The sequence below is a fragment of the Pseudomonas sp. HY7a-MNA-CIBAN-0227 genome (assembly GCF_040310325.1).
Taxonomy (GTDB): Bacteria; Pseudomonadota; Gammaproteobacteria; order Pseudomonadales; family Pseudomonadaceae; genus Aquipseudomonas.
Genome location: NZ_JBEOPT010000002.1, coordinates 107646 through 564490 on the forward strand (window position 1 = coordinate 107646; position 456845 = coordinate 564490).

The 456845-nt window shown below is 53.3% G+C and carries 413 protein-coding genes and 23 pseudogenes (1 of these 436 only partly in view); 209 read left to right on the forward strand and 227 right to left on the reverse strand.

Annotated features, from left to right (window positions below):
* The first annotated feature begins 65 nt into the window (after positions 1-65).
* Together AAEZ06_RS03675 and AAEZ06_RS03680 are read left to right on the forward strand one after the other, a co-directional pair.
* Positions 66-440, forward strand: coding sequence for a hypothetical protein (locus AAEZ06_RS03675; protein ID WP_092239335.1), 375 nt, complete (start codon positions 66-68; stop codon positions 438-440).
* Positions 441-442: 2 nt separating this feature from the next.
* Complete coding sequence (locus AAEZ06_RS03680) at positions 443-625, forward strand: DUF1289 domain-containing protein (protein ID WP_092239337.1); 183 nt, start codon at positions 443-445, stop codon at positions 623-625.
* 592 nt (positions 626-1217) lie between these two features.
* On the opposite strand, the gene AAEZ06_RS03685 is transcribed toward AAEZ06_RS03680, so the two are convergent.
* The 5 genes from AAEZ06_RS03685 to AAEZ06_RS03705 all read right to left on the reverse strand — a co-directional run bounded on the left by AAEZ06_RS03685 (position 1218) and on the right by AAEZ06_RS03705 (position 6168).
* Positions 1218-2261, reverse strand: a complete 1044-nt coding sequence (locus AAEZ06_RS03685; protein WP_092239342.1) for a YVTN family beta-propeller repeat protein — start codon at positions 2259-2261, stop codon at positions 1218-1220.
* A 156-nt stretch (positions 2262-2417) separates the two neighbouring features.
* Positions 2418-4754: a heavy metal translocating P-type ATPase gene (locus tag AAEZ06_RS03690; RefSeq protein ID WP_115128418.1), complete on the reverse strand. Its 2337-nt coding sequence runs from the start codon at positions 4752-4754 to the stop codon at positions 2418-2420.
* A gap of 2 nt (positions 4755-4756) precedes the next feature.
* The gene (locus AAEZ06_RS03695; RefSeq protein ID WP_092239429.1) at positions 4757-5011 is read right to left on the reverse strand and encodes a DUF2933 domain-containing protein; all 255 of its coding nucleotides are present in this window, start codon (positions 5009-5011) and stop codon (positions 4757-4759) included.
* A gap of 97 nt (positions 5012-5108) precedes the next feature.
* Positions 5109-5645, reverse strand: a complete 537-nt coding sequence (locus tag AAEZ06_RS03700; RefSeq protein WP_092239346.1) for a cupredoxin domain-containing protein — start codon at positions 5643-5645, stop codon at positions 5109-5111.
* Between the two features lie 169 nt (positions 5646-5814).
* The gene (locus tag AAEZ06_RS03705) at positions 5815-6168 is read right to left on the reverse strand and encodes a co-regulatory protein PtrA N-terminal domain-containing protein (RefSeq protein ID WP_092239348.1); all 354 of its coding nucleotides are present in this window, start codon (positions 6166-6168) and stop codon (positions 5815-5817) included.
* A 209-nt stretch (positions 6169-6377) separates the two neighbouring features.
* Between AAEZ06_RS03705 and AAEZ06_RS03710 the strand changes: the two genes are divergently transcribed.
* The 4 genes from AAEZ06_RS03710 (at position 6378) to copD (ending at position 10144) form a co-directional block, all read left to right on the forward strand.
* Positions 6378-7067 carry a heavy metal response regulator transcription factor gene (locus AAEZ06_RS03710; RefSeq protein WP_115128416.1) on the forward strand — a complete coding sequence of 230 codons (690 nt, stop codon included), beginning with the start codon at positions 6378-6380 and terminating at the stop codon, positions 7065-7067.
* Entirely contained in the window at positions 7064-8452 is a 1389-nt protein-coding gene (locus AAEZ06_RS03715; protein WP_115128415.1) for a heavy metal sensor histidine kinase, read from the forward strand. Before AAEZ06_RS03710 ends, AAEZ06_RS03715 begins: the two co-directional genes overlap by 4 nt.
* Positions 8453-8812: 360 nt before the next feature.
* Complete coding sequence (gene copC / locus AAEZ06_RS03720) at positions 8813-9196, forward strand: copper homeostasis periplasmic binding protein CopC (RefSeq protein ID WP_048388142.1); 384 nt, start codon at positions 8813-8815, stop codon at positions 9194-9196.
* 3 nt (positions 9197-9199) lie between these two features.
* On the forward strand, positions 9200-10144 hold the full coding sequence (gene copD / locus AAEZ06_RS03725; protein WP_115128414.1) for a copper homeostasis membrane protein CopD: 945 nt from the start codon (positions 9200-9202) through the stop codon (positions 10142-10144).
* Between the two features lie 165 nt (positions 10145-10309).
* Here the strand turns inward: copD and tnpC (AAEZ06_RS03730) are convergent, their stop codons facing one another.
* Together tnpC (AAEZ06_RS03730) and AAEZ06_RS03735 are read right to left on the reverse strand one after the other, a co-directional pair.
* Positions 10310-10666 carry a Tn3 family transposase post-transcriptional regulator TnpC gene (tnpC, locus tag AAEZ06_RS03730; RefSeq protein ID WP_115128413.1) on the reverse strand — a complete coding sequence of 119 codons (357 nt, stop codon included), beginning with the start codon at positions 10664-10666 and terminating at the stop codon, positions 10310-10312.
* Positions 10667-10960: 294 nt separating this feature from the next.
* Positions 10961-11339: pseudogene (locus AAEZ06_RS03735) on the reverse strand (site-specific integrase); the annotation flags it as partial.
* Positions 11340-11405: 66 nt separating this feature from the next.
* On the opposite strand from AAEZ06_RS03735, the gene tnpA reads away from it, so the two are divergent.
* From tnpA to AAEZ06_RS03755, 4 genes are read left to right on the forward strand one after another with little or no spacing between them, the layout of a single operon-like run.
* Complete coding sequence (tnpA, locus tag AAEZ06_RS28520) at positions 11406-11783, forward strand: IS66-like element accessory protein TnpA (protein WP_158636783.1); 378 nt, start codon at positions 11406-11408, stop codon at positions 11781-11783.
* Positions 11780-12124 (forward strand): IS66 family insertion sequence element accessory protein TnpB, encoded by a 345-nt coding sequence (gene tnpB, locus AAEZ06_RS03745; RefSeq protein ID WP_034138746.1) that lies wholly within the window; start codon positions 11780-11782, stop codon positions 12122-12124. Before tnpA ends, tnpB (AAEZ06_RS03745) begins: the two co-directional genes overlap by 4 nt.
* A 37-nt stretch (positions 12125-12161) precedes the next feature.
* Positions 12162-13667 carry an IS66 family transposase gene (gene tnpC / locus AAEZ06_RS03750; protein ID WP_073453916.1) on the forward strand — a complete coding sequence of 502 codons (1506 nt, stop codon included), beginning with the start codon at positions 12162-12164 and terminating at the stop codon, positions 13665-13667.
* Between the two features lie 3 nt (positions 13668-13670).
* Positions 13671-14249, forward strand: coding sequence for a plasmid pRiA4b ORF-3 family protein (locus tag AAEZ06_RS03755; RefSeq protein WP_108524512.1), 579 nt, complete (start codon positions 13671-13673; stop codon positions 14247-14249).
* 412 nt (positions 14250-14661) lie between these two features.
* Here AAEZ06_RS03755 and cap3 read toward each other — a convergent pair whose 3' ends face one another.
* Genes cap3 through AAEZ06_RS03775 form a run of 4 tightly spaced genes read right to left on the reverse strand, consistent with a single transcriptional unit; the run spans position 14662 to position 19263 of the window.
* Positions 14662-15126 carry a CBASS system CD-NTase/cGAS isopeptidase Cap3 gene (gene cap3 / locus AAEZ06_RS03760; RefSeq protein ID WP_149414978.1) on the reverse strand — a complete coding sequence of 155 codons (465 nt, stop codon included), beginning with the start codon at positions 15124-15126 and terminating at the stop codon, positions 14662-14664.
* The gene (locus AAEZ06_RS03765) at positions 15119-16897 is read right to left on the reverse strand and encodes an E2/UBC family protein (protein ID WP_149414979.1); all 1779 of its coding nucleotides are present in this window, start codon (positions 16895-16897) and stop codon (positions 15119-15121) included. Before AAEZ06_RS03765 ends, cap3 begins: the two co-directional genes overlap by 8 nt.
* A 6-nt stretch (positions 16898-16903) precedes the next feature.
* On the reverse strand, positions 16904-18196 hold the full coding sequence (locus tag AAEZ06_RS03770; RefSeq protein WP_149414980.1) for a CBASS cGAMP synthase: 1293 nt from the start codon (positions 18194-18196) through the stop codon (positions 16904-16906).
* Positions 18197-18201: 5 nt separating this feature from the next.
* Positions 18202-19263: a CBASS cGAMP-activated phospholipase gene (locus AAEZ06_RS03775; RefSeq protein ID WP_256666383.1), complete on the reverse strand. Its 1062-nt coding sequence runs from the start codon at positions 19261-19263 to the stop codon at positions 18202-18204.
* A gap of 445 nt (positions 19264-19708) precedes the next feature.
* Here AAEZ06_RS03775 and AAEZ06_RS03780 point away from each other — a divergent pair, with 445 nt between their 5' ends.
* Both AAEZ06_RS03780 and AAEZ06_RS03785 read left to right on the forward strand, forming a co-directional pair.
* Positions 19709-20764, forward strand: coding sequence for an STY4851/ECs_5259 family protein (locus AAEZ06_RS03780; RefSeq protein ID WP_218575113.1), 1056 nt, complete (start codon positions 19709-19711; stop codon positions 20762-20764).
* A pseudogene (locus tag AAEZ06_RS03785) lies at positions 20733-21053 on the forward strand (transposase); the annotation flags it as partial. The gene AAEZ06_RS03780 and the pseudogene AAEZ06_RS03785, both read left to right, overlap by 32 nt.
* A gap of 192 nt (positions 21054-21245) precedes the next feature.
* On the opposite strand, the gene AAEZ06_RS03790 reads toward AAEZ06_RS03785, so the two are convergent.
* From AAEZ06_RS03790 to AAEZ06_RS03805, 4 genes are read right to left on the reverse strand one after another with little or no spacing between them, the layout of a single operon-like run.
* Positions 21246-21764 carry a hypothetical protein gene (locus AAEZ06_RS03790; RefSeq protein WP_146427732.1) on the reverse strand — a complete coding sequence of 173 codons (519 nt, stop codon included), beginning with the start codon at positions 21762-21764 and terminating at the stop codon, positions 21246-21248.
* Positions 21761-23800 carry a tyrosine-type recombinase/integrase gene (locus tag AAEZ06_RS03795; protein WP_146427730.1) on the reverse strand — a complete coding sequence of 680 codons (2040 nt, stop codon included), beginning with the start codon at positions 23798-23800 and terminating at the stop codon, positions 21761-21763. Before AAEZ06_RS03795 ends, AAEZ06_RS03790 begins: the two co-directional genes overlap by 4 nt.
* Entirely contained in the window at positions 23790-25790 is a 2001-nt protein-coding gene (locus AAEZ06_RS03800) for a hypothetical protein (RefSeq protein ID WP_149414981.1), read from the reverse strand. The genes AAEZ06_RS03795 and AAEZ06_RS03800 overlap by 11 nt, the downstream gene beginning before the upstream one ends.
* A complete protein-coding gene (locus AAEZ06_RS03805; RefSeq protein WP_146426085.1) occupies positions 25787-27139 on the reverse strand; it encodes a site-specific integrase in 1353 nt (450 codons plus the stop codon). Before AAEZ06_RS03805 ends, AAEZ06_RS03800 begins: the two co-directional genes overlap by 4 nt.
* Before the next feature lie 180 nt (positions 27140-27319).
* Here AAEZ06_RS03805 and AAEZ06_RS03810 point away from each other — a divergent pair, with 180 nt between their 5' ends.
* The 6 genes and pseudogenes from AAEZ06_RS03810 (at position 27320) to AAEZ06_RS03835 (ending at position 32924) form a co-directional block, all read left to right on the forward strand.
* A complete protein-coding gene (locus AAEZ06_RS03810) occupies positions 27320-27676 on the forward strand; it encodes a LexA family protein (RefSeq protein WP_149414982.1) in 357 nt (118 codons plus the stop codon).
* A pseudogene (locus AAEZ06_RS03815) lies at positions 27663-27782 on the forward strand (Y-family DNA polymerase); the annotation flags it as partial. The gene AAEZ06_RS03810 and the pseudogene AAEZ06_RS03815, both read left to right, overlap by 14 nt.
* Positions 27783-27901: 119 nt before the next feature.
* Complete coding sequence (locus tag AAEZ06_RS03820; protein WP_350612857.1) at positions 27902-29059, forward strand: tyrosine-type recombinase/integrase; 1158 nt, start codon at positions 27902-27904, stop codon at positions 29057-29059.
* Positions 29060-29069: 10 nt separating this feature from the next.
* Positions 29070-30677 carry a site-specific integrase gene (locus tag AAEZ06_RS03825; RefSeq protein WP_032904191.1) on the forward strand — a complete coding sequence of 536 codons (1608 nt, stop codon included), beginning with the start codon at positions 29070-29072 and terminating at the stop codon, positions 30675-30677.
* A gap of 98 nt (positions 30678-30775) precedes the next feature.
* Positions 30776-32515 (forward strand): tyrosine-type recombinase/integrase, encoded by a 1740-nt coding sequence (locus tag AAEZ06_RS03830; RefSeq protein WP_223271185.1) that lies wholly within the window; start codon positions 30776-30778, stop codon positions 32513-32515.
* Complete coding sequence (locus AAEZ06_RS03835; protein WP_079384160.1) at positions 32508-32924, forward strand: TetR family transcriptional regulator; 417 nt, start codon at positions 32508-32510, stop codon at positions 32922-32924. Before AAEZ06_RS03830 ends, AAEZ06_RS03835 begins: the two co-directional genes overlap by 8 nt.
* An 89-nt stretch (positions 32925-33013) precedes the next feature.
* On the opposite strand, the gene AAEZ06_RS03840 is transcribed toward AAEZ06_RS03835, so the two are convergent.
* The 4 genes from AAEZ06_RS03840 to AAEZ06_RS03855 are packed head-to-tail and all read right to left on the reverse strand — an operon-like array spanning position 33014 to position 36734.
* Complete coding sequence (locus tag AAEZ06_RS03840; RefSeq protein ID WP_028692954.1) at positions 33014-33976, reverse strand: SdiA-regulated domain-containing protein; 963 nt, start codon at positions 33974-33976, stop codon at positions 33014-33016.
* A 45-nt stretch (positions 33977-34021) separates the two neighbouring features.
* Positions 34022-34375 (reverse strand): TraR/DksA family transcriptional regulator, encoded by a 354-nt coding sequence (locus AAEZ06_RS03845; protein ID WP_028692953.1) that lies wholly within the window; start codon positions 34373-34375, stop codon positions 34022-34024.
* 5 nt (positions 34376-34380) lie between these two features.
* Entirely contained in the window at positions 34381-35232 is an 852-nt protein-coding gene (locus tag AAEZ06_RS03850; protein ID WP_028692952.1) for a universal stress protein, read from the reverse strand.
* 14 nt (positions 35233-35246) lie between these two features.
* The gene (locus AAEZ06_RS03855; protein ID WP_028692951.1) at positions 35247-36734 is read right to left on the reverse strand and encodes a SulP family inorganic anion transporter; all 1488 of its coding nucleotides are present in this window, start codon (positions 36732-36734) and stop codon (positions 35247-35249) included.
* A gap of 447 nt (positions 36735-37181) precedes the next feature.
* On the opposite strand from AAEZ06_RS03855, the pseudogene AAEZ06_RS03860 reads away from it, so the two are divergent.
* The 5 genes and pseudogenes from AAEZ06_RS03860 to AAEZ06_RS03880 form a co-directional block, all read left to right on the forward strand.
* Positions 37182-37388, forward strand: a pseudogene (locus tag AAEZ06_RS03860) (Y-family DNA polymerase); the annotation flags it as partial.
* A 58-nt stretch (positions 37389-37446) separates the two neighbouring features.
* Positions 37447-38760 (forward strand): site-specific integrase, encoded by a 1314-nt coding sequence (locus AAEZ06_RS03865; protein WP_044268201.1) that lies wholly within the window; start codon positions 37447-37449, stop codon positions 38758-38760.
* Positions 38753-40489 (forward strand): hypothetical protein, encoded by a 1737-nt coding sequence (locus tag AAEZ06_RS03870; protein ID WP_044268198.1) that lies wholly within the window; start codon positions 38753-38755, stop codon positions 40487-40489. Before AAEZ06_RS03865 ends, AAEZ06_RS03870 begins: the two co-directional genes overlap by 8 nt.
* Positions 40486-42504 carry a hypothetical protein gene (locus AAEZ06_RS03875; protein ID WP_233100566.1) on the forward strand — a complete coding sequence of 673 codons (2019 nt, stop codon included), beginning with the start codon at positions 40486-40488 and terminating at the stop codon, positions 42502-42504. The genes AAEZ06_RS03870 and AAEZ06_RS03875 overlap by 4 nt, the downstream gene beginning before the upstream one ends.
* Positions 42494-42940: a hypothetical protein gene (locus tag AAEZ06_RS03880; RefSeq protein WP_044268196.1), complete on the forward strand. Its 447-nt coding sequence runs from the start codon at positions 42494-42496 to the stop codon at positions 42938-42940. Before AAEZ06_RS03875 ends, AAEZ06_RS03880 begins: the two co-directional genes overlap by 11 nt.
* 249 nt (positions 42941-43189) lie before the next feature.
* On the opposite strand, the gene AAEZ06_RS03885 is transcribed toward AAEZ06_RS03880, so the two are convergent.
* The 7 genes and pseudogenes from AAEZ06_RS03885 to cadR form a co-directional block, all read right to left on the reverse strand.
* On the reverse strand, positions 43190-44176 hold the full coding sequence (locus tag AAEZ06_RS03885; RefSeq protein WP_044268193.1) for an arsenic resistance protein: 987 nt from the start codon (positions 44174-44176) through the stop codon (positions 43190-43192).
* 114 nt (positions 44177-44290) lie between these two features.
* Positions 44291-45157: a sterol desaturase family protein gene (locus AAEZ06_RS03890; RefSeq protein WP_054897301.1), complete on the reverse strand. Its 867-nt coding sequence runs from the start codon at positions 45155-45157 to the stop codon at positions 44291-44293.
* A gap of 68 nt (positions 45158-45225) precedes the next feature.
* Positions 45226-45900: a helix-turn-helix transcriptional regulator gene (locus tag AAEZ06_RS03895; RefSeq protein ID WP_231988985.1), complete on the reverse strand. Its 675-nt coding sequence runs from the start codon at positions 45898-45900 to the stop codon at positions 45226-45228.
* Positions 45901-45959: 59 nt separating this feature from the next.
* On the reverse strand, positions 45960-46469 hold the full coding sequence (lspA, locus tag AAEZ06_RS03900; protein WP_044268189.1) for a signal peptidase II: 510 nt from the start codon (positions 46467-46469) through the stop codon (positions 45960-45962).
* Positions 46466-46811: pseudogene (locus AAEZ06_RS03905) on the reverse strand (DUF3703 domain-containing protein). Before AAEZ06_RS03905 ends, lspA begins: the two are co-directional and overlap by 4 nt.
* A 7-nt stretch (positions 46812-46818) precedes the next feature.
* A complete protein-coding gene (locus AAEZ06_RS03910) occupies positions 46819-49230 on the reverse strand; it encodes a heavy metal translocating P-type ATPase (protein WP_057021724.1) in 2412 nt (803 codons plus the stop codon).
* 94 nt (positions 49231-49324) lie between these two features.
* On the reverse strand, positions 49325-49732 hold the full coding sequence (cadR, locus tag AAEZ06_RS03915) for a Cd(II)/Pb(II)-responsive transcriptional regulator (protein WP_078467797.1): 408 nt from the start codon (positions 49730-49732) through the stop codon (positions 49325-49327).
* Positions 49733-49832: 100 nt separating this feature from the next.
* Between cadR and AAEZ06_RS03920 the strand changes: the two genes are divergently transcribed.
* From AAEZ06_RS03920 to rloA3, 3 genes are all read left to right on the forward strand, one after another.
* Positions 49833-50726 carry a cation efflux transmembrane domain-containing protein gene (locus tag AAEZ06_RS03920; RefSeq protein WP_044268183.1) on the forward strand — a complete coding sequence of 298 codons (894 nt, stop codon included), beginning with the start codon at positions 49833-49835 and terminating at the stop codon, positions 50724-50726.
* Between the two features lie 60 nt (positions 50727-50786).
* A complete protein-coding gene (locus AAEZ06_RS03925) occupies positions 50787-51056 on the forward strand; it encodes a hypothetical protein (protein WP_044268181.1) in 270 nt (89 codons plus the stop codon).
* 119 nt (positions 51057-51175) lie between these two features.
* Complete coding sequence (gene rloA3, locus AAEZ06_RS03930; protein WP_161794300.1) at positions 51176-51661, forward strand: retropepsin-like aspartic peptidase RloA3; 486 nt, start codon at positions 51176-51178, stop codon at positions 51659-51661.
* Positions 51662-51861: 200 nt separating this feature from the next.
* Here rloA3 and AAEZ06_RS03935 read toward each other — a convergent pair whose 3' ends face one another.
* From AAEZ06_RS03935 to merR, 7 genes and pseudogenes are all read right to left on the reverse strand, one after another.
* Complete coding sequence (locus tag AAEZ06_RS03935; RefSeq protein WP_044268177.1) at positions 51862-52224, reverse strand: copper-binding protein; 363 nt, start codon at positions 52222-52224, stop codon at positions 51862-51864.
* Positions 52225-52250: 26 nt separating this feature from the next.
* Positions 52251-55379, reverse strand: a complete 3129-nt coding sequence (locus tag AAEZ06_RS03940) for an efflux RND transporter permease subunit (protein ID WP_044268174.1) — start codon at positions 55377-55379, stop codon at positions 52251-52253.
* The gene (locus AAEZ06_RS03945; protein ID WP_044268171.1) at positions 55376-56860 is read right to left on the reverse strand and encodes an efflux RND transporter periplasmic adaptor subunit; all 1485 of its coding nucleotides are present in this window, start codon (positions 56858-56860) and stop codon (positions 55376-55378) included. Before AAEZ06_RS03945 ends, AAEZ06_RS03940 begins: the two co-directional genes overlap by 4 nt.
* The gene (locus AAEZ06_RS03950; protein WP_044268168.1) at positions 56857-58113 is read right to left on the reverse strand and encodes a TolC family protein; all 1257 of its coding nucleotides are present in this window, start codon (positions 58111-58113) and stop codon (positions 56857-56859) included. Before AAEZ06_RS03950 ends, AAEZ06_RS03945 begins: the two co-directional genes overlap by 4 nt.
* Positions 58114-58214: 101 nt before the next feature.
* A complete protein-coding gene (locus tag AAEZ06_RS03955; protein ID WP_044268166.1) occupies positions 58215-58556 on the reverse strand; it encodes a hypothetical protein in 342 nt (113 codons plus the stop codon).
* 313 nt (positions 58557-58869) lie between these two features.
* A pseudogene (locus tag AAEZ06_RS03960) lies at positions 58870-59044 on the reverse strand (flavodoxin); the annotation flags it as partial.
* Positions 59045-59817: 773 nt separating this feature from the next.
* Positions 59818-60249: a mercury resistance transcriptional regulator MerR gene (gene merR / locus AAEZ06_RS03965; RefSeq protein WP_003425050.1), complete on the reverse strand. Its 432-nt coding sequence runs from the start codon at positions 60247-60249 to the stop codon at positions 59818-59820.
* 71 nt (positions 60250-60320) lie between these two features.
* Here merR and merT point away from each other — a divergent pair, with 71 nt between their 5' ends.
* The 5 genes from merT to merB are packed head-to-tail and all read left to right on the forward strand — an operon-like array spanning position 60321 to position 63780.
* Entirely contained in the window at positions 60321-60671 is a 351-nt protein-coding gene (merT, locus tag AAEZ06_RS03970; protein WP_003425049.1) for a mercuric ion transporter MerT, read from the forward strand.
* A gap of 17 nt (positions 60672-60688) precedes the next feature.
* Complete coding sequence (gene merP / locus AAEZ06_RS03975) at positions 60689-60964, forward strand: mercury resistance system periplasmic binding protein MerP (protein WP_003425048.1); 276 nt, start codon at positions 60689-60691, stop codon at positions 60962-60964.
* Positions 60965-60976: 12 nt separating this feature from the next.
* Positions 60977-61411 carry an organomercurial transporter MerC gene (gene merC, locus AAEZ06_RS03980; RefSeq protein ID WP_003425046.1) on the forward strand — a complete coding sequence of 145 codons (435 nt, stop codon included), beginning with the start codon at positions 60977-60979 and terminating at the stop codon, positions 61409-61411.
* 35 nt (positions 61412-61446) lie between these two features.
* Entirely contained in the window at positions 61447-63129 is a 1683-nt protein-coding gene (merA, locus tag AAEZ06_RS03985; protein WP_003425044.1) for a mercury(II) reductase, read from the forward strand.
* A 12-nt stretch (positions 63130-63141) separates the two neighbouring features.
* Positions 63142-63780 (forward strand): organomercurial lyase MerB, encoded by a 639-nt coding sequence (gene merB, locus AAEZ06_RS03990; RefSeq protein ID WP_003425042.1) that lies wholly within the window; start codon positions 63142-63144, stop codon positions 63778-63780.
* A gap of 92 nt (positions 63781-63872) precedes the next feature.
* Here merB and AAEZ06_RS03995 read toward each other — a convergent pair whose 3' ends face one another.
* From AAEZ06_RS03995 to AAEZ06_RS28525, 4 genes and pseudogenes are all read right to left on the reverse strand, one after another.
* Positions 63873-64172, reverse strand: a complete 300-nt coding sequence (locus AAEZ06_RS03995) for a plasmid pRiA4b ORF-3 family protein (protein WP_003425039.1) — start codon at positions 64170-64172, stop codon at positions 63873-63875.
* Between the two features lie 3 nt (positions 64173-64175).
* Positions 64176-65681 carry an IS66 family transposase gene (tnpC, locus tag AAEZ06_RS04000; protein ID WP_003425038.1) on the reverse strand — a complete coding sequence of 502 codons (1506 nt, stop codon included), beginning with the start codon at positions 65679-65681 and terminating at the stop codon, positions 64176-64178.
* Between the two features lie 37 nt (positions 65682-65718).
* Positions 65719-66063, reverse strand: a complete 345-nt coding sequence (gene tnpB / locus AAEZ06_RS04005) for an IS66 family insertion sequence element accessory protein TnpB (protein WP_003425037.1) — start codon at positions 66061-66063, stop codon at positions 65719-65721.
* A pseudogene (locus AAEZ06_RS28525) lies at positions 66060-66356 on the reverse strand (transposase); the annotation flags it as partial. The gene tnpB (AAEZ06_RS04005) and the pseudogene AAEZ06_RS28525, both read right to left, overlap by 4 nt.
* 429 nt (positions 66357-66785) lie before the next feature.
* Between AAEZ06_RS28525 and AAEZ06_RS04015 the strand changes: the two are divergent.
* Both AAEZ06_RS04015 and AAEZ06_RS04020 read left to right on the forward strand, forming a co-directional pair.
* A pseudogene (locus tag AAEZ06_RS04015) lies at positions 66786-66920 on the forward strand (DUF4113 domain-containing protein); the annotation flags it as partial.
* 136 nt (positions 66921-67056) lie between these two features.
* Entirely contained in the window at positions 67057-68040 is a 984-nt protein-coding gene (locus AAEZ06_RS04020; RefSeq protein WP_350612874.1) for a DUF4113 domain-containing protein, read from the forward strand.
* Between the two features lie 39 nt (positions 68041-68079).
* Here the strand turns inward: AAEZ06_RS04020 and AAEZ06_RS04025 are convergent.
* Positions 68080-68289, reverse strand: a pseudogene (locus AAEZ06_RS04025) (hypothetical protein).
* A 499-nt stretch (positions 68290-68788) separates the two neighbouring features.
* On the opposite strand from AAEZ06_RS04025, the gene AAEZ06_RS04030 reads away from it, so the two are divergent.
* From AAEZ06_RS04030 to AAEZ06_RS04040, 3 genes are all read left to right on the forward strand, one after another.
* Positions 68789-69919: an alkene reductase gene (locus AAEZ06_RS04030; RefSeq protein WP_149414069.1), complete on the forward strand. Its 1131-nt coding sequence runs from the start codon at positions 68789-68791 to the stop codon at positions 69917-69919.
* 178 nt (positions 69920-70097) lie between these two features.
* Positions 70098-71048, forward strand: a complete 951-nt coding sequence (locus AAEZ06_RS04035; RefSeq protein WP_149414029.1) for a LysR family transcriptional regulator — start codon at positions 70098-70100, stop codon at positions 71046-71048.
* 907 nt (positions 71049-71955) lie between these two features.
* Complete coding sequence (locus tag AAEZ06_RS04040) at positions 71956-72627, forward strand: DUF3313 domain-containing protein (RefSeq protein ID WP_149414031.1); 672 nt, start codon at positions 71956-71958, stop codon at positions 72625-72627.
* Positions 72628-72898: 271 nt separating this feature from the next.
* On the opposite strand, the gene AAEZ06_RS04045 is transcribed toward AAEZ06_RS04040, so the two are convergent.
* The 4 genes and pseudogenes from AAEZ06_RS04045 to AAEZ06_RS04060 form a co-directional block, all read right to left on the reverse strand.
* The gene (locus tag AAEZ06_RS04045) at positions 72899-74299 is read right to left on the reverse strand and encodes a DUF1254 domain-containing protein (RefSeq protein ID WP_350612877.1); all 1401 of its coding nucleotides are present in this window, start codon (positions 74297-74299) and stop codon (positions 72899-72901) included.
* 27 nt (positions 74300-74326) lie between these two features.
* Positions 74327-74557 (reverse strand): hypothetical protein, encoded by a 231-nt coding sequence (locus AAEZ06_RS04050; protein ID WP_350612879.1) that lies wholly within the window; start codon positions 74555-74557, stop codon positions 74327-74329.
* 9 nt (positions 74558-74566) lie between these two features.
* Positions 74567-74934 (reverse strand): annotated as a pseudogene (locus tag AAEZ06_RS04055) (hypothetical protein).
* Between the two features lie 236 nt (positions 74935-75170).
* Positions 75171-75530: a response regulator gene (locus tag AAEZ06_RS04060; protein ID WP_149414033.1), complete on the reverse strand. Its 360-nt coding sequence runs from the start codon at positions 75528-75530 to the stop codon at positions 75171-75173.
* Positions 75531-75772: 242 nt separating this feature from the next.
* Between AAEZ06_RS04060 and AAEZ06_RS04065 the strand changes: the two are divergent.
* Positions 75773-76888: pseudogene (locus AAEZ06_RS04065) on the forward strand (transposase).
* A gap of 43 nt (positions 76889-76931) precedes the next feature.
* Here the strand turns inward: AAEZ06_RS04065 and AAEZ06_RS04070 are convergent.
* Complete coding sequence (locus AAEZ06_RS04070; RefSeq protein WP_149414034.1) at positions 76932-77582, reverse strand: two component system response regulator; 651 nt, start codon at positions 77580-77582, stop codon at positions 76932-76934.
* A gap of 957 nt (positions 77583-78539) precedes the next feature.
* On the opposite strand from AAEZ06_RS04070, the gene AAEZ06_RS04075 reads away from it, so the two are divergent.
* The gene (locus AAEZ06_RS04075; RefSeq protein ID WP_149414035.1) at positions 78540-78911 is read left to right on the forward strand and encodes a TcdA/TcdB catalytic glycosyltransferase domain-containing protein; all 372 of its coding nucleotides are present in this window, start codon (positions 78540-78542) and stop codon (positions 78909-78911) included.
* Here AAEZ06_RS04075 and AAEZ06_RS04080 read toward each other — a convergent pair.
* Together AAEZ06_RS04080 and AAEZ06_RS04085 are read right to left on the reverse strand one after the other, a co-directional pair.
* Positions 78895-79623 carry a helix-turn-helix transcriptional regulator gene (locus tag AAEZ06_RS04080; RefSeq protein ID WP_350612882.1) on the reverse strand — a complete coding sequence of 243 codons (729 nt, stop codon included), beginning with the start codon at positions 79621-79623 and terminating at the stop codon, positions 78895-78897. The genes AAEZ06_RS04075 and AAEZ06_RS04080 overlap by 17 nt on opposite strands.
* A 179-nt stretch (positions 79624-79802) precedes the next feature.
* A pseudogene (locus tag AAEZ06_RS04085) lies at positions 79803-79937 on the reverse strand (IS3 family transposase); the annotation flags it as partial.
* A gap of 268 nt (positions 79938-80205) precedes the next feature.
* On the opposite strand from AAEZ06_RS04085, the gene AAEZ06_RS04090 reads away from it, so the two are divergent.
* The 5 genes from AAEZ06_RS04090 to AAEZ06_RS04110 all read left to right on the forward strand — a co-directional run bounded on the left by AAEZ06_RS04090 (position 80206) and on the right by AAEZ06_RS04110 (position 86761).
* Positions 80206-83700: a response regulator gene (locus AAEZ06_RS04090; RefSeq protein ID WP_350612884.1), complete on the forward strand. Its 3495-nt coding sequence runs from the start codon at positions 80206-80208 to the stop codon at positions 83698-83700.
* Positions 83701-84516: a CheR family methyltransferase gene (locus tag AAEZ06_RS04095; protein WP_149414038.1), complete on the forward strand. Its 816-nt coding sequence runs from the start codon at positions 83701-83703 to the stop codon at positions 84514-84516.
* Complete coding sequence (locus AAEZ06_RS04100) at positions 84513-85118, forward strand: chemotaxis protein CheB (RefSeq protein WP_149414039.1); 606 nt, start codon at positions 84513-84515, stop codon at positions 85116-85118. The genes AAEZ06_RS04095 and AAEZ06_RS04100 overlap by 4 nt, the downstream gene beginning before the upstream one ends.
* Positions 85112-86305: a hybrid sensor histidine kinase/response regulator gene (locus AAEZ06_RS04105; protein ID WP_350612887.1), complete on the forward strand. Its 1194-nt coding sequence runs from the start codon at positions 85112-85114 to the stop codon at positions 86303-86305. Before AAEZ06_RS04100 ends, AAEZ06_RS04105 begins: the two co-directional genes overlap by 7 nt.
* Positions 86306-86383: 78 nt before the next feature.
* The gene (locus AAEZ06_RS04110) at positions 86384-86761 is read left to right on the forward strand and encodes a response regulator (protein WP_149414041.1); all 378 of its coding nucleotides are present in this window, start codon (positions 86384-86386) and stop codon (positions 86759-86761) included.
* Between the two features lie 68 nt (positions 86762-86829).
* Here the strand turns inward: AAEZ06_RS04110 and AAEZ06_RS04115 are convergent, their stop codons facing one another.
* From AAEZ06_RS04115 to AAEZ06_RS04125, 3 genes are all read right to left on the reverse strand, one after another.
* Positions 86830-88500 (reverse strand): ATP-binding protein, encoded by a 1671-nt coding sequence (locus AAEZ06_RS04115; RefSeq protein WP_350612889.1) that lies wholly within the window; start codon positions 88498-88500, stop codon positions 86830-86832.
* A 194-nt stretch (positions 88501-88694) separates the two neighbouring features.
* Complete coding sequence (locus AAEZ06_RS04120) at positions 88695-89753, reverse strand: tetratricopeptide repeat protein (RefSeq protein WP_350612891.1); 1059 nt, start codon at positions 89751-89753, stop codon at positions 88695-88697.
* Between the two features lie 75 nt (positions 89754-89828).
* Complete coding sequence (locus AAEZ06_RS04125) at positions 89829-90722, reverse strand: bestrophin family protein (protein ID WP_149414044.1); 894 nt, start codon at positions 90720-90722, stop codon at positions 89829-89831.
* A gap of 237 nt (positions 90723-90959) precedes the next feature.
* Here AAEZ06_RS04125 and AAEZ06_RS04130 point away from each other — a divergent pair, with 237 nt between their 5' ends.
* The 5 genes from AAEZ06_RS04130 to AAEZ06_RS04150 are packed head-to-tail and all read left to right on the forward strand — an operon-like array spanning position 90960 to position 96559.
* Positions 90960-92624, forward strand: coding sequence for an AMP-binding protein (locus tag AAEZ06_RS04130; protein ID WP_149414045.1), 1665 nt, complete (start codon positions 90960-90962; stop codon positions 92622-92624).
* A 22-nt stretch (positions 92625-92646) separates the two neighbouring features.
* Positions 92647-93414, forward strand: a complete 768-nt coding sequence (locus AAEZ06_RS04135; RefSeq protein WP_149414046.1) for an SDR family NAD(P)-dependent oxidoreductase — start codon at positions 92647-92649, stop codon at positions 93412-93414.
* A 12-nt stretch (positions 93415-93426) separates the two neighbouring features.
* The gene (locus AAEZ06_RS04140) at positions 93427-94620 is read left to right on the forward strand and encodes an acetyl-CoA C-acyltransferase (RefSeq protein ID WP_350612894.1); all 1194 of its coding nucleotides are present in this window, start codon (positions 93427-93429) and stop codon (positions 94618-94620) included.
* A gap of 23 nt (positions 94621-94643) precedes the next feature.
* Positions 94644-95771 carry an acyl-CoA dehydrogenase gene (locus AAEZ06_RS04145; protein WP_149414048.1) on the forward strand — a complete coding sequence of 376 codons (1128 nt, stop codon included), beginning with the start codon at positions 94644-94646 and terminating at the stop codon, positions 95769-95771.
* A 14-nt stretch (positions 95772-95785) separates the two neighbouring features.
* Entirely contained in the window at positions 95786-96559 is a 774-nt protein-coding gene (locus tag AAEZ06_RS04150; protein WP_149414049.1) for an enoyl-CoA hydratase, read from the forward strand.
* Positions 96560-96622: 63 nt separating this feature from the next.
* Here the strand turns inward: AAEZ06_RS04150 and AAEZ06_RS04155 are convergent, their stop codons facing one another.
* Entirely contained in the window at positions 96623-97618 is a 996-nt protein-coding gene (locus AAEZ06_RS04155; RefSeq protein ID WP_149414050.1) for an aldo/keto reductase, read from the reverse strand.
* Positions 97619-97738: 120 nt separating this feature from the next.
* Between AAEZ06_RS04155 and AAEZ06_RS04160 the strand changes: the two genes are divergently transcribed.
* Both AAEZ06_RS04160 and AAEZ06_RS04165 read left to right on the forward strand, forming a co-directional pair.
* Positions 97739-98656, forward strand: a complete 918-nt coding sequence (locus AAEZ06_RS04160) for a LysR family transcriptional regulator (RefSeq protein WP_149414051.1) — start codon at positions 97739-97741, stop codon at positions 98654-98656.
* Between the two features lie 209 nt (positions 98657-98865).
* Positions 98866-99060 carry a hypothetical protein gene (locus AAEZ06_RS04165; RefSeq protein ID WP_149414052.1) on the forward strand — a complete coding sequence of 65 codons (195 nt, stop codon included), beginning with the start codon at positions 98866-98868 and terminating at the stop codon, positions 99058-99060.
* A gap of 1 nt (position 99061) precedes the next feature.
* Here the strand turns inward: AAEZ06_RS04165 and AAEZ06_RS04170 are convergent, their stop codons facing one another.
* The gene (locus AAEZ06_RS04170) at positions 99062-99445 is read right to left on the reverse strand and encodes a fe2+ zn2+ uptake regulation protein (protein ID WP_149414053.1); all 384 of its coding nucleotides are present in this window, start codon (positions 99443-99445) and stop codon (positions 99062-99064) included.
* Between the two features lie 251 nt (positions 99446-99696).
* Between AAEZ06_RS04170 and pvdQ the strand changes: the two genes are divergently transcribed.
* Positions 99697-102009: a bifunctional acylase PvdQ gene (gene pvdQ / locus AAEZ06_RS04175; RefSeq protein ID WP_350612898.1), complete on the forward strand. Its 2313-nt coding sequence runs from the start codon at positions 99697-99699 to the stop codon at positions 102007-102009.
* A 37-nt stretch (positions 102010-102046) separates the two neighbouring features.
* Here the strand turns inward: pvdQ and AAEZ06_RS04180 are convergent, their stop codons facing one another.
* The 3 genes from AAEZ06_RS04180 to AAEZ06_RS04190 form a co-directional block, all read right to left on the reverse strand.
* On the reverse strand, positions 102047-102571 hold the full coding sequence (locus tag AAEZ06_RS04180) for an AAA family ATPase (protein WP_350612900.1): 525 nt from the start codon (positions 102569-102571) through the stop codon (positions 102047-102049).
* The gene (gene pnuC / locus AAEZ06_RS04185) at positions 102568-103131 is read right to left on the reverse strand and encodes a nicotinamide riboside transporter PnuC (RefSeq protein WP_149414056.1); all 564 of its coding nucleotides are present in this window, start codon (positions 103129-103131) and stop codon (positions 102568-102570) included. Before pnuC ends, AAEZ06_RS04180 begins: the two co-directional genes overlap by 4 nt.
* Positions 103132-103435: 304 nt before the next feature.
* Entirely contained in the window at positions 103436-105070 is a 1635-nt protein-coding gene (locus tag AAEZ06_RS04190) for a methyl-accepting chemotaxis protein (RefSeq protein WP_149414070.1), read from the reverse strand.
* 252 nt (positions 105071-105322) lie between these two features.
* Here AAEZ06_RS04190 and AAEZ06_RS04195 point away from each other — a divergent pair, with 252 nt between their 5' ends.
* Complete coding sequence (locus AAEZ06_RS04195; protein ID WP_149414057.1) at positions 105323-106153, forward strand: undecaprenyl-diphosphate phosphatase; 831 nt, start codon at positions 105323-105325, stop codon at positions 106151-106153.
* On the forward strand, positions 106150-106551 hold the full coding sequence (locus AAEZ06_RS04200; RefSeq protein WP_350612903.1) for a DUF1294 domain-containing protein: 402 nt from the start codon (positions 106150-106152) through the stop codon (positions 106549-106551). The genes AAEZ06_RS04195 and AAEZ06_RS04200 overlap by 4 nt, the downstream gene beginning before the upstream one ends.
* Here the strand turns inward: AAEZ06_RS04200 and AAEZ06_RS04205 are convergent.
* Positions 106540-106890: an MmcQ/YjbR family DNA-binding protein gene (locus AAEZ06_RS04205; protein WP_149414071.1), complete on the reverse strand. Its 351-nt coding sequence runs from the start codon at positions 106888-106890 to the stop codon at positions 106540-106542. The genes AAEZ06_RS04200 and AAEZ06_RS04205 overlap by 12 nt on opposite strands.
* Positions 106891-106901: 11 nt before the next feature.
* A complete protein-coding gene (locus AAEZ06_RS04210; protein WP_149414059.1) occupies positions 106902-107810 on the reverse strand; it encodes a LysR substrate-binding domain-containing protein in 909 nt (302 codons plus the stop codon).
* 125 nt (positions 107811-107935) lie between these two features.
* Between AAEZ06_RS04210 and AAEZ06_RS04215 the strand changes: the two genes are divergently transcribed.
* Together AAEZ06_RS04215 and AAEZ06_RS04220 are read left to right on the forward strand one after the other, a co-directional pair.
* Positions 107936-108547 carry an FMN-dependent NADH-azoreductase gene (locus tag AAEZ06_RS04215; RefSeq protein ID WP_350612905.1) on the forward strand — a complete coding sequence of 204 codons (612 nt, stop codon included), beginning with the start codon at positions 107936-107938 and terminating at the stop codon, positions 108545-108547.
* 225 nt (positions 108548-108772) lie between these two features.
* Positions 108773-109810 (forward strand): alpha/beta hydrolase family protein, encoded by a 1038-nt coding sequence (locus AAEZ06_RS04220; RefSeq protein WP_350612907.1) that lies wholly within the window; start codon positions 108773-108775, stop codon positions 109808-109810.
* On the opposite strand, the gene AAEZ06_RS04225 is transcribed toward AAEZ06_RS04220, so the two are convergent.
* The 3 genes from AAEZ06_RS04225 to AAEZ06_RS04235 all read right to left on the reverse strand — a co-directional run bounded on the left by AAEZ06_RS04225 (position 109804) and on the right by AAEZ06_RS04235 (position 113919).
* Positions 109804-110976, reverse strand: a complete 1173-nt coding sequence (locus AAEZ06_RS04225; RefSeq protein WP_149414062.1) for an MFS transporter — start codon at positions 110974-110976, stop codon at positions 109804-109806. The two genes, AAEZ06_RS04220 and AAEZ06_RS04225, sit on opposite strands and share 7 nt — an antisense overlap.
* A 177-nt stretch (positions 110977-111153) precedes the next feature.
* A complete protein-coding gene (locus AAEZ06_RS04230) occupies positions 111154-112743 on the reverse strand; it encodes an ABC-F family ATPase (RefSeq protein WP_149414063.1) in 1590 nt (529 codons plus the stop codon).
* 768 nt (positions 112744-113511) lie between these two features.
* The gene (locus tag AAEZ06_RS04235; RefSeq protein WP_149414064.1) at positions 113512-113919 is read right to left on the reverse strand and encodes a TIGR03067 domain-containing protein; all 408 of its coding nucleotides are present in this window, start codon (positions 113917-113919) and stop codon (positions 113512-113514) included.
* 384 nt (positions 113920-114303) lie between these two features.
* Between AAEZ06_RS04235 and AAEZ06_RS04240 the strand changes: the two genes are divergently transcribed.
* The 4 genes from AAEZ06_RS04240 to AAEZ06_RS04255 all read left to right on the forward strand — a co-directional run bounded on the left by AAEZ06_RS04240 (position 114304) and on the right by AAEZ06_RS04255 (position 118482).
* Positions 114304-115647, forward strand: coding sequence for an LPS O-antigen chain length determinant protein WzzB (locus tag AAEZ06_RS04240; protein ID WP_149414065.1), 1344 nt, complete (start codon positions 114304-114306; stop codon positions 115645-115647).
* A gap of 307 nt (positions 115648-115954) precedes the next feature.
* Positions 115955-116854 carry a lipid A hydroxylase LpxO gene (gene lpxO / locus AAEZ06_RS04245; protein ID WP_149414072.1) on the forward strand — a complete coding sequence of 300 codons (900 nt, stop codon included), beginning with the start codon at positions 115955-115957 and terminating at the stop codon, positions 116852-116854.
* A gap of 119 nt (positions 116855-116973) precedes the next feature.
* Complete coding sequence (locus AAEZ06_RS04250; protein ID WP_350612910.1) at positions 116974-117291, forward strand: hypothetical protein; 318 nt, start codon at positions 116974-116976, stop codon at positions 117289-117291.
* A gap of 30 nt (positions 117292-117321) precedes the next feature.
* A complete protein-coding gene (locus AAEZ06_RS04255; protein WP_350612912.1) occupies positions 117322-118482 on the forward strand; it encodes a PQQ-dependent sugar dehydrogenase in 1161 nt (386 codons plus the stop codon).
* 57 nt (positions 118483-118539) lie between these two features.
* Here the strand turns inward: AAEZ06_RS04255 and AAEZ06_RS04260 are convergent.
* A pseudogene (locus AAEZ06_RS04260) lies at positions 118540-118635 on the reverse strand (TetR family transcriptional regulator); the annotation flags it as partial.
* Between the two features lie 68 nt (positions 118636-118703).
* On the opposite strand from AAEZ06_RS04260, the gene pssA reads away from it, so the two are divergent.
* Positions 118704-120047 (forward strand): CDP-diacylglycerol--serine O-phosphatidyltransferase, encoded by a 1344-nt coding sequence (gene pssA, locus AAEZ06_RS04265; protein WP_149414073.1) that lies wholly within the window; start codon positions 118704-118706, stop codon positions 120045-120047.
* A gap of 3 nt (positions 120048-120050) precedes the next feature.
* Here the strand turns inward: pssA and AAEZ06_RS04270 are convergent.
* The 12 genes and pseudogenes from AAEZ06_RS04270 to efeU all read right to left on the reverse strand — a co-directional run.
* Positions 120051-120263, reverse strand: a pseudogene (locus AAEZ06_RS04270) (MFS transporter); the annotation flags it as partial.
* Positions 120167-120421, reverse strand: a complete 255-nt coding sequence (locus AAEZ06_RS04275; protein WP_350613448.1) for a hypothetical protein — start codon at positions 120419-120421, stop codon at positions 120167-120169. The pseudogene AAEZ06_RS04270 and the gene AAEZ06_RS04275, both read right to left, overlap by 97 nt.
* Positions 120418-121353 (reverse strand): hypothetical protein, encoded by a 936-nt coding sequence (locus tag AAEZ06_RS04280; RefSeq protein WP_350612914.1) that lies wholly within the window; start codon positions 121351-121353, stop codon positions 120418-120420. Before AAEZ06_RS04280 ends, AAEZ06_RS04275 begins: the two co-directional genes overlap by 4 nt.
* Complete coding sequence (locus AAEZ06_RS04285; protein ID WP_350612916.1) at positions 121350-122288, reverse strand: hypothetical protein; 939 nt, start codon at positions 122286-122288, stop codon at positions 121350-121352. Before AAEZ06_RS04285 ends, AAEZ06_RS04280 begins: the two co-directional genes overlap by 4 nt.
* On the reverse strand, positions 122285-123208 hold the full coding sequence (locus AAEZ06_RS04290) for a hypothetical protein (protein ID WP_149494029.1): 924 nt from the start codon (positions 123206-123208) through the stop codon (positions 122285-122287). Before AAEZ06_RS04290 ends, AAEZ06_RS04285 begins: the two co-directional genes overlap by 4 nt.
* Positions 123205-126477 carry a toxin VasX gene (locus AAEZ06_RS04295; RefSeq protein WP_350612918.1) on the reverse strand — a complete coding sequence of 1091 codons (3273 nt, stop codon included), beginning with the start codon at positions 126475-126477 and terminating at the stop codon, positions 123205-123207. Before AAEZ06_RS04295 ends, AAEZ06_RS04290 begins: the two co-directional genes overlap by 4 nt.
* Positions 126474-127325, reverse strand: a complete 852-nt coding sequence (locus tag AAEZ06_RS04300) for a DUF4123 domain-containing protein (protein WP_350612920.1) — start codon at positions 127323-127325, stop codon at positions 126474-126476. Before AAEZ06_RS04300 ends, AAEZ06_RS04295 begins: the two co-directional genes overlap by 4 nt.
* Entirely contained in the window at positions 127322-129391 is a 2070-nt protein-coding gene (tssI, locus tag AAEZ06_RS04305; protein WP_350612922.1) for a type VI secretion system tip protein TssI/VgrG, read from the reverse strand. The genes AAEZ06_RS04300 and tssI overlap by 4 nt, the downstream gene beginning before the upstream one ends.
* Before the next feature lie 453 nt (positions 129392-129844).
* A complete protein-coding gene (gene efeO, locus AAEZ06_RS04310; protein WP_149413390.1) occupies positions 129845-130663 on the reverse strand; it encodes an iron uptake system protein EfeO in 819 nt (272 codons plus the stop codon).
* Between the two features lie 28 nt (positions 130664-130691).
* Positions 130692-131996 (reverse strand): iron uptake transporter deferrochelatase/peroxidase subunit, encoded by a 1305-nt coding sequence (gene efeB / locus AAEZ06_RS04315; RefSeq protein ID WP_350612924.1) that lies wholly within the window; start codon positions 131994-131996, stop codon positions 130692-130694.
* 13 nt (positions 131997-132009) lie between these two features.
* Positions 132010-133212, reverse strand: coding sequence for an iron uptake system protein EfeO (gene efeO, locus AAEZ06_RS04320; RefSeq protein WP_350612926.1), 1203 nt, complete (start codon positions 133210-133212; stop codon positions 132010-132012).
* A gap of 10 nt (positions 133213-133222) precedes the next feature.
* Positions 133223-134071: an iron uptake transporter permease EfeU gene (efeU, locus tag AAEZ06_RS04325; RefSeq protein WP_149413387.1), complete on the reverse strand. Its 849-nt coding sequence runs from the start codon at positions 134069-134071 to the stop codon at positions 133223-133225.
* A 167-nt stretch (positions 134072-134238) separates the two neighbouring features.
* Between efeU and AAEZ06_RS04330 the strand changes: the two genes are divergently transcribed.
* Together AAEZ06_RS04330 and AAEZ06_RS04335 are read left to right on the forward strand one after the other, a co-directional pair.
* Positions 134239-135255 (forward strand): AraC family transcriptional regulator, encoded by a 1017-nt coding sequence (locus AAEZ06_RS04330; RefSeq protein WP_350612929.1) that lies wholly within the window; start codon positions 134239-134241, stop codon positions 135253-135255.
* A gap of 117 nt (positions 135256-135372) precedes the next feature.
* Complete coding sequence (locus tag AAEZ06_RS04335; RefSeq protein ID WP_149413385.1) at positions 135373-135756, forward strand: hypothetical protein; 384 nt, start codon at positions 135373-135375, stop codon at positions 135754-135756.
* A gap of 151 nt (positions 135757-135907) precedes the next feature.
* Here AAEZ06_RS04335 and AAEZ06_RS04340 read toward each other — a convergent pair whose 3' ends face one another.
* From AAEZ06_RS04340 to mexE, 3 genes are read right to left on the reverse strand one after another with little or no spacing between them, the layout of a single operon-like run.
* Positions 135908-137323, reverse strand: a complete 1416-nt coding sequence (locus AAEZ06_RS04340; RefSeq protein WP_350612931.1) for an efflux transporter outer membrane subunit — start codon at positions 137321-137323, stop codon at positions 135908-135910.
* The gene (locus AAEZ06_RS04345; RefSeq protein WP_149413383.1) at positions 137320-140499 is read right to left on the reverse strand and encodes an efflux RND transporter permease subunit; all 3180 of its coding nucleotides are present in this window, start codon (positions 140497-140499) and stop codon (positions 137320-137322) included. The genes AAEZ06_RS04340 and AAEZ06_RS04345 overlap by 4 nt, the downstream gene beginning before the upstream one ends.
* 15 nt (positions 140500-140514) lie before the next feature.
* Positions 140515-141759, reverse strand: coding sequence for a multidrug efflux RND transporter periplasmic adaptor subunit MexE (mexE, locus tag AAEZ06_RS04350; RefSeq protein WP_149413382.1), 1245 nt, complete (start codon positions 141757-141759; stop codon positions 140515-140517).
* Positions 141760-142126: 367 nt separating this feature from the next.
* Here mexE and AAEZ06_RS04355 point away from each other — a divergent pair, with 367 nt between their 5' ends.
* The 10 genes from AAEZ06_RS04355 to AAEZ06_RS04400 all read left to right on the forward strand — a co-directional run bounded on the left by AAEZ06_RS04355 (position 142127) and on the right by AAEZ06_RS04400 (position 152046).
* A complete protein-coding gene (locus tag AAEZ06_RS04355) occupies positions 142127-142420 on the forward strand; it encodes a metal-sensing transcriptional repressor (RefSeq protein ID WP_133102602.1) in 294 nt (97 codons plus the stop codon).
* A 7-nt stretch (positions 142421-142427) separates the two neighbouring features.
* Positions 142428-143297: a nickel/cobalt efflux protein RcnA gene (locus AAEZ06_RS04360; RefSeq protein WP_149413381.1), complete on the forward strand. Its 870-nt coding sequence runs from the start codon at positions 142428-142430 to the stop codon at positions 143295-143297.
* 377 nt (positions 143298-143674) lie between these two features.
* Positions 143675-144580, forward strand: coding sequence for a catechol 1,2-dioxygenase (gene catA, locus AAEZ06_RS04365; protein ID WP_350612935.1), 906 nt, complete (start codon positions 143675-143677; stop codon positions 144578-144580).
* A 67-nt stretch (positions 144581-144647) separates the two neighbouring features.
* Positions 144648-145595: an AraC family transcriptional regulator gene (locus AAEZ06_RS04370; protein WP_149413379.1), complete on the forward strand. Its 948-nt coding sequence runs from the start codon at positions 144648-144650 to the stop codon at positions 145593-145595.
* A 107-nt stretch (positions 145596-145702) separates the two neighbouring features.
* Complete coding sequence (locus AAEZ06_RS04375; RefSeq protein WP_149413378.1) at positions 145703-147079, forward strand: Rieske 2Fe-2S domain-containing protein; 1377 nt, start codon at positions 145703-145705, stop codon at positions 147077-147079.
* A complete protein-coding gene (gene benB / locus AAEZ06_RS04380; protein ID WP_149413377.1) occupies positions 147076-147564 on the forward strand; it encodes a benzoate 1,2-dioxygenase small subunit in 489 nt (162 codons plus the stop codon). Before AAEZ06_RS04375 ends, benB begins: the two co-directional genes overlap by 4 nt.
* Before the next feature lie 10 nt (positions 147565-147574).
* Positions 147575-148597 carry a benzoate 1,2-dioxygenase electron transfer component BenC gene (gene benC / locus AAEZ06_RS04385; protein WP_149413376.1) on the forward strand — a complete coding sequence of 341 codons (1023 nt, stop codon included), beginning with the start codon at positions 147575-147577 and terminating at the stop codon, positions 148595-148597.
* Between the two features lie 10 nt (positions 148598-148607).
* The gene (locus AAEZ06_RS04390; protein WP_149413375.1) at positions 148608-149369 is read left to right on the forward strand and encodes a 1,6-dihydroxycyclohexa-2,4-diene-1-carboxylate dehydrogenase; all 762 of its coding nucleotides are present in this window, start codon (positions 148608-148610) and stop codon (positions 149367-149369) included.
* Between the two features lie 55 nt (positions 149370-149424).
* On the forward strand, positions 149425-150759 hold the full coding sequence (locus AAEZ06_RS04395) for an MFS transporter (protein WP_149413374.1): 1335 nt from the start codon (positions 149425-149427) through the stop codon (positions 150757-150759).
* A 39-nt stretch (positions 150760-150798) separates the two neighbouring features.
* A complete protein-coding gene (locus AAEZ06_RS04400; RefSeq protein WP_149413373.1) occupies positions 150799-152046 on the forward strand; it encodes an OprD family porin in 1248 nt (415 codons plus the stop codon).
* Here AAEZ06_RS04400 and AAEZ06_RS04405 read toward each other — a convergent pair.
* On the reverse strand, positions 152043-152267 hold the full coding sequence (locus tag AAEZ06_RS04405; RefSeq protein ID WP_149413372.1) for a DUF2790 domain-containing protein: 225 nt from the start codon (positions 152265-152267) through the stop codon (positions 152043-152045). The two genes, AAEZ06_RS04400 and AAEZ06_RS04405, sit on opposite strands and share 4 nt — an antisense overlap.
* Positions 152268-152377: 110 nt before the next feature.
* On the opposite strand from AAEZ06_RS04405, the gene AAEZ06_RS04410 reads away from it, so the two are divergent.
* Positions 152378-153313 (forward strand): LysR family transcriptional regulator, encoded by a 936-nt coding sequence (locus AAEZ06_RS04410; RefSeq protein WP_149413371.1) that lies wholly within the window; start codon positions 152378-152380, stop codon positions 153311-153313.
* Between the two features lie 98 nt (positions 153314-153411).
* On the opposite strand, the gene AAEZ06_RS04415 is transcribed toward AAEZ06_RS04410, so the two are convergent.
* The 6 genes and pseudogenes from AAEZ06_RS04415 to AAEZ06_RS04440 form a co-directional block, all read right to left on the reverse strand.
* Complete coding sequence (locus tag AAEZ06_RS04415; RefSeq protein WP_350613423.1) at positions 153412-153633, reverse strand: cupin domain-containing protein; 222 nt, start codon at positions 153631-153633, stop codon at positions 153412-153414.
* A gap of 144 nt (positions 153634-153777) precedes the next feature.
* Positions 153778-154239, reverse strand: a pseudogene (locus AAEZ06_RS04420) (helix-turn-helix domain-containing protein); the annotation flags it as partial.
* Positions 154240-154265: 26 nt separating this feature from the next.
* Positions 154266-155249, reverse strand: a complete 984-nt coding sequence (locus AAEZ06_RS04425; protein WP_149413369.1) for an LLM class flavin-dependent oxidoreductase — start codon at positions 155247-155249, stop codon at positions 154266-154268.
* A 35-nt stretch (positions 155250-155284) separates the two neighbouring features.
* The gene (locus AAEZ06_RS04430) at positions 155285-156091 is read right to left on the reverse strand and encodes a sugar phosphate isomerase/epimerase family protein (RefSeq protein WP_350612941.1); all 807 of its coding nucleotides are present in this window, start codon (positions 156089-156091) and stop codon (positions 155285-155287) included.
* Between the two features lie 15 nt (positions 156092-156106).
* Positions 156107-156907, reverse strand: a complete 801-nt coding sequence (locus AAEZ06_RS04435; protein ID WP_350612943.1) for a sugar phosphate isomerase/epimerase family protein — start codon at positions 156905-156907, stop codon at positions 156107-156109.
* A pseudogene (locus tag AAEZ06_RS04440) lies at positions 156904-157913 on the reverse strand (LLM class oxidoreductase). Before AAEZ06_RS04440 ends, AAEZ06_RS04435 begins: the two are co-directional and overlap by 4 nt.
* 158 nt (positions 157914-158071) lie before the next feature.
* Between AAEZ06_RS04440 and AAEZ06_RS04445 the strand changes: the two are divergent.
* Both AAEZ06_RS04445 and AAEZ06_RS04450 read left to right on the forward strand, forming a co-directional pair.
* Entirely contained in the window at positions 158072-158953 is an 882-nt protein-coding gene (locus tag AAEZ06_RS04445; RefSeq protein ID WP_149413365.1) for a LysR family transcriptional regulator, read from the forward strand.
* A gap of 160 nt (positions 158954-159113) precedes the next feature.
* Positions 159114-159347: pseudogene (locus AAEZ06_RS04450) on the forward strand (SDR family oxidoreductase); the annotation flags it as partial.
* A 7-nt stretch (positions 159348-159354) separates the two neighbouring features.
* Here AAEZ06_RS04450 and AAEZ06_RS04455 read toward each other — a convergent pair.
* The 4 genes from AAEZ06_RS04455 to AAEZ06_RS04470 all read right to left on the reverse strand — a co-directional run bounded on the left by AAEZ06_RS04455 (position 159355) and on the right by AAEZ06_RS04470 (position 162129).
* Complete coding sequence (locus AAEZ06_RS04455) at positions 159355-160479, reverse strand: MFS transporter (protein WP_350612946.1); 1125 nt, start codon at positions 160477-160479, stop codon at positions 159355-159357.
* A gap of 326 nt (positions 160480-160805) precedes the next feature.
* Positions 160806-161420, reverse strand: coding sequence for a nitroreductase family protein (locus AAEZ06_RS04460; protein WP_149413364.1), 615 nt, complete (start codon positions 161418-161420; stop codon positions 160806-160808).
* A gap of 70 nt (positions 161421-161490) precedes the next feature.
* Positions 161491-161844, reverse strand: a complete 354-nt coding sequence (locus AAEZ06_RS04465; RefSeq protein ID WP_149413398.1) for a putative quinol monooxygenase — start codon at positions 161842-161844, stop codon at positions 161491-161493.
* Positions 161845-161931: 87 nt separating this feature from the next.
* On the reverse strand, positions 161932-162129 hold the full coding sequence (locus AAEZ06_RS04470) for a tautomerase family protein (protein ID WP_003445639.1): 198 nt from the start codon (positions 162127-162129) through the stop codon (positions 161932-161934).
* A gap of 150 nt (positions 162130-162279) precedes the next feature.
* Here AAEZ06_RS04470 and AAEZ06_RS04475 point away from each other — a divergent pair, with 150 nt between their 5' ends.
* On the forward strand, positions 162280-163182 hold the full coding sequence (locus AAEZ06_RS04475; RefSeq protein WP_350612949.1) for a LysR family transcriptional regulator: 903 nt from the start codon (positions 162280-162282) through the stop codon (positions 163180-163182).
* A 15-nt stretch (positions 163183-163197) separates the two neighbouring features.
* Here the strand turns inward: AAEZ06_RS04475 and AAEZ06_RS04480 are convergent, their stop codons facing one another.
* Positions 163198-164097, reverse strand: a complete 900-nt coding sequence (locus AAEZ06_RS04480; RefSeq protein WP_350613426.1) for a LysR family transcriptional regulator — start codon at positions 164095-164097, stop codon at positions 163198-163200.
* 142 nt (positions 164098-164239) lie between these two features.
* Between AAEZ06_RS04480 and salA the strand changes: the two genes are divergently transcribed.
* From salA to AAEZ06_RS04510, 6 genes and pseudogenes are all read left to right on the forward strand, one after another.
* A complete protein-coding gene (gene salA, locus AAEZ06_RS04485) occupies positions 164240-165523 on the forward strand; it encodes a salicylate 1-monooxygenase (RefSeq protein WP_350612951.1) in 1284 nt (427 codons plus the stop codon).
* Between the two features lie 69 nt (positions 165524-165592).
* Positions 165593-166531 (forward strand): catechol 1,2-dioxygenase, encoded by a 939-nt coding sequence (catA, locus tag AAEZ06_RS04490; RefSeq protein ID WP_350612954.1) that lies wholly within the window; start codon positions 165593-165595, stop codon positions 166529-166531.
* A gap of 41 nt (positions 166532-166572) precedes the next feature.
* Complete coding sequence (locus tag AAEZ06_RS04495; RefSeq protein ID WP_149413360.1) at positions 166573-167721, forward strand: NAD(P)-dependent alcohol dehydrogenase; 1149 nt, start codon at positions 166573-166575, stop codon at positions 167719-167721.
* A gap of 29 nt (positions 167722-167750) precedes the next feature.
* Positions 167751-169202, forward strand: a complete 1452-nt coding sequence (locus AAEZ06_RS04500; protein WP_350612957.1) for an aldehyde dehydrogenase — start codon at positions 167751-167753, stop codon at positions 169200-169202.
* Between the two features lie 121 nt (positions 169203-169323).
* Positions 169324-170247, forward strand: a complete 924-nt coding sequence (locus AAEZ06_RS04505; RefSeq protein WP_502948019.1) for a SphA family protein — start codon at positions 169324-169326, stop codon at positions 170245-170247.
* 18 nt (positions 170248-170265) lie between these two features.
* Positions 170266-170595: pseudogene (locus tag AAEZ06_RS04510) on the forward strand (cytochrome b); the annotation flags it as partial.
* 313 nt (positions 170596-170908) lie between these two features.
* Here AAEZ06_RS04510 and AAEZ06_RS04515 read toward each other — a convergent pair.
* Positions 170909-171823 (reverse strand): LysR family transcriptional regulator, encoded by a 915-nt coding sequence (locus tag AAEZ06_RS04515; RefSeq protein WP_149413356.1) that lies wholly within the window; start codon positions 171821-171823, stop codon positions 170909-170911.
* Between the two features lie 248 nt (positions 171824-172071).
* On the opposite strand from AAEZ06_RS04515, the gene AAEZ06_RS04520 reads away from it, so the two are divergent.
* The 4 genes from AAEZ06_RS04520 (at position 172072) to AAEZ06_RS04535 (ending at position 176423) form a co-directional block, all read left to right on the forward strand.
* Positions 172072-173094, forward strand: a complete 1023-nt coding sequence (locus AAEZ06_RS04520) for a zinc-dependent alcohol dehydrogenase family protein (RefSeq protein ID WP_350612960.1) — start codon at positions 172072-172074, stop codon at positions 173092-173094.
* A gap of 311 nt (positions 173095-173405) precedes the next feature.
* The gene (gene pgm / locus AAEZ06_RS04525) at positions 173406-175052 is read left to right on the forward strand and encodes a phosphoglucomutase (alpha-D-glucose-1,6-bisphosphate-dependent) (protein WP_149413354.1); all 1647 of its coding nucleotides are present in this window, start codon (positions 173406-173408) and stop codon (positions 175050-175052) included.
* A 580-nt stretch (positions 175053-175632) separates the two neighbouring features.
* Entirely contained in the window at positions 175633-176163 is a 531-nt protein-coding gene (locus AAEZ06_RS04530; protein ID WP_350612962.1) for a hypothetical protein, read from the forward strand.
* Positions 176164-176231: 68 nt separating this feature from the next.
* Positions 176232-176423, forward strand: a complete 192-nt coding sequence (locus AAEZ06_RS04535; RefSeq protein WP_010176042.1) for a PLDc N-terminal domain-containing protein — start codon at positions 176232-176234, stop codon at positions 176421-176423.
* A 114-nt stretch (positions 176424-176537) separates the two neighbouring features.
* Here the strand turns inward: AAEZ06_RS04535 and AAEZ06_RS04540 are convergent, their stop codons facing one another.
* Positions 176538-177008, reverse strand: coding sequence for a methylated-DNA--[protein]-cysteine S-methyltransferase (locus AAEZ06_RS04540; RefSeq protein ID WP_350612965.1), 471 nt, complete (start codon positions 177006-177008; stop codon positions 176538-176540).
* A 316-nt stretch (positions 177009-177324) separates the two neighbouring features.
* Between AAEZ06_RS04540 and AAEZ06_RS04545 the strand changes: the two genes are divergently transcribed.
* Positions 177325-179412, forward strand: coding sequence for an LTA synthase family protein (locus tag AAEZ06_RS04545; RefSeq protein WP_350612967.1), 2088 nt, complete (start codon positions 177325-177327; stop codon positions 179410-179412).
* A 71-nt stretch (positions 179413-179483) separates the two neighbouring features.
* Here the strand turns inward: AAEZ06_RS04545 and AAEZ06_RS04550 are convergent, their stop codons facing one another.
* Complete coding sequence (locus AAEZ06_RS04550; protein ID WP_003216767.1) at positions 179484-179636, reverse strand: DUF3309 family protein; 153 nt, start codon at positions 179634-179636, stop codon at positions 179484-179486.
* A 330-nt stretch (positions 179637-179966) separates the two neighbouring features.
* Between AAEZ06_RS04550 and AAEZ06_RS04555 the strand changes: the two genes are divergently transcribed.
* Positions 179967-180782 (forward strand): SDR family oxidoreductase, encoded by an 816-nt coding sequence (locus AAEZ06_RS04555; RefSeq protein ID WP_350612970.1) that lies wholly within the window; start codon positions 179967-179969, stop codon positions 180780-180782.
* Positions 180783-180997: 215 nt separating this feature from the next.
* On the opposite strand, the gene AAEZ06_RS04560 is transcribed toward AAEZ06_RS04555, so the two are convergent.
* The 5 genes from AAEZ06_RS04560 to mnmC form a co-directional block, all read right to left on the reverse strand.
* Positions 180998-181225 (reverse strand): YheU family protein, encoded by a 228-nt coding sequence (locus AAEZ06_RS04560; protein WP_149411558.1) that lies wholly within the window; start codon positions 181223-181225, stop codon positions 180998-181000.
* Between the two features lie 59 nt (positions 181226-181284).
* Entirely contained in the window at positions 181285-182469 is a 1185-nt protein-coding gene (locus AAEZ06_RS04565; protein WP_149411559.1) for an osmoprotectant NAGGN system M42 family peptidase, read from the reverse strand.
* A 25-nt stretch (positions 182470-182494) separates the two neighbouring features.
* Positions 182495-184240 carry an N-acetylglutaminylglutamine synthetase gene (ngg, locus tag AAEZ06_RS04570; RefSeq protein ID WP_350612973.1) on the reverse strand — a complete coding sequence of 582 codons (1746 nt, stop codon included), beginning with the start codon at positions 184238-184240 and terminating at the stop codon, positions 182495-182497.
* A gap of 3 nt (positions 184241-184243) precedes the next feature.
* Positions 184244-186016: an N-acetylglutaminylglutamine amidotransferase gene (locus AAEZ06_RS04575; RefSeq protein WP_350612975.1), complete on the reverse strand. Its 1773-nt coding sequence runs from the start codon at positions 186014-186016 to the stop codon at positions 184244-184246.
* 190 nt (positions 186017-186206) lie between these two features.
* Positions 186207-188204, reverse strand: coding sequence for a bifunctional tRNA (5-methylaminomethyl-2-thiouridine)(34)-methyltransferase MnmC2/FAD-dependent 5-carboxymethylaminomethyl-2-thiouridine(34) oxidoreductase MnmC1 (gene mnmC, locus AAEZ06_RS04580; RefSeq protein ID WP_350612977.1), 1998 nt, complete (start codon positions 188202-188204; stop codon positions 186207-186209).
* A gap of 139 nt (positions 188205-188343) precedes the next feature.
* On the opposite strand from mnmC, the gene pap reads away from it, so the two are divergent.
* The 4 genes and pseudogenes from pap to AAEZ06_RS04600 all read left to right on the forward strand — a co-directional run bounded on the left by pap (position 188344) and on the right by AAEZ06_RS04600 (position 192747).
* Complete coding sequence (gene pap, locus AAEZ06_RS04585; protein WP_350612979.1) at positions 188344-189864, forward strand: polyphosphate:AMP phosphotransferase; 1521 nt, start codon at positions 188344-188346, stop codon at positions 189862-189864.
* Between the two features lie 149 nt (positions 189865-190013).
* Positions 190014-191198 carry a thiolase family protein gene (locus AAEZ06_RS04590; RefSeq protein WP_149411564.1) on the forward strand — a complete coding sequence of 395 codons (1185 nt, stop codon included), beginning with the start codon at positions 190014-190016 and terminating at the stop codon, positions 191196-191198.
* A 395-nt stretch (positions 191199-191593) separates the two neighbouring features.
* A pseudogene (locus tag AAEZ06_RS04595) lies at positions 191594-191668 on the forward strand (outer membrane lipoprotein carrier protein LolA); the annotation flags it as partial.
* A gap of 125 nt (positions 191669-191793) precedes the next feature.
* Positions 191794-192747 (forward strand): DMT family transporter, encoded by a 954-nt coding sequence (locus AAEZ06_RS04600; RefSeq protein ID WP_350612982.1) that lies wholly within the window; start codon positions 191794-191796, stop codon positions 192745-192747.
* A gap of 101 nt (positions 192748-192848) precedes the next feature.
* Here the strand turns inward: AAEZ06_RS04600 and AAEZ06_RS04610 are convergent, their stop codons facing one another.
* Positions 192849-194225 (reverse strand): class II fumarate hydratase, encoded by a 1377-nt coding sequence (locus AAEZ06_RS04610; protein ID WP_350612984.1) that lies wholly within the window; start codon positions 194223-194225, stop codon positions 192849-192851.
* A gap of 192 nt (positions 194226-194417) precedes the next feature.
* Here AAEZ06_RS04610 and AAEZ06_RS04615 point away from each other — a divergent pair, with 192 nt between their 5' ends.
* The 7 genes from AAEZ06_RS04615 to AAEZ06_RS04645 all read left to right on the forward strand — a co-directional run bounded on the left by AAEZ06_RS04615 (position 194418) and on the right by AAEZ06_RS04645 (position 202166).
* Positions 194418-194936, forward strand: a complete 519-nt coding sequence (locus AAEZ06_RS04615; protein ID WP_350612986.1) for a DUF2059 domain-containing protein — start codon at positions 194418-194420, stop codon at positions 194934-194936.
* 12 nt (positions 194937-194948) lie between these two features.
* Positions 194949-195242: a BolA family protein gene (locus AAEZ06_RS04620; RefSeq protein ID WP_350612988.1), complete on the forward strand. Its 294-nt coding sequence runs from the start codon at positions 194949-194951 to the stop codon at positions 195240-195242.
* A 122-nt stretch (positions 195243-195364) separates the two neighbouring features.
* Entirely contained in the window at positions 195365-196306 is a 942-nt protein-coding gene (gene trhO / locus AAEZ06_RS04625; RefSeq protein WP_350612990.1) for an oxygen-dependent tRNA uridine(34) hydroxylase TrhO, read from the forward strand.
* Positions 196307-196309: 3 nt separating this feature from the next.
* Positions 196310-196945, forward strand: coding sequence for a DsbA family protein (locus tag AAEZ06_RS04630; protein ID WP_350612992.1), 636 nt, complete (start codon positions 196310-196312; stop codon positions 196943-196945).
* Positions 196938-198758: an ABC transporter ATP-binding protein gene (locus AAEZ06_RS04635; protein WP_350612994.1), complete on the forward strand. Its 1821-nt coding sequence runs from the start codon at positions 196938-196940 to the stop codon at positions 198756-198758. Before AAEZ06_RS04630 ends, AAEZ06_RS04635 begins: the two co-directional genes overlap by 8 nt.
* 95 nt (positions 198759-198853) lie before the next feature.
* Positions 198854-201328: an EAL domain-containing protein gene (locus AAEZ06_RS04640; RefSeq protein ID WP_350612996.1), complete on the forward strand. Its 2475-nt coding sequence runs from the start codon at positions 198854-198856 to the stop codon at positions 201326-201328.
* Positions 201329-201407: 79 nt separating this feature from the next.
* On the forward strand, positions 201408-202166 hold the full coding sequence (locus tag AAEZ06_RS04645; RefSeq protein ID WP_502948022.1) for an iron-containing redox enzyme family protein: 759 nt from the start codon (positions 201408-201410) through the stop codon (positions 202164-202166).
* Positions 202167-202187: 21 nt separating this feature from the next.
* Here the strand turns inward: AAEZ06_RS04645 and AAEZ06_RS04650 are convergent, their stop codons facing one another.
* The 5 genes from AAEZ06_RS04650 to AAEZ06_RS04670 form a co-directional block, all read right to left on the reverse strand.
* Positions 202188-203114, reverse strand: coding sequence for a GGDEF domain-containing protein (locus AAEZ06_RS04650; protein ID WP_350612999.1), 927 nt, complete (start codon positions 203112-203114; stop codon positions 202188-202190).
* A 338-nt stretch (positions 203115-203452) separates the two neighbouring features.
* Positions 203453-204193, reverse strand: coding sequence for a YciK family oxidoreductase (locus AAEZ06_RS04655; RefSeq protein ID WP_149411575.1), 741 nt, complete (start codon positions 204191-204193; stop codon positions 203453-203455).
* A gap of 34 nt (positions 204194-204227) precedes the next feature.
* Positions 204228-204899, reverse strand: coding sequence for an N-acetylmuramic acid 6-phosphate phosphatase MupP (mupP, locus tag AAEZ06_RS04660; RefSeq protein ID WP_350613002.1), 672 nt, complete (start codon positions 204897-204899; stop codon positions 204228-204230).
* A 4-nt stretch (positions 204900-204903) separates the two neighbouring features.
* Positions 204904-205602: a bifunctional 2-polyprenyl-6-hydroxyphenol methylase/3-demethylubiquinol 3-O-methyltransferase UbiG gene (gene ubiG, locus AAEZ06_RS04665; RefSeq protein WP_350613004.1), complete on the reverse strand. Its 699-nt coding sequence runs from the start codon at positions 205600-205602 to the stop codon at positions 204904-204906.
* A 60-nt stretch (positions 205603-205662) separates the two neighbouring features.
* Entirely contained in the window at positions 205663-206994 is a 1332-nt protein-coding gene (locus AAEZ06_RS04670) for a TRZ/ATZ family hydrolase (protein WP_350613006.1), read from the reverse strand.
* A 123-nt stretch (positions 206995-207117) separates the two neighbouring features.
* Between AAEZ06_RS04670 and mtnA the strand changes: the two genes are divergently transcribed.
* The 32 genes from mtnA (at position 207118) to AAEZ06_RS04830 (ending at position 246974) form a co-directional block, all read left to right on the forward strand.
* A complete protein-coding gene (gene mtnA, locus AAEZ06_RS04675) occupies positions 207118-208194 on the forward strand; it encodes an S-methyl-5-thioribose-1-phosphate isomerase (RefSeq protein WP_350613008.1) in 1077 nt (358 codons plus the stop codon).
* Between the two features lie 302 nt (positions 208195-208496).
* A complete protein-coding gene (gyrA, locus tag AAEZ06_RS04680; protein ID WP_350613010.1) occupies positions 208497-211160 on the forward strand; it encodes a DNA gyrase subunit A in 2664 nt (887 codons plus the stop codon).
* A 213-nt stretch (positions 211161-211373) separates the two neighbouring features.
* On the forward strand, positions 211374-212459 hold the full coding sequence (gene serC / locus AAEZ06_RS04685) for a 3-phosphoserine/phosphohydroxythreonine transaminase (protein ID WP_133098921.1): 1086 nt from the start codon (positions 211374-211376) through the stop codon (positions 212457-212459).
* Positions 212459-213553, forward strand: coding sequence for a prephenate dehydratase (gene pheA / locus AAEZ06_RS04690; RefSeq protein ID WP_133098920.1), 1095 nt, complete (start codon positions 212459-212461; stop codon positions 213551-213553). Before serC ends, pheA begins: the two co-directional genes overlap by 1 nt.
* A 9-nt stretch (positions 213554-213562) precedes the next feature.
* Positions 213563-214675: a histidinol-phosphate transaminase gene (hisC, locus tag AAEZ06_RS04695; protein WP_350613013.1), complete on the forward strand. Its 1113-nt coding sequence runs from the start codon at positions 213563-213565 to the stop codon at positions 214673-214675.
* A 28-nt stretch (positions 214676-214703) separates the two neighbouring features.
* Positions 214704-216914, forward strand: a complete 2211-nt coding sequence (locus AAEZ06_RS04700; RefSeq protein ID WP_350613428.1) for a bifunctional prephenate dehydrogenase/3-phosphoshikimate 1-carboxyvinyltransferase — start codon at positions 214704-214706, stop codon at positions 216912-216914.
* Complete coding sequence (gene cmk, locus AAEZ06_RS04705; protein WP_149411583.1) at positions 216911-217600, forward strand: (d)CMP kinase; 690 nt, start codon at positions 216911-216913, stop codon at positions 217598-217600. The genes AAEZ06_RS04700 and cmk overlap by 4 nt, the downstream gene beginning before the upstream one ends.
* A gap of 121 nt (positions 217601-217721) precedes the next feature.
* A complete protein-coding gene (gene rpsA, locus AAEZ06_RS04710; RefSeq protein ID WP_133098917.1) occupies positions 217722-219416 on the forward strand; it encodes a 30S ribosomal protein S1 in 1695 nt (564 codons plus the stop codon).
* A 329-nt stretch (positions 219417-219745) separates the two neighbouring features.
* Positions 219746-220042, forward strand: a complete 297-nt coding sequence (ihfB, locus tag AAEZ06_RS04715) for an integration host factor subunit beta (protein WP_048731065.1) — start codon at positions 219746-219748, stop codon at positions 220040-220042.
* Positions 220043-220066: 24 nt separating this feature from the next.
* Positions 220067-220309 (forward strand): lipopolysaccharide assembly protein LapA domain-containing protein, encoded by a 243-nt coding sequence (locus AAEZ06_RS04720; protein WP_350613017.1) that lies wholly within the window; start codon positions 220067-220069, stop codon positions 220307-220309.
* Between the two features lie 384 nt (positions 220310-220693).
* Positions 220694-222013, forward strand: coding sequence for a Wzz/FepE/Etk N-terminal domain-containing protein (locus AAEZ06_RS04725; protein WP_350613019.1), 1320 nt, complete (start codon positions 220694-220696; stop codon positions 222011-222013).
* Positions 222014-222248: 235 nt separating this feature from the next.
* Positions 222249-222773, forward strand: a complete 525-nt coding sequence (gene rfaH / locus AAEZ06_RS04730) for a transcription/translation regulatory transformer protein RfaH (protein WP_350613431.1) — start codon at positions 222249-222251, stop codon at positions 222771-222773.
* A 181-nt stretch (positions 222774-222954) separates the two neighbouring features.
* The gene (wbpA, locus tag AAEZ06_RS04735; protein WP_350613021.1) at positions 222955-224268 is read left to right on the forward strand and encodes a UDP-N-acetyl-D-glucosamine 6-dehydrogenase; all 1314 of its coding nucleotides are present in this window, start codon (positions 222955-222957) and stop codon (positions 224266-224268) included.
* Between the two features lie 69 nt (positions 224269-224337).
* Positions 224338-225285: a Gfo/Idh/MocA family protein gene (locus AAEZ06_RS04740; RefSeq protein WP_350613023.1), complete on the forward strand. Its 948-nt coding sequence runs from the start codon at positions 224338-224340 to the stop codon at positions 225283-225285.
* A gap of 59 nt (positions 225286-225344) precedes the next feature.
* On the forward strand, positions 225345-227237 hold the full coding sequence (locus tag AAEZ06_RS04745) for an acyltransferase family protein (RefSeq protein WP_350613025.1): 1893 nt from the start codon (positions 225345-225347) through the stop codon (positions 227235-227237).
* A 53-nt stretch (positions 227238-227290) separates the two neighbouring features.
* The gene (locus tag AAEZ06_RS04750) at positions 227291-227872 is read left to right on the forward strand and encodes an acyltransferase (RefSeq protein ID WP_350613027.1); all 582 of its coding nucleotides are present in this window, start codon (positions 227291-227293) and stop codon (positions 227870-227872) included.
* A 1-nt stretch (position 227873) separates the two neighbouring features.
* Positions 227874-228956: a DegT/DnrJ/EryC1/StrS family aminotransferase gene (locus AAEZ06_RS04755; RefSeq protein WP_350613029.1), complete on the forward strand. Its 1083-nt coding sequence runs from the start codon at positions 227874-227876 to the stop codon at positions 228954-228956.
* A 108-nt stretch (positions 228957-229064) separates the two neighbouring features.
* The gene (gene wecB / locus AAEZ06_RS04760) at positions 229065-230138 is read left to right on the forward strand and encodes a non-hydrolyzing UDP-N-acetylglucosamine 2-epimerase (protein WP_350613031.1); all 1074 of its coding nucleotides are present in this window, start codon (positions 229065-229067) and stop codon (positions 230136-230138) included.
* 81 nt (positions 230139-230219) lie between these two features.
* Positions 230220-231425 carry a hypothetical protein gene (locus tag AAEZ06_RS04765; protein ID WP_350613033.1) on the forward strand — a complete coding sequence of 402 codons (1206 nt, stop codon included), beginning with the start codon at positions 230220-230222 and terminating at the stop codon, positions 231423-231425.
* 124 nt (positions 231426-231549) lie between these two features.
* On the forward strand, positions 231550-232839 hold the full coding sequence (locus AAEZ06_RS04770) for a glycosyltransferase (RefSeq protein ID WP_350613035.1): 1290 nt from the start codon (positions 231550-231552) through the stop codon (positions 232837-232839).
* Positions 232836-233984, forward strand: a complete 1149-nt coding sequence (locus AAEZ06_RS04775; protein ID WP_350613037.1) for an N-acetyl sugar amidotransferase — start codon at positions 232836-232838, stop codon at positions 233982-233984. The genes AAEZ06_RS04770 and AAEZ06_RS04775 overlap by 4 nt, the downstream gene beginning before the upstream one ends.
* Positions 233981-234595 (forward strand): imidazole glycerol phosphate synthase subunit HisH, encoded by a 615-nt coding sequence (gene hisH / locus AAEZ06_RS04780; RefSeq protein WP_350613039.1) that lies wholly within the window; start codon positions 233981-233983, stop codon positions 234593-234595. The genes AAEZ06_RS04775 and hisH overlap by 4 nt, the downstream gene beginning before the upstream one ends.
* Position 234596: 1 nt before the next feature.
* Positions 234597-235379, forward strand: coding sequence for an AglZ/HisF2 family acetamidino modification protein (locus AAEZ06_RS04785; RefSeq protein WP_350613041.1), 783 nt, complete (start codon positions 234597-234599; stop codon positions 235377-235379).
* Between the two features lie 39 nt (positions 235380-235418).
* Entirely contained in the window at positions 235419-236453 is a 1035-nt protein-coding gene (locus AAEZ06_RS04790) for a polysaccharide biosynthesis protein (RefSeq protein WP_350613043.1), read from the forward strand.
* Positions 236454-236456: 3 nt separating this feature from the next.
* Entirely contained in the window at positions 236457-237575 is a 1119-nt protein-coding gene (wbjC, locus tag AAEZ06_RS04795; RefSeq protein WP_350613045.1) for a UDP-2-acetamido-2,6-beta-L-arabino-hexul-4-ose reductase, read from the forward strand.
* A 24-nt stretch (positions 237576-237599) separates the two neighbouring features.
* Entirely contained in the window at positions 237600-238730 is a 1131-nt protein-coding gene (gene wecB / locus AAEZ06_RS04800; RefSeq protein WP_350613047.1) for a non-hydrolyzing UDP-N-acetylglucosamine 2-epimerase, read from the forward strand.
* A 12-nt stretch (positions 238731-238742) separates the two neighbouring features.
* Positions 238743-239993, forward strand: a complete 1251-nt coding sequence (locus AAEZ06_RS04805) for a glycosyltransferase family 4 protein (RefSeq protein ID WP_350613433.1) — start codon at positions 238743-238745, stop codon at positions 239991-239993.
* A 102-nt stretch (positions 239994-240095) separates the two neighbouring features.
* Positions 240096-241136 (forward strand): MraY family glycosyltransferase, encoded by a 1041-nt coding sequence (locus tag AAEZ06_RS04810; RefSeq protein ID WP_350613049.1) that lies wholly within the window; start codon positions 240096-240098, stop codon positions 241134-241136.
* A gap of 73 nt (positions 241137-241209) precedes the next feature.
* The gene (locus AAEZ06_RS04815; RefSeq protein WP_350613051.1) at positions 241210-243219 is read left to right on the forward strand and encodes a polysaccharide biosynthesis protein; all 2010 of its coding nucleotides are present in this window, start codon (positions 241210-241212) and stop codon (positions 243217-243219) included.
* Between the two features lie 230 nt (positions 243220-243449).
* Positions 243450-244730: a lipopolysaccharide biosynthesis protein gene (locus AAEZ06_RS04820; protein ID WP_350613053.1), complete on the forward strand. Its 1281-nt coding sequence runs from the start codon at positions 243450-243452 to the stop codon at positions 244728-244730.
* Positions 244723-245583 carry an AAC(3) family N-acetyltransferase gene (locus AAEZ06_RS04825; RefSeq protein WP_350613055.1) on the forward strand — a complete coding sequence of 287 codons (861 nt, stop codon included), beginning with the start codon at positions 244723-244725 and terminating at the stop codon, positions 245581-245583. Before AAEZ06_RS04820 ends, AAEZ06_RS04825 begins: the two co-directional genes overlap by 8 nt.
* Positions 245584-245612: 29 nt before the next feature.
* On the forward strand, positions 245613-246974 hold the full coding sequence (locus AAEZ06_RS04830) for a polysaccharide deacetylase family protein (RefSeq protein WP_350613057.1): 1362 nt from the start codon (positions 245613-245615) through the stop codon (positions 246972-246974).
* 142 nt (positions 246975-247116) lie between these two features.
* Here AAEZ06_RS04830 and AAEZ06_RS04835 read toward each other — a convergent pair whose 3' ends face one another.
* Genes AAEZ06_RS04835 through tnpB (AAEZ06_RS04845) form a run of 3 tightly spaced genes read right to left on the reverse strand, consistent with a single transcriptional unit; the run spans position 247117 to position 247795 of the window.
* Positions 247117-247212, reverse strand: coding sequence for a transposase domain-containing protein (locus tag AAEZ06_RS04835; RefSeq protein WP_350613435.1), 96 nt, complete (start codon positions 247210-247212; stop codon positions 247117-247119).
* Entirely contained in the window at positions 247170-247598 is a 429-nt protein-coding gene (locus AAEZ06_RS04840; protein WP_502948020.1) for a transposase domain-containing protein, read from the reverse strand. Before AAEZ06_RS04840 ends, AAEZ06_RS04835 begins: the two co-directional genes overlap by 43 nt.
* Positions 247599-247651: 53 nt before the next feature.
* A complete protein-coding gene (gene tnpB, locus AAEZ06_RS04845; RefSeq protein ID WP_350613437.1) occupies positions 247652-247795 on the reverse strand; it encodes an IS66 family insertion sequence element accessory protein TnpB in 144 nt (47 codons plus the stop codon).
* A 258-nt stretch (positions 247796-248053) separates the two neighbouring features.
* Between tnpB (AAEZ06_RS04845) and AAEZ06_RS04850 the strand changes: the two genes are divergently transcribed.
* Positions 248054-248389: a ComEA family DNA-binding protein gene (locus tag AAEZ06_RS04850; RefSeq protein WP_350613059.1), complete on the forward strand. Its 336-nt coding sequence runs from the start codon at positions 248054-248056 to the stop codon at positions 248387-248389.
* A 217-nt stretch (positions 248390-248606) separates the two neighbouring features.
* Here the strand turns inward: AAEZ06_RS04850 and AAEZ06_RS04855 are convergent, their stop codons facing one another.
* Positions 248607-249197 (reverse strand): TetR/AcrR family transcriptional regulator, encoded by a 591-nt coding sequence (locus AAEZ06_RS04855; RefSeq protein ID WP_350613061.1) that lies wholly within the window; start codon positions 249195-249197, stop codon positions 248607-248609.
* 157 nt (positions 249198-249354) lie between these two features.
* Between AAEZ06_RS04855 and AAEZ06_RS04860 the strand changes: the two genes are divergently transcribed.
* Positions 249355-249999: a GntR family transcriptional regulator gene (locus AAEZ06_RS04860; RefSeq protein ID WP_350613063.1), complete on the forward strand. Its 645-nt coding sequence runs from the start codon at positions 249355-249357 to the stop codon at positions 249997-249999.
* A gap of 15 nt (positions 250000-250014) precedes the next feature.
* Complete coding sequence (locus AAEZ06_RS04865; protein WP_350613065.1) at positions 250015-250863, forward strand: urea carboxylase-associated family protein; 849 nt, start codon at positions 250015-250017, stop codon at positions 250861-250863.
* Between the two features lie 74 nt (positions 250864-250937).
* Here AAEZ06_RS04865 and AAEZ06_RS04870 read toward each other — a convergent pair whose 3' ends face one another.
* Both AAEZ06_RS04870 and eat read right to left on the reverse strand, forming a co-directional pair.
* Entirely contained in the window at positions 250938-251105 is a 168-nt protein-coding gene (locus AAEZ06_RS04870; RefSeq protein WP_149414327.1) for a DUF2897 family protein, read from the reverse strand.
* Between the two features lie 111 nt (positions 251106-251216).
* Positions 251217-252582 (reverse strand): annotated as a pseudogene (gene eat / locus AAEZ06_RS04875) (ethanolamine permease).
* Between the two features lie 1016 nt (positions 252583-253598).
* Between eat and kdpF the strand changes: the two are divergent.
* The 6 genes from kdpF (at position 253599) to AAEZ06_RS04905 (ending at position 261629) form a co-directional block, all read left to right on the forward strand.
* Positions 253599-253688 carry a K(+)-transporting ATPase subunit F gene (gene kdpF, locus AAEZ06_RS04880; RefSeq protein ID WP_003218754.1) on the forward strand — a complete coding sequence of 30 codons (90 nt, stop codon included), beginning with the start codon at positions 253599-253601 and terminating at the stop codon, positions 253686-253688.
* Positions 253689-253696: 8 nt separating this feature from the next.
* Positions 253697-255391: a potassium-transporting ATPase subunit KdpA gene (kdpA, locus tag AAEZ06_RS04885; protein ID WP_350613069.1), complete on the forward strand. Its 1695-nt coding sequence runs from the start codon at positions 253697-253699 to the stop codon at positions 255389-255391.
* Positions 255392-255403: 12 nt separating this feature from the next.
* Positions 255404-257461 (forward strand): potassium-transporting ATPase subunit KdpB, encoded by a 2058-nt coding sequence (kdpB, locus tag AAEZ06_RS04890; RefSeq protein ID WP_350613071.1) that lies wholly within the window; start codon positions 255404-255406, stop codon positions 257459-257461.
* A 102-nt stretch (positions 257462-257563) separates the two neighbouring features.
* Entirely contained in the window at positions 257564-258109 is a 546-nt protein-coding gene (kdpC, locus tag AAEZ06_RS04895) for a potassium-transporting ATPase subunit KdpC (RefSeq protein WP_350613073.1), read from the forward strand.
* A gap of 125 nt (positions 258110-258234) precedes the next feature.
* On the forward strand, positions 258235-260886 hold the full coding sequence (locus tag AAEZ06_RS04900) for a DUF4118 domain-containing protein (protein ID WP_350613075.1): 2652 nt from the start codon (positions 258235-258237) through the stop codon (positions 260884-260886).
* A 47-nt stretch (positions 260887-260933) separates the two neighbouring features.
* Positions 260934-261629, forward strand: a complete 696-nt coding sequence (locus AAEZ06_RS04905) for a response regulator (RefSeq protein WP_149414333.1) — start codon at positions 260934-260936, stop codon at positions 261627-261629.
* Positions 261630-261670: 41 nt separating this feature from the next.
* Here the strand turns inward: AAEZ06_RS04905 and AAEZ06_RS04910 are convergent, their stop codons facing one another.
* A complete protein-coding gene (locus tag AAEZ06_RS04910) occupies positions 261671-262708 on the reverse strand; it encodes a patatin-like phospholipase family protein (RefSeq protein WP_149414334.1) in 1038 nt (345 codons plus the stop codon).
* A 217-nt stretch (positions 262709-262925) separates the two neighbouring features.
* Between AAEZ06_RS04910 and AAEZ06_RS04915 the strand changes: the two genes are divergently transcribed.
* The 3 genes from AAEZ06_RS04915 to AAEZ06_RS04925 all read left to right on the forward strand — a co-directional run bounded on the left by AAEZ06_RS04915 (position 262926) and on the right by AAEZ06_RS04925 (position 264959).
* Positions 262926-263204, forward strand: coding sequence for a hypothetical protein (locus tag AAEZ06_RS04915; RefSeq protein WP_133098887.1), 279 nt, complete (start codon positions 262926-262928; stop codon positions 263202-263204).
* An 81-nt stretch (positions 263205-263285) separates the two neighbouring features.
* Positions 263286-264059: a CHAD domain-containing protein gene (locus AAEZ06_RS04920; protein ID WP_350613078.1), complete on the forward strand. Its 774-nt coding sequence runs from the start codon at positions 263286-263288 to the stop codon at positions 264057-264059.
* Positions 264060-264161: 102 nt separating this feature from the next.
* Complete coding sequence (locus AAEZ06_RS04925) at positions 264162-264959, forward strand: acyl-CoA thioesterase (RefSeq protein ID WP_350613080.1); 798 nt, start codon at positions 264162-264164, stop codon at positions 264957-264959.
* A gap of 6 nt (positions 264960-264965) precedes the next feature.
* On the opposite strand, the gene AAEZ06_RS04930 is transcribed toward AAEZ06_RS04925, so the two are convergent.
* The 3 genes from AAEZ06_RS04930 to AAEZ06_RS04940 all read right to left on the reverse strand — a co-directional run bounded on the left by AAEZ06_RS04930 (position 264966) and on the right by AAEZ06_RS04940 (position 267842).
* The gene (locus AAEZ06_RS04930) at positions 264966-265328 is read right to left on the reverse strand and encodes an Mpo1-like protein (RefSeq protein WP_350613082.1); all 363 of its coding nucleotides are present in this window, start codon (positions 265326-265328) and stop codon (positions 264966-264968) included.
* Between the two features lie 114 nt (positions 265329-265442).
* A complete protein-coding gene (locus AAEZ06_RS04935) occupies positions 265443-266924 on the reverse strand; it encodes a methyl-accepting chemotaxis protein (RefSeq protein ID WP_350613084.1) in 1482 nt (493 codons plus the stop codon).
* 96 nt (positions 266925-267020) lie between these two features.
* Positions 267021-267842, reverse strand: coding sequence for a TatD family hydrolase (locus AAEZ06_RS04940; protein ID WP_350613086.1), 822 nt, complete (start codon positions 267840-267842; stop codon positions 267021-267023).
* A gap of 235 nt (positions 267843-268077) precedes the next feature.
* Here AAEZ06_RS04940 and AAEZ06_RS04945 point away from each other — a divergent pair, with 235 nt between their 5' ends.
* The 3 genes from AAEZ06_RS04945 to AAEZ06_RS04955 all read left to right on the forward strand — a co-directional run bounded on the left by AAEZ06_RS04945 (position 268078) and on the right by AAEZ06_RS04955 (position 270595).
* On the forward strand, positions 268078-269499 hold the full coding sequence (locus tag AAEZ06_RS04945; RefSeq protein ID WP_350613088.1) for an MltF family protein: 1422 nt from the start codon (positions 268078-268080) through the stop codon (positions 269497-269499).
* A gap of 102 nt (positions 269500-269601) precedes the next feature.
* The gene (locus tag AAEZ06_RS04950; RefSeq protein WP_350613090.1) at positions 269602-270036 is read left to right on the forward strand and encodes a DoxX family protein; all 435 of its coding nucleotides are present in this window, start codon (positions 269602-269604) and stop codon (positions 270034-270036) included.
* A gap of 250 nt (positions 270037-270286) precedes the next feature.
* Positions 270287-270595 carry a class I SAM-dependent methyltransferase gene (locus tag AAEZ06_RS04955; RefSeq protein WP_350613092.1) on the forward strand — a complete coding sequence of 103 codons (309 nt, stop codon included), beginning with the start codon at positions 270287-270289 and terminating at the stop codon, positions 270593-270595.
* Between the two features lie 39 nt (positions 270596-270634).
* Here AAEZ06_RS04955 and AAEZ06_RS04960 read toward each other — a convergent pair whose 3' ends face one another.
* The 3 genes from AAEZ06_RS04960 to AAEZ06_RS04970 are packed head-to-tail and all read right to left on the reverse strand — an operon-like array spanning position 270635 to position 274106.
* On the reverse strand, positions 270635-272443 hold the full coding sequence (locus AAEZ06_RS04960; RefSeq protein WP_350613094.1) for a Gldg family protein: 1809 nt from the start codon (positions 272441-272443) through the stop codon (positions 270635-270637).
* Positions 272444-272457: 14 nt separating this feature from the next.
* On the reverse strand, positions 272458-273183 hold the full coding sequence (locus AAEZ06_RS04965; protein ID WP_350613096.1) for an ABC transporter permease: 726 nt from the start codon (positions 273181-273183) through the stop codon (positions 272458-272460).
* A complete protein-coding gene (locus AAEZ06_RS04970; protein WP_350613098.1) occupies positions 273180-274106 on the reverse strand; it encodes an ABC transporter ATP-binding protein in 927 nt (308 codons plus the stop codon). Before AAEZ06_RS04970 ends, AAEZ06_RS04965 begins: the two co-directional genes overlap by 4 nt.
* 316 nt (positions 274107-274422) lie before the next feature.
* Between AAEZ06_RS04970 and AAEZ06_RS04975 the strand changes: the two genes are divergently transcribed.
* On the forward strand, positions 274423-275451 hold the full coding sequence (locus tag AAEZ06_RS04975; protein ID WP_350613100.1) for a hypothetical protein: 1029 nt from the start codon (positions 274423-274425) through the stop codon (positions 275449-275451).
* 156 nt (positions 275452-275607) lie between these two features.
* Positions 275608-276081 carry a transcription elongation factor GreB gene (gene greB / locus AAEZ06_RS04980; RefSeq protein WP_350613102.1) on the forward strand — a complete coding sequence of 158 codons (474 nt, stop codon included), beginning with the start codon at positions 275608-275610 and terminating at the stop codon, positions 276079-276081.
* Between the two features lie 45 nt (positions 276082-276126).
* Here greB and AAEZ06_RS04985 read toward each other — a convergent pair whose 3' ends face one another.
* A complete protein-coding gene (locus AAEZ06_RS04985) occupies positions 276127-278637 on the reverse strand; it encodes an ABC transporter permease (protein ID WP_350613104.1) in 2511 nt (836 codons plus the stop codon).
* The gene (locus AAEZ06_RS04990) at positions 278637-279320 is read right to left on the reverse strand and encodes an ABC transporter ATP-binding protein (RefSeq protein WP_350613106.1); all 684 of its coding nucleotides are present in this window, start codon (positions 279318-279320) and stop codon (positions 278637-278639) included. Before AAEZ06_RS04990 ends, AAEZ06_RS04985 begins: the two co-directional genes overlap by 1 nt.
* Positions 279321-279330: 10 nt before the next feature.
* Between AAEZ06_RS04990 and AAEZ06_RS04995 the strand changes: the two genes are divergently transcribed.
* The 3 genes from AAEZ06_RS04995 to AAEZ06_RS05005 all read left to right on the forward strand — a co-directional run bounded on the left by AAEZ06_RS04995 (position 279331) and on the right by AAEZ06_RS05005 (position 281331).
* Positions 279331-279936, forward strand: coding sequence for an arylesterase (locus AAEZ06_RS04995; protein WP_350613108.1), 606 nt, complete (start codon positions 279331-279333; stop codon positions 279934-279936).
* 57 nt (positions 279937-279993) lie between these two features.
* Positions 279994-280290 carry a hypothetical protein gene (locus AAEZ06_RS05000; RefSeq protein WP_133098872.1) on the forward strand — a complete coding sequence of 99 codons (297 nt, stop codon included), beginning with the start codon at positions 279994-279996 and terminating at the stop codon, positions 280288-280290.
* A gap of 72 nt (positions 280291-280362) precedes the next feature.
* On the forward strand, positions 280363-281331 hold the full coding sequence (locus AAEZ06_RS05005) for a L,D-transpeptidase family protein (protein WP_350613111.1): 969 nt from the start codon (positions 280363-280365) through the stop codon (positions 281329-281331).
* 132 nt (positions 281332-281463) lie between these two features.
* On the opposite strand, the gene AAEZ06_RS05010 is transcribed toward AAEZ06_RS05005, so the two are convergent.
* Positions 281464-281715 (reverse strand): Lpp/OprI family alanine-zipper lipoprotein, encoded by a 252-nt coding sequence (locus AAEZ06_RS05010; RefSeq protein ID WP_133098870.1) that lies wholly within the window; start codon positions 281713-281715, stop codon positions 281464-281466.
* A 615-nt stretch (positions 281716-282330) separates the two neighbouring features.
* Here AAEZ06_RS05010 and AAEZ06_RS05015 point away from each other — a divergent pair.
* Positions 282331-282612 (forward strand): GNAT family N-acetyltransferase, encoded by a 282-nt coding sequence (locus AAEZ06_RS05015; protein WP_350613113.1) that lies wholly within the window; start codon positions 282331-282333, stop codon positions 282610-282612.
* A 63-nt stretch (positions 282613-282675) separates the two neighbouring features.
* Here AAEZ06_RS05015 and AAEZ06_RS05020 read toward each other — a convergent pair whose 3' ends face one another.
* Entirely contained in the window at positions 282676-283752 is a 1077-nt protein-coding gene (locus tag AAEZ06_RS05020; RefSeq protein WP_133098868.1) for a 3-deoxy-7-phosphoheptulonate synthase, read from the reverse strand.
* A 146-nt stretch (positions 283753-283898) separates the two neighbouring features.
* Here AAEZ06_RS05020 and AAEZ06_RS05025 point away from each other — a divergent pair, with 146 nt between their 5' ends.
* From AAEZ06_RS05025 to cysB, 5 genes are all read left to right on the forward strand, one after another.
* Entirely contained in the window at positions 283899-284276 is a 378-nt protein-coding gene (locus tag AAEZ06_RS05025) for a YbbN family protein (RefSeq protein WP_149414373.1), read from the forward strand.
* Entirely contained in the window at positions 284276-285235 is a 960-nt protein-coding gene (locus AAEZ06_RS05030) for a putative 2-dehydropantoate 2-reductase (RefSeq protein WP_350613116.1), read from the forward strand. Before AAEZ06_RS05025 ends, AAEZ06_RS05030 begins: the two co-directional genes overlap by 1 nt.
* Positions 285236-285250: 15 nt before the next feature.
* Positions 285251-286165, forward strand: coding sequence for a 5'-nucleotidase (locus AAEZ06_RS05035; RefSeq protein ID WP_350613118.1), 915 nt, complete (start codon positions 285251-285253; stop codon positions 286163-286165).
* Positions 286166-286238: 73 nt separating this feature from the next.
* Positions 286239-286739: a universal stress protein gene (locus AAEZ06_RS05040; protein ID WP_350613120.1), complete on the forward strand. Its 501-nt coding sequence runs from the start codon at positions 286239-286241 to the stop codon at positions 286737-286739.
* 104 nt (positions 286740-286843) lie between these two features.
* On the forward strand, positions 286844-287818 hold the full coding sequence (gene cysB, locus AAEZ06_RS05045; RefSeq protein WP_149414360.1) for an HTH-type transcriptional regulator CysB: 975 nt from the start codon (positions 286844-286846) through the stop codon (positions 287816-287818).
* 5 nt (positions 287819-287823) lie between these two features.
* Here the strand turns inward: cysB and AAEZ06_RS05050 are convergent, their stop codons facing one another.
* Positions 287824-288306 carry a GreA/GreB family elongation factor gene (locus AAEZ06_RS05050; protein WP_133098863.1) on the reverse strand — a complete coding sequence of 161 codons (483 nt, stop codon included), beginning with the start codon at positions 288304-288306 and terminating at the stop codon, positions 287824-287826.
* 15 nt (positions 288307-288321) lie between these two features.
* A complete protein-coding gene (locus tag AAEZ06_RS05055) occupies positions 288322-288690 on the reverse strand; it encodes a hypothetical protein (protein ID WP_350613123.1) in 369 nt (122 codons plus the stop codon).
* A 132-nt stretch (positions 288691-288822) separates the two neighbouring features.
* Here AAEZ06_RS05055 and earP point away from each other — a divergent pair, with 132 nt between their 5' ends.
* Complete coding sequence (gene earP, locus AAEZ06_RS05060) at positions 288823-289974, forward strand: elongation factor P maturation arginine rhamnosyltransferase EarP (RefSeq protein ID WP_350613125.1); 1152 nt, start codon at positions 288823-288825, stop codon at positions 289972-289974.
* Positions 289975-290459: 485 nt separating this feature from the next.
* Here earP and AAEZ06_RS05070 read toward each other — a convergent pair whose 3' ends face one another.
* Genes AAEZ06_RS05070 through AAEZ06_RS05090 form a run of 5 tightly spaced genes read right to left on the reverse strand, consistent with a single transcriptional unit; the run spans position 290460 to position 297195 of the window.
* Positions 290460-292649, reverse strand: a complete 2190-nt coding sequence (locus tag AAEZ06_RS05070; RefSeq protein WP_350613130.1) for a lipase family protein — start codon at positions 292647-292649, stop codon at positions 290460-290462.
* Positions 292650-292661: 12 nt separating this feature from the next.
* On the reverse strand, positions 292662-293483 hold the full coding sequence (locus AAEZ06_RS05075; RefSeq protein ID WP_350613132.1) for a hypothetical protein: 822 nt from the start codon (positions 293481-293483) through the stop codon (positions 292662-292664).
* Between the two features lie 12 nt (positions 293484-293495).
* Positions 293496-294269: a hypothetical protein gene (locus tag AAEZ06_RS05080; RefSeq protein ID WP_350613134.1), complete on the reverse strand. Its 774-nt coding sequence runs from the start codon at positions 294267-294269 to the stop codon at positions 293496-293498.
* On the reverse strand, positions 294266-295123 hold the full coding sequence (locus AAEZ06_RS05085; RefSeq protein WP_350613136.1) for a DUF4123 domain-containing protein: 858 nt from the start codon (positions 295121-295123) through the stop codon (positions 294266-294268). Before AAEZ06_RS05085 ends, AAEZ06_RS05080 begins: the two co-directional genes overlap by 4 nt.
* The gene (locus AAEZ06_RS05090) at positions 295120-297195 is read right to left on the reverse strand and encodes a type VI secretion system Vgr family protein (RefSeq protein WP_350613138.1); all 2076 of its coding nucleotides are present in this window, start codon (positions 297193-297195) and stop codon (positions 295120-295122) included. The genes AAEZ06_RS05085 and AAEZ06_RS05090 overlap by 4 nt, the downstream gene beginning before the upstream one ends.
* Positions 297196-297968: 773 nt before the next feature.
* Between AAEZ06_RS05090 and AAEZ06_RS05095 the strand changes: the two genes are divergently transcribed.
* Entirely contained in the window at positions 297969-298541 is a 573-nt protein-coding gene (locus AAEZ06_RS05095; RefSeq protein ID WP_133098860.1) for an elongation factor P, read from the forward strand.
* Between the two features lie 64 nt (positions 298542-298605).
* On the opposite strand, the gene AAEZ06_RS05100 is transcribed toward AAEZ06_RS05095, so the two are convergent.
* Entirely contained in the window at positions 298606-299556 is a 951-nt protein-coding gene (locus tag AAEZ06_RS05100; RefSeq protein ID WP_350613141.1) for a LysR family transcriptional regulator, read from the reverse strand.
* Between the two features lie 109 nt (positions 299557-299665).
* Between AAEZ06_RS05100 and AAEZ06_RS05105 the strand changes: the two genes are divergently transcribed.
* A complete protein-coding gene (locus AAEZ06_RS05105; RefSeq protein WP_350613143.1) occupies positions 299666-300415 on the forward strand; it encodes a sulfite exporter TauE/SafE family protein in 750 nt (249 codons plus the stop codon).
* Here the strand turns inward: AAEZ06_RS05105 and AAEZ06_RS05110 are convergent.
* Positions 300405-301286 (reverse strand): LysR family transcriptional regulator, encoded by an 882-nt coding sequence (locus tag AAEZ06_RS05110; protein WP_350613145.1) that lies wholly within the window; start codon positions 301284-301286, stop codon positions 300405-300407. The genes AAEZ06_RS05105 and AAEZ06_RS05110 overlap by 11 nt on opposite strands.
* A 70-nt stretch (positions 301287-301356) precedes the next feature.
* Between AAEZ06_RS05110 and AAEZ06_RS05115 the strand changes: the two genes are divergently transcribed.
* Both AAEZ06_RS05115 and AAEZ06_RS05120 read left to right on the forward strand, forming a co-directional pair.
* Positions 301357-301563, forward strand: coding sequence for a DUF1127 domain-containing protein (locus AAEZ06_RS05115; RefSeq protein WP_350613439.1), 207 nt, complete (start codon positions 301357-301359; stop codon positions 301561-301563).
* Positions 301564-301627: 64 nt separating this feature from the next.
* Complete coding sequence (locus AAEZ06_RS05120; RefSeq protein ID WP_350613147.1) at positions 301628-302857, forward strand: winged helix-turn-helix domain-containing protein; 1230 nt, start codon at positions 301628-301630, stop codon at positions 302855-302857.
* 595 nt (positions 302858-303452) lie between these two features.
* Here the strand turns inward: AAEZ06_RS05120 and AAEZ06_RS05125 are convergent.
* On the reverse strand, positions 303453-304799 hold the full coding sequence (locus AAEZ06_RS05125) for a class II 3-deoxy-7-phosphoheptulonate synthase (RefSeq protein ID WP_350613149.1): 1347 nt from the start codon (positions 304797-304799) through the stop codon (positions 303453-303455).
* A 161-nt stretch (positions 304800-304960) separates the two neighbouring features.
* Between AAEZ06_RS05125 and AAEZ06_RS05130 the strand changes: the two genes are divergently transcribed.
* A complete protein-coding gene (locus AAEZ06_RS05130) occupies positions 304961-305716 on the forward strand; it encodes a spermidine synthase (RefSeq protein WP_133098852.1) in 756 nt (251 codons plus the stop codon).
* A 22-nt stretch (positions 305717-305738) separates the two neighbouring features.
* Here the strand turns inward: AAEZ06_RS05130 and AAEZ06_RS05135 are convergent, their stop codons facing one another.
* Positions 305739-306530, reverse strand: coding sequence for a crotonase/enoyl-CoA hydratase family protein (locus AAEZ06_RS05135; RefSeq protein ID WP_350613151.1), 792 nt, complete (start codon positions 306528-306530; stop codon positions 305739-305741).
* Positions 306531-306952: 422 nt separating this feature from the next.
* Between AAEZ06_RS05135 and AAEZ06_RS05140 the strand changes: the two genes are divergently transcribed.
* Entirely contained in the window at positions 306953-308626 is a 1674-nt protein-coding gene (locus AAEZ06_RS05140) for a DEAD/DEAH box helicase (protein ID WP_350613153.1), read from the forward strand.
* A gap of 75 nt (positions 308627-308701) precedes the next feature.
* Here AAEZ06_RS05140 and AAEZ06_RS05145 read toward each other — a convergent pair whose 3' ends face one another.
* A complete protein-coding gene (locus tag AAEZ06_RS05145) occupies positions 308702-309469 on the reverse strand; it encodes a DODA-type extradiol aromatic ring-opening family dioxygenase (protein WP_350613155.1) in 768 nt (255 codons plus the stop codon).
* A gap of 102 nt (positions 309470-309571) precedes the next feature.
* Here AAEZ06_RS05145 and AAEZ06_RS05150 point away from each other — a divergent pair, with 102 nt between their 5' ends.
* On the forward strand, positions 309572-310228 hold the full coding sequence (locus tag AAEZ06_RS05150) for a thiopurine S-methyltransferase (RefSeq protein WP_350613157.1): 657 nt from the start codon (positions 309572-309574) through the stop codon (positions 310226-310228).
* A 59-nt stretch (positions 310229-310287) separates the two neighbouring features.
* Here the strand turns inward: AAEZ06_RS05150 and htpX are convergent, their stop codons facing one another.
* A complete protein-coding gene (gene htpX / locus AAEZ06_RS05155) occupies positions 310288-311175 on the reverse strand; it encodes a protease HtpX (protein ID WP_133098847.1) in 888 nt (295 codons plus the stop codon).
* Between the two features lie 302 nt (positions 311176-311477).
* Entirely contained in the window at positions 311478-312689 is a 1212-nt protein-coding gene (locus AAEZ06_RS05160) for a pyridoxal phosphate-dependent aminotransferase (protein ID WP_350613160.1), read from the reverse strand.
* A gap of 201 nt (positions 312690-312890) precedes the next feature.
* On the opposite strand from AAEZ06_RS05160, the gene msrB reads away from it, so the two are divergent.
* From msrB to AAEZ06_RS05175, 3 genes are all read left to right on the forward strand, one after another.
* Positions 312891-313283 carry a peptide-methionine (R)-S-oxide reductase MsrB gene (gene msrB / locus AAEZ06_RS05165; RefSeq protein ID WP_350613162.1) on the forward strand — a complete coding sequence of 131 codons (393 nt, stop codon included), beginning with the start codon at positions 312891-312893 and terminating at the stop codon, positions 313281-313283.
* 127 nt (positions 313284-313410) lie between these two features.
* Complete coding sequence (locus AAEZ06_RS05170) at positions 313411-313896, forward strand: glutathione peroxidase (protein WP_350613164.1); 486 nt, start codon at positions 313411-313413, stop codon at positions 313894-313896.
* A complete protein-coding gene (locus tag AAEZ06_RS05175) occupies positions 313893-314354 on the forward strand; it encodes a MarR family winged helix-turn-helix transcriptional regulator (RefSeq protein WP_350613166.1) in 462 nt (153 codons plus the stop codon). The genes AAEZ06_RS05170 and AAEZ06_RS05175 overlap by 4 nt, the downstream gene beginning before the upstream one ends.
* On the opposite strand, the gene AAEZ06_RS05180 is transcribed toward AAEZ06_RS05175, so the two are convergent.
* Positions 314338-316662, reverse strand: a complete 2325-nt coding sequence (locus AAEZ06_RS05180) for a hybrid sensor histidine kinase/response regulator (protein ID WP_350613441.1) — start codon at positions 316660-316662, stop codon at positions 314338-314340. The genes AAEZ06_RS05175 and AAEZ06_RS05180 overlap by 17 nt on opposite strands.
* Before the next feature lie 168 nt (positions 316663-316830).
* On the opposite strand from AAEZ06_RS05180, the gene AAEZ06_RS05185 reads away from it, so the two are divergent.
* Both AAEZ06_RS05185 and msrC read left to right on the forward strand, forming a co-directional pair.
* Positions 316831-317721 carry an ATP-binding protein gene (locus tag AAEZ06_RS05185; RefSeq protein ID WP_350613168.1) on the forward strand — a complete coding sequence of 297 codons (891 nt, stop codon included), beginning with the start codon at positions 316831-316833 and terminating at the stop codon, positions 317719-317721.
* A complete protein-coding gene (msrC, locus tag AAEZ06_RS05190) occupies positions 317718-318200 on the forward strand; it encodes a free L-methionine (R)-S-oxide reductase MsrC (RefSeq protein WP_350613170.1) in 483 nt (160 codons plus the stop codon). The genes AAEZ06_RS05185 and msrC overlap by 4 nt, the downstream gene beginning before the upstream one ends.
* Before the next feature lie 48 nt (positions 318201-318248).
* Here the strand turns inward: msrC and AAEZ06_RS05195 are convergent, their stop codons facing one another.
* The 7 genes and pseudogenes from AAEZ06_RS05195 to AAEZ06_RS05225 all read right to left on the reverse strand — a co-directional run bounded on the left by AAEZ06_RS05195 (position 318249) and on the right by AAEZ06_RS05225 (position 326577).
* On the reverse strand, positions 318249-321875 hold the full coding sequence (locus AAEZ06_RS05195; RefSeq protein WP_350613172.1) for a transporter substrate-binding domain-containing protein: 3627 nt from the start codon (positions 321873-321875) through the stop codon (positions 318249-318251).
* Positions 321876-321883: 8 nt separating this feature from the next.
* Positions 321884-322510: a response regulator gene (locus AAEZ06_RS05200; RefSeq protein ID WP_350613174.1), complete on the reverse strand. Its 627-nt coding sequence runs from the start codon at positions 322508-322510 to the stop codon at positions 321884-321886.
* A 241-nt stretch (positions 322511-322751) separates the two neighbouring features.
* The gene (locus AAEZ06_RS05205) at positions 322752-323213 is read right to left on the reverse strand and encodes a response regulator (protein ID WP_350613176.1); all 462 of its coding nucleotides are present in this window, start codon (positions 323211-323213) and stop codon (positions 322752-322754) included.
* Positions 323214-323462: 249 nt separating this feature from the next.
* A pseudogene (locus AAEZ06_RS05210) lies at positions 323463-324182 on the reverse strand (deoxyguanosinetriphosphate triphosphohydrolase family protein); the annotation flags it as partial.
* 323 nt (positions 324183-324505) lie between these two features.
* Entirely contained in the window at positions 324506-324982 is a 477-nt protein-coding gene (locus AAEZ06_RS05215) for a hypothetical protein (RefSeq protein WP_350613178.1), read from the reverse strand.
* Between the two features lie 77 nt (positions 324983-325059).
* Positions 325060-325635, reverse strand: a complete 576-nt coding sequence (locus tag AAEZ06_RS05220; RefSeq protein ID WP_350613180.1) for a hypothetical protein — start codon at positions 325633-325635, stop codon at positions 325060-325062.
* A 138-nt stretch (positions 325636-325773) separates the two neighbouring features.
* On the reverse strand, positions 325774-326577 hold the full coding sequence (locus AAEZ06_RS05225; RefSeq protein WP_350613182.1) for a hypothetical protein: 804 nt from the start codon (positions 326575-326577) through the stop codon (positions 325774-325776).
* A gap of 358 nt (positions 326578-326935) precedes the next feature.
* Here AAEZ06_RS05225 and AAEZ06_RS05230 point away from each other — a divergent pair, with 358 nt between their 5' ends.
* The 4 genes from AAEZ06_RS05230 to AAEZ06_RS05245 all read left to right on the forward strand — a co-directional run bounded on the left by AAEZ06_RS05230 (position 326936) and on the right by AAEZ06_RS05245 (position 329515).
* Entirely contained in the window at positions 326936-327823 is an 888-nt protein-coding gene (locus AAEZ06_RS05230) for a ParA family protein (RefSeq protein WP_350613184.1), read from the forward strand.
* A 1-nt stretch (position 327824) separates the two neighbouring features.
* Positions 327825-328256 carry a hypothetical protein gene (locus AAEZ06_RS05235; RefSeq protein ID WP_350613186.1) on the forward strand — a complete coding sequence of 144 codons (432 nt, stop codon included), beginning with the start codon at positions 327825-327827 and terminating at the stop codon, positions 328254-328256.
* 325 nt (positions 328257-328581) lie between these two features.
* The gene (locus AAEZ06_RS05240) at positions 328582-328983 is read left to right on the forward strand and encodes a hypothetical protein (protein WP_350613188.1); all 402 of its coding nucleotides are present in this window, start codon (positions 328582-328584) and stop codon (positions 328981-328983) included.
* 10 nt (positions 328984-328993) lie between these two features.
* Positions 328994-329515: a hypothetical protein gene (locus AAEZ06_RS05245; RefSeq protein ID WP_350613190.1), complete on the forward strand. Its 522-nt coding sequence runs from the start codon at positions 328994-328996 to the stop codon at positions 329513-329515.
* A gap of 22 nt (positions 329516-329537) precedes the next feature.
* On the opposite strand, the gene AAEZ06_RS05250 is transcribed toward AAEZ06_RS05245, so the two are convergent.
* Positions 329538-330479 (reverse strand): hypothetical protein, encoded by a 942-nt coding sequence (locus AAEZ06_RS05250; RefSeq protein WP_350613192.1) that lies wholly within the window; start codon positions 330477-330479, stop codon positions 329538-329540.
* Positions 330480-330530: 51 nt separating this feature from the next.
* Positions 330531-333053 carry an exodeoxyribonuclease VII large subunit gene (locus AAEZ06_RS05255; RefSeq protein ID WP_350613194.1) on the reverse strand — a complete coding sequence of 841 codons (2523 nt, stop codon included), beginning with the start codon at positions 333051-333053 and terminating at the stop codon, positions 330531-330533.
* Positions 333054-333167: 114 nt separating this feature from the next.
* On the opposite strand from AAEZ06_RS05255, the gene AAEZ06_RS05260 reads away from it, so the two are divergent.
* Complete coding sequence (locus AAEZ06_RS05260) at positions 333168-334115, forward strand: DNA adenine methylase (RefSeq protein WP_350613196.1); 948 nt, start codon at positions 333168-333170, stop codon at positions 334113-334115.
* A 309-nt stretch (positions 334116-334424) separates the two neighbouring features.
* On the opposite strand, the gene AAEZ06_RS05265 is transcribed toward AAEZ06_RS05260, so the two are convergent.
* Positions 334425-334802, reverse strand: coding sequence for a hypothetical protein (locus AAEZ06_RS05265; protein WP_350613198.1), 378 nt, complete (start codon positions 334800-334802; stop codon positions 334425-334427).
* A 1-nt stretch (position 334803) separates the two neighbouring features.
* Positions 334804-335553, reverse strand: a complete 750-nt coding sequence (locus AAEZ06_RS05270) for a hypothetical protein (RefSeq protein WP_350613200.1) — start codon at positions 335551-335553, stop codon at positions 334804-334806.
* A 147-nt stretch (positions 335554-335700) separates the two neighbouring features.
* Between AAEZ06_RS05270 and AAEZ06_RS05275 the strand changes: the two genes are divergently transcribed.
* The 3 genes from AAEZ06_RS05275 (at position 335701) to AAEZ06_RS05285 (ending at position 338429) form a co-directional block, all read left to right on the forward strand.
* Entirely contained in the window at positions 335701-336591 is an 891-nt protein-coding gene (locus AAEZ06_RS05275; protein ID WP_350613202.1) for a hypothetical protein, read from the forward strand.
* A 375-nt stretch (positions 336592-336966) separates the two neighbouring features.
* On the forward strand, positions 336967-337800 hold the full coding sequence (locus AAEZ06_RS05280; RefSeq protein WP_350613204.1) for a hypothetical protein: 834 nt from the start codon (positions 336967-336969) through the stop codon (positions 337798-337800).
* 251 nt (positions 337801-338051) lie between these two features.
* Positions 338052-338429 carry a hypothetical protein gene (locus tag AAEZ06_RS05285; RefSeq protein WP_350613206.1) on the forward strand — a complete coding sequence of 126 codons (378 nt, stop codon included), beginning with the start codon at positions 338052-338054 and terminating at the stop codon, positions 338427-338429.
* Between the two features lie 21 nt (positions 338430-338450).
* Here the strand turns inward: AAEZ06_RS05285 and AAEZ06_RS05290 are convergent, their stop codons facing one another.
* The 3 genes from AAEZ06_RS05290 to AAEZ06_RS05300 form a co-directional block, all read right to left on the reverse strand.
* Positions 338451-341015 carry a hypothetical protein gene (locus AAEZ06_RS05290; RefSeq protein ID WP_350613208.1) on the reverse strand — a complete coding sequence of 855 codons (2565 nt, stop codon included), beginning with the start codon at positions 341013-341015 and terminating at the stop codon, positions 338451-338453.
* Positions 341016-341178: 163 nt separating this feature from the next.
* Positions 341179-341418: a hypothetical protein gene (locus tag AAEZ06_RS05295; RefSeq protein WP_350613210.1), complete on the reverse strand. Its 240-nt coding sequence runs from the start codon at positions 341416-341418 to the stop codon at positions 341179-341181.
* A gap of 250 nt (positions 341419-341668) precedes the next feature.
* Positions 341669-344296 (reverse strand): hypothetical protein, encoded by a 2628-nt coding sequence (locus AAEZ06_RS05300; protein ID WP_350613212.1) that lies wholly within the window; start codon positions 344294-344296, stop codon positions 341669-341671.
* Positions 344297-344499: 203 nt separating this feature from the next.
* On the opposite strand from AAEZ06_RS05300, the gene AAEZ06_RS05305 reads away from it, so the two are divergent.
* Positions 344500-345132: a hypothetical protein gene (locus tag AAEZ06_RS05305; protein ID WP_350613214.1), complete on the forward strand. Its 633-nt coding sequence runs from the start codon at positions 344500-344502 to the stop codon at positions 345130-345132.
* A gap of 328 nt (positions 345133-345460) precedes the next feature.
* Here the strand turns inward: AAEZ06_RS05305 and AAEZ06_RS05310 are convergent, their stop codons facing one another.
* From AAEZ06_RS05310 to AAEZ06_RS05330, 5 genes are all read right to left on the reverse strand, one after another.
* The gene (locus tag AAEZ06_RS05310; RefSeq protein ID WP_350613216.1) at positions 345461-346195 is read right to left on the reverse strand and encodes a hypothetical protein; all 735 of its coding nucleotides are present in this window, start codon (positions 346193-346195) and stop codon (positions 345461-345463) included.
* A gap of 360 nt (positions 346196-346555) precedes the next feature.
* Positions 346556-347620 carry a hypothetical protein gene (locus AAEZ06_RS05315; RefSeq protein WP_350613218.1) on the reverse strand — a complete coding sequence of 355 codons (1065 nt, stop codon included), beginning with the start codon at positions 347618-347620 and terminating at the stop codon, positions 346556-346558.
* A 222-nt stretch (positions 347621-347842) separates the two neighbouring features.
* Positions 347843-348214: a DUF3768 domain-containing protein gene (locus AAEZ06_RS05320; protein WP_350613220.1), complete on the reverse strand. Its 372-nt coding sequence runs from the start codon at positions 348212-348214 to the stop codon at positions 347843-347845.
* Positions 348215-348308: 94 nt separating this feature from the next.
* A complete protein-coding gene (locus AAEZ06_RS05325; RefSeq protein ID WP_350613222.1) occupies positions 348309-349040 on the reverse strand; it encodes a hypothetical protein in 732 nt (243 codons plus the stop codon).
* A gap of 88 nt (positions 349041-349128) precedes the next feature.
* Positions 349129-349320, reverse strand: a complete 192-nt coding sequence (locus tag AAEZ06_RS05330; RefSeq protein WP_350613224.1) for a hypothetical protein — start codon at positions 349318-349320, stop codon at positions 349129-349131.
* A gap of 142 nt (positions 349321-349462) precedes the next feature.
* Here AAEZ06_RS05330 and AAEZ06_RS05335 point away from each other — a divergent pair, with 142 nt between their 5' ends.
* From AAEZ06_RS05335 to AAEZ06_RS05345, 3 genes are all read left to right on the forward strand, one after another.
* Entirely contained in the window at positions 349463-350815 is a 1353-nt protein-coding gene (locus AAEZ06_RS05335; protein ID WP_350613226.1) for a deoxyguanosinetriphosphate triphosphohydrolase, read from the forward strand.
* 223 nt (positions 350816-351038) lie between these two features.
* Positions 351039-353777 (forward strand): hypothetical protein, encoded by a 2739-nt coding sequence (locus AAEZ06_RS05340; protein ID WP_350613228.1) that lies wholly within the window; start codon positions 351039-351041, stop codon positions 353775-353777.
* A gap of 15 nt (positions 353778-353792) precedes the next feature.
* A complete protein-coding gene (locus AAEZ06_RS05345; RefSeq protein WP_350613230.1) occupies positions 353793-354467 on the forward strand; it encodes a hypothetical protein in 675 nt (224 codons plus the stop codon).
* A gap of 11 nt (positions 354468-354478) precedes the next feature.
* Here AAEZ06_RS05345 and AAEZ06_RS05350 read toward each other — a convergent pair whose 3' ends face one another.
* The 13 genes from AAEZ06_RS05350 to AAEZ06_RS05410 all read right to left on the reverse strand — a co-directional run bounded on the left by AAEZ06_RS05350 (position 354479) and on the right by AAEZ06_RS05410 (position 367921).
* Positions 354479-354787 (reverse strand): hypothetical protein, encoded by a 309-nt coding sequence (locus AAEZ06_RS05350; protein WP_350613232.1) that lies wholly within the window; start codon positions 354785-354787, stop codon positions 354479-354481.
* Between the two features lie 34 nt (positions 354788-354821).
* On the reverse strand, positions 354822-354962 hold the full coding sequence (locus AAEZ06_RS05355) for a hypothetical protein (protein WP_350613234.1): 141 nt from the start codon (positions 354960-354962) through the stop codon (positions 354822-354824).
* A gap of 25 nt (positions 354963-354987) precedes the next feature.
* Positions 354988-356043, reverse strand: a complete 1056-nt coding sequence (locus AAEZ06_RS05360) for a hypothetical protein (protein ID WP_350613236.1) — start codon at positions 356041-356043, stop codon at positions 354988-354990.
* An 81-nt stretch (positions 356044-356124) separates the two neighbouring features.
* A complete protein-coding gene (locus tag AAEZ06_RS05365; protein ID WP_350613238.1) occupies positions 356125-356790 on the reverse strand; it encodes a hypothetical protein in 666 nt (221 codons plus the stop codon).
* A gap of 125 nt (positions 356791-356915) precedes the next feature.
* Entirely contained in the window at positions 356916-357821 is a 906-nt protein-coding gene (locus AAEZ06_RS05370) for a hypothetical protein (protein ID WP_350613240.1), read from the reverse strand.
* A 192-nt stretch (positions 357822-358013) separates the two neighbouring features.
* The gene (locus AAEZ06_RS05375) at positions 358014-358874 is read right to left on the reverse strand and encodes a hypothetical protein (protein WP_350613242.1); all 861 of its coding nucleotides are present in this window, start codon (positions 358872-358874) and stop codon (positions 358014-358016) included.
* A 288-nt stretch (positions 358875-359162) separates the two neighbouring features.
* Entirely contained in the window at positions 359163-361379 is a 2217-nt protein-coding gene (locus AAEZ06_RS05380; protein ID WP_350613244.1) for a hypothetical protein, read from the reverse strand.
* Between the two features lie 92 nt (positions 361380-361471).
* Positions 361472-362473 (reverse strand): hypothetical protein, encoded by a 1002-nt coding sequence (locus tag AAEZ06_RS05385; RefSeq protein WP_350613246.1) that lies wholly within the window; start codon positions 362471-362473, stop codon positions 361472-361474.
* Between the two features lie 21 nt (positions 362474-362494).
* Entirely contained in the window at positions 362495-364090 is a 1596-nt protein-coding gene (locus tag AAEZ06_RS05390) for an A1S_2505 family phage non-structural protein (RefSeq protein ID WP_350613248.1), read from the reverse strand.
* Between the two features lie 106 nt (positions 364091-364196).
* A complete protein-coding gene (locus AAEZ06_RS05395) occupies positions 364197-365201 on the reverse strand; it encodes a hypothetical protein (protein ID WP_350613250.1) in 1005 nt (334 codons plus the stop codon).
* A 69-nt stretch (positions 365202-365270) separates the two neighbouring features.
* Positions 365271-366218, reverse strand: coding sequence for a DNA-methyltransferase (locus AAEZ06_RS05400; RefSeq protein WP_350613252.1), 948 nt, complete (start codon positions 366216-366218; stop codon positions 365271-365273).
* A 74-nt stretch (positions 366219-366292) separates the two neighbouring features.
* Positions 366293-366598 carry a hypothetical protein gene (locus tag AAEZ06_RS05405; protein WP_350613254.1) on the reverse strand — a complete coding sequence of 102 codons (306 nt, stop codon included), beginning with the start codon at positions 366596-366598 and terminating at the stop codon, positions 366293-366295.
* Positions 366599-367165: 567 nt separating this feature from the next.
* The gene (locus AAEZ06_RS05410; RefSeq protein WP_350613256.1) at positions 367166-367921 is read right to left on the reverse strand and encodes a hypothetical protein; all 756 of its coding nucleotides are present in this window, start codon (positions 367919-367921) and stop codon (positions 367166-367168) included.
* Between the two features lie 124 nt (positions 367922-368045).
* On the opposite strand from AAEZ06_RS05410, the gene AAEZ06_RS05415 reads away from it, so the two are divergent.
* The gene (locus AAEZ06_RS05415) at positions 368046-368522 is read left to right on the forward strand and encodes a hypothetical protein (protein ID WP_350613258.1); all 477 of its coding nucleotides are present in this window, start codon (positions 368046-368048) and stop codon (positions 368520-368522) included.
* 49 nt (positions 368523-368571) lie between these two features.
* A complete protein-coding gene (locus tag AAEZ06_RS05420) occupies positions 368572-368904 on the forward strand; it encodes a hypothetical protein (RefSeq protein ID WP_350613260.1) in 333 nt (110 codons plus the stop codon).
* Between the two features lie 211 nt (positions 368905-369115).
* Here the strand turns inward: AAEZ06_RS05420 and AAEZ06_RS05425 are convergent, their stop codons facing one another.
* From AAEZ06_RS05425 to AAEZ06_RS05455, 7 genes are all read right to left on the reverse strand, one after another.
* Entirely contained in the window at positions 369116-370372 is a 1257-nt protein-coding gene (locus AAEZ06_RS05425) for a hypothetical protein (RefSeq protein WP_350613262.1), read from the reverse strand.
* A gap of 192 nt (positions 370373-370564) precedes the next feature.
* Entirely contained in the window at positions 370565-371161 is a 597-nt protein-coding gene (locus AAEZ06_RS05430) for a hypothetical protein (RefSeq protein WP_350613264.1), read from the reverse strand.
* A gap of 896 nt (positions 371162-372057) precedes the next feature.
* Positions 372058-372714, reverse strand: a complete 657-nt coding sequence (locus AAEZ06_RS05435; protein WP_350613266.1) for a hypothetical protein — start codon at positions 372712-372714, stop codon at positions 372058-372060.
* A gap of 112 nt (positions 372715-372826) precedes the next feature.
* Positions 372827-373384 carry a hypothetical protein gene (locus AAEZ06_RS05440; protein WP_350613268.1) on the reverse strand — a complete coding sequence of 186 codons (558 nt, stop codon included), beginning with the start codon at positions 373382-373384 and terminating at the stop codon, positions 372827-372829.
* Positions 373385-373514: 130 nt separating this feature from the next.
* The gene (locus AAEZ06_RS05445) at positions 373515-374129 is read right to left on the reverse strand and encodes a hypothetical protein (RefSeq protein WP_350613270.1); all 615 of its coding nucleotides are present in this window, start codon (positions 374127-374129) and stop codon (positions 373515-373517) included.
* A 140-nt stretch (positions 374130-374269) separates the two neighbouring features.
* Positions 374270-374665, reverse strand: a complete 396-nt coding sequence (locus AAEZ06_RS05450; RefSeq protein ID WP_350613272.1) for a hypothetical protein — start codon at positions 374663-374665, stop codon at positions 374270-374272.
* A 495-nt stretch (positions 374666-375160) separates the two neighbouring features.
* On the reverse strand, positions 375161-375802 hold the full coding sequence (locus tag AAEZ06_RS05455) for a hypothetical protein (RefSeq protein ID WP_350613274.1): 642 nt from the start codon (positions 375800-375802) through the stop codon (positions 375161-375163).
* A gap of 180 nt (positions 375803-375982) precedes the next feature.
* Between AAEZ06_RS05455 and AAEZ06_RS05460 the strand changes: the two genes are divergently transcribed.
* Entirely contained in the window at positions 375983-377080 is a 1098-nt protein-coding gene (locus AAEZ06_RS05460; protein ID WP_350613276.1) for a hypothetical protein, read from the forward strand.
* Positions 377081-377100: 20 nt separating this feature from the next.
* On the opposite strand, the gene AAEZ06_RS05465 is transcribed toward AAEZ06_RS05460, so the two are convergent.
* The 12 genes from AAEZ06_RS05465 to AAEZ06_RS05520 all read right to left on the reverse strand — a co-directional run bounded on the left by AAEZ06_RS05465 (position 377101) and on the right by AAEZ06_RS05520 (position 385788).
* Positions 377101-377400 carry a hypothetical protein gene (locus tag AAEZ06_RS05465; protein ID WP_350613278.1) on the reverse strand — a complete coding sequence of 100 codons (300 nt, stop codon included), beginning with the start codon at positions 377398-377400 and terminating at the stop codon, positions 377101-377103.
* Positions 377401-377445: 45 nt separating this feature from the next.
* Positions 377446-377700, reverse strand: a complete 255-nt coding sequence (locus AAEZ06_RS05470) for a hypothetical protein (RefSeq protein WP_350613280.1) — start codon at positions 377698-377700, stop codon at positions 377446-377448.
* Positions 377701-377801: 101 nt separating this feature from the next.
* Positions 377802-380060 (reverse strand): hypothetical protein, encoded by a 2259-nt coding sequence (locus tag AAEZ06_RS05475; protein WP_350613282.1) that lies wholly within the window; start codon positions 380058-380060, stop codon positions 377802-377804.
* Positions 380057-380917, reverse strand: a complete 861-nt coding sequence (locus tag AAEZ06_RS05480) for a hypothetical protein (protein ID WP_350613284.1) — start codon at positions 380915-380917, stop codon at positions 380057-380059. Before AAEZ06_RS05480 ends, AAEZ06_RS05475 begins: the two co-directional genes overlap by 4 nt.
* A gap of 137 nt (positions 380918-381054) precedes the next feature.
* Positions 381055-381570, reverse strand: coding sequence for a hypothetical protein (locus AAEZ06_RS05485; RefSeq protein ID WP_350613286.1), 516 nt, complete (start codon positions 381568-381570; stop codon positions 381055-381057).
* Positions 381567-382049: a hypothetical protein gene (locus AAEZ06_RS05490; RefSeq protein WP_350613287.1), complete on the reverse strand. Its 483-nt coding sequence runs from the start codon at positions 382047-382049 to the stop codon at positions 381567-381569. Before AAEZ06_RS05490 ends, AAEZ06_RS05485 begins: the two co-directional genes overlap by 4 nt.
* A gap of 414 nt (positions 382050-382463) precedes the next feature.
* Positions 382464-382991, reverse strand: coding sequence for a hypothetical protein (locus tag AAEZ06_RS05495; RefSeq protein WP_350613288.1), 528 nt, complete (start codon positions 382989-382991; stop codon positions 382464-382466).
* A 118-nt stretch (positions 382992-383109) separates the two neighbouring features.
* A complete protein-coding gene (locus AAEZ06_RS05500) occupies positions 383110-383772 on the reverse strand; it encodes a hypothetical protein (RefSeq protein WP_350613289.1) in 663 nt (220 codons plus the stop codon).
* Positions 383753-384439 carry a hypothetical protein gene (locus AAEZ06_RS05505; protein ID WP_350613290.1) on the reverse strand — a complete coding sequence of 229 codons (687 nt, stop codon included), beginning with the start codon at positions 384437-384439 and terminating at the stop codon, positions 383753-383755. The genes AAEZ06_RS05500 and AAEZ06_RS05505 overlap by 20 nt, the downstream gene beginning before the upstream one ends.
* On the reverse strand, positions 384426-384779 hold the full coding sequence (locus tag AAEZ06_RS05510; protein ID WP_350613291.1) for a hypothetical protein: 354 nt from the start codon (positions 384777-384779) through the stop codon (positions 384426-384428). The genes AAEZ06_RS05505 and AAEZ06_RS05510 overlap by 14 nt, the downstream gene beginning before the upstream one ends.
* 260 nt (positions 384780-385039) lie before the next feature.
* Positions 385040-385333 (reverse strand): hypothetical protein, encoded by a 294-nt coding sequence (locus AAEZ06_RS05515; RefSeq protein WP_350613293.1) that lies wholly within the window; start codon positions 385331-385333, stop codon positions 385040-385042.
* The gene (locus AAEZ06_RS05520) at positions 385330-385788 is read right to left on the reverse strand and encodes a hypothetical protein (RefSeq protein ID WP_350613295.1); all 459 of its coding nucleotides are present in this window, start codon (positions 385786-385788) and stop codon (positions 385330-385332) included. The genes AAEZ06_RS05515 and AAEZ06_RS05520 overlap by 4 nt, the downstream gene beginning before the upstream one ends.
* A gap of 921 nt (positions 385789-386709) precedes the next feature.
* Between AAEZ06_RS05520 and AAEZ06_RS05525 the strand changes: the two genes are divergently transcribed.
* The 7 genes from AAEZ06_RS05525 to AAEZ06_RS05555 all read left to right on the forward strand — a co-directional run bounded on the left by AAEZ06_RS05525 (position 386710) and on the right by AAEZ06_RS05555 (position 395153).
* Positions 386710-387033, forward strand: coding sequence for a hypothetical protein (locus AAEZ06_RS05525; protein WP_350613297.1), 324 nt, complete (start codon positions 386710-386712; stop codon positions 387031-387033).
* 11 nt (positions 387034-387044) lie between these two features.
* Positions 387045-390239 (forward strand): hypothetical protein, encoded by a 3195-nt coding sequence (locus AAEZ06_RS05530; protein ID WP_350613299.1) that lies wholly within the window; start codon positions 387045-387047, stop codon positions 390237-390239.
* A gap of 138 nt (positions 390240-390377) precedes the next feature.
* Complete coding sequence (locus AAEZ06_RS05535; protein ID WP_350613301.1) at positions 390378-390851, forward strand: hypothetical protein; 474 nt, start codon at positions 390378-390380, stop codon at positions 390849-390851.
* Positions 390844-391410, forward strand: a complete 567-nt coding sequence (locus AAEZ06_RS05540) for a hypothetical protein (protein ID WP_350613303.1) — start codon at positions 390844-390846, stop codon at positions 391408-391410. Before AAEZ06_RS05535 ends, AAEZ06_RS05540 begins: the two co-directional genes overlap by 8 nt.
* Positions 391411-391425: 15 nt before the next feature.
* Positions 391426-391995, forward strand: coding sequence for a hypothetical protein (locus AAEZ06_RS05545; protein ID WP_350613305.1), 570 nt, complete (start codon positions 391426-391428; stop codon positions 391993-391995).
* 73 nt (positions 391996-392068) lie between these two features.
* Complete coding sequence (locus AAEZ06_RS05550; protein WP_350613307.1) at positions 392069-392857, forward strand: hypothetical protein; 789 nt, start codon at positions 392069-392071, stop codon at positions 392855-392857.
* Between the two features lies 1 nt (position 392858).
* On the forward strand, positions 392859-395153 hold the full coding sequence (locus AAEZ06_RS05555; protein ID WP_350613309.1) for a hypothetical protein: 2295 nt from the start codon (positions 392859-392861) through the stop codon (positions 395151-395153).
* Positions 395154-395241: 88 nt separating this feature from the next.
* Here AAEZ06_RS05555 and AAEZ06_RS05560 read toward each other — a convergent pair whose 3' ends face one another.
* Both AAEZ06_RS05560 and AAEZ06_RS05565 read right to left on the reverse strand, forming a co-directional pair.
* Positions 395242-395793: a hypothetical protein gene (locus AAEZ06_RS05560; RefSeq protein WP_350613311.1), complete on the reverse strand. Its 552-nt coding sequence runs from the start codon at positions 395791-395793 to the stop codon at positions 395242-395244.
* A 56-nt stretch (positions 395794-395849) separates the two neighbouring features.
* On the reverse strand, positions 395850-396272 hold the full coding sequence (locus tag AAEZ06_RS05565; protein ID WP_350613313.1) for a hypothetical protein: 423 nt from the start codon (positions 396270-396272) through the stop codon (positions 395850-395852).
* A 1896-nt stretch (positions 396273-398168) separates the two neighbouring features.
* On the opposite strand from AAEZ06_RS05565, the gene AAEZ06_RS05570 reads away from it, so the two are divergent.
* Positions 398169-399275, forward strand: coding sequence for a hypothetical protein (locus AAEZ06_RS05570; RefSeq protein WP_350613315.1), 1107 nt, complete (start codon positions 398169-398171; stop codon positions 399273-399275).
* Positions 399276-399330: 55 nt separating this feature from the next.
* On the opposite strand, the gene AAEZ06_RS05575 is transcribed toward AAEZ06_RS05570, so the two are convergent.
* The 15 genes from AAEZ06_RS05575 to AAEZ06_RS05645 all read right to left on the reverse strand — a co-directional run bounded on the left by AAEZ06_RS05575 (position 399331) and on the right by AAEZ06_RS05645 (position 408070).
* Complete coding sequence (locus AAEZ06_RS05575) at positions 399331-399702, reverse strand: hypothetical protein (RefSeq protein WP_350613317.1); 372 nt, start codon at positions 399700-399702, stop codon at positions 399331-399333.
* A 101-nt stretch (positions 399703-399803) separates the two neighbouring features.
* Positions 399804-400292, reverse strand: a complete 489-nt coding sequence (locus AAEZ06_RS05580) for a hypothetical protein (RefSeq protein ID WP_350613319.1) — start codon at positions 400290-400292, stop codon at positions 399804-399806.
* A gap of 96 nt (positions 400293-400388) precedes the next feature.
* Positions 400389-400706 (reverse strand): hypothetical protein, encoded by a 318-nt coding sequence (locus tag AAEZ06_RS05585; RefSeq protein ID WP_350613320.1) that lies wholly within the window; start codon positions 400704-400706, stop codon positions 400389-400391.
* A 226-nt stretch (positions 400707-400932) separates the two neighbouring features.
* The gene (locus AAEZ06_RS05590) at positions 400933-401283 is read right to left on the reverse strand and encodes a hypothetical protein (protein ID WP_350613322.1); all 351 of its coding nucleotides are present in this window, start codon (positions 401281-401283) and stop codon (positions 400933-400935) included.
* A gap of 240 nt (positions 401284-401523) precedes the next feature.
* On the reverse strand, positions 401524-401748 hold the full coding sequence (locus AAEZ06_RS05595; protein ID WP_350613324.1) for a hypothetical protein: 225 nt from the start codon (positions 401746-401748) through the stop codon (positions 401524-401526).
* A 192-nt stretch (positions 401749-401940) separates the two neighbouring features.
* On the reverse strand, positions 401941-402849 hold the full coding sequence (locus tag AAEZ06_RS05600; protein WP_350613326.1) for a hypothetical protein: 909 nt from the start codon (positions 402847-402849) through the stop codon (positions 401941-401943).
* Between the two features lie 88 nt (positions 402850-402937).
* The gene (locus AAEZ06_RS05605; RefSeq protein ID WP_350613328.1) at positions 402938-403276 is read right to left on the reverse strand and encodes a hypothetical protein; all 339 of its coding nucleotides are present in this window, start codon (positions 403274-403276) and stop codon (positions 402938-402940) included.
* A 117-nt stretch (positions 403277-403393) separates the two neighbouring features.
* Positions 403394-403981, reverse strand: coding sequence for a hypothetical protein (locus AAEZ06_RS05610; RefSeq protein WP_350613330.1), 588 nt, complete (start codon positions 403979-403981; stop codon positions 403394-403396).
* 171 nt (positions 403982-404152) lie between these two features.
* The gene (locus AAEZ06_RS05615; RefSeq protein WP_350613332.1) at positions 404153-404695 is read right to left on the reverse strand and encodes a DotI/IcmL/TraM family protein; all 543 of its coding nucleotides are present in this window, start codon (positions 404693-404695) and stop codon (positions 404153-404155) included.
* Positions 404696-404831: 136 nt separating this feature from the next.
* Complete coding sequence (locus AAEZ06_RS05620) at positions 404832-405122, reverse strand: hypothetical protein (protein ID WP_350613334.1); 291 nt, start codon at positions 405120-405122, stop codon at positions 404832-404834.
* 152 nt (positions 405123-405274) lie between these two features.
* Positions 405275-405577, reverse strand: a complete 303-nt coding sequence (locus tag AAEZ06_RS05625) for a hypothetical protein (protein WP_350613336.1) — start codon at positions 405575-405577, stop codon at positions 405275-405277.
* Between the two features lie 383 nt (positions 405578-405960).
* Positions 405961-406338, reverse strand: a complete 378-nt coding sequence (locus AAEZ06_RS05630; RefSeq protein WP_350613338.1) for a hypothetical protein — start codon at positions 406336-406338, stop codon at positions 405961-405963.
* Positions 406339-406712: 374 nt separating this feature from the next.
* Entirely contained in the window at positions 406713-407201 is a 489-nt protein-coding gene (locus tag AAEZ06_RS05635) for a hypothetical protein (RefSeq protein WP_350613340.1), read from the reverse strand.
* A 173-nt stretch (positions 407202-407374) separates the two neighbouring features.
* Positions 407375-407650 carry a hypothetical protein gene (locus AAEZ06_RS05640; protein ID WP_350613342.1) on the reverse strand — a complete coding sequence of 92 codons (276 nt, stop codon included), beginning with the start codon at positions 407648-407650 and terminating at the stop codon, positions 407375-407377.
* 90 nt (positions 407651-407740) lie between these two features.
* Positions 407741-408070, reverse strand: coding sequence for a hypothetical protein (locus AAEZ06_RS05645; RefSeq protein ID WP_350613344.1), 330 nt, complete (start codon positions 408068-408070; stop codon positions 407741-407743).
* Positions 408071-408194: 124 nt separating this feature from the next.
* Here AAEZ06_RS05645 and AAEZ06_RS05650 point away from each other — a divergent pair, with 124 nt between their 5' ends.
* Both AAEZ06_RS05650 and AAEZ06_RS05655 read left to right on the forward strand, forming a co-directional pair.
* Complete coding sequence (locus AAEZ06_RS05650; RefSeq protein WP_350613346.1) at positions 408195-408617, forward strand: hypothetical protein; 423 nt, start codon at positions 408195-408197, stop codon at positions 408615-408617.
* Between the two features lie 12 nt (positions 408618-408629).
* A complete protein-coding gene (locus AAEZ06_RS05655; RefSeq protein ID WP_350613348.1) occupies positions 408630-409418 on the forward strand; it encodes a hypothetical protein in 789 nt (262 codons plus the stop codon).
* 53 nt (positions 409419-409471) lie between these two features.
* Here AAEZ06_RS05655 and AAEZ06_RS05660 read toward each other — a convergent pair whose 3' ends face one another.
* The 11 genes and pseudogenes from AAEZ06_RS05660 to AAEZ06_RS05710 form a co-directional block, all read right to left on the reverse strand.
* Positions 409472-410257 carry a hypothetical protein gene (locus tag AAEZ06_RS05660; protein ID WP_350613350.1) on the reverse strand — a complete coding sequence of 262 codons (786 nt, stop codon included), beginning with the start codon at positions 410255-410257 and terminating at the stop codon, positions 409472-409474.
* Between the two features lie 126 nt (positions 410258-410383).
* Positions 410384-410941 carry a hypothetical protein gene (locus AAEZ06_RS05665; protein WP_350613352.1) on the reverse strand — a complete coding sequence of 186 codons (558 nt, stop codon included), beginning with the start codon at positions 410939-410941 and terminating at the stop codon, positions 410384-410386.
* A gap of 87 nt (positions 410942-411028) precedes the next feature.
* Positions 411029-411946, reverse strand: a complete 918-nt coding sequence (locus tag AAEZ06_RS05670) for a hypothetical protein (RefSeq protein WP_350613354.1) — start codon at positions 411944-411946, stop codon at positions 411029-411031.
* 267 nt (positions 411947-412213) lie between these two features.
* A complete protein-coding gene (locus AAEZ06_RS05675) occupies positions 412214-412753 on the reverse strand; it encodes a hypothetical protein (protein ID WP_350613356.1) in 540 nt (179 codons plus the stop codon).
* 69 nt (positions 412754-412822) lie between these two features.
* Positions 412823-413341: a hypothetical protein gene (locus AAEZ06_RS05680; RefSeq protein ID WP_350613358.1), complete on the reverse strand. Its 519-nt coding sequence runs from the start codon at positions 413339-413341 to the stop codon at positions 412823-412825.
* A gap of 53 nt (positions 413342-413394) precedes the next feature.
* Positions 413395-415338: a recombinase family protein gene (locus tag AAEZ06_RS05685; protein ID WP_350613360.1), complete on the reverse strand. Its 1944-nt coding sequence runs from the start codon at positions 415336-415338 to the stop codon at positions 413395-413397.
* A 67-nt stretch (positions 415339-415405) separates the two neighbouring features.
* A pseudogene (gene dgt, locus AAEZ06_RS05690) lies at positions 415406-416035 on the reverse strand (dGTP triphosphohydrolase); the annotation flags it as partial.
* A gap of 72 nt (positions 416036-416107) precedes the next feature.
* Entirely contained in the window at positions 416108-417271 is a 1164-nt protein-coding gene (locus AAEZ06_RS05695; protein WP_350613362.1) for an EAL domain-containing protein, read from the reverse strand.
* A gap of 110 nt (positions 417272-417381) precedes the next feature.
* Entirely contained in the window at positions 417382-417723 is a 342-nt protein-coding gene (locus tag AAEZ06_RS05700; RefSeq protein WP_149414153.1) for a hypothetical protein, read from the reverse strand.
* On the reverse strand, positions 417720-418106 hold the full coding sequence (locus AAEZ06_RS05705; protein WP_133098833.1) for a phage holin family protein: 387 nt from the start codon (positions 418104-418106) through the stop codon (positions 417720-417722). The genes AAEZ06_RS05700 and AAEZ06_RS05705 overlap by 4 nt, the downstream gene beginning before the upstream one ends.
* Before the next feature lie 2 nt (positions 418107-418108).
* Positions 418109-418423 carry an ElaB/YgaM/YqjD family protein gene (locus tag AAEZ06_RS05710; RefSeq protein ID WP_133098832.1) on the reverse strand — a complete coding sequence of 105 codons (315 nt, stop codon included), beginning with the start codon at positions 418421-418423 and terminating at the stop codon, positions 418109-418111.
* 362 nt (positions 418424-418785) lie between these two features.
* On the opposite strand from AAEZ06_RS05710, the gene AAEZ06_RS05715 reads away from it, so the two are divergent.
* The gene (locus AAEZ06_RS05715) at positions 418786-419994 is read left to right on the forward strand and encodes an ammonium transporter (protein ID WP_350613365.1); all 1209 of its coding nucleotides are present in this window, start codon (positions 418786-418788) and stop codon (positions 419992-419994) included.
* On the opposite strand, the gene AAEZ06_RS05720 is transcribed toward AAEZ06_RS05715, so the two are convergent.
* The gene (locus AAEZ06_RS05720) at positions 419981-421711 is read right to left on the reverse strand and encodes a cation:proton antiporter (protein WP_149414150.1); all 1731 of its coding nucleotides are present in this window, start codon (positions 421709-421711) and stop codon (positions 419981-419983) included. The genes AAEZ06_RS05715 and AAEZ06_RS05720 overlap by 14 nt on opposite strands.
* A 186-nt stretch (positions 421712-421897) precedes the next feature.
* On the opposite strand from AAEZ06_RS05720, the gene AAEZ06_RS05725 reads away from it, so the two are divergent.
* From AAEZ06_RS05725 to AAEZ06_RS05735, 3 genes are all read left to right on the forward strand, one after another.
* Positions 421898-422134 (forward strand): glutaredoxin family protein, encoded by a 237-nt coding sequence (locus AAEZ06_RS05725; protein WP_133098828.1) that lies wholly within the window; start codon positions 421898-421900, stop codon positions 422132-422134.
* A 75-nt stretch (positions 422135-422209) separates the two neighbouring features.
* A complete protein-coding gene (locus AAEZ06_RS05730) occupies positions 422210-422530 on the forward strand; it encodes a transcriptional regulator (RefSeq protein ID WP_350613368.1) in 321 nt (106 codons plus the stop codon).
* A gap of 87 nt (positions 422531-422617) precedes the next feature.
* On the forward strand, positions 422618-423508 hold the full coding sequence (locus tag AAEZ06_RS05735) for a pseudouridine synthase (protein WP_350613443.1): 891 nt from the start codon (positions 422618-422620) through the stop codon (positions 423506-423508).
* 63 nt (positions 423509-423571) lie between these two features.
* Here AAEZ06_RS05735 and AAEZ06_RS05740 read toward each other — a convergent pair whose 3' ends face one another.
* Entirely contained in the window at positions 423572-423793 is a 222-nt protein-coding gene (locus tag AAEZ06_RS05740) for a YgdI/YgdR family lipoprotein (protein WP_133098826.1), read from the reverse strand.
* Between the two features lie 86 nt (positions 423794-423879).
* Complete coding sequence (gene mobA, locus AAEZ06_RS05745; protein ID WP_350613370.1) at positions 423880-424476, reverse strand: molybdenum cofactor guanylyltransferase MobA; 597 nt, start codon at positions 424474-424476, stop codon at positions 423880-423882.
* A gap of 76 nt (positions 424477-424552) precedes the next feature.
* Here mobA and moaB point away from each other — a divergent pair, with 76 nt between their 5' ends.
* The 3 genes from moaB to yegS all read left to right on the forward strand — a co-directional run bounded on the left by moaB (position 424553) and on the right by yegS (position 427293).
* Positions 424553-425092, forward strand: coding sequence for a molybdenum cofactor biosynthesis protein B (moaB, locus tag AAEZ06_RS05750; RefSeq protein WP_350613372.1), 540 nt, complete (start codon positions 424553-424555; stop codon positions 425090-425092).
* On the forward strand, positions 425076-426302 hold the full coding sequence (locus AAEZ06_RS05755) for a molybdopterin molybdotransferase MoeA (protein ID WP_350613374.1): 1227 nt from the start codon (positions 425076-425078) through the stop codon (positions 426300-426302). The genes moaB and AAEZ06_RS05755 overlap by 17 nt, the downstream gene beginning before the upstream one ends.
* Before the next feature lie 88 nt (positions 426303-426390).
* Entirely contained in the window at positions 426391-427293 is a 903-nt protein-coding gene (gene yegS / locus AAEZ06_RS05760; protein ID WP_502948021.1) for a lipid kinase YegS, read from the forward strand.
* Here yegS and AAEZ06_RS05765 read toward each other — a convergent pair.
* The 3 genes from AAEZ06_RS05765 to AAEZ06_RS05775 all read right to left on the reverse strand — a co-directional run bounded on the left by AAEZ06_RS05765 (position 427277) and on the right by AAEZ06_RS05775 (position 429733).
* Positions 427277-427936, reverse strand: coding sequence for a response regulator transcription factor (locus AAEZ06_RS05765; RefSeq protein ID WP_149414144.1), 660 nt, complete (start codon positions 427934-427936; stop codon positions 427277-427279). The two genes, yegS and AAEZ06_RS05765, sit on opposite strands and share 17 nt — an antisense overlap.
* Positions 427933-428826, reverse strand: a complete 894-nt coding sequence (locus tag AAEZ06_RS05770) for a sensor histidine kinase (protein WP_149414172.1) — start codon at positions 428824-428826, stop codon at positions 427933-427935. Before AAEZ06_RS05770 ends, AAEZ06_RS05765 begins: the two co-directional genes overlap by 4 nt.
* Before the next feature lie 460 nt (positions 428827-429286).
* Positions 429287-429733 carry a hypothetical protein gene (locus AAEZ06_RS05775; protein ID WP_350613446.1) on the reverse strand — a complete coding sequence of 149 codons (447 nt, stop codon included), beginning with the start codon at positions 429731-429733 and terminating at the stop codon, positions 429287-429289.
* A 553-nt stretch (positions 429734-430286) separates the two neighbouring features.
* On the opposite strand from AAEZ06_RS05775, the gene AAEZ06_RS05780 reads away from it, so the two are divergent.
* Positions 430287-431222, forward strand: a complete 936-nt coding sequence (locus AAEZ06_RS05780; RefSeq protein ID WP_149414143.1) for a chemotaxis protein CheV — start codon at positions 430287-430289, stop codon at positions 431220-431222.
* 62 nt (positions 431223-431284) lie between these two features.
* A complete protein-coding gene (locus AAEZ06_RS05785; RefSeq protein ID WP_149414142.1) occupies positions 431285-432091 on the forward strand; it encodes an MOSC domain-containing protein in 807 nt (268 codons plus the stop codon).
* 68 nt (positions 432092-432159) lie between these two features.
* Here the strand turns inward: AAEZ06_RS05785 and ppnP are convergent, their stop codons facing one another.
* The 8 genes from ppnP to AAEZ06_RS05825 form a co-directional block, all read right to left on the reverse strand.
* Complete coding sequence (ppnP, locus tag AAEZ06_RS05790) at positions 432160-432444, reverse strand: pyrimidine/purine nucleoside phosphorylase (RefSeq protein WP_133098818.1); 285 nt, start codon at positions 432442-432444, stop codon at positions 432160-432162.
* Positions 432445-432491: 47 nt separating this feature from the next.
* Positions 432492-433034, reverse strand: coding sequence for a 3'-5' exonuclease (locus AAEZ06_RS05795; RefSeq protein WP_149414140.1), 543 nt, complete (start codon positions 433032-433034; stop codon positions 432492-432494).
* A gap of 71 nt (positions 433035-433105) precedes the next feature.
* The gene (locus AAEZ06_RS05800) at positions 433106-435061 is read right to left on the reverse strand and encodes an acetyl/propionyl/methylcrotonyl-CoA carboxylase subunit alpha (RefSeq protein WP_149414139.1); all 1956 of its coding nucleotides are present in this window, start codon (positions 435059-435061) and stop codon (positions 433106-433108) included.
* A gap of 633 nt (positions 435062-435694) precedes the next feature.
* Positions 435695-436483 carry an enoyl-CoA hydratase/isomerase family protein gene (locus tag AAEZ06_RS05805; RefSeq protein ID WP_218575102.1) on the reverse strand — a complete coding sequence of 263 codons (789 nt, stop codon included), beginning with the start codon at positions 436481-436483 and terminating at the stop codon, positions 435695-435697.
* Complete coding sequence (gene atuD / locus AAEZ06_RS05810) at positions 436483-437640, reverse strand: citronellyl-CoA dehydrogenase (RefSeq protein ID WP_350613378.1); 1158 nt, start codon at positions 437638-437640, stop codon at positions 436483-436485. The genes AAEZ06_RS05805 and atuD overlap by 1 nt, the downstream gene beginning before the upstream one ends.
* A 50-nt stretch (positions 437641-437690) precedes the next feature.
* Positions 437691-439307, reverse strand: coding sequence for a geranyl-CoA carboxylase subunit beta (atuC, locus tag AAEZ06_RS05815; RefSeq protein ID WP_149415268.1), 1617 nt, complete (start codon positions 439305-439307; stop codon positions 437691-437693).
* A gap of 3 nt (positions 439308-439310) precedes the next feature.
* Positions 439311-440198: an SDR family oxidoreductase gene (locus AAEZ06_RS05820; protein WP_149415267.1), complete on the reverse strand. Its 888-nt coding sequence runs from the start codon at positions 440196-440198 to the stop codon at positions 439311-439313.
* Positions 440199-440210: 12 nt separating this feature from the next.
* Positions 440211-441995: an acyclic terpene utilization AtuA family protein gene (locus tag AAEZ06_RS05825; RefSeq protein ID WP_350613381.1), complete on the reverse strand. Its 1785-nt coding sequence runs from the start codon at positions 441993-441995 to the stop codon at positions 440211-440213.
* Positions 441996-442149: 154 nt separating this feature from the next.
* Between AAEZ06_RS05825 and AAEZ06_RS05830 the strand changes: the two genes are divergently transcribed.
* The 3 genes from AAEZ06_RS05830 (at position 442150) to AAEZ06_RS05840 (ending at position 444765) form a co-directional block, all read left to right on the forward strand.
* The gene (locus AAEZ06_RS05830) at positions 442150-442773 is read left to right on the forward strand and encodes a TetR/AcrR family transcriptional regulator (protein WP_149415265.1); all 624 of its coding nucleotides are present in this window, start codon (positions 442150-442152) and stop codon (positions 442771-442773) included.
* A gap of 99 nt (positions 442774-442872) precedes the next feature.
* Positions 442873-443670, forward strand: a complete 798-nt coding sequence (locus AAEZ06_RS05835; protein ID WP_350613384.1) for a substrate-binding periplasmic protein — start codon at positions 442873-442875, stop codon at positions 443668-443670.
* A gap of 81 nt (positions 443671-443751) precedes the next feature.
* Complete coding sequence (locus AAEZ06_RS05840; protein ID WP_350613386.1) at positions 443752-444765, forward strand: GNAT family N-acetyltransferase; 1014 nt, start codon at positions 443752-443754, stop codon at positions 444763-444765.
* Positions 444766-444938: 173 nt separating this feature from the next.
* On the opposite strand, the pseudogene AAEZ06_RS05845 reads toward AAEZ06_RS05840, so the two are convergent.
* Positions 444939-445043 (reverse strand): annotated as a pseudogene (locus AAEZ06_RS05845) (outer membrane lipoprotein carrier protein LolA); the annotation flags it as partial.
* Positions 445044-445434: 391 nt separating this feature from the next.
* Positions 445435-445986: an RNA polymerase factor sigma-70 gene (locus AAEZ06_RS05850; RefSeq protein WP_133098807.1), complete on the reverse strand. Its 552-nt coding sequence runs from the start codon at positions 445984-445986 to the stop codon at positions 445435-445437.
* 303 nt (positions 445987-446289) lie between these two features.
* On the opposite strand from AAEZ06_RS05850, the gene AAEZ06_RS05855 reads away from it, so the two are divergent.
* Together AAEZ06_RS05855 and AAEZ06_RS05860 are read left to right on the forward strand one after the other, a co-directional pair.
* On the forward strand, positions 446290-447048 hold the full coding sequence (locus AAEZ06_RS05855; protein WP_350613388.1) for a thioesterase II family protein: 759 nt from the start codon (positions 446290-446292) through the stop codon (positions 447046-447048).
* A gap of 69 nt (positions 447049-447117) precedes the next feature.
* Positions 447118-456845: the 5' portion of a non-ribosomal peptide synthetase gene (locus tag AAEZ06_RS05860; protein WP_350613390.1), read on the forward strand. It continues 3229 nt past the right edge of the window; only the first 9728 of its 12957 coding nucleotides appear in the window; it begins with the start codon at positions 447118-447120; the stop codon falls past the right edge of the window.

Genomic DNA, 456845 nt, shown 5'->3' on the forward strand with positions numbered 1-456845 from the left:
ACTCGCTTTGTTGAACCCGCCCGTTGCAGGGCGCCCCCCATCTATTGCCTCCAAAGGAGCCCGCAATGCCCTTAGGCAAACGTGAACTTGCGCGGATCGAACGCGGTTTAATTGCAACTCTCACCGAAGCTTGCGAAACGGCAAAATCTGAAATCAAAGGCTTTTCCTGGCTCACCCACGAAGCTGACTTAAACGCGCTTCCTGAAACTCTAAAAGTGATCTGGGTTTTCGAAACGTTAGCAGACAAAAAGCTTGCCCAGTCTAGCGCGCAGAAGGTGCGCATCTTTGAGCTGACTGCCATGGCGCTGAACGGCGCAAACATTGATCTGCGCCCATCAGACCACAATGTACGGTTCGACTCTGAGGAGGAGTGCCAACGAAGTCATGGTGGCGATTGGCAGAAGCGGTTGGCGCAATCACGCGTGACAAAGGGTTATTGACGATGGCTAAAGAAATCGAAAGTCCATGCATTTCAGTTTGCCAGCTAAGTGGCGATCTTTGTGTGAGCTGCGGGCGAAGCAAGGAAGACATTAGGAAATGGAAACGAATGAAGCGGCCCGAAAAGATGGCTGCTGTCCAAAGGGCGAACATGCGTCTGAAAGGATTGAAGAAAACACAGGGATAGCTGGGATTGTTCCCGACATTCGATGAAAGGCTCGCTAAAAGCAGAATTCACGGATTGCCGTCAACATACAGGCCGAACAGGATGTTATGGCATAACAATTAAAATCAGTGAGTGATGCCGTCTTCGGTGTTCCACAGCACAATCGCGGCGGTTACCAGGCTGAGGCCGCTGGCCCGGTAGCGCTGTGGAACACCGTCTACCTGGAGCGCGCAACCCAAGGGCTGACTGAGGCCGGAAAGCCGACAGGATCGTCATTTCACACAAACAAAACGCAAGATTCGAATCCTTCTGAAAAAAGCTAAGTGAATCATTCAGTTACAGGTCTAATGTCCTAATTTTCCCTTATCTCGGCATGACCCCGAGCACACCTCAATCAGGCGTCACCCGTCAGGGTCGGGGATCGTACGCATGCTAGACCTTGCACTGGGTACGCAGGTACCCGATTCACTTCGTGAGCGATCGCTATGTGTCGAACATGACGAGGTTCTGAAACAGCAGGCTAAACGCCTGCTCGCAGGCGTCGTTGCAGGCTTCGCGGATTTTTTCCAGGGCTTGGGTCTCGCTCCCTGGGCTGCACGCGACGGTCAAACCGTCAAGGCGTCACGCTGATGCCGTTGGGGGCCTTGCCGACCGGTACGGTCTTCGTGACCTTGCGGTCCTTCACGTCGAGCACGGAGACCGAGTTGGCGTAGGTGTTGGTAACGTATGCGTACCGTCCGTCACGGTCGACGACCACGCCATGAGCACCGGCGCCAGTCACGACTGTCTTGGCGACCTTGAAACTCTCCAGGTCGATCAGGCTGACGGTTTTGCCAGGCTTCTTCGGCGTGCCCTGGTTGGCCACCAGCAGCGTGCGCGAATCCGGCGTGACGTACAGCTGGATAGGCACCGTTCCGACGGCAACCTTGCGAATCACCTGGCGCGTGGCCGGGTCTATCACGGCGACGGCGTTTTCTTCCGACAGCGACACCAAGACAAGACGACCGTCCGGCGTGAAGCCGACTTGAGCCGGACCCTTGCCTACCTGCACCTGCGCGATCTCCTTTTGGCTGGCGGTATCAATGACCGACACCGTGCCGCCCTTGAGGTTGGCGACGTAGGCCTGCTTGCCGTCCGGACTGATGCGAAGACCGTGGGGGAACTTACCGACAGGAATCGTGGCGACAACACGCTGCTCCGATGTGTCAATCACACTCACCATGTCGTCGCCGCCGTTGGTGACGTAGGCAAGGCGGCCATCTGGCGACACCACCACATGGGCCGGGTGCATGCCGACCGGCACCTTGGCGATTACCGCGTCACTACTGGTATCAATGGCCCAAACGGCTCCTACCGTCGCCATCGTGCTGTGTTCACCTTTGGCCATTTCCTTATGCGCAGAGCCAGCCGCCTGATCAGGCTCGCCGTTATTGGTCACCCATACGACCTTTCCGTCAGGCGATACCTGCACGTTGTGCGGTGTCTTGCCGACGCGCACGCTTGCCAGTGTCTTGAACGACGCGGCATCGAGCACGCTGACCGTGTCAGCGCCCTCATTGGCCACATACACCTTGTCAGCGGCCCATGTAGTGCCGGACCAGGCCAGCAGCCCGACCTGTATTGCCGTTAAAAACCACTTACCTTTACTTGTCATCATGATTAATCCTTATTGAGAAAATAAAACTTCTATCGTCAGGCCTCAGCCTGCGGCGGCCCGTCTTGGATGCCATTACCGGCCACGTCGCCTCGAATCTTGTGATTCACCTCCTTAACCGTGACAGCCGCCGCCGTCGATACCACCAAAACAGCGGAGTCATACGCGTCTGTTTCGCAGCCGCAAAGCGTTGCCGATCACCGACACCGAACTCAAGCTCATGGCCAGCGCGGCAATCAGCGGCGACAGCAGCCAGCCGGTCAGCGGATACAGCACGCCGGCCGCAATCGGGATGCCCAGCGCGTTGTACAAAAAGGCAAACATCAGGTTTTGCTTCATGTTGCCCACCGTGGCTTCCGACAATGCGCGCGCAATCGCAATCCCGCGTAGATCGCCCTTGACCAGCGTGATCTGGGCGCTGTTCATCGCCACGTCGGTTCCGGTGCCCATGGCCACGCCGACATCGGCCTTGGCCAGCGCCGGCGCGTCGTTGATGCCATCGCCCGCCATGGCCACCACGCGGCCTTCCTTTTGCAACCTTTCCACCAGCAGCAGCTTGTCGGCCGGCTTGACCTCGCCATGCACCTCGTCGATGCCCAGGCGGGCTGCAACAGCCTTGGCCGTGGTCAGGCCGTCGCCGGTCGCCATCACGATGCGCAGCCCCGAAGCCTTGAGCGTCGCCAAGGCTTCCGGCGTGCTGGCTTTGATCGGGTCGGACACGGCCAGCAGGCCCATAAGTTGGCCATCGACTGCCAGGTGCATCACACTGGCGCCTTCTGCACGCAAGGCCTCGGCCTGCGGCACCAGGGCAGCGACCGAGACGCCGATCTGCTCCATCAGCGTGGTGTTGCCCAGCGCCAGTTGACGCCCTGCCACCTGCCCACGCACGCCGATGCCCGAGCCGGACTCGAAATTCTCGGGCTTGTCGAACAGCATGCCGCGCTCGCGGGCGGCGCGCACGATGGTTTCGGCCAGCGGGTGCTCGCTGCCCTGGTCCAGGCTGGCGGCCAGGCGCAGCACCTCGTCGGCATCAAAGCCGGGCGCAGGCACGGCGCGCTCGAACGTCGGACGCCCCTCGGTCAGGGTGCCGGTCTTGTCGATGATGAGGGTGTCGATTTTGCGCATGTTTTCGATCGCTGCAGCATCACGGAACAGCACGCCGTGCGTTGCACCGCGACCGGTGGCGACCATGATGGACATCGGCGTGGCCAGGCCCAGCGCGCAGGGGCAGGCAATGATCAGCACCGACACCGCGTTGATCAGGCCGAACACCCAACGCGGCTCGGGACCGAACAGGCCCCAGCCGAGGAAGGCCAGCAGGGCGATCCCCATCACGGTGACGACAAAGTAGCCCGCCACGACGTCGGCCATGCGCTGCATCGGCGCACGGGAACGCTGGGCCTGCGCCACCATTTGCACGATCTGGGCCAGCATTGTGGTCGCGCCTACATGTTCAGAGCGCATCACCAGTGCGCCGCTGGTGTTGAGCGTGGCGCCGATCACTTTGTCGCCCACGCGCTTGGTGACCGGTATCGGCTCGCCCGTGAGCATGGATTCATCGACCGAGCTGCCGCCTTCAGTCACCACGCCGTCCACTGGCACCTTCTCCCCAGGGCGAACGCGCAGTAAGTCGCCCACATGTACATGGTTCAGCGGGATATCCTCTTCGGTGCCGTCCTCCCGGATGCGGCGGGCGGTCTTGGGCGCCAGGCCCAGCAGCGACTTGATGGCCGCCGAGGTCTGCGACCGGGCCTTGAGTTCGAGCACCTGGCCCAGCAACGTGAGCGAGATGATCACGGCGGCCGCTTCAAAGTACACAGCGACGCGGCCCATGGAGATGAACGAGGCCGGGAACACCTGCGGCGTGACCGTGGCGACCACGCTATAGACGAAAGCCGCACCGGTGCCCAGACTAATCAAGGTCCACATGTTCGGACTGAGGTTCTCCACGGACTGCCACCCGCGCGTAAAGAACGGCCATCCGGCCCATAGGACGATGGGGATCGACAGCACCAGTTCGACCCAGCTCTGCACGGTCATGTCCATCCACTGGAAACGGTGGCCGAACATGGCGAGAACAAAGACCATGCCTGTCAGCGGCAAGGTCCACCAGAAGCGGCGCTGAAAATCGCGCAATTCGGGGTTCTCATCGTCGTCGAGTTCCGGCAGCAAGGGCTCCAGCGACATGCCGCATTTGGGGCAGTTGCCCGGATGGTCCTGACGTATCTCGGGGTGCATCGGGCAGGTGTAGATGGTGCCGACGGCCGCTGGCGCGGTCTCCGCCGGTGGTGCCGGCGTGAGGTATTGCAGCGGATTTGCCGCAAACTTGCCCTGACACTTGGCGCTGCAGAAGTAATAAGGCCGGCCCTCGTGCGTTAACTTGTGAACAGACTGCTCCGTGACGGTCATGCCGCACACCAGATCACGTAGACCTTCACCTTGGGGGTTTAATGGATGGGAGTGACTATGGTCGTGGTGGCTCGTGTTGGTGGCCATGATTATTTTCCGTCCTCATTCTTGTTGGTTTCTGCCTGATCAGCATTTCGACCATGCCCTCCATGGCCATGTCCAAAAAAATGCATCAAAGGACAGATCAACAGGATCAGATAGGGTAAATAAGGCGAAACATGGCTGAAGTGCTCCCGAACCAGGTAAAAGACACCAATCGCAACCAGCATGATCAGTACAACGCCCGTTTTGCTCCTCCAGAAAGACGAAGGAGCGTTTTCAACCGAATGATGATGGTTAGTCATGATGTAGTCCCCACTGTCCTCGCAAAAGTTGCGGTGACGTCTGCGACTGAGAGTAGTCAACGCTCGCTTTGAGGCGGTGATATCGATCAAGCCACGTTTACTTCACTTCAAACTGACCAACCATTCCTGATTGGTAATGACCAGGTACGTTGCAGGCAAACTCCAGCCCCGTGCTCTTGGCGAACGTCCAGATGAGCTCTTTGGTTGCGCCAGGTTCGATCAAGACGCTGTTCGGATCGTTGTGCTCCATCCCGACCATCTTCATTTCCCCCATGCTATGCCCCATATTGCTCATGGCTTGCCCGGACCCAATAGGCGTGAGCGTGCCGTTCTGGAACATGGCTGCCATCTCTTTTTGGTGAGCAGCATGTGCAGCTGCGTTACCAATATTGAATTCATGCAGCAGCGAACCTTCGTTGCGCAGGACGAATCGAACCGTCTCTCCGGGTTTGACATTGATGTTTTTGGACGCGAAGAAAATGTCGCCCATTTTCACCTCAACGGTGCGGGTAACCTCGGCAGCGGTTCCAGGTTGACCAATGTCATCTTTGCCATGCCCCACACTAGCCATGGCTGTAGCACCGAAAAATAGAGCCATTGTCGCGATAACAGGGGTAAAAAATTTAGCGTTCATAGTGACCTCAAGGATGAGCGAGAAAAACACTCGCTATATTAAAGTGACTGAGCTACCAGTTAACTGACCTGAGCACTACATTTCTGTCAGTTTTTAAAATAAACAACGGCGTCTAAGCGACGTCGTTTGTAATCGCAATTAATTGCGAAAAGCCTTGAAAGCAGGATATTTACTGATGGTTTTCTGAAAGCATTAGTTTGTGTTCGCGTTGCATTTGGTTCAAAACGTCATCGACGATTTTGTCGTGCTTCTCCATCCAGGCGAGATGCTGTTGGGGCGACATTGATGCATCGGGATGGTCTTGATGGAGTTGGCTCATGATCTCGCCAAGCATTTTCATGTGCTCTGCCATGTGCACATGGCGTTGGCCTGCAGGGGCTTTTTCGGCTTGAATCAGAACGGTTTCCGCTTTATTACGCATACTTTCCATGCGCTCCATCACTCGGTCTCCGCCGCCCTCAGCCCATGCCGAGGCCGAGAGCAGGATCGAGCCAGCCAGAAACACGGTTTTGAGATAGCTCATGGGGCAGCTCCTTGATAGGAATGGTGTCCGACTCCTGAGGGTTTTTCTCTCTGGAGAGTCGGATGAGCACTTGACGGTGTTCATGGGCAAACCCTAGACAACGCTTGCTGACATCAACCTGAAGCCAGAATTACATTTCTGTCAGTTTCTGGTTGGCTGAGCTAATTCGTTGCAAACTCAGCCCCATCATCACTTTGAGAGCCACTCCCATGAGACTGTTGGTTGCGGAAGACGAACCGAAAATAGGTATCTACTTGCAACAGGGCCTTACTGAGGCTGGGTTCAACGTTGATCGTTTCACCAATGGTACTGAGGCCCTGCAACACGCCTTGAGCGAAGCGTATGACCTGCTGATTCTGGACGTCATGATGCCCGGTCTGGATGGGTGGGAAGTGCTTCAGAAGGTGCGTTTGGCAGGGAAAGATGTACCGGTGTTATTTCTGACTGCGCGAGACCGTGTTGAAGATCGCGTTAAGGGGCTTGAGCTCGGAGCGGATGATTACCTGATCAAGCCCTTCGCATTTTCTGAATTGCTGGCCCGCGTCAGAACACTGCTGCGTCGCGGTAATGGCGCACCCTCGCCAACCAATTTGAAACTGGCCGACCTAGAGGTTGACCTGCTCAAACGCAGGGCCATTCGGGGGGGGAAACGCATAGGCCTGACGGCCAAAGAGTTTGCGCTGCTGGAGTTGCTGCTCCGTCGCCGGGGCGAAGTGCTGCCGAAGTCGCTCATCGCCTCGCAAGTTTGGGACATGAATTTCGACAGCGATACCAACGTAATCGAGGTTGCGGTGCGCAGGCTCAGGGCGAAGATTGATGACAGCTTTGAGGTCAAGCTGATCCACACCGCACGTGGTATGGGCTACATGCTTGATGCACCGGATTCGGAGTCAAAATGAACCGTCTGTCCCTGACTACACGCATGAGTCTGATGTTCATGCTTGCGGTAACAGCTGTGCTCACCGTCGCCGGAGTCAGCTTTAACCACCTCAGCCAGCATCATTTCAAAATGTTGGATCAAGAGGCTCTAAACGAAAAACTCCACTCGACCCAGAGAATCCTGGGGGAGCTGAAGAGCACCGATCAATTCGGCGAGTTAAAGCCCGAGTTACAGGCTCTGCTCGGGGCTCACCGTAATTTGACAGCCGTCATCCTAGGCGATGACGGGAGGCTACTTTTCGCTGACCCAGGGCCAGTCAATGTTCCGGAGGAGTTCCTCACGACCACCAACAATAATTTTTGGGAATGGCAGAACCAAGAGCAGATGTTCCGTGGTTTGACTGCTCAAGCGATGGTGACCGGTCGGGACAAGCCGCTGACCGTGATCTTGGTTTTTGATGTTACTGAGCACATGTTTTTCTTCGAGACGCTCCAGCGATGGTTCTGGATAGGGCTGGTGATCAGCGCGCTCGTCAGTGTGGGGCTGGGTTGGTTGGTTGCCCGCAGTGGCATGCGTCCGATTCGGCAGGTGACCATGGTCGCTGCGTCGATGTCGGCCAAATCACTTAAAGAGCGCATTCCATTAGCGTCTGTTCCAAAAGAGCTTCAACAGATGGTGTCGTCGTTCAACGCGATGTTGTCACGTCTGGATGATGCTTTTGTCCGGTTATCAAATTTCTCTGCGGACATTGCTCACGAACTGCGCACACCGGTCAGTAATCTGATGATCCATACCGAAGTGGTGCTCTCTAGAAAAAGGGATATTGAGGACTACGAAGACAATCTGTATTCGAATCTGGATGACTTGAAGCGTATGTCTCGGATGATCGACGACATGCTCTTTCTGGCTAAATCTGACAACGGCCTGATCCCCCATGAGAACAAACCGATAGACCTATTGGAGGTCGTGGAGAAACTGCTCGAATACTACCGCCTGCTGGCAGATGAGCGCGGCATCAACCTGACGGTTTCAGGGGGAGGGAGTGTTCGGGGCGACGTACTAATGCTGCACAGAGCTGTCTCGAATCTGCTTTCTAATGCGCTGCGGTACACCCCGGAGGGGAGGACCATCAATGTCGATATCCAACAGAGAAATACCTCGACATTTGTGGTCGTGGAAAATCCAGGAGAAACCATTGCACCCGAGCACCTTGAAAAGCTCTTCGATCGATTTTATCGCGCGGATCCGGCACGGCGTGAAGGGAGCCCCAGCAATGCTGGACTGGGGCTCTCAATTACGCGGTCGATCGTAGAAGCCCATGAAGGCAAGATCTGGTGTACCTCATCCAATCGAAAAACAGCCTTCCATATGGAATTTCCTAATGCCGGATCGAAACGGGCCTAGCCTCGCTGAGGCGCCGTCTTGGAGCAAGGGGCGCGGCCTTTGCTCCAAGACGGATTGACCGACAGGCTTCAGAGAGAAAGCCAATGTAGTGCACATCGGGAAAATAAAAAGCCACGACGACAACCCTCAATTATGGACCAGAGGGCATGCGTAAAGCTTACTGAAATGTAATCGAATGGTCGGCAGTCATGTGGCATCGTGTCCTAGCTCTATAACGCGGATCATTCTGATCCAGAACCTGGGTTAAGTACGCGGCATACGCTTGGTATTTGCCTGTGGTTTTAATCGGAATTGAGAAGTAAAAACTAGATCTCCCCAACCCAACCTCGAACCAACAGCTTATGCTGTGAGGAGTCTTGCATGTCATTCTTTAAAACTACTACCGTAGCTGTTGCACTTACCGTCGGTTTGCTCGTGAGCGCTATCGCCCAGGCGCATCCAAAACTGGTGTCTTCTACCCCAGTGGAAGGCTCGACGTCTGCGGCACCTTCCAAGATCGAGCTGCACTTCTCGGAGAACCTCACGACTCAGTTCTCGGGAGCGAAACTGATCATGACTGACATGCCGGGTATGCCGAATTCACCTATGGGTGTTAAGGCTGGTGTCGCCGGCGGCGACGATCCGAAAATGATGGTTATCACGCCCGCCGCTCCGCTAACCACAGGTACTTATAAGGTCGAATGGCGGGCAGTCTCTTCCGACACTCATCCCATTACCGGCAATTTTTCTTTTAAAGTGAAATGATCCATGAGCGACTCAATCAACATCGCCGTTCGTTTCGCTCTTTATATGGACCTCATGCTGCTGTTTGGATTGGCCATTTTTGGTTTGTATAGCCTACGGGGGAAAGAGCGAGTGTCCGGCGCTGTCTTAAACTTTGAGTCGCTCCTTTTCGGCACCGCAGTTGTTGGTGTACTTCTGTCTCTTGCCGCTATGTTGTTACTTGCGAAAGCAATGAGCGGCGTTTCAGAATTTATGGAGCTTCACCATCACATCTTCGAAATGGTTCTAACTGGTACCGACGTCGGGCTCACCTGGATGGTCCGAATAGCAGCCCTGGTGCTGGCAGGTATCGCCATCACACTTAACAAGCGCCTCCCAACCCTCAGTCTTTGGGCGGTTACCGTCTTCGGTGCTATTGCTCTCGCTACCCTAGCGTGGACAGGGCATGGCGCAATGGACGAAGGCAATCGTCGTTATATACATTTCATTAGCGATATTCTTCACCTTCTGGCAGCCGGCGGTTGGATGGGAGCTCTGGCCGCATTCGCTTTACTGCTGCGTGCGAAAAGACTAAATGGCGGACAAGAAATACGGGTTCTCTCCCGAGTCCTGACTGGGTTTGAATCAGCTGGCGCGCTAATTGTTGTGACTTTAAGCATTACTGGCGTAGTGAATTATCTCTTTATCGTGGGCCCAACCCTGGACGAAGTGATGATGACTACTTATGGCACTCTGCTATTTTTGAAAGTCTTGCTCTTCGCAGGGATGATTATATTAGCGACGCTAAATCGATTCCATTTGAGTCCACTGTTAGAACGCTCAATCAAGGAAGGGGACCATGCCGTCGCCGTCAATGCTTTACGACGTAGTATGATCCTTGAATTCTCCGTTGCAGTAGTCATAGTATGCCTTGTCGCTTGGCTAGGAACCCTGAGCCCGGGGATGGATATGAGCACGGTGCAGCATTAATAATCCGCATAATGTCCACAGCTACCTGGAGCGCCTACGCTCCAAACGCAAATTTTGTGAGCGTTGAGCCAAACGTCCATGTTGTCGTAACGCTACGGTTCTCAAGCCACAACTCGTTTGTCACCAGCATGTTGACTCCGGGGGGTAAAATCCGCACCCTTGCCGCTAATAGTCAGGAGCAAGTGCTACCAAAGGAGCCAAGTGTTTAGAGCCTGTTTGCAAGCAAAAACATAAGGCAGAAATATCCCCTTGAAGGGCGATCGCCTTCTCCCAAATACTGTCAACATCAGCGGTAGCTACGGCGAGAGGGGAGCCTTCCAATATCGTCATGGCCATGGCATGTAGATGTAAAAAGTCGTCCTTAATGCAGCCGATCCCACCAATTTCAGCAAGACAGGCATCTAGCCGGTCCACCAAGTTAAGTAATTGAGAGATGTCGTAGCTCGCGCGCAGAGAATCGAGTGCCTTGGCATCGACGTCCCCATAGGGTGTCACTCGAAACGAAACCGGCGGGATGTGCATTAGTTCGCCTCCTCAACTTTGCTATTGGGCATCTGTTTCGCACGCATTGGAGCTCAGACTCTGAGAGCGAATAGCTCTGATGAAGCTCTTTCGACGACAGATTCGCCGGCAGCTTCGGATAGGCTGTCCGCTCCAGAGAGGCCATGGAGTTCGTCCCTCAAGGAAAAGCAAAACCTTCAGCATAGACGGCTAAACTTGGGACGAGGAAAGGAAACGCAGAAAAAATTTAAATCATAGCAATATCATAATATTACAGAGCGAATGTCCTGATTTTCCTTTATCTCGGCATAACCCCGTGGAGAGATGATCTGAGCCGTGCAACCGGGTCGGAAACAAGAAGTCCTCACTGCGGAGGAGGGCCTGATGCATCCAAGCCTCCAGAACCGTTCGGGTTTGCTCAGTGATTTCAAACTGGACTGGGTGCTGAGTTTTCTGCTGCATCACGATGGCCCGTGACGACACATGTTCCCCATGGGCTATGTCTCGTACTCGCAGCTTGGTTAAGTCACAGGCGCGCAGCTTGCTGTCGATGGCCAAGTTGAAGAGGGCCAGATCCCGTGTCTTCTCCGCGAGCTGGAGCCTGCCAGATATCTCTGACTCGGAGCGGGGCTTTCTGCCCGACAAGCTTACCCTTGTTCCAAGGCTGATGGCTGTATGGTAACCGTCCGGCCAGCACCCTCTCCTGACAGCCCTCCAAATTAGCCAAGATAGTGGACACCATTTTTTAGTGGACACTATCTTGGATACCGTTGCCCTAGCCCGTCGAACCGGCCGCCGCCCCAACTTCCCGCTGGCGTTCAAACGCCAAGTCGTCGAGGCGACCCTCCAGCCTGGCGCCTCCGTGTCGTTGATCGCTCGTGAGCATGACGTCAATGCCAACCTAGTGTTTCGCTGGCGGCATCAATATCAGGAAGGGGTATTCGGCGCCGTCAGCCAGAGCGCAACGCTTTTGCCCGTCCAGGTGATGGAGGCGCCAATCGATCTGCCGCACGTCGTCCAGCCACAGGCGGAGTGTCATTCCGAGATCGCAGTTGAGGTCGGAAAAGCCAAGTTGCGTATCATGGGCGCACCCGATCCGCAGACGCTGCAATTCGTCTTGCAGCAGTTGCTGCGATGATTGCCCCGCCCGCTGGAACCCGTATCTGGATCGCCGCCGGCGTCACGGATATGCGCCGTGGCTTCGATGGTTTAGCGGCACTGGTGCAGACACAGTTGGAAGCCGACCCGTTTTCCGGTCAGATATTTGCCTTTCGCGGACGGCGCGGTGACCGGATCAAGCTGTTGTGGTGGGATGGCGACGGCTTGTGTCTGTTTTGCAAACGGTTGGAACAAGGGCGCTTCGTCTGGCCGCAAGCAACCAGCGGCAGCGTGTCGCTGACGCCTGCGCAGTTATCGATGCTGTTGGAAGGCATTGATTGGCGCAGGCCAATTCGTACAGCGCCTGTCCTCGCAGTCTGACTTGCCGCGCTGAAAAAATCCCCAGTAACATGCGGTCATGACTCTCGTGACCGACTCCCTGCCGAACGATCTTCAAGCCTTGAAGACTCTGGTCTCTGCCCAGCGGGCAGAGATTGAGCGCTTGAAAATGATGATCGCCAAGCTGCGTCGTACGCAGTTCGGTCGCAGCTCCGAGCAACTGGACGCGATGATCGATCAACTCCAGTTGAGCCTCGAAGAGCTGCAAGTCAGCCAAGCCGAAATGACAACGCCAGTCGAACCGGCACCTCGCGCAGTTTCGCGCCGCAAACCATTGCCCGAACACCTGCCTCGCGAAACTCACGTGCATCAGCCCGAGTCGCAATGCACGGGCTGCGGTGGGGAGCTTCGCTATTTGGGTGAGGATGTGTCCGAAGTGCTGGAGTACGTTCCGGCACGTTTCAAAGTGATCCGCCATGTTCGCCCCAAGTGGGTCTGCCGCTGCTGCGAGCACATCGCCCAGGTGCCGGCGCCGAGTCGTCCGATAGCCCGAGGCCTTGCAGGCCCGGGGTTGTTGGCCCATGTGCTGGTCTCCAAGTTTGTTGATCATTTGCCGTTGTATCGGCAGTCCGAGATCTACGCCCGTGAGGGCGTGGAGCTGGAGCGCTCAACCCTGGCCGACTGGGTGGGCCAGAGCAGTCAGTTGCTCAGGCCGCTGATCAACGCCCTTGAGCACCACGTCATGAGCGGTCACAAAGTCCATGCAGACGACACGCCGATTGGCGTGCTCGCGCCGGGCAACGGCAAGACCAAAACGGCTCGCCTGTGGACATACGTGCGGGACGACCGACCTGCGGGTGACTCGACACCGGCGGCGGTCTGGTTTGCCTACTCGTCGGATCGCAAGGGGCAACATCCGCGCGCTCATCTCAAGGGCTTTAGCGGGATCTTGCAGGCTGACGGCTACGCCGGTTTTGCTCAGCTGTATGCGACGGGCACTATTGAGGAAGCTGCATGCTGGGCTCACGCCCGGCGCAAGTTTTACGATGTCTACAAAGACTTGGCTTCACCCCTTGCCGCCGAGGCGCTGCAACGGATTGCGGCCCTGTATGCCATCGAAAGCGAGATCCGAGGGCAGCCGCCCAACCTGCGAAAAACGGTTCGGCAAAGTCGGGCCAGTCCGCTGCTGGAACACCTGCACGCATGGCTTAATCAGACGCTGACTCAACTGTCGAAAAAGTCGGCATTGGGCGGTGCAATCCTCTATGCCCTCAACCGGTGGCAGGCCCTAACGCGCTACTGCAATGACGGCCGAATCGAAATCGACAACAACGCCGCCGAACGGGCGCTACGCGCCGTCGCGCTGGGCCGCAAAAACTACCTGTTTGCCGGTTCCGATGCCGGCGGAGAACGAGCCGCTGCGATTTACAGCCTGGTGGGTACTGCCAAGCTAAACGGGTTAAACCCACAGGCCTATCTGGCCTACGTACTTGAGCACATTGCCGAACACCCGATCAATCGGGTGAGCGAGTTGCTGCCTTGGAACATTTCTTTGAATCACACTGAACACTGCGAGGCCGCCTGATCCATGGTTAAAACTGTCCGTTTACCCAAACCCGCCCCCGACCTGTTACTGCTGCACATCGAGCTGAAGTGGATCACTCCGAAGATTTGGCGTCGGTTCGCGGTGCCTGAAAACATCACCTTGGGCAAGCTGCACCATGTCATCCAGGTCGTGATGGGCTGGAGTGATAGCCATCTGCATGAGTTTGAAATTGCTGGTGAGAATTACGGCATGCCCGACCCTGATGGTTGGGGGCCGACGGTGAACCCGGAAGCCCGTAAAACGCTGATCAAGGCGCTGAACGGAAAGCGGACATTCAATTATCTCTACGACTTTGGTGACAGCTGGCATCACAGTATCAAGGTCGAAAAAACGCTACCCGCTGTTGCCTGTCCTCAGGTGCCGTATTGCATCGACGGCGCCAATGCTTGCCCACCGGAAGACGTGGGTGGCGGGCCTGGTTACGAGGAGTTTCTGGAGGCGATGGGCAACCCCGATCATCCAGAGCATGACGCCATGGTTGAATGGCATGGCGATGTTTTTGATCCGGTGACATTTGAGTGCGAGCGCGTGAACCAGTGGTTTAAACGGATTAAGGTTTGAGTTGCAAGGCGGTGTAGCTCGGACGCTTACGCTGTATGTAGCAATAATCTTCATGGCTTGTCCTCCACGCTGAGGGAGGACAAGGGTGGATCAGTCATGCTGCGTGGTGGTCGCTAACCGGCCCAGAGTGTGTAAAAACGTTTTTCAGCGAGATTGGCGCCCAAATCAGGGCTGAAAATCGCGTCTCTACGTAAAATCCAGGTCTGCCAACCAGCCGATAAACTTCAGACTTCACATAGAAGCGCAGACTTCAATTTTGACTAAGCTTTTTTACACACTCTGGACCCATTGCAGCCGGTCGGCGCTGGCAGAAATCGGCCATAAGCGGTCCGTCAGTTAGTACCACCCGAACAGTGATTGTTTTCTTTACAGTTGCTGCGCCTATTCAAGAACTTTTAGTAGCGAGCCATTATTAAGCCTCAAGAAGAGGGGTAATTATTCGAGCGTCCTTTTTGGCTGCCCAGATTTCCTTACGACCTACTATCAATAAGACCATTTTTTCGTGGCCGGCAATAAGGTGCCGTTGCCATGTGCCCAAATCTGTAGATGAAGGCGAGGGAGAGTCCTCCGGGTGGGTGTGCCATTCCCCAAGATATTGAAGCATCCCTGACGAACTGATGAAGGCTTCATCTACAGCAGTTTGATGATGCGCTCCTCTTCGGTCTACAAAACATCGATGCCTGATATCGCCAGGTCCAGGCTCGGATATCCGATGAACCACCAAGTGCGGCCCTCGACGCTCCCCGATGAGTACTCCGGCAGCTTCGGTGCTAAACCAGCTTAGTTGGCGGTAGGCCAGCATTCTCTTTAGAGGAGAAGGCGTGATCACTAGCAACCCACCATGCTTATCTGTAAATGTCAGCTCAGTGTCAGTCATGGCAAATGGGACAAGTGCGTTGTTTAGGTAAAAGTCTAGCTTGTTTGGAACGACTGCCGTCCAACATGTGTTCGCTGTACGTCCAGCTAAGACTTGGCTCCAAAATCGAAAGTACAGCTTCCTGCATCATAGCCGCGGTGATCACGCTGACCGCCGCGTCATAGGGTGTGAAGGTATTCCCGCAACTGACGAAGCGTTCCTCGGCCGTATTGATTTTACTGAACCGTAGATCCAAGCCATTTTTGTAAAAGGCGGGATCCATAAGCATGCACCCGTAGCAACAACTACCATCGTCAATCATGACTTTTGATGAGCGACCGTTGCCATCGTTAAATCCGTGAACAACCTTGGGACGCTTGTTGTTTGGTATTGTGCGAACTACGTGGGCCAAGCGTTTTGCCACTGGAGGCCGGCCAGTTGCATCAATGACGATGTCGTACTGGTTCAACATCTCGGGGGTAATTGAAAAATTAGCGGGCTTTCCCTCTACCTTACAATTCAAATGTGTAGAGGCTTTAAGCGTGGCTGCTAAAGCTTTTGCTTTGTTCTGCCCAAAATCCACGGTTGAGAGTGGATGGCGTCCAAAGTTTTGAGGACCGAATGAGTCGTCGTCGTAGAGATCAAATCGAGCGTTTCCGCAACCTGCGCCAGAGCGAAGCAGCAACCCACATAGATATCCACCTATGGTTCCACAGCCTAGGAGCGCAATGCGTTTAGTACTCAAGTCGCCGGTTGCAGATCGACGGCGGTTACGGCTCAAAATCGTCTTTCTGTCTGCTCTAGTTACCTCAAGCCGAGAGAATTTATGAACCGAGCGCTTGGCGGAAAGACATGTGATCAGCGTCTTCGATTTGACTACACGTCCCGTGCGTTTCTTCCGATTGTTTTTCTGGGGATAGGTATTCAATCCAGTCGCAGCAATATCGAGCTCAACAAAGAGCCCGACCAAGTCCTGGTGACGAACATCGAAAAGAAGCACATGTCGTTTCACTGGATTATTCACAAAGTGATCCAGCAGGCGGCTACGAGCACTTAGATCTACCTCGGTAAGCCACTGGAGTAGTGCCCGGAGATTTTGTGGCGGCCATTCAACACCAGCTAGGCGGGAAGGGTTGATTTTGAAGTAGCTTGTGAGAATCGTCCTTCCGTCTTGCTTCGTAAGGCATCTCTGCCTCAGCCACTCATTGAATTCGCTTTCGTCCCCTTTCTCATAGGCAACCCACTCCTCACCTGAGGCCTTTCCTGGGTTTGCTAATCCGCTCTCATTGAGAGTCACATAACATTCCATTTCTAATTTTTCTGATGCATCTGAGAGAAGATATAACTTCTTCTGGGGTAGCCAATAGGATGAGAACTCGCCCTCCATTTCCCGGTCATCGGGCGAACCTTGATTCGCTGAGGTGACTGAGGCATTTAGCGTAGTTTGGATTTGGCAATCGACCTGCAGATAGAGCTCCTGCAGATTATTCGCATCCCAGTCAGCTTCCATCTCTCGGACATAGCACAGGTACCACCCCAGATTGACATGTGGCAGCAATCGATTCTTGTACTGGTCAGGTTTTTTGAGAATGTACGCATTAGGTAAAGTGATATGAGGGTCTATAGGGAGGCTCAAAGCAATGCTGAACTCGCCACCCGTAGTTCCATAAGATTTGACGTAAAACCCTTTGGCGACGTCGAGGAGACACAGAGGCGTGCCTTCCGGGATGTGCCGGGCCTTGGTGTATTGAAACCCACACCCCAGCAATACCTGATGAAGCTCACTAAGCATTTAGTGTTAACCGCTCGCCATGGTGTTGCTGATGGTCGCAGCTTGGGCGCCACGTGTAGGCTCATTGGCAAACGCAGGGGCAGACTTTTCACTAACGATAAGGTCGCTTTTGAGCACCCGCTGGCCGAACGCACGATTGATAGATTGGAGAGCGAGTTCTTTAGATAAGCACTGCTGAGCATCAATCAAAATACCGTGCAGCTCAGAGAGTCCTGCCATGATTTCCACCTCGCGCTCCTCGTGCTCAATACGCGGCGGAAAGAGCGGTTTCTCGTCAGTGTGGTCTGGGCTTTCCACCCCCTTTGAGAACTCGTCAGGAAGGTACTTTGCGAGCATTCGCATCGTTGCACCAAGATCATTTCTATCGTGTGCAATCCGATCAAGAATACTGACGGTAGCGGCCATCAGTGAAATAGACGAAGGGCCCCCACCCTTTTCCCATTGAACATCTCGCCACGATTTCATAAAACGGCAAATACTGCGTAGGTGAGGGCCAATGCGCCGGCAACTATTGTTGAACCAGTCTTCGACAATTTTGGGATCACTCTTCATCCACTTTTGATCACCTTCGCGCAACGCCAGGTTCACGCAGTCCTCATCAAGCTCATAGTCGGCACTTTCTAATGAAAGCGACCCATTTATCGAATCCATGACCATGCCACGGCTTTTCGCCAGAGCTACTTCCTTGAGCAAAAATTGGTCTTCTGGAATTGCATACATAGGGACATCAATATGTGTGTGCTCTGCAGGGATTTTGATTCGAGCACAGGTTCGCTTGGCCTCAAATTGCCAGCCTACGTTTTCATGCACCAAGGACTTCAGCGATGAGTCCACAAGAAGCAGGAGCAGTTGGTGGCCAATAACGGGGCGATCTTCAAAGATGGCCATTGGGAGATATGTGCCATCATCTATGTCCATTTCCTGAGGCGGGGTGGCGTACGGATAATTGAGAGTATCGTACTGAAAACTTCCCTGTGTCCAAAAGCGCGGTGTAAGAGACAGAAAAGCTTTCCGCGCTTCATCATCCATGTCTCTGAGAAGCTTTGCTGCCTCAGTCTGAGCTTGCGGACTAAGATGTTTTAGCCGAGAGTTCGCAACTCGAGCTGTAATACTTTCGAGAGAGATGGTCGCACTGGATGTTCTGACGAGCTCTTTCGCTTCGTTGAAAACCTCTTTTGTGCGGATTCGGACTAGGTCGCGCAATCCTTTAAGCTTCACGACACAGGGCTCTGCTAATCTCAACTTACTAATGAGCCCGTCGGTGCTGTCGTTGTAATAGCGGTGGAAATTCCAACTCATCACTTTTACTCCTGTTGGACGGGACCAGGTACAGCAAAGGGTGCTGCCGGATGTTTGAAGAAGGCTTGCAATAGAGGGTTCTTGGTGAACTCGTTAGTAGCCAGCTGTTTTCCCCGGCTTGCGAGGTTACGCAAGCTACTTTCGCTTGCGTTATCCAGAGTGATATCGGATGCAGCTTCGTTAGGAACGATATCGTCAAGATAGACGTAGTTTTCTGATGCGTTATACGTTCTGAGCTCCCGCTCCAACATTGCTTTATGAAGCTGCTGATTCGCGGTCATAGTGGTCAGCACCAATCGCTCACCAAGGCCCCACAATCCGAGATAGCCACTGTTGCGCTTTGACTCTAGCGCGGCTGGACTCACCGTGTACTCCTCCCCCAGTGTGCCGACATTCAATATCTTGACATCGGCAACCGTGGCGTCCGGAAAGTCGCTAGTCATGTCCCGGAAAACTTCATGTAGTCCGATGAAGCTTGGGTTGTTAGCAACCAAGCCTCCATCAGCGAAGTACGCATCCAAATCCACGCAATGATGAGGCGCAAAGTAGGTAGGTGCAGCCGATGTAGCCATTGCTGCATCTATCAGCTTGAGACGACCGTCACGATTGAACGCCGGATTATGAGGAGTTTTGAAAAACTGGGGTTTGCCGGTCGAGAGGTTCACAGCGGGAATCATGACGCGACGTGTCAAGTCACCAAATGTGGCATCGGCTCCAATCATCCTTGCGACGGCGTCAAAGAGTGGTTTGCTGCTGTATCGGGCACTAAAAGCAGCCCTCCATTTTTTCCGCCAAGAGCTCATACGGGGAAAGATTAGGGGGGCCTGGACGCGGAAGACCGCCTCTAGCTCCCTGGCACTTTTTCCGGATGCGAGCCCTAACGCCAGAATTCCACCAATTGAGGTGCCCGTAATCAGGTCGAAGTACTCTCCTGCTTTTACGTTCGACTGCCCGGTCTGTTGCTCAATGATTCGCTCAATCTCAGCGAGCACATTGATGGTAAACAGACCTCTAGCCCCCCCACCATTTAGGCTGAGAATTTTGATGCTACCGCTATGTGCCGCCATGGAGCGCTCCATTGTAGTGGCTTTATGATGGTAAAATGAGGTCACTTATGTAGGTTTCAAGAGGCCAGCATAAATATAATTTTTAAGGTGACGCTACTAGGCGGCTGCGCAATGTCAGCCTTCTCTGGTTTGAACAGCTCCAAGTCTCCTGGAAACTTTGAAGCCTAATGATCAGTTCGCCCTGAACGTCCATATGGCGGATTGCGGCCGGTCACAAATGGCAGCTAATGGCCGATTTCTGCCTGTCGCGACTGACCGAAATCGGGCATGAGAGTGTACAAAGCAGCCTGGGTCAGGCCAGTCCCGACCATGTTCATCAGCTCGACTTCGGCTTGTAAGCGCCCAGGATTAATTGAAATCCATCCACTTCGTAGTCGGTACGTGGGCTCCAGACTGACCGACCCCCAACCCATCCGTCGTTTCGTTTCGCTCACCGCCTGTGGGTATGGGGACTCTTCTATGGAAGTATGCCGATACGATACAGACTCGGCTGAAAGTGGTTTGCCTGCCCGCCGATGCTTCGGTCGAGGTAAGCGCGGAGAGCGACAGCCGCGGTGGTGTTCTGTGGCTCCGATCTTGGCCAGCTCTGGGCGTGGGTTGTGAAAATGACTCCTGCAATCTAGTCGCAGAGCAACTAGGACGCGATTGGAAGCTCACTTTACGGGCACATGACCACTCCGTGCCGGCGGAAGTAACCCTCACCCTCACCCTCGCCTGGCCGGGCAACCAAACGCAGCATCTGATAGTCCCCTTTCCAGCGACCGGAGCAGTCTTTCTTGATCCTGAAGGGCGGCGGATGCAGCCTCATCAGCGGATTGATGTTAACGATCTACTTGGCAGCCGCCTTCGGCTACTACCCGGGCAGCATCGTCGGCACTGGCATGTGTGCCTTTTGCTTCGAGACAGCGCGCAAGGCCGTCCGCTTCTGACTCGGACTTTAGAGTACGGTGTGTCCGAGGAAATCCGGCTTTTTGACTACATTCGGCCGATCCAGGAAATGCTCGCATGCACTGAGTCGCTCGATGCGACAGTGACCATCGAATGCCAGGAGCTCAATACGTCAGTGGCCTCCATTCAAGTGGGGCGTTACACAGCGAAGCTTCTGTGCGACCTCGAAACGGGGGCAGTTTGCTTTCCACACGCCGAGCGGATATCGGAGGGCGGGATTGAAACGCTTGGCATTTTTACCGTCCCCATCTCACATCCAGACGTTGCTCCCGAACAGCTTAAGCAAGCTCGATCGGAGGACTCGTACTTGAGGCGCTGGTGGTTTAACCCAGGCAGCCGCGACCCGGGTCCTTGGTTTATTTTCCCTGACAGCACTTCTAGGTCAGCGTTTCGCCCCTTCATTTGGGCCATTGGCCAACCATATGGCCAGCCCCAACCAGAGCTTTCAGGGCTTAGCTTGGCGTTGTCGCTGGTAACAACCGAAGAGCGTTATGCCGCACTTTCGGCCGTGGCCGAACACCTATACCGGAGTGGAGAAACGCCCCGAGCATGAAGGTCGCCAGGTCATCTGGCAGATTGCCGCCCGACGCAGCACCTACCAGAAACTGGGCAAGCGCAGCGATCTGTACAAAGCCAAGCGCAAGATCGAAAAAGCCAAGGCGCAGGTAAGGGCGAAGGTCGAGCACCCGTTCCGGGTGATCAAGCGCCAGTTCGGTTATGTGAAGACGCGCTTCCGTGGCCTGGCCAAGAACACGACACAGCTGGTGACGCTGTTTGCGCTGTCGAATCTGTGGATGGCCCGCCGACATTTATTGAGCAATGCAGGAGAGGTGCGCCTGTAATGTGGGGAATAGCCTCCGCGAGGTGCTTGCAGCAACTAAAAAGACAGGAATGAGTGAGTGATCTGAGCGTTTTGGATCGACTCGCCACTTTCAAAATCGGCGGTGGCCGAAGTCAGCGAGAAACACATGGCTACTTCAGACTATCCCTAGAGCGGGTTACTGATAATATTTTGCTTTTGGTATAAGCGCTTGCTATTTTCCTTTCGGACGAATAGAAGCGATGTTCTTGCTGCCGGCCCTACTCAGCATTTCGCGGAGTTCATCATTTTCCCGTTTTAGTTCATAATTTTCCTTTCCGAGCGCCGCCAACTCAATGAGTCTCTCGTTGTGTTCAAGTTCAGCCAGGGCATAAGCGTTGGCTATGCGAGCATGCTCCCGCTTCCAATGTTCAGCGCGCTCGGTAACAGCCCTACGTACAACGAGTTCTCCCTGTGAAATTTTACCTTTAACGTGTTCTATCCATTCATCCACCATCTTGTTTGTGGTGGCTTTGTGCGTCTTGTTTTGAAGTGTCTGGTCATCTACATGCGCCCGCCGGCATAACTCGGCTTTCGTAAGTCTGCCTCCATTGAGCGGATACAACCCTTCGTTCTGTTCAACTTCACTCTCGATAAGTGCCATGGCTTGCTTCAGTTTTGAAACAAATGAGCTAGAGCGGGACTTGGCGTAGTCTTGAAGCCCGTTGGGCAGTGAAGTGTTCTTCGGAGTCATGTTGCATCCTTTAGGGCAGAGTTAGCCAGTGCGTAAGCGACTATAGGATTGGTCTGCCACTTTTGGCGGATGTCGGCAAAGCGGTTGATATTGGCGCATATTTGACCAATCCAGTATTCGGCCTGATGCGATTCGTCATTCTTGATAGCTTCTTCCAATTCTGAAACGCAGAACTCCATCGTATTGTCCACCTCGTCTCGTAAGAAGTACTCCTCAAGGCGATTTTCGCACGACGACCGGCAGCGCGAAGGCTCAGGGCTTCCCACATTGCGAGTGCAAGGGCCAGCCTGTTTAGGCCCCTTGGTGCACACCACGCCAGGCCGCACCAAAATCCACATTTTTCCAGACAGTGTCGCAGTATCCGCTAGGTCGCGTATGTCATCGACACCTAACTTGTCTTTTGCCAATCGTACTTTCTCCTGTCTTACTGCCTCTCTTATGATTGGCGCTGCCGGTCCACCGTTTTCATCGGCATGTGCAATAGCGTCACAGGCAAGCATGATTGTCTGAGCTTGTGCCACTTCTTCCATTTCAGCCCGTATTAGCGGGTCAGTCAGGATGTAGTGCAACGTCATTTCGATATTCTTATGACCGAACAAGTCCATCACAATTTTCGGAGCCCCCACGATACATAGCGCAAGTAGCCTGGCCAGTGTTTTTCGACATCTGTGCGCGTGAATAGGTTTTTCCCCCAGCGAAGCTGCGAGACTGAACGACTCTACAATCAGCGTAAGTTCTATATTGTAGCCCGCGTCGGCCGAATCGTTATCTACGTCGCTCTGCCGTAACAAGCGCCAGATACAGTTGGTTTCTCTAAAATGCCCGACCCTATTTGTGACTCTGTTCCAGCGTCGAATAATTTTTGCTACCCGCTCCTGTTGATTGAGTGCTGTAGCGCCGATGCTTGGTAGAGGCCAATCTCGTTCCTCACCGCCTCTTTGGGCCTTCAATTTGTACGTTCTGCCATTAATCAGATTCGTACCATCTTTCGATTCAATTAGGCAACCTTCATTCAAAGAAAGCGCCTCGCCTATCCTTGCACCGGTACTCAACAGCACAATAAATAAATGGCTGGCCTGTAGCAGGCGCAAAAGGGCCTTTACTTCATGCGTATGACACGGCGGCCAGGCGCTTGCCTTTTTTTTTCTGCAAGTCCCGGTGTAACTCAGTGGGATAGGTATCTGCTCAAGCACATTACCGTCTGCATCTTTCCATACGTATTCCGAAAGAATCGCGTCCGCCGCCTCCGTCCTTTTGGTGGCTTGTGTCGTCTCGGCAAAATGGGATATGTTGAGTTTCTCCCATGCGTTCAATATGCTTTCAGCACAGTCAATGATTGCTGGCCCCATGTGTTCAACTAGCCAAAGTACCCGCGCACCAGCGTCTGCCACGAACTGGTCAGGCAGTGGGAGCCATGGGTCAATGTCCTTACTTCCTCTTGGTTGTCTTGCCTTTTCGCTCTTACGTGACTGTTCTTCGATCTGGTACAAGTCAACTTTCGGCAAATCGTCCCACCATTCTTTGGATGCCCAATAACGTAACCTTTTTATTTCGGTGTATGAAATTGCCTTCTCAATGTCCTCTTCGGTAAGTCGGTTCAGTAAATATCCAGGCGTCACTGATGCGAGGTTTACTGCGGCTCTAAAGTAGTCCTTCGCCACCAGTAGTTGCGAGACCACGGTATTAGGTTTCAGATGTCCTGAGATTGGATTCGGTGCCATAAAGAGCAGTAGGACATACCGCGTCGCAACTGTGACTGCCAGTTCTTTTGTGTCTGGTGATGCGTTCTGCACACCGCAGACCTTCTCCAAATATTGAATTCTGCGCGCGTCGATGCTGGCCGCCCCGGCCGGCATCCATGCTCTGGGGATTTCGATTACGCCCCACTTGGAGCCAAGGCCGAGAGCATTTTGTAGTCGGAGTAGCTCCGGTCGATTTAGGCGATGGATGCTCTTTGCGTTTATGGTCATGCTTGCTTGTGACCGCAGATGCTCAAGCGATGACTCTGGAGCCATCGCTGTTGGGTTAGGCTGCATATTCACCCTCCATAGCCAATAGAGTTTGTATGGCGCTAGCTACTTGCTTCTTCCAATGGGAAATCCGGCTGTCAACTGAGGCAGCATCCCAGTTTTCATATAAGATTCGCTCCGTACTTTCCGTCTCATTGGGCCAAGAGGAACCGTACCAAGACGGCAATGGGATATTTTCTTTAATCGTATGCAATTGCGCCAGCCTTCTTGCGAGGGCGTCCATGCTGTCTTCGAATATCACTGCATTTGGGCACAATGAGCAGCGTTGTATGCGGCAGCCTTCACCAGGCATATGCTCAGGCGCGAGCGATTTGGGCGGATTTTTAAAATCCTTGCATCCGGTTCCAACCCTCGTTCGGTCCTTATGGGCCGCCCACCGCTTTCGCTGCTCCTCAGTGACTTCACCTCTTTGGACGAGCGCATGCAGGATGGCAGGGTCTACGGCATTCGTTGCTCGAATTTCGTCCCACAACGCTTTTGTAAAACCATACATCGTCCGCTCACCATGGGCTTTCCATTGCCGTTTCCGCAGATAGTGGACCAGCGACTGGATATTTTTATGGCCTGCAGCAAGGTGTGCAACACTCCATGAGTAGTTACTGCGCCGATATTGTGCAGAAATATAAGCGTCCCGAAAATCACCAATTTTTATTGAACTGTCAATCTGGTCGTCTTTATTTCTTTGTGTGTTGATTTCAAAGATTAATGTTGATAAACGCTGTTCAGACTCGTAAACGACCCTATTATTTAACGCAGAAATTGGGCTCGACTCTTTCGTGATCACGTGAAGCCAAGGCGACTTGATGCATCGCTTCAGCTCATTGATTTTGAGGTGTGTTTCTTCATTCGCCGCGTCAGGGTTGTCCTCTTTTAACCTTTCCAGCTGATTTAACTCCGTCTTTAGTTGTTCTCGCAGTGGCTCAGTTCTAGCTATCACTGCCACCAACAAGTTATAAGCTGACAGCTTGGGCTTCACTTCACTGGCTGCTCGCTGGTACTCGCCGTTCGCCCTGTCTTTAACAGCATAGATGATGGCGAAAGATTTGTTGGTTGGGTGCGGACGCCAGTAATCATCGACATCAATATCGAGTGCTGTTTGAAGATTCCACCCTGTTTTACACAGAAATAGGTATAAAAAATGTGCTGACTGTTTGCGGTTCGGGTATAGTCCGCTAACTGCAGCAGGAAAGCCGGCAACGAAAGGGTTGTTGTAGTTTTCAGTATTCTGTAGACCAAGCCATGCCACGTACTGGTCTCGGCGCACGACTGGATTGCCCAGTTCAGTGCACGCTTGTCTATAGGCGCAGTGAGCATGCCGTTCGTTGAATGCACCATGCCAATGGCCGGGAGTCCAGCCACTCGACGCTATGTGCCATCCACTCATCTCGGCAATGATTTCATCAGCCTGTTTCCACATAAGGAACATTTCTCGGATCTTCCTGGTTAATGCTATTGCAATAGCATTAATGTGCTTTTGGTCTGGCAAAGAAGTGTGTTGTGGTGATGGTCGAGGGAGGCGAATATCCAGGGGATGCTGCTTCCTTGTCTTTCTTGCATCATTAAGCACAACCAGAAAGATACTCGTTCCGTGTGTGAAACCCTCTTTGAGTGCCAGGGCTCCATGTACGAATTCATCGATATCTTCGATGTCTTCGACCGGTTTGATATCGGTGTACTTATCAAACAATCGCCACCACGCCCGCATAGCCGAAATAAGGTGAATCAATGTCTTTTGAGGTGCAGCGCCATAACGACTCCGAATATGAGGCATGAGAGCAGCTGTCAGTCTCGGGCGACCGCTGTGTCCCCCTTTGTCCCAAGCATGTGCGCGTTCCGGCAATGTGCGCCCCTCTGCAAATGCTGTTGCATCGAATAGGGAAGGCTTCGTAGCGTGAGTGGATATGAAGCGGAGCGAATTACCATCGGCCTCGCAAGCCAAAATCGTCAGTGTCGGAGTATGCCTGGCTTTGTTTTTTTTTCGGATTGACTCGGTCATTCTGTCTCCTCGCACGTAAGGTCACCTAATTCCAGTGCATACGCGTTATGAAGTTCGATAATGTCGAACACGTCCCGTACCCAGGTCAGATACATCTCTGTGGTCTTCTTGTCGATATGACCGAGTTGTGGCTGGATAGTCAATTGGATAATGTCGATGGCACTTCCTGTTATCCAATTAATGGGTAGGTTGGTTTCAAGTGCCAATCGAGTCTGTGTTCTCATGCGTTCAAGCTCAAGCAGGAGCGTCTTACAGGCCCAGTAATGACGTCCCAAGTGCGGTGACCAGCCTTCAAATGGTAGCGAGGGGGCGCTGGCCCATGCTTCGTATAATTTTTGCGCCGACACTGGCATGCCTGTAAAGTCAGAAAGGAACACCTGCTGGGGCGGGTTGCGGCGGCGCTCTTCTTGTTCCGCTTTTGTCTTGCCTGACTTGATGTACATTTTCAGCAACCTAGGCCGCTCAAACTCAATGTAGTGCCAGAGTCGGCCGGCCAGTGCCATCGGTATCACGATGCTTCGTGGAGGACCAACTTCTTCATCATCCTTCAGTCTCTTGCCGCCCTTAGCGCCGTGCTCGATAGTGACAACGACATTCGTTGCGGCTACGTGACCCATGCGCCACTTGTTCCTATCATCAGGCAAGGTGTCGAGTCTCCACTCCACAGCCTCTTGCCGCCGAACTCCGGTATTCAAGATGAGCTCTATCATCAGTGCCTTCGTGCGGCCATACCGTATCCGGACCGAGTTCAGCCACTTCCGAATCTGTTCGTCAGTAGGTATCCGTAAATTTTTCGGCTTCAGGCGGCGCTTGTTTGCTCGTGTCGTGTATTCGACGACTCGTGCATGTGTCGAAGTTATGCCACTTTGCAGATAGCTTCTCGTAAATGTAGGAATATCGAACGGCTCGCGTAGGCCCTTTTTCAATGCCCATATTAAGAAACTGCAAGCCGTATCAACCCGTTGATTGATGGTTGAATTTTCAAGGGGACAGCCATCCGCTGTAAATGAACCAGTCGCCATTTCATGCTCATACCCTGCAACGATGTCACGGGCATAGTCGAGCGTTTTCCAATCTTTGCCACGTGCCGCACACCACTCCAAGAAATTAACTATCTGCGCTGCGAACGTATTCAAAGATGCGCGGGTAGGCTGACGAACCGTTCGTAACGCGCCAGCCTCAACATCGGCTGGAGTTGGTGTTGCGCGTTCACGAAGATATCTTGAGGCCTCACGGTGGTAGGTCCATTCACCGTCAAAGATGACTGGGACATGCGCAATGCTGTCGAATCCATTTTTTTTCAAAAGCGGCTCGTCTGGATGGAACACGTAAAAGTTGGAGTTGGGCATTTTTCTGCTCAGTCTCAGCTGCAAAAGTAGCTTGCAAATATGAAATTGTTTTATGCGCGTGTACAGCATAGACAATTTATATTTCGCTGCACGTTACTCCAACATATAAATAGAATGGGGTATGGAAATATTGTTTATGATAAGGGTAGATGAATTTGTCACCACATAAACATATGAGAAATGGCCGTATTTAAAACGCCAGATCATCATGAGCAGAAGGTCTCATTGGACGAGCTCCTGGATCTCCGCGCTCCCCACATGTATCTCGTGCGCATCGAAGGCGACAGCATGATCGGTGCCGGTATTTTTCCTGGTGACTTGGCCGTTGTGGACAGATCCATGGAAGTGGAGTCCGGGCATATCGTCATTGCAGCAGTGGATTGCGAGCCCGTCTGTAAACGGCTGGTCAAGAAGTGCGACCAGATTATTTTGAAGTCTGAGAATCCCAAATATCCTTCGCGGTACATGATGGATGGGGAAGAGTTACTGGTTTGGGGTGTCGTGATGTACAGCGTGCGCAGCCATGAAAAAGCCTGACCCGGTCTTTGCGCTGATCGACTGCAATAGCTTCTATGCAAGCTGCGAGCGCGTCTTTCGCCCGGACCTGGCCAAGGTGCCTATCGTGGTTCTCAGCAATAACGATCTGAGGGGTGGGAATCGTTAGTAAATCCTGTAGAGTCCGCGCCACCTTCTGAACCCCTCTGGAACAGCAGTTTCCAGGCTTCATAAGGCAATCCATTGGAAGTGTTTTAGGGCAGCGGCATGAGGCTGGTATTCGCAACAAAAGACCTAGCATTAGCAGGTCGATCCTTTGAAGGCTTTCCGTTGCTGATTGGGTCAGAGGGATGGCCAGTCGAGCCAGCTCAATCCTTCCTTTGGCACACGCTTATCGAGTCAGGTGAGGCCCTAAGCGATTTGACTTGGGAAGCCTATGGACGGCGTCTGTACGATTACTTTGCCTTCCTGGAAGCCAATGGATTGGGCTGGGACGAGGAAAGCCCGGCTCACGGTCTGAGTGCTCTGTCGAGGTACAGGGATTGGTCGAGCGGAGAATTAGCACTTGATCCCGGCACGGTGAACAATCGTCTGGCCTTGATCGTGAGGTTCTACCGATGGGCTAAGCAGCGCAACCTGATAACTGTGCTGCCCTTCGGTGAGAAAAGGGTAAGAGTTGCCCAACATTCCGGTCTTCTCAGTCATATCGCTCTGCCCGGAGCCGAGAGCACGAAAGTTTCGGTGATGGTTCGCGACCGAAAGCGCTTGACCAAATTCCTGACCAAGGATCAAGTCAAGGTATGCCTTGCCCTGGATACCGATCCAAGCCACCAGATATTGTTCCACCTCATGGTGCGTACCGGCCTTCGCTCCTGTGAAGCGAGGTCTTTTCCTCTCAAATATGTGTTCAACCCCAGGTTGAAGAAGGGACTGCGCCCAAGGCAAATGATCAGTGTTGCTCTTGATCCTTCAGACATGCATATCAAGTACGACCGGCCTAGAACTATCGACGTGCCATGGTCGTTGATGGAGAGCATGTGGTCTTACTCCCTTCACCAACGAGAGGTTCGTAAGTCCAATGGTGATGGACGTGTTACCGCGCTGCTGCTGACTAATGAAGGCAGGCATTATTCAAAAGATTCCGTAGTGGACGTTATGAAGTCCTATGAAAGAAAGTGCGGTTTCTATGTTCGGGCCCACATGCTACGCCACACCTATGGGACTTATACCTTGCTTGCTCTTCGAAAAAGCAAAGAGTTTGAAGGTGAGCCATTGTTGTATGTCCGAGATAGGCTGGGGCATTCAGATGTGCAAACAACTATGATCTATTTGCATCTCATAAACCAGCTTGAAGCCCAATCCGTCCTTGCTCACGAGGACGAAATTGACATGATGTTTATGACTGATCCGGTTTCGCGTATTTGAGGTAGCACCATTGGCTCGGCAAAAAAGCTACAAGGCGGTTATGCGGTCGGTTACAAAAGGATTCGAGGCTGTCGAAGATGATATCAAGATTGACCTGCCGAGAAACCCGAGAAACCACAGGCAACTCGATCATACGAAATATTTAGGCTTGGGCTTCGACGCTTGGGCAATTCAAAGTCTTCACGTTATCAAAGCTTTGCTACAAGGAGGAAACTTCTCAGTGACGACCTTGATTGGTTACTCTACGAACGGGCTGAGATTTTTTATAAATTTCTTGAGTGGAGGTTCGGTCAAGTCGCCACCTGCAACGCCAAACAGTCTTACCAAAAGCCACTTGGATCGATACGTCTCTTGGCTGAGGCTAAAATACCCTAACGGCTCGACAGCCAAGAATTACTATACTAGCTTCAAGTCGTTAGTTGTTGTTTTGGCTGAATATGGATTTATTGAAGTTAATCTTGACGATCTTTTGCCCCTCAATCCATTTCCTAATAATTCGCAGAGCACTAAAGATGCAGATCCGCTCACCTTGGGTGAAATGCAAAGGCTGATTGGCGCTTTGAAGTCAGATCTTATTGCCATCCATAAGGGTACATTCCTTGGAAATGGCGCGGAGGCGATGGCTGTATTGCTACTAATTACTGCGGCAAGGTCTGGAATCAATACTACGCCGCTCTTGGAGATGAAAAGGGATGCCCTACAGCCTCACCCATTTATTCCTAATCTCAGGTTGATTACTACCGTCAAACGTCGAGGTAAAGGCGCACAGAGCAAAACAATCCGTCAGACTAATCTGCTAGATGAGTACAGTGCTATTCCCCTGGATGGGGTGGCAGTCCTCAATAAGGCGCTGGAGATTTCTAAGCCACTCGTAGCACTGGCACCTGATGAAATATCTTCATGTGTGTGGTTATATCGCTCGGGCCAGCCTGGCCGCTCGAACGACATCGTTACCCTTACACCCGGTGCTTTATATGTCACGGCAAAAAGCATTTGTGAGCGTCATGCGCTTCAGGATGATCAAGGCAATCGGCTAAATGTCACGCTTAGTCGGCTGCGAAAGACTATGGAAAGCCGTTTGTGGAAACTGAGCGGTGGCGACATTATAGAAGTTTCCTCCGTTATGGGTCATACCCCTGGTGTCGCCGATAATCACTATTTGAAAATCAACGATGAGATCAAGGTCGACGGGGCGACATTTGTTGGGGAGGCTTTTCCGGACAAACTACGTGGCATAAACGTTATACCAACCCCACCAGGCGGCTGCAAAGATAGCCTTTACGGTAGTCTGGCACCAAAGGATGGCGTCAATCATTGTTCTGAATTCATCCACTGCCTCGGTTGCCCTAGCTATGCAATTGTAGGCACCTTGGAGGACTTATACCGGCTGTTCAGCTACCAACAATTCTTGTATGCAGAAGTCGAATACTTTCTCACGGACGAGTGGGGCGCATGGCGCAAGCGTCAGTTTGACTATATTCGATTGATAGATGATTTCACCCAGAAGTTTGATCTTGCATTGGTTTCGCAAGCAAGGGCTCAGGCTGAGTCATCTCCGCACTTGTTCTGGGCTAAAAAAATCGAGTTCATGAAGAAAAAATTGGGCGGCGAAATTTGAGCATAAGAACCACGAATGCGGTGTTAAAGGCATATGATGTCCTCATCGCACAGCCAGTTTCAGCGAATGGTCTAAGTCCCGCAGAGCGGGATGCAATCGTGATCAGCGCTATCGTTAATGAAGATGGAGAAACCTTCGTTCTTAGCAGGTTTGGCGATGCACAGTGGGATCTTCGCCCGTTTTTTGATCAGGCCAATATTGCTCATTCTTATAAATTCATCAACTGGGATATGGGCATGCCTCGGGCGCTTATTGATGACTGCAAAGCTGTTGCTTATGCTTGGTTTAAAAGAGGAATGCCTAGATCCAAACCTCCTATCGCACGGGGCATTACTACTTTCGCCGTCGTCAGCGTGATGCCTTTTGTTCGCTGGTTAAACAATCTAGGAGTTTCAAGCTTTGCAGATGTCCGTCCGATCCATGTCAGCAATTACGTTCATCATTGCAAATATGAATTGAAGTTAAGGCCTCTCCCGCTGTATGGGCGATTACGGGTTATTGATTTTCTTTGGGTGTTTTCTGTCGACACGATGTTTCCCATTCAGAGTTATCCTTGGGGTAATTCGACATTGTGGCGGATTTGTGGGGTCGCGAATGTAAAAGGGTTGGGTGCTGCCACTAAAAACGTCGGGCGAACAGATATCATTCCTCATGATGAACAATCTAGGATTTTCAACTATTGCGAAAGCATTGTCCGGGAGATGAAGGCCGAATTGGCAGTCAATGGTATTGGATATCATCCTAGTGATGAACGGATGGCAATTCGTTGCAGAGATGCTGTTCTGTATATAGTTTCAATCACTAGCGGCATGCGCAATGACGAGGCAATTGGAATTGAGGTTGGCGCTTGGCGCAAAGAGTTAAGAAATGGAATTAATTTTTGCTGGGTGACCACAGTCGAGCACAAGACAGGTAAAGGCCAAGTCGAATATCTTGTGCCAGAACTAACGATTGAAGCTTTAAGTCTTTTGGCAAAATATTCAGCACCCATCAGAAAAGAGCTGGATGAAGAGATTAGACAGCTTGCAAGCAATCGGGATTTTTCGTATTCAACTGAACATCTCCTTAGGCTCGAAAAAGCCCGAAAAGACGCGAATAAACTATTTTTGGGACGAAACACACAAGGAGGGAAAGTTCAGGAAAGCCATCATGTTGAGGCTCTCAGCGGGCAAGCATCCAATGCTGCGTTTGACCGTATAGCTAAAGCCGCTGGAAGCGATTGGCCGTTGAGGACGCATCAATGCAGGCGAACATATGCAAGATGCTTTGTAGAATCCCGTATGGGCCGCACTTCATTGATCTACCTCAAATGGCAGTTCAAACACAGCAGCATGAGTATGACCCAACTCTATGCATCCAATCCGCAGCAAGACCTGACTCTCTTTGATGAGATCTTCCAGCAGATGACAGAGTTTAAAATTGACCTGATCGAATCATGGCTCGATGATCAGCCACTGGCAGGGGGCGCTGGCGAAAAGATTGTGGAATTGCGGGCAATTCCAATCAAGGATAGAGCTGCTTTGCTTGCCCAGACCGCCCCACATGCCAACATTCGTGCGACTGGACACGGCTGGTGCATCGCCACAGAGCGGGGCTGCGGAGGTGCTGGTCTATACGAAGCCACACGGTGTCCAGGGTGCAAAAATTCGGTGATCGATGAAGTCTTCGCCAGCACTTGGCAGGACATCTACATTCAACAGCGAGAGCTGATAAAAATTGAGGATGCAGGCCCGGCTGTTAGGCAGCGCGCAGAACGCGACTTGCAGGTTGCACTAGATGTAATTACCAGCCTTGGCCTTTCTCCAGTTGAGGAAATGGAGGAGGCGGCAAATGACTAGACAGGCGGTGGGCCCTGACTCTCCTATTCGCTCCAGGTCGAAGACACTCGCCGCGCTCAACAAGGTCGTCGACGATCTCATTGCTGGTGACGGAAAGCTTTCCATCACATCCGTTGCCCGTGCCGCAGGTGTGACTCCGGGACTCATCCATAACACTTACCCAAGCATAGCGGAAAGGATTCGCAACATCGTTGGCAAGTCGGTGCGAGCCCAGCGAGACTCTAAGCATCAAGCGTTGATGAGCGAGAAAGAAAAGAACAGGGTGCTCCGTGCAGAGAATGATCAGCTTTTAGCGGAGGTAGCTCGGCTGGCTTCGGTTAACCAGCGACTAATATTCGAGATGATTCAGCTGAAGGCGGTTGCCAACGGTAAGGTCACCGCACTCCCTCTGAAACCAGGGCCCAACTAGGCCCTGATGGGGAACCCGCAGAATTCGTAAAAATCGCACGCTAACAGTTCAAGCGTCCCGGCCACGCCTGACTGTAGCTTGTTGACTGGTCAGTCTGTCTCGCGGGTAAAGCGATAGAACAAGTTCGGCTCGCTGACCACGTACAAATACCCTTCATCGTCGATGGTTACGCCTTCGGCTTGGGGTATGCCTTTCAGCAAACCAGCAAACCCCCTCGCCAAGGAGCGGAAACTCACCACCTTGCCCTCATCGGTGATTTCAATCAGCAGTTTCGACTCGTCGCTGAGCAATATCAGGTGGCCACTCTGTTGATCGAAGACGACCGAAGACAAGTCAGTGGCAAATACCTTGTCCTTTACCAAGTTGGACAGGTCGCGCACGTGCAGGGAAAAACCTCCTGCCAGGCTGGCACGAAGGCCGCCCACTTCCAGCAATTGGCGAGGGTCACGCTCCTTGGTCACAAACAAGCGATCACCTTTCAGGTCGTAGGCGAGCCCTTCAAGGCCTTTGTTGTCCGCCTTGCCAAGTGCCAAGGTCAGAGCTGGATACTGGTCTCGGCTCAATGAGCGACCGGGAGAAAGCTTACTGCCTTCGGCGAGGGGGACATCCACGATAACAAGGCTCTGCCGGCGCTCCTCGGCGATTACCAGTTGGCCGTTGCCGGCATAGGACACCGCCTCCACATCGTGGAAACCGTCCAGGCTATAGCGCCTTTCCACGTCACCGTCACGACTGAGGGCCAATAGTTCGTTTGGGCCGTTGGTAACCGCCCATAGCAGGTTCAGGTCAGGGTCGAAGGTCAGGCCCGAAAGGTTGTTGTCCACACCGGGAACCGGCTTAGCATCGAGCTCAACCCGATAGTCAGGCAGCCACACAGAGCGCTCCTGCCAATCGTCGGTGTGCCAGTGGGTCTTGATCCAGAAGTACAACCGATCATCAAGGTGATGGGTGCGGACTTGGAATACGGTAAGCAATACAAAGCACAGCAGTGCCCACATCCAGGCACTTGTTTTCTGTGTTCGGCCCAACCAGTTTTTAGCCATCAAATACATTAGAAGCCTCGTTAATTGGGACTGACGTCACGAGCTGTCATGGTTTCAATCCGACTCGGCGCGGCTCGCACAGGTGATGCACAACGGCGTGGCCGGATCGAATTCCAGGCGGCCCGAGGCGATCAACTCGCCGCATTGGTTACACCAGCCATACTCGCCCTCGTGCCAACGCTTGAGGGCCAGCTGGAGGCGGACGCGTTCATGCTGCGCCCGACTGCGGATGGCATCGTTCATCGCTTGCTGCTGGAGTGCGTCCATCCTCGACAGACGCCCTACCTTGCTTTGATCCAACTCCACCGATTGCGAGCGAGACTCAGCGTCTTCCAGCAACCGATCCAGCTCGGCAGCCCGCTGTTCCAGTAGGGTCTTGAAATGGGCAAGATCGAGGGCGTCGTCCATGGCCGTTAGCGCAGCAGCAACAGTGGGCCAGTGGTGGTGCGCAGCATGCTGGTCGTGGTGCTGCCGACCAGAAACTGACGGATGCGCGAATGACCGTAGGCCCCCATCACCAGCAGGTCGATGCCGTGCTCTTTCTGATAGGCGTGCAAGGTAGGCTCTATCTCGCCGTTCAGGGTCTCGGCGCGAACAGTGAATCCGACGTTGAGCAGCACTTTCTGCGCCCAGTCCAGCTGCGCGGACGATTCGTCGTTCACTGGCCCAACCATCACCAGGTGGATCGGCAGCCCCTTCAGCAGGGGGCTGGCCGCCAGCATCTCCACACCCTTGCGGGTAGTAGCGCTGCCATCGAAGGCCAGCATCGCGCTCTCGGGCTTTTGGAAGTTGGCCGGGGTGACCAGGATTGGCCGGTGCATGATACGAATCACGCTCTCCAGCTGGCTTCCGACATGCTGACTCAGACCGCCGCTAGACTCGCCTTGGCGACCGATGACCAATAGGCGCGTTTCGCTTTCCAGCTCTTGCAGGTTTTCCAGCAGATCGCCATGACGTTGCTTGGACTCCGGCGCGGTCACACCATCCGTCATGGCCCGCTCTTTCGCGGCCGTTAACATGATCCGCCCCTGCTCCAGGGCCAACTTACCGCGCTGTTCATCCAGGGAAGCAAGCTCATCGAGCAGATGCTCGCGGCTGCCAAGGCCGATATTGCCACTCAAGTCGGCCGCAACTGGGTACTGGCGCTGATCCAGCACATGCAAGAAGGTCAGCGGGGCTTCCAGGCTCAGACTGGCCCAGGCTGCGTAGTCGCACACAGCTGGAGCCGAGGTGGAACCGTCGATACAGGCAATTACTTGGGTCATCGTTGTTCTCCTTCTCAGTGGCCCATGAGTTGATCAATGGCGTCGGGTTTATCGTGAACTCCGAATCGATCCACGATAGTGGCGCTCGCTTCGTTGAGACCTAACACTTCAACTTCGGTGCCTTCGCGGCGGAACTTGATAACCACCTTGTCCAGGGCAGCAACTGCGGTGATATCCCAGAAGTGGGCGCGATTCAGGTCGATGGTTACCTTGTTCAGGGCTTCTTTGAAGTCGAAGGCCGCGACGAACTTGTCTGCCGAGCTGAAGAACACCTGGCCAGTGACGTTATAGCTACGATGCTCGCCGGATTCGTCCAGCGAAGAACTGATCGCCATGTAATGGCCAACCTTGTTGGCGAAGAACATCGCGGCCAGCAGCACGCCGGCCAACACGCCGAAGGCAAGGTTGTGGGTGGCCACCACGACCACAACGGTGACGACCATGACAATGTTGGTCGACAACGGGTGCTTCTTCAGGTTGCGCAGCGAATCCCAACTGAAGGTGCCGATGGACACCATGATCATCACTGCCACCAGCGCAGCCATCGGGATCTGCTTCAGCCAGTCGCCGAGGAACACCACCATCAGCAGCAGGAATACACCTGCGGCCAGGGAGGACAGACGAGAACGACCGCCGGATTTCACGTTGATGATCGACTGACCAATCATCGCGCAGCCGGCCATACCGCCGATCAGACCCGAAGCAATGTTGGCCACGCCCTGGCCCTTGCACTCGCGGTTCTTGTCGCTGGGGGTGTCGGTCAGGTCGTCGACAATAGTCGCGGTCATCATCGACTCCAGCAGACCGACCACGGCCAGCGCTGCCGAGTAAGGGAAGATGATGGCCAACGTCTCGAACGTCAGCGGCACGTCAGGCCAGAGAAAGATTGGCAGCGTATCCGGCAGTTCCCCCATATCACCGACCGTGCGGATATCCAGCCCAACCGACATGGCGACTGCGGTCAGCACGATGATGCACACCAGTGGCGATGGGATGAGCTTGCCGATCCTGGGGATATAGGGAAATAGGTAGATGATGCCGAGGCCTGCGGCTGTCATGGCGTAGACGTGCCAGGTGACATTGGTCAGCTCGGGCAGCTGAGCCATGAAAATCAGGATCGCCAGTGCATTGACGAAGCCGGTCACCACCGAGCGCGAAACGAAGCGCATCAGCGAGCCGAGCTTCAGGTAGCCAGCACCAATTTGCAACACGCCACACAGCAGCGTGGCGGCCAGCAGATATTCAAGACCATGGTTCTTGACCAGGGTCACCATCAGCAGTGCCATGGCCCCTGTCGCGGCTGAAATCATGCCTGGGCGGCCACCGACAAAGGCGATCACCACGGCGATACAGAATGAGGCGTAGAGACCAACTTTGGGGTCGACGCCCGCAATGATAGAGAAAGCGATGGCTTCAGGGATCAGCGCAAGTGCGACGACGATCCCCGCGAGCACGTCGCCACGGACGTTGGAAAACCACGTTTGTTTGAGTGTTTGTAGCATCAGAATATCCAAAGCAATGCACCGCACGCATGCCAGGAAAATGGCGAGCGCGTCGATACGAATTCAAATTGTGAGGATTATTTTGCTGTGCGCTTTGGGTGTAAGAACCGGGCATACAGCAGTACGCAGCCGCCAGCGAAACTGGCGGAGGCGAGGTGTTGCGAGGGGGCGTAGCGCTAAGGCGGCGTAGGCTGCCAGTAGAGCGTTTGGAGTACAGTCATGCTGGTGTTCCTGTAGCTCAAGGGGTATGCGGAGCCAAAAGTATACAGTGAAGCTATCGTCGATTGCGATCCGCCGCCCTGCTTTGCGAAGCCACGTCTGAAATAGGCTTAGTCGAGGAGTATCGCCATCAGGAACGAAGGAAAATAATCAAAAAAATGTTAGGGAGTTAATTTGCTTATAAATCAATATCTTACACTCAACTAACTGTTAGGGTCATTCAGATACAACGACGGCTGCGTCATTGCCCGGAGCTACGATGCCAAGCCCTTTGTCAAAATGGGCGAGCCGTATTTCCAGATCAAGCACAAGCTAAAGCAGCACGGCATCGTAGCCTTTTCCTCGAACTATGCGCTGTACGGTGACTTGAGCGAGCGGGTTATGACGGTGATCGAAAGCATGGTTCCCGCAGTCGAGATCTACAGCATTGATAAGAATAAGTTGCATACCGTGGACGTCCAAAGTTAGATGGCGTCCCCATGGACATTGACGCTTGTTCTTACAGAGATTTCCCTTGCCTACCGTCGAACACATTCACTTCAGTCCGCATGACCTCTCTGTCAAAGACCGCCTGATTACCTACTCGCTGAATAGCTCCCGTGTAGTGATCGAAGGACTACCACAAATATTCTGGGAAGACGGATTGCCCTGGAGAGAAGCCAATCTATGGGCTATGGAGAGAGTCACCAACGGTGAGGCACTCCTTAAGACCGTTTCTAGCAACCTGAACGGGCTGTTGAACTACGCGAAGTTTTTGGAGAGTCGCGGGCTTCAGTGGTTTGAGTTTCCGTCTCGAAAGGCTGATCGATGTCTTGTTCAGTACCGTGGGGCGCTTATCAAGGCTCGTGATGCTGGTCATATCAGTCCTGCCACGGCTTCCGAGTACATGCGTAACTGCATCAGTTTCTACAGGTGGGTTAGGAGGCGTGGCCTTCTAAACCCGCTATTGCCGCTGTGGAAAGACAAGCGCTATTTCATCAAGTACTTTGACCAGGTCGGCTTCGAGCGAACGCTAGCTGGCACCACCACCGATCTGGGTATTCCAAACCGAAAACGCATTGGGCTCACTTTGGAAGGTGGGCTACTTCCAGTGTCTGCGGTTGATCGAGACGCCATTCTTGATTTCGCAAAACAGAGCGCCTCACCCGAGCTTTACCTGATGTTGGCCCTAGGTTTCTTTACGGGTATGCGACTGGGAACGATCTGTGACCTTCGTATCGATACGTTGGAGCGTGCCCTACATGATCCGTCTGCTGAAGGTCTGCTTCTGATATCCGTAGGGCCAGGTGCGTCGCCGCCCGTGCATACCAAATTTGGAGTAACTGGCCAGGTATGGATTCCCGAAGCTTTGTGTTCAGAAGTCTTGGAGTACGCCAAGGGTCTTCGCAGGTTGACTCGCGAGGCATCTGCTGCTGGCGAGCATCAAGACTTAGTGTTCTTGACACGTTTCGGAAACCCTTTCGGACGTCGCAACAGTGATCAGTCTTCGGCCGTAAACGTTGAGATGTCATCGCTTAGGAATTTAGGCATCGCGTCGGGAATCAAAGCGCTTAGGAAGTTTCGTTTCCACCAATCCCGATGCACCTTTGGAACTGAGTTAGCTAGGCTCGCTTTAGCAAATTGCACTGATGTGGCGATAGTGATTGCGACTGTCAGCAATGCATTGCTTCACGGTCGAAATTCGGAGGCTACCACCTTCAAATACATCAAATTTGTGCAAGCCGCACCCGCTAAGCAGGCCATTGCGAACAGCTTCATGACTGCGTTTACAGGGATTGCGTCGATGCAGGGAGCAAGCAATGAATAATCTGACGTTTTCAGACCTAACGTTTCCAATGCTTGAGTACGCGAAAAATGAGACGCCCTGGGATCTGGCACCACTTTTATACAGCGGTGGTGCTAAGGCAAAAGTGAAGACTGTACGCAGTGAAATCACATCAGATGCTTTGGGTGATCCTTTGCTGGAGCGGGTAGAGCTTGTGAAGGGGCTCCATGACTGTTTGACCGACGACCTTGTCGGCGGGGGGAGCCGCTTTTCGGCAAATAACAAGATTGGTGCGTTGAGGAAGTTTTTTCAGTGGGTGGATCAGTGCGAGCGTCCGTTGCGCATTGATACGGTCGCGGAAGCATACTTGGGGTGGGCTGAGCATCTTCTACAGCGTCACCGCGTGGAAGGATATCTAACCGCCGGATCGTTATACGACACGGCAAGTTTAACCGCGACAATGCTTGACCGAGTTCTGGGTCGAAGCTCGACGCTTCTCTACAGCACCCGAATTCGCAAACCAAGAGGCAACGCAAGGGCAGGTAATGGGAGCACTGGTAAGCAAAGCTTAGAAGAGAGCTTTTCATTCGGGCAGTTAATTGCCGACCTCTGTATGGCCCTTACCTATGAAGCCGTGACGGGGCCACTTCCCATCCAAGTGGAATTACGGTCAGGTTCGACGCTACCTATCTGGTGCGGCCTGCGCGATACAGAGAAGGAAGCGTCACGACGGATTCGACCTCAAACCAAATTCCAGATTGCGGACATCCTTCGAAACCGCGAACTTCGGAATTCTGACGTTTCAATCGAGACTCGATACCCGGCAGTGAATCTGCGAATCGAAGCTGAGCTGCTTATGTTCATCGCACAAACCGGCATGAATTTGTCGCAGGCGCATCAGCTTCGGATCGACCAATACCATTACACGAGTCATTTTGATGGTTACCAAGTGAGGTCTTACAAAAATCGCCGTCAGGGTGAAGTGCTGTTTGACGTTTTCTCAAGCTACAAGCAGTGGTTCGAACGCTACATTGAGTGGCGTAACACGTGGTTTCCAGACGATCTAGAGGGACTTCTTTTCCCTCTCGTCCGCCCTGGGGGACGTCTCGTTTTAGAAGCTCCTCAGTTCACGGCTATTGCGCGCGTCTGCACCGATTCCAGTGTTCGATTCGTTCGACCTCGTAAGCTCCGGGGTGCGCGTATTAATTGGCTGTTACGTGAGTCGCAACGTCCCGAACTGGTGGCGGAAATCGCACAGCATACCGCCGAAACTTTGATTCGTGTGTACGCCGAGCCCAATCCGCAAATTGCGATGATTGAAATCACTCGATTTCACCGGCAAGCAGATCCCGTCGTTTGCTCACCTGCTCCAGGTACTTGTGTGGCGCCGATACCAGAATCGGTCGTGGATGTTCCGACTAATGCTCCTGATCCCGATTGTATCAACGCTGCGGGTTGCCTTTTCTGCGTCAATCATCGGGATATTGAAAGCGAGGATCACGTCTGGTCTCTGAGTAGTTTGCGAGTGCTCAAGAGCTTGGAGCTAGTTAGATATCGCCCAGCTTGCACGGATAGATCTGACGAGGCTGACCATCCAGCGATGCTTGCGGTCGAGCGTCTGAGTGCGAAGTTACGGTTCTTTCAAGAGAGTAGCGAGGTACGTCGGCTTTGGGTGGAAGAGGCACTGGCTCGCATAGCTGAGGAGGACTATCACCCAGCTTGGGACGGGTTTATTCGGCTTGCGGAAGTTTCAGGGGGGGCTTCCCTATGAATATGCTCACGACGTTAGGGCTTTCTATCGAGTCGCCTCTCGCCGTTCCTGGGGCATCGAATTACCGTCCAGAGAGCTGGCCTCCACCACCTGATTGGCCGGTCGTAATTGATGCACAGGGCAAAGTAATAAGCCGTTGGGGCGATCCAATTTGGAGGCTTGATCCATGGGCCAAGAAGGCACTGACGCTGAATTTTGGTGATGGGCCAGTTAAAAAATCAGCGACGCCAATTAGCTCAAAGAACGCAAATTTACTTCGAATCATCACTGGCTGGTGGCTATACGGGCCGTACGGCGCTCGTGGCTACAGATCCCTTAAAACGCGTTTCGATCAGATGCGGCGGCTGTTTGTTCTTTGCGAGGAGGCAGGAATACTTGCCAGCGAATTACGCCACTTTCCACGTGTATGCGAACGGATCCCTTCCTTTCTTCATACCTCAAGAAAAACCGAGTTTCTGACGTTAATGCATGAGCTTTACGCGTCCAGGGATGCTGTAGGGTTTACGTTGCTGGACTCAGGCTCCCTAACCCGTCTGGCCGCGCTTTTTCCAACTCACCACACAGCTCAAACACCGTACATCCCTCCACGTATTTGGCGCTATCAAGTTACTAGGCTGCGAGAGTGCCTTGATGATTTCCTATCCCATCGAGAACAGGTTGAAGCTTGTTACCGGTTCTGCTTCGCGGCTTACGAACATAACCAGAGGGTTTCGCAGAGAACGGCGTGCGTAAACGCCCAGCCTTTTAGCGGCCACAAAAATAAGTTATCAGGCGCTCAAACGGGGCTTCGTATTCTCGGCGCGTTCGCAGATACCGCGAAACGCTTCGGCATCTTTGAGCTGCTTGAACGTTGGGTGGGTCGCAGTGGCGACTTACAAGTAAGAGCGCTGACTAGCTATCTGAAATTGGTCAACGGCGCGGGATTAGCTTATATCCTTAACTTCAGTCTCATGCGGGTCGAGGAAGCATGGAATCTTCGAGCCGGGTGCCTTGATGTCGAGCACGACAAGAGCTTCGGCGACATTTTTTTGTTGCGTGGGCAGACCACAAAAACGCTCTCTGATCGCGACGCCCTTTGGGTCACATCCCCATCTGTGGCGGTCGCCGTGAAGGCGATGGAGGTCATTTCTCTATTTCGCTCACTGTACGCACCTCACAATGCTGCGGGAGATCTCGCCGGGCGTTACTTGACCGATTTTTCTTACGAGCCCTGGAGCTCATTGCGCAATAAAGGTAATCACTCACTTAGACCGAGCATTCCGCCATATTCCAGCCTTTTGGGGCACGGGAAGCTCTTTGACTTAGAACGTTTGCGTATCACGACTGAGGATTTGAAATTGGCCCGACTAGCTACCCCTACACTGCCGGAGGAGTATCAAGTGGGCGCTGTATGGCCGTTGGCGTGGCATCAGTTGCGTAGAACCGGGGCAGTAAACATGCAAGCTTCCGGGCTCGTAAGTGATGCTTCGCTTCAGTATCAGCTCAAGCACGTCACTCGATCGATGAGCCTTTACTACGGACAAAATCACTCGCGGCTGCGTCTGGAGGAGAAGGCTCACACCCTGTACGTTCGCACAATGTACGAGACGCTTGGAAGAGAGTTGCAGCAGCTTACGAGTGAGCGTTTTGTCAGTCCCCATGGAGACAAACGAAAGGCTGAGATCGTTCGGCTGATTTCGCCAGAGGATGCGAAGAAGATGATTGGTTTGGCAAAGAAAGGCGCGGTTGCCTGTCGCCCGATAATTCTTGGCGTTTGTTCGAGTCGCAAGCCTTGTCCGTACGGCGGAATTGACAACATTGCCCATTGCGGGGGTGGTGATTCAGTGGATGCAAAACCTTGCCCTGATGTGCTGTATGACTCAGAACGATTGGGCACGGTAGATGATCTTGAGCATGTACTCAAAGAGCGGCTTGCTATTGCTCAGGATGGGAGTCCGCTAATGGAATCGTTGATGGCTCAACAGCGAAGCGTAGAGAGCTTCCGTCGTGTCGTAGGGAGCGTAAATGAACGTTGAACTCCCTGTTCGCCGCAACGCTGCTGATCAATATCGTGATGCTTTTGAGCGCCTGAAACTCAATAGGCCACAGCTTCTTCCGAAGGGGACACCGGTCACTCAGAACAACGTGGCCAAAGAGGCCGGAAGCGATCCTTCGGCGCTTAAGAAATCTCGTTTCCCGAGTCTCATCGCAGAGATAAAAACCTACGTGGAACAACATGCGCAGGAGCGACCTCCTTCGTTGAGCCAGGTAAATCTTCTCGCCCGCCAGAAAAGCCGCGCCCTGCGTGATCGGATTGAGCAAGTTGCCCGGCAGCGCGACCAACTCGCAAGTTTATTGAGCGAAGCGGATGCGAAGATCATTGAGCTGTATGACCGTATCGCTGAGCTTGAGCGGCAGTTGCCTGCGTCAAATATAATTTCGTTGGATCCGCGCGGGCCGAGAAAGCTTTGAGATAACAGCGCGTATGCAGCTAGTCGTCTGGGTGTAGGGACTGGCCTATTCCGACCACTCTGCTGCTCAACCTTGATGCGGCGAGCCGGAAGGAGCTGAGCGCTCTGCTAGATTGATGCATCTCAGCCGGCAGCTCCGGGCTAGATGCTTCCTGCCTACTGGCTGCGATCCGCCGATGGAAACAGGCAGCTATCGGACCAGTAGCAGTCATTCAAGCTTCATCAAAACCATTTCGCGACGTTTCGATCTCTATCGCGTTATTGACGCAGTCTGCGAACTTTTTCGCCAAATTAGTGCCGGTACTGCGCGGATGTAGATCAGCTCACCCACCAACTCGACTAGCGTCTGGGTGATCACCGCCGCCGCTGCAAGGCCTCGAATCTCTTCAGGCAATGTCAGGGCCAGTGGGAGAACGACCAAAGAGTTGCGTGTTGACGAGCTGAATGTCACTGCTCTGGCAGTCGGGGACGGCAGCTTGAAAGCTCTCGAAGCCAAAGCGCCAACCAACGGAGCCAATAGCATGAAGCCGATGTACACTGGGATGACCGGAGCAAGTTTATCGATGTCGCGAACGACCGAGGAGATTTGAGAACCCACCACCGCGACCAAAACCGCTGCCATAGCTGGGACGGGTAGCCAAGCCCAGGCGGCGTTCCAAGCGCCGATGATTTTCGACTTTTTCGCCAGCGCCGCTGTAATCACGGCCAATAACAACGGCGCAACAATCAACACGAGAAAGGCTTCAGCAAAGGGGCCTACCGAGATCATGACTTCGGACTGCCCACCCAACATGAAGGCCAAGTACACGGGTAGCAGAACCAGCTGAAGCAGCAGCAGGATTGGTGTGGCTGCAAGGATTCCACGAGAGTCGCCCTTGCCAATATGAGTAAAGACCACCACGTAGTCGATGCAGGGGGTCAGCAGTACGAGGAGAGCACCAACAAGGATCGCCGGATGATCCGTGAGTCCCCGAGTGAGCCCCCATACCAACAGCGGAATCAGTACAAAGTTGGCGATCAGCAGGGCTGACATGAAGCGTCTATTGCTCAGTCCTTCACGCAGATTAAGAAAGGGAATCTGTAAGAACATCGCGTACATCAGCACGGCGATGGTTGGCGTTACCAAAGCGTTCAACCCCTGAGCAGCTACAGGCGCAATGAACCCACCGATTGCTGCGGCAATGACCGCGACGAAATAGATCGGTATTTGGTTCTGTTCAAGTGCGTCCCTATCCATAGCGCTCCCCTCGGGTATCAAAACAAGGCCGTCAACCTAAGCAACACCAGCTCGTCCGTCGAGTGATGGTGTAGGCACACGCTCATGCCATTATATGTCACGTATCATCGCGGTTTATTTGGGCAAGGTTGCTTTTCCAAAGGGCACAACAAGCTGCTCCAAATAGACCTGCGGGAATCCCTGTTCATGCAGTCCGACCTCTGCCTCGCCCAGCTTCCCCGCGCTGTCATAGAACGTACCGAACAACCGATCCCATACCATCAGAAACTCACCAAAGTTCACTTGGGCATCTTCGAAGTCACGCTTGTGGTGCCAACGATGGATTTCGGCGACCCCAAACACATGTCGTAACCAGCCCACCCGGTAATCCAGGTTCGAGTGCTGGAAGGCCAGGTGCACGCTCAAAATGCCAAACCAGGTCGCGACCACCGCCGCGGGTGCCCCTGAAGCGAGCAGCACTACCAGCCCAGGGCCGGCCATGAACGCAGCGTGGAGGGGGTGGCGCCGCTCACCGTTCATCCAGTACAGCCGTTCGGCACTGTGGTGAATCATGTGGAAACGCCACAGCCAGGGCACCTGATGGCTGATTCGGTGCATGCTGTACAGACTCAGGTCGAGCACCACCACAACCAGCAACAGTTGCAGCCATAAGGGGCTCTCAGTGGGGAACAGACGCATCGAGGCCGGTACCGCATCCCCCAGTTTGGCCACGATTTCTGCCGTGAACTGAATGACGGAAAGGTTTACTAGCAAGTGCAGCAAGTCCGTCTGGGTGTCCTGGTGATCTTCCAGCCACTCCTGCCGAAACGGCAGAAGATGCTCCAATGCCGCGATGGCCAGCAGTCCGACCGCAGCGACAAGGGGGGATGTCGGCCAATAGGGCATTCCAGCGTATAACGCCCACACCATGAAGGCCGCACAGCCGCCAAATACTAAGGGATAGCTCAACCATCGAATGGCGAAACGAGAAATGCTGGACATTATCGGGCTCCCGAGTTGTGGGCCTTTACGATATGTGCGGGTACGCGCTGGCAGCTTGAACGAAAGAGCTAGCCTTCCTGCAGGCGAACTTCGGCAAGCGCTGAGGATGGATCAATGCCCAGCAGCGCACGAAAGGTTCGTGAAAAATGGGCGGAATCGGAGAAGCCTACCGCGTGTGCCGCGTCGGTCATCGATAGCCCACTGGCCAATAGCTGAACTGCATGGGTGAGGCGCAGCCATTTTGCATAGCTGCGCAGCGGCAGGCCGGTCTGCTCCACGAACCAATGGGAGAACCGCGTCGGAGACAGGTGCACCAAGGCGGCGAGTTGGTCACGCCGCACGCTGCCGCTGTGCACGGCTGCGCTGACCACAGCCAGGCGCGGGTCGGTTGTCGGCAGGTCGATTACTCCCAACGCCCTCCGAACCGCCCTTCGGACACCAAGGGTCGTCTCGTCTAAGGCATCGATCAGCCTCGTCACGTCGGCCGTAGCAATTTCGAGCGGCGCCAGGGTTCTGCCCTCGGGCAGAGCCCGGGCTTCATCCGACAATACATCTAGGTAGATCGACATGACGATGTCGCCGCTGAGCCGATGGCGAACACCCGCAGGAATGCGAACCGCGGCCCCGGTGTGGCAACCCTGGGGGGACTCTACGGAGACGAGCGCATTCACTCCCAGTGCAATCTGGTGCGCCTGATGATGGTGCCAGTCTTGATGCCCGGCGCGGCCGATGAAGATAGCCATGCCAGGCGCAATCCACGCACGACCGGACCAGCGAGGCGAGTCGACCGCTGCGGGCACCTTCATCCCGTCCGACCTGCTTGTGGACTCGGTTGCGACAGGCTGCTCAGGAACAACAGTAGAACACCACCGACGATGGCGATATCCGCTAGGTTGAACGCCGGCCAACTCCATGTCTGGTAGTAGAAGTCCAAGTAGTCGACAACATAGCCGCGGAACGACCGATCGATGAGGTTACCGATAGCGCCGCCCAAGATCAGGCTATAACCCAAGGATTCGCTCGGGGGGTGCGCACGACGAAGCAACAGGGCAAGCACCACGGACACGACCAAAGCGATGGCGATGAAAAAATAACGCTGCCAACCGCCCGCTTCAGCCAGGAAGCTGAAGGCTGCCCCGGTATTCCGGGCATGCACAATATTGAAAAATGAACTCAAGGGAAGCGTTGAACCCAACGCGAATAGACGTTCAACGATGGATTTGAACCCTTGATCGAGGGTGGCAACTGCAGTCGCCAGCCCCCACCAAAACCAAGGTGTGACGTAGTGCGTTGCTTCCTGATGTGCCTTCACTGGTGCTTACCTTGCAGTAGTCGTTGAAGATCCTTTGGAACTGGCATCGACCGGAATGCACTGATCCTGGCCCGTCTGGTGTTGCCGATTGGTACCCAGATTTGCTGAACAGCAAGGCGGCCATTATCCGTGTGGTTTGGCCAAACATTTCCCGGTAGTCTCGCTGTTGCCAGCCAGCCCGGAGCATCAACCGATGGCTGCATACGTGCAGCACTGCAGGCGCTGACTGAGAATGTGGGCGCGCTCCAACCAGGGATAGGCGCGCCAAGGCTCCTTGGCCGCAAGTGCCTGCTCGGCTTGCTGGAAGGCCATCTCGATGGCAGCACGTAGTTCACTGTTCATCTCGCCCTCACTTGCGCAGCAGGCGCAATCCATTCAGGACTACCAACAGACTTACCCCCATGTCGGCGAATACCGCCATCCACATCGTGGCGTGACCGGCCAGGGTGACTACCAGAAAGATCGCCTTGATCCCCAGAGCCAGTCCGATGTTTTGCATAAGCACCGCAGCGGTTTGCCGGGATAGACGGATGAAGGCCGGGATCTTGCGCAGGTCATCGTCCATGATCGCCACATCTGCAGTCTCGATCGCGGTATCGGTACCCGCTGCGCCCATGGCAAAACCGACATCGGCACGAGCTAGTGCGGGGGCATCGTTGATGCCATCCCCGACCATGCCCACGGTAGCTCCGTTGTTGATCAGGGCTTCAATGGCGCTGAGCTTGTCGGTCGGTAACAGGTTACCTTTGGCTTCGTCGATGCCCACCTGCGCAGCGATCGCTTCGGCGGTGTAGGGGTTGTCGCCCGTCAGCATCAGTGTTTTCACGCCCAGTGCGTGGAGTTCGCCAATGGCAGCTTGGCTGCTGTCCTTCACCGTATCGGCCACGGCGAACAGGGCCAACACCTGAGTTTTGTTGGAGAGGATGACAACCGTTTTGCCCTGACGCTCGAATCGTTCGAGTAACGCTTCGAATTCAGTCGAACAGAGACCGAGCTCCTCAAGCAATCGGTGGTTGCCCAGCTGGTAAAGATGACCGTCAATAACACCTCGAACGCCGCGCCCAACGATAGCTTCAAAGCTCTCTACGGCCAGCAACGGTATTGAGCGCTCAGCAGCCTGGTTGGCAATGGCTTGCGACACTGGGTGGTCAGAGCGACTGGCCAGACTCGCCGCCGCCGAGAGGTATTCCGATGGCAGGTCTGTGCCAATGGGTAGGAAGTCGGTCTGAACCGGCTTGCCATGGGTGAGGGTGCCGGTTTTGTCCAAAGCCAGGTGCGTGATCTTGCGGCCGCTTTCCAGGTACACCCCGCCCTTGATCAGAATGCCTTTGCGAGCGGCGGCCGCCAGGCCGCTGACGATGGTAACAGGGGTGGAAATCACCAGGGCGCAGGGGCACGCCACCACCAACAATACCAGGGCACGATAGATCCAGTCGAACCACATCCCGTTCATCAGCATGGGCGGTACGACAGCCACAGCCAGCGAGAACAGGAACACCGCCGGCGTGTAAATCCGCGCGAACTGATCAACGAAGCGCTGGGTTGGCGCACGGGCACCCTGAGCCTCTTCGACCGCGTGGATGATCCGAGCCAGGGTGGTATGGCTGGCTTCCGCCGTGACGCGATACTCCAATTCGCCAGCTTGGTTAATGGTGCCGGCGAACACCGTATCGCCTGGCCCCTTTTCCACAGGCAGGCTCTCGCCGGTGATGGGTGCCTGGTTGATCGTCGAATTACCTTTGACCACCTCCCCATCCAGGCCGATACGCTCACCGGGGCGAGCCCGAACCAAACTTCCGACGGCGACCGTGGCCACCTCCAGCTCGATCCAACGGCCATCGGGTTGCTGCACCGTCGCCTTGTCCGGAGCCAGGTCCATCAGGCCGCGGATAGCATTCCGAGCGCGATCGAGGGATTTGGCCTCGATCAACTCCGCGACCGCAAACAGGAACATCACCATGGCAGCTTCGGGCCATTGCCCAATTAGAATAGCGCCCGTAACGGCAATACTCATCAGCGCATTGATGTTGAGGTTACGGTTCTTGAGGGCGATCCAGCCTTTCTTGTAGATGGCCAACCCGCACAGCAACACGGACGCCAGAGAAATGGCCGCAACGCCCCATTCGGGCACCAACTGGGTGAAGTGCAAGATCTCCGCAGATGCGGCGGCGGCCCCGGACAGCCCTAGCCGCCACCAGTAAGCATTGGTCGGTGGATGCGGTTTGGTCGAGGATTTGGTTTCGGCCGCAAGCTGGGGAGTGAAGCCGAGCGCGCGGATCGCGTCCAACGCGGGCGCCAGTGCCTCCGGCTCATGGCTGATGGTGAGTGTTCGTTGCAGCAGATTGAACCGCAGTGCCGAGATGCCCGGCATACCGGACAGTTTGTCGGTGATCAGTCGCTCCTCGGTGGGACAGTCCATTTGCGCAATTACCACACGAGTGCCCTGCGCGGCGGTCAATGGCTCAGCCTTCATCCCCAATGAAGCAATGGCCTCCACAAGTACCTGCGGGGACAGCGGCTCGTGACGGACGTCGAGGGTCCGGTTTAGCAGATTGAACTGCAGCGCCTGCACTTCGGGCAGCTTCTCCAGTTTGCCGCGGATCAGCGCTTCTTCAGTAGGACAATCCATTTGTTCAATGCGAAAGCTGCTCAGTTCGCCTACCGGTTCTGCCGGTGCCGCGCAAGCCGTTGCACTGCAGCTTGTCTCCGCAGGGTTGCCGCATAAGCTTTTTTTCGGGGTGTCATCGCAACAATTAGCCATTAAGGCGTCTCCTCTGTTGTTGCGCAGTGAACACCCTATAGTCGCTATATGGTCAAGAACTAAATTTTTGAGCAAAAACGAAGGGGCGCGTGCATCAGGAGTGTGTTGAACCGCCCTCCACCAAGCCCGAAAGTATTCCGCAGTCCAAGCTTTGTCGTTCGTTATCGCAGCAGCGGCGCAATCTCACCAATTGCTCTTCCAGAACTTGCAAGGACGTGATTTGGGTTCTGACCTGAGCAATATGACTATCAAGCAGCGCATTCACCGCCGCGCAAGGTTGCTGCGGCTGTGCTTGAAAGCTCTGCAAAACAGCGATTTCCTCCAACGACATACCGAACGACCGGCAGCGACGGATGAACAGGAGTCTCTCCACATGTTCCGCTTCATAGGCGCGGTAGCCATTGGCCTGACGATTTGGCAGTGGAAGCAGACGTTCGCGCTCATAGAAACGAATGGTCTGAATATCCGCTCCTGTCAGCTGTGCTAGTTGACCGATGCGCATCAATGGCTCCTCGATAAAAATCCAGTATATCTACGCTTGACCCTATACCTACTATATAGTTTTCAATAACCAGAGTGGAAACCAATAGGAAAAGTGGATCATGAGCGCCTGTGATAAATCCTGTGGTTGTGGCCCCGCGGAAACAACCACCGAAGCGGCATCCACGTCGTCGAATGATGGAACATGGGTTAGCAGTTTTTTGGTGCCAAAAATGGATTGTCCATCAGAAGAACGGATGATTCGGCTCGCATTAAATGACTTGCCTGAGCTCCATTCATTGTCCTTTGATTTGGCGAGCAGGCAGGTACGCGCTTTCCATTACGGGCCCGTTGATCTGATCACTACAAAGCTGGAGTCACTTGGCCTGGGCGCAACGTTACTGGGGACTGAACCGGCCAGTCAGGAAGCAGCCTCGGCCAATAGTGCCACCGAAGAGCTGACTACTGCCAAGGAGGCAAGCACGCTCAAAATCCTACTCGGTATCAATGCCGCGATGTTTGCCATCGAGATGGGCGCAGGGTTGATCGCCCAGTCGGCTGGCCTAGTGGCCGACTCACTGGACATGTTTGCTGATGCTGCCGTGTATGGCTTGGCTCTTTACGCAGTCGGCCGGAGTGCACGGCTGCAGGTGCGCGCTGCGCACCTGGCAGGTTTCTTTCAGATCGTGTTGGCCCTGGGTGTACTCGTTGAAGTGGCGAGACGCTTTCTCTACGGCAGCGAACCTGAGTCGATGTTGATGATGGGGATTGGCGCAGTCGCACTGGTTGCCAACGTCAGTTGTCTCTTGATGATCTATGGTCATCGCGAAGGCGGTGCACACATGAAAGCAAGCTGGATTTTTTCAGCCAACGACGTGCTCGCGAATCTTGGCGTTATCGTTGCCGGCGTGCTGGTCGCGTGGACAGGTTCTGCCTATCCAGATTTGGTGATTGGTACCGTTGTGGGCCTCATTGTCTTGAATGGGGCACGCCGAATCCTGGCCTTGAAAGCGTGATCAAGGGGGCATTTGCTGGCTGCTGCTTCACGCCGTTCCCCAACCAGAGACTCGTAACTTATGACTGATGATTACACGGTTGAGATAGAGCAGCTAATGGCGGGTTTAAACCGCAATATTGCCGAAGGGCATGCCGTCCAGAGTCGAGATGCTGCTTATGCTGCCTACCTAAAGTTGATGGCACTGCGCGAGCAGTCGGGCATCAGCGCTGAGGCAGAGAGACTTCTGGAGCAGAACTGTCAGAAGGCCTGGTTGCTCTATGAGGCCTTCCACCTGGAGGTGCAGCATGAGTTGGAATGGGCGAACAGCCGCAGCTACGAGGATGTTTAGGGCTCGTCATTGACGGAGCAGCAGACAACCTAAGCCCCCTACAGCACAAGAAACAACTCTCTCAACCCATAAAAGAGGTTTCCCTTATGCAGTATCGAACGACAAGATGGTTGATTGCGATGACTATTGCTTTGGCGATGACGCCCGGATTTGCCGAGACGAAGTCACCGCCCAAGGTATTTGGGTGGGTGGAGGAAGGGCAGATTCAACCAGAAAACATCTCGGTGAAAATCAAGCTCGATACCGGAGCTTTGACCTCGTCCATGGATGCGAAGGATTTGGAACGGTTTGAAAAGGACAACCAGAGGTGGGTCCGCTTTAACGTGGAAGTCAAAGACAGCATGACTGGCAAGATGACCAATTCATCCTTTGAGCGCAAAGTCGTCCGCAACGTAAAAGTGCGTGGCGCCGGCGGCGCGGAGCAGCGTCCGGTTGTGATGATGAAAATATGCATCGGATCTCGTATGTACGATGAGGAGTTCTCGCTGAAGGATCGGGGCAAGATGAATTATCCCGTGCTGATTGGGCGCAGTACCTTAGCGCGTATTGGAGCGGTTGATGCCTCGCGGACCTTCACCGTGGAGCCGAAATGCGACACCCCATGAATGTTACCGTCCTCAATCGCTGACTGGTTGCCTCAAGTAACGTCAGTCGATCTGATTGAGAAGACGATGCCACCGTGACAACGCCACTTTTTCAACAATATCGGCGAGAAGCAGTCATTCTCACCCGTAGCCGAAGTGCTGATTGTTGTGAAGGTAGGTGGTAAAAACCGGCACGACAATACGTGCCGGCTACTGAAACATCACTTTTTGATGGAGACAATCGTTGCTTTTCCACCCTCTAGTCGAAAAGAAAACGATACACGGTCTCCAACCGACAGCCCTGCCAACTGATCCTCGGCCACGGAAAAGGCCATGGTCATCGGCGGCCATTGCACCGCTGGAACGGCGCCGTGAGCTAGGGTCACCGTATGTTTTGCGGGATCGATAGCCTTGATCGTGCCCTCGGCGCTGGCGACAGGCGTTTGCTTCGATTCCTGCTTCGATTCCTGCTTCATTTCCATGCCTTCCATATCGTCCATTTTCATGCCCGGCATGTCCTCTGCCAGGGCAGAAAAAGACAGCGTAACTACGATGCTAGCAGCTGCAATCAGGGTCAGTTTCATACGACTTTTCCTTGAGGGGGATTGGGTTAAACTTGGAGTTGACGGCGACGCATCAGGCGATACGCTGCCGGAATGACAAACAGGGAAAGCAAGGGTGCCGTGACCATACCGCCAACCATGGGCGCGGCGATGCGGCTCATCACTTCGCTGCCGGTGCCGCTGCCCAACAGGATGGGTAACAGACCGGCAATGATCACGGCCACGGTCATGGCCTTGGGGCGAACGCGCTGCACAGCGCCTTCACGAATCGCCGCCACCAGCCCACGCTCAGTGCTGTCGCCGAGGTCTTCACGCTCGGCCCAGGCGTTTTTCAGGTAGAGCAACATAATCACGCCGAACTCGGCAGAAACCCCGGCCAAGGCGATAAAACCGACCCCGGTGGCGACTGACAGGTTGAAGCCCAGCAGATAGAGGAACCATGCCCCGCCAGTCAGTGCGAACGGCAGAGTGGCCATGATCAGCAAGGCCTCGTCGAATCGGGCAAAAGTCAGGTAGAGCAACACGAAGATGATCAGCAGCGTGGCAGGCACCACCAGTTTGAGACGTGCGTTGGCCCTTTCGAGAAACTCGAACTGTCCGGAGTAACTGAGGCTCATGCCTGGCTGCAACTTGACCTGCTCACTGACGACCCGGCGCAGATCGGCAACCACCGAGGCAATATCCCGACCACGCACATCGATGTACACCCAGCCTGAAGGTCGTGCGTTCTCGCTCTTGAGCATCGGTGGGCCGTCGCTGACCTTGACCTTCGCCACCGTGCCAAGGGTGATCTGGCTCCCCAGCGGGGTATAGATCGGCAATTGCTCCAGGGCGCCGAGCGAGTCGCGCCACTCCCGTGGGTAACGTACGTTGATCGGGAAACGTGCGAGACCTTCAATGGTCTCGCCGACGTTTTCACCACCGATGGCACCTGCCACGATGGACTGCACATCGGCGATATTCAGCCCGTAACGAGCAGCGGCCTTGCGGTCGATATCCACGTCAATGTAGCGCCCACCGGTCAGTCGCTCGGCCAGAGCCGAGCTGACACCGGGCACGCCCTTGGCCACTCGCTCGACTGCCTGAGTCGCGGCATCGATCTCCGTCAGGTTGGTGCCGGCAACTTTCACTCCAATTGGGCTCTTTATACCTGTCGCCAGCATGTCGATTCGGTTTCGTATTGGCGGTATCCAGATATTGGTTAGTCCAGGGACTCGTACCACACGATCCAGTTCTTCCACCAATTTTTCCTGGGTCATGCCTTGGCGCCATTGCTCGTGCGGTTTGAATTGAATGGTGGTTTCGAACATCTCCAGCGGTGCCGGATCGGTAGCGGTTTCGGCACGGCCTGCTTTACCAAAGACGTGTTCCACCTCTGGAACGGTCTTGATCAGGCGGTCGGTCTGTTGCAGCAATTGCACCGCTTTCTGCGCCGACAATCCCGGCAGAGCAGAAGGCATATAGAGCAGGTCGCCCTCATCCAACGGCGGAAGAAATTCTCCACCCAAGCGCGACATTGGCCATAGCGCACTGACGAAAACCAATAGCGCCACCAGCAGCGTGATCTTTGGTCGACGCAAGACTGCGTCCAGGGCTGGCTGATAGATCCGAATCAACCACCGGTTCAACGGGTTCTGTTGCTCACTGGGGATTCGTCCTCGAATCCAGTAGCCCATCAGCACTGGCACCAAGGTCACTGACAATCCCGCCGCTGCGGCCATGGCGTAGGTCTTGGTGAAAGCCAGTGGGCCGAACAAACGCCCTTCCTGTGCTTCCAGGGTAAATACCGGGATGAACGACAGGGTGATGATCAACAAACAGAAGAACAATGCAGGGCCTACCTCCGCTGCCGCTTCAGTCATTACGTGCCAATGATGCTCACCCTTCAGTTCCTCCCCAGGATTGGCCACGTGCCAGGCCTCAACCTTCTTGTGGGCGTTCTCAATCATCACCACGGCGGCATCGACCATCGCGCCGATGGCGATGGCAATCCCGCCCAAAGACATGATATTGGCGTTGATGCCTTGGTAACGCATGACGATGAAGGCAATCAACACACCAACCGGCAGGGAGATGATCGCCACCAGCGACGAGCGTAAGTGCCAGAGGAAGATCCCACAAACCAACGCGACAACGATGAACTCTTCGATAAGCTTGTGGCTGAGATTTTCCACAGCGCGGTCGATCAGCTTGCTTCGGTCGTAGGTGGTGACGATTTCAACCCCAGCCGGCAAACTGCTTTTCAGCTCGTCGAGTTTGCTCTTGACCGCAGCAATGGTCTCGCGAGCATTCTTGCCGCTGCGCAAAATAACCACGCCGCCGACAGTCTCCCCCTCACCGTCGAGTTCGGTGATGCCACGCCGCATTTCCGGCCCCAGTTGGATCGTGGCGACATCACCAAGAGTCACCGGCACACCGTTCGAGCCCAGCTTCAGCGGGATCGCCCGAAAGTCATTGAGCGTCTTCAGGTAGCCGGAAGCCCGCACAATGAACTCGGTCTCCGCCATCTCCAGCACTGCACCACCCGTTTCCTGATTGGCCTTGCCGATAGCGTCGGTCACCTCAGTCTGGGTGATACCAAGGCTGGCCAGTTTGAGCGGATCAAGCTGCACCTGGTATTGCTTGACCATGCCTCCCACCGTAGCGACTTCTGCAACGTTGGGCAGAGTCTTGAGTTCGAACTTGAGGAACCAGTCCTGAAGTGCTCGAAGCTGGGCTAAATCGTGACCGCCACTGCGATCCACCAGTGCGTACTGATAGATCCAACCCACCCCTGTCGCATCCGGCCCCAACGCCGGTTTGGCGCTGGCCGGCAACCGGCTTTGTATTTGGCTCAGGTATTCCAACACCCGCGAGCGGGCCCAGTACAAGTCAGTGCCGTCTTCGAACAGCACGTAAACGAAGCTATCCCCAAAAAAGGAATAACCACGCACGGTCTTGGCCCCTGGTACTGAGAGCATGGTGGTGGCCAACGGATAGGTCACCTGATTCTCGACAATCTGCGGCGCTTGTCCTGGATAAGGAGTGCGGATGATCACCTGAACATCGGAGAGATCCGGCAACGCATCGATGGGCGTGCTCTGCACCGACCAAATACCCCAAGCCGTGACGAACAGTGTCGCCAGTAGCACCAGGAATCGGTTGGCCACCGACCAACGAATGAGAGCTGCAATCATGGCTGGCTCCCCGATTTACTCAGGCGCTGGACACGCAAGCCATCATCGGTCTGGCTCACCGCGACCCGAACCTTGTCACCAGCCTTGAGGCCCTGCATCAGCGCCGGACTGGCGAGAGGGAACGTCATCGTCATGCCAGGCATGCCCAGCGTCTTGAAGGGGCCATGGGCGAGCGTGACTTCTTTGTCGTTGATCTCAACGATCTGCCCATCCGCCTCATGAAAACTGGAGGCTGCTTCACTGGGCGGAGACTCTTTCTCCGAGCTTGCAACAATGCCCTTGAGACTGGCCTCCGAGTCGAGCAGGAACTGGCCAGAGGTCACCACCTTCTGGCCTTCTTCCAGACCTTTCACTATCGCCGTCTTGCCATCGCTTTCCTGGCCGAGTTGCACTTCAACCGGACGGTAGCGGCCAGCGTCTTCGGCGAGCATCACCAGAGCACGTCGGCCAGTGCGAATGACCGCCTCGCTCGGCACCCACAAGACACTTTGCCCGGTTGAGCTGTTTAGGCGTACGTGCGCCGTCAAACCCGGTCTGAGGCGCCCGTCCGAATTGGGTAGTTCCACCCGCACGCGAAGCGTGCGACTGTCCGGATTGGTCTCGGGCAAAATCGCGCTGACCTTGCCATTGAGCATTGTCCCAGGGAAAGCTGGCAGACGCGTTTCGACTGGCTGTCCCACGGTGATAGCTGCGGAGTCCGATTCTGGAACAGCCACGGCTAGCCAGACACTGCTCAAGCCATTGACGCGCGCCAGAGTGTCGCCAGTCGCCACGGTCATCCCCGTACGAACATTCAATTCTTGCAGCACACCACCGATGGGGCTGGTGAGCGTCAGGTAAGGTTGAACCTTACCGCCACGCTCTACCTGGGTAATCAGTGTTGCCGGCATCCCAGTGAGCCGCAGTCGCTGGCGGGCCGCAGCCAACAGGTCGGCATCACCGTTGCGCTTGAGTGCAAGGAACTCTGTCTGGGCGGCGGCCCACTCTGGCACCAGAATATCCGCCAACGGCGCATTGGCTTTGAGCACATCGCCTGGAGCATGGGCATAGACCCGTTCTACAAAGCCTGCGGTGCGTGCCTGAATCACGGCGACATCCCGTTCGTTGAACGCCAAGACACCTGTCACGTCGAGGCTGGACTCAAAGTTTCCACGCGTGACAGTCGCAATACGCAGACCGAGATTTTGGGTCAGACTCGGATCGATACTGACGGTCGCACGATCCCCGACGACGTCGGCGTACTGGGGGATCAGTTGCATGTCCATGAAGGGGGACTTACCCGGTTTATCGAACTTTTGCTGCGGGTACATGGGGTCGTACCAATACAGGGCCTTGCGTTCATCCGGTGAATTGAGGCTCTGCTCCGGGGCGGTATTGGGTGCCTCATTCATGCGTTGGTGAGCAAACCAGTAACCACCGACAGCACCCAATGCCAGCGTGATGCTTACCAGCAATGCCCCGTTCCATTTTTTAAGGATCATTGGCTGGACTCCCCATAAGCAAAATACAGACGCGCACTGGTCAGTGCTCGCTGCTCTTCCACATCGACCTGTTTGAGGCGGACTTCAATGAGTTCACGTCGGGCGGCAACAACGGCGTTTAAATCGCCTTTACCAGCGCGATAACTGGCCATGCTGAGTTCGACCTTTTCCCTGGCCAGCGGCAACAGGCTTTGCTGGTTCCGGCTTACCGCACGATTAAGGCGCTCATAATCAGCCAGTTCGTTTTCCAGTTGCTGGGTGTGCTCGCGAGACAGAGCTTCGCGCTCGGCCTCAAGCTGGCTGAGTTCAGCCTGTCTGGCTGCGATTTTGGGGTTTTGGCGCGAGTCAGGAAACAGCGGCAGGTCCCAGGAAAATTGCACGCTGACCATATCGCCAAACTCACCGCCACGGCGCTGGTAATCCAGTTCCCAGCTCCAGTCCGACTGCTTCTCCGACACGGCTTCACGAACCTTGGCTTGCGCTTCGCGGGTCATCGGCGCAAACGCTGCCAACTCGGGATGGTGTTGCAGTTTATGGGCGTAGCTTGATGGATCGACGGGCCATTCAGGCAAGCTACCCACAGGCTTGTCGTTGGCGGCGGAGCCTATCCAGCGTTTGAGGGCCGCTCGGGCCTGCATGCGCTGGCGAACCAGATCGTCCTGTTGCTCCGCCAGTTGAGCCGCTTCTTGCTTGGGCGTCACTGCATCGGCGGGTTGAGCGCGGCCACCGGCAATCTGGGCCCGGACGGTATCGCTCAGCAGGCGGTTTTCTTTGTAGAAGTCCTGGAACAGCGCATCTTTGCGCTCAACCGAGTAGCTGCTGATCCAGGCCAACGCCGTGGACTGGCGTACCTTTAGGCGCTCGACTCCACGCTCTGCCGCAGCTCGATCAATGGCCGCATCGGCGACCTCAATGCGTGCTTTGCGCTTGTCGCTGTTGGGCATCTCTTGTCTGACCCCGACCATTTGCATGGTCATGAAGTCCTGGTCGATGCTCCAGCGATCTGGGCCGCCGATGGGGTAGTTCTGCACACCTGCCAGCAACTTGGGATCGGGTAATTCACCCGCTGGAATAGCCGCACTGCTGGCAGCCTGAATTTTGGCGTCTTGTGCGATCAGCGACGGTGCATTGTTTTCAGCCAGCCGCAACGCTTCATCGAGTGTCAATGCGGCAGCGAAGCTCGGCAATGCCAGTACGCTTGCCGCCAGACCGGCCATCAGGGGCCAACCTGTGCAATAGCACTTGGAGTTCATGTTTACGATTCCTGTGATCATCCACTGCACGCGTCAAAAAAAACATGCGCGCAGCCAGTCCATCCCGCAAATGCGGAATGAGGCTCAATGTTGGACAGGAGTTAAACGCGAGGCGGTCGCCATACCCCGGACGGGTTTTGTACGGGCAGGGAGTCGCTGAAGAAAGAAGTCACTACGGGGCTGAACACGGTTACAGGAGGCTTGAGGATCGAGACTTGCAGCATGCCGCCCGTCTTGCATTCCTTGCCCGGCTTGCAGGGTTTGCCATGTTCCGTCGGGCTTTTCATGTCGTTGCAGCAGTCCATTCCCATGTCTTCCATCATCGCCATGCCCATCATCTTCATTGGGCAAGGTTCTGTCGGCGCCTGAACACCCGCCATCCCGCTAAGGGGAAGCGCCAAGCTAATAACGAAAATGAGGCAAAACCGCAGGTAGCGTTTCATGGGCTGGAGTGTAGTGGCTGAAATGGGCTCTTACAATTGGATGAAGTTCTCACAGCCTGCCGAAGGCTCTGATTCAGGCGATATCACCGTATCTGAATTAAGCCAGCATTATCGTTAACATAGAGACCAACACCGATGATCAACACGCTCGACAGGTAAGGCGCTCGACGAGCAACGGTGCCCAGCCATGGCCAGCGGTGGACGCTTGTTTAGCGCCAATAGCCGCAGCAGCACCTGCAGCCACCAAAATAATCGCCAAGGTGTGTTGGCCGGACGCATATAAGGCGCCCTCCTATCTGTAACAATTCTCCCTTACGGCAGGTGATGTTTCCCGTCGTGCTTGCTCAACCGTTTCAAGATAGTCATCTGGATATGCGATCAGGGCGGTTCTCAAACAGATCAGCGTTCTGGAAGCGTTAAATCAGACCAGCAACCACTTTGGTATAACCTGACCTAGAAAAGTACGCGACCAAAACCTTAGTTTTCGACAGAATAGAGGTAGCTACATTGATCCCACTGATACAGATATCGTCTGTCTCGCTGACTGGCTGCCGCTGACCAAAGGCGTCTCCTTGCCAGAGTCGTTAAACTATTCAAAGTTTTAGCTTCACGGAAATTTCACGCCATTGCTGCTAGTCTAAATTGAATGCCTTTGCTATAGCAGGAGGACTATATGCATGGAGTAGGTGTGGGTGGTGTCATACTAGCTTTAAGCCTCTATATGATCGACGCAGTGGCTTGGATGTGCTTCTGGATTTTTTGTATCATCCATCGAAAAAACCTATTTGGTGAGATGACACGCTACAAATGGGCTTTGTTTATTGTGGTTTGCGTTGGCCTGACTGTTATAGGCATCGATCTTGCTGCGTTTGAGACATTTAAACGCAAAAACTCCGATTGGTGGCTGATTCTAATTGGAGCAGTGCTCCCGGTATTCGGAATTTTCTACATCAACTGTCGTGGCGTTAAGAGCGTAAGCGTCCGAACTACACCGCCTTGCATCTCAGACCTTAATCCCCTTTAACCGCTGATTGACGCGCTCACACTCAAAAACTGCGAAATTGCACCCCACTTGACCACCCATTTGCGTTGCAACTGACCAATCATTTGCATTCGAAGTGATCAGGACTCTCGGCTCTGTAGGGTAAGAGCGTGGCTAAAAGCAGACCGTAGGTTTGGCCAGTCAACGGGGCTCATTGAGCGCCGCTCTTTTCCTGTTCAAGCCGACAAACAGGGGGGCAATGAAACGGGAAATCGTAGGCTAAGGCGCGAAGTTTTCGTGGCTATCTATTCCATGCAGCGAATCGATCAGCGGGCAGCTAACCGTCCCGTGGCTCGCGCAACAGTCATCAACCAACTGCGCCAGGACCAACTCGATCCGCCGCAGATCCGCAAGTTTCCCCCGCACGTCTTCGAGCTTCTGCTCGGCGTGCACACGCGCATCATTGCAGTGCGTACCGTCATCGAGCCGCAACAGTCCGGCCACTTCATCGAGGCTGAAGCCCAGCCGTTGTGCGGACTTCACGAATTTCACCCGTGCAATATCCGCCTCGCCGTAGCGACGAATGCTGCCGTAGGGCTTGTCCGGTTCGGGCAACAGCCCTTTGCGTTGATAGAACCGAATGGTTTCCACGTTAACCCCGGCTGCCTTGGCAAAGACGCCAATGGTCAGGCTTTCCGCAGTGTTTTTCATACCGCTTGACTCCGTACCTGACTACGGAAATAACCTTAACCCATCGATCAAACATTCGAAAGGTTGAACCCATGTCTGAATCACAAAAGGGCCGTGGTGCACTCCTCGCTGGAGGTCTGGCGGCGATCCTTGCGTCCACCTGCTGCCTGGGCCCGCTGGTGCTAATTGCCCTGGGCTTCAGCGGCGCCTGGATCGGTAATCTCACCGTTCTGGAGCCCTACCGCCCGTTTTTCATCGGCGCGGCATTGTTGGCGCTGTTCTTCGCTTACCGGCGCATTTTCCGCCCGGCTCAAGCCTGCAAACCCGGTGAGACCTGCGCAATTCCGCAGGTACGAACCACCTACAAGTTCATTTTCTGGCTCGTGATGGCACTCGTGCTGGTCGCGCTCGGTTTCCCCTACATCCTCCCGTTGTTTTACTGATCAGGCAGGAGTCTCCCATGAAAAAGCTGTTTGCCGCTCTCGCGCTCATTGCCGTGGTTTCCCCGGTGTGGGCCGCCATCCAAACCGTCACCCTGTCGGTACCGGGCATGACCTGCGCCGCCTGTCCGATCACGGTCAAGAAAGCGCTGACCCAGGTCGAGGGCGTGACCAAGACCGAGGTGAGTTTCGAGAAACGCGAAGCCATCGTGACCTTCGACGATGCCAAGACCAACTCCGAGGCCCTGACCAAGGCGACCGAGGATGCCGGCTATCCATCTACCATCAAGCAATAGGAGGAAATACCAATGAGAAATCCTCTCAATCTGTTCACGCGGATCGGTGACAAAGCCAGTTCCGTCGGTGTGCTGGTTTCAGCCCTAGGCTGCGCCGCGTGTTTTCCTGCTCTGGCTAGCTTAGGCGCTGCAATCGGTCTGGGCTTTTTGAGCCAGTGGGAAGGCCTGTTCATCACCACGCTACTGCCCTTGTTTGCGGCCCTGGCGCTGCTCGTCAATTCCCTTGGCTGGCTCAAACATCGGCAGTGGCAGCGAACTGCACTCGGCCTGATAGGCCCTGTCCTGGTCTTGGCTGCGGTGTTTTTGATGCGGGCTTATGGCTGGCGGAGCGGTTGGCTGCTCTATATCGGTCTGGCCCTCATGCTTGGGGGCTCGATCTGGGATCTCGTGTCGCCCGCCCACCCCCGTTGCGCCCCGGGTGCCTGCCCACCACAGCCAAAACAGTAATGCCGCAAAGAGACCCATTTGAGGAAGTAAACGCTATGACCACACTGCGAATCCACGGTATGACCTGCGCCTCCTGTGCCGACCGCGTCAGAGATGCTCTGGAGGGAATCTCCGGCGTGCACCGGGCGGACGTCTCCTACGCCGGTGGGAAGGCCGAAATGACGGCCGACGCGGCTGTCAGCCGTGAACAAATGCAAGCCGCCGTCGAGGCCCTTGGGTATCAAGCGTCGTTCGAAGTCGCCTCGCTACAACCGCGCCCCGGCCAGCTCGATAAGGCGCTGGGCTGGTTGCGCAGCGACACCGAGGTCGGCAAAAACGGCGACGCGCTACACATTGCAGTCATAGGCAGCGGCGGTGCGGCAATGGCGGCCGCCTTGAAGGCGGTGGAAGCCGGCGCCCGCGTCACTCTGATCGAGCGCGGCACCATCGGCGGCACTTGCGTCAACGTCGGCTGCGTGCCGTCGAAAATCATGATTCGCGCCGCGCATGTGGCTCATTTGCGCCGCGAGAGTCCGTTCGATGACGGAATGCCCGCCACGCCGCCGACCGTCCTGCGCGAGCGGCTGCTCGCGCAACAGCAAGGCCTTGTCGACGAACTGCGTCACGCCAAGTACGAAGGCATTCTGGAGAGCACACCAGCCATCACCGTGCTGCGTGGCACCGCTCGCTTCCAGGACGGCCACACGCTCAGCGTCGAACTGGTCGAGGGGGGCGGGCGCGAAGTCGCGTTCGACCGCTGCCTGATCGCTACCGGCGCCGGTGCGGCCGTGCCGCCGATTCGCGGGCTGCAAGACACCCCCTATTGGACCTCGGAGGAGGCACTGGCCAGCGCCAGTATTCCGCAACGGCTCGCCGTGATCGGCTCATCCGTGGTGGCCTTGGAGCTGGCGCAAGCCTTTGCCCGGCTGGGTAGCCGCGTCACCATCCTGGCGCGCAACTCGCTGTTCTTCCGCGAAGATCCGGCCATCGGCGAGGCGCTGACCGCAGCCTTCCGCATGGAGGGCATCGACGTGCTTGAGCAGACACAAGCCAGTCAGGTGACCCACGCCAACGGCGAATTCGTACTGACCACCAACCACGGTGAACTGCGCGCCGACCAACTGTTCGTCGCCACCGGCCGCACGCCCAACACCCAAAGCCTGAACCTGGAAGCGGCGGGTGTACTGTTGGATGAACGCGGCGCCATTCAGATCGATCAGGGCATGCGCAGTAGCGCAGTGGATATCTATGCAGCCGGCGACTGCACCAACCAGCCGCAGTTCGTCTACGTCGCGGCGGCGGCTGGCACCCGTGCGGCGATCAACATGACCGGCGGCGAAGCTACGCTTAATCTCGATGCCATGCCGGCGGTGGTGTTCACCGATCCGCAGGTGGCCACCGTCGGTTACAGCGAAGCGGAAGCACAGCGCGCAGGCCTCGAAACCGACAGTCGCACGCTGAGCCTGGACAACGTGCCGCGTGCGCTGGCCAACTTCGACACGCGAGGGTTCATCAAGCTGGTCGCCGAAGCGGGTTCTGGTCGGTTGCTCGGCGTGCAGGCGGTGGCCCCGGAAGCGGGCGAGCTGATTCAGACGGCGGTGCTGGCTATTCGCAACCGCATGACCGTGCAGGAGCTGGCCGACCAGTTGTTCCCCTACCTAACCATGGTCGAGGGCCTGAAGCTCGCGGCGCAGACTTTCACCAAGGACGTAAAGCAATTGTCCTGCTGCGCTGGATGAATGGAGAGCACCATGAAATTTGCCCGCTACATTACCGAGATCGCCGAACGTCTCACCCCGACCAACCGGCCCAAAGGTTTTGCGGAGTTCTTGGTCGCGCTACTGGGTGAACTTGCCAAGGGACGCCCGATTTCGCGAACTACGCTTGCCAGGACTCTTGGCTGGCCCGCTGAGCAAGTGGCGGCTGTGCTCGAACAAGCCACCAGTACCGAATACGACAACGATGGGAACATCATCGGCTATGTCCTCACCTTGCGCGAGACGTCGCATGTCTTGGAAATTGACAACCGCCGGCTGTATGCCTGGTGCGCGCTGGACACCCTGATGCTCCCGGCGTTAATCGGCCGTACAGCTCGCGTCTCGTCGCATTGCGCTGCAACTGGAGCACCCGTTTCGCTTACGGTTTCACCCAGCGAGATACAGGCTGTTGAACCTGCCGACGTGGCAGTGTCACTGGTATTGCCGCAGGAGGCGGCCGACGTTCGTCAGTCCTTCTGTTGCCATGTGCATTTCTTCGCATCTATCCCAGCGGCAGAAGATTGGGCCTCCAAGCATCAAGGATTGACTATCGTAAGCGTCCAAGAGGCGTTCGGCGTGGGCCAGGAGCTTAATCGACATCTGTTGCAGACCCTTCCAATGAGAACATCGTGATTGGATTTCGACTCAATGTCCTACGGAGTGGGCATCGGATTTCTCTTTCCGACTTTGATCCGGTGATCCCAGCCATCGCCAAAGTCATAGACCTAGCGGAATGTCCTTTTCCCGTTCAACGCTTTGATCAGAGTCTTGCGGGTCTCCGAGTTCACGGGAGGCCCCCATCCATCGGAGTCGGGAATACCGTAACTCTCACCAGCTATTTCAAACTCATGCAGATGGTCATCGTGCCAGCCCATTGCGATCTGGATCACCGCGTGCAATTTGCCTAAGGTGATGTTCTCGGGCACCGCCACACGGCGCCAGATGGCAGGTTCGATCCACTTCAATTCAATGTGCAGTAGCAACAAATCAGGTTCGGGTTTTGGCAAGCGAACAGTTTTGACCATGGATCAGGCGGCCTCGCAGAGTTCCGTGGAGGCGAGAGAAACGTTCCAGGGCAGCAGTTCGTCGACCCGATTGATCGGGTGGTCGGCGATGCGCTCCAGCACGTGTGTCAAATAGGCTTGCGGGTTCAGGTCGTTGAGTTTGGCTGAACCCACCAGGCTGTAAATCGCAGCCGCTCGTTCGCCGCCGGCGTTGGAACCGACGAACAGATAATTTTTTCTGCCTAGCGCGACAGCACGTAGCGCGCGTTCGGCAGCGTTGTTGTCGATCTCAATTCGCCCGTCATCGCAATAGCGCACCAAGGCCTGCCACCGATTGAGGGCATAGAGAATCGCACCGCCCAATGCCGATTTTTTCGACAGTTGAGTCAGCGTCTGGTTGAGCCACGCGTGGAGTTGTTCCAGCAGCGGACTGGCTCGGCTTTGCCGAACCACTTTTCGCAGGTTGGGCGGTTGCCCTCGAATCTCGCTTTCGATGGCATACAGGGCCGCAATCCGTTGCAGCGCCTCGGCGGCAAGTGGTGAAGCCAGGTCTTTGTAGACCTCGTAAAACTTGCGCCGGGCGTGAGCCCAACACGCCGCTTCCTCAATGGTGCCCGTGGCATATAGTTGAGCAAAACCGGCATAGCCGTCCGCCTGCAAGATCCCGCTGAAGCGCTTGAGATGCGCGCGGGGATGTTGCCCCTTGCGATCCGGCGAGTAGGCAAACCAGACCGCCGCCGGTGTCGCGTCCCCCGTAGGTCGGTCGTCCCGCACGTACGTCCACAGGCGCGCCGATTTGGTCTTGCCGTTGCCCGGCGCGAGCACGCCAATCGGCGTGTCGTCGGCATGGACTTTGTGTCCGCTCATGACGTGGTGCTCAAGGGCGTTGATCAGTGGTCGCAGCAACTGACTGCTCTGGCCAACCCAGTCGGCCAGGGTTGAGCGCTCCAGCTCCACGCCCTCACGGGCGTAGATCTCGGACTGCCGATACAACGGCAAATGATCGACAAACTTCGAGACCAGCACATGGGCCAACAACCCTGGGCCGGCAAGACCTCGGGCGATCGGGCGACTCGGTGCCGGCACCTGGGCGAAGTGCTCGCAGCAGCGGCAAACCCACTTCGGACGGACATGGCGAATGACTTTGAAACGTGCCGGAACGTACTCCAGCACTTCGGACACATCCTCACCTAAATGGCGAAGCGTCCCACCGCAGCCAGTGCATTGCGACTCGGGCTGATGAACGTGGGTTTCGCGAGGTAGGTGTTCAGGCAATGGTTTACGGCGCGAAACTGCGCGAGGTGCCGGCTCGACTGGAGGTGTCATTTCGGCTTGGCTGATTTGCAGCTCATCAAGGCTCAACTGGAGCTGGTCGATCATCGCTTCCAGTTGCTCGGAGCTGCGACCGAACTGCGTACGACGCAGCTTGGCGATCATCATCTTCAAGCGCTCAATCTCTGCGTGCTGGGCAGCGATCAGCGCCTTCAAGGCTTGAAGATCATTCGGCAGGGAGTCGGTCACGAGGGTCATGCCCGAATATTACTGGGGATTTTTTCAGCGCGGCAAGTCAGACCGCGAGGACGGGTGCTGTACGAATTGGCCGGCGCCAATCAATGCCCTCCAACAGCATCGACAACTGCGCGGTCGTCAGCGACACGCTGCCGCTGGTTGCTTGCGGCCAGACAAAGCGTCCTTGCTCCAACCGTTTGCAAAACAGGCACAAGCCGTCGCCATCCCACCACAACAGTTTGATCCGGTCACCACGCCGTCCGCGAAAGGCGAAGATCTGACCGGAGAAGGGATCGGCTTCCAGTTGAGTCTGCACCATGGCCGCCAAACCGTCGAAGCCACGACGCATGTCCGTGACGCCAGCGGCGATCCAGATACGGGTTCCAGCGGGAGGGGCAATCATCGCACTAACTGCTGCAAGACGAGTTGCAGCGTCTGCGGGTCTGGTGCTCCGGTGATACGCAACTTGGCTTTTCCTACCTCAACTGCGATCTCGGAATGACACTCTGCCTGTGGCTGGAAGACTGGCGGCAGATCCATTGGCGCCTCGATCACCTGGACTGGCAAAAACGAAGCACTCTGGCTGACCGGGCCGAATAGCCCTTCTTGGTATTGCTGCCGCCAGCGAAAGACCAGATTGGCATTGACGTCATGTTCGCGAGCGATCAATGACACGGAGGCGCCAGGCTGGAAGGTGGCCTCGACGACTTGGCGTTTAAAGTCCAGCGGAAAGTTGGGGCGGCGACCGGCTCGACGGGCTGGGGCAACTGTATCCAAGATAGTGTCCACTAAAAAATGGTGTCCACTATCTTGGCCAATTTGGAGGGCTGTCAGGAGAGGGTGCTGGCCGGACGGTTACTTAAGAGCAACGGTAAAAGCTAATTAGCTTGAACTCCCTATAAGGGGATCTCCCTTGCGCGGGCGCACAGGTGCCGCACATCCTTGACAATTGTTAATAGACTGTCGGGCTGACTGTAGATGCCAACACAGAACTGACCCACGTGCTGGCGCAAGACTGCCCCACCCCAAGCAGCAGAAATCCAGCGTTGGCAATGGTTCTCGAGGAATCAGACTGGGTCAGTGACATATCGGCAACTGGTTCAATTCGGCGTCAGCGCCAACAGGCGAGCTACATTGCGGACTGCCAGCGTCCCTGTAGTACATGAATGGGGCATGAGGAGAGAGCTTAAGAGCCCCAGTTATACAACCAGGTTGGATGAGCTTTGGACCATTGGAGCGGGCTCATCTTGGTCACGCTAGCTTCCGGCGCCACAAAATTCGCGTATTTGCCATGGACACCACGTGATCCATTTCTGTGAAAAATGCGTGTGGTCTATGGACATCGGACACCTGATCTAAACCCTGACAAATATTCATCCAAACCGATGTCCATGGGTTGACATCTTTCCTTTACATTGACGAGGCATTTGCTGACCTATCCGGTATCGATGGTCTGGACGCCCTGGGTCGGCAGATCCGCGCCAGGGTACTGCGCGACACCGGAATCCCCGTGGGCGTAGGGATCGCCACCACAAAGACCCTGGCCAAGCTGGCTAACCACACGGCAAAACGACTGCAGGCCCAGACCGGCGATGTGGTGAACATCACCGACACGGCCAAGCGCGATTGGGTGCTGCGCAATACCGACGTAGCCGAGGTGTGGGGTATCGGCCGGAAAATGAAACTCCATCTCGACGAGCTGGGCATCAAGTCCGCTATGGACCTGGCCAAGGCGGACCCGTGGACGCTGCGCAAGAAGTTCAGCATCGTGATTGAGAAGACCGCCCGGGAGTTAGCCGGCACGTCTTGCCTGGAGTTGGACGAGCCCGATCCGCCGAAGCAGGAGATCTGCTGCAGTCGGATGTTCGGTAAGCGACAGACCGAGTTGCCGCCGATCAAAGAGGCGGTGGCCACCTACATGATGCGAGCCTCAGAAAAGCTTCGGGCCCAGGGATCTCTGTGCAAGAAGGTCCGTGTCTGCATCCGTACAGGTATGTTCAATCCGCAAGAGGCCAAGTATGCAAACGGGGTGGTGGTCGACCTCCCGTACCCCACCGATGACGTGCGCCTGCTGACAAAGGCGGCCGTTGATGCAGTCGACCACATCTTCCGGCCAGGCTTCAAATACAGCAAGGCCGAGGTGATGCTGCTCAACCTGTGCCAGCCAGGCGAATACACCGACGATCTATTCGCGGTGTCGCAGCAAGTGGAAGCCTCCAGGGTGATGGCGGTGCTGGATCAGATCAATGGACGATGGGGGCGGGGAACGCTTCGCTCGGCCAGCGTGCCGACGAACCCTGACTGGGGGATGCGCCGGGAGATGATGAGCCAGAGCTACACGACAAGGCTTGATCAGCTTTGGTCAGTGGCTTGTAAGTAGTGTCAGAGATCGCTCGGTCGCGCGCGGAGATTCCGACGATCACTCGGGTGTCATGAGGACAGCTAGGGTCAGCTTGATGAACTCTTCGTTCTGGTCGATGGTTTCCAGGGCGCCGCGCACGTTCTCGGCCACCTCGGCGCCGCCGTGTTGCTCCACCCAATTGGTCAGTTCCATGATGGCGGCTTAGAGTGCGAGTTGGTTTTCGTTGAGCTTTGAAAGCAGGGAAGGGAGTAGATCTGAGTTCGGCATCGGCGTTCCTCGGTGGAGTGAACAGCGTAGCAGTTTAATTGCGTGAGCCAAGCCAGCGCTTTAATGTCCGCTTTCGACCCATAGCTGCCCTTCGCTGAGGGCAGATTAGGGGTGGTTTCAGCCGGTCGTGGTTATGGAGTAAGTGACCAAGCCTCGCTAGATATTTGGCAGATCGCCTGAACCGCTAACTCGACTGCAGGGTGCTCGCGATCCTGTAACCACGTCAGAACCAATTGCTCCCTGGCCAGGCGCACAGAACATTCGGGCCCCATATGAGCGGAAGTAGTATCTAGGTCTGATGAGTAACCAACCACGCATGCGTTGCTAAAAAAGCAAAAGTCATTTGCGATTTGAGCGGATTGTTGCTCATCGAGTCCTAAGTTAGCATCGATCCATCGCTGCAACTCATCAGACTTTTGGCGTGAGTTCAAGACAGTCTTCATCGTTTACCTGTCGCTCAGCTGATCGTCGTCCCACTCGATCAAATATGGAAACTCCAATGTCGAAACTCTTCGAAGAATTCCGCATGGGCGACACCACGCTCAAAAATCGTATCATCATGGCGCCTTTAACCCGCTCTCGCGCACCCAATGATGCCGCCGATGAGCGAGTGGCGTTGTACTACGCGCAACGCGCCACCGCAGGCTTGATTGTCAGCGAGGGCACGCCGATATCTCGTGAAGGTCAAGGCTACCTCTTCAATCCCGGCATTTTTACCCCCGAGCAAATCGCTGGATGGCGCCTCACCACCAACTCGGTGCATGCCGTGGGTGGCAAGATGTTTGCGCAAATCTGGCATGTGGGTCGTGTTTCGCATCCATCGATTCAGGATGGCGGGAAACTGCCGGTGAGCGCCACGTCGAAGCAAGCGGTTGGCGCGACAGCTTTCGGCTACGACGCTGACGGCAAGCCGGCGTTGGTAGAGCCACCGGCGCCGCGCCAGCTCACAACGGCCGAGGTTTCGCGGATCGTCGGTGAGTTCGCGCAGGCGGCCGAAAATGCGATCAAGGCAGGTTTTGATGGCGTAGAAATTCATGGTGCCAATGGCTATCTGTTCGAGCAGTTCATGAATCCGCTGGTCAATGATCGAACCGATCAGTACTCCGCCGATCAGTTGGAAAATCGTCTGCGCTTCACCCTGGAAGTCATTGACGCCGTGGTTGGGCGGATTGGCGCGGGCCGTGTGGGTATCCGTATTTCGCCGTATGGTCAACTGTTCGATATGCCGTTATATGAGCAAATCGATGAAACCTACACCGCGCTTGCCACAGAGATTGGCGCTCGGCAACTGGCCTATGTTCATGTCATGGATCAGTCCGGATTTCCTGCCCCGGGTACCGAGGGTGGCGGTGGCGGCCCGAAAGCGACCTTTCTCAATTTGCTGTCGACCATGAAATCAAAGTTGCCTGACACGGCGCTCATTTTGGCTGGCGGTATGTCGCGCGAACGTGCGCAAGACCTGATCAATGACGGCATCATCGACCTTGCCGCATTTGGCACCGCTTACATCAGCAACCCTGATCTGGTGGCGCGCCTGGAGAACAACTGGCCTCTGACCGAAGCCAAGCGCGAAACCTTCTACGGCGGCGGGGCCGAAGGATATGTCGATTACGCGCCTCATCGAGGGTAAGCAGTCGCGACCTGGCAAGGTTCCACTTCCTGAGATATTGGCAGCCGTCACCGGTATTTGGTGCGGCTGCTTTTTCATGTCTGATGCAAACAGGTCTGAGAGGCGGGTCCGAGAGGACAATCAGGAGCCATTCTGTTTTAGTACAGATCCACTGCGCCTTCTGTTGGAGATTTCCCCTATGCACCTCAAAGCGCACCGGTACTTTGTCATGGTTGCCGTGACCGGCAGCTTCTCGGCGACGGCGCGACACTTTCGCGTTCCTGCGTCTTCCGTTTCACGCTTCATCGCGGCGCTGGAACGGGAGGTGGGCCAGCAGCTACTGTATCGGAATACTCGCGCAGTCAAGCTGACGGAAGCGGGCGAGCGCTATTACGTGCAGATCCGCGAAGTGTTGGAGTTGTTGGATGCCGCCGATGAGGAAGTCACCGGCAAGGGGGGCGAGATTCGTGGCCTTGTTCGGATCAACGCGCCGGTTGCGTTCGGCAGCCTGCATATCGTGAAGCTGTTGAATGGTCTGTATGACAAGTATCCGCAATTGACTGTTGAACTGACGGTCACCGATGCCTTTATTGACCCGGTTCAGGAGGGCGCAGACATCATATTTCGGGTGGGGCACTTGGAAGATTCCGGATTGATTGGCCGGAAAATTTGCGACCAACAATACGTTCTATGCGCTAGCGCAGAGTACATAGAGAAGTACGGCAAACCCGCTTCGCCAGAGGATCTGCAGAACCATGCGTGTCTGGTCTACAAGGGAACCGATGGGGCGCAGCGCTGGTATTTTAGAAAGCCGGCCAGCGACAAGGTGAAAATCATCGAGGTACATGGCCCGCTCAGAAGCAACAATGGGCAGGTACTGGTAGAGGCGGCGCTCGCGGGACGGGGAATTGTGTTCTTTCCTTCCTGGCTCTTCTGTAGAGAGAGTTTTATAAACAAGCAGCTCATTCAGCTTTTGCCCGATTGGGAGGGGGCGGTTGAGCAGACGCCAAGTCAGATACATTTAATTTCCCCCGAGAATCGACTCCGCTCTCAGAAGGTTCGCGTGGTGTGGGACTACTTCATCAGTGCGATTGGCGTTCCTCCCTATTGGGAGGATCTCAGTGGGTCACGAACTGACTGTGAAGTATGAAAATACGAAGGTCCGCTGTTGGCCGAAATCAGCCAGTAATCGTCAGGCTGCTTGCTGATTGTTTGTGTTCGGTCGGCAGGACGCCGGGGGAGGACGGGGCCAATTTCTGGGCCAGTGATGAATTTCAAAAGCGGGTAGATGCGGAGCGTGATGGGGGATCGATGAGTAAAACCAGGGACTTGGCAAGGATGCCAGCCCCACTTTAATAGGCCAACCCCTCGGCGGCGCACGGAACAGACTCAGAAAAACTGCATTAGTGCGGAGCAGATTTTTCTCATGAAACAAGCTATTCGGCGTTATCTGATATGGTTTTTTAGTTTTTACCTGAATCTGTAACCTGCTGAGCTGCAAGTGCATAGTCGCCTCCCCCAACCCACACCTCGCTTAGATAGCACCGCTGCTCGTGGATCAGGGCCAAAACCGATGCGACCCAGGCGCAGCCTCGCTAAAGCTTGACCGTGAACTTCGTATCTACGAGGGTTCTGCTTTTAAATTCCGCGAGCCCGCACTTTTTTGATGTTCACTTCAGGGCAGGATTGGCGGGGTTGAGTTTTTCCAGCTTTGCATCACCGCCTGGGCCTTGGGCTCCTGACCGTTTTCCAGGTAGTACTGGATCAACGACAACCGGGCATTGCGGTTTATTGCTGCAACGGTGCTATGCCGAAGGTGCAGGCCACCTTGAAGTCGGCCAGCACCGTCTCGGACGTGGCCTCCTGCATCGCCAATTGATGGCGCGAGCCTTGTCAGTCCTTGACCTGGGCGGTATGCAGCCCTGACGCAGGCCATCGGTCTGTCAAATCTGCGCTGTGGAATATCCCGTAGCCGTGAATGGAAAACGGGTTATTTCGCCAGAGTTGGCTATACCTACAGCTCAGTGTTCAGACGATGACTGTCAAGGAGTTGTGCCATGAAGCTAGGGCTAATGATCAGCACACTATGCATCGCCTTGATCGGGGTGGTGGGTTGTGCCAGTAAGGTTACGCAACCGGACGAGTACTCCGGATTTCTCCAGGACTACGGCAAGCTGCAAGAAGCCAAGTCACCATCGGGCGTGGAGGTGATGCGCTGGGTCGATCCCAAGTTGAATCTGCGCCGCTACACCGCCGTGTATATCGAACCCACCCAGTTTTACCCGCAACCCCAGGCCACCACCAAGATCCCCCAGGCAACCCTGAACGGCATCAATGCTTACTATAACGAGGCCCTCAAGCGTGAACTGAGTAAATCATTGCCGCTGGCCAACGGCCCCGGCCCTGCAATCATTATAGTGCGCGCGGCGATCACCGCCGTCAGCAGCAAGGCCGAAGGCCTCAAGCCCTACGAACTGATCCCTATCGCGTTGGTGGCAGCGGCGGTGAACACGGCATCAGGCGGGCGCGACGAGGAAACCACCCTGGGCACCGAAGCGGTGTTCCTTGATGGCGATACCAACCAGGTGGTGGCGCAAGTGGTGCGCAAAGGCACCGGTAAGGAATTGGAAAATGATGCCCAAGTGATGAAGCCCGAAGATGTGAAGAATGTGATTGATGGCTGGGCGTCGGATATGCACCAGTCGTATCTCAAACTCAAGGGCAAGTGATCGCTATCTACACATCTCTTGAGGTTGCTGATAACTGAGGGGGCAGGTTCGGTTCTGAGTACATATCCGTTGTTGCGGTAAGGGTGTAACACTATGCAGCCCTGACCAAAATAGCGGATATGTACCCAGCCCAGCCTATGCCTGCAGCCCCAGAGGGGGCAAGCCCGCTCGCCACAGTAGGCCAGGCAGAAGTTGGTCAATCGCCGGTAAACCAGCGGTAATACCATGGCTCTACTTCTTGTTTCGGCCTGACGTCAGGGATGTGCGGGTGTTACTTCATCGGGGTCAGCAGTGGCAGCTTCCACTGGCCGTTACCCACCTCAGGCTTGGGCAGGTAAATGCGCAGCACGGTGTAAAATGGACCGGGTGGTGCGGGCAACCAGTTGCTTTGTTCGGCTTTCGGCGGCTCGTGATGTTGCACCATCAGCGTCAGGCCGCCGTCGGCATCAAGCTTGAGGCCGGGCAACATCCGCGAATTGATCAGGTAGCGCTTCTTGTGGTTGGGCACCAGCAGTTTGCTCTTGCCGTCGTACATCGTCAGCGACCAGAAGGCATCGGTCGGCGGCAATTGGTCCTTGGCAAAGTGCAGGGTGTAGCTGCGCTTGGCACCGTTGGCGGGTTTGCCTTCGCTGTCGACGAAGTAGCCCATGTACGCCGCTTCATTGGTGGAGTTACCGAAAATCCCCATGTCGGCACCGGCGTAGCGGTACAGGTAATTGTTTTTCAGGTGGTCGCGGCTGCCGAACAGATCACCGCTGAACACTTGGTGGCTGTCTACCTTGTCTTTCTTGAAGGTGGCGAACTCAGCCTTGCCGTCGGCGATCCCGTCTTCCAGGGCCTTGCGCTGTTCGGCGCTCAGTTGGGCGACCTTGAACGGTGCCCCAGGGGCGATGCCGATTTTGGCGAAGCGCACCAGGGTGTCTTTTTCACTGTCCTGGGGCGCGGCGAAGGCCAGCATGAAGTTGAGGTAGCGAAACAGCTGCGGACTGTCGCTCATGTTGGGGGTGGGTTTGGGCCATTGGATTTTCGCCGTCTTGGCCGGGGCCGGTTGTTTCACGTAGCTGCTCAGGGACTGGACCTTGTAACCGGCCTGGATCTGCTTGACCTTGCCCAGGTCCTTGTCGTCGAACAGTTGAGTGCGGTACAGCGCGTAGGCGATGTTGCTTTCGCTATACACCACCCGGTCGATGTCCACCGGCTGCTGACCTTTCCAGCTCGGGCCGGCAATCATGTAGTGCCCGCCGTTGTTGCCGGTACTGCGGGTGCCCAGATAGGCGAAGTTCTGCGTGTAGAGGTCGATCAACTGCACCGAGTAATAGCGGTTGTCGTCGATTTTCGGCAGGGTCAGCACCACGGGCTCACGGCGTAAATCCAGCCAGACGAAGGAGTAGGGCGTGTCCGAATTGGGGGTGACGAACGCGGTGTCCTTGGGCGTGAAAACCTGGGCAGTGTTGCCGATGTGGTTGAACGACGCCTTGAAGTTGGCACCACTCTTGTCCAACGATTGGGTGTAGAGAATTTTGTACATTTCTACCACCGGGAAGCCGTACAGATACGCTTCCTTGGCGATGGCCCGGGCTTCGCTGGGTGTGGCCGTGAAATCGGCCCAGGCGCTGGCGCTCATGAGTATCGAGAGGCTCGCCAACAGCAGGCGGGTCGGTTTTCCAATCATGTTGTTGCGTCCTTACTGGGCTCTTTATTAAAGAGCCGGGGTGATGTCGTCGGGTTTCCAGCTGTTGTCGAGGTAGGCCTGGGTGGGCGCAGACAGTCGTAAATAGCTGAACCAGGGCTTGCCCGGCAGAGTTTGCACCCAGTTGTTCTGGAAGTCTTTTGCGATGCGGGTGTCAAGCCCCTGGGCCTGTACACCCACACCACAACTGGCCGACAGGGCCAACAGGCTGAATCCGGCATTGCGAATCAAGGCATGCATATCACGTCCTTATTTTCCGAAGGTCACGTTGATCCCGGCAAACAGGGTGAACTGTGGCAAGCCATTACCTTTGCGGGCAACGGTCCACTGGGGTTTGACGAAAGTGTTGAAAGTATTGCCGCCGGCTTTCCAGGCCTTGTCGGCACCGAAACCTATGGGGATGTAATGGGCAGCGTACCGCGCATCAGCAGATCGTTGGTGTGGGCGTTGCTGTCGTACAGCTTCGGGGTGTAATAGTCCTGCAGGTTGGCGTCCTGCGCGAGGTTGAGTGGGTTGTTGCTCTTGTTGGCGGTGTCGGCGTTATCGGCTTGGGCAGAAAGCGCAGGCAGCAGTAAGGCAACTAACATCACTGTTAGGGCACGTGGTGACCTGATCATGGGAATTCCCCCAATTCCTTGGCGTAAACCCGATGGCAGAGCTATGAGCGATGCCAGGATGTCCTTGTTTGGTTAAAGCTTGTAGGACATGTCGATTGAAATTAGCAGCAATATTCAGACACGCTAGCCAATCGAAAGAATTAGTGGGTTTGTGCGGCGCGAATCACGGATTTTGCGATGAGCGCGAGGGTTTCGAAGTGCCGCCCGTGCGGGGCGACATTTGAGGGAAGAGGCATTCAAGCCAGGATGGACTTCACCTTGTCCCGCAACTGGTCGATGGAAAATGGCTTGCCAATCACCTGCATGCCTGCCGGCACATCAATGCTTTCGGCATAGCCGCTGGCAAACAATATGGGCAGGGTGGGACGCAATTCACGGGCCTTGCCGGCCAGTTCCTGGCCATTCATATCCGGCAAGCCGACGTCGGTCATCATCAGGTCGATCACCTGTTCGGACTTTTTGATAATCATCAGGGCAGTTGCGGCATCTGCGGCTTCAAGCACCAGGTACCCCAGCTCTTCGAGGACATCGACGATCAACATGCGCACGATGGCGTCGTCTTCGACTACAAGGATGGTAGAGGCAGCGGCGGACATAGTGAAGGTTCCCGAGAAGTGGAGGTACAGGTCTTGATGGGTTGAAAAGACCATTCTCTAGTGAGTAGCGTCAATCCCGGCAAGCTCCCGAGGTAGCGTAGGCATTGTGACGATATTGGGTAGGAATGTCCCGCTTGGTTGGTCAGGAGCAGCCGATAGGGATCAAGGTTCATATGTCAGGATAGTTGTCGCCTCTCCGGTTTTTCCTAAAAAAGCATATCGGGGGCGGAAAGAGACTGGTCGTGCCGTACTATTCACCTGAACGCAGAGCCGCATTACTCAAGATGCTGCTTCCCCCACTGAACCTGTCGATGGCCGAGGTTTCCCGGCGCGAAGGGGTCAGCGAAATGTCTTTGTCCAACTGGCGCAAGCAGCTCAGTTCTGAAGGAAGTGCAGTGTCCGAAAACAAGCAATCGGCTCAGAACTGGTCAGCCGAAACCAAGTTTGCTGTCGTCCTTGAAGCGTCCGGTTTGTCCGAGATCGACCTGGGCGAGTATTGCCGCCGCAAAGGCCTTTACCCCGAGCAAATCACTGCCTGGCGACAAGCCTTCATCACCGGCCAGAAGTCGGAAAAGGCCCAGCAAAAAGAAGATCGGGAGCAGTCTCGCAAAGATAAGAAACGCATCCAGGAACTGGAGCGCGAACTGCGCGGCAAAGACAAGGCGTTCGCTGAAACAGCGGCGTTGTTGGTGCTGCGAAAAAAGCTCAACGACTACTGGGGGACCGACAACGAGGACAATTGACGTCTTTGCCGCAGCGGCAGTTACTCGTTGACTGGCTGAGCCAAGCGGTCGCGGCGGGAGCCAGAAAAATCAGGGCCTGTCGGGAAATCGGTCTATCGCTTCGGACCTTGCAGCGGTGGACTGAAACAAACGCTATCCAGGCCGATGCCCGAACGACTGTCACACGACCAACGCCGCGTAATGCGCTGAGTGAGGTCGAGCGACAGGCTATTGTGACGCTGGTGCTGCACTCGGACAACGGCGCGCCGATGAAATCGGTGACGCTGTTGAGCAAAATGTATGAACTGGGCACTACGCCTTCGCGGGGACGACCGCGGGTCAGCAACGACAATCCGTACTCGGAGTCGCTGTTTAGAGCACTGCAATACTGCCCGCAATGGCCGCAGGATGGTTTTGCCAGTTTGGACGCCGCACGCGCTTGGGTGAGGGATTTCATGCGCTGGTACAACACCGAGCACTGGACCATCACGTCTTGCCCGGGGACATGAGCTGTACGAACGAGCCAAAGAGAAAAAGCCTGAGTGGTGGTCGGGTCGAACACGTAACTGGGAGCCTATCGGCACCGTGCTGTTGAACCCGGATCGAGAGCAACAGGTTGAGAAAAGAGCGGCATAGTTAGACGGCTGATGCGACAACCACCTTGAAAAACGCCGCCCCTTCAGTGGATACCCAGGCGGCACGCCCAATTGACCAGATCCGCGATGTTATGCGCATCGAGTTTGCGCATGAGATTCAGGCGGTGGGTTTCGACTGTCTTGATGGTGATCGACAGCTTTTCGGCGATATCCCGGTTACGGTCACCTTCGGCAATCAGCTTGAGTATCTGGCGTTCCCGGGTAGTCATGTTCGTCAACCCGCCGACATTGGGGGCGCTGGTCACGTGCGCCAGACTGAGCGCCGGATCGAGGAAAACCTGACCGGCGATGGCTGCTTGCAGGCCGGCCAACAGTATCTGCTGGGAGCTCTTCTTCAGTATGTAGGCCTGCGCGCCCGCGGCCAACGCATCGCGGGCACGGTGCTCGGACGCATCGGCGGTGACCACCACGATAATCAGCTCGGGACGGCGGCGTTTCAACTGGCGAATTACATCGATTCCATCCATTCCGGGCAAGCCCAGGTCGAGCAGCACCGCGTCAGGGTTGAGCTGCTGGCAAGCCGCATAGACGTTCAGGCCGTCGACGACTTCGCCGACGACTTCATAGGCAGGCATCGCCGAAAGCAGGGTTTTGATGCCGGAGATCAGCAGATAATGATCTTCGACGATCAGCATTCGTTGTGGTGCGGACTTGGGTTGCAGGTAGGACAGCATGATCAAAAGCCTGACTTTTTTAGGGAATGAGGCGCGAAGGCTATAGAGTTCAGGTGATTGCCGGATTCAGATTTTTCCCAATACTGACAAAGTCGTGCAATTCCTTCCATCGATATCCCTATGAAGTTTTCATCTTCTCTGGCTGCGCTTGAAACCATTCGTGTGCTTTCGCGAAAGGGACAGCGTTGGCATATGACACCTGTCCGGTGTCCCGGAGTGCTACGGGGAATACCCGCTGGCGTGTTGGTTCGCAACCCATGACGAGTCGCACCCGGTGTCTACACGAGACGTGTATCGTGGGGCGTCTGGCCACGGTGACCGAAGTGCTCGATGCCTTCAATCGCAAGGGTCCCCCACGCTTGCTGGCGGCTTTTCAAAGCATTCCGGGAATGGTCTCAGCCAATCGGTACTTACCCTCATCGATTGTCGGCATTGGCGACAATGTGGATTCCCTCTATGTCCAACTGGACAACGGCATGCGCTTGGTCGCTTGTCGATGGCCTTATTCAAGGATCAAGAGCTGATATCGCTGCCGCTGGAACTATGAATAACCGGATTGAAAAAGGACTATCACTCTCATGCGCAAGACATCAGAGGTTTGCGGTGAAAACCGGTACGAAACCGATAAGGTCGTAAGTTGTCGTGGGTCAATGTGGTGACACTGATACTTGCCGCGCAAGCGCATAAGAACTTGTAGCTTTGATCCTGTGATCTGAAAAGTTCAGCCCTGATTGATCGCTACTTATTAATTTTTAATGTGTGCCTGTTCGGTACTTATGCATGTTTTTTTGCATGTTTATCTTGTTGCCAAGGAGTCTCTATGCATATCCAGAATTCCCATGTCGCGTCACAACAGTCTGCGTCGTCAACTTCCGGTATTGAAGCTGCTCAGGCCCCAAGACCTTTGCCGAAGTTTATCCAAAGAGTGCATTCAAGACAGTTCCGTCCAATATTCGTATGGTTTGGGTTGGCTCTCAACCTGGTGAGAGCCAGGATAAATACCTGAGGCAATGGGCGGATAAAAAACCGGGCAGTACGATCATGTTATGGGTGGACTCTCAACAATTTGACGCTTACTCCACCAACAAGACCGCCCGACAAGAGGCCGAGAAGGTATTTCCGGACTATCAGGCCGAGAAGCCATTGCGAGGCTTGTTCAGCCAGCTCAAGACCACACGGGATAACACTGATGCACTCCTGAACCTGGGAGCACAAAAGCAAGCACTGAGTGAACTGAACAACGAGCTGTCAGCCAAGGGTAATGAGTCCTGGAAAGAAAAACGGAGGGTCAGTTTTGCATCGGTACTGACAGTTATCCCGCATGGCTGATGGCTGGGATGAGAGCTGCCTGGGCACGCAGGCGAAATTGGGTGGGGTTACAGAGGTAACGCTTGCGAAAGCTCTCGGTGAAATGCCCGTGATTGGAGAAGCCGCATTCAAGGGCAATGTCCAGTACACGCATCGGGGTGGACAGCAGCAGTTCACGGGCCTGGGTCAGTCGGCGTTCCTGGAGCCAGCGCTTGGCAGAAAGGCCGTATTTCTCCAGGAACAACAGATTGAACTTGCGTAGTGGCATGTTGAACTCCAGTGCATAGCGCGCAACCGACCACTGGTTCAGGGCGTGTGTTTCGATGAACTCGAAGAACGGTTCGTCTCCAGTCATGATGTGTTGCAGCAGTGCGGTGAAATAGCGCCGGTCCACGCCCAGGCAATAGATATAGGCAAAGCGCAGCAATGTATTGGGGGTTCCCTTGGCCAACAGTTCGAGCACGCTGATCACATCATCCTGCGCCTTCACCATTCTGATGGGCGCACGCCAAAACAGGGTGCCATGGGTGACGCCGAGCAAATCCACGACATCGGCGTACAGGTGCTTGAAGTCGGCGGGGTAGAAATCGAAGTACTGAAGGTCGCTGTTTACACTGCAGGGCGCCGTTTCGCGGCTCGCCACGACAATAGAGTTTGGCGGTATGAGTTGCACTGTGCCGTCAACCTGTACCTTGCCGCCGTACTTTCCGAATAGAAATCGTACTGCCTGCATCGGTCCTCCCTTCCTGAATCACTGTCTGAGTGAACTCCATGGTCACGCGGGTGCTGAAAAATATGCATCGGGTGATTACCTGAAAGATAAGACGTGGGCGCGATCATTTTCATCAGTAACCGACTAAATATGTAAGCCGATGGCGCTTCGGTGAAAATTGGAATGTTTGAGGGGAACTCAGAAGAGTCAATGCCGTTGCTCTGCGGGCTGCGTACTGGGGTAGTCACCGGCTGCAAACCGATCTGTCGAGCAAACAGGCGCGTCTGTTCGGCGGTGTAGGCCGAGCCGTTATTGCTTAGCCATTGCACCGGTGACGGCAGAAGCGGGTTTGTCGAATCAGTCGCTTAAGTTGCTCATGAATACATATGACATTGGGTGGGGGTGGCCGCCGCCGTGGTTCCAGATTCAGGTACCTTCCCGTGTAAGGAATAAAGTCAATGACCGGGTGTGACAGTCGCCATTACTTCTCGGTTTTTCAACAGCCTAGGTAGTATTTGTACTCGACTGCGGCAGAAAAATAGCGTTCAAGCGCGACTTTGGGGCAAACTCCTTGTTTTTCTGCACTTTGGCCAAGGCATGCCCATGATTCCTGCGTCGTCAGTCGATGAGAAAAGTTTCCGCAAGCTTCTGAGCCGTAACGTGGCACTGCCACTGAGCGTTGGCGTGCTCAGTGCGGTATTTTTCGTTTGCCTGATCACTTACTTGTTGTCGGTGATTCAATGGGTCGGGCACACGGACCGGGTGATCAACAATCTCAATGAGACTTCGAAGCTGACCATCGACCTGGAAACCGGAATGCGCGGCTTCCTGATCACCGGCGACGAGCATTTCCTCGACCCTTATGAGGTCGCCAAGCCGCGGATCATTTCCGACCTGCGCGGGTTGCAGGAGTTGGTGGCCGACAATCCGCAACAGTTTGACCGTCTCAAGCGCCTGGAGTCCTTGCAGGTGGAATGGAACGGCTACGCCCAGGCAATGATCAGCCTGCGTCGCGAGAACGGTGATTACCGGGCGGCGGTCCAGGCCGGCCGGGGCAAGCGCCTGACTGACGAGATTCGCAAGGAATACGACCAAGCGGTGGCCATGGAGCAACAGCTGCGGATCAGCCGTAATGAAGACGTCACCCGTATCACGGTGATGAGCGTTACCCTCTATCTGCTGCTTGTGCTCGGGCTCAGTGGTTTTCTGGCGTACATTGGTAGAAAAAATCTCTTAGCACTTTCAGAGAGTTACAGCACAAGTCTCGCGTCACAACAGAAGATAGCCAAGCGCCTGGAACAGCAAGCCTGGCTACGCAACGGCCAGACCGAACTGGCAGAGCAGGTGCTGGGGCAACTGACCCTGGACCTGCTGGGCCGCAACATCCTGCAGTTCTTTGCCCAATACATGGGCACGGTGGTCGCTGCACTGTATGTACGTGAAGAGCACGGCGGTCTGAAGCGGGTGGCCACCTATGGTTTCTCTCGTGAACAGGAACAGCAGGAACAGTCGATCTACAGTAATGAGGGCATCGTTGGCCAGTCTGCCCAACAGGGCCGGTTGATTCGTCTGGATGACGTGCCGGTGGACTACTTCAAGGTCAGTTCGGGCCTGGGGGAGGGCGTGACGCGCAGTGTGCTGGTGGTGCCTACCAGCGACGATGATCGTGTTAACGGTGTGATCGAACTGGGCTTTCTGCGTCCCCTCGACGAGCGCGATGTCGAGTTGCTGGAGCTGATTGCCGGCAACATCGGCACTTCTATCGAAGCCGCGCGTTATCGCCAGCGTTTGCAGGAAGTGCTGGCCGAGACCCAGCAGCTCAACGAAGAGCTGCAAGTGCAACAGGAAGAACTCAAGACGGCGAACGAAGAGTTGGAAGAGCAGTCGCGCATCCTCAAGGAGTCCCAGACTCACCTGGAAACCCAGCAGGCCGAGCTTGAACAAACCAATGAACAACTGGCCGAGCAGACCCAGACCCTAGCCGACCAGCGCGATGCCATGGACCGCAAAAACGGTGAACTCAAACTGGCCCAGACTGAACTGCAAGAGCGCGCCGACGAGTTGCAGCGCTCCAGCAAGTACAAGTCCGAATTCCTCGCCAACATGTCCCACGAGTTGCGCACACCGCTCAACAGTTCGTTGATCCTGGCCAAGTTGCTGGCCGAGAACCCCCAGGAAAACCTCAGCGCCGAGCAGGTCAAGTTTGCCGAGTCGATTTATTCGGCCGGTAATGACTTGCTCAACCTGATCAACGACATCCTCGATATATCCAAGGTCGAGGCCGGTAAGCTGGAAGTGCGCCCGGAAAACACCAGTGTGGCGCGCCTGGTGGATGGCTTGCGCGGGATGTTCGAGCCACTGGCGGCCGACCGCAAGCTGGCCTTCCAGGTGGAGGTGCAGGAAGGCGCACCGCTGATGCTGTTCACCGATTGCCAGCGACTGGAGCAAATTCTCAAGAACCTGCTGTCCAATGCGGTCAAGTTCACCGAGCACGGTCAGGTCAGCCTAACGGCGTCGCGTGCGCCAGGGGAGGGCATCGCCTTCACTGTGCGGGACTCGGGGATCGGCATCGCCCCGGATCAGCAAGAAAGCATCTTCGAAGCCTTCCGCCAGGCCGACGGCACCACCAATCGCCGTTACGGCGGCACCGGGCTGGGGCTGTCGATTTCCCGGGACCTGGCGACCTTGCTGGGCGGGTATATCAGCGTCACCAGCGAGCCGGGCCAGGGCAGTATCTTTACTCTGGTGCTGCCGGAACAGTATGTCGAGCGCGACGAAGACACCCCGGTCGTCGAGCAGCCTCGGGCTGTTGCCGCCCCAGTGCCGGCAAACATCTTGGTCTCGCCGCTGCCGATAGCCCAAGAGGTGGTGATTGCGCGCTTTGCCGATGACCGCGACAAGGCCCCCTTTGCTACCCGCTGCATCCTGGTGGTGGAAGATGAGCCGAACTTTGCGGGCATCCTCTTCGACCTGGCCCATGAGTTGGGTTACCAGTGCCTGGTAGCCCACGGTGCGGACGAAGGTTACAACCTGGCCGAACAATTCATTCCCGACGCGATCCTGCTGGACATGCGCCTGCCGGACCATTCCGGGCTAACTGTGCTGCAACGTCTCAAGGAGCACGCAGGGACCCGGCACATTCCGGTGCACGTGATTTCCGTGGAAGACCGCGTGGAAGCCGCGATGCACATGGGCGCCATCGGTTATGCGGTCAAACCGACCACCCGCGAAGAACTCAAGGATGTGTTCGCCCGCCTGGAAGCCAAGCTGACCCAGAAGGTCAAACGTATCCTGCTGGTGGAAGACGACGACCTGCAGCGCGACAGTATTGCCCGCCTGATCGGCGACGATGATATTGAGATCACCGCCGTAGGCTTCGCCCAGGAAGCTTTGGACCTGCTGCGCACCAACATCTACGACTGCATGATCATCGATTTGAAGCTACCAGACATGCTCGGCAACGAGCTGCTCAAACGCATGTCCACCGAGGATATCTGTTCGTTCCCGCCGGTGATTATCTACACCGGGCGCAACCTGACCCGTGATGAAGAGGCGGAACTGCGCAAGTATTCACGCTCGATCATCATCAAAGGCGCTCGCTCACCTGAACGTTTGCTGGACGAGGTGACACTTTTTCTGCACAAAGTCGAATCCCAGTTGTCCCATGAACGCCAGAAGATGCTCAAGACGGCCCGCAGCCGCGACAAGGTTTTCGAGGGACGCAAGGTGCTGTTGGTGGACGACGATGTACGCAATATCTTCGCCCTCACCAGCGCCCTGGAACATAAGGGCGCGATTGTCGTCATTGGCCGTAACGGCCGTGAGGCGATCGAAAAACTCAATGAAATCGATGACATTGACCTGGTTCTGATGGACGTGATGATGCCGGAGATGGACGGCTACGAGGCCACCGCGCTGATCCGCCAGGACCCGCGCTGGCGCAAGCTGCCGATCATCGCGGTGACGGCCAAGGCCATGAAGGATGATCAGGAGCGCTGCCTGGCGGCAGGCTCCAACGATTACCTGGCCAAGCCCATCGACCTTGATCGACTGTTTTCGTTGATCCGTGTGTGGCTACCGAAGATGGAACGCATTTAATTGGAACGAAACACTGACATCGAACTGCGTCTGTTGATTGAGGCGATTTACCTCAAGTACAGCTATGACTTTCGTGACTACTCCGGCGCCTCGGTCAAGCGCCGCGTCGCCCATGCCTTGCGCCAGTTCGACTGCAAGACCATTTCGGCCTTGCAGGAACGGGTGTTGCACGACCCTACGGCGTTCATGCAGTTGCTGCAATTTCTGACCATTCCCGTCAGCGAGATGTTTCGCGACCCTTCGCACTTTCTGGCGATTCGCCAGGAAGTGGTGCCGCTGCTCAAGACCTACCCGTCGATCAAGATATGGATCGCCGGTTGCAGCACCGGCGAAGAGGTGTACTCCATGGCGATCCTTCTGCGGGAAGAGGGCTTGTTGGAGCGCACGATTATCTACGCCACCGATATCAACCCCAGCTCCCTGGAAAAAGCCAAGCAAGGAATTTTCTCCCTGGAAAATATCCGTGCCTACACCCATAACTATCAGCAGGCCGGTGGAAAACGTTCGTTTGCCGACTATTACACGGCGGCTTACGATTACGCGATCTTCGACAAAAGCCTGCGAGAGAACGTTACCTTCGCCGATCACAGCCTGGCGACCGATAGCGTATTTTCTGAAACGCAGTTAATTTCATGTCGTAACGTACTGATTTATTTCAATAAAAAATTGCAGGATAGGGCGTTTGGATTGTTTCATGAGTCGCTGTGCCATCGTGGCTTCCTGGTGCTGGGCAGCAAGGAAACCCTGGACTTTTCCAGCTACAGCAAACAGTTCGAACCCCTGGTCAAGCCAGAACGGATCTACCGAAAATCATGAATGAAGCCGCTACAGGCCAGTTGTACGCGCCCGGTATCGAAGCCATTGTCATAGGGGCATCCGCAGGCGGCGTCGAGGCGCTGTTGAATATTTTCGGCGCCTTGCCAAAGGGCTTCGGCCTGCCAATCATTGCCGTCCTGCATTTGCCCGACGAGCGTTACAGCCTGCTGGCGGAAGTCTTTGCCCGCCGCCTGCCGATACCGGTCAGGGAAGCGCGCGACAAGGAGCTGATCGAGGCCGGCACTTTGTATTTTGCTGGCCCCGGTTATCATTTGTCGGTGGAGCATGACCGCAGTCTGTCATTGAGCCAGGAGGACCGTGTGCACTACTCGCGCCCAGCCATTGATTACTTGTTTGAGTCGGCCGCCGATGCCTATGGCACGGGCCTGCTGGCGATACTGCTCACCGGCGCCAACCAGGACGGCGCCCAAGGCCTGGCCCACGTCAAGCAATACGGCGGCACCACTGTGGTCCAGGACCCAACGGAGGCGCGGGCGGCGGTCATGCCCCTAGCGGCCCTGGCGTTGCATATTCCCGACCATGTTCTTACCTTGAGCCGTATCGGCGCCTTGTTGGCTTCCCTGGAATCATCCCCATGCTAAGTACTATCCAGGCCAAACTGCTGATCGTCGACGATCTGCCGGAAAACCTGCTGGCCCTCGAAGCGCTGATCAAGCGTGAGGATCGCCAAGTCTACAAGGCGCTGAGCGCCGACGAGGCCCTGTCGCTGTTGCTCGAACACGAGTTCGCCATGGCCATTCTCGACGTGCAGATGCCCGGCATGAACGGCTTTGAACTGGCCGAACTGATGCGCGGCACGGAGAAGACCAAGAACATCCCCATCGTATTTGTCAGTGCCGCAGGTCGCGAGTTGAACTATGCCTTCAAGGGCTACGAGAGCGGTGCGGTAGATTTCCTGCACAAGCCGCTGGATATCCATGCGGTCAAGAGCAAGGTCAATGTCTTCGTCGACCTGTATCGCCAGAGTAAGGCCATGAAGCAGCAGGTCGAAGCCCTGGAGCAGAGCCGCCACGAGCAGGAAGCCTTGCTTACGCGTTTGCAGGCCACCCAGGCGCAGCTTGAGCAAGCGGTGCGCATGCGCGATGACTTTATGTCGATCGTCGCCCACGAAGTACGCACGCCCCTCAATGGGCTGATTCTGGAAACCCAGTTGCGCAAGATGCACCTGGCCCGGGACAACGCTGCGGCCTTTACGCTGGACAAGATGCACGCCATGGTCGATCGCGATGAGCGACAGATCCAGAGCCTGATCCGCTTGATCGAAGACATGCTCGATGTGTCGCGTATTCGCACCGGCAAGCTGTCGATTCGCCCCGGGCGCTTTGACCTCGCGCAACTGGTGCGCAACCTGCTGGAGAACTTTGCCCCGCAAGTGACTGCAGCCGAGTCCTCGGTGCAATTGGACGCGCCGCTGCCGGTGGAAGGCAACTGGGATGAGTTCCGCATTGAGCAGGTAGTGTCCAACCTGTTGACTAACGCCTTGCGTTACGGCGCCAAGAGTCCGATGGGCGTAAGGGTGTACACCGAGCATGGCGAAGCCCGGGTCGAGGTACGTGATCGCGGAATCGGTATCAGCGAAGACAATCAGAAGCGAATTTTTCAGCAGTTCGAGCGGGTTTCCGTCAACCATGCGGCGGCAGGGCTGGGTCTGGGGCTGTTTATTTCCGAGCAGATCGTCGCGGCTCATGGTGGGACGATTGAAGTCGAGAGCCGGATAGGTGAGGGTGCGTTGTTCCGCGTGTGCCTGCCCCTTGAGGCCGGTACGTGAAATCAATCGCATATTCGACGCAACCTCTGCGTGACCCTATGGTCGTATCAGCAGCAATTGACCGGACAAAGGCTTCCCATGAGTGAAGATGCACAAGACGTTGTACTGATCGTCGAAGATGACGAGTCAATAATGTTCGTATTGGGCGAGTACCTGTCGGGCCAGGGGTATCGGGTTTTAAAGGCGGTCGATGGCGAGCAGGCCTTCGAAATCCTCGCCACCAAGCCACACCTGGACTTGATGGTCACCGACTATCGCCTTCCTGGTGGCATTTCCGGGGTGCAGATCGCTGAACCTGCCATGAAGTTGCGGCCGGAATTGAAAGTCATCTTTATCAGTGGTTATCCGCAGGAAATCCTGGACTGCAACAGTCCGATCACCCGCAATGCGCCGATCCTGGCCAAGCCGTTTGATCTGGATACGTTGCAGGAACATATCCAGCGGTTGCTGGCTTAAAGTTGGCTAATCCTGCCTGGAGGTGAGGAGGATTTTGTCACCCGTGGGCAGCGAAGCTCCGACCAACATCACGCCCGCATCATCTCCCGCACTTTCGCTGTCAAAAAATCAAACGTAAACGGCTTGGTGATTAACTGCATCCCCGGGTCCAGGAACCCACCACGGACCGCCGCATGTTCGGCATACCCCGTGATAAATAACACCTTCAAGTCCGGTCTGATCTGCCGCCCGATTTCCGCCAGTTGCCTGCCGTTCATGCCCGGCAGGCCAACGTCGCTGATCAGCAGGTCAATCCGTTGGCTGGATTCGATAATCGGCATGGCACTGTCGGCATCGCCAGCTTCTACAAAGCCATAGCCCAGCTCACTCAGCACGGCGCTGACCAGCACCCGCACGGCCGGGTCGTCTTCGACGATCAGCACCGTCTCGCCCGCGTTGGCGAAAGGCAGCAAGACGGGGTTAATCGGTTCTTCAATGGTCATTTCGCCGACAAAACGCGGCAGGAACAGGCTGACCGTGGTGCCTTCGCCCACGTTGCTGTGGATCATCACATGGCCGTGGGACTGCCGCGCAAAGCCATAGATCATCGACAGCCCCAACCCGGTGCCCTGGCCGATCGGCTTGGTGGTAAAGAAGGGGTCGAATACCCGGCTGATGACACTTTCCGGGATGCCGCAGCCGGTGTCGCTGACGCTCAGCTCCACATAATCACCAGGCGTGAGCGTGCCATAGGCGGCAGTAAAGACGTTGTCGAGGTGCCGATTGCTGGTTTCCACTACCAGCCGTCCACCGTAGGGCATGGCATCCCGGGCGTTGATGGCCAGGTTGAGCAGGGCGCTTTCCAATTGATTGGGGTCGGCTTCGGCGGTCCATGGTTGCTCGCTCAAGCGCATGTCGAGGACGATGTTTTCGTTGAGGCTACGTTGCAGCAACTCGCCCATGGACGTCACCAGGTGGTTGATCTCCACCGGTTTGGAATCCAGCGACTGACGACGGGAAAACGCCAGCAGGCGGTGGGTCAGGCCTGCGGCACGGTTGGCGGAGGTGACGCCCAGGTCGATCAGGCTGTTGAGGTCTTCAATGCGGCCCCGAGCCAGCCGCCTTCGCAGTAGCTCCAGGCTGCCGATGATCCCGGTGAGCATGTTGTTGAAGTCGTGGGCGATGCCGCCAGTCAATTGGCCGACGGCTTCCATTTTTTGTGATTGGCGAAGGGCTTCTTCGTTGTTGCGCAACTGCGCCGTGCGGTCCTCGACCTGTTGTTCGAGGGTCTCCAGGGTGCGCTGCAGGCGTAGCTCACTCTGGCTCAGGTCAATCAGGCGGTCGCGGGCTTCATACTGGCGGCGCCGACTGCGCAGGGCGGTGCTCACCAGGCTGATCAACGTGACCGGATGAAAGGGCCGCTCCAGCAGGGTGATGTTGCCCAGCCGGGTACTCAGGTGTGACGAAGCGTTTTGCTCGGTGCCCCGGTGACGGGTCAACAACACAATGGGCAGGTCGGACCAGGCTGGCTGTTGGTGCAAGTAGTTGAGTAATGGCTCCAGGTCAACGCCTCGCAAGGCTTCGGCGGCGATGACCAACAATCCGGCACCCTGTTCCAGTTCGTCGCAAAGCACCTGTAAATGGGCGGCGATGACGCCGCTGAACCCCGCTTCGTTGAGCATCTTCAGCGCCAGTGAGCTATCGCGTCCCAACGCCGCGAGGATGATCGCGCGCTCGGAGATGGCTGGCAGATAACTCACGAGCGCTCATCCTTGAGCAAGGGAATGCCAGTCGCCGCTTTTGCTGTGAACAGCTCTTTGGATGTAGACAAGGCGTGCCCTCGGGCCACGTACAAGTGGAGTACACGCCCGTTTGGGCGCGCCATAATCACTTGACCGTGGCGCCGTGTGGCGGTTCAACGTTTTGTGCCAATTGCAACTTCTTGGCGTGAGGCCTACAGGCCTTGCGCCAATGCAGGGTCGTCCGGATTCTGTTGTTCAAGCTGTGCCAGCAACACCTGGACGTTCTGCAACTGGCCACTTTCCTTCCAGTATTTGACCAGCAGCACCCGCGCCTTGCGGTTGGCGGGATGGCGCTGGACGATCTCTTCCAATTGGCGCTGGGCGGCTTCCAGTTCCTGCTGGGCATGCAGGGTGGTGGCCAGGTCATAGCGATAATCCTGATGGTCTGGTTCCAGCTCCACCGCTTTGGACAGGCCGAGCAGGGCGTACTCGCGCTCGCCGTGGTGCAATAACCACATGCCCAAGGCGTGTTGCAGATAGGGCGATTCGGGGTGGGCCTGCAGTTGTTTGGCCAACAGTTGGCGGGAGTCGTCGACCTTGCCCTGCTTATCCCACAGCTCGATTTGTGCGACCACTGCCTGCAGGTTGTCCGGTTCCAGGCGCAGGGCCTGTTCCAGCGCATTTTGCGCGTCGGACAGCAGGGCGCTGTGAATGTACAGGCGCGCCAGCTGAATCCAGACTTCAGGCGTTTCGGGTTGGCTCTTTAGCGCTTTTACATATTCATCCAGCACCTGCTGCAAGGGTCCGAAGTAAAGGCCCAAGGCGTCCGGTGAAAGGCCCAGCAAGGCGTTGGCGGCGGCAAAGCGCACGCTCTGCTCCTGATCATCGAGCAGCGGGCCGAGCAGCAGCGTGCGTTGGCCGCTGGGCACCAGGCCGACAATGCTGCTGATCGCCGCCTGGCGTACCAGTGGCGACTCGTTGGCCAGGTCCTTGTCCGCAAGTTTCAGGGCCTGGGGGCTGGGGTAGTTGGGGAGTTCGGCATGCAGGGAGGCGCGGCGCACATCGGTCAAGTCCGCCCGGCCCAACTGTTGATACAACACCCGCGCAGCGCCCGGCTCGCCGTTATGGGCTTGCTTGAGGGCCTTGGAATAACCATGGGTGATGGCCGCGGGGACGGCTACGGTGGTGCTGCGGGAGAAATACCAGGTGATCAGCACAATAAACAACAGGGCGCACAGACCGATGATCGAGTAACGGCGTGACTTTGACATGCAGGCGTCCAAGAGCTGGGCAGCTATTACAAAGCCACCAGCTTCGGCCAGACACCGACGGGTGTCAAACCGGCGTCACGTCAGCACGTAGTCCACCGGCTCCAGGGCTGGAGGCAGTGACGTTTCGCCAAGGGCTGCGAGGATCTCCCGTTCCAGGGTGCGTACGATCGCATTGCAGGGCAGGTCGTTTTCGTCGAAGCCGAACGGGTCTTCCAGATCGTCGCCGATTTCGTCCAGGCCAAAGAAGGTGTAGCTGACGATGGCGGTGAAAATCGGCGCCATCCAGCCCAGGGGTTCGGCCATGGCAAACGGCAGCAGAATGCAGAACAGGTAGATGGTGCGATGCAGCAATAGGGTGTAGGGAAACGGCAGCGGTGTGCTTTTGATCCGCTCGCACGCGGCCTGGACTTGGCTGAGGCCCACTAGGCGGGTTTCCAGCTGGGTGTAGCGCCAATCGCTGATACAGCCCTGTTCAGCCAAACCTGAGCAACGGGCACCGAGGGCTTGCAGAACGCTGTCGGGCAGATTGGGGTGGTTTGAGTCAATGGTGATCCACGGTTTGATAGCGCGGGCCTCGTCTTCCAGGCGCAAGCGGGCAACCAGGCCGTGGGCAAAGCCGCACAGGCCGCGCAGTATACCTTCGCGTTCGGCGCAGTTATTGAAGACCTGGGTTTCCCGGATCAGCGAACGGACCTCGATGATCATCTGCCCCAATTGCTTGCGGCCTTCCCACCATCGGTCGTAACAGGCGTTATTGCGAAAACTCATGAAAATCGACAGGGACAGCCCCAGCAGGGTGAACGGCGTGGCGTTGACCTTGGAGAAATACGCCGGGTGCAGCGCCTCCACCAGCACGATCACTGACGCCAACAGCGTCACCAGCAGGCTGCGCAAGGCGATGCGGTTGGCAATCGAGCCCTTGAGGGAAAACAGAATGCCGAACAGGTTGGGTTTGAGGCGAACGATCATCGAGGAGCTCTGGGTGGCGCAGGCCCTCAGACTAGAAGCTGACGGACAGGGCGTCCAATCGCTTGTGCCGACCGGGTGATCAGCGCGCTCTATGAACGCCGCCATTGGCCAAACCAGTCAGCCATGTTGAAAGCTTTGACTATTGTCCATTGAGCGCTCTGGAGCGACTATTTCCCCTGTCTAACCCCTCAAAAGCACGCCCCCTCAAAAAAACAAAAGACACAGGGATTTGCCACGATGCGCGATTATTTGGCTGCTACCACCGAGTTCAACTACCAGCAAACCGTCGAGGCCGCGCTGGCCGGTCACCTGCAAGGGCTTAATGCCTGCATCGAATGTTGCGACCGGCACGCGCTGCCGGGCCGTATTGCGTTGTTTTGGGAGGGCAAGGACGGCCGCAGCGCCACGTTGACCTTTACCGAACTGCAGGACCAGGCGGCACGTTTCGCCAACTTCCTGCTGGCCCAGGGCGTCAAGCGCGGTGACAAGGTCGCCGGGCTCTTGCCGCGCACCGCTGAATTGCTGGTGACGGTGCTCGCCACCTGGCGCATTGGCGCGGTCTATCAGCCGCTGTTCACCGCTTTCGGCCCCAAGGCCATCGAACACCGCCTGAGCAGTTCCGGCGCGGCGCTGGTAGTCACCGACGCAGTCAACCGTCCCAAGCTCAACGAGGTAGAGACTTGCCCGATCATCGTCACTGTGACGGGTGCCAAGGGTGAGGGCATTGTTCGTGGTGATTTCAGCTTCTGGGCAGAGTTGCCCAACTACTCCAATGTCTGCGAGCCGGTACTGTTGGGCGCCGATGATCCGTTTCTGCTGATGTTCACCTCTGGCACCACCGGCCCGTCGAAAGCGTTGGCAGTGCCGCTCAAGGCGATTGTCGCGTTCCAGAGCTACACCCGCGACGCGGTGGACTTGCGCCCCGAAGACGCGTTCTGGAACGTCGCCGATCCGGGCTGGGCCTACGGCATTTATTTTGGCGTTACCGGGCCGTTGTCCATGGGCCATCCGATCACTTTCTACGATGGCCCATTCACCCTGGAAAGCACCTGCCGGGTCATCAACAAATACGGCATCACCAACCTCACCGGTTCACCCACGGCCTATCGTCTGCTGATCGCCGGCGGCGAGCAGTTCGCCCGTTCGATCAAGGGCAAGCTGCGCATTGTCAGCAGTGCTGGCGAACCGTTGAACCCAGAAGTGATCCGCTGGTTTGCCGACAACCTGGGCGTCACCATTCATGACCACTACGGCCAGACCGAGTTGGGCATGGTGCTGTGCAACCACCACGGCCTGGATCACCCAGTGCACGTCGGCTCCGCCGGTTTTGCCTCGCCGGGCCACCGTATCGTGGTGCTCGATGACAACCATCAGGAACTGGCGGCCGGCCAGCCGGGGATTCTGGCCATCGACCGCGATCAGTCGCCGATGTGCTGGTTTGCCGGCTATGAAGGGGGCAAGACCAAGGCATTTGTTGGCCAGTACTATCTCAGCGGCGACACCGTGGAGTTGAACCCCGATGGCAGCATCAGCTTTGTCGGTCGCAGCGATGACGTGATCACCACCTCCGGCTACCGGGTCGGCCCGTTTGACGTGGAAAGCGCGCTGATCGAACACCCGGCAGTGATCGAAGCCGCAGTGGTCGGCAAGCCGGATGCGCAACGCACCGAACTGGTCAAGGCCTTCGTGGTGATCAGTGCCCAGTACCGCCCCGACCCGGAGTTGGCCGAAGAGCTGCGCCAACACGTGCGCAAGCGCCTGGCTGCGCACTCGTACCCACGGGAAATCGAATTTGTCAGCGAACTGCCGAAGACGCCGAGCGGCAAGCTGCAGCGCTTTATTTTGCGTAATCAGGAAATCGCCAAGGTCCAGGCGGCACAAGCGGCCGTAACCACGGCGTAATCTCATTTTCAAGGAAACAATGATGCAGATTGAGAACAAGGTTTTTCTGGTCAGCGGCGGGGCTTCGGGCCTCGGCGCGGCCACCGCGCAAATGTTGGTGGCGGCGGGTGCCAAGGTGATGCTGGTAGATTTGAACGCCGAGGCCGTGGCGGCTCAGGCCAGCAAGCTGGGCGATCAGGCCCGCAGCGTGGTGGCCGACATCAGTCAGGAAGCGGCTGCCGAAGCGGCGGTGCAGGCCACGGTTGCGGCATTTGGCGGCTTGCACGGGCTGGTCAACTGCGCGGGCGTGGTGCGCGGTGAGAAAATCCTTGGCAAGAACGGGCCGCATGCCTTGGCCAGTTTTGCCCAGGTGATCAACGTTAACCTGATTGGCAGCTTCAACCTGTTGCGCCTCGCGGCAGCGGCCATTGCTGAAACCGAGGCCAATGCTGACGGCGAACGCGGGGTGATCATCAACACCGCTTCGGTGGCGGCCTTTGACGGCCAGGTCGGCCAGGCGGCCTATGCTGCGTCCAAGGGTGCGATTGCCAGCCTGACCCTACCTGCCGCACGGGAGTTGGCGCGCTTTGGCATTCGGGTGATGACGATTGCACCGGGCATCTTCGAAACCCCGATGATGGCTGGCATGACGCCTGAAGTGCGCGACTCGTTGGCGGCCGGCGTACCGTTTCCGCCACGCCTGGGCAAGCCCTGCGAGTACGCCGCGTTGGTGCGGCATATCATTGAAAACAGCATGCTCAACGGCGAGGTGATCCGTCTTGACGGTGCCTTGCGCATGGCGGCCAAGTAAGGAGGATTTGTCATGACTCAGAATCACGATCCAATCGTTATAGTCAGTGCCGTGCGCACCCCAATGGGTGGCTTCCAGGGCGACCTCAAGGGCCTGACTGCGCCACAACTGGGCGCTGCCGCGATTCGCGCCGCTGTCGAGCGCGCCGGTATCGCCAGCGATGGGGTGGATGAAGTGCTGTTTGGTTGCGTGCTCCCGGCGGGTTTGGGCCAGGCCCCGGCACGCCAGGCGGCCCTGGGCGCGGGCCTGGATAAATCGACCCGCTGCACCACCCTCAACAAGATGTGCGGCTCGGGCATGGAAGCGACCATCCTCGCCCATGATTCGCTGCTGGCAGGCAGCGTCGACGTGATCATCGCCGGTGGCATGGAAAGCATGTCCAACGCCCCGTACCTGCTGGACCGCGCCCGTAGCGGTTACCGCATGGGCCACGGCCGGGTGCTCGACCATATGTTCCTCGACGGCCTGGAAGACGCCTACGACAAGGGCCGCCTGATGGGCTCCTTTGCCGAAGACTGCGCCGAGCACCACGGCTTTACCCGTGAAGCCCAGGACGCCTTCGCCATTGCCTCCCTGACCCGTGCCCAGCAGGCGATCAGCACCGGTAGCTTTGCCGCCGAAATCGTCCCGGTGCAGGTTACCGTCGGCAAGGAACAGAAAACTATCACTGACGACGAACAGCCGCCCAAGGCCAAGCCGGGAAAGATCGCCACCCTGAAACCGGCGTTCCGCGAAGGCGGTACGGTGACGGCAGCCAACTCCAGTTCGATTTCCGACGGCGCCGCTGCACTGCTGCTGATGCGTCAATCCGAAGCGCAAAAACGCGGGCTCAAGCTCTTGGCTGTGATCCACGGTCACGCGGCGTTCGCCGATGAGCCCGGTCTGTTTCCGGTGGCGCCAGTGGGCGCGATTCGCAAGCTGATGAGCAAGACCGGCTGGAACCTGGGTGACGTGGATTTGTTTGAAATCAACGAAGCCTTTGCCGTGGTCAGCCTGGTGACGATGAGCAAACTGGAAATTCCCCACGACAAGGTCAATATCCACGGCGGCGCCTGCGCACTGGGGCATCCGATTGGTGCGTCCGGCGCGAGGATTCTGGTGACGTTGCTCTCGGCATTGCGCCAGAAGGGCCTCAAGCGCGGCGTTGCCGCGATCTGCATCGGCGGCGGTGAAGCCACGGCCATGGCCGTTGAATGCCTGTATTAAGCTTTTTATTTTAGAGGCTGTTTATGCTCCCCAATGACGAACAACTGCAAATCAGCGAAGCCGCCCGGCAATTTGCCCAGGAACGGCTGAAACCGTTCGCCGCCGAGTGGGACCGCGAGCATCGCTTTCCCAAGGAGGCTATTGCTGAAATGGCCGAACTGGGCTTTTTCGGCATGCTGGTCCCGGAGCAGTGGGGCGGTTGCGATACTGGCTACCTGGCCTACGCCATGGCCCTGGAAGAAGTCGCCGCCGGCGATGGTGCCTGCTCGACCATCATGAGCGTGCATAACTCTGTGGGCTGCGTGCCGATCCTCAAGTTCGGCAACGATCAGCAGAAAGAGCAATTCCTCACGCCCCTGGCCAGCGGCGCCATGCTCGGCGCCTTTGCCCTGACCGAGCCCCAGGCCGGCTCCGACGCCAGTAGCCTGAAAACTCGTGCCCGCCTTGAGGGTGATCACTACGTGCTCAACGGTTGCAAACAGTTCATCACGTCGGGGCAAAACGCCGGGGTCGTGATTGTGTTTGCGGTGACCGATCCCAAGGCCGGCAAGCGCGGCATCAGCGCCTTTATCGTGCCCACCGATTCGCCCGGTTATAAAGTGGCGCGGGTTGAAGACAAGCTTGGCCAGCATGCATCCGACACCTGCCAGATCCTTTTTGAGGACGTAAAAGTACCGGTGGCCAACCGTCTGGGTGAGGAGGGCGAAGGCTACAAGATTGCCCTGGCCAACCTGGAAGGCGGCCGTGTCGGTATTGCCTCGCAATCGGTGGGCATGGCCCGTGCTGCGTTTGAGGCAGCCCGTGACTACGCTCGTGAACGCGAGAGTTTTGGCAAAACCTTGATCGAGCATCAGGCGGTGGCCTTCCGCCTGGCGGACATGGCCACCCAGATCGCCGTCGCACGGCAGATGGTGCATTACGCCGCGGCCCTGCGCGACAGCGGCCGGCCTGCACTGTTGGAGGCATCCATGGCCAAGCTGTTTGCTTCGGAAATGGCTGAGAAGGTCTGTTCGGCGGCCTTGCAAACCCTGGGCGGTTACGGTTACCTGAGCGACTTCCCCCTGGAGCGGATCTACCGCGATGTGCGGGTCTGCCAGATTTATGAAGGCACCAGCGATATTCAACGCATGGTCATTTCACGCAACCTTTGAAGAGGAACTGACGGATGAGCTACGAAACCATTTTGCTGGAGGTTCAGGGCCGCGTTGGGCTGATTACCCTTAATCGCCCGCAAGCGCTGAACGCCTTGAACGCACAACTGGTCAGTGAGGTGAACCAGGCGCTGGACAGTCTGGAAGCCAACCCCGAGATCGGTTGTATCGTGCTGACCGGCTCGAAAAAAGCCTTTGCCGCCGGCGCCGATATCAAGGAAATGGCTGAGCTGACCTACCCGCAGATCTACCTGGACGACCTGTTCAGCGACAGCGACCGAGTAGCCAATCGTCGCAAGCCGATCATTGCCGCAGTCAACGGTTTTGCCTTGGGTGGCGGCTGCGAACTGGCGCTGATGTGCGACTTCATCCTGGCAGGTGACAACGCAAGGTTCGGCCAGCCGGAAGTCAACCTCGGCGTGCTGCCGGGCATGGGCGGCACCCAGCGCCTGACCCGTGCGGTGGGCAAGGCCAAGGCCATGGAAATGTGCCTGACCGGGCGTTTCATCGATGCGGTGGAGGCGGAGCGTTGTGGCATCGTTGCGCGGATCGTACCGGCGGATGAGTTGCTGGAGGAGGCGCTCAAAGTCGCCGCGCTGATCGCCAGTAAATCGCTGCCCATCAGCATGATGGTCAAGGAAAGCGTCAACCGCGCGTTTGAGGTCAGTTTGTCGGAAGGCGTGCGTTTTGAGCGGCGGGTATTCCATGCCGCGTTTGCCACTCAGGATCAGAAGGAAGGGATGGCGGCGTTTGTGGCCAAGCGCGCGCCAGAGTTCAAGGATAAGTAACGGTCGCTTACTGATTGTTCCCACGGGTGTGGGAACAATCAAAAAAACATCGCGAGCAAGTGCCTACTTATTCAGCATCTGCATCACCTCTTGCGGATAGCGCAACCCAGCCGTGGCATTGGCTGGAAATATTGCCTCCAGCGCCGCCAACTCGGCGGGGCTGAGTTTGACTTCCAGCGCGGCGACATTTTCTTCCAGGTATTTACGCTGCTTGGTCCCTGGAATCGGAATCAGATAATCCCCCTGCGCCAACACCCAAGCCAACGCCAGCTGTCCGGCAGTGACGCCTTTGTCCAGCGCCAGTGCCTGTACCTGTTCCACCAGCAGCAGGTTTTTCGCAAAGTTCTCACCCTGGAATCGTGGGCTGAACCGACGGTAATCATCCGCCGCAAAATCATCCGCGCTCTTCAGTGCTCCGGTGAGAAAGCCACGCCCCAGTGGGCTATAGGGCACAAATGCAACCCCCAATCGCTGGCAAGCCGCCAGGCACCCGTTGTCTTCCTGATCCCGGCTCCACAGCGAATATTCGCTTTGCAGGGCGCTGATGGGATGGACCTTGTGGGCCCGCTCCAGCGTGGCGGCAGACGCTTCACTCAAGCCCAGGTAACGCACCTTGCCCTGATGCACCAGTTCAGCCATGGCGCCGACGGTCTCTTCGATAGCGACATCGGGGTCGATGCGATGTTGGTAATACAAATCCAACGTCTCGACGCCCAGGCGTTTCAAGGTGCCTTCGATCGAGTCGCGAATGTACTGCGGTCGGCCATTGACCCCACGCAGCGTCGGGTTCGCCGGGTCGCGGACGATGCCGAACTTGCTTGCCAAAAATACCTGGTTGCGCTTGCCGGCGATGGCCTTGCCAATCAGCGTTTCATTGGTATGCGGGCCGTACATATCGGCGGTGTCCAGCAGGTTGATGCCCAGCTCCAGGGCGCGATGCAGTGTGGCGGTGGCCTCCCGGCTATCGATACCGGTGGTGTAGAAATCCGTCATACCCATGCAGCCGAGGCCGATAGCGCTGACGTGTGGGCCGTTTTTGCCGAGTGGACGCGTAAGCATGGGTAACGCTCCTTCAATGACTAAGGAACCCATTGTTGTCCTCGACAAAAACAAGATAAACCGGCTAAAAGCATTATCACTATTGGTAAATTCTAAATAATCCGTGAAGGGAGTCAGGATTTGGACCGTTTTAATGCCATGCGGGTGTTCACGCGGATCGTTGAATTGGGTGGGTTCGCCAAGGCGGCCGACAGCCTGCACCTGTCTCGCGCTTCGGTGACGATCTTGGTCAAGCAGTTGGAAGCCCATTTGGGCGTGCAATTGCTGCAACGCACCACGCGTCAGGTCCATCCGACCCTGGATGGCGCGGCCTATTACCAACGCTGCGTGCGTTTGTTGGCCGATCTTGAAGAGACTGAAGCAGTGTTTTCCACCCGCCGGAAAAATCCGCGAGGCACGCTGCGTATCGATATGCCCGCAGCGGTGGGACGCTCTATCGTGATTCCGGCCTTGCCGGAGTTCACCGCACGCTACCCGCTGATCGACCTGGAAATCGGCTTGAATGATCGCCCCGTGGACTTGATTCGCGAAGGTGTGGATTGCGTGCTGCGCGGCGGCCTGTCTTTGGATGATTCACTGGTGGCCAGGCCGCTGGCGATGATGGACCAGTTGACCTGCGCCAGCGCTGGCTACCTGCAGATGATGGGAGTACCGCAAGACCTCAATGATTTGGCCAACCACCAAATGATTGAATACTTCTCCAGCACCACCGGTAAACGTTATGGCCTGGAGTTCCAGTGCGGGGACGATATTCGCCTGGTGGACTTGCCCAAGAAACTGGCGGTCAACAGCGCCGATGGCTACCTGGCCGCCTGCGAGGCCGGTTATGGCCTGGTTCAGGCGCCGTACTATCACGTCGCCCGGCAGTTGGAGCAGGGCACGCTCGTAGAGGTACTGGCCGATGTGTTGCCACCCAGGCTCCCTCTGGCGGCGCTCTATCCGCCACACCGCCAGTTATCCCAGCGGGTGCGGGTGTTTGTCGACTGGCTGGTAGAGCTTTGCGCCCGTCCGGGCAGCGGGTTACAGCGTTACCCTTGAGGAGTGGTGCATGAGGGTAAAGCAATCAGGCCAAGACCCGGGAACGAGCCTGGCTTTCACAGGTTCAATCAGGCGCAAGGCAAGCCAAAGTTTTTCATCGCCTGTAACATGCGACCTCGCCAGCCCTGGTCCATCCCCGCAACCGGGTATGTGCTTGGCATGGCTGGCGATACAAAGTGGATACATATTTTCAGGTTCAGGAACCCGTCATGACCCAGAAGCAACGCTTGAAATACTCGATTCTGATTTCCCTGGTCGTCCTTGGGACGATGTTTGGCCTGTCCTATTTGCAGAACAACGGGACCATCAGCGAAAAAACGTTCCAGTACATCGCCATTGCCGTGGCAGTGATCGTGGTAGTGGTCAACGGCGTGATGCGCCGCAAGGTCAAGCCCAACGCCTGATTCAGGCGTTATTGGCAGCCAGCACTTTGGCAGCCTGTTCATGCAGGCTGTAGCTCTTGTCGGCGTTGAGGGTGATCACGCCCTCGCTGCATAGACGCTTGAGCACTTCGCGCACACTGAGAAAGGACAAGGGGATGCCCAGTTCCAGCAAGTGGCTGTGGACACCCCGCACACCCAGCGAGCGGCCGTTATCGGCGGCCGTGAGCAGGGCGTCGATGACCTTCAGGCGAATCAGGCTGGTGCGCAGGCCAAAACACTTGAGTAAGTGTCGGATGCGTTGGTTGCCTTGATGTTCGGGTGACTTGCCGAATACTTGGGTACCCGAGCCGAAAGCCGCATTGTGTGCCATTGAATGTCCGTCCGTGGGCAGGTGCGAGTTGTACATGCAAAAACTCCTTATCAGAGCCTGATCAGGAAAATGATGGCGCTCTTAGTAATAAGACGTATGAGAAGCGCAAATCATGAAGCGGGCGATGTGTAAATTTCGTCGGTATCAGTTCTGTCACATTTCCACGCCAACGAATTAACGCCTGCGCTCGCTAAATTATTCCCCGCTATTACGTCTTTATGGGTGGGCCGGTATTGGTGAGATTGTCCTGCCCGGGACGGTTAATTTGGGTTGAATATGGAGTCTGCGTGATTATTTCCAACGGGTTGTCCAAGGTGTGCGTGGCAGGTGTGTTTCTTGGCTTGAGCCTTTCGGTATCAGCCCGGCAGGCAGGCGAGGCAACGGCCGATATCCGCCGTACCAGTTTTGGTATCCCCCATATCCGCGCCAGCGATGAGCGCGGGTTGGGATACGGTATTGGTTACGCGTACGCCCAGGACAACCTGTGCCTGTTGGCCAACGAAGTGGTGACGGTAAACGGTGAACGCGCCAAATATTTCGGCGCCGAAAAGTCCACCCTGGAAGAGCGCAACAACCTTACCAGCGACGTGTTTTTCACCTGGCTCAATACACCCCAGGCGGTCGCGGCATTCTGGAAAGTGCAGCCCCCGCAGATGCAGCAGCGCATCGAAGGCTATGTGGCGGGATACAACCGTTACCTGAAAGAACGTCGCGCCGAGGGTTTGTCGGCGCAGTGCCAGGGCGCTTGGGTACGGTCGATTACCCCGCAGGATCTGGTCAAGCTGACCCGTCGCCTGTTGGTAGAAGGCGGTGTTGGGCAATTCGCCGAAGCCCTGGTGGGTGCCGCACCACCCCAGAGCCACGCCGGTGTGCAGAACGACACTCGTGCGTTTGAGATCGCTGCGGCGAACCAGCAGCGCTTTACGCTGGATCGCGGCAGCAACGCCGTGGCGGTCGGCGGGGAACGTTCATTCAATGGTCGCGGCATGTTGCTGGCCAATCCGCATTTCCCGTGGATCGGTGGTATGCGCTTCTATCAAATGCACCTGACCATTCCCGGTCAGTTGGACGTGATGGGCGCCGCCTTGCCGGGGTTGCCGGTGATCAATATCGGCTTCAACCAGCATGTGGCCTGGACTCACACCGTCGACACATCCAAGCATTTCACCCTCTACCGCTTGACCCTGGACCCGAAGGATTCGACCCGCTACCTGCTGGACGGCAAGTCGGTGCCGATGGAGAAAACCAGGGTGACGGTGCAGGTCAAGGAAGCGGATGGCAGCACCAAGGCGAAATTCCACACGGTCTACAGCTCGCAATTCGGTCCGGTGGTGCAATGGCCGGGAAAACTGAACTGGGACGGGCAATACGCCTTCAGCCTGCGGGATGCCAACCTGGGCAACGACCGCGTGCTGGCGCAGTGGTACGCGATGAACCGCGCCGGTAGCCTCAAGGAACTGCAAGCCTCAGTGCACACCTTGCAAGGCATCCCGTGGGTCAACACCCTGGCGGCGGATGATCAGGGGCAGAGCCTGTACATGAATCTGTCGGTGGTGCCCAACGTGAGTGCGCAAAAGCTGGCGCAATGCAGCGATCCCCGCGCCGGTTTGCAGTTGATCGTGCTTGATGGCGCCCACAGCGCTTGTGCCTGGGACATCGACCCGCGTGCCGCCCAGGCCGGTATTTTTCCGGCGGATCAGTTGCCGCAGCTGGAGCGTAGGGACTATGTACAGCACTCCAATGATTCGGCGTGGATGGCCAACCCCAAGTCCCCGTTGAGCGGTTTTTCGCCGGTGATCAGCCAGGAGCAGATTGCCCTGGGGCCGCGCTCGCGCTTTGCCTTACAGCGCTTGCAGGCGCTGGACAAACACCCAATTAGCGCAGCCTCCCTGGAAAACATGGTGATGGACAATCAGGTCTACCTGGCCAGCCAAGTGATGCCCGACCTGCTGAAATTTTGTGGCGAAAGCCTGGGCGCAGATGCGCCAGCCCTGAAACCGGTCTGCGCAAGCCTGAAAAACTGGGACCAGCGCGCCAACCTGGACAGTGGGCTGGGGCTGATGCATTTCATCAATGTGATGGACCAGATGCAGCAAGTACCTGAACGGTGGCGCATCGATTTTGACCCGCAGCAACCGCAAACTACGCCGCGCGGCCTGGCGATTGAGCGGGCGTCGGTGGCCAAGGCGTTGCGTGAAGCGATGCTGGCATCGGTCGCTGAAGTTACCAGGCTTGGGCTGAGCGAGAGCAGTCGTTGGGGCGATATCCAGGTGTCTGGCACCACGCCGATCCACGGTGGGCCGCAAGAATTGGGGGTGTATAACGCGATGCAGAGTGTACCCAGGGACGACGGCAAGCGTGAGGTGGTCAGCGGCAGCAGTTACTTGCAGATTGTCACCTTCGACGACAAGGGGCCGCAGGCCCAGGGCGTGCTGGCGTTCTCGTTGTCCAGCGACCCGGCCTCAACGTATTCGAAGGACCAGACCCAGGCGTTTTCCGAGAAAAAGCTCAGCCCGTTGCCCTTTACCGAGCAGCAGATTGCAGCGGACCCGCAGTATCAGGTGCGGGTGATCAGCGAGAAGGATGGGGCCGGGCGTTAGAGCGTACCGGCCCGGTGATCGTGCATGGAAGGGGTATTCACTCTCGAAGCAGTTGCGCCACTGCCGCGAAAGCCTTGTTGCGACGTTCATCCCAATCGCCGCGAATCACCGCAAATGGCTGTTGATGCAGTTCCAGCCACCGCTGGCTGGCCTGGAAGAAAGCCTGGCGATCTGCCAGTTTCGGTTGGCAGCGCTGCCCGTCATCGGCCCAGCCGACATCTTCCGGGGACAGCAGCAAATGCAGGTCATAGTGGCGAGCCAGCAGCTCGCGGTCGAGCCATTCAGGGTAGTCGCCGAACAGCGTCTGGCTCCACAGTTTGTTGGTCAGCAGGTGGGTGTCGAGGATCAATAACGCTGGCTGTTCAGCGCGGGCCGTATCTTCCCAGGCCAGTTGGCCGCGGGCGATTTCAGGGATATCCGCCAAGGTGGTATCGCGCTGAAAGTGATCGATGAAGTACCGAACAAATTCTCCCACCAATACCCCGCCGAAATGCGTTTGCAACTGCTCGGCCAACCAGCTTTTACCGCTGGATTCGGGACCTGCCATGACCACCACTTTCATGTGCGCAACGCCGGCTCAGCCCGCCATTCCCGCCAACCCTGCATGGCGATCACGGTGAACAAGGCGTAAAGGGCCGCCGTGAGGTACAGGCCCTTATAGAGAAACAACCCGACAAAAATCACGTCGACGGCAATCCACAACGGCCAGCATTGCACACGTTTCTGCGCCATCCACATTTGCGCCACCAGGCTGAAACCGGTCAAGGCTGCGTCTAGCCAGGGTTGTGCGGCATCGGTCCAATGCGCCATGGCGGCGCCCAGCAACAGGCTGCCTACCGCGCCAATCGTCAGGTGCAGGAGGATCGGTTGGGCGCCAAGGCTGGTCACCTGACGACCCTGTTTAGCCTCGCCGGCCCGTGTCCATTGCCACCAGCCGTAGAGCTGCAGGCCGGCGTAGATCACCTGCAGCAGCATGTCCGAATACAGCTTTACCTCGAAAAAAACCCAGGTGTAGAGCAATACCATCACCAGGCCGATGGGCCAGCACCAGGGGTTCTGCTTGACTGTCAACCAGACGGCGATCACCCCCAGGGCGGCGGCAAACAGTTCAAGCCCGGACATGGGGATTCCTTGGGATATTCGAAGAGGGGGGCGATTGTAACCACAGGTGGGCTTGGCGCAAAGGTATGCAGGGAGGTGCACGTTGCGGCAAAGCGGGCCTGTTGTGGCAAAGGGGCTTGTTGTGGCAAAGCTGGCTTGTTGTGGCGAGCGGGCTTGCCCGCGTTGGAGTGCGCAGCACTCCCTGGCCGGTTGCTGTGATCTATCAGAAAGACCGCAGTGATTGGTTTTTGGGCTGCTACGCAGCCCAACGCGGGCAAGCCCGCTCGCCACAACAAGCCCGCTCGCCACAGGGGAGGCAACCTTCCTAGACCTTGAACTGGCGCAGCAACCCGTTTAACTCCTCGCTCAAGCCCTTCAAGTGCGTACTGGCAACACTCGATTGCTGCGCCGCCAGTGCCGTACTGTGAGAAAGCCCAGCGGCCTGGGTGACGTTCTGGTTGATGTCTTCCACCACATGGGCCTGTTGCAGGGTGGCGCTGGCAATCGAGGCGTTCAGGCCATTGAGGTTGCGCAGGGCCTGGCCGATGGCAGTCAGGCTGGCACCGGCCTGGCCGGCTTGTTCGATGGTCAGTTGTGATGCCTGGTGGCTGTCGCTGATCACCTGGACTGCCGCTTCGGAATGGCCTTGCAGGCGCTCGATCATGCTCTGGATTTCTGCTGTGGATTTTTGTGTGCGCTGGGCCAGCAGGCGCACTTCGTCGGCGACCACGGCAAAACCACGGCCTTGTTCACCCGCGCGGGCCGCTTCGATGGCGGCGTTGAGGGCCAGCAGGTTGGTCTGGTCGGCGATGGAGCGGATCACCTCCAGTACGCCGCCAATCTGGGTGCTTTCCGAGGACAGGGTCCGGATCACTTCGACCGCCTGGCTGATGGTGTTGGACAGTGCATCAATCTGCTGCAGGCTGCCGTCGATGTTGACCTGGCCTTGTTCGGCCTGGACCTGGGCATCGCGCATTTCGCTGGCGGCATGCTCGGCATTCTTGGCCACGTCCTGCACGCCATAGGTCACTTCATTGATGGCAGTGGCCACCAGCTCCATCTGCTGGGACTGTTGCTGGCTGCGGTCATGGGCGGCGCTGGCATTGCTGCCCAGCTCTGAGGACGACTGGCCCAAGGCATTGGCGCAGGTCTGCAATTGGCTGACCACCTGGCGCAGCTTGGTGGTGAAGCTATTGAAGTGCCGGGACAGTTGGGTGACTTCGTCCTGGCCGTGGGTGTCCAGACTGCGGGTCAGGTCGCTTTCGCCGCTGGCGATATTGGCCATGGCGTTCACTGCTTCCTGGAGCGGCCTCACGATGCTGCGGGCGATCAGCGACACCAGCAGGGCCATGATCAGGGCAATGCCCAGGCCGATGATCGAGGTCTTCCACACCTGGCCCTGAAACTGGGCTTGCACGTCATCCACGTAGACGCCTGAACCGATGATCCAGCCCCACGGCTGGAACAACTGGATATAGGAGGTTTTTGCCACTGGGTCAGCCGCGCCGGGTTTTGGCCAGCGGTAGTTGACCATGCCGGCGCCCTTGGCCTTGGCCAGGCTGACAAACTCGTTGAACACGGCAAAGCCGTCCGGATCACGAATGGCCGACAGGTTCTGGCCATCCAGCTTCGGGTTGGCCGGGTGCATCACCATCATTGGCGTCAGGTCGTTGATCCAGAAATAGTCGTCATGGTCGTAACGCAGGCCACGTACCACGCTCAAGGCTTGTTTTTGCGCCGCGTCTCGGGTCAAGACGCCGGTGGTTTCAAGGGTGTGGTAATACGTCAGTATCCCGTTGGTGGTTTCCACCACATGCTGGGTCTGTTGGCTCTTGGCCTGATACAGATCGTCATGGATCTGCTTGAGCATCAGCAAACCCAGGGTCAGCAGCATTAACACGGCGACTATCAGGATCAGCCAGAGGCGCCGGCTGATCGACATATTGCGCAAGCTGTTCATAGTCATGTCACTCCGTGTTCTTATAATTGTTGGCGCAGTAATCGACTGCCCAAGCGATAACGCGAAGCGAAATTCGGGCTTGTCTGATAGGCTTTCGGCCCGGAATCAAAAAACCTGAGTCCTGCTGATTTTTCACAGAATTTTTGCAGTTCGGCCTTGATCCTGCGCGCTGCGATTTTAGCGTGCTCATCGTTAGTGAACGTCTAGAAAATATCAACGAGGCATGCGGTCGCATGACCTTATGGGGGAATAATGGATCTTTGGACTGCCGTACAGGCATTGATACTTGGAGTTGTCGAAGGACTGACGGAGTTTTTGCCGATCTCCAGTACCGGTCACCAGATTATCGTCGCCGACTTGCTCAACTTCGGTGGCGAACGGGCCATGGCGTTCAACATCATCATCCAGCTCGGCGCCATCCTCGCGGTGGTCTGGGAGTTCCGGCGCAAGATCCTCGATGTGGTCATCGGCTTGCCGATCCAGCGCAATGCCCAGCGTTTTACCATCAACCTGTTGATCGCCTTTATGCCGGCAGTGGTGTTGGGGGTGATTTTTGCCGACCTGATCCACGAGTACCTGTTCAATCCGATCACCGTGGCCACCGCGCTGGTGGTGGGCGGCATCATCATGTTGTGGGCTGAACGCCGGCAGCATGAAATCCATGCCGAAAGTGTCGACGACATCACCTGGAAAGACGCTTTGAAAGTCGGTCTTGCCCAGTGCCTGGCAATGATTCCGGGAACTTCACGTTCCGGCTCGACCATCATTGGCGGCCTGCTGTTTGGCCTGTCACGCAAGACCGCCACCGAGTTCTCGTTCTTTCTGGCAATGCCGACCATGGTTGGCGCGGCGGTGTACTCGGGCTACAAGTACCGTGACCTGTTCCAGCCGGATGACCTGCCGGTGTTCGCCATTGGTTTTGTCACCTCGTTCATCTTCGCGATGATCGCGGTCAAGGGTTTGCTAAAGTTCATCGCCAGCCACAGTTACGCGGCGTTTGCCTGGTATCGCATTGCCTTCGGCCTGTTGATCCTGGCGACCTGGCAGTTCGGCTGGATTGATTGGGCGGCGGCCAAAGCTTGAACACCCTGAATAACAACGGCATTCAACATCCGCGCCTCAAGGCCTTGGTGTTTGTGCTGTTGTGTGCCGTGCCGCTGTTTGGCTCGGCATCGCTTGGGTATCGCGGTGTTTCGCTGATCCCGCTGGTGGCCTATGGCGCGGTCAGCCTGGTCACGTTTTTCCTGTACTGGAGCGACAAGCGCAAGGCCCGCAGCGACAGCTGGCGTACCCCGGAAAAATTCCTCCATACCCTGGAACTGGCTGGCGGTTGGCCAGGTGCGCTGATTGCCCAGCAGGTGTTTCGCCACAAGACGCGCAAGGTGTCTTATCAAGTGGTGTTCTGGTTGATCGTCTTGCTGCACCAAGTGTTCTGGATCGATCAACTGTTCCTGGGTGGCATGTTGCGATCAGTGTTCTAGCAACAGCCCAACCTGCGTGCGCTTGGGCAGCTTGCTGACCACCAGTTGGTGGGAGCGCTGCAACAAACCACGCAGCTCCTCGCCGCCCAACGGGTAGGGTGTTTCCATGATGATCCATTGCGCCCGTGCCAAGTAAGGCGCCGGGTGAATCCCAGGGCGGTCCACATGGCCGAGGAATAGCTCTTTGTCGACCTTGAACGCGAGAGACTCGCCCCGCAGGTTCTGCAACGCAAACATCTTGTTTCCGGCAATCGAAAACACCCGCACGCCGCCCCACTTGTAATCCTCTCGCGCACCGGGCAAGCCCAGGCAAAAGCGTGCGACATCTTCTTCAGTCATTTTCTTCGCGCTCATAGCTGTCGCTCTCCACAACCTTTGAAGGCATGATCCAAGTAGTCGATCCAGGCGCGCACTGCCGGCGACACACCGCGTCGATGCGGGTAAACAGCTTGCAGCCAGCCGCCGGGCAGTGACCATTGCGGCAACAGTTGCACAAGCTGGCCGCTTTCCAGTTCCTGCTCGCAATACATCATGGGTAACACGGTAAAACCCAGGCCGGCGAGGGTGCTGGCCTTGCGCACGACAAAGTCATCGATGCCTAGCCGCGCTTCCATCACCAAATCGCAACGGTTGCCATCGGGATCGAGCATACGCAGGTGGACCATGCGGTCAGCTTCCAGCGCGCCGAGCACCGGCAGCTGCTTGAGGTCTTCCAGTGTCTTGATCTGGCGGTTGCGCACAAAGTCGGGGCTGGCGACCATTACGGCCTGTGCCTGGCGCAGACGGCGGGTCACCAGCAACGGGTCTTCATCCCCCAAGTCCCGCACTCGCAGGGCGACGTCGATACCTTCGGCCACCAGGTCGACGCGACGATTGATCAGCATCATTTCCAGCTGCACCAGCGGATACGTCGCGAGGAATTCGGCCACTACCGTGGGCAGGATTTCGTGGGCCAGGCCTACCGGGCAACTCACCCGCAGGCGGCCCCGAGGCTCACTGGACATGCTGGCGACGGCTTCGTCGGCCATTTCCGCTTCCAGTAGCATCGCCTGGCAGTGCACCAGATAGCGTTCGCCGACGGCGGTCAGGGTCAACTGGCGGGTGGTGCGTTGCAACAAGCGCGCGCCAAGGCGTTCTTCCAGCTCGGCGATGCGCCGGGAGAGCCGTGATTTCGGGATACCCAGCAAGCGTCCTGCGGCCGCGAAGCCACCGGCTTCCACCACCTTGGCGAAATAATAGAGGTCATTGAGATCTTGCATGGCGCGCCTATTGTCCTGTCAGTGGGACGAACTATCGCATTTTAACCCGCTAATCGGCTATTGGATTCATCTGTAGGATTGTCAGCACTTGATCGCCCCGTGCGATCCTCACTTGGAGATCCCACATGAAACTCTTGCATATCGATTCCAGCATCCTGGGCGACAACTCGGTGTCCCGTCAGTTGAGCGCTGGCGTGGTCAAGGCCTGGCAAGCCGCCGAGCCAGGTATTGAAGTGACCTACCGCGACCTGGCCAGCGATGCCATCAGCCATTTCTCTGGCGTCACCCTGGGTGCTCTGGGCACCGCCGCTGAATTGCGTGATGCCGTGCAAAAACACGAAGCCGACCTGAGCGCATCGACCTTGGCTGAGTTTCTCGCCGCCGACGCCGTGGTATTGGCCGCACCGATGTACAACTTCACCATCCCGACCCAGTTGAAAGCCTGGATCGACCGTATCGCCGTTGCCGGCCAGACCTTCCGCTACACCGAAGCCGGCCCTGAAGGCCTGTGCGGCAACAAGAAGGTGATCATCGTTTCCACCGCAGGCGGCCTGCACGTCGGCCAGTCTACTGGCGTGGCTCACGAAGACTACCTGAAAGTGCTGCTGGGCTTCCTCGGTATCACCGACATCGAGTTCGTCCGTGCCCACGGGCTTGCTTACGGTGACGAAGTGCGTGGCAAGGCGCTGAACGATGCCAATATGCTGATCAGCGAGCAATTGTTCGTCGCTGCGTAAGACTTGTGTAAATTTCACCGCGACTCGATATCAATCTGAATCGAGCCGTCTAAACTCTGTATTCTGGTGGCCTGAAAGCGGCCGGAGTACGGAGTTTTTTGTTTTATCCGGGCGTATTTGGCTCAGGTTATGCAATCCAAGGTCATATCACCCGAGCCTGAGTGCAATGATCATGGGTTTTTTTAATCGACACGCAGGCGTCACGCAACAAAGGTGGACATCCCCATGATGCGTCTTTGTGCAGTCTTGCTTCTTTCTTTGTTCGGTGGCCTCGTTTCAGTGCAGGCCGCGCCAGCACCGCACCCCCACTGGAGTGTGGGCTATCACCGCATGAGCTTTCTCGATCCGCTGGATTTACAGCCGATGAGCGCTATAGCCTTTTACCCGTCCACCGGCCAGGAACAGACCAGCCAAGTGGGCGCCTATCGCATCGCCGCCACGCAAGACTCCAAGATTGCCATTGGCCGTTTCCCGATGTTGATGCTTTCCCATGGCAACACCGGCACACCGCTGGCCCTGCATGATTTGGCCACGTCCCTGGCGCGCAAGGGCTTTGTGGTGGTGGCGGTGTTGCACCCCGGTGACAACTACAAGGATCACAGTCGCCTGGGCACCTTGAGCAATCTGTTTGGACGGCCGATCCAGATTTCCGAAGCGATCACCGCAACCCTGGGCGATTCGATGCTGTCGCCCTTCGTCAACGTCGACCAAGTAGGAGTAATCGGCTATTCGGCAGGTGGTGAGACGGCGCTGATCCTGGCGGGTGCCAAACCTGATTTTGACCGGCTGCGGCGCTATTGCCAGCAACGTCCCGAAGACCGTGACGCCTGCACCACCAAGGGCGAGCTGATTGTTGATCGCGATGACTTGCAGCCCCAGGCCGACTCTCGTATCCACGCTTTGATGCTGATGGCGCCGCTGAGCTTGATGTTTGGCCGTCATACCCTGGCCGACGTGCATGTCCCGGTGCTGCTCTACAGCGGCGACGGCGATAAGCTGGTGGCGGTGGACAAGAATGCAGCCGCCCTGGCGCGCAAGCTGCCGGAACCGCCGGACTTCAAGTTGCTGGCCGGGGCAGGGCACTTCATCTTCATGGCGCCCTGTGATGAGGACCAACTGGCGGCCATGCCGACCGTGTGCACCGATGCCGATGGTGTCGATCGTGAAGGCATTCACCGCAACCTGATCTCCGAGACCGGACGTTTTTTCAGCCACACCCTCGGGCAATCCAGCCGTGCCGGCATGCAGACGGCGGATCAGTAAGCACGGCGCTTGAGCAGCAAGGTCAGGCCCAGGCCGGTGACCGAGAGTAGGGCGGCAAAGAAGAAAATCCACGAATACCCCAGGTTCAACGCCACCGCGCCCATCAGCGGCCCGGCAATCGCCAGCGCCAGATCGAAGAACACTGCATAGGCACTCAAGCCTGCGCCGCGACTACTGCTGGGCACCTGCTTGATCGCCTCGACACCCAGCGCCGGATACACCAGCGATAGGCCAAAACCGGTCAGCCCCGCGCCAATCAGCGCGACGCCGGTGGACGGTGCCAGCCAGAGCAGCACCAGGCCCACGGTTTCGAGGGTCATGCACGCAATCGCTGCGGTAAACCCGCCGAAGCGGCTGATGCTGGAGATGAACAGCAGCCGGGAAACGATGAAGCAAATACCAAATACTGTCAGGCACCACGCGGCGCCGGTCCAGCCACGGCTCAGGTAGTACAGGGTGATGAACGTGGTCAGGGTGCCGTAGCCAATCGATGCCAGGCATAGGCTGGCGCCGAAAGGGGCAATGCGCCCAAACACTGCCCAGAACGGCAAGCGCTCCCCGCGTACCACCGGTACCGACGGTTTGCTGCGGATCAGCAGCAGGCCCAAGGCCGCCAGTGCGAACAGGGCCGGTCCTAGACTGGTGTAGCCGTATTGGGCAACCATCACCACCCCCAGCGGTGCGCCAATGGCAATGGCGCCGTAGGAAGCGATCCCGTTCCAGGAAATCGAGCGTGCGGTGTGTTCGGCGCCGACCTGGCCCATGCACCAACTGATGGTACCAACACCGATCAAGCCTTGGGCCACACCCAGCAACAGTCGGCCGACGATCAGGATGCTCAGGCTCAACAGTGGTGTGCCGTCCAGTAGCGTGGCGATCCACGTCAGCACGCCGCTGATCAGAATGCCGCTCAAACCCAGCACAATCGCCCGTTTGGTTCCGACAGTGTCTGACATGCGCCCGGCCATGGGCCGACTGAGCAGCGTCGCCAAGTATTGCGAACCGATGGTCACTCCGGCGATCACGGCGCTGAAGCCCAGTTGCTCGTGAACATAACCGGGGATCACTGCAATAGGCAGGCCGATGCAGATGAAGGCGATGAAGGTGTAGAACACAATGGAGACGATCTGCAGGGTGATCGACAGTGAGCTGGGGGAGGCGGGCATGGGAGCTCATTCGCGGGCAGGCGGTGAGCGCATCATGGCGTGGGTGTAGAAGAAAAGGAAGCTGGCTAACTAATTTGTGCTGTACTTGAGGGCCTCGACGCAGCCCCGGACAGAAATGCAAAAGCCCCGTCACAGTGGACAGGGCTTTTTCTTGCAGCTAAGAGCTAATCGCTGCCCTTAAAACACCACACCCTGGCTACGCAGGTAATCGTCATAGGTGCCGCTGAAGTCGATCACGCCACTTGGGCTCAGCTCGATGATGCGGGTGGCCAGGGACGAAACGAACTCACGGTCGTGGCTGACGAAGATCAGCGTGCCCGGATAGTTTTCCAGCGCCAGGTTCAGCGCTTCAATGGATTCCATATCCAAGTGGTTGGTCGGTTCGTCCATGATCAGCACGTTAGGCTTTTGCAGGATCAGCTTGCCGAACAGCATGCGACCTTGTTCACCACCGGAGATGACCTTGACCGACTTGAGGATATCGTCGTTGGAAAACAGCATGCGGCCCAGGGTGCCGCGAACTACTTGTTCGCCTTCCTTGGTCCAGCGGCCCATCCAGTCGAACAGGTTGGATTCATCTTCGAAGTCCGAAGCGTGGTCCTGGGCGTAGTAGCCGATTTCTGCCGCATCGGTCCACTTCACGCTACCGGCATCCGGGCTCAGCTCATTGACCAGGGTACGCAGCAGGGTGGTCTTGCCGATACCGTTCGGGCCAATGATCGCCACGCGCTCGCCGGCTTCAACGTTGAAGCTGAAGTCTTTGAACAGTGGCTTGCCATCAAAGCCCTTGGCCATGCGTTCGACGATGACCGCCTGGCGATGGAGCTTTTTGGTCTGCTCGAAGCGGATGAATGGACTGACCCGGCTCGACGGTTTGACTTCGGCCAGGTGGATCTTGTCGATCTGCTTGGCACGGGAGCTGGCTTGCTTGGATTTTGAGGCGTTGGCCGAGAAGCGGCTAACAAATGATTGCAGCTCGTTGATCTGAGCTTTCTTCTTGGCGTTGTCCGACAGCAGTTGCTCGCGCGATTGGGTCGCGACGGTCATGTACTCGTCATAGTTGCCTGGGAACAGGCGCAGCTCACCGTAGTCCAGGTCGGCCATGTGGGTGCAGACGCTGTTCAGGAAGTGACGGTCGTGAGAGATGATGATCATCAGGCTCGAGCGTTGGGTCAGGATATTTTCCAGCCAGCGGATGGTGTTGATGTCCAGGTGGTTGGTGGGCTCGTCGAGCAGCAGTACTTCCGGATCGGAAAACAGTGCCTGGGCCAACAGAACGCGCAATTTCCAGCCTGGAGATACTTCACTCATCGGGCCGTTGTGCTGCTCGATGCCGATACCCAGGCCCAGCAGCAGTTCACCGGCGCGGGATTCGGCGGTGTAGCCGTCCATCTCGGCGAACTCGGTTTCCAGCTCGGCGACGGCCATGCCGTCTGCCTCGGTCATTTCCGGCAGCGAATAGATGCGGTCGCGCTCAGCCTTGACCTTCCACAGCTCCTCGTGGCCCATGATCACGGTGTCAAGCACGGTGAATTCTTCATAGGCGAACTGGTCCTGGCGCAGTTTACCCAGGCGCACGTTCGGCTCCAGCATGACCTGGCCACCCGACGGCTCCAGATCGTCACCGAGAATTTTCATGAAGGTCGACTTGCCGCAACCGTTGGCCCCGATCAGGCCATAACGGTTGCCAGCGGCGAACTTGACCGAAACGTTCTCGAAGAGCGGCTTGGCGCCGAACTGCATGGTGATGTTAGCTGTGGAGATCAATTACTTTACCTATCAATGGGTTGCGACAGCGCTGATGGCGCCTGGACCATTCCTGGGGCATTCCGGGACTGGACCAGTCTGAGCATGAGCTTGGGCCAGCGGGCATACGTCGACAGCGACATCAAGGCATGAAGCCCCGTCGCTGAGCAGAATATATGGGTGCATGTTGGAATTTGGCGCGCATTGTCGCATATGTGGGGCGTGAGTTGTATGGCGGGGTGGAGTGGATGTTGAGGGCAGTTGTCTTCCCCGGAGTTTTGCCCTGTCAGGCGAATGCAGCGAAGGTCAATCCTGTGGTCTGGTCCTTGAAGGTAAAACAGCGGAGCTTGCGGATAGATATCTCACTAAGTTCGACGAAAACCCCTACAAAGTCAGCGTAATTACATCAATAAGTGTCAGAAAGCCAGATTTTTTTCAGTTTCGTATTGATGACAGTTGAACATCTCAAGGGCCTCGCTTATTTTGCGTTTGTTCGCCCTACAGTGATGGCTCTTTACCGGTTCAGGGATGGCGAGGCTTTCGGTGTAGGGCGAACCTCTTCATGTCGCAATGACAGAAAACACCTTATAAGCGTCAGATGCAGATGCAGATGCAGATGCAGATGCAATGGAAATGCACCTCCGGATGCGCCCTGCCGGGCGCACCCAAAAAAAAGCCCGCTGGGGAGCGGGCCAAGGGATTCACTTGAGGAGTAGATTTCACCCTATAGCGGTAAAGGTGAATAGTTTGTGAAAGCGATGTCGCAAGAACGAATACCCCATACCCTCACTATTTACGTACAAAGGTGCGCATGGTTTGCCCCCGCTCGGTGCTGAAGCACGTTGGCCTTGGCATGCCCTCATCGGCGGCAATAAACACAAAGTGATCCCCATCCAATCGATAACTCGCCAGCAATTGCTTGCCCGCATCGGCGCCCATTGAATCCACCCAGATGATGGTCTTGGGCGTCGTACTGGCGTCGAGGGTAAAGCTGCCTGCCAGTAACACCTCGCCGCCAAGGGTAACGACCCGAAATTGATCGCCACTGATGGTGGTCAGGGCGCCGGGAGCGCTGTGTTCATCTACCGGGTTGATCACGCCGCTGTCTTCCAGTGCGGTCTGTTCCCATTCTCCCTGGAGAGCCAATTGGTCATGGTGGCTGGCGCCGTGGAAAGGCTGGTTTGAGGGGGATGACATGCAAAATTCCTTTTTTGATGAGCCGTTAGTAGCGGGAGCAGTTCGACAGCGATGAAGCGAATTTTTGAGAATGCGCTCAAAAATGAGTGCCAGTTGGGGTTTTCCCTTTTACTGGCGGACATTTAACGCGTTTTTGACATACGCTAAGCATAATGCCCCGTTGCTTGTCGTCTACGCTCATGAATCTCAGGCATGACATTCGTATGCCTGAAAGGAAAAAATCTTCACGGGCCTGGAATCTTTTCTACGACGGGAGGGTCGGATGCCCCGTCGGCGCGACTGCGTATGTCTGGTGTTCAGGGCGTTGTCCCTGTGTTTTCAGTCAGTTATTAAGATCTAGCGTGTTTTGGATGTTGAATGTCCATTTTTTAGGGTGTAACAATTTTGAATAAAACTCCCCAGCTCCAAACCCATGCTGCATCGGACGAAATTGATTTGTTTGAACTGTTTCACTCTATTTGGCGGCAAAAGAAACTGGTTATTGGCTGTACGCTTTTCGCGGGGCTTGTGGGAGTTGGTTACGCACTATTGGCGCCGCGGGAATATCAGGTCAGCAGCGTTCTGCGCCCGGCGGCGATCAACGAGTTGGACGCGCTAAACCGTTCTGAAGTCTATAAGTTGCCGCCTGCGGATGCGCTGGCCAAAGTGGGTACGCAACTGGATTCCTACGAGGCTCGCTTGAGCTTTTTCAAGGCTAACCAAGCCTTGTTCAAGGAGTTTCAGCGGCCGGGGCAGAGCCTTGAGCAGAGTTTCGAGGCGTTTAATCGCGACTCTATCAAGCTGATTTTGCCTGATCCGAAAAAATCCGACTCCCTGAGCAGCTATATCCGCCTGGAGTTGCAGTACCCCACTGATATTGACGGGGTTGCGATTCTCAACGGGTTTGTCGACTACGCAGTTGCCGCTGAGCGTGAGCAAGTCGGAGCCGATCTTAAAGTGATCGTCAACAACCGCCTCACTGAACTCAAAGGCAAGATTGACGCCGCTCGCTCCAATTACGAAACCGACAAGGCGTCGAAAATCGCCAAGTTGCTGGAGGGCGACAAGCTCAAGCGGGCGCAGCTGGAAGACGAACTCGGCGCATTGCGTCTGCAGATGAAAATGGAACGCTCCAATCGCCTGGCGGAGCTGGCCGAGGCGATCTCGATTGCCAAGTCCATGGGCATCAAAAGCCCGACGACGCCGTCGTCCATGGCTGATGCGGGGCGCAGTGGCTCAAGTCAGGTCATGCGTACCGAGGTCAATAATCAGCGGATTCCGCTGTACTTCATGGGTACCGATGCCCTTGAGGCCGAACGCACCGCGTTGCAACAACGCACCAGCGACGACTTCACCAACAGCCGCGTTGCCGAAATTGGCAAGGAGCTGCAATTGCTGGAGGTCAACCGCCAGGTTGAGGTGCTGAATAAACGTGGGAATGAAGATATCTTCCTGCAGGATGTTGAGCCCTTGCGTGCCGAAGTGGCGCGCTTACGAAGCCTGAACATCGATATGAGCAGCTTGAAACTGGTGACGATCGACCGTCGCGCCCAAGAGCCGCTAAGCCCGATCAAGCCGAAGAAAATCCTGGTGGTGGCCCTAAGCCTGGTGGCCGGCTTGGTGCTGGGGATCATGGTTGCACTGATTCGTCATTTCATCCTGATGCGCCGGGAAGCGGTACCGTACTCGCCGTTGGATGATCATCGTTTTTCCCGCCGTGAGCGCAAGGATGATGAGCCTCTGAGCTGATCAACTCTCGCCGCCCACTGGGTCGGCGTGAAGATCCCGGGCTGCCTCGCAGCCCGGCGCGATACCGGCTAGCTCACCTTCGAGCTACCGTCGATCACAGTTGCTGGGCACCGTTTCACAATTCATAGTTAACCTTTGGTTACAGTCTATGGCTAAAATAACAGCCAATGGCCATGGTCAGGATTGTCACAGAGCCTGCCACATTGCCTGTTTGCCGAATTGTGTTTTCAGGAGCTGCTTATTTAATCCTCGGCCGTCGTGGGCACGCAGGAGCAGCCGGTTCTCTTCTGACGTGTGACGAATGCCCTTGAAACTCATCATTGTTGCTCTCTACGTTGTCTCCATTGCGTATGTACACCTGCGTGGCCGGGTGCGACATAAACTTGGCCGCCAATTAAGCGATCACTCGACCTTCCTGGCTCCGATTAATTGTTTTCTCTACCTGTTCTCCAAATTGCCCAGCCGGCCCTATCTGTCGCCCAGTGACTTTCCTGACCTGAGCCCGCTTCAGGAGCATTGGGAAGAAATTCGCCAGGAAGGCCAGAACCTGATGCGGGCAGGGGAGATCAAGCGCTCGGACCAATACGACGACGTGGGTTTCAACTCGTTCTTCAAGTCGGGCTGGAAGCGTTTCTATCTGAAGTGGTATGGCGACAGCCATCCGTCGGCCATGAAGTTGTGCCCGCGCACTACCGAGTTGGTGCAAGGCATCAGTTCGATCAAGGCAGCGATGTTTGCCGAGTTGCCACCGGGCTCCAAGCTGGTGCGCCATCGAGACCCGTATGCGGGTTCCTATCGCTACCATTTAGGCCTCGATACGCCCAACGACCCGGGCTGCTACATCGACGTTGACGGTGAAAGCTACTACTGGCGTGACGGTGAGCCGGTGATGTTCGACGAGACCTACATCCACTATGCGCAAAACACCACGCAACAGAACCGCATCATTTTGTTCTGCGATATCGAACGGCCGATGAAATACCGCTGGGCTGCAGCGTTCAACCGTTGGTTCAGTCGCAATGTCATGGCGGCTGCCGGTTCGCCCAATGAAGCCGGTGATAAGACCGGTGGTTTGAACCGTGCCTTTACTCGGCTGTACAAGATCCGCTTGCGGGGCAAAGAGCTGAAAAAGCGTAATCGCACCCGCTATTACCTGGAAAAGTGGGCGATCTTTGCCGGTCTGGCAGCGATTTTTCTTCTGGTCTGAGATCGCGTGTCGGAAAAGTCGTGTTACACCTAAAGAGAAACTATTTAGTTACCAAAGCCGAACCCTGGGCGTAGCGTGTTATCGAACGCAGGTATTCCTCGCCACAGAGAGGCTTTGTCATGAACACCCATGTGCGCAACCTTGCAGTACTGGCTTTGGGCCTCGCGCTGACCTCGCTGGTACAGGCGCAAAATCTGCCTGGCAACAACAATCCCTACAACAGCCCCATTCATCGGGCCAATCCCAACAGCATGCAGGGCACCCAGCCCAATTCCCCCGCCATTCGTGGAACCAACGTCACTCCGGTGCCTCGGCCACCGACCCTGGAAAATGGCGGGATCGGTAACCGTTATCCGCAGCGCGATGCCACGCCCACTCGTCCTGCAACCCAACCGCAGGCGCCGACCCGTGACGCCAATGGCAATCGCCAGCCTTGAGTGTGTGAACCGAACAAGGAAACCCACGGTATGTTTCTACGCAAAACCCTTTTAGTGACATTCTGCGCCAGCGCCTTGCTGCCCCTGGTGCATCCTGTTTACGCTGCCGATACCCAGCAGTTCCCCAGCGAGCAGGGCAGTGTCACGGCCACCCCAATTGTCAAAGGCCTGGACCATCCGTGGGCGGTGGCGTTCCTGCCGGATAAGCAGGGTTTCCTGGTCACCGAACGGCCCGGCCACCTGCGTTTTATCAGCCCAGACGGCAAGTTGTCGGCGCCCTTGAGTGGTGTGCCGCAAGTATGGGCCAAAGGGCAGGGCGGTTTGCTGGATGTGGTGCTGTCGCCTGACTTCAAGCAGGATCGGATGGTCTACCTGTCCTATGCCGAAGGCGGCGGCAAGGGTGGCACCGCTGGCACTGCTGTAGGGCGCGGGCGCCTGGCCGACGACCTGAGTGGTTTGAAGGACTTCCAGGTCATCCTTCGCCAGGAACCCAAGCTGTCCACCGGCAATCACTTCGGTTCGCGGCTAGTATTTGATCGCGATGGCTATCTGTTCGTAACCCTTGGGGAAAACAACGACCGTCCTACGGCCCAGAACCTGGACAAGTTGCAGGGCAAGGTCGTACGAATCTTCCCCGACGGGCGTGTGCCAGACGATAACCCGTTTGTTGGCCAGGAAGGTGCCAGGCCCGAAATCTGGTCCTATGGGCAGCGTAATCCTCAAGGCGCCGCCCTTAATCCGTGGAGCGGCACGCTGTGGGAAAACGAGCACGGCCCTCGCGGCGGTGATGAAATCAACATCATCGAGCGGGGCAAGAACTACGGTTGGCCATTGGCGACCCATGGCATCAACTATTCCTTGCTGCCCATTCCCGAAGCCAAGGGCAAGACAGCCGAAGGCACCGTCGCGCCTCATCATGTGTGGGAGAAATCACCGGCCATCAGCGGCATGGCGTTCTATGACGCCGACCGTTTCAAGGCCTGGCAGCACAATCTGTTTATCGGCACATTGGCCAGCCAGGAGTTGATTCGCTTGCAGTTCGATGGCGACAAGGTGGTGCATGAAGAACGCTTGCTGGGGGATTTGAAAGCGCGCATACGGGATGTGCGGCAGGGGCCGGATGGCTTTTTGTATGTCCTGACGGATGCGAATGACGGTGTGCTGTATCGGGTTGGACTGAACCAGGATTGAGCCGCAAGCCGCAAGCCGCAAGCTTGAAGCTTGCGGCCCCGCAATCCCGTGTTCATCAGCGGCGCTGACCCACTCACCCTTGTTGGCAAAGTAGCGATAGATACTTTTCCTGGATATGCCGGCGTTTTTCACCAGAAGTTCCATGCCCGCGGATGGGCAGACCTTAGCCCCCCCATGGTGTAAGCTCGTGGACTATTCGGATGCGACCTATTGCGAGCCCTATGCCGTCGTTCTTCAAACGCTCCCTGTTGCCCAAGCTGCGTGGTTTTCCCCTCACTACCGACGCCATCGAGGTGCTGTCCGGTGCCGCCGAGTTTCGCCGGTGCCTGCTGGAAAAAATCGCCCAGGCCACCCAGCGCATCTACATCGTTGCGTTGTACCTGCAACAGGATGAGGCCGGCCAGGAAGTATTCGACGCCCTGCATGCCGCCAAGGCTGCCCGGCCCGAGCTGGATATCGTGTTGGTGGTCGACTGGTTGCGGGCGCAGCGCGGTTTGATCGGTGCCGGCAAGCAACCGGGCAACAGCGCCTGGTACCAGGCCATGACCCAGTCCCACGAAAGCCAAGTGCCGGTATACGGCGTACCGGTGCAAACCCGTGAACTGTTTGGCGTGTTGCACCTCAAGGGCTTTGTGATCGATGACAGCGTGCTGTACAGCGGTGCCAGCCTCAACAATGTGTACCTGCACAAGTTCGACAAGTACCGCTTCGATCGCTATCACCTGATTCACAACAAGGCCCTGGCCGATTCGATGCAGCATCTGGTAGAGCACGGGCTGATTGCGTCAAAAGCTGTGCACCGCCTGGACCTGCCGGACTTGCCCAGCACCCGCAGCTTACGCAATGACATTGGCGACTTGCGCAGCCGCTTGAAACACGCGACCTATGACACCACTACCGGCGCCGTGCCAAACGGCAACCTGTCAGTCAGCCCGCTGCTTGGCGTTGGCAAGAACAACCCCCTGAGCCGGGTGATCTGCGAGCTGATTGCCAGTGCTCAGCATCAACTGACTATCTGCACCCCGTATTTCAACCTGCCCCTGGCGGTAACTCGGGAAATCAACCGCGCCCTGGCCCGTGGGGTAAAGATCGACATCATCGTTGGCGACAAAACCGCCAACGACTTCTACATCCCGCCGAGCGAGCCGTTCAAGGTAATTGCCGCGCTGCCGTACCTCTATGAAATCAGCCTGCGGCGTTTTGCCAAGCGCCATCATCGGATGATCGATACTGGCCAACTGAATCTGCACCTGTGGCACGACGGCGATAACACCTATCACCTCAAGGGCATGTGGATCGACCAGCGCTACACCTTGCTCACCGGCAATAACCTCAACCCACGGGCATTCCGTCTGGATCTGGAAAATGCTTTGCTGATCGATGATCCACGGGGCGAATGGCTGGTGCCACGTCGTACTGAGTTGACGGAAATTTTCCGGCACACCTCGCGAATCGAGCGCTACCAGCAACTGCAGACCCTGGTGGAGTACCCGGAGGCGGTCAGCAAGTTTCTGCGCCGGGTCAGCCGGATACGGATTGAGCGATTGTTGTATCGGATACTGTAGGGCTCAGGCCGGTTGCCGTGCAGCCGGCCAGCAGGCAATGAGCAACAGCAACGCCGCCGCCACCAAATACGGCAAACGCGGCTCGATGGCATAGATCAACGTCCCGGCCAACGGCCCGACTACGACTCCAAACCCTTGGGCTGCCCCCACTGAACCCGCCGTAGCCCCTTGCTCCGAAGCGTCCACTGCGTTGGCCGCCAGTGCGGCGAAGGACGGATGCTGTAGTTTCCGATGTCGAGGAACACCTCGTTCTTTCGCCAAATGGTGTTGAGCACATCCGAGGGTTTTTCACCGGTGGGAATGGGCAACGGCGCCAAGTAGTCATTGCGCGAAAACAGCCGTTTTTTTGTGGTGCCTGCCGGTAGCGTACTCATGCCGACTTCCTGATCACGGCCAATTCCGCCTCACGCGTGGCGATGGCTACTTCCAACTCAGGGGATCGCTCGGCCCACTGCTCGGGCGGCAGCGGTTTGGACCATTCGATGATGTCGGGATAGGGCAGGTCTGGCGGCGGGTACAGCTTTTTCCTTTGCAGATAGGTAGCGAGAGGAGCATTGAAAATAAATACGCCGAATACTCCTTCCCACAATAGTGTTAGAAACCAGCCGCGCTTTTTGGCCTTGTCGTTCATGTAATCGATGTAGTAACGCAGATTTGCACCTGAATTGAGCGCTGCGGCTTCCGGGGCAGCCTCAGGCCCAATCTCCATGTAGCTACGCATACACTCCCACAACGCCATGGCCGTGGTGCCGCCACCACAGTTAAAACCAAACCAAAAATGCTTGTTATCGTCCTTGGCCTGCGAGTCAGGATTGTCAAAGCCAATGATCAATAAGCCCATCGTAGCTTTACCCGCCTGACTCACAGACGACTGCTGCGTGGCCGCCGCCGTCACGCTTTCCCAGGGGACAATCCAGTACTCGCCATCCTCTCGTGGCACACACACTTCGCGGCGTTGTCGATTAAAACGCACCGGTAAAGGCACATCGCGAAATAGGCCCTGAATTAAAAAAAGCGTGGGAATCCCAATGATGATTCCGCCTCCGACAAGAGTAAACACACTGAGATCGGGGGCAATATTTCTAAACGCAAAGGCCAGCCCCAAAAACAGCATTACCATCGGCCACAGCACCATCACCGCCGAGCCGATACTGTAGTTTCCGATGTCGAGGAACACCTCGTTCTTTCGCCAAATGGTGTTGAGCACATCCGAGGGTTTTTCACCGGTGGGAATGGGCAACGGCGCCAAGTAGTCATTGCGCGAAAACAGCCGTTTTTTTGTGGTGCCTGCTGGTGGCGTACTCATGCCGACTTCCTGATCACGGCCAATTCCGCCTCACGCGTGGCGATGGCTACTTCCAACTCAGGGGATCGCTCGGCCCACTGCTCGGGCGGCAGCGGTTTGGACCATTCGATGATGTCGGGATATGGCAGTTCGGGTGGCGGGTTCAGTTTCCAGCGTTCAAGGACATCTATCAGTAGCGTATTAAAAATAAAAATCCCGCAGAAGCCTTCCCACAAAGCGGTTATAAACCAGCCTCTCAACTTCGCAGCCTTGATAAGGTCGTCCAGGTAGGTAGCCCATATTCCTTTAGATCTGTCGAAGCGTGCCGTCTGATCTTCAACAGCGTCCGGCCCAATCTCCATGTAGCTGCGCACGCACTCCCACAACGCCATGGCCGTGGTGCCGCCGCCACAGTTAAACCCGAACCAAAAATGCTTGTTATCCTCCTTGGCCTGCGGATCAGGATTCTCAAAGCCAATGATCAATAAGCCCATCGTAGCTTTACCCGCCTGACTCACCGACGACTGCTGCGTGGCCGCCGCCGTCACACTTTCCCAGGGGACAATCCAGTACTCGCCATCCTCTCGTGGCACGCACACCTCGCGGCGTTGCCGATTAAAGCGCACCGGCAATGGCACATCGCGAAACAGTCCCTGAATTAAAAAAAACGTAGGAACCCCAATGATGAAGGTAGTCATGATCGCAAATATGTGCATATCGTCATGATCATTTCTGAACAGAAATCCCATGAATGCAAACAGCATTACCATCGGCCACAGCACCATCACCGCCGAGCCGATACTGTAGTTTCCGATGTCGAGGAACACCTCGTTCTTTCGCCAAATGGTGTTGAGCACATCCGAGGGTTTTTCACCGGTGGGAATGGGCAACGGCGCCAAGTAGTCATTGCGCGAAAACAGCCGTTTTTTTGTGGTGCCTGCTGGTGGCGTACTCATGCCGACTTCCTGATCACGGCCAATTCCGCCTCACGCGTGGCGATGGCTACTTCCAACTCAGGGGATCGCTCGGCCCACTGCTCGGGCGGCAGCGGTTTGGACCATTCGATGATGTCGGGATATGGCAGTTCCGGTGGCGGGTTCAGTTTCCAGCGTTCAAGCACATCTATCAGTAGCGTGTTAAAAATAAAAATCCCGCAGAAGCCTTCCCACAAAGCGGTTATAAACCAGCCTCTCAACTTCGCAGCCTTGATAAGGTCGTCCAGGTAGGTAGCCCATATTCCTTTAGATCTGTCGAAGCGTGCCGTCTGATCTTCAACAGCGTCCGGCCCAATCTCCATGTAGCTACGCATGCACTCCCACAACGCCATGGCCGTGGTGCCGCCACCACAGTTAAATCCGAACCAAAAATGCTTGTTATCCTCCTTGGCCTGCGGATCAGGATTCTCAAAGCCAATGATCAATAAGCCCATCGTAGCTTTACCCGCCTGACTCACCGACGACTGCTGCGTGGCCGCCGCCGTCACGCTTTCCCAGGGGACAATCCAGTACTCGCCATCCTCTCGTGGCACGCACACCTCACGGCGTTGCCGATTAAAGCGCACCGGTAAAGGCACATCGCGAAATAGGCCCTGAATTAAAAAAAGCGTGGGAATCCCAATGATGATTAACGCTCCGCCCCACATTAGAGGGTCAGGAGTGATGTAACTCATTAATAAAAACAGCATCGCCATCGGCCATAGCACCATCACTGCCGAGCCGATGCTGTAGTTTCCGATGTCGAGAAACACCTCGTTCTTGCGCCAAATGGTGTTGAGCACATCCGAGGGTTTTTCACCGGTGGGAATGGGCAACGGCGCCAAGTAGTCATTGCGCGAAAACAGCCGTTTTTTTGTGGTGCCTGCCGGTGGCGTACTCATGCGCGGTCCTTGGGTTGCAGGTAAGTAGAGCCTGAACGCTCACTGTCGAGCGGGTAGCTTGGCACACGATCCAGTTCCGGTGTCGGATCAGCCCGCAGGGCGATCACACCTCCGTTGTCACTCAGGGTAAAGGCCACGCCGCGTTCACCGCCGATAAAGTTGCGGGCGCCCAGCAGCGCGGTCAATGGCGTGCGATACCGCAAGCGCAGGGAGATCGTGCGGGGTGGGGTGCTAAGGACACCTTGTACTGAACTGAAGGGGCCGCTCAGGCGTAAACCTTGGCCTTCGTTAGCGGGTATCCAGCAACAGGTACTGCCGGGCAGCCAGTGAGGTGCCATATCCCGCCAAGGGCGAGGCGGTTGGTAGTTGTTGGTCGGGCTGTTTTTGATCAAGTCGCGGTAGCGCTGGGTATCCACCGGATCACCGATCAGGCTCAGTTCCAGGTAGGCGCTGCTGGGCTCGGCCCCAGGCAAGTCAATCGTCAAGCTATTGATGGCACTTACGGAAGTCAGCCCGGAAGGAGCACTTGAACTGCCCATTACCGAGCTGCTCTCCATGCTCACTCGTGGGGTATACAGGATGCCGTACAGTTGGTTGAGTTCGTCTAGTTGGGCCTTGGCTGCGATAGGATCTAAATTCCCTGCTCGGGCTTTTGACCAGCAGCAGAAGTTGAGGAAATTTTGCAGTGGGGTTTGCTGAAAGAACCAAGTGATCAGGTACAGCACGCCCAGCGCGAACATGATCCAGTTGAGCGGGCCCATGCATAGCGAGTAGCGCATGATCGCCGCCTCCACTTCCACCAGTCCAGCTAAGGTTCTCATCGTGTAGGTAGCCCCCAACAGAGCCTGACTACCATAAGCCGCTATTTGCCCACCAACGACCGCCTTGCGCATCTGGAACCAAGGATCGATATGCGTCTGGCTGCTTTCCAGCTGAAGTTGCAGTGATTTGTATTCGTTTAGGGCCGCGCTAAATGACAATCCACCAATCACCCCACCAAACAGGGTGAGGGTTGGGGCCGCTGCGGAGCGAATCAGAAATCGATCCTTCCCCAACCCCTGCCGCACCTGATTATCAATTACCGCCGTCAGCGCGGCGGCGGCATACAACGACGCTGACACCGTATCGTTGAGGCGCTGACTGTCCATCCCCTCCACGGCTGCGGCCTGACTCAAGTAGTTACTCGCATTGAGCGTGTTCAGCAGCAAGGCCGCCAGCGGCACCACTCCACCGCTATTGGTCACAAAGGAAGAGTTCACGATGCCTGACACGCGTCCGACGCCTATGGCTTCCCCCGTGGTGCGGGCCCATTGGGTCAGCCCTTCCGCTTGTTGGCCCAGTAATCTCCAGACTTGAGTGCCTCCCTCGCTCACAGACTGTAAACGGGCCTCGCTGCCCAGGCGAGCAGCAACGAAGACTCCTAGCCAGGCACTGCTGAAGGTTTTATCGCCTTTGAGCAACAGCAACGACGCAGCCAGACGGTTGACCAGCACGCTCCATGCGCCATGGGCGTCTCGGGCCATGCTCGCAAGGTCGTCCAGAATCGGCGCGGCCAGTGGCACAAGTGCCTGATGGGTAGCCGCGATATTCTCAGAGGCCAGTGCGGCCATCAGCTCGCCCAGGCGAGTGCTGTTGTTAATGCCCGCATCGAGCGAGGGCGTCCAGGCACGGAAAAGTTGTGTCAGTGCGCCGCCATCGGCGGCTCGCACGTAGTCGGCGTATTGTTCCGCACCCTGGGCACGAATGCATTGGGCGGTCAGGCAACCGGTGGCCAGGTCGGTTAACCAGTGCCGAGTGTCCAGGTCATAGTAATCGACAAACCAGGTGCCGCTGGCGGACCGTTTGAGGTAAACGTCCCGGTCCGCAAACAGTGTCTGATGACGTTGTTCGACATGCTGGAAATGCGCCGGCGCGGTGGTGTCGAGCCAGGTGTTCATTGCTGTCAGATCGATATACTCGCCGACTTTGGCACTGAGGAAGTCGTTGTCGAGGTTGGCCTGCTTTTCAGCACGGTATTCACGCACCACGTATTCCGCTTCGTTGTACAAATCGGCCGGAATAAAGGCCCGCACCGGTGAGACGATGGCCGCGATCCGCGCATCGCGGTCACGGGCTTCAGCCGGGCCAGGCGCGCCACCGTAACGACGGGCCTGAGTTTCCGCCTTGAGCTCATCGTCCAGCTGATGCTGGGCATTGAGCAGCACCCGACCCTGATCGGGCGTCAGGTGGATGTCACGCTCCTTGTAGCGGTAGCTGAGGGAACCCGCCAACTCGGCCCCATCTTCGCTGACCAGACTGCGAATAAACCCACCGATGCTTAGGCGCAGGTTGTTATCACCGATCCACTGTTCGTGTCGCGCCTCCACCGACTCTTGCTCATGGTTGATATCACGCAGTACGCCCAGGTCGTCATCCAGGCAGGCAAAGACAGGAAACAACCCATTGGCCTGCGCCTTGGCAGTGCTCAGCCAATCCTGAGTGCTCTGCCCGTCCCACCGTTCGGCACTCCACTCGCCCGGGGGCTCATCACTGGCCTCGGGGTGTTGGGCGATGACAATCTCGCGCTCACGTGAACGGTGCATGGCCTCGGTGTACGCGTTGATATTGGGCGTGGTCGGGGCTTTCATCGCGGTCGCGCCCAGTGCATCCGTATCATCACCGCCCCGTTGTTGGTCAGCCTTCATCGACCGGGCATAGGTGACCGGGATGAGTTCGGCCATGACCTGATCGGCTTTGACCAGCGGTGGGCAATGAGGCGCCTGTAGCTCGTTGGCCACCGTGCGCAAGGCAACGTGACGCATGTGCGCACTGCGTTTGGAGCTGCTGTCACTCAGCGCCTTGCAGTGTTCTGGATTCAGTGGGAACTCGCTATAGAGCATCCAGGCGTCATAGATTTTCTTCAGGGCCAGACCTGTCAGGGTGCCATCCAGCACGACGGTTGCATCGGCTTCCAGCGCTTGTTCACTCAGCAAACCATTCGGCCCGATGGCATAGCGTTTGAGAGGGCCCTGGTCCTGCCACAGATAAAGAAAACCTCCCCGCAGGCGGCGTGCCGCCATAGCGTGGCTCTGCGTAGTCACGCCGGGCGCGCAGCAAGGATGGGTGGCCTTTTCTTCTGCCAGGGCATACCGCACGGGCACTACGAATACGTCGGGTTGGTGGGCTGGGCATGGCGTAATTGAACTGTTGATATCTTCGTGGGGCATCGCCTTGGCGGCCCGGTTAGCCTGAGCCAACCGATCAACCATGGCCAGTTTTTCAGCACTCATGCGGAGAGTTCCTTATCGGTGAGCTGCTGGCGCTCTAGTTCAGCGCTCAGGTTGTCCAGGCGTTGTTCAGGTAAAATCCCAGGCTCGGTGAGAATCTGTCGGTAAACGGCATGGCCGGGAGCGTCAGGAAAGTCATTGCCTAGTAAGGCGTGAAAGCTGGCCCAGCGAGTGACTTCATCGGCGGCACCGTAGCCTTGCCGTTCAGCGCTGAGCTGACAGGTCGTGACCCACTGCTGCTGTTCGGCGTGATCCAATCCTTGCAGGCACTGAGGGAAGTGCTGCTGACAATGTTCGATCAGTTGCTGAGCAAGACACTGCCGCTTGGCTTCGCTCAAGTGATCCAGTTGTTCTGGGGTCAGGCATAACCAAGGCTTTTCCGTATACTGCGCGATGGGCTGCTCAGGGTTTTCCTGACGAATAAATCCGGAGCTATGAGCCAATTTCGGCAGCAAAATAAGTCGGATTGGCCCCATCAATCGATCACGCGCCTGGGGCTCCAGACCAGTCAGCCACAAACGCGTGATACGGGGGTCGTAGTAACGAAAAAGGACCCTGGCATCGCCCTCGACGCGGGCGTGAATCAGGCTGCGCAGGTGCTGAAATACAACGTCTTCACCGGCCTCTGATTCCAGCCAGATACCCGCCGTTGCACTCCACTCCAGTGCAAAGATGTGGGCCAACGGGCTGCTGGGGGAAACCGGCACCAGTATCGGGCCGATATCCGCCAGCTTGCTGTAGGCAGTGTGCTGATACAGCGACTGAAACTTAGTGTTTTTCCCCTGATCCAGCAGGCGCTCGGACAGGTTGTCGATCTGAGCACCATCCAGCAGTAAATAAGCCTGATTCATGCATTCAACTCCGCTAGTTTTTGACACACCGCACAGACCGGTGCGGCATGACGTGCGGCCTGAATCAACGCAGACGTTTGCGTGGCCAGTGACGGAGCAACCAACACCTCGGCGACCTCCGGTATGACCGAAAGGGCCTGCTGTGCAGGAACCCCCGCCATAGGTGCACCACCCTGGACGATGGGCACGCTGCTGAAAATCCCCCCAGGGGTGATAACGATGTGGTGACCTCCTGCGCTGAGCGTTAGGCTCATGCCGGCATCTACTACCACATTGGTGGCTGTGACGTGAGCGTGTGCCCCGGCCTGAATCACCAGCGTACCGTCTGCCGTAGTGCTGCTATTGCCGGTGATGGAGATCAGTTCGTTACCACCGATCACCGTGTTACGCAGACCTTGGGTAGTGTGTAGCTCGTCGCCACTGATCAGGCTGGAGCTGTTGTTATCGACCTGCTCAAAGCGGTCATGATTGATCAGGCTGTGACTGTCACGAGTAATTTGCTCGCGGCGGTCGTTACCGATCTTGGTGTCGCTGTCGTTGAGGATCACCTGTTCGATGTCACGCTGAGCACGCAGGTAGATCAGCTCCCGCCCAGCGCGGTCTTCAATCGACAATTCGTTGTAACCACCGCTGTCCGGCGAGCTATGGCTACGCAGGACCGTTTTGGTTTTATTCGCGGGCAAGGGGTACGGCACTGGCATGACCTTGTTAGGTACGCACCCCGTAATCAACGGATTGTCAGGATTACCTTCCAGGTAGGTCACCACCACTTCCATACCGATACGGGGAATGGTCACCGAACCGAAACTTTCTCCGGCCCAGCTGGATGACACCCGTAGCCAGCAACTGCTCTTGTCGCTACCCAGTTCAGCGCGATCCCAATGGAACTCGACCTTCACGCGGCCATACTCGTCGCAGAAAATCTCTTCCCCTTCCGGACCAGTGACACGGGCGGTCTGGCTGACCAACACCGATCTGCGCGAGACCAGCGGAGGACGGTAGAACACGTCCCAGGGAATCGCGCTGAAGCTGTTGCGGTAACCTTGGGTAAAGCCGTCTTCGGGTTTAACGTCGCTGGTGATCGCCTCCTCAAGTGACTGAGGTTGCTTGCCTGAGTGAGTCACATTGAGCAACAACCACAACTCATTGCACGGCTGACGCGGATGTTCGATCAGGTTGAAGAAGTGGCCACTGCGCAGGAGGGGCTGGTCGCTTTTACCTTCAGCCAACTGGTAGTCGCTACGGTGCCGCTCCAAGGCTTGCCGGGCACGCTGTTTGCCGAGCTTTTCATTTTCGATCAGCACCGGGTAACGGTAGTCTTCGAGAACAGGACTGAACTCGGCGGTAAATTGGCTTTCCAGCAACTGGCTTGGGCGTTTTAAATCATAGCCCCGGCGGGTGGTTGTGCTGGTTCGGGTGCTAAAACGCATCGAGAACTGGCTGACGACCGGGTGATCCGCGGCCAGGCCGGAGCCTTGCTGATACGGTGTTTCGCCCAGTTTGGGAAAGTAGGTCTGATCGTCGGTGAACACCAACTGGTGGCCACCCTCGCTGTGCTGATGGTGCCAGGAAATCCCGTCCTCGCTGCACAGCCTTTGGACGTACTCGTAGTCGGATTCACCGTACTGAGTGCAGTATTCGCGTTCAGGGCTGGTGCTGACATGGAAAGTATACGCATCGGCCAGGATGCCATGTCCATTGAGTACCTTGGCGATAATTTGCGGCACCGTCAGACGCTGAAAAATCCGTTGGTTATGGCTGAACTGCAAATAGTGCAGCGCCGGCACCAGGGTCAGGTGATAACGCGTCAGGCGCTTACCCGCTTCACCCACGAACACATCTTCGATGCGCCCATGAATCCCTTCGCCGTTCAGGCCAAACTGGAGAAAAGCCGGCTGGCTGAGCAGGCTTTCTAGATCGAAATCAGGGGACTCACTGACCAGTTCAACCTGGATCGCATACAAGCTGCTGATGGCTTCAGTGCCGTAAAAAGCTAGAACTTTGAAGTTGTTGCGAACAGAGGGAATCACTAACGCGAAGTGCGCAGTATTAGCAGGCGCGAACATGCGCTTATCCTTAAGCTGAGAGAGGACGAAAAACGCGATGCCCCGGCCATACCGAACCTGAACACACTTAAACCTCCCAGCATGCTAACAAGGTGCCAAATGATTCTATGTAGGAAACGTCCTAAAATTCGCTCGAACTTTCACTATCGGAATGTTCGTCGTTTCTGCGGACTAGTCCAATTAGACATCCATCCAGCGAGAATTGGCACCAGACGAATAGTTATCAAAAAGGCTGAATCATCTTTTTTTGAGTTTCGGCTTGGCACCGAAAGTGGCTCGCTGCTGACTTCAGCGTAAGCGACAGACATCCGTGAGTGAGGACAGCCGTGAAACGGTATAGATAAAACGGGTCAACGCACAGGGAGATTAACGTGCGTGATGTCATTTTACAGGGGCATAAATGCAATCGCGGGCAGTGGTCGCCCGCGATCATGACAGCTCAGTGAGTTGAAATCAGTTCAAGCCCAGTTTGCCCCGCAAGGTCGACAGGTCTTCCGCCAGGGTATTGACCGGTCCCACCAGCGCCTTGCGGTCGTTTTCCTTGACCTTGTCGTAGGTCTCAAAGCCGCCATCGGCGGTTTTGTATTTGGCCAGGATCTTGTCGACGGTGGCGAAGTTCTTGTCGACCTTGGCCAGGAAGGCCTTGTCCTGTTTCTCGATTTGCCCACGGAATAGGTCGACGATTTTTTTCGCGCCGTCGATGTTGCCCTGAAAGTCATACAGGTCGGTGTGGCTGTAGCGGTCTTCTTCACCGGAGATCTTGGTGGCGGCGACTTCTTCGAGCAGTGCGGCGGCGCCGCCGACGACTTTTTCCGGTGGGAAGGTCAGGCCGGCGACGCGGGTCTGCAGGTCTTTGACGTCCTTGTTCAAGCCGTCAGTCAGCGCATCCAGGCCTTGGGTGGTGTTCTCGGAGAACAGTGTGTATTCGATGCGATGGAAACCGGTGAAGTCATCGGCCTTCACGCCTTTTTCGTGGTCGTCGACCCGCGAATCGATGGCAGCGTCGAGGTCGCTGAACAGCTCGGCGATCGGCTCGATGGACTCATAGTGAACGCGGGTTGGCGCATAGAGCTTCTTGGCCGTGGCCAGGTCGCCTTTCTTGACGGCGTCGGTGAACGCCTGGGTCTGGGTGACCAGTTCATCGATCTTGTCAGTGACGTAGATTTTGTAGTCCGAGACCGGGGCCACCAGGTCCAGCGGTGCCGTAGCGGCAAAGGCCGCCGGCGCAGAGAGGGTCAACAACAACGACAATGCCAGGGACGACTTTTTCATGGAAAGATTTTCCGCTGTGGGGTTGGTTTCAAGTGTTGGCAGTGGTTTGAGGATGCGTGGCAGCCAGCAGCGTGCGACCGATGAAGTCCTGCGGCCCGGTGGCCCCCGGCAAGGTGAAGAAATAACCGCCACCTACCGGTTTCAGGTATTCCTCCAGAGGCTCGCCGTTAAGCCTTGTTTGCACGCTGATAAAGCCTTTCTCCAGGTCAGCCTGGTAGCAGATAAACAACAGCCCCATGTCCAGCTGACCATTTTTGTTGACGCCGTTGGAGTAGTTGAACGGCCGACGCAGGATCAGGTTGGCCTGAGTCTTGTGGGTGCGCGGGTTGGCCAGGCGGATATGGGCATCTAGCTTGGTCAACTTGCCTTCGGGGTCCTTGGTGTAATCGGGCACCTGGGTTTCGGTGTGGCCGTCCATAGGCGCGCCGCTGGGCTTGATCCGGCCGATGATGCTTTCTTGCTCCTGCAGGGGCGTGCGGTCCCAGCGCTCGACGAAGTTGCGGATGATCCGTACCGCCTGGTAGCTGCCATTGGCGGCCCAGGCCGGTTCGTCACTGTCCGGCTGGACCCAGACAATCTGGTCCATGGTTTTGTTGTCGTTGGAGTTGGGGTTGGCCGAACCATCACGAAAACCGAGGAAGTTGCGCGCACTCTGCGCCGGCTCGCCTGGGCGGGCAGGGGCCTGGGACGGCACGCTGCCTTCCTGCTTCCAGCGCACCAGCAGCAGGTCTGGCAGGTTTTTCACGATGTCACGCAGGGCGTGAATATTGGTGTCGGGGGTGTTGGAGCTGAACTGCAGGCTCAGGTCTCCGTGGCACTGGGCGGGTTCCAGGGCGTCGTTGGGGAAACCGACCATGCGGCTCAGGCGCTTGGGCTTGGCGCTGGCCAGTGCGAAGCGCTCATCAAACAGCGACTCGCCGACGGACACGGTGATGGTCAGGTTGTCCGGCGTTACCACGGGGCCGAGAATCCCGGAGTCGGTGGGCGGCAGTTTCGGGTCGACTTGCGGCACGGTGCCGCCGGTCATCAGGAAGCTGATGCGCTCGTTCAGCGTGCGCAGCAACCGTTCGAGATCTTCACGATCGCTGGCCAGTACATCAAAGGACACCAGCATGCCGCAGGCCGGGCGCGGGGTGACGATGCCTGTTTGATGCTGGCCATGAAAATCGTGACGGTCCTGGGTCTTTTCACTGCTCGGCGCGGTGGTGACTTGTGCCGTGCTGGCGGCCATCGCCGGGCAACTGAGGCTGCTGCCGGCAATTGCCGCGCCTGTGGCAGCCATGCCTAGCAAGACACGACGACGCTGGGCTGAAAATTGTTCTGAATCACTCATGCTTTCAGTCATCTCACTGCAGGCCAGAAAGGCCAAGGGCGGGGTCGATTCCATCGAGTGCAACGGCCAGAGCCTTGGCCTTATCGGCGATCTGCTTGCGCTGATCGACGGTGACGCTGTCGTAAGTGCTGTAGCTATTACCGACTTTCAAACTACTGAGCTGGGCGTCGAGGGCGTTGATGGCACTGTCGATGCCCGGCAGCAGGTTGGCAGCCGACTTGGTCAGCAGTGGACGCATCAGGTCCACTACCTTGCGCGTGGCCTCCAGGTTGGCGGCAAAACCATTGAGGTCGATATGGCTGTAGCGCTCTTCCTCACCGCTGACTGCACGCACATCCGCCAGGCTATTGAGGTTGCGCACCAGGATGCTCACCAGTTGTTCCGGTGGCAGCGATTGGGCGAGTAACTGTTGCTTGAGGCGGGTGACGTCGGTCAGCAGGCGCTGGGCAATCGGTGTCAGACCGTCGAGGTTGCGCTGCTGGAACAGGCCGTACTCAAGGCGGTGGAAGCCGCTGAAGGCCGGGTCCTGCTCACGCTTTTCAAAGTAATCGGCGCGGGCGTTGATGACGTTGTCCAGCTCCGCCAGGCGTTGTGAGGCCAGGGCGAGACGCTGATAAGCCTCACGTGCCGGCACGTAAAACGCCCGGGCCTGGCTCAGGTCGCCGGCTGCGATAGCCTGCTCAAGTGCGGTGACCGCCTTGATCAGCGCGCCGCCCTGGCTGCTCAGGTACACGCGAAACTCCGACAGTGGGCCAATAAACGCCACCATTGATGGCTTGGCCTTTGCCTGTGCGTCCGACTCGGCGGTCGGCGTCACATGCAGGGTGCCGCGTGGGTTGCTCAGCAGGCCGCAGGTGATGACGTAGTCGCCGGGCGCCAGGTTCGCGTTGATCACCTGGCTCAGGCCGGGGGCGATATTTTCGCGTTCTTCGACCACCAGCACGCCGTCGAGAATTTCCCATTCCACCGCCCGGTCCGAGCGGTTGATGATGCGAAAACTCGCGTGGCCCGCCGGTACGGTCAGGGCATTGGGCTCGCAACTGTGGGCGTGAATGGTCACGGCGATTTCATCGTGGTTGGTCTGGCGCTTGGCGGCGGCCATTTTCGAGGCGTAGTAGAACAGGCCTCCGGCGGCGATCATCACGATCACCGAGCCGGCCACCGCCCAGCGCAGGGCACGGGGAGGCGAAGCCGATTGAGGGGATTGGCTGGACAAGAGACGGTCCTTACTGGCTGGAAACGGAAGAGGTATTGCGGTCGGTTGGTTTGCTGGGCGCCGCCGGCAGGAAGAACATCACCAAGGCCACCACTAGGTAAATCAGGTAGGCGCCGAGGGTGCTGATGGTGGGGGCATCCTGATAACCAAACATCCCCGCCAGTACCGAACCCAGCGGGCCATCCATCGGCAGCGTGGCGCTGAAATCGAACAGCACGGTTTGCAGGCGGTTCCAGGCGCCGGCTTCGTGCAGGGCTTGTACCGAGTTGGCCAGGATGCCAGCGGCCACCACCAGTATGAATAAGCCGGTCCAGCGAAAGAACGCGCCAAGATTCAGGCGCATGCTGCCCGAATAGATCAGGAATCCGACGATGATCGCCAGGATCAGGCCGAGCAGGGCACCCATGGGCGCGGCCGGGCCTTCGCTTTGTTGGAACACCGCCAGCAGGAAGAACACGGTTTCCAGGCCTTCACGGGCCACGGCGAAAAACACCATGGCGATCAGCGCCGTGACCTGGTGTTTGGAACCGGCCAGGGCGTGATCCAGGGATTGGTGCAGGGAATGCTTGATGGAGCGCGCTACCTTGCGCATCCAGAACACCATGGAACTGAGAATGCCAACGGCCACCAGGCCGACAATGCCTTCGAACAGCTCTTGCTGTTTTTGCGGGAACTCCGCGCTGACCAGTTCCAGGCCCCCGCCTACCAGCAGCGCCAGGGCTGCGGCGAGAAATACACCGATCCACACCGCAGGCATCCATTGGCCGCGGCCGGTCTGTTTCAGGTAACTGGCGATGATGCCAACGATCAATGCCGCTTCAATCCCTTCGCGCAGCATGATTAGAAATGGAACGAGCATTCAGCACCGAAGCGTAATTAGATAGGAGGCTAAGCTGTAACATAATGATACTCATTCCTAAACAGGAAAGCTTGCTATTTGCTGAACGGCAGCTGAACGGTGGTGACGAAGCGCAACCCCCACTATGATGCGCGACATCTTCTGCACAACCGGTCATCACACTTCCCATGTCGGAAAAAGACACCATCTCTATCCATCTGGTCCGCGAAGCGTTGTTGCAGAGCTGCGCGCCGGGTGCTGCTACCCATGAAGTGCTGAACAAGGTCGGGATTGCCCCGGCGCTGCTGACACAACCGGGTGCCCGCGTTCCGGCGACGGCTTATGCGCGGCTGTGGCGTTTGCTGGCGCGGCGACGGGATGACGAGTTTTTCGGCATGGACCCGCGCAAGCTCAGGTCCGGCAGCCTGGCGTTTTTCTGTCGTGCCTCCATGGCGCAACCGACCCTGGCCGCCGGCCTGGAAACCGGCCTGGGTTTTCTCTCATTGATGCTTGAACACATGCCTGCGCAATTGGTGCGCCAGCAAAGCCTGGCAGAAATAGTTCTGCTGGAGCCCGAACCTGAGCCCAAGCGGGCGTTTACCTATTTCGCCTACTGGATGATCGTCCACGGTGTCGCCTGCTGGCTTGCCGGTCGGCGCATTCCGATTCTTGCCATTGAGCTGCGTTGTTCGCAACCGGCCTTTTGTGGCGACTATCAGGTGATGTTTTCCGACAACCTGCGCTTTGACCGGCCACGCACCCGGATGATTTTTTCCGCCGATTGCCTCGACCTGCCGATCAAACGCAGCCCGGAAGAACTCAAGCGGTTCCTGGCGCAGGCGCCAGCCAACATCCTGGTTAAGTACCGAGACCCCGACAGCCTGGCTACCCGGATCAAGAATGACCTGCGCCAGATGCCGCCCCAGGACTGGCCGGAGACCGAGAGCCTGGCCAACACCTTGTGCATGTCGGCCTCGACACTGCGCCGTCGCCTGGCGGAAGAAGGCCTGACCTACCAAGGGCTCAAGGACAGTGTGCGCAAGGAGCTGGCTGTTATCTGGTTGGCCGAGCCTCATATCAGCTTCGCCGAGATTGCCAGCCGCCTGGGCTTTGCCGATACCAGTTCGTTCTACAAGGCCTTTCGCAAGTGGTCGGGCTCCAATCCTGGGCATTACCGCAGCCTGATCCTCAACGAGGTCAGTTGAAGCGTTTTCGTACATACGCTGATCGTCAAGCGGGGGCTTGCTTGAGATTTTCCCTATAGGGGCCAACGGCGCCATCCTTAAGCTGGCTGCACTTTTTCCATGTTGAAGAGTGCCGCAATGCCACTGGACCCTTTACAAGCCAACGCTTCATCTTCATATGAGGATACGCGGCGACATCCGCTGAGCACCCCACAGAAACTCAAGGGTTTTCTTGTGCAGGTGATCAGTGCCAGCTTCGGGCATACGCCGGGGCATGTTCCCAAGGCTTCACTGCAAAAGGCCTGGGCCGCTGAAGAAAAGCGGGCCTGCCTGGAACGTCGCTATTGGCCACTGGACCAGGCGGACACTTATCGGACAACCGTGAATGCGACGGGCGCTATCTTCAGTGCGGCCGATGCCGTGCAAGGTCTTGTTAATGAGCAATCGGTACGGTGCCCGGATTTGGTCGAAGATCAGTGGGGAATGTATGAAGATGACGTTAGAAGGGCCAAAAAACATTGATGTTTTGCTACCACTTTTTTCGTGCACGCGTGATCCGCGCCGATGAAACGCCGGTGCAGGTGCTTACTTAGGGCGCAAAAAAAGCCCCGTGACCGAATGGGGCACGGGGCTAAAAATTGGCTGGATGCGACCAACCAAAGGAGCTCTTTACTCAGCGAATGCTGGCGACCGTGGTGTCCGGCTGCCAACCACCGCCCAGCGCCTTGTAGATCGCGACGATGCCGCGATACAGGTCGACTTCGGCTTGGGCCTGGGAGTCTTCGGCGGCCAGGCGTTCACGCTGGGCGTCCAGCAGCACCAGGAAGTCCACGGTGCCTTCGCGGTAGCGAATGTCGGCCAAATCCGCGGCGGCGCGGCTGGACTCACTCTGACGAATCAACGAAACCAGGCGCTGCTGGCGCTTGCCGTAATCGCTGAAGGCGTTTTCCGACTCTTCCAGGGCCAGCAGCACTTGTTGCTCATAGGTCGCCAGGGCGCCATCGGCTTGGGCATCCGCCCCGCGCAAACGGGCGCGCACGCTGCCCAGGTCAAAGGCCGCCCAGGTAATGCTCGGGCCCAGCGCCCAGGCATTGGCCGCTGACGAGCCGATCTGCGATCCACGGCCGGCGGTAAAGCCCAGGAAGCCGCTGAGGCTGACCCGAGGGAACAAGTCGGCCTTGGCCACGCCGATCCGCGCGGTAGCGGCGGCCAGCTTGCGTTCGGCGCTGAGAATGTCCGGGCGCCGCTGCAGCAACTTCCCCGGATCGCCAATCGGCAAGGCCTTGGCAATCGCCGGCAGGCTGGCCGGGCTCAGGTCTACGCTCAGTTTGTCTGGACGCTGGCCGAGGAGGGTGGCGATGCGGTTACGCTCGCGCACTTGTTCGGCCTGCAGTTGTGGCACGCTGGCTTCAACGGCGGCCAGGCGTGCATCGGCACGCACCACGTCGAGCTGATCGCCGACCCCGGCGTCCCGCAGGCTTTCGGTGATGGTGCGCGAATCCTGCTGGTTCTTCAGGTTGGCCAGGGCGATTTTCTCGCGCAGTTGCGCGCCCCGCAGTTGACCGTAGGCGTCCACCAGTTCGGCAATCATGGTGACTTGCAGTTGATAGAGGTCGGCTTCGGCGGCCTGCTGGTCGGCATCGCTGGCTTGCAGGTTGCGCTGGATGCGGCCGAACAGGTCCAGTTCCCAGGCCATGTCCAGGCCCAGGTCGTAGCGTTCACTGTTAACGCGTTGGGTGGTTTGGCCAGGAATCTGCCCCTTGGCCAAATCGCTGCTGAGGCGGCTGGTGATCGTCGGCATGGCGTCGTTGCTGGCGTCATCACGAATCGCACGAGCTGCCCGCAGACGGGCAAACGCTACGCGCAGATCACGGTTGCCGCTCAGGGACTGGGTCACCAGTTGGTTGAGGATCGGGTCCTCGAACTGCTGCCACCAGATCCCTTCGAAACGTGCGTGGTCGTATTGTTTAGCGTCGGTGGCGGCCGTGATATTGGCCGCGTCCAGGCTCTGGGTTTTATAGTCAGGGCCCACGGCACAGGCGCTCAGCGCCAGTACCAGCAAGCTCGGCAGGAAGACTTTCACGCTCATTGCTGTGTCTCCAGCTTCAAGGCCTTGGCCGCTTTGCGGGCTTCGCCGCGCTCGACAAAGCGCCGGATCAATACGAAGAACACGGGCGTCAGCAACAGGCCGAAGAAGGTCACGCCGATCATCCCGGAGAACACCGCCACACCCATGGCATGACGCATCTCGGCACCGGCACCGCTGGAGAACACCAGGGGCACCACGCCCATGATGAAGGCGAACGAGGTCATCAGGATCGGCCGCAGACGCAGGCGGCAAGCTTCCAGCACCGCAGCGAGCGGATCGAGGCCTTCCTCCTGTTTATCCTTGGCAAATTCGACGATTAGAATCGCGTTTTTACAGGCAAGCCCCACCAGTACGATCAAGCCGATCTGGGTAAATATGTTGTTGTCGCCGCCGGAGAGAATCACACCGGTGATGGCCGACAGCAGGGTCATCGGTACGATTAGAATCACCGCCAGTGGCAGGCTCCAGCTTTCGTATTGAGCGGCCAGTACCAGGAACGCCAGCAGTACGCAAAGCGGGAACACGAACAGCGCAGTATTGCCCGAGAGAATCTGCTGATACGTCAGGTCAGTCCACTCGTAGGTCATGCCGTTGGGCAGTTCCTCTTTCAACAGTTTCTCAATCGCGATCTGGGCCTGGCCCGAGCTGTAGCCGGGTGCGGCGTTGCCGTTGATTTCAGCCGTGATGAAGCCGTTGTAGTGCATCACGCGGTCCGGGCCCGAGGTGTCGCTGACCTTGATAAAGGTCGCCAGGGGAATCATCTCGCCTTTGTTGTTGCGCACTTTCAGTTGGCCGATCTGCTCTTCGTTGAGACGGAACTGCTGCTCAGCCTGCACGTTGACCTGATAGGTACGGCCAAAGCGGTTGAAGTCGTTGGCATACAGCGAACCCAGGTAGATCTGCAGGGTGTCGAAGATGTCGCTGATTGCCACGCCGTGGGTCTTGGCCTTTTCTCGGTCGATAGCGGCATCGACTTGCGGCACGTTGACGGTGTAGCTGGTGAACAGCCCGGCCAGTTCCGGTGTGGTCTGGCTCTTGGTGATGATGTTCTGCACTTCTTTGTACAGCTCTTCATAGCCCAGGTTGCCACGGTCTTCGACTTGCAGGCGGAACCCGCCGATGGTGCCCAGGCCCTGTACCGGCGGCGGTGGGAAGATCGCCATGTAGGCTTCCTGGATGTCGCTGTACTTGCCATTCAACGCGCCAGCAATTGCACCGGCGGACATGCTTGCATCCTTGCGCTCATCGAACGGCTTCAAGGTCACGAAGACGATGCCGCTGTTGGAACTGTTGGTGAAACCATTGATCGACAGGCCAGGGAACGCCACGGCGCTTTCCACGCCTGGCTGTTTCAGGGCGATGTCGGACATGCGCTTGATCACGTCTTCGGTGCGGTCCAGGCTGGAGGCGTCCGGCAACTGGGCGAAGGCCACTAGGTATTGCTTGTCCTGAGCCGGGACAAAGCCAGTCGGGGTGTGGGCAAAACCGAACCAGGTCAGCACCATGAGACCGGCATACAGGAACAACGCAATGCCGCTGCCACGGATAACCCGGCCCACGGTGCGGACGTAGCCACCGCTTGCGCGGTCGAAGAAACGGTTGAAAGGACGGAACAGCCAGCTCCCGAAGAGCCCGTCTAGGATTTTCGAGAAGCGATCTTTCGGTGCGTCATGGCTGCGCAGCAACACGGCCGCCAGGGCTGGGGACAAGGTCAGCGAGTTAAAGGCTGAGATCACTGTCGAGATGGCAATGGTCAAGGCGAACTGCTTATAGAACTGCCCGGTCAAACCGCTGATAAAGGCCGCCGGGATAAACACCGCGCACAGCACCAGTGCCGTGGCGATAATCGGGCCGGTCACTTCACGCATGGCGCGCTTGGTGGCCTCCACTGGGCTAAGCCCCAGGCCGATGTTTCGCTCGACGTTCTCCACCACCACGATGGCGTCGTCCACCACGATACCAATGGCCAATACCAACCCGAATAGCGACAGCGCGTTGAGGGAGAAGCCAAACAGGTGCATGACCGCAAAGGTACCGATCAAGGATACCGGCACCGCCACCAGCGGGATGATCGAAGCGCGCCAGGTCTGCAGGAACAGGATCACCACCAGCACCACAAGGATCAGCGCTTCGAACAGGGTGTGAACCACGGCCTCGATGGAGCCACGCACAAAGATGGTTGGGTCATAGACGATGCTGAAGTCCATGCCTTCGGGGAAGCTTTGTTTAAGCTGCGCCATCTTGTCGCGCACTTCGTTGGAGATCTCGATAGCGTTGGAGCCCGGTCGCTGGAAGATCGGGATCGCCACCGCCGGTTGGTTATTGAGCAACGAACGCAGAGCGTATTGGCTGGAACCCAGCTCCACACGTGCAATGTCTTTCAAACGGGTGATTTCACCGTTATCGCCTGCGCGAATGATGATGTTCTCGAACTCTTCCTCAGTAACCAGGCGGCCCTGAGTGTTGACCGACAACTGGAAGCTGGTGGCATTCGGCGCAGGCGGCGTGCCCAGGGCACCGGCGGCCACTTGACGGTTCTGCTCGCGGATCGCGGTGACCACATCGGTGGCCGTCAAATTACGCGAAGCGGTCTTGTTCGGATCGAGCCATACCCGCAGGGAGTAGTCGCCCATGCCGAACAATTGCACGTCACCGACACCGCCCAGGCGCGCCAACTCATCCTTGATATTGAGCAAGGCGTAGTTTGACAGGTAGAGCATGTCGTAGCGCTTGTCCGGGGAGGTCAAGTGCACAACCATGGTCAGGTCGGGGGAAGCCTTGTCCACGGTGATACCGATCCGGGTCACTTCTTCGGGCAGCTTGGGCTGGGTCCGGGTGACGCGGTTCTGGACCTGGACCTGGGCATTATCCAGGTCGGTGCCGAGGGCGAAGGTGATGGTCAGGGTAATCTTGCCGTCGGCCGTCGACTGCGAGGACATGTACAGCATGTTCTCGACGCCGGTAATGGCTTGCTCCAGCGGCGCGGCAACGGTTTCACCGATGACTTTCGGGTTGGCGCCCGGGAAGTTGGCGCGTACCACTACGGTCGGCGGCACCACTTCGGGGTATTCACTGATCGGCAATTGGAACAGTGAAATCGACCCGGCGATCAAGATCAACAGCGAGAGCACCGCTGCGAAGATCGGCCGCGAAATGAAGAACTGGGAAAAATTCATCTTGAGTGTTATCCCTTAACCGCGTGGAGTCGCGACGCTTGCGAGCTTGGGCGCGGATTTATCCGGCGTCACTTGCTCCAGGTTGCTGGCTTCAAGCGCTTGTCGTTGTTGTGCCAATGCGGCGAGGGTTTCCTTGCTGGCCATCGGGATGGTTTGCGGGGCGACCGGCGATCCCGGGCGAACCCGCTGCAGGCCCTTGACGATAATGGTGTCGTCCTTGTTCAGGCCGCTGCGCACGATGCGCAAGCCTTCGATCTTCGGGCCCAATTCCACGGCGCGGTACGAGGACTTGTTGTCGGCATCCATCACCAGCACGAACTTCTTGCCAAGGTCGGTACCGACTGCTTCGTCGTTGATCAGCACGGCAGAGTAGGTGCCGCTGCCCACCAGTTTCAGGCGTGCGTACAGGCCTGGGGTGAAGCGCCCGTCGGTGTTATCAAAGACTGCTCGACCCCGAATGGTGCCGGTCGCCGGGTTGACCTGGTTGTCGACAAAGTTCATCTGGCCCAGATGCGGGTTGCCGTCTTCATTGGACAGGCCCAGGTATACCGGGGTGGTGGCGCCACGGCGGCCCTGGCGGGCCAGCTCGGTGTACTTGAGGTACACGCGTTCATCGGCGTCGAAGTAGGCGTAGACCTTGTCGGTAGACACCACGCTGGTAAGCGAAGTGACATCAGCGGTCACCAGGTTACCGGCAGTGATGTCGGCACGGCTGACACGGCCGCTGATGGGCGAGGTGACGCGGGTGAAGCTAAGGTTCAGCTTGGCCAGGTCCAGTTGCGCCTGAATGCCAGCGACAGCAGCGCGGGCTTCCTGGGCAGCGGAGGTACGGGAGTCGGCAAGTTCGGCGGAAATCGCGTTGCTCTGACGCAGGCGCTCGCCTCGCTGGGCTTCGTTATCGCTGCGGCTTGCTGCAGCGCGGGTTTGTTGCAACTGGGCTTCAAGGCGGCGGACTTCGGCCTGGAACGGACGTGGGTCGATTTGGAACAGCAACTCGCCTTTCTTGACCAAGGCACCTTCGGTGAAGGCGACCTGATCAATCTGGCCGGAAACCCGAGGACGAATCTGCACGGTTTCCGGCGCTTCCAGGCGACCGGTGAACTCGTCCCATTCGTTGACGGGCTGTTCAAGCACCTTGGCAACGCTGACTTTACTGGCTGGCATGGCGGCCGCTTGGTCAGGGGTCTTGCCGCATGCGCTTATCACCATCACGGCCATAATGGCTAGGGGATAGCGCAAATGTTTGAGTGACTGTTCCATGAGGGGCATCCGCCAATGTATTTGAGATGGGCGGATCATGCTCGGCGATGTGCTCTCTCACGAATCGAATGAAACAAAGGTAACTATCATTCGGAATGATATAAGCGCGAACCAAGCCCTCTAGAATGGGGCTTTCGTTAGGTAGCTATCAATAGTATTGATGACAAAGGACTGTTGCGAGGAATGCAAAGACGCGGCAAGCGAAAAGGGCGCTCCATCAAGAAAATCGGCGAACGAGGAGATGAGTAGCGCAGCGCATCACCTGCAGGGTCTGTCGACGGGTTTTCATCAATGCAATACGTTTGACCATATCCCCCTGGGGGGGATAGGATGCCGGCGTAATTCATTGAGGCCTGAGGCCTAAACCATGAGCGAGCACGAGCACAATCACCGCCACATCCACCAGAGCCACGAGGCGATCATCAAGCGCCTCAAACGGGCGGACGGTCACCTGCGCAGCATCATCACCATGATTGAAGACGGTCGTGAGTGCGTCGACATTGCTCAGCAGCTGCATGCTGTAGAGAAAGCGGTGTGCCAGGCCAAGCGAACGCTCATCCAGGATCACATTGATCACTGTCTGGAGGATACCGTCTCGGCCCTGAATAATGGCGAGCGTGGTCCGTTAGAAGCCTTCAAGCAAATTACCAAGTACCTCTAGGTCTGACATGCCTAACTTCGCTGAAGTCTTGCAGCAGGGTGGCTCGCACGCCTGGCTGTACTTTCCGAGCGCAATTCTGCTCGGTGCTCTGCATGGGCTGGAACCAGGCCATTCAAAAACCATGATGGCGGCCTTCATCGTGGCCATCCGTGGCTCGGTAAAGCAGGCCGTTTTATTGGGCCTGGCCGCTACGCTGTCGCACACTGCCGTGGTTTGGTTGGTTGCCATCGGCGGTATGTACCTGGGCAAAGGCCTGGATGCTCAAACTACTGAACCTTACTTCCAGCTCGCGTCTTCTGCACTGATCATCGCGATTGCGCTTTGGATGCTGTGGCGTACTTGGCGCGGTGAGCAGATGTTCAAGTTCGAGCAAGGTGATGATCATCATCACGGCGAGCATGCCGGTCACTCCCATGATGACGACCTAGAATGCCAGGAACATCATCACGGGCACGCCCATGGCGAACGGGAAGGCTTGGAGCTGTCGATTGATGGTTATCAGGATGCGCATGAGCGTGCCCATGCCACCGATATCCGCAAGCGTTTCGCCAACCGTGAAGTCACGACGGGACAGATCATCATGTTTGGCTTGACGGGTGGGCTCATTCCTTGCCCCGCGGCCATTACCGTTCTGCTGCTCTGCCTTCAGGTCAAGGAAGTCACCTTGGGTGGCGTGCTCGTCCTGTGCTTCAGCATTGGTCTGGCACTCACCCTGGTAACCGTCGGCGCCGCAGCAGCTATTGGCGCCAGGCAGGCCTCCAACCGCTGGCCCTGGATGGGCGCCGTTGCTCGTCGCGCCCCTTATCTGTCCAGCGCGCTGATTATCGGCGTCGGTCTCTATGTGGGCATCCATGGCTGGATTGGCCTGAACGCTTAGGGCGACTCTTGAGTGTTTGCCAAGGGCGCCGGGAGTAGCGTAAATGACGAAGTTTCACGATACCTCCAGGGTATCAAGTGAGACCTAATCAATATTGGACGGCCTGCGCCCTCAGCGTCAATCTCTGCTGAAGAACAACTATTATGCAGGCTGAGCGTCTCATGGTCGCTGTCACCATCGAACGCTTCGATACCCAGATTGTCGACCTCCCGACGATCCGCTCGCACAGATGGCATGACCGTTAAGCGTCCTACTGACATGCCGGTAAGTAAGGCCAGTAAACTCAAGGCGATGAAAAGAAACGGGCCTGTGCCTACACCCTGTCTTCGGCAGCTCTTGCCATCAACAAAAACAAGATAATGATGAGGACCACAGCCATGACTATCCGTATTTCGCAAACTGCTGAAGTGCAGCAGTTCTTCGAAGGGGCATCCGGCTTCGACCAAGCCGCTGGCAGCCAGCGCATGAAGAGCGTGGTACACCGAGTGTTGAACGACGCGATCAAGGTCATCGAAGACCTGCAAGTCACTCCTGAAGAATTCTGGAAGGCCGTCAACTATCTCAATGACTTGGGCAGCCGCCAGGAAGCCGGCTTGCTCGTCGCAGGCCTTGGGCTTGAGCATTACCTCGACTTGCTGATGGATGCAGAGGATGAGCAGGCCGGGCATGTCGGTGGCACACCACGCACCATCGAGGGGCCTCTGTATGTCGCCGGTGCGCCGTTGTCCGAGCACTACTCCCGCCTGGATGATGGTCAGGACGCTGGCACTGTCCTGTATATGCGCGGCCAGGTTCGCGACACCGATGGCGAGCCGTTGGCCAACGCCATTGTCGATGTGTGGCACGCCAATACCGGCGGCACCTACTCGTACTTCGATCCTTCGCAGTCGGAGTTCAACCTGCGTCGCCGCATCCAGACTGATGCTGAAGGGTGCTACCGCTTCCAAAGCATCGTGCCGTCCGGCTATGGCTGCCCACCGAATGGCCCGACGCAACAGTTGCTCGATCAACTGGGTCGTCATGGTCAGCGTCCGGCGCATATTCACTTTTTTATCTCGGCGCTCGGCCATCGTCACCTCACCACCCAGATCAACCTGGCCGGGGACAAGTATCTGCATGATGACTTTGCCTATGCCACTCGTGACGAGTTGATCGCCGAGATTCATTTCAGCGACGATACCAATGGCCGGCGTGCCGATATCGATTTTGACTTTGTATTGCAGCCAACCGCTGCGGCCAAGGACGAGAATCGTCATGAACGGGTGCGGGCGTTGGAGGCTTGATACCCCAACAGGACTTGTTGCCTGCGGGGGCGTTTTGGCGTCAGCCTAGGGCCAAAGAGGCGCAACCATGACCGTGCTATTGAGTGAGTGCAGCCAGATTTTTGATCGTGCAGATGCCTATGCTGTGTCGGATTACGTCAACCAGCATGTGGGCAGCCACTGTATCCTCCTGCCACCCAGGGGGCGCCCACAGGCGAGCATCAGCCACCGGACCTTTTCCAGCCTGGATTTGTGCCGCATCAGCTACGGCGCTCCGGTGCGGGTAACCTCAGTGGCGCTGGAAACGATTTACCACCTGCAGATTCTGCTGCGCGGTCACTGCCGCTCCACCTCCCGTGGCGAAGAGCAGATTTTAGGACCGGGTGAAATCCTGCTGATCAATCCGGATGACCCGGTGGACCTGACCTATTCTGCCGACTGCGAAAAATTCATCATCAAGTTGCCCGTGCGCCTGCTGGAAAACGCCTGCCTTGAGCAGCACTGGACGCTGCCGCAACAGGGCATCCGTTTCGCGGCGGCTCGCCACGTGCTCAGCGAGATGGGCGGATTCCTGCCATTGCTGGGGTTAATCTGCCAAGAGGCCGAAAATGCCGCAGAGCCCGAAGTGCAGGGCCTGTATGAGCGCATTGTGGCGAATAAACTGCTGGCATTACTGGCCAGTAACGTCTTGCGTGTGATTCCCCGGCCGGATCAACGCGGCGGCTTCGAAGCTGTGCGCCAGTTTATCGAGGAGCACCTGACCGAGGATGTCAGCGTCGAACAACTGATGGCCATCGCCAGGGTCAGCGAGCGTTCGCTGTATACCTTGTTCGAACGCCAGGTCGGCCTATCGCCGCGTGACTATATGCGTCAACGCAAGCTGGAGCGGGTGCATGCCATGTTGCAACTGGCCACGGCTCGCAGCGTGACGGAAGTAGCGCTGGATCACGGTTTCCTGCATTTGGGACGTTTCTCCGAGTCCTATCGCAAACGCTTTGGCGAGCTGCCTTCGCAGACCTGGAAGCGGCAACGATAAACCGGTTGCGCCAGGCGGATAGCGATTTGCAGTCAGCGGATATTGAAGGGTAAGACGAGTACATAAGGTGGGGGGGCCTGATACAAGAACAACGGAGGGCCTACCCCATGATCAGCACACTCGACCGACTTGCCCGACAACTGCGCGAATCCGTCCAGGAAGATCCCGCTACCGGGGTTTTCCGCTGCCGCCGCGACATCTTCACCGACCCTGACCTATTCGCCCTGGAGATGAAGCACATTTTTGAAGCGGGTTGGGTCTACCTGGCACATGAAAGCCAGGTGCCAGAGATCAATGACTACTTCACCACCTGGATTGGCCGCCAGCCAGTGGTCATCACCCGCGACAAACAAGGTGCGCTGCACGGCCTAGTCAACGCCTGTGCACACCGCGGTGCGATGTTGTGCCGCCGCAAACAAGGCAATAAGGGCTCATTTACCTGCTCATTCCACGGCTGGACGTTCAGCAACACCGGCAAGCTGCTCAAGGTGAAGGACGCCAAGACCGGCGCCTATCCCGATAGTTTCGACTGTGACGGCTCCCATGATCTCAAGCGCCTTGGCCGCTTCGAAAACTATCGGGGCTTCCTGTTTGGCAGCCTGAGTGAAACGGTTGCGGAGCTGAGCGATTACCTGGGTGAAACCCGGGTGATTATCGACCAAATGGTCGATCAGGCACCGTTGGGCCTGGAAGTGCTGCGCGGCAGTTCGTCGTATGTCTACGACGGCAACTGGAAGTTGCAGATCGAGAACGGCGCCGATGGTTATCACGTCAGCTCCGTACACTGGAATTACTCGGCGACCATGGGCCGGCGCAACTACGAAGCCGAAGGCACGCGCACCGTCGACGCCAATGGCTGGTCGAAAAGCCTGGGCGGCGTGTATGCCTTCGAACACGGGCATATCCTGCTGTGGACGCACCTGCTCAACCCCGAAGTACGCCCGGTGCATGCTCACCGTGAAGCGCTGGCCGAACGCCTGGGCCAGGAACGCGCCGACTTTATCGTCGATCAAACCCGCAACCTGTGCCTCTACCCCAATGTTTACTTGATGGACCAGTTCTCCACGCAGATCCGTGTCGTACGGCCGATCGCGGTCGACAAGACCGAGGTGACGATTTATTGCATGGCGCCCAAGGGCGAAAGTGCCCAGGAGCGCACCACGCGCATCCGTCAGTACGAAGACTTCTTCAACGTCAGCGGCATGGGTACACCCGATGACCTTGAAGAGTTCCGCGCCTGCCAGACCGGCTACCAGGGCGCGACCACCTTATGGAATGACCTCAGCCGCGGCGCGAAACAGTGGGTCGAAGGCGCGGATGAGAATGCCAAGGCCATGGGCATGCACCCGCAACTCAGCGGCGTGAAAACCGAAGACGAAGGGCTGTTCGTACGCCAGCACGCGCATTGGGCACAAAGCCTTCAGCGCGCGATCAAGTTGGAGCAGCAAGGCTTGATCGCTACCGACAAGGAGGTGCTGTCATGAGCATTTCCCGTGACCGCCTGCTGGACTTTCTGTACCGCGAAGCGCGCCTGCTGGATGACCGCCAGTGGGACGAGTGGCTGGAGTGCTACTCACCCAAGGTCGAGTACTGGATGCCTGCGTGGGACGACCACGACACCCTGGTAGAAGACCCGCAGAGCGAAATCTCGCTGATTTACTACCCCAACCGTGACGGCCTGGAAGACCGCGTATTTCGCATTAAGACCGAGCGTTCCAGCGCCAGCACACCGGAGCCGCGTACCGCACACCTGATCACCAACCTCGAAGTACTGGCCGACGACGGTCAGCACGTGGAGCTGCGTTTCAACTGGCAAACCCTCAGCCATCGCTACAAGACCACGGATACGTATTTCGGCACCTCGTTCTATCGCCTGGATATCAGCGCCGAACAGCCGCTGATTACGCGTAAGAAGGTCGTGCTGAAAAACGATTACATCCATCAGGTCATCGATATCTACCACATCTGAGGACACACCCATGACGTACTCCATTGCCCTGAACTTCGAGGACGGGGTCACCCGATTCATCGACTGCAAGGTGGGTGAAAAGGTCCTCGACGCCGCCTTCCGCCAACGTATCAATCTGCCGATGGATTGTTCGGACGGTGTGTGCGGCACCTGCAAATGCCGGTGTGAAACTGGCGCCTATGACTTGGGTGACGACTACATAGAAGACGCCCTGAGCAAGGACGAAGCCGAGGAGCGCCAAGTTCTGACCTGCCAGATGGTGCCGCAATCCGATTGCGTGATTGCGGTGCCGGTGTCATCCAGTGCCTGCAAAACGGGTACGGCGCAATTTGCCGCTACGGTCGCGAGCATTACCCGCCATGCTGATGCTGCCCTGGAGGTCAGTTTCGAACTGGATCAGGCGCCGGTATTTCTCCCTGGTCAGTACGTCAATATTGGCGTACCCGGCAGCGGGCAGACACGCTCCTATTCCTTCAGTAGCCGCCCCGGCGACAAGCGCGCCAGCTTCCTGATCAAGCATGTGCCTGGCGGGTTGATGAGTGGCTGGCTGGCGCGCGCCCAGCCCGGCGACGCCGTACCGATGACCGGGCCACTGGGCAGTTTCTATCTGCGTGAAGTTGTCCGGCCATTGCTATTCCTGGCGGGCGGTACTGGTCTGGCGCCGTTCTTGTCGATGCTGGAAGTGCTGGCCGAGCGAAAGGAAACCCGACCGGTAACGCTGATCTATGGCGTGACACGGGATCAGGACCTGGTGATGGTCGAGGTTCTGGAAGCCTTCGCCAAACGCTTGCCCAGCTTCAGTTTTGTCACCTGCGTGGCCGATCCACAGACCGCTCACCCGCAGCAGGGCTATGTCACACAGCACATGGCCAAAGAGCTGCTGAACGACGGCGAGGTTGATGTTTACCTCTGTGGGCCGCCACCGATGGTCGATGCTGTGCGCCAGCACTTCAAGAGCCAGGGTGTAACCCCGGCCAGCTTCCACTACGAGAAGTTCACGCCCAACGCCATCGTCACTGGCGATGCCGCCTGAGGAAACCATCATGAGTCCACGTTTCAACACCAAGGTTGCGCTGGTTACCGGCGCAGCCCAGGGCATCGGCCGGCGTGTCGCCGAGCGTTTGCTGGAGGAGGGCGCCTGGCTGATCGCGGTCGACCGCTCGGAACTTGTGCATGAATTGCAGCATGAGCGGGCGCTGATCCTCACCGCCGACCTTGAACAGCACGCCGAATGTGCGCGTGTCATGGCCGCCGCCAAGGCGCGTTTCGGGCGTATCGATATTCTGGTCAACAATGTTGGCGGGACAATCTGGGCCAAGCCCTTCGAACACTACGGCGAAAATGAAATCGAAGCCGAAGTGCGTCGCTCACTGTTCCCGACGCTGTGGTGCTGCCATTGCGTGTTGCCCTACATGCTGGAGCAGGGCAGTGGCGCCATCGTCAATGTCTCCTCCGTCGCCACGCGCGGGGTCAATCGCGTGCCTTACGGCGCGGCCAAGGGCGGCGTCAACGCCCTGACTGCCTGCCTGGCCCTGGAGACCGCCGGCAGCGGCATTCGGATCAACGCCACCGCACCGGGCGGCACCGAAGCGCCACCGCGTCGGATCCCGCGCAACAGCCAGCCCCAAAGCGACCAGGAGCGCGTCTGGTACCAGCAGATCGTCGACCAGACCCTCGATAGCAGCCCGATGAAGCGTTACGGCAGCATCGACGAACAAGCGGGTGCCATTCTGTTTCTCGCCTCCGATGAGGCCTCTTACATCACGGGCGTCACCTTGCCAGTAGGAGGCGGCGACCTCGGCTGACCCACCGCAGTACCTGCAGACACTGACTCACAACAACAATAATGAGAGCACTGCCATGCGTACCCATGACGTCCATTCGATTATCGATAACGCCCGTTTCAGCCGCTTCCACTGGCTGGTAATGGGCTTGTGTGCCTTGCTGTTGATCTTTGACGGCTATGACTTGTTTATCTACGGCGTGGTCCTGCCGGTGATCATGAAGGAATGGGGGTTGTCGCCCCTGCAGGCCGGCGCGCTGGGTAGTTATGCGCTGTTCGGCATGATGTTTGGTGCGTTGGCTTTCGGCAGCCTGGCGGACCGGATTGGCCGCAAAAAAGGCATCGCCATCTGCTTCACGTTGTTCAGCGTTGCCACCGTGGTTAACGGTTTCGCCAGCAGCCCGACCGAGTTCGGTATCTGCCGGTTTATCGCCGGGCTGGGCTGTGGCGGGCTGATGCCCAATGCGGTCGCGTTGATGAACGAATACGCACCAAAGAAGATCCGCAGCACCCTGGTGGCATTGATGTTCAGCGGTTATTCACTGGGTGGCATGCTCTCGGCGGGCGTTGGAATTTACATGCTGCCGCGCTATGGCTGGGAATCGATGTTCTTCGTCGCCACGGTGCCGCTTTTGCTGCTGCCCATGATTGTTTACTGGTTGCCTGAATCCATCGGCTTTCTGATCCGTCAAGGCCGGCTGGAACAGGCACGGGCTCTGCTCAAGCGCCTGTCACCCGAAACCCGTATCGAGGCCGAAGACCAGTTGCAGATCAGCGCCGGGAAGGGCAAAGGCGCCTCGGTGCTGGAGCTGTTTCGCCATGGCCTGGCGGTACGCACCGCGTCGATCTGGGTCGCGTTTTTCTGCTGTCTGCTGATGGTCTACGCCTTGAGTTCGTGGTTGCCCAAGCTGATGGCCGGTGCCGGTTACAGCCTGGGGTCGAGCCTGTCATTCCTGTTGGCGCTGAATTTCGGCGGCATGGCCGGGGCAATTCTCGGCGGTTGGCTGGGTGATCGGCTGAACCTGGTGAAAGTCATGATCGGCTTCTTCATCTGCGCCGCGGTGTCCATCAGTTTGTTGGGCATCAACAGCCCGATGCCGGTCCTGTACCTGCTGATCTTCGTCGCGGGCGCTACCACCATTGGCACGCAAATCCTGCTGTACGCCGGGGCCGCGCAACTCTATGGGCTGTCCATTCGCTCCACCGGCCTGGGTTGGGCGTCGGGCATCGGGCGCAACGGCGCCATCGTCGGGCCGCTGCTGGGCGGTGCGCTGATGGGCATCGAGTTGCCCCTGCAACTCAACTTTATGGCCTTTGCGATTCCCGGCGCCATCGCTGCGCTGGCGATGACCACATACGCCCTGAATGAGCGTCGCGCCAGTGCTGATTTGATCACCGCTCGGGCGCTGTAACTTTCCAAACCGTCGATAACAATAACTAAGAGCAACGACATGAATACACAACGTATCTGGCTGTCCCTGTTGGGCATGCCCCTTGCGGCGACGGCGGCTGAGGGCGGTTTTTTCGAGGGATCTACGGCCACCTTGCAGGCCCGCAACTATTACTTCAGCCGCGACTTCTCGGACATCGTCGGCGCCAGTAAGCAGTCGAAGGCGCAGGAGTGGGGCCAGGGTTTTATCCTGACCTACAAATCCGGCTACACCCCAGGCCCCTTAGGTTTCGGCCTGGATGCACTGGGCACCCTGGGCCTCAAGCTCGACAGTAGCCCGGACCGGGTCAATACCGGTTTGCTCCCGGTCAAGGGCGATGGCCGTGCCGCCGACGATTACAGCCGTTTGGGCCTGACCTTCAAGGCCCGGTTTTCCAAGACCGAATTGAAGGTCGGTGAGTTGCAACCCAACCTGCCGGTGCTGGCCTTCAGCGATATTCGCCTGCTACCGCCGAGTTACCAGGGGGTGAATGTCAGCTCCAGCGAGTTCGCTGGCCTGACGCTACAGGCCGGACACTTGACCACCACCAGCCTGCGCAACGAAGCCGGTGACGAGAAGATGATCGGCATGCTCGGCCATGTGCCGCAGCGCGGCGCTGAAAGTGATGCATTCAACTACGTCGGTGGCGACTACGCCTTCAACACCAACCGCACCAGCTTCAGCTACTGGCATGGCCAACTGAAAGACATCTACAGCCAGGATTTTGTCGGCCTCAAGCACAGCCAGCCGATGGGCGATTGGGTGCTTGGCGCCAACCTGGGTTATTACGATGCGCGAGAAGACGGCGATAAATTGCTCGGCAAGATCGACAACCAGGCGTTTTTCTCGCTGCTGTCAGCCAGGCATGGCGGCCACATTTTCTATGTCGGCTATCAAGCGATGTACGGCGACAGCGCCTTCCCGCGTGTGTTTGCCAACATCTCGCCGCTGGGCAACGAGGTACCCACTTATGAGTTCGCCTACACCGACGAGCGCTCCTGGCAGGCACGTTACGACTACGACTTCGTGGCGCTGGGGATTCCGGGGTTGACGACCACTGTGCGCTATATCACCGGTAACAACGTGACCACCGGCGCAAGTTACGAAGGTAAGGACCGCGAGCGCGACCTGGATATCGGCTATGTGGTGCAGAGCGGCTATTTGAGCGGCCTGGGCGTGCGGGTACGCAATGTCATGGCCCGTTCAAACTACCGCAGCGATATCGATGAGAACCGGCTGATCCTCAGTTACACCTGGAAGCTGCTTTAAACGCCGCCCTGGCAAGTGCCCATGACCTGGTAGTTGACGGTATGGCTGACGCCTTGGCTGTCGAGGTAAACCAGGGTCGCCGGTTCCACCTGGCAACTGCCGGGTACGAGTGTGATTGAAACGATGTGCTGGATATCTGGCGCCGGGCTTTCATTGCTGCCGGCCGCCATTGCGCCGGTAGCGATGAACAGTAGGACAAGGCTGAGAAATTTGATGTTCATGATGATTCCCTCTGTCAGTAGGGTTCATTTTAGTGATTGCAGCGCTGGGTTAAAGGCAGGAACAGGTAAATGACTCATACGTATCAGGTAGCAATAAAGGTGCAACGCTAATGGACCTTCTCAATGGCATGCAGGTCTTTGCGCGGGTTGTCGACAGTGGCAGTTTTGCTGCCGCTGCCGAGGTCCTGGAGGTGTCCGGCGCGCACGTATCCCGGTTGATATCCGACCTGGAGAAACATCTCCAGACCCGCCTTTTGCACCGCACCACCCGGCGTCTGAGCCTCACCGAATCAGGCGAGCGGTTCCTGCTGCGCTGTCGGGACATTCTTGAGGACGTCCGGGAGGCCACGGTTGAGGCCAGCGGGGCTCACCTCAACCCGCGCGGGCGTTTGCGGGTGCATTGCATGAGCGGGCTGGGCGTGCTGATAACGCCGTTGATCGCCCGTTACAGTGAGCATTACCCGCACGTTTCCATGGAGCTGACCCTCTCACAGCACAACCCGGACCCCCTTGAAGAAGGCCATGACGTGGTGATCTCCATCGCCCATTCGTTGCCGGATTCGGCCCTGGTCAGCCAGACGGTGGGGCAGCTATTCAGTGTGCCCTGTGCTGCGCCGAGGTACCTGGAGAAGCACGGAGTGCCCGAGCATCCTGGCCAACTGATGCAGCATCGACGCCTGCACCTGCAGGACTTTCAGGAAGATGCGTGGCTGTTCAAGGGCCCAGAGGGTGAAATTTCGGTTTCACCTGAGCAAACCTTCAGAACCAACGTTGCCGACGCGATGGTCAAGGCGACGCAGGAGGGCATGGGCATCAGCCTGTTGCCGTTTTTTAGCGCAAACCTGGCATTGCGCGAGGGCTCACTGGTGCGTCTGTTGCCCGGTTACCGGCTGCGCGAACGCACTATCTTCGCGGTGTACCCATCCCGGCGTTTTCTGGATGCCAAAGTGCGGACTTGGGTGGAGTTCTTGCAGGCGCAACTGCCTTCGTTGTTAGCCGAGCATGTCCGGGTGATTGAAAACCCTGAGTATTGGGCGCGTTGCTGATAACGCTGCTCAGAGGCTATCCGTCATCGGTGGTGAAAGGTGACGAACCGTACAGCTGCCGGTCCTGACTCGGTAGGATGCTCACCAGAATGGATGAGTTACTGGTGTATTTCTGTCACAGACATCGTAAACACCAGCTTGGACCTGCCGCCATTGGCGTAGGAGTGCGGAACGTCTGTTTTCGCCACAGCAGAACTGCCGGCAGGAATGAGCAGTTCTGTTTCCCCAACAACACATTTAAGTGTCCCTTTCTCCACATGGAATAGTTCAAGTGTGCCTTGAGGATGACCTTGAGACGAAAAAGACTCACCTGGAAACATTTCCCAGCGCCACAGCTCAATCACATTGGGCCCTCTCGTGCCTGCCAGAAGTCGAGCCGTCCCACCCAGATCCCCGGTCCATAGAGTAGGGATGTCCACGCCAGCGATAATGTGGGCAGAGGGGGCGTCAGTCACATTGACGATATCCGCAACCGAAAGACCCAACGCAGCAGCTATTTTGCAAAGGATGCCAATGCTTGGATTAGCCGTACATTTTTCGATTTCTACGACCATTCCCTTGCTCACACCTGAGCGACGAGACAGCTCATCAAGCGTGATTTTCTGAGTTTTTCGCGCCTGTTTAAGCGAGTGCTCAAGAGTTGCTTCGTTGCGCTTGAACAAATGAAAGGGGCCCGCTTTTCGGACCTCAACCAAGGTCGCCTGCTTGAGTACCGCCAGATGCTGCGACACTGTCGATTGGGAGAGGCCGCAACGTTGCGTGATCTGTCCAACGCTGACGCCTAACTCTACCTCCCAGCTTTGCTGCGGGAAATACACCGACGGCGCCTTGAGCTACTTCAGGATTTCCCGTCTCAGTGGATGAACAATCGCGCGCATGGCGACATCGAAGTCAGGCGAGGAGCATTGCTGTTGTTTCTCGCACATGGCTTATCCAGTCGCTTTAGGTCGATTCAATCCAGCATGTCGGACAGAGATTCGGCGATCAATTGATAGGATCGGCAGCGAGCCTTGGCGTCATATATGCGCGCGTCAATGATGACTTCATCCACCTGGGTCGTTGTAATGAACTGGCGTAGCCAACTGCTGACCTCGTCCTGGTCACCCGTCGCCGTGCACAGCATCGCCTGATTGAGCGTGTGCCGATCAATGTTTGTAAGCGAGTCCATAAAGCCCTCCGTGGGGCGTGGCAACGGGCCTGCTTTCCCGGCGTACAAGTTGCACACCCATTGCCGGTGAGAGCTCGCGATGTAATCGGCCTCGGCCCGTGAAGGGGCCGCAAAGATATTGACGCCTGCGATCACATAGGGCTGCTTGAGCGCCTCTGACGGGCGGAAAGTAGTACGGTAGTGCGTAATCGCATCCATTAAGAAGCGCGGCGCGAAATGCGAGGCGAATGCGTAGGGCAGCCCCAGCTTTGCGGCAAGGTCTGCGCTGTTCATGCTCGAACCCAGGAGCCAGAGTGGTACGTCGTGGGTTCCGGGAATTGCCCGGACCGGCTGACGCCCGTTGTCCTCCAGGTAGTCCTGCAACTGTTGAATATCCTGCGCGAAGTCGCGTTCCGATGCGTCACCGCGCAGGGCGTGGATCGCCGCACCGGCTGAGCCCGGCGCTCTACCGATACCCAGGTCGATGCGACCAGGAAACAGGGTGTCCAACGTCCCGAACTGCTCGGCCACCATCAACGGGGAATGGTTGGGTAGCATGATGCCGCCGGAGCCCACCCGCAGGGTGCGGGTGGCCGCCGCCAGATGCTGGACGAGCAGGGTGGTTGCCGAGGAGGCTATGCCCGGCAGGTCGTGATGCTCGGCGACCCAGTAACGTTTGTAACCATGGGCTTCGACATGTCGCGCCAAGGCGACTGCATCATCCAGAGTGTCAGTGAAGGTTTTACCTTCGCCAATCATCATGAGGTCAAGTACAGAAAGGGCAGTCATTGCAGGCTCCTTTTTCATATCAGGTGGAGAGGGCGTTACAGCGATGAAAAGTCCGACCAATGTGGATGACGTACAAGGCGATGATCAATATCGCGAAGAGTCGCCAGGCAGCGTTGAAGTTTCAGGTAAATATCGCCCCCGTAGTCCCAGCCGAGCACGCCAATACTGCCTTTGTATCCGACGCTGTTCAGCGCCGCGACCACGGAAAAGTTGTCCAACTCTCCACGGTCAACTGGCTCCATCGTGGCCACGCCGCCCCAGCCCAGCTCACTGAGCGCGCTGCCTGAAAGTACGACTTGCATCAACCAGGGTTGCATGGCTTCAAGGCGCTGCTGAAGTTCGCCTTCCTGACTGGCGTACCAGTGATAGCCGTTGAACAATGCGCCCAGGTGCGGGTGAGCGAAGTATTCGCAGATCTGCACCACTTGAGCCGTGGTCTGGGTAACGTGATGAAGATGGGGATACAGGGCGATTCTCAAGCCGCGACGTTCTGCGATGGGCAGCACCGACTCGATGAACCGCATAATGGCCGAGCTGCCGTTGACCGAGGTCTGGACCGCCAGTTCGATGAGTTCCACCCCTTCGACGCTTTCGATGATTCGCCTTATGAGGTCATCATTGCGGCCTTCGTGCAGCACCAGGTACAAACCCTCAACGCGCAGGCCGTGCTGCTCGCCAACGCGCGGTAGCAGGCGCAGGTCGGTCAGCGGCGTGCCACCCCAGGCTGAAACTGTGAGGCCGTCGTAACCCAGTTCGGCGAGCATTTCGCACTGCGACTGGAAGGCGTAAACACCCATTGAAGAGTAAAAAAATGAATCGAGTGCATGGACGCGATGTGCCACGGTCTGTCTCCTCGCCTAGCGTGGCGTTTCGGTCAGTAGGGCCCATTCGGGGTGTGCGGCCAGACGTTGCTCCATGGAACGAAATGCCGTGGCTGAACGGCGCAGGTTGCCGTAAACGTCGCCACCCATGCTTTGCCATCCCAGCACGCCGACACGCCCGGTAAAGCTGCGGCGTTCAAGGGCGCCCAGCAGGACGAAATTATCCATCTCGCCTTCATCAAGCGGTTCGATGGTCGCCAGGCCGCCCCAACCCAATGGAGAGCGACGTGTGCCGGCAATGTTCACGTGTTGGAGCCAAGGCCACATCGCATCAAGGCGCTGTTCCAACGCTTGTTCTTCAGTGGCGTACCAGTGATAACCATTGAATACGATATTGAGCAGGGGATGGTTGAACTCCCGGCACAGTGCGACGGCTTCCGTGGTTGTTTGCATGCCGTAGCGTGCGTGCGGATAAAGGTTGATGTGCAGGCCTCTGCGCTCACAAATGGGCAGCAGGCGCTCAAGCATGCGACGGTCAAGATTTGTGACTTCATCACCTGAATGCAGCGCCAGTTCAATCGTGGTGCAGTCTTCAAGGCTCTCGAAAACCTGGGTCACGAACGCTTCGAGGCCCTTGCGGTAGATCAAGTAGACCGCGCCCACGTCCAGGCCCCAGGTCGGTTTGACTTGAGGAATCGACTTCAGGTCTTGGCTCCACGCAGACATCGTCAAGCCTTGGTAACCAAGGTCGGCAAGCATTTCGCACTGTGCGGCCAGGGGATAGGTGCCCATGGCGGTCTGGAAGATGAAATCCATATGGTGAAGGACGCGATTCATTGGACGGCCTGCATAGGTTGAGACTCGACGGGGAGGGCGATGCTTGGAAAATGCGGCAACACGTATTGAGCCAGTTCATCGATGACTTCAGGGGCAGGGCGGCGTTGAGGTTTGAAGTGCAGGGCGACATGACCTACCCCCTGATCCTGCTGGCGTTTCCAGTGCTCGATCAGCGCATTGCGCCCGGCGCGCAGTACGCGTCCCGCCTGCACGGGATGGTCCGGGTCGCGATCCAGATCAAACAACGTGCCGTAGCCGTAGGGTTTGTGCACGTCGTGGCCACAGACCGCACGCCATCGCTCGATCACCTGGGGAATCATCGCGGGGCTGGATGTGTAGGAAAGAATCCCGTCAGTGTGTTCACCGATCCATTCCAGCGACTGGCCCGCGTGGCCGACGATAAGGGTGGGTAAACGCGGCCCGACGGGTTTGGGGATCAGGTCAATTTCACCGTTCAACTGGCCGTAAAAACGCGACGTATGCTTGGCCCAATGACTTTGCGTGGTTGCACGGATGATGCCCAGTGCGTCACGGAAGCGTTCGGCACGATTGTCAAATTCAAGCCCGAAGGCCGGGTATTCGATCGGCCGGTCGCCAGTCCCAGAATGAATCGCCCGCCCAGCAGTTGGTCCACGCTGGCAGCCTGCTTGGCAACAATCAGTGGATCGCGCAATGGCAGGACGATCCCCGCCGTGCCAATCGCAATTCGCGTGGTCACTGCAGCCAGGTAGCCTGCATAAACCAGAGGATCGAGGATCTGGCCGACGTCTCCGAAGTTGGGGTCATAAAACGGCACATCGCGCAGCCAGATCGCGGAGAATCCAGCTTCGTCTACGCGTTGAGCCATCTGCGCGTGATCCTGCAGGGTGGGGCCTGGGCTGTTGGGGTAGCTTTCCAGCGGGGCAATGAAACCGAAGGTCAAATGCCCTTGTTTAAATACACGGGCATAGCCAGGGTGTTGCTGAAGCTCCGGGGCGATTGCGCGTGCGCGAGGTTGGGAGGTCATCGGAATATGCTCGTAGTAGCGGATGGCGGTGACGTTGAAGGCGAGACGCGCGCCATAAAGTCACGATGGAGGAGACTATAGGGGGTATGATGTGAAAGAAAAATAGGATGAAATTCCAATCATTTGTGAAAATAACGCTCAAATAGATGAGGCTGTTCATGGATCATTTCGGCGCGCTGAGCGCATTCGTTCAGGCGGCGCATACCCGCAGTTTTACTGAGGCTGGGCGCAGGACCGGAGTGTCTTCCTCGGCTGTTGGCAAGGCGGTTGCGCGGCTGGAGGAAGAGTTGGGCGTGCGGCTGTTTCATCGTTCCACTCGCGCGATTACCCTAACGGCGGAGGGCAGTCTTTTTCTGGAGCGTTGCCAGCGAATTTTTGCGGAATATGAAGTTGCGAAGCGCGAGCTCACTCAGGCTGCTGGCAACCCCCAGGGCAAATTACGTCTCGGTTTGCCACAGCTGGGCATGCGGTTGATGCCTCATTTGATTGCGTTTCAGCAAGCGTATCCAGAAGTGGAGTTGGAGCTGGAGTTCAGTGACCGTTTGGTCAATGTGATCGAGGAGGGCTTCGATGCGGTGATGCGCATCGGTGAAGTCGACGACTCCCGACTGATGATGCGTAAGCTCAATGGCTACAGCCACCGGTTGGTCGCATCGCCAGATTATCTTTCGCGTCGAGGTGTCCCTTCGCGGCCGACAGACCTTTCGAACCATGCTTGCCTGCGATATCGCTATCCCACCAGCGGTAAGCTTGATCCCTGGCCGCTGGTGACGAAGAAAGGGCAAGACACGCTGGAGCTGGGGCAGTCAGCGACGTCCAACGCGATTGAAGCCTTGCTGGCAATGGCGGAGGCGGGGCAGGGTATCGCCTGCCTGCCCGACTTTTTTATCGAGGACGCCATCGGCGCAGGGCGTCTGGTGCCGGTGTTGGACCGGTACATCAGTGATCACCGCACGTTCAGCATCCTGTGGCCGTCCAGCCGACAGCCGCTGCCCAAGATAAAGGCGTTTGTCAGCTTCATGGCGTCACGCCTGACGTGAACCCCTGTCGTGCCCCAAACGCAGCTGCCGGCGCACTGGGTTCCCAGGTTGCCGGCAGCTGTTACGTGTGGCTCAATCAAGCATTGTTGGACGGCTTAGCCGCAAAGGCGCCTTCACCCAGCAATGCAACGACCAGTGCAGTCACACTCAGGTAGATCGGATATCTGATGGCGTCGCGGACATGATGAAGGGCGAAGTCGAACGCACCGGCAAAACCCTTGAGGCGGTGGTTGCCGAGTTTGTCATGCAGCATCGCCCAAGCTCGATCATCCAGCGCGCCGCCAGCGTAGAGGAAGTGGCCAACATGATTGTTTATGTCTGCTCCACGCAGGCATCGGCAACCACCGGCGCTTCGTTAAGAGTCGACGGTGGCGTGGTAGACGATATCGTCTGATAGGTCTTCAGGGCTGGCGTGACACGTACAGGTTCACCCCGATACACACCAGCAAAGCGAACGCAGAAAACAGCATTGCGTTCGCCATCCCTTGCGAGAATGACACTGCGTCATCATGCGCAATCAGTATTCCCGAGACCGCAACGCCCAACACACCGCCTAACTGCCTGGCTGAAGCCATCAACCCTGACGCGATCCCAGCATCGTGCTGGGACACAGACGACAGCATCGAATTGGTAATGGATGGCACCGACATTGCGCTGCCAATGCCTACCAGCATCAGCGCGCCATTAAGCAGCCACGGGGAGTCGAGCGCTGTGATTTGCGACAGTACGAGGAACCCGACGATCTGCACGCTAAAGCCCGTGGTGATGATGCGCGTGGCACTGAAGCGTTTGCCGAATCGTGATGAGAGCAGGGTTGATAGAGTCAACACCGCCGTCAAGGGTATGAATGACACGCCGGTTTTGAATGCATCAAAGTGCAGGAAGGTTTGAAAGTAAATACTGAACACGAACACTGCGCCGTAAAACGTCAGATTGATCGTAGCGCCGGCCAGCGCCATGCTGCCGAGCACCTTATTACTGGCAAGGCGTGCCGGTAGCATGGGATGTTTGACGCGACGCTCGATCACAACAAACGCTGCCGCACAGGCCAGCGCAACGGCCATGGCCGTCAGTGTCTCAGCGCTCCAGCCTTGCGCACTCGACTCGGTTAACCCATAGGTCAACGATGCAAGGCAGATGGCAATACTGGTTTGCCCCGCAATATCGATGTGTTTGTCGACCCTAGGGGACGCGGGCGCGTGTCGCAGGATTAGCGTGATAGCCAGCAGACCGATCGGAATATTCAGTAGAAAGACACTTCTCCATCCGAAGTACTCGATCATCAGCCCACCGATCACTGGCCCGGCGGCCAGAGCAATTCCGCCGCAGGCCCCCCAAAGCGCGACGGCGGATCGGCGTCGGTCCGTGTCTTGAAATGACACACGGATCAGCGTCAATGAGGTAGGTATCAGCAACGCGGCTCCGATGCCCTGGATGACACGCATCGTGATCAGGATACTCATGCTACTGGCAAGGCCGCAGCCGATGGAGGCGAGGGTAAATATCGAGAAACCCGCTGCGAACACGGACTTCGCTCCCCATTTGTCGCCCCATGCCTCCCCATAATCAGCAAGGCTGAGAACGGTAAGGCGTAACTGTTAATGACCCACTGCAGGCCGGTGAGGTCGGTATCGAAGGCAGCTTTAAGCGCACCCAGCCCGACGTTCACAACGCTGACGTCGAGTTGCACGACGAGAAAGCCCAAGCAGGCAGCAATTAAAATTGCGCGTAATGAAGCATTCGATTGAGTCATGGTATTCGTGTTTCACAGCCTGTAGCAGATCATGGTTGTGAGTCGATTGAGCGATGTCCTTGCATGCCTGGATTACCCAGGCATGCAAGGCGACAGGGCTTAAATGAACTGCAACACGTCGCTCACAGGTTTACGCGGCTTTTGTGGCCAGTTGGCCGAGCCAGGGTGGCCAACAGTGATCAACATCACGGGCACTTCTTCATCCGACAGGCCGAATTCCTTGGCCACTGCGGCCTGATCGAATCCAATCATTGGAGTTGAAACCAAACCTTGGCCCTTGGCGGCCAACATCAGGGTCATCGCGGCCAGTGAGCCGGAGCGGATGGCTTCGTCGCGCTGCAGTTGAGGGTTTAGCTGGTACATGCCTTGAGCCGCACCCACCCACATGTCGTAGATCGATTGGTCAATGATTCCGGCATCCAGTGTCGGCTTCAATGCAGCAGGCAGGGTTATGTGCGGGTTCAGGGTACCGCAGACAATAAAGGTCACGGCTGCATCCATGATCTTTTGCTGGCCGAATGCCAATGGCAACAAGCGCGCCTTGGCTTCGGGGCTGCGCACAGCCAGGAATTTCCAGTTTTGCAGGTTGAAAGCGGAGGGGGCGTGGGTGGCCAGGTTGACCAGCTCGGCGACCTGGGCGTCCGTCAATGAACGTTCAGTGTCGTAGCTGTTGGCGGAGATGCGGGACTTAATAACTTCAGCGATAGCGGACATGGTGATCTCTGTGCGGGATATGGATGCGCAGGACACGGTTGTCTCTCTTGAGCCTGCGCCTTGTTTGAACTTAGCGGCTGAAGCCGTCGAACGGGGTCATGTATACGGCGCCGAACGGGTCCAGACGCATGCGGATTTCAGCGTCAGGTGTGCCGTAGACCACCAGACTGGTAATGGTGCACAGCTCCAGGAAGCGCTGGCCGAAAGGCGCGAACGTGGTGTCTACGTGGCTCACCACGGCATCGGCGTTATAACGCTCAAGGATGTGCACAGTGCTGTTGTCTTCATTGACGCTGTATTCGTAAACCAGTGTGCCCGGCTCGGCGCGAGTGGCGGCAACGATGGTGGCGATCAGTGCCTTGAATTCAGCGAACTCTGCGGGTTTGACCGCAAGGGAAAATAGGCAGGAAATATGGGGATGCATGGTGGTGGTCTCCGGCAGATGGATGACAAAAACCTGCACGCCAGCATCGCTGGATTAGGGCGATGCGTGCGGTACAGGTCGGGGGCGTCAGGACTTTTCGGGTGCTTCCCCGAACAGCTTGCCGGCGCCTGCCCAATCCGATGCGGCTACGTCTTCGAAAATCACGTAGATGTAATTGGCATCGGTACCGGTGTGTTTAACGATGCTTTCGGTGATATCGGCTGCAACAGCAGCTTTCTGCGCGTGTTCTTTACCTTCGAACCAGCTCACACGTACGACGGGCATGATGTATTCCTTCTAGGACATTGATCTGGGAGAGGTGCGCGAAGTGCACCGTTGCCTTACTGGAATCCATCGTACTGTTGAATTATGTGACGATAAACGGCCTTAAACTATAATCTAGGTAGATATAAACTCTACAATAGAGCGGTCGACATGGTACCTATCGATTCCTTCCAGGGCGTAATCACCTTCGTAGTGGCTGCACGCTCATCCAGCTTTACCCAGGCGGCTGAACGGCTGGAGGTGTCGAAATCCGCCGTTGGCAAAGCCATCGCACGTCTAGAGGAACGTTTGGGCACGCAGTTGTTTCATCGCACTACCAGACGGATATCCCTGACTGCTGATGGCGAGGCATATTTCGTGGCATGCTCCATGGCCCTAGAGGAAATCGGCACCGCTGAAAGCGGATTGGGCCCCGGTGGTGGAGAGCCTTCCGGACGTTTGCGAGTTGATGTGCCGGTTGCTTTCGGCCGCAGGGTTGTCGCGCCCTTGTTGTTCGAGATCGCCAAAAAATACCCTGCGCTGCAATTGAGCCTGACGTTTTCCGATCACTTGGTGGACCCGTTCGAGGAAGGGATCGATTTGTTGGTACGGTTTGGCGAACTGCAGGACACCAGCGGCCTGGTGGCACGTCGCTTGACCCGCCAGCGCTGGGCCATCTGTGCCTCCCCTGATTACCTGGCGCGCTTCGGCACCCCCCAAACCCTGGAAGAGCTGGGCCAGCATCGTTGCATCGTCGGCCATCGACGCGGCCAACCGCTCGCATGGCGCGTGACACAGGCGGGGCAGACGGTGCGTTACGCGCCACCCTCAACTCATCAGATTGGCGATGGTGAGGTCATGATTCTTGCGGCGGTGGCAGGCGCCGGTTTATGCCAGATGCCACGCAGCCTGTTCCAGGACGATATAGAAGCGGGCAGGCTGGTAGAGGTGCTGCAAGCCTATGAACCTGAAGCGGTGGATGTGCATGCGGTCTGGCCGAAGGTGTCGCACCTGCGACCCAAGGTTCGGTATGTGGTCGATGAATTGGTCAAATTGTGCGCGCATTGGCAGTAAACGGCGTGCATGCACTTAATCGCTGAACAGATCAAACATCAGTTGTCGGAACCATTTGTTGGCGGGGTCCCGGTTGTACTTGCCATGCCAGAACAAGTTGATGGCGATTTCGGGCAAGGGTAACGGAACCGGCAGGGTGGTGAGGCCGAAGGGCTGCGCGCAGCTGTTGGCGAAACGTTCGGGGACTGTTGCGATCAGGTCGGTGTTCTGCAGGATATGCCCGACCGCGACAAAGTGCGGCACTTCCAGGCGAATCTCGCGTTGCAGGCCAGCACGCTGCATATGCGTGTCGATTTCTCCGTGGCCTGTACTGGCAGCCACGATCCTGACGTGCCCGAACTCACAGAAACGCTCGAGGGTCATTGGCTGTTGCGTCAGCGGATGGTCTTGTCTGCATAAGCATACATAGCGATGGTGAAACAGGCGCCGCTGGTAGAAGCCTGCTTGCAGGTCTGGCAGCAATCCGACGGCAAGATCCACCTCGCCACTGACCAGTCCTTCGGACAACTGAGTATTGCTTCGCAGCGTACTCACCGAAATTCCGGGGGCTAGTTTGAGCAGCGCGTCGACCAATCGCGGGACGAAATAAATTTCCCCGATATCGGTCATCGCTACCACGAAGCGTTTTTTGCTGGTCGCAGGATCGAACTCATCGTGGCGGTTGATTGCACCGTGCAGCAAACCGATTGCCTGGGATACCGGCTCAGCCAGTTGCGCGGCAAAAGGGGTAGGCTGCATGCCCTTGGGCGTGCGCACGAACAACTCATCGTTGAACGTGATGCGTAAACGCTTCAACGCGTTGCTGACAGCCGGTTGAGTCAGGCCAAGGCTATCAGCCGCCACTGAGACGCTTCGGTCTACCAGCAATTGGTTGAAGATCACCAAAAGGTTCAGGTCCAGCTCGCGCAGATTCATCTTGGATTCTCTCGGTCGGGCATGCGGGTTAAACCGTTTAGTATTCACGCTGGTGATAGTTTGTATGGAGGACAGGGCATTTATCAATGGTTTGTGAATAGTCATGATCGGGCTATTCCAAAAACAACCATAAGGCTTTCCCATGACTAGCCCTCATTCTGTCTTGCAAGTGGGCATCGTCGGCGGTGGTATCGCTGGCGTAGCCTTGGCACTTGATCTCTGCCGTCACCCGCATCTGGAAGTGACGTTATTTGAAGCCGCACCAGCCTTCGGTGAAGTCGGTGCCGGAGTATCGTTCGGTGCAAACGCCGTGCGTGCCATCGAAGGCCTAGGGATCGGCACACCCTATGAGCGCATTGCTGACCGTACCCCGCAACCCTGGCAAGACATCTGGTTTGAATGGCGCCGCGGCGTGGATGCCGGCTACCTCGGCGCCAGCGTCGCCGATGGCGTGGGTCAATCGTCCGTGCACCGCGCCGATTTCCTTGATGCGTTGGCGCAGCAATTACCAGACGGAGTTGCCCGTTTCGACAAGCGCGCCGTCAGCGTCCGTGAGACGGGAGAAAGGGTCTGCGTTCAATTCACCGATGGCACGGACTATGAATGTGACCTTCTGCTCGCTGCAGACGGTATCAAGTCATCTCTGCGCGACTATGTGCTCCAGGGGTTGGGTCTGCCTTTGGTCGCTCCTCGATTCAGCGGCACCTGCGCCTACCGCGGGATGATCGACAGTGAGCAACTGCGCGAGGCGTATCGCGCTGCTGGTGTCGATGAGCATCTGATCAATGTCCCGCAAATGTATCTGGGTCTCGACGCCCATATCCTCACGTTCCCGGTCAAGCAAGGCCGGTTGATCAACGTGGTGGCCTTCGTTTCCGATCGCTCCGAGCCCAACCCTGTGTGGCCACAAGACACTCCCTGGGTCAAAAGCACCAGCCAGGCGCAAATGCTGCAAGCTTTCGCGCACTGGGGCGATGCCGTGCGCGTATTACTCGAGTGCATCCCCGCGCCGACGTTGTGGGCACTTCATGAGCTGGATGAACTTGCAGGCTACACCCATGGTCGTGTCGGGCTGATCGGTGATGCGGCCCACGCCATGCTGCCCCATCAAGGCGCCGGGGCTGGCCAAGGACTTGAAGATGCCTGGCTACTTGCGCGCTTGCTGGGCGACCCGCGGGTACTTGAGAGCAATGCCCAAAACGTCTTGCAGGTGTATGACGAGATTCGGCGGCCCCGCGCCTGCCGTGTGCAACGAACGTCTTGGGAAGCGGGTGAGCTTTACGAATTCCGTGACCCTCAAGTCGAAGACCAGGAATCCCTGTTGTCGACCACCCTGGCCAGCCGTTTCGATTGGCTATGGAACCACGATATGCAATCGGACCTTGCGCAGGCCCGTACTCGGCTCGGTTGGGCTGAGGCTGTTTGACGTCCAGACGGCGCCAGCGCCATTGGCTGGCCCACTAAACCCACAATAAAAAAGACAGGTAAAAAAGCTATGAGCGTCAGCATTTCCAATACCCCCGGCATGCTTGAATTTTTCCGAGATGCCGCCGGGCTGAAAAACGCCGCCGGCAACCCACGAAACAAGCGCATCGTGCTGCGTATTCTGCAAGAGACCGCCAGGATCATCGAAGAGCTGGAGATTACTGATGATGAGTTCTGGGCAGGGGTTGAATACATCAATCGGCTCGGTAAAAGTAACGAAGCAGGGTTGCTTGCGGCAGGCCTAGGCGTTGAGCATTTCCTCGATCTGCTCAACGATACGAAGCAAGCCGAGGCAGGCCGTACCGGAGGCACACCGCGCACGATTGAAGGCCCCCTCTATGTCGCGGGTGCGCCTCTGCGCGAGGGTTTTGCGCGGATGGACGATGGCTCGGAAGACGGCGTTGCCACACCGTTTTTTGTTGAAGGGCAAATCCTGAATCTGCAAGGCCAGCCTATCGCCGGGGCTCTTGTCGACCTGTGGCAAGCGGATAGCAAAGGCAACTACTCGCACTTCGACAAAAGCCAGTCCGAATTCAACCTGCGCCGGCGCATCGTGACCGATGCTGACGGGCGTTATCGGGTCAGGAGCATCGTGCCTTCGGGCTACGGCTGCAATCCTCAAGGCCCGACACAGGAATGTCTTAACCACCTAGGGCGCCATGGCCAGCGTCCTGCGCATATCCACTTCTTCCTGTCGGCCCCCGGTTATGAGCACCTCACTACCCAAATCAACCTGTCCAACGACAAGTACCTCTGGGACGACTTTGCCTACGCCACGCGTGATGGGTTGATCGGCGAGGTGCAGTTCATCGATGACCAGGCGCTGGCCGCTGCCCATGATGTGCCAGGGCGTTTTGCACAAATGACTTTTGATTTTCAGTTGCGCCCGGCAACCAGCCTGGAAGCGCAGCAGCGCAGCAATCGCCTGCGTGCACTGCAAACCGCGTAAGTCGACGCAGTCAAACCTGAACGATTAGAGAGGATAAATAGATGTCCCAAAGCACCCTTGCCCCCATTGAAATCAAAGTTGCCGTATTGCGTGAAGCCGGGAGCAAACTCCAGCTTGAACGCGCAGAGCTAGGCGTCCCGCGCGCTGATGAAGTGCGCGTGCGTATTGTCGCGACCGGTGTTTGCCACACTGACATGGTCGTGCGTGACCAGCTTTTTCCGACGCCGTTGCCGATCGTGCTGGGCCATGAAGGTTCGGGGGTTGTTGAGTCGGTAGGGGCTGCGGTGACAACCATCGCACCCGGTGATCACGTGGTCATGACCTACATGTCGTGCGGCTTGTGTCTGCCTTGCGAAACCGGGCACCCCGCGCACTGTTCCCACATGCACCCTCTGAACTTCGGCGGCGGACGGCTGGACGGCAGTACCTCGACCTGCAGCTGCGACAACGCGGCGCCGATACATGACCACTTCTTTGGCCAGTCTTCGTTCTCAACCTATGTGATCGCCAGCGAGCGTAGCGTGGTGAAAGTGTCGAAAAAGGCGCCGTTGGAATTGCTGGGCCCACTGGGGTGCGGCATTCAGACAGGGGCGGGGTCGGTGCTCAAGGCACTGAAAGTCGAGGCGGGCGCCAGCTTTGCTGCGTTTGGCGCTGGCGCCGTAGGCTTGGCGGCCGTAATGGCGGCCAAGGTGGCAGGCGCTACTACGATCATTGCCGTCGATGTGACGCCCAGTCGCTTGAGCCTTGCGCTTGAAGTCGGCGCGACTCACGTGATCAACAGCCGTGAAGAGGACCCGGTTCAACGCATTCGTGAAATCACCGGCGGCGGCGTGAACTACAGCCTTGAATGCTCCGGTCGTGCAGAAGTACTGCGCCAGGCCATCGACGCGCTTACAACCCTGGGCACCTGCGGAATCGTAGGGGCGACCAAAATGGGTACGGAAGTGGCGTTCAACATCAATGACGTGATGATCCCCGGCAAGCGAATCATGGGCATTGTCCAGGGCGACGTGGTCGCCAACGCGTTTATTCCCACGCTGGTCGACCTGCACCTGCAAGGCCGCTTCCCCTTCGACAAACTGTGCCGGTTTTACACCTTTGACCAGGTCAATGAAGCCATGGCCGACAGCGAAAGCGGCATCACCATCAAACCGATTCTGCGCATGCCGGCCGCGGCCGATCTGGCGTGATTCCTCAGGCTCACCCAAAGGACCTCTTAATGAATGTTCAACTCGTAATCGACAACGTCGCGCAAACGGCGTCTAACGGTAAGACCTATCAGCGTATCGATCCGATCAGCGGCAAGGTCGTCACTACGGGGGCCGCTTGCAGCGTGGACGATGCGCGGCGAGTTGCGGCTTCTTCGCAGCAAGCGTTCAAGACGTGGTCGAAGGTCGGCCCAACCGAGCGTCGCCGGCTGCTGCTGGCCGCGGCTGATGCGCTGGAAGGCAAGATGGAGCTGTTTTGCACCGTCATGGCCGAAGAAATCGGTGCGTCGCGTTTGTGGTCACAATTTAACGTGGGCGCTTCCGCCAACCTGTTGCGCGAAGCCGCTGCACTGACCACACAAATCAAAGGCGAAACACTGGCGACCGATAAACCGGGCACTTTATCCGTGACCCTGCGTCAGCCCGCCGGCACGGTGCTGAGCATCGCGCCGTGGAACGGTCCGGTAATCCTAGGCACTCGCTCCATTGCTTACCCGTTGGCCTGCGGTAACACGGTGATCTTTAAAGGTTCGGAGAACAGCCCCCGCACGCATGAACTGCTTGCCCAAGCCTTCTATGACGCAGGTTTCCCGCCGGGCGTGGTGAACTTCATCATCTCTGCCCCCGAAGATGCTGGCGCCGTCACCGAAGTGCTGATTGCCCACGACACGGTACGCCGGGTGAACTTTACCGGCTCGACCAACGTGGGCCGAATGATTGCCCAGACTTGCGCCAAACATCTCAAGCGTTGCTTGCTGGAACTGGGCGGCAAGGCGCCGTTTATTGTGTTGGAAGATGCCGATCTGGATGGCGCGGTCAATGCAGCGGTGTTCGGGGCTTTTCTGTACCAGGGGCAAATTTGCATGTCGACCGAGCGGTTTGTGGTCGATGAAGCGGTTGCCGACATTTTTGTCGCCAAGTTTGCAGAGCGTATTCGTGGCCTGGAGCAGGGCAGTCCCGTGACCAATCCTGCCAGTGTCGTAGGCCCGATGATCGCCCAAGGCTCGGTCCAACGCATTAATCAGATGCTCGATGATGCGATTGGCAAAGGCGCCTCGATTGTGGCCGGTGGGCTGGCGGAGCAGGCGCAGATGGCGCCTACGTTGGTCGATCGTGTGACGTCGGCCATGGAAATCTACGATGAGGAAACCTTCGGCCCCGTTACAACGGTGGTCCGTGTGAAAGGTGCCGAGCAGGCATTGGAAGTCGCCAATGACACGGCATTCGGCCTGTCCTCGGCCATCTTCAGCCGCAACGTCAGCCTCGCCCTCGACCTCGCCAGTCGCCTGGATGCCGGTTGTGTGCATATCAACGGGGCCACCGTGCAAAACGAACCACAGGCACCTTATGGCGGCATGAAGAACAGTGGCTACGGCCGTTTTGACGGTAGTGCAGTCATTGAAGAATTCACCGAAGTGAAATGGGTCACGGTCGAGCCTTCCGACCAGCCTTATCCGTTCTAACGACAAAGCATTGAGGCCGGCTCCACGGAGCCGGCGGTTACTACTCTCGAATAGATCACGGCACTCCGGGTGTCGCGCCCGGTGCTGCCTGCGAATTTTCAACGCACACATGGTTGCCACAATGAATAATAAAAAAACCGTTGTCGCTATAACTGTCCTGTCCAAAATGCCTGCTTTGACTGTTGGTTGCGCGCTGGCATTTTGTCTGCCCGCCGCCCAGGCTACCGAGGGTGGTGGATCGTCCTACCCGATGGGCGCCGACAATTACATGACCGGGGCCATGCCGCCGCCTGGTTTCTACGCGCAGATTTTTGCAGAGCGTTATCGTGCTGATCGGCTCCTGGATAATCGGGGCAAGTCGGCGCTCGATGATTTTCACCTGAGCGCCGATGTAATTGCTCCGAGGCTGATCTGGGTGACCGAGCAAAAGGTCCTTGATGGCGACCTGGCGTTTCATCTCAACGTGCCCTTGGTCGACCTGCGGGTTGACGTGAACGGTCAGCATCAGAAGAAAACCGGCATGGGCGATATCATCTTCGGCCCGGCGCTCGGCTATCACTACAGTGATAAATTCCATGCGATCTACGCGCTGGATATCTTCGCCCCCACCGGCCGTTATGACCGCGGTGACCTAGCGAATATTGGCCGCAATTACTGGGCATTCGAGCCGATTGCCGCGTTCTCGTATGTCGATCCTGCCGGAGTGAATGCCGATATCAAGCTGATGTATGACTTCAACTTGCGCAATCGCGCAACGGACTATCGCTCAGGGCAGGAACTGCACGCTGACTACTCACTGGGTTGGGGCTTCGCGAATGGTTGGGTTGTGGGCGTCGGTGGCTATATATATCGACAGACCACCGATGATCATCAAGATGGCGTTCGCGTTGAGGGCAACCGCGGGCGTGCATTTGCCATCGGCCCGTCAGTCAAATACGCGAGCAATTCCGGCTGGTTCGTGACCGCGAAATGGCAAAAGGAAAGCGAAGTACGCAACCGTCCGGAAGGCGAAGCTTACTGGGTCAAGCTGACTATTCCTCTTTAGCGAAAAGTGGCTGGCAGCGCCTTGCCTGCCAGCATGAGCCCGCTGATGAAGCGCGGGGCGGCGTTGGGGCACGTGCTTCTGTATGCAATGGCCTTGATGGCGCTGCCTGTGTCCGGCTGGTATTGGAGTTCAGTGGCGGATAAAGCCATCCTCGTCGCTGGCTTGTTTGTTTTGCCGCCGTTGGTCGCACCCCATCCCGATCTCTATGATGTGGCCAAGCTCGTGCATACATGGACTGCTTGGTTTTGCGGTGCGCTCGTTGGCGCGCACTTGCTGGTGGCGCTCAAGCACCACTTTGTCGACAAAGACGAGATCCTCAACGGCATGCTGCCCGCGTTGAAGCGCTGAATGCCGGGGAGCTGGCAACGGCACCTATCTGAAGGTTTTCTGCATCATGGAAACCACCAGCGCGAGACTTGCAGCCACAATGATTGCCCAGAAGTACTCCATGCTGGCAACAAGCGTTGCCTGCTGATGCAGGTTTTGGGCAAGCGTTGCCACTGAAATCTGATTGGTCGGGCCAGCCACATCGAATAGGCCAATAACTCAACACCTTCTTCCGCGGTAGTCTTGGCCAAGCGCAGGTTCTGCATTGGGACAATCATGCCACTAGCACCCGAACGGGCCAGAAGCGTCAGATAAACAGCCTGTCCTACGACGCCTAAAGACTCTCAGGGTCGCCAAAGAACATCTGAATCCGCGACCGCAACCAACGCTCCCCCGGATCGTTATCCTGCGATCCCCGCCAAGCCATGTGCAGCTCAAACGTGCGCACCGGCAACGGCGGGTCCTCTGCCCGCAAGCCGCCAGCAGCGGTCAGGGCTTCGGCGGCGTAATCGGGCACCGTTGCCAGAATATCGGTACCTGCCAGCAGCGTACCGAGGCCGTTGAATTGCGGCACCGCCAGCACGACGTGGCGTTTGCGGTCGAGCTTCTCCAGCTCTTCATCGATAAACCCGCTCAGGTCGCCGGCAAATGACACCAGGGCATGGGGGCGGGCGCAGAAATCATCCAGGCTCAGGGCGCCGGGCATGCTGTCGGCCCGCAGCAGCTTGGGCAGGCTGCGGCGCAGGATCTTGCGCTTGGCGTTGGCCGGAAGGTCGGTGGTGTAGCTGACGCCAATGGAGATTTCCCCGGAAGCCAGCAGGCCTGGCATCAAGATATAGTTGACGCGGCGCACCACCAGCACGATGCCCGGTGACTCGGCCCGCAGGCGTTTGAGCAGCATGGGCAGCAAGGCAAATTCCACATCGTCTGACAGACCTATGCGAAAAACCGCCGTGCTGGTGGCCGGATCAAACTCGGAGGCCCGGCTGACCGCCGTGGAAATCGAGTCCAGTGCCGGTGAGAGCAGGGCGAAAATTTCCACCGCCCGTGCCGATGGCTCCATGCTGCGCCCGGTGCGCACGAACAATGGATCATCGAACAGCCCGCGCAGGCGTGACAACGCAGCGCTGATGGCCGGCTGGCCGAGGAACAATTTCTCGGCGGCACGGGTCACACTGCGCTCATGCATCAAGGTTTCGAATACGATCAACAGGTTCAGGTCGACACGACGCAGGTCGTTACGGTTCATCTTGTGTCCCAGGCGGCGTCAGTAAACTTGACGAGGGCAGCCACATAAGAACAATGGCCAGCATGAATCTTACGGGGAAAGGCTGGTACTCTGCACCGGATAATTCAGTTTCCCTACGCAGTTTGAGGTGTTTTCCGCAGGTGCGGAATCAATGGCAGGCATGTCGACTATTAATGGTGACCGGTGGCCTTGCCCCGAAAGCCCAGATAAAGTCCATGGCATTAGAGGTTACTTTGACGAGGTTTGCGATGTCCCGCACGATCCGCTTTCACAAGTTTGGTCCGGCCGAGGTGCTCAAGTGCGAAGAGCATGCAGCCACGTTGCCTGCACCGGGCGAAGTGCAGGTGCGTGTCGAGGCGATTGGCATCAGTTGGTACGACATACTCTGGCGCCAGAACCTGGCGCCCTCCCACGCTCGCCTGCCATCAGGCCTTGGCCATGAAATGGCCGGGGTGGTTGAGGCCGTAGGCGATGGCGTCGATGACCTGGAGGTGGGTGACAAAGTCGCCAGTTTTCCGGCCGAGAGCCCCAATGATTACCCTGTCTATGGCGAAGTGATCGTCTTGCCCCGTTCGGCCTTGACCCGTTACCCGGATGTCCTGAGCCCGGTGCAAGCCAGCGTGCATTACACACCGCTGTTGATTGCCTACTTTGCCTACATGGACCTGGCACGGGTCAAGCCTGGGCAATTTGTCCTGGTGACTGACGCCAGCCATTGCGCTGGCCCCTCGTTTGTTCAGTTGGGCAAAGCCTTGGGTGTGCGGGTAATCGCCGCGACCAAGACAGCTGAAGAACGTGAAAACCTGCTGTCCCTTGGCGCGGAAAAGGTCATCGTCACCGAAGAACAAGACCTGCTGATGCAGATCAACAAGCTGACCGACAATCGCGGCGTCGACGTGGTATTCGATGGCCTGGGTGGCCCGCAAATGTCGCTGCTTGGCGATGTACTGGCTCCGCGCGGCAGCCTGGTGCTCTATGGCTTGCAAGGTGGCAACCAGACGCCATTCCCGGCCTGTGCCGCGTTCCAGAAGAACATCCAGTTCTTTGTGCACTGCATCGGCAACTTCACTGGCAAGCCGGAGCTGGGGATCATCCAGGACCAGGTAGCGTTGCAACGGGCCCTGCGTGATATCAACCAACTCACCGCAGACGGTGTGCTGGTACCGCTCAAGACCCGAGTGTTCCCGTTCAACGAGTTTGTCGAAGCTCACCGCTACATGGATGAATGCCCATGCCGCGAGCGCGTTGCGTTGCAGGTCGAAGCTGTTTGAGCTGTAGAAATGTTCGTAAATGGACATTCCACCTGCGCTTCTGATGGGGCAAATACGCCATTTAGAAGGACTGGGCTTACGTTTGTGCTGAACACGTAAGCTCAGGTTTTACTCCTCCAAATCCCGCTCTTGCCGCCGCCCTGAATCTCAGTGAGCCAGCGGGCAGCCCTATATGGCGCACGCCCTCAAGCAGGAATAGATTGGGTAATCCTGAATCGCAATTTGATGTGGGATAGATACCGTCGCGCGGTGGTCGAACTCCCAGTAAACTGCATTTCTTTTCCGAATCTTTCTCTTTCAGAGGTTTTTGCATGACTCTCAGTCCTTTTGCGGGCAAACCGGCGCCAGCTCAGTTGCTGGTGGACATCCCGCGACTGGTAACGGCCTATTACACCGGCCAGCCTGATGCAGCGATCTCCACTCAGCGCGTGGCCTTTGGCACTTCCGGGCACCGGGGCAGTTCCTTCGACCTGAGTTTCAACGAATGGCATGTACTCGCCATCAGCCAGGCCATCTGCCTATATCGCGAGGCCCAGGGCATCAACGGCCCGCTGTTTGTCGGCCTGGACACCCATGCGCTGTCCACCCCTGCTGGTGCCAGCGCACTGCAAGTGCTGGCGGCCAATGGCGTCCACGTGATGCTTGCCGAAGGCGATGAGTACACGCCGACCCCGGCGATTTCCCACGCCATCATTTGCTACAACCGCGGCCGCACCACCGGCCTGGCGGACGGTATTGTCATCACCCCGTCCCACAACCCACCCCAAAGTGGCGGCTACAAATACAACCCACCCAACGGCGGTCCGGCCGATACCCACGTCACCAAGTGGATCGAAGCCAAGGCCAATGAACTGCTGGCCAACAAACTCGCCGGGGTCAAGCGCATCACCCACGCCCAGGCGCTGAAGGCTGACACCACCCACCGTCACGACTACCTCAACAGCTATGTCGCCGACCTGATCAACGTCATTGATATGGATGCTATCCGCAGCGCCGACTTGCGCCTGGGTGTCGATCCTCTGGGCGGAGCAGGGGTGCACTACTGGTCAGCGATTGCCGAGCACTACCGTTTGAATCTGAAGGTAGTGAACACTGAGGTCGACGCCACCTTCCGCTTCATGAGTGTCGACTGGGATGGCCAGATTCGCATGGACCCCTCGTCGAGCTACGCCATGCAAGGCTTGATCGGTCTCAAGGATCGTTTCGACGTGGCCTTCGCCTGCGATCCGGATCACGACCGCCACGGCATCGTCACGCCCTCCGGTGGCCTGTTGGCGCCGAACAACTACCTGGCGGTATCCATCGACTACCTGTTCCAGAACCGTCCCGAGTGGCGCGCCGATGCTGGCGTGGGCAAGACTGTGGTCAGCAGTGGCTTGATTGATCGGGTGGCGGCGCGTATGGGTCGACGCCTGTATGAAGTGCCAGTGGGTTTCAAGTGGTTTGCCGACGGGCTGTTTGACGGCTCCCTGGGCTTTGGCGGCGAAGAAAGTGCCGGCGCCTCGTTCTTGCGCAAGGACGGCAGCGTCTGGAGCACCGACAAGGACGGCCTGATCCCGGCCCTGTTGGCGGCGGAAATGACCTCGCGCAAGGGCCAGGACCCCAGTCAGATCTACCGTGGGCTGACGGATGCACTGGGCGAGCCGTTTGCCATTCGTGTTGATGCCAAGGCCACGCCGGCGCAAAAAGCCTTGCTTGGCAAACTGTCACCGGATCAAGTCACGTCCACACAACTGGCCGGGGAAAGCATCCAGCAGATCCTCAGCCATGCGCCCGGTAACAACCAGGCGATTGGCGGGCTGAAAGTCATGACCGAAAACGGCTGGTTCGCCGCGCGGCCATCGGGCACCGAGGATATCTACAAGATCTATGCCGAGAGCTTTATTGGCGAGGATCACCTCAAGCGTCTAGTGCAAGAGGCTCAGGTGTTGGTGGATGGGGCGATTTCGTCCAAGTAACACCGTGGATTAGAGGTGGGGCGGTTGGGTACATATCCGTTATTTTGGTTAGGGCGGCTTAGGGTTACGCCCTTACGGCGTGTCACTTTGCAAAAGCGGCAAAGTAACCAAAGCGCTCTTGCCCCACCACTTGGTGCCTCGCTTAGGCTCGGCATGCCTTCACTCCGGCATTGCTCCGTGGGCCGCCGCGATGGGCCATCCTTGGCCCAGCGCGGCTAAACCGGCGTCCTGCCGGTTTACCCACGGATCAATGCCTGCGTTCAGCCATCGTGGTTAACGGGGCGCCTTAGATCAAGATCAAAAGCAAAAGCACGGCGGCCTGGTAGCCGACCTGAGTGGTGAGAAGCAAGAGCGGATCTACTGCCCACTACTGTAGGAGCGAGCTTGCTCGCGATGGTCGTTAACGATGACGCGGGCTTTCTGAGTGAGCGCGGTGCCTGTAAGTCCATTGCCGGCAAGCCCCTGCCATCGGCAACCTCAACAGATGTGTAGATACCGGCCAAAACTGGAATTGTTGCCCTCCATAGACCAGTGTTATCTTCGCGCCCTCAAAACCAGCCTCAGCCACAGGATTCGCCCCATGAAAACCGCACTCGTCGAACTCATCAACAAAATCAGCTCCGGCTGCATGAGCGAAACCGAGGTCGTAAAAGTGGCCGACGAAGCGGCCCAGGCGTTTACTGATCCCGAGGCGTTTCTGGCGGCCAACCCGGACATCAACTACGACGACACTTTTCCGATCCCCTTGGGCGAATGGATTGTCGTCGGCAGCCTGCCGGACACCGTGCTGTTCCAGGCCGACACCTATCAGGACCTGTTCGCCCAGATCGTCGCCTCCTTCGGCCCCGGCGTGGCGTTCAACCTCAAACCCAAGCAGCTTGCTAAAACTGAGGCGCTCACCGCGCTGAATCGCATCCAGATCCAGATGAGCGCCCTGAACCCGGAAAACGGCGGCTATGTGCTGATGAATTTCAGCCAGTTGCTCGATGACGAGATTCAGATGGTGCTGGTCTATGGCAACGATGTACCACGGGTGCTGGAATTGTGTGCCCAGGTTGGCATCAAGGGCGAGCCGTCCCTGGAAGCCCTGCGGGTTGCGGTCCACGTCTGAAATAATACGGAACCCTAGTCACGGCGAACTATCCTAAAGAGGCAAGCCCTCACTATAGGAGCAACACCATGGGTTCCACTTTTAATGGTCTGATCGGGTTGATCATCCTGGCGCTGGATATCTGGGCGATCATCAACGTGTTCAAAAGCGGCGCCGGTACCGGGGCAAAAGTGCTGTGGATCCTGTTGATCCTGCTGCTGCCAGTGTTGGGCTTGATCATCTGGGCGATTGCCGGGCCACGGGGCAATGTGCGGATCTGACTGATTGCCCTGCAATCCCTCCGGTAGCAACTGTCGAATGAAACGAGGCTGCGTTTGCGGTGTGTCAGGCAGTCCGCCGGACGCAACCTCGTTGTACGAGCGTCGCAGTGTTGTTCAAATCAACCAACTGCCTTCCAGCTCCAGCAGTTTCAACTTGTTTTCAATCCCGCCACCGTACCCCACCAGCGTTCCATCACTGCCCACCACCCTGTGGCAGGGAATGATGATGGAAATCGGATTGGCGCCATTGGCAGTGCCTACGGCGCGAATGGCCCTGGGATTGTCTAGGTGCCGGGCCTGCTCGCCATAAGACCAGGTACGCCCGTAAGGAATCAGCAACAGTGTTTGCCAGACCTGCTGCTGGAACGGCGTGCCCACTGGTGCCAGGGGTAGCTCAAAGACTTCTCTTTTTCGGGCGAAGTACTCATCAAGCTGGCGGCACACCTCGTCCAGCTCATTCGTTGCCGGGGACCATTGCGCCTGGACATGCTCCTGGTGGATGTCCATGTACAACACGCGCAGCCCCTGTTCGTCCGCCGCCAAAAGCAGCGGGCCGAGAGGGCTTGGGTGGTAGCGATAAAACATGCGGGTTAATCCACAGAGGCAGGTCGGACTCAACGATAAAGCCTGAGCAGTTTTTTGTGTATCGAGATATTCGCTGTACGAAATTTTCACATTCTATCCAAGACAATTCGCCGGCTTTATTTCCTCTGCCAAGGCTCTAAGCTGGCATCTGCAACGGTGGGAAAGTAGGACGCGGTTAGTAATCAATGGCGTAGATGCTGTTGATCGGGCACCATTTGCCCCCCCGCGTCAGTGCTCGACCTCGATTGATATGGGCGAGGGCTGTACGCCGCTGCATTATTTCGCAACTTAAACTTCCAATGGGTCCTGAAACGACATGGCAAACCCGGACGCCCTGAGTCAGCAGCGAGCTTCTAATCGCTTGCTGCAACCGACCGTCAAATCCCATCTGGCTTACACGCTGCTTTGCGCTCTGGTCATGATGGTGATGTTCTCCCTGCTGCGCCTGGCGCTGCTGGTGTACAACCGCGAGATGATCCTCGACACGCCAGCCTCGACCTTCCTCGAAGCATTCGCCAACGGCCTGCGCCTGGACCTGCGTCTGGTGGTGTACCTGAGCATCCCACTGATTCTGGCGCTGTTCAGTGTGCGAGCCATGGCCGCTCGCGGCTTCTTCCGGTTCTGGCTGACTGTCGCTTCCAGCATCGCCCTGTTCCTGGGCCTGATGGAGATGGACTTCTACCGCGAGTTTCACCAGCGCCTCAACGGCCTGGTGTTCCAGTACGTGAAAGAAGACCCGAAAACCGTGATGAGCATGCTCTGGTACGGTTTCCCGGTGGTGCGTTACCTGTTGGCCTGGGCCTTGGGTACGCTGATCCTGAATATTGCCTTCAAGGGCGCCGATCGCGCCACCCGGCCTCGTGGCCCGTTCAGCGGTGGCACCGTCGGCACCCGCCAAGTGGCGCCGTGGTACACCCGCATCGGCGTGTTCGTGGTCTGCCTGCTGATTGCCGTGGTTGCCGCCCGTGGCACGCTGCGCCAGGGCCCGCCGCTGCGTTGGGGTGATGTCTACACCACCGATTCGAACTTCGCCAACCAGTTGGGCCTCAACGGCACCTTGTCGTTGATTGCCGCAGCCAAGGCGCGATTCTCCGAGGATCGCAGCAACGTTTGGAAGGCCACCCTGGAACAACCCCTGGCCACGCAGACTGTGCGGGACATGCTGGTGATGCCAGACGAGAAACTGGTAGACGCCGACACCGCCGCAGTACGCCGTGACTTCACGCCACCGGCCGAGAAAACCCTGCCAATCAAGAACGTCGTCGTGATCCTGATGGAAAGCTTCGCCGGTCACTCGGTGGGCGCCCTCGGTCGTCCGGGCAATGTCACGCCGTACTTCGACAAGCTGTCCAAGGAAGGCCTGTTGTTCGACCGCTTCTTCTCCAACGGCACCCATACCCACCAGGGCATGTTCGCCACCATGGCCTGCTTCCCGAACCTGCCAGGCTTTGAATACCTGATGCAGACTCCGGAAGGCAGCCATAAGCTGTCCGGCTTGCCGCAATTGCTCAGCGCCCGTGATTTCGAAGACGTGTATGTCTACAACGGCGACTTCGCCTGGGACAACCAGTCGGGCTTCTTCAGCAACCAGGGCATGACCAACTTTATCGGCCGCAACGACTATGTCGACCCGGTGTTTTCCGATCCGACCTGGGGCGTGTCTGACCAGGACATGTTCAACCGTGGCCTGGAAGAGTTGAAGGCTCGCGAAGGCGGCAAGCCGTTCTATGCGTTGCTGCAAACCCTGTCCAACCACACGCCGTACGCCTTGCCAACGCCATTGCCGGTCGACAAGGTCACCGACCGTGGCAGCCTCAACGACCATTTGACGGCCATGCGCTACTCCGACTGGGCCCTAGGCCAGTTCTTTGAAAAGGCCCGTAAGGAGCCGTACTTCAAGGAAACCTTGTTCGTCATCGTCGGCGACCATGGCTTCGGCAACGAGCAGCAGATCACCGAAATGGACCTGGGTCGCTTCAACGTGCCGATGCTGATGATCGCGCCGGGCATGCAGGAAAAGTTCGGCGAGCTTGACCACACCGTGGGTACGCAGATCGACATCGTGCCGACTATCATGGGCCGCCTGGGCGGTGAAACCCGTCACCAGTGCTGGGGCCGTGACTTGCTCAACTTGCCGGAAGGCGACAAGGGCTTTGGCGTGATCAAGCCTTCGGGCAGCGACCAGACCGTGGCCTTGCTCACCGCTGATCGCGTACTGGTCCTGCCCAAGGAAATGCCGCCCAAACTGTGGCAGTACGAACTGGGCGCCAACCCCACCGGCAAAGTGATTCCTGAGTCGCCTGATGAGGCACAGCTCAAGCAGAAACTTGAGGCGTTCCTGCAGACCGCTACCAAGAGCCTGCTGGATAACACGGCAGGTGTAGTAGACGGTATGCCGGACTAAATAACGGCGAATAAAAAAGAGGCCTTCTTCAAGGCCTCTTTTTTTTACATCTTTTTCAGTGTGTAGCCGCTTTATATCTTTCCGAGCAACAACAGAATCAGCAGCACTACCAATACGGTACCGAGAATACCCGAGGGCCCATAACCCCAGTTGCGCGAGTGTGGGAACACTGGCAGACCGCCGACCAGCAGGAGGATCAGAATAATGATAAGAATGAGGCTCATATTTTGTTTTCCTTATTAGTCTTCTGAAAAGACCTGGTTGTTAAGTCATAAGCCCGATACTTTAATTCGGACGCCTTAATAACTCCGACTGTCGCGCTCAGCAGAAAATTCCCTATTTCTTTAAAGCTTTTTGGTGGGTGGATTATTTCTTTTAACGTTGTAGTAGTGGTGTTTGCCACGTTTAAAAATATTGAACTTCCATAATTTCCAGTCCTGCGACCCGCCCCGCGGTTTGCCCGTGGCATTCAGCACTCTGATGGTGCGTGGGTGCACTAAAGACCTTCGCTACACTGCGGCTCACTTCTTCTGTGAACCACAAGGCTACTTCCTATGCAAAATCGCATGATGATCACTGGCGCCGGGTCTGGCCTGGGACGCGAAATCGCGCTGCGTTGGGCCAGCGAGGGTTGGCAGCTGGCCTTGTCGGATGTCAGCGAGCCGGGCCTGCAAGAAACCCTGAAGCAGGTGCGTGAGGTTGGTGGTGATGGTTTTACCCAGCGCTGCGATGTGCGCGACTACAGCCAACTGACGGCTTTTGCACAGGCTTGTGAAGAGAAGCTGGGCGGTATCGATGTGATCGTTAACAACGCCGGTGTGGCCTCTGGCGGTTTCTTCAGCGAGCTATCCCTGGAAGACTGGGACTGGCAGATCGCAATCAACCTGATGGGCGTGGTCAAGGGCTGCAAGGCGTTCCTGCCGCTGCTGGAAAAGAGCAAGGGCCGCATCATCAACATCGCTTCCATGGCAGCGCTGATGCAAGGCCCAGCCATGAGCAACTACAACGTGGCCAAGGCCGGTGTGGTGGCGTTGTCGGAGAGCCTGCTGGTGGAACTCAAGCAACAGGAAGTTGGCGTACACGTGGTATGCCCGTCGTTCTTCCAGACCAACCTGCTGGACTCCTTCCGTGGTCCGACCCCGGCGATGAAAGCCCAGGTGGGCAAACTGCTGGAAAGCTCGCCTATCAGCGCCGCCGAGATTGCCGACTACATCTATCAGCGGGTGGCCGAGGGTGAATTCATGATCCTGCCTCATGAGCAGGGGCGGATGGCCTGGGCGTTGAAGCAGAAGAACCCGCAGTTGCTCTATAACGAGATGACGGTGATGGCGGACAAGATGCGAGCGAAGGCCCAGTCGGCGAAGGGATGATATTGCAGGTCAAGCCATTACCCTGTGGCGAGCGGGCTTGCCCGCGTTGGGCTGCGCAGCAGGCCTCAAACCAGCCGACCGGTTGTGTCTGGAAAAAGCAGTGAGCTTATAGGGGCTGCTTCGCAGCCCAACGCGGGCAAGCCCGCTCGCCACAAAAGCTCGCTCGTGCGCGATGTCAAAAAAATCGTTAATTGTCTGTTACCGGAATCCAATCTCTAGTCAAACAAATGCTTGGGCACATCGTGCTTGAGCATCAACTGGCATTGCTCACTCTCGGGGTCGAAGATGATCAGTGCCTGGCCTTTGGTCAGCGCTTGGCGCACCCGCAATACACGGGTTTCCAGGGGCGTGTCATCGCCATTGTCGGTGCCGTCGCGGGTGACGAAGTCTTCGATGAGGCGTGTCAGGGTGTCGACTTCAAGTTGGTCGTAGGGGATCAGCATACAAGCCTCGGTTCAGGAATCCCGGCGATGCTACTGCGCCGGGATCATAGTTGCCAGTATCAGGACTTTTGACCGACCAAACTATCCACCGACGGCACCCGGGTGTCGCTCTCCATCTGCGTCTCGTGTTCCAGTTGATGGCTGAAGCGGTCCAGTGACCCTTGGGCCGGTTGCGCGTCGCTGGCAAATACCGGCGGGCTGAGAATGTAGGCGCCCAGCAGGCGACTCAACGCCGCCAGGCTGTCGATATGGGTGCGCTCATAACCATGAGTGGCGTCGCAGCCGAATGCCAATAGGGCGGTGCGGATATCGTGGCCGGCAGTCACCGCCGAATGGGCATCGCTGAAGTAGTAGCGGAACAGGTCGCGACGCACCGGCAGTTCGTTGTCCGACGCCAGGCGCAGCAAATGCCGGGACAGGTGATAGTCATACGGCCCGCCGGAATCCTGCATGGCCACGCTCACCGCATGTTCGCTGGAGTGTTGCCCTGGCGCGACCGGGGCGATGTCGATACCGACGAATTCGCTGACATCCCAAGGTAATGCCGCCGCCGCACCACTGCCGGTTTCCTCGGTGATGGTGAACAATGGATGGCAGTCGATCAGCAACGGCTCGCCACTGTCGACGATGGCCTTGAGGGCGGCCAGCAGTGCTGCGACACCAGCCTTGTCGTCCAGGTGGCGGGCGCTGATGTGACCGCTCTCGGTAAATTCCGGCAATGGATCGAAGGCGACGAAATCGCCGATGCTGACCCCCAGCGAGTCGCAATCGGCCCGGGTGGCGCAGTAGGCGTCCAGGCGCAATTCGATGTGGTCCCAACTGATGGGCATTTCATCCACGGCGGTGTTGAACGCATGCCCGGAAGCCATTAGCGGCAACACGCTGCCGCGTATCACACCGTTGTCGGTAAACAGGCTGACGCGGCTGCCTTCGGCAAAACGGCTGGACCAGCAGCCTACCGGTGCCAGCGTCAGGCGGCCATTGTCCTTGATCGCCCGCACGGCGGCGCCGATGGTGTCCAGGTGCGCGGACACGGCGCGGTCGGGGCTGTTTTTCTGGCCCTTGAGGGTGGCGCGAATGGTCCCGCGGCGAGTCATTTCAAAAGGGATGCCCAGTTCCTCAAGACGCTCGGCGACGTAGCGCACGATGGTGTCGGTAAATCCGGTAGGGCTGGGAATGGCGAGCATTTCCAACAGCACTTTTTGCAGGTAGTTGAGATCCGGTTCGGGGATGGTTCGGGTCATAAAGACTCCTTGGGTTCGGATCAGCTCAGCTTGAAGGCTGACTATGGGGGAACAACAAATCCACAAACTTCTCAGCCGTCGGCTGCGGCTCATGATTTGCCAGGCCCGCGCGTTCGTTAGCTTCGATAAATACGTATTCCGGCTGGTCAGCTGCTAGCACCATCAGGTCGAGCCCGACCACGGGAATGTCCAGGGCTCGTGCAGCGCGCACGGCGGCGTCCACCAGGGTGGGATGCAAAATAGCGGTCACATCTTCCAGGCAACCGCCGGTGTGCAGGTTGGCGGTACGGCGCACCGACAGGTGTTGGCCGGGCGGCAGGATGCTGCTGTAGTCGTAGCCTGCGGCATGAAGCGTGCGTTGGGTTTCGTCATCCACCGGGATTTTGCTTTCGCCGTCGGTGGCGGCCTGGCGTCGCCGGCTCTGGGCTTCGATCAAGGCGCCGATGGTGTGTTGGCCGTCGCCGATCACTTCTGCCGGGCGGCGAATCGCGGCAGCCACCACGTCAAAACCGATCACTACAATGCGCAGGTCCAGGCCTTCGTGGAAGCTTTCCAGCAACACCCGACCATCGAACTGGCGCGCCGCTTCAATGGCTTTCTGCACCTCTTCGATAGTCTGCAAATCCACCGCCACGCCTTGGCCCTGTTCGCCATCCAGCGGCTTGACCACGATGCGCCGGTGTTCGTCGAGAAACTCCAGATTCTCGTCGACACTCCCCGCCAACTGTTGCGCCGGCAGGTTAAGCCCCGCGGCCTTGAGTACCTTGTGGGTCAGGCTCTTGTCCTGGCACAAGGTCATGCTGACGGCGCTGGTCAGGTCGCTCAAAGACTCCCGGCAGCGCACCCGGCGCCCGCCATGGCTCAGGGTGAACAGGCCCGCATCGGCATCATCTACTTGCACATCAATTCCGCGCCGATGGGCCTCCTCGACGATGATCCGCGCATAGGGATTGAACCCCGCTTGTGGCCCCGGTCCGAGGAACAGCGGCTGGTTGATGCCGTTCTTGCGTTTGATGGCGAAGGTGGTCAGCGGCCGAAAGCCGAGCTTGGCGTAGAGACTTTTCGCCTGACGGTTATCGTGCAATACCGACAGGTCAAGGTAACTCAGCCCACGGCTCATGAAGTGTTCGATGAGATGGCGCACCAGCACTTCGCCGACCCCTGGCCGGGTACATTGCGGGTCCACCGCCAGGCACCAGAGGCTGCAGCCGTTTTCCGGATCGTGAAAGGCTTTCTGGTGATTGAGGCCCATGACGCTACCGATTACTGCGCCGCTGTCTTCATCCTCGGCCAGCCAGTACACCGGCCCGCCTTGATGGCGTGGGGTCAGCAACGCCGGGGCCACCGGCAACATGCCGCGGCCCTGGTACAGCTGATTGACCGCCTGCCAATCCGTCTCGCTCTGCACGCGGCGAATGCGAAAACCGCGAAATACCCTGGTCGCCGGGCGGTAGTCGCTAAACCACAGGCGCAGGGTGTCGGAGGGATCAAGAAACAACTGCTGGGGATCAATCCCCAGAATTTGCTGGGGCGCCGCCACATACAGGGCTATATCCCGTTCCCCAGGCTGCTCGTTGAGCAACTCCAGGGCCAGGCTCGCCGGGTCGGGAAAGGTGTGGCCGATCAACAGCCGGCCCCAGCCGCAGTGCACGGCGACAGGCTCGGGGCCCAGTTCGCTGCCATCTTCGGCGAAGCGGGCTTGCAGGCGCTCATAGGAGGGCGCCTGGCCCCGCAGCAAGCGTTGGCTGTAAGCCGTGGCATGAGGTTTCATGAATCAGATTCCTTGTTCGCTGAGCCACAGGTTCAGTGCCGCCAGTTGCCACAGCTTGGAGCCGCGCAACGGGGTCAATTGGCCTTGGGGGTCGGTGAGCAAGCGGTCAAGCATTGCGGGGTTGAACAGGCCGCGATCCTGGCTCGGGTCCAGCAGCAGATCGCGCACCCAGTTCAAGGTATCGCCCTGCAAGTGCTTGAGGCCGGGCACCGGAAAGTAGCCTTTCTTGCGGTCGATGACTTCGCTGGGAATCACCCGTCGCGCGGCTTCCTTGAGCACTTGCTTGCCGCCGTCCGGCAGTTTGAATTTACCCGGCACACGGGCCGACAATTCCACCAGGCGATAGTCGAGAAACGGCGTGCGCGCCTCCAGACCCCAGGCCATGGTCATGTTGTCCACGCGCTTGACCGGGTCATCCACCAGCATCACCGTACTGTCCAGGCGTAGGGCTTTATCCACAGCTGCGTCGGCGCCGGGCTGGGCGAAATGTTCGCGCACGAAGTCGCCAGCGGCGTCATTGGCCGTCAGCCATTTCGGCGTGACGGTGGCAGCGTAGTCATCGTAGCTACGGTCGAAAAACGCATCGCGATAGGCGCCATACGGGTCGCTGGCGCCATCCACCTGCGGGTACCAGTGGTAACCGGCGAACAGTTCATCGGCGCCTTGGCCGCTCTGTACCACCTTGCAATGCTTGGCCACTTCCCGAGACAAGAGGTAGAAGGCGATGCAGTCATGGCTGACCATCGGCTCGCTCATGGCGCGGAAGGCTGCCGGCAATTGCTCGATGATCTCGCTTTCGGCGATGCGCAATTGGTGGTGACGGGTGCCGTAATGCTTGGCGATCAAGTCCGAATACTGGAACTCGTCGCCACGCTCGCCACCGGCGTCTTCGAAGCCGATGGAGAAGGTCGACAAGTCCTGCACACCGACTTCTCGCAACAGGCCTACCAGCATGCTGGAATCGACACCGCCCGAGAGCAGCACACCGACATCCACTGCCGCCCGTTGACGAATGGCCACGGCTTCGCGGGTACTGTCGAGGACACGGTCGGTCCAGTCTTCCAGAGTGAGGTTGGCTTCGTCGGCGTGGGGGCCGTAGGGCAGGGTCCACCAGGTTTTCTGTTCGGTCTTGCCACCTGCGTCAATGCGCATCCAACTGGCCGGCGGCAATTTTTCAATGCCCGCCAGCAGGGTGCGCGGTGCCGGCACCACGGCGTGGAAGTTCAGGTAGTGGTTGAGTGCAACCGGATCAAGGATCGGGTTGATATCGCCACCCTTGAGCAACGCGGGCAAGGCCGAGGCAAAGCGCAGGCGCTGGCCGGTGCGCGACAGGTACAGCGGCTTCACCCCGAGGCGGTCGCGGGCGATGAACAGGCGCTGGGCATCACGCTCCCAGATGGCGAAGGCGAACATGCCATTGAGCTTGGGCAGCAGCGCTTCACCCCAGGCGTGATAGCCCTTGAGCAACACTTCTGTGTCACCCGCGGAATAGAACGCATAGCCCAGTGCTTCGAGTTCGTTGCGCAGCTCCGGGAAGTTATAGATGGCACCGTTGAACGCCAGGGACAGGCCCAGTTGGGCGTCGACCATCGGTTGGGCGGAGCCGTCCGACAGGTCCATGATTTTCAGGCGTCTATGGCCCAGGGCAATAGGCCCTTGGGCATGGAAACCCCACGCGTCAGGTCCGCGAGGGGCCAAGTGATGGGTGATTCGTTCCACCGCTGCCAGGTCGGCAGGTTGGTGATCGAAACGTAATTCTCCAGCTAATCCGCACATAAATTCCTTACCGGTTTTTCCGTTGGGGAGGGGTAAAAGTGCATCACGACAAAATGGCGGGCACCCAGAGACTGACCCGAGTGCATTCAGGGAGTTTTAGAACAATCCGTTATAAGGCAAATGGCCGCAGCCTCGCGGAGCCTGCTCGGCGGGCTGTGGCGCCTGTGCTTGGGGGGCGGTGTGCGACAGATTACTTTTGCGCTTTTGCGACATTGCTGCGAATCAGCGCCCGTATGGCGAATCGATTCGGATGACAGGCCTCGGCCACGTTTCTGGGCAAGGGCAGCGGTTCATTGTCCAGCCATGCCGCCAGCAGTTCGCCGGACAACGGCGCGGTGATCAGGCCGCGCGAGCCATGGCCGCTGTTGACGTACAGGCCGTCCAGCCATGGGCAGGCAACGTCTGGTGTGTGGCGGGCATCCTTGCGCAGGGCGTCATAGGTTTGGGCAAACGCCGGAGGGTCGGCCAGTGGCCCGACGATGGGCAAATAGTCCGGGCTGGTGCAGCGAAAGGCGGCGCGCCCTTCGAGGGTTTCGGGGGCTAGGGTGTCGGCCTGCAGGCGCTGCGCCAGATCCGGGGAGATCTCCCGCAGCAGCGCCAGGTTACCGGCGTGTTCGGCGGTGCTGGGCGTCAGGTCATCGCTCTTGAAGTCGAAACTGGCCCCCAGGGTGTGCTCACCCAGGCGCGGCGGTGCGACATAACCTTCGGCACACACCACGGTCGCCAGTTGCTGACTCGCTACCGTCTGTGGCAGCCGGGTGATTTGCCCGCGAATGCGCTTGAGGGGCAGCTCGGCGCTGGCGGCAAAGCGCTTGACCTCGGCGGCACCCGCTAACACCACCACCGGCGCGCTGGCCAGTAACTGCTCACCGTCCCAGGCCTGCCACTGGTCGTCGACCTTGCGTAGCTCAAGCACCTCGTGATGGACCAGAACATCGATGCCCTGTTGCCCTGCCTGCCATTGGCAGAGCGCTGGAGGGTGAACCCAACCGCCTTCGGGGAAAAACATCCCGCCGTGTTCCAGGGCAATACCGGCACGAGCCTGGGCCTGGTCTCTGTCCAGCAGATGCAGCAAGTCGGCCGTAAAGGCCTCGGCCAGTTGCGCCTGACGCTCGGCCTCCTTGGCATTGAAGGCCAGCTGCAGCACGCCACAGCCGTCCCAGTCCACGCCGCGTTGCAGGTGTTCCAGCAGGCGCCGGGTATGACCGAATCCGCTGACAATCATTTGCGACAGCGCTGTGCCATGGGCGGACAGTTTGAGATAGAGCACCCCTTGCGGGTTGCCTGAGGCTTCCTGGGCCAGGCCGTCATGGCGCTCCAGCAGACTGACCTGCCAACCCCGTGCCGCGAGACTGGCGGCACTGGCGCAACCGGCCATGCCGCCGCCGATCACCAGGGCGCGTCGCTCGCCGTTGATCGCTGGCGGGCGGGCGAACCAGGGCTTGATCGCGGCAGGCGCAGGCGTCTCGGCCGGCCAGCCGAGAAATTCACCCCGCAGAATTTCCCACTTATGGCCGATGCCCGGTGTGCGCTTCATCTTGAACCCCGCACCATTGAGCAGGCGCCGCACCCATCCGGTACTGGTGAAGGTGCTGATGGTCGAGCCCGGCGCCGCCAGCCGCGCCAGTTCGGCAAACAGCTCGGCGGTCCACATGTCCGGGTTTTTCGCCGGGGCAAAACCGTCGAGAAACCAGGCGTCGACCTGTGCGTCCAGTTGCGGCAATTGCTCCAGGGCATCGCCGATCAGCAACGTCAGGGTCACGCGACCGTTATCCAGCACCAGGCGCTGGAAGCCTGGGTGAATGGCGATGTACTGCGCCAGCAACTGGTCGGCAAAAGGCTTGAGCTGCGGCCAAAGGGCCAGGGCACGCTGCAGGTCGGCGTGGCTGAGCGGGTACTTTTCCACGCTGACAAAATGCAGGCGGGCGCCTTGCACCGCGTGTTGTTCAAACAGCTGCCAGGCGCAGAGAAAGTTCAGCCCGGTGCCGAAACCGGTTTCGCCAATCACCAGCCTGCCGCCTACGGGCAAGGCGGCGAAGCGCTCTTGCAGGCGGTTCTGCTCGATGAATACATAGCGCGTTTCTTCCAGGCCCGATTGGTCGGAAAAGTACACGTCATCGAAGACCCGCGAGCGCGGGCGTCCCTGGTCATCCCAGTCGAGCTGGGCATTGGGCAGTACTGGGTTCATGGGCAACTCGGCAAAGGCAAGGCGGCCATTCTAGCCGATCCCACGCCAGGCAATTGATCCACGGCAAGTGCCAGGCAATTGCCCACCCGCCGTGGTGCCCAATCCGCTAGTCTTGAGCCATCTTGGAAGGGAGTCGCCCATGTTTGAATCTGCCGAAATTGGTCACGCCATCGACAAAGAGACTTACGACGCCGAAGTGCCGGCCCTGCGCGAAGCCTTGCTGGAAGCTCAGTACGAGCTGCAACAGCAAGGTCGGTTCCCAGTGATCGTGTTGATCAACGGCATTGAAGGCGCCGGCAAGGGCGAAACGGTCAAGCTGCTCAATGAGTGGATGGACCCGCGACTGATTGAGGTGCGCACCTTCGACCAGCAGACCGACGAAGAGCTGGCCCGCCCACCGGCCTGGCGCTACTGGCGACAGTTGCCGGCCAAGGGGCGCATGGGGATTTTTTTCGGCAACTGGTACAGCCAGATGCTCCAGGGCCGGGTTCATGGGCAGATCAAGGATGCGCGGCTGGACCAGGCCATTGCCGGCGCCGAGCGCCTGGAGCAAATGCTCTGTGATGAAGGCGCACTGATCTTCAAGTTCTGGTTTCACCTGTCCAAGAAGCAAATGAAGGCCCGGCTCAAGGCCCTGCAGGATGACCCGTTGCACAGCTGGCGCATCAGCCCGCTGGACTGGCAGCAGTCCGAGACCTACGGCAAGTTCGTGCATTTCGGTGAGCGGGTATTGCGCCGCACCAGCCGCGACTACGCGCCTTGGCATGTGATTGAAGGGGTCGATGCGCATTATCGGGGGCTGACTGTCGGCAAGATTCTGCTGGAAGGTTTGCAAAACGCCCTGAAGGCACGCAAGACCAAGGCCAGTGGCATTAACCCTGCGCCGCTGCCGTCCTCTGTCGACCAGTTGAGCCTGGTGGGCAGCCTGGACATGACCTTGCGTCTGGAAAAGGACGACTACGAAGAGCAACTGATTACCGAGCAGGCGCGGCTTTCCGGATTGATGCGCGACAAACGCATGCGCAAGCACGCGTTGGTGACGGTATTCGAGGGTAACGATGCGGCGGGTAAGGGCGGGGCGATTCGTCGTGTCGCCGCCGCCCTTGATCCACGTCAGTACCACATCGTGCCGATTGCCGCGCCCACCGAGGACGAGCGTGCACAGCCTTACCTTTGGCGCTTCTGGCGGCAAATTCCGGCGCGGGGCATGTTCACCGTGTTCGACCGCTCCTGGTATGGCCGAGTGCTGGTGGAGCGGATCGAAGGGTTCTGCACACCGGCTGACTGGATGCGCGCTTATGCCGAGATCAACGACTTTGAAGAACAGTTGAGCGACGCCGGCGTCATCGTCGTCAAGTTCTGGCTGGCCATCGACAAACAGACCCAGCTGGAACGCTTTCAAGCTCGGGAAGAAATTCCCTTCAAACGCTTCAAAATCACTGAAGACGACTGGCGCAACCGCGACAAATGGGATGACTACCGGGCGGCGGTGGGCGATATGGTTGATCGCACCAGCACTGAGATTTCACCCTGGACGCTGGTGGAGGCCAATGACAAACGCTGGGCGCGGGTCAAGGTGCTGCGCACCATCAACCTGGCGCTGGAGGCGGCGTTCGAGCGGTCTGACAAGCACGACAAGAAGAAAGGCAAAAAGAAGTAGTCGGGCCGACGCTCGCCACAGGGTATGGGTTCACCATCAAAATAGTTGTCCGTACTCGTGACATACGCGGGGTGAATGATTGTCGCGGTTCGTGAGGGCTGGATCTATGCTCGGTCCATCTCTCAATAACCACAATAATGAGGTAGCCCATGCGTGAAGTAGTGATCGTCGACAGCGTGCGAACCGGCCTGGCCAAGTCCTTTCGCGGCAAGTTCAACCAGACTCGCCCCGATGACATGGCCGCCCATTGCGTCAATGCCCTGCTGACTCGCAACGGTATTGACCCGGCCAGCGTCGAGGATTGCATCGTCGGCGCCGGCTCCAACGAAGGCGCCCAGGGCTACAACATTGGTCGCAATGTGGCGGTGCTGTCCCGTCTGGGCACTGGCACCGCTGGCATGACCCTCAACCGTTTCTGTTCGTCGGGCTTGCAGGCCATTGCCATCGCCGCCAACCAGATTGCTTCTGGCTGCAGTGAGATCATCGTCGCCGGCGGTGTCGAGTCCATCAGCCTGACCATGAAAAGCGTGAACACCGACAACCTGATCAACCCGTTGCTCAAGGAGCAGGTGCCGGGCATCTACTTCCCCATGGGTCAGACCGCCGAAATCGTCGCCCGCCGCTATAACGTCAGCCGCGAAGAGCAGGACCTGTACGCCCTGCAAAGCCAGCAGCGTACGGCGCAGGCCCAGGTCGATGGTTTGTTCGACGATGAAATCGTGCCGATGACGGTCAAGTACAAGGTGGAAGACAAGAATACCGGTGAGGTGCAAATTCTTGATGGCGTGGTGGACCGCGACGACTGCAATCGCCCGGATACCACCCTGGCCAGCCTGACCGGTTTGAAGCCAGTATTTTCCGAAGACGGATCGGTGACGGCGGGCAACTCGTCGCAGTTGTCTGACGGGGCCTCGATGACGTTGGTGATGAGCCTGGAAAAGGCACTGGAACTGGGGCTTAAGCCGAAGGCGTTTTTCCGTGGTTTTACCGTCGCCGGTTGCGAGCCGGATGAGATGGGCATTGGTCCGGTGTTCTCGGTGCCCAAGTTGCTCAAGGCGCGGGGGCTTTCGGTGGCGGATATCGACCTGTGGGAGCTCAACGAGGCCTTTGCTTCGCAGTGCCTGTATGCACGCAACCGGCTGGAGATTGATAACGCCAGGTACAACGTCAACGGCGGCTCGATTTCGATTGGTCACCCTTTTGGCATGACCGGGTCGCGGCAGGTCGGGCACTTGGTGCGTGAGTTGCAACGGCGCAATCTTCGGTATGGGATCGTCACCATGTGCGTGGGCGGCGGGATGGGGGCGACGGGGTTGTTCGAAGCGGTGCGTTAGTCGGGGGCCTCGGTTGGGTTGGGTTGGGTGTATATCCGTTGCTGCGGTCATGGCGGCTTAGGGTTACGCCCTTACGGCGTGTCACTTTGAAAAGCCCAAAGTAACCAAAGGCTCTTGCCCCACCACTTGGTGCCTCGCTGTGGCTCGGCATGCCTTCACTCCGGCATTGCTCCGTGGGCCGCCGCGATGGGCCATCCTTGGCCCAGCGCGGCTAAACCGGCGTCCTGCCGGTTTACCCACGGATCAATGCCTGCGTTCAGCCATCGTGGTTTAACGGGGCGCCTAAGATCAAGATCAAAAGCACGGCGGCCTGGTAGCCGACCTGAGTGGTGAGAAGCAAGAGCGGACCCCATGCCACCTGTAGGAGCGAGGGGGACGCCTAGTTCTTGCTCGCGATGGTCGTTAACGATGACGCGGACATCCTGAATCACCGTGGCGCCCTCAGGTTCTTCGCGAGCAAGCTCGCTCCAGAAAGGCGGATGGTGCTAAGCCGCCATGACCGCAGCAACGGATATGTACTCAATCACAAATACCTATCCCCGATCCGCACATCCCCTAGAATGCAGCCTTTATTTCTCTGATATCCGGGGCACTCATGCACATATCTTCCGGCCGCTGGGTCTACGGTTTATCCCTGGCCCTGTTGACCGCGCTGCTCTGGGGCATTCTGCCGATCAAGCTCAAACAAGTGTTGCAGGTGATGGACCCGATCACCGTGACCTGGTTTCGCCTGACGGTTTCCGGTGTTTGTCTGTTTGTCTATCTCGCCGCTGTCCGGCGTCTGCCCAGCTGGCGGTCCCTCGGCCCGCGCGGTGGCTGGCTGGTGGCAATGGCCGTGTGCGGGCTGGTCGGCAACTACGTGCTGTATCTGGTAGGGCTAAAAATGCTGAGCCCCGGCACCGCACAACTGGTGGTGCAGGTGGGGCCGATTTTTCTGATGATCGCCAGTGTCTTCATCTTCAAGGAGCGCTTTAGCCTGGGGCAGGGCATGGGCCTGCTGGTGCTGATCATCGGTTTTGCGTTGTTCTTCAATCAACGCCTGACGGAGCTGTTGACGTCCCTGGGAACCTACACTGCCGGGGTACTGACTATTCTCCTGGCAACCACGATCTGGACCTTCTATGCCTTGGGCCAGAAGCAATTGCTGACGGTATGGAATTCATTGCAGGTGATGATGGTGATCTACCTGTGTTGCGCCTTGCTAATCACACCGTGGGCGCAGCCCATGCAAGCACTGCAACTGAGCCCGTTGCAAGGCTGGCTGCTGCTCGCGTGCTGTTTCAATACGCTGATTGCCTACGGTGCATTTGCCGAGGCCTTGGCCCATTGGGAAGCATCGCGGGTCAGCGCGACCCTGGCGATGACGCCTTTGGTGACCTTTGTCGCGGTGGCTTTGGCGGCGTGGCTATGGCCTGACTATGTGCATGCCGAGCAGATCAACGCCTTGGGTTATGGCGGGGCGTTGCTGGTGGTGCTGGGGTCGGCGACGGTAGCGTTGGCGCCTTCGTTGTTCGCCGGGCTCAAGGCCCGGCGAGCACGCTTGATGTAGGAGCGAGCTTGCTCGCGAAGGTCGTTAACGATGACGTAGAAAACTTGACACCCAACAGCGCTCTCAGGCTTTTCGCGAGCAAGAACTAGGCGTCCCCCTTTCTACAACATGTTTTCCGGGCGCACCCACTGATCAAACTCTTCATCGGTGAGATACCCCAGCGCCAGCGCCGCTTCCCGCAGCGTCAGGCCTTCGGTATAGGCCTTCTTGGCAATCTGCGCTGATTTGTCGTAGCCGATATGTGGGTTCAGCGCGGTGACCAGCATCAAGCCCCGTTCCAGGTGTTCGGCCATTTGCTCGGCATCGGGCTCAAGACCGGCGATGCAATGCTCCTGGAAGTTGCTGCAACCGTCGGCCAGCAAGCGGATCGACTCCAGCAGGTTGTGAATGATCACCGGTTTGTACACGTTCAACTGCAAATGACCTTGGCTTGCGGCAAAACCGATGGTTACGTCATTGCCCATCACCTGGCAGGCCAGCATCGACAAGGCTTCACACTGAGTCGGGTTGACCTTGCCGGGCATGATCGAACTGCCCGGCTCATTGGCCGGTAACTTGACTTCCGCCAACCCCGCACGTGGGCCGGAACCCAACAGGCGCAGGTCGTTGGCGATTTTCATCAGCGCCACCGCCAGGGTTTTCAGGGCGCCGGACAAGGTAGTCAGCGGCTCATGACCCGCCAGCGCGGCGAACTTGTTCGGCGCAGTGACAAACGGCAGGCCCGACAGCGCCGCCAACTCAGAGGCAATCGCTTCACCAAAACCGTGTGGCGAATTGAGCCCGGTACCGACGGCGGTACCGCCCTGGGCCAGTTCGCAGACAGCAGGCAGGGCGCTGCGAATGGCCCGTTCGGCGTAATCGAGTTGCGCGATGAAGGCCGAGACTTCCTGGCCAAAAGTAATCGGTGTTGCGTCCATCATGTGGGTGCGACCGGTCTTCACCAGCTTCATATGGCGCGCTGACAATTCGGCCAGTCCGCCGGACAACTCGCGGATCGCCGGCAACAGCCGCTGATGCACCGCCTGCACCGTGGCAATGCTCATGGCGGTGGGGAAGCAGTCGTTGGAACTCTGGGAACGGTTGACGTGATCGTTGGGGTGCACCGGGCTCTTGCCGCCACGGGGCTTGCCCGACAGCTCGTTGGCGCGGCCGGCGATCACTTCGTTGGCGTTCATGTTGCTCTGGGTGCCGCTGCCGGTCTGCCAGACCACCAGGGGGAACTGGTCGTCATGCTGGCCGTCGAGCACTTCGTCGGCGGCTTGTTCGATCAGCCGGGCGATGTCGGCGGGCAGGTCACCATTGCGGTCGTTGACCCGTGCCGCGGCTTTCTTGATCAGGGCCAGGGCGTGCAATACGGCCAGTGGCATGCGCTGCTCACCAATGGCGAAATTGACCAGCGAGCGTTGGGTCTGCGCGCCCCAGTAAGCGTCATCCGGGACTTGCACTTCTCCCAGGCTGTCGGTTTCGATACGGCTCATCGGGCACACTCCTTCGGGTCGGTTTGCGCAGTTTAGGCCGTGATGGGGCTGAGGGGTTCCCTAAAAGACTTTTCATCGGATTCAAGCCCGCAAAACCAGGCCCTGTAAGGCGTGGGGTTGAGCCGCGGCGTTTTTTAGGTGCAGAATGGTCGCCCCTGGGGTCTTACCTCGCCTGCTAGAAAAGGAAACTCGATGACTCGTCTTCGTGCCATCTGTACCGCGGTTGCCCTGGTATGTGCCAGCGGCCAGGTTTTTGCCGATACCGCCAGCCACAACGCCAGTGCCGAAGCTTTCCTTACTCTGGCCCATGCCGACAAGCTGGGTACCCCGGTGTACATGCAAGTGCAGCAAATGTTCGCCCAGCGTTTCGAACAGACCAAGGCTCCGGCCGCCAAGCAAACCGTCCTGGACACCTACCAGGCCAAGGCCAACACCGCCCTGGACCAGGCCATCGGCTGGAACAAGCTCAAGCCGGACATGATCAAGCTCTACACCAGCAACTTCAGCGAATCCGAACTCAAGGACCTGGTCGACTTCTACAAGTCGCCACTGGGCAAGAAAGTCCTGGAGAAAATGCCACAGCTGACCCAGCAATCGGCCCAGTTGACCCAGGCTAAACTGGAAAGCGCGGTACCGGTGGTGAACAAGTTGTTGGAAGACATGACCAACGAACTGACGCCAAAAGCAGCAGCACCAGCCAAGAAGAAGTAAGCGGAGCCAGGAATGACCATGCAACAGCGTATCGAATCGGCACTCGTCGCCCTGAGCCCGCAATACCTGAGCGTGCAGGATGAAAGCCACATGCACAGCCGTGGGTTGCAGACTCACTTCAAGGCTGTGCTGGTCAGCCAGCAGTTCGACGGGCTCAACCGCGTCAAGCGCCACCAGAAGGTCTACGCCACCCTGGGAGACCTGATGGGTGAGTTTCATGCGTTGGCGCTGCATACCTATACGCCTGAAGAATGGGCGAAAATCGACGTAGCCCCGGCCTCGCCGACCTGCGCTGGCGGGCACTAACCGATGAGCCGGTGTTTCTGACACCGAGCATTTGCTAGAATCCGCAACGCGCCGCTTAGACGGCGCGTTTTTTTTGCATCCGGTTCACCCTTTACGAGGGTAGCCACCTGGAGAGAACACCCATGACTCACCCAATCGTCGTGGCGGCACTGTATAAGTTCGTCACCCTCGAAGATTACGTCGCCCTGCGCGAGCCGCTGTTGCAGGCGATGGTCGACAACGGCGTCAAAGGCACTTTGCTGATCGCCGAAGAAGGCATCAACGGCACTGTTTCCGGTAGCCGCAAAGGCATCGACGGGCTGATGGCCTGGCTCAAGAACGACCCACGCATGGACGACATCGACCACAAAGAGTCGTACTGCGACGATCAGCCGTTCTACCGCACCAAGGTCAAGCTCAAGAAAGAGATCGTGACCCTGGGCGTCGAAGGCGTCGACCCCAACAAAAAAGTCGGCACCTACGTCAACCCGCAAGACTGGAATGCCTTGATCAGCGACCCAGAAGTGTTGCTGATCGACACCCGTAACGACTACGAAGTGTCCATCGGCACCTTTGAAGGTGCGATCGACCCGAAGACCACCAGCTTTCGCGAGTTTCCCGACTACATCAAAGCCAACTTCGACCCGGCCAAACACAAGAAAGTCGCCATGTTTTGCACCGGCGGCATTCGTTGTGAAAAGGCGTCGAGCTATATGCTCAGCGAGGGCTTTGACGAGGTCTATCACCTCAAGGGCGGCATCCTCAAATACCTCGAAGAGGTGCCTTTGGAAGAAACCAAATGGCAGGGTGACTGCTTTGTTTTCGATAATAGGGTGACCGTGCGCCATGATTTGAGCGAAGGTGACTACGATCAATGTCACGCCTGCCGCACACCGGTTAGTGTAGAGGATCGCCTATCCGAGCATTACGTGGCCGGCATCAGTTGCCCCCATTGCTGGGATAAGCTCTCCGAGAAGACCCGTCGCAGTGCGACCGACCGACAAAAGCAGATTGAACTGGCCAAGGCCCGCAATATGCCGCACCCGATTGGCTACAACTACAAGCAATCATCCACCGAGGCCTGAGCCATGTCCGCGCGCCTGCTCTATGTAATGGATCCGATGTGCTCCTGGTGCTGGGGCTTTGCCCCGGTGGCCAAGGCACTGGTTGAGCAGGCCCATGCCGCCGGCGTGGAGTTGCACCTGGTGGTGGGCGGTTTGCGCACCGGCAGTGGCGCGTCGCTGGAGCCAACCACTCGGCGCTATATCCTGGAGCATTGGCAGGCAGTAGCTGAAGCCACCGGCCAGCCGTTCATGCTGGACGGTGCCTTGCCCGACGGTTTTGTCTACGATACCGAGCCGGCCTGTCGCGCCCTGGTCACGGCTCGCAGCCTGGCGCCGGATTGCGCCTGGACCTTGCTGGGGCTGATCCAGCAGGCATTTTATGTCGAAGGCCGCGACGTCACCCGCGCCAACGTGCTGGTGGAGCTGGCCGAGACCGCTGGTGTGCCGCGTATCGAATTTGCCGAAGCCTTTGATCGTGCCGAACAGCATGCTGCCACGGCTGCCGATTTTACCTGGGTCCTGGACCTGGGCATCTCCGGTTTTCCCACCTTGCTGGCTGAACGAAACGGCCAGTTGGCCTTGCTCACCAATGGCTACCAGCCGCTGTCCGATCTGTCGCCATTGCTCGGTCGCTGGCTGGAGCGCGCCGCCTGTGCATGATCAGCCCGACGATACTGAGCAATCCGAACGAGTGGATCGGCTGACCTGGGCGCAAGTCCGTCGCTTGGCCCTGCATCACAAGAAATCCTTGTGGACCGCCAACGGCGTTGCCGTCTTGGCAACCCTGTGCAGCGTGCCGATTCCCTTATTGTTGCCGCTGTTGGTGGACGAAGTCTTGCTGGGCCATGGCGACGCAGCGTTGAAGGTGATGAACCATGCGCTGCCATCGGGCTGGCAGCAAGCTGCCGGTTATATCGGCCTGATGCTGCTGGTGACACTGTTGCTGCGCTGCGGCGCCCTGGTGTTCAACGTAGTGCAGGCGCGTTTGTTTGCGCGGTTGGCCAAGGACATCGTTTACCGAATTCGCGTACGGCTGATCGAACGGCTCAAACGCATTTCCCTCAGCGAGTACGAAAGCCTGGGCAGCGGCACCGTCACCACCCACCTGGTCACCGACCTTGATACGGTGGACAAGTTTGTCGGCGAGACCCTGAGCCGGTTCCTGGTGGCCATGCTGACCCTGGTGGGCACTTCCGGGATACTGATGTGGATGCATTGGAAGCTGGCGCTGTTGATCCTGTTGTTCAACCCGTTGGTGATCTACGCCACGGTGCAGTTGGGCAAGCGGGTCAAGTACCTGAAAAAGCTGGAAAACGACAGCACCTCGCGGTTTACCCAGGCCCTTACCGAAACCCTCGATGCCATTCAGGAAGTGCGCGCCGGCAACCGCCAGGGGTTTTTCCTCGGGCGCCTGGGTCAGCGTGCCCAGGAAGTGCGGGATTTTGCGGTCAACTCCCAGTGGAAAAGCGATGCGTCCAGCCGCGCCAGTGGGTTGCTGTTTCAGTTCGGCATCGACATCTTCCGTGCGGCGGCGATGCTTACCGTGCTGTTTTCCGACCTGTCCATCGGCCAGATGCTCGCGGTGTTCAGCTATCTGTGGTTCATGATCGGCCCGGTGGAACAACTGCTGAACCTGCAATACGCTTACTACGCGGCGGGTGGGGCGCTGACACGCATCAACGAACTGCTGGCTCGCGCCGACGAGCCGCAATATGCCGGCGGCGATGACCCGTTTGTGGGGCGTGAAACCGTGGGCATCGAGGTGCGCGGCCTGAACTTCGGCTATGGCGAGGACTTGGTGCTGGATCAGCTGAATCTGGTGATCGCGCCGGGTGAAAAAGTGGCCATTGTTGGTGCCAGTGGCGGCGGTAAAAGTACCCTGGTGCAACTGTTACTGGGGCTCTATACGCCGCAGTCGGGCAGTATTCGTTTTGGTGGCTCGACCCAGCAGGAGATAGGCCTTGCGACCATTCGGGAGAATGTCGCCGTAGTGCTGCAGCACCCGGCGCTGTTCAATGACACTGTGCGTGCCAACCTGACCATGGGCCGTGAGCGCAGCGATCAAGCGTGCTGGCAGGCCCTTGAAATTGCCCAGCTGGATGCGACGGTCAAGGCATTGCCCCTGGGCCTGGACAGTGTGGTGGGGCGTTCCGGGGTGCGATTCTCTGGTGGCCAGCGTCAGCGGCTGGCCATTGCGCGGATGGTCCTGGCGGAACCGAAAGTGGTGATCCTCGACGAAGCCACGTCTGCCCTGGATGCGGCGACCGAGTACAACCTGCATCAGGCGCTGGCGCGGTTTCTCAGTGGCCGTACTACACTGATCATTGCTCACCGTTTGTCGGCGGTGAAACAGGCTGATAGGGTGCTGGTATTCGACGGCGGGCATATCGCCGAAGACGGCGACCACCAACAACTGATTGCCGACGGTGGTCTTTACGCCAAACTGTATGGACACTTGCAACAAGTGCGCTAAATCGTTTCCGGACATTCATTCGAAGTCATCGAATTTAGCCTAGGCTGTGCTGTTAGGAGCGGTTTTCACTCGCCTGTGCTGGTGCAAGGGACCTCATGAAGCAAAAGCGGACTCTCGGAGTGACTCTCGGAACGCCACGGTTGCTGGGCATCGTCTGGCCCTTTATCGCGGTTGTGCTGCTCCAGACATTGTTAGGTTGTGTCAGTCTCTACATGCTTTCGGCAGTGCGGGGCTATGTGGCTGGCGAAAGCCTGTGGTCCAAGGGCCAGAAAGACGCCATCTATTACCTGACCCTGTACGCCGACAACCGCGATCAAGCCACCTTCCTCAAATACCAGAACGCCATTGCCGTGCCTCAGGGAGGCCATGAGCTGCGGGTCGCCCTTGACCGCTCCAGCCCGGACCTGACCGGGGCACGCCAGGGCATTCTCAAGGGTGGAAACCATCCCGACGACGTGTCGAGCCTGATCTGGCTGTACCTCAACTTCCGCCATTTCAGTTACCTGGAAAAAGCCATCGAACTGTGGACCATAGGCGATGGTTACCTGGTGCAACTGGATGACCTTGCGCAGGAGATGCACCGGGCAATCATTGCCAATCAGGCGAGCAGTGATGATATCCGGGGCTGGAAAGAACGCATCATTGCCATCAACGAAGGGGTGACGCCGGCCGCCAAGGCTTTCAGCGATGCCTTGGGTGAAGGCTCGCGGGCAATTCTGCGCTTGCTGTTGGTCACCAACCTGGCCACGACATTGGGGCTCATCGCCCTGGCGCTGTTGCGCACCCGTAAGCTGCTGGCCCAGCGCCATGCGTTTGCCGACGCTTTGGAGGCCGAGAAGGAGCGGGCCCAGGTCACCCTTGAATCCATCGGTGACGCCGTTATCACCACCGATGTCGACGGTGCCATCGCCTACATGAACCCGGCAGCGGAGTCGCTGACGCACTGGAGGGCCGCCCAGGCTCAGGGTTTGCCCTTGGGAGCGTTGTTCAACCTGCTGGATGAAAATGCCCAGTCCGATGGCTTTACCCCGATCGAACACATTCTTGGTGGCCAACTCAGTGGCGGCAGCGAACATTCAAAACTGATCCAGCGCCTGGACGGCAGCACGGTTTCCGTGACCCTGGTGGGCGCGCCTATCCGCAGCGCCGGCAAGGTCAGCGGCGCGGTGCTGGTGCTGCACGACATGACTCAGGAGCGCCAATACATTGCCAATCTGTCCTGGCAGGCGACTCATGACGCCTTGACCGGGCTGGCCAACCGCCGTGAGTTCGAATACCGCCTGGAGCAGGTGCTGCACAGTGTGGGACGCCAGCAAACGGGGCGGCATGCCTTGATGTTTCTCGATCTGGATCAGTTCAAGCTGGTCAACGACACCTGTGGTCACGCCGCAGGGGATGAGTTGTTGCGGCATATCTGTGCGTTGTTGCAATCCGACCTGCGCGAGGGCGACACGCTGGCTCGCCTGGGTGGCGATGAGTTTGGCATTTTGCTGGAGAACTGCCCGGCAGCAGTGGCCGAGAAGATCGCCGAAAGCCTGCGCCATACCGTGCAAAACCTGCACTTTGTCTGGAAGGGGCGACCTTTTGTCACCACTATCAGCATCGGCCTGGTGCACATCTCGCAAACCCCTACCACCCTTGAGACGTCACTGCGGGCTGCGGATATGGCCTGCTACATGGCCAAGGAGAAGGGCCGTAACCGGGTGCAGGTCTATCATGCCGATGACTCGGAGTTGTCCCTGCGTTTTGGCGAGATGGCGTGGGTGCAGCGCTTGCACATGGCGCTTGAGGAAGACCGTTTTTGCCTGTATGCCCAGGAGATCGCGCCGCTCGGTCGTACCGATCCTGGCGATGGCCATATTGAGATCCTGCTGCGCCTGCATGATGAGGCCGGTCGGATCATCTTGCCCAACAGCTTTATTCCTGCCGCCGAACGCTATGGCCTGATGACTTCGCTGGACCGTTGGGTGGTGGAGAATGTGTTCAGGGTCATTGCCAAGTGCATGATCGAGCGCCCAGGCCGGCCCATGGCCATGTGTGCGATCAATCTGTCAGGCATAACCATTGGTGATGAAGACTTTTTGGGCTTTTTACGTGAGAAGTTCAAGGCTTACAGCATTCCTCCACAAATGATTTGTTTTGAAATTACTGAGACCAGTGCTATTTCAAATCTCGGAAGTGCAATTCGTTTTATTAATGAACTCAAAGAGTTAGGTTGTCACTTTTCCCTGGATGACTTCTGCGCCGGAATGTCCTCATTCGCTTATCTTAAACATTTGCCTGTAGACTTCCTGAAGATCGATGGAAGTTTCGTAAAGGATATGCTGGACGACCCGATTAACCGCGCTATGGTCGAAGTGATCAATCACATCGGTCATGTCATGGGTAAATGCACAATTGCCGAATTTGTCGAGACACCGCAAATCGAACAAGCCTTGCTTGAGATTGGTGTGGACTACGCTCAGGGCTACCTGATTGAGCGTCCGCAATTGTTTACCTTTGACAGTTTGCAGTGTCGACCTGTGCGACCGCAGCCTCTGTTATTCAAGGCGCCCGGCACGTTCCGCTGAAACATTCGCTGGTCTGTATACATCACAAATCAAAAGGAGCCCGACAGTGATCGATACATTCAACAGAACCGGCCCGCTTATGGAAGCCTCAAGTTACCCAGCCTGGGCTCAGCAATTGATCCAAGACTGTAGCGAGAGCAAGCGCCGGGTTGTCGAACACGAACTGTACCAGCGTATGCGTGATAACAAGCTCAGTGCCAAGACCATGCGTCACTACCTGATTGGTGGGTGGCCGGTGGTTGAACAGTTTGCGTTGTACATGGCACAAAACCTCACCAAGACCAAATTTGCCCGTCATCCTGGTGAAGATATGGCGCGGCGCTGGCTGATGCGCAATATTCGCGTGGAACTGAATCACGCCGATTATTGGGTGCACTGGGCGCGTGCCCATGGTGTCAGCCTGGAAGAGTTGCAAGCGCAGAACGTGCCGCCTGAGCTGCACGCACTGAGTCATTGGTGCTGGCACACCAGTTCGGCCGATTCGCTTATTGTTGCCATTGCTGCCACCAACTATGCCATCGAAGGTGCCACTGGGGAGTGGTCTGCGCTGGTGTGCTCGACAGGTGTCTACGCGACGGCCTTCCCCGAGGAGGATCGTAAACGTGCAATGAAATGGCTGAAGATGCATGCCCAGTACGATGACGCTCACCCTTGGGAGGCGCTGGAAATCATCTGCACCCTGGCCGGGATGAGCCCGAGCAAGGCCTTGCAGGTTGAGTTGCGCCAGGCCGTGTGCAAGAGCTACGACTATATGCACCTGTTCCTGGAGCGTTGCATGCAGCTGGAGAAAGCACCCATTGCCCGCGAGCGTCAGGCGCTGGCCACCAGCGAAGCCTGACACGCAATGGCGGGGTAGCGCTTACCCCGCCATTGCCAGGCGGTTGCGGCCTTCGCGCTTGGCCACATACAAGGCATTGTCCGCCCGGCGCAACAGGCTCTCGGCGGACTCTCCCGCCAACAAGGTCGAGCAACCCAGGCTTACTGTCAATTCGATACGCGTTGTTTGCGCCCAGTAATCCTGGGCCTGCGCCGCCTGACGCAGTCGCTCGCCGACCATGGCCGCAGCATCCCGGCCGGTATTGGACAGCAGGATCAGAAACTCTTCCCCGCCAAAACGAAACACCATGTCGACATTGCGCAACTGACTCTTGATCGAGGCCGCAACAGCCTTGAGTACCTTGTCGCCAGCGGCGTGGCCGTGGCTGTCATTGATAAGCTTGAAGTGATCGATGTCCAGCATCAGCAATGACAGCGGATGCAAGTGCCTGCGGGCCATATCGATTTCCCGCTGCAGGGTCTGGTCCATGGCGATGCGGTTACCGGTTTCGGTCAGCGGATCACGCAGGGCGCTGCGGGTTGCAGCGCGATACAGCAGGGCGTTACGCATGGGGAAGAGCAGCGTTGCCAGCAGCGACTCCAGGTTGCCCAGCTCCTCTTCCGTGAAACGCTGGTTGCGTCGAAATACCAGTTCCCCGAGATGCTCGCCCTGATGGCTCAGGGTGTAGCTCACCGAGTGATGGCCGCGCTGGCCGTACTCCAGGCGCAGGTCGCTGGTTTCGTGACGATATTGCAGGGCATCCAGTGGCACCAGCCTCTGAATTTCCCGAAAGAACAGGCCAAGAATGCGCTCTGGTTCCAGGCTGGTCTGCAATTGCAGGTTCAGTTGCTGGCGAAGCTGAGCAATGGTGGTGGGGCGTTGGGCTAGGAGGGAAGGCTGACCAAAGCCCAGGCGTTGCAATTTTTCACTGTCGAAGTCAATTGCGTTGGTCTGGGTCGGTGTTTTCATAAGCTGATGGCCTCTAAGCACATAACGCTGTCTTACAGGCTGGATGAGAGCAGTGATTGCCCAGCGACTGACTGTTCCCTCAGTTGCGTAAAACATGAGTAACAGTCTAGTCCGCTTTGCCGGGGGTTATAACCCCTGCTCCCATGCCGTACATCTTGTCGGGGCACAACCTGTTTGAAACAGATTGGAGCGAAATTCGTGCCATTTCGTTCAGCTTATAAAAAATCGTTTTGATTCAAGCGGTTGGTAGCAGGAGCAGGCAACAAGCAAAAGACGGTTTATTGACGAAAGGGTTGCAGGCGCCAGCGAACCGTCTCCTGCACCCGTGGGGATGAGGCTTATTGTGCGTCGAACGCCTGTCCATTGATGCCAGTACTGTCCGGACCCATCAGGTACAGGTACACCGGCATGATGTCTTCAGGCGTCGGGTTGTTGCTCGGGTTTTCTCCAGGGTAGGCCTGGGCGCGCATGCTGGTGCGAGTGGCGCCGGGGTTGATGCTGTTGGCGCGCACGGGGGCCACAGTGTCGACCTCGTCGGCCAGGGTTTGCATCAGGCCTTCGGTGGCGAATTTCGACACCCCATAAGCGCCCCAATAAGCACGGCCCTTGCGGCCAACGCTGCTGGAGGTGAACACCACCGACGCGTCCAGGGACAGCTTGAGCAGTGGTAGCAGGGTGGCGGTGAGCATGAACATCGCATTGACGTTGACGTGCATCACCCGCATGAAGTTTTCGCCCGACAGCTGTTCGATTGGCGTGCGCGGGCCGATGATCGAGGCGTTGTGCAGCAGGCCGTCGAGGTGGCCGAATTCGTTTTCGATCATCGCCGCCAACTCATCGTATTGATGGGGCAGGGCGGTTTCCAGGTTGAACGGAATCACCACTGGCTGTGGGTGGCCGGCGGCTTCGATTTCATCGTAGACCTGGGTCAGGTTGGCTTCGGTCTTGCCCAGCAACAGCACGGTAGCGCCGTGAGCAGCGTAGGTTTTCGCCGCCGCCGCGCCAATCCCGCGACCGGCACCGGTTATCAGGATGACGCGGTCTTTGAGCAGTTCTGGGCGTGCGCAGTAATCAAACATAAACAACCTCAACAGAATTCTTGTAGGAGCGTAATCAGCAGCTGCAAAGCGCGTTATCCAGCACCTTGCGCAGCTCCAGCGGATGATCCACCACCACATCGGCGCCCCAGTGGCGTGGATTGTCATCGGGATGAATATAGCCGTAGGTCACGGCCGCGGTTCGGGTGCCGGCGTCGCGCCCCGACTCGATATCCCGCAAGTCATCACCGACGAACAACACGCTGGCCGGGTCCAGGTCGAGCATCTTGCAGGCCAGGATCAGCGGCTCAGGGTCCGGTTTGCTGTTCGTCACATGGTCCGGGCAGATCAGTAGCGCTGAGCGCTGAGCCAGCCCCAACTGCTCCATGATCGGCTCGGCGAAGCGCAGTGGCTTGTTGGTGACCACGCCCCAGATCAGCTTGGATTTTTCAATCTCCGCCAGCAGTTCAGCCATGCCGTCGAACAGTTTGCTGTGGATCGCGCAACCTTTGAGGTAGCGCTCCAGGAACTCCAGACGCAGTTCTTCAAAACCTGGGGATTGCGGGTCCATGGAAAAGGTCACGGCGACCATGGCCCGGGCGCCGCCGGAAATTTCATCACGAATATGCTGGTCGGCAATCGGCGCCAGCCCGCGGTCGGCGCGCATGGCCTGGCAGATGGCGATAAAGTCCGGCGCGGTGTCCAGCAGGGTACCGTCCATGTCGAAAAGAACCGCTCGCAACTTCATCGGCTTATTCCTCTCGCAGGGTCTGGATCATGTAGTTGACGTCAACGTCGCTGGCCAGCTTGTAGTGCTTGGTCAGTGGGTTGTAGGTCAGGCCGATGATGTCCTTGACGGTCAGCCCGGCCTGGCGGCTCCAGGCTCCCAGCTCTGAAGGACGGATGAATTTCTTGAAGTCGTGGGTGCCGCGAGGCAGCAGCTTCATGATGTATTCGGCGCCGATGATCGCGAACAGGTAGGCCTTGGGATTGCGGTTGATGGTGGAGAAAAACACCTGGCCACCCGGCTTGACCATGCGAAAGCAGGCGCGGATCACCGACGAAGGATCAGGAACGTGCTCCAGCATTTCCAGGCAGGTGACCACGTCGAACTGCTCAGGCATTTCCTCGGCCAGATCTTCGGCGGTGATCTGCCGGTACTCTACGCTGACGCCGGACTCCAGTTGGTGCAGTTGGGCCACGGCCAGCGGTGCTTCGCCCATGTCTATGCCCATTACAGTGGCGCCGCGCAGTGCCATGGCTTCGCTGAGAATTCCGCCGCCGCAACCGACATCCAGGATTTTCTTGCCAGCCAGGTTGACGCGTTCGTCGATCCAGTTGACCCGCAGCGGGTTGATATCGTGCAGGGGCTTGAACTCGCTTTCGCGGTCCCACCAGCGATGGGCCAGGGCCTCGAATTTGGCGATTTCAGCGTGGTCGACGTTACTCATGGGGCATCCTCTAAAATCTGACAAAACAGTTGCCGGCCCTGAACAGGCTCAGGGCCGGCGTTATTCGGTGTGTCCGCTGATGCGTTGGCCCCAGGCAATGGCCGTGGCGCACAGCTGTTGTTCATCCATGCGGGTCAGTTGCCGGTCGTCTAGCAATTGCTTGCCGGCGACCCAAAGGTGTTTCACGCAATCGCGTCCAGTGGCATATATAAGCTGCGAGACGGGGTCGTAGATCGGTTGTTGTGCCAGGCCCGAGAGGTCGAACGCCACGATGTCCGCGGCCTTGCCGACCTCCAGTGAGCCGACTTCGCTTTCCAGGCCCATCGCCCGGGCGCCGTTTAGAGTAGCCATGCGCAAGGCGCGATGGGCATCCAGGGCGGTGGCCGAGCCGGCAACAGCTTTGGCCAGCAGGGCGGCGGTACGGGTTTCGCCCAGCAGGTCCAGGTCATTATTGCTGGCGGCGCCGTCGGTGCCGATTGCTACATTGACACCAGCCTGCCACAAACGCTCCACCGGGCAGAAGCCACTGGCCAGTTTCAGGTTCGATTCCGGGCAGTGGATGACGCTGCTGTTACTTTCTACCAGCAAAGCCAGGTCGTCATCGCTGATTTGGGTCATGTGAACAGCCTGGAAGCGCGGCCCAAGCAACCCCAGGCGGGCAAGGCGGGCCAGTGGGCGCTCACCGAGGTGCTCCATCGACTGCTGCACTTCAAAGGCGGTTTCATGCACATGCATATGGATTGCGGCGTCCAGCTCCTCGGCAATTATCCGGATTTTTTCCAGGTTTTCATCGCTGACGGTGTACGGCGCATGAGGCCCGAAGGTGATCTTGATCCGCGGGTGATGCTTAAGGTCGCCGAACAGTTCGACAGCCTGGCGAATGGCCTCGTCGGCATCGCTGGCGCCGGGAATCGGGAAGTCGAGGATCGGGACGGCAATCTGCGCGCGGATGCCGCTGTTGTGGACCCGCTCGCTGGCGACTTTCGGGAAAAAATACATGTCTGAGAAGCAACTGATACCGCCCTTGATTTGCTCGGCGATAGCCAGATCGGTGCCGTCGCGCACGAAGGCCTCGTCGACCCATTTGGCTTCGGCGGGCCAGATGTGCTTTTCCAGCCAGGTCATCAGCGGCAAGTCGTCTGCCAGGCCGCGAAACAGGCTCATCGCCGCGTGGCCGTGAGCGTTGACCAGGCCTGGACTGAGTAGCATGCCCGGCAGTTCACGGACTTCAGTGGCGGCCAGTTTCAGTGCCATCGACCGTGGGCCGACAAACGCAATACGTCCGTCGCGGATGCCCAGGCCGTGCTCCTTGAGTACCACGCCTGCGGGTTCGACAGGTACCAGCCAGGTTGGCAGCAGCAACAAGTCGAGCGGGGCAGCAGTTGGCGTCATCGATGGCGTCTTCCCGAGTTGTGATAGGCAAGGCTGTTATAAAGAGGGGCGAAGTATACCCGAGCGTCTTGGCTGGCGGATCGCTATAATCGGCGGCTTTTGTTCATGAGTGCGGGGTGAGGGATGCGCGATCGACTGTTGGCTGCGGAGAAGGTGAAGGCCATCGACTGGCGTGATGGCACACTGTATCTGCTCGATCAACGCATTTTGCCGTTCGAGGAAACCTGGATTGCCTACACCAGCGCGACCGGTGTGGCCGAGGCGATTCGCTCTATGGTGGTGCGTGGCGCACCGGCCATCGGTATCAGCGCTGCCTATGGCATGGTGCTGGCAGCCCGGGCCCGCATCGCCGAGGGCGGTGACTGGCAGGCAGCGTGGGAAGAAGATTTCGCTCTGCTGGCCGATTCCCGTCCCACGGCAGTGAATCTGTTCTGGGCCTTGAGTCGCATGCGCGACCGCCTGGATCGCCTCAAGGAACATGCCGACCCGCTATTGGCGCTGGAGGCTGAAGCCATCGCCATTCATGAGAGCGATCGCGAAGCCAACCTGACCATGGCGCAATTGGGGGTCGACCTGATCCGCAAGCACCAGGGCAATGCCCAGGCGTTTCTCACTCACTGCAACGCCGGGGCATTGGCGACTGGCGGTTTTGGCACCGCCCTTGGGGTGATTCGTGGGGCATTTCTGGAAGGCATGGTCGAGCGGGTCTACGCCGACGAAACCCGGCCATGGCTGCAGGGTTCGCGGCTGACCGCTTGGGAATTGGCCATTGAGGGTATTCCTGTCACGCTGAATGCCGATTCTGCCGCCGCGCACATCCTCAAGACCAAGGGCGTGACCTGGGTGATTGTCGGCGCTGATCGCATTACCGCCAATGGCGATGTGGCGAGCAAGATCGGCACTTATCAGTTGGCCTTGTGTGCCATGCACCATGGTGTGCGTTTTATGGTGGTGGCGCCCAGCTCCACCATTGATATGAGCCTGGCCAGTGGTGAAGACATCCCGATTGAAGAGCGAGATGGCCATGAATTGCTGGAAGTGGGTGGGCAGCGGCTCGGCGCTGATGTGGATGTATTCAATCCGGTATTTGATGTGACGCCGGCTGACCTGATCGATGTCATCGTCACGGAAAAGGGCATCGTCGAGCGGCCGGATACGGCGAAGATGGCCCTGTTGATGTGTCGCAAGCGGCTGCATTGAGTCTATCTGCCTTCAAATTTCGCCTGAATCTACCTCTGAGCCCCTCTCGTCGCCCTCAAGCCTGTCATCCATCAACTTACTATGCTCCATGCGCATCAGGGGGATAGGTGCGTGGCGGCGATTGTGATAACATTCGGCGGTTTCCAGGGTCACCCCAAGGGGTGGTCTTTACTGCGCAGATCCGTGTCATAACTCGTTGATTTGTCGTAAGTCGTTGTCAGGCACCATGCCGGCGGCGGCGAGCTTCGTTCGTCCTATATGGATGTGACGAGGTTTCACCCGAAAAAGGAATCAGGCTTCTCATGGGCGAACTGGCCAAAGAAATCCTCCCGGTCAATATCGAAGACGAGCTGAAACAGTCCTACCTCGACTACGCGATGAGCGTAATTGTCGGTCGGGCACTGCCTGATGCGCGCGATGGCTTGAAGCCCGTGCACCGGCGTGTGCTGTTCGCGATGAGCGAGCTGGGTAACGACTGGAACAAGCCGTACAAGAAATCTGCCCGTGTTGTCGGTGACGTGATCGGTAAGTATCACCCTCACGGCGACACTGCGGTGTACGACACCATCGTTCGGATGGCCCAGCCATTTTCCCTGCGCTACCTGCTGGTAGACGGCCAGGGTAACTTCGGTTCGGTCGACGGCGACAACGCCGCAGCCATGCGATACACCGAAGTGCGCATGACCAAGCTGGCGCACGAACTGCTGGCTGACCTGCACAAAGAAACCGTGGACTGGGTGCCGAACTACGACGGCACCGAAATGATCCCCGCGGTCATGCCGACCCGTATTCCCAACCTGTTGGTCAACGGCTCCAGCGGTATCGCCGTGGGCATGGCCACCAACATTCCGCCACACAACCTCGGTGAAGTCATCGACGGTTGCCTGGCCCTCATCGACAACCCTGAGTTGACCATCGATGAGTTGATGCAATATATCCCGGGCCCTGACTTCCCGACGGCAGCGATCATCAACGGTCGCGCCGGCATCGTCGAAGCCTACCGAACCGGTCGCGGTCGCATTTACATGCGGGCCCGCTCGATGATCGAAGACATCGACAAGGTCGGTGGCCGTCAGCAGATCGTCATCACCGAACTCCCTTACCAGTTGAACAAGGCGCGTCTGATCGAGAAGATCGCCGAGCTGGTTAAAGAGAAGAAGCTTGAAGGTATCACCGAGCTGCGCGACGAGTCCGACAAGGACGGTATGCGCGTCGTGATCGAGCTGCGTCGTGGCGAAGTGCCAGAGGTGATCCTCAACAACCTCTACGCCCAGACCCAGCTGCAAAGTGTGTTTGGTATCAACGTCGTTGCGCTGATCGATGGCCGCCCACGGATCCTTAACCTCAAGGATCTGCTGGAAGCCTTCGTGCGTCACCGTCGTGAAGTCGTAACCCGTCGTACCGTATTCGAACTGCGCAAGGCCCGTGAACGTGGGCACATCCTTGAAGGCCAGGCGGTTGCCCTGTCGAACATCGATCCGGTCATCGCCCTGATCAAGGCTTCGCCGACCCCCTCGGAAGCCAAGGAAGCGCTGATCAAGATGCCGTGGGCATCCAGCGCCGTTGTGGCGATGGTTGAGCGTGCCGGCGCCGACTCCTGCCGTCCGCAGACCCTGGACCCGCAATACGGCCTTCGCGAAGGCAAGTACTACCTGTCCCCGGAACAGGCCCAGGCCATTCTGGACCTGCGCCTGCACCGCCTGACCGGTCTGGAACACGAAAAGCTGCTGGCCGAGTACCAGGAGATTCTCAACCAGATCGGCGAGCTGATCCGCATCCTCAACAGCGCCGAGCGCCTGATGGAAGTGATCCGCGAAGAGCTGGAAGTGATCCGCGCCGAATACGGCGATGTGCGTCGCACCGAAATCCTCGATGCCCGTCTCGACCTGACCCTGGGTGACATGATCCCGGAAGAAGAGCGCGTCGTGACCATTTCCCACGGTGGCTACGCCAAGACCCAGCCGCTGGCTGCGTACCAGGCCCAGCGTCGTGGTGGTAAAGGCAAATCGGCTACCGGCGTCAAGGATGAGGACTACATCGCTCACCTGCTGGTCGCCAACAGCCACACCACGCTGTTGCTGTTCTCCAGCAAGGGCAAGGTGTACTGGCTGAAAACCTACGAAATCCCGGAAGCGTCCCGCGCTGCCCGTGGACGTCCGCTGGTCAACCTGTTGCCGCTGGGTGACGGTGAATACATCACCACCATGCTGCCGGTCGACGAGTACACCGAAGGTCACTACATCTTCATGGCCACCGCTGGCGGTACCGTGAAGAAGACCCCGCTGGAATCCTTCAGTCGTCAACGCAGCGTGGGCCTGATCGCCCTGGAGCTGGACGAAGGCGACGTGCTGATTTCTGCGGCCATCACCGACGGCGAGCGTGAAGTCATGCTGTTCTCCGACGGCGGCAAGGTTACCCGCTTCAAGGAATCCGACGTTCGCGCCATGGGCCGTACCGCCCGCGGTGTGCGCGGCATGCGCCTGCCAGAAGGGCAGAAGCTGATTTCCATGCTGATCCCGGAAGAAGGCAGCCAGATTCTTACTGCATCGGCCCGTGGTTACGGCAAGCGTACCGCCATCAGCGAGTTCCCTGAGTACAAGCGTGGCGGTCAGGGCGTTATCGCCATGGTCAGCAACGATCGCAACGGCCGTCTGGTCGGTGCAGTCCAGGTGCTCGACGGCGAGGAAATCATGCTGATTTCTGACCAGGGCACCTTGGTGCGTACCCGTGTTGGTGAAGTGTCGAGCCTGGGTCGTAACACCCAGGGCGTGACCTTGATCAAGCTGGCCAGCGACGAAACCCTGGTTGGCCTGGAGCGTGTCCAGGAGCCATCTGAAGTTGAAGGCGAAGAGCTGGAAGGTGAAGAAGGGGTTGAGTTGCCGGACGAGGTGATCGCAGGCGCTGATGACAGCGTCGACGAGCAACCACTCGACGCTGGCGCAGACGAAGAAGAACCGCAGCAATAAGCGGACAAGCAGGGGGCGGATGAAGATTCGCCCCCTTGTTGTTTGTCCTTTATGAAACAGAACGCCTCCCCCCTGTAGGAGCGAACTTGCTCGCGAAGATCGTCAACGATAACGCGGGATGCCTGGCGCCCCTTGCGCTCTCGGGTTTTTCGCGAGCAAGCTCGCGCCTACAGTATTTGATTTCAGTCCCACCAGATCAGAGCGAGATTGGATGTGAGCAAGAGAGCCTATAACTTCTGTGCCGGTCCCGCGGCGCTTCCTGAAGCAGTCCTGCAGCGCGCGCAGGGTGAACTCCTCGACTGGCATGGTAAAGGCCTCTCTGTGATGGAAATGAGCCATCGCAGCGATGAGTTCGTGTCCATTGCCACCAAGGCCGAGCAGGATCTGCGCGACCTGCTGGACATCCCTTCAAACTACAAAGTGCTGTTTCTCCAGGGCGGCGCCAGTCAGCAATTTGCCCAATTGCCACTGAACCTGCTGCCGGAAGACGGCACCGCGGACTATATCGACACCGGTATCTGGTCGCAGAAAGCCATTGAAGAAGCGTCGCGCTACGGCAACATCAACGTGGCGGGTACCGCCAAGCCTTACGATTACTTCGCCATTCCTGGTCAGAACGAGTGGAAGCTCACCAAGGACGCGGCCTACGTGCACTACGTGCAGAACGAGACCATTGGCGGCCTGGAATTCGATTGGGTTCCAGAGGTCGGTGATGTTCCGCTGGTGTGCGACATGTCGTCGGACATTCTCTCGCGCCCTATGGATATCTCCCGCTTCGGCATGATCTACGCCGGCGCCCAGAAGAACATCGGCCCGAGCGGTATCCTGGTCAACATCGTCCGTGAAGACCTGCTGGGTCATGCCCGTTCGCTGTGCCCGACCATGCTCAACTACAAGGTCGCGGCCGACAACGGCTCGATGTACAACACCCCGCCGACTCTGGCGTGGTACCTCTCCGGCCTGGTATTTGAATGGCTGAAAGAGCAGGGCGGTGTCGCCGCCATGGGCAAGCTCAACGAAGAGAAGAAGCGCACGCTGTACGACTTTATTGACGCCAGCGGCCTGTACAGCAACCCGATCAACATCCCAGACCGCTCGTGGATGAACGTGCCGTTCCGCCTGGCTGATGATCGCCTGGACAAGCCGTTCCTGGTCGGTGCCGAGGCGCGTGGCCTGCTGAATCTCAAGGGCCATCGCTCGGTGGGTGGCATGCGCGCCTCCATCTATAACGCTGTCGACATCAACGCCGTCAACGCGCTGGTGGCCTACATGGCAGAGTTCGAAAAGGAACACGGCTAATGTCTGAGCAAGAACTCAAGGCCCTGCGCGTGCGCATTGACAGCCTGGACGAGAAAGTCCTGGAGCTGATCAGTGAGCGCGCGCGGTGCGCCCAGGAAGTTGCACGGGTGAAAATGGCCTCCCTGGCTGAAGGCGAAGTACCGGTTTTTTACCGTCCTGAGCGTGAAGCCCAGGTGCTCAAGCGCGTGATGGAGCGTAACCAGGGGCCGTTGGGCAACGAAGAGATGGCGCGGCTGTTCCGTGAAATCATGTCCTCGTGCCTGGCCCTTGAGCAGCCGCTGAAGGTGGCTTACCTTGGCCCCGAAGGCACCTTCACCCAGGCAGCAGCCATGAAGCATTTCGGCCATGCAGTGATCAGCAAGCCGATGGCGGCGATCGACGAAGTGTTCCGTGAAGTGGCAGCCGGGGCGGTGAACTTTGGCGTGGTGCCGGTGGAAAACTCCACCGAAGGCGCGGTCAATCACACCCTCGACAGCTTCCTTGAGCACGACATGGTGATCTGCGGCGAAGTCGAGTTGCGCATCCACCATCACCTGCTGGTGGGTGAAAATACCAAGACCGACAGCATCAGTCGCATCTACTCCCACGCCCAGTCCCTGGCCCAGTGCCGCAAGTGGCTGGACGCCCATTACCCGAATGTCGAGCGCGTGGCGGTGTCCAGCAACGCCGAAGCGGCGAAGCGGGTCAAGGGTGAGTGGAATTCGGCGGCGATTGCCGGCGATATGGCGGCCGGCCTCTACGGGTTAACGCGCCTGGCCGAGAAAATCGAGGATCGCCCGGATAACTCCACGCGCTTTTTGATGATCGGCAGCCAGGAAGTGCCGCCTACCGGCGACGACAAGACTTCGATCATCGTCTCCATGAGCAACAAGCCCGGCGCGCTCCATGAGCTGCTGGTGCCGTTCCACGACAACGGGATTGACCTGACGCGAATCGAGACTCGTCCTTCGCGCAGCGGTAAATGGACGTATGTGTTCTTTATCGACTTCGTCGGCCACCACCGCGACCCACTGGTCAAGAGTGTGCTGGAGAAAATCAGTCAAGAGGCCGTAGCACTCAAGGTGCTGGGCTCTTACCCGAAAGCGATTTTGTGAGGCTTTAACATGAGTGGCAACTTCCTCGCCCTGGCACAGCCGGGCGTGCAACAACTGTCGCCTTATGTTCCGGGCAAGCCTGTGGACGAGTTGGCGCGTGAGTTGAATCTGGACCCGGCGAACATCGTCAAGCTGGCCAGTAACGAAAACCCGCTGGGTCCAAGTCCCAAGGTATTGGCGGCGATTCGTGAAGAGCTGGCGGAGTTGACCCGTTACCCTGACGGTAATGGTTTTGCCCTCAAGTCCCTGCTGGCTGAAAGCTGCCGGGTGGAGCTCAATCAAGTCACTCTAGGCAATGGTTCCAACGACATTCTTGAGCTGGTAGCGCGCGCTTATCTGGCGCCTGGCTTGAATGCGGTGTTCAGTGAGCACGCCTTCGCCGTGTATCCGATCGTTACCCAGGCCGTAGGTGCCGAGGCGCGGGTGATTCCGGCCAAGGACTGGGGGCATGACTTGTCGGCCATGTTGGCGGCTATCGATGGCCAGACCCGTGTGGTGTTTATCGCCAACCCGAATAACCCGACCGGCACCTGGTTCGGCGCCGAGGCGCTGGACGATTTCCTGCAAGACGTACCGGAGCACGTGCTGGTCGTCCTGGACGAAGCCTATATCGAGTACGCCGAAGGCAGTGACCTGCCGGACGGCCTGGACTTCCTCGCGGTTTATCCGAACCTGCTGGTCTCGCGGACCTTCTCCAAGGCTTACGGCCTGGCGTCGTTGCGGGTCGGTTATGGGTTATCCACCGCCGTTGTCGCCGATGTACTGAACCGTGTGCGCCAGCCATTCAACGTCAACAGCCTCGCCTTGGCGGCGGCATGTGCGGCGCTGCAGGACGCTGATTACCTGGCTGAAGGTCGCCTCATCAACGAAAGCGGCATGCGTCAGTTGCAAGAAGGCTTTCGCGAGTTGGGCCTGGGTTGGATTCCTTCCAAGGGCAACTTCATTTGCGTCGATCTCGGCCAAGTGGCTGCGCCGGTGTTCCAGGGCTTGTTGCGCGAGGGCGTGATCGTGCGTCCGGTGGCCAACTACGGCATGCCGAACCACCTGCGCATCACTATTGGTTTGCCGGCTGAAAACAGCCGCTTCCTTGAGGCGTTGGCCAAGGTTCTGGCTCGTGGTTGATGTCACTGCATTGCAACCTGCTGTGCCTATGGTCGGTCGCCTGGTGGTGGTCGGTCTGGGATTGATCGGCGGCTCCTTCGCCAAGGGGCTGCGTGAAAGCGGCCTGTGCGGCGAAGTGGTCGGTGTGGACCTGGACCCGCAATCGCGCAAGTTAGCGGTTGAGTTGGGTGTGGTGGATCGCTGCGAGGAGGATCTGGCGGTGGCCTGTCAGGGCGCTGATGTCATTCAGTTGGCAGTGCCGATACTGGCCATGGAGAAGATGTTGGCGTTGTTGGCTGGCATGGACCTGGGGCAGGCGATTCTGACCGACGTCGGCAGCGCCAAGGGCAATGTGGTGCGTGCGGCGCGGCTGGCCTTTGGTGGTATGCCGGCGCGGTTTGTTCCCGGGCATCCGATTGCCGGCTCCGAGCAGAGCGGGGTAGAGGCGTCCAATGCGCAGCTGTTTCGTCGACATAAAGTGATTCTGACGCCGCTGGATGAAACCGATCCGACGGCATTGGCGGTGGTCGACCGGCTTTGGCGTGAGCTGGGGGCGGATGTCGAGCATATGCAGGTCGAGCGCCACGATGAAGTGTTGGCGGCGACCAGCCATTTACCGCACTTGCTGGCGTTTGGCCTGGTGGATTCGCTGGCCAAACGCAACGAAAACCTTGAGATTTTCCGTTACGCAGCCGGAGGCTTCCGCGACTTTACCCGGATCGCCGGCAGTGATCCGGTGATGTGGCACGACATCTTCCTCGCCAATCGCGATGCGGTTTTGCGCACCCTGGATACCTTCCGTAGCGATCTCGATGCCTTGCGCGACGCGGTCGATGCCGGAGATGGGCATCAGTTGTTGGGCGTGTTCACCCGTGCGCGGGTGGCGCGGGAGCATTTCAGCAAGATTCTGGCTCGCCGGGCTTATATGGACGCCGCTGTAAATGCCGATGACATGGTTTTCATCGCCAGCCCTGGTGGTCGGCTGAGCGGGCGGGTCCGTGTGCCGGGTGATAAATCGATCTCCCATCGCTCGATCATGTTGGGCTCGCTGGCGGAGGGTATTACCGAGGTCGAGGGTTTTCTGGAGGGCGAAGATGCCCTGGCGACCTTGCAGGCTTTTCGCGACATGGGGGTAGTGATCGAAGGTCCGCACCATGGGCGCGTGACTATTCATGGTGTTGGTTTGCACGGCCTGAAGCCGGCGCCAGGCCCTATCTATCTGGGTAACTCAGGCACTTCCATGCGCTTGTTGTCCGGTTTGCTGGCGGCGCAGAGTTTTGACAGCGTCTTGACCGGTGATGCGTCGCTGTCCAAGCGGCCGATGAGTCGTGTGGCCAAGCCTTTGCGGGAAATGGGTGCAGTCATTGAGACGTCTGCTGATGGACGGCCGCCGTTGACCATTCGCGGTGGTCAGGCACTCAAGGGGCTTACCTATACGCTGCCAATGGCCAGTGCCCAGGTTAAATCCTGCCTGTTGCTGGCCGGGTTGTATGCCCAAGGTAAAACTTCAATCACTGAGCCTGCTCCGACCCGTGACCATACCGAGCGGATGTTGCGTGGCTTCGGCTATCCGGTGAATGTCGAGGGGGCTACGGCTTCGGTTGAATCAGGGCATGTACTGACCGCTGCTCATATCGAAGTGCCGGGCGATATCTCGTCTTCAGCGTTTTTCCTGGTGGCAGCTTCGATCGCGACAGGCTCCGAGTTGGTGCTTGAGCATGTGGGCGTCAATCCGACCCGTACCGGAGTAATCGACATCCTGCGTCTGATGGGCGCCGATATCACCCTGGAAAACCAGCGGGAAGTGGGTGGCGAGCCGGTAGCTGACTTGCATGTTCGAGCGGCTTCGCTGAGAGGGATCGAGATTCCCGAGGCGCTGGTTCCGCTGGCTATCGACGAATTCCCTGTGCTGCTTGTTGCCGCTGCGTGTGCCGAAGGTCGAACTGTCCTGCGCGGTGCGGCAGAGTTGCGGGTCAAGGAGTCAGATCGTATTCAGGCCATGGCCGACGGTCTGCTGGCGCTGGGCGTGAAGTGTGAACCGACACCTGATGGGATTATCATTGATGGCGGCCAGATAGGTGGTGGTGAAGTGCACGCTCATGGCGATCATCGGATCGCCATGGCATTCAGCGTGGCCTCCCTTCGAGCGGCGGCGCCGATCCGTATCCATGACTGCGCCAATGTAGCTACATCTTTTCCGAATTTTCTTACACTGTGTGCCCAAGTCGGCATTCGTGTTGCCCAAGAGGCTCAATTGTGAATATCAAAGCACCGGTGATTACCATCGACGGGCCAAGTGGCTCGGGCAAAGGCACTATCGCCGGCATCCTGGCCAAGCGCCTGGGCTGGTGCCTGCTGGATTCCGGGGCGTTGTATCGCCTGCTGGCATTTGCAGCGCGCAACCATGGTGTCGACCTGACCAACGAAGAATCCCTCAAGCTGCTGGCGGCTCACCTCGACGTGCAGTTCCTCGGGGCGACGGAAGGTCATCCGCAACGCATTATCCTGGAAGGGGATGATGTGACCGATGATCTGCGTAACGAACAGGTCGGCGCCTGGGCTTCCCAGGTAGCCGTGTTGCCGGCGGTACGCGACGCGTTGCTGCAGCGCCAGCGGGCATTTCAGGAGCCGCCGGGCCTGGTGGCCGATGGTCGCGACATGGGCACAGTGGTGTTTCCCGAGGCGCCGCTGAAGATTTTTCTGACCGCCAGCGCCGAGGAACGAGCTCGTCGTCGTTACTTGCAGTTGAAGGGCAAAGTCGATGGTGTTAGTCTGTCGAGTCTGCTAGATGAGATTCGTGCACGCGATGAGCGTGATACCCAGCGCGCGGTAGCCCCGCTTAAGCCGGCGGCTGACGCTATACAGCTGGATTCCACGGAGTTGTCCATCGAGCAGGTACTGGAACGCATCTTGAGTGAAATCGCTATTCGCGATATCACCGGGTGACTTAGAAGGAGCGCAGGGGACCAGTCTTAGTCCTGCCATTCTTCTCTTATATGAACGTAACCCACACCGTCTGGGGTGTGGCAGATGGGCGTCTTCTTCGCCCTTATCAACAGGAATTAAAATGAGCGAAAGCTTTGCGGAACTCTTTGAAGAAAGCCTAAAAACCCTGAACCTTCAGGCTGGCTCCATCATCACCGGTGTTATCGTTGATATCGATTACCAAGCTCGCTGGGTAACCGTTCACGCTGGTCTGAAGTCTGAAGCACTCATCCCGCTTGAGCAGTTCTACAACGACGCTGGCGATCTGACTATCAATGTCGGTGACGAAGTTCACGTTGCGCTGGACTCGGTTGAAGACGGCTTCGGTGAAACCAAGCTGTCCCGTGAAAAAGCCAAGCGCGCTGAATGCTGGATTGTTCTGGAAGCAGCCTTCGCAGCTGAAGAAGTGGTCAAGGGCGTTATCAACGGTAAGGTTAAAGGCGGCTTCACTGTCGACGTTAACGGCATCCGTGCGTTCCTGCCAGGTTCTTTGGTTGACGTTCGTCCTGTGCGCGACACCACGCACTTGGAAGGCAAAGAGCTCGAGTTCAAGGTCATCAAGCTCGACCAGAAACGCAACAACGTTGTCGTTTCCCGTCGCAGCGTCCTCGAAGCAGAGAACTCGGCTGAGCGTGAAGCTCTGCTCGAATCCCTGCAGGAAGGCCAGCAAGTCAAAGGTATCGTCAAAAACCTCACCGATTACGGCGCATTCGTCGATCTGGGTGGCGTCGATGGCCTGCTGCACATTACCGACATGGCTTGGAAGCGTATCAAGCATCCTTCCGAAATCGTCAACGTTGGCGACGAGATCGATGTAAAGGTTCTGAAGTACGATCGTGAGCGCAACCGTGTCTCCCTGGGCTTGAAGCAGCTGGGCGAAGATCCATGGGTCGCTATCAAGGCTCGTTACCCAGAAAGCACTCGCGTTACCGCGCGTGTTACCAACCTGACCGACTACGGCTGCTTCGCTGAGCTGGAAGAAGGCGTGGAAGGCCTGGTACACGTTTCCGAAATGGACTGGACCAACAAGAACATCCATCCTTCGAAAGTCGTACAAGTCGGCGACGAAGTGGAAGTTATGGTTCTGGACATCGACGAAGAGCGTCGTCGTATCTCCCTGGGCATCAAACAGTGCAAATCTAACCCATGGGAAGATTTCTCTGGCCAGTTCAACAAGGGCGATAAAATCTCCGGCACCATCAAGTCGATCACCGATTTCGGTATCTTCATTGGTCTGGACGGCGGCATCGACGGCCTGGTTCACCTGTCCGACATCTCCTGGAACGAAGTGGGCGAAGAAGCTGTTCGTCGCTTCAAGAAGGGCGACGAGCTGGACACCGTTATCCTGTCGGTTGACCCAGAGCGCGAGCGCATCTCCCTGGGTATCAAGCAACTGGAAAGCGATCCGTTCTCCGAGTACGTTCAAGAGAACGATAAAGGCGCAATCGTTAAAGGCATCGTGAAAGAAGTTGACGCTAAAGGCGCCATCATCACTCTGGCCGACGATATCGAAGCGACTCTGAAAGCCTCCGAAATCAGCCGTGACCGCATCGAAGATGCACGTAACGTTCTGAAAGTTGGCGAAGAAGTAGAAGCCAAGATCATCAGCGTTGACCGCAAGAGCCGCGTAATCCAGCTCTCCATCAAGTCGAAAGACGATGCTGAAGAGAAAGAAGCAATCCAGAGCCTGCGCGATAAGCCAGCTACCTCTGAGCCTGCTGCTGGTCCTACCACTCTGGGCGACCTGTTGCGTGCACAAATGGAAAAACAGAACTAAGTTCTGTCCGACCATAGAAAAAGGGCGACTTCGGTCGCCCTTTTTTGTGCCTGAAATTTGAGCTGCCTGGCGGTCATGCAGCCGTAAGGCATGCTCGGCTCGCTGAGAGTCGCTACAGGTTACGATCTCCTGTTCTGTTGTGGTCTTGGTGCAAAAAGCGCCAGCGGCTTTCGGTGAATGCTAAGGCCTGCGGTGTGTCCGTTCCTGGTTCCTCACTTCCCAACATCGCCTGTGCAAGATAAGTCAAGGCACAGGCTGTTCAAATTCCTCCGGTCATGCTAAAACCTTCGGAGCGCTTTTCCTAGCTGCTTGAAAAAGAAGGGAAAAATATGACGAAGTCGGAGTTGATCGAACGAATTGTCACCCATCAAGGGCTGCTCTCATCCAAGGATGTCGAGCTGGCCATCAAGACCATGCTTGAGCAAATGTCCCAGTGCCTCGCCACTGGCGATCGAATAGAGATCCGCGGCTTTGGCAGCTTCTCGTTGCACTACCGCGCTCCTCGCGTGGGTCGCAACCCAAAAACCGGCCAGTCCGTCAGCCTCGACGGCAAATTCGTGCCCCACTTCAAGCCGGGCAAGGAATTGCGCGATCGAGTGAACGAAGACGAAGAAGACGACGTCTGAGTTTTTTTGGGATAGGAGAAGTTTATGCGCGGTGTTAAGCGCGTTGCCATGGTACTGACTGTCTTGATCGTCGCCTTGGTGATCCTGGCGTTTGTGCTGGAAAATCAGCAGGATGTTGCTTTGGCGTTTTTGGGGTGGAGTACGCCGCAGATGCCTGTGTCGGTGTTTGTTACGTTGGCTTTGATTGTTGGGATGCTTTTAGGGCCTGTCCTAGGTTTGCTGGTTAAGCGTAGCGGTCGTCGCAGGCAGGTATCGCAGGAGCGTTGATGGTGGTGTCCGTGACGGATGACCGTTTGTCGCGCCTGGGGAGGGCGTATAACGTGCTCTGATATGTGACGCCCTCCCCGAAAATCTGACTGAGGCAGCATGGCGCTACTTCTGCTTTACCGGATTCTTTTCGAATCACAGCTTCATCGCACCCTTACTTAGGGATAACTCCTATTTAAATAGGAATTGCCTTGCAGGCCTGTCAAGGCTTGCAATGTGACGGAGAGATGGCAAAATGCAACCTGTTCTCGATAACAGTCATTTTGTGCGCCCAAAGCCCAGCAGCGACGCTTGGTTTTGCAGGCTGATTTTATAAATACAAGAAACCCACAAGATGGTCTGCATAACGAGCCCGCAGTTTCTCTTTGAAGGCAGGTTTTTGTTGTGAGTAGTAACTTCCATGCGCCCCCGGTGCCCCCGTCCGACGAAATCGATCTGGTTGCGCTTTTTCAGGCTGTTTGGCAACAGAAGCGATTAATAGCTTTTTGTACTGGTGTGTTTGGCCTTATATCAGTCGCGTTTGCTTTTCTGGTCACGCCGGAATATCAGGTCAGCAGCGTGTTGCGCCCAGCCGCAATCAACGAACTTGATGCATTGAATCGCTCCGAGATCTACCAGCTTCCTCCAGGCGAGGCTCTTAAAAAAGTTGGCGCTGCCTTGGAGTCCTACAACACACGGTTGGGCTTCTTCCGAGCGAATCAGAAGCTTTTCCAGGAGTTTGTGCGGCCCGGAAGGACTCTAGAGCAGAGTTTTGAAGCGTTCAATCATGATTCTATCAATCTGATTCTCCCGTCTGCCAAAAATGCCGATTCCTTGAGTTCTTATATCAAGCTGGAAATGAATTATCCTAAAGGGGTGGATGGCGTAGCAATTCTTAACGGTTTCGTCACTTACGCGATTGCAAGTGAGCGACAGAAAATTGCCGCGGATATGGACATTATCGTCAAAAACCGTCTAAATGAGCTTTCAGGAAAACTCGATGCAGCCCGTGCCAGTTACGACTCCGACAAGGAGGCAAGAATTGCTTCCTTGCGTGAGTCTGATAATTTGCGGCGCGCTCAGTTGCGGGATGAGCTGAAGGCGCTTCGTTCCCAGCTAAAGAATCTTCGTGCTGACCGCATGGCTCAATTGAACGAGGCAATTGGAATTGCCCGAACATTGGGCATCAAAAAACCAGCTACGCCTTCCTCGCTAGGCGAGGCGCAACAGTCGGGCTCCAAAAGCGTGATGCGTACAGAGATAAACAACCAACATATCCCGTTGTATTTTATGGGTATTGATGCTCTAGACGCTGAAAAGACAGCGTTGGTTCAACGTACGTCTGACGATTTTACCGAAGGAAGAATCGCACAAATTGCAAAGGAGCTTCAGTTGCTCCTCTCTAATAGGGAGATTGAAGTGCTGAATCGTCGCGAAAATGAGGAAATTTTTCTTAGTGGCGTTCAGCCACTAAGGGCGGAAGTAGCGCGGTTACGTAATTTGAATCTCGATATGAGCCGCTTGACGCTCGTCGCAATTGATAAGCAGGCATTAGAGCCTCTGAGCCCGATAAAACCCAAAAGGCTGGTGATTATTATTGTGGGGTTGATAATCGGTGCCCTGCTGTCCATTGTTCTAGCTTTGGTAATCAATCGAACCCGCTCTAAGTGGCGTGTTCTCTATCCTTACCCGAAAACAAAGCTCTCGACTGACAGCGCACAGTAAGTGATCATTGTGCAGACGTTCACTGCTTGCCGGATTTTATGGCATTATCTGTTTGCCCCTGCTGGTTGGGGGAGCGTACGTACGAAGTAATTGGCGGGTTTATGTAATCCGTTAATCGTGCTGCTATGAGTTTTTCTCTTGCGGTGGCTTAGCGTAAAAATGAAGGTTGTCTGATTAGCAGTATCAGGTGCTACGGATGAATCAAGGATACGGCGTTTGTGGAAGGGCTACACAAGTGAGCAGGAATAGTGACGCTGAGTTTTCCGGCAGCCCTGTAAAAAATTGCTGGTATCTCATTCAGTGCAAACCTCGGCAGGACGAGCGTGCGCAAGAGCATCTACAGCGTCAGGGTTATAACTGCTCGCGACCGACATACATTAGAGAGCGCTTGGTACGAGGGCGCAATCGGAGCTTTGAAATGTCTTTGTTTCCGGGCTATTTGTTTATCCATTTGCCGGATGACTCCAACTGGGCACCATTGCGCTCGACTCGTGGTGTAAATCGTGTAGTCAGTTTCGGCGGAAAACCAGTAGCAGTAAGTCAGGATTTGGTTATGCATCTGCAGGCTCGGAGTGAATTGGCTACCGAGTTGGTCGCGGGCGACCAAGTCAGGATCTCCCGAGGTGAATTCTCCGAGTTTGATGCCATTTTTATGACGAAGGATGGTGATGAGCGAGTAATATTGATGCTCGACCTTCTCAGTCGTAAGCAGCAAGTGACTATCCCATTGAGCGACATTGTTGCTTGCCCTCGCTTCTGATCCTAATGTAGCGATCAGGACAGTGGAGAAAATTAATTCTGCGTTTTCAGGAAGCCGACGGTAAATCCTGGGGCGGTAGCATGTTTAAAGTATGATTTTAGCGGCCGGATCGTCCAAACGGAACGAAAGGATCATCGGGTCTGAATTATAGGATTTTCCATATTTAGTCGGAGTTTCATAGATGTCTCAGCAAAAAGAAGCCAGCATAGAGAAGTTTAAAAGCAGGGAAGCGTTGATCGGTATCGTTGGGCTAGGATACGTCGGTCTTCCACTGATGCTACGTTACAACTCTATCGGCTTTCGTGTTCTAGGTATTGATATTGACCAATCTAAAGTTTCCAAGTTGAACGCTGGCGAGAGCTATATAGAACATATTCCAGCTGAAAAAATCATGCATGCACGCAAAAGTGGATTCGAGGCAACGGTGGAGTTCAGCCGCGCTGCAGAATGCGATGCGTTGATTCTGTGCGTGCCGACTCCGCTGAATAAATACCGCGAACCTGATATGAGTTTCGTGATTGATACAACTAATGCAATCAAGCCATTTTTTCGTGCTGGACAAGTGATTTCTCTGGAAAGTACCACTTATCCAGGCACTACGGAGGAGGAGCTTCTACCCCGTGTCCAGGAAGGTGGTTTGGTCGTAGGAAAAAATATTTTCCTGGTTTACTCACCTGAGCGTGAAGACCCAGGCAATCAAAATTTTGAAACCCGGACTATTCCAAAAATTATTGGTGGCGATACAGCCGCATGCTTGGAAGTCGGTATTTCGCTCTACGAGCAGGCAATTGATCAGGTTGTACCAGTAAGTTCTACCAAAGCAGCAGAGATGACCAAGTTGCTTGAAAATATCCATAGAGCAGTCAATATCGGCTTGGTGAACGAGATGAAAATCGTAGCTGATCGTATGGGGATTGATATCTTTGAGGTGGTCGATGCGGCTGCAACCAAGCCTTTTGGTTTTACCGCATATTATCCCGGGCCTGGTCTGGGGGGGCACTGCATCCCGATCGACCCGTTTTATCTGACTTGGAAAGCTCGAGAGTATGGCCTTCACACTCGCTTTATCGAGTTGTCCGGTGAAGTAAATCAGGCGATGCCAGAATATGTCCTAAGCAAATTGATAGACGGTCTGAATGAGGCCGGAAAATCAGTGAAAGGCAGCAAAATTCTTATATTAGGGATTGCATATAAGAAAAACGTGGACGATATGCGTGAATCGCCATCAGTCGAAATAATGGAACTCATTGAAGCCAAGGGCGGAAGAGTTTCCTATAGTGATCCACACGTGCCGGTGTTTCCGAAGATGCGGGAACACAATTTTGATTTGAGCAGCGAGTTGTTATCCGCCGCATCCCTGGCCTCTTTTGATGCTGTTATTCTGGCCACAGATCACGATAAGTTCGATTACGAATTGATTCGCGAGAATGCTCACTTGATCGTAGATAGTCGTGGAAAGTTCCGGGCTCCTGAAAAGCATATAATCAAGGCTTAATATACTGAATTTGTATCTTCGTCTTCAGCCGAAAATTAGCACTGAAGAAAAATAAAGAAAGAGGGCTTCATGAAAAAATTCGCTCTTATAGGTGCGGCTGGCTATATTGCCCCGCGCCACATGCGTGCCATCAAGGATACGGGAAATATCTTAGTCTTGGCCTATGACATAAATGACTCGGTCGGCATCATTGATAGTATTTCCCCGGACAGCATGTTTGTTACTGAATTTGAGCGTTTCTCCGAGTACGCAAACCGTATTAAAAGAAATCCTGAGACGGCGATAGACTATGTAGCCGTATGCTCACCGAACTACTTGCATCACTCTCACATCGTATCTGCTTTACGTCTGGGCTGTGACGTTATATGTGAAAAGCCGTTGGTGCCTACTCCAGAGATTTTAGACGAGTTGGCACTCGTTGAAAAAGAGACCGGCAAGCGAATATACAATATTCTGCAGTTGCGTCACCACCAGGCCATATTGAATCTTAAGGATAAAGTTGCTAGAGAGAAAACTACTGAAAAATACGAAGTCGATCTGACCTATATTACCTCTCGCGGTAATTGGTATATGGAAAGTTGGAAAGGTGACCCCCGTAAATCATTTGGGTTGGCGACCAATATTGGCGTGCACTTCTTTGATATGCTGCATTTCATCTTTGGAAAACTCCAGAAAAACGTCGTCCATTACACATCAGAGCATAAGGCCGCAGGATATCTGGAGTACGAAAAAGCGCGGGTGCGCTGGTTTCTTTCTATTGACGGCAATGACCTTCCCGCAACGGTCAAAGGTACAAAACCTACTTTTAGATCCATAACAGTTAATGGTGATGAGATAGAGTTCTCTGAAGGTTTTACTGACTTACACACCGTAAGCTATCAGGAAATCTTGAATGGTAAAGGTTATGGCATTGAAGATGCTCGTCACTGTGTAGAAACAGTCAATACTATCCGGTCACTTTCTATTACGCCTCCTGACGCTGGCGAAGGTCACGCCTTTCTGAATGCCCTTAATTGAAAATGGCAAAGTGGCTGCTGGCTTAATCAGTAGCCACCCTGGTAAGGCTTTCCAGTCTTGTGAGCGATTTGTATAAAAGTATGAACCAATATTTTAAGCCTGGTGTAGTTGATGAAAATACGAATATCGCTACTCTTGTCGAGAAGCGTAATGATATTGAAGGGTTAAGGGCACTTGCTGTAATAGCAGTTATTCTGTACCACTTCAACAATAAGTTTTTGCCTGGTGGTTTTTTAGGTGTCGATATTTTTTTGGTTATATCCGGATATATTATAACCAAGAGTATTTTACAGGTGCAATCCAGAGGCACTTTTAGTCTATTGCAGTTCTTCATCGCAAGGATCAAGCGAATAGTTCCTGCCTATATTGTAATGTTGTCTCTAGTCGGTATAGCTGCATCTATTCTGTTTGTCCCAAAAGATTACGCGTTTTTTAGCAATAGCTTAACTTCGGCATTGTTTTTTTTCAGTAATGAATACTTTTCAAAGTTTGGTGACTATTTTTCTCCTAGTGTGTATGAGCTTCCTCTCCTGCACACGTGGTCGCTAGCTGTTGAAATGCAGTTTTATCTTATATTCCCACTAGTGTTAATGGTTTTGAGGTTTCGCCACTTAAGAATCTTGTCTTTGCTCATTTTGGCTTCTTTGACAGTATATACGGAATATAAATTAAGAGTTCTTGGTGTTAAGCAAGAGGTATATTTTTCATTGCTTGCGAGAATTCCGGAGTTCTTTATTGGCGTGGGACTTGTCACTTTTACAACAACATTGTCAGTGCGAGTGGCGAATTATCTGGCTGGGTTTGGTTTGGCTGTTCTATTGATATGTTTTTTTCTCATCGATGGTGAGACAAGGCTGCCGGGAAGCGTGGCTCTTATACCCTGTATTGCAGTGGCGATTATTATATATTCCAAGTCAAGCTTGTTAAATAAGCTTCTGTCCTCAAATCTATTGGTCTGGATTGGAGGGCTATCGTACTCTTTATATTTGTGGCATTGGCCGCTACTCGCTTTTATTCGCTACTATACGCAGAGCTATGTGCTAAATCAGAGTGGTTCGTTAACTTTTCTTTTTCTTTTGATTGTTCTCGCTTATATTTCTTTCCGTTTTGTAGAGCTTCCTTTTAGAGTTAAGCAGTTCACGCGTCCGAAGATTTTTTCTGCACTGACTGTAGTCTTACTTACAGTGATGCTATCGTTAGCATTATCTTTAGTCTCCATAAACGGAAAGCTTGTTAAGCGGTTACCCTCTGAGTTTACTCAATACGCGTCTAACGCGAATATCTGTCACGGACACATAGTAGGCGATTGTATCAGGGGTAAGCGCAGTGAAAAAAAACCTCTCCTGCTTTTGGGGGATAGCCACGGGGCACAGTTAAACTACTTTTTCGATGTCGTTGGAAATGCTGACGGGCTAGCCGTACGGGTAATTACCGGCAGTAGCTGTGTGACAATCCCTGGCTTCGACCTTGAAAAGTTACCGGACTGGGCTCAAGTAGAGTGCAAAGCTCAAATCGAGTCGGCAGAAAAGTATATAGAATCGTCAGATGTCTTAATAATTGCTGGGATGTGGCAGTACCAAACACAAAGTCCGAAGTTTATTGAGGCACTCACCCGCTTTTTAAATGAGGATAGGTTGCGCACTAAAAAAGTATTTGTCATAGCGCAAATACCCATGTTTTCAAGTGATTTTGTGCGAGTTAATAGATTTCAGAACTTAGGTTTTTCTGGAAGCCTCGAGCAGACGGATGACTGGAAAAAAGCAAACAAAAAGATTGAAGAGTTAGTGAGCATCTTTCCTCACGTAAAGTACCTGAATTTTTCAGATTATACTTTCTTCACTGACGCCCCTTTTTATAATGGTGTGCTCATGTATTCAGACAGCCATCACCTTAATGAAATAGGCTCACGACTGTATGGTGAGGCTGCTTCCCCAGCGTTTAAAGATCTGTAGATTGTAGATCTTCAAATATCGATGACTAGCTTTAGAATCACGAGATTATTCATATGGACTACTTTGCTCACCCTAGCGCTATAGTGGATGAGGGCGCTGTGATTGGTTCTGGGTCAAGGGTATGGCACTTTGTTCATGTCTGTGCAGGTGCTCAGATTGGCGAAGGGGTGTCGCTTGGGCAGAATGTATTTGTTGGAAGTAAGGCTCTAATAGGCGATCACTGTAAAATACAAAATAACGTCTCCGTCTACGATGATGTAATTCTTGAAGACGGCGTTTTTTGTGGGCCTAGCATGGTGTTTACCAATGTATATAATCCTCGCTCGCTCATTGAGCGAAAGGATCAATATCGCAGTACCTTAGTAAAGAAAGGCGCTACTTTAGGAGCGAACTGCACAGTGGTGTGTGGTGTTACTATCGGAGCCTTCGCTTTTGTAGGGGCGGGCGCCGTGGTTAACCGTGATGTACCAGCGTACGCACTTATGGTCGGTGTGCCCGCCCGCCAAATTGGTTGGATGAGTGAGTTTGGCGAACAGTTGGAACTACCGTTGACCGGAAACGGCAATGTTGTGTGTCTTCATAGCGGTGTAACCTATGTATTGACAGGTAACACTGTCAAAAAAGAGGATGCTTAATATGATTGAATTTATTGATCTGAAAATACAACAAGAAAAACTTAAAGTTGAAATAGATTCAGCGATTCAACGGGTTTTAGCACACGGTCAATATATTTTAGGCCCGGAGGTGAACGAGTTGGAAACTCGCCTCTCGGAGTTTGTTGGAGTTAAATATTGCATTACCTGTGCGAATGGCACAGATGCCCTTCAAATTGCACAGATGGCGCTAGGGATCGGCCCTGGCGACGAAGTCATCACTCCCGGTTTTACTTATATCGCGACCGCGGAAACCATCGCCTTGCTCGGCGCAAAACCGATATATGTTGATGTAGATCCACTCACCTATAATCTTGACGTTTCATTGCTGGAAGCAGCTATTACACCTCGCACCAAAGCGATAATCCCCGTATCTGTTTATGGCCAATGCGCTGATTTTGATGCGATCAACGTAATTGCTGCACGGCATGGTATTCCTGTTATCGAGGATGCCGCGCAGAGTTTTGGCGCCACTTATAAAGGTAATCGCTCTTGTAATCTTACAACTATTGCCTGCACCAGTTTTTTTCCAAGTAAACCGTTGGGCTGCTACGGCGATGGCGGCGCGATTTTTACAAATGACGAAACGTTGGCAACGATAATGCGGCAGATTGCCAGACACGGGCAGGACCGTCGTTATCATCATGTACGGGTGGGCGTTAATAGCCGCCTTGATACGATTCAGGCTGCAATAATTTTACCCAAGCTAGATATATTCGAACAAGAAATCGTTTTGCGTCAAGAAGTGGCTGGTTTTTATCGGAGTTCCTTGGCAGCGGTCGGGATTTCTTCTATTCCGTTTATTCACGCTCATAATACAAGCGTGTACGCTCAATACACTATTAGAAGTGACAATCGTGTAGCCGATCAGGAAAAGCTAAAAAGCTTTGGTATTCCTAGTGCTGTTCATTATCCGATACCGCTGAACAAGCAACCGGCTGTTGCTGATGCCAGTGCGAACTTGCCTGTTGGTGATCGTCTGTCAGAACAAGTTTTAAGTCTTCCCATGCATCCATATTTAACAATTTCCCAAATCAATACTATTGCACATGCACTTGAAAAATAGTAACTCGGATGAGTGAGTTGGGCTCTGAAAATTATTACTTTTAATATACGTTATCTAATTTTTACACCATTAATAGCGCGTTATTTGAAGTTTTATTAAGGCGAAATCATGAAGGTTTTTACAGTTGTTGGAGCGCGTCCCCAATTTATCAAGGCTGCAGTGGTGTCCCGTGCATTCGCTGAGCATACATCAAACATACATGAAATCTTAGTCCATACAGGGCAGCACTATGATGCAAATATGTCTGATGTCTTCTTTGATGAGCTAAATATTCCTCACCCGGACTACAATCTCGGTATAGGCGGCGGCACGCATGGGCAAAATACTGGCCGGATGTTGGAAAAACTTGAAGAGTTGATGTCAAAGGAAAAGCCTGACTGGGTATTGGTGTATGGTGATACTGATAGCACCTTGGCTGGAGCTCTGGCAGCAGCAAAACTACATATTCCTGTTGCTCACGTCGAGGCGGGTCTGCGCTCCTTTAACAGGCGCATGCCGGAAGAAATTAATCGGATTGTAACTGATCATGTATCTACACTTCTTTTCGCACCAACATCCACTGCATTGAGAAACCTGAAAGACGAGGGATTTTCTGATGCTAAGGTCCGAGTTGTCGGTGATGTCATGTGCGACGCTGCTAAATACTATGGTGCACGCGCGAAGATTCCCTCTTGGTTCGCAAATCTTGGGTTTTCCGAGGGCCAGTTTGTTCTTTGTACGATCCATCGAGCGGAAAATACAGACAACCCTGAGAAGCTAGCCAATATTTTTAGAGGGTTGGAAGCATCCGAGTGTAATGTGATTCTCCCTCTACATCCTCGAACGAAGAAGAAGATGGAGGACATGAAACTCACCTTTCCAAGGAATGTTTTTGTAGTTGAACCAGTTGGCTATCTAGAAATGGTCTGGCTCGAGTCTAACTGTGATTTGATATGTACAGACTCGGGTGGAGTTCAAAAGGAAGCGTATTTTCACGGCAAGCGCTGCGTAACGCTTCGAGATGAAACCGAATGGGTAGAGTTGGTGGACGGAGGTTTTAATACTATTGTAGGGGATGATCCTTTAATGATAGAGGAGGCGCTGAAGACGAATACAATATTGAGTTTTGATAGTCCGCTATATGGTGATGGAGAAAGTGCTGCCAAAATGGTTAATATTTTGGTGTCAGGGCGCTATAATTAAGGTTTCAATAGTTGGGAGGGTATTAGATTGACTTCCCTATCTTTTCTAGTATTTTAGAAAATGCCGTTGAAGGTGTCTACAGTGTTACGTGACTTACCTGCAAAATTATTTTCTCCGAAGTTTGGATTCTATGCCTTCTCATTAGTAATATTGGTATCTTATTGTTTTATACCTTTTTTCGTAAATTTATATTATTCCGGGAATGAATACTTTCTTCAGCTCTCGATATTAACCATTTGCGCGGTCACTTTCATGATAATTGGTTTCAAAATGCCAATAATTGATGGTCGGTTTCGCGATGGAGCACTCAGGATTGGGGTTGGTAGCTTTACATTAAACTTTTGTGTGTGGTCGTTTTTTCTAATATTCGCGACATATACTTTTTGGACAGCTACATCGATTCCATTATTCAGTGCGCTGCAAGGTGCCAGCGCTGATACGTTGAGCCAGGAGCGAGGCGATTTTTTCAAAGGGCGGAGTGGTGCGGAAACGGCGTTGCTTTACTTGAGTACAATATTTACTACAGTCCTAATACCCTATAGCATCGTCCTTGCGTATATGAAAAAATCGCCATTTCGACATTTGTTTATTATGTGTGCGTTTTTTTTCTGTATTAGTTTTCTACAGAAATCGTTGTTTTTGAATGTCCTGTTGCCGTTACTTGTATGCTTGGCGATTACAAATAAGCTTTCAATAAAATCTTTGGTTTTTTGTGTTTTAGGTATGATTTGTCTTCTCGTATTTGCGGTTTATCTCACTGTAGATGAATCAACAGCGGTTAGGCGGGTTTTAGATATTACGGTGTACTTTTCATCTGAGTATGTGCCTTCCGACTCTGGGGACTATTTCTTATGGCGGGTAATCGCCGTACCTATTTTTACTGCAAGTGATACTCTTCTGGTTCATACTCAGCAGTTTGGCGATTATCTTATGGGCGCAACCAGCACATTGATTTCGGCAATATTTGGTATGGAGCGGATTAATATCGAACGATATGTTTTTCAGCACCAATTTGGCGGTTGGAATGATATAGCCAATGCAAATGCTGTTTTTGTAACAGATGCCTATGTGAATTTCGGTTGGGCAGGGGTTATATTGTTTTCATTGTTTATTGGTCAGGTTTTCCGTTGGTTTAACATGTCCAAGGATATTGCATTCAAATCATTGTGGCCGGTTTTTGCCCTAACTTTATACTCGGCTTCACTGATTGGTATGCTAATAAGCAACGGCTTCGCTATTATTTTGCTACATGGCTTGATGGTCAGGGTGAAGTATGTTCGATCTTAGCGAAGCGGGCAAGTGTTCTAAGATTTAGACGCTTTAACTAGCGCCTTACGAAAATGTTTGCTTGTTAAGATAGAGTTTTCGCAGAGGTTGGTGATTTCACACTTATAGAAAATGGTTCTAATAAATGAACATGGTTTTTATCGTCCATTACTTTCCTCCTGTGAATAGTTCGGGGGCTAAGCGTATCGAGGCTATTTCTAAGTATCTAGCAACTGAAGGTCATTCCATAACGGTGATAACTACGAAAAAGACGTCGTCAGATGGTGCTTTTACGGAGGTATTACCCGTTGGAGTTAATGTCATCGAGTTGAGTTTTCTTGGGCGAGATGCGAATTCTGCCGAACTCGATGGGACATTTGAGCCCATGTACACCGGTAAGCCTTCCTGGCGTCGTCGGGTCAAGGATTTTGTTTTGAGGGTTCTTGGCCAAATTCCGGATCCGCGTTTGTCCTTTGCGCTATCTTTTGCGAGTCCTTTTTTGTCCAAGCGTGCTGTACGAGCATTGAGTAGCGCCGACGTAGTCGTAGGCTCTGCTCCACCTTGGCCAATGTTGTTGGCTGCAGTGCTTTGCAAAAAGCGTTATAATGTTCCATGTGTATTGGATTATCGGGATCAGTTTAGCGAGTGTCATGAGATGCCTGGCGGCCCTTTTGCCAAGTGGCTGGAGAAACATATTGATCGATGGTTGGTAAGTAAGGCGGATCATATAGTGACTATTTCTGACCCTATGAGCTCTTATTACAAAACAATGACGACTGATGTGACTACCATTATGAATGGCTACGACCATGAAGTTTTGAATTTGGCCAGAACAACTGCGGTTATAAAGGATAGCGAAGTTGTCGTGATTCGTTATATGGGTATCGTTTCGCCTGGGCGTATCCCTCACAATATTTTCAAGGCGCTCGTAAAATTAAAGACTACTGATCCACTGAAATTTAGTCGTTTTCGTTTTGAATTTTATGGCAGCTCGAATCTAATCGGAGTTGCGATCAGGGAAAGCTACCCATCTATTGGAGATGCTTTTTCTTATTTTGACGCTGTTCCGTATTTAACCTCGCTGAGGCTGATAGTGGAGTCCGATTATATGCTGTTTGCAGAGACATCGTCGAAAAAAACGTTAAGTGCGCAGGGTATTCTTACTACAAAGCTTTTTGAGTATATTGGCTCAGGCCGTCCGGTCTTAGCGGATATTTCTTCAGATACACTTGCAGGCTCTTTTTTACAACGAGCTAACGCTGTCAATATTGTAGATGACTCAGAGCATTCTTTTTTCAATACTTTCTGCAGCGACGAATTTTACCAACGTAAAGTAGATGTGATCTCCGAGTTTGCTTATAGTCTTTCTCGACAATCACAAGCATTTCAATATGCCGCGCTAATTAAGAATTTAACAAAGGTTGACAAGGTATGAGTGTTTCTGTGCGTGAATATCAAATGTGTGCTAACTGCATTATGGATACTTCCGATCCTGGCATTCAGTTTGATTTCGGTGGCAAGTGTGACTACTGCCAGAACTTTGAGCACAATATTAAGCCGAACTGGCACACTGACTCTCGTGGGGAGTCAGAGTTGGCCGTAATAGCTGAAAAAATAAAGAAAGAGGGCCGGGGTCGCGACTTTGATTGCATTATTGGCTTGAGCGGTGGCTTGGATAGTTCTTACCTTGCATATATTGCGAAAGAAAAAATGGGTTTACGCCCACTGCTATTTCACGTTGATGCTGGATGGAATACCGACCAAGCTGTCGGGAACATCGAAAAGCTGGTAGATGGCCTTGGTCTCGATCTTTATACCGAGGTCATCAATTGGGAGGAAATGAAAAGCTTGCAAGTTGCGTTCTTGAAAGCCCAGGTTCCTGATCAGGATATTCCACAGGATACGGCGTTTTTTTCCGGTCTTTACAAGTTTGCCAAAGCACATAAAATTAAATATGTTGTCACTGGTGGTAATTACTCTACTGAATGCTGTCGTGAACCAGAGGAGTGGGGGGCATATCCCGGTATCGACAAGACGTTAATTGGTGATATCCATAAAAAGTTCGGTTCAAAAGTTCTTAAAAGTTTTCCGATTGTCGATATTCTTACATACAAAATTTATTATCGCTATGTATTTGGAATGCAAGTTGTCCGTCCTCTGAATCACATACCGTATATCAAGCATGAGGCTGAGGCGACACTGGAGCGGTTGTTCGGTTGGAAAAAATTTCAGCACAAGCATCATGAATCCCGGTTTACCCGTTTTTACGAAGACTACTGGATGCCTCGAAAGTTTGGTTATGAAAAGCGCCGTGCGCACTTTTCTAGCTTGGTCATGACCGGGCAAATGAGCCGTGAGCAGGCGTTGGAAAGGATTTCAAGACCAGAGCTTGACGAGCAGTTTCTTAAGTCTGAGTTCGAGTATGTTGCGCATAAACTGGATTTGACCGTAGAGCAACTTCAAGAAATTTTTGAAGGTAAAAATAAAACGTTCCACGATTATAGGAATAAACGGTTTTTGATTGGAATTGGATCTCGAGTTCTAAGTGCTCTAGGTATTGAGAGAAGACTTTTCAGATGATCAAGATTATTGATTACGGACTGGGCAATATTCAGGCATTTATAAATGTATATAAACGCTTGCACATTCCTATTGAGGTAGCCAGTCATCCTGATGACTTACAAGGCGCTAGCAAGCTTATCCTCCCTGGCGTTGGTGCTTTTGATCATGCAATGGAGCGTTTGAACGCGTCGGGTATGCGCCCAGCATTGGATTCTTTGGTGCAGGAAGAAAAAATTCCTGTCTTGGGAATTTGTGTCGGAATGCAGATCCTCGCCAAATCAAGTGAAGAAGGTGTGCTCCCCGGTCTGGGTTGGGTTGACGGTATAGTTAGGTCGTTCAAGTCGTTCTCGGGACTAAACAATCTTCCACTGCCTCATATGGGGTGGAACGATGTAGAGCCGACGCCAGGCTCTGCCTTATTCAAAGGATTTGAAGAGGATTCACGATTTTACTTCCTTCATTCGTTTCTTTTCGAATGTTCGGATTCCGAAAGTATGGGTGCTACCTCAGAGTATGGTCTGAAGTTTTGCTGTGCGGTTCAAAACGATAACGTCTACGGTGTGCAGTTTCATCCGGAAAAGAGCCATCATTTTGGTGTAGGGCTACTGAAGAACTTCTCGGAGTTATGATATGTTGAGGCCTAGAATCATTCCCTGCTTGCTTATACACGATGGCGGACTTGTTAAGACCGTAAAATTTATGGATCCCAAATACGTTGGTGATCCCATCAACGCTGTAAAAATATTTAATGAAAAAGAGGCTGATGAGCTTATCGTCATTGATATTGATGCTACTGCGAATGGGGCGGAGCCTAATTACAAGCAGATCGCGAATTTAGCAGCAGAGTGCCGTATGCCTTTGTGCTATGGCGGGGGTATCCGTACAGCCGAGCAGGCGAAGCGTATTATTGCGCTCGGTGTTGAGAAGGTCGCGATTAGCTCTGCAGCGCTTGAAACCCCCGAGCTGATTACTCAGATTGCAGAAGAGATCGGTAGCCAAAGTGTCGTTGTCGTTCTTGATCACAAGCAACGTTTACTGAGCAAGACTAACGAGGTCTGGACCCATAACGGCACCCGAAACACCAAGCGAAACGTCTTGGATGTCGCACTTGAAGTAGAGGCACTGGGGGCGGGGGAGATCGTGTTGAATTCGATCGAAAACGATGGCCGGATGAAGGGCTATGATATCGAACTCGCTCGTAAACTACGTGATGTCGTAGGCTTGCCCATCACGATTTTGGGTGGGGCAGGCTCACTGAAGGACATGCATAGTGTGGTACAGGCCTGTGGTGTAGTTGGGGTCGCGGCAGGTAGCTTTTTTGTCTTCAAGGGGGCGTATAGAGCAGTACTTATTAGCTATCCGAGCGCCCAGCATAAAGACGAACTGGTCTATTCAGCATTGCGTATTGACTAGGCAGTCCAAGCTTTGTTTCTAATGCTTTCGGGATAATTTATGTTTAATGGTAAGAAGCTTCTCATATCAGGCGGTACGGGCTCTTTCGGAAACGCGGTTTTAAAGCGTTTTCTGGATACGAATATCGCCGAAATTCGCATATTTAGTCGTGATGAAAAGAAACAAGACGATATGCGCAAATACTATAATAACGTCAAGTTGAAGTTTTATATTGGCGACGTTCGCGACTATCAAAGCGTGCTGAATGCGACACGTGGTGTTGACTATATTTTTCACGCCGCCGCACTCAAGCAAGTCCCTTCTTGCGAATTTCATCCGATGGAAGCCGTCAAGACAAATGTCATTGGTACGGACAATGTACTCGAAGCTGCCATTCAGAATGAGGTCAAACGTGTTGTCTGTTTGAGTACAGACAAAGCCGTTTACCCTATTAATGCGATGGGGATTTCCAAGGCCATGATGGAAAAAGTCATGGTCGCCAAGTCTCGGAATATCGATGAAACCAAGACCGTTATTTGCGGTACGCGTTACGGAAATGTTATGGCGTCGAGGGGGTCGGTCATCCCGCTTTTTATCGATCAAATTCGGGCGGGGAAGGCGCTCTCGATTACTGACCCCAACATGACGCGTTTCATGATGACCTTGGCCGACGCTGTTGATCTAGTTCTCTATGCCTTCGAGAATGGTAACAACGGTGACTTGTTTGTCCAAAAAGCCCCGGCGGCCACTGTTGAGACGTTGGCTCGTGCGCTTACTACAATGATGGGGTTACCGAAACACCCAATTCAGATTATCGGAACCCGCCATGGGGAGAAGCTGTACGAGGCGCTTCTGAGCCGTGAAGAGATGGCATGCGCGGAGGACCGTGGTGCCTACTTTCGCGTACCGCCTGATTTGCGCGATCTGAATTACAGTAAGTTCGTCGAGTTGGGTGAAGAGAAGATCACGTCCACTGAGGACTATAATTCTCATAACACAGAGCGCCTGGATATTGACGGCATGCAAGAGTTGCTCCTGAAGCTGGAATTCATGCGGGCAATCCAACGTGGCGAACCAGTGACGCCTGAGGAGTAAATGATGAAGGTACTGATCACAGGCGCTAATGGTTTTTTGGGCAAAAACCTTTCTGCGCACTTGCGTGAGCGTCAGGACGTAGAGGTTTTACGGTTCTCTCGGGGGGACAGTATTTCCTCGTTGGAGGAACTGCTTTTGCAAGCCGATTTTGTGTTTCACCTTGCAGGCGAGAATCGGCCTCGGAACCCTGAAGATTTCAAAACCGGCAATACGCATCTTACTCAGGCAGTCTGTGACGGTATTATCGCCACCGGTAAAAAACTACCGGTAGTTTACACATCGTCCAGCCAGGCTGAGTTGGATAATCCATACGGGGTGAGCAAGCGTGGGGCAGAGCAGGCACTTTCTGACCTAGCCTCTTTGCACAATGTACCCGTGAATATCTTTCGGTTACCCAATGTATTTGGAAAGTGGGCTCGCCCTAATTACAACTCTGTGGTAGCTACTTTCTGCTATAATATCGCTCGTGACCTGCCGATCCAGATCAACAATCTTGACGCTACTATTACCTTGGTGTATGTCGATGACGTTATTGCTGACTTTATCGCAGTGATGGATAACAAGCTTTCTGGTGACCCGTTTGTAGTAGTTGAACCTTCCTATGCAGTCACTGTTGGAGAGTTGGCGAAGCAATTGACCGCCTTTCGCGACAGTCGTGCAAACCTAGTGAGCGAGACGGTTGGCACGGGTCTGACGAGAGCTCTCTATTCTACTTATATCAGTTACATACCTCCCGAGCGATTTACCTACGAGGTCCCTAAGTACGGCGACCCTCGTGGCGTATTTGTCGAGATGCTCAAGACTCCAAATGCCGGGCAGTTTTCTTATTTTACTGCTCACCCAGGTATTACTCGCGGTGGACACTATCATCACTCTAAAACCGAAAAATTTCTGGTGATTAGGGGCCGTGCCTGTTTTCGCTTTCGCCATATCATATCGGGTGAGTTTTATGAACTCTTCACCGCAGGGGGAAAACCCGAGATTGTGGAAACGGTTCCTGGCTGGACGCACGATGTCACTAACGTCGGTGATGATGAAATGATTGTCATGCTTTGGGCTAACGAGGTTTTTGATCGTAAACGTCCGGATACCTACACAATGCCAGTAGGTACTGAAGCCTAAATGTATTGTCCAGCAGAGATAGTTATGAAAAAATTGAAAGTTGTTACGGTAGTGGGTACTCGTCCTGAGATCATTCGCCTGTCGCGAGTCATTGATTCGCTCGACCGTCATTGTGATCACGTATTGGTTCATACGGGGCAGAACTATGACTATGAACTCAATGAGATTTTTTTCCAAGACTTGGGCATTCGCAAGCCTGACTATTTTCTAAATACAGCAGGCACGAGTGGTGCGGAGACTATTGGTAACGTAATTATTTCCGTAGATCGTGTCCTGGCCGAAGTACAGCCAGAGGCGCTGCTGGTGTTGGGGGACACCAATAGCTGCATGGCGGTTATCCCTGCAAAGCGTCGTAAGATTCCGACGTTCCATATGGAAGCAGGTAATCGATGTTTCGATATGCGTGTGCCGGAAGAAATCAATCGTCGTATCGTTGATCACACCGCTGATATCAATCTTACATACAGTACGATTGCTCGCGACTATTTGTTACGTGAGGGGCTGTCCCCAGACATGGTAATTAAAACCGGCAGCCCGATGTACGAAGTACTCAATCACTATCGTCCGGGTATCGAGTCCTCGGACGTTCTTGAGCGTCTTAGCCTGGAGCAAGGAAAGTTTTTCGTCGTCAGCGCTCACCGCGAGGAAAATATTGACTCGGATAAGAATTTCCTGAAATTGATGGACGTTCTCAATACTGTAGCTGCTCACTACGAACTTCCTGTTATCGTATCGACACACCCGCGTACGCAAAAGCGTGTCGATGCAATGGGAGTGATTTTCCACAAAAACGTGCAGCTTCTGAAACCATTGGGTTTCAAGGATTACAATAAGCTTCAGTTGACTGCAAAGGTCGTACTGTCCGATAGCGGTACTATCAACGAAGAGTCGTCAATCTTGAATTTTCCTGCACTCAACATCCGTGAAGCTCATGAACGGCCAGAGGGGATGGAGGAAGCTGCGGTGATGATGGTCGGACTTGAGGTAAATCGAGTAATTCAGGGACTGAATGTGCTTGAGAGCCAAGGGCGGGCAGATATTCGTACATTACGTTTGGTCGCTGATTACAGTATGCCTAATGTGTCGGAGAAAATTGCCAGAATTATTCATAGCTATACCGATTATGTAAATCGCATCGTCTGGAAGCGCTACTGAGTGAGTTTCAAAATGCCTGTTGCTAAGTTAAATATTCTGGTGGTTACGCAATATTTCTGGCCCGAAAACATGCGTATCAACGATCTCGTCCGTAATTTGTCTGAGAAAGGACACAGGGTTACGGTCTTGACTGGGTTACCTAACTATCCGGAGGGCAGTGTCTACGATAGTTATCGCGCTGACCCTGGTAGTTTTGGAGAGTATGCAGGGGCACGAATTGTCAGGGTGCAGTTGATACCTCGTGGTAAGCATAGTATTAGCTTGATGCTTAATTATCTTTCTTTTTTTACCGTGGCTTCTATCGTTGGGCCGTGGAAGTTACGTGGCGAAAAGTTTGATTCTGTTTTCGTCTATGGTGTTTCGCCAATTATGTCGGCGATACCTGGGTTGATATTGGGTTGGCTTAAAAAAGCACCTGTTTCTATCTGGATCCTCGATTTGTGGCCTGAATCCCTTAGAGCCGTAGGGGTTGTACGTAACCCTGCACTGCTTAATATTGTTGGACGGGTGGTATCTTCAATTTACAATCGTGCAGACTATTTATTACTTCAAACTCACAGTTTCTTTGAAAGCGTTAAAATGTACTGTACGAGGGAGATTGAGTCCGAGCGGCTGGTTTATTTTCCAAGCTGGGCAGAGGATGATTTTTCCAGTTCTATAGTGCCAGCTTCAACATTGCTTGAGCGGGACGACTCGGTCTTCACGGTTGTTTTTGCAGGTAATGTGGGAGATGCGCAGGATTTTCCTGCGGTCATCGAGGCAGCCCAAGCATTGATCAGTAAAACTGCCGTACGCTGGGTGATTGTCGGGACTGGTCGTATGAGTGATTGGCTAACTGATGAGGTACGTACCTGCAAGCTCGACAATATTTTGCTGCTGGGGCGTCATCCGCTGGAGGAAATGCCTGGGGTGTTTGCATGCGCTGATGCTTTGCTCGTGTCGTTGAAGACAAACGATGTGTTCGAGAAAACCATTCCGGGTAAGGTGCAGGCGTATCTTGCCTCGGGTAAGCCTATTCTGGGTATGATCGATGGAGAGGCGGCGCACGTGATCAACGAATCAGGTGCGGGGTTATCATGCCCCTCAGGCGATGCTGAGGGACTTGCTGGAATCACCCTTCAACTGGCGTTGCTGGATGCTGATCAGCGGCTGAGAATGGGCGAATCAGGACGTGAATATTATTTGAAAAACTATTCAAAATCTAAATTGTTGGCTCGTCTCGAGATTCATTTTCACGAAGCTACGTTACGGAATAAGCGTTAGTAATAGCGTCATCTGCGCTTACCAGTGAGCCGATAGATATGCCGGCGCAAGGGAGCGAGGTATTGAAATCGTAGCGTTGCGATATATGGAACATAAAATACAATGATTTACTGCTGGCTGATTCTCATCGTTGCTTTTTTGTCTTTTGTACTTACTGCAACTCTGCGACGTTATGCACTTGCGCGTAGTATTATTGATATTCCCAATTCTCGCAGCTCTCATTCGGTGCCAACCCCGCGCGGCGGGGGCGTTGCAATCGTTATCGCCTTTCTTCTGGCGTTGCCAATGTTGGGATGGGCCCAGTTCGTGCCCTTCGAGGTGTTGATTGCTTCAGGGGGCGCCGGTGCCTTGATAGCGGTCATTGGCTTTATGGATGACCATGGTCATATTGCCGCGCGCTGGCGTCTGCTAGGACACTTTGCAGCAGCCAGTTGGGCGTTGTTCTGGTTGGGAGGACTGCCGGAGATAAGTCTGTTTGGCACTCTTGTCGATCTCGGTTTTGGAGGGAAAATCCTTGCCGCTTTTTATCTAGTCTGGATGCTTAATCTTTATAATTTTATGGACGGCATCGATGGTATTGCCAGTGTTGAAGCCATCGGCGCATGCCTTGGCGCTTGTCTGCTCTACTGGTTGAGTGGTTTTGAAGAGCTGGTCTGGCTCCCGCTGTCGCTAGTTGCGGCTGTGACCGGCTTTCTCTTCTGGAATTTCCCACCTGCGCGCATTTTCATGGGTGATGCTGGCAGTGGTTTCCTAGGAATTGTTCTTGGTGTCATCTCCATTCAAGCGGCTTGGGTTTCTTCACAGCTTTTCTGGGCGTGGTTGATTCTACTGGGTGTCTTTATTGTTGATGCGACTTTCACCCTGGTCCGCAGATTGGTTCGAGGCGACAAGGTGTATGAGGCGCACCGCAGTCACGGCTATCAATTCGCCGCCCGCCTGTTCGGCAAACATCTCGTCGTGACCCTGGCTGTAGGTGCGATCAACTTGTTCTGGCTGCTTCCGGTTGCGTTGTGCGTTGTCTTGTTTGGTCTGGACGGTGCATCTGCGCTTGTGGTCGCTTATCTACCGTTGATAGCCCTGGCGCTCAAGTTCCATGCCGGTGAGCTGGAACGCGACGCGGCGGCTAGTATTGACAGGACTTGATAATTTTGTAAGCCAGAGTGTGTCGAGAAACGTAGAATGAGTGCGCAGTAATAAATTATGGGAGGGGTCAGAGATGGACGAAGGGGTTATGGATAGGTTACGGGCATTCTTGGTGGCGTTGCCACGTCGGCAGAAACGACTGATTCAGGTAGCTACTGACATTGCAGTTGTTTGGGGTGCTTTGTGGCTCGCATTTGTCGTGCGTTTGGGTATCGATGAAGTGCTCAACCCCTTCCTTGACCATTTATGGTTATTTCTGGCTGCGCCTGTGGTGGCGATACCTTTGTTTATACGGTTCGGTATGTACCGTGCGGTGATGCGTTATTTCGGTAACGACGCACTTATCGCAATCATCAAAGCTGTCAGCTTGTCGTCCTTGATCCTCGGTGTTGTCGTTTACTGGTATAGCAACCATCAGAGCGTAGTTCCTCGCTCAATTATCTTTAACTACTGGTGGCTGAGCCTGATTATGGTAGGTGGCCTTCGCTTGACTATGCGTCAGTACTTTCTCGGCGACTGGTTTTCTGCTTCACAACACGTGCCGTTCGCCAGTCGCGAGAACGGTTTGCCCCGTGTCGCAATCTACGGAGCTGGAGCAGCAGGTAATCAACTCGTTGCGGCTCTGCGAATGGGACGCGTGATGCGCCCGGTCGCGTTTATCGACGACGACACAAGTATTTCCGATCGTGTGATCTCTGGTTTGCAGGTTTATAAACCCAAACATATACAGCGCATGATCGATGTCACTGGAGCCCAGGAAATTCTCTTGGCTATTCCGTCTTCCAATCGAGGTCGGCGTCGTGAAATCCTCGGTTTTCTCGAAGGCTTCCCGCTACACGTCCGTAGCGTGCCTGGCTTCATGGATTTGGCTAGTGGTCGTGTGAAAGTCGATGATATCCAAGAAGTCGATATCGCGGACCTGCTGGGTCGCGATACTGTTCCGGCACAAGGCGAACTACTAGAGCATTGCATCAAGGGGCAAAGCGTCTTAGTTACAGGCGCTGGAGGGTCCATCGGTTCTGAACTCTGTCGGCAGATACTGTCCTTGTGTCCAACGACGTTGTTGTTGTTCGAGCATAGTGAATTCAATCTTTACAATATCCTGTCGGAACTGGAACAGCGCATAACGCGGGAGTCATTGCCTGTTAAGATTTTACCGATCCTTGGCTCTGTACGCAATCAATCCAAACTGTTGGACGTGATGAAAACCTGGCACGTCGACACGGTTTATCATGCAGCTGCTTATAAGCATGTACCCATGGTCGAACACAACATTGCTGAAGGCGTATTGAATAACGTAATCGGGACGTTGAACACTGCGCAGTCTGCTCTCGAGGCTGGTGTTAGCAATTTCGTTCTGATTTCAACCGATAAGGCAGTCCGCCCGACCAATGTCATGGGCAGTACCAAGCGTTTGGCTGAGATGACATTACAGGCGCTCAGCCGTGAGTTGGCGCCGGTGTTGTTTGGTGATAACTTCAATATTTCGCGTTTGAATAAAACCCGATTCACTATGGTGCGCTTCGGTAATGTGCTGGGTTCTTCAGGTTCTGTGATTCCTCTATTCCACAAGCAGATCAAGTCGGGTGGGCCTTTGACGGTCACACATCCGAAGATCACTCGCTATTTCATGACTATTCCCGAAGCGGCTCAACTGGTGATTCAGGCTGGTTCAATGGGCCAAGGTGGGGATGTTTTTGTGCTGGATATGGGCGAACCGGTAAAAATTGTCGATTTGGCGGAGAAGATGGTTCACCTGTCCGGCTTAAGTATTCGTTCCGACAATAATCCCCATGGGGACATTGCTATCGAGTTCTCCGGTTTGCGTCCAGGTGAAAAGCTTTACGAGGAGTTACTGATTGGCGACAACGTTGTAGCAACTCAACACCCGATGATTATGAGCGCAAATGAGGATTATCTGGTCTGGGATGTGTTGAAGACCAAGTTGACTGGGCTGCTTGCCGCCGTGGATGCTGATGACTATGCTCTCGTCCGTCAATTGATGCGCGAGACCGTCAGTGGTTATGCGCCAGACGGTGAAATTGTTGACTGGATTTACCAGCAGCGTCGCTTAGAACCTTGATTTTCCGCTAGTTAACCTGTGACTTTTGCCACGCCGACGTCAATAATGGTGCCATTTTTTCGATAAGTTACAGGCGGTTCTGTCTATTTGCGCATACCTTGTGTTAGCGATCAGAAGCTGTTGACAGGATACTGATACAAGTAATAAAACGTAGGCTAAAAAGCGACTTTATCCCCGATTTGGCTAGTGCCCGGTGCAGCCTGCAGTGATTGCACCATAAGGAATTAAAGATGCTCCAGCGGTTTTTACCTAAAAGTGCTTTTGCCAAAAATGTTATTACCTTGATGACTGGTACGAGCATTGCCCAAGCAATCCCGATAGCAATAACACCAATCTTATCCCGGCTTTATACGCCAGAAGACTTCGGTATTTTTGCTTTTTATATGGCCGTTGCTGCAATTTTTTCTGTTTTGGTAACCGGCCGGTATGAATTGGCTATCATCCTTCCCGAAAAAGACAGCGACGCCATTAATATAGTTGCGTTGTCAATTGCGTTGAGTTGCATATTAAGTGCAATCATACTTTTGGTTGTGGTGATTTTCAATAGCCAGATCACCATATGGTTAAAGCCGCCAAGTGCATCGGAGTGGCTTTATTTTATCCCTCTATCTACCCTGTTCATGGGGATATACCAGAGTCTGAACTACTGGAGTAACCGAAAGGGACACTACCGACGTATGGCGCTCAGCCGCATGGCGCAAAGTGGTTCGGCCGTTTCAGGGCAGCTTGGGGCCGGCTATTTGGGTATGGCAAGCGCCGGTATGGTATTGGGCCAGTTGTTGGGGCAGGTGGTTTCGACGACTTTATTGGGGCGCTCTATTTATCGTGAAGATAAACGTCACCTAAATAAAGTAAGTCGTCAGGAGGTTTTTTCCTTAAGTAAAAAATATTCGAGTTTTCCCAAGTATTTGGTTTTAGGGCAACTCGCAAATGTGGCCTCCAGTCAAATGCCTCTGCTATTGTTAAGTGTATTTTTTGGTCCTGCAGTTGCGGGATTTTACTCTCTATCAGAAAAGACACTACTTGCTCCTATGACACTCGTTGGTGGCGCGATAGGCGATGTCTTTCGAAGTGAAGCAGCATTGAGTTATAAGAAGAACGGCAATTGTCGGGATTTATTTTTAAATACTGTGGTTAAGTTGACCTTGTTTGCTACAATACCAGTGCTTCCTGTTTATTTTTTTGGTCCGTGGCTATTTTCTTTTGTCTTTGGCGGCCAATGGCGAGCATCGGGTGAAATTGCCTCTATTATTTCTATAATGGTTTTTTTTCAGGCCATATCTTCCCCGCTCAGTCAAACAGTTTTGTTGGCTGGAATGCAGGCTGTTGATCTAGCTTGGCAGATCGCACGGCTCCTTTTTTCCGTAGGTTCTTTCTTTTTAGGCTATATGGTTTTTGAAGATTATAAGTTGGCTATTATATTTCATGTGGTGTCGTTCTCGGTTTTATATGTAATGCACTCAATTCTTCAATATTATGCTGCTAAAGGCTCAGGTAAAATTTATGAGTAATATATCTGAAGATTCGCTGTTGGAGGATTTTTCAAAAATGGGTATATCCTTTGGCGATACTATTCTTCTTAGAGCAAGCCTGGGGTCTGTCGGTCGAGTGCGCGGTGGTGCTGACGTATTTATCAACACTCTCTTAAAAGCAGTTGGTTCTGAAGGTACTATTGTTTCATTAGCTTTCACCGACGGAGCCTTCATTTGCAAACCAAAAATTGAAAGCGCTTTTGACAAGCAGAAAAAAAGTTACGCTGGAGCATTGCCAAATGCGATGGTCAAACACCCCGACTCTTTCCGTAGTGGCCATCCGATGTGTTCCTATGTGGCAATTGGCAGGCTGGCGGAAGAGATAACGAAGGGGCATGATGAAGCATCATCAGCATATGAACCGATTCGAAAAATTGTTGACTGTGAAGGGAAGTGTATGTTGGTTGGATGTGTGGGTAGTAGTCCGGGCTTCACTACGACACACTTGGCGGAATCTGATCTTGGGCTTTTGTCTCTGGCTGTTTTCCCAAAACTCACTTCGACTTATTTCAAGACGGCTAATGATGAAATAAAGCTCTTTCGGCGCCCGGATCCAGGCTTGTGCTCAAGTTCATTTTATAAATTTTATGCGTTGTATGTGCAAGGTGGAATTCTTACGACTGGTACAGTCGGTAATGCCTACTCCATTATTGCTCCAGCAAAGGGTTGTTATGAGATTGATTACGCAGCGCTGAAAAAAGACAAGAAATTAAACATCTGTGGATCTCCCGATTGCTTCACTTGTAATGCCGGCCGTTGGGACAGAATTCATCGAGCACCCATCTATATATTTAGACTGGCTTTTCGGAAAATAAAAAATAGATTTTTCTGATTTTTTTGAAATGTCACAATGGGGTGTTTATGAGTATTCAGGGGTTTTGGCCTGCATCATCCGTCCTAGCTTGGCTGCAACAGGTTTTGTCCGAGCGTTTTGGTCATGTGTTCTTGTTGGATTTATGTGCCGATAGTATTCGATTAGGCCTGACGGGCGATTCTTCTTATATTCATATCGCACTGGACGGCGCTACCTTCGCCCGTGCCGACTCGGATATAGACTGCGCAATGTGGGACGCATTTGCTGAAGGTTGGTGCTCCTCCCTGGAAAAACCTATTCCTGCTCCAGGAGCGTCGAGGCTTCCTCATCCATTGATCGAGCGCATCGGGACCGGGCACAGGGTCAACTATGACATTCTTGGTTTGTGCTACTGGATGCTTTCGAGAAGGGAGGAGGTAGGCCGAACCGATCTTGATGGGCATGGACGTTTTCCATCAACATCATCTCATGGCTTTCAGCATGGTTACTTAGATCGGCCCATCGTGGATGAGTGGCTGAAAGTTCTTGGTATGGTTGTTCAACGCCAATGGCCGTATCTCGAACTAAAACAGAATTTTTTTAGCATGAAAGTTTCCCATGATGTTGATGTGCCGAGTAACTATGGCTTTCTGGGTGTGAAGGGCTTTATTCGATCGATAGGTAGGGATCTACTCAAGAACCATGACTATAAAAGTGTATTCCTGGCCCCCTTGATCCGTCTCGATACTAAACATCGGCTGAGTCGTTACGATGTATTTAATACCTTTGAATGGATCATGGACCAATCCGATAATCATGGGCTGATAAGTGCATTCTACTTTATATGTGGTCGAACTGATAAGGTCAGAGATGCTGATTACGAAGTTGAGCATCCTGCTATCAGAGAACTTATCCGCCGCATTCGGACGCGTGGTCATGAGATTGGGCTTCATCCGAGTTATAAAAGTTATCAGCGACCTTCGGCTATCCTGGCAGAGGCTCAGCGTTTACGACGAGTATGTAACGAAGAGGGCGTTCACCAAGAGCAGTGGGGCGGACGAATGCACTATTTGCGTTGGGACCCCGAGATAACACTGCAAGCTTGGGAGGATGCTGGTATGAGTTATGACAGCACCTTGGGCTACGCTGATCGTGCCGGTTTTCGGTGCGGTACATGTTTTGAATATCCCGCATTTAATTCTGTGACGGCTCAAGCTTTACAATTGCGTATCAGACCGCTGATTGCGATGGAGTGTACTGTAATTGACGCCTGTTACATGGGGCTCGGAAAAGGGGAAGATGCATTCGCTAAGTTTATTGAGTTGAAGAATAGTTGTAAGGCGGTTGGGGGCTGTTTTACGCTGTTGTGGCATAACTCACAGTTTGTCGAACAGGCAGATCGGGTACTTTTTCAATCGTTGTTAGGTTGAATATATGTATCCGCTCCATCAGCTCCACATTCCAAGCGGATAGCTGACGGCTGATGCGATGCTCCCGATTTCCATCAGGAGCCCATCACCATGATTCGTAAGCTCTTCATGAACCCCACATACCAAACGATGGGCTTTATGGTTACCGTGGCATCTCTGGCGAGCAGTTCCACGGCAGCAAGGCCTCGAAGTCTTCTACCGAAGTAGCTTGCGGTAGGCGCTCAAGTACGTGGCGCAGCCATGTATAGGGCTCCGCGGTAGATCGGCGGACAGCGGCTTGCGTTTGCCACGGCGCTGGGTCGGGGCAACAACTTCTTCGTCAGACTCATCGGTGGGAACCACGAGGCTTTCAGGCTCATTAAAGAGTGCGAGCTGCGGTGTCTGCGGATCAACTGTTTGTTCTGATTTACGCCCGAACAAACGCTGACGCAATAGCGTGATCTGCTCTTTCAGGTCAATGATCTGGCCCTTGTCCACCTGACGCTCACTGAGCATCTGCACAAGCATTTGCTTGAGCAGAACCGGATCATCAGGGAGCTCGTCGGGCATCAAATTCATGCTCAGATTATATCCGATCAGGCGACGAATCGAGGGCTTAGAACTTGATGCGGACGGTTCCTCCATAGGTTAAAACCATCCAGCAGCCAATTCAATTCTTGAACCGTTAGCACAGTGGCTTAGCCGGTGAGATCAGGCGATATTTTGAAGCGCTCGGACTCCAGGCGCTTGAGCCAAAGGCAAAAGCCGTTGCGCTCCCAATAGAGGATTTTCACTCGATTACGATGGCGATTCAGGAAAACGAAAAGCACGGGATCGAACACCGCGACCTTGATATCCAATTTGCGCTAGGTGGGGTTCATGGATCAGTCACGAATACATCACTCCTGGGCAATTATTGTCCTGCCCACGCGGATAAACAATTTTCGGTGGCTGCGTGACGTTTTGGATTAGGCTCTGCTCTGAGATTGATTCACACCCTGTAACACCCCCATTTTTGACTATCCCCAAACATCACCTAAGTTTGAAAAGCAGCTTCGGAAAAGCTGCTTTTCTCACTGATGTCATGGAGCGTCTCTAATATGCGTAAAGCCTGTTTTTCATCTCTGGTTTTTGCTGTCCTCACCAGCATTTCACTGGCTGTCAGCGCAGCCCCGTCAGCCAAACCCGAGACTCTCACCCCCATCGCCTCCCAAATGTCCAAGGCCGAGCAAACCACTGCCAAGGTCAATCTCAACACTGCGGATGCGGAAACTCTGAGGCGTGACCTGTTCGGTATTGGCTCAGCGAAGGCCAAGGCGATTGTCGCCTATCGTGAAACCAGTGGCCCGTTCACGGCGGTGGACGAGTTGCTGGAAGTGAAAGGGATCGGCAAATCGCTTCTGGAGAAGAATCGCGACAGGCTGGAAATCAAATAACGCGTAGCAGCCAAGCCAAGAGGCCGGTCATTGACCGTAATGCTGTTCACTTAAGAAAATTTTGAGGTGAGCAAGAAACCTGTGGCGAGGGGGTTTACCCCCGTTGGGCCGCGAAACGGCCCCAAAATGGGACTGCTGCGCAGTCCAACGGGGCAAGCCCCCTCGCCACAAATGCGGATGTACCTGAAGCACCGGGCTTAAGTGAACAGCATTGCGGTCATTGACCGGCCTTCTTTCTGCCTGTGATTTCTGCATTCGCCTGCACTTTCAGATTCCTGCGCACTACCTCCAGAATCCGCGCCGCCAACGCCTCACTCTCGACGCTACGCGCCAACACCAGCGCCCCCACCAGTGTCGACATCATCATCAAGCCTTGCTCATCAGCATTCGGGCTGCCCAACGCAGCTTCAATCTGCTTGAGTCTCGCGCCAAGCACTGCATCGGTGGTGGCGCTGTTTTGCCCGCGTTGCCCCAGTTCTGAAGACATGGTGGGTAATGGGCAACCTTTATCTGGCGACGTCTGGTGCCATTCGGAAAGGTAGCTGTCGATGAACGCTTCCAGTGGTTGTTCCTGGTTGAACAACATTTCGCAATGGGCGTCCAGTTCTTCGCCTGCCGCTTGCAAGGCCTTTTCTACCAGTTCGTCCTTGGACTTGAAGTGCGCATAGAACCCGCCGTGGGTCAGGTTCAGCGATTTCATCAGGGGTTGTAGCCCGGTGGCGCCGATGCCGTCGCGGCGAAACCGTACCGAGGCCTCTTTAATGATGCGCTGGTGGGTTTGAGCTTTGTGATCGAGTGAATAGCGCATTAGAGCGGCCTCCGAAACGTGGCCCATATTAACCAAGCTTTACGGCGGCTTCTCGGGTCTTTACAAAACTGCGCAACTCATTAGTGATCGGCGGCGAGCTTGGCATGAATAGTGATTACGATTACAACAACGATTGTTGAACAATCATGAGGTGGCGATGAATACCACATTGTCCTTGGCGGATCAGATTGCGCGGGAGTTGCGCGCGGACATTATTGGCGGTCGGCTGTTGCCGGGCATGGCGCTGGTTGAGAACGATCTGGTCAAGGCTTACAACGCGTCGCGCAACACCATTCGCGAGGCGTTGCATCGCCTGGGGCAGGAAGGGCTGACCCGTTACGTGCGAAACAAAGGGGTGATGGTCCGGCGATTGGACATGGGGGAAGTGCGTGATCTGTTTGTAGTCCGTCGCACTCTGGAGTTGCAGGCCATTGCCAGCAGCAAGCCCTTGAGTGTCGATCAGTCCGAGCGCTTGGACAACGCCCTCGATGCCACCACCCTGGCCCGTGAGCGGGAAGACTGGCGCGCGGTGGCGACCCACAGTCTGACTTTCCACCAGCAGATTGTTGGCCTGTTGTGCAGCCCGTTGTTCGATGAGTTCTTTGCCCAGGTGATTGCCCAACTGCGCCTGGTGTTTTGCGCTGCGCCCGATGAGCAACGTTTCCAGTCGCCCTGGCTTGAGCGAGATCGAGAGATTTACGCGTTATTGGTCCGAGGCAACAAACTGGCAGCGGGGGAGGCGATGAGCCTGTACCTGGATGATTCGAAACGTCTGTCGCTGGCCCTGTTTGCCCACCCCTGATCGAGGATTTGCCCAATGTACAAAGACTATCCCGCCGCTTACCAGGTCAGTAAAGGCTCGGCCTTGCAGGTCGACAAGGCATTTTATGAGCGGATTCGCGACAAGGCTGGTCAGCGCACGCTGATTGAGCAGTTCGAGGTGCCGATCCGGACGGGGAGGGCGTGGAAGGTGCCTGCCGGTCATGTGTTTCGCGTGACCACTCCGGTCGGGCCGCAGGTGGGGGATTTCAACGTGTGGAACGCCAACGACCCTCGCGAACGTCTGTGGGCGGCGCGCACTCGTCAGTTGCAGGGCGCTCATGTCAGTGTCCATGACCGGTTGTGGTCGAATCTGCCGTTCCTAAGGCCGCTGGTGACCATCACTGATGACAGCCTGGCCGGTTATGGCATTGATGAGCATGGCGGGCGCTTGCACGATTTGCTCGGCACCCGCTGCGACCCTTATGTGAACAAGATGCTCACCGGTGAGGACTTCCATCACCATTGCCATTCGAACCTGACGCGGGCGGTGTTACCCCACGGCCTGACGGAGTTTGATGTGCATGACGTGCTGAATATCTTTCAGTGCACTGGCCTGAATCACGACGACATGTATTTCATGAAGGCCTGCCCGGCGCAGAAGGGCGACTATCTGGAGTTTTTTGCCGAGATTGATTTGTTGTGTGCGCTGTCGACGTGTCCGGGTGGGGATCTGTCGTTGCCGATGTGGGGGCCCGATGCGCAAGACCCACTGACCGTATGTCGTCCGCTGGGTGTGGAGATCTACAGGTTGGAGGATGAGTTGCTGAACGGCTGGAGACAGCCGGAGCGTGCTGCCTATAAAGGGCAGCACGGCTTGCATATTGCCAAGGCGGATGGGGAGTAGCCGGGGATGGGGCTGCTTCGCAGCCCAACGGGAGCAAGCTCCCTCGCCACAGGTTGTGTGTCAGGGCAACCTGTTCAGCGGTCCTGCGCGTCCTTGGCATCCGCTTGCGCGTTTCGCTCGGCCACGCGTTTGCGTTGTTCGTCGGTCAGTTCCACTGTGTTGGCGCTGTCACGCAGCATCATCAAACCACCGACGATCGAACCGATAGCGACCGCCATAATCAACCAGGCATACCAGGGCATAGGGCTCTCCTTGAGGCTGACTGCCGTGGGGAAGATTTCCCTCGGCAATAACAGCTTTGAGTAACGGGCTTTGTCAGTGGTTCCATTGTAGGCCCGTTCTGCCCTGCAGGTTTAGAGCCCGGTCAACATTGCGTCTGCCGGTGCATCGGCACGATCTTGTGCTGTGAGTTGGAAGTAGACAAAACCCACCGCCATAAAGCCCAGGAAGACCAGGCCGATCAGGGTGTTGAACCAGGCCATGGCCACCAGGCACACCAGCGCCAGCACCAGGGCGATGCCCGGTACGATCGGGTAACCCGGCGCGCGGAAGGTGCGCTCCAGCAGCGGTTCGGTTTTGCGCAGCTTGAATAGGCTGAGCATGCTCATGATGTACATGACGATGGCACCGAACACCGCCATGGTGATCATCGCCGCAGTGAGGGTCATGCCGCCCAGGTTGATCAGGCCGTCGCTGTAGATGGCGGCGATGCCAACCACGCCACCGGCGATGATTGCCCGATGCGGTGTCTGAAAGCGCGACAGTTTGGCGAGGAAGGACGGCAGGTAACCGGCGCGGGCCAGGGCAAAGAACTGGCGCGAGTAGCCGAGGATGATCCCGTGGAAGCTGGCCACCAGGCCGAACAAGCCAATCCACACCAGCATGTGCAACCAGCCGGAGCTGTCACCGACTACGGTTTTCATCGCCTGGGGCAGTGGGTCGTTGATGTTCGACAGGGTGCGCCAGTCGCCCACGCCGCCGGCAAAGAACATGACGCCCATGGCCAGGATCACCAGGGTCAGGATGCCGCTGATGTAGGCTTTGGGAATGGTGCGTTTCGGATCTTTCGCTTCTTCGGCGGCCATGGCGGCGCCTTCGATGGCGAGGAAAAACCAGATGGCGAACGGGATTGCGGCAAACATCCCGGCAATCGCTGGTGCACCGAAGGGTGTCGGAGCCGGCCCAGCCGTTGAGAGCGAAGTTGCTGAAACTGAAGGCGGGGGCGACCACGCCCATGAACACCAACAACTCAGCCACGGCGAGGATGCAGACCACCAGTTCAAAGGTCGCGGCCAGCTTGACGCCGAGAATGTTCAAGCCCATGAACACAATGTAGGCACCGACGGCGGCGTGTTTAGGGTCCAGCGCCGGAAACTGCACGTTCAGGTAGGCGCCGATGGCTAGCGCGATAGCCGGTGGGGCGAAGACGAATTCGATCAGTGTCGCCAACCCGGCGATCAGGCCGCCTTTCTCGCCGAAGGCTCGGCGGCTGTAGGCAAAGGGTCCACCCGCATGAGGGATCGCGGTAGTCAGTTCAGTGAAGCTGAAGATAAAGCAGGTGTACATGGTGGCGACCATCAACGAGGTCACCAGAAAGCCCAGCGTACCGGCCACGCCCCAGCCATAGCTCCAGCCGAAATATTCCCCGGAAATCACCAGCCCGACGGCGATGCCCCATAAGTGCAAGGTGCCTAGGGTTGGTTTGAGTTGTGTGTTCATTGTGCTGCTCCCTGAACGGTTTGGAATGTTTCAAGGCATTGCAGCGGCCATGCCAGCCTGAAAATCAGTGTCGTAAAGTCGCTGAACTGTCGCCGGGAGGATGGTTTGGCGTTTGAATATTTTCTGTGGCGCACCAGATCAGGGCGTGGGTGTCTGGTCTGGCGCCATTGCGACATGGGTATCTACACATCTCTTGAGGGGGACGCCTAGTTCTTGCTCGCGAAAACCTGGGGGTGCCGTGGTGACTCAGGATGCCCGCGTTATCGTAACGACCATCGCGAGCAAGCTCGCTCCTACAGATGGGGGCTGTGTTCGCTTCAGATAGATCAAAAGCAGATCAAGGGCCAGCGGCCATCTGCTTTTCTGTAGGCGCAAGGGGGACGCCTAGTTCTTGCTCGCGAAGAACCCGAGGGCGCGGTGGTGATTCAGGATGCCCGCGTCATCGTTAACGCTTTTCGCGAGCAAGCTCGCTCCTACAGTGGGCAGTGGGCAGTGGATCCGCCTTTGCTTTTCACCACTCAGGTCGGCTACCAGGCCGCCGTGCTCTTGCTTTTGATCTTGATCTTGATCTAAGGCGCCCCGTTAACCACGATGGCTGAACGCAGGCATTGATCCGTGGGTAAACCGGCAGGACGCCGGTTTAGCCGCGCTGGGCCAGGGATGGCCCATCGCGGCGGCCCACGGAGTAATGCCGGAGTGAAGGCATGCCGAGCCACAGCGAGGCACCAAGTGGTGGGGCAAGAGCCTTTGGTTACTTTGGGCTTTTCAAAGTGACACGCCGTAAGGGCGTAACCCCAAGCCGCCGTTACCGCAGCAACGGATATGTACCCAGCCCAGCCTTTGCTCCCACAGTTGATCAGCCCCCACTAACCCCCAAAGCCCCCTGTAACCTGCGCACAACCCCACTCTTTACGCGTTCTTTACGCCCTACCCATACCCTCGCTCTCGTTCCTTTACGGTGCTCCTGCGGACAATACCCCCACACTCGGCAACCGCCGTACAACGGAGAAACTTCCATGAGCGTTCTGGACGGGGTGTCACTGCTATTGGCCGTGGCGCTGTTCATTTATCTGCTGGTTGCGCTGTTACGCGCGGATCGGAACTAGGAGCGGCTATGTACAGTTATGACTATTGGCTGATCATCGCCTTCTTTGCCGTGGTGCTGGTTCCGGCACCATTTTTGGGGCGGTTCTACTACAAGGTGATGGAAGGCCAGCGAACCTGGCTGACCCCGGTTTTCGGCCCGGTGGAACGCGTGTGTTATCGCATCGCCGGCGTCGATGCGCAGGCCGAGCAGAGCTGGCAGAAATACGCCCTGGCTTTGCTTGCCTTCAACCTTGCGGGTTTCGTGCTGTTGTTCTCGATCCTGCTGTTCCAGGACTACCTGCCTCTCAACCCGCAGAAGTTGCCGGGTCAGGAGTGGACGTTGGCCTTCAACACCGCGGTCAGTTTCATGACCAACACCAACTGGCAGTCCTACAGCGGTGAAGCGTCCTTGAGCTACCTCAGCCAGATGGTCGGGCTCACCGTGCAGAACTTCGTCAGCGCCGCCACCGGCCTGGCCGTATTGGTTGCGTTGTGCCGTGGCATCGGTCGCAAATCGGCCACTACCCTGGGCAACTTCTGGGTCGATATGACCCGCGCCACTCTCTACGGCCTGTTGCCGTTGTGCCTGGTGCTGGCGTTGTTCCTGGTCTGGCAGGGCGTGCCGCAAACCTTCGCCCACTACGTTGGCGCGGTGACGATGCAAGGCGTGGATCAAGTGATCCCGCTCGGGCCTGCAGCTAGCCAGATTGCCATCAAGCAATTGGGCACCAACGGCGGCGGTTTCTTCGGGGTCAACTCGGCGCATCCGTTTGAGGACCCGACCGCGTGGGCCAACCTGTTCGAACTGTCGGCGATCATCTTGATCCCGGTGGCCCTGGTGTTCACCTTCGGGCATTACGTGAAAGACCTGCGTCAGAGCCGGGCGATCCTCGGTTGCATGCTGGCGTTGTTCCTGATCGGCGGCGCGGTGTCGCTGTGGGCCGAATACCAGCCCAACCCGACCCTGAACAACGCCGCCGTCGAACAGACCGCGCCGCTGGAAGGCAAGGAATCGCGCTTTGGCACCACCGGCACCGTGTTGTGGTCGGTGGCCACGACCGCCGCCTCCAACGGTTCGGTCAACGGCATGCAAGACAGCCTTAGCCCGCTGAGCGGAATGGTAGCGCTGGTTAACATGATGGTCGGCGAAGTGATCTTCGGCGGTGTCGGTGCCGGCATGTACGGCATGTTGCTCAACGTACTGATCGCGGTGTTTCTCGCCGGATTGATGATCGGCCGCACCCCGGAATACCTCGGCAAGAAGCTCCAGGCCAAGGAAGTGCAACTGCTGGTGGTGACCTTGCTGGTGATGCCGGTGGGCGTGCTGGTACTCGGCGCCATCGCCGCCAGCCTGCCTGGTCCAGTGGCTTCCGTCAGTAACCCTGGCCCCCATGGTTTCAGTCAGTTGCTCTACAACTACACCTCGGCCAGTGCCAACAACGGTTCGGCGTTCGGTGGTTTCGGCGCCAACACCCCGTTCCACAACCTGATGCTGAGCCTGGGCATGTTGATTGGCCGCTTCGGCTACATCCTCCCGGTACTGGCCTTGGCCGGCAGCCTGGCGATGAAGAAGAGTGCACCGATTGGCCAGAACAGCTTCCCGACCCATGGCCCGCTGTTCGTGACCCTGTTGACCGTGACCATTTTGCTGGTGGGCGGCTTGACCTTCCTGCCGACGCTGGCGCTGGGTCCGATTGCTGAACACTTGAGTATGGGCTTCTAAGGGGATATGGAAATGAATATGCCTGCCAAAAATGCTGCCCCGGTGAAAGCCCCGGAGCCTACAAAAACCGCGATGTCGGCCCTGTGGCGACCGGCGCTGATCCAGGCCTTCGTCAAGCTGGACCCGCGCCAGCTGCAACGCTCGCCTGTGATGCTGGTGGTCGAACTGACCGCGATTCTCACCACCATCCTGTGCTTCGTGCCAGACCCCGTCGTGCCGACCTTTGTCGCCGTGCAAATTGCCGTGTGGCTGTGGTTCACCGTGCTGTTCGCCAACTTCGCCGAAGCCTTGGCCGAAGGTCGCGGCAAGGCCCGCGCCGACAGCCTCAAGGCTGGCAGCGAAGGCCTTAGTGCGCGGCGCAAGGAAGCCGACGGCAGCTTCAAGGTCGTTCCGGCTACCAGCCTGCGCAAAGGTGATGTGGTGCGTGTCGCCGCCGGGGAAATGATCCCCGGTGACGGCGAAGTCATCGAGGGGATTGCCGCGGTCAACGAAGCGGCCATCACCGGTGAATCTGCGCCAGTGATCCGCGAATCCGGCGGCGACCGTTCGGCCGTCACCGGCAACACCCGTCTGGTTTCGGACTGGCTGATGATCCGCATCACCGCCAACCCCGGTGAGTCGACGCTGGACCGCATGATCGCCTTGGTAGAAGGCGCCAAGCGCCAGAAAACCCCCAACGAAGTGGCGTTGGACATTCTGCTGATCGGCCTGACCCTGATCTTCCTGCTGGTGGTAGTGACCCTGCAACCGTTCGCCCACTTCGCCAATGGCAGCCTGCCGCTGGTGTTCCTGGTCGCACTGTTGGTAACGCTGATTCCTACCACCATCGGTGGCCTGCTGTCGGCCATCGGCATTGCCGGCATGGACCGCCTGGTGCGCCTGAATGTGATCGCCAAGTCTGGTCGCGCCGTAGAGGCTGCGGGGGACGTGCACGTACTGTTGCTGGACAAGACCGGCACCATCACCTTCGGTAATCGTCGTTGCACTGCCGTGTATGCGGCCCCTGGTGTCAGCGGCAAGGAACTGGCCGAAGGCGCACTGCTGGCGTCCCTGGCTGACGACACCGCCGAAGGCAAGTCCATTGTCGAGTACTTGCGAGCCTTGCACCCGCAAGCCGAGCCATCGAGCGAAGAACTGACCAGCGTGCCGTTCAGTGCCGAAACGCGCTTGTCTGGTGTCGACTATCAAGGGCGCGTGTACCGCAAGGGCGCGGTGGATTCGCTGCTGGCCTTTATCGGCCTACAACGCAGCGACCTGCAACCGGCGCTGTCCCGTGAAATCGACAAGATCGCCCAGAGCGGCGGCACGCCGTTGCTGGTGTGCGCCGATGGCAAGTTGTTGGGGGCGATTCACCTCAAGGACGTGGTCAAGCCTGGCATTCGCGAGCGTTTCGCCGAGCTGCGCAAGCTGGGGATTCGCACGGTAATGGTGACCGGTGACAACCCGTTGACCGCTGCTGCGATTGCCGCCGAGGCGGGTGTCGATGACGTGCTGGCCGAAGCCACTCCAGAGAAAAAGCTGGCGCGCATTCGCCATGAACAGAACGACGGCCGCCTGGTCGCCATGTGCGGCGACGGCGCCAACGACGCCCCGGCGCTGGCCCAGGCTGACGTCGGCATGGCCATGAACGACGGCACACAAGCGGCCCGCGAGGCGGCGAACATGGTCGACCTCGACAGCGACCCGACCAAGCTGCTGGACGTGGTGCAGATCGGCAAGGAATTGCTGGTGACCCGTGGCGCGCTGACGACCTTTTCCATCGCCAACGACGTGGCCAAGTACTTCGCCATCCTGCCGGCGCTGTTCGCCTCGATCTACCCGCAACTGGGCGTGCTCAACGTGATGCACCTGAGCAGCCCGCAGAGCGCGATCCTCTCGGCCATCGTGTTTAACGCGCTGATTATCGTCGTGCTGATCCCGCTGGCCCTGCGCGGTGTGCGGGTGCAGGCGGCGAGTGCGGCGGCGTTGCTGCGTCGCAACCTGTTGATCTATGGCGTCGGCGGGCTTGTGGTGCCGTTCGTGGGGATCAAGGCGATCGACATGCTGTTGACGGCGTTGCACTTGGTTTAAGCCCTGTTGTGAGGGGACTTGTTGTGCCGAGAGGGGGTATCTCCTCTCCACAAAAGCCTCTCACCACAACGCCGTTTTGTTCAACGAATTGAGGAATATGAAATGTCCAACATGATCCGCCCGGCCTTGAGCCTGCTGGTGTTGATGACCCTGATTACCGGCGTGGCCTATCCCCTGGTTGTGACTGGCGTGGCGCAAGTCGCCTTCCCTGACGAGGCCAATGGCAGCCTGATACGCGATGCCGACGGCAAGGTGCGCGGCTCCAGCCTGATTGCCCAGGATTTCACCGGTGACGACTGGTTCCACCCACGGCCGTCCGCCGGTGCCTTTGCTACCGTAGCCAGCGGCGCCAGCAACCTGGGGCCAAGTAACCCGGCGCTGGCCACGCGGGTGTTTGACGACGCCAATAAATTGCTCGTCTCAAGCCAGGGCCCGGTGCCACTGGCGCTGCTGACTACCTCCGGCAGCGGTCTTGATCCACACTTGCCACCGCAAGCGATTGCCTATCAACTGGCGCGGGTCGCCGCCGCACGCAATCTGCCGGTGGCCACACTGGAGCGCTTGATGGATGCTCACATCGAGCAGCCGCTGGTAGGGCCGCCAGTAGTGAATGTGCTGGAGCTGAATATGGCCCTGCAAGCGTTATAAACAGTAGGCACCGCCAATCGCGGGCAAGCCCGGCTCCCACAGGTTGCGCAATCCTGCAGGAGCCGGGCTTGCCCGCGATGACGGTCTGAAAAACTCTACATAAACACCAGAAGGAAACCCTGCGCATGAGCGACTCCGGCCGTGCCGATGCCCTGTTAGCCGATCTGCCCCGGGACGGCCGTGGCCGGCTCAAAGTATTCCTCGGTGCAGCCCCTGGTGTGGGCAAGACCTACGCCATGCTTCAGGCCGCACACACTCAATTGCGCCAAGGTGTAAGGCTGATCGCCGGGATAGTGGAAACCCACGGCCGCGCCGAGACTGAAGCCTTGCTCAGTGGTTTGCCGCAGCAGCCTTTGCTGCGCTCCGAGTACCGAGGCGTGATGCTGGAGGAAATGGACCTTGACGGCCTGCTCGCCGCCAAGCCCAAGCTGGTACTGGTGGACGAACTGGCCCACAGCAACGCCCCCGGCAGCCGCCACGAAAAGCGCTGGCAAGACATCCAGGAACTGCTCTCCGCGGGTATCAACGTCTTCACCACGGTCAACGTCCAGCACCTGGAAAGCCTCAACGATCAGGTGCGCGGCATCACCGGCGTGCAGGTGCGCGAAACTCTGCCCGACTGGGTGTTGCAGGAAGCCGATGAGCTGCTGCTGATCGACCTGCCATCCCGCGAGCTGCTGGAGCGACTGCGGGATGGCAAAGTTTATGTGCCGGAGCAGGCCCGTGCGGCCATCGATGCGTTTTTCACCCAGACTAACCTCATGGCTCTGCGCGAGTTGGCGATGCAAACCGCCGCTGCCCACGTCGACGACGATCTGGCCCAGGGTTATCGACAGCTGGGCCAGGCTGCGCCCGCCGTGCGCGGGCGCTTGCTGGTAGGTGTTGATGGCGATGCCCACGCCGAGCGCCTGGTACGCCACGCCAGCCGCGTAGCCCAGCGTCGGCATTTGCCCTGGAGCCTGGTGTATGTCGACAACGGCCGTGTACAGGATGAGCGATCACGTCTGCATCTGCAAAACGCCCAGCAACTGGCCGAACGGCTTGGCGGCGAGGTGGTGTTGCTACGTGCTGGCGAAGTGGCCAAGACCTTGATCCAGCATGCCGCCGAACGCCGTGCCAGCCTGGTACTGGTGGGGCAGTCGCGACCACGCTGGCAGCGCACGCTGTTCGGCGGCGGGCTGGCGGCGCGGTTGTTGCGTAACGCGCGTGGCCTGGAAATCAACGTCCTCGACAGCGATGAAGCCCCGGCTCCACCACGCTTGCCCGATGTGCGTGGGCTGGTGTGGTTCGACTACCTCCTGGCGCTGCTGGCGACGGTGCTGGCCAGCGGATTGGCCTGGGCGGTGTCCAGCGTCTTGCCGTTGCCCAACATCTCTCTGGTGTTCCTCGCCGCCGTGCTGCTGGTAGCGGTGCGCAGCAGTCTTGGCCCGGCGCTGGCCTGTGCGGCGCTGTCGTTCTTGACCTACGACTTCTTGTTTATTCCGCCGAATTTCTCCTTCGCTATCCAGCGTGAAGAAGACGTGCTGACCCTGTTGTTTTTCCTGTTGATGGCGGCGTTGACCGGCAACCTGGCTGCGCGCCAGCGTCGGCAATTGCAGGCGCTGCGCGAAACCCAGGAAGAAACCAGCGAACTGTTGGACCTGTCGCGCAAACTCACCGCTGCCACCGATCGCCAGGCGGTGATCAGTGCGGCGGCCCATCACCTGGAAGGCTCAAGCGACTTGCAATTGTGCCTGGTCAATCGCGATGGGCAGGGCGACTGGAAGATCGAGACCGGTGGCCCGATCACCTTTACCGAGGCCGAGCGCGCCGCCGCCGACTGGGCCTGGCAACACGATCAACCGGCGGGCATGGGCACCGGTACCTTGCCATTTGGTCGTTGGTGGTGGTGGCCGTTGTCCGGCGAAGAAGGCCCTTTGGGTTTGCTCGGTGTCAGCCCGAAAGCCGGCCTGGAACTGAGCGGCCAGCGTCGTCGCTTGCTTATCGCCTTGAGCCAACCGCTGGCCCAGGCGTTGGCCCGTGCGCAGTTGGCCCAGGAGCTGGAAGCGGCCCGTTTGCATGGTGAAACCGAGCAACTGCGCAGCGCTTTGCTGGCGTCGGTGTCCCATGATTTACGCACACCACTGACCTCCATGCGCGGCAGCATCGACAGCCTGCTGGCTCTTGGCGAAGCCATTCCCCTGGAAGATCGCCGGGAATTGCTGGAAGGCACCCGCGATGAAGCCGAACGCCTGGACCGTTACATCCAGAACCTGCTGGACATGACCCGCCTCGGCCACGGCGCCTTGAAACTGGCGCGCGATTGGGTGTCGCCCGGCGATATCGTCGGCAGTTCCCTGGGCCGGTTGCGGGCGGTGCTGGCACCGTTGCAGGTGACCACCGACGTGCCAGCCGAGCTGCCGCTGCTGTATGTACACGCTGCCTTGATTGAGCAGGCGCTGGTCAATGTGCTGGAAAACGCCGCGCGCTTTTCCCCGCCTCACGGGCGTCTGCAACTGCGCGCGGGTGTTGTTGAAAAGGAATTGTTTTTCTCCGTCAGCGATGAAGGCCCGGGAATTCCCGAGGACGAGCGGGCGAAGATTTTCGACATGTTCTACACCGCCGCAAGGGGCGATCGCGGCGGGCAGGGAACCGGGCTTGGCCTGGCGATCTGCCTGGGCATGGTCGGCGCCCACGGCGGGCATATCAGCGTGGCTGAGGGCATCGAGGGGCAGGGCACGTGCATCACCCTGTTCCTGCCATTGCAGACTCAACCCGGCCTGGAAAGTGAACCTTGAACCCAGGTACGCTACCTTTTTCTATCAACGGATTTTGATTGGACACCATGAGCCAGACTGCGACGATTTTGGTCATTGACGACGAACCGCAGATCCGCAAATTTTTGCGCATCAGCCTGGCTTCTCAGGGCTATAAAGTGATTGAGGCCGGCACCGGCAATGAAGGGCTGGCCCAGGCGGCGTTGAGCAAGCCGGACCTGCTGGTGCTGGACCTTGGCCTGCCAGACATGGACGGCCAGCAAGTGCTGCGCGAGTTTCGCGAGTGGTCGACGGTGCCGGTGCTGGTGCTGTCGGTTCGCGCCAGTGAAGGGCAGAAGGTCGAGGCGTTGGACAATGGCGCCAATGACTATGTGACCAAGCCTTTTGGCATCCAGGAGTTTCTGGCGCGGGTGCGGGCTCTGTTACGCCAGGCTCCGGGGGGGGAGGCTCAGGAAGCGGCGCTGAACTTTGGCCCGTTGACCGTGGACCTTGCCTATCGCCGGGTATTGCTGGACGGTGCCGAGGTGGCGCTGACCCGTAAAGAGTATGCGGTGCTGGCGCAACTGGCGCGTCATCCAGGGCGGGTCATCACGCAACAGCAATTGCTCAAGGACATCTGGGGGCCGACCCATACCGAAGACAGTCACTACCTGCGGATTGTGGTCGGGCATCTGCGGCAAAAGCTGGCGGATGATCCCACCCAGCCGAGGTTTATCGTGACCGAGGCGGGGGTGGGGTATCGGTTGTTGAACCCTGAGACCTGATAGATTCCTGTTGCCTGTACCTTTTCCCGTAGCAGCAACTCTCAGTGCTGCTCACTTTCATACCGATCTAAGGTATCACTGGCGATTTGCCGGCCCAGTTCGATCAGCTCCGGCGCCTTGTAGAACTCGAAAAACCGGCACACCCGCTTGGGCACGTTGATCAGGATATCCGGCGGGTAGCCGGCGATCTTGTACTGCGCCAATGAGGTCTGCATCACCTCGAAACTCTGGTTGATCAAATCCAGCAGCGATGCAGGTCCTACATTGTCGATGATGAACGAACCCGTGGCGGACTTTGGCGCACCGGCCATTTCCGGGGCGGCGGCCGGTTGTTGGGCTTCAGGTTCGGCGGAGTCCAGCCACGGATTGATGTCGGCGGCCTGGGCCAGCAGGGCTTCCTGTTCCAGCAGCAACAACTGTTCGGCCTGCTTGCGGCGAAACGGCAAGTGCGAACCCAGCGACCGCACCAGGTTATCGAACCGGCTTTTGAAAGCGGGCGGGCGCTGGATCACCGGCAACTGGTAGTGCTTCTGGTTGGTGGAGTTAAGGTTGACCGCGATGATCAGGTCGCAATGGCTCGACACCACGGGCACGATGGGCAGCGGGTTCAGCAGACCACCGTCCACCAGCATGCGGTTGCCCTGCATCACGGGCGTGAACAGGCTGGGGATCGCTGCCGATGCGCGCATGGCCTGATGCAGGCAGCCTTCCTGGAACCAGATTTCCTGCTGGTTAGTCAGGTCGGTGGCCACGGCGGTGTAGGGAATGCGCAGGTCTTCGATATTGATCTCGCCGACGATCTTGCGGATCTGCCCGAAGACCTTCTCGCCGCGTATCGCCCCCAGGCGAAAGCTGACATCTACCAGGCGCAGTACATCGAGATAATCGAGGCTTTCGATCCAGTTTCGATAGTCCTTGAGTTTGCCTGCGGCATAGATTCCGCCGACCACGGCGCCCATGGAGCAGCCGGCGATACAGGCGATGTCATAGCCGCGCTTTTCGATCTCTTCGATCACCCCAATATGGGCGTAGCCCCGTGCGCCGCCGGAGCCCAGGACCAATGCAACACGTTTCTTCATGACTCGTTCCTTCGCAAAACAGGTACCCACAATGCACCTATCGTGGGGGTTGCTTCAATCCTAGCTGACTGGAGCTATTATTTTTGTAAGCTGACCAGTTTGCTCGGGTATGCTCTGGCAATTGGCATTGTGCATTTCAGGCTGTGCGATGAGGCACTTTTTGATGTAGACAACGTCTACATCCCACGACTGTTTTTCTTTTCTTGAGGTGTCATTGATGAAAGCCTGGATGTGTTTGCCTGTGATCGTACTGGCGTTGGCTGGTTGTGCGGGAAAGACGGCCTATCGTGATAGCTGCGCTACGCAGTTGGACGCTGCCTGGCACGAGCTTGACCTGGCCAAGGCCGAAGGCTTTGCTGGCACTATCAGTTACTCCAAGGCCCTGTCCCTGCTGACCGGTGCCAAGACCCAGCAACAATTTGAAGCGTTCGAAGGCTGCTCCAACAAAGCTGAGAAAGCCCGTTTCTATATTCGTGAGTCTCGTGCCGGGCGTTGACCTGTAGCAGCTGCTGAGTGACGCGAGGCTGTGATAGTAGCTTTGTGCAAACAGGGAATTTATCGTTGAGGAGAGCAAAGGATGTCAGCCTTGGTGGATCAGTTAGTCGCTCAGGTCATTGGCCTGGAAGTGGGGTTGCTGAGCTGCCAGGCTCGCCTTGCTAATGTCACCGACGATGAAGCGCTGCATGACCTGCGCACCACGGTGCGGCGCCTGCGCAGTCTGTTGCGGCCGTTACGCGGGTTGCCCGGTGTTGAGCAACTCGAGGCGGCCGCCAGCGGCGTCGGCCAGCTGACTACACCGTTGCGGGACCGTGAGGTATTGGCGGCCTATCTTCACCTCCACGGCCATCACGAGGCGGCTGGCCGGCGTACCCGTCAACAGCCGGAGGCCTATCGTCAGGTGGCCCAAGGCTCGGAACTGGCGCAACTGTTGTTGATCATTGATGCATTCCCTCGCTTTACCCGCGCTTCCCAGCGCCAGAAATTGCTCAAGGGCCTGCGCCCGCGTATCGAAAAACGCCTGGCCAAGCAATGGCAGAAACTGGACGAGGCATTACACGACCCCAGCCACGATCGCCATCGCCTGCGCCTTTTGATCAAGCGCGTGCGCTATGCAGCCGAGGCGTACCCGCAACTGGGCAAATTGCCTGCGAAGGCGATGTCCCACCTCAAGTCCGCCCAAGGGGCATTGGGTGATTGGCATGACTGTTGGCAGTGGCTGGCCCAGGCCAAACACCAGGCAGACTTGCAGCCTTGTGTTGCGGTTTGGCATCGGACTATGGCCGAGGCCGAAGGGCACGCTGATCGGGTGTTGGATAAGCTGAGTGCGGATTGTTTCTCAAACAAGGCTTAGTCCGCGGCTTATCTGTCCGGGTTTTTGGCCGGAATAAGTGCTGTACCGCGCAGCTTGGGTGGTTAAGATCCCTCAATCGTTTTTCTGTCGATTGAGGTTGCCATGCGCTTTAGTGATTTGCTTGACGCCGCTCGCCATAATCCTTTGGATGTGTCGATCCCTGCCGAATGGGCCCAGGGCCGTGCCACCTTTGGCGGGCTGGTCGCCGCCTTGCAATACGAAGCCTTGCGCGCTCGTGTGCCAGATGATCGTCCACTGCGATCGTTGGCCATTACCTTTGTCGGTCCTGTGGCACCGGATGTATCCGCACGTTATGAAGTCGAAGTGCTGCGTGAAGGCAAGGCGGTCAGCCAGTTGCTCGGCCGCGTTGTGCAAAACGGTGAAGTGATGACCCTGGTGCAGGCCAGCTTCGGCGCCTCGCGGGAGTCTCAGATTAGTGTGGTGGCCGAGCCTGCACCCACCTTCAAACACTGGGATGAATGCCAGGAGTTGCCCTATATCAAAGGCGTGACACCCGAGTTCATGCGTCATCTGGCAATGCGTTGGAGCGTCGGCGGCTTGCCGTTCACCGGCAATAAGTCTCGCGACATGGGCGGCTGGGTGCGCTTGCGTGGGGATGTGAAAGAGGAGCCGCTGACCGAGGCGCATATCCTGGCGCTGGTGGATGCCTGGCCGCCAGCCTTGTTGCCGCACCTGAGCAAACCGGCGCCGGGCAGCACCTTGACCTGGACCATCGAGTTTATCCAGCCACTGCAGCAAGTCAGCACCCTGGACTGGTGCCAGTACCACGTTGAGATCGAACACGCCCGCGACGGCTATGGTCATGCCGCGGCCGCGCTGTGGAGCCCGCAGGGTCAGTTGATCGCGCTGAGCCGCCAGACCGTGGTGGTGTTCGCCTGAATCCAGTTAGTGCCGGTGGCGCTGACGCCAGGCCTGCCACCAGGCACCGCTCAAGACAAAGCGTGGGAAGGTGACAAACTGCTCGACCATCAAACGTTGCACGGCGTCTTTGCGATCACTGAACGGCTCGCTGGCCTGGGCTTCCAGGCTGTGGCCATGACGTTGCAGTGCCAGGCCGGCCAGCACGCCGACCACGCCGATGGCAAAACTGGCCAGGCTCAGGCTGAACACCCCAGACACAATCAGCAAAAAACCGATGATGAACAGCGGTACGGCAATCAGGTGCAATACCAGATTGGTCGGGTGCTGGTGGTTTTGCGGGTAGGCGCGCCATTGCCAGGCGGGGAGATTGGGATGACGTTTGCCCATGATGGTGAATCCTCTGTCCGTTGAAACAACTTGAACAGAGTTTAGGTCGGGCGGGGAGCTTGGGCGAATCAAGGCTGGCTATGAGGGTTATAGCTTCGCCAACCTTGAACACTGTTACAGCTTCAACTGCCCAATCGCCTTGTTCAATTCCCCGGCTAATGTCGCCAGCTTATTACTGGTAGTCGCTGAATCCAGCGTCTGTTGCACGGTGTTTTCGGTGACATCACGGATACTCACTATCGCCCGATTCATCTCTTCGGCGACGTGGCTTTGCTGTTCGGCGGCGACGGCGATCTGGGTGTTGCTCTCGCGCATTTGCGCCACGGCACTGGTGATTTGCGCGAGTGCAGCGCCAGCTTCCTGGGCTTGTTGCACACAATCATCGGCCTTGAACGAGCTTTCCTGCATAAAGTCCACCGCGTCCCGAGTCCCGGCCTGCAAGTCCGAGACCATGCGGGTGATTTCATCGGTGGAACTTTGCACCCGCTTGGCGAGGCTGCGCACCTCGTCGGCGACCACGGCAAAGCCTCGGCCCATTTCCCCGGCACGGGCGGCTTCGATGGCTGCGTTGAGGGCCAGCAGGTTGGTCTGTTCGGCGATGCTGTGGATCACGTCGACCACGGCATTGATTTTCTGACTGTCCTCGGCCAGTTTCTGGATCGTCTCGGCGGTCTGCTGTACGCCTGTGGAGAGCCCGGCAATCGACTTTTGTACACGGCTCACCACTTCCTGGCCGCTGCCGGCGAGGGTGTCGGCGGTCTGGGACAAGTCGCGGGTAGCACCGGCGTGCTGGGCGATGTGATACACGGTGGCGGTCATTTGATTGATCGCCGTAGCGGCTTGGTCGGTTTCGCTTTGCTGGCCAAGCATACCGTGACGAACTTCATTCATGCTGCTGGCCAGGCGCGCGGCGCCGTCGTCCAACTGCTTGGCGGTGTATGCCACGGTATTGACCACCCGTTGATAGCCCGCCTGCATGGCGTTAAAGGCACTCGCCATTTGCCCGACCTCGTCCTTGCAGGCCAAGGGCACGCGGGTCGATAGGTCGCCGGTTTTTTCCACGTGCAGCATCACGTCTTTCAAGGTGTTGAGGTGGCTGAGTAGAAAGCGGATCAACAGCTGCGAGGCGCAAAGCATCGCCAGCATCAGGATCATTACCGCCACCGCATAGTTGGCGAAGCGCTCGGTGAACACCTGGCTCAGGCTGGGCCCATAGGCCAGCACGGCCACTTGCTGGCCGTCTGGGCGAGCGACCACTTCGGCGCCTATCAATGGGTTGTCGCCGAACAGCGGCATATGGCTGAACTCGACCCAACCGCTGGCCGTGCTCAGGGCTGAAAGATTCTGGTCCGCCAATTCCGGGATGTGGCCACGGCGATAGGTCAGCCAGTGTTCGCCCTTGGGCAGCGTTTGCCCGGCGGGCCAGGCGCTGAACAATCGTCCTTGAGCCTGGGCCGAGGCCTGGGAGGCGTGGCTGCGTGCCTGTTGCTCCAATTGCACGGCGTACAACACCAGCAGCAGGGTGGTGATGAAGGCGACGGCATTGACGGCCCAGAACTTGTACTTCAACGATATATTGCTAAGCCAGGCACCCATGGAAGGTTTTCTCTGATAGCGGAAACAGCATTGGCAAGGTGCCAGTATTATGCCGCTATTCAGTGAAAGGGTTTTGATATGGGTCAATGAGTCGCGTCAATTCGGCACAGGCAAGTCAATAACAGGCAATCCGAAAAAGTCCCTGGCGCAGGCGGTGCTGTGTTGGGCCAGGTCTTCCACACCTTCTTCCCGATGCAAGGCGACCTCACGCAAGACTTCCGGCAGATAGGCCGGCTCGTTACGGCCATTCTTCGGCTTGGGCCGCAGCGTGCGCGGCAGCAGGTAGGGCGCATCGCTTTCCAGCATCAGGCGACCCCTTGGGATTTCCCTGACGAGAGGATGCAGGTGCGTCCCACGGCGCTCATCGCAGATCCAGCCGGTGATGCCAATATGCAGGTCCAGGTCGAGGTAGCTGAACAGGGCCCGCTGTTCTCCGGTGAAACAGTGCACCACCGCCGCAGTCAGGTGATCGCGGTAGTCCCGCAGGATTTCCAGCAGGCGCTGGCTAGCGTCCCTCTCGTGAAGAAATACCGGCAATTTCAGCTCTACAGCCAGGGCCAGGTGCTCTTCGAGGACTTTTTCCTGCAGGGCGCGTGGCGAGAGGTCCCGGTTGAAATCCAGCCCGCATTCGCCGACGGCACGCACGCTGCTTTCCTTGAGCAATCCGCGCAATTGTTGCGCGCTGTCGGCGTTCCAATCGCTGGCGCTGTGGGGGTGAATGCCGGCGGTGGCAAACAACCGTTGGCCGCTTTCATCCAGCCGTTGGCACAATTCTAGGGCCTGTTCACTGCCTTCGATGCTGGTGCCGGTGAGGACCAGTTGGCTCACCCCGGCGGCGTAGGCGCGGTCGAGTACCGCCTGGTGCTTGTCGTCAAAACTTGGGTTGGTCAGGTTGACGCCAATATCAATGAGTTGCATGGTGCTATCTCCGCCTGCGGCCGGAAAGCATATCAGAGCTGTAGATTTATAAGAAAAGCCAAGAACTACAACGAGTTAAAGCTGTCTTTGAATGTCGTGAGTGGTGCTGTGGTTGGTCGAGTGCCTGCTACTGTGCCACCTTTGTGCCCAAAGCCTGCGCTCACAGCGCTCTGTTTCTGTCCCCCAACGCTTCGTATTTCTCGACGCAATGGGCAGTATCCTTTCCGGAGAGCGGATGATCCGACCCTCGGTGTTGCTCATGCTGTGCCTGACGTTACTGCTGCCCCCGGCGGCGGTTGCGCGTCTGGACGGGCCGCTGGAAGTGACCAAGCCGAGCAAGGTTCGTGATCTGGCCGAGATTCGCAGCAGTCGAACCTTGCGGGTGCTGGTCAACCAGAGCCGCAACAGCTCCGGCGAAGTCCAGGGCCAGCCCATTGGTGTCGAGTACCATCGCCTGCGGGCCTTCGAGCAATACCTCAACGGCCACGCCCGTGACGGTCAGGAAATCAACCTCAAGATCATTCCCAAAGCCAAGGATCAACTATTGGGCGCGCTGGCCCGTGGCGAGGGTGACCTGGTGGCGCCCGGAGAACTACTGGACGCCAACGCAACGCACAAGATCAGCACCAGTGACCCGATTGTCAGCGACGTGCCGCTGTGGCTGGTGGGGATCAAGGGTGAGCGACGGTTTACCCGATTGGAGCAGTTGTCCGGCCGAACCCTGGCCCTGACCACCGGCAGCGCGGCAGGGGAGGCGGTGAACCAGATCAACCAGAAGCTGGTGCTGCGCAAGCTGCCGCCGGTCAAGGTGGAGTGGGTTGATCCCAGCCTTGCGGTGGAGGACGTGCTGGAGATGGTCCAGGCCGGTATCTTTCATCTGACTATCGTCGAGAAGCCGATTGCCGAGCGCTGGTCGAAAATCCTGCCCAAACTGCGTTTCGATCGGCAAGTGGCAATCAGCGAACCGGGCGAAGAGTACTGGTTCGTGCGGCAGGACGCCTCGATGCTGCGGGCGAGCATCGACCGCTTCCTAAAAACCTACAAGACCCCGTCCGATCAGGATGTGGCGTTCCAGCGCATCTACCGGCGCCTTTATCAAGTGCGTTACCCATTGGCGCGGGCTGATCGCCAGCGTCTGGAGAAGCTGCGCCCGGTCCTGCAAAAACACGCTCGCGAGCAGGGCATGGACTGGCTGAACCTGGCGGCGCTGGCCTTCAAGGAATCGTCCCTTGATCCAGGCGCTAAAAGCGGCAGTGGCCCCACTGGCCTGATGCAGATCACTCCGTCGGCGGCCCAGCGGGTGGGGGTCAACAATATCCAGACTCTGGACAACAATGTGCAGGCGGGCGCGCGCTACCTGGCGATGATCCGCCGCAAGTTTTTTGCCAGCCCCAAGCTCAATGAGCGTGAGCGCATGGCCTTCGTCCTGGCGGCCTATAACATGGGGCCGGAGCGGGTACAGGGTATGCGTGCCGAGGCGCGGCGCCGAGGCTTGAACCCCAACCAGTGGTTCTTCCAGGTTGAGCGCATTGCCATGGAGCAGGTAGGAATGGGCGGTGTCAGCTATGTTAATAGCGTTAACAAGTACTACCTGGCGTTCGATCGGGAGCGGGACTCCCTCGAGCCGCCAACGCCGAAGATCGCCTCACGCAAGTAATCGACAAATTAGATATTAATAAGGCGATATTTCGGCTTTTATCATTGCATAAACTGATTAATATAGCGGCCAACCCACCCTACCTTGAAAAGGATTCCCAGCATGAGCCCATTGATCAAAAGCGTTCTGTCCACTCGCGCCGGCTACGGTCTGACGGTTCTGCGGATTTTTGTCGGCATCATCTTCGCCGCCCACGGTTCGCAAAAGCTCTTCGGCTGGTTTGGCGGTGGCGGCCTGGCCGGTACGGCGCAGTGGATGGAAAGCATCGGCCTGGCGCCAGGTACCTTGATGGCGCTGTTGTCGGGCGGTACTGAGTTCTTCGCAGGCTTGGCACTGATCATCGGCCTCCTGGCTCGCCCGGCGGCGCTGGGCCTCACCATCGTGTCGCTGGTGGCGATCTTCTCGGTGCATATCCATAACGGTTTGTTCATGGCCAACAATGGCTACGAGTTCGCCCTGGCGCTGTTGGGCGGTACTGTTGCGGTGCTGTTCGAAGGTGCTGGCAAATTGTCTGCCGACCGCGCTATCGCCAACTGATTAAGCTGCAAGTTCTCCCAAAGGCCCGCCCCGTGCGGGCCTTTTCGTTGATCGGAATTCTTGACACCTCCCCATCGGCTTCTCTAGGATGTTGCCCATGCGCCGATTTAAACAGCTAATTGCGGGGCGCCACAGGTGACTCAATACAGTCCCGACAGAAACCTGATCCAGGTTTCGAAATACCGCTAAAGCGCTGGTTCGGTGTTGCCTCCCACCTGCCTGCAGACTTTTGAGGCAGAGACACGACACGATGAATGCACCTCACCCTCTTTTACGCTTGGCCCCGATCACTGCGGACCTGACTCAGCGCAACCCGAAAATCCTCTTGGGTGGTAAGCACCAGCCGACGTTATTGCGTTACCTGGATGGCTGGCCCCGTCGCACCGGCCGGCCTTCGGCTTTTTTGATCCAGTTTGTCGAGGACGGCGAGTCACTTGCCCGCTTTGCCACTAACAGCTTTGACCTGGCGGTGGTTCAGGCTCCCTGCGCGGCCGATGCTGCCGAGGTTATCCGCCACTTGACTCGTATTGCACGGCAAGGACTGATCACGCGACGTTAATCAGGCCCTTGCCTGATACCACTCGAAAACTGCCAACGATCAGTAAAACGCTGCTGAAGGTGGATGCTGAATACGCCGACGAGACATAAAAATCCCCAGGCCAATCAGACTCAGCATCAGCGGCACTGCAATAATGTTGAGCAGCTTCACGTTTCGTTCCAGGGTGTTGACCTTCCTGTAGGCCTCTACTTTCAGCGCATGAAGCTCCCTGGGCAAACGCAGGCGCTCCTTGTTGAGTGCTTGTAGCAACGAATGGGTGTTGACGGGCTGGGTGCCCCATGACGGCAATGGGTTGTTCAGGGATTGCCATTCCTTTTCCGTTTGCTCCAGGCGTTGTTCCAGGAACGCGGCTTTTTCCTGGTAAGACCGTGCGGCATCCCTGCGTAATTTCCCCAACAACTGCAGTTGCTCTCGACTACCTGTACGAGGACGAATTCCCATCAGCGTGCCGGGGCTGGCCAGTTGATCCAGAGTATTCAAGATAAACGTCGCATTACCTGAGCGAGGCGCTTGGTGCCCATTGCTGTTTTGTGCGGATGCCCATACGCGATCACTGAGTAGGTCGGTGTCGGCAACTACCACTACATGGATATCGGCGGCTTTCTGTAACTGGGCTTTCTGCCCGTCGAAGCCGTCAGGGAACGCAGAATACGCTGGCCCCTGGATACGGGCCGCTATTACGTGGCGTTGACCACGGGCGGCCGCCTCGCGGAGCACTGAATCAAACGCGCCATGCACGGCGAAGCGCTCAATTTCAAACAGAGCGGCTTTCCCGGAGCTCTGGAGCAAAGGGGTGAAGGATGTACGGCTTTTTTTGAGTGGCGTAAGAGCGCCACTGCTCAATACGGTCACATTGTCCAGTTTCCAGGCGCTGACATCGTTCTGCGCCAACGCCTCCCGGGGCAGGGTAAGCGCCGCAGGGTGGCGTACGGGAAGTTGCCCACCAACAAGAACAGCCGGTGTTGCGTAGAGACTGTCGGCCAACACTTTATTCGCAGGCATCTGCACGCCCCATGCCGCCAGCAACCCTTGCAGGCTGGAAGATGAAGCCGGGGTTTCGACGTTCGAGTCCAGGTCGCTGGATGGATCGATAAACATCATCAGCTTGCCTCCTCCCAGCACGAATTGATCAATCGCAAACAGGGTTTGCTCGGGCAGTCGAGAGGGTTGAACCAGCATCAAGGTGTTGACGTGTTCAGGAATATGTCGGGTTTCCTGGCCCAGACTCATGAGCTTGAACTGCCGACGGATTTCTTGCAGCAGTTGCCAGGGCGGTGTGCTTGCCTTGCCACGTTCATCCCGACTGCCATCCATGGGCAGCCCGGAGATCAGTCCAATCACGGGCTGTTGCGGGTTAGCGACTTTATGAATCAGATGGCTGATTTCATACTCCAGAAAGGCCTCCTGTTCAGGATTGAAAAAATCGATTCTTTGCGTGCCATGGTCCGCGCGGGTGCCGATCAAGCCGAAAAACCCTTGTGTACTGTCCAAGCCAAATAACCCGGCCTTGTATTCATCTTCGGAGAAGGGGGCAGGATCAATCAGGTGCAGGTTGATCTTGCCATTCGCTACCTTTTCATACTCCCTGAGCAGTATCGCAACGCGCTGGCCATGGTTTTTCAAGGCTTCACTTTTCTGGGGATGTTTGCTTGAGTTGAAAAAGTAGAGATCCATGGGGCTCTCAAGCGAGGTGAGCAGGGTGTTCGTAGCGTCGGACAGGCTATGGATTTTTTGCTCTGAAAAATCCAGCCGCAGGTTGGGAAGTTTCAGTGCCCACACCAGATTGAAGGCGAGGAAAAGCAAGGGTATGACAACTATTGTCACGCTAAAACTTATGGAGTTGCGCATTAGGTTTTCCTTTCTCAACCTTTTCTAAAATTTAAAGTGACGCTTGTTGCGGTGAGAAAAGCGAAGATCATACTTACGAAATACAACATGTCATGCAAGGGCATAAGGCCATTCTCGATGGCGCTAAGGCGTGCCGGCGGGTTCAGGGAAATCAAACTTTCGATGATCCAGACAGGTGTGTGATGATCCAGGGCGTCCAGCACCGAAGATAAAGCGCTGGCGGTGATCAATAAACCCATGGTGACGGTGAAAATAACAAGCCGGTGACGTGTCAGTACACAAATAAAACAACCCGCCGAAAGGTAACCGCCAGCCAATAACCAGCTGCCCAGGTACTGGAATGCGATAACCAGATTGTCCGCCGTGCCTAGATAGTTGATAGTAATAACTATCGGGAAGGTCAATAACAAGGCCAGTCCAGAAACCAGCCACGCAGCGAAAAACTTGCCTGCAACCAATTCGAAGGCCGTCACCGGCAGTGTATTCATAAAAGCAATGGCGTTTTCATTGCGTTCATCTGACCAAAGGTGTGTGGCGAGAAAGGGAATCAGGAATAGGTACAGCCAAGTGTGAAGCTTAAAGAAAACATGCAAATCCGTCACTCGCTGTTCAAGAAAATTTTCTGAATGGAAGCCGAGTACTGCGTTGCCTGTCAAGAAAGCCGAAATACTGAAATAAGTTGCCGGTGTAGAAAAATAACTGGCGAGTTGACGCTTGAGCATTACGGGTAGAAGTCTCACTTTAACGCCTCCTGGCTTAGTTGGTGAACGACGTCATTCAGACGTCCAGACTCCAGACTCAATGAGTCGATTTTCCAGCGACGATTGGCAATCAGCGCGCTGACATGGGGGTAAATGATTTGGCCCGGCATCGCCAGTACCGTCACGCAGCCAGGTGTGTGCCGGTCCTCTTCGATACCGGCTACGCCAGGCAATACCGCCAGAGCCAGCAGGTCCAGCGGGGTTTCAGCTGCAAGTGTGACTGCCTGGTAGTAGCGGGAGCTGCGCTGCAGTTCGGGCAGGGGGATGTCTGTCAGCAAACGGCCGCCAGCAATGACCAGCGCGCGGGTGCAGATGCTGGACAGCTCTTCGGGGTTGCGAGAGGCAACGATCACGCTCATCTCATTGGTCAACGACTTGATGAGCATCCTGACCTTGTTTTTTTGATAAGCGTCGAGGCCCTCTGTAGGTTCATCTAGTAATAGCAGTTTGGGATCATGCACAATGGCCTGGGCAATGGCCACTTTGCGTTTCAACCCTATGGACAGTGTTTCAATCGGGCATTTAAGTGTTCGCCAAAGCTCCAGTCGGGCGACGGCTCGGTCAACCATCTTGCGTTTTTCCATGCCACTGAATCCGCGAATTTCAGCAATGAAGTTGAGGAATTCTTTCACTGTCATGGTGCTATGGCTGACCGTGGACGCTGGTTGATAGCCAATTATTTTTTTTACCTGGAGAGGATGCGTTCCAATATCCAAGTCCAGTATTTTTATATGGCCGGAACAGGGCTGAATTGAGCCAGCCAATAATTTGATTAGAGTTGTTTTGCCAGCACCATCGTTTCCAAATAGTCCTACACACTCCTGGCCTTTGGCGCAGAATGAAAAGTCACGGATGACGGCCTTTCTGCCAAGGTATTTTGTTAGATTTGTTATCTTGATCATTAAGCTTTTCTACTGAATAAGTTTGGCAAGAATCGCTGCATTGACGAAGCCTCGATTAACCTGGGTGAGGGCAGGTTGTGAGTTGTCGGAAAGTAAAAAATTGAAAAGTCTTGATCAGGTGATGCCAGGCATTTGTTTGTTAAAAAATAGTACGTTCAATAGGCGATCTTGGAAATGCCAAAGAGGTTGAATAAGGTAAGTCCTACATGTGACTCGATCATGCGCTGAAACAATTGCCTTGTTATTGGCGTTTGTATGACTGTCAGTTTTTTATCTGGCACATATAGGAAGTTTTACCGTAACGGAGCCCTATTCCATGATGCTTCTACGTACTCTTGTTCTTGAACACTCTGGTCATGACACCCCGGTTAATGGTGCATTGCTCTGTGGTTTCGCTGTACCGAAGACGTCCTCAAACTATCTTGCCTATAGCCTGGATGAAGAAATGGAGCCCGGAAGTTCTCGGGTGTACATCGCGGCGTTGCGCAAAAAGTCGGAGCGGTATTTTCTTGGAAGCATTGATTCCATGGAGGATCTGCAAGTGGCGATGCACGTCTTCAAGCAAATCCTCACCCTGGCGGCGGCATCTGGCATTAAAACCGGGAACGCGGCAGAGGCTCAGGTGCCTTACCATTTCATTGATCTGAAGGGCAGCAAACTGCCACCTGCCCGGCCAGAGGATCACCACTCGCTGGTGATCAAGAAGGCGCTGGTGATGAAGGTCATCACTCTGGGAACTTCAGTGACCGGTTTGCCTGCTATCGAAAGCACTGAACTGATCGTCCCCTCTATTCGTTTCTCTTCAAAAATGGTGTCTCCTCCAAAGACTCCGAGCCGTCCTGAACCCGCATTGCCGGCGGTAGTGCAGGCTCCCATAATCGTCCCCGCACCGACGCTGCCAGTTGAGGAGGTGCCGCCAACCCCGCAGGCCCCGCCATCGCTGTTTGAAGTAGACAGTACGCTGACCAATCTTGCCCGTGTGGCTCAGGAGTTGACGAAACAGAAACTCGCCGTACTCCAGCAGGAAGAAGCGCTTGAGCAGTTGACCCAGACCTTGAATGCCCGTGAAGAACACCTGGTCCATGGGGCGCAGGCGCAACAGACCGAACAGCGTCGCCTGGACGAATTGGCCCATCATCTGGATAGCCTTGCGGCTCGGTTGCAGACCGATGATGTGGCGACTCACAAAAAAGCGGAACAACTGGCGACCGGATTGGCGCATTTATCAGTCTTGCGGGACAGTCTCAGGGACGTATTTCATCGTCTGGACGAAGCCCTGGAACCCGTGGCTGAGGCTGATCAACCCCTGGATGAGGGCGTGCAGGGGCATCCAGAAACCGTCTGACGGGTGCTTTTCCTGATGGGCGTCGTCATCAGGTCTGGCTACTTTGCCCCGTTCATTTATCATCGCTCCCTATCAACTGGAGTCAGCCAGCCATCGCCGTATGTCTGATGCGGTAGCTGTCTGAACATGTGGGAATTTCCTGGGGATGCGAAGCTTTTGAGTACCAAGCTGATTACCAAAGAAGGTCATGACGCGCTGAAGAAAGAGCTTGATTACCTGTGGCGAGAAAAGCGTCCTGACACTACCCGTAAGGTGACCTGGGCAGCCTCGCTAGGGGACAGAAGCGAGAACGCCGATTACCAGTACAACAAGAAACTGCTGCGCGAGATTGATCGCCGTGTGCGCTACCTGCGCAAGCGCCTGGAAGACATGCGCGTGGTTGAGTACATGCCCGAGCAGGAAGGCAAAGTATTTTTCGGCGCCTGGGTCGATATCGAGAATGAGCAGGGCGAGACCAAGCGCTTTCGCATTGTGGGCTACGACGAAATTTATGAGCGCATGGACTACATCTCCATCGACTCGCCCATGGCCAGGGCGCTGCTGCGCAAGGAGGTGGACGATGAGGCTATCGTGCAGACCCCGGGCGGTGAAGTGTGCTGGTGGATCGCTGGTATCGAGTACGTGAAGTAGGCATTGATGGCCCGCTCTCTGAAAGGAGGGTGGGCCATCGACGTTTTAGCCTTCGCGCAACACCGTCAATGGGCTGGCATTCAACGCCCGGCGTGTACCGAATACTCCGGCACCACCAATCAGCACGGCCCCGATGACCGGCAGCACCAGCAACCAGGGGTGAGGGTGCCAGGCCAGGTCGAAGGCATAGCGGTACAACACCAGGGTCACCAGTTCCGTCCCCAGCGCCGCCAACAGGCCGCTGACCGCGCCCAGCAGGCCGAATTCGATACGCCGGGCCTTGACCAGCAACTTGCGCTCCGCCCCTAGGGCACGCAGCAGCGCGCCTTGGCGGATACGTTCATCCAGCGTGGCTTGCAGGCCGGAGAACAACACCGCCATGCCCGCCGCCAGTACAAACAGCAGCACGTACTCCACCGCCAGCGTGACCTGGGCCAGAATGCTGCGCAACTGCGCGAGCAAGGCTTCGACCTGCAGGATGGTCACTGCCGGGAAAGCCCGGGACAGGTCGACGATCTGCTGGTCATGGCCGGGAGCCAGATAGAAGCTGGTCAGGTAGGTGGCCGGCAGGTCTTTCAAGGTTCCCGGCTGGAAGATCATGAAGAAGTTAGGCTGGAAGTTGTCCCAGTTGATCTCCCGCAGGCTGGTGACGCGGGCCTCACGGTTTTCCCCGCCAACGGTGAAGACCAGGTGGTCATTGAGCTTGAGCTTCAGGCTTTCGGCGACCTTGGTTTCCACCGAGACACCGGGAATATCATCGGTGGGTTGGCTTGACCACCATGAGCCCGCTGTCAGGCTGTTGCCCGGTGGCAAGTCCGCGGCCCAGGTCAGGCTCAGGTCGCGCTGCACCGCGCGATCGCCACTGGAGTCCTTGCTGACAATTTGCTGCACCGGTTCGCCATTGATGCTGATCAGTCGTCCCGGCACCACCGGGTACAATGGCGCCGACTGCGCCTGCAATTCCAGTAGGCGAGCGCCGAAGGCTTCCTTGTCGGCAGGCAGGATGTTCAGGGCAAAGTAGTTGGGTGCGTCCTTGGGCAACTGGTTCTGCCAGGTGTCCAGTAACTCCCCGCGCAGCAGCGCGATCAAACCCATGGACAGCAGGATCAGGCCGAACGCCAGGGATTGTCCCGCTGCCGCCAGTGGGTGGCGCAACAACTGGCCCAGTCCCAGGCGCCAGGGCAGGGACGCGCGGGCCAGCAACCGTCGCAGGCTTTGCAACAGCAGCAGGAGCAGGCCACCCAGAACCAGTGCCGCAATGACGCCGCCGCCAAGCAGGGCGAAGGTCAGTACCAGATCCAGGCTCAAGCGCCACATGATCAGGCCCAGGGCGAACAGCGCGGCGCCATAGACCATCCAGGTACTGGACGGGATAGGCAGCAAATCGCGGCGCAACACTCGCAGCGGCGGCACGCGACCCAGCGCGGCCAGGGGCGGTAGGGCGAAACCGGCGAGGGCTACCAGCCCGGTGCCGATCCCGGCAATGGCTGGCAACAGCCCGCCCGGCGGAACGTCTGCCGGCAGCAGGTCGTGCAACAGATAAAACAATCCCAATTGCGCCAGCCAGCCGAGCAGGGCACCGCTAAGGCTGGCCAGCAACCCCAGTACGGTTAATTGTAGGCTGAATAGCAGCATCGTTTCCCGCCGCGACAAGCCGAGGCAGCGCAGCAGGGCGCTGGCATCAAAGCGTCGACTGGCAAAGCGATTTGCTGAAAGTGCCACCGCTACGCCGGACAGCAACACTGCCACCAGGCTGGCCATGTTCAGGTAGCGTTCGGCCTTGCCCAGGGCGCCGCCGATTTGTTGGTTGCCGTCCCGTGCGTCCTGCAGGCGCTGGTTGGCAGCGAGACCTGGGCTGATCAGGTCGCGGTAGGTTTGCAGGGCAGTGCTGGCTTGCGGCGCACGCCATAGCTCACGGTAGCTGACGCGGCTGCCGGGCTGTACCACACCGGTGGCTTCAAGGTCGGCCAGGTTGATCATCACCCGCGGTGTGAGGCTGTACAGATTGCCGGCGCGATCTGGTTCGTAGGTCAGCACGCGGGCCATGCGCAGGGTCTTCATGCCGACGTCGATGCTGTCGCCAATCTTCATGTCCAGCGCCGTCAGCAGGCGCGCCTCGACCCAGGCTTCTCCGGGCTTAGGCCCGCCGCCGGGTATTTGCTCGGCGAAGGGTTCGGCGGCGCTTTTAAGCTCTCCGCGTAGCGGGTATTGCTCGTTGACCGCCTTGATACTCGACAGCTGGATGCTGTTGTCGGTGGCGATGACGCTGGAAAACTCCACGACCCTGGCATGTGCCAGACCCAACTCGGTTCCGCTTCTGATCTGCTCGGGGCGGGCAGGGGAGCTGCCTTCGAGTACCAGGTCGGCGCCAAGGAATTCAGTGGCGCGTAACAGCATCGCACCGTTGAGACGTGCACCGAAGTAACCGATGGCGGTGCTGGCGGCTACGGCCACCAGCAGGGCAAAGAACAACACACGCAATTCGCCGGCACGGGCATCGCGCAGCAATTGGCGTAGGGCAAGGCTGATCAGGCGCAACAGCGGCAAACGTGCCATCAAGGCTCCAGGGGGGCGACCATCAGGCCGGCTTCAAGGCGGATCAGGCGTCGGCAGCGATGGGCCAGGCGCTCGTCGTGGGTCACCAGCACCAGGGTTGTGCCGTTCTCTTTATTGAGTTCGAACAGCAGGTCGCTGATGCGCTCGCCGGTGTGGCTGTCGAGGTTGCCGGTGGGTTCGTCGGCAAACAGCACGTCTGGTTCGGCGGCGAAAGCCCGGGCAATGGCGACCCGCTGTTGCTCTCCACCGGAGAGCTGGCGCGGGGAGTGGGTTAGGCGCTGGCCCAGGCCGACGCGCTCCAGCAGGTATCTGGCGCGTTCGCGGGCATCTTTGCGGCCGTCCAGTTCCAGAGGCAGCATGACGTTTTCCAGGGCGTTGAGGCTGTCCAGCAATTGGAACGACTGGAACACAAAGCCAACGTGTTCGGCCCTGATGCGTGCGCGCTGGTCTTCGTCCAGGGTGCTCAGGGCAAGCCCGGCAAGCGTGACTTCGCCACTGCTGGGCAGGTCGAGGCCGGCCAGCAGGCCCAGGAGAGTGGATTTGCCGGAACCGGAGCTGCCGACGATAGCCAGGCTATCGCCCTTGTTCAGTTCCAGGCTCAGTTCGTGCAGGATGGTCAGTTCACCTTCCGCGCTGGGAACCACTTTGCTAAGGTTCCGCGCAGTGAGAATGCTTGCGCCCATGGAGAGTCCGATGCGAATGTGGTTTTTGAGTGCTGGCCTGGCCTTGATGTGCATGGCCCAGAACGCAGCGGCGGGTACAGTCCTGATCGTTGGCGATAGTATCAGTGCCGGTTTCGGCCTGGATACCAGCAAAGGGTGGGTCGCGTTGCTGGAGCAGCGGCTCAAGAGCGAAGGTTTCGACGACAAGGTGGTCAACGCGTCCATCAGTGGCGATACCAGTGCCGGAGGCCTGGCGCGGCTGCCGGCGGCGCTTGCAGAGCATAAGCCGGACCTGGTGATCCTTGAGCTGGGAGGCAACGATGGCCTGCGTGGTCAGCTGCCAACGCAATTGCAACAAAATCTTGCTTCGATGATCGACCAGTCCAGGGACAGTGGTGCCAAGGTGCTGCTGTTGGGCATGCAGTTGCCGCCCAATTATGGAAAGCGTTATACCGAGTCTTTCGCCGAGGTTTACGGCAAGTTGGCTGAAGAGAAAAAGGTCCCACTGGTGCCGTTTTTCCTCGAGGGAATCGGTGGTCATCCCGACCTGATGCAAGCCGACGGACTGCACCCGGCGGTCAGTGCCCAGGGCAAGTTGCTGGAAAATGTCTGGCCGACGCTAAAACCGCTGCTATGACGCTTTTCTAGCGGCGGTCTTTCGGCTAAGGTGGCGCCCCCCGATTTGGTGCCCCCGATGTCGTCGCGTCCTGCCTGGTCCCTGTTTGCCTACCAACTGATCGAGCCTGACGAACAGCTGGACCTGTTCGCCTGCCAGGAAGCCAGGGTGCACTTGGTGCCGCGTCAGTTGGAGTTGGGCGGCTCGATCGACCGCACTCTCTGCGGTACGTTGCTGCCTGCCCAGCCGCGCTGGTCGGCAGTGGATCGCACGATTTTTCAGGATCAACGCCTGTGCCCCTTGTGCCGGGCGATTCTAGAATCACAAAAACGTGGTACGCCGCCGATCTGGCCCGAGCTGCGCTTCGAGCTTTGACTGTGGGTGCCCGCCAGGCTCCCGTGTACAATCAATTTTTTATTACCCGTCGATCTGCGAAGGATTTTCCGGATGTTGTCGCACCTCCCTGCCGTCACTCGCTGCCTGTCTCTCGCTGCACTCTGTGCCGCCGGTCCTGTTGCAGCCTTGCAGTTGCCCTTGCCACTACCGGGTGAAGACATCGTCGGTCAGGTCCAGGTGATCAAGGCCAAGTACGAAGACACCTTTGCCGACTTGGGCACCACCTATGACCTGGGTTATTCAGAGATGGTCGCGGCCAACCCCGGTGTTGATGCCTGGTTGCCGGGGGCGGGAACCGAGATCGTTCTGCCGACCCGTTTCATTCTGCCGCCGGGGCCCCGTGAAGGGATTGTGATCAACCTGGCCGAGTACCGGTTGTACTACTACCCCAAGGGCCAGAGCGTCGTTTACACCTTTCCCCTGGGGATTGGTCGCGAAGGTTGGGGTTCGCCGATCGCTCACACCAGCATCATCGCCAAGACCCCGAACCCGACCTGGACGCCGCCGGCTTCGATCAAGGCTGAGCACGCTGCCAACGGTGATCCGCTGCCCAACGTGGTGCCAGCAGGCCCGAACAACCCTCTGGGGCCGTTCAAGTTCACCCTGGGCACGCCGGGCTACTTGATCCACGGCTCCAACGCGAAGTTCGGCATCGGTACCCGTACCAGCCACGGTTGCTTTCGCATGTTCAACAAAAATGTGCTGGAAATGGCGGGCATGGTGCCAGTGGGCACATCCGTGCGAATTATCAACGACGCCTACAAGTTCGGCATGAGCGGTGGCAAGGTTTACCTGGAAGCTCATACGCCACTGAACGACGACGGCACGCCGTCGGTGGTGGACAAGCACACAGCGGTGATCAATGCCTTGCTCAAGCGTGAAGACCTGTCGAAGAACCTGCGGGTCAATTGGGATGAGGTGCGTGATGTGGTCGCGGCCGAAGACGGCTTGCCGGTAGAAATCGGGGTGCCGGGTGATGCGCCGATGGTTTCGAGCGCGCCGATCGATCTGCAGCAGTAGCTGAGGTAGCCAGGACCCGTTACGGCGTTGCGCTGTAGCGGGTTTTTTATTGCCCAGGATACGGAGCCGGATTTTGGGCAATAAAAAGCCGATCCAAAAATGGATCGGCTTGATAATAACCCCGAGGGATTATTACTTGCGGCTTGCTTTCTCAAGCATGCGCAGAGCGCGTTCGTTAGCTTCATCAGCAGTCTGTTGTGCTTTTTGAGCAGCAGCCAGAGCTTCATCAGCTTTACGATAGGCTTCGTCTGCACGAGCCTGGGAGCGAGCTGCTGCGTCTTCAGTTGCAGTCAGACGAGCTTCGGTTTCTTTGGAGACGCTGCTGCAACCGGTAGCCATAACTGCGACCAGAGCCAGAGCAGAGAATTTCAGAACGTTGTTCATCGTGTTCCCCTTCAAGGACTTTCTATTAAATGGCTACTTTCTCAGAGTGAGCTAATAGCCGGCGTACATACTACCCATTACTTGTAGTAAGTAAACTGACGTAGCGCAAGAAGCAAAAAAATTCTTGTGCCGAATCTGTTTTGGCTAATCTTTAGCGAGTTTGTATAAAAATTATCCAGTTTTCGCGGTTCTGCGTAAAATTGGATCCAGGCGCAAAGCACCGGCTGGCAAGTGTTGAACGGTGTAAAGAGAAGTCAAATTATATATCGGTGTTGACACTGTTTTTCAGATTGAATTTTCGCAGACAGGTATCTTTTGTGCATGTTGAGGTGACTTTAAGAGAGGCTGTTCGTCTCATGCTTCAATTGCCGGCAATGTTCAGGCCATCGACCCAAGGATGCTCGATCGGCCCTTTCTATGTCTGCCAGCGACGGGGGATGACGAGTGCGCCTTGAGCAATTTCGGGATTGGTGCCTACTATTCCTACGTGCTGGTTATGAGCGCTGTAGGGCTTTTCTCGTTGTCGAAACCTGGCACGGGGTGGCGTAGATGTTCCTTCGCCGGAAAAACATCGGTAAGGTAAGGGTCAGAAACCAAGACCCGCGAGGAGTAGTGATGAGCGAGGCGTTGTCCATCCACCATGACCAGACTGGTCATCAGTTCGAGACCAGTGTGGACGGTCATCGTGCTTACCTGACCTATATGGATCTCGGGAAGCAGACCCTGGATATCTATCGGACGTTCGTGCCCAACGCCCTGCGGGGGCGCGGCATTGCCGCTGCGCTCACCGAACAGGCGCTGCAGTATGCCGAGAGCATGGGTTACACGGTGATCCCATCCTGCTCTTATGTTGAACGCTACATGGAGCGCCACCAGCGCCATGCCGCGAAGCTCTGAGCAGTAGAGGCCCATAAAAAAACGCCGGGCTAAGCCCGGCGTTTTTGTGTGCGCAGTGTGGGTTCAGGTGCGTTTGCGCTTGGGCAATACGTCCTTGAGCTTGGCGTGCATGCTGCGCAGGGTGGTCTCCGTGGCAGCCCAGTCGATGCAGGCATCGGTGACCGACACGCCGTATTGCAGGTCGGCCAAATCCTTGGGAATCGCCTGGCAGCCCCAGTTCAGGTGACTCTCGACCATCAGGCCGATAATCGACTGGTTGCCTTCGAGGATCTGGTTGGCGACGTTCTCCATCACCAGCGGTTGCAGGGCCGGGTCCTTGTTGGAGTTGGCGTGGCTGCAGTCGACCATGATGTTCGGCTTGATCTTCGCCTTGTTGAGCGCCTGTTCGCACAGGGCCACGCTGACCGAATCATAGTTGGGCTTACCGTTGCCGCCGCGCAGCACCACGTGACCGTAGGCATTGCCTTTGGTGGTGACGATGGAAACGCCACCTTCCTGGTTGATCCCCAGGAAACGGTGCGGACTGGAAACCGACTGCAGGGCGTTGATCGCCACGGTCAGGCCGCCATCAGTGCCGTTCTTGAAGCCCACGGCCGAAGACAAGCCGGAGGCCATTTCCCGGTGGGTCTGGGATTCGGTGGTGCGCGCACCAATCGCCGACCAACTGATCAGGTCTTGCAGGTACTGCGGGGAAATCGGGTCCAGGGCTTCGGTCGCGGTCGGCAGCCCCATTTCGGCCAGTTCCAGCAGCAACTTGCGGCCGATGTGCAGGCCGTCCTGGATCTTGAACGAGTCGTCCAGGTACGGGTCGTTGATCAAGCCTTTCCAGCCCACGGTGGTACGCGGCTTCTCGAAATAGACGCGCATTACCAGATACAAGGTGTCGGACACTTCTGCAGCCAGCACTTTCAGACGCTCTGCGTACTCGTGAGCAGCCTTGAGATCGTGGATCGAGCAGGGCCCGATCACCACGAACAGGCGGTGGTCAGTGCCGTCAAGAATGTCACGAATGACTTCGCGACCCTTGGTGACGGTGTGCAGGGCAGCATCGCTCAAAGGGATTTCGCGCTTGAGCTGATCAGGTGTGATCAGGGTCTCGTTGGATTCGACGTTTAGGTCGTTGATCGGTAAATCAGCCATCGTGTTACTCGTCAGGGTCACGGGTGCCGGCCGCCAGCGATCCCCGTGCGGCGGAGCACAGCATGATTTAGATGCAGCGGGGAGCCGAACCTTAGCGCGTAACAAGCCTGCTCGACAATGGGCAATTGCGCGCGCTGTCGCTCGGCCTGATAGTCTGCTGTCCAGTTTATGGCAGTGGTAGAGATAGAGTGAAAGCACTTGAATTGACCGATCTGGATATCGACCAGCAGTTGTTGGGGCTACCGGGCACGTCATTGCTGGTGTTTACCAGCGTCGGTTGTTCCAGCTGCCGTTGGGCGCGTCAGCAGTTGCCAGGCTGGGCCTTGCCGGTAGACAGAGTGTGCTGGATTGATGCCGGCCATAATGGTGGGGCCGTCGAGCGTTACCAGATCTTTCATTTGCCGGCACTGTTTGTAGTGTGCGACGGTCAATTCCACGGAGCCTTACAGGCGCGCCTGACCGCCAGCGACCTCACTCATGGCGTGGAGCAGGCGCTCACGCGAAAACCAGAGGAGTTGCCATGATGAGTGCTGCAGACCAGGCGCCGCGAATCGGCATTATCGGCACCGGCGCCATCGGTGGCTTTTACGGCTTGATGCTGGCGCGCGCCGGATTCGATGTGCACTTTCTGTTGCGCAGCGAGTTCCCGGCGGTGAGTGAGCGAGGCCTGAAACTTAATAGTGCGGTCCACGGGGCGTTGAGCCTCAACCCGGTCCAGGCTTACGCCCGTGCGGCCGATATGCCGCCTTGCGACTGGCTGTTGGTGGGGACCAAAACCACCGGTAATGCCGAATTGGCACCGACCATCGCCCAAGTGGCTGCGCCGGGGGCCAAGGTGGTGTTGCTGCAAAATGGTCTGGACGTCGAGGACAGCTTGCGCGAACACCTGCCGGATTCGCTGCATCTGTTGGGTGGTCTTTGTTACATCTGCGTGCATCGCTCAGCACCTGGCATCGTCGAGCATCAGGCGATGGGCCGGGTCAATCTTGGCTATCACAGTGGTAGTGCCGCGAACGATGAGGCCCGCCGGCAAGCGATTGTCGAAGAAGGCGCCGCGTTGTTTCACCGGGCGGGTATTGAATCCCAGGCCATGGCCAATCTGCATCAGGCGCGCTGGCATAAACTGGTGTGGAATGTGCCGTATAACGGCCTTTCGGTATTGCTCGGTGCGGGGACTACGGAGTTGATGGCTGATGAGGCGAGCCGTGCAATGATCCAGGCATTGATGGCTGAAGTAGTGCAGGGCGCACGGGCGTGCGGCCATGAGATTGCACCGAGCTATGCCGAGCAGATGTTCCAGATGACCGAGAGCCTGGCCGATTACTGGCCGAGCATGTATCACGATCACCTGCACAAGCGCCCGCTGGAACTGGCGGCCATCTACGCCCGGCCATTGGCCGCCGCCAGGGCTGCAGGTTGTGAGTTGCCGCGGATGCAGGCGCTGTATCAGGCCTTGAGTTTTATCGATCGACGCAACGGCTGACCGGGGGAAAAGAACATGGCAAAGGGTATGGGCGAAAAACTGGTATTGGCGATCTCTTCGCGGGCGTTATTTGACCTGAGCGAAAGCCACAAGGTCTACCTGGCGCAAGGCGTCGAGGCCTATCGCAAGTACCAGATCGACCATGAGGAGGAAATCCTTGAGCCGGGTGATGCCTACCCGCTGGTCAAGAAACTGCTGAGCCTCAACGCCAGCCTTGGACGGGCGCGGGTCGAAGTGGTGCTGGTATCACGCAACAGTGCCGATACCGGTTTGCGGGTGTTCAATTCGATCCAGCATTACGGGCTGGATATTTCCCGCGCTGCGTTTGTAGGAGGGCGTAGTCCTTATCCTTATTTGGCAGCGTTTGGTTGCCATTTGTTTCTCTCCACCCACGCTGAAGACGTACGCAGCGCCCTGGATGCCGGGTTTGCTGCGGCGACGATTCTTTCTGGCGGCGCCCGTCGGGCATCCAGCGCTGAATTGCGAATTGCCTTCGACGGCGATGCCGTACTGTTTTCCGACGAGTCGGAACGTATCTACCAGTCAGGTGGCCTGGAAGCGTTCCAGGCCAGCGAACGGGAGTCGGCACGCGAGCCGCTGCGTGGCGGTCCCTTCAAGGGTTTCCTGGCGGCGCTCAATTTGTTGCAACGTGAGTTTCCTGACGAGGCCTGCCCGATCCGTACGGCGCTGGTGACCGCCCGCTCGGCACCTTCCCACGAGCGGGTGATCCGTACCTTGCGCGAGTGGGACATCCGCCTGGACGAGTCGCTGTTTCTCGGTGGCCTGGAAAAATCGGCCTTTCTTGAAGCCTTCGCCGCCGATGTGTTTTTCGACGATCAGGCCGGCCATTGCGAGAAAGCCCGGGAAGTGGTGGCCACCGGACATGTACCCCATGGCATCAGCAACGAGCTGAAAATCCAGGTTGAGTGAGCAAGCCTCCTAACTCGCAAAGGCGCTGCTAAGCTCAATCAATATTCGCCATCCTGGCACTCCAGGAGGTTCTATGATTCGCTCGATGTTGTATGCCACTGACCTTGGCCTGTATGCGCCCTATGTGATGCAACATGCGCTGGCGCTGGCGCGAACGTTCAAGGCCGAGCTGTACGTGATTCATGTGGTTGAGCCCCTTGGGCTGTTCGCCGAATCCGTCTTGCAAAGCTACCTTGATGAGAAAGCCCTGAGTGAATGGCAGAGCCAGGGGCTGAGCACCGTGATGGCCAATATCGAGCAACGGGTGCTGGACAGTTTTCGCGAGGAGGTTGGGGAGGGCGAGCAGGACCTCAAGTTGATCCAGTCTGTGCGGGTAATCCAAGGTGACCCCTCGCAGGTGATTCTCGACCAGGCGCAGAAACTCTCCGTGGATTTGTTGATCGTAGGTAGTCATAGCCACGGCGCCGGGGTGGCGACGCCGCTGGGACGAACCGCTGCACGGGTGTTGCAGCTGTCCCAGGTGCCGGTGTATTTGGTGCCGTTGTTGCAACGTCGACGCAGTGATGACATGTGATTGGTAGAAAACGATAAAAAGTTCTAGATTTATCCGTCTAACCTTTAATATAGTTATATACCGTCGCTGATACCCGTGGCGTCTATCTGCTTTGAGGGATACATATGAAGCTTCAGCAACTGCGCTACATCTGGGAAGTGGCGCACCACGACCTCAACGTTTCCGCCACGGCTCAAAGCCTCTACACCTCGCAACCGGGTATCAGCAAGCAGATCCGCCTGCTCGAAGACGAGCTGGGCGTCGAAGTCTTCGCGCGCAGCGGTAAACACCTGACCCGCGTCACCCCGGCCGGTGAGCGCATCATCAACACTGCTGGCGAAATCCTGCGCAAGGTTGAAAGCATCAAGCAGATCGCCCAGGAATTCTCCAACGAGAAAAAAGGCACCCTGTCGATTGCCACCACGCACACCCAGGCACGTTATGCGCTGCCACCGGTGATCAGCAGTTTTATCAAGCAGTACCCGGACGTGGCCCTGCATATGCACCAGGGCTCGCCGATGCAGATCGCCGAGATGGCCGCCGACGGTACCGTCGATTTCGCTATTGCTACCGAAGCCCTGGAGCTGTTCGGTGACCTGGTGATGATGCCGTGCTACCGCTGGAACCGCTGCGTCGTGGTTCCGCAAGGTCACCCATTGGCCAAGCTGCCGAAGCTGACCCTAGAAGCCCTGGCTGAATACCCGATCGTTACCTATGTGTTCGGTTTTACCGGTCGCTCCAAGCTCGACGAAGCCTTCAGCCATCGCGGCCTGACGCCGAAAGTGGTGTTCACTGCCGCCGACGCCGACGTGATCAAAACCTACGTGCGCTTGGGCCTGGGTGTCGGCATCGTCGCCAAGATGGCGGTCGATACCAAGCTCGACAGCGACCTGGTGGTGTTGGATGCCAGCGATTTGTTCGAATCCAGCGTGACCAAGATCGGCTTCCGTCGTGGTACTTTCCTGCGGGGCTTCATGTGCGATTTCATTGAGAAGTTTGCTCCGCACCTGACCCGTGAAGTCATGGCCAAGGCTATCCAGTGCCATAACAAGCAGGAACTGGAAGACTTGTTCGACGGCGTTGAACTACCGGTTCACTGATTGGCTCACTTGACCTCGGTAACAGCAAACTGTTGCCGAGCGCCCGCCACCAGAATCTCCACCTCGTCCCCCTCGAACTTGCCCAGCAGGCTTTTGCCCAGGGGTGAGCGTGGGGTGATGACGGTCACCAGTTGCCCCACCACATAAACCTTCAAGCCCGCCGCATCCGGCCCAAGAAACAGCCATTGCTGGCGACCGTTGTCGTCCTCCAGGCCGAGTAGCGCGCCCACTTCAATCCCCCGTTGATCATCGTAGGGGCGCAGGTTCAGGTTCTGGCACAAGGTCAGCGCCTGCTTGATTTCCTCGACACGCTTGGCTTGCCCGGCCGCCAGATAAGAAGCTTCCAGCCCCAGAGTGTCGTATTTGTTTTCTGCGATATTTTCTTCGTGGGTCGCAGTTTCGTAGGCGGTTTGCGCGGCGCGTTGGGCGACGTCAAGGTCGACGATGAGTTTTTCCAGGATCAACTGGTGGACGGCGTATTTATTCATGGGTCTGCTTGATCATCAGTCGCAAAATTGCAGGACATTGGCTCGGCTTTTGTCGCTGGGGGCGTTCTGGTCCTGTTGCAGCCAGAACTGGCATTTGGGGTTGGACAGGTTATGCGGGTTGTTGCGCGCCTGGTCCAGGACCTGCTGTTGTTCCTGCTTGCGCAGGTTGTCCTGATACTGCTCGAACATTCGGTTAGGTGGTTCTGGTGCAACCACCACCGGCTTGCCTAACTGCTGCACAGCCTGGGCGACGGGCGCCAGGGTTTGTTCGAACAGATAATGCGAGGCCAGCCAAGTGGTCAATGCAATGGCGATAAATCCTAGCCACAGGCCCAGGGCAATAGCGACACTGAGTTTGAACGGCGATAACGGGCGATCTGACATGGCGGCCTCCTGGCAGGCGTTTGCGGCAAGCTGCGGATTGTCGCACAGCCCTCTTGCAGAATAATCGCTATCAACCCTTCTGCATTGCAGCATTTATGCGGACAATCGAGCCTTTGAGCGTTGGAGCCCGGAATGAAAGCCCGCTGGGATATTTTTTGCAGTGTCGTCGACAACTACGGCGACATCGGCGTGACTTGGCGCCTGGCCCGGCAATTGGTGGCGGAGCATGCTTGCGTAGTGCGTTTGTGGGTGGACGACCTGCGGGCATTCGAGCGCATGTGTCCTCAGATTGATGTGCAGTTGGATCAGCAATGGCGCGAAGGTGTCGAGGTGCGCCATTGGCCAGCAGACTGGCAAGCGACCGATGCGGCAGACGTGGTCATCGCCGCCTTCGCCTGTCAGTTGCCGGCTGACTATATGGAGGCCATGGCCGAGCGCGAGAACATACCGCTGTGGATGAACCTGGACTACTTGAGCGCCGAGGACTGGGTGGTCGGTTGTCACGGCCTGCCGTCAGTGAAGTTCAAAGGCGTGCAAAAGTACTTCTTCTTCCCGGGGTTTCGTCCGCAGACAGGCGGTTTGCTGCGTGAGGCCGGATTGCTGGAGCAGCGTCGGGCATTTCAAAATGACCCACAGGCCCGGCAACAGTTTCTGCAGGCGCTCGGGGTTTTTCCGGTGCCGGGTGCGCGGCTGATGTCGCTGTTTGCCTATGAAAATGCCGGGCTGGCCAGTTGGCTGGACGTATTGGCGGCCGATGGGCGAGCGACCCATCTGTTGGTGCCGCAAGGGCGAATTCTCGGCGATGTGCAGCGCTGGTTGGGCGTGGATAGCTTGGCGGTGGGGGCGGTGCACCAGCGCGGCGCTCTGACGGTTCAGGTGCTGCCATTCGTGCCACAGGATCAATACGATCAACTGCTGTGGTGCTGTGACTTCAATGCCGTACGCGGCGAAGACTCCTTCGTGCGGGCGCAATGGGCCGGGCGTCCTTTGCTGTGGCATATCTACCGCCAGGATGAAGACATCCATCTGGACAAGCTCGATGCTTTCCTGACGCTGTACACCGAGGGCTTGTCGCCGGCCGCGAAAGTCGCGCTGGTTGACCTTTGGCAGGCGTGGAACGCTGATGGCGATATGACCAAAAGCTGGAAAATGCTGCTTGAACACTGGCCGGAAGTGACCGCTCATGCCGAAAAGTGGTGTCTGGAACAAGGCTTGCAGGCAGATCTTGCGACGGCACTGGTACAGTTTTATGTAATGAGCTTAGGCAGTGAGGAACCCCAATGATTGCTCGGAGGAACCCTCAATGTGTACCAAGAGTGGCACAACACTGTTACAAACCGTCCTTGCCCATCCTTATCTGTACAGGAGAGAGGGTGTCTACTACCTGCGTATGCGTCCCGTAGGGTCCATAAAGAAGTTCTTCACGGTATCCTTACGAAACCATGAGAAACCACAGGCCACAGACAGCAGGCGAGTGGGCTAACCAACAGGCAATCCCTGTGGCACTTGGTGATTCCTTCGGGCCCGGTCTGACTTTCCACTCCTTGCGTCATTCACTGGCGTCATTGATTCAGGCTAAAGGGGTCGCCACGGCCTACGCACAAGCTGTCATGGGGCATGCATCGGGTACGATTACTTTTGATGTCTACGGTTCAGGAGTGCCGGTGGAGACCATTGCGCAGATGCTTGAAGGACTCCTGAAACCTTAGATAACCTGCCGGATATCTTGCAGGCAACCATTTCGTAGCGTTGCCTGCTATCGCTTTGTTTCAGACGATTGAATCAATATCAAGCGTGTGTGGAGCGCCGATTGGGCGACCTAATATTGACGCGAATAACTCTTGGTCGCTTTCGACTGCGGGCGGCGCCATGGCCAATTGTTCGGCTACCCTGTTTTCTGGGTGCGCCTCCCAGCGAAGCAAGTTGTCTGCCAGTACTTCAGGTTGCTGTGAAAACGAGCCGTAGACCTTCGCCCCGTCAACCTTATCCTTATGCACGGTCGCTAATCGGTCGCGGGTCTCTCGCACTTTATCGACCTCTCGGTTGAATGCATCAACTGCTGGTTCGTGAGTTTCACGATATTTGAAACTACGACCCCGCAAGTCATTGCGTTTACTGCGCAACTGGTCGGTAATTCGTGTCAGAGCACCATCTACGAAATCGAATTCACGGTTGGTGACCAGCGAGCTCTTGAGCTTCAGCGATTCCTGCGCGCGCTTGAGAGCGGCCCAGCAACTGGGAATATAGCCCCCCACCATTGAATGATTGCCGCCATGAATAGCTTGAGAAATCAGCCCAGGCCGGTTGGGGAGGCCATTAATTTGCTGGACGGCCAACGTGCAGGCAGCGTGTTGGGTAATGGTGTCGCAACCGGGCTCCCAGAGGATCGAAGATTTCTCTTTGCCTCCAAGCTCCACCGGAAAGAAGTGACGCAACTTGCCGTGGTGCTCATAGGGTTCACCGCTCAGGTTGGTAATGCCCGCAGAAAACACTGCAAGCCCCGCAGGGGCGTTTACGAAGGTTAAGGCAGCCCCTGTCGCATAGACCGAGGTCTTGGTGTTCATCCATGTTCCAGGCACGCTCGGCACTGGGTCGTTATGGTTGACCATGCGGTAATGCACTAAGTCAGTAGCCCCTTTTACAAAGGTAGCGTCAGCAGCTCTTGGGGTACCGTAGGTGTACAGCACGATGTCAGCACGATACTTTTTCTGGCGGCGCAACATTTCCGAGAGCAGCAAGGTGATTGCCCCGCCCAAGCTATGGCCGCAAATAATCAGTTTCTGTCCGGTGAAAAACTTGTCGAGATAATTGGCCGTGAGGTCATAGACCTTCAGTGCCGCCTCATAGAACCCTCGGTGAACCTTGCCCACGCCTTCAACAAAGGGGACTTGGAGAGCATCGGCATCTCTCAGACCATCAGCAAATTTTTCGTTGGTGCCGCGTACGGAAATCAGGACCAACTCATCGTTATGAGTGATAAACGCTTGGGTGTCGGTGTTATCAATTTGATTTCGATCATCAAGAAAATGAATGCTTTCTGGGGTTTCTTGGTCCGTGCCTAATGCAGGATCATTCGATGGGTAGAGCTCTGGATCAAACGGCACTACTTCCAGACGCTTGGAGTACGGTACATCTTCGTATAGCGGGTAGTACGCCTTGGATTGGGCAGGGTCGGCTTTCCATATTTCATCGAACTTCCCCAGAGCATCACCAAACCAGTTACCCACGCTTGGTTTTTGCGGGAAACTTACTTTTTTGTCTCTGATTGGCCTCTTATCTGGTGCCTGACCAAATGGGTTGTAGCTCAAGGTGGCCATAATGGCGAGCTGATACAGATTCAGCGAACAGAAGGCTGAGTCGGTGGAGAGCATCGGGCGCAAGGCCCGTAAAGGACGAACTTCCAGAACGTTGTGTTTGTTGGAAAGGAGACAGACACCGCGCTTGCCATGCTCGCGCATCAGCTTGGCCCATCCTTGATTGGGCGGATAGTGGCTCTCGACTTCAGGCGGTAAATGCGCAACATGTTCAACCAAGTGACGTACTTCGACTTGGCAGAAGAAGTCTGCACAGGCTTGCGCGGGGTTGCTTTGAGTCCGTGAGCCGTCTTTATGAAAGTAACGAGTTTGCTCGGCGCGGACTTGAAGTTCGGTTATTGGGAGTGGGTAGTTAGGTCTTTGCATCCGGCGAACATAGGTCAGCTCTTGTCCTTGATATTGCTCTTCGAGCATCAAGGCTATTGGACCCGCAAAGTGGTTTTCTACCTTGCCTGTGCCCGTGGTGTCGAGCTTGCCGGTGTATGCGTGACCCTCCGTATCGATAACTTTATAAGACAGCCCAGCATAAGATCGCCCCTCGCCAAACTCATCCACTAACTGAAAGCTGGTCCATTTACCTTGAGCAGGGCAGGTAAACATACGGCTGTTTAGCGGGCGCTTCAGCTCTTCATCCAAAGTGCTCATTGAGTGATTTCCTTATTCGGTACAGCCTGGGTAAATGGTACAGTCGCGGCCATCTGGCATTTTGAAACTGCTGAAGTCTTTATGGTTTCCGAAGCAATAAGCGTCTTGATCTTCAAAGCCTTTGCCCATACAGCGCTTCCAGCCATTCGGAACCTTGACCCATGTGTCTCCCCAGCCGGGCCTTTCCTCATCAGCCAGCTTGATCTTCAGCTTCACGGTTTTACCCGGCAGTTGATCCAAGGTGTAAGCTGCAATGGGGCGTCTCTTCGTCACCATGCCTTGATCGTCAAATTTTTTGCAATCGAGAAGCTTAGTAATGTAACGGTCAGGTCCGATAGTACGAAACAACCATTGGCACTGACCATTTATGGCGCCTTCTCCAGCAGCATCAAACTCGCCCTTGTATTGCTCTTTCAGTTTTTCATCCAGCTGCTCTCTAACAATCATCATTGCTGAATCTGTGCCGAAATCTCCACGGTCTTTCCCGTAAGCTCCGTAGATGCCCAAGTCTATGCGATAGAGTGCCAGTCGGCAGCCATCAATAACGCGATATAACGGTATTTCATAGTCGAGCCTGTATCTTTCTTTGTTATCTAAGCGCCACCTTTGGTTGTAGCCAACATCAGTTTTTTTAACCGAGCAAGTTTCTTTCGGGGCGGGAGCGTATTTGGCTACCGCTTCATAAGTGAAGTTTGAAGGCAGGTCAGCCGTAAAGTTAAAACTCTCCTGTTTCCCCGCAGCACACCCTGCTGTAAGGACCATGCAGCTGCCCAAGAGCAGAGTCTTAAGTTTTGTGCCATAGCGGCGCTTCAGCTCTTCATCCAAAGTGCTCATTGAGTGATTTCCTTATTCGGTACAGCCTGGGTAAATGGTACAGTCGCGGCCATCTGGCATTTTGAAACTGCTGAAGTCTTTATAATTTCCATTACAGTAACCGCGTTGATCTTCGGGGCCTTCCCCTATGCAACGCTTCCAGCCATTCGGAACCTTGACCCATGTGTCTCCCCAGCCGGGCCTTTCCTCATCCGCCAGCTTGATCTTAAGTTTCACGGTTTTACCCGGCAGTTGATCCAAGGTGTAAGCCCCTACGGGGCGTCCTTTCGTCACTACACCTTGAGCGTCAACTGCCTTGCATTGAAGGCCCTTCGAAAGACGACGCTTTGGCCCTTGGGTACGAAACAACCATTGGCACTGACCACTTATAGTGTTCTCTCCAGCAGCATTAAAAGTTTCTTTATACTGCTCTTCCAGTTCTTCTCGAATAACAACGGCTGTCGTATCACCACCAAAGTCGCCACGGGTTTTTCCGTAAGTAGCATTAATTTCCAGATCGATTTTATAGATGGCCAATCGACAGCCTTTCACAGTTCGATAAATCGGGACTTCAGAGTCTGGTTTGTATTCCGTGCGCCACTCTCTGTTAAACCCAAGGTATGGATTGTCATCGAGGGTGACTGTACAAGTTTCGCCCTTGGCAGGCGCATACTTGGCTATGCCGTAATAAGCGAAGTTGGGAGGTAGATCAGCCGTAAAGGTAAAACTTTCCGACTTTTCCGTAGCACACCCTGCTGTCAGAGTGATGCAGGCTCCCGAGAGCAGGGCTTTAAGTACTTGCTTCATAGCGGGGCATCTCCTTGCCAAAATTGTGTTGCCTGATAAACCCGCTCGAAATGAGCTGCGGGAGTTTCATCAGGGCGGGCTTGCCAGCGCTTTGCGAGTGTATCGTCTGTTTCCTTTAAACTCTGGACCAACAAGAACTCCAGTTGCTCCGGCGCTTGCCAACCCCAAGTGTCAGCCAAGGCCAACTGAGTGCTGAGCCATAGATCGGGGTTTTGTTGTTCGGCAATCCGGGCGTAGGCATCCAGATGTTCGGCCAGCAAGTAGCGACGGGCATTGACCTTGCGTATGTGTGCGGACTGATCGCCCTCAACGGGAACCTCACACCACGCAGGGCTTTCAGGAACGGGATGGTTACCCGGTGTGGGATTACTGAGCGTTTCCCATTGCTGACCTTGCCAGTAGCAGACGCTGATAATGGGCCCCAAGTACCCCGCAATAGCCCCAGTGGCTAAGTGCTTCAGTGCGCGGGTCAATACTCGGTTGTCATGGAACCGATAGAGCGCTTGATACGGTCTTGTCCCGACAATCAGACGTTCACGCCAATGTTTGACCAGCTCCTGTAGCCCTGCCTCAGGTGGAATACTGGCAAGCCATCCCCAGTTCCTTTCAGGGGCCTTGAGCAACTCATTCAAGCGCCCATCTTCCGGGTTGTCGATCAGAAACATGAAGGGCCCAGCATCCGCCAGATCTGCGACCGGTGTCTCGCTGTACACACTGCAATACTGGTCAGCGTCTTGAGAATCCAACAGAGCCTGACGGGTTTGGTGTTCGTCCTCAGAGTCCAGAATCAGGCACAAAGAATGTCCGAGTTGGCGTTGTTCGATCATCCATTGCTGAGGAGACATGTTGGTCATGCTGTGGCTCCTCCAGTCAGACAAACACCATTTTTGCAGGCCTCGCAGATCGGGCAGAAATCAGGGCTTCTAACTTTTGAGATGGCCATCAGGGCGTACTGGGAAGGGGCAATCATAGGTGGGAGCGCGGTAGGAGCCATTAGCGCAGTTAATGCCCCCGGTAATATTGGATTGGCCGCAGTTCCTCCTACTGGGGCACCGCCGAGTTGAATATCGGAGCTGCTGAAGATCCCACCGGGACCAATCACGATGTGTTGACCACCGGCCTTTAAGGTAATACTGGCGCCCGCATCCAGAATCAGATTGGCTCCGGCTTTGATGTGGACTTCCTGTCCTGCTTCGACGACCAGTGTTTGCCCGACACGGGTATGACTGCTGCTACCTACCAACAAGTAGTCGTTGGCTTTGAGTTGGACTTTTCGGTCTGCGGTGACAGTGCGCTGGTCTTCAGCTTCCAGCACGGCGATGCTGTTGCCCTTGATGATTTCCTTACGCTCGTTACCGACTTCCAGACGGCTGTCGTTTTCAACCTTCTGCTCCATGTCACGCTGGGCGCGCAGGTAGATCAGCTCTTGGCCGCTGCGGTCCTCCAGGTGCAATTCGTTGAAGCCCGTGCTGTCCGGTGAACTGCGGCTGCGAAAGACGCTGCGGGTCTTGTGGGCGGGCAGTTCGTAGGGGACGGGATTAGCGCTGTTACTCAGGCAACCACTGATCAGGGGGGAATCGGGGTCACCCTCCAGGAATGACACCAGTACCTCCATGCCGACCCGAGGGATGGTTACCGCGCCATGGCTGTTGCCCGCCCAACTGGAAGCGACTCGCAGCCAACAACTGCTTTTGTCATCGGTCTGACCTTCGCGGTCCCAATGGAACTGCACCTTGACCCGCCCGTGTTGGTCACAATGGATTTCCTCACCCTTGGGGCCGGTAACCAAAGCGGTTTGACTGCCAAGTATCCGAGGCTTCTCATAGGCCTGCTGTGGGCGATAGAACACGTCCCACGGAGTTGCCGTGAAGGTGTTGCGGTAGCCCTGATGGAAATCGTCCTTACGGTCACTGGTGTCGCTGGGAAGGCTCTCCTCCAGCACCTGAGGTTGCAGGCCTTCGTGGCGAATCGAGGTCAGCAGCCAGAGGTCATTCCACTCTTGGCGCGGGTGTTGCGACAGTTCAAGAAAGTGGCCGCTGACCAGTGTGGGTTGATCACTTTTACCTTCGGCCTGACGGTAATCTGCACGATGGCCTTCCAGAGCCCTCTGGCTCAACAGTTTGCCTCGTTCGCGCTGAGTAAAACCACCGGGGTATTGGTAGTCTTCCAGATCAAGCTGTCCGTCTTGGGCTGCTGGGCGATAGTCCGCCTCCAGCGTGATGCGGGCCTTCTCAAAGTCGTAATCACGTTGCGTTGTTCGACTGGTTCGGGTCGCAAGGCGTAGGTTAAAACGTTTGATTACGGGCTCATCGGCGACCAAACCGCTGTCCTGCACATAGGCCGTTGGCCTGCCCAGCTTGGGGAATATGGTTTGGTCGTCCCCGAATACCAGTACGTGACCTTGTTGCGAGTGCTGAAAGTGGTAGTGGATACCCTCTTCCCAGCACAGACGCTGAATATAGTGCAGGTCGGATTCGTTGTACTGGACACAGTAATCACGTGCTGGATAGATCGAGCCCAACTGAAACTGGTAAGCATTGCTTTGGATGCCATGCTCTTCAAGAATCTGCGCGATGATCTGCGGGACAGTTTGTTGTTGGAAAATCCGTTGGTTGGTGCGGTGCGCCAAATAAGCTAACTGCGGGACCAGCGTAAGACTGTAACGGGTCAGGCGTTTGCCGGAGTCGCCCTGTGCAATGCGGTAAATCTGCCCATGGATACCAGCGTCACCGTCGTTGAATGCCAGAAAGGCTTGCTTATGCAATAGATTTTCGATGTCTAAATCAGGACGTTCGCTGACCAGCTCCAGATCAAAAGAAAAGGGAGCGCTAATGGATTCTTGGCCGGTGAATGAGAGGACCTGAAGGTCGTGCTTGAAGTCGCTGACGGTCAGGCTGAAATGCGTTTGAGGACTTGCGTTGAACATCCAGTGTTCCTTTCCAGTCATGTAGCGTAGTCCCACATACACGGAGTAGACGAACGATATGCCTATAGTTTGTGGGAGGCCAAAGCGAGCCAAGCTAACAAGCTATGAAGGGAAAATATGTAGGAAGCGTCCTAAATTCGAGCTGAATTTTCCGTAGTTCGGGATGTAGATTGGGATGGCGTTGCCATGTCGATTCGGTTGTGGAGATTTCAAGCAGACGCGCCACTCAGCAGGAGGCGATTTAAAAATCCCTCACTAATAGGGAAAAAAAGACATCCCGTCCGACTTACTTACTGATGAGGAACCACACCATGCTGACACCTGCTGAGCTGTTCGAGTTGGAAAAGCGTATAACCGTCCGGCCAACACACTTTCTTGATATCAGCGCTCGGTCGAAGGCCTTCAGGGGGGATGTCGTCTGCGTTCTACTTGGGGGCTGTGACGGGTGATCTTGTGGTGGTGCTTGCAAGCCTCTTCGAGAATCTGACAGAAAAATCTCTCTGGTCACTTCATTACTATAAACACCGTCGATTCCCCCGTGGCCCCTCTCGCGCCTGTGTGTGCATGAGGTCCTTTGCGGGCCTGATCGCCTTTGTAAGTTGGTCCTGCGGGGTGTTACAAGTCTGCGCCAAGGCTGTCACAAGGGGCTTTACGATGCCCTGTAAGCCCCGTAGGATTGGCCCTCAGTTCTTTCATTGCCCAGTTTTATGTAAATTGGATATGATACGCGACCTTGAATTTTGTAAATCCCATCCAAATTTCGGATATTCGCAATGAAAACTGGTAAAGAGCTTAAACCCGGTACCGTCATCAAGCTCGAAAACGACCCTTGGCTGGTTCAGAAAGCTGAATTCACCAAGTCCGGTCGTAACAGCGCGATCATGAAGACCAAGTTGAAAAACCTGCTGACCGGTTACAAGACCGAAATCGTCTACAGCGCCGATGACAAACTGGAAGACGTGATCCTCGACCGCAAAGAAGCGACCCTGTCCTTCATCAGCGGCGACACCTACACGTTCATGGACACCAGCGACTACACCATGTACGAGCTGAACGCTGAAGACATTGAAGCTGTTCTGCCATTCGTGGAAGAAGGCATGACCGACGTCTGCGAAGCGATCTTCTTCGAAGAACGCCTGGTTTCCGTAGAGCTGCCGACCACCATCGTGCGTCAGGTTGACTACACCGAAGGTTCCGCTCGCGGCGACACTTCGGGCAAGGTGATGAAGCCTGCCAAACTGAAAAACGGTACCGAGTTGAGCGTTGCAGATTTCGTAGAAATCGGCGACTGGATCGAAATCGATACCCGTGAAGGTGGTTCGTACAAGGGCCGGGCCAAGGTTTAATCCTTGCCTGACCCGCGGCACCAAAAAAAGCCCGACCATGAGTCGGGTTTTTTTTGGGTGCGTGTTAGCCCATGCCGCCTTGCAGCGCCAGATCCCAGGGAGGAACAGGGCTGAAACGCGCTTTGAGGTATTCAAGCAATAACCGGCTGCGGGTGTTGGCCTGTTGCTCCAGGCGCAGGGCATAAATACCTGCGGTTTCCGGAGTGGGCAGGCCGCCTTCGCAGAACAGGGGCAACAGTTCGCCGCGCACCAGATACTCACTGGCCAGCCAGGTGGGCAGGTGGGCGATGCCCAGGCCCGCCAAGGCGCCCGAGAGCAAGGCCTCGGCGTTGTTGGCGCTCATGCGGATGCGTTGCGGGCGATAGGATGCATGGCGCCCATCCAGCTTAAAACGCCAGGCAAACATCGGTGCCAGACCTTCCCAGTCCAGGCCATCATGTTCGTTCAATTGGCTGGGATGGGTCGGCGTCCCACGGCTTTTCAGGTAGGCCGGGCTGGCACAGGCGATGCGCACGATGCTGGCCAAGGGTGTGGCGATCAAACGCGTGTCGACGATATGCCCGGCTCGCAGCACCAGGTCGACCTTGCCCAGGTGAGCGCCTTGCATGTCGACAAAGCTGTCGATCAAGTGCAGATGGACATCCAGGCCCGGATAGACATTGAGGAAGTCGGCAATCGCTGGCGCCAAGTGGCGTCTACCAAAGGCAGCAGGCGCATCCACACGAATCAGGCCTTCCGGTGCATGGCTCAGAGACACAGCTTCGGCCCGGGCCAGTTGCAACTCGCTGATGATCCGCCGCGCTCGCTCGGCAAAGGCCAGGCCGGCTGGTGTTGGCACCACCGCGTGGGTGCTGCGCAGGAACAGGCGACTGCCCACCGAGGTTTCCAGGCTGTCGATCCGTCGGGCCACGGCTGAGGGTGTCAGCGGGTGGCGCCGCGCAGCCGCGGAAAAGCTTCCGGCCTCAAGTACGTCGATAAACAGGCTGAGTTGATCGGTCAAGGTATTGGGGTTCATAAACAGGCTGCTTATGCGAAGTTGGCACAGCCATTGTGCGTTGCTGTGCGTTTCCCCGCCAGAGCGGACTGCGTAGCATGCAAGACATTGGGAATGTGGAGTAGGCGGCGTGCTTGATTTGGCGATGTATGTGGTACTGGGTGTGGCGTTGGGCACTGTCGGCGGTTTGTTTGGCATCGGCGGCGGGCTGATTGCCATCCCTGTGTTGGGCGTGTTGTTTGGCCTTGATCAACAAATCGCCCAAGGCACGGCCCTGGTGATGGTAGTGCCCAATGTGATGCTGGCGTTGTGGCGCTATCACCAACGCAACCGTATCGAACTGCGCCACGCGCTGCCGCTGGGGCTGATGGGGTTCTGCTTCGCATGGCTGGGGTCGATTTGGGCCGTGGGCATTGATGCCGGTGTGATGCGCATTGGTTTTATTGCATTTCTGGTGGCGCTGTCGGCTTATAACCTGTTGCGCATGTTCACCAGCAATGCACCGCCGTCGGCACAGATGCGCTACTCCTGGCCGTGGCTGGGGGTGCTGGGGGCGGCGTCGGGGTCGATGGGTGGCTTGTTCGGCGTGGGCGGCGCGGTGGTTGCCACGCCAGTGCTGACCAGTATTTTTGGCACCACCCAAGTGGTCGCCCAAGGCCTGTCCCTGGCATTGGCGCTGCCTAGCACCAGCGTGACCCTGGTGACCTACGCCTGGCACCACGAAGTGGACTGGATGATCGGCATACCGCTTGCCATCGGCGGGCTACTTAGCATCAGTTGGGGCGTGAAAGTCGCCCATGCCTTGCCGGAACGCCTGCTGCGCGGGCTGTTCTGCGGCTTTCTGGTGGTGTGCGCGGTGATGCTCACCTTTAAAGTTTAAAGCCTTCGATGATGTACTCGGCGAGACATTCGGTGATGGGCGAGGTGGTGCGCGAATTGCGCAGTAGCCGCAGATTGACGGATGGCAGCGGCGGGAAGCCTTCGGCTGCGCCCAATATCCGCAGGTCTTCGGTCACCAGGCTTTCCATGGTGACCGTCACCGCCAGGCCTGCACCCACTACCGCCAGGATCGCGGCACCGTTTGAGCTGTGATACGCCAGGCGATACTCCCGGCCATTGGCATCCAGCGCGGCGCGCGCCCACTGGGTGCAGAAGCTGTCCATGCCGGAAATGGCCAAGGGCAGCGCGGCGTGTTCGTCCGTGCAGAAGCAGGGTGCGGCGACCCAGACCATGGGTTCATGGCGAAGCAATTCGCCGACTTCATTACCCGGCTCGCGGCTGATAACGGTCAGGTCCAGGTCTCGGCGCTGCATCAGTATCGGCGACGCCTCGCAATGCATTTCAATCTGGATCAGCGGGTAAGCCTTGGAAAAACGCTTGAGGATGCCCGGCAAAAAACGCATCACGTAGTCATCGGGTGTGCCGATGCGTACCAGCCCGATCATATGCGGCTCGCGCAAGGTGTTAAAAACCTCGCTGTGCAACTTCAGTATCCTGCGCGCATAGCCCAGTAGAACCTGCCCCTCAGGTGTCAACCTGACCTGGCGACCATCGCGCTCGAACAGCTTGCGCTGCAGCACGTCCTCCTCCAGGCGCTTCATCTGCATACTCACCGCCGACTGGGTGCGGTTGACCTGCTCGCCCGCGCGGGTGAAACCGCCCTGATCGGCGATGGCGACGAAGGTGCGCAGGACTTCAGTGTCGATGCTCGGATAGTTGGACAATTGATCAATCTCCGAGATGTATTGCATAAGAAACATTCGTTGGATTGATCATAGCGCCAGGCACAGACTTCAGTCATCCCCACTGGAGGGCAAGATGATGAAAGGTCAAAAAGGTTTTGTGTTGATGGTGAAACGTCCTTTTTCCAGGCTGTTTCAGCGATTTTCCCGTTGGCAGGCGCTGCATCGCGAACGCCAGTTGCTGGCGAGCATGAGCGATGACGCACTCAAGGACATCGGCCTTAATCGAGCCGACGTCGAGATGGAAAGTCACCGGCGTTTCTGGGAAGACCCGCTGCGAAAATGACTTCAATGCCCCTACACAACCCAGGGTTCAGTAAGGTAGCTTGCGAGCATACAAGGAGATGCCCATGCCCGCAGAACTGTCCTTTTCCCTCAAGCAGGCGCGGCGTCTGGCGTTGGCCGCCCAAGGCTTTTCCGGGCGCCAGCCGCCGGCGCTGATCAAGGCTGCGCAGGTCAATCGCCTGATTGACCGTTTGGGTGTGCTGCAGATTGATTCGGTTAACGCTGTGGTGCGCTCCCATTACCTGCCGCTGTTTTCCCGCCTTGGGAGTTATTCCCCGCTGATTCTTGAACAAGCTGCCTGGAGCCAGGGGTGGCGGCGCTCGTTGTTTGAGTATTGGGGGCATGAGGCGTCGCTGCTGCCGATGGCACTGTATCCGTTGATGTGCTGGCGCATGCAGCGCGCGTCTCAAGGGCAAGGTATTTATCATCAGATGGCGCGCTTTGGTCGTGAGCAACAGGACACCATTCGCCGGGTGCTGGGCATCGTCGAGCAGCGGGGTGCCTTGGGCGCGGGCAGTTTGTCGACCCGCGAGGAGCGTGCCGGGCCCTGGTGGGACTGGAGCGATGAAAAGCATGCCCTGGAATGGTTGTTTGCCGCCGGCCTGGTGACGGTCGCCGGACGTCGGGGTTTTGAGCGGCTCTATGATTTGCCGGAACGGGTGATCCCCGTCGCGATTCTCCAGCAAACGCCCTTGAGTGAAGCCGAGGCGCAGCGGGGCTTGTTGCTGCACGCGGCTACGGCGTTGGGCGTTGGCACAGAGAAGGATCTGCGGGACTACTTTCGACTGGAGCCCGCCGATAGCCGTGGGCGCTTGGCGGAGTTGGTCGAGGAGGGTCAGTTGGTTGCGTGCCAGGTTCAGGGTTGGAAGCAGCCTGCCTATTGCCTGCCTGAGCCGAAAGTTCCGCGCAAGGTGCTAGCCAGTGCGCTGCTCTCGCCTTTTGATTCATTGATCTGGGAGCGCAGCCGGACCGAGCGGTTGTTCGATTTCCGTTACCGGCTGGAGATCTATACCCCGCAAGACAAGCGGGTCTACGGTTATTACGTGCTGCCGTTTTTGCACAACGAACGGATCGCCGCCCGTGTCGACCTGCGGGCCGAACGTGCTGCCGGGCGATTGGCGGTGCATGCCGTACACGAAGAGGAACCGGGGTTGGACGAGGAGGGGATGTTGGCCTTGGCGCTGAATCTACGGCAGATGGCCGACTGGCTTGGGCTTGAGCAGGTTCAGCTTAATTGCCAACGGACCAGTGCGGCGCGGTTGCGGGTGGCGATGGGGGCTTTAGGGTTGCTGTGATAAGCGGGGAGTGGTTAACGGGGCGCCTAAGTGAGCGGTGAAAAGCAAAAGCGGATCTACTGTAGGAGCGAGTTTGCTCCGGGCGGCGCTCGCGAAGAACCTGAGGGCACCGCGGTGATTCAGAAAACCCATGTCATCGTTAACGACCATCGCGAGCAAGCTAGCTCCTACAGGTGGCAGTGAATCCGCTCTTGCTTCTCCCCACTCAGGTCGGCTACCAGGCCGCCGTGCTTTTTATCTTGATCTTAGGCGCCCCGTTAACCACGATGGCTGAACGCAGGCATTGATCCGTGGGTAAACCGGCAGGACGCCGGTTTAGCCGCGCTGGGCCAAGGATGGCCCATCGCGGCGGCCCACGGAGCAATGTCGGAGTGAAGGCATGCCGAGCCACAGCGAGGCACCAAGTGGTGGGGCAAGAGCGCTTTGGTTACTTTGCCGCTTTTGCAAAGTGACACGCCGTAAGGGCGTAACCCCAAGCCGCCCTGACCAAAATAACGGATATGTACTCAATAGCTCCGTAGAACCGAACCTACCCCCCCCAGCTATCAGCAACTTCAAGAGATGTGTAGGTGCCTAATCAGGCAACAAAAAAACCTTACCTTTTCACTTGCTTCAATGTCTCGGCAATCAAAAACGCCAACTCCAGTGACTGATCGGCATTCATCCGTGGGTCGCAATGGGTGTGGTAGCGGTCCGACAAACCATCTTCCGTAATCGGCCGCGCCCCGCCGATGCACTCGGTGACGTTCTGCCCAGTCATCTCGATATGAATCCCGCCGGCGTAAGTCCCTTCGGCTTCATGGACCTGGAAGAACGCCTTCACCTCACTGAGGATCTGCGCAAAATCCCGGGTCTTGTAGCCGCTGCTGGCCTTGATGGTGTTGCCGTGCATTGGATCGCTACTCCACAGCACTTGCTTGCCTTCGCGCTGTACGGCGCGGATCAAGTTGGGCAGGTGATCGCCTACCTTGTTGGCACCCATGCGCGCAATCAGGTTCAGGCGGCCGGGGTCGTTGTCCGGGTTGAGGATGTCAATCAGGCGAATCAGGTCGTCCGGGTTCATGCTCGGGCCGACCTTGACCCCGATCGGGTTGTTCACTCCGCGCAGGAATTCGACATGGGCGCCGTCGAGTTGGCGGGTGCGATCGCCGATCCATAGCATATGGGCCGAGCAGTCGTAGTAGTCGTTGGTCAGGCTGTCGCGACGGACAAATGCTTGCTCGTAGTTGAGCAGCAACGCTTCGTGGGCGGTGAAAAAACTGGTCTCGCGCAATTGCGGCGAGCTGTCCATACCGCAGGCACGCATGAAGGCCAGTGTTTCATCGATGCGGTTGGCCAACTGGCTGTACTTCTCGGCCAGGGCTGAATTGGCGATGAAGTCCAGGTTCCACTTATGCACCTGGTGCAGGTCGGCAAAGCCGCCCTGGGCAAAGGCTCGCAGTAGGTTCAGGGTGGCGGTGGACTGATGGTAGGACTGCAACAGGCGATCCGGGTCCGGCACGCGGCTTTTTTTATCGAAGCCAATACCGTTGACGATATCGCCACGGTAGGCCGGCAGCGTGACGCCGTCGATGGTTTCATCGTTGGCCGAGCGCGGCTTGGCAAACTGACCGGCCATGCGCCCGACTTTCACCACAGGGCAGCCGGCGGCGAAGGTCATGACAATGGCCATCTGCAGCAGCACTTTAAACGTGTCGCGGATTTTCGCCGCCGAGAACTCGGCAAAGCTCTCGGCGCAATCGCCGCCCTGCAGCAGAAAGGCGCGACCCTGGGTAACCTCGGCAAACTGACGGCGCAACTCACGGGCTTCACCGGCGAACACCAGCGGCGGATAGCTGGCAAGGCTTTGCTCGACCTGCAGCAAGTGTGCGGCGTCAGGGTAGCGGGGTTGTTGCTGGATCGGCAGGGCGCGCCAGCTATCGGGGCTCCAGGGTTGGCTCATCATGAACTCGAGTGATTTACGGTCGGGTTGCCATGTTATCAGCAATTAGTGCGTGACCTGCTGGCGCCGGTTCGCGGACAATCGCGCCTTTCCCGCTTGGGACTGGGCGGCTGGATTGATCCGGTGCCCAGGTTGTTGCCTGGTAACCGTTAGGAGATGAGATGACTGAGGAGCGCGTTGAGCGCCTGCTGGCCGAAGTCCATGATGACTTCGGCATGATCCGTGTATTGGAAGTGGCCGATTACCGCTTTCTTGAATTTGGTGACGCCATTGAGCAGAGTTGCGTGTTCACTGCTGACCCCAGCTGGCTGGAGTACGACTACACCCGCGCCATGCTTGTCGGTGCGCTGTGTCATGAACAGCCGGAAAGTGCGTTGTTCCTCGGGCTTGGTGCCGGAACCCTGACTCAGGCGTGCCTCAAGTTCCTGCCGCTGGAAGATGTCGAAGCCATTGAGCTGCGTCCAGATGTACCGCGCCTGGCCATCGAGTTTCTGGGCCTGGATGACGATCCGCGGTTATATATCCGTGTGGGCGACGCTCTGCAATTGCTGGAAACCGCGGAGCCGGCGGACTTGATTTTCGTCGACCTGTATACCGACCTCGGTCCGGGTGTCGGGCATCTGGCCTGGACCTTCCTGGAAAACTGCCAGAAGCACCTCAACCCTGGTGGCTGGCTGATCATCAACCAGTGGGCCACCGATGACGGCAAACCGTTGGGCGCCGCTTTGCTGCGCGGGCTTTATCACCGGCACTACTGGGAGCTGCCGGTGAAGGAGGGCAATGTGATCCTGATCGTGCCGGCGGACCTGGATCAGGAGCTGGACCGGGATGCACTGGCTGCCCGCGCTGAAGCGCTGGCGCCGCGGCTGGGGTATTCGTTGCAATCGTTGATCAAGGCGATTCGGCCGGCGACCTGAGGTTGGGCACTTGTGTCAGTCATCAACAGCCTTTGAACACCCCTGGTCGTTTTTCGATCATCGCTCGCACACCTTCCTTGGCATCTTCACTGTTAAGCAGCTTCTCCACCAGTACCGGCAACCCGGCAGCAGCGGCCGTTTCACCCTCGATGCGGGCCTGACGCGCCGACATCAAGGTGGCCTGCACCCCCAGCGGCGCTTGCCGTGCGATGCGATTGGCCAGCTCCAGCGCCCTGGGTAACAGGTCTTCGCTGGCCATGACTTCTTGCACCAGGCCCAGGCGCAGCGCTTCATGGGCATCGAATTCATCGCCGGTAAGCAACCAGCGCATGGCATTGCCCCAGCCGGCGATTTGATGGAAGCGCAGCGTCGCGCCACCAAAAGGAAAGATCCCACGTTGCACTTCCATCTGCGCAAAGCGGGTATTGCTGGCGCACAGGTTGATATCCGCTGCCAGCATCAATTCGATGCCAATGGTCAGGCAATAACCCTGGGCGGCGACAATCACCGGTTTGCTGACCCGTGGCCCGGCGAATACACCCCACGGGTCGCAACCGCCCAACGGCGGTTGCCAGCCCTGGGCCATGGCGTGGGCGACATTGGCCAGGTCCAGGCCAGCAGTGAAGTGGTCGCCGTGGCCGAAGACGATGGCTACTCGCGCCTCGTCGTTACGATCAAATTCTCCATAGGCCAGGCTCAGTTCGTTCAGCAGGTCGAGGTCGAAGGCATTGCGCTTGGCCACGCGATCCAGGCCCAGAAGCAGGACGTGACCCTGCTGTTCACGGCTGACGCGGCTGCTGCTGGCTTGATTCATGGGTGAGACCTCGGGCGCGAAGAGTAGTTTCGGACCGAAGGGCCCGCTGCGAAAAGTGAACCGTTTAAGCGTCATGACCAGCAGGGCCGGGTCTTTGAAAAATAGACGCTACTGCAAGGATGCGCAAAGCCTGTGATACAGAGCAGTTCAACGGGGTTTTTCGATAAAAAAAGCTCCCTTTTTCAGGTATTTCCGGTATAGTGCGCGCCGGCCTTTAACCGGGCCGCGTTTAGGTAGCGCAATTCCCCGAAGTCAGCTTCGGCTGCACGTCCGTACAACGGACTCTCCCTTGACGAATCTTTTTCATTCATTCGTTTTCGCAAATCCCCGCCGACAAAGCAGCCAGGGCGACTCTTGAGTCTCAACACGGCATGCGCAGCTTTGGAGCATGGGTCTTTGCGGATGCACTTAGAGGCAGACCCATGACCCAGGAAACCGGCGGCTTCGCCGCTTTTAATCTTAACCCGAATATCCTTGCAGCCGTCATTGCGACTGGCTACGAAGAACCTTCGGCTATTCAGCATCAATCGATCCCGATCATCATGGCCGGCCACGACATGATTGGCCAGGCGCAAACCGGTACGGGTAAAACCGCTGCGTTCGCCCTGCCGATCCTGCATTGCATCGATCCTGCCAAGCGCGAGCCGCAAGCCCTGATCCTGGCGCCAACCCGTGAGTTGGCGCTGCAAGTAGCAACTGCTTTCGAAACTTACGCCAAGCAAATGCCGGGCGTTACCGTTGTGGCCGTTTACGGCGGCGCGCCTATGGGCCCACAACTGAAAGCAATCCGTAACGGCGCACAGATCGTTGTCGCCACTCCGGGCCGTCTATGCGACCACCTGCGTCGCGACGAAAAAGTCCTGTCGACCGTGAACCATCTGGTTCTCGACGAAGCTGACGAAATGCTCAAGCTGGGCTTCATGGACGACCTGGAAGTCATCTTCAAGGCTCTGCCAGCGACCCGTCAGACCGTATTGTTCTCGGCTACCCTGCCGCAGTCGATCCGTGCCATTGCCGAACGCCATCTGCGCGATCCGCAACACGTGAAGATCCAGACCAAGACTCAGACCGTTACCGCGATCGAACAGGCTCACCTGTTGGTTCACGCTGACCAGAAGACCTCGGCTGTATTGAGCCTGCTGGAAGTCGAAGACTTCGATGCCCTGATCATGTTCGTGCGCACCAAGCAAGCAACCCTGGACCTGGCCAGTGCCCTGGAAGCCAAAGGCTACAAAGCCGCTGCGCTGAACGGTGACATTGCCCAGAACCAACGTGAGCGCGTGATCGAATCCCTCAAGGATGGCCGTCTGGACATCGTTGTGGCGACCGACGTTGCCGCTCGTGGCCTGGACGTTCCGCGCATCACTCACGTGTTCAACGTTGACATGCCGTACGATCCGGAATCCTACGTTCACCGTATCGGCCGTACTGGCCGTGCCGGTCGCGAAGGTCGTGCACTGCTGTTGGTGACTCCGCGTGAGCGCCGCATGCTGCAAGTGATCGAGCGTGTTACCGGTCAGAAAGTTGCCGAAGTCCGCCTGCCGGATGCCCAGGCCGTTCTCGATGCTCGCATCAAGAAGCTGACCAACAGCCTGTCGCCGCTGGTGGCTGACGCTGAATCGACCCACGGTGATCTGCTGGACCGCCTGACTGCCGATATCGGTTGCACCCCACGTGCCCTGGCTGCAGCACTGCTGCGCAAGGCTACCAACGGTCAAGCACTGACCCTGGCTGCCATCGAGAAAGATCGTCCACTGGTACCGAACAACGCTCCGCGCGGTGATCGTCCAGAGCGTACCGGTGATCGTCCGGACCGTGGTGATCGTGAGCGTCGTGCTCCGGTTCCATTGGCTGAAGGCCGTGCTCGCTGCCGTACCGCGCTGGGTGCGCGTGATGGTATCGCTGCCAAGAACCTGCTGGGCGCTATCCTTAATGAGGGTGGCCTGGCACGTGAAGCTATCGGTCGCATCCAGGTTCGTGACAGCTTCTCCCTGGTGGAGCTGCCGGAAGATGGTCTGGAAAAACTGCTGACCAAGCTGAAGGACACTCGTGTTGCCGGTAAGCAGCTCAAGCTGCGTCGCTATCGCGAAGATTGATCCGCTCTTGAGCTGATTGATCGAACATAAAAAATCCCCGACTGGTTCGGGGATTTTTTTTGCCTGATGTTTGAGCTAGCCAAATCGATAGATATCCATTCCCAGCGCTCCCATGGTGAAGCCTTGGTGAGCAATGCTGAATTGCCCGCCTGCGCCCCGTGCAAAATACAATGGCAACAAATGCTCATCGCTGGGATGACTGCGTACTGCATTGGGTGCCTGGCGACGATAGTCGTGCAATGCGGCTTCATCACCGGCTGCAAGCTTCTCCACAACCCAATCGCGAAAGTCCCGAGCCCAGAGTTGAATACTTTCCGGCCCGGCGTGCCAATCCAGCTCGCCAAGGTTATGGGTAATGCTGCCGGAGCCGATCAGCAGCACGCCTTGCTCGCGCAGGCCGGCGAGCGCATGGCCAACTCGGGTTTGCAGGGCAGGGCCGAGGCGAGTGGGCAGCGAGACTTGCAGCACCGGGATATTGGCATCGGGGTACATCAGAGACAGCGGCACCCAGGCGCCATGGTCGAATGGACGTTTGGTATCGACCATCACATCCAAACCATCCTTCTGGAGCAAGTTGACAATTTGTACTGCCAACTGCGGTTGGCCGGGCGCCGGGTATTGCACGGCAAACAGTTCCGCTGGGAAGCCGCCGAAGTCGTGCCAGGTTTCTGGAGCCGGACTGCCGCTGACCAACAGGCCCTGGCTTTCCCAGTGCGCCGACACCACGACAATTGCCTTGGGGCGCGGCAACTCGGCCGCCAGCCGCGCCAAGGCCGGACCGCTGGCGCCCGGTTGCAGGGCGAGCATGGGCGAACCGTGAGAGATAAACAGGCTAGGGAGCATGAGAGCGGTCCTGAGGTTAAGATGGTGCCATCTTCAATCAGATCATTAATCTAAATCTAATATAAGTTTTAGTGCTATTTGATCGAATTTTCAGGGTGATTCATGGATCCCAAGTTTTGGCATGAGCGCTGGGCGCGCAATCAGATTGGCTTTCATTTGCCCGAGGTGAATCCTTACCTGCAGCGCCACTGGCCCGCATTGGTCTTGACGAGCGGGGCGCGTGTGCTGGTGCCGTTGTGCGGTAAAAGCCTGGACCTGGCGTGGCTGGCCAGTCAGGGTCATCAGGTTATTGGCGTGGAGCTATCGGAAACGGCCATTGAAGGCTTTTTCAGTGAGCAGGGGCTCACACCGCAAATCAGTCAGAGGGGGTTATTCAGGGTTTATCAGGCGGGATCTGTTGAGCTGTGGTGCGGTGATTTCTTCGCTTTGGATGAGGGAGACGTGGCCGAGTGCACAGCGTTTTATGACCGTGCGGCGATGATAGCCTTGCCACCGTTGATGCGTGAGCAGTATGCCGCGCACCTGAACAGCATCCTGGCCCGAGGTTGCCAGGGCCTGTTGATCACCCTCGACTATGAACAGGCGCAGAAGGCCGGCCCGCCTTTTGCCGTGCCTGACGAAGAAGTACGGTTGCTGTTGGGGCAACACTGGCAGCTGGACGTTCTTGACGAGCAGGACATTCTGGGAGAGAGCTGGAAGTTCTTGCAGGACGGTGTCACACGACTGGATGAGCGGGTTTATCGGTTGGCCAAGAGCTGAAGAGGCGCCCATAAAAAAGGGGCGATCCAATCGCCCCTTTCTGTGTTGCTACCAGCTCGTTAGCCCCGACGACGCAAGGCGTCGATCCGCTCTTCCAGCGGCGGGTGGCTCATGAACATACGAGCCAGGCCTTGCTTGACGCCACCGTTGATGCCGAAGGCGGTCAGGGTGTTGGGCATATGCACCGGCAGACCCTGTTCGGAGCGCAGGCGTTGCAGGGCACCGATCATCGCATTGGTGCCGGCCAGGCGGGCACCCGCTTCGTCAGCGCGAAATTCCCGTTTGCGCGAGAACCACATCACGATCGAGCTGGCGAGGAAGCCCAGTACCAGTTCGGCGAAGATGGTTGCCACGTAGTAGGCAATACCCTGGCCGCCTTCATTCTTGAAGATGACCTTGTCGACGAAGTTGCCGATGATGCGCGCGAAGAACATCACGAAGGTGTTCACAACGCCTTGTACCAGCGCCAGGGTGACCATGTCACCGTTGGCCACGTGACCGATTTCATGGGCCAGCACGGCCTTCACTTCATCGGGCGAGAAACGCTCCAGCAAGCCCTGGCTGACGGCAACAAGAGCATCGTTCTTGTTCCAGCCCGTGGCAAACGCGTTGGCTTCATAGGCCGGGAAAATCCCGACCTCGGGCATCTTGATTCCGGCTTCACGGGACAATTGCTCGACGGTTTGCATCAGCCATTGTTCATGCCGCGTACGCGGCTGAGTAATGATCTGGGTACTGGTGCTCATCTTCGCCATCCACTTGGAGATGAACAGCGAGAAAATCGACCCGGCGAAACCAAAAACCGCACAGAAAACCAGCAGCTGATTGAGGTTCAGATCAACCCCGTTGGCCGCCATGAACCCGTTGAAGCCGAAAAGGCTCAGGGTGATGCTGGCAATCAGCACGACCGCCAGGTTAGTGGCCAAGAACAGCAGGATGCGCATCATGGTTGTAGAATTCTCCTTATGCTTAATGTGTTGCGTACTGCGGGGTATATAAGGTGCGGCACTGGGCTATTCAACCGGACGACTATTTCAAACTGTGTCCTACAGCCTGAATGTAAAGCCTTGAAGGGGATTTCTGAATCTGTAGGTTGGTCAAAATGTGCGTTCAGCCCCATGGTTATTGGCGAGTGCGCAACCAGGGGGGCGAGGAGGGGGCTGTAAATGCCTGCGCCCGTGTCAGGCACAGATGTGTTGCCAGATAATCGCTGTACGACCTTAAGTGAGTCGTACAGCGGAAAAATTCATTACTGGCGATAGGACTTCAGGAAGTTGCCAATTCGACCTATGGCCATGTCCAGGTCATCCACGCGCGGCAAAGTCACCACGCGGAAGTGATCGGGCCACGGCCAGTTGAACGCCGTGCCCTGGACCACCAGCAGTTTTTCCGACAGCAGCAGGTCGAGGACGAACTTTTCATCGTTGTGGATCGGGCAGACTTTCGGGTCGATCCGCGGGAAGGCATACAGGGCGCCCATGGGTTTGACGCAGCTGACGCCGGGAATGTCGTTGAGCAGTTCCCAGGTGCGGTTGCGCTGTTCCAGCAGGCGACCTGCCGGCAGCACCAGGTCATTGATGCTCTGGTAGCCACCGAGGGCGGTCTGGATCGCGTGCTGGCTTGGCACGTTGGCGCACAGGCGCATGTTGGCCAGCATGTCGATGCCTTCGATGTAGCTTTGTGCGTTGTGCTTGGGCCCGGAGATGGCCACCCAGCCGGAACGGAAACCCGCCACCCGGTAGGATTTGGAAAGGCCGTTGAACGTCAGGCACAACAGGTCCGGCGCCAGGGATGCAGTGCAGATGTGCACAGCATCGTCGTAGAGGATCTTGTCGTAGATCTCGTCGGAGAACACCACCAGATTGTGCTGGCGAGCCAGTTCGAGCATGCCCTGCAGCACTTCCCTGGAATAGACGGCGCCGGTGGGGTTGTTCGGGTTGATGATCACCAGTGCCTTGGTGTTGGGGGTGATCTTGGCCTTGATGTCTGCAAGGTCCGGCCACCAGTTGGCTTGTTCATCACACAGGTAATGCACTGGATGGCCGCCGGCCAGGGTCACGGCGGCAGTCCACAGCGGATAGTCGGGTGCCGGTACCAGCACTTCGTCACCGTTATTGAGCAAGGCCTGCGTAGCCATCACGATCAGCTCGGATACACCGTTGCCCAGGTAGATGTCTTCGATGCCGACGCCGTCCACCTGCTTTTGCTGGTAGTACTGCATTACCGCCTTGCGGGCGCTGAACAACCCCTTGGAGTCACTGTATCCCTGGGCGGTGGGCAGGTTGCGGATCACGTCCTGGAGGATTTCATCTGGCGCTTCGAAACCAAAGGACGCCGGGTTGCCAATGTTCAGCTTGAGGATGCGATGGCCTTCCTCTTCCAGGCGTTTGGCGTGCTTGAGCACTGGGCCGCGAATGTCGTAGCAGACGTTGGCGAGCTTGTTCGATTTGCTGACCTGCATGGCGATGTGATCCCGAAAATGAACGATCCAGACGGCGTGGACACTACCGTGCTGGGAATCCTGCGCTGGCGCACCCATAAATACGTTTGAATACCGGTAAAACGGGTGCCAGACTGGCGTTTTGACGAGGCGCAATCATACGTGCCCCCTGATCCATGGAAAAGACACAGATCAGGCTTTTTCAGTTGCCGAGGTGTACCGATGGAAAAGTTGCAGAAAACCGTTGATGAGTGGAAGGCAATGCTCGACCCAGAGCAGTACAACGTTTGTCGCCTCAAGGGCACCGAACGGCCTTTTTCCGGCAAGTACAACGACTCCAAGGTCGACGGTGTGTACCACTGCATTTGCTGCAATGAACCGTTGTTCGATTCGAAGGCCAAGTTTGATTCCGGCTGCGGCTGGCCCAGCTTCTACGAGCCGATTGCCGAGCAGGCAATGGTCGAGATCCGTGACGTCAGCCACGGCATGGTTCGCACTGAAGTCACCTGCACCAAGTGTGATGCTCACCTGGGTCATGTGTTCCCTGACGGCCCGCCGCCGACCGGTTTGCGCTATTGCATCAATTCTGTGTGCCTGGATCTGGTGGCACGCTAGACAGTAACCCTGCAGGCACTCGCGCCTGCAGGGGGCTATGTCAAGGTATAAGTCTGGTAAATTAAATTGCACACAATTGAATTGCCTACTATCTTTTAGGCCTCCTTATCTCTTTCGAGGCACTGCCATGAGCGACAACCTGCTGAGCATCCCTTGCACCACCATAAAAGGTGAGCAAAAGACGTTGGCCGATTTCTCCGGCAAGGCGATCCTCGTGGTCAATACCGCCAGCAAGTGCGGCTTCACCCCGCAATACAAGGGTCTGGAGCAACTCTGGCAGCAATACAAGGACCAGGGGCTGGTGGTGCTGGGCTTCCCTTGCAACCAGTTTGGCAAGCAAGAGCCGGGCAACGAAGGTGCCATCTCCGAATTTTGCGAGTTGAATTTCGGTGTCAGCTTCCCGCTGTTCAAGAAGATCGATGTGAACGGTGGCGAGGCTCATCCGTTGTTTGTGCAACTTAAACAGCGTGCGCCGGGCTTGCTGGGTTCCAAGGGCATCAAGTGGAACTTCACCAAGTTCCTGATCGGCCGTGACGGCCAGGTGGTCAAGCGCTTCGCGCCCACCACTAAACCTCAGGAACTGACCCAAGAGATCGAAGCGTTGCTCAAATGACCGACCTGCCCAACGAGTCCCTGGCCCTCGACAGTCAGTTGTGTTTCAAGCTGTACGCAGCCTCCCGTGCGGTGACGCGGGCCTACAAGCCGATGCTCGATCAGTTGGGCCTGACCTATCCGCAATACCTGGTGATGCTGGTGTTGTGGGAATGGCAGGATGCGGCGCCACCGCAGCCGACGGTCAAGGCTTTGGGCGAACGCCTGTTACTGGATTCCGGCACCTTGACGCCGCTGCTCAAGCGCCTTGAGCAACTGGCCCTGGTCAGGCGTCAGCGCAGTGCCAGCGACGAACGTGAGGTGCACCTGAGTCTTGCCGAGGCGGGCAGGCGCCTGCGTGACAGGGTTCAACCGCTAAAGGCTCGCTTACTATGTGACAGTGGCGTCGATCTGAGTCAGGCAGATGCCTTGCGCCACGGCCTGGATCAGTTGCTCAGGCAGATCAAAGACTTGTCGTAGTCGGCACCCACAGGTCGAGCAGGCCGTTGAGTTCTTCCCGTCGAAAAGGCTTGGCCAGGTAGTCATTCATTCCCGCGGCCCGGCAGCGCTCTCGTTCTTCGGACAGGGCGTTGGCGGTCAGCGCGACGATTGGCAGTTCCGGCCAGCGCCCACTGCGGCGAATCTGCCGGCTTGCCTCGTAGCCATCCATGACCGGCATGTTGCAGTCCATCAACACCATGTCGAAACGTTGTTCTTCAAGCAACTTGAGGGCCTCGCCACCGTGGGCCGCGACGATTACCTCACAGCCGAGCTTGCTCAGCATGCCCTTGGCCACCAGCTGATTGACCGGATTGTCTTCCACCAGCAGGATGCGCGCCCTATGGGTGATCGGGCCGGTTTCCAGCTGGGCAAGGTCAAGGACGATATTTGTGTCGGGGCGCAGGTTGCGATGCAGGATCTGGTACAGCGCATTGCGGCTCAATGGCCGCGCCTGTTGTTGCAGAGGGGCCAGGGCGGCGACTTCTTCGCTGGGCATGAAGTTTCCATAGGCGGTGACCAGCAGGATCGGTGCGCTAATCGCCGGGCGCAGGCGGAACAGGCATTCGGCGCAATCGGTGATCAGCAGGTCGGGTTTGAGCCCACTCAAGTCATCGTCGATGGTGCGGCAATGCGGCGTCAGCCCCCAACTGGGCAACAGGGTGTTCAGCAGCTCCGCCAGACCGCTACTGGCAGAGGTAATGGCAACCACCTCGCCCGTCAGGGGCGCCAGGCGCACGACAGGTATATGGGTGGGCAGAGGCAGGTCAGCGCAGAACTGGCTGCCAAAGCCGGGTTCCGAACTGATGCTCAGGCGGCCGCGCATGGCTTCGCAAAGGCTGTGGGTCAGTGCCAGCCCCAGTCCGGTCCCGCCAAACTGGCGAGTGATGCCGGCGCCGGCCTGGGTGAACGGTTGGAAAATCTTCACCTGGGCATCCTGGGCAATACCGATGCCGGTGTCGCAGACCTCGATCCTGACTCGACCGTTGTGCGCATTGAGGCGCACATCGACCCGGCCAAAGCGGGTGAACTTCAAGGCGTTGGACAGCAGGTTGCTGACGATTTGCCTGACTCGGGTCGGATCGCCGATGACCAGGGCGGGAAACTGATGGTCGATCAGGCACGTTAACTCAACGTTGGGCGCGGCGTTTTGCGAGAGCAGATTGGCTGTGTCTTCCACCAGCGAGCCGAGGTCGAACGGGATCGTCTCCAGCTCAAGCTGACCGGCATCGAACTTGGACATATCGAGAATATCGTTGAGCAATTCCACGAGGACTTTGCCTGAGTCATGGGCAATCGATAGCTGTTGGCGCTGCTCGGCATTCAGCGGGCTGTCCAGGGAAAGGGCGATCATCCCCAGCAGCCCATTAAGTGGCGTGCGAATTTCGTGACTCATGTTGGCCAGGAAGGCGGCACGGGCCTGGGCCATGCCAAGGGCCGCCATCTTCGCGGCTTCCAATTCTTCGTTGGATTGGCTCAGCCGGTGGTTGATCGCCTTGAGCTCGGTGGTCCTGGCAGAAACAATGTTTTCCAGTTGCCCGAGGTACTCGGTTAGACGGTCCTCTGCTTGCTGGCGTTGCTGGATTTCGGCTTCCATGTTTTCGAACTGTTGGTTGGCAACGTTGACCAGCACGCCAATCTCGTCGTGCTCATGCCCTGGCGGGCAGTCCAGGCGGCCCTGGGCGGCGCCACGAGGGTTGCGGGTACTCAGCTTGCGGATGATCCGCACCAGCGGCTGGGTCAGCATCACGTAGAACAATCCCAGCAGGATTCCGGTCAGGATCAGGCTGCGGGTAAAACCGCTGAGCAGGGTGATCTCGGCGCGCCGAAGAAAGCGGCTGCCAAATGCGTAGGTGTCGACGTCGAGGCGCAAGACGCCAAGGGATTCGGTTGGCATGTGTGCGAGGAACAGCCGGTCTTCGAACTGGCGATTGGCGCCAAACAGGAAGTCACTGATGGGGCGGTAGCTGCTTTCCTTGCGTGGTCGATCAACGTCGGCCAGTACCGTTGCGTTGTTGTCGATCAGTTGGGCACGGGTGATGGCAGGGGAGTGCAACAGGCCCAACGTCAGCTCTTGCGCCAGTTCGGCGTCGATGTTGTAGGCGATGCGTGAGGCCGGGTCATGGCTGATTTCAATCAGCGAGCGTATTTCCCGGTTGATGGAGGCGTCTTCGCTGGCATAATCAATACCGATTTGGATCAGGCTGAGCAAGGTTCCCAAGACGAAACCGACCAGCACAGTCAGTCTGGCTTGTTTATAAGACAAGCGGTGGGCGAACTTGATATCCATCGGGTGCTGAACCACTTTACGTTTCCCTTCGCCCGGCAAGCATAGCTGAACATCAGAGGCTATCGGCCTTGCCCGGCATGAATCGATTTATTCAGGTGCAGCCCTGTGCGATCTGCGTCAGGGCTTCCAATACGCCATCTTTTACAAGAACTTGCCAGAGGAATAGTCGTGGATTCTCGATTGAATGCCTTTCTTGAGCGGGCCGATGCGGTGCTTGCTCGTCTGGAACCGTTATTACCGGCGCCTCGCCAGGCCATTGACTGGAATCAGTGCCTGGCTGCCCGTTGGCAGCGCGAAGGCCGCAGTGGCTTCTTGTTACCGCTGGAAGTCAGCCTGGACATGCGCTTGTCCGACTTGATCGGTGTTGACAAACAGCGCGAGCAGTTGGCCCGTAACACCCAACAGTTTCTCGATGGCCTGCCGGCCAACCATGCGTTGCTCTGGGGCTCTCGCGGCACCGGTAAATCCTCGATGGTGCGCGCCTTGCTGGCCCAGCATGCGAAGGCCGGCCTGCGCCTGATCGAAATCGAGCGAGATCACCTGGCCGACCTGCCACGGGTGGTCGAGCAGTTGGTCAAATTGCCACAACGTTTTGTGCTGTTTTGCGATGACCTGTCGTTCGAGGCCGGCGAAAGCGATTACCGGGTCCTCAAGAGCGTACTCGACGGCTCCCTGGAGCAGGCGCCGGAAAACGTCTTGCTGTACGCCACTTCCAACCGCCGCCACCTGGTCCCGGAAAACCAGAGTGACAACGAAAACTGGAAGATGGTCGATGGCGAGTTGCACCCCAATGAAGCGGTGGAAGACAAGATCGCCCTGTCTGATCGTTTTGGCCTGTGGCTGTCGTTTTACCCGTTCAACCAGGAGCACTTTCTCGACGTGGTCGAGCACTGGATCGGTGAGCTGGCCAGCAAGGCCGGCTTGCAGTGGCAGCGTGACGAAGCGCTGGACATCCTCGCGGTACGTTGGGCAACCGGTCGCGGTAATCGCAACGGCCGTTGCGCTTATCAGTTCGCCCGCTATTGGGTTGGCCTCAAATTGCTGGAGCGTCAGCCATGATCGATTTGCAGCAGGCCGGTACCGGCCTTGATGGATACGACATGCTTTACGCACAGCTGGAGTCGTTGTTGGCCGATGAGCGGGACTTTATCGCCAACGCTGCGCAGTTTTCGGCGTTCCTGTTCAATCAGCTAGATGACTTGAACTGGGCTGGCTTCTACCTCAATCGCGATGAAGAATTGGTGCTTGGGCCTTTCCAGGGGCAGATAGCCTGTGTACGCATTCCCTTTGGGCGTGGTGTTTGCGGCGCTGCTGCGGCCACGCGGCAAACACAACGGGTGGAAGATGTTTACGCCTTTGCAGGGCACATTGCCTGTGACAGCGCGTCGAATAGCGAATTGGTGGTGCCGCTGGTCAAGGACGGACGGCTAATCGGCGTTCTGGACCTAGACAGCCCGAAGCTGGCGCGTTTTACCCCTGGGGATCAGGTCGGTATTGAACAGCTGGCAGCGATTTTCCTGCGCCTTACCGATTGTTGAATGATTAGTGGCCCTGGCTGCAACCTGCAGCCAGGTTGCAGTCTGTCGTCAACGGTTTGTCAGGCTGTCCAGTTGCATTTGCAGGGTCCGCTCCAGTTCTAGCATGGACGCCTCGATTGCCTTGACCCAGGGATCGATACTCGTCTGATCGGTGCCGTCGCAGGCCTGTTCCAGGGCTTCGCAATGCTCGGCCAATGCACGGGCCTGGACGATCTGGGCAGCCCCCTTGATCTTGTGAGCCTGGTCGATAAGGTCCTGTCGGGCTCCTTGTGCCAGCAACGCCATGAGTTCAGCACGATCATTGCGGCTGCTGCTCAACAGCTCTTCCAGCAGGCGCCGGCTTAACGCCGGATCACCGCCGGTAAGTGCATGCAGGCTGTCGAGATTGAAAAGTTTGCTGGAAGGCAGGGGTCTGATCTCGGCCAAGTGCCGCCCCAGGGTCGTGAGACTGATGGGCTTGAACAGGCAGTCATTCATGCCCGCCTCCTTGCAGCGTTGTTTCTCCTCCGGCTGGGCATTGGCGGTAAAGCCCAGGACAATACAGGGCGCCATGTTTTCCCGTTGCTCGTGCTCGCGAATAGAGCGGGTCAATTCATAGCCGTTCATGATCGGCATATTGCAGTCGGCGATGATCAGGTCGAAGTGTTCCTGGCGCCATGCCTGGAATCCTGCTGCGCCATGTTGGACAGCTGTGAACTGATGTCCGAGGAAGCCCAGTTGCTGGCACATGAGCAAGCGGTTTGCCGGGTGGTCGTCTACCACCAGCACGTTCAGTGCGGCTGCGATGTCCATCACCACCGGCTTCAACTCAATCACAGGATGTGTCGGCACCAGGCTGGTCATGTTCAGCGAAACATACACCTGGGTACCGACTCTGGGCACGCTGCTCAAGCTCAGATGCCCTCCCATCATTTCGCACAGGCTGCGACAGATCACCAGCCCCAGGCCTGCACCGCTTCTGGCCAAATGCCCTGAGTTGTCAGCCTGGGCAAAAGGTTCGAACAGCCGTTGCTGATCGTCCCTGGTGATCCCGATGCCCGTGTCCTCGACCACCAGTTTCATGTTGATTTGTTGTGTCTGGCTGGCGGCCTGGACATCCACCTTGATCTTCACCTGGCCCAGCTCGGTGAATTTGATGGCATTGCTCACCAGGTTGGAAAGGATCTGTTTGAAGCGCAGTGGATCGATCAGCACATCGGTATGTTCGACGCTGCGGTTGAACTCAAGTAACAGGTTGAGGGATTTCTGGCGCGCCAAGCCATCAAAGACCCGTACCACCGACTCAATGAGCTCCCGCAGATTGACCCGTTCCGGTGCCAGGCTCAGGCGGCCAGATTCGATACGGGCGATGTCCAGGATATCGCCGATCAGCTCCAGCAAGTCTTTCGCCGAGTTGTAGGCGACCTCGATGGCCGGACGGTCCAGATGGCCGTGGTCGGCACGTTTGAGGGTCAGCTCAAGCATGCCGATGACTGCATTCATGGGGGTGCGGATTTCATGACTCATGGTCGCCAGGAATGTGCTTTTTGCACGATTGGCCTCATCTGCACGATCCTTGGCGGCCCGCAGTTCATCGAACAATTGGCGTCGTTCGCTGATGTCGATCCAGCCACCAATGATCCCCCTGACTTCGCCGGTGGAGTCGCGGTATGGCAGAATCCAGTGGTAGATCGTCAGTTTTTGCCCATGGATGTGCAACGTACGGTCGAGAATCAACGGACTGCCTTCGGCGACTACCCGTTGATAGTCGGCGTGGTATTGGCTGGCTTCCAAATCGATGTCCAGGCCGACCTGGGTAACGCTTTTGCCAATCACCTCTTCGCGCCTGACGCCGAAAGCCTGCAGGTAGCTGTCATTGCAGGTCTGAAGCAATCCGTTGCGATCGCGCACATAGATCGGATGAGGCGTTTCGTTAACCAGGGCCCGCATGAATTCGAGCTGGTCGTTGAGGGCACGTTCAGCCATCTGTCGGTGCTTGATCTGCCTGCGCATATAGGCGTTCCAGGTCAGGGATGTCAGCAGCAGGAGGCCTGCGCCGGTGATGATCTGGAGAATCAGGTGATGGTAGTTACGCCAATAGCTATCGGATGCCGCCGTGTAACCACGCCAGCGACTGTTGATGATCCCCAGTTCATCCGGGGCAATACTGAGTAAAGCCTTGTCGATAATCGAGCTTAGCTCGGTGGCGCTACGCGAGGTGGCCAGGGAAAAGGAGGCCAGTTGGGTGCCGATGCTGGAGCTGATCTGCAATTTGTCCTGGAATACCTGTGAGGAGAGGAAGTAGTTGGCGACCACCAGCGGACTGACGGCACCTTCCACGTGCCCTTGGGCCAATAATTCCGAGGCCTTGAAGGTATCGCCGGCTTCCACCAACTTGATCTGCGGGAACGCTTGACGCAAATAGCTCACCAAGGGGTTGCCTTTGGTTATCGCCAGGCGTTTGCCCGTCAGTTGTTCAAGGCTTGAGGGGGCGTCAGGCCCTTTGCGCGTTAGCAGTACATAGGAATTTTCCAGGTAGGGCCGGCTGAAGCTCAGCTTGGCCTCCCGTTCGGTGCTGGGGATGATTGCTGCGATGATGTCGGCCTTGTCGCTTTCTACCTGCAGGATCATGTCGTTGAGGTTGCGGGAGTGCTGGGTCTCGAAGCGTAAACCGGTGCGCAGCCGAATCAGCTCCAGAAGATCTGCAGTGATGCCGCGCAGGGTGCCGTCTGCGTCGAGGAAGGTCATCGGTGCGAAGGTTTCATTGATGACCACCTTTACCACGGGATGCTCTTTGAGCCAGCGCTCCTCGCGCTGGCTCAGTTGCAGCTTGTGATCGGTCAGCAATATGTCGCTGCCGGCGCTCCAGCGTTTGGAGATGTTTTCCTGCTCGTTGGTTGCAATGACCCCCAGGACTGAATTGATGATGCTCAACAAGATCGGCTGATCCCGGCGTACGGCAAAGCTGAAACCGTAGGCTTCGTGCTTGCCGAAGTTGGCCATGCGAATATTTTTCAGATAGCCCTTGTTGATCATGTAGTGGGTAGAGATGGTGTCACCGAGAAATACGTCAGCCTGCTCGAAGGCAACGGCGTTGAGAGCGTTTTGATAGGACGGATAGGCCTGAATAATTGCCTTTGGGTACAGTGCCTCGACTTCCGCCAGGGGCAGATAGTGGTAGACCAGGCTTAACCGCATGCCGACCAGGCCGTCGCTGAGCGAGCGGTTTTCTCCTTCGCGGGTGACCAGCACAGGCTGGTCCACGGCGTAGGGCGTTGACAGGACGATCTCGGGGTTACTCGCCTCAAACCCGTTGGCAGTGCCCAGCAAGTCTACTTCGCCGGCTTGCAATGCCTGGATCGCCGCTTCTCGGGTTGGGTAGCGCAGCACGCTGACGGGTAATACGAGTGCCTTGGACAGGATGCCGGCATAGTCGGCTGTGATGCCCTCATAGTCATGACCGCTGGCGGTGACATCAAAGGGTGGATAGTCGGGTGCTGAGGTACCCAGCACCAACTCGCGTTTGCTTTGTAGCCATTGGCGCTGTGTTTTGTCCAGTTGAGTATCCATTTGAGCACTGCCTACACGGCTCAGCAGTGAGTAGCGCTCTTGAGCGGTTAGAGTGGCAGGCACGGCTGTGCTTAAGCACAAACCTGTGCTCAATATGATTAGAAAGTCCTTTAAGCACCTGGGCATTCTGTTGCTCACACTAACGCGTTGCGTTTTGCCATCTCGATAAGCTCTACCAAAGAGGTGGCTTTAAGTTTTTGCATGAGTTTCTTTTTGTAGGTGCTGACTGTTTTGTTACTAAGAAACATACCTTTGGCTATTTCCTTATTTGTTTTGCCCTGTGCAAAAAATTGCAAAACCATAAGTTCTCGATTATTGACTGATTTGAAGAGGTTTAATTCTTCGTTTTCGCCAGCCTCTGAGCAGTTACCATTTAATGCCTGGCTGGGGAAATAGTTGTACCCGGATAAAACAGCTTTTATGGCACTCAGCAGTTCACTCAAGTCGCCCTCTTTGCAGACATAGCCATCAGCACCTGATCGCATGCAGCGTGTTGCGAAGAGTGTCGGGGATTGGGCCGTCAAAATCAGGGTTTTCATGGGGGAGCTCATGGCGTTGAACCTGCAAAGCACTTCCAGTCCGTCAAGTTTCGGGATGCTGATGTCAAGTATTATCAGGTCGGGAAGGCATTCGCGGACCATTTGTATTGCATCGCAGCCGTTGTCCGTTTCTCCAACTACTTTGTAACCTTCATGTTCTAACAGCATTCGAATTGCAAGTCGGATAACGGGGTGGTCGTCGATAATAAAAACTGAGTTCATGATCAGATCCCATGTATGTGCAAATAAAGCGGGCACATTAGCTCAGAAGTTGATGCGGGAGCGTGAGGTGAATGCTGGACAGATGTAAAATAGGAAAAGTCCTACATAAAAAAATGTAATGGATTACCCTTTGCCAGGCTTTCCTTGACGAGGTTTAAGAATTTTACAAGTGGCGTATGAAAATGCGAAAACTAGCTATCGAACGGCTGGGCAATAGCGAAATTTCGTAATGGCTGGATGTTTAATGTCCTACATGTTCAATGTCGCCGTGCTTCAAGTTGGCTGGTTTTTGATGATATTGTTTAGTCCTGCCAAATACCGCCCGGCTGATCAGTGCGCCAAGTTGCTCCTTGTTCAAAGGCTTGACCAGGTAGCCGAGCAAGGGGACATCACGTTGTCTTGCCTGGACTTTGAGGTTTTCCAGTTCGACAGCGGGCAGTCCACTCAGCAGGATGGCATATCGTATAAACCCTGCGCGGCTGGCTATTTCTACCAATTCCAGTCCTGGCAGGTCTGGCAGGCATTGATCGCACAGCATGATGTCGAAGGTGGGTTGAGCCTGGGTCATCAATTTTATTGCCTGCTCGGCATTCTCTGCCGGTGTCAGTTGGTCGAAACCGAAAATTTTAAGCAGGCATTGGGTGGCCAGAAGTTGAAAGGGGTGATCCTCCACTAACAGGATGCGCGGTTGTTGTTTGAGCATAGGGGGTTCCATGAGAATGGCTCATGCTGGAATGACTCCAACCAAGGCTTGTACCGGTACGGCCCGTGAGTCATGTGTCGAACTGTCGTTGGGTCGCAGGAATGTAGGCGTTGATGGCTGTATTGGATAAGAAGGCGCGTGATTATTCATCGGGTGTTGGGATTAATTCGATCAGTCTGCTCTGTTCCTTTCGTAGGCAGATTCTTTTAGGGGAATCGCCCTGTCAGGACAGCCCGACAGGGCGCTTCTTTATTGAGGGCTTGAACGCCCGGTCATTTCTCGCGCCATCTCGCTGGCGTAGCTGTCGGTCATGCCGGCAATGAAGTCGATCATGCGCAGGAACGAGCGATGCAGTGACACATCCGGGTCGGGGGCACTGTTGCCCAGCAAATCTAGGATGCGCCGATTCTTGAAGGACGGTGTACGACCACCATGCTGTTCCAGGGCGGCGCCGCAGAAGGCATTCAAGAGGATTTCCAGGGTGGTGTAGGCGCCGATTTCATGCAGCGTCTTGCGCTTGTCCTGGAAGATTTTCTTACGTGCCATGTCCTTGGCGTTCAGCACACAGCGCTTGGCAGGACCGTGCATGTGTTCCACCAGATCACCTTCAAGGGTGCCCGCCAGCAATGCGTCCTGCTGCTCAACGAAGGCCCGTGCCGCTGCATTGGTCAAGTGCTCGATGGCCTTGCCCCGTAGGATGGCCAGCTTGCGTCGCCGGGAATCGAGGGGGCCTAACTGGCGATAGGTTTGCGGCAAGTCATCGCCCACCAGGTCCAGCAGCAGCGATTCGACCTCGGCGTATTCCAGCAAGTCCATTTCCAGGCCATCTTCAAGGTCGATCAGGGCATAACAAATGTCGTCGGCCGCTTCCATCAGATACACCAGTGGATGGCGCGCCCAGCGTTGTTCTTCCAGTTGTGGCAAGCCCAGTTTCTGGGCGATCTGTTCAAGGATCGGCAGCCCACTACGAACGATTTAGCAACCAAACTCGAAAGCTGCTAACTGATTGATCTGCAACGCTTTATCGACCGATTCAGGCTGGATTGGTGCATTCTGGTGCTCATGGCGGGTCGTTGTCGTGAATCGTCTGGAGGCCGCTTGTTGCTGGCCCTGCGGCCATTTTGCGTGGTCGTGTATGCCGTTCTATATGCAAAAAGAAGCTTTATTATTGTGTATGGATATACAGTGATTGGTGACGCTCGATCCATTATAGCTGGGCCGATCTGGGTAGGGAGTAGGCGTAAAATAACCTTCTTAATGAAGGTTAGTTATTGATACTATACACCTCTGTCTTATGAACATGCTCCTTGGATTTCATATGAAGTAACCTTATAATCAAGGGCTTTTAAATCGCCAGAGATTTTGTCTTCGTAAGTATAATTTCCGGTGCATTCGGAAGAGGAACTTTTTGGTATCACTAACTCAATGACACATTGTTCGACGCTCATATATGAACCGATACCAGCATACCCGTAAGAAACGCCAACATATTCAGTAGCTAATAGTTGGTCCACTTTTACTTTCTTCGCGTCACAGACTTCCATCGGATTCAATTCGACGGGAGGAACTTCAGCCGGAACATCGGCAGGAACGTCACTAGGAGATTCATTGGGAATACTTGATTTAGTTACGAAACTAATCGTGCCGTTTGGTAGAGGGCCACCACTTGATTCTTCAGTAGGTACACGCAAGATGAAGTCAGCGTATGCAACGTTACATAAAGCAGTTAGAAGGGAAAACGCACAAATTGATTTGATTGAATTTTTCATAATATATTTAGATGTTGTTTATTATAATATATCATAATACAATGTAATTGCAATAAGTGGCGTAGCATTTATTTGAATTATAAGTTAACCGCTTCAATTTCAAGTGCGGTGATTGTTTCAACTCTGCCGCCGTCAATAGTAAAGCCCTGAGTTTCGTTTGAATAAATTAACTCATTACAATTTAATGGTGCCTTTGCGAGATAGCTTGGACTGATAATTACGCCAAGTATGCCATTTTTAGAAAAGTTGTTTTCTGCAGTTCCAGCTACGTAATCAAGTGTGCGTGCGTTTTTGGTTAATGATAGTGTTTCAATGTCATATGTAACACCAGTACCACCATTTATCACTCTGTTGAAATCGCTCGATACTTGTGCTCCAAAAGGGCAATAGATAAGCTCACGGTTATATACGTTTGTTTTCTTCATAAGTGCTGGAAGAGTATTGCTATTGCCGCTACTGGTTCCTGTCGGTAGTGCAGCATACTTGATAATTACGTCATCTTCTGTCGTGATTTCATAGGTTGTAGAGAGAGCAAGAAGGCTCTTTTTAACCATCTTTATTTCACTGACAAACTCGTCGGACGTAACTTTTTGAGCCAAAGTGGTGGTTGATTGCCAGAGTAAAGCGGCTGCTGTGGTGATGAATCCAATCATGACAATCATGACTACAAGTAAAGAATACATAATATATACGTTGTTAATAATTATACTATATCATAATACTGGCTTTAATCAAATTTGAGTCATTAAAAAAGACCTTTCAATGAAGGTCTTTAATAGTTGTGCGGTGTTTTATTTGATTGTAAATGTAATCGTGCTGCCGACTTCACTTTCTAAAATGAGAGACTGGTTGTAACAGCCGACATAGCCTGTATTGTTTCTGTCTATTGAGCAAGATTTCCCCGTGCTTGTTGATATGGTTGTAGCTCTTGATAACCTAGACTGGTCTTCTGATGAGAATAAATCAGTAAATACAATGAATCCGCTTGTATCATCAAGTTGTAGGCTTATGTTTTGATTAATATTTTGACCGGCCACATCACATGCACCCCGGTGACTTGTTCTTGCCTCTGGGCAATCATTATAAGTGATTGTCTCGGTAAAGATTACAGGGCCGGATTCTTCGTCATCAACTGGTGGTGTCCCGGTTGGAAGAGGTAGTGACGGGTAGCTTGATAAGTCGCTACCACAAATTTCAAATTCCATTGAGCTTGATGAATTCGACTTGTTTTCACCATTTGTTATGCCTGACGGTGGTGTTAGTCCGTTGGATGGGCTGTAAAAGCCTATATAGTTGTTGTTATAGACGTAAATCATATCGCCTGCTGCAAAAGGTGCATTAGCTACTTTGAACGCTGCAATCATCGATACAGGGCTATTACTAAATTCACATTTACTTTCATCGGCTGGGTCGGTCGGATCTACTGGATCGGTCGGGTCTGTGTTTTGGTTTCCATCGCCAATAGAAATAGAGCCATCTGGTAAGGAACCACCTACTTTTACTTCAAGTGGATAATAAGCAGTGAAGGTAGCATTGGCGATTAGCGGGAATGCTGTTAATGCAGTGAGTGCGATTATTTTTTTAAGGTTAGTCATAGGATATAAGATGTTGTTACTTATACTATATCATAATACAAAATAATATCAATGAAGAAGTATTGGAAAGAGTAGGCGTTAATTATTTATAAATTATTTTAATTTTTTATGGTTAGGTGCGGTTATCAATGGTTAATCCTGTTACTAAGCCATAAATTATATGCCGATGCAGGTTAGTAGTGGTTGGCGGATAACCATTAGTGGTTAGCGATGGCTAATGCCGTAATCAAGCCATAAAGTTAAAAAACGGTTAGTGAATAACCTGTGATGGTTAGTGATGGTTATTTGTTTTCACGATTTGCAATTAAAAAATGACATGGTAAGTTGTTTGTAAGAACTTAAAATAAGGAGAAGTATAATGAACCATGAAGTAAGCAGTTTAACGTTAGCGGTGAATAAGGCAATCCGTCAAGAAGCAAAGGTTTTAGTCTTTGGCGGAATCAAAGGGGGTAGTGGCAAGACAGTCGGTTGCCAGACGGCGGCGACAGCTTTGGTAGACTTAGGTTATACGGTTCTATATGTAGACCTTGACCAACAAAAGACAGGCGTATACTGGTGGAATAGACGTGTCGATTTCATTACTGATGTATTGGCTGAGTTAGAATCTCGTCGTGGAACTATCGAAGATATGTTGTTAGCAGTTAACAGCATGGAAGGCTTAGCAAAATACCAGTTACAGAAAGACATTGAGAAATATTACAAGTACGAAAAGATGATGAACTTAACAGCGGTTGGTCTAACGCCACAAGTTGACGGCTGGGCAGCATTTGTAGAGTTAATCAGTGAAGAGTGTGAAAACTACGACTACATCATCATAGATACACCGGGCCACTTAGATAACGCCTCATTGCAAGAAAATGTTTTCGGCATTGCAGATCTAGTAATTTTTCCTACCAAAACTACGATGGTTGATTTGGAACAAATGCCTACAAACAAGGAATTAACTTTAAATATTAGAGAGAAATATAACGCCAATTTTAAAGCGGTAGCTCTTCCATTGGTAAAAGACAAAACGGGTAACAAATATAATGACTACTCGGTGTTGAATGAGGTGAAAGACACATTGCCAGTCCTAAATTTGGATGGTGTTGATGCAGTCCTTGCCTTGAAGACCATCGGTTTAAAAGCAAATGAAATAGGTTGCACTGCAATCGAATACGGAAATGACAAAGAAGAAAAAGAGAGTATTAGACGTTTTGGCCGTGCCATCGTCGCAACTATAAACAACGAATCAGTAGGGGTGTGATATGAACTTGAAAGATAAATTAAAGAAAATAGATGTGCCATCAGCAAAACAATTTGTCGATGAGAAGGTTCCAGTTAATGAAGTCGCACCAGTAAAGGTCACTGAATCCGAAATGAGATTGGCAAACATCAGTAAACTTTCTGCTGAGATTTATGATGCCGATATAGGAGCCAAATCGAAAGGCTTACAGAAAGCTAACCTTTTTGTTTCCGAAAAAACTGATGCTGCATTGAAAAGAGCGATACTCGTTCAAGAGCACGAAAAGAAGCATAATAGAGACGTGGTGGTGGTTCAACGAGCGGTAGAGCACTGTTTCTTGATTGGTGAAGAACTCAAACACCTTGCATTTATGGGTGATAAAGACGCAATCAAGATACTGGAAAAGATAAAAGCCGCTGGCGTTGAAGATTTCAGGATTTACAAAAGACAATAAAAAGCACCCGAAAGGGTGTTTATCTTTACCTACTCTTGAACTTAGCTTTTACCAGAATGGCTTTTAAACAAGAATCAAAATAAGGTTTATTGAAAAGTAATACCGTTTGTCGGATAACAAAAACATGCATTATAATATTGTCGTGCTGCAGCCCTTTAGTCTTAAGGTTTCCATAATAAATCTTATTTTTGATAAGTCACACATATTTTAAAATGTCAAGCGACGCTATAGACAAATTAATATGTTCCCTATATATTTGTTTTCATCTTAAGCAATCAAGGTTTTGCCGATGATACAAAACTAATAATTGGGAGTGAATATAATTATGGGTATTGAGTGTGTAGAAAATAGAGATTTATTGGCTTCTCGTTTATTCAAGCAAATTAGTTTTCAAGATTATCTTAGAAGGATTTACAATTTTGGTTATGAAGTATCAACAGCGTTTGGCAATGGTCAAGGATTATACATTTTTGATCCGTTGACTGATTCATTGAAAAGTCATGACTTGACAGAGGCAAATATTGCTTTTCTTGTATCTCAGCTAATCATGATACATGGGAACCATAATGACATTTCATCGGCTGATGGTTTGGTTAAAAGCCTACGCCTTCTCGATGAACTGTCTGCTTTAAAATCCGGGGTCAATATTGTTGAATATCGTTATTCAATACTGATGGCTATCAATAAAATACAGAAAATGAGAGACGTGATAGAGATACTACAATAGGAGAAATATAATGTTTGATAAATTAGATGAAATTAATGATTTATACACGGCTTCAAAAATGTTTGATGTGGCTTTTCAGCCTCATTTTAACGGGATCTTTGATGTGGGCTATCACTGCCAACGTCAGGTTCATCATTGCTACGCTGATGAGATCTTGACCGTGCTTCGTGCTCTGGGCGAATCCGCCACTGATGCGACTTTTATGCAGGCACTGGGTATAGAAGGGTATGAGGAACGATTCACCACGTTGGCTAAGGTTCAAAACGCTCTGGGTGTGATACCTATCATAAGCCAGTTTGAAGAGATTACAGCGGTGTTTGCTGGTCTTGATATAGATGTGACCACGCATGATAAATCAATCGTTTTAAGGCGTTCTGGTGATGAGGTCTTTATCACTGATCGGAATGCAGAAGATTTTTTAGTGTTCTTCCTTCCCAGCGTCTTAACATATAAGAAATCGGATGTTTTCGATTACAACAAGATGGCTCACAAGTCATTAATAACCAGCCAGCTAACGCTAAATTTGAAATAAAACAAAACACCCTTATGGGTGTTTATATTTTTAGCTTGTGTCGTTTCTTCTGTGTCACTTCGGGTTCATCTGGTTCATCATCTTCTAAATCAGCTTCATCATGGTCAACCGTTTCTTCTTGAGGCTTCTCAAACGGCACCACGTTCGATTTAACAGGTTCTGGCTCGACTTGCTTATCAGCTTCAAGCAATGGATTAGGACGGCTCAAAACCTCTCTCAAAAGCTCTCTATCAAGCGACTGAATCGGCTTGAAGGTCTGCAAGCTGTGTAGACCATCTTGATAGCTAATGACGCCACCAACGAAACCTTTCACGCCTTTGTGTTCATGCTCTCTAATGAGCAACGTGCTTTCAATCATTGGGTTATCACCACCAACTTTCACGCCGACGATGAACTTGTGATATTCCTGATCGGCCTTGAATTTTTCGCACTGAAAATCCTTGTTTAGATCACTGCCACTTATTGTTTCTCGGATAAAAGACATATCGCCTAAATAGCTCAATAGACGGTCGTTTTCCATTCCTTTCAACTCATTCGTAAGCTCGTTATTCGTGTCGTTGAGATTGTTCATTCTCATCATGAGCTTTTCTTGTGGGCTGTATAGCGGATTCGTTGATTCTTTTTGCTCATGTTTGCATCTGTAAAGAAATACGTCTAACTCTCTTCTTACCTCATGAGGAATGAAAGGTGAATTAGATTTCAATTGTTCTTCAAGATTCTCTTTCTTGTAGTCAATGTTAATTGTGTTACCATTATTTTGTTTGACAGGATAAGAAAGTTTGCCCAGATCAATGGCGGTGATTAATCTGTCGTTCCTTACTAAGTTGCACACCAGCGAAAACTGTCTGCCGTTGGTGATGTGAATATCAACGCCTAATGCAGTAAATTCTTTTAAGTAATCGACTTGCTTCAATTCTTTTTTAAGAGCTTTTGTGTTTTCTTCTTTCTCGTTATCGTAGTCCATATTAAAATGTGATGTTGTCTTAATTACATTATAATACTTTATAACACTATTTCAACTGCGTTTGAATAAATCCATTATTTTCTTCTTGAATGTTGGCTTTATATAGTCATCGGCGGTCGGGCTTAATTCGGTTGGTTTTGAAAGTAGTTCATCTGCCAAAAAACTGCTGTGTTGTATGCTGTATAACGTTTCGCTATATTTTGCTATGAAGTCGTTCAAGAAATGTGCAGCATCCGTAGGCGTTATGAATGAATGGTCAGCAAATAAATCAGCTAAAAACACGTTTGGAGCATGACCTAATGCGGTAATTACGGTGCAGTTAGGATTGATCTTCTTAACGCATGGCACAAGCCCAGCATTTCTATAATACTTAAAGCTTGAATGCGATAGATCACCGCCACCACGGACAAAGCACACTACATCTGCCCATTTTAATTTTTTGAAAACGTCAACACCTTCTTTTGTTTTCCTGAACTCTAAATCGTTTAAGCTTTTTTCATAATCTTGTATGGATATTTTAGCCAGTTTCGTTTCAGCAATTCTGCTTTTGAAGTCTTCGTAGCCTAATGATCCGTGGTGCGTGATGACAGCAATATTTAAATCACGATCTTTCGATTTCTTAATGGCTGATATTTTTTCAGCATAGATGTTGTATGCGGTGTCTATATGGTGATGCTGAGACAATATGTGCTGATCATTAATTTCTTGTGCTGATAAATGGTCTTTTCCTGAAACATCTATTTCATACGACTCAATAGCCGATACCGTTAGATTAAGCTCATGCATGTACTGCATAACCGTTTGTTTTTGATTCGCATGATGCTCTTTTATCTTTTGGGCTATCAATTGCATTTCAGCAACGGATTGTTCGCAAAATGTAATATTGTATGGTGTTAAGATGTATTTGTTAACTAGGGACTCAAACGTCATGTCTTCTCGCATACCCTCATTTAATGTTGATTTTATATCGAGGTATAGCGGAGTTGCTTTAAATTCACTGATTCGCTTTTTGTTCCCGTTTGTCGTGGTTATGCTCTTTTCTGTAGTGGCTATTATTTGGTATGTAAGCTCTTCATGTGTAATGACAGGTTTGATACCACTCGCTTTTAATTCATCAGCCGATTGCTTTTTGATGGTGTTAAATTCGTCACTGTTCATGTATTTGCTTGCTGGGTTTGATCCATAGTCGAACGCATCAAAGCTGATCCCGCCATTATTTGACACTCTAAAAACGCCTACTCTTTTTCCTGCCGCTGGTGATAGCAATACAGATTCCATGAGATCTTGAACCAAACCGCCACTTGCAAAATCTTTGGTTAAAAATTTGGCGTGCTCACATGTTACCGGATCACTGGTAGTCAAAAAGAATTTGTTAGCAAAGTTTTGAACGATTGTGTTTACAGCATGAATGTTCTGAGATTTTGAATACATTGATGATATTGATTGTGTTGCGAACAAATTGATATTTCTGTAACCTCTGGAAATACTCAACCAATTATCATCAGTAATAACGCCATTTTGTTGCTCGGTGTTTAAGTAGAACTGGTATTCGTCAATGACTAATGCTGTGTATCGATTAAATTTAGGGCCTATCTTGTAGTTGTCTAAGTCGTCTATCTCATTCTGGCAAACGGCTTTAAAATAGACTTCTCTAAGCAATTTGGAAACGATATAGCCAGTTGATTCATGTTCAAGCGGCACGGTAAGCACTAACATCTTTCCATCTTCGTAGATGTAGTCATGCAATGATTTTGAATTGCTATCGTTGAATAATTTTGAATGGAAAGGTTCTTTAATCAAGGACGATAAAATATTGGCGATTTGTCCACTTCTCCAAAGCTTTTGTTGACTTACGTCCACCTCTTCTTCGCTGACTGGTTGTCCGGCTGCGTGCTTAGGATAAAGAGAGAAGGGTTCTCTCATTACCTTTCTAATAGTGTTGGCTATGCTCTCTGGTGCAAAGTCGATTTCTTCAACAGCATCATCTACAATTTTTCTGGTGAATGTGCCAATTGAAATATAATCGTTTATCGTTTTGAAACTAAATCTGTATTCTTCTTTTTTGACTTCTTCTACATACCATTTGTGGATATTCACTATATCCATTACGTCCATTAAACCAGAATAGAACCAATATGAGTTTTGTTCGCTGGTGTAGGGTTTGATTGAGCTTAAAATGTTCTTTAGCTGCTCGGTTGACTTTATGGAGGCAAGGATGTTTATTTCTTCGCAAAAGTCATGAACGCCAATGAACCTGATGTTATCAAGTTTGTTATTTTGTTTGGCGATGGCGTGTATTGCTGAATAAAGATCTGCTTTAATATCAAGAACTAAGCCGGGGCAATCGTTCTGGATAAAGCTTTGAATGGCTGGAAGCATGATACTGGTAGATTTTCCGCTACCCGTTTGACCTAACACCAAAACGTTTCGGGTTGCTTCGCTTGCGTTAAATTCGTAGTTTGTATCGGCTCCACTTGCGTTAATTGTTAGGACTGTGAAGTCGTCTTGCTCCAATTTTATTGGTGCCGTTCCTGCTACTCTTTTTGCTGTTCTAATATCAATTATATCTGCCATTTGTCTTCTGGTTGTTATTATATTTATTATACCAGTTGCAAATTATATTTCAATAGTGACTTGAAATATAAATCTAATATAGTAATATGGTTGTAATCAACTTACTTTTATAATATGACAAGAGGATTAAAGCCATTCGTTAAATGGGCTGGCGGTAAAAGAGACGAGTTAGAAATAATCAATGAGTTTAAACCTACTTCAATAAACAGATACATAGAGCCGTTTGTAGGTGGTGGTGCGGTATATTTTGATATAGAAGCAAAAAGCTATCACATTAACGACAAGTCAATAAATCTCATTGCACTGTATAACGCTATCAAAACCGGAAAACAAGAATTCCACGAAACGTTATTTATGCTTGACGGTTTATGGTGTAACTGGACTTCTGCAAGAGATAATGCAAGCATCGTCATGAGACAGCACATAGATGATTACCGTTTAGATAAAATAAAGCGGCTGGAAGGGAAGGGGGTATTTGACTTTTCAGGATATGAAGAGAGCATGGTTAAAGCTGGTATCTATAATTTTGCAAGGTCAATGATGAATGCTCAATGGAAGTCTGCAAGCTCTAAGGCTGCATACTACTTCTTTGTGCTGAACTACTGTTATGGCGGTATGAATAGGTACAATGCCAAAGGGGAGTTTAACGTTTCTTACGCTGCATCCTATAATAAAAAGAGAATGGATTTAAAATACCTATTTAATGAAGACCTTCTAAATAAACTGGATGGTACGGTGATTTCAAACTTAAGCTATGAGCAAATCATAGACGGATACAGCGACCTAAATCAAGACGACTTTATCTTTATAGATCCGCCGTATGATTCTGTTTTTAAAGATTATGAAGCGTCTGGTTTCGGTGAGAAAGATCAACGAGCACTCGGTAAATTATTGTTCAGCTTGTCGTGTAAGTGGATGGTTGTTATTTCTGATACTCCTTTGATTAGAGAGATTTATGGAGTGGGTGCTAGGATTGTTGAGTATGATAAGCAGTATAAGACGAATATAAACAATTCAAATTCTAAGCAAGAAGTGAAGCACTTAATCATTATGAACTATTAAAAGATACCAGCTACGATGCTGGTTTTATTATTGATTATTTGGTCTTTCGTTTCGTAATCTTCGATTTATAAATATGCATTTTTAGCGTATTTTCGTTTATACTCCACAATGAAGCTATCTCCTTTACTGATAATTGATATTCCACATAAAGTATCTCAATTAAGTTTGTGGTAAGCCCCTTTAGTGTCTCGTCTTTGGTTTTTCTGCCAGTTCGTTTAACGATCTTCATTCCGTAAAACAGTGGATGGGTATCTTTGGATGTCGGTTCATGTTTTTTCATATAGTCCTCATTTGTGGTGTGATTTTAGATTATTGGATCTTGCTAATTCTTGCAAGCATTGTGACTATTACATCCCTATCGACGGCATACATTTCAGCTATTTTGGCCGTGGATAATCTTTCTGTAATATAGAGCTTCATCAGTTGTTCTTTTGTGATGTTTAGCACTATTCTATTTCTTGGCTCATTATTCAGTCCAAATTCCTTTAATTTCCTTTTGATGTAGGTTTTGGTGAGTCCAAGCTTGGCCGAAATCTGCGAAGCGTCTAGTTTAGCCGCTACAAACAAATCAATGAGTAGTTCTCTAGTGACTTTTAGCTTAGGCTCTTGCACTTCGCTTTTACCATCAGATGCTTTGCTTTTTAAGAAGCTTTCCATGTCTGGGTGAAAATGTCTTTGGTTAAACATATTAAGCCACCTTTTTGTTATGGTTGTCTTTTTTTAGCATTATACTAATTGTCGCCTGTGAGACGTTGAAACGTTTTGATATTTCTCTTTGTGACATCCCCGACTTTATAAGGTTTATAATTTCTTCATTGCTGATTGCCTTGGAATCTTTTCTTTTGATATTGAATTTATTGAGCTTTCCATAGATCAAAGTCCTTGCGACATTGTAGTGACTTGCAATCTCTCCCGCTGTCATACGCTCATCAATATACATTCTTTGTAGAACTTCCTGCTTGATCTGAAGTTTTACGTTTCCACCTTTTTTGATGTTGCCTTTTGAAAGCTTCCCAAAAACGCAACTTAAGCTTATTCCATACATTTCCGCTATTTTCGCCGCTGTGAGATTTTCTCTTATGAACAGTCGCACTAGGGTTTCTTTATCAATCTCGACTCTTGGATTGGTTCTTATGACGTGAACAAGCCCAAGCTCTTTAAGAATCTTTAGGATTGCAGTCTCAGGCTTGTTGAGTCTTTTCGCTATTTTCTCTTTGCTTAGGCCGCTGGTTACATAGAGGCTATACACAACGTTTCTTAGTTCATTCTTTATTCTTGTGCTTTCACCCTGTCTCTTTTCTATCTTGTATTGATCAAGTATTTGGTAAGTTCTTTGTTTGGATATTGATAGTATTTGTGCTATTTGCGACGGGGTTTTCTTTTCTTCTATATATAGTTTCTTGAATAGATCAATATCAGTATGTTGATTGCCTTTCATTTCTTTCCTGAATGTTATTACAATCATTCTATCATTAAAACGGATAAAGTAAAGTTAGTAGCGGCCCATTTGACTAACAATTAGAACAAGTTATAATAATTAATAAATGCAGATAGCATTATAATACTAACTTGAATAGGGGAAAATATGGACGCACGCGAATACAATGAAGAGTTTACCAATAATGCAATAAGGGATTACAAAAACAGATATAATGAAGTTCGTTATATGCTTGCCGGTGATACAGATATGCTGCAGGAGCACCACGAATGGGAAGAAGGGGAGACGATTGCAGATAAGATATATGAAATTTACAACAGTAATCAGTCGGCAAACGTATACAGTGGGTTTTCAATAAATCAAGATTTCAAAGTCACATACGCAAATGATGATGCTGCTTATATAGTTTTTGAAGTAAGTTCAAATGAAAAGTGGATTGTGGGCCAGAATGGTGACGTGTCTATCTCTTATAGTGGCGGCATTGATAGATTTGAAGGTCTTGGGTGGGGTCATGAAGACAGCGAATTTTTCCAAGCAATTGCATCAACAACAGGATTGGATTTTGCCAACATGACGCTTGAAATAAGTGAAGATGAATTAGATGAGCGTCGTAAGGTTGAATTAGACGTTGATAGTGCTGCGGAATGGTTATTGCAAAATGCTGACAACACTCACAGTGAGGTTATTTCGTTTAAAGCTTTTGTAGATTGTTTAGAGGCTACTGGCTATAACGCTCATGCTGCAGTTACTCATGCGTTGGAAACAACGGCGTTTACTAAAGATGCTGAATGGGATGATGTTGTGTTTGGCGGGAAAGATTTTGTTGCCGATATTGAAAGGCACATAGAAACTATCGAAAAGCTGAAATTACAAAGCGATTGGGAAGACGTGGTTTCTGTCTTTGGTCTTGATGATGACGACATCGTTGATTTTGATGCGGATGATTTTGAAGACGAAATCAAAGCGGCGTTCGGAGATCCAGAAAATGATAAAGAGCCAGAAATCAAAAAAACACGAACTCGTAAGCCGGGAATGTAAATACTGGACTGCAAACAATAGCCTCTTAACTGAGGTTTTTTGTTAAGTTGAAAAATTATCTGCATGTGGTATAACATAGGTAATAACAATGGTTATATCATTATGTTTGAAAGTCCATATGTCAGTTTCTTTATGCTTGATGACGCTGATCAAGAATATCTATATACAAAAGTAAAAAACTATGACTTTGAGGGTGTCCGTTCAAAGTATGTTGTCGCACGCTATGAAGGTAAAAGTAAAATCATTGAACTGAACGAATCAAACCTCAGAACCTTGAAATCCCTATTCGAAGATCAATAATCGGCGGCTTGTCTCGTTCGATTGACTATCTATTTGATTTTGGTATTATAATACTAACAACAATTGGTATTGATTATGTCGAATGAAATTGATCTCAACACCTTTCAAGATGAGTTGAATGCTCTCTTGGATCGCAACATGGAAGCACTCACTGAACGCAATGATGGCGTAGCAGTGCAAAGCGTTAAAGCCTTCATGGAAAGCCACTATGAGGCACACAAACAGGTGCGTCTGGGTTCCTTCTTTAATGAGGCTATCGATACACAAGCCTTCACTGATGATAAGTCTTACATCATGTTCCATAGAAAAGATAATGACGCTGTTGCAAGGGTCTTTGTAGCCGGTGATGGTGAGATAATCGGTAGGTTCTATGAGACTGGCAAGCCATCAAAAGAGTTTACAATGGGCCATGAGCCTGATAGCGACCTTTACAAAGTCGCGGTAGGTGTTAGTCAGGCACTGGGCAAGGACATTGCTAAGAACGAGCATCTTTATGATGTGAATGATTTTGCCATAGCCACTAAAGAAGAGCTTGGCGTAAATACCTTTGCTGAGTGGTTGAAGCCTGAACTTGAAAAATACGCTGTTCACTTCCCCAGCATCAAAGTAGATGACGTAATCAAGGTGTTGAATGACACTGATTTCTACTTTCACGAAAGCATGAGAATTTTGATTGCAGAAGGCCGATTCGAGAAAGACAATTTCCAGTCGCAAGCATCACTGTTAGACGAGATCCACAAGGTCGGCATGTCCCTGAACGAGATCTCATATAGTGAGAAATTCGAAAGGGTAGAGGTGGCTTTCAACGTTGACGTTGAAGCCCTGTCAGACTATGACAGAGACGATTTTGAAGCTGAACTAAAAGCCGCATTCGAGACGCCAAAGAAAAAACCAACTCTCAAGATGTAAGAAAGCCCCGAAAGGGGTTTTTGTTTACATGCCCATAATCCCCGTCTCAACAGACAAATCAAACATACCCCAGAAGCTCTTAAACGCTCTGTTTTGGCTGTCCTGTTGTCCATTTGGTGCTGACATACAGGGTGTCACTTACCCCTGTTAGCGGCCCTTAAATTTCTTTCTAAAGAGGTTGCAATCGATCAAGAATCGATCAACTCTAGCGACAGAACGAATGAGACATTAGACAAAACAAGGAGCGTGTTATGTCAGTTTTCTATGCACAACTTAAACACAAAATCATTTCTTTCAACTCCGCTGAATTCAACAAGGTGGTAGAAGTCAATGAAGAGATTAAAGGCTGTGCCGATTTTGTTAACAACATGGTGGCTGATAGCGGCTTCAAACTACTGGGTTACGTTGAGCTTTCTATCAAAGTTTACTTCCTGATAGGCAGCTTTGGTAAAAGCGGTAAATTCGTTGAGTTCCCTATGTCCATTGAGGTTCTTTCCTTACTCAGTAAGTCTAACGATAATTTTCGAAAGCTTAAACTGAGAAAAGCGTTGTGTAATAACGACATTGGTAAATTCGGGATTGAATACTCGAAATTTGCGGATGAACAGTTCGATATGTTAGGGCACTAAAAAAGCCCCGAAGGGCTTTATTTAGAATTTCGACATGTAACGTTTCACGTCTTCATCGTTTTCGCCATCTGTTGAGTATTCACCGTTACTGAACAAGAACCATCCTTGAAGCATAGGAATGAGTCTAATCACGCTGAAATACAGCATGAAGTGGATGACAATAATAAATCCAGCTACTAACGCATTTATCGTGTTTGTTCCGAATGAAGCGGCTGCTGAGCCTTGTGACAAGCTACCAGATGTTAGGAAATTAGCGACTTCCATGATGCTGACTGGATAAACACTGAACATATTATTCATGAAGAAGTCCGTGAAATAATACGTGAGTAGCATGTGAACGGGAAAGCTGATTAACAAGAATACAGTAATTACAAAGTCTGGAATGTCATTATCTCTTCTTGAGAATGTGTTACTGATTGAGCCGGTAGAGAATGGTGCTTCTATGAAGTTCAATAATGCTAACGTCAATGACATACCAAAGTGTAATAATAATTCTGCGATAGCCTGCAAGAATCGGCTGAGTATGAAGAATGGAAGCATAAAGTAAAGCAATACGCCTAAACCGATTTTCGCCCATCCAACCGTTCTAATAGCTGTTGTTATTTCCGGGCCACCTACGGCACTGGCAAGTAAAATCCCGGCGTTCACTGCTGTGGTGTCTAATCCTCCACCATTTGTAGAATAGATGTTGTTTTCAGCACTGGTTGCCATGAAGTAAGCGACGATACCTAAACTCTTCAATGGGACAACCTTTTGAATGAAGTTTTTGCTCTGGGCTATTTCAGCCGCTGTGCTGTTTTTCGTTCCTTTGATTTTTCCTAATGATGCTGTGCTTGAAACCAACATATCAAACCCACCTTTGAGGTTGACTGCACCTGTGCTCATGGCTTCTTGAAGCACACCACCACATAGATAGCCATCCACGTATTTATGTGGGTTAGCCACGCACGTTGATAATTTGGTCATTCCCATCCAGCCATCTTGACCTATATTGCCGAGTGTATTCAATTGATCCATATTGAAATCCATTGCCACACCCATGTAATACTGCCACTGCTCGCCAGCCCAGTTCTTTAAGGTTTCTAAGTAACCGTATTCAGCGGCTTCATAACCTTGGATCTTCGGATAGGAGAGGGTGAACACCGATTGTGCATCATTGTTCACCATGTCGGTATCACCGGACTCTTCATACTCGAACATGAAACGTCTACCAAACGTCTCTGCGTTGTATGAGAAATTGATATTCACATCACCCACAAGATATGCCGGTATTCTGTGCCAGTAGAACGTCTGTGAGCGTTGTAGAGAGTGGAAAGTCGCAACAGCGGCTGAGCACATGTAGGGTGAACCATCTGCACCACATGCTTCTGCTACGCACGTCTTAACCTTCTCTAAGCTTTCGGAGCGGGTAAATCCTGTGTATTTGAAGGCTCCTGATTGATCATGAGCACACAATGATACTCTTCTGCTTTTCAAGTAGTTGTTGTTAGTTAAGTATGCCTCAGTTGTTATGTTTTTCAATTTGTGCATTTTGTAGGTGAAGTCTTGAGAAATACACATCGCCACCTTTTTCAAGTAAATTCCGTTTATATCTCTTTGGTTGTAAACGGTTAGGTTGATACCTTCGATGTTGTCACACGACATCTTCATATCAAACGTCTTGCTTAAAACACTGGATGCGTTATTAAATCCCACTAGGTAATTATTTTTAGCGGCATTTACTCTTGTTAGAGCTTCTGCTACATACTGCTTATACCAGTCGATTTGCTTCTGTCTGCAATCGAATAAACCATATTCGTTGGCAAGCTTTACGCAATTCTGGTCTATCGGTAGCGTGAGTGAGCCGGAATACTTACCAGAATGAATACGTCCATATAAATCTCCATTTTTGTCTGTGAAATAAAATGTGAATGGCTTATCATCTTCTACACCGTTAGAAGCAATCATGAAATCTAACAAGCTTTCAAACTGACCAGTTAAGCCGTTGTAATCCGGTAATCTAATCGTTGCGAAATAGTAAAGTTTGTTTTCAACCATTTCGGCAACACGCTTGTTTACGTCATCGCTTTCCATTTTGAAGATTATCAACGCCAGCATTTCTATCGTGCTGCTGCGTGTTGTGCTTCCATTTTTAGTGGTTGATTCATACCACGGAGCGGTAAGAAATACGGTGATGATTAATAAGATGGTGTATCGGGTGTAATTTGTAGGTTTTCCAGCAATCATTTCTATTTTCTTGAACGCGAATCCAAACATTAAAGCGATTAGAAAGGTAACTAATGCAGGCGTTAAAAGTATGATTCTGGTGATGGCGTCAACTTCGCTGTAATCTTCATGAATATTTTCATTACAGACAACGGGTGTAGCTGATTTATCGCCAGAAAAGAATTTAGCTGTCTTCTCTACAGTATTTGAAAGCTCACAACCTTTTAGGCTTTGAATAACCTTATTGGCGGGTTCGTTTTTCCTATCAAGCTCTGCTTTCGCTATTACATCAGTCGTAACGGCTTGTGCCGCCATGACTGGCATTGATAAAGTAAAAATAAAGAAAAAAGAAAAAATGGTTTTTGATATAAGTTTATTCATTGTAATTGCTAATATTATTATATAATATTATAACATATTATAGTGTAATTACAAACGGTGCAAAGGTTATGCATGTTGGGTTTATTGTAGGCACAAAAAAGCCCCAGTAGACGGGGCTTAATTGACAGACCAAATAGGATAAAACGATTACCACATAACGCTATCAGATCATGTGTTGACTAACCATGAACATACCACCGAGAAAGACAGCACCGATAGTCAGGCAACCATAAGCCCATACTCCGGGAAGGAACGCTTTGATTGAACCCAGTGCTGCAATAATGCCAAAGAAGGTCAAATCTTCAACCCACGAAAAATTAGTAAACATCGCAACTGCTACAATTGCAGCGATGATGATAGAAATGCCGAGTAACGCTTTGAAACTGCTGATTATAAAGTTCATGATGTATCTCCTATTTAGTGATTTTATTATAGTCGAACACCTAACTAAAGTCAAGTTTAATATGGATAACACCATACACTTTTATTGCACCTCAATGTGCAACGATAACTTTAACCTGTCCAACTAATCTTCTAATCTTTAATATCGGATGACAATCCATTGCGAAGCTGAATTATCTTCCTTTCTTATATTCATTATACCATGTGCATATTATAAATCAATATCAAACTGATAATAATTATCATGTTGATTATTTTCTCGAGTATTTTCTCATGCTGTTTCCTACTTGCTTTCTAAACGCTTCTCGCACTGTGCTAATTCCCGGAATAATCTTAGTGAATAAGTCACTTATTTTGCGAACCACCTTTAAAGGCTCATCACCTAAGAATGATTGGAGTCCAGCAATTCTAAAGAATATACCAATGATGCTCCAACAAATTGTTGCTACTGTGACAACCAACGCTAATAACGACATGCCTATAAAGAACAACACAATGGCTTCATCGATTAAGCTTGCAGTAGCCGTTGCAGAATAAATAGTTTCTATGATTAAGAAAATAAAATTGGACACTGACACAAAGCTTAATATCTTTACGAATGTTAGTAGGCTTGGTAAAAATAACAGCACTATAATCATAGACTTCATTTTCTTTCTTATTGAGTCGAAATTATCTTTGTCGTTAGCTAGTGCGAGCCAGACGCCAAAAAAGTTTATAGCGACAGGGATGATGCAATACACCATCGTCGTCATTAGATGTCCAGATAAAAATGGAAGATTGAATACAAGCGGCACTACCTTTGCCAGAAAAATCCCGAAAATTAATACGAATGTCATCATGTATGCGATAAAGCTTGAAATGACGTTAATTCCATTGAAGGCTTTGTTTAGGCCAGATGAAAGACCTGATTTTAAAGATTTGGATTTTACTGAGCCTTTTTCGTCCTTATTAGATGATGTAAATAGATCAATGCTTCTTGCAGCGACTGATACGCCAGTAGCCTTAATAAGTGCCGTTAAAGAAGTATCTATCAAGTTATTACCTAGCTCAACCACATTCTTCAATACGTTGGTAGTAGGTGCTATACACTTATCAGTATCGTCTCTGCAGGATTCAGTAAGCCCTAGTGTGTTGTAAAAAGCATGAATTGGATTGGTTAATGCCTTCTCGAACGCTGTATCTAATTCACTGTAACTACTAGAGGTTTCAACGGCATTTTGTATAATGGTATCTGTTGTCATCGTATGCGTTTCACTGGTGCGTCCTCGCTTAAATTCTGCATACATAGCCTGAGTGTAATATCCAAATCTTAAACCACTCTCAGAAAAAGCTTTATTTCCGCCTTTGCTCAGAAATTCATAGTTTATTAGGTTGGCTTCGCTGCCTTTGCTGATGATTTGTTCACCAGAACCTAAGAATAATGATTTGACCACTCTTTGTTTATCTTCAATATTCCAGAGATATTCAGTACCCGCCAACATGAATCCAGTCTGGCTTGATGCGGCAAGTTGAGCGGTTTCTTTTGAACTATCAGTCAAAGCAACACTTAATCTAATCGTGGCAATTTGTTCTAATAATGAATGTCTCTTGTCGATTACAGCCTGTGTTAACGACATTTGCTTAGCAAACCATGCATTCTGTTGTGTTCTGTCTGCGTCACCTCGCATATTCTTAGCTGTCGCACCTAAGCCGACGACTTCAAAGTTTGCACCTGTATTGTCTGTGGGGCTTAAACAGAATGGATTACCCGCAAATGCAGCACCGTCTTTATAATACGCCAGAAAGCTTTTAGAACGTTCTGCTTCCATGCTGTCAAAACAGGCTTGTCTTAGAAGCTCTTTTGCTATTGCTGCTAATGTTCCATCAGTTTGTATTTGCTTGTAATAGTTCATGAGTATTTCTCTTTTGCTCATGAGTAATATCACGTCCACTACGTTATCTATCGCGGTTGAGTTATTATTTTCAGTGCCTATGTCTTCCATTAACACTCTTCTAGCAGTGGTGAGGTTGTTTTCAAGTGAGCCTATATCGCTGGTGACGTATTGTTCTAAATTCAACTTCTTGTAGCTATCACCCAAGAAGTCTAGGTTTGGGGTAGGGATGATGTGTGTCCCACCTGTGTAATCAACGACCGCTGAGTTAGGAGCGGTTCTGTACATTTCAATACGGTTGTCCACATAATGATAGAACGTCGCCGGATCGGCTAATTTTGCGTAGCGGCTGTTCAATGCAAACATATACGCTTTATCGGTTTGTCTCATCGATGCATAGCCGATAACCATTTTGGTAATAATGCTTTCACTTTCGGCTTTTGAATATTCGACGTTGATATTGTTCTTATTGCTTTTATCCTCAGTTAGATTTTCAGATTGTTTGTCATCGATTACGTAGTTTTCAAAAAAGTACATAGCTCCACGTCTTGTGAGGTTTTCAAGCTTTTCTGCACCTATTCCCAGATAAGAACCTGCCCATCCAGCACCTGTGAGCGGGCCGTATGGAACGGTAAAGAACACAATTAATATGGCATATGAAATGATGCTGCGTCCTAAATTGTATCGGCCTTTGTCTTCTTCGGCGTGGAGCATTCCGTTTATTGTATGAACCGTAACGTTTGCAATAAGTCCTAGCACTATGCAGATGACCATTAGAAAAATCATCGCATTAGTGGATATTTGCAAGCCAGCAAGATTAGATTCTACGTCTCTTTTAAAGTCTGGATCATTTTGCATCTTGTCGTTAAACGTGTTTTGTATTTCATCACCTTTTAGAAACGGATTGGATTGAATGAGTGCTGGGTTCATTCGCCCCAGTAATTCAACCGTCATTGAGCCATCACACGTTTCTCCTGAAATCTTAACTTGTGTGTTCTGCTCGTTCATTCCGCAATTACTGGCAATGACATTTGTCGATGTGAATAGCAGGGCTGATGTTATAAATAATGCATTAAGATATTTCGTCATTTTATATTTTGATTATTTTTAAATATTATAACATATTTTAATGTTATTACAATTTAGACTTGAGTAATTATAATGCTGCGTTATAATTCAGATAAGTTAACAAATTATACGGATGTGATTAAATGAACATTGACAGAACAAAACCGCACAAATATTTCTATGGCGGAAAGATAGTTCATCAGGCTTTAAATAATAGATTGGATGAAATTTGCTGGCAGACGTTAAAGACCTATCCTTACATTCAAGATCTCAATGTCAATTCAGTTTATGATTATGTAGAAGAGCGTGGTTTGTTTCTATATGATTTTGGTAAGATGATTGATGCCTACGAGTCTGAGCATGGCACGCTGCCTTATAAGGTCGTCAAAGATAAAAAAGCACTTGGGCCGGTCAGCAATTTTTCTGTCTATAGAATTGAGGATTTAGATACAGTCTGGAACTATTTCAATGATGGTAGAACACCTATTTATTTGGAATTCGTGAGCCTGAAAGATTTTGTCAATGCTGTAAAAGGCAATGAGTCATTCATCAAGGTAAGAACACGATGGTATAAGAGGCTTGAACTGGTTGGAGTAAAAAAAGAACAAGATGTGAGAAAAAGAAAAAACAAATTGGCTGATGTGACATTAACCAGAATAAGCGATCAACTTAACTCAAATAAAAAGACGAAAGCCTTCTTTTACAGTCTGTCGGATTTGTTGGTGATTGCTGAGATCTACAAAAAAGCTGATGAGCGAAAGCAGGCTATCAATTGATAAGCATGACTGGACGTTTCTCAAATGCCCGCATAGACGGGTTTTTTTGTGCCTGACCATGTGGGTGGGTCGAGGCTGATGCCACCACCAGCGGGCTTGCTGGGTGCATCCTTCTATATATAGAAGAGACTGATAGGGTAGGGTGGTCGGCCATCCACCTGCAGGCTGTCGATCTACCCGGTACCGGGTGAACCGGCTAGGCCAGTCGTGTAGGCTGGTGGCCTGCTCGATCTCAATACTGGAACGTGGGTGGTGGTGAGAGAATGCGGCCTTTCTAGGTACGAAAAAAAGCCCCCGGTTAAGGAGGCTTCTTGTTTACTACCGTCTATTAGACAGTTTCAACCTTGGTGACTTTCGCACCTTTCACCTTGCCGTCTTTCAGGGCTTGAATGAAGACTGGCTTGGTCTTGGCGTTCTCGTCCTTCACGGCCTTGGCATGGTCTTCTGCGATGGCGAGGATTTCACTGTTCAAGCGACCTTTGCCAGCTTTGACCGTGTGGGCAACACCCTTGATTTCGAAGGTGATGGTTTCAGCCGGTGCCGAGGTGGTGGTAGTGGCAATGCTACCGTCTTTCGGAGCACGTTTGAATTTCAGGGTAGCGGTCTGACCTTTTTTCAGGAACTCGATTGCTACACCGTCCACCAGTGCTTGAATGTCCTTGGCGTAGGCCACCGCGATTTCAACGAAGCTCACACCTTCCAGCTTGGTGCGGATCTCGCTACCTTCGCCAGCCTGTTGGTTCATCAGGTTAGTGATAGCTTCCATGATGCCGAAACGCTTGGTCAGGTCTTTGGTTGCCAGCAATTCAGACTGCAGGGCACCGATCTCGGCGTCGTAGTCTTTCGGCTCCATCTTCTTGGCAACGTTATCGGTGAAGTCTTGCAGAAGGTTTACGAAATTGGTGTCGTAGAAACCTTGCTTAGCCAGATCAACAAAGTCGTTGATGCTTGGGTTTTCACTTTCCAGAACACCTTTAACAATGTTCAATTCGGTGTTGGAGGATACAGCGTTTTCGTTTTCTTCAACGTTGGTGTTGTCAGCGGCGTTGGTTGCAGTGTTCATATTTGTAACTCCAAGTATCGATCTAATTTTAGGTTTTATCCGGTAGGTAATGTCTTTTCCCTTTCCGTTGAAGCTATATTAGTGGGATTTTGATACTCCAGCAACCTTTATTTCGATCATTTATTAGTTTTTTCAACCTGAATCTTAATCGGATAGGCATTTGTTATTAATTTTCGATATCACAAAACCTTTTTCCGAATACGCCCGACATAATTTCTGTAACAAATGGCCTGAATTGCCCGATTTCCACCGAACCACTCACATTGATCACCCGCTCCTGAAAGGAACAACGTTCCAGTATCCGAAGGATTGCTTTTTGATAGACGTAAAAAAACACCCGGTTGGGTGTCTGGTTAGGTTTCATATCATCGCTGGGATAATAATTATCATGATATGAAAGGCAATAAAACCGCTAACTATCGACAAGAACCTTCCATATCTTCTGGTAAGATTTCTGCCGGTTAAGTGGTATTTCAGCTTTTCGGTAAGCGTTCTGGTCTTGGCTGGGTAAATCTTCGTGATGTTACCGAAGTGAAGCATTTCAAGCATTAGGAATCCACTATCAGAAAATTCAATGTCGTCTACATAAGCAGCTTCCTTGGTTTTACCCGCAAAAGAAATTTTACTGTGATGTTTTACCTCCGACCAAGCTCGGCTTGATGATTGACGGGTGAATATGCTGTATTCATCACCATTGAATTTAAGGTGGTGAAGTCCCTTGTTGGATTTGAAGTAGATGCCATAACTATATTCACCATTTCTTATAACATTTATGCATTCAATACCAAGAAGCTTGCACAAGTATTCTGGTTGATACATGTGGAATTTAGTAAGCTCGTAATCAGATGTGAAAGATAAAACCTGTTCTTCTTCTGTTTTGTTTTCGCTGGTCAAGACGATGTATGCAATTCTTTTTAGAAACTCTCGCTTTGGGTGGCTTCCATCATTACTATATTCAGCGTTGTCATCACCAATAAAGTTTTGTTCTTTTATTAGACACAAATAAGAAGCTAATGATTTACCAAGCGTCATTTTGTAGGTAGTGAGTAATAGTTTGAGATAGTCACCAAATGTGCTTGCTCCTTGGCTATCTTGTAGGTAGTGAATAAAGTTTTCGGTAGAAATTAGATTTCTTGATGAATCAAAAGGCCCCAAGATTTCCCTTTCTTCATTTTCAGTTAGCGTATAGGCATAAATACAAGATGCTATTGAGTAACCCTTAACGGGAATAGAGTTAAATCTGGGGAAATCTAAATCTTTAACCTTGTGTAACAAGTAAGGCTTGATTTCTTCTGCTATGTAGATGTATTGGTTGTCAGTGGATTGCTTTATAAAGGCGTATAGTTCGCCAGCTATTTTTTCGATTTCTGCATTTATTGCTTTACTAACCTTTTCTTCGTATGTCTTTGTGGTTAATTTTCCCATGGTATTAGATTTCGATTGTTATTAAATCCATTTTACCATATTAAATGATTAATACAATTAAGCAGGAAGTAAAAACACCCTTCCGGGTGTATTTAATTTTGGAGTATGAAGTTTTAAAAAGATACAATCATAGTGGGAATAGTGGCCCGCCTATAATTATAAAATAGCACGGCATTATTAATTGTCAAATGTATGGGCAAAATAAAACCCGCACTTGGCGGGTTAGTATTCTTCTGCAAGAGCTAATGTAAGCACTCGCTTGCATTTTTCATCTTTCATTTTGTCTTCATCTTCTGCACCAAACTCAAAGCTTTCATCGTAATAATCAATCTTGAAAAAATACCGCTCGCCTTCAAATTCAAAGAAAGCCATGTCGTGTTCGTTCCAAGGGTCGTTAGCATCGTCAAATCCCTTGTAGGTCATTGCAGTATCTAAAAGCCGGTAAAACTTCGGTATGTCGGTCTTGTAAAGGTGCTGGACGAGCGGGGTAGGTTGGAAGTGCCTTTGATTCTGTGTGGCTGTGATTTCAATGAGATTCTTACGAAAGTTATCATTCTTTTGCTGAATGATTGTTTTAACCTTTTCCCTGTCCATCGCACTTACTCAGTTGATTTAAAGTAAGTTAAATATAGCAGAATGCCTAAACTCCAGCAACTGATTATAAGGCTATAAATAGGTAATTATCCGCTTATCTCATTTCTTGCAATAAGCTGGTTTCAAGCATTGATAAAGACAATTTGAGTTGTTCGTTAGCAATCGTTAAATCAATTGATTTTTCTTTATCGAATGCAGCGATAACCACATTATTGACGACTACTTGCTGGTTTGCTTTGTCAGCATAGCTCAACTGTTCAGCAGTGTTTGCGGTCAGTGTCGATTGCGAAAGCAAAGCTGTAGTGTTCTGCAATTCCAGCTTGACTCTTTTCGGAGTGATAACCACTGGTTTTACTTCCTTTACCTTCTGAACTTCCGGTGTTATTGAATTATTCCCCTCACGCAAAAATTCAAAACACTTTGAAATCACGTATAAAGTAAGGTGTAGGGCAATAATAGGAGCCATCAGATAAAAACACATAGATGTGAGTTGACGTGTAGAAGGAACGAAAAACCACATAATAGCTATTAGTATCACTCCGCAGACGGTGAAGTTTCTGTAAAAAGACTCGTCATCACTGTCATCATCCGTAGTATTATTTTGCTTTGCATCGGCCAGATTTTTCTTTTCCCATCTTTCAAATTGTTCTTTTTGTGCCTGTTTATCTAAAAAATCAATTCTACGTTTTTCTTCGTTTACCCTTGTTTCTGCAGCACTCGCATAGGATTTATTGACGGCAGGGGATTCGCGTTTTGATACATCTATTGAACGTATTGGCTTAGAGTTCCTTTTAACGGTGTTTGAAGTGTTATTATTTCTTTTCATGATGTATTTATGAGTTCTTACATTCATCATACCATCTGCAAATCCAATTGCAATAGTTACTTAAAAAATAAAACACCATTAAAGGTGTTTAGTTTGTATTCTCGCTATTTGATTTGCTGTCTCTTTGTTCAATTTGTTGTTTATTTTTTGCCATCCCGGTTTTATATTTCTTATAAATATGATCTATAACTTCATCGGAAAATTCGTATGGGCTGTTCTCAATGATTTCTTGCGGATTTCCTGCTTGGGTTTTGATTGCTTCTTTATTGTCGTTTTCCATAATAATAAATATTGTTAATTAATCTAATTGTAGCATATATATGGTTTAATTCAAATGCACTTAATATTGCTTATCCATTTGTTGATAAAAAGCTGTTGATTGGCTATATTGTGTATAGGGTTTATGTTCATCAGGATTGACAATGGAAAGCATGAGCTGGAATAAGTTGCTAAACAATACTCGCCTTGGAGGTCGTCCTCCAAAATCGGAGATTGGCCGTTCACCGTTCCATTCCGACCACGATAAAGTCATTTTCTCTGGTGCTTTCCGGCGTCTTGCACGCAAGACACAAGTTCACCCCTTGGCTACCAATGATCACGTTCATAACCGCCTGACGCATAGCTTGGAGGTCGCTTGTGTGGGTCGCACGCTGGGTGTCCGTGTCGGTCAAGAGCTACTGAATCAACGTCTGATACCTGAGCAACATTCAGCGGCTGACATTGGCGATATTGTCCAGACGGCGTGCCTTGCACACGACATAGGCAACCCACCGTTCGGCCATACTGGTGAAGAAGCTATACGTCACTGGTTCTCTACCGATGGTGGGGCACGTCTTATAGAGCAATTGCCTTTCTATGAGGCCACTGACTTACGCCAGTTTGAAGGGAATGCCCAAGGGTTTAGAGTTTTGACCACTTCGGAATATCACCCTAATGAGGGTGGTATGCGATTGACCTATGCGTCATTAGCTGCATTTATAAAGTATCCGTGGTTAGCGGGTGATGCACTTAATAAGCAAAGACCTATTCAAAACAAATTCGGTGTTTATGTTTCTGAATTGAGTTTGTTTGAAGAAGTAGCAAAAGCTTCTGGATTGTTAAAGCTCGGTGAAGGCTGGTGGTGTCGTCATCCTTTGGCCCATTTGATGGAAATATCTGACGATTTTTGTTATGCCATTCTCGATCTAGAAGACGGCGTAGAAATGGGTATCTTGGAATGGGATAAGGTATTTGAAATCTTATGCCTTGTCTTGGGTGATGACCAGAAGAATCAATTACTGAAAGAAATTGAAGGCATGAAGGTCGGTCGTAGACTTTCAATGGTTCGGGGTAAAGTCATTTCTGCCTTTGTAGATGCCGGTGTGGCTGCGTTCATGAATAACCATGATGCGATTATGTCCGGTAGGGTTAATGGTTTGCTCGATCTCTGTGATAGCAACGTGCGGGCCTGTGTGAGTGCTGCAAAAGGTTTGGCCCGTGATGAGATCTTTCAACACCCTCGCAAGGTTGAATTAGAAATTGGTGCATATAGCACGGTTTCCACGCTCCTGAATGTGAGTTGTGCTGCAGCTCTGGATTACGTCAAGAAAGGTTCGGCGGATGATTCCAAAACGAAAAGGGTGGTTGACCTATTGGGACTGGACTTAAGCAGCATCGATCACCAATCTGGCGTAACAAAAGAATATGCCATTATTCGACAAGTGCTTGATTATGTCAGCGGCATGACCGATAACTATGCTATTCATCTGGCAAGGCAGTTTAACGGTTTGGGTTAAATGACTTATCAGTAGACGCAAAAAAACCCCTATCCGTGGGGGTTTTAAGCAAGAACTTTATATGAAATCAACATCCGCATAAAAAGAGTATTACAACACATCCTTGTTATAATTATAATAACCTATTATAAAGTTAAGTCAATGATGATTATAAAATAAAGTTGCTCTCTTGATATAGTATTATAATGTTGTATAATAATATAAGATAACAATGTATATTATTATGAGCACACAACCATTACCAAATGATTATGATTTTGAAGCGACTTCTCAGGTCGATGAGTCATTAGAAACTAATGCGAATGAAGTAGAGCTAGAAAGACAAAACGATGTATTGCCTGTGACTGTTGATCCAGTGACAGAAGAAATCGTAATTACGGACGGTGATACAGAATACAGAATTACGGATAAAGAAGTAGAAGACGCCCTTGAATCCAATCTTGAAGAACCATCTGCTACCAGCTATGAAGACAATGCTTTTATCGGTTCTGAATTCGATTTGATAGAGCAAGAACAACGTAGAAAGATTGCAGAAGAAAAAGCGATTAATGCTCAAAGTGCTTTGGGTAAGTCATTGCAAGCTGAGCACGATGAAATGTTGAACGTCCATAACAAATTCATCAGTAAGAGAGATCACGCCGATTATCTATTCTGGCAAGAAGTTAAGAGAAAAGGCCAGATAGTCAGAAAAGATTTCAAAATGGGTGAAGAGGTTGCAGACGCTGCAAAAGCGGCTGGATTGGATTACAAAGAATCTGTCTTACCTTTCAACAAAAGTTTCAAAGCGACTGATTCAACAGGGAAGGTAGCAATCAATTATTCTGGTTCAAAAGCAACGTTCCACAATGATTACGCATTAGATCCAGCTACTATCAAGGCGGGTTGCCTTGCTGTTAAAAAGTCTGGGTTGAAAAAGCCTTGCATCTTCGCACCGTCACATATGAATGCTCAACAAAAAACAGAATTTTACTCATTATGTTTCGAGAATCTATTATTGGCTGGATATGAACCAACTAAAATCAAATTTGATAATCCAGCTTTTGAAGCAAAAATTAGAGAAAAATACGCTGGTTTCAAAGCTCATGGCGGTATTGGTGATGCTGATTCAGTAGAAATGACCGATGGTTTGACTGGTGGTAAGGGATTAAATATCAAGCCAGAAGCCACGGCTGATGAAAAGAAAATGACTGATGCGGCTTATGCATTGTTCCAAGCGGCTGATGCTGCTTCAAACAGAATCAAAGCTAATACAGCATGGAGTCAATTCAGACTTGGCGTTGAGACAATTGATAAAAACGCCGTGAAGCAAATTAATAACGTTGCTAATGGAAAAGAAACGGCTGATATTGAATTTCTTAAAAAGTTTAGGGAAGATAAATCCATCGTTGAATCATTCAAGAAGCTCTCGAAAGAACTTGATAATTTCAAAGAAGTTTACGGTTCTGGTGAGAATGCACCAGAAAAATACAAAGATACTTTTAGAGCGGTTGAAATGTTGCAAAAGTATGGTTTCAATCCAGACAGCAAAAACAAGACGTTCGATTTCTGGAACGGCGGTGATGCTGCAACTGAAACGTTGAAAAAGATGTCTGCTGGTTTGAAAGGTGTTACTGCATTGATTAATGAGCAAAACAACTACAATTTCGCAACGTTAGACAAAAACGACATGTCTGATATTAAAAGAAGAAGTGGCGTAATGGCAAAGTTCAAAGCCCAAATTGAACAAGGTGATGCGTCTTCTGCTTCTAATTATTCCAATGTTGTTAAAGGCAGTGAGCTTAACGCTGTATCAAACAAGAACAGCACCAGTTCTAAAATGTTCCCTGATACTGCGAATGTGTATAAATTCAATATGAGCGGGGAGGGCGTAGACCTTTATTTCTATGCTGGTAAAAATGGTATGGAAATGATTGCAGGTTCTGGTAACAAATACAGCAAGCCGCAACGTGCTAACGTTTCAGCTAATGAACTTGTTCAAATGCTCAAGATGACAGAGGGTAACACTCATAAAACTGACGTTAAAGAAGAGGTTAAGCAAGACGCCAATCCAGTGCCGAAAGATGATGTGATTGATGAGCTTCAAAAAGAGTTCATGACGCCAGATGAGCTTAAAGACTTGGCGAATGGTAAGAAGCCAGACGTGGCTAAGGAGGCTCCACAAGCCGATTCTGAGCACGTTCCAGTGATAGACAAGTTCACCATTCAAAGCGGTATGAAAACCTTTGATATGGAATTTAAGGACGGTATAGCAAACCATGCTGGTGTGGCGTATGTGCTTAAAAAATATGCGGGTGATGTGGATAAAACTGTTGAAGGCATTCTTGAAAAGAACGAGAAGGTTTTAGCCATTAAGGTGCTTAACACATTGCCAATGGATGCTTCATGTTTGATTGAAGCTGATGTAGCGTATGAGACAAGAGAAAAGCCAGTCTTAGTGGATAACATGTATTGCATACCGGGTGTTACAGGTCACTTGATTTATGAGTTGAGAAATCATGATGGTAAAAACAAGCATACCTTGGGAGAAAGAATGGAACTAGCCGCTGAGGCTGCTGGTATCACTGTTGATAAAGTCAACGGTGTGTTCATGACCGATGTTCATTCATACTCATTGAACGAAATTAAAATGAGTGAAGTTGAAGATATAGATTACAGCAATAAGCAAGGTTATTACACTTTGAAAGATCTTCAAAAGGAACTTAGAAGAGAACCTAAGAAAGTTGTGGGTATCAATCAAGATGTAGATGTGGCTGAAACCGCTAAAAACGCTCCTGCTACCAAAGGTGCGGACTTTGTTGATACAGATCCAACTGATAATGTTGAAGGTATGAAAGGGCAAGCTCCAAAGTCATTCAAAGCAGAAGATGCGGCTGATTATGTGGCTGACGATGATTTAGAAATTGATGGGCCAGATGATTCATCAGGAACTGGCCCGAAAAGAAGAAAACCAAAATATAAATAACTACGGATAAATATAATGAGCATAAACTATAGCGGTACACGTTTTGAAACCCCGAACTCTGATGCGGATATTGAAAAATATCTGTTGAAGACGTTTAGATTTACAAAGAGAAAAGACGACGATGACGGTTATGATATTTATCCAGATGAAGAAATACATTCAACATTCATTGCTCATTCCCCTTATCAAATGGCGATTGAAAATTTTAAATATTCGATTGACAGAATCGTTAGGTCTTATGAGTCGAAGGGTATCAAACTTACCTCAGAACAGAATGAGCTGGTGGTTAATGGATTGCTGTCAAGTTATAAAAATTACTCTCTTGCGGAAGAAGATAGAGAGACGTATACAGCATTCATTATGGATGCAGTCTTAAAATCCTACGGTGACGATGATATATTTGATCCAGATAATAAGCTAACCGGGTTTTCTCCTGATTTCTCTAAAACGAAAACAGTCATTGATTACTTAAAGCAGTCTGGTAAATTTAACGGCCCATACGGAAAGCTAAAAACGATGACGAAAGCCGCTTCAATCGCTAACGACTTGCACGACGCTACATCAATTGCTTACAAATCATTATGTCTTGAATTGAAACAAATTGATTTTAGAAATACGGTCAAAAGAGTGAGTAGTCAAGATCACCATGAAGAGCTTCGTGAAGCCGTGGTAGAGTATTTAGGGAAGTAAAAGAAAAGACCTTATAGGTCTTTTTGGTTGCTGTAACTGAGGTATTCGACATCAAGTTCTATCTTTTCTTTCTCGATTGATTTAAGTTCAGCTTTCAATTCGATTTCTCTTTTTATTAACGCGGTTCTTCTATTGAATATTGCGTAAAGCTTGTTATAGCTTTTTAAATTATTAATCAGTTCTGCAACCTGCTCTTCGGAGTCTAAGCCCAGTAAAATTTGCTCTTCAAATATTTGTTCAATGGTTTGGTCTGGATATATTTCTAAGATTTCACTATCAGAAATCTCAAATGGATTATCATTTTCATCGTCATAACTCATGGTCTACTCGTTCGTTAATTTGGTGTAAAGAGGGTTATTCCCCCTCATTCACATTTTCAGCTAAGTCTACTTCTTCTTCATCGTCTTCCTTCCAGCATCCTTTGCTTTTTAATATCTCTATCATTTTCGCCATTTCTTCAGGTGGAATACGTGTGTTTTGACTTTCTTGTTGCATAGTATCTCCTACATTGTTAATTAGTTTAGATGTCGTCTGGTAAATCATCCAACATCGCTTGTTCATCTTCATCAGCGTCAACAGCATCAACCACTTCTGTTGATACGGCTACCGTGGCTAGAAAGGCTTCTGCCTTGCTCATCACTGGTTCTGGCTTGGCAACTGGTGCAGGTGCCGGGGTAGGTTTCGCCTGTGCTACGGGTGTAGCAGGTGGTGTGGGTTTGGCCGGTGCTGCTGGCTTTGCCTGCTCGATCTTGGCTGTCTTCTCTACCACTGGTGCTATGGGTTCTGGATCTGCTTTGGTGTCGCTGGACGCCTCTACAATGATTGCAGCATCACCTAATTTGACCTTGCCACTCTTGATGAATGGAATGAGATCTTTAAGACTTATTCTTATATCTATCGCTGAGTCAATGCTATAAATACTTAAATAGTCTTCAGCTAGCGTAGTGTAAATTTTACTGAATGATCCATTTAGTATGTATAGGTGCTCGTCATTTATGAGCGATATTTTTTCATCAGGCTTGTCTTTGTTAGCCCCAAGCGTCGAAATAGTTTCGCTAATCACCTTCTTTTCACTATCTTTTAGTGTGCGTGTAGACTTAATAAATCTAGATTTTTTAGCTGTGTCGAATTCATTGCGGTAAGCAAAGCTGGACTTTGGAAAAAACACAAAGGTTTTGAAATGTTCTGTGTAAACGGATTTATCAGATGCTATTTCTTCCGGTGTCGCTTCTCTGTATTTCTTATTATTAATACTCATCACAGATGATAAGTAGGTCAAAATATCGTCCTTGTGTTCTTCTTGGATCTTTAAAGCTGAGTCGTCCTGTTCTTCTGTTGTGAAGAAAATTTTATCAAGCTTATCTTTGACATTCTTTGTTGTTGGGCCTACTGGCATGTAGTAACTGAAAAGTCTTAGAGAGAATATGTCTTTGAGGTTGTATAATGAAGCGATAAGCTCTTTCTTTACAGGGTCGGCTTCGTAGGTTGTCTTTAATTTCCATAGCTCCGATCCAAAGCTTTTAATCATGCTGTCCATGCCAAGTAAGTCTTGTTTCGTTAATTCCTTAATCGCCATTTTGTTTCCGGTGGTTGTTTTTAATATTATAACACATTATTATACTTTGTAAATTGAGCTAATTAAAAAAGCCGCTAGGGCTTAGTTAATCTTTTGCTTAAATTTTTGAGGTTTTTGTGTGTCAGGCTTTATAGGTTCAATAGCTAATGATATTTGCTTTTCAAATGTCGTTTGAATGCTGGAAAGCTCTTTCAGCTCTTGACTGTATTTTCTGTGAAAGTCGTCATTCAGATTCTTCGCATAATCAACGAAAACGTTACTAATCTCTGTTCGCACATGGTTCATAATGTCGTGCTTATAGGTAGGGTCTTTTTCCATTGTTCCTTCAATAATGTCCTTTCTGGCTTTCTCAATGACCGTAGGAGACATGAGCGTCACTGAAAGATTGCTCACTAGCCCAGCACGCTCCTTGGTGCTCATCGCGTTGAAATCACCAAAGCCCTGATCAATGGATTCCATGATGTGTTCTTGTATCTCTTGTGCTCTACCGGCGTGCAATCTGTTTTCCGCCGTTGGATCGGCATAAGCCTTGATCGCTATCTCATCAACAAGATTGTTAATGTTTTGAACGTGTATGTCGTAAAATAGATCAACGACATCAGCGATAATGAGATTGTGGTAAGCGGTGATGCTGATATTGCTTTCAAAATCGTGCTTATTAGCTTGTCTTTCATCAGTAAATACTGATTTATTGGTAGAAATAAACTCATCTCTAATGTCATTAATTTCCTTGAATTGATTGTTCATTGTTACACCTGTATTATCATTAACTTTAATTAAGTTATAACATATTATAATAAAATATCAAGGAAGGTAATTTTTCATGGGCACAAAAAAACCGCCTGAGCGGTTTGTTGTATTCTTGTAAAAAATCACTTGGCATTTCCTTTGGATTTAGGTGCGGTCGCTTTTGAGAAAGCAGTTGCTAGATTCTCAAAGTATTGTGTTTTCTTCGCGTGTAAATCATCGAAAAAGACGTGTGTCTTGTGATAACCATCTGGGCAGTCTTTACTCTGCTTATTGGTCATATAAATCCCCAATAAATAGTCTATGTACTCTGAACTCATTTTCGACTCATAATTACCTTTTTCTCCATAGATTGCGTGTTGAGAGCATACCACTGAAAGCTTAGTGTCAAGCTCAGTCAACGATACCGCTGTTGCCTTTATTTCTTCATTGTATTTAATGAGAGAAATTGCTTCAGAGATAATTTTATCACTAAATGCTTTTATAGCTAATTCTCTTTTGGATAACCTATCCTCATCACATGCAATCTTGTCTAACGCCAAATGAGTGAAGCCAAATCGATTTAAATTTATTTCACCGTGTATTATCTTCTCTCCTACATACTGAGTGTTTTTTGCAAAAATTGCTTTTGCATCTGTTCCGGTGATGAATTTGTCGGTTAGCTGTGCTCGCACCTTATCAATTTCATACTCTAATAGAGCCGTTCTGGCGATATGTCCGGTGTGGTGTTCCTTGTAGGTAATGCTGTCTATCAGATCTTTTCTGCGGAGGTTTATCAAGTCCAGAACAGCTTGTTTTGATTCTCTAAGCATTCTGTAACTGTTCTTCATTTGATTTCTGAGGATAATATCAAGGATTAACTTCTGATATTTTATCAAATCTTCAGAAGAAGGGCCTGATTCCTTCGTTACTTCAGGAGGTAGCTCTTTGACGGGCTTTTTTTTGGTCCTAAAAAAACCAATTGCTGATTCTAAATATACTTTTGCGATTTCAGTTAATTGCTCGACGCTTTTAATTTTATCTACATTCATGGAATACCCTATTGTTTTATTTATTATAGCATATTAAAGTATTATTTCAAATTGACTATTGACATATTGTTCTCAAATGATAATATGAATTTACAAGGTTTTATTCGGCTTTGTGATTGGGCATAGTGTTTATGGTTGTTGTTTATGTAGAATTACCACTTTTATAAGTGGTTTTTTTACGTCTGTGATTTGTCAAATCTCCATCATTTTAAGTAGTAAAAACCCTTCTGCAGTGGCTGGCACGTCGAATTCTTCAAGGGTTAAATCTTGCGTAAATAAATACGTCTCAGTGTCTACAATTGTATGGCCTCCGTCAATGTTGAAGTCGAAATCATCTTGGTCTGAGTAGTTTAATCTTATGATTCTGTCTTCAAGCAGGACAAGAAAAGTAAGCACGCTATATCCACCTTCACATGTATACCGTCTTGAATAGACGTTGCATTGATTTTTTATCTCTGTTTTTTGAAACTCATAACCAAGCTTGGGGATTAGTGAATCACGCCCGCTCCAAAGGTCTGGTTGTCCAACAATAAATAGCTTTGCAGTGCCTTCTATGTTTTGATCGAAGTAGAATTCCTGCATAGGGCTTCGCGTAAATTCTAAATGTCTTTTGTAGAGTAACGCCCTAAAATATTCGAAATTTTCCAGAAGGTCGGTTATGTCTGGGTTTTGTAATCCTAATATCTCGTAACGGTCATCTTCAAGAAGCCTTTTGATGTGCATGATAATAGGGTTAGTGCCGTAGTTGTTGAAGGCTGCGGCTCTATTGTCTAACTCGCTTTCAAAGTAAGTGGAATCGTATTCGCTTTCTTTGTCTTCTTGATGAGTTGTTATGTGGTAAAGCTTTTTGTGTTTTAGGATAGATGTGCTGTGATAGATTGAGTTTCCATCTTCATTCTTTAATCCGGCTTTGCCTTCTCGCACTCTTTTTGAGAAAGGTTCAAGAAGTATAGCCATTCCTTGACTTAAGAAGACTTCGTTAATTCGCTTGTTGCTGTCTATAATGAATGCAAACTCAATGAGTTCTCTTTCTAATTCTGGCGGTATAGTCATATTTGATATTTAAGTTGTTATTACAATTATAACATATAGTAAGAATAACTCAAATCAAGAGCTATTCTGGTAAAAGTCCAAAGCTTGCTTTAAAAAGGTATCGTTCAAACGTGCAAGATATGAGCTTGTATGACGCTCATAGCCAGTAGGAGAGGGGATAGCTACCCATTGATGGTTAGTGATGGTTAATCGCTATAAAACAGGCTTGTAGCTCGATCTGGTTAGGTGACAACCATCGGTGGGTAGCGGTGGTTGCTGCAGGCAACAAAAAAGCCCTTGTTGGGCTTCTTATATTTTCATCTTGTTTCTTGATTTAGCTTTGGGTGTCTCTGGTTCTGGTTCAGGCTCTACACCTTCAACCATCTGCAAAGCTCGCTCGAGCGTCGTATCAAGGTCGTAGACTCTGGTGTCATGGTTTTCACTGAGGTCTTCCATAACAGCCAGTAGCAACGGTGTAGGGCGGGTTGTGCAGTGATCCTCATAGTGATTCAAGAGATCCACGAACTCAACGCCATCATACTCTTGGTTGCTTTTAACAAAGGCATGTCCAGCCATATCATCAAGAAATTCTGCCAATGCTGGTGGTGCTATGATGACATCCCCAGTGTAGCGGTCTGCAATAAACTCGCTGAGCTTTTCCAAATGATGATTCATTTCTTCGATGATGTCGTTTTTCAGCTCAATGTGTTTTTCAACGACTGGTGTAGATACAGAGCTTTCGTAGTTGGTTGCTATTTCAAAGTCTCCTCTAAACTGCCAGCTCATCATTTCAAAGAGGTTTGATGTGTTTTCAAGTGTTACGCCCTGAAATACAAACTCTTGATCTGGCTGTGTAATTGTTCCGTCCATGCAATTAACAAGCTTGCCATCGATTTGAACTAAAAGATCAAGTCCTGATTCGTTACAGAAGAATTTAATATTCTGCTCGTCCATTATTTCAAGCATTACGTTATTTACATTTTTCCTCTCATTTAATTCGTTATTCCAATGAATCTCCGTGACCTTTGATGCAGCGAAGCCGTAGCCCTTTTCCATAAGCTCTATGGCTTCTTCCTGCAAATGTGCAAATGTCCTCTCATTGAACTTAATCGCTTCATTCAGCTCATTAATATATTCGACTATGTTTGAGGCATCTTTCGTTGGGTAATGGTCGTTTACGATTTCGTAAGCTGTTTTTCCAGCTATTAAGCCGGTTGCTAACTCGGTGTGCTTAATGTGCTCAAATGTGCTGTTGTCGTTGATAATCTCATCTATGAAGGCTGCATAGTTGTTGACTCTAAATTTTGAAGATAGAGAATAAATCGCTTGTTCCTGTTCGTTGTCTTTCTGCATAACTTCTCCTTCTTGTTGAATTAGTAATGGTCTGGTAATAGTGCATTGCCCTACATACATCATTTCTGCAATCTGGAATGTATGCTCATCGTTGTTGAGATTGTCCAATTCCGCTATTGGTTCGTTTGGTCGATACATTTTAATTGAGCTGAAATCCTGTCTACCCACGGCAAACATTATGTTGTCAGAAGTTTGAAAAAACGACATCGCCAATGGTTCAATGTCCATTTTGTTCATTGTGTCGTTAGGTAGCATTCGGATCGCGTCTGTTTCAATTATTATGCATGTCGGTAGGTCTTTTGAATGCTTGTCTGACTTAAAAGAAAACAATTCTTCGACAGCAAAAAAGACATTATTGTCAGTTTCGGTGTTATAGACTTTCCTCAGCAAGCTTTCTAATTGAGCGGCTTTTTTCAATTTATGTTCTGTTATCTCGCCGGAATACAAGCCAGATACAGTGCCGATAGAAGCTTTATTGATAAGCCTATCCATCACCTTGTCAAAATCTTGAATCTCACTCGTTTCCTTTGGATAAGTTGATTTGAAAAAATCGTTCAAGCTGCAGTAACCAGTTCTTAACTCAAATACGGCATTCTTTTCAGCTACGGTTTTATTTACGTAAATGCTGTCTTGTGTTTGGTGATCTAGATTACTCTGCTCGTAGAATGTGATGAAGTGTTTAAGGTCTGGATTGGAGCTTTTGTTACTAAGATGAACAACAGATTGTCCAGTCGATTTATCCTGAACGATTGCTGCACAACCTTCTTCTGACGTTATCGCGATATAGCCTGTAAAATCTTCGTCGGCCATGATAGGTATGAGGACAACTGATGAATTCATTTTTAGAATGTCAGTCAGCCCATGTCGCGGATCAATATTGAGTCGCTTATCAATCTGGTAGGGAGAAGCAAAGGCAATAGATTTTTTGACCATGCTATCTCTGAGAACATTATTAAAATTATGTAACATAATGTCTTGTTTGCTTATACGCCTAATTAGTTCATATGCATCTGGATTAACAAGTTTCGTAGATCCTTCTGGAACAATGCCGGATGATTCCATTAAATCCAGTTGTTGCTGTGTAGGGCGTGAACTGTCTTCTAATGCTATGTAAAGTTCGACTAATTTATTTGTGAATTGATCATATTTAACTGAATTCAAAGTATTACTCATGGTTGCTTGTTATTATTATAATATATTATAAAGTTAAATCAATAGACTTTGCAAAAGCCCTAGGGCGGGCTTGTGTTGTTTATCACTATTACTTACCTTCCCGGTTTACGTATTTTTGTCTTTTTGAGTTGTGTTTCTGGAATATCTTCTCTGTGATTGAATTCAAACGTTTCATCACCGTATAGCTGCATATCAACCGCCTTAAGGACGTGTGGCCCTGCTGTATGCGGCTCGCCTCGTAAATCAAATTCTTCGCCAGCCTGTGCGACAGTGATACGGTGTTCATCAAAGGCGATGATGCATACGTTTCCATCGTTTTCAATAATGAGTTCATCTTCTAAAATGATGAAGCTTGATTCTGTTTTGCTGGTCAATAACTCAGTGATGAATTGTCGTTTTTCTTCGTCGTAATATTCGTCTATATCATACTCATCGTCCAAATGGACTGATGTTTCAATAGCATCTATTAGTTTGGTTATTTTGTAGTTTAAATAATCCTGTTTATTTTCAAACTGCGTTGCTTTGGAAGAATTAAAGTAATGTAGGTCTTCTTCAATGCTATTTTCAAGAAAATAAGGGTCATTGTCTTTATCGCTGTGGTCTATGGCGAAGTCTGCCAATTCGTAGAATAAGTTTGGTGATGCTATTGTGTAGTCTTCTACGTGCAATATCGTGTATGAATTATCACCGGCAATTATTTTAAGTTCACCATGATTCGATATGATTACCTCACCGCTCATGTAGTCGCCATGACATACACAAAATCTCGAATAGTGCTTTGCTTCATTTCCAACTTTCGCAAACCTATGGATCTCGTTACATTCCTTTAAGTCTGGGTCGAGCATTTTGTCGATTTCATAGGCTGAACAATTAGCAAAACTCGAGTCATCAAAGATATTAACAAGCCTTTCCATTACCAGCTTGTTAAAATCTGGCAATTTATTGCCGTGTTCATCAAATAATCTGCTTGTTTCGTAGTGTTCCTTGAACTGTTGTGAGGCCGCGATAGCGTCGTAATCGTTTGATTTTATCGCTAATGCTAATTCTTTGAATATCCCGAGTTCTATTAATGCTTCTGGTTTTAATGTTGTCATTGTTGTATCCTCTTGGTTAGATTATCTTGGTTTATGAGTTGTCTTCTTTTTAGCTACTGGTGGTTCCACTTCCACTTCCACTTCCATTTCTTGTTCTTCTTCAATACGCTCTTTGTAAGTTTTGGTGCATTCATCTATGTAGGGCATTTCAGCGACTTGGAATAGATACTCATTGTTAGGAATACCATCAAGCTCTGGCACGTCTTCACCTTCTTTGTAGTGCTTTATGAAGCCTGTTCTGTCAGCTAGATACAAATCACCCTCATCAGTCCTATACAGGCTTACATCAAGCGGTGGTATGATCATCATATCCATGTCTGTGATGTTTAGCTTCATAGAGATATTCGGATCAAGCTTAAACATTTCCTCCATACTATTATCCATGCGATGATTTTTAAATTTGAAGTTGTCAGCTATTGCAAAGCGTTCTTCGGGTGAAAATAGTTCTTTGTCGCTTAACTTCATGAATACGTTTTGTAACGCCGCTGTTTTTACCAATATTTCTTGGTCTGGTGAAGAAAATGCTAATCCTGTCGCTTGTATCAAAGCACTACGCTCATAGAATATTTCAGCAAAAGCTTCTTTAAAGCCTTCGATATTCTTTGTCTCTGGTAATCTTTCATGGATTAAATCAATGGGTGAGCTATAACCAGTTCTCAATTTGAAAACCGCGTCCACTTTATGCTTGTCCATTACGTTATAAACGTCTTCTGTGTTGTCAGGGAATTTTTTATCTACAAAGTCATGAAAGTTCCCTGTGTTGTCAGTGCTTAATACTAGCTCTGCTTTGTTGGTTTTCTTGTCCACAACAATTGCATTGGCTGTTCCGTCAAAGGCTACTGCTACATATCCGTTGATTGTGGGTGTGCTCACTACATGAGAAATTGTCATCAATGAGTTAATATTTGTTTTCATTGATAGTCCATGTGCTGGATCTAATCCTAAGTAACTGTCTACATGATAAGCCGATCCTTTCTTTTCAATATTATCCAGCGAATCAAAAACGTCTTGGCCGATTTCATCGAGTATCTTTGCATTGTTAAGAAAAGTGACCAGCTTCTTAAATTCTTCTATGTCGTTGTTTTTTGCTTCACTCATTACTACTCCTTTTTCATTGGTTGATTTGTTTTGTTGTTCAAGATAACTTTTTGCTAATGGCTTGAAAGAGTTGTGTAAGATAACGTTGTCTGGAACGCTGCCATCATTCATAAATAGCTCAAACATTTCTTCACTGGTGTAGCCATTCAAACTCTTTTTCGATGATCCGTTCGGCCATGTTTCATTCTTGTAAGCCATTATGAAAAACTTATCTGGGTGTTGCTTCGCACACTGGTAAAGCTCTTTAACGTTCTCGCTGATCTGTTCTGCCGATAAGCTCTTGTAGCCTTCAGTGGCATACGTTATGCCAGTCGCTTGTTCGTGGTATCCCGCTTTAAGGTTCTTGGTGATGAGTGCGTATGTCTGGCCCTGCAAGCCACGTCCTACGCCGTATTTCGCACCAAATTCTACTGCTGCCTTGGCTGCCCCAGCACCATGAATGCCACTCGGATTTGAGCCGAAAACAAACACCTGATTGTCTTTTAATTCTTTAATTGTTTCTCCACTCCAAAACCTCATTTAATCACCTGAATATTTTTATCCTTCTTATTGTTATAACATATTATAATGCTATTTCAATGATCGTTAAAAAAGCCCTTGATAGGCTTCTTTATTTGACCTCGACTTACCTACCCGGTTTGAGGGTTCTAGTCTTTTTGACTTCGGGTTCTGGTTTATCATTCTCCACATGTTTTTCTTCTATTGTAAAGCCATCAGCTACTAAGCCCATTCTAAAAGCTTGGAGAATATCTTTACCTGCGGTAGCCTCAGTTCCTTTGAAGGTAAAGTCATCACCTTCTTCAACAAATTTGAAACTGCTCTTTGCCATTATTCCTTTGCCGTTACGTTCGTGATAGAAAATATTGCCGTCTACTTCCATGATAAACGAACGATCCGATGAGTAATCGCTATCTTCAACTATTATGTGGCTTGTTTCATCAGACGAATCTAGTAGGTATCTTACTGCGTTGTGGTGTGATGCTCTTGATAAGTCAGCGTCTGACATTGCTCGTAGATGGTCTAACTTGTATTCTTTGTACTCTTCGTCGCTGTGAAAGTAGTTTATATCGGCTATTTTATAATAGTGTGCAGATTCTTCAAATCCACGTTCTGGCTGTATTTTATCGAAATGTACCTGCTCGTGGCGTAGTGCGATTTGATCCGCTAAATTGTAGAGTGGGCTGGTTGTATCAAACTCCCCTGATTCCAGCTTCAATATTCTAAAACTACCGTCAGTTGTCACGATATGGTATTCACCATCATTGGAAATTACTAGACTGCCTTTTATTTCAGGGCTGTGATATATTTCAAACTCAATATATAATTTATCGCAATTATCATTTGTCGCGAATTCATAGTCTCCAGCGTACTTAGCGATCTGGCTATAGTTCTGTTTATCCAGTTCGTAAGCGGTCAATATGTAACTTGATGACTGATTTAGGTCATATGAATAAGTTTCGTAAACGGCCTCATCAAAATCTGCTATTTTAGATCCGTCCTCATTATAGTAATCATGCTTGTTGATATATTCACTAGCTACTATCTTTTCAGCTTCTCCGCTGATTAGTGCCAGTGCTATATCTCTCACTTCTTTTGCTTTAGGTAAAGAGCTTTCTGGTATTTTATTCATGTAATGTTTCTCCATATATGTAGGTTTGTTATTATTGTTATAACATATTATAATACTAAGTCAATTTGCTCACATTGAAGTGGCAAATGTTTCAAAAATATCGGATGTAGTTTGTTTTGCACGATTCTCGATTTCCGTTACATCATAATGTTTTGCCGCTGGTTTAGACTTATCCTTGAGGTTTGTTTTGAGATTGTATTTCTTCACCATTTCATCAACGATCTGCCGTGCTCGCTTGCTGACTGGGTGGTTGCTGTCTGCATAGCTATCGTTCACGGCCACTCCTGCAGGCTTGGCAACCACTCCAAACACGTCAATGAACGCTGCCTTATAGAGAGCTGGGCTTTTCTCAAAGCCAATTGCTTTCCGGCCCATAGCGGCTGCAATGCGTAGGGTGGTACCCGATCCGGCGAATGGGTCTAGCACTACGTCGCCCGGTTCACTGTGACGCTCGATCAACGGCTCAATCATCCAGTTGTATTTCTGGCAAGGGTGGATGCGTTTACGGCTACGGGATTCACCGTTAGAGCCTGAAAACACCTGTTTCATTTCCGATTGGCTGATGAAATTCAATTTGCAATCGTTGGATTTGGAAATCCAAATCGCTTCTTCCATGCACGATCTGTAATTGTTTTTCGCATAATGTGTTGTTGGGTTTGTCTTTTGGAAATACAGCTTGTTTTTTAGGATCAAGCCGAAATCCTTTTGAAGAAGATAACCAATGGTGCTGGCAAAATTACGGTCAAGAAAAACAATCATGCTACCATCGTCTTTCAAAACCCTTTGCATTTCAGCAAAGAATGGTTTCAACCAATCGTAATATTCTTCAAAAGAATTCCACTCGTCTTGGAAGTCAGATCCCCACGCTTTTTTGGTGGAAATACATTTTCCATTCTGGACGGTCATTTTGTTCAGTTCAGCGATGTTGTACGGCGGGTCGGTGACAATCAGGTCTACGGACTTGTCTTTGAGTTTTTGCATACCTTGAATTGAGCACTGGTTTTTGAAAGTAATCATGATATTTAGTTTTCCTTTTGATTTGGTAAGCGTAATCGCTTCCTCTTATGGCTAATGGTGGTTTGTGGTAATGCTTAAATGGCACGTTCAAACGTTGATTTGTTTAGACTCTTGATAAAGTCGTTATAAACAAACTTGGCATAGCCAGTCATCTTGTAGATGACGGATACAGTCGGTTCCAGCTTGAAGACCTTACCGTTACTGATAAGGAATTTTTCAACAGCACCTTTATAAGTGATGGTCACGTACTGCAGCGACGTGGTGTAAAAGATCATGTCTACAAAGTAGTTGTTCTTTTTGTGTATAAGGCCGGTGCCGTGCTGTTCTTTGATGGCTTTCACTGCGGATTCGACCAATTCACGTTTCTGTTCAGTGTTCATAATGTCTTCCTTTTGTATAGGGCGTAGGTTGATTAGTGAAAAGCTTTAAGGTTGTATTTCTTGGTAATCTCTTTAAGTATTTCGTTTTTACGTTTGTTGATGATTTGTGCGTTAGTCATTTGTTTGGTTTTCATGTTTTGTTTCTCCGTTGTCGTTTTGATGTGGCCCATAATATCGAATGAAAAAAAATAAACAATACCCCTAAAACCCATATAAACAGGTTAAACAAAAACCTTAATTTTGATTTGGTCGTATTGGTATAGGCGGGTGAAAAAACTGATTTTTGATGGTGTATTGGGTAGTTCTTGGATGACCAGAAATCCGGGGCCAAATGGAAAACCTTATTTTTGATTTCCACCTGATCTAATGTTTTCGGGGTGTTGATGAAAAAACTGGTTTTTGCCGGCCTAAAATTATTTTCAGATATTTTTGAAAAGCCGATCAACGGTAGTGGTTTTGCCTGAGATATTCAGTAGGGAAGGGTGAAAGCGGATCGCTGAACCTTTCGGGTCGCTGGTTAATCAGTCAGGATTAGTCATTAGAAAAGGAAAAAGCCCTGATGGGCCTTTATTTTGTTGTATTGATAAAGCTTTCATTTTTAAATAGTTCTGTCCAGTTGTAGTTACACTGACTACCGCCGACCGTAGAGTAAAGGGTTCCAAAATAGTAGTCGGTATAACCCGTGTCTATCATCGCTTTCATCCTATCCGCACAACTGTTTGTTGACGCATATATTTTATATCCTTTATATAAGCCTTGGTAGTTTCCTCTCGGTGCAAAGGAAACGTTTGAGTATATAGGATTTATTTTAATGGCGTTCATCATCAAGTTATATTGTTTCAGATAGCTTTCGCCAGATGATGCATTATAGTTTATGTTATAGGTGAATTTGAAAGTCGGTGTTATTCCGGCTTTTCCGAGTGCTAAAACCAAATTGACGTATTCATGCAAATAGCGTGTGTGTGTTGCGTTTAATTCTACCTTCGATAAATCGACTGCACACTGACCATTCTCATATTCTTTAACTGCGGCGTCGTTAGTGAATCCGAAATCACCAACGATTTCACTTATCTGGTTATAGCAATCGCCCTTCAGCTCTTCCTCAGTCGGTTCAGGTTCTACAGGTTGCGTAGGTGTAGTGGGTTCTACCGGGTCCACCGGATTGGGTGGTGTGACGCTCTGGTCTGGCGTGAATACGATAGATCCACCGGGTAGAGATCCGCTTGTACCTTTGTACTGCTCTAATGGATAGTAAGCATAGAACGCTGCTTGTGCCTCGATGCTTATTGTTGCGAGCATTAACGCTAATATTGTTTTCTTCATAATATTCGTTGGTTGTTATATACAATACATTATATCATGAATATGATTATTAACAAATCATCTGCATAAATTGACTTCGTATTATAATATGTTATATTTTAAGTAAGTAAACTTTGAGTTAAACATGATAATTAAGGATTTTGAATATTACAAGAAAGAGCTTGAATGCATCATCGCTGATGATATTGATAGCTTAAAGAGAGATTTTAAGATGGGCGACTTCGATTCAATTGGTGAGTTCATTACTCATCGTTTCGCTGGGTCGGATGTTTCATCAAGCGGATACGCAATAAACAAAGCCTATGATACTGAATTAGCCGTTATTGATGACGCTTATATCGTTTTCTATCGTGATGCTAATACGCAATATATTGTTGGTAAAGATGGTGATTATTTGCTTATGCATGATGGTGTGATTGAATTGGTGGCTGAAAACAACGTTGATAATGATCTATACATTCAAGCGTGCATCAGCCCTGAATTCGTTGAGAATGAATTCTTCATGAGAGCTGGTGAAATTGAAAGTCGAGTTGCTGATAATTTCTATACCGTTACGAACGGTGATATTAAGCCAGCTCGAAAATCAGGATACAAACCTTAAGGGGTATTTTGGGTAAAGCCTTTAAACTAAACAACAACAGGAGAATTAAATGAAAAACAAAATTATGTCATTGGCGGTGTTAGCCATATTAACCGCTTCGATGTCATCAATGAGCTTTGCTGCAACAGAAACCATGTCTGATGCCGAATGCAATGCGTCCAAAGCTAAATTGGAGACTGTATTGAATCAGGCTCATGCGGAAAACAAATTCAAGAATATATCTGTCCGTTCGGAGAAGCAAAAAAGCGGGTGCATGGCTTCGTATGTTTATAAGGTGGATACTGAGAAAGAAATGAGCGAGCTTCATTTGAGTTTTGTAAAATATCTCAACGAGAAAACTGATTTAAATCTCTCAAATTATGGACAATTCACTAAAATATAATTTTTTTATAGAAAGAATAAAAACCGCCGATAAGGTGGTTTTGTTTTGATCGTCTTTGAAAGTTAGGTGCTGGATCTGGGTAGTCGCTACTCATGGTTCACCAGACACTGCAAGATGATGCAGATCCGGGCTTCCTGTGCGTGTTTGATGTAGTGGGGTAGACGTGCATAGAGTGGCGTAGATCGTTGCCATTGCGGGGTTCTGGTATGGTCTACTTCATCCTGTTGTGCAAGCCTGCTCTGTCATGCATGTGCGTCTCTATTGAATTTCCCTTTTGATAGCCTAATGCAAGTGCTCTAAATGTCCTTGTGTCGAATCTAAAGTCTTTGGATATTACTACATTATCATTCCCGAAGTTAATCATTTCAAATAACGTTAGATGATTGCCTTCAAGACAGTCCGCATTGATTTCAATTTCTACACCAGCGAAGGTAATAGTTTCGCCATCTATGAGGTTATACTTATCGAATTTTGAGACTTCTTGGCTACGCTCATCAATGATTATATGAATCAACTCAGATTTACCTTTTATAAGCACTTCGCACGGCTGAGCTTCAAAGAATCTTTCGTTGCTATCGGTGTAAGCGATAATTGCTACTGTGGGTAAAGTCTTTCTTTTGATGTGTGGAATATCAGTGTAGTAGCCACTCATGAATTTAGTCCATTCTCTGTCGCTTAGGTTGGCTATATTCAAGATTACTGAATACATATAGGATACGTTGAACTTCCACGTTATATCCTCTTTGAAGTGATTCCATCTGGTTGTGCTTATTAGCTCTATACATTCTCCGACGGATTTATTTAATTTTGTTTCAAATTCATATTTTGTGTGATTGTCGGATATTGCTGCAGTAGAAGATTTCTTGTCTAATCCTGTTTCGTAAAATTCATTCTGGGATTCATCTAATTCTGCGGTTATCTTAAAGTATTCCCTTTCGATTTCATTTCTCACTTTGTATAACGAGTGTTTTGCTATGTGCTTTTCTAAATTATTATCTGTGTCAAATATAAAACGTTCAAACTTCACAAGAAATGACATATCGTAGTTAGCGTATTTGCAGTGAGATAGATCTGCACCTTTCTCGGCATTCTCCACTTCAAGGAACGCTTTAACGGTGTGCATTGATATTGCTGTAATGTAAAACTCATCGGCTTCATACGGCCCTGCGTTATCGCCATGATTCCATTCCTTTTCTATCGCGTCGATAACGTTTTTCGTAAACAGGTTGAAAATGCGGTGTTCAGGTTGAACAATCTCGATTACCGATTCAGCGTAGGTGTATACGTTTGATTTTGTTTTCAACGCTGGATTGACTTGACTTAATCTGTCAAAAACCTCTTTCTTTAAGATTAAAATCATTTCTTCTGGTCTTGCGGTTTCCAGACTTGCGGCTAGTTCTGTTTCGAGTATTTCAAAGCATTTTGCGTATGAAGTGTTCTGCTTGTATTTTAATAAGATGTTTTCCATTTGATTTACGATTATGATTAATTACATCTTATCATTAATTTGCACATAGTCAAATGCAGTGGTCGAATATATTTATTAAACATGCATGGTTAATAATGGTTAATGGCTTAGTCGTGGTAAGATTTATAAAAATGGTTAGTGGCTAACCATCAGTGGTTATGCAACAAAAAACAGGCTCCTGCCTGTTCGTTGTTAACCTAGTGATTTGAAGGTTCTTGTCTCTGGTGTGAGGTTGAACTTGAACCATGCGAAATCTACGGTTCCGCCCATTGGTTTCTCAATGTATTCTTCATCTACTGATGTGAACTCATCAGCCTTATACATAGAAGGGCGTCTAGAACAAACGTTGATGCTGGAGCAATTGTTGTTCATCAATTCTTTTCTTCTTTTGCTCGCCCAAAAGCTCAATTTCTCAAATACCCATATGTCAAAGTTTTTATTATGAATTTTTGAAAGCTCCAAGCATTTATTTATAAATTCCACTGAAAGCAAAAAGGGTGGGTTCATGATGAATCCATCAATCATTGAGTAGTCAACGTAATCACTGTTTAAGAAATCTATGCCTCCAGTGCCGTAGATATTGTTGTGTGTATTTTCTCTTAAATCAGTTCCTATGGTATCAATACCATGTGCATTTAATATCTTTGGAATCTGCCCGCGACCTACACATGGGTCATAGTAAATGAAGTCTTTATTTAGTTCTGGAGTTACCCATTTAATCACTGTTGATGGTGTTTCATAAAAGTCTGCCCCTGTTCTTTGAGCTTGGTCTAATTGTTTTGTAATCACTCCTTGGCCTATCAGTTGTTATTACTAACATTATACCATATTGTAATAATAATTCAAATTCAAAAATATCAGCATTAAATGTTTATTATATTAAAACGCTTTTAATCACCAGAAGCTTTTGATGTTGTTTTGAGTGATGCCTACCCATGCGTGGTTAGCCGTGGTTAATGCTGTATACAGGCGGGTTTGTGCTCGATCTGGGTAGTCGCTAACCATAGATGGATAGACACTCCGTAACGCTGCAGATCGGGGCTTCCTGAGCGTGTTCTATCTGGTAGCAGTCAATGGGTAGGAGAGCGTAGAGCGTTGCCCTTGCGGGCTTCTGGGTGGTTAGAGCTGGGTTTGTGTAGTTGTAGTGGTGGGTCGGTGCTGTGTGGTAGACTGGTCGCAAGTTAGAGCCAGTGGCTCAAAGCTTCCAAGTATCCTTGCCAGCCGTTCAGCGGTTGCTGCAAGTTCAAGCCCGATCTTTATGGTCGGGTTTTTTTATGGGCAAAATAAAACCGCCTGAGCGGTTCTAGTTGGAAAGCTGGTCTTTATTTTTTAAGTTTAAACCGTTGTTCTCTTTCTTGTATCTCAATACTATTTTTAAATAGTGCATGGAGAATCCAGCACAAATAAACGCAGCCATGAAAAGATATATTGAAGGGGCGTAATTATGTCCAATCCAGTGATTCCTAACATGGCCATATATAATAAATTGAGTAGTTTCATCTGCTGTCGGCAGAATTAATATGCTGAATAGGATGTGACATATAATCGATTTGATTTTCAGTTTCGTAATGCTGTTTTGTGTGTGTTTGGTCGGCATAGTAATTATAGCTGTTATCTAATTTAATTATACCATATATTTTAGATAATAAAAGGTCATGAAAAAACCGCCTGAGCGGTTTAATGAGTTAGTTCATGTCTGGTAAGTCGAAAATCTCTAATATCTTCTCATGACTGATTATGCCAGTGCTTGAATGGTATTTTTCTCTCGCTATATCGTTGTTAATCAATACTAAATTCTTTCCGATGTCGCCCGCCGTAATGACTGAGGTGTAAAATTCAATATCATTTTCCATTCTTAATTTATCTGGATTGTTGAAGCCATTGTCTTCGCAAAAACCACTTGTATTGTATTTCAAGCATAGTTCTTTGCTAAAGTAATTTTCACTCTTGCTAAAACGCATGAAATTGATTTCGGTGTTGGTTTTTTTGTATTGAAACAATTCATACATGTAGTCTTTTTTAGCTTCTACGGGCCATTTAAAAATGTCTCTTGTAGCTGATTCGATGTCATCCCTGACTTTAGCTTGGTTGATAACATATTTATTTATATTGGCAGTCAATGCAGCCATGCGACTGTCAATGATAGATTCCTTGGAAGAAACTTGGTTGGATGCGACATCTTTGTCAACGCCGACGATACCATTAGCATTTTTTACGAGCTGGTTAGTAGTCTGAATTGCGGCTATAGCTCCTATGAACGTACATAATAATATCGATACGTATTTAAATAATAGGAATGAGACGGTTTTGAATATTTGTGTTTTTGTTTTATTTAATATCATGATGGTATTTATTGTTTACTTATACTTATCATACCACCTGCAAATTATAATTCAATAGCGTATGTGATATATATTTTAAACAGACAAAACAAAACCGCCTTAGCGGTTTGTTTTACATTCTTGATAGCTTATCCTCTTCAAATTGCTTGAAGAATCCATATGTAACATCGAATTGCCCGCCATAACCTTTTTTTATTTCAATGCTGATAGGCTCTCTGCCAAACTCTTCCTTAAAATCCTTTACACGCTCCTTTTCTGCGGCAATTCTTTGTTCTTCGCCTGCAAGCCATTTGGCTCTTTCGTCATTCTTCCCTACCATGTAGGCATTAAAAATATCGGGTCTTTCTACGCCGTTAATTAATGTTCTTGAATATTTGATAGCGGATAAGTAGCAGTCATATTCGTTATATTTTTCTTTACAGTCCGCATATAGGCTGTACGCTTGGTTGTGTTCAATGAATAATCTAATATTCGTGTTGCCTCCTTCGGCCTTGAAACTCATCTTATCAAGAAATGTTATCTTGTCGATTCTTATATCAAGGTGGTTTTCTGTTAAATATTTCTCTTTGTAGTCAATGTTGAATGATGAAAAGAATTGTGGTGCAGCTATCCATGCTGTTATTGTTATAAGAAAAGCAAGTAAAATATTTAGTTTTTGATCATTGGTCATAATTTCCTCTTTTGTAAGTTCTTATACTTATCATACCACCTGCAAATTATAATTCAATAGTGGTTAACATATATATTTTAGTCTAGAAAAAACAAAACCGCCTGAGCGGTTGATTCTTTGTTTCCATGTATCAATATTTTATTAAAAAATCAAAAGCTCCATTTGCAAATGAGTAACCTAAGTAGATTGGTGTAAACACAAAAACAAAAATGACAGCCCAGCCAAAAAAGTTTAGAAATAACTTCTTTGCTGATTGTAATAACCCCTTGTTGCACTTGTTTTTATATGAGTTCTTGGTCTTGTTTTCAATGGTTACAAGCTTTATGTAAAGTTCTTTGGGGATCTCTACAAACTTGTAGCCAATATTCTTCATGGCTAGCTCTTCCACCTTTTTGTAGTCAACCACCTTGTAGTCATAGCTTGATTTGTCGTAGATTCCAACAAGATCGTATTCTCGATATTTTGAAAGCTCATTAACCGTATCTGTTAGGCGGGCAATGATGCTCATTAAGTCATGTCTATATGCGAAGTCATTGTTCGTTGATGACAGGATTTCTAGCTTTTCATTAATCGTTCTGTTTATTGTTTTAATGGCCTTCCCAGCATAGCTAACAAGTGACTCATGTAAGTAATCGTTAATGCTTCCGTTGTATATAAATAAAAGTTCACCTTCTTTTATTTCGTCGGTGTCGAGCACCATATAAAATTTCTTTGTAGTGACGTTGAATTTGTTTTTGAAATTCATTATTCCTCTTTTTTAAGTTCTTATACTTATCATACCACCTGCAAATTGTAATTCAATAGTAAGATTAAAAAATAATTTATCCAGACAAAACAAAACCGCCTGAGCGGTTATTTTAAAAAATGATCTGTCTTTTCTGGTTATCAAAGTCGGTGATACCGCTTGAAATCAAAAATTTCACTAGGAGTCAAGCGGCCAGCCGCTATAAGCGTTTCTCCTTCAAAGTTAACTGATATTTCAAATACTCCGCATGACTTCGCTTTCTTTCGAAAGAATCTGCGTGTCTTATCTTTTATAAAAGCCGAATATGCTATTGTTATACCTTGGCGATTACTTCCTATGTAACCAAGATGCAATCTTGTGAACACATTTCCATTTTCTATGAAAGATCTCATTTCTGAATCAATATTGCTGTTGATTAGTGATATGACATTATCTTTTCTATCGTCATCTGTTGCGAAGTGGTCAAGTATGTATATCGAAATGTCTGCTTTGAATTTTTCTATTGTTTCTTGTTCTATATTGTTTAGGTTGTTCATGTTTAATCCGTTGTTATCTGATCACATTATAACATGAATTATATATATTTAAAGTATGTGCATGAAAAAACCGCTTGAGCGGTTTGATTTACTTGCTTATTGATTCGTCGCGGGTAAGTTTAATGGATGCTCTATTAGCTTTCTGTATCTTTTGCTGTAGATTACCATCAGCGAGGCGAATATTATTGTCGGAAAAAATAAACAAGGGGTAAATATATAATTTCTGATGCTGTATGGATCATCACTCCCCATACCGATAAGCGTCATTTCTACTACTTGTGGCAGTGAGCACAATGCAAATGCTACGGAACTTGCTATCATTTTGTTTATATTATTGGATGCTTCCTTATCTATTTGTGAATATATCATTATAGTTGCCGATGTTGTTTAATTCATTATATCATTAATATGTTTATTTTCAATGGTATGTTGAAGTAGAGTTGTTGATGTCTGTTCCCAGCAAAGTAACATTGAAAAATGAAACCGCCTGAGCGGTTATTCTTTGACTTTCTTACAGATTAGCCCGTCATCGTTTTCTATGCAGGAGTAGAGCTTTGTTTTCCTGTTTTCGGCTTCCAATCTCTTTTCTTCTTCCATTCTTTGTTGTTCGGCTTCCCTCTTAATCTTTTCAAGTGCTCTGTCATTTTCGGATACAGCATGGCTCAAAAATATGTCGAAGCTGGCTGAATTGACAATGCCTTTGGCATAAAGCTTGTCATACTCCAAAAACGCTTGATAACACAATGATGGGCTGTTAACCAATTTGCAATGTAAGAAAATGTATTTTAGCTCCGGTCTTTCATGTAGTGCAGCGAACTCATACATGGTCTTTTCATCTATCTTATTGAGATAGTATATTATATGTTCTCGTTTTCTTCCTTTTAAGATATTTTCGATGGCAATGACTTTAAAATTAATTGCATAGTAGCTGATTTTGTCAATTGTATCGATTTCAGTATCAAAGCTATACGGATCGTCCCCGTGTCTTTCAGCCAGCCTTGTATAGCTATCTAGATTTGCAGATAGGACCAACGATGCTGCCATTAATACAATAAACATGGCGAGACAAGCGATAATCCACAAGTAAGTTACAACAGCCTTAATCGATTTTTTAAGTGTTAAATAATTTATTCCCATTTTTATTCTTCTGTTAGTTCTTCTATTTATCATACCATCTGCAAATTTAAATTCAATAGGCTTATTAAAATTATACTTACACTAATTTAAACTATTTCAAGTTATTTGCATGTCTTGTATTGATTTTGTATTATAATACTTTATAATATTAGTAAGAGAATAAAAAAAGCGGAGAATACAATGAAATTTGAAGATAATATAGAAAATAGCTTTGCCAAGGCAATAAGAAATGATAACTTTTCAGTTAACATGCAAGCTTTAAAGATGGCTTCCAATGCAAGGGCAGAAGGAAGTGAAATCGACTTCGTTAAAATCATTGATGAGAATGAAATCAGTGACAGACTCGCGGATTTATTGATCTTTGCTCCATTCGATGACCACGCTAACTTTGGTCTGTATCAGGGCGGTCACATCGCTTGCAGACATTTCTATGAAATTGCTATCGCGAAACCAAAATCACCAGATGATGAAAACTATGTAGGACAAGAAGAAAGATGGGCCATACTTGAAAACATTGATGGCTATATGAGCAACATCAACGGCGTTTCTGGTAATTTAAAAGCAAGACATGATTTGAATATCTCCAAAACTCAGTATGAAATGTATAACAAGATGCTTGAAGCTGATGCCTTTGACATTTCAATTGCTTTATCCATCCACAAAATATCCGTCTTGCTCGATCAATTGAGTCCAGAATACGTGAAGAACTTCATGACAAATGAAGACGTAAAAGCTATCGTTACCACGCTCGATGATGAAATTTGTGAAGACATTGTTTACAGTGAATTGGAAAGAGAAGTCGGCAGATTCGTTAAAGCTAAAAGATTATCCAACAAAAAAGCACCAGTGTTGTTTAGTGTGATGACCACGTATGCCAACGCAATTGCGAACGGTGAGACTGAACAAGAAATCTTACAGCACCTCAATGACAGCAACCTCATTGACAAAGCGGCAGTTGATAGATACTCGACTGCACTTGAAGCAAAGAGCAAAGTCGTTGTGTTCGCCATTGCACAAACGGTTACACCAGATAAGCCATTTAAAGCCCTTGCTGAACGTATAGATGAAAGTGTATTGACCGATGGTGAAAAGACTTATTTCACTGAATTGTTAGAGTCTGGTGCGGCTACACACGATGAAGTTGAATATATCAAAGAAATGCTTGATAAGAAAAACGTCTCTGATGAAGAATCTAAGTTGATGGATGAGTTTGACAGAATGTATGAAGATGAAATTGAAGGCGTTAGAAAGAAAAAGTTTGGATTGAAAACAAGATAAGAAAGCCCGTAGGGGCTTTTTTAGTCAACTTGTATTGCTGTGATAACTGACAGTAAGAACAAATATACTGAAAAGAATGGGTTGATGCTTAAAGAAATGGCAAATGCCGTAGCAGACAAAAAGAACATGGTCTTTTTCAGTAAAGCCATCGGGTTGATAGGGTAAAAGATGTTCTTCAAAGTTTCGTTGAAGCTCAGGTATTCTTCTGGTTCAGCTTCGCTCAGTTTTAAAAATTCATTTTCTTTCAGTATAAACGCCGCTATTTCTTTCGCGTCATAGTTGAGTATGGATTCTACTTCCTTTCGTTTCTTGATAATCATAATGTGTTACGGTGGTTATTATTACCATTTTATCATATATTTGAATTATTTCAATTTCTCATTGACGATATAGTAAGCAATCAATGAGCTTGCTATGAATGAAAGTATGTGAATGTTTTCGAGTAGAGAAGGGGATAAGCCTTTTGTGATTCCTGCTATTAATGCTAAATCCATAAAGAATGAATCAAGCGTCATCATAAAAAGGAAAATGAAATAAGATATAGTCGCTATGATGGCTAGGCTGAAAACCATATCGGTTAGATTTAGCGATTCTTGGGTTGCTTTTTGTGTTCTGCTCATGGCAATACTCGTTGTTGGTATATTTATCATACCACCTGCATATTATAAATCAATATTGAATAAAAAATAAATATAACTAAAGACGCTTTCGCGTCTTTCGGTTATTTAAGCTTTGTTTTCTTGATTTTCTCCAGAATAGCTTTTGCTTCTTCTGTTAACTCTTCTGGCTTTGGTATCACTATTGATGGGACATCCTTTTTCAACTGTGCAACAAAGTCATCATACTTTTCCGGGGCTTCATTTCTGATCGTCCTCAACATCAGATCTCGATGCTGCTCCAGATCTCGGTCATAGCACCTGCTGCGGTCGTCCTTGTGTGTGCGTGGTGGGTTCATCACCAGATCGGTATCAACACCCATCTTGAATGCGTCCACGTAAGCAAGGGCCAATGCACGGCGGTCTACGTCATTCTCTACTGCCTTATAGTAGTTGAGGCTCACACGCTTCTTACTGGCCTTACGTTCTGCGGGTGTCATCGCTGCATAACGCTCGAGGTTGCGTCTGTTCTGTCCACGATTGGCAATCAGTCTGTCATTCACCTTCTTGTCGAACTGCTCCTGCATGGCCGGGGAGGGTGTGTGGTTGGTCACTACAAAGCCCATAAGCTTGGCTTCTAACCACATTTTGTCCTTGAACTCTTCGGATTCACTTTTGATTGAGATAGCCAATTTGTAGCCAGCTTTCTTATCTTCATCACTGAGTTGATTCATAGCAGCATACGCTTGTAATGCTGATTTTATGCTGGATGGATTGTTTTGAAATACTGACACAAAACCATCTTCTTTAATCTCAAACATTTTTCGATTGTTATATTTGCTATAACCCACCATGTCATCATCTTTGAAATACACGGCGGTTAAGAATGTCAGCTTGTTGTTTTTTGAAAGAATCAACCTTTCTTGGAATTCAGGTAAGGTTTCGTCATCAGCTTTCAACCATTTCATCCACTGCACGAAATCGTTCTTTTTCTCTTTGTATGACTTTATGACCTTAACCATGTTACCGGATTCATCAATTTTATACACGTCACCATTGATAATCATTTGTTGGTTCCCATCAACTGCTATGTATCTTTCACTCTTAAAATCTTTCGCCTTCTTCACTATTCGTTCAACGGATTTCTTAGTGACTGTGTAATTGTTATGATCAAAATGCAGTAATCCACCTTTCAAATCAATGTGCCTTGTAATGTCCTGCTTGTTCTTGTTGGGTAATGTGAACGTGAATCCATTTATTTCACCTTCTTTAAGAAATGGTGTGGCAATAATACCTTTTGCTAACAAAGCTTCTGTCAATGATTCCAACGGCTGGCCTTCGAATTTCTTGAAAATAGAATTCATTTGTGTGTGCAATTCATAGAATGTGCCGTATTTAGCACCATCTATTTTAGGATAGCTTTCTTCAAATCTTTTCTGACCAAAATACAGGCGAAGCTCATTCAGTGTGTCTTTGCTGAATGCGGGTATATCACTGCGGTATGTTTCGCCCTGATAGTTAACCTCAATATACTTGATTCCTCTGCCTTGGCTTATAGGTTCTAATTGAATCCCAGCGGCCTTGAATGCTTCGTGCATGAGCGTCGGTTTGTTCTTATTTTCGTCAATAATCTTATCTATCAAGTTTGTTACCGATAAAACCTGTTGTTCAGGAATCAATGCACCTTTCTTTTCCCAAGCTTCCGTGCGGGTTTTAAGGAGATAGCTGAACTGTGGTAGATTCTCCATTTCCTGATGTATACGGCCTAATTTCTTAATTCCACAATCTGGCCCTAAACGTAAGGGATAACCTTTGTAATCGTAGTAGCCGATCAAAATGTGCATGTCTGGCATGAGCTTGCCGGGTCTTTTCGGGTCATGTTTAAAGTGTGGCTTCATGTAGTAGTCGTTGCTGATTTCCTTTTTTCCGGTCAATTTCTTGATGATGTGTTCAGCTTGTTCATACATGCGTTCTGCCCATGCGTCTAAATCACCTGCATCCAGTCCTTCAAATTCTTCATGCGTATTTGCCAAAATAATTTCCTGAAATATCGGATCTGGTTTTGACTTATGAGACTTCTTCGGTTGTAGACTTGATAAATACTTTTGTCTTTCAGTAAATTCTACCGCTGATGTATGCGAATAATCCAAAAGGTCTTGATGATAATTTGGTGTGCCATAGACAGGCAACGGTGTATTCAAGAAATTGGACTTTGAGTATTTGGTTCTGATCTCAGGTTCGATGACATCATGGTCATCCTTCGGGCCTGCAAGGTATTTTATGTATTCTTCCGCTGACTGCAAATCATGGGTGTAAGTGCCCTTGGTCGCAACCATGACGCCATCTGCAAGCTTAGTTTTCCCGTTGGGTATAATTACGTTCATATTGCTCCATCAGTAATGTTTAATTTCTTCAGTTCTATATAAAAGCGTTGCAAAACTTCAAATAGATCCTTTGGTTTGAATTCTCCACCAGCGGCTAATGCCTTGTTGAAGTCGGCTATACCCTCGTTGTAATCGCTACCGATTTTGTAAATTGAATCAATATCATCAGTTGAAATGTCATAGCCTGAAACGTATTGTTCAGCGTCATAGATGATTTTCAATATGGCGGCGGTGTCGTTAGGTCGTTTCTTCGCATTGTCTATATCGTTTGAATAGGATCGTGCTTCAAAGAATTCGTAAGCTTTTGTTTTCAATGTGTCGTAAGCATTCTGGCTGAGTTCAAGCTTCAATCTTCTTCCACGCAATGCTCCACGCTCACTTTTTCTATTTACTTTGGAAAATCTATCCAGCGTTGATAATCTCTTCTTGGTTAATATGAATGTCGCACTGCTTTCAGCGTGCTTGCCCAACTGTTTATTAATGATTGGATTGATTACATCGTCAATCTTAGTGATAAGACCTTCTAATAAAACGACCGGATCATAAGTGTGGTTGTTAATAAATATCTTGGAGCCTAAAAGGGAAGTCGTAGACTGCTTACTTTTGACGTATTCAATTAAATTCTTGGCCTGTGTTACGTTCGATCTCAAACGTTGTTGAACGCCTTGAAATCTGTTCATGTCTATCACGACTGATTCACCAGTTCTAACCATGCTCCCAGTGCTGATGCAATCGACTACAAATTGATGCACTGGCTTGCGGTAAAGCTTTGCCAATGTCTTTAAATGCTCAATGACTTCCGGGCTGTAATTTCTGGTGACTGAAATAGTCTTTGGTTTGTAGATCTTGGTCTTCATTCGTTTTTATGTTGTTAATCTGGCTGAGTGGTGGAAATCCACGCACTCAATAGTGTTTCAGGTAAATCGATAGAGCGAGTAATATATAGAACATGACTAACAGCGTAGGTAAAAAGTATCGTGTTTTGCTTACGACTTTAATCAGCCTTCTCATTGCCTTCTTCCTTCAATTTCTTTTTCAACTTTGCAACAAACTTCACGTAGTTAATGTTTTTATCCTTTGTTTTTTCGTCCAGTATCAAGTCTATCAAGAGGTCTGGATTGGCGATGATTTCGGCTTTAAACTTAGCTCTGTCTACCTCGGTTGCTTTCTTCACTTTCTCTTCTTCAATCTCTTTCGAGATAGTCAGCAATCGCTTCTTAAAAGCCTCCTTGAACGCTGTGAGAGCCGCTATATCATTCACTATCAATGATCTATGACTACCCGCCTTAACAAGCTGTGCTTCCACCTCAGATGCTTTTGCTTCGTTCGGTTTCAATCCGTGGCGTAGGATGCCCACATCTGCGGCCCGCTTCTCCATCAAGTGTTCATGTTTCTTGAGGTTGGCTTGAAGGTCGGTGATACGTTTTTCTATGCGGGTAAGTTCCTTATCCGTGATGGCAAAGGTAAGTTCTTCTCCCATGCTTTTTAGGTGGATTTTTTCTTCTCTCATTTCATTTCCTCATTATTTTTGATTTGTCTTTGTTTAACCATATTCCCAAAGTGACATACTGTGTCCTGTATATTTCCATTTAAGTGAGATTTATGCTCAACTGAATTTTCTGAATCGATATTATCGTAGTGTTCATTTATACATTTAACATTCATTTTATGCTGTCTGATGTCGTTCTTGAAATCAGATACGGCATCAAGAACACTAAAGACTCCAGTAATGCCAATGAATATCAAGGACATGTGCATGAGGATAACTTTCATTAAATTGTCGTCTGGATTGACTGCTGTACCTGCGTAGAATAAAAATATTGCTATGATAGCAACCATAGAATATTGCCCAACTACGTCTCTTAAGTTTATAGCGGTTGTTGTTTTAAACTGGGCGTCATTAAATTCTAAAGATTTGTTTCTGCTGACCTCTATTTCTTCTTTGTTCCTATCTGGCCCGCTGTAGAATATTGCAATATTTGACTTCATAGTGTCTCCTGTTCTGTCGATTGGTTAAGTTGTGACATGTCATAGATGATGCTGACATTTTGAGCGGTCAATTGATCGTGTTCTGTTATGCATTTTGCTCGGATGTATGCGATTCCATAGACTGCTGTAATACAGATGGCTGGAACAAACATGAGATAGTGCAAGCCAGTGTGTGCCCATAGGAATAAGCACAATGACATGAAGGCGATTGAAGCGATTTGATATGCGAAGATTTTGTGTAGCTCTACTATCCTTTCTTTGACTATCAGGTCTAACGTGTCTTTATAGATTGTTGTCATTTTATAAATTGAAGTTATCTACTATTATAATACCATATTATAAATTATATTCAATAAGCGTAAGATGACTTAATTGCAATCGTATTAAATGAAAAAGAGCCGTGAAGGCTCTTGTTCATTTTTTTGCTTTCAATATTTTGCTTACGGTTTGGATGTTCAGTTTGTAGGTTTTGACTAGCTCTTCAACGGTGGCACCTGCAACATATGAAGCTACCATTTCGATATTTCTTTTTGATAAAACTGCGTCCTTTAAGAAACGTTCAATGTAGGCATAATCATAGTCTGCCTCATATTCTGCATGTATATCGCAAATGGCTTTTCCAGCAACATAATAAAGCTCTAAAATCCTTTTACCTTTGTGCTTTGTTAATCCTGACCAGTCTGAATTTCTTTCATTTCGCATGATGAATCTTCTAAATTTATGCTTTGTAAGATTGTGTTTGTTCATGATGTATGTATTTGGGAATCCTCTGTAACAATCTTGCAAAATAATTTTGTCTTTCAATATGTATCGATCCTCTTTTTCTAGATTGTTGTCAGCCCTGAACTTGTCAAATTCCTTCTTCGTCAAGTTGTATTTTTTCATAAGTTCCTTGTGGCTAATGTCGCTCATGAAGTCTTTTAGTAGATCGTCTTTGTTCATATTATTCTCCTATTTTGCATATTGTATTAGTATCATTATTGCATTAATATATCTTAATGCAATCCCTCAAATTAATAGAGGTTAAAAATATAAAAACGTCGGCTTGGCTCTCTTTGTTCTAGTAATCCTTGTCTTCTATTTTGTATGTTTCTAAATACTCTTTGAGCTTCTTCTTTTTGAAGGATTCGATTAATAAAGTTGCTGTCGCCATGATAGCTGCAACCCACGTATCAAATACCGTTGCAATTGCTTTACCAGTCGCAATTTCAATCGGTCTGTCTAGTCCGTTAAAGTAAACTGAGACTAATATCGCTGGAACAATACATACAATAACTGGTATGACATAACGCATGAATCTGTTGGTGAGAAATCCATTCTTCACATCAGCTATTAGGTTATTTGCTATCACCATGTTAATAAGTCTTCTTGTGTGAACTGCTAGCATGAAAATTGACAAAGCAGTAACTGTAGAAACTATGGATAAGTGAACCTCTCCGGGTGCTACAGCGAAGATCAATGAAAGTATAAATGCGAAGATTAAGACGTATGGTAAATGGTTGTCATGCTTTGAGGACTTTGATTGAAAAAGCAAAAATAAGTATATGGATGATTGTATTTGTTTAAACTTCCAGTGTGTTGTAGTCTCTCCATTCGCTATCTTGTCAGTAAGATATTTAATATCTTTTCTTTTCAAGTCGCTTGGTAGTTCTTCTATGTAACTTAGGAAGTCACTAGTTTTTGGGTCTTTATTCACTGCTGGTTCATTGTTGGTTTGTGTCATGGCTGTCCTCAGTTGATTGTTGGTAAAATTCGTTCGTGGCGTTTCCTATTTGGTATTGTTTCAACGTTTCAGCTATTAGCATTTCACTAAGTTTTCTAAGTGCAAATGTAGCTAAACAAAAGCTTAATAATATTACCAAATCTATAAATTTTGCCGGGTCATGTTGATGACCATCATACATGCCGTATAGAAAACACATAGGGATTAGGAAAGCTAACGCGGGCATGACATTTCTATAGATAATTGTGGCAACAGACGCTGTTGGTTTCTTGTTCAATAATGCGTAGGCAGCCAATGCGTTTTCGTTGTTCCTAACCGTGCCTGCTAATGCGGCAATCGCCATTCCTAGCGGTAGAAATAAATTGCCTATGCTTAATCCACTTACGCCAAAAGCAAATGAAAATGAAAAAGCTATTGAGCAAAATAACGCTACAAACAAATGGCTGTCATAACCCTTTATGTTCGCTTTCTCTTCGATGTAGACCTTGATGGCGGATTTGATCTTTTTCGACTTAGGCGTGTCCGTGGGTAAGCCGCTGTCAATTCTCTTGCGTAGCCAGTCCATGTCCTTGTTGGTGAGGTTGTCTGGTAGCTTGTTGGTGTAGTCGAATAAACCGTTATACTCTTGTGCAGTTACTTCGTACTGTTCGTTTTTAGGTTCTGTCATGGCTGTCCTCAGTTGGTTGTTCTTGTTTGATTTCTTCTTCTAATCTTTTGATTTCCACTTCAAGCTCTTCAGTCAAGATTTCGACTTGTTTTTCTAGTTTTTCTTGGCAGCCATCCATCTTGCTCCCTATGAAGATAAACAAGTCAAACAATAATCCAGTGATGACACTTGATGAAAAAATAGCTATAAGGTTGTCCGATTGACTAGCCATCGTTTCAGCGATTGTAAGACCTTTGATTTGGTCGCCAACTATCATTGATAAAGTCACAAATGCTAAAAATAATGATACATATTTAACTGCTATTAGTGTTGCGTTTAGATGGTCTTTAATTTTAGTCATGGCTGTCCTCAGTTAGTTGTTGTTCTTTAAGTTCCTGCATAATTCTTTCGATTTCTTTTTTGTTGTGAAAGTGGTTTGGTATTATCAACAGTAGATCGGCCAATAAGACAATTGCTGGAAATGCAAAGTAAATTAACAGTGGTATAGCTCTGTCAGGTTCGTCAATGAAAACGAATGTTAAAAAAAGAACAATGCAAAACCCTGTTAATGTGTAGGCCGGATAGATTGGCGACATCAGGAAATATCGCATGAGGCTGAAATTAATTCTCATGGCTGTCCTCGTTTTTTGTTTCTTTGGCTATGTTCATAAGCTGTTGAATTTGGTCATGTCCTGTCGCTATGGAAGCTAGTTTTTGGTATGCATATAACATCACTGCAAACAATGGCAATGCTAATGCAATCTTTCCAAATACTGGCAATTCTACGAATGGTGTAGGGTCACTGAGCAAGCTTAAAGATATATAAGCTACGTCCATTATTATGCCGAAAACCAATAGTGTGGCTGCTAAGAAATTCCCTTTTAGAGCTTTCGCAAGTTTGTTTTTAGAAATCATTTTGCCTCCTTGGAAAAAATGTATAACTTGCTACCGTTGATTATTTCGCTGGCTAACTTCTCAGTAGCTGGCATTTGTTGTGAAGTACGGTCAGTTTCACTGTCAAATTTTTTGAAATTTTCAATTGTTGTTATAAAACCTAAAAACATATTCAGCGTGATAACTCCAAATACGCAAGCTGACAGATATAATCGAAAGTTCGTGCGAAAATCAACCTCCTGCCAGTGATCTCTAGCAATGTCAAAAAGCATAAATATAATAAACGCTGACAATATAATGGCTGGCTTGGTCGTGATATTTAAGAGAGTGTTCTCTGCTATGATTTTAAAAGATAATTCTTTTGCTTCCGGCCAGCTTATGAAGATGGAAAGTGCAAGTGCTACCATTATTACGCTATGCAGCATAACGAAAAAATGTATAAGTGTTTTGTAGTTTATTTCTTTCTTGTTTGTCATGGCTAATTGTTATGTTGTTATTCTTATCATACCACTTGCAAATTAAAGATCAAGGGGTGCATGTATTATAATGCTATACATATCATTCACCTTGATATTAACGCTATAACTAAAAATTTAAACAACTTAATATTCTTCAAAACAACTGAAAGGCGTTAGAAACACATTCTGGGGATACCCAAGAATGTATCATCTTGCTTAAACGTAAAATCATCTTCTTAGCCCTGTTTTGGGTATTCCAAGTTTAGACCGTGGAAATCTTGGGTATCCCTGTGTTTTGGGTATCCCTTTTTGGTTTTGGGTATCCCTAATAATTTGCGGCAAACAGGTGTTTTGGGTATTCCTGTTTTAAATCTTGGGTATCCCTACAAAAAGAGAGCTGAAAGCAATTGTTTGCTTTTGGAAAAATTGGATACAGAAAATTGAAAACAGAGATGAGATTTCAGGAAATAGATTTCAGCAAAATTGAAAGCTCCACATGGTCTGGTATGGCGGAATCTTCTCGATGCTGGTAGGTGAAGATCTGTGTTGAAGATCACTGCGATAGACAAGCTCATGGGTGTTGGTCATTGACTGGTGTAGCGAGTGCGGGCCAGCCTTGGTGGGGTAGGGTGGTCGTCTCATGAACTCTCGATGGTTGTCATCACACCAGCTCCAAAGCCCTAGGGTGTCGATGCTTGTGGTTGAGCCACAATGCTTGAAGGTTTGAGTCTTTTAAACAGGCTTCTTATTCTGGGTATTTAAAAGCTTGAAATAAGTTTATAGCTCTATATATGTACGTGCAATAAAAATATTTGAAAGGTGTCTTTGCGTTATTAATATGAAGCGGTTTATAAAAGTGGTTGCTCCTGTATTGGTTATCTTGTGTTTGTATTATAATATGATATAATAATATATAGTATAATAATGTTCCGGTGTATAATGCAGCATATAAAAATAACAAAAATGATTGATGGGTTGCGTCTGCAATTTAAGAAGTCATTTCAAGTGAATGACGATGGCAGGGGCCATGTTCTTGATACCGCTTCCATGAGGAAGCTTATCATGCTCATGTTCGTTTTTTCATCGATAGCTTCAATCGCAATAATCAATTTCCTTTCTTACGCTGGCCTTGCAAATGACCTAGCCCATGCGTTGTTCTCATTCGTGATTGCAAACGCATTGATATTGTCATTCATGATTATCAAGGTTTTAGGATTTGGCGGTTTGATGAGAGCAATAAAAAATAAACACAATATTAACTAACAGAGGAAAACATGAATGTAATTAAAAAAATATTGCTTGCTTTCACAATCGTCTTTTCCTTAGCAGGTTGTGATTTGAGTCCTTCGGATTCAGTTAAGTATATGGAAGAAGCTGAACAGCATTTAGATGGTTCACAAACACCTACCTTTGCACCGAACTTAAGTAAAAATGATTTGTTCGTTGTAAGGATGCTTGGTTCGCTTATCAATCTAAATTATGTCGCTCCGGTATTGAAAGCTTTGTACGGATTGGAGCTAATAGATTACAACGGCCCAACAGTTCCACTCGACAAATATATAGCGTGGATTTACACGCTTTGTATAGTTATATTTTTCTGCGTCTTTGTAATCCGTTTCGTGATGGTAATGATGAGAGGTTCTCAAGAGGAAACTACAACTTTTGCTGAAGACTTCGAAGGGCTTATAAGACCTTGCATTTGGTTTGGAGTAGGTGCCATATTATCAGGGCTATTTGCTTATATTGTACTGCCTAGCCTTGGAGCTATAAACAATGCTCTCTTTTCAAATGCGATGAATGATGTTAGCAACAATAGTAATCTGCCGATTTCCAATTTAGCAATTCGCTTAACGAAAAGAAATGACATTGCAGAAGCGGTGTTCGCAAGAAAGTTAGAAGAGAAAAGAACGAGCTATGCAAAGGCTGTAAGATTTTCCAAACACTTGTCAGCTAATCAAACCGATTTAGATGGTAATGATAGATCGACCACGTTTAGCGACTTCGCTGCTTATCAATCTAAATTGACAGGCATTGAATACGCAACGAACATTAATAAAACTGTTGATTGGATCGACATGGTAACAACAGGAATTATCAGCCCGATATGGGCGGTTTCAAAATGGTGGAATGCTGAAGGATATGTCTTAGCGTATCAGCTTTATGGAAAATCAAACGGCGGTTATTTTGTCGATGACGTTCTTAACTTTGAGACTTCCAATTTTTCAATTGGGCTTGGTAAAGATGTGGTTGAATTTAACGACGACTTCACCAGCAATGATAGCAACTCTTTAAAAAGAAGAAACACAATTGCTGCTGCGATGAATTTTAAAGGTTCAATTGATGCAATCACTGCACTCAACACCATTCAAGCAACTGTAAGCTCTGCGTTAACTGCTGACGACTTGTCATATGTCGCTAATCAGTATCCAGAAGTTTACAATGCTGTAAAAGCAGATTTTAAAGCGGCGTTTTCAAGTGTTGAGAATGATGTATTAAGTTTCAATACTGACGCACAAAGAGTCGAAATAACAGCATCTATAATGGGGCTTGTAACTGCGGCTAAATATGGGATAAATAAAGACGGCACATTCATAAAAATTTATAATTGGTTAGACGCTGCCGGTGTAGATTGGTTATCAGTAAACTGTGCAAACTCTACATTCAATTATGACAATCAAAAGAAAGCATTAAGTATACTCAATGGGAGTGGTAATAGTTTCTATCATGACTTGAATCAATGGGGTACGTTAGATCAAGCGTGTATCAATCCAGTGGGTAATAAGTATGAGCTATTGACAATGGATGCAGTCAATCAAGTAGCTGCAATCAAAGTCAAGTTCATCAATGCAAAGTCACATGCACAAGCTTTGAAAATCTATTACAACATCGTAAGCATCGCGGGTAAAGAGGCTTATAGAGAAGTCGTTAGTCAAGTAACCAATTCAAACAATCAGGCGTTAAAGAAACAACTCAAAGGTGTTGCTGCTGCTCCGCTACAACTTATCGAGATTGTTAAATCAAAACATTCAAAAGATGTTATAGCGAACAGAATCGATAATGCTGTGACTTATACTTATGTAAATGGTAATAAACAGCACAACAACTTTGTTGATAACGTGGCGGTATTTGGATCTCCTGAAAACAAAAACTACGTTAAAGAAGCTGATCAAACAGATATTCTGAACAAGTTTCCAGAAATCAGATTTATAACTCTATTTGATGACAATTCATTAGCAACGGGTAACATAGCAAGCCTTAATCAAATCGAAAAGAATATCGAAAACAGCTATGCACAAGCAATCATAGATGCGTTTACCGATGTTGTCCTAGGCCCGGTTGATGACGCAATGAAATACGCAGGTGCTTTACCGATGAACATGAATATCACTGATGGTTTAGCGTATTGCGAAAGAACAGATTGTCCTGAAACATTTAAGCCTTCTTTGTTTGAGACAGTTGTGATTTCGGGTAAGAAATTTAGAGATGCCGGTGTCACTTGTTTATCAACTATTGCAGTAGTGAAAGCGGCAAATAATGTGCTTGATATAAGTGACAGTGCAAACGCTGCTGGTTCGTCTGGTGCGGTTGCTGCTGCTGGTAGCACTGGCAAGCTGGGAGGCAAGCTAATCAAGACTGTGAGTGCTAGTGCGGCGGCTGCAGCTGATGCAGCGTCTACACCTTGCTACATCATGTTGGCGGCTGGTATCACAAACGGTGACGTAATGCCGATGAGCTATTCAATCTCGCTTATCTTCATGTTCTACACATTATTAGTCACTGCGTTTGCTGTCATCATCATATTCCCTTTTATGGTTATTGTTGATTTGGCGTTAGGTGGTAAAAAGATGGAATATAGTACAAGAGTTGTTAAGCATGGGGCTGGTATTGTGATAATTCCATTTATTATGTTAGCCGGAACATTGTTCACGTTTGCATTGATGTTATTGCAACCATACGACATCGTAAGAATATTGCTTGATTTAGGATTTGGTGTTGAAGCTGGGTTGATAGCCGGTTTAATGTCTGGTTTGTCATTAGCATTAGTATTGCCGCTTCTGTTCAAAATGGCGACTAACGTATCTGACGAATTAGTGAAGACTCTTCTTCAAATCATGAATCTTGGTGTTAACGTAAGCTCCGCTTCACAAATGAATAATCAAGTGGCTCAAACTGCAATCGGGGGTGCTACTGCCGGTAAAATAGCACAAGCTTCAAGAATTGCGGAAATGCCAATCCATGAGTTTGTTGCTTACAAAAAAGAGCAAAAGAAAATCATGAATGACATTAATGCACGAGAGCACTATGAAAATATTCAAAATGCTCGCGATCAAGTTACACAAAGACAAACAGGTGATGTGGTTGATGAAGGTAAGAAACTTGATGACAGCGTAATGAAAGATCCTGACTTTAAAAAAGAAGAAAAGAAAGACGTTGTTAAGAAAGATGACGATAAAGAAAAAGACGAATAATTGTTCGTGTATCACAAATTGGACGCTTCGGCGTCTTTTTTGTTTGGTTATATATTAATTAGTTGTAATTAATTACTCTTTCAATATTGTAAAATAATTTGCAGGTGATATAATGAATAAAAACAAGTGCAATATAAAATGAATATAAACAAGTATGATGGAAGAGGAATAAAGAAACGTGTAGCACTCACAGTCGCTGAAAAAGCTGAGTTCTTGATAAAGGCTTTCTGGTATAAAAAAATCAAACCGCTAAACTGGGCCATGTGGGAAAACATATTCTACGGATTGATATTCTTCGCTATGTTCGCGGTGTTGTGTTTCGCGGCGGGTTACATTTTCTATTTAAGTAATCAATACCCTGCCTCGGTTAGAGTCATGTCCTTGATGAATCAGAAACTGATGTGGGTGTTCCCATTTATCATTGGGTATCTGTTTAAAATAACAACTTCGGGAAATTGGTTTAATATAGCTTACGCTGTATTTGCACGATTAATGAGTAAGGCTATCAAACCAGTGGCAAAATATTTTGCAAGATTGAAAAATAAGGCTATCAAGACGGTAGCAAAAAAAACAAATAACAATGAAAATGGAAATGGGGTGAGTGATGAGTGAAGGTAAAGTAATTTCTTTAAGAGAATTTTCAAGAAGATTTTGCATTAAAGGTGAAAATCTGTTTAGAGATTTTTCACTGCCAGTTGTGGTAAGTGCCAGCGGTGATGTTAAGGCGTTGTATGACTATGATTTGATGGTTAACATTCTAGAGCAACACATTCGACTTGATATTAAACCTACGATTGAGAAAAAATTTAAAAACAAGGGCATTAAATTCAAAAGCTGCGAAATGAACGAATCGAAAATAAAATCAATGTTAGATTCTGTTAGGTCGTCCGGTGATAAAGGATTATTTAGTGATGTCTTGAAGGTCATTTATAAAACAAATGACATTATAGCCGAAGAATATAATCTCTGGGGTAAATCATACCTAGTAGATAAAATCATGGAAGAGACTGATATTACAAAGGCTTCTGCTTATCATCGTGTCAACAGTTGTATTGTTGCTGCTGACTTGAAGCCGGTTGCTTACTCAAAAATGCTGACTCCTGTGTATGACGCAAATGAACTCACGCAAGCTTATGAAGAGTGGGTAAAAAATCAACGAAAATTAAAATAATATGCGGGTGGTATGATGAGTGAAGTTGAAGAGGTTCTACTAAGTAATAATTCAAAGTCGATATATGCAAGAACGTTAAGAATAGCAAATTTCTTGACGTTTTTGTCTTTCCAGCCTTACAACAGTCCTGACTTATCGCCCGTTGAGGTTCAAGAAGTGCAGGATATGTTGAAGCTGAAAAAAGACTATTTTGGGCAATTCAATCATTATGTTACTCTTTACCAACCTAACCTTGATTACTCGATTGAATTTGTTAACTATCTAAATATATCCCACGGCTGGTTTGATTTAACAGACAGTTACGCACGTTTCATTGAGTCTGATTGTGATGTCGAAATCAGCGATACCCACAAGCAAAGGTTTCAAGAATTAATCAAAAAGTTAGCTGACAAAAACCTCAATATCTTTGAGTTCGCTGACACATCAAACAAAAGTGCCGTTATCAGCACGATAAAAGCTTATAAGACATTATACTCAACAAAACCTAAAAAGAACTTCAAGAAATCTAAAAAATGGAAGTTTATCAATTTGGGGCTTATTTTGATTGCCTTAACTTACTGGATGTATGTTCTTTTTAACAGCTAATTATGTGTAATTGTGTGTTATTGTAATAACATTAAAATATGTTATAATTATAATAACAACTACATAGATTATAATGAGAAGAATAAAACTCGCATTCGCTTTTATGTTTGTGTTTTCGTTGGGAATGACAGTAGATACAGTATCTGTAAAAAATACTTCGCTTTCAATGCAAACATCAACTGCAGAAGCCGCACAAGCAACAACTACTTCAAAAGGAAAAGCAAACTCGGTTAATCTTTATCAGCCCGATTTAGGTTTAGTAAAAGACAAGTCCGCTGCACAAAACTTCGTTGAAACCAACAATAAATGGATTCGAGGATTAACAATAGTTTTCGGTGTACTTATGGGATTTGTGCTGACGATAGGAGTCGGTTTACGACTTAAAATGAAAGCCGATGAAGGGCATAAAATATCATTAGCCTCCATCTTCATTACGGCATTAGCCGCCTCATTATGCTTTAACTCTTATCGAATTGCGGGTCTGTTCTTGCCAGACGGGAATGATTGCTCACTTTCTGGATTCGCTTCCGGCCAATGTGGTGCAACGGCGATGCCCGCACTTGGGGCACTTGCTGATGAAATTACGGGTGCTACTGCTTCTGCTGGTGGTGGTTCAAGTAATCTGGATTTCTTAGGTGATACATATTCTCTTGTTAACTCTGTTAGTTATACGATTGCTGGAATCGGAGTAATATATTTTATCATAGCAGTGCTATTACTGAGAAGGATGTCTTATGGTGATGAAAGAAAGGACTATGGAAAGGTAGCAAGAATGCTTTTTTCGTCGGTTGTGATTATGAATCACCGTGGTTTAATTGATAGCTTTGTAGTCACTCTAAAAGCTCTAGGGTTTTGGAGTTGATATGAATAATCTTATCAAATCCATTTTACTATCCATACCGCTAATATTTATCTCATCTTTATCATTTGCAGAAGGGTGTGGTGGTTTAGTCGAAAACACACAAGTCGTCACAGAAATTGATGCTGCATGTGAAAAGCAGATTTTGGGATTTGAGCCTACCATTGACATAATTAACAAAGCATTCATGGCCCAAAATTCACCTTCAGAGTTGGATGTGGTCACTGGAAAATATAAATCCGATGGCAGCATGAGTAGTAGCTCTCTACTTTCACTACATGCCCTTGGAATCCTAGCAGTGACGTTAATAGCTGTTCTCGGAGTAACGTTTGCGTTCGGATTTGTAAAAAATATCTACCATGCTCAAAAAGCCGGAAATGAAACGAATGTTTTGGCGAATGGTGCGACATCTGCGAACGCAATAAAAATGTTAGTGAAGACGCCTTTTGTAGTGGGTTGGACAGCTCTTGTCGTGGTGTGCGTTGTATTATCTTTTAAAGGTGTGGCATTGCTCATCTATAACATCCAAATCCAAAATAACAAGACTATTCAGCTATCTTATAGCTCTTATGCGAGCGACAGTAAAAATAAAGCTGACAAAAGAGCCGCAAGTGATATAGGTCCGTTGCTTAAATATGCGTCATGTGTAATTGATCACGACAAGCGACTTATATTTGATAACTCAGTAGCTTCTGATTACACCCTTAAAGATTCAGATTATTTAACATGTATGAAAAGCAATTCATCAGTGCTTGATGAGCCTAAAACCTCTTTCATATCCCGTCATCTTTACAAAGTTCAAGATTGCGGAATAAAATATGCTAAGTTAAGTAACGCCACTTGTGGTTTTGTCAATTTCAAGATAGACGCTCAACAGATATTAAAGCAGAAATACATAGAGTTTGAAGATAAATTATTGACTGCTGCAAATGATATAAGAAATTACTATTGCTTGAATCAGTCAATTGTTGATAAAGACGCTCAAATTAAGAACCAATGTTGGGCTTACAATCCGGTCACTAATGAGATTCCATTAGACGGGAAGGGCAGAATAAGTTATGTGACTGCGGGTAAGTCGTTCGCTGACTTGAAAGCTACAAAAGCTGGGTTGCAAAACGAATTGAGTGTGGCATTACAAGCAACAGCGTTAGAGAATTTCAAGACGTATACGCCAGTGAAGAGAGAAATAAATGTTACCAGTTATATTAAATCCGTTTTTACAGAAAACGAACTTATTAGAGCCGTGAAGAACTATAATAATTTAGCGATGGATTATGATTTTGAATACGTCGATGAGTTTCAATACAATCAAGTTGGTTCAAATTACAGCACCATAAACAACTTTATCGACGGTGGAACCTCTACAACGAGTAGCAGTAATAAAAGAATTGAGAGTATCATTGATTCACTTACACAAAAAACTCAGGATGAATTTCTCAAAGAGACTGTCATGTCGATGGCGAATTTCATGGGAAGTGACTATGTTGAAAATCTCGGTTTGGAGTATAAAGCCGGTGGCGATTACAACGTAATCTCATCAACTATCATTGCAGGTCAACAGACCGCAACATACCTTATCGTCACGTCTCTTGCTTTGAAGGGCGTCGAGGGTGGTCTATCGATGATCGGTACACGTAGTCAATCGGGCAAGCCAGACATGACGGTGATTGTGCTTGAGAAGACGATGGGATTTTTTGGTAGTTACATGCTTGCAATGGGCCTTGCGGTTGCGGGTGCGGTCATTGGGCTTGTGTTGCTCATCATTTCAACGCTCTGTTCACAAGTTATTGCTGTCGGTCAAAATGTGGTGAAAATCGCTTACATCTATGAGCTTACGTTTGTGATGGCAGGTATTGATGATAAGTCAGGGAAAGCATTTAATCACGACGATATATCAAGAAGATTGATAACGCTTCTGTATGTACTACTCGCACTGTCTGCCATTGTTATTGAGTTTGAACTTTCACGATATGTCGCTTATTTGTTAACTGATTTTGCGAAAGACAATTTCTACTTAATCAATCAATCTGCTGGTTACGTTGTAGAATCTGGTAATACGGTTATGTCTGTTGTTTATGATTTTATCGTATTGTTCGCTTTCCATGTCATTGTAATTTCCACGATGATGCTGGGTATGACGAAAGTTAACCAATCTTTTAACGCTGCTTTGATACTCAAATTGTTTGGTTCGCAAGACTTGAAGAGTGGAGCATTGCTTGAAGATACTAAGAAAATTGCACAAGCAACTGAGAGCCATTTTGGATCAATGGCGAAAAGTGCAAGGTCACAAAGGATATAAGGATTTAACCGCTTCGGCGGTTTTTTCGTTTGATTGATACGGTGATATTTAAGATATGAAACAAGCCTATTTAAAGGCTTTTTTCATTTTAGTAGTGTGGATATTCTCTGCGTATCTCTGCGATGGTTTTCTTTCGTTCAATGTCAGTTCGTATCTTATTGTCCTTTATGTCATAGAACTTGTGTTCAAATATCATTTCTCTTGTCTTTGAATCTATCTTTCTATATTTACCAGTTGCTACCCACTCATAGAATGTGCATGAGATTATTCTTGCTGCGTGTTTTTCTTGTAAATCACTTATACGCTCGATTCTGCCGATTTCTTTAAAGTGATTTTTTGCCTGAAGCTCATTTATAAAGCTGACCATTTCCTGTTCTTTAAATGAATTAAAGAAGGGTATCGTTTCGATTTCAGTTTGAAGAAATTGAAACGTGGAGTAGTGTGATTTGTCTTTCCGACTTTCGTCGTAGTAAAGGCTTTCTATTGCAATTCGTTCTTTACGTGATGGATATCCTTTGCCGACCGGCACTTTATGCCACAATAGATTTTGAAAATCTATGAATCCCGCAAGTTTTAAAAATTCAGCATAATCTTTTATCTTATTATCGCCGTATTGACTGTGATGTTTTACTTTTTCCATGATATTTACAAGATGTTGTTTCAAGTATTATAACATGGATTTGGAATATTAGAAGGCTATGCGTATTGAGACATTATTTCAGCTTCTGCTTTAGATATATTGTCACTGTTTACCTTGAAGTGATTTTTAATCATTTCTTTATTTTTGATATTCAAATACATCAGTAGTGAATATGAAATGCCTTTAGATTTGTAGAACGTAATGTGTGCGTCTTGAGTGAGCTTTTGAAGACCATTGAAACTGTATTTCCGTTTCTCATCTGGCTTAGTGATAGTTTTCCATGTCTCATCTTCTAATACGTCGATATGGCACTGAATATGATCCTCTTTTACTTCAACGTCATAGTATTTGAGTTGCGTGGATTCCAGCCAAAAATAAAAATTCTCAAAAAGACGAATATTTTGAAGCGTGGGACGTTCGGTTGAGAAGTAGCGAGTCGTATTACCTTGTTCGTCTTTGTGAGCTACGTACAACTGCATTGAGCGGCTTCCATGTCTTGAGCTATGCCTGTGTTTTAGCAGCTTGGAGTGAGCTTGTGAAGCCTCGAGCGGTGCTGATCTCCCGATAGATACGGGTATGGTCTAACCATCGGTGGGTAGTAGTGGTTAATGGCTCAAATTCAGTCAATCCGTAGGATCTGGGTAGTGGTGGGTAGGCTTCAAGGCAACGTCAAAAGCCAGCCCTTGCGGGCTATTCTGGGTATTAAAAGCGGTGAATATTTTATGGGTCATTCTTTCTGAATGTCACATAGACGGTAGTATTCTTAAAACCACTAAATGCCGGTACGTTGATGAGTTACATCATGGATATTATGGATATCTACTAACGGCAATTGCTGCGAAGCTGACGAGTAACGTATTTCAATTGTGGATATCTTACCACCTACACATTGCTGCGAAGCTGACGAGTAAATAAAAATGTCATGATTTACTTTATTGCCGTTAGTGGAAGGCGAGCACTTGAATTGTGGCGTAACATCGATGTCAGGCGTTTCAAAGTGTCAACTATGCAGTAGCATATTTCTATTTTGTTATTTGAAATATCGCTGCGGTGACGAGCTGTGTTTATTGTGATAATGGATATCGAACCACCCTGAATTGCTGCGAAGCTGACGAGTTAACCTTTATATCACTATCGTGTATTGGTTGCACTCTTGTAAGGAGGTATTTTAATTATTTTCCGCCTAGCTGTGTTTGTCTTTTTATATATGATTCTGCGGTGCAAATTTGTTTGTCAGTTATTGAGTCTAAGCAAACCTCCTTTCCGTCGAATATGGCTAGAACTATCATTTCAAAACATTCATAAGCTTCTCTCGAATAGAAACATTCATATTTTTGAGAAATTCGACTTACTCCCTGCTTCTTATAGCATTTCAAAGCCAAGTCATGGGACAAGAAATATTTGTTATTTTTGGTTAAAAACTTTAACTCTGCGAATCTTGCAAACCTGCTCGGTGATGTGTATGTTTCGATAAATTTAGCAGATACGAAAGATTTTATTGCTCTAACGCGGTTTCTTCTGTCTCTGCATGTGAATAAACCCTTTTTAATTATAATTGCTTCCATAAATCACCAGATAGTTGTTATTAGTTTTATTTTATCATGCCTAATAATCTTGTCCAGTAGGCGGTAGTAAATTATATTTCAAAGCACTAATAAAAATTGCATAGTCTCTAATTGGTTATTTCGCCGCCTGTTGAATAAAATTGATAGAGTTTGACCGTCATTAAAAAATAAACGCCATAAGGTGTAAAATAATAACCGATAGATATGATCTAAGGAAATACGTGTATGATCTATGATTCATCTATGCAGTTTCTTGTAATGCCGGTACTTTGACTAATCTGCTATGGCAAGCGGATTAGTCCTTGTTAAGTAGGCGGTAGTAAGTTTATAAATTAGGCAAAAGGAAGGTATGGTAGGTGAGGGGATTTATTACTCAGTTATTACTTATTCTTTATTAATGTAAAAACACCCTTTATTATCCAACTTTTAAGCCATAATTTACCATCACCTGCCGGAACCTTGACTAAAAAGGCCGGAACCTTGACTAAAAAGGCCGGAACTTTGACTAAAAAGGCCGGAACCTTGACTAAAAAAGGCCGGAACCTTGACTAAACCCTTATAAATGCTGGGTGAAAAGGATGTTGAAAGTAAACACATGTCATATAGGCGGTAGTAATCTAAATTTGGATTATTGTTATGTCTTGATGAGTGTTTTTGATTGTATTTCTAGTTAAGACGTTAGGGTGAAGTAGAAAGTGTAAAGTAGACGGTAGTAAAATAATTTTCGATTTACTATTGAATAGTTATATCCGCGTGCTATTATTTTATTATAGACAAACAAACAGCGTGACCAGAATGGAAGATAAGAGCATGTCATTACAAGAACGATTAACAAAAATACAAAATGGTGAGATTGAATATGTAGGCAACCACTATATCAATCATGAGCACAATGCCCATATATCAAAGATAATAGCTATCGTTGGAAGAACTTTGGTAAGAAATAAAGATGGCGTAAAAATACAATTAACAAACTTCATGGGCTATGAAAGTCTAGAAGTTACCGGCGTTGGTCTGGATAATAACGCTGTCGATTTATTAAGCCATGCGTGTTTTGTATTGAACAAAACCAAAAATCTTACCGTGAACATTGATATTATCGACTACATGAGAATGACAGGATTGAGTGTTGATGAGTTATCTAACAAGCCTAGATTTGTCAAGTCTCTCGAAAATAGCTGTGACCGAATGGCTGGAACAATTTATAAGATGAAAAAGCAAGGCGTGGTCTATGGGTCAAGCATCATCCTAAGTTATAAAATTGATACAAGAAACAACATATTAACCATCGTATTTAACGATGCGTTTAACGTTTTGCAAAATGAAGATAAAATTGTCCATAGCTTGAGCTTGGAATCAAAGCAATCATTAAAGAAAGAGTTTTCGTCTATAATCCTTGATGCTTTATCTGTAAATAATTATAGGAGAGAATCATGCCAAGAAATTTCCTATGCGGATCTAAAATGGGCAGTCGTTAGTAATACAAAAAAGGCTTCACATTTAAAGCAGGCGTATAACGAAGCTTTTGCTGAACTCGTTAATAAGAAGTTTCTTCAATCCTGCTCATTCCACGAATTGCCAAATAAACAGACAGTGGTTCGTTATAAATTCTTTAAGGGCCAGCCAAAAGCTGCTGCGGAAGAAGGCAAGAGAGAGCCAATAACAATTGACCAGTCACCTACGGTTGTTGACTATGATTCACTATCACAAGAAGGCGTGATGAAGGCCCTTGAATCGACTATCACAAGACTTGGTATCAACCCTGAGCACTTAGATCACCTGAAAGCTCAATCGGGCTTAAATGAGCTACAATCAAGCTTAGAAACCGATGAAGATGCATGGAATACATTTGATGATGAAAAGTTTTTTGGTAGTAAAGGTGGTAACGATATATGTGATAATGGGATTCCGTTTTAACATATCACAGACATAAAAATAAACACTCCTTGGAGTGCTTTTTTTTAGCCGAAAATTAGGAAACGAAATCGATTTCTAATGAAGCCTCAAAGCCTTCCTTTGTTGATTGTCTAAATGCGTTAACAACTTGACTGTTTGAATTCTTGTTTGTTGACCTTCTTATGAATTCAAAAAAAGCTACTTTGTCTATTGAAAATTCAATATCGGACGAAAGGAAAACGTCTACTTCACTGATGCCTACTAAAACAGTCCTTTGACTCGTTTTCCCGTCTCTTATGTTGATATGTTTTTGAGCGGCTTTGTAGTAAGTATTGATAATGTAATCAATCTCTAGATCACTGTAAGTGGTCTTGTTTGTGTCACCTGCTGCGAAATCGCTGAATACGCTGCTTAAATACTCTTTTGATGCGTTACCCTGTGTTAACATTAACTGTCCCCTTATTTATTTTAATATTATCATTATAACATATAATTATAGTTTTTACAAACACTGACAGGGGGGGCGTTAAAAAACCGCCTAAGCGGTTCTTATATATTCCTTACATTATCTGGAATCTTGTCTATTTTGATTTTATCAACCCATTCATATTTGCTCGTATACTTTACTCTTTCTTTGCCCATGAAGAATTTGTATATTTTAGATAATGTTGAATTCTTGTATTCAGCTACTTCATGATTATAAACGTCATAAGCTAATTTAAGTGTGGTTTCACAATATTGAATTGAATTTGTTGTCTTGCATAAATCCATGTCCAGTGTTTTTTCGTGTTGCGTTACCACATCGCAATCATACGTTAAATTATTGGCTCGGGCTAAGCGATGGCAAATCTCTTGCGAATTGTGTTGAGCTTCTACAAATCCCTCAACTACTTTTACATAATTCACTTCTTCGGGTGACTGGCTATTAAGCTCTGCGTATACCACGTTGAATGCGAGCAAGTAACATACTATACCAGACAATCCAATAACCGCTTTTAAAACTAATGGGTGCATATCTCTTTGTTTTCTTATATTCATGTTTCCTCTTATTGCTATTGTTTATCTCATTATACCATCTGCAAATTATATTACAATATTATAGATGACAAAAAACCGCCTAAGCGATTTAATTATTTAAACTTTATCTATTTTAAACAGTAATCCAGCACTATGATCGTTGTTGAACTCAAAATCGGTCTTAATTTTAAAGATGGGTGAAGATCTATCTTCAAGCGTGATGTGTAACTGAATCGCTTCATACACGCCGTCTGTAAGACCGTTGACCACTTTGGATAGCATGACGGTGTAGGTGCGGTAATCGAAAGGTTTGATGTGCTTGTAGAGCACGCCAGCCACGTTATCTACGGTCGCTTGGTGGTTGTCATCGTCTTTAAAATCGCTGTCGCATAGTAGAATACTTGAAATGACTTCTCTTGTTAATTTGCTTCCCATTTAATAACTCTGTTGTTATTTACTTCATTATATCACCTGCATATCATAATTCAATATCGATAAGTTAAAAATAAATAATGGTTGTTGAGTAACCAGTTGTGGTTATGAATGGTTATTGCTATTAAATGACTATTTTCTTGATAAGTGGTTATTGAATAACCATTGATGGTTAGGAAGGGTAGGGGTGAACTTCAGGCACAAAAAAACCGCATTAGCGGTTATTCATTTACAGTATTGTTTTGTTCTCTTGTTTCGTATCGCAATGTTCTTCTTGCTTAAGGTATTTCGGTTTTCTCGCTTCCATATCTAGGTAGGCCATCCTTGATCTTTCTTTTGCTACTTCAAATGAATACCTACTTGATAGTGTATTTGCCACGTATTGTTTTGCCTCCTGTGGAGCATAAAGAACGAAGCAAAGCGAAGCACACACAATCATTGGTATCCCTAGCGTCAACGTCTGTAAGATTGCCGGGTATAGTATTGCTGCCTTGGTAATTATTAACGCTGCAAAAAGTGGGGCAGCTACCATATAAAATATTCCAAATAGTGCGTCGAGGTTTATGTATGCATATTCCATGTTTCTCCTTTTATAAGTTCTTATTACTTATCATACCACCTGCATATTAAATTGCAATAGTTGGTTATAATGTTATTCATGTTGCATATTATGTTCAGGTTGATTAGTTTTAGAAGTCGTTAATCCGCTTTTAAATTTCCAGAAAGATTTAGATTTTGCGGTTTTTTAAGTTGAGTCATCAGAGTTTGGGGAGGGGCTTTGACTAATGACAGGCACAAAAAAACCGCCTGAGCGGTCGTTTTATTTTAATGCTTTAACTCTTTTCGCTATCAACTCTCTTGTGAAAATTTGTGGCCCTGAGAACTTACCTCCTTCATTACACTCAAACATTCTAACCATTTCCTTCAACCCATCTACTTGTGCCTCTCTAACGATTTCTAAAACTGCTGCTTCTTTACCTTTAATGTCATCTATTGTTAATAATTCAGCGAATATAATTTGACCGATTTCTTCGTATATGTTCATGTTTTGCTCCGTTTATTTAATTTGTTTGTCTTATACCTTTATCATACCACCTGCATATTATAATGCAATAGTGAAAGTTGAAATTATATTAAAATATTTTATATATTTCTAATTATCAGTTGAATTCAAGATTTATAGGCACAAAAACCGCCTGAGCGGTTGTTTGGTTGATTCAACATTTTAAATATTGCCTCAATTATCTTTTGTAAGTTCATTCTTTTTGTAGATTTCACTTGCCTTGATGGCTGCTGAGTTGTAGGCGTTTACATAGTCTTGGTATTTTTGGTTATGTTCGACACTGGTGGACGTGTTAAAAAGCTCTTTTCCTGAATCGACTACCGTATCCATCAAGGATGGTGCCTTTCCTATTGCACCCGAACTACCCGCAACGGCATTTTTGGCTGCTTCTAATTCAAGTAATCTCATAAGGTCTTGTGTATCAAATTCGTGGAACGCTTCCTTTTGAGCTTTAAGACCTAGTTCGGCAAAATGTCTGCCGATTGATACCACTTCATCTTTGTTTTCGGCTATGTCTTGAATATCTTTGTTCGCACCTTTATTGAAAGGGCTTGATAAAATAAGTTCTTGAACTTCTTTCATTTCATTCACGCCGTATGCTTCTTGATTGGATGGAATACGAGAGTCAGATTCTTTAAAAGAGATTGAATATTTTCCGTCCTTAAGTCCTAGCTTGTCAAATGTAAACGGATTGAGTGCATTTACAATGAACTCTAATTTTGTTTTTTTGACGCCGATTGCCGTTAATCTGCCGCTCGCCTTGTTTTCAAGGATATCAATACCATATTCATCAGTAATAAGCTTTAAGAGCTTTTTGTTGTATTCATTGGCAAAGTGTATTGAAATGGATTCCATCCTTTTTAAGCATAAATCCTCATTGTGTGATTTTATGCAATTTGAATATCCAGTCACGTTACTTGTTTCGTATTGATTGTAAACCTTATTGATGGTTGCAACTTTGCTGGCGAAAATCTCGTTGTCAGATATTAGTTTCTCGCTTGTGGCGATCATGAATATTGAAAATATTGATGAGAATACTGCAAATGCTGCCATTGCAATTGTTTGTTCTTTTGTCAATTTCATCGTGTCTCCTATGTTAATGTTGTTGTTTATTTTCTTAATATGGTGATAGCTGGGAATCCCCAAACTATCTTATTTACCTCTCGGCTGTTTATTCGGTGAAATGTCTGGTGATTGATGAAATCTTTCTATCTAGTATGGCGTTGACGTTTTCAGTCCCTAATGCCTTGAAATAGTCGCATTCGTTGACGTTAGACTCAGTGCTCATGCAACGGGTGTAGTCTGCCTGCACAACGTCCATGAGGGCTTTATGGTTGTGGTATGCATTGGCATATTGTGTGATGTAGGACACTGGGAAGGCTTCGTTATTGATCGCTGCTGCAGCGTCGGGTACTGATTTATAGCTTAATGTGTTGGCTGTGCTGAGATTTGGAGCCAATGCCAAGATTGTGAAGACTGAAACGATAATCTTGTTTAAAATTGTATTCATAATTATTTATTATTAACTGTTTACTTATATACTTATTATACCACCTGCATATTAAATTGCAATACCGCACCATAACTAAAGATAAATATGAAATAAAACAAAACCGCTGTAAGCGGCTTAGATTAATTTATATTTTAAGTATTGATTTATAAACTCAATGTCTTCAATCGTAGGCTTGCTGGTAAAATCTATTTTTACATTTCCGGTTTTAAGTTCAATAATTAAAGATGTTGATTCACTCGCTTTTAAATCACCAGAGAGTTTTTGACCTTCTGCTGTTGAGTCATCAATGGTTAGATCTGGCTGGTCAATCTTAGGGTACACTACCATCAACGGCTTGCTGACTTTCTTTCCGTTATGCAAGGTTGAAATCAGTTCATTCAATAAAATATTGAAATCGTTTATGAAAATGGTTTCAAACTTTTGATAGCTCTTGTTGAAGTGATTGACCGGCGTGGATGTTAACAGCCTAAACCACTGTCCAAAGCTTTCAATAAATGATCCGTCTTCGAAATATTCCCCCGGAAGTTCTTTAAACCTGTATTCAAGTCTTTCGCTGACGTACCTCATTACAGCGTTTCTTGATCTGTGTAATACGCGGTAGTCAAGGGCATTTTCTTTTATGATTACCTTTAAGTAACAACCATGCTGCCCTTTTATTCTTTGTGTGCTCTTGAATGGAAAGTGTGTTAGTTTCTTATACATAATGTCTCCAGCTATTGTTTATATTATAGTTATACCATTCATTAAATAAAAATCAATTCAATAGCTGATATTTTGTTTATAAATATGAGAATTATGCTTAATTTTAAATTAGGGGGAGGGCACTACTGACATTGCAGGCACAAAAAAACCGCCTGAGCGGTCTGTGTTTGTTTATTCACTTATCGTTAGATCGGCTATCGCTATACTGCGAACGTTAATCTCAGGGTTTTCAAATTTTACAGTTATCACAATTTTCGGTGTTTTAACGATGGTTCTGGTTTCCGATTTGTAGATGGTTGTGAGTCGTAAATAGAATTTGTAGTATGAATCACCGTCGATTTTCCCTTGTTGGACAAGAATAGGATCAAGGTCAACGATTGCAGAAGAAATGTAAAACCCGTTTTTAACGTTTTCCTTAATGCGTAATGCAGTTGCCATTGAAAAAGCTGGATAGAAATCAGTAGTAAATAAATCCTCGCCGCTCTTCATTACGTCGATGTAGTTATTTGCGTTGTAGTTGTAAAATTGAAGCACTGAATTTTTGATCCAGTATTTCATCGCTTCTGGATTCTCTGTAGGTCGTTCTTGCACTAGCAGTTCATGAATCTTCGGTTCGCCTTCAATTTGAACGGCTAGAAACGTTGTGGGAGAAGCGTTATGAAGATTTTTGTTTGTTATTACCATGAGGACAATGATCGCTACGAAAACGAACATTCCGGTGATTACTGTGAAGTTACATAGCTTGCTGATGTGATTTACATTCATTGATGACCTGTGTTTATGTTGTTATGTTTTTTTCCTTATCTGGAATAAATAGGTGAGCAATGGCATTGCCAATTACTCATTGGTTTTATTTCTTGTAAATCTCTATCAATCTACTGCGTTCGATTTTAAAATTCTTTTCAACTTGACCTTTCGCGTAGTCATTTCTCTTATTGCAGAAATCTTTCTTGCTGTCTTTAAGACACTTTTCATACTGTTCGTCAAGATACCTAATCATAAATTCATGCTTCTCTGTGAGCACTTTAAGTGATTTCTCGCCTTCTGGTGTGATGCTCTCGCCGCCTACTAATGATGATATGATGACAAGCAACACTATTATCCCAGCTACCAATCCAATTGTTTTAACCTTCTTATCCATAATTAACTCCATTGTTTACTTTATTATACCATATGGAAATTATTATTCAATGTATGCAATTGGTATTATAAGTCAGTTATGGTTATTTTAATATTTTGGACAATATGTTTGGCACTAAATCGAAAGCAATAAAAAAACCCTTTCGGGTCTGTTTATTTTATGGATTTCAGTATCGCTGATATTTCGCTGTTGCTCAGATTGAACTTGCCTTCTACTAAGTAGAGATTGGCATAGTCCTTACTTAACTCGAATTTTGATATTCTTGATTTTAGCTCTTCTATCAGAAGGGTTTTTGATGGGCTGCTACTCGATACTGAATTAAGCGATTCGATGGCGTTATTCTTTCTTAAAATGAATTCCTTTTTTGCTTCTTTGTATCCAGCAACTAACATAATAATTGAAAGCGGTATTACTGATGCTAGTAAAGTTAATATTATAATGATGTTTGTGTCCATGTTTCTCCTTTTATTCTGTTCTTATATTAATCATACCACCTGCATATTATAATTCAATAGCGACAATGAAATAAATTACAAAATTAAGCAATAAAAAAAGCCCCGGTAGGGCTTGCTTTTACTTTGTTAGCTTAGTGTCGTGCTGAGACTACTGGTCTTGTGTTGAATCCGCTTTTTGCATGATTGATTCTTTCTTCTAATGTCGGTTCTCTCATAACCTTGACTGCGTAAATGATTGTTCCTACAAGTGCTGCTACTACTGATAATGCGATTACTGATAAAATAGTTGTGAATATAATTGATAACATAACGTGCCTCATATTGTTCTTATACTCATCATACCATCTGCATATTATAATTCAATAGCAGTATTAAAATATTTATCAAATTTTAAATAATAATATTATGCCGGACGAAAAAGCCATTAATGTGACTGCCGTATGAAAGTGTGCATATGTCACTCTGTCTACTTCAATAAGCTTTGATTCACTTTCGTCTTCACACTGTTTAAGCTTCTGCAAAGTCTTTGTTGAGTGGATGACTTCGGCCATACATATTAACGTCGCTATCAGGCTTAAAAAAAATACGCTTAATATTCCCTTGGCGTATTCCGGGTGTAAGAAGAAATAGATTCCCGATCCAGAAAAAAACACCGTTGCCGTGGTCAGTAGCAGTAAGTCGGCTATAAGGTTTCCTGATACCTTTTGAACCTTGTCTTTAAGCTGCATTTTTGGGGTGACTTTCAAATCTTGATCGGACATATCATTTCCCCCCGTTGTAGTAAATGGTTGTGAAGAAGCTTCGTATGATTCTGCTCACATATACAGCGAACATAGCTAAATATGCCGCTGATGAACAGATGAGCACTAAATACAGGTCGTGTATTTCATACCCCAGAACGGTAATTTTCAAAAAGGCCAACTGTAATTGCAGTATTGCAACAAGTGCATAAACCGTCGCGACTGATGCAAACAAGATCTTTAAAATTGTTTTCGCTGCTTCAAATAATAGGGTTAATATGATCTTTAAATGGTGCATTTGTTTCTCATTGTTGTTCTTATTATTATAACATAGCATTGGATTTTTACAAATAAGTAAAGCCCGTAAAATAAGAGCTTTAATAATGTCTATTAGGTTATGATTTAAACAGGCTGGATAGTCCGTCTTTCAGGTTATTTAAGAACGCTGCATAGAACTTTTCGTCGTCTTCCTTATGGCATAGTAGATCATTCAACTTCTCGAAGTTGGCCGCATCAGGCAAGTTGTCATACTTCTTTAATTCATCTGAGCAATTGTAGTTTGCTCTTTCATGTTCAAGTGATGAGGTCAAATCAGCCAGTATTTCCTCTTTTGAAAATCCTTTACCCTCGAGGTCTTCAAAGCGTGTTCTCATCGCTAGCAAGGCTTCTTTCTTCGTTTTGCCCTGAGCGGCTACGACTTTATCAAAGCTCGTTCCTTCATTCATGGCTTTATCAAGAAGTTGTAGTGAGGATATTTCGTTTGTTGGTATTGCTCTTGATAATACTTCTTGGAAGTTGTCTGATACTACATATATAGATGTCCCGACTAAAGACATTAGGCTTGTTAATAATAAGTGGTAGAATAGTTTAATGAGTGATGACATAGGCTTTATCGTTGTTCTTGACTTTATCATACCACCTGCATATTATAATTCAATAGTGAAACTACTAAAATAATGACTGCGTGAATGACTTTCTTAATAAATACCTTAAAATAATAGCTAAATGTTTTTGTAAAAAAAAGCCCGTATGGGCTGTTCTTTGTGTTCTTCTAAACTCACTGCTGTTCTATTTCTATGTATTCGATTATGTAATCAACCATGTCATCAGTCATTTCCATCATTTTCGAATAGTAGACGCTCATTGTCTCGTTTGAGTAATTTAACATCAGATTGCATGATGATATGAAGTAGCGATACGTTTTGCCCATGTCTTCAAGTGTTTGTTTTTTGGTGGGTATCTTCTTTGCTGCTATTTTCTTTTCTGCGTAGAGTGCTAATAAATCTTCGCATATTTCAAATAAATCATTAATCTTGCTCTGTGATAATTTCATGTTCAGATACGTTGTTGTTTCTATTATTATAACATATTATAATACTAATTAAAGAGCATCTAACAAAAAAGATGACATATAATAATCTTGTTATTTAGTAGTGGGGCAGGGTGATAGCATAATGGTGCTCTTTAAATCATTCCTCTTCTTATTATATTCTTCTTCATTCAGTAGCTCTTTAGCACCTGTTATACCCTCTGTTTTCCTGATGTAGTATAACTTGAAGTCATCGTTAACATCTTCGGCGTAATGGCTGTCAAATTGAGTCGCTACAATCGCGTCTATGTCCTGTACCGTTTTAAAATCATAGCAAGTGGTATCTTGTGGCTTATCCAACTGGATAACTGCTTGTGCTGGCTGGATTATGCAGGCGGTAAGTATTGATGCTGATGCTAATATTATTCTTATATGTTGTCTCATTATAATTTACTTTATGTTGTTTATTGTATTTATCATACCAACTGCAAATTAATTTGCAATAGTGTCATTGAATAATTATTAGAATATGTTATAATATTAGTAAGTTAATCAAATAAATAATTAAATGAAAGGAAAATCAACGGTAGAACTTAAAAGTATGTTTGTCGTGTATCTGGCTTTCACCGCCGTATTCGCTCTTACCTATCCAGAAAAAGCTGTTTCAAAACCTCTTATATTTGATTATTTCGTTGGCGAGACAATCGGCTATTCATGCTCAAAAAACGTTTGTTTTGAATTTGGCGATATTATCAAGATAGACAACGACAAAACTATTGTATCTATCTACAAAAATAGAAGTTATGCGAGCGAGCAAGAATGCAGAATCGTCTTAGCTATCTATCGTGGAAAAATCGAGAGGTCTAAGTTCTTTCCGTTGAGTTCTACTAATACAGATTTCGGTGGTATTTTTTCTTTAGGCAAAAAAGACTATCACGCAAAATTGAAATGCACTGACAATTTCATGATTGCAAAAATAACAACAATATAATAGGGGTGTATAATGTGGGGAAAGATTAAGAGTTTTATGTCATCAAGAAAGGTATTCAAAGAGCTTGCTGATATTGGCAAGGGATTTGTTACCGTGATCAAAAGAAATAAAATAAAGCTACTGTCGATAGTGTTGGTGTTCACCGCTATGGACGTGGTAATAAAATACTTGGTGTTGAATGAGCAAGTTGGATCTGGGATGTTGATTGGCGTTTTGGCTATCATTCAAGTGTTGTTTATTCCGGTCTTCATCTACGCAATGCTACAAAAAAGCTCATTCGTTTTGGTTGATAAAGATGAACGTACTTCTAATCCGATAATGAAGTTTCTCTTTAAGCTTTCACCAGTTCAAATGTTTTTTAGATTTTATAAGGTGATCTTCATTGTTTTGGCTGCGTGGATGGTTGCGTTCTTCGGTTCTAAATTCTTCTCCGCGTTTGTTCCTTCATTGTTCAAGCTTGACAGTATTGAAAATATTAACGTTTGGAACATGTTTATGATTGCACCATTTGGCTTGTTCTTTGTTTATGTTTTGTTTGTTGGAACGGCAATAGCGATATTCAAGGCCCTGTCAGACAATGACAAGTTCAAGCCTACTATCGTTTTCGCTATCAGAAAATCGGTTCAATCGTTCTGGGCTATCCTGTTCCTTACTGTCGTCTACTTTGCTGTCTACGCCTTGATTGTGGCCTGCGTGGGTGACTATGTGTATGTGATGTGCTTCTTGGACTACGTGATGCTTGCGGCGGTTGCTGTGGTGTTCTACGTCATATCTGATGATAAATCTAAAATGAAGCTGTGATGAATTTTGGATAAAAAGAAAACCGCTTAAATGCGGTTTCTTTATTTCTGCTATTAGGCCATTCGATTCTTTGGTTTGTTCTTAATGAGGTTTGGCTTTTCGTTTTGCGGATGTCTCAACCACACGTCTTCTTGTAAGTCTTCCATGATTTTTGGGTTCGCAATGCTGTATTTGATTTGATCAACAAATGCCTTGTCGGTCAGCATGTGCCTTACCTCAACACCAGTCGAAAACTCTGCAGTCGCACCACCTCTGGAAAGCTCAAAGCTCGGAACACCGAATTTTCTATCAGCTACATAATCTGTTTTGAATGATGTGTGTTCTGGCATTGAATGCTTTACTTCATCATAAAGGGCGTAGATTGATGTTGAGCTTATAGCTTTGTGGGAGACTTCAAGATCATATTTATCAAAGTAACTGGTGTATATATCTATTGCAAAATCCTTTTGTGCTTGCAGATTCGAAGCGTATTTATTTGCTGCTTCTTCACCATAATGCGAGCTTAAAAACTGTTCTACATAAAGCTCTATGTTTCCGGGTTCAATGACTCTGTTTAACGCTGCTTCATAACCAATCTTTAATCCTTCTCTTGTGATGAAGTTACCATCTTTCGCTATGATCTCTGAATCTTGCAAGCTTTTGTTTAAGTCGTTAGCACTGAAGTTTTTAAATTCAGTATAAAAGGCTTCACCTGTAGCTAATTCATCTTTGTTGTAGAATCCAGAATTGACTCTTTCTAATATTTTTCTTGCGGCTTGTGAATATTTTGATTGGGATATGTCTTGTGCAATCATGTCTATGACTTCATGTTCATATAATCCTTGATCTGTGTTCTGCATTTAAGAGCCTGAAAACTTGTTAATTATAAATATTATAATACTTTGTAATAATAATTCAAGTTTCAGCGGGTAAATAAAAAAGCCCCCATTAAGGAGGCTTCTTCATTTATTGATTAATTGATTATGTTACATCATTATGCTCATGGTAAGCTTTAGGTCTTTTGCGAAAAGCTCGTCTTTAGTTTTGTTCTCGAGTTCAGCATAAGCTTCAATTGATGCTTTACTTCCCGCCAGATTCATAAGACTCAAATTGATGAGCGTTGCTTCTCTGCTCAACTTTAAAAAGTCTTCAACTGTATATTTTTGGCCGTTGAATTCAACATTATCTACAAGCTCTTTTGCGGCTGGTATGAAGTGTTTGTAGCTACTGCCAAAGAAATAGAGATAGGGGATTTCATCTGTCCATTTGACAAAATTATCCTCTTCGCCCAACACTGTTATGGCTCTGCATGTTCTTCGAAAAAGATCTATATATTCTGCTTCGCCAGTGTTTATAAAGGTTGTCAGTATTGACCTAACTAAATCCTCAGTATTTTCATCTTCCAGCTTTTTCAGTATTTTGTTAACGCCAGTCCATGTATCTTGCTCTTTTTCCGCTGTTTTTTCGCAAAAGCTTTCCAGTCGAACTACAAAGGGTTCAAGTTCCGATTTTGTTTGAAGTTCTTCTGTTTTTTCAAAACGCATTGCAATTTCCTTTTTACGTTGGTCTGCAGGTAGGTAGTAACTTCAAAAAATAGCCACCATTAAGGAGACTGTTTAAATCGGTAATGCTCAACTTCTCGAAACTATTAAATCATTGAAAAAGTCGCTGGCTTCAATTTTACCATCAATGGTTAGTAGTAGCTGCTCAACTGTTCTCATTAATAATGTTTCTTTATCACTACCTTGAAACTCATCTGCGGAAATGTTTTTGAGCGAAATTCGGTTTGTACTGTGAAACTCACTGGTTATAGAATCCAGCGTGTAGATTATGTCAGGTTGTGTTTCTATCACCATAGCCAAGTTATTCAGCATGTTATCTTTTGATAGCGTAACACTTGCATAATGTATGGTGGATTTCTTGGCTAAATCGTCTTTTGCGATTTCCAGCATTGCTTTTACCAGATATTCCGCTGATCTAAGTAGTTCGGGATCTTCTTCATAAAGAATAAGGTCAAAAGCTCTTTTATCCAGAAGCTGTTGATTTGGCTCTGGTGTAACCTCTTTTTCCTGATAGCTACTGTCGAGAAAGCTTTTCAACGCAACCTTTATCTTATTGGTGTCAACCTGCTGTTGAATAGATTCAATCACCAGCTTGATTGCACCAAAGAGTCTGTAATCTTGATCTTCAAACTTACTTTCATCAATGATTTCAGTTTTATCTAAATCAATAGCAGTGTCATTAGAATAAATGAAGAGGGGGATAACAATCTTGTTTGCAATCATTATCGAATTGAAGACGCCACCAAATATTTCACTTTTGATGATGTGCTTATCATCGTTCAATATGGTGTATTCGTAGTTTCCACATTCGGCTGTATTTTGTCCGTGCTCTTTAAGCACTGATTCAATACTGAACAGTCCTTCACTTGTGGCTTTGATCACCGTTCCTAAGATGTCAGGATTTCGACTAATAAAGTGGTCGTATATGCTTTTCTTTTCGCACGCTCTTTGAAAGAACGAAAGTGAGTGTGTAAGATTTTCAGGCATATCAATTTTCTTTCCATGAATTTCTGAACGGTATATGTGCTTATTTTAGTTTATTTTCTCTGTAAGCACTAGATTGTGATGACAAACGGCCACGTTGCTATGAGGCTCTGTGATGACCATTACAGGCGTTTTCTGCTGGTTGGGTGCTTGTGTGTGTCTGGATCGATAGATCGGCTCTGGATGGTCGATCTATGAGTGATGGTAGGGTAGGGCTGTGTAGCTCAGTGTAAAAGCAGGGTCGTAGCCCTGCTAATCATTAACGGGTTTCTACTCTTCAAGGTTAAATATTTTCGTTCTTTCTTCAATGGTTGGAAATGCTAATTTCTTGTAATTGGATGACCAAATTAGATCACCGATAAGGCTTAAGTTTACAGAATGTATCTTCCTTGCGAGTTTGAAATATTCAGCTAATGAATACGTCTTTCCGTCGATGACTATTTCGCTTGTGACTTCACTAAAGAAGTCTTCATAAATTTCGCCATTGGCACTAAATAATGTGTTGTAGAAAGGCCAGTCGGTGTAGTGCATAAAAAGCTCTTCATGCTTATCTATGCTCGAAACTGCATCTACGAATCGCGTGTAGAACGTAAAGTAATCCTTGTTGCGGAAATGATTAAGGCTTAAGAATATTTCGCCAATGAGTTCATAATAGTTCTCGTCTTCAAGCTTTTGTGCAATGTCTCTGGCTACTTGCCGATGGTCATCCGTTTTATCAAGTCTTTTGCTTACGTCTTTCTCAAGGCGGGCAATCCACTTTTCAATTTCAGGTTTAATTAGGTGGTCGCTAGAAGTTTTCTCAAAACGCATGTTTTTTTCCTTTGCTTGTCGAGTGTATTTAATTCAATGTCAGTCCGTATGTTAACGGATTTTTGCAATTTATTTATTCAGTTCAAATTCAATGTATTTCTTAACTGACTTATCCGCTTGTAATGCCGAATCTCTGGTTGACTCTGGATTGAGGATAAAATCAAACATCATGTATTTGAGCCTATCAGCCCGCTCTATAATGTCCATCAGTTGGGAAGGGGTGTATTCTTTCCCTTGGAATTTCACCTTATTTACTAAAGCTTCCATTCTGCTGATGAAAGCTTCTTTGCTCAAAAAGGTATGATCAAAGTAAGACAAGCCCATTTTGAAAATTTTCTGATAAAGGTCTTCATTGGGCGTTGCATTTTTAATCGCAATCAAAAACGCATGAAAGAGTTCAAAATAGCGGTCTTCTTCCGTCCGCATGAATTCAATCATGGCGTCTTCTACAAAAGCTTCATAACCATCATCGTTGAACTTTTTGATGAATGATGATTCACGTTCAGCCAAGTCTTTACTGGTCTGGTAAATTTCCAGAAGTTCAGCAAGCTTACTATTAAGATGCTCAAAGCTGATTTTGTCGTTCATCATCATTCCCCCACACATTTATTCTATATCGGCTGCGTATCAAAATACTTTAATCAGCCTTCACTACGGTCATAGGCCAGTGGCTGCGGCAAACCTTTGTTCAAATACTCTTCTTCAAACAAGGTTATGTCTTTGGCTTTGTAGGCTTTCACGATTTCGTAAAGCTTGCCTTCCTGATACTTGGCTGAAATACCTTTGATCTTATCCAACATTTCAGTAAACAGTGTCATGGTGTCTGCTGTGCGACTTGGTTTGATTTGTGTTCCCCAACGGCTGCGAATGTCCAGCTTAAAGAATCCGGCACCACCATGTTTGTGCATAGTCATTACAACTTGGTCGTCACTGAAAACGACAAAGCCTGCGTAACGTTGTTTAACCGCGATTTTAAAAGCAATGCGGCCATTTTCAGTAGTTATATCGTATTTGCTCACTGGCTCTGCTGATAGGGCTTCCAGTATCTTTTCTCTTTGCAGGTTCAGTTCTTGTAACTGATGCACTTTGAAATCTTTATCGACCGTCAATTGAGAGATAATAGAAATCACAACAGACATTGGGATGTTTTTGTCATTCGCCATCGTCTTGTTAGCTTCTGCTATTCGATCTTCAAGACCTTTGATTTCACCTTCCAGTTCCAGAATCTTTTCATTCCGCTTGTCACTGACTTTCTTTGAGGCAAGATCAAGCTTTGTTTCGTCCAATGGCATGACTAGACGTTTCACCAATTCTCGCTCGACTTCTGTATAAGAAATCATTTTTGCATCACAACCTTTATGACTGGCTGAGTAGCAAGCAAGGTATTTTCTGACATACGTTCCTTTCTTTGTTTCACGTTTTGTTTGCTTCATGTGCATTGAATCGCCGCACTTACCGCAAAAAAGCATATTCTGGAAAAGATTGTCATTGGTGGTTCGGCCAGCCACTCGGCCTTTCTTTTTGCTATTAGCTCTTGCCCTTAATCCCAGAACAAGCTTTTTATCTATGACCGCTGGATAGTAGTTTGGAATGTTGATGAGGTGGGTTCGTGTCATCACTTTTCTAGATCGCGTTCCTTCCTCATAATCAAACTCTTTGTCAATAAAGGCGTTGTCATGAATCGCAAGTTCGCCAAAAATCGAATCACTGTTGATAAAGTTGTTTACAGCACTGTTTGTCCAGATATTCCCACGGGTGCTACGTTTACGCCTTACGACGAAATCAATCCGTGGAATGCCTTCATCATTGAGGCGTTTAGAAACGTTCATATAGCCGTTGTCGTCATTCAAAAGAGAAATGGCATAGCGAATGATCTTGGCTTTCTCTTCATTGACCTTGAATTTTACAAAGCGTCGGCCACTGATGACTTCAATGGTTTGGTCAATCCACTCTGGCACTTGTGAGCTAAATTGGATTTCGTTGATGAGGGGTTCAAGGACTGGCTTTTCACCTGTTTTGGTTTTCTCCCATTCTTCCATAACTTCTTTTTGTTCTTGCACTCGCTCTTTCAGTTTCTTGATTTTGTTGGCGTATGCACCCTTGATACGCTCTGACTTTTTCAAGCTCTCTTGGTGAGCTTGTTCCATGATGAACAGGGAATAGAGAACCTGCATGAAGTCTTTCATGGATTCTTTTGTGTAGATCTTCCCGTCCATCAGGGTGATGACGTTGACGTTTTTACTCAGGATCGAATTCAACGTTACCTGAGCTTTGGAAATGTCTTCTCGGCTCAATCGGTCGAATTGCTCAACGGCAAGATAAGCTGTGCCGTCCGTTGGAATCAGACCTTTTTCGATAGCCAGAATGAAGCGGCCCAAACCTTGATCCACTTCTTTGTTCAAGCCGTGGAAACCAGATTTTGCCAAATCTTTCAGGTCTAGGGTGTTATCCAGCTCAAAACCATTCTCTGCCGCATACTTATCAATCCGGTCGTTTTGGCGTGCAAAGGATGAGCCTTTGGCCTGTTGGATTGAGCTGAAACGGATGTATTTGTAGAGGATTTTTCGGGGAGGGGTAATGGTCATATGCCCGGATTCATTGGCTCTGGAGGTGCTCATTAGCTTATCACGCAATTGGCTGTTGAATTGCCTGTAAGTTTAGCTCGCTCTGGTAACAGCTGAACTTGTGTTTCTTGTAGCCGAGGGAGTCGGCGTGGCGGGCGGTCCACGGGTACTTCAGGTAGGTGCCCAAGGTGGCGTAGGTCAGACGGGTGCCACCATCAAACTGATGGTATTCAAGTTGTGTCAGTACCCGGAAACCTTGAGCGTTGCCTTCGAAGTTGAGAAAGTCGTTGCGCTCAGCACCGCTCATGTCATCCAGCCAGCCACGGCCTGCAGCCTGCTGGAACCAGTGGCGAATCGCATCTTCACCCGAATGGCCGAACGGCGGGTTGCCAATGTCGTGGGCCAGGCAGGCCGATTGCACCACCATTCCCAAGTCGCTGGGATCACACCAGTCGGGTAGAGCGTTACGGATGGTTTCGCCCACGCGCATGCCCAGGGAGCGCCCGACGCAGCTGACTTCCAGGGAGTGGGTCAGACGGGTGTGGATATGATCGTTGCTGGAGACCGGGTGCACCTGAGTCTTGCGGCCCAGGCGGCGGAAAGCGCCGGAGAAGATGATCCGGTCATGATCTTTGTGAAACGGGCTGCGACCCAGTTCTTCCGGGCTGTGCAGGGGTTTTCCAAGGCGTTCGCGGGTAAGCAGGGTGGGCCAATCCAAGTCAGGGTCTCTCCGTGCGGTGAATGAGGCGTTCCAGCTTCCCGGTTCAGCCCCTTGGGCGCAAGAGGAAAACTATAAGCCGACCGCGTCGATATCGATTAACAGCAAGCGCTGACCGTTATCGAAGAATTGTCCTGCTGTCAGGCAGTACTGATTGGTGGTGGCGTCGCGGTAGGTGGTGGAGAGTGTCAGGCGGCGCTCGTCCCAGCCCTCGGCCAGCAAATAGTAGAAGTAAGGACGCCATGACCAGTTGTGCCCCAGATAACGGCTGTCGGCCTGCCAGGCTTCCTGGCGCCACTCGAAGTTGGGCGTCAGCTGCGTGCCATGGCGATCGCACTGGTAAAAACGCAGTAGCCAGGGGAAGGCCGGCAACTGCGGCAACTGGCTGAGGGGCGCTTGTGCCTGAGCCCAGGTTTGCAGGATCTGCATCAGTTCGCCCAGTTGCTGGCGCAGTTGCATGATCCGACCGCGCTCTGCCAGTTTCTGCTGGACATAAGCCGCGCGCAACTGGGCGAAGCGCGGTACAAAAGCGTCGGCGGCGAACCAGTCCAGTTGTGCCTGGGCAAATAGATAGCCCTGGACATAGCGCGATCCACACTCCAGGGCAAAGCTCAGTTGCGCCTCGGTTTCCACACCTTCGGCGATGATCCAGCAGCCGGTTTTTTCCGCCATCTGCGCCAGTGCCCGTACTACGTCGCTGCTGGGGCCACCAAGGGCAGCGGCTTGGAATAGACGCATATCCAGCTTGAGAATGTCCGGCTGCAAGGCCAGCACCCGATCCAGTTGCGAGTAGCCGGCGCCAAAGTCGTCGATGGCAATACGCGCACCGGCCTGACGATAGCGCGCCACCACTTCAGCCAGGCGCAGGCTGTCTCCCCCCAGTTCGGTGATCTCGAACACGATGCGCCGTGGGTCGACGCTGTGGGCCTGCAGTTGTTTAAGGCTCGGCAAAGGCTGGCCGGGGCGCAGGCGAGTGATCCAGCGCGGTGAGATATTCAGGCTCAGGAACCAGTCTTCGGGCGCTTCGTGCAGGCGGCTTAAGGCGTTGTCGCGGATCTGCCGATCCAGGCGGAGCAAGGCCACAGTGGGCGCGCGCGGATCGGCAAACAACGAGCCTACCGAGCGCAGCTCTCCATCAACCTGGCGCAGGCGTCCCAGCGCTTCCACTCCCGCAATGCGCCCGGTGGCGGTATCGATGAATGGCTGAAAGCAGGCGAGCGGTTGCCCGTCGATCACAGAGCCTCCTTAAGTTAGGTTTGATGGGAAAAGAGTCGGCATGAAAAAGGCCCGGTCCCTATGCAAGGGTACCGGGCCTGATCCGTGTGCAAGAATGCAGCCAGCGTCTGTCAGTTCTTGCGCGAGGCGCCCTGCATCGCCAGTTTGATCAACGGAATGAGCCCGGCGCCGAGCCGCACAAGGCGGGTCATGGTGCCGATACCGCCACCCTTGGCGCCTTTGCCGGTAAGAAAGCCCAGCAGCGTTACCACGGCTACGCCCCACAGCGGCGCATGCTTGATGCCAAAGCCGTCCTGCCAGCTTTGCCCCATGTTGCGCACCTTTTGCAGCGGCAGCAGCAGGTTCTGGGACTCATGGCGAATTTCCTGGCGGTGCATCTCCATGCGCAGGCGGATCAACGCCTTGCGCATTTCCCGCCGAGAGTTGGTTTGCGGCAGTTCAGTCAGGCTCATGGCAACAGGCGCTCACGGTCATTGGCCAGCTCTTCGAGGGTGGCGTGGAAAGGAGTGGACTCATCGAAGATGGCCGCCTTCAAGCGCAACCCGCAGAACGCCGCAGCCAGCACATAGAAGACGCATAGGCTGATTATCCCGGTCAGGCGATAGGTATCCCACACCAGGATCATCACCAGCGCCGACAAGCCCACCAGCAACAGCAGGGCAAACACCAATGCCAGCCCGGCGAACAGCAACAGGCTGACGGTGCGTGCCTTCTGTTCCTGCAACTCAATGCCGAACAACTCGACATGGCTGTGCAGCAAGCCCAGGACTGCAGCGCCCAGGCGCCGCGATGAGGAACTTGGGCCCGAGGACGAGCCGGATTCGCCGATAGACATGATTAGCGCCTTGTAGCCAACAGGCCGATCAGAAAGCCGACGCCGGCAGCGATGCCGACGGACTGCCAAGGGTTGGCCTGGACATAGTCTTCGGTGGCCGTGACCGCTGCCTTGCTGCGTTCGCGCAGGGAGTCTTCGGTCAGTTGCAGGGTTTCACGGGCCTTGAGCAGGCTGTCGTGAATTTTCGTACGCAGTTCATCCGCCTGGTCACCCGCCAGTATTGCGGTGTCGTCCAGCAGCTTTTCGGTATCGCTGACCAGGGTTTGAAAATCCGCCATCAGTATTTCTTGAGCAGTCTTTGCCGTTTTGCTGGCCATGGTTATCTCCGTGAGTGGCTGTCGGGTGCTTTCGAGCTTATTGAAGCTTTTGGTTTCGAGTCATCGGCGTCAGTGAAGGTTCACTGCAAATGCCTGGTACAGCTTTTGCTTTGCCTTGGTGCGCAAACCTGTCGGTTTGCGCTGAATTTGGGCGGTTGTGGGCAAAGCCTTAAAAAACCTTACCCTAAATAACTAAAACTAGCGGAAAAACCAGGGAGTAATTGCCTTCTTCAACCCTCGCTGCGCTAAAGCGGTTCACGCCCTCTGAGGAGGGTGGTGCCAGCGGTACCAATTTAGTGCGCGAAATTAAGGCAACGAACTGCTTTGGTGCTTTTTCCTGAACTGCAGGCCTGCCAACCTCCATGGAAAATTTGCAAAGTGCGGTGGACACTCTGGTCCACACCTCCAATACCCTGTTTATCCTGATCGGTGCGGTCATGGTGCTGGCCATGCACGCCGGCTTCGCCTTTCTCGAAGTCGGGACCGTGCGCCAGAAGAACCAGGTCAATGCACTGTCGAAAATCCTCAGTGACTTCGCCATCTCGACCCTGGCCTATTTCTTTATAGGCTATTGGATCTCCTATGGCGTCACCTTCATGCAACCAGCGGCGGTAATCAGTGCCGACCATGGTTATGGCCTGGTGAAGTTCTTTTTCCTGCTGACCTTCGCCGCTGCCATTCCAGCGATCATTTCCGGTGGCATTGCCGAACGTGCACGTTTTGCACCGCAGTTGTGCGCTACGGCGTTGATCGTGGCGTTTATCTACCCGTTTTTCGAGGGCATGGTCTGGAATGGCAATTACGGTCTGCAAGCCCGGTTGCTGGCCAGCTTCGGTGCCAGCTTCCATGATTTTGCCGGCTCCGTGGTGGTCCATGCCATGGGCGGTTGGCTGGCGCTGGCGGCGGTGCTGTTGCTGGGACCGCGTCAGGGCCGTTATCGGGACGGGCGGCTGGTGGCGTTTGCGCCGTCGAGCATTCCGTTCCTGGCGTTGGGTTCGTGGATTCTGATTGTCGGTTGGTTCGGCTTTAACGTCATGAGCGCGCAAACCCTGACCGGGGTCAGCGGGCTGGTGGCGGTCAATTCGCTGATGGCAATGGTCGGCGGCACCGTGGCGGCGCTGGTGATAGGCCGCAATGACCCAGGCTTTTTGCACAATGGTCCGTTGGCCGGGCTGGTGGCGATTTGCGCCGGGTCGGACTTGATGCACCCGGTGGGCGCGCTGGTGACTGGCGTGGTGGCGGGGGGCCTGTTCGTCTGGTGCTTCATCGCCGCCCAGGGTCGCTGGAAAATTGATGATGTGCTGGGTGTCTGGCCGCTCCATGGGTTGTGCGGGGTGTGGGGCGGGATTGCCTGCGGCATTTTTGGTCAGAGCGCCTTGGGTGGGCTGGGTGGGGTGAGCCTGATCAGTCAGTTGATAGGCACCGCGTTGGGCGTGGTCGTGGCTCTGGCAGGCGGGTTCCTGGTGTACGGGGTGATCAAGCGCGTCTGCGGTTTGCGCTTGAGTCAGGAGGAGGAGTATTACGGCGCGGACTTGTCGATCCACAAAATTGGCGCCGTCAGTCAGGATTGATTGGCGCCTCCTGATTAGTGTCCGCGCCCTGATAAAAACCGTGGAGCAAGTGGTAGCGGTTATGCCGCACTTCGTCGACACGGGCCTGCACCTGTTGGTCCGGCAACCCCAGCATGATCAACGCGTGAGACGCGAGCATCAGGCTGGACTCCAGCAGTTCGGGCACCACTTCACTGGCCCCGGCGGCTTTCAGTTCGGATAACTGGCTGTCGTCGCGGGTACGCACCAGGATTGGCACCCTGTGGTTGATGCGACGTGCCTCCTTGAGCACGGTCAATGCGACGTCGGTATTGTCCACTGCAATAACCACCAAGCGCGTTCGTTCAAGGCCGACGGCGCTGAGCAAGGCGCCCCGGCGACAATCGCCATAGTGCACGCTGGCGTCTTCTGTGGCGGCTTCCTGAACTCGGGCCGGGTCATCATCCAGTGCAATGAAGGCCAGTTGTTCGTGGCGTAAAAAACGCCCGATGGACCGCCCGACCCGGCCATAGCCGCAGATCAACACATGCCCTTGCAGCTCGGCATTGAGGGCCGTGATTTCTTCCAGCTGGACTTGCTGGTTAGGCTTGTGGTGCAGGCGCAGGGCGATGGCGGGAGCAGCCCGAAGCAGCAGTGGCGTCAGCAGCATCGAGCAGAATGTTGCCGCCAACAGCAAGTCGCTGATCTCGTCGGGCAGCAGCCGGCTCAGCTGCATTTGCGCCATCAGGGCGAAGCAGAACTCACCGCCCTGGGCCAAGGCCAGGCCACTGCGCCAGGCGGTTTCGCTGTCGCTGCCACGCAGCTTAACCAGTAGCGCGACGACACCACCCTTGATCAGCATCAATGCCAGGGTCAGGCCGAGAATCAGCAGGCTGTGACTGACGAATAGCTGCAGGTCGATCAGCATACCGATGCTGACAAAAAACAGCCCCAGCAGAATGTCGCGAAACGGCCGGATGTCGGCTTCGATCTGGTGCCGATAGTGGCTTTCACCCAACAGCATTCCAGCGAGAAAAGCGCCGAGGGCAGGGGACAGGCCCAGCAAGTGCGTCAGCCATGCCGTGAGCAGCACAATCACCAACGCCAGCAGCACGAACAGTTCCGCGGAATGAGAGGCGGCCACTTCATGGAAGAGTCGGGGCAGCAACCAGCGGCTGGCGAGCAGCAGGCCAAGGAACAGCACCAGCGTCTTGCCCAGGGTCACGGGCAACGCCCAATACCAGGCGTGCTCACTGTTGCCGGCGAACACCGGCACCAGGGTCAGCAACAGCACCGCCACTATGTCCTGGAACAACAAGACACCAATGGCATTCTGGCCATGACTGCTGAAAATTTCGCCGAGGCTGGTCAGCTCCTTGCTGACGATGGCGGTCGACGACAAGGCCAATCCGGCGCCGAGCAACAGAGCGGCGGTGGGTGACAGTCCCCACAACGTCAGCAAGCCTCCCAGCAGCAGCCCGCAGCACAGCACTTGCAAGCTGCCCAGGCCAAACACCACCCGGCGCAGGGCGAGCATTTTCGACAGGGAAAACTCCAGGCCCAGGGAGAACAGCAGAAACACCACGCCCAATTCGGCCAGATCCGGCAGGTCTTCGCTGTCATTCACCCAGTCCAGGGCGGTAGGCCCTACGGCCAGGCCCACGCAGAGGTAACCGAGCACGGGCGGCAGTTGCAGCCGGCGAAACAGTGCAATGACTACCAAGGATGAGGCAAGAATGATCAGCAGGTTGGCAAACACAAACATCTCCGTCGAGGGACCAGGGCTATCGCTGGAAAAAAGCCACGAGAATCGCTGAATCAGTTATAGGTCATGGTGATCTGGATCAGGTTTTTTTGGATGCGGCCGCAATAAGTACGGTCGACATCGACGATGTTTTTCCTGCGGTCTAGAATGGATGCCTATTCCTTGTCAGGTCCGTTCGTCATGCCTCCTGAATGCCAGTTATTCGGCACCCTGGGTTGCCATCTCTGTGAAGTTGCCGAAGCCGAAGTCATGCCGTTGGTCGAGCATGGGCTGCTGGTGGAACTGGTGGATATCGCCGATTCCGAAGCCCTGTTCGAAGCCTACGGCCTGCGTATTCCGGTGCTGCGCCGGGTGGACACGGGGGCCGAACTGGGTTGGCCGTTCGATACCGAACAGGTCGTGGCCTTTCTGTTCTAGCACTAATCCAATGGCGGGCTACCGATTATTCGGTTACTGTATGGTTGTACAGTGATTGAGTGAGAGGGAAAGCCCGTGGTGAATGTCGAACAACTGAAAAGCAGCGTCAATCGCATGTCCGCAGAGGTTGTGCGCGATGCGGTGAATGAGCTGCGCCTCGATGGGCTAGTCACGGAAGGCAAGACGCCGTTTAACAAAGTGCATTTCAATACCTGCTTTGCGGAAATCGAGGCACTTTTCCAGCGTGCCGGTTATCACAAGCAGTTGGATGTGGTCGGGTACCAGGGCTTGCTGTATGCGCTTTACGATCCGGGCCGCTGGGAGGCGGTGGATGTATTGCGCTGGCTCAAGGAGTTTACCGAGGCCGCCAGTACGTCGCCGGTATTGCGAGCGTAATTGGCCAAGGCTTGAGATCTTTCCTGGGCCTGATCTGGTTGAATGCAGGATAATGCCCGCCTGTATTTTCAGGCCTTGAGCGCACGCATGTCCGATTCCGGTTTTTCCGCTTCCCAGAACCAAGCCAGCACCTTGTACCTGCCTCCTGGCCCTTGGGCGACGGTTCTGGATTGCTTGTGCGATCATTTTCGAGCCATCAGCCGTGAGCAATGGCTGGATCGCATCGCTCGTGGCCGGGTGCTTGATGGCAGCGGCACGCCGATTCCCCTGGGCCTTTCGTACAAGGAAGGCCTGCGCATCCATTACTTTCGCGAGGTGCCGGACGAAAAACCGATCCCGGTGCAGGAGACGATCCTGTATGCCGACGAGCATTTGGTTGTGGCTGACAAGCCGCACTTCCTGCCTGTCACGCCCGCTGGTGAGTATGTTGAGCAAACGCTGTTGCGGCGTCTGATTCGCCGTTTGGACAACCCTTCGCTGGTGCCGCTGCACCGCATTGATCGCCACACGGCCGGGTTGGTGCTGTTTTCCGCCAACCCGCAAAGCCGCTCGGCGTATCAACAGTTGTTTCCCACCCGCCAGATCGAAAAATTCTACGAAGCCATTGCGCCAGCTTTGCCTGGGGTGACATTCCCGCTGGTACACAAGAGCCGGCTAGTGGGCGGCGAACCGTTCTTCCGCATGCAGGAAGGTCCCGGCGTGAGCAACACCGAAACAGCGGTCGAGGTGCGGGAAAAGAACGGTGACCTGTGGCGCTATGGGCTGTTTCCGGTGACAGGCAAGAAGCATCAGTTGCGGGTCCATATGACGGCGCTGGGAGCCAGTATCTGCAACGATCCGTTTTACCCCCAGGTTATCAAGGACGCCGAGGATGACTACGCCAACCCGCTCAAACTACTGGCCCAAGGGGTGCGGTTCATTGATCCGGTGAGCGGGGTGGAGCGCCGCTTCAACAGTGAAATTACCCTTACGTGGTAACTCCAGGCGCCAGACACGACAAAGCCCGCATTAAGCGGGCTTTGTCGTTTCGAGCGTTAAGACTTACAGGTCTTTAACGGTGCGAACCTGATCCTTGTTGATCCGGGTGCGCTTGCCATCAAGCTGCTGGAACTCGTAGAACCCCGAGTCCTGGTCGAATTTAGGGGTATCGACAGCCTGGATTTCGCGCCCGTCATTCAGGGTGATCACTGTTGGCGAGGCGCAACCGGCAAGGGTAGCGAGGCCTAGTGCAAGCATGAGAGCGGCGATGGTCCGTTGAGTCATGAGTCTGTCTCCGAGAGAATGCTTTTTTGAGTACTGACCTTGTGACGTATAGAACGTACGCAAAGTTCCTTGTTCAAGGCCCATTCTTACACGCCGGGCGGGGTGTGCAGCAACTGCGGCGTATTGAAGTTGGCCAGGCGCGGATCATTTTCCGGGCAAATCAGAGCCTGGGCTCCCAGTCGCAGCAGGATCTGCCGCGGGCTGCGCTCACCGGCCTGCCAGGCGCTTTCGATGTCTGCGCGCAGGTGTGTCGGTATGACGCAGAGCAAGGGTTCCCAGTAATCACCGTGGCGCAGCATCAGCGGAACCTGGGGATTTTGCTGCGCCTTCTCACGCATGTCGCTCAACAGTCCCGCGTCAATTTGCGGCACATCGCAGGGCAATACCAGCAAGTGCTCATGGCGAGCGGCGGCCAGTCCGACGCGAATGCCGGCCAACGGGCCAGGGAAGTCCGGGCTGTCGTCGCTTACCAACTGGTCTGCGTAGGGCGCGTACTGCGGCTGATTTCGGTTGCAGGAGATGATCAGGTCATCGGTCAGCGGGCGCACTAGTCGATGCAGGTGGGCAATCAACCGCTCCCCGCGCCAGTCGAGCAAGCCCTTGTCCAGGCCGCCCATGCGCTGGCCGCGCCCGCCGGCCAGCAGCAGGATCGAGCAAGGCAAGGGCGAAGATTTGAATGGCATGACGGCTCCGCTGCGGCAGTGAAATAGGGGGCTGTGATATAACATCGGACTGTTCCTTCGACAACCGGACCGAGCCATGAAAGCCAAGGCTGATGCGCCTTTAGTACCCCTGAACATCGCTGTTTTGACTGTCAGCGACACCCGCACCCTGCAAACCGATACCTCTGGCCAAGTCTTCGTCGACCGCCTGATTGCGGCTGGCCATCGTCTGGCCGAGCGGGTACTGCTCAAAGATGACTTGTACAAAATCCGTGCGCAAGTGGCCCATTGGATAGCCGAGGACGTGGTGCAAGTGGTGCTGATCACCGGCGGTACCGGCTTCACCGGCCGTGACAGCACACCGGAAGCCGTCAGTTGCCTGCTGGACAAGCAAGTGGATGGTTTCGGCGAGCTGTTCCGGCAAATATCCGTGGCCGATATTGGCACCTCCACCGTGCAATCGCGCGCCCTGGCTGGCCTGGCCAATGGCACTTTGGTGTGCTGCCTGCCGGGTTCCACCAACGCCGTACGCACTGGTTGGGATGGGATTCTCGCCGAGCAGTTGGACTCTCGTCACGGTCCGTGCAATTTCGTCCCGCACCTGAAACAGGCCGAGCCTTGTGAATCTCGTGGATAAGCCAGGCAAGACGGGTGCTTTGATGCCGGTAGAGGATGCCCTCGGGCGCCTGTTGACCATGGCCGAGGCCACCCCTATCCGCGAGCGGGAAAGTTTACCGCTGGCCAAGTGCGACGGGCGCGTCCTGGCCCAGGCGCTGATTTCCACCCTTGACCTGCCGCCGTGGCCCAACAGCGCCATGGACGGCTACGCCCTGCGCCTGTCGGATTGGAGCGGCGAGCCCCTGGTAGTGAGCCAGCGTATTTTCGCCGGCCAGGTGCCGGAGCCGCTGGCGGCAGGCACCTGCGCGCGGATCTTCACGGGTGCCCCGGTGCCTGGAGGTGCGGATTGCGTGGAGATGCAGGAAAACGCCGAGGTCCACGTCGACCAGCGGGTGAGCTTTACCGAAGCCTTGCGCGCCGGGCAGAACATCCGCCCCCAAGGCCAGGAAACCACCGTTGGCGAACAGGTCTTGTCCGCTGGCACACGCATGGGGCCGATTGAATTGGGGCTGGCGGCTTCCCTGGGTTGTGCTCGGCTGGATGTGATACGGCGCGCTCGCGTCGCCGTGCTTTCCACCGGCGACGAATTGATTGAGCCCGGCCTGCCGCTGGGGCCGGGGCAGATTTACAACAGCAACCGTCGGGTGCTGTGTAGCTGGCTGGAGCGCCTCGGGTGCGAGGTGGTGGATGCCGGTATCTTGCCCGATGACCTGGAACAGACCCGCACTCGTCTGGGGGGGCTGGGGTCGGTCGACCTGATCCTGTCCACGGGCGGGGTTTCGGTGGGTGAAGCAGATTTTCTCGGTATCGCCTTGCGCGAAGAGGGCGAGTTGGCCCTGTGGAAGCTGGCGATCAAACCTGGCAAGCCGCTGACGTTTGGTCATTTTCGCGGCGTGCCGGTGATCGGTTTGCCGGGTAACCCGGCTTCCACGCTGGTGACCTTCGCCTTGCTGGCTCGGCCCTATCTGTTGCGTCGCCAGGGTGTAGAAGATGTGCAGCCACTGCGTTTCGAGGTGCCAGTGGGGTTTGTCTGGCCCAAGCCGGGTAATCGTCGCGAGTACTTGCGCGGGCGCCTGGAGCACGGGCGAGCGATCATCTACCAGAACCAGAGTTCCGGTGTGCTGCGTAGTGCCGCCTGGGCCGAGGGGTTGGTAGAGGTGTTGGAAGGTACGACGCTGGCAGAGGGCGATCGAGTCAACTTTATCCCTTTGAGCGAGCTGTTGGTCTGATGAATTAATTCATCAGGCCAATGGCTTTTTCCCCGTTGTTCAAGGTCCACATCCCTCATGACCCTTTGAACTGTAGGAGCCTCAACCCATGAGCAAGCCCAAGGCACTGTTGGTTCTGCACGGCAAGCAAGCCCTCAACGAGCAGGTGCGGGCGGCGGTGCAAGGTAAGCGCGAACAAGGCTGGGACCTGGCCGTGCGCGTGACCTGGGAGGGCGGGGATGCCCAGCGCCTGGTCGGCGAAGCGCTGGACGCTGGCTACACCCGGCTGATCGCCGGCGGCGGCGATGGCACATTGCGCGATGTCGCCCAAGCCATGGCCCAGGCCAAGACTGACGCCAGCCTGGTGCTGATGCCCCTGGGCACCGCCAATGATTTCGCCCGTGCCGCCGGCGTACCGCTGGAGCCCGATCAGGCCCTGAACCTGCTGGATGTCCCGGCCGTTGCCATCGACCTGGGCGAGGTCGGCGGGCAGGTTTTCCTGAACATGGCCACCGGCGGTTTTGGCAGCCAGGTCACCGCCAATACCTCCGAAGACCTGAAAAAGGTACTGGGTGGTGCGGCCTACCTGTTTACCGGCTTGTCGCGGTTCAGCGAATTGCACGCTGCCTACGGCGAGTTACAGGGCCCGGATTTCCATTGGCGGGGTGAGTTACTGGCCCTGGGTATCGGCAACGGTAGACAGGCCGGCGGTGGGCATGTGTTGTGCCCGCAAGCCATGGTCGATGATGGTTTGCTGGACATCAGTATCCTGCCGGCACCCCAGGAGGTAGTCGGTACCCTGCGCAATTTGATGACCGACGGCTGGGGCCTGGACAACCTATTTATCCGCGCGCGCCTGCCGTGGGTGGAAATCAAGGTCGCCGAAGGGTTGGATATCAACCTGGACGGCGAACCGCTCAAGGGCGACGACCTGCGTTTCGCGGCATTGCCACGGGCATTGCGGGTGCACCTGCCGAAGGACTCGCCGGTGGTGTCTAGTCGTCCAGACTGATGATCTGTTCACGCACGGCAAATAGCACCAGGCCCGCCACATCGAAAATCTGCAAGCGCTTCATAATTTGCGAGCGGTGAGCCTCCACGGTCTTGATGCTCAAGCCCAGGCCATTGGCGATCTCTCGGGTGGACTTGCCGCGCACGATCAGCCGCAGGATTTCCAGCTGGCGCGCGGTCAGATTGTGGCGGTGAGCCGGGGTAGAGGCCTGGGCATGGTTGCGGATCAGCGCCTGGTTGATCACCGTGTGGGCGATGGCAGGGCTCAGGTAGCGTTCGTTGTTGCGCAGGGCCAGCAGCGCATGCTCAAGCTCATTGGCGGTGGTGTCCTTGAGCAGGTAGCCGTGGGCGCCTGCCTCCAGGGCGCACATGATCAACTCCGGATCGGTGTGCATCGACAGGATCAGCACTTTGCTCTTGGGATAGGCGCGCTTGAGTTGCTGCAGGGCATCCAGCCCGCTGGTGTGCTTCATCGACAGGTCCAGCAGGACGATATCGGGCTGCAGGGCGTCGAATTTCTCCAGCACTTGCGCACCATCATTGGCCTCGCCGATCACCGCGTAGCCGGGAATATCCAGCACCAGCGCGCGCACGCCGGCCCTGATCAACGCGTGGTCATCCACCAGGAGTAAGTTGCAGGTCACTCTAGAACCTTATGGGGGCTGGCCCGTTCGAGGGCGCGTGGCGCCCAGGGGAAAAGCGCTTCGATCCGGGTTCCTTTGCCTGGCTGGCTATTGACGGACAATGTGCCTCCCAGTTGATCAATCCGCTCAGACATGCCGGCCATACCCCGTTGTCCTTCCTGGCCAGGGTTGATGGCGGGCGAAAACCCCAGGCCGTCATCGCTGATAAACAGCGAAAGGCCTTGGGGCAGGCGTTGCAGGCGCACCAGCAGATTGCATGCCTGGGCGTGGCGCAGCATGTTGGTGACCGCTTCTTGGGTAATACGAAAGGCCGCGACGGCCATCTCTTCCGCAATGCCGGTCAACTGCTGCTGGCATTCCAGGCTCCAGCTCACCTTGGTATTTTCCAGGGTCTTGAGCAGGTGCGCCCGCAGGCTGGCCTCCAGGCCAAGACTGGCCAGTTGCCGGGGGTTGAGAATGGCGGAGACGTCCCGCACCTTGGTCAGGGTTTCGTTCAATGTGTTGCACAGCACCGCGCATTGGCCTTGCAACTCTTGCGGCAGGCGGCGCTTGAGCCATTCGCTTTGCAGCTTGGCGGCGGTCAATAATTGGCCGATATCGTCATGCAGCTCTCGGCTCAAGCGATGGCGTTCGTTTTTCTGGACTTGTAGCAGGCGGTCGGCCAGTTCCTGGGGCTGGAATTTTATCGACTTGCGCGAGCGCCAGCGTTGCAGGCCGGCGGCGACCAGGGTCGCCAGGTTGAGTATCAACAGCGCTATGGGCAACGGCTCGGAGTGGGCATAGACCCACAGGCTGACCAGCGTCGCGCAAGCGCAGAGGCCGAGTGTCATCCAGTGTGCATTGCTTCGGGACACGGACCTTGCGATGAGTGACTTGAGGCTGGCGTACATAGCGGATGGAGCCAATGGATGTTCGCTGCGGGGAGACCGGTCAAGGCGGCTGACTGGGCTCTGTTTGGAAAGCGCTACCGGGTCATGATCCCGATTCAACACCGGGTCGACAGGGTGTTGGCTTTGACGTTGGTTCGAGGTGCCTTTCAGGTTCTTGTGCATCATGAAGTTCAGCCACTTCGAGCGCGGCATAGTACCACTAACAATTACAGTTGGTCGCCTGGAGCGGTTATCGACGACGGCCGCGAATCCAGGGGCAAACTGGGTGTTAGTCCTATTAGTCCCAGAGGGAAAAAATTGTCTTATTAAAGCTATTTTGTATCGCTATTAGCGTTGCTGGCCTATTGATAGTTATTTCAATGAACACACGCCCGCGTGCTAGTTGTCTTTGTCATTTTTGGACCGGGCGGTAGTTGGACGCGACATCCGTTGGCAGGCGCGAATGAAAGGCGAAGAACACTCAGAATGCGTGCGGCAGGTGCTGTCGGGATTTATAGCCAAAGTCTTTTTGCGGGATCTGTTGGGTCGCCGTCGCAATCAGCGTGGTTTGTTCGCTTTCATCCAGGCTGAGCTTGCCGGTCTTGGCATCAACCAATTCCAGTTGCCAGGCCATCAGTGTCAGGCAGTCGTGCAGTGCCGAAAGTGCTTTGTCATGCAGTTGCATCGGGCTCTGGGCGTTACTGATCAGATCCTGGATATGACGGGAAAAATCGCTGATAGCCCCTAGCGTCATGGCGTCGGCCTTCTCAGCGAGCTTGATCAGGCTGTTTTTCATACAGTCGATGGCGTCGTTGTCGTTACGGATCAAATGCAGGTGGCTCAAGCATTCTTCAGACTTGGCCAGCAGCATTTCAGCCTCAAGAAGGAACTCGGGAAGTGCATTTTGCCACTCTTTACCGTCGTTCATCATGCAAGTCTCCACAACATACGGCCAGACGATGAGAAATCGTACCGAGGGAATGGCGTCAAGCTACCGCTGAAATATGACCAAAGTCTGTAGTTCGTTTCTAATTTTGCCGTAGTGCTTTTATCTAAATGATGGCCGTGGTGGCCAGTGTCCCTGTTTGTGGCGATATTCAGGGTCATTCGCTCAACTTCGGTTGCCAAGACATAAGTGCCTGGCAGGTCCGTGAGACGTGGGCTTGCGATAGCAAACAAAAGCCTGACTCCATTCATGCAATGAGAATGGCGTCACATTAATGGCTATTGGATATCGCGAATATCAGGTTGGACCTGATTGCAGCTAGGGGAATCCCTTATATGACGGAACTTCGCGGCGATTTGAGGGTCGCGCGACGTTGTTTGACTGCCCAGAGGAAAGGCAGGATCAGTAAAGCATGATGTCAGTGTGACATCAATGCGTTTGCGTGGCATTTTATCGGGGGTCAAGGTCCGGCGTTTACCGCCGATAACTTCATTCAGTAAGCAGAAAATCCTTCAGCGCAACCTAGGAGTCTTTAATGGCCGGCATTCTCGACACGGTAGATCAACGCACGCAATTGGTGGGTGAGAATCGCCTGGAGATCCTTATGTTTCGCCTGGCCGGGCGGCAGTTGTTCGCGATCAACGTGTTCAAGGTGCAGGAAGTGCTCCAGTTGCCCAAGCTGACCTTGATGCCCCAGCGCCATCCCTTTGTCTGCGGCGTCGTCAACCTGCGCGGCCAGACCCTGCCGGTGATTGACCTGTCCCAAGCCATCGGCATGCGCCCCCTGGTGCCGGGCCCCAACAGCACCATCATCGTCACCGAGTACAACCGTTCGGTACAGGCGTTCCTGGTGGGCGGTGTGGACCGCATCGTCAACATGAACTGGGAAGCCATCCTGCCACCACCGGCCAGCGCTGGGCGCGAGCATTACCTGACCGCTATCAGCAAGGTCGATGACCAGTTGGTGGAAATCATCGACGTCGAAAAAGTCCTGGCGGAGATCGTGCCTTACAACGCCAAGGTCTCCCGGGAGAAGCTGCAGGACCCGGTTCTGGAGCGGGCCCGCGGCCGCGAAGTGCTGCTGGTGGACGATTCCAACGTGGCCCTGTCGCAACTGCGTGACACCTTGGGGCAGTTGGGAGTGAAGATGCACATCGCCAGCGACGGCCTCAAGGCCCTGAAAATGCTCAAGGGCTGGGCGGACAGCGGCCAGGTGATGACCGACAAGCTGCTGATGATCTTCACCGACGCCGAAATGCCCGAGATGGACGGCTACCGCCTGACCACCGAGATTCGCAACGACCCGCGCCTGCGCAGTCTGTATGTGGTGTTGCACACCTCTTTGTCCGGCAGCTTCAACGATTCAATGGTGAAGAAGGTCGGCTGCGACAACTTCCTCTCCAAATTCCAGCCGGACAAACTGGTGGACGTGGTTCGCCAGCGCCTGATGCTCGATGAAGTGCCAGCCTGACCTTTGATTCCCGGGCCACCCTCGTATAGGGTGACGTTTTTGCCCATCAGGAAAGTAGGCTCATGCTGCGTCTCAGCGCGTTGTATCGGTACCCATTAAAGTCCGGCAAGGGTGAAACCTTGCCCCATATCAGCCTGGATAAACTCGGGCTGGAAGGGGATCGACGCTGGATGCTGGTGGATGAAGCCAGCGGGCGCTTCCTGACCCAGCGGGCTGTCGCGCAGATGAGCCAGTTATCGGCCTTGTGGAACGGGCAGGGCGGGCTGACCTTGAGCGCGGCGGGTTCCCCTACTCTGGAAGTAGCGCTGCCTGGCGCTGACGCGCAACTGCGCGGCGTCACTATCTGGCGCGACACGCTGCGTGTGCCGGATGCTGGCGCCGAGGCGGCCGCGTGGGTCAGTGACTTTATCGGCAAACCCACGCGCCTGGTTCAGGTGCCGCTGGAACGTGCGCGGACCACGGCAGCCGGTTATGGCAAGGATGATGACCAGGTGGCGTTCGCCGATGGCTTCCCGCTGTTGCTGATCGGCCAGGCATCCCTGGACGACCTGTCGCAACGGATCGGCCGGCCGATGGAGATGCTGCGTTTTCGCCCCAACCTGGTGATTGAAGGCAGCGAGCCCTTCGCCGAAGACGGCTGGAAGCGGGTGCGTATTGGCGATGTGGAGTTTCGCGTGGTCAAGTCCTGCTCGCGCTGCATCCTTACCACCATCGACCCTCAGACCGGTGAGCGCAGTGCCGACCGCGAACCTTTGGCCACGCTCAAGACTTACCGCGAGCAGGAGGGCGACATCATGTTCGGCCAGAACCTGGTCAACGACGGCGCTGGTCGCCTGGAAGTCGGCATGCCGGTGACGATTCTGGAGTAACAGGCGCCGGAATGAAAAATGCCCGTCTCTCACGAGACGGGCATTTTTTTGAACGTTGGCTTTGTGTTTTAACCGCGGTATTCACACAGGTAAGCGGTGTCCACTTCGACTTTAAGCTGGAACTTGCTGTTGGCCGGTATATGGAACTGGCTGCCGGCGGCGAAAGTTTCCCAGTTGCTGCTGTCCGGCAGCTTGACGCTCAGCGCGCCCGACACCACGTGCATGATTTCCCGCTGGGCGGTGCCGAATTCGTATTCGCCCGGAGCCATGACGCCTATGGTTGCCGGACCTTCTGCGGTGCCGAAAGCGATCGACTTGACGGTTCCGTCGAAGTACTCGTTGACTTTAAACATGGGCGAATCCTCGAAAAAGGGTCAAGAAAGGTCGGCCAGTATGCCTTCTACACGGGCAAAATCAACGGCAGCAGGCGCGCCGTATTGCGCGCATCTTCCAGTGCCCGGTGTTGTTGGCCATTGAACTGCATGCCCGCCAGTTGCAACGCGCCGTTGAGCCCCAGCGGCTTGTCCAGGCGTCGGGCCTTGGCGAAGTGCTGCTTGAGGTTCACATGGGGCGTGTGCTCCAAGGCACTGCTCAGACCCTGCTGTTGCCAGGCCAGTTGCAGTTGCTGGCGATCATAGTCGCCCCAGCTGGCCCAACCTTCCAGGCGCGCCTGATGCTGGCCCAGCCAGCGTTCGAACAGCGGCCAGACCTCGCTCAAGGGCGCGGCGCCGTCGATATTGGCCTGGCTGATGTGGGTCAGCTTGCGGCAGAACGGCGTCAATAAAGGCCGACGTTGCGGGCGCACGAAACGCTGGAAGTGATCCAGTTCGCGGCCCTGGCGGTTGACCAGGCTCACGCCGATTTCGATGATTTCCATCTCCGTCACGGGCCAGCCGCCTTCATCCGTTGTGGCTTCAAGATCAATAATCAGCCAATGAGGCATCGCAGATTCCCGTACTCTTCCCGTCCTGATGGGGATAGAGCGTAGCCAAGCCTGGTAGTTCCGCCCAGCGGTTACTCGATCTCCAGTAAAACCTGGCGATTGCGCACCTGATCGCCGGCCGATACCTGAATTCGTTTGATCACACCGTCGATGCCAGCCTTGAGCGGGTGTTCCATTTTCATTGCTTCGAGCACCAGCAACAGTTGGCCTTTGCTCACCCAATCACCTTCGTGTACCTGCACCTCGACGATGGCGCCATCCATCGGCGCCTTCACCGTGCCGCTGCTTGCCGGGGCTTCACGGCTGGCAACGGTTTGGGTGCGGTTGCTTACACACAGGCTGCCAGTTGCGCCAGACAACCACAGTTGCGTGCCGTCCAGATGGTAGGCGATGCGCCGGCGGATGCCATTGAGCGACACAGTGGCCCATCGTCCGTCGCTGCTCAGGTCGCGTATTTCGATGGCCTGCTGATCGACTTCTACCTGCAGCAAATTGTCCGCCAGTACGCTGAGGCTAACCGGCCGGACTTCATCCTGTACGGCCAGGCGGTAGGCCCAGGGCACGCTTGCGTTGTTGCGCCAACTCGATAGCTCGTTGCGATGGGCGCTGGCGCTGTGCTGATACAACAGCGCGGCAGCCAGGCCCAGTTCCTCACCGGTTGCCGTGGGCGGTGTCAGGCTGGGGTCATGGCTGAAATGTTCGGGGATAAAACCGGTACTGAAGTCACCGGCTACAAACTGTGGGTGCTTGAGCAGGTTGGCCAACAGCCGCTGATTGCTGGCAACCCCTAGCAGTACGCAATCTTCCACCGCGCGCAGCAGCTTGCGCCGCGCTTCTTCGCGGGTGGCGCCGTGGGCAATGATCTTGCCCAGCATTGGGTCGTAGAACGGGCTGATCTGCTGGCCCTCACGCAAGCCATGATCAATCCGCACACCGGCTGCCGGTTCCCAACGCAGCACATCGCCGGTCTGCGGTAGAAAGTCCTGGGCCGGGTCTTCGGCATACAGGCGCACTTCCATGGCATGGCCGGTCAGAGTGACTTGGTCCTGGCGCAAGGGCAGGGGCTGGCCAGCGGCGATTTTTAATTGCCAATCCACCAGGTCCAGGCCGGTGATCAGTTCGGTCACCGGGTGCTCCACTTGCAGGCGGGTGTTCATTTCCAGGAAGTAAAACTGCCCGCTTTTGTCCAGCAGGAACTCGACGGTGCCGGCGCCGACATAATTCACCGCGCGCCCTGCCTTGAGCGCCGCTTCGCCCATGGCCTGGCGCAACTTGACGGTCATGACCGGGCAGGGCGCTTCTTCGATGACTTTCTGGTGACGGCGCTGGATCGAACAATCACGCTCGCCCAGATAGATCAGGTTGCCCGAGGTATCGCCGAACAACTGGACCTCGACATGGCGCGGCTCGATCAACGCCTGTTCCAGAATCAGCTCGGCGCTGCCAAAGGCATTTAGGGCTTCGGAACGTGCGGTGCGCAGTTGCTCCAACAAGTGGTCGGCGCTGTGCACCAGGCGCATGCCGCGTCCGCCACCGCCGGCGCTGGCCTTGATCATCAGCGGGTAGCCGATGCGATCTGCCTCGCGTTGCAGTGTGAGGTCATCCTGCTCGGCCCCTTGGTAACCGGCGATGCACGGTACACCGGCGGCCAGCATGGCGATTTTCGACAGGCGCTTGCTGCCCATCAGTTCGATGGCTTCGGCGCTGGGGCCGATGAAGATCAGGCCGGCATTCAGGCAGGCGCTGGCGAACTCGGGGTTTTCCGAGAGGAAGCCGTAGCCGGGGTGGATCGCGTCGGCGCCTGTGCGGTGTGCAGCGTCGAGGATGGCGGGGATGTTCAGGTAGGAGTGTTGCACCGGGGGCGGGCCGATATTGACGGCTTCGTCGGCCATCTGGACGTGCAGGGCGTTGGCGTCGGCGTCGCTGTAGATCGCGACGGTGCGGTAGCCCAGGGATTGGGCGGTGCGCTGGATGCGGCAGGCGATTTCGCCGCGGTTGGCGATGAGAATTTTGGTGAATTTTGGCATGAGGGGGCCCCTGATTTATTGAGTACATATCCGTTGTTGCGGTAACGGCGGCTTAGGGTTACGCCCTTACGGCGTGTCACTTTTGAAAAGAGCCCAAAAGTAACCAAAAAGCTCTTGCCCCACCACTTGGTGCCTCGCTGTGGCTCGGCATGCCTTCTCTGCGGCATTGCTCCGTGGGCCGCCGCGATGGGCCATCCCTGGCCCAGCGCGGCTAAACCGGCGTCCTGCCGGTTTACCCACGGATCAATGCCTGCGTTCAGCCATCGTGGTTAACGGGGCGCCTTAGATCAAAAGCAAAAGCACGGCGGCCTGGTAGCCGACCTGAGTGGTGAGAAGCAAGAGCGGATTCACTGCCACCTGTAGGAGCGAGGGGGACGCCTAGTTCTTGCTCGCGATGGTCGTTAACGATGACACGGGCTTCCTGGATGAGCGCGGTGCCCTCAGGTTCTTCGCGAGCAAGAACTAGGCGTCCCCCTCGCTCCTACAGAAAAGCAGATGAGGGCACGCCGAGCCTAGGCGAGGCGCTAATGAGATGGTTACTTTCGTCTGGGCCGGCATTCCGGCTTTTCGAAAGTGACACCCCGTAAGGGCGTAACCCTAAGCCGCCGTTACCGCAGCAACGGATATGTACACTCATCTATTCCACCGAGGCTTGCGCTTTTGCACAAAGGCCTGAGTCCCCTCAATCCCTTCCTCACCCGTCACCGCCTCGGCAAACCACTCCGCCGCCTGGTCCAGCAACGCCTCCATCGGCTGCTCCAAACTGGCTAGCAGCAGAGCCTTGGTCCGCGCATTAGCCCCTGGCGCACACCGCAATACCTGCCCCAACACCTCGTCCAGCCGCTCAGCCAACGCCTGGGCATCGTGTTCAACAAAATGCACCAACCCCAGTCGCTCAGCCTCAACCCCATCAAACCGCGCAGCCGTCAAAGCCAAGCGCCGTGCCTGAGTCAACCCAATGCGCTTGACCACAAACGGCGCAATCTGCGCGGGCAGCAGGCCGAGGCTGGTTTCCGGCAAGCCGAACTGCGCCTGGTGATCGGCAATGGCGATGTCACTGACACAGGCCAAACCAAACCCACCCCCCAGCACCGCGCCTTGCAACACTACGATCACCACCTGTGGCAACCCTTCGACTTCCTGCAACAGCGTACCGAATGCGCGGTTCAGATCCCGCAAAGCACTGCGCGAGCCTGCGCCGATCATGTCCTTCACGTCACCACCAGCCGAGAAATGCCCATCAGCGCCACTGATGACCAGCGCCCGCACCTGGCTGTTACTGGCCACGGCTGCCAATACTGCGCGCAGTTCGCCGACCATCTGCAAACTCATGGCATTGCGGCTTTGCGGGCGATTAAGGGTAACGTGCAGCACGCCGTTGTGAGGTTCCAGCAACAGCGTTTCGCAAGCGGGCAGGCTGATCATGGTTTTTTCCCCGGCAGCGTACCCATCAGCTTGCAGATGATCCCCAGCATGATTTCATCGGCGCCGCCGCCGATCGACACCAGCCGCACATCGCGATAGGCACGGGCCACGGGGTTGTCCCACATAAAGCCCATGCCGCCCCAATATTGCAGGCAGCTGTCGCTGACTTCCCGGCCCAGGCGCCCGGCCTTGAGCTTGGCCATGGAGGCCAGGCGCGTCACGTCCTGGCCTTTGATGTATTGCTCGGTGGCCTGGTAGACCAGCGCCCGCAGGCATTCGATTTCGGTGGCAAGCTCCGCCAGGCGAAAGTGAATTACCTGGTTGTCGATCAGCGCCTTGCCGAAGGTCTTGCGCTCCTTGCAGTACTCGATGGTGCTGTCGATGCAGTACTCCAGGCCCTTGATCATATTGGCGGCGCCGAACAGCCTTTCTTCCTGGAACTGCAGCATCTGCATCATGAAGCCCGCACCTTCATGGCCGATGCGGTTGCGCTGGGGCACGCGCACGTCATCGAAAAACACCTGGGCGGTTTGCGAACTGTGCATGCCGAGCTTTTCCAGGTCCGGGCTGACACTGACGCCCGCAGTGTTCATGGGCACCATGATCAGCGACTTGTTGATGTGCGGCTTGTCGTCGGAGGTGTTGGCCAACAGGCAGATAAAATCAGCGCTCGGCGAGTTAGTGATCCACATCTTGCTGCCGTTGATCACGTAGTCGTCGCCGTCCTTGCGGGCATGGGTTTTCAGCCCGGCGACGTCGGAACCGGCGCCGGTTTCCGAAACGCCGATACAGCCCACTTGTTCGCCGCTGATGGCCGGGCGCAGGAACTCGTCGCGTAACTCATCGGAGCCGAAGCGGGCCAGGGCCGGGGTGCACATGTCAGTCTGCACGCCGATGGACATGGGGATGCCACCGCAGCGAATGGTGCCGAACGCTTCGGCGGCGACAATCGAGTAGCTGTAGTCCAGACCCATGCCGCCGAATTTTTCCGGTTTGGAAATACCCAATAGGCCGAGGTCGCCGGCCTTGCGGAAAATCTCGTGGATCGGGAAGCGTCCGGCCTTTTCCCATTCATCGACGTGAGGGTTGATCTCGCGCTCGACAAAACTATGGACGGTGCGACGCAGTTCTTCGTGTTCCTGGGTGAAGATCATTTTTATTGTGCTCCCTGTCGTGACGCAAAGCGCCACGGGCGAAATAATGATTAAAACCGCGCCACACCAAAGCTGTTGGGCTGCAACTGCCGCACCTGGGCTTCATGGCAAATATCCAACAGAAGCCCAAGCAAGGTGCGGGTATCCCGTGGATCAATCAGCCCGTCGTCCCACAGGTTGGCACTGCCATAAAGCGCCGTGGACTGGCTGTCGAGTTTCTGTGCGGTGACCTGTTCGAGCATGTCGAGCACCTTGGGGTCGGGCACCAGGCCGTCCTTGAGTTGTTTGGCCTCGGTGACAATGCGCAGCACCTTGCCCGCCTGGGCGCCGCCCATCACCGCGGTGCGGCTATTGGGCCAGGCGAAGATAAAGCGCGGGTCCAGGCCACGGCCGCACATCGCGTAGTTGCCGGCGCCATAGGAGCCGCCGACGACGATGGTCAGTTTCGGGACTTGAGCATTGGCTACCGCCTGGATCATCTTCGCGCCGTGCTTGATCACGCCTTGTTGCTCCGATTCAGTGCCAACCATAAAACCGGTGGTGTTGTGGAAGAACAGTAGCGGCGTCTGGCTCTGGTCACACAGCTGGATAAACTGCGCCGCCTTGCTCGCGCCCTTGGGGGTGATCGGGCCGTTGTTGCCGATAAAACCGCAGGCGCGGCCCTGGATCTGCAAGTGGCCGCACACCGTGTGGGGATCGAACTCACCCTTGAATTCGAGGAAGTTGGAAGCGTCCGCCACCCGCGCAATGATTTCGCGAACGTCGTAGGGTTTTTTCGGATCATCGGGGATCAGGCCCAACAGTTCCTCCACCGGATACAACGGCTCGGCATAGGGCCGCGCCGGCGTGACGGGTAGCCGATCATCCCAGGGCAACAGGCTGACAATCTCCCGAACGATGCGCACACCGTCGGCGTCGTTTTCGGCCAGGTATTCGGCGGTGCCGGCGATTTGTGCGTGCATCTGGGCGCCGCCCAACTCTTCATCGGTGGCCACCTCGCCGGTAGCTGCCTTGAGCAACGGTGGGCCGGCGAGAAACAGCTTGGCCTTGCCACGCACCACTACTACGTAATCCGAAAGCCCCGGCTGATAAGCGCCACCTGCCGTAGCCGAGCCGTGAACCACGGTAATTTGCGGCAGGCCCATGGCCGACATCCGCGCCTGGTTGGCGAAACTGCGGGCGCCCTCGACGAAGATCTCTGCCGCGTAATTGAGGTTGGCGCCGCCGCTTTCCGCCAGGGTCACTATCGGCAACTTGTTCTCCATGGCGATCTGCTGCAGGCGCAGGGATTTTTTCAGGCCGCTGGGGGAAATGGTTCCACCCTTGATCGCGCTGTTGTTGGCCACCACCAGCATGCGTACGCCTGAGACAAAACCAATCCCGGCAATCAGCCCGCCTCCGGCCTGGCTGCCGTCCTTGTCATCGTGCAGTTTGTAGCCGGCAAGGCTAGCCAGTTCGAGAAATGGCGCACCCGGATCGAGCAACAGGTTAAGGCGCTCACGGGGCAGCAGTTGCCCGCGCTTGTCGAATTTTGGCTTGGCCTCCAGGGCCTTGCTCAGCAGGTTTTGCTCCAGTTGGCGCAGGTGGTGGAGGGTCGTGAGCATGACTTCGCGGTTCTGGGCAAACGGCGGGCTGTGGACGTCGAGTTGCGAGTCGATCACCGGCATGGCTTATTTCTCCTCCTTGAGCACATCTGGCAGATACGCCCGGTGAAATCCGTTAAAGGGTGCGCTCGAAGGGTGCGCCTTGTGCAGCGGCCAGGCACGGCTGCCCAGGCTGGCGGCGCCGTCGATGCGCAAGGTGCTGCCGCTGATGAAGGCGGCGGCGGGGCTGAGCAGAAACACTATCGCCGCACTGACTTCCGACTCGGTGCCGATGCGTTTGAGGGGCACGTGTTCGCGTAAGGTCGGGATCACGGCCTTGAACGCGCCTTCGTAAGTGTCCATGCCGCTTGAGGCAATCCAGCCTGGTGCCACGGCGTTGACCCGCACCCCGGCGTAACCCCATTCGAAGGCGGCGGTCTTGGTGAAATTGTCCATGCCTGAACGCGCCGCACCGGAGTGGCCCATGCCCGGCATACCGCCCCACATGTCGGCGAGCATGTTGACGATGGCGCCGCCTTTTGTTCCCAAGGAAGGCTTGCTCATGGATTGGTTGAACACTTCCCGCGCCATCAGGAACCCGCCGACGAGGTTGGTGCGCAACACGGTTTCAAAGCCTTTCTGATTGATCGATGCCAGGGGCGAGGGGTATTGGCCGCCAGCGTTATTCACCAGGCCGTGGATCGCGCCGTGCTCCTGGATCAGTTGGCTGACCAAGGCTTTGACGGCTTCCTCATCGCGAATATCGCAGGCCTGCCAACTGGCGCGGCCGCCATCTTCGGTAATTTCCGCCGCGACCTTTTGCAGCTTCTCGGGCTTGCGACCCACGAGGATCACATGGGCGCCGAGGGCCGCCAGCTCATGGGCGGTGCAACGGCCAATGCCGCTGCCGCCGCCGGTGACGATAATGGTCTGCCCCTGGAACAGATCGGCTTTGAAGATCGAGTCGAAGGCCACGGCGTGCGTCCTCTAGTTAAGTTGATCAGCGATGTGTTGCGGCACCGCAATGGGTATCTCCAGCAGTTGCTGGGCGAAGGCCTTACCTTGGGGATCGATGCGCAGGCTGGCAATCCCGCCGCCGCCCAGGGCGTTCTCCAGGAGGAAGTTGAGGCTGTGGCTGCCGGGCAAATACCAGCGCTCCACGCGGCCGTGAATCGGATCGAGTACGTGGCTCATCCAGTCGACGATGACCGCAGGCGTCAGCGCCTCGGCGATCCACGGCAGGTATTCGGGCTGGCGGGCGATCACGCCGATGTTGCTGTGGTTGCCCTTGTCGCCGGAACGGGCCACGGCCAGTTTCACCAAAGGCACGCTGGCGTCGGCGCAGCCCTGGGGTTTGGGTGGGTCGAGAGGGACGGGCAGGGCTTGGGTGTTCAGCGGTGCGCTTTTCGGGAGGTCGCAAGAGTGACGTTCGCCGAGAAAGTCGATCGAAAGCGTACAGGCGGATTTGTCGATCAAGAACGAGAACAGCCGAATTAACGGATACACCGTTGGCCGGCCGCCGACGATGCCGGTCAATCCCGGTGCCATGCCGGTGGCTGCCTGGGCGATCTCCCGGGCGAACAGCACCAGGGCTTGTTTGCCTGGGTGACGGACCGCCAGCTTCACCACCACTTCCCGGCAGTCCTGGCGTTGGCCGTGGGCGCCGTAGGTGGCTTCGCTGCCCAGCAGCTCAATACTGACGTCGGTATAAGGAGCCCAGCCGCGCTGGCTGAACAACTGCGAGGTCTTGTTGATGATCGCCTGGCTGACCCGTTCGGCCTTGGCCACCGCATCGATGCCGGCGATCAGGCAACTGGCGGTGCAGCGAAAACCGTCCGGGTAGGTGGCGCTGACCTTGTACTGGTCGGTGGGCGGCATGCCTTTGGCGCCGTGCAGCCGCACGCAGTTTTTGCCTTGCTGTTGGAGTTTTACCTGGCTGAAATCGCAGATCACGTCGGGCAACAGATAGGCGCGTGGGTCGCCGATCTCGTAGAGCAATTGTTCGCTGACGCTAAGCTCGCTGATCAGCCCGCCCGAGCCTTGGACTTTATTGACGGTGAACTGGCCATCGGCGCTGACTTCGACGATGGGGAAGCCGATGTGCTCGTAATCCGGCACATCACGCCAATCGGTGAAATTACCGCCGGTACACTGGGCACCGCATTCGATGATATGCCCGGCCAGCGCGGCCTGGGCCAGGTGATCGTAATCCTGCCAGGACCAGTTGAACTCATGCACCAGCGCCGCGCTGACCACGGCGCTATCGACCACGCGGCCGGTGATGACAATATCGGCGCCCAGCTTTAACGCCTCGACGATGCCTGGTGCGCCGAGGTAGGCATTGGTGGAGACGCACATCGCCGGCAATGGCGCGCCGCTGAACATGTCGCTGATGCCGCGCAGGTGTTTGAAGGTGGGTTGCAGGTCATCGCCCAGCAGCACGGCGATCTTCAACGGGATCTGCGCCTGATCGCAGGCGGCCTGCAACGCGGCGGCGCAGGCCTGGGGATTGATACCACCGGCGTTGCTGATCACGCGGATGCCCTGGCGCTGGATATCCGCCAACAAGGGTGTAAGGACTTCAACAAAGTCTGTGGCGTAGCCGGCCTGGGGATCTTTCATCCGTGCCCCGGCGAGGATCGACATGGTGACTTCCGCCAGGTAGTCGAACACCAGATAGTCCAGCGCGCCGCCGTGCACCAGTTGCGCGGCAGCGGTGCAGGTGTCGCCCCAGAAGGCACTGGCGCAGCCGATACGAACGGTCTTGTTCATGAGAAGTCCTTCTCTGAAATCGCTGGGCCGAGACTACCAAGCAAGCGCTTGGTTTGTAAACTCTGCTCACAACTTTCGCCCAAGCGCTTGCTTGGGTGGCTGTCACGGCCTAAATTGCCGGCCATGACGCCATAAAGTAGTTGAGGAGAGCAGCATGGATGAGCAAAAAGCCCTGCGGGTAATGCGCACCATGGTCGACGGCGGGCAATTGACCGACCCCGACAGTGCCAGGGGCAAGTTGCTGCAAACGGCGGCTCACCTGTTTCGCAACAAGGGTTTTGAGCGCACCACGGTGCGTGACCTGGCCAGCGCGGTGGGTATTCAGTCCGGCAGTATCTTTCATCACTTCAAGAGCAAGGATGAAATCCTGCGGGCGGTAATGGAAGAAACCATCCACTACAACACGGCCATGATGCGCGCGTCCCTGGCCGAGGCCCGCGATGTTCGCGAGCGAGTGCTGGCGCTGATTCGCTGCGAACTGCAGTCGATCATGGGCGGCAGTGGCGAGGCGATGGCGGTGCTGGTGTACGAGTGGCGTTCGCTGTCAGCCGAAGGACAGGCCCAGGTGCTGGCGTTGCGCGATGTCTACGAAGACATCTGGTTGCAGGTGCTGGGCGAGGCCAAGCAGGCGGGCTATATCAAGGGCGATGTGTTTATCACCCGGCGTTTTCTCACGGGTGCCTTGTCCTGGACCAATACGTGGTTCCGTGCCCAGGGCAGCATGACCCTGGAGCAACTGGCAGACGAAGCGCTGCTGTTGGTGCTCAAGGCTGACTAGAAAAGTTACGCAAGCTATTAATTGTTGGGTACAAAGTTGTCTCTCCAGAAAAAAACGCCTAGTTTAGCGCGATCAAAGTTTTGAACGGTGCGTGCCTTGATGTTTTCGCCATTGCGGCTGGCTGCGGGACTTACACTATTGGCGCTTGGCACACTGTGGCTGATGCCTGCTTCGGCCGCCCAACTGGTGAGGATCGGTGCCGTGCATTTTCCGCCTTACACCGTGCACCCGGAGCAGGGCGCCGACACCGGCTTGCTGCCGCAACTGGTGGAAGCCTTGAACCGTGCGCAAACCGACTATCAGTTTGTGTTGGTGCCCACTTCGATTCCCCGGCGTTTTCGTGACTTGCAGCAAGGCCGGATCGACATGGCGATCTTCGAGAACCCGCAATGGGGCTGGCAGAACATCGCCCACACCACTGTCGACATGGGCCTGGAAGACGCGGAAATATTCGTCGCCCAGCGTGAACCCGGTCGTGACCAGTCGTACTTCACCGACTTGAACGACAAGCGCCTTGCGGTGTTCAGCGGTTATCACTACGCCTTTGCCAACTTCAACGCTGACCCCAAATACATGGCCGAGAAGTTCAACGCCACGCTGACCTATTCCCACGACAGCAACCTGCTGATGGTCACCCGTGGCCGCGCCGACATCGCCTTGGTGACCCGTTCCTACCTCAGCGATTTTTTAGTGCGCAATGCTGATACGGCTGGGCAGTTCCTGGTGTCCGAGCGGACTGATCAGGTGTATCACCACTACGCGTTGTTGCGGCCCAAGGCGCCTATCAGTGGCGCGGAGTTTTCCGAGTTGCTCAAGGGCTTGCGGGACAGCGGCGAGCTGCTGAAAATCTTCGAACCTTACCGGATCGACGTCCTGTCCGTGCCTGCTACGCCATGACCTGCGCAAGATAGGCTTAAATTTTTCCTGCCGGCTCACGTCACTTCGTCTAACTGTCGACGATTACCGTGAGCCCTCTCCATGTCCAATCTCAATGACTTGTCTGTCCTGCCGCTACCGACAGGGCCCGCCCTGAATGCAGATGAAACCGATAGCCGGCTGATCCTGACCCTGGAAGGCCAGCCGCTGATCCGTCTGCGACTGGAGCGGGGCGATGCGCTGCATCTTCACCTGCAAATACCGAGTGAGGTGCCTTCGGTACGTGCCTTGTGGGCAGCGTGTTACTGGCTGTTTGCCAAGGAACCGTTGCGTCAGCGCCTGACCTGGCACCTTGAGCACGCACCCGACGACGCCTTGTGCAGCGGTTTGCTGGTGGCCACTGAGGCGGCAGGCCAATTCCACTGCGAGCGCACCCTGTTCTGGCAATTGCCGCAACCCTGGCTGGGCCAGCCCTTCAGTGGCGGCTATGCGCAGCAAATGATCATCAGTGCCGGCAAGCGTCATCCCGCCCGTGCGCCCAAGCCTCGCGGTGAAGTCTATCGACGTTTCGATACGTGCCTGGGCGCCTGGGTGTCATTGCGTACGGTGGAGATCGACGTTGACCTGACCCGCTTCAATCGCTGGCAGAACAGCACGCGAGTGGCGAATTTCTGGGAGGAAAGCGGCAGCCTGGAGCAGCACCGAGAGTACCTGGCCAAGCTTGATGCCGACCCTCATACCCTGACGCTGATGGGCTGTTTCGACGATGAGCCGTTTGCCTATTTCGAGGCCTATTGGGCCAAGGAAGATCGCATTGCGCCGTTCTATGACGTTGCCGATTACGATCGGGGCATTCATATGCTGGTTGGAGAGGAGCATCACCGTGGGCCGCACAAGGTTGCCAGTTGGTTGTCGGCGCTGGTGCATTACCTGTTTCTTGATGACCCACGCACCCAGCGGGTGGTGGCCGAGCCTCGCGCCGATAACGCGAAGATGATCAGCCATATGCAGAACCAGTGTTTCCACTGCGAGAAGGAATTCGACTTTCCCCACAAGCGCGCGGTGCTGATGATTCTGGGGCGTGAGCGGTTTTTTGATCGATGCGGGTTGGTTTGAGGCGGGGGCTTGCCGTGTACATATCCGTTGCTGCGGTAACGGCTACTTAGGGTTACGCCCTTACGGCGTGTCACTTTCGAAAAGCCGGAATGCCGGCCCAGACGAAAGTAACCAAAGCGCTCCTGCCCTACCTCTCGGCGCAACACCTACGTTCGGCCTCTGGTTTTATGGGCAGGCAGATCAAGAGCCATCCGTTTTTCTGTAGGAGCGAGCTTGCTCGCGAAGAACCTGAGGGCGCCGCGTTCATCCAGGAAGCCCGTGTCATCGTTAACGACCATCGCGAGCAAGCTCGCTCCTACATTTTCACCACTCAGGTCGGCTACCAGGCCGCCGTGCTTTTGCTTTTGATCTTAGGCGCCCCGTTAAACCACGATGGCTGAACGCAGGCATTGATCCGTGGGTAAACCGGCAGGACGCCGGTTTAGCCGCGCTGGGCCAAGGATGGCCCATCGCGGCGGCCCACGGTGCAATGCCGCAGAGAAGGCATGCCGAGCCACAGCGAGGCACCAAGTGGTGGGGCAAGAGCGCTTTGGTTACTTTGCCGCTTTTGCAAAGTGACACGCCGTAAGGGCGTAACCCTAAGCCGCCCCGACCAAAATAACGGATATGCACCCAGCCCAGCCGAACCCAAACACATTGAACCGGTTCTTTCAGCTCCCCCAAGGGTTGTCAGACCCGCCGCGCAAACGTATCGCTATGAGTGCCCGAAACTTTGCGGCAATGCACCAGCGCATCGCGAATCATAAAGTTCACCAGCGTCGGCGAAACCCCCAGTTCCTTGGCGATGTCTTTTTGCGGCACCCCGTGCAGGCGGTACATCTCGAACGCGTAGCGAGTGCGCTTGGGCAGTTCGGTCAATGCGTCGGCGATGTTTTCCAGGGTGGAGAAATTGATGTGGGAGGTTTCCGGTGAAGCGCCGTGAATCACCACATTCAAACCTTCCTCTTCAGGCCCGGAGTATTTCAGTTCCAGGGCCTGTTTACGGTAGTGGTCGATGGCCAGGTTGCGCACGATCTGGAACAGGTAACTGAGTTGAGCCTTGAACGAAGAAGTGATCTGTGGCGCTGATTGCAGCCTGAAGTAGGCGTCTTGCACCACGTCTTCAGCACGGGAGCGGCAGCCGGTGATACGTGCTGCGATCTTGACCAGAATCAGCCGGTTGTCGACAAAGGCCTGGAGTAGCGGTGAGTCGCACCTGCTTGTGGATACTTGTTCCGTCATGGAAATCACCTTGCTGCAAATAAGGTTAGTGGAGGGCGTCCGTGCTGAGTCCTCCTACACATCGGGCAACAAATTATGCTTAATGATAATGATTGTCAAATGAGAAGACGAACTAATCCTGTGCCTTGTTGTGAGGTGTGAACCGCGTCTCGCTTGCCCCCCCGAGGACTAATTATTTGCAGGCGCCATCCGTTCTCATGGGTGACAGGCCAGTTAACAAACCGGCCAAGGATTAGCACCCGCAGGAGGACAAAATGGGTTCGTGTCTTGAGAACAGCGTGTTCCAGGTAGGGGTGGTCTGAAATGAGCACGCCGAGTCGATTGCGCCTGTTTTGCCTGCCTTATTCAGGCGCCAGCGCCATGGTCTACAGCCGCTGGCGCAGGGCATTGCCGGATTGGTTGCAGGTTTGTCCGCTGGAGCTGCCAGGTCGCGGCATGCGCATGGATGAGCCGTTGCAACGCGATATCAAGGCCCTGGCCGCGCAACTGGCCGATGAAATCAGCACCGAACTCGATGGCCCCTACGCCTTGTTTGGCCACAGCCTCGGCGGCCTGCTGGCGTTCGAGTTGGCCCATGCCCTGCGCATGCGTGGGTTGCCACAGCCGCTGGCGCTGTTTGCGTCCGGTACTGCTGGCCCGGCCCATCGCGATGTCAGCGAATACGCCGTCGAGAAAACCGACGAAGAACTGATCGCCCGCTTGCGTGAACTCAAGGGCACGGCAGAAGACGTCCTCGCCAACCACGAGCTGATGCAGTTGATGCTGCCGATCCTGCGGGCCGACTTTCTCCTCTGTGGCAGTTTCCAGTACGGCGAGCGCGAGCCGTTGTTGATGCCGATCCATGTGTTTGGCGGCAAACAGGACAGCGTGCGTGCCGAGCAACTGCTGGACTGGCAGGAAGACACCTCCACCGGTTTTTCCCTGGACATGTTCGACGGCCATCACTTCTTCCTCGTGCAGCAGCAAGACAGCGTGTTGCGCTGCCTCAGGCGTTATGCCGACGAACACTTGGCCCGCTGGCGCCATGGCGCGGCGCGGCATTTGGCCCAGGCGACCGGCTGAAAAAGCCATTGCCTCCCTGGCCACACATTCCCTCGATTTCCCCGTAAGCCGATTTCAGGCAGGAACCCCATGATGGACGCCTTCGAACTTCCTCGTACACTGGTCCAGTCCCTCCAGCATCGTGCCGCGCAGACCCCGGATCAACTGGCCCTGCGTTTTCTGGCCGAGTCCGCCGAGCAAAACGTCGTCCTCAGTTACCGCGACCTGGACCTGCGTGCCCGCACCATCGCCGCCGCCTTGCAGGCCACGGCGGGCCAGGGCGACCGTGCGGTGCTGTTGTTCCCCAGCGGTGCGGATTATGTCGCGGCGTTTTTCGGCTGCCTGTACGCTGGGGTGATCGCGGTGCCGGCCTATCCGCCGGAGTCCACACGTCGTCATCACCAGGAGCGGCTGCTGTCGATCATTGCTGACGCTGAGCCACGGTTGTTGCTGACCACCACGGGCCTGCGCGATTCGTTGGCGCAGATAAATGCAGCACCGTCGTTGCTGTGTGTCGATGATTTGGATAGCGGGATCGCTGACCGCTGGATCGCCCCGAACCTGGCAGGCGATGACATCGCCTTCCTGCAATACACCTCCGGCTCCACGGCGCTGCCCAAGGGCGTGCAAGTTACCCATGGCAACCTGATGGCCAACGAACTGCTGATTCGTCGCGGTTTTGGCATTGATCTCAATCCCGACGATGTGATCGTCAGTTGGCTGCCGCTGTATCACGACATGGGCCTGATTGGCGGCCTGCTGCAACCGATCTTCAGCGGTGTGCCCTGCGTGTTGATGTCGCCGGCCTATTTCCTCGGCCGGCCCTTGCGCTGGCTGGAAGCGATCAGCGAGTACGGCGGCACTATCAGTGGCGGGCCGGATTTTGCCTACCGCTTGTGCAGCGAGCGGGTCAGCGATTCGGCCCTGGAACGCCTGGACTTGAGCAAATGGCGTGTGGCCTATTCCGGCTCCGAGCCGATCCGCCTGGACACCCTGGAACGTTTCGCCGAGAAGTTCGCGCCCTGCGGTTTTACCCCGAATAATTTCTTCGCTTCCTATGGCCTGGCCGAAGCGACTCTGTTTGTCGCTGGCAGCACTCGTGGCCAAGGCATCCCGGCCTTGCGCCTGGACGAACAGGCGTTGGCCGCCAACCGCGCCGAGCCGGGGCCTGGCTGCGCGATCATGAGTTGCGGCACCAGCCAGCCCGAACACGCGGTGCTGATTGCCGACCCGCGTACCCTGGCGGAACTGGCCGACAATGCCGTCGGCGAAATCTGGGCCGCTGGCCCGAGCATTGCCCACGGCTACTGGCGCAACCCCGAGGCCACCGCCGAGACCTTCGTCCAGCACGCCGGCCGCACCTGGCTGCGTACCGGCGACCTGGGCTTTATCCGCGATGGCGAGGTGTTCATCACCGGTCGCTTGAAAGACCTGCTAATCGTGCGTGGCCACAACCTCTATCCCCAGGACATTGAACAAACCATCGAGCGCGAAGTGGAAGTGGTGCGCAAGGGCCGGGTCGCCGCTTTTGCGGTCAATGACCAGGGCCTGGAAGGCATCGGCATTGCCGCCGAAATCAGCCGTAGCGTGCAAAAAATCCTGGCGCCTGAAGCGCTGATCAAGGTCATCCGCCAAGCCGTGGCCGAGGCCTATCAGCAAGCGCCGTGCGTAGTGGTATTGCTCAACCCCGGCGCGTTGCCGAAAACCTCCAGCGGCAAAGTCCAGCGGTCCGCCTGCCGTAATCGTCTGGCCGATGGCAGCCTCGACAGCTACGCGCAGTTCCCGCAGTTCCCGCAGTTGCACGCGCAAACAAGCGATAGCGCCCGCCTGGAATCCGAGTTGCAAGGCCGCATTGCCGCCATCTGGTGCGAACAGTTACAGGTGGCTCAGGTTGGCGCCGACGATCACTTCTTCCTGCTGGGCGGCAACTCCATCAGCGCCACCCAGGTGGTCGCCCGCCTGCGGGAAAGCCTGGGCCTGGAATTGAACCTGCGCCTGCTGTTCGAAGCGCCGACCCTCGCCACCTTCGCTGCCAGTGTTGCGCAGTTGCAACAGGACGGCGGCGTGGCCCAAGGCTCGATCCATGCGTTGTCGCGCCAGGACGACCTGCCGCAATCTCTTGCGCAAAACCGCCTGTGGATCACCTGGCAACTGGACCCGCAGAGCAGCGCCTATACGATTCCCGGCGCCTTGCGCTTGCGCGGGGCGTTGGATGAAGACGCGGTACGCGCCAGCTTTCAGCAGTTGATCCAGCGCCACGAAGCCCTGCGCACGCGCTTCTTTGAACGTGACGGCCAGGCGTTCCAACGGGTCGACGCCACCACGGCTTTCGAGCTGCAAGTCATCGACCTCAGCGACCTGCCTGCCTTTGAGCGCGAAGCCCGCGCCCAGCAAATCCGCGAAGACGAAGCCCGTACCCAGTTCGATCTGGAGAAAGGTCCGCTGCTGTGGGTGACCTTGGTGCGCCTCGACGATGAAGACCACCAACTGCTGGTGACGATGCACCACATCATCGCTGACGGCTGGTCGCTCAACGTGCTGATCGACGAATTCTCACGCCTGTATGCTGCCGCGTCTCAGGGGCAAACCATCGAACTTCCGGTCCTGGCCTTGCAGTACGCCGACTACGGTAGCTGGCAGCGCCAATGGCTGGTCGAGGGCGAAGGTCAGCGGCAGTTGGCCTATTGGAAGGAACAGTTGGGCGACGAGCACCCGACCTTGAGCCTGGCCACAGATCATCCGCGCTCGGCCCAACAGCATCGCAGCGCATCACGCCACAGTGTGCGGTTGGGCGCGAGCCTGGGCGAAGCTATTCGCCAGACCGCCCAGGCCCATGAATCCACGCCGTTCATGCTGTTGCTGGCGGCATTCCAGAGCCTGCTGCACCGCTACAGCGGCCAGCGGGACATCCGCATCGGCGTGCCCAACGCCAACCGTGGGCGCCAGGAAACCCAAGGCCTGATCGGCTTCTTTATCAACACCCTTGTGCTGCGCGCCGAGCTGGACGCGCGTCTGCCGTTCAGCGAGCTGCTGGCGGCAACCCGTCATGCCGCCCTGGGCGCCCAGGCGCATCAGGAGCTGCCGTTCGAGCAACTGCTGGAAGTGTTCCCGCAAGCCCGCGAACAAGGTCTGTTCCAGGTCATGTTCAACCACCAGCAACGCGACCTCAGTGCCTTGCGCCGTTTACCTGGCCTGCTCGCCGAGGAACTGCCGTGGCACAGCCGCGAAGCCAAGTTCGACCTGCAACTGCACAGCGAAGAAGACCGCAACGGGCGCTTGAGCCTGTCCTTCGACTACGCCGATGAACTGTTCGATAGCGCCACGATCCAGCGGCTGGCCGAACACTTCGTCAACTTGCTGCAAGCGGTGTGCGAACAACCGCAACAGGCCATTGGTGACCTGACATTACTCAATGCCGACGAGCACGAGCAGCAACGCCAATGGAGTGAGGCGCCGTGCCTGCCAGCGCAACGCCTGCTACTGGAGCAACTCAACCAACACACTTCGGAGCGCACCGCGCTGGTGTGGCAGGACGCCAGCCTGACCTTTTCCCAGTTGCACACCCAGGCCAACCACCTTGCCCATTACCTGCGCGACAAAGGCGTCGGCCCCGACGTGTGTGTGGCGATTGCCGCCGAGCGCTCGCCGCAACTGCTGATCGGCCTGCTGGCGATCCTCAAGGCCGGCGGCGCCTACGTGCCGCTGGACCCGGATTACCCGGCCGAGCGCCTGGCGTACATGCTCAAGGACAGCGGCGTGCAACTGCTGCTCACGCAAACCCACTTGCTGGAACAACTGCCTGTGGCCGAGGGCGTCTGCGTCATCGCCATGGACAGCCTCAAGCTCGACAGCTGGCCGAGTCACGCGCCTGGCCTGCACCTCAATGGCGACAACCTCGCCTACGTGATCTACACCTCCGGCTCCACCGGCCAGCCCAAGTGCGTGGGCAACACCCATGCTGCCCTGGCCGAGCGTTTGCAGTGGATGCAGGCCACGTATCAACTCGACGAAACCGATGTACTGATGCAAAAGGCGCCCATCAGTTTCGACGTCTCGGTGTGGGAGTGTTTCTGGCCGTTGATCACCGGCTGCCGCCTGGTACTGGCCGGCCCCGGCGAGCATCGTGATCCTCATCGCATCGCGCAGTTGGTGCAGGAGCATGGCGTGACCACGCTGCACTTCGTGCCGCCGCTGTTGCAGCTGTTTGTCGATGAGCCGCAGGCGGGCGAATGCACCAGCTTGCGTCGGCTGTTCTCCGGTGGCGAAGCCTTGCCCGCGCAGCTGCGCAATCGGGTGTTGGCGCAATTGCCGGCGGTGCAACTGCATAACCGTTATGGCCCGACCGAAACTGCGATCAACGTCACCCACTGGCACTGCCGCGCCGAAGATGGTGAGCGTTCGCCGATTGGCCGGCCATTGGGCAATGTGATTTGCCGGGTACTGGATGACCAGCTCAATTCGCTGCCGGTGGGTGTGCCGGGTGAGTTGTGCATCGGCGGAGTGGGTCTGGCCCGTGGTTATCTCGGCCGTGCCGGGCTGACGGCAGAACGCTTTGTCGCCGACCCGTTGGGAGAAGAGGGCGCACGCCTGTACCGCACCGGTGACCGTGTGCGCTGGGGCACCGACGGCGTGCTGGAATACCTCGGTCGCTTGGATCAGCAGGTCAAGCTGCGCGGTTTTCGCGTTGAACCGGAAGAAATCGAGGCCCGCCTGCTGGCCTTGGGCGGCATCGCCCAGGCCGTGGTGCTGGTGCGGGAAACGGCTGGCGGTGCGCAGTTGATCGGCTACTACATGGCCAGCCAACCGCTGGATGAACAGGACGTGAAGGCAGCTTTGGCTGCCGAGTTGCCGGAATATATGGTCCCGGCGCAACTGATGCGCCTGGACGCCATGCCCCTAAGCCCCAGCGGTAAAGTCGACCGCCGTGCGTTGCCGCAACCCGTCTGGCAAGTGCGTGAGCACGTCGAGCCGCAAACACCGTTGGAACAGCAAATCGCCGCCATCTGGCGCGAAGTGCTGGGCCTGCCGCGTATCGGCCTGCTGGATGATTTCTTCGCATTGGGCGGCCATTCGCTGCTGGCCACGCAGATCATCTCCCGCACCCGCCAGGCCTGCGACGTCGAGCTGCCGTTGCGCACCTTGTTCGAAGCCAGTGAGCTGGGCGATTTCGCCGAACAAGTACGTTTGATCCAGGCCTCGGGGCAACGCAATCAACAGACAGCGATCACCAAAGTCGACCGCAGCCAGCCGGTACCGTTGTCCTATTCCCAGCAGCGCATGTGGTTCCTCTGGCAGATGGAGCCGGACAGCCCGGCCTACAACGTCGGCGGTATGGCGCGGCTGTGCGGGGTGCTGGATGTCGGGCGCTTCGAGGCAGCCTTGCAGGCCTTGATCATGCGTCACGAAACTCTGCGTACCACCTTTCCGAGCATCAATGGCGTGGCGCAGCAGAAAGTCGCGGCGCAAACCGACGTGCGCATGGACTGGCAGGATTTTTCCGTGCTGGATGAGCAAACCCGTCAGCAACGCTTGCAGCAATTGGCCGACGGCGAAGCCCACACGCCGTTCGATCTGGAAACCGGTCCGCTACTGCGCGCCTGTTTGGTCAAGGCCGGCGAGCAGGAACACTACCTGGTGCTGACCCTGCACCATATCGTCACCGAAGGCTGGGCCATGGACATCTTTGCCCGTGAACTCAGTGCGCTTTATGAAGCCTTTATCGACGAGCGCGAATCACCCCTGGAATCGCTGCCGGTGCAGTACCTGGATTACAGTGTGTGGCAGCGCCAGTGGCTGGAGTCCGGCGAGCGCCAACACCAGCTGGATTACTGGACCGCGCAATTGGGCACTGAACATCCGCTGTTGGAGCTGCCCAGCGACCGACCACGGCCGCCAGTGCAAAGTCATCAAGGCGAGCTGTACCGTTTCGACCTCAGTGATGACCTTGCCGCCCGCGTGCGCAGTTTCAACGCCGAGCGTGGCCTGACCCTGTTCATGACCATGACCGCCACCCTCGCCGTGTTGCTCTACCGCTACAGTGGCCAGACCGACCTGCGCATTGGCGCGCCGGTGGCCAACCGCATTCGTCCGGAAAGTGAAGGGCTGATCGGTGCGTTCCTCAACACTCAGGTGCTGCGTTGCCAACTCAATGGGCAGATGCGCGTCGGCGAGCTGTTCGAGCAAGTGCGCCACACTGTGATCGAAGGGCAATCCCACCAGGACTTGCCGTTCGACCATCTGGTGGAAGCCCTGCAACCTCCCCGCAGTGCGGCGTACAACCCGCTGTTCCAGGTGATGTGCAACGTGCAGCGCTGGGAGTTCCAGCAAAGTCGCCAACTGGCCGCAATGACCGTCGAGTACCTGGCCAACGACGCCCGCGCCACCAAGTTCGACCTCAACCTGGAAGTCACCGACCTCGACCATCGCCTGGGTTGCTGCCTGACCTACAGCACCGACCTGTTCGACGAGCCGCGCATTGCGCGCATGGCCGAGCATTGGCGTAACTTGCTGGAAGCCTTGATTGCCGCTCCTCAGCAGCGCCTGAGTGAGTTGGCGCTGCTGCAAGCCGATGAGCAACGCGCCCTGCAAGACAGCCTTGGTATTGAAGCCGGTGAACATCGCCTTGATCAATGTATTCACCACCTGTTCTGCGCACAGGCTCAGGCCCGCGGCGATGCGCCAGCGCTGACCTTTGCCGATCAAACCTTGAGCTACGCCGAGTTGGACGGCCGCGCCAATCGCCTGGCCTGGATGCTTCGCGAGCGCGGTGTCGGCCCGCAGGTGCGGGTTGGCCTGGCGCTGCCGCGTTCCCTGGAAATGGTCATCGGCCTGCTGGCGATTCTCAAGGCCGGCGGCGCCTATGTGCCTCTGGACCCGGAATACCCGCTGGACCGCCTGCACTACATGATCGAAGACAGCGGCATTGGCTTGTTGCTCAGTGATGCGCCGATGTTCGAAGCGCTAGGCGATCTGCCCGCCAGCGTCAGCCGCTGGTGCCTGGAAGATGACTTGCCGCAATTGGCCAATTACCCCGCCAGCGAATTGCCGTCCATCAGCCTTGCGCAACATCAGGCCTACTTGATCTACACCTCCGGCTCCACTGGTAAACCCAAGGGCGTGGTGGTGTCCCACGGTGAAATCGCCATGCATTGCCAGGCGGTTATCCAGCGTTTTGGCATGCGTGCGGATGACTGTGAACTGCACTTCTATTCCATCAACTTTGACGCCGCGACTGAGCGCCTGTTAGTGCCGTTACTCAGCGGGGCGCAGGTGGTGTTGCGCGCCCAGGGCCAGTGGGATGCCGAAGAAATCTGCGGGCTGATTCGCCAACATCGCATCAATATCCTTGGCTTTACCCCCAGCTACGGCAGCCAGTTGGCGCAATGGCTGGCCACGCAGAACCAGACGTTGCCGGTGCGCATGTGCATCACCGGCGGCGAAGCGCTGACCGGCGAGCATCTGCAACGCATCCGCGCTGCGTTCCAGCCGGCGCTATTTTTCAACGCCTATGGCCCGACTGAAACGGTGGTCATGCCGTTGGCCTGCCTCGCCCCGGAGCATCTGGAAGAGGGCGCTGGCAGCGTGCCGATCGGCAGCATTATCGGTGCGCGTGTAGCCTATATTTTTGACGCCGATCTGGCGTTGGTTCCCCAGGGCGCTACCGGCGAGTTGTACATCGGCGGTGCTGGTCTGGCACAGGGTTATCACCAGCGTGCGGGCATGACAGCCGAGCGCTTTGTCGCTGATCCGTTTGCCAGTGGTGGACGTCTTTACCGCACCGGCGACCTGGTGCGCCAACGCGCCGATGGCCTGGTGGAGTATCTGGGGCGTATCGACCATCAAGTGAAGATTCGAGGTTTTCGTATCGAACTGGGGGAAATCGAAAGCCGTCTGCTGGAACACCCAGCGGTGCGTGAAACCGTGGTGCTGGCCCTGGAGTCCCCAAGCGGCAAACACCTTGTGGCCTATCTGGTCAGTGATGAGGCGGATCACAGCGCCTTGCGCGAATCCCTCAAGGCTCACCTCAAGGCGCAACTGCCTGACTACATGGTGCCGACGCACCTGATGGTGCTGGGCAGCATGCCACTGACCGCCAACGGCAAGCTCGACCGCCGCGCCTTGCCGCAGCCGGACTCACAGGCCAATCGTCAACACTACGTGGCGCCGAGCAATGAGCTTGAGCTGACCCTGGCGGCGATCTGGTGCGCGGTGCTCAACGTGCAGCAGGTTGGGCTGCACGACAACTTCTTCGAGCTGGGCGGGGACTCGATCCTGTCGATCCAGGTAGTGAGCCGGGCGCGTCAGGCGGGGATTCATTTCAGCCCTCGCGATTTGTTCCAGCACCAGACCGTGCAGACCCTGGCAGCCGTCGCTACCCGATGCGAGCAGATCAGCGCCGAGCAAGGCGTGTTGACCGGCGCCTCTGGCTTGACGCCGATCCAGCATTGGTTTTTCGATACCGAGATCCCGGCCCGCCATCACTGGAACCAGGCGTTGCTGCTGGCGCCGGTGCAGGCCCTCGACCCCCATCGCCTGGAACAGGCGCTGCTGGCGGTGCTGGAACATCACGATGCCCTGCGCCTGAGCTTCACCCGGCGCGATGCTCAGTGGCACGCCGAACACTTGGCGGTGCCGGAAGGCGGCGTGCTGTGGCTGGCTCAAGTGCCGGGCATGGAACAGTGCGCTGTGCTGTTCGCCGACGCCCAGCGAAGCCTTGACCTGGAGCACGGCCCGCTGATACGCGCCTTGCTGGTGGATGGGCCGCTGGGCCAGCAACGCCTGCTGATCGCGATCCATCACCTGGTGGTGGATGGCGTGGCCTGGCGGGTGTTGCTGGAAGATCTGCAAAACGTCTATCGCCAACTGAGCGACGGCCAGTCCGTCAGCCTGCCGGCCAAGACCAGTGCGCTGCGCGACTGGGCGGCCCGTTTGCAGGCCTACGCCAGCAGCGAATCCCTGCGCGAAGAGTTGAACCTATGGCAGGAGCAGTTGGCCGGGCCGGCCGTTGAATTGCCAGTGGATCGCCCGCAAGGGTCGCTGCGCAACCGCGACGCCGAGACCATCAGCGTGCGCCTGGATGCCGAGCGCACCCGGCAATTGTTGCAACAGGCACCGAGCGCCTATCGCACCCAGGTCAACGACCTGTTACTGACGGCATTGGCCCGTGTGTTGTGCCGATGGAGCGGCCATGAATCGGCGCTGATCCAGCTGGAAGGTCACGGTCGTGAAACCCTGTTTGATGAAATCGACCTGACCCGCAGCGTTGGCTGGTTCACCAGCGCCTACCCCTTGCGCCTGACACCTGTGCAAATCGAAGAGGCCGCCGGACAGGGCGCCTCGATCAAGGCGATCAAGGAACAACTACGTGCAGTGCCGCATAAAGGACTGGGTTATGGCGTGCTGCGCTACCTGGCGGACGACCTGTGCCGCGAGGCCATGACCGCCTTGCCAACGGCGGCGATCACCTTCAACTACCTCGGCCAATTCGACCAGAGTTTTGATGGCGACGCGTTGTTCCTCCCGCTGGAGGAGTCTGTAGGCCCGGCCCATGATCCGGACGCGCCTTTGCCCAACGAGTTGAGCATCGACAGCCAGGTCTACGGCGGCGAGTTGGTGCTGCGCTGGACCTTCAGCCGCGAACGTCACGACAGCCAAACCATCAGCGAATTGGCAGATGCCTACCTCGCAGAGTTGCAGAGTTTGATCGAGCATTGCTTGCGGGACGATGCCGGCGGGCTCACACCGTCCGACTTCCCGCTGGCGCACCTGACCCAATCGCAACTCGATGCGCTGCCGGTGCCGGTCAGCGCTATTGAAGA

Excerpts from the sequence above, each read along its gene's own strand:
- AAEZ06_RS03675 (WP_092239335.1), top strand. The coding sequence starts at position 66 with ATGCCCTTAGGCAAACGTGAACTTGCGCGGATCGAACGCGGTTTAATT.
- AAEZ06_RS03680 (WP_092239337.1), top strand. The coding sequence starts at position 443 with ATGGCTAAAGAAATCGAAAGTCCATGCATTTCAGTTTGCCAGCTAAGT.
- AAEZ06_RS03685 (WP_092239342.1), bottom strand. The coding sequence starts at position 2,261 with ATGATGACAAGTAAAGGTAAGTGGTTTTTAACGGCAATACAGGTCGGG.
- AAEZ06_RS03690 (WP_115128418.1), bottom strand. The coding sequence starts at position 4,754 with ATGGCCACCAACACGAGCCACCACGACCATAGTCACTCCCATCCATTA.
- AAEZ06_RS03695 (WP_092239429.1), bottom strand. The coding sequence starts at position 5,011 with ATGACTAACCATCATCATTCGGTTGAAAACGCTCCTTCGTCTTTCTGG.
- AAEZ06_RS03700 (WP_092239346.1), bottom strand. The coding sequence starts at position 5,645 with ATGAACGCTAAATTTTTTACCCCTGTTATCGCGACAATGGCTCTATTT.
- AAEZ06_RS03705 (WP_092239348.1), bottom strand. The coding sequence starts at position 6,168 with ATGAGCTATCTCAAAACCGTGTTTCTGGCTGGCTCGATCCTGCTCTCG.
- AAEZ06_RS03710 (WP_115128416.1), top strand. The coding sequence starts at position 6,378 with ATGAGACTGTTGGTTGCGGAAGACGAACCGAAAATAGGTATCTACTTG.
- AAEZ06_RS03715 (WP_115128415.1), top strand. The coding sequence starts at position 7,064 with ATGAACCGTCTGTCCCTGACTACACGCATGAGTCTGATGTTCATGCTT.
- copC (WP_048388142.1), top strand. The coding sequence starts at position 8,813 with ATGTCATTCTTTAAAACTACTACCGTAGCTGTTGCACTTACCGTCGGT.
- copD (WP_115128414.1), top strand. The coding sequence starts at position 9,200 with ATGAGCGACTCAATCAACATCGCCGTTCGTTTCGCTCTTTATATGGAC.
- tnpC (WP_115128413.1), bottom strand. The coding sequence starts at position 10,666 with ATGCACATCCCGCCGGTTTCGTTTCGAGTGACACCCTATGGGGACGTC.
- tnpB (WP_034138746.1), top strand. The coding sequence starts at position 11,780 with ATGATTGCCCCGCCCGCTGGAACCCGTATCTGGATCGCCGCCGGCGTC.
- tnpC (WP_073453916.1), top strand. The coding sequence starts at position 12,162 with ATGACTCTCGTGACCGACTCCCTGCCGAACGATCTTCAAGCCTTGAAG.
- AAEZ06_RS03755 (WP_108524512.1), top strand. The coding sequence starts at position 13,671 with ATGGTTAAAACTGTCCGTTTACCCAAACCCGCCCCCGACCTGTTACTG.
- cap3 (WP_149414978.1), bottom strand. The coding sequence starts at position 15,126 with ATGACTGACACTGAGCTGACATTTACAGATAAGCATGGTGGGTTGCTA.
- AAEZ06_RS03765 (WP_149414979.1), bottom strand. The coding sequence starts at position 16,897 with ATGCTTAGTGAGCTTCATCAGGTATTGCTGGGGTGTGGGTTTCAATAC.
- AAEZ06_RS03770 (WP_149414980.1), bottom strand. The coding sequence starts at position 18,196 with ATGAGTTGGAATTTCCACCGCTATTACAACGACAGCACCGACGGGCTC.
- AAEZ06_RS03775 (WP_256666383.1), bottom strand. The coding sequence starts at position 19,263 with ATGGCGGCACATAGCGGTAGCATCAAAATTCTCAGCCTAAATGGTGGG.
- AAEZ06_RS03780 (WP_218575113.1), top strand. The coding sequence starts at position 19,709 with ATGGGGACTCTTCTATGGAAGTATGCCGATACGATACAGACTCGGCTG.
- AAEZ06_RS03790 (WP_146427732.1), bottom strand. The coding sequence starts at position 21,764 with ATGACTCCGAAGAACACTTCACTGCCCAACGGGCTTCAAGACTACGCC.
- AAEZ06_RS03795 (WP_146427730.1), bottom strand. The coding sequence starts at position 23,800 with ATGCAGCCTAACCCAACAGCGATGGCTCCAGAGTCATCGCTTGAGCAT.
- AAEZ06_RS03800 (WP_149414981.1), bottom strand. The coding sequence starts at position 25,790 with ATGACCGAGTCAATCCGAAAAAAAAACAAAGCCAGGCATACTCCGACA.
- AAEZ06_RS03805 (WP_146426085.1), bottom strand. The coding sequence starts at position 27,139 with ATGCCCAACTCCAACTTTTACGTGTTCCATCCAGACGAGCCGCTTTTG.
- AAEZ06_RS03810 (WP_149414982.1), top strand. The coding sequence starts at position 27,320 with ATGGCCGTATTTAAAACGCCAGATCATCATGAGCAGAAGGTCTCATTG.
- AAEZ06_RS03820 (WP_350612857.1), top strand. The coding sequence starts at position 27,902 with ATGAGGCTGGTATTCGCAACAAAAGACCTAGCATTAGCAGGTCGATCC.
- AAEZ06_RS03835 (WP_079384160.1), top strand. The coding sequence starts at position 32,508 with ATGACTAGACAGGCGGTGGGCCCTGACTCTCCTATTCGCTCCAGGTCG.
- AAEZ06_RS03840 (WP_028692954.1), bottom strand. The coding sequence starts at position 33,976 with ATGTATTTGATGGCTAAAAACTGGTTGGGCCGAACACAGAAAACAAGT.
- AAEZ06_RS03845 (WP_028692953.1), bottom strand. The coding sequence starts at position 34,375 with ATGGACGACGCCCTCGATCTTGCCCATTTCAAGACCCTACTGGAACAG.
- AAEZ06_RS03850 (WP_028692952.1), bottom strand. The coding sequence starts at position 35,232 with ATGACCCAAGTAATTGCCTGTATCGACGGTTCCACCTCGGCTCCAGCT.
- AAEZ06_RS03855 (WP_028692951.1), bottom strand. The coding sequence starts at position 36,734 with ATGCTACAAACACTCAAACAAACGTGGTTTTCCAACGTCCGTGGCGAC.
- AAEZ06_RS03870 (WP_044268198.1), top strand. The coding sequence starts at position 38,753 with ATGAATAATCTGACGTTTTCAGACCTAACGTTTCCAATGCTTGAGTAC.
- AAEZ06_RS03875 (WP_233100566.1), top strand. The coding sequence starts at position 40,486 with ATGAATATGCTCACGACGTTAGGGCTTTCTATCGAGTCGCCTCTCGCC.
- AAEZ06_RS03880 (WP_044268196.1), top strand. The coding sequence starts at position 42,494 with ATGAACGTTGAACTCCCTGTTCGCCGCAACGCTGCTGATCAATATCGT.
- AAEZ06_RS03885 (WP_044268193.1), bottom strand. The coding sequence starts at position 44,176 with ATGGATAGGGACGCACTTGAACAGAACCAAATACCGATCTATTTCGTC.
- AAEZ06_RS03890 (WP_054897301.1), bottom strand. The coding sequence starts at position 45,157 with ATGTCCAGCATTTCTCGTTTCGCCATTCGATGGTTGAGCTATCCCTTA.
- AAEZ06_RS03895 (WP_231988985.1), bottom strand. The coding sequence starts at position 45,900 with ATGGCTATCTTCATCGGCCGCGCCGGGCATCAAGACTGGCACCATCAT.
- AAEZ06_RS03910 (WP_057021724.1), bottom strand. The coding sequence starts at position 49,230 with ATGGCTAATTGTTGCGATGACACCCCGAAAAAAAGCTTATGCGGCAAC.
- cadR (WP_078467797.1), bottom strand. The coding sequence starts at position 49,732 with ATGCGCATCGGTCAACTAGCACAGCTGACAGGAGCGGATATTCAGACC.
- AAEZ06_RS03920 (WP_044268183.1), top strand. The coding sequence starts at position 49,833 with ATGAGCGCCTGTGATAAATCCTGTGGTTGTGGCCCCGCGGAAACAACC.
- AAEZ06_RS03925 (WP_044268181.1), top strand. The coding sequence starts at position 50,787 with ATGACTGATGATTACACGGTTGAGATAGAGCAGCTAATGGCGGGTTTA.
- rloA3 (WP_161794300.1), top strand. The coding sequence starts at position 51,176 with ATGACTATTGCTTTGGCGATGACGCCCGGATTTGCCGAGACGAAGTCA.
- AAEZ06_RS03935 (WP_044268177.1), bottom strand. The coding sequence starts at position 52,224 with ATGAAACTGACCCTGATTGCAGCTGCTAGCATCGTAGTTACGCTGTCT.
- AAEZ06_RS03940 (WP_044268174.1), bottom strand. The coding sequence starts at position 55,379 with ATGATTGCAGCTCTCATTCGTTGGTCGGTGGCCAACCGATTCCTGGTG.
- AAEZ06_RS03945 (WP_044268171.1), bottom strand. The coding sequence starts at position 56,860 with ATGATCCTTAAAAAATGGAACGGGGCATTGCTGGTAAGCATCACGCTG.
- AAEZ06_RS03950 (WP_044268168.1), bottom strand. The coding sequence starts at position 58,113 with ATGAACTCCAAGTGCTATTGCACAGGTTGGCCCCTGATGGCCGGTCTG.
- AAEZ06_RS03955 (WP_044268166.1), bottom strand. The coding sequence starts at position 58,556 with ATGAAACGCTACCTGCGGTTTTGCCTCATTTTCGTTATTAGCTTGGCG.
- merR (WP_003425050.1), bottom strand. The coding sequence starts at position 60,249 with ATGAAAAACACTGCGGAAAGCCTGACCATTGGCGTCTTTGCCAAGGCA.
- merT (WP_003425049.1), top strand. The coding sequence starts at position 60,321 with ATGTCTGAATCACAAAAGGGCCGTGGTGCACTCCTCGCTGGAGGTCTG.
- merP (WP_003425048.1), top strand. The coding sequence starts at position 60,689 with ATGAAAAAGCTGTTTGCCGCTCTCGCGCTCATTGCCGTGGTTTCCCCG.
- merC (WP_003425046.1), top strand. The coding sequence starts at position 60,977 with ATGAGAAATCCTCTCAATCTGTTCACGCGGATCGGTGACAAAGCCAGT.
- merA (WP_003425044.1), top strand. The coding sequence starts at position 61,447 with ATGACCACACTGCGAATCCACGGTATGACCTGCGCCTCCTGTGCCGAC.
- merB (WP_003425042.1), top strand. The coding sequence starts at position 63,142 with ATGAAATTTGCCCGCTACATTACCGAGATCGCCGAACGTCTCACCCCG.
- AAEZ06_RS03995 (WP_003425039.1), bottom strand. The coding sequence starts at position 64,172 with ATGGTCAAAACTGTTCGCTTGCCAAAACCCGAACCTGATTTGTTGCTA.
- tnpC (WP_003425038.1), bottom strand. The coding sequence starts at position 65,681 with ATGACCCTCGTGACCGACTCCCTGCCGAATGATCTTCAAGCCTTGAAG.
- tnpB (WP_003425037.1), bottom strand. The coding sequence starts at position 66,063 with ATGATTGCCCCTCCCGCTGGAACCCGTATCTGGATCGCCGCTGGCGTC.
- AAEZ06_RS04030 (WP_149414069.1), top strand. The coding sequence starts at position 68,789 with ATGTCGAAACTCTTCGAAGAATTCCGCATGGGCGACACCACGCTCAAA.
- AAEZ06_RS04035 (WP_149414029.1), top strand. The coding sequence starts at position 70,098 with ATGCACCTCAAAGCGCACCGGTACTTTGTCATGGTTGCCGTGACCGGC.
- AAEZ06_RS04040 (WP_149414031.1), top strand. The coding sequence starts at position 71,956 with ATGAAGCTAGGGCTAATGATCAGCACACTATGCATCGCCTTGATCGGG.
- AAEZ06_RS04045 (WP_350612877.1), bottom strand. The coding sequence starts at position 74,299 with ATGATTGGAAAACCGACCCGCCTGCTGTTGGCGAGCCTCTCGATACTC.
- AAEZ06_RS04050 (WP_350612879.1), bottom strand. The coding sequence starts at position 74,557 with ATGCATGCCTTGATTCGCAATGCCGGATTCAGCCTGTTGGCCCTGTCG.
- AAEZ06_RS04060 (WP_149414033.1), bottom strand. The coding sequence starts at position 75,530 with ATGTCCGCCGCTGCCTCTACCATCCTTGTAGTCGAAGACGACGCCATC.
- AAEZ06_RS04070 (WP_149414034.1), bottom strand. The coding sequence starts at position 77,582 with ATGCTGTCCTACCTGCAACCCAAGTCCGCACCACAACGAATGCTGATC.
- AAEZ06_RS04075 (WP_149414035.1), top strand. The coding sequence starts at position 78,540 with ATGGTTTGGGTTGGCTCTCAACCTGGTGAGAGCCAGGATAAATACCTG.
- AAEZ06_RS04080 (WP_350612882.1), bottom strand. The coding sequence starts at position 79,623 with ATGCAGGCAGTACGATTTCTATTCGGAAAGTACGGCGGCAAGGTACAG.
- AAEZ06_RS04090 (WP_350612884.1), top strand. The coding sequence starts at position 80,206 with ATGATTCCTGCGTCGTCAGTCGATGAGAAAAGTTTCCGCAAGCTTCTG.
- AAEZ06_RS04100 (WP_149414039.1), top strand. The coding sequence starts at position 84,513 with ATGAATGAAGCCGCTACAGGCCAGTTGTACGCGCCCGGTATCGAAGCC.
- AAEZ06_RS04105 (WP_350612887.1), top strand. The coding sequence starts at position 85,112 with ATGCTAAGTACTATCCAGGCCAAACTGCTGATCGTCGACGATCTGCCG.
- AAEZ06_RS04110 (WP_149414041.1), top strand. The coding sequence starts at position 86,384 with ATGAGTGAAGATGCACAAGACGTTGTACTGATCGTCGAAGATGACGAG.
- AAEZ06_RS04120 (WP_350612891.1), bottom strand. The coding sequence starts at position 89,753 with ATGTCAAAGTCACGCCGTTACTCGATCATCGGTCTGTGCGCCCTGTTG.
- AAEZ06_RS04125 (WP_149414044.1), bottom strand. The coding sequence starts at position 90,722 with ATGATCGTTCGCCTCAAACCCAACCTGTTCGGCATTCTGTTTTCCCTC.
- AAEZ06_RS04130 (WP_149414045.1), top strand. The coding sequence starts at position 90,960 with ATGCGCGATTATTTGGCTGCTACCACCGAGTTCAACTACCAGCAAACC.
- AAEZ06_RS04135 (WP_149414046.1), top strand. The coding sequence starts at position 92,647 with ATGCAGATTGAGAACAAGGTTTTTCTGGTCAGCGGCGGGGCTTCGGGC.
- AAEZ06_RS04140 (WP_350612894.1), top strand. The coding sequence starts at position 93,427 with ATGACTCAGAATCACGATCCAATCGTTATAGTCAGTGCCGTGCGCACC.
- AAEZ06_RS04145 (WP_149414048.1), top strand. The coding sequence starts at position 94,644 with ATGCTCCCCAATGACGAACAACTGCAAATCAGCGAAGCCGCCCGGCAA.
- AAEZ06_RS04150 (WP_149414049.1), top strand. The coding sequence starts at position 95,786 with ATGAGCTACGAAACCATTTTGCTGGAGGTTCAGGGCCGCGTTGGGCTG.
- AAEZ06_RS04155 (WP_149414050.1), bottom strand. The coding sequence starts at position 97,618 with ATGCTTACGCGTCCACTCGGCAAAAACGGCCCACACGTCAGCGCTATC.
- AAEZ06_RS04165 (WP_149414052.1), top strand. The coding sequence starts at position 98,866 with ATGACCCAGAAGCAACGCTTGAAATACTCGATTCTGATTTCCCTGGTC.
- AAEZ06_RS04170 (WP_149414053.1), bottom strand. The coding sequence starts at position 99,445 with ATGTACAACTCGCACCTGCCCACGGACGGACATTCAATGGCACACAAT.
- AAEZ06_RS04180 (WP_350612900.1), bottom strand. The coding sequence starts at position 102,571 with ATGAAAGTGGTGGTCATGGCAGGTCCCGAATCCAGCGGTAAAAGCTGG.
- pnuC (WP_149414056.1), bottom strand. The coding sequence starts at position 103,131 with ATGTCCGGGCTTGAACTGTTTGCCGCCGCCCTGGGGGTGATCGCCGTC.
- AAEZ06_RS04190 (WP_149414070.1), bottom strand. The coding sequence starts at position 105,070 with ATGAACAGCTTGCGCAATATGTCGATCAGCCGGCGCCTCTGGCTGATC.
- AAEZ06_RS04195 (WP_149414057.1), top strand. The coding sequence starts at position 105,323 with ATGGATCTTTGGACTGCCGTACAGGCATTGATACTTGGAGTTGTCGAA.
- AAEZ06_RS04205 (WP_149414071.1), bottom strand. The coding sequence starts at position 106,890 with ATGACTGAAGAAGATGTCGCACGCTTTTGCCTGGGCTTGCCCGGTGCG.
- AAEZ06_RS04210 (WP_149414059.1), bottom strand. The coding sequence starts at position 107,810 with ATGCAAGATCTCAATGACCTCTATTATTTCGCCAAGGTGGTGGAAGCC.
- AAEZ06_RS04215 (WP_350612905.1), top strand. The coding sequence starts at position 107,936 with ATGAAACTCTTGCATATCGATTCCAGCATCCTGGGCGACAACTCGGTG.
- AAEZ06_RS04220 (WP_350612907.1), top strand. The coding sequence starts at position 108,773 with ATGATGCGTCTTTGTGCAGTCTTGCTTCTTTCTTTGTTCGGTGGCCTC.
- AAEZ06_RS04225 (WP_149414062.1), bottom strand. The coding sequence starts at position 110,976 with ATGCCCGCCTCCCCCAGCTCACTGTCGATCACCCTGCAGATCGTCTCC.
- AAEZ06_RS04235 (WP_149414064.1), bottom strand. The coding sequence starts at position 113,919 with ATGTCATCCCCCTCAAACCAGCCTTTCCACGGCGCCAGCCACCATGAC.
- AAEZ06_RS04250 (WP_350612910.1), top strand. The coding sequence starts at position 116,974 with ATGAACACCCATGTGCGCAACCTTGCAGTACTGGCTTTGGGCCTCGCG.
- AAEZ06_RS04255 (WP_350612912.1), top strand. The coding sequence starts at position 117,322 with ATGTTTCTACGCAAAACCCTTTTAGTGACATTCTGCGCCAGCGCCTTG.
- pssA (WP_149414073.1), top strand. The coding sequence starts at position 118,704 with ATGCCGTCGTTCTTCAAACGCTCCCTGTTGCCCAAGCTGCGTGGTTTT.
- AAEZ06_RS04275 (WP_350613448.1), bottom strand. The coding sequence starts at position 120,421 with ATGAGTACGCTACCGGCAGGCACCACAAAAAAACGGCTGTTTTCGCGC.
- AAEZ06_RS04280 (WP_350612914.1), bottom strand. The coding sequence starts at position 121,353 with ATGAGTACGCCACCAGCAGGCACCACAAAAAAACGGCTGTTTTCGCGC.
- AAEZ06_RS04285 (WP_350612916.1), bottom strand. The coding sequence starts at position 122,288 with ATGAGTACGCCACCAGCAGGCACCACAAAAAAACGGCTGTTTTCGCGC.
- AAEZ06_RS04290 (WP_149494029.1), bottom strand. The coding sequence starts at position 123,208 with ATGAGTACGCCACCGGCAGGCACCACAAAAAAACGGCTGTTTTCGCGC.
- AAEZ06_RS04295 (WP_350612918.1), bottom strand. The coding sequence starts at position 126,477 with ATGAGTGCTGAAAAACTGGCCATGGTTGATCGGTTGGCTCAGGCTAAC.
- AAEZ06_RS04300 (WP_350612920.1), bottom strand. The coding sequence starts at position 127,325 with ATGAATCAGGCTTATTTACTGCTGGATGGTGCTCAGATCGACAACCTG.
- tssI (WP_350612922.1), bottom strand. The coding sequence starts at position 129,391 with ATGTTCGCGCCTGCTAATACTGCGCACTTCGCGTTAGTGATTCCCTCT.
- efeO (WP_149413390.1), bottom strand. The coding sequence starts at position 130,663 with ATGAAAAAGTCGTCCCTGGCATTGTCGTTGTTGTTGACCCTCTCTGCG.
- efeB (WP_350612924.1), bottom strand. The coding sequence starts at position 131,996 with ATGAGTGATTCAGAACAATTTTCAGCCCAGCGTCGTCGTGTCTTGCTA.
- efeU (WP_149413387.1), bottom strand. The coding sequence starts at position 134,071 with ATGCTCGTTCCATTTCTAATCATGCTGCGCGAAGGGATTGAAGCGGCA.
- AAEZ06_RS04330 (WP_350612929.1), top strand. The coding sequence starts at position 134,239 with ATGTCGGAAAAAGACACCATCTCTATCCATCTGGTCCGCGAAGCGTTG.
- AAEZ06_RS04335 (WP_149413385.1), top strand. The coding sequence starts at position 135,373 with ATGCCACTGGACCCTTTACAAGCCAACGCTTCATCTTCATATGAGGAT.
- AAEZ06_RS04340 (WP_350612931.1), bottom strand. The coding sequence starts at position 137,323 with ATGAGCGTGAAAGTCTTCCTGCCGAGCTTGCTGGTACTGGCGCTGAGC.
- AAEZ06_RS04345 (WP_149413383.1), bottom strand. The coding sequence starts at position 140,499 with ATGAATTTTTCCCAGTTCTTCATTTCGCGGCCGATCTTCGCAGCGGTG.
- mexE (WP_149413382.1), bottom strand. The coding sequence starts at position 141,759 with ATGGAACAGTCACTCAAACATTTGCGCTATCCCCTAGCCATTATGGCC.
- AAEZ06_RS04355 (WP_133102602.1), top strand. The coding sequence starts at position 142,127 with ATGAGCGAGCACGAGCACAATCACCGCCACATCCACCAGAGCCACGAG.
- AAEZ06_RS04360 (WP_149413381.1), top strand. The coding sequence starts at position 142,428 with ATGCCTAACTTCGCTGAAGTCTTGCAGCAGGGTGGCTCGCACGCCTGG.
- catA (WP_350612935.1), top strand. The coding sequence starts at position 143,675 with ATGACTATCCGTATTTCGCAAACTGCTGAAGTGCAGCAGTTCTTCGAA.
- AAEZ06_RS04370 (WP_149413379.1), top strand. The coding sequence starts at position 144,648 with ATGACCGTGCTATTGAGTGAGTGCAGCCAGATTTTTGATCGTGCAGAT.
- AAEZ06_RS04375 (WP_149413378.1), top strand. The coding sequence starts at position 145,703 with ATGATCAGCACACTCGACCGACTTGCCCGACAACTGCGCGAATCCGTC.
- benB (WP_149413377.1), top strand. The coding sequence starts at position 147,076 with ATGAGCATTTCCCGTGACCGCCTGCTGGACTTTCTGTACCGCGAAGCG.
- benC (WP_149413376.1), top strand. The coding sequence starts at position 147,575 with ATGACGTACTCCATTGCCCTGAACTTCGAGGACGGGGTCACCCGATTC.
- AAEZ06_RS04390 (WP_149413375.1), top strand. The coding sequence starts at position 148,608 with ATGAGTCCACGTTTCAACACCAAGGTTGCGCTGGTTACCGGCGCAGCC.
- AAEZ06_RS04395 (WP_149413374.1), top strand. The coding sequence starts at position 149,425 with ATGCGTACCCATGACGTCCATTCGATTATCGATAACGCCCGTTTCAGC.
- AAEZ06_RS04400 (WP_149413373.1), top strand. The coding sequence starts at position 150,799 with ATGAATACACAACGTATCTGGCTGTCCCTGTTGGGCATGCCCCTTGCG.
- AAEZ06_RS04405 (WP_149413372.1), bottom strand. The coding sequence starts at position 152,267 with ATGAACATCAAATTTCTCAGCCTTGTCCTACTGTTCATCGCTACCGGC.
- AAEZ06_RS04410 (WP_149413371.1), top strand. The coding sequence starts at position 152,378 with ATGGACCTTCTCAATGGCATGCAGGTCTTTGCGCGGGTTGTCGACAGT.
- AAEZ06_RS04415 (WP_350613423.1), bottom strand. The coding sequence starts at position 153,633 with ATGTTTCCAGGTGAGTCTTTTTCGTCTCAAGGTCATCCTCAAGGCACA.
- AAEZ06_RS04425 (WP_149413369.1), bottom strand. The coding sequence starts at position 155,249 with ATGACTGCCCTTTCTGTACTTGACCTCATGATGATTGGCGAAGGTAAA.
- AAEZ06_RS04435 (WP_350612943.1), bottom strand. The coding sequence starts at position 156,907 with ATGAATCGCGTCCTTCACCATATGGATTTCATCTTCCAGACCGCCATG.
- AAEZ06_RS04445 (WP_149413365.1), top strand. The coding sequence starts at position 158,072 with ATGGATCATTTCGGCGCGCTGAGCGCATTCGTTCAGGCGGCGCATACC.
- AAEZ06_RS04460 (WP_149413364.1), bottom strand. The coding sequence starts at position 161,420 with ATGTCCGCTATCGCTGAAGTTATTAAGTCCCGCATCTCCGCCAACAGC.
- AAEZ06_RS04465 (WP_149413398.1), bottom strand. The coding sequence starts at position 161,844 with ATGCATCCCCATATTTCCTGCCTATTTTCCCTTGCGGTCAAACCCGCA.
- AAEZ06_RS04470 (WP_003445639.1), bottom strand. The coding sequence starts at position 162,129 with ATGCCCGTCGTACGTGTGAGCTGGTTCGAAGGTAAAGAACACGCGCAG.
- AAEZ06_RS04475 (WP_350612949.1), top strand. The coding sequence starts at position 162,280 with ATGGTACCTATCGATTCCTTCCAGGGCGTAATCACCTTCGTAGTGGCT.
- AAEZ06_RS04480 (WP_350613426.1), bottom strand. The coding sequence starts at position 164,097 with ATGAATCTGCGCGAGCTGGACCTGAACCTTTTGGTGATCTTCAACCAA.
- salA (WP_350612951.1), top strand. The coding sequence starts at position 164,240 with ATGACTAGCCCTCATTCTGTCTTGCAAGTGGGCATCGTCGGCGGTGGT.
- catA (WP_350612954.1), top strand. The coding sequence starts at position 165,593 with ATGAGCGTCAGCATTTCCAATACCCCCGGCATGCTTGAATTTTTCCGA.
- AAEZ06_RS04495 (WP_149413360.1), top strand. The coding sequence starts at position 166,573 with ATGTCCCAAAGCACCCTTGCCCCCATTGAAATCAAAGTTGCCGTATTG.
- AAEZ06_RS04500 (WP_350612957.1), top strand. The coding sequence starts at position 167,751 with ATGAATGTTCAACTCGTAATCGACAACGTCGCGCAAACGGCGTCTAAC.
- AAEZ06_RS04505 (WP_502948019.1), top strand. The coding sequence starts at position 169,324 with ATGAATAATAAAAAAACCGTTGTCGCTATAACTGTCCTGTCCAAAATG.
- AAEZ06_RS04515 (WP_149413356.1), bottom strand. The coding sequence starts at position 171,823 with ATGAACCGTAACGACCTGCGTCGTGTCGACCTGAACCTGTTGATCGTA.
- AAEZ06_RS04520 (WP_350612960.1), top strand. The coding sequence starts at position 172,072 with ATGTCCCGCACGATCCGCTTTCACAAGTTTGGTCCGGCCGAGGTGCTC.
- pgm (WP_149413354.1), top strand. The coding sequence starts at position 173,406 with ATGACTCTCAGTCCTTTTGCGGGCAAACCGGCGCCAGCTCAGTTGCTG.
- AAEZ06_RS04530 (WP_350612962.1), top strand. The coding sequence starts at position 175,633 with ATGAAAACCGCACTCGTCGAACTCATCAACAAAATCAGCTCCGGCTGC.
- AAEZ06_RS04535 (WP_010176042.1), top strand. The coding sequence starts at position 176,232 with ATGGGTTCCACTTTTAATGGTCTGATCGGGTTGATCATCCTGGCGCTG.
- AAEZ06_RS04540 (WP_350612965.1), bottom strand. The coding sequence starts at position 177,008 with ATGTTTTATCGCTACCACCCAAGCCCTCTCGGCCCGCTGCTTTTGGCG.
- AAEZ06_RS04545 (WP_350612967.1), top strand. The coding sequence starts at position 177,325 with ATGGCAAACCCGGACGCCCTGAGTCAGCAGCGAGCTTCTAATCGCTTG.
- AAEZ06_RS04550 (WP_003216767.1), bottom strand. The coding sequence starts at position 179,636 with ATGAGCCTCATTCTTATCATTATTCTGATCCTCCTGCTGGTCGGCGGT.
- AAEZ06_RS04555 (WP_350612970.1), top strand. The coding sequence starts at position 179,967 with ATGCAAAATCGCATGATGATCACTGGCGCCGGGTCTGGCCTGGGACGC.
- AAEZ06_RS04560 (WP_149411558.1), bottom strand. The coding sequence starts at position 181,225 with ATGCTGATCCCCTACGACCAACTTGAAGTCGACACCCTGACACGCCTC.
- AAEZ06_RS04565 (WP_149411559.1), bottom strand. The coding sequence starts at position 182,469 with ATGACCCGAACCATCCCCGAACCGGATCTCAACTACCTGCAAAAAGTG.
- ngg (WP_350612973.1), bottom strand. The coding sequence starts at position 184,240 with ATGAAACCTCATGCCACGGCTTACAGCCAACGCTTGCTGCGGGGCCAG.
- AAEZ06_RS04575 (WP_350612975.1), bottom strand. The coding sequence starts at position 186,016 with ATGTGCGGATTAGCTGGAGAATTACGTTTCGATCACCAACCTGCCGAC.
- mnmC (WP_350612977.1), bottom strand. The coding sequence starts at position 188,204 with ATGAACCCAGTACTGCCCAATGCCCAGCTCGACTGGGATGACCAGGGA.
- pap (WP_350612979.1), top strand. The coding sequence starts at position 188,344 with ATGTTTGAATCTGCCGAAATTGGTCACGCCATCGACAAAGAGACTTAC.
- AAEZ06_RS04590 (WP_149411564.1), top strand. The coding sequence starts at position 190,014 with ATGCGTGAAGTAGTGATCGTCGACAGCGTGCGAACCGGCCTGGCCAAG.
- AAEZ06_RS04600 (WP_350612982.1), top strand. The coding sequence starts at position 191,794 with ATGCACATATCTTCCGGCCGCTGGGTCTACGGTTTATCCCTGGCCCTG.
- AAEZ06_RS04610 (WP_350612984.1), bottom strand. The coding sequence starts at position 194,225 with ATGAGCCGTATCGAAACCGACAGCCTGGGAGAAGTGCAAGTCCCGGAT.
- AAEZ06_RS04615 (WP_350612986.1), top strand. The coding sequence starts at position 194,418 with ATGACTCGTCTTCGTGCCATCTGTACCGCGGTTGCCCTGGTATGTGCC.
- AAEZ06_RS04620 (WP_350612988.1), top strand. The coding sequence starts at position 194,949 with ATGACCATGCAACAGCGTATCGAATCGGCACTCGTCGCCCTGAGCCCG.
- trhO (WP_350612990.1), top strand. The coding sequence starts at position 195,365 with ATGACTCACCCAATCGTCGTGGCGGCACTGTATAAGTTCGTCACCCTC.
- AAEZ06_RS04630 (WP_350612992.1), top strand. The coding sequence starts at position 196,310 with ATGTCCGCGCGCCTGCTCTATGTAATGGATCCGATGTGCTCCTGGTGC.
- AAEZ06_RS04640 (WP_350612996.1), top strand. The coding sequence starts at position 198,854 with ATGAAGCAAAAGCGGACTCTCGGAGTGACTCTCGGAACGCCACGGTTG.
- AAEZ06_RS04645 (WP_502948022.1), top strand. The coding sequence starts at position 201,408 with ATGGAAGCCTCAAGTTACCCAGCCTGGGCTCAGCAATTGATCCAAGAC.
- AAEZ06_RS04650 (WP_350612999.1), bottom strand. The coding sequence starts at position 203,114 with ATGAAAACACCGACCCAGACCAACGCAATTGACTTCGACAGTGAAAAA.
- AAEZ06_RS04655 (WP_149411575.1), bottom strand. The coding sequence starts at position 204,193 with ATGTTTGATTACTGCGCACGCCCAGAACTGCTCAAAGACCGCGTCATC.
- mupP (WP_350613002.1), bottom strand. The coding sequence starts at position 204,899 with ATGAAGTTGCGAGCGGTTCTTTTCGACATGGACGGTACCCTGCTGGAC.
- ubiG (WP_350613004.1), bottom strand. The coding sequence starts at position 205,602 with ATGAGTAACGTCGACCACGCTGAAATCGCCAAATTCGAGGCCCTGGCC.
- AAEZ06_RS04670 (WP_350613006.1), bottom strand. The coding sequence starts at position 206,994 with ATGACGCCAACTGCTGCCCCGCTCGACTTGTTGCTGCTGCCAACCTGG.
- mtnA (WP_350613008.1), top strand. The coding sequence starts at position 207,118 with ATGCGCGATCGACTGTTGGCTGCGGAGAAGGTGAAGGCCATCGACTGG.
- gyrA (WP_350613010.1), top strand. The coding sequence starts at position 208,497 with ATGGGCGAACTGGCCAAAGAAATCCTCCCGGTCAATATCGAAGACGAG.
- pheA (WP_133098920.1), top strand. The coding sequence starts at position 212,459 with ATGTCTGAGCAAGAACTCAAGGCCCTGCGCGTGCGCATTGACAGCCTG.
- hisC (WP_350613013.1), top strand. The coding sequence starts at position 213,563 with ATGAGTGGCAACTTCCTCGCCCTGGCACAGCCGGGCGTGCAACAACTG.
- AAEZ06_RS04700 (WP_350613428.1), top strand. The coding sequence starts at position 214,704 with ATGGTCGGTCGCCTGGTGGTGGTCGGTCTGGGATTGATCGGCGGCTCC.
- rpsA (WP_133098917.1), top strand. The coding sequence starts at position 217,722 with ATGAGCGAAAGCTTTGCGGAACTCTTTGAAGAAAGCCTAAAAACCCTG.
- ihfB (WP_048731065.1), top strand. The coding sequence starts at position 219,746 with ATGACGAAGTCGGAGTTGATCGAACGAATTGTCACCCATCAAGGGCTG.
- AAEZ06_RS04720 (WP_350613017.1), top strand. The coding sequence starts at position 220,067 with ATGCGCGGTGTTAAGCGCGTTGCCATGGTACTGACTGTCTTGATCGTC.
- wbpA (WP_350613021.1), top strand. The coding sequence starts at position 222,955 with ATGTCTCAGCAAAAAGAAGCCAGCATAGAGAAGTTTAAAAGCAGGGAA.
- AAEZ06_RS04740 (WP_350613023.1), top strand. The coding sequence starts at position 224,338 with ATGAAAAAATTCGCTCTTATAGGTGCGGCTGGCTATATTGCCCCGCGC.
- AAEZ06_RS04750 (WP_350613027.1), top strand. The coding sequence starts at position 227,291 with ATGGACTACTTTGCTCACCCTAGCGCTATAGTGGATGAGGGCGCTGTG.
- AAEZ06_RS04755 (WP_350613029.1), top strand. The coding sequence starts at position 227,874 with ATGATTGAATTTATTGATCTGAAAATACAACAAGAAAAACTTAAAGTT.
- wecB (WP_350613031.1), top strand. The coding sequence starts at position 229,065 with ATGAAGGTTTTTACAGTTGTTGGAGCGCGTCCCCAATTTATCAAGGCT.
- AAEZ06_RS04770 (WP_350613035.1), top strand. The coding sequence starts at position 231,550 with ATGAACATGGTTTTTATCGTCCATTACTTTCCTCCTGTGAATAGTTCG.
- AAEZ06_RS04775 (WP_350613037.1), top strand. The coding sequence starts at position 232,836 with ATGAGTGTTTCTGTGCGTGAATATCAAATGTGTGCTAACTGCATTATG.
- hisH (WP_350613039.1), top strand. The coding sequence starts at position 233,981 with ATGATCAAGATTATTGATTACGGACTGGGCAATATTCAGGCATTTATA.
- AAEZ06_RS04785 (WP_350613041.1), top strand. The coding sequence starts at position 234,597 with ATGTTGAGGCCTAGAATCATTCCCTGCTTGCTTATACACGATGGCGGA.
- AAEZ06_RS04790 (WP_350613043.1), top strand. The coding sequence starts at position 235,419 with ATGTTTAATGGTAAGAAGCTTCTCATATCAGGCGGTACGGGCTCTTTC.
- wbjC (WP_350613045.1), top strand. The coding sequence starts at position 236,457 with ATGAAGGTACTGATCACAGGCGCTAATGGTTTTTTGGGCAAAAACCTT.
- wecB (WP_350613047.1), top strand. The coding sequence starts at position 237,600 with ATGAAAAAATTGAAAGTTGTTACGGTAGTGGGTACTCGTCCTGAGATC.
- AAEZ06_RS04805 (WP_350613433.1), top strand. The coding sequence starts at position 238,743 with ATGCCTGTTGCTAAGTTAAATATTCTGGTGGTTACGCAATATTTCTGG.
- AAEZ06_RS04810 (WP_350613049.1), top strand. The coding sequence starts at position 240,096 with ATGATTTACTGCTGGCTGATTCTCATCGTTGCTTTTTTGTCTTTTGTA.
- AAEZ06_RS04815 (WP_350613051.1), top strand. The coding sequence starts at position 241,210 with ATGGACGAAGGGGTTATGGATAGGTTACGGGCATTCTTGGTGGCGTTG.
- AAEZ06_RS04820 (WP_350613053.1), top strand. The coding sequence starts at position 243,450 with ATGCTCCAGCGGTTTTTACCTAAAAGTGCTTTTGCCAAAAATGTTATT.
- AAEZ06_RS04825 (WP_350613055.1), top strand. The coding sequence starts at position 244,723 with ATGAGTAATATATCTGAAGATTCGCTGTTGGAGGATTTTTCAAAAATG.
- AAEZ06_RS04830 (WP_350613057.1), top strand. The coding sequence starts at position 245,613 with ATGAGTATTCAGGGGTTTTGGCCTGCATCATCCGTCCTAGCTTGGCTG.
- AAEZ06_RS04840 (WP_502948020.1), bottom strand. The coding sequence starts at position 247,598 with ATGGAGGAACCGTCCGCATCAAGTTCTAAGCCCTCGATTCGTCGCCTG.
- AAEZ06_RS04850 (WP_350613059.1), top strand. The coding sequence starts at position 248,054 with ATGCGTAAAGCCTGTTTTTCATCTCTGGTTTTTGCTGTCCTCACCAGC.
- AAEZ06_RS04855 (WP_350613061.1), bottom strand. The coding sequence starts at position 249,197 with ATGCGCTATTCACTCGATCACAAAGCTCAAACCCACCAGCGCATCATT.
- AAEZ06_RS04860 (WP_350613063.1), top strand. The coding sequence starts at position 249,355 with ATGAATACCACATTGTCCTTGGCGGATCAGATTGCGCGGGAGTTGCGC.
- AAEZ06_RS04865 (WP_350613065.1), top strand. The coding sequence starts at position 250,015 with ATGTACAAAGACTATCCCGCCGCTTACCAGGTCAGTAAAGGCTCGGCC.
- AAEZ06_RS04870 (WP_149414327.1), bottom strand. The coding sequence starts at position 251,105 with ATGCCCTGGTATGCCTGGTTGATTATGGCGGTCGCTATCGGTTCGATC.
- kdpF (WP_003218754.1), top strand. The coding sequence starts at position 253,599 with ATGAGCGTTCTGGACGGGGTGTCACTGCTATTGGCCGTGGCGCTGTTC.
- kdpA (WP_350613069.1), top strand. The coding sequence starts at position 253,697 with ATGTACAGTTATGACTATTGGCTGATCATCGCCTTCTTTGCCGTGGTG.
- kdpB (WP_350613071.1), top strand. The coding sequence starts at position 255,404 with ATGAATATGCCTGCCAAAAATGCTGCCCCGGTGAAAGCCCCGGAGCCT.
- kdpC (WP_350613073.1), top strand. The coding sequence starts at position 257,564 with ATGTCCAACATGATCCGCCCGGCCTTGAGCCTGCTGGTGTTGATGACC.
- AAEZ06_RS04900 (WP_350613075.1), top strand. The coding sequence starts at position 258,235 with ATGAGCGACTCCGGCCGTGCCGATGCCCTGTTAGCCGATCTGCCCCGG.
- AAEZ06_RS04905 (WP_149414333.1), top strand. The coding sequence starts at position 260,934 with ATGAGCCAGACTGCGACGATTTTGGTCATTGACGACGAACCGCAGATC.
- AAEZ06_RS04910 (WP_149414334.1), bottom strand. The coding sequence starts at position 262,708 with ATGAAGAAACGTGTTGCATTGGTCCTGGGCTCCGGCGGCGCACGGGGC.
- AAEZ06_RS04915 (WP_133098887.1), top strand. The coding sequence starts at position 262,926 with ATGAAAGCCTGGATGTGTTTGCCTGTGATCGTACTGGCGTTGGCTGGT.
- AAEZ06_RS04920 (WP_350613078.1), top strand. The coding sequence starts at position 263,286 with ATGTCAGCCTTGGTGGATCAGTTAGTCGCTCAGGTCATTGGCCTGGAA.
- AAEZ06_RS04925 (WP_350613080.1), top strand. The coding sequence starts at position 264,162 with ATGCGCTTTAGTGATTTGCTTGACGCCGCTCGCCATAATCCTTTGGAT.
- AAEZ06_RS04930 (WP_350613082.1), bottom strand. The coding sequence starts at position 265,328 with ATGGGCAAACGTCATCCCAATCTCCCCGCCTGGCAATGGCGCGCCTAC.
- AAEZ06_RS04935 (WP_350613084.1), bottom strand. The coding sequence starts at position 266,924 with ATGGGTGCCTGGCTTAGCAATATATCGTTGAAGTACAAGTTCTGGGCC.
- AAEZ06_RS04940 (WP_350613086.1), bottom strand. The coding sequence starts at position 267,842 with ATGCAACTCATTGATATTGGCGTCAACCTGACCAACCCAAGTTTTGAC.
- AAEZ06_RS04945 (WP_350613088.1), top strand. The coding sequence starts at position 268,078 with ATGATCCGACCCTCGGTGTTGCTCATGCTGTGCCTGACGTTACTGCTG.
- AAEZ06_RS04950 (WP_350613090.1), top strand. The coding sequence starts at position 269,602 with ATGAGCCCATTGATCAAAAGCGTTCTGTCCACTCGCGCCGGCTACGGT.
- AAEZ06_RS04955 (WP_350613092.1), top strand. The coding sequence starts at position 270,287 with ATGAATGCACCTCACCCTCTTTTACGCTTGGCCCCGATCACTGCGGAC.
- AAEZ06_RS04960 (WP_350613094.1), bottom strand. The coding sequence starts at position 272,443 with ATGCGCAACTCCATAAGTTTTAGCGTGACAATAGTTGTCATACCCTTG.
- AAEZ06_RS04970 (WP_350613098.1), bottom strand. The coding sequence starts at position 274,106 with ATGATCAAGATAACAAATCTAACAAAATACCTTGGCAGAAAGGCCGTC.
- AAEZ06_RS04975 (WP_350613100.1), top strand. The coding sequence starts at position 274,423 with ATGATGCTTCTACGTACTCTTGTTCTTGAACACTCTGGTCATGACACC.
- AAEZ06_RS04985 (WP_350613104.1), bottom strand. The coding sequence starts at position 278,637 with ATGGCACGTTTGCCGCTGTTGCGCCTGATCAGCCTTGCCCTACGCCAA.
- AAEZ06_RS04990 (WP_350613106.1), bottom strand. The coding sequence starts at position 279,320 with ATGGGCGCAAGCATTCTCACTGCGCGGAACCTTAGCAAAGTGGTTCCC.
- AAEZ06_RS04995 (WP_350613108.1), top strand. The coding sequence starts at position 279,331 with ATGCGAATGTGGTTTTTGAGTGCTGGCCTGGCCTTGATGTGCATGGCC.
- AAEZ06_RS05000 (WP_133098872.1), top strand. The coding sequence starts at position 279,994 with ATGTCGTCGCGTCCTGCCTGGTCCCTGTTTGCCTACCAACTGATCGAG.
- AAEZ06_RS05005 (WP_350613111.1), top strand. The coding sequence starts at position 280,363 with ATGTTGTCGCACCTCCCTGCCGTCACTCGCTGCCTGTCTCTCGCTGCA.
- AAEZ06_RS05010 (WP_133098870.1), bottom strand. The coding sequence starts at position 281,715 with ATGAACAACGTTCTGAAATTCTCTGCTCTGGCTCTGGTCGCAGTTATG.
- AAEZ06_RS05015 (WP_350613113.1), top strand. The coding sequence starts at position 282,331 with ATGAGCGAGGCGTTGTCCATCCACCATGACCAGACTGGTCATCAGTTC.
- AAEZ06_RS05020 (WP_133098868.1), bottom strand. The coding sequence starts at position 283,752 with ATGGCTGATTTACCGATCAACGACCTAAACGTCGAATCCAACGAGACC.
- AAEZ06_RS05030 (WP_350613116.1), top strand. The coding sequence starts at position 284,276 with ATGAGTGCTGCAGACCAGGCGCCGCGAATCGGCATTATCGGCACCGGC.
- AAEZ06_RS05035 (WP_350613118.1), top strand. The coding sequence starts at position 285,251 with ATGGCAAAGGGTATGGGCGAAAAACTGGTATTGGCGATCTCTTCGCGG.
- AAEZ06_RS05040 (WP_350613120.1), top strand. The coding sequence starts at position 286,239 with ATGATTCGCTCGATGTTGTATGCCACTGACCTTGGCCTGTATGCGCCC.
- cysB (WP_149414360.1), top strand. The coding sequence starts at position 286,844 with ATGAAGCTTCAGCAACTGCGCTACATCTGGGAAGTGGCGCACCACGAC.
- AAEZ06_RS05050 (WP_133098863.1), bottom strand. The coding sequence starts at position 288,306 with ATGAATAAATACGCCGTCCACCAGTTGATCCTGGAAAAACTCATCGTC.
- AAEZ06_RS05055 (WP_350613123.1), bottom strand. The coding sequence starts at position 288,690 with ATGTCAGATCGCCCGTTATCGCCGTTCAAACTCAGTGTCGCTATTGCC.
- earP (WP_350613125.1), top strand. The coding sequence starts at position 288,823 with ATGAAAGCCCGCTGGGATATTTTTTGCAGTGTCGTCGACAACTACGGC.
- AAEZ06_RS05070 (WP_350613130.1), bottom strand. The coding sequence starts at position 292,649 with ATGAGCACTTTGGATGAAGAGCTGAAGCGCCCGCTAAACAGCCGTATG.
- AAEZ06_RS05075 (WP_350613132.1), bottom strand. The coding sequence starts at position 293,483 with ATGAGCACTTTGGATGAAGAGCTGAAGCGCCGCTATGGCACAAAACTT.
- AAEZ06_RS05080 (WP_350613134.1), bottom strand. The coding sequence starts at position 294,269 with ATGAAGCAAGTACTTAAAGCCCTGCTCTCGGGAGCCTGCATCACTCTG.
- AAEZ06_RS05085 (WP_350613136.1), bottom strand. The coding sequence starts at position 295,123 with ATGACCAACATGTCTCCTCAGCAATGGATGATCGAACAACGCCAACTC.
- AAEZ06_RS05090 (WP_350613138.1), bottom strand. The coding sequence starts at position 297,195 with ATGTTCAACGCAAGTCCTCAAACGCATTTCAGCCTGACCGTCAGCGAC.
- AAEZ06_RS05095 (WP_133098860.1), top strand. The coding sequence starts at position 297,969 with ATGAAAACTGGTAAAGAGCTTAAACCCGGTACCGTCATCAAGCTCGAA.
- AAEZ06_RS05100 (WP_350613141.1), bottom strand. The coding sequence starts at position 299,556 with ATGAACCCCAATACCTTGACCGATCAACTCAGCCTGTTTATCGACGTA.
- AAEZ06_RS05110 (WP_350613145.1), bottom strand. The coding sequence starts at position 301,286 with ATGCAATACATCTCGGAGATTGATCAATTGTCCAACTATCCGAGCATC.
- AAEZ06_RS05115 (WP_350613439.1), top strand. The coding sequence starts at position 301,357 with ATGAAAGGTCAAAAAGGTTTTGTGTTGATGGTGAAACGTCCTTTTTCC.
- AAEZ06_RS05120 (WP_350613147.1), top strand. The coding sequence starts at position 301,628 with ATGCCCGCAGAACTGTCCTTTTCCCTCAAGCAGGCGCGGCGTCTGGCG.
- AAEZ06_RS05125 (WP_350613149.1), bottom strand. The coding sequence starts at position 304,799 with ATGAGCCAACCCTGGAGCCCCGATAGCTGGCGCGCCCTGCCGATCCAG.
- AAEZ06_RS05130 (WP_133098852.1), top strand. The coding sequence starts at position 304,961 with ATGACTGAGGAGCGCGTTGAGCGCCTGCTGGCCGAAGTCCATGATGAC.
- AAEZ06_RS05135 (WP_350613151.1), bottom strand. The coding sequence starts at position 306,530 with ATGAATCAAGCCAGCAGCAGCCGCGTCAGCCGTGAACAGCAGGGTCAC.
- AAEZ06_RS05140 (WP_350613153.1), top strand. The coding sequence starts at position 306,953 with ATGACCCAGGAAACCGGCGGCTTCGCCGCTTTTAATCTTAACCCGAAT.
- AAEZ06_RS05145 (WP_350613155.1), bottom strand. The coding sequence starts at position 309,469 with ATGCTCCCTAGCCTGTTTATCTCTCACGGTTCGCCCATGCTCGCCCTG.
- AAEZ06_RS05150 (WP_350613157.1), top strand. The coding sequence starts at position 309,572 with ATGGATCCCAAGTTTTGGCATGAGCGCTGGGCGCGCAATCAGATTGGC.
- htpX (WP_133098847.1), bottom strand. The coding sequence starts at position 311,175 with ATGATGCGCATCCTGCTGTTCTTGGCCACTAACCTGGCGGTCGTGCTG.
- AAEZ06_RS05160 (WP_350613160.1), bottom strand. The coding sequence starts at position 312,689 with ATGCAGGTCAGCAAATCGAACAAGCTCGCCAACGTCTGCTACGACATT.
- msrB (WP_350613162.1), top strand. The coding sequence starts at position 312,891 with ATGGAAAAGTTGCAGAAAACCGTTGATGAGTGGAAGGCAATGCTCGAC.
- AAEZ06_RS05170 (WP_350613164.1), top strand. The coding sequence starts at position 313,411 with ATGAGCGACAACCTGCTGAGCATCCCTTGCACCACCATAAAAGGTGAG.
- AAEZ06_RS05175 (WP_350613166.1), top strand. The coding sequence starts at position 313,893 with ATGACCGACCTGCCCAACGAGTCCCTGGCCCTCGACAGTCAGTTGTGT.
- AAEZ06_RS05180 (WP_350613441.1), bottom strand. The coding sequence starts at position 316,662 with ATGGATATCAAGTTCGCCCACCGCTTGTCTTATAAACAAGCCAGACTG.
- msrC (WP_350613170.1), top strand. The coding sequence starts at position 317,718 with ATGATCGATTTGCAGCAGGCCGGTACCGGCCTTGATGGATACGACATG.
- AAEZ06_RS05195 (WP_350613172.1), bottom strand. The coding sequence starts at position 321,875 with ATGCCCAGGTGCTTAAAGGACTTTCTAATCATATTGAGCACAGGTTTG.
- AAEZ06_RS05200 (WP_350613174.1), bottom strand. The coding sequence starts at position 322,510 with ATGAACTCAGTTTTTATTATCGACGACCACCCCGTTATCCGACTTGCA.
- AAEZ06_RS05205 (WP_350613176.1), bottom strand. The coding sequence starts at position 323,213 with ATGCTCAAACAACAACCGCGCATCCTGTTAGTGGAGGATCACCCCTTT.
- AAEZ06_RS05215 (WP_350613178.1), bottom strand. The coding sequence starts at position 324,982 with ATGAAAAATTCAATCAAATCAATTTGTGCGTTTTCCCTTCTAACTGCT.
- AAEZ06_RS05220 (WP_350613180.1), bottom strand. The coding sequence starts at position 325,635 with ATGATTGGATTCATCACCACAGCAGCCGCTTTACTCTGGCAATCAACC.
- AAEZ06_RS05225 (WP_350613182.1), bottom strand. The coding sequence starts at position 326,577 with ATGACTAACCTTAAAAAAATAATCGCACTCACTGCATTAACAGCATTC.
- AAEZ06_RS05230 (WP_350613184.1), top strand. The coding sequence starts at position 326,936 with ATGAACCATGAAGTAAGCAGTTTAACGTTAGCGGTGAATAAGGCAATC.
- AAEZ06_RS05235 (WP_350613186.1), top strand. The coding sequence starts at position 327,825 with ATGAACTTGAAAGATAAATTAAAGAAAATAGATGTGCCATCAGCAAAA.
- AAEZ06_RS05240 (WP_350613188.1), top strand. The coding sequence starts at position 328,582 with ATGGGTATTGAGTGTGTAGAAAATAGAGATTTATTGGCTTCTCGTTTA.
- AAEZ06_RS05245 (WP_350613190.1), top strand. The coding sequence starts at position 328,994 with ATGTTTGATAAATTAGATGAAATTAATGATTTATACACGGCTTCAAAA.
- AAEZ06_RS05250 (WP_350613192.1), bottom strand. The coding sequence starts at position 330,479 with ATGGACTACGATAACGAGAAAGAAGAAAACACAAAAGCTCTTAAAAAA.
- AAEZ06_RS05255 (WP_350613194.1), bottom strand. The coding sequence starts at position 333,053 with ATGGCAGATATAATTGATATTAGAACAGCAAAAAGAGTAGCAGGAACG.
- AAEZ06_RS05260 (WP_350613196.1), top strand. The coding sequence starts at position 333,168 with ATGACAAGAGGATTAAAGCCATTCGTTAAATGGGCTGGCGGTAAAAGA.
- AAEZ06_RS05265 (WP_350613198.1), bottom strand. The coding sequence starts at position 334,802 with ATGTTTAACCAAAGACATTTTCACCCAGACATGGAAAGCTTCTTAAAA.
- AAEZ06_RS05270 (WP_350613200.1), bottom strand. The coding sequence starts at position 335,553 with ATGAAAGGCAATCAACATACTGATATTGATCTATTCAAGAAACTATAT.
- AAEZ06_RS05275 (WP_350613202.1), top strand. The coding sequence starts at position 335,701 with ATGGACGCACGCGAATACAATGAAGAGTTTACCAATAATGCAATAAGG.
- AAEZ06_RS05280 (WP_350613204.1), top strand. The coding sequence starts at position 336,967 with ATGTCGAATGAAATTGATCTCAACACCTTTCAAGATGAGTTGAATGCT.
- AAEZ06_RS05285 (WP_350613206.1), top strand. The coding sequence starts at position 338,052 with ATGTCAGTTTTCTATGCACAACTTAAACACAAAATCATTTCTTTCAAC.
- AAEZ06_RS05290 (WP_350613208.1), bottom strand. The coding sequence starts at position 341,015 with ATGAATAAACTTATATCAAAAACCATTTTTTCTTTTTTCTTTATTTTT.
- AAEZ06_RS05295 (WP_350613210.1), bottom strand. The coding sequence starts at position 341,418 with ATGAACTTTATAATCAGCAGTTTCAAAGCGTTACTCGGCATTTCTATC.
- AAEZ06_RS05300 (WP_350613212.1), bottom strand. The coding sequence starts at position 344,296 with ATGAACGAGCAGAACACACAAGTTAAGATTTCAGGAGAAACGTGTGAT.
- AAEZ06_RS05305 (WP_350613214.1), top strand. The coding sequence starts at position 344,500 with ATGAACATTGACAGAACAAAACCGCACAAATATTTCTATGGCGGAAAG.
- AAEZ06_RS05310 (WP_350613216.1), bottom strand. The coding sequence starts at position 346,195 with ATGAACACTGCAACCAACGCCGCTGACAACACCAACGTTGAAGAAAAC.
- AAEZ06_RS05315 (WP_350613218.1), bottom strand. The coding sequence starts at position 347,620 with ATGGGAAAATTAACCACAAAGACATACGAAGAAAAGGTTAGTAAAGCA.
- AAEZ06_RS05320 (WP_350613220.1), bottom strand. The coding sequence starts at position 348,214 with ATGGACAGGGAAAAGGTTAAAACAATCATTCAGCAAAAGAATGATAAC.
- AAEZ06_RS05325 (WP_350613222.1), bottom strand. The coding sequence starts at position 349,040 with ATGAAAAGAAATAATAACACTTCAAACACCGTTAAAAGGAACTCTAAG.
- AAEZ06_RS05330 (WP_350613224.1), bottom strand. The coding sequence starts at position 349,320 with ATGGAAAACGACAATAAAGAAGCAATCAAAACCCAAGCAGGAAATCCG.
- AAEZ06_RS05335 (WP_350613226.1), top strand. The coding sequence starts at position 349,463 with ATGGAAAGCATGAGCTGGAATAAGTTGCTAAACAATACTCGCCTTGGA.
- AAEZ06_RS05340 (WP_350613228.1), top strand. The coding sequence starts at position 351,039 with ATGAGCACACAACCATTACCAAATGATTATGATTTTGAAGCGACTTCT.
- AAEZ06_RS05345 (WP_350613230.1), top strand. The coding sequence starts at position 353,793 with ATGAGCATAAACTATAGCGGTACACGTTTTGAAACCCCGAACTCTGAT.
- AAEZ06_RS05350 (WP_350613232.1), bottom strand. The coding sequence starts at position 354,787 with ATGAGTTATGACGATGAAAATGATAATCCATTTGAGATTTCTGATAGT.
- AAEZ06_RS05355 (WP_350613234.1), bottom strand. The coding sequence starts at position 354,962 with ATGCAACAAGAAAGTCAAAACACACGTATTCCACCTGAAGAAATGGCG.
- AAEZ06_RS05360 (WP_350613236.1), bottom strand. The coding sequence starts at position 356,043 with ATGGCGATTAAGGAATTAACGAAACAAGACTTACTTGGCATGGACAGC.
- AAEZ06_RS05365 (WP_350613238.1), bottom strand. The coding sequence starts at position 356,790 with ATGAACAATCAATTCAAGGAAATTAATGACATTAGAGATGAGTTTATT.
- AAEZ06_RS05370 (WP_350613240.1), bottom strand. The coding sequence starts at position 357,821 with ATGAATGTAGATAAAATTAAAAGCGTCGAGCAATTAACTGAAATCGCA.
- AAEZ06_RS05375 (WP_350613242.1), bottom strand. The coding sequence starts at position 358,874 with ATGACTATACCGCCAGAATTAGAAAGAGAACTCATTGAGTTTGCATTC.
- AAEZ06_RS05380 (WP_350613244.1), bottom strand. The coding sequence starts at position 361,379 with ATGAGTAATACTTTGAATTCAGTTAAATATGATCAATTCACAAATAAA.
- AAEZ06_RS05385 (WP_350613246.1), bottom strand. The coding sequence starts at position 362,473 with ATGACAACATTAAAACCAGAAGCATTAATAGAACTCGGGATATTCAAA.
- AAEZ06_RS05390 (WP_350613248.1), bottom strand. The coding sequence starts at position 364,090 with ATGAGGTTTTGGAGTGGAGAAACAATTAAAGAATTAAAAGACAATCAG.
- AAEZ06_RS05395 (WP_350613250.1), bottom strand. The coding sequence starts at position 365,201 with ATGAATAAAATACCAGAAAGCTCTTTACCTAAAGCAAAAGAAGTGAGA.
- AAEZ06_RS05400 (WP_350613252.1), bottom strand. The coding sequence starts at position 366,218 with ATGATTACTTTCAAAAACCAGTGCTCAATTCAAGGTATGCAAAAACTC.
- AAEZ06_RS05405 (WP_350613254.1), bottom strand. The coding sequence starts at position 366,598 with ATGAACACTGAACAGAAACGTGAATTGGTCGAATCCGCAGTGAAAGCC.
- AAEZ06_RS05410 (WP_350613256.1), bottom strand. The coding sequence starts at position 367,921 with ATGAAGAAAACAATATTAGCGTTAATGCTCGCAACAATAAGCATCGAG.
- AAEZ06_RS05415 (WP_350613258.1), top strand. The coding sequence starts at position 368,046 with ATGATAATTAAGGATTTTGAATATTACAAGAAAGAGCTTGAATGCATC.
- AAEZ06_RS05420 (WP_350613260.1), top strand. The coding sequence starts at position 368,572 with ATGAAAAACAAAATTATGTCATTGGCGGTGTTAGCCATATTAACCGCT.
- AAEZ06_RS05425 (WP_350613262.1), bottom strand. The coding sequence starts at position 370,372 with ATGGAAAACATCTTATTAAAATACAAGCAGAACACTTCATACGCAAAA.
- AAEZ06_RS05435 (WP_350613266.1), bottom strand. The coding sequence starts at position 372,714 with ATGATATTAAATAAAACAAAAACACAAATATTCAAAACCGTCTCATTC.
- AAEZ06_RS05440 (WP_350613268.1), bottom strand. The coding sequence starts at position 373,384 with ATGACCAATGATCAAAAACTAAATATTTTACTTGCTTTTCTTATAACA.
- AAEZ06_RS05445 (WP_350613270.1), bottom strand. The coding sequence starts at position 374,129 with ATGAATTTCAAAAACAAATTCAACGTCACTACAAAGAAATTTTATATG.
- AAEZ06_RS05450 (WP_350613272.1), bottom strand. The coding sequence starts at position 374,665 with ATGAACAACCTAAACAATATAGAACAAGAAACAATAGAAAAATTCAAA.
- AAEZ06_RS05455 (WP_350613274.1), bottom strand. The coding sequence starts at position 375,802 with ATGGGAATAAATTATTTAACACTTAAAAAATCGATTAAGGCTGTTGTA.
- AAEZ06_RS05460 (WP_350613276.1), top strand. The coding sequence starts at position 375,983 with ATGAAATTTGAAGATAATATAGAAAATAGCTTTGCCAAGGCAATAAGA.
- AAEZ06_RS05465 (WP_350613278.1), bottom strand. The coding sequence starts at position 377,400 with ATGATTATCAAGAAACGAAAGGAAGTAGAATCCATACTCAACTATGAC.
- AAEZ06_RS05470 (WP_350613280.1), bottom strand. The coding sequence starts at position 377,700 with ATGAGCAGAACACAAAAAGCAACCCAAGAATCGCTAAATCTAACCGAT.
- AAEZ06_RS05475 (WP_350613282.1), bottom strand. The coding sequence starts at position 380,060 with ATGAACGTAATTATACCCAACGGGAAAACTAAGCTTGCAGATGGCGTC.
- AAEZ06_RS05480 (WP_350613284.1), bottom strand. The coding sequence starts at position 380,917 with ATGAAGACCAAGATCTACAAACCAAAGACTATTTCAGTCACCAGAAAT.
- AAEZ06_RS05485 (WP_350613286.1), bottom strand. The coding sequence starts at position 381,570 with ATGAGAGAAGAAAAAATCCACCTAAAAAGCATGGGAGAAGAACTTACC.
- AAEZ06_RS05490 (WP_350613287.1), bottom strand. The coding sequence starts at position 382,049 with ATGAAGTCAAATATTGCAATATTCTACAGCGGGCCAGATAGGAACAAA.
- AAEZ06_RS05495 (WP_350613288.1), bottom strand. The coding sequence starts at position 382,991 with ATGAACAAAGACGATCTACTAAAAGACTTCATGAGCGACATTAGCCAC.
- AAEZ06_RS05500 (WP_350613289.1), bottom strand. The coding sequence starts at position 383,772 with ATGACACAAACCAACAATGAACCAGCAGTGAATAAAGACCCAAAAACT.
- AAEZ06_RS05505 (WP_350613290.1), bottom strand. The coding sequence starts at position 384,439 with ATGACAGAACCTAAAAACGAACAGTACGAAGTAACTGCACAAGAGTAT.
- AAEZ06_RS05510 (WP_350613291.1), bottom strand. The coding sequence starts at position 384,779 with ATGACTAAAATTAAAGACCATCTAAACGCAACACTAATAGCAGTTAAA.
- AAEZ06_RS05515 (WP_350613293.1), bottom strand. The coding sequence starts at position 385,333 with ATGATTTCTAAAAACAAACTTGCGAAAGCTCTAAAAGGGAATTTCTTA.
- AAEZ06_RS05520 (WP_350613295.1), bottom strand. The coding sequence starts at position 385,788 with ATGACAAACAAGAAAGAAATAAACTACAAAACACTTATACATTTTTTC.
- AAEZ06_RS05525 (WP_350613297.1), top strand. The coding sequence starts at position 386,710 with ATGCAGCATATAAAAATAACAAAAATGATTGATGGGTTGCGTCTGCAA.
- AAEZ06_RS05530 (WP_350613299.1), top strand. The coding sequence starts at position 387,045 with ATGAATGTAATTAAAAAAATATTGCTTGCTTTCACAATCGTCTTTTCC.
- AAEZ06_RS05535 (WP_350613301.1), top strand. The coding sequence starts at position 390,378 with ATGAATATAAACAAGTATGATGGAAGAGGAATAAAGAAACGTGTAGCA.
- AAEZ06_RS05540 (WP_350613303.1), top strand. The coding sequence starts at position 390,844 with ATGAGTGAAGGTAAAGTAATTTCTTTAAGAGAATTTTCAAGAAGATTT.
- AAEZ06_RS05545 (WP_350613305.1), top strand. The coding sequence starts at position 391,426 with ATGAGTGAAGTTGAAGAGGTTCTACTAAGTAATAATTCAAAGTCGATA.
- AAEZ06_RS05550 (WP_350613307.1), top strand. The coding sequence starts at position 392,069 with ATGAGAAGAATAAAACTCGCATTCGCTTTTATGTTTGTGTTTTCGTTG.
- AAEZ06_RS05555 (WP_350613309.1), top strand. The coding sequence starts at position 392,859 with ATGAATAATCTTATCAAATCCATTTTACTATCCATACCGCTAATATTT.
- AAEZ06_RS05560 (WP_350613311.1), bottom strand. The coding sequence starts at position 395,793 with ATGGAAAAAGTAAAACATCACAGTCAATACGGCGATAATAAGATAAAA.
- AAEZ06_RS05565 (WP_350613313.1), bottom strand. The coding sequence starts at position 396,272 with ATGCAGTTGTACGTAGCTCACAAAGACGAACAAGGTAATACGACTCGC.
- AAEZ06_RS05570 (WP_350613315.1), top strand. The coding sequence starts at position 398,169 with ATGTCATTACAAGAACGATTAACAAAAATACAAAATGGTGAGATTGAA.
- AAEZ06_RS05575 (WP_350613317.1), bottom strand. The coding sequence starts at position 399,702 with ATGTTAACACAGGGTAACGCATCAAAAGAGTATTTAAGCAGCGTATTC.
- AAEZ06_RS05580 (WP_350613319.1), bottom strand. The coding sequence starts at position 400,292 with ATGAATATAAGAAAACAAAGAGATATGCACCCATTAGTTTTAAAAGCG.
- AAEZ06_RS05585 (WP_350613320.1), bottom strand. The coding sequence starts at position 400,706 with ATGGGAAGCAAATTAACAAGAGAAGTCATTTCAAGTATTCTACTATGC.
- AAEZ06_RS05590 (WP_350613322.1), bottom strand. The coding sequence starts at position 401,283 with ATGGAATATGCATACATAAACCTCGACGCACTATTTGGAATATTTTAT.
- AAEZ06_RS05595 (WP_350613324.1), bottom strand. The coding sequence starts at position 401,748 with ATGAACATATACGAAGAAATCGGTCAAATTATATTCGCTGAATTATTA.
- AAEZ06_RS05600 (WP_350613326.1), bottom strand. The coding sequence starts at position 402,849 with ATGAAATTGACAAAAGAACAAACAATTGCAATGGCAGCATTTGCAGTA.
- AAEZ06_RS05605 (WP_350613328.1), bottom strand. The coding sequence starts at position 403,276 with ATGAATACAATTTTAAACAAGATTATCGTTTCAGTCTTCACAATCTTG.
- AAEZ06_RS05610 (WP_350613330.1), bottom strand. The coding sequence starts at position 403,981 with ATGTATAAGAAACTAACACACTTTCCATTCAAGAGCACACAAAGAATA.
- AAEZ06_RS05615 (WP_350613332.1), bottom strand. The coding sequence starts at position 404,695 with ATGTTCGTTTTCGTAGCGATCATTGTCCTCATGGTAATAACAAACAAA.
- AAEZ06_RS05620 (WP_350613334.1), bottom strand. The coding sequence starts at position 405,122 with ATGGATAAGAAGGTTAAAACAATTGGATTGGTAGCTGGGATAATAGTG.
- AAEZ06_RS05625 (WP_350613336.1), bottom strand. The coding sequence starts at position 405,577 with ATGGACACAAACATCATTATAATATTAACTTTACTAGCATCAGTAATA.
- AAEZ06_RS05630 (WP_350613338.1), bottom strand. The coding sequence starts at position 406,338 with ATGTCCGATCAAGATTTGAAAGTCACCCCAAAAATGCAGCTTAAAGAC.
- AAEZ06_RS05635 (WP_350613340.1), bottom strand. The coding sequence starts at position 407,201 with ATGTCATCACTCATTAAACTATTCTACCACTTATTATTAACAAGCCTA.
- AAEZ06_RS05640 (WP_350613342.1), bottom strand. The coding sequence starts at position 407,650 with ATGAAATTATCACAGAGCAAGATTAATGATTTATTTGAAATATGCGAA.
- AAEZ06_RS05645 (WP_350613344.1), bottom strand. The coding sequence starts at position 408,070 with ATGAGACAACATATAAGAATAATATTAGCATCAGCATCAATACTTACC.
- AAEZ06_RS05650 (WP_350613346.1), top strand. The coding sequence starts at position 408,195 with ATGAAAGGAAAATCAACGGTAGAACTTAAAAGTATGTTTGTCGTGTAT.
- AAEZ06_RS05655 (WP_350613348.1), top strand. The coding sequence starts at position 408,630 with ATGTGGGGAAAGATTAAGAGTTTTATGTCATCAAGAAAGGTATTCAAA.
- AAEZ06_RS05660 (WP_350613350.1), bottom strand. The coding sequence starts at position 410,257 with ATGCAGAACACAGATCAAGGATTATATGAACATGAAGTCATAGACATG.
- AAEZ06_RS05665 (WP_350613352.1), bottom strand. The coding sequence starts at position 410,941 with ATGCGTTTTGAAAAAACAGAAGAACTTCAAACAAAATCGGAACTTGAA.
- AAEZ06_RS05670 (WP_350613354.1), bottom strand. The coding sequence starts at position 411,946 with ATGCCTGAAAATCTTACACACTCACTTTCGTTCTTTCAAAGAGCGTGC.
- AAEZ06_RS05675 (WP_350613356.1), bottom strand. The coding sequence starts at position 412,753 with ATGCGTTTTGAGAAAACTTCTAGCGACCACCTAATTAAACCTGAAATT.
- AAEZ06_RS05680 (WP_350613358.1), bottom strand. The coding sequence starts at position 413,341 with ATGAACGACAAAATCAGCTTTGAGCATCTTAATAGTAAGCTTGCTGAA.
- AAEZ06_RS05685 (WP_350613360.1), bottom strand. The coding sequence starts at position 415,338 with ATGACCATTACCCCTCCCCGAAAAATCCTCTACAAATACATCCGTTTC.
- AAEZ06_RS05700 (WP_149414153.1), bottom strand. The coding sequence starts at position 417,723 with ATGAGCCTGACTGAACTGCCGCAAACCAACTCTCGGCGGGAAATGCGC.
- AAEZ06_RS05705 (WP_133098833.1), bottom strand. The coding sequence starts at position 418,106 with ATGTCTATCGGCGAATCCGGCTCGTCCTCGGGCCCAAGTTCCTCATCG.
- AAEZ06_RS05710 (WP_133098832.1), bottom strand. The coding sequence starts at position 418,423 with ATGGCCAGCAAAACGGCAAAGACTGCTCAAGAAATACTGATGGCGGAT.
- AAEZ06_RS05715 (WP_350613365.1), top strand. The coding sequence starts at position 418,786 with ATGGAAAATTTGCAAAGTGCGGTGGACACTCTGGTCCACACCTCCAAT.
- AAEZ06_RS05725 (WP_133098828.1), top strand. The coding sequence starts at position 421,898 with ATGCCTCCTGAATGCCAGTTATTCGGCACCCTGGGTTGCCATCTCTGT.
- AAEZ06_RS05735 (WP_350613443.1), top strand. The coding sequence starts at position 422,618 with ATGTCCGATTCCGGTTTTTCCGCTTCCCAGAACCAAGCCAGCACCTTG.
- AAEZ06_RS05740 (WP_133098826.1), bottom strand. The coding sequence starts at position 423,793 with ATGACTCAACGGACCATCGCCGCTCTCATGCTTGCACTAGGCCTCGCT.
- mobA (WP_350613370.1), bottom strand. The coding sequence starts at position 424,476 with ATGCCATTCAAATCTTCGCCCTTGCCTTGCTCGATCCTGCTGCTGGCC.
- moaB (WP_350613372.1), top strand. The coding sequence starts at position 424,553 with ATGAAAGCCAAGGCTGATGCGCCTTTAGTACCCCTGAACATCGCTGTT.
- yegS (WP_502948021.1), top strand. The coding sequence starts at position 426,391 with ATGAGCAAGCCCAAGGCACTGTTGGTTCTGCACGGCAAGCAAGCCCTC.
- AAEZ06_RS05770 (WP_149414172.1), bottom strand. The coding sequence starts at position 428,826 with ATGTACGCCAGCCTCAAGTCACTCATCGCAAGGTCCGTGTCCCGAAGC.
- AAEZ06_RS05775 (WP_350613446.1), bottom strand. The coding sequence starts at position 429,733 with ATGAACGACGGTAAAGAGTGGCAAAATGCACTTCCCGAGTTCCTTCTT.
- AAEZ06_RS05780 (WP_149414143.1), top strand. The coding sequence starts at position 430,287 with ATGGCCGGCATTCTCGACACGGTAGATCAACGCACGCAATTGGTGGGT.
- AAEZ06_RS05785 (WP_149414142.1), top strand. The coding sequence starts at position 431,285 with ATGCTGCGTCTCAGCGCGTTGTATCGGTACCCATTAAAGTCCGGCAAG.
- ppnP (WP_133098818.1), bottom strand. The coding sequence starts at position 432,444 with ATGTTTAAAGTCAACGAGTACTTCGACGGAACCGTCAAGTCGATCGCT.
- AAEZ06_RS05795 (WP_149414140.1), bottom strand. The coding sequence starts at position 433,034 with ATGCCTCATTGGCTGATTATTGATCTTGAAGCCACAACGGATGAAGGC.
- AAEZ06_RS05800 (WP_149414139.1), bottom strand. The coding sequence starts at position 435,061 with ATGCCAAAATTCACCAAAATTCTCATCGCCAACCGCGGCGAAATCGCC.
- atuD (WP_350613378.1), bottom strand. The coding sequence starts at position 437,640 with ATGATCTTCACCCAGGAACACGAAGAACTGCGTCGCACCGTCCATAGT.
- atuC (WP_149415268.1), bottom strand. The coding sequence starts at position 439,307 with ATGCCGGTGATCGACTCGCAACTCGACGTCCACAGCCCGCCGTTTGCC.
- AAEZ06_RS05825 (WP_350613381.1), bottom strand. The coding sequence starts at position 441,995 with ATGAACAAGACCGTTCGTATCGGCTGCGCCAGTGCCTTCTGGGGCGAC.
- AAEZ06_RS05830 (WP_149415265.1), top strand. The coding sequence starts at position 442,150 with ATGGATGAGCAAAAAGCCCTGCGGGTAATGCGCACCATGGTCGACGGC.
- AAEZ06_RS05835 (WP_350613384.1), top strand. The coding sequence starts at position 442,873 with ATGTTTTCGCCATTGCGGCTGGCTGCGGGACTTACACTATTGGCGCTT.
- AAEZ06_RS05840 (WP_350613386.1), top strand. The coding sequence starts at position 443,752 with ATGTCCAATCTCAATGACTTGTCTGTCCTGCCGCTACCGACAGGGCCC.
- AAEZ06_RS05850 (WP_133098807.1), bottom strand. The coding sequence starts at position 445,986 with ATGACGGAACAAGTATCCACAAGCAGGTGCGACTCACCGCTACTCCAG.
- AAEZ06_RS05855 (WP_350613388.1), top strand. The coding sequence starts at position 446,290 with ATGAGCACGCCGAGTCGATTGCGCCTGTTTTGCCTGCCTTATTCAGGC.